Genomic DNA, 424,787 nt, shown 5'->3' on the forward strand with positions numbered 1-424,787 from the left:
CCGAGCACCAGCGCGACGGCGGCGGTCGCGATGTGCCCTACCAGGACGTAGTAGTGCAGGCTGTCGCCCACGTCGAGGCGGCTGTCGTCGATGTCGAGACCCAGGTACGGGTAGACGAGCACCGAGGCGGCGACAACCGCGACGATCAACATCAGCCATGCCGTTCGTCTCCGCATGGCCGCAGCCTCGCAGGCGCGACCCGCTCCGGCATCCGCCCGCGGATGGCCCCGCACGTACGCAAATCGGCGTACGGACCCCGTCGTCCGGCCACGGACGACGCCGCAGTTCCTTTCGAAGTGCGTGCTGACCCCTGCTCAGATCGATGCGCTCCTCGGTGTGTGGCATGCCGGACAGGTTAGGGGCGCCGGGCAGGTCACACAGGGTGAACTTCCAAGCTCCACACGCGGTCAGTCCTGCGGCCAGTCCTGCTGCGGTGATACGTACGTCCCGCGGTGCGGGACGGTGAACACCCATCCCTGCTTCCGGAGGTGGTTCACGGCGTTGCGGGCGGTGGCCTTGGCGACGCCGTGCTGCTTCATCAGCGCCTTCTCCGGCGGGATGCGCCGGTTGGGTAGGAGATCTCCGCTGCGGATCTGCTCGATGATGTCCGTCGCTATGCGCTGATAGACCGGCGTCCGTTCGGCCGATCTCGGAGTGCCCGGCCGGCCCACGAACGAACCCTCGCCCTGCACGGTGTAGACGAGCCCCTGCTCGCGGAGTTCCCGGGTGACACGTCGTGCGGTGAGGCGAGCGATTCCGTATTCGGCTTCCAGCTCTGTCTCGCTTGGCACGGCGTCGCCCGGTTCCAGCTCGCCGTGATCGATCTGCTCACGGATGATCTCGGCGATCTGCTTGTAGATCGGCACCGGTCCATCGCGATCAATCATGAGGGAATGATAGACGAATTCGGACGTCTACCTACAAAATAGATATGTGCTCCACATATATGAAGGAGCAGTAGACCGCCATGACTGATGCGGACTACGATCCATCAAGGGTCGGTCACGATCCGGCGCCAGGCGGTGTCGGTGACGATCACGTGGTCGAGAAAGCGGAGACCGACGGTGTCGGCGGCCTCGTGGAGGCGGGCGGTGACCTCGACGTCGGCAGGGCTGGGATCGAGCGATCCGCTCGGGTGGTTGTGGGCGAGGCCGAAGGCGACCCCGCCGGAGAGGAGGACGGTGGTGACGATGTCCCGGACCGGTGCCGGTGTGTGGTCGCTGCCGCCCTCGCTGAGCACCGCGCGCCGCAGCACCGCGCCGCGGCCGTCGCAGACGATCACGACGAGCCGCTCGCGCGGGTGCCCCTGCAGCAGGGGAGCGGCGGCCGAGGCGATGTCGGCCGAGCAGGTGATCCTGCTCCGCTCCGGCTCCGCCTGGGCCCGCCGTACGAGGTGGAAGGCGGCGGCCACCCGGGCCGCCTTGGCCGGGCCCACTCCCGGTACGGCGAGCAGCCGGTGGGCCTCTGAGCGGGCCAGCTCGCCGAGGTCGCCGCAGTGGGCGATGACCTGGGAGGCGAGTTCCACGGCGCTCACGCCCCTGCTGCCCGAGCCGAGCAGCAGGGCGAGCAGCTCCCTGTCGGCGAGCGCCGCCGCTCCGGACGCCAGCAACCTCTCACGGGGCTGGTCGGCCAGGGGCAGGTCCTTGACACGCATCGGCACCTCCGGACGGGGGATCCGGATCGGTTGTACCAGCGGGCACCGACAGTCAGAGGGGGCTGGGAATGCCGTAGACCAGGCGGAAGCGATCACCGGGCACCACGGCGTCGCTGGTCTCGACCGGCCGGTCTCCCGACCAGTACGTGCGCTCGATCTGGAGCACCTGCACGCCGGCGGGCAACTCCAGCAGATCGCTCTCGGTCGGCTGGGGCACGCGGACGTGCACGGCCTCGCTGATCTCGGTGATCGGCGTGCCGCTCGCCGCGAGGCGGAAGGCCGCGCTCCTGCGTTCGTAGGTGCCCTCCTCCGCGCCCTGGCCCTGCCCCGGCTCGATCGGCTCGTACGTGGTGAGCAGCTGGAGGGGCCTGCCGTCGCCGCGGAAGATGTGGCGGGTCCGCATCACCGGGCCGGATTCGCCCAGGCGCAGCCGGTGCACGATGTCGGGCGGGGCGTCCGCGAGCTCGCTGCGCCAGCTCCAGCTCGGATGCCGCCCGCCCGCGTGCATGTCGCTGGCGAAGGCGGTGTGGGGTTCGGGGGAACGGCCGCGGTGCAGCGGGAGCAGGATCGGTTTCTCCCGCACCCGGTGCCCGGAGCCCACCCGGCTGATGATGAGGCCCTCCTGGGCGAGCACGCGCAGCGCGTGGCGCGCGGCCGTCTCTCCGACGCTGTACTTCCGGGTTATCTGGTGCCGCGACGGGATCGGTGCGCCCGGCGGGAGCGTGCCGTCGATGATCTGGCGGCGGATGTCTTCGACTACTCGCAGGTAGACCGGATCAGAGTTTGCCATCAATCCATCCCTGAGGGGGTGACGGGTCCTCCAAATCTTGACGTATCCGCCGGGCGACACAGAGTGACGGAAGTGTCCTGTGACCCCAACTTTGCCTGGTGAAAGGTCCGCCAATGGGCGATTGTGCCGCTAAGGGGTCGGGTGTTGATATTCCGCTCCCGCCCCCTTATCACGGCATCCATGTGGGTCCCGCCTGGGACGGGCACGAGTGCATCACATGGCTGGTGCCGACTCCCCGCAGCGACCGTGTCCGGGTGCGGCGTCACACCTGCGAGTGCAGGCCCACGATCTACGAGCTGTGCCAGGCGGGCGGGTTGCTGTTCGTCCGCCGCACCGAACGGGAGGGCGAGGTGAAGGTCCACGAGACCGAGCGTCTCGTCTCCGCCAGGATCGAGCCCCTGTGGACCAAGCTGCTGACGGGGGAGGCCCGCTGAGCACGCTCGGAGCCTGAACTCCTTGAACCACGACGTTCCTGGTCGTAGGGGGTATGACACACCGTTCGCGGCCTCCGGGAAAAAATTCGCGCGATGGTGTGTAACGTCCGCGTAAGGAACGCCGATTCTCCGGTAGAGGTCGCCGATGTGTGTACCCCCGAGCACATATCGGCGGCCTCTTTCTCCGTCCCCGGCTCTGTCCCCGGCAGGCGTCACGGGACGGGACATATCGGGGTGGCGACGTCCATGACCCGCGCGGATCCGGGTACCGTTCGGTCTATGGCATCGCCAACTGGAACCTCCGACGCCCCCTTCGGCCGCGCTTTGACCGCGATGGTGACACCGTTCACCTCTGACGGCGCCGTCGACTACGAGGGCGTCCAGCGGATCGCCGCCTATCTCGTCGACGATCAGCGCAACGACGGCCTGATCGTGAGCGGCACCACCGGTGAGTCCCCCACCACCTCGGACGAGGAGAAAGACCGGATCCTGCGGGCGGTGGTCGAGGCCGTGGGCGACCGGGCCACGATCGTCGCGGGCGCGGGCACCAACGACACCCGGCACAGCGTCGAACTGGCCCGGGCCGCCGAGCGCGCGGGGGCGCACGGACTGCTGGTGGTGACTCCGTACTACAGCAGGCCGCCGCAGGAGGGCCTCGTCCGCCACTTCACCGCCGTCGCCGACGCGACCGGCCTTCCAGTGATGCTCTATGACATTCCCGGGCGTGCGGCCACGCCCATCACGACGGAGAGCCTGTTCCGGCTCGCCGAGCACCCGCGCATCACGGCGGTGAAGGACGCCAAGGGCGACCTGTTCGCCGGCTCGCAGGTGATGGCGGGCACCGACCTCGTCTTCTACTCCGGTGACGACCTGCTGAACCTGCCCTGGCTGTCGGTGGGGGCGGTCGGCTACGTCAGCGTGGTGGGCCACGTCGCGGGCCCCGACCTCGCCGCCATGTGCGACATGTACCGCACCGGTGACGTGGCGGGCGCCCTGGAGACCCATCGGCGGCTCCTGCCGGTGGTCTCGGCGATCATGACGCGGACCCAGGGCGCGATCATGGTGAAGGCGGCGCTGACGCTGCTGGGCCAGGACGGCGGTCACGTCCGGCCTCCGCTGGTGGACGCCACCCGGGAGCAGATCGCGGCGCTGCGGGAGGACCTCATCACGGGAGGTCTCAAGCTTGTGGATTAGATCAACAGATGGAGCCGAATGAGCGACTTGACCAGGAAAAGAGAGAACGGAAGAACCGGGGGTGGCGGCGTGACCGAACGGCGCCGGGCTGAGGGGGTGTCATGAGTCATCCGCATCCCGAACTCGGGCCGCCGCCCCCGCCGCCGGAGAACGGCCTGCGCATCGTCGCGCTGGGCGGACTCGGCGAGATCGGCCGGAACATGGCGGTGTTCGAGTACGACGGCCGTCTGCTGGTGGTGGACTGCGGGGTGCTGTTCCCCGAGCCGGACCAGCCGGGCGTCGACCTCATCCTTCCGGACTTCGACTACATCCGGGGGCGTCTGGACGACATCGAGGCGCTCGTGCTGACACACGCCCACGAGGACCACATCGGGGCGGTGCCGTACCTGCTGCGGGAGCGGCGCGACATCCCGATCGTCGGCTCGCGGCTGACGCTCGGGCTCATCGAGAGCAAGCTGGCCGAGCACCGCATACAGCCGGTGAAGGTCGAGGTGATCGAGGGCGAGCGGCGCTCGTTCGGGCCGTTCGAGTGCGAGTTCGTCGCGGTCAACCACTCGATCCCCGACGCGCTCGCGGTGGCGGTCAGGACGCCCGCGGGCCTCGTCCTGCACACGGGCGACTTCAAGATGGACCAGCTTCCGCTGGACGGGCGGCTGACCGACCTCGGGGCGTTCGCGCGGCTCGGGGCCGAGGGCGTCGACCTGCTGATGTCCGACTCCACCAACTCGGAGGTGCCGGGCTTCGTCACCAGCGAGCGGGACATCGCGCCGGTCATCGACGACGTCTTCCGCACCGCCGCGAAGCGGATCATCGTGGCCAGCTTCGCCTCGCACATCCACCGCGTGCAGCAGATCATGGACGCGGCCGAGAAGCACGGCCGCAAGGTCGCGCTCATCGGCAGGTCGATGGTCCGCAACATGGGCGTGGCGCGCGAGCTCGGCTACCTGAAGGTGCCGGCGGGCCTGCTCGTGGACTCACGGGAGATCGAGGAGTGGCCGCCGGAGGACGTGGTGCTGATCTGCACCGGCTCCCAGGGCGAGCCGATGGCGGCGCTGTCGCGCATGGCCAACCGCGACCACCCGATCAGGATCGCCGAGGGCGACACGGTCCTGCTGGCCTCGTCGCTGGTGCCCGGCAACGAGACGGCGGTCAGCAAGGTCATCAACGGCCTCAACCGCTGGGGCGCCCGGGTGGTCCACAAGGGCAACGCGCGGGTGCACGTCTCGGGTCACGCGGCGGCGGGTGAGCTGCTGTACGTGCTCAACCTCACCAAGCCGTCGAACTTCATGCCGGTGCACGGGGAGTGGCGGCACCTGCGGGCGCACGCCCGGCTGGCCGAGCTGACCGGCGTACCCCGCGAGAACATCGTGATCGCCGAGGACGGCGTGGTCGTGGACCTGGTCGACGGCCGGGCGAGGATCGCCGGCGCGGTCCCGTGCGGGTACGTGTTCGTGGACGGCACCTCCGTGGGCGACATCACCGACGTGGCGCTCAAGGACCGGCGCATCCTGGGCGACGAGGGGTTCATCTCCATCGTCGTCGTCGTGGACTCCACCACCGGCAAGCTCACCGGCGGGCCGGAGATCACCGCCCGCGGCTCGGGCATCGACCCCGACGCCTTCGACGCGGTCGTGCCGCAGATCGAGTCCGCGCTGCAGGAGGTCGCCGCGGCGGGCGTCGCCGACGAGATGCAGATCCGGCGCACGATCCGCCGTACGGTGGGGCGCTGGGTGAGCGACACCTACCGTCGCCGGCCGATGATCATCCCGGTGGTCGTCGAGGTGTAATCCCGTTGAACTCGGAGACGGGCGTGGCGTAACGTCCCGCCCGTGTCCGAGGTGAGGATCGTCTACCGCAAGTACGGCGGAGCGTTGCACTGGCACCACTTCGCCCGGCTGCTCGGCGAGGACGAGCACGGCGTCTGGGCCGGCTTCCCCGCCAGGACCGTCGCCCAGCGGGGGCACGAGCCCGAGACGGTCTTCGAGATCCCGTCCGTCATGCTGTTCCCGCGCGACTCGTGGTGGACGGCGTCGTTCAACGCCCCGCCGCACAAGGCGGAGATCTACTGCGACATCACCACGGTGCCGGTGCGGCGTGACGGCCGGATCACCATGGCCGACCTCGACCTCGACGTCCTGCGGATGCGCGACGGCCGGGTGCTGCTGGACGACGAGGACGAGTTCGCCGAGCACCAGGTGCGGTACGCGTACCCGCAGGAGATCATCCGCCAGGCGGAGCGGTCGGCCGCCTGGCTGATGGAGGCCGTCACCGAACGGACCGGTCCGTTCGACGGCGCCCACGACCGCTGGCTGTCCCTCGTGACCTGAGCGAACCTCTAGTCGCCGAACTCGTTCGGTACGTCGGACGGGGTCACGGCGGAGATGTAGTGCTGCGGCAGGTGGTCCTCGAAGGAGTACACCATCGGCAGCGAGCGGGTCAGCGTGAACTTGTTCCCCAAGAAGGCCAAGTTGGCGAGTACAAGCCCCAGGAGGCCGGGCATCTGCGTCGTAGGCAGCGGCGCATACTTCGGGTCGCCGCTACGCGGACGGCAGGCGCCGCCGCCGCGGTCGAGTAGCCCGAACAGGCTGCTAGAAACGCGCTGCACCGTAGAGCGGTACTCCTTCCCGAAATGCTGGTAACGACCGGAAGAAGCCGGGGGGAGATGGGGCACCGGATCTTTGTCGTAGACGTACCGGATCACCTTCTCGCGCAGGAAGTCGTCCCGCTCCGCGGCGGCGGCGAACTGCGGTGTGCCGACCATGGGCTGGCCGAAGGTGTAGATCGCCTTCAGCCGGCCGGTCAACTCCCGGAACTTGTCCTCGTGCCGGAGCATGACGCCCATCAACGCGGCCATCGCCCCGCCTAGGCTATGGCCGGTGATGTACAGCGCATCGAGTGCGCCGTCCACAACGCGGTCACCGCCGTCGGCTTCCGAGCCGTCATGCGGCGACACGCGGACCGGGCCGGGGCGGCAGGCTCGCATCAGCGCCCCCAGCACCTCGTATCGGGTGGCCCGCACGTTCCGGTAGAAGCCGGCGTGGACGGCGGAGCAGGGTTCGCCGTACCAGTAGGTGATCTGTTCCGGCTCCACTTCGAGGTTCAGCAGCCAGTCGATGCCGTTCAACGGCGGGGTGCCGCGGTAGGCCAGGATCGCCACCCGCCCGCTCCGGCTCCGCACGAGATGGGCGGTGGAGTCGATGAGCATGCCGTCGACGGACATCGAGATCGTGCGGCAGTGGTTGTCCTCGAGGCCCAACCTGGCCATGATCATCGCAACCGTCTCGGCATCCGAATAGGCGTAGCCGGCGCAGGTGGCCATGACGTGTGCGACGACCGGGTCGGGATGCTCGTGGGTCGTCAGCAGGTGCTCTTCGAGATCTTTGTAGACCGGAAACCTGTCGGCGTCGCCTGCGGAACGACCATAGGGCCGGAGCACCTCGTAGCTGGGTGCCTCGGCGTCGCTCACATGCAGGCCGTCGGCCTTCGGCATGGCCGTCGCGCGTCCAGCCTGCTGCCGCCGCTCCGTGGTCTCCGCCACGCCGTCCACCTTCCGGTCACCCGACACGAGTGATCCCGGTCCGGGGTGGTCGCCGCGGGACCGGAACGTGGGGACGATTTCCGATACGGCCGGAGAGAAACTCCCGGCTGAGCAAACATCCCGCGCCGTCGAGCAGGCCGCCCTTTCCGCTTCGCGCCGGCCGGCAGCAAGGGCACCACCTCACCGAGGAGCCGGTGCCCTTGCACTGTCGCAGAGGTTGTCGCGTCTTCCGAAGCTACACGCGTCGCCGATGCTGTCCGATCGCCTCGGCGATGGCCTCGAGGCGGGCCGTGGAGGCGAGGCCGCCGTGGTACCAGTGGATCTCGGAGGCGCCGGCCGCGGTGTACGCCTCGGCCAGGAACGTCAGCGCCCCGCCGTCGGCCGGGCGCGGCGGCAGGGCCAGCACGTACGCCCCCACCCGCGGCCCGAGCCGGCCGAGGGCCCGCAGCCCGGCCTCGTCCGCCTCGGGGGAGTTCCAGCAGTTGCCGACGAGCAGGTCGGCGTCCACGCCCTCGGGGACGGTCGCGAACGGGCCGGTCGCCCACGGGTCGGCGCTGGCGTGCAGGGCGACCTCCAGGCCGGGCCGTGCCGCCCTGGCCTCCGCCAGCAGCAGCGCGCGCAGTTCTCCCGCGAGCCCGGTGCGCAGCTCGCGCAGGGGGTCCGCCAGGTCGCCCAGCGCCTCCTCGACCGAGCCCGGCCGGCCGTCCACGCCCGCGCGCACCCGCGCCCGCGTTTCGGTCACGTCCAGCCCTGCCGCCTCGTACCGCAGGACGCAGTTCGCGCAGAAGCACAGGGACAGCAGGGCGACCTGCGCGGGCGACCAGTCGGCGCCGTCGGTCTTCTCGTGGTGGCCGCCGTGCCGGAAGCCGAGCGGGCCGCACGCCTCCAGGATCAGCGCGTCCGGGTCGCCGGCCTCGACGATCTCGCGGACCAGTGTGCGGCAGTAGTCGCGCACGTCGGCCGCCGCCGGGCACAGCGCGTACGGATAGCTCTCCCCGAACGCGTTGGTGACGACCAGGTCGGGGTTGGCCGAGCCGAGCAGCGTGTTGTGGGTCAGCACGGTCCACGCCCGCACCGGCAGGCCCGCCGCGCGCAGGGCGTCCCTGGCCTCCCCGAACGGGTCGGCCGAGTCCATCCACGACGGCGTGCCCGGCACCAGGCGGGCGCCCTTCCACGCCTCCTCGCGTAGGGGCACGTAGCAGGCGGAGTGCCGGGCGTCGACCAGCCGGTGGGCCGGGTGGTGGGGGGTCGCGGCGCGGGTGGTGTGGTAGGACGCGGCGAGCGCGACGGCGTCGACGCCGAGGCCCGCCAGGCGGGCGGCGGCCCCGGCGTCGCCGACGATGTCCCAGGGGTAGGCGTAGATGACGTTCACCAGCGTGGCCTCCGGGCCGAGAAGGACGGGTCGACGGACCTCATGTACGTCGTGTCGTCACGGGAGCGGACCCCGCACTTCTCATACTGCTCGTTCATGATTGCGAGGGCGTCGCGGTCGAGTTCCACCCCGAGTCCCGGGCCGTCCGGCACCGGGACCGCGCCGTCCACGAACCGCAGCGCGCCCGGGGCGACCACGTCCTGCCCGTCCTGCCAGGGGGTGTGGGTGTCGCAGGCGTGGGTGACCGCCGGGGTGGCGGCGGCGAGATGCGTCATGGCGGCCAGGCTGATGCCGAGATGCGAGTTGGAGTGCATGGACAGCGCGATGCCGAAGGTCGCGCACAGCGTGGCGATGTGCGCCGAACGCACCAGGCCGCCCCAGTAGTGGTGGTCGGTCAGCAGCACCCCGATGGCACCGGCACGCAGCGCCGGAGGCAGGTGCTCGGGGGTGACGACGCACATGTTGGTCGCGAGCGGCATCGGCACCTCGGCGGCGACCCGCGCCATGCCCTCGATGCCCTCGGTGGGGTCCTCCAGGTATTCCAGCAGGCCGTCGAGTTCGCGCCCCACCCGGATCGAGGTCTCCACGCTCCACACGGCGTTGGGGTCGAGGCGCAGCGGATGCCCGGGGAACGCCTCCCGCAGCGCCCGGATCGCCTCGGCCTCCTGCTCGGGCGGGAACACCCCGCCCTTGAGTTTGATCGAGCCGAAGCCGTACCGGCCGATCAGGAGGCGGGCCTGCTCGACCACCCCCGCCGGGTCCAGAGCGGCGCCGAAGCCGTCCTCCGGCGCGCCGGGATGGCCGCCCCACTTGTAGAAGAGGTACGCGCTGTAGGGCACGGCGTCGCGCACCCGGCCGCCGAGCAGGTCCACGACGGGCCGGCCCGCCGCCTTGCCGCGGATGTCCAGGCAGGCGACCTCGAAGGGGGAGAAGATCCGGTCGACGGTCTTGGCCCGGGAGGACGTGCCGGTCAGGCCGTGCAGGTCGGTGACCACGTCGGCGCCGACGAGGCCGGCCACCGTGGCGTACATGGCGTTGTCGCCGTAGACGTCGTGACCGCGCAGCGCCTCGGCCGCGGCCCGCACCCGTACGAGGTGGTCGAGGTCGCCGTAGGTCTCCCCGAGGCCGGTCAGCCCCTCGTCGGTGACGACCTCGACGACCGTGCGCAGCGCCCAGGGTTCGTGGACGCCGGCGGCGTTGAGCAGCGGCGGGTCGCGGAAGGCGACCGGCGTGACGTGGATCTCCCGAATCCTCATCCGGCCGCTCATCCGACGACGTCCAGCCCGGCCGCGATCAGCTTCTCCAGCCGGGCGACGTGCTCGGGGGCCGCGTCCACGAGCGGCGGCCGCACCCCGCCCGCGTCGAGCCCGCGCAGGGCGACGCCCGCCTTGATCAGCGAGACGGCGTAACCGGGCACGAGGTCGCGCAACTCGACCAGCGGCCGGTAGAAACGGCTCAGCAGGCGGTTCACCAGGTCGTCGTCTCCGGCGTTCACGGCCTTGTGGAAGGCCAGGGCGACCTCGGGGAGGAAGCAGAACACGGCGGAGGAGTACAGGTTCACGCCGATCCCCCGGTAGGCCGGCACGGTCATCTCGGCCGTCGGCAGCCCGTTGAAGAACGTGAAATCCCGGCCGGCGGCCTCCCGTACGGCGAGCACGATGCGCTGCATGAGGTCGACGTCGCCGAGGCCGTCCTTGAACCCGACGACGTTCGCGATCCCGGTCAGCGCCACCGCGGCGGCCGGCGTGAAACGGGCGTTGGCCCGCTGGTAGACGATGATCGGCAGATCGGTGGCCGCCGCGACCTCGCGGACGTAGCGCACCAGGCCCTCGGCGGGGGCGCTCACCAGGTAGGGCGGCAGCAGCAGCAGGCCGTCCGCGCCGGCCGCCGCGGCCCTGCGCGCGCACTCGCGGGCGTAGGGGAGCGGCCCGCCCGCGCCGGACAGGACGGGGACCCGCCCGCCCGCCGACTCGGCGGAGATCCGCACCACCCGCTCGTACTCGTCGATGCCCAGCGCGTTGAACTCGCCGGTGCCGCAGGCCGCGAACACCCCGCCCGCGCCGTCCGCGACTCCGCGCGCGACGTGCCGGGCCAGTACGTCCCCGGCCAGTTCGCCGCCGGAGTCGAACGGTGTCACGGGAAAGAAGAGAACGCCGTCGAGACGCATCCGCCAACCCTCCCGTCCACATACGTGGACAGTGTCCTTGATCCTGTTCTTGACGCTAGTCGGGCTCTGTTTGTGAAGTCAACGCAGGACGGAGACGGCATGCGAGAGGAATGGTCGGTCATATATGTGAACAACACCCGTTGTTGTGAACACGCTGGCCTTGCTGCGAAACTGCGAAGCGATATCAGGGCCAGAACCAGGACAGATTCCGACAGGAGGGCACATGCGTATTCTCATCACCGGCGCGGCGGGCGGCGTCGGCACGCTGCTGCGACCCCGGCTGGCCAAGGAGGGACGCGTGTTGCGTCTGCTCGACGTCGCGCCCCTGAAGGCGGGGCCCGGCGAGGAGGGGGTGGCCGCCAGCATCACCGACGAGGAGGCCGTGGCGGCGGCCATGGACGGCGTGGACGCCGTGCTCCACCTGGGCGGGCACAGCCTCGAACGCCCCTGGGAGCAGATCCTGGACGTCAACGTCAACGGCACCTACGTGGTGCTGGAGGCCGCGCGGCGGGCCGGGGTCCGCCACGTCGTGCTGGCCAGCAGCAACCACGCCGTCGGGTTCGCCCCGCGCGGCGAGGGTGAGGCCCCCGACTACCTGTTCCCGCGCCCGGACACCTTCTACGGCGTCAGCAAGGTCGCCAAGGAGGCGCTCGGCTCCCTCTACCACGACCGTTACGGACTCGCGGTGACGTGCCTGCGCATCGGCTCCTGCTTCGAGCGGCCGAGGGACGTGCGCATGCTGTCGACGTGGCTGTCGCCCGACGACTGCGCGCGGCTGGTCGAGGCGGCGCTGGCGGCCGACGGCTTCCACGTGGTCTGGGGCGTGTCGGCCAACACGCGCCGCTGGTGGTCGCTGGAGGAGGGCAGGGCCATCGGCTACGAGCCGAAGGACGACGCCGAGGTCTTCGCCGATACGCTCGTCGGCGAGTACGGCGAGCCGGACCTCGGCGAACTGCCGCACTCCGTGGTCGGCGGGGCGTTCTGCGGTCCCCGCTACGACGTCGACAATCTCACGGCGGAGGGATGAGATGACCGGCCCCGCAACTGGAACGACGAACGAAGCGACGAACGAGGCGGTGGACGAGGCGGTCGCGCGGGCCGCGGCGGCGGGCGAGGCCTGGCGTGCGACCCCCGCGGCCGAGCGCGCCGCCGTGCTCGAAGCCGTCGCCGACGCCCTGCTCAAGCACGCCGAGGAGCTGTGGCCGGTCGCCGCGGAGGAGACACGCCTGCCCGAGGCGCGGCTGCGTGGGGAGGTCGCCCGTACGGCCGCGCAGTTCCGGCTGTTCGCGGACGTCCTGCGTGACGGCGGATGGGCCGAGGCGGTCATCGACCACCCCGACCCCGGCGCCACGCCGCCGCGTCCCGACGTGCGCCGGATGAACCATCCGCTCGGCGTCGTCGCCGTCTTCGCGGCGAGCAACTTCCCCTTCGCGTTCTCCGTGGCGGGCGGCGACACGGTGTCGGCCCTCGCGGCCGGCTGCCCGGTCGTCGTCAAGGCGCACGAGGGTCACCCGCGCACCTCCGACCTCACCGCGTCCGTCGTACGGCGGGCCCTGCCCGACCCGGACCTGCTCGGGCTCGTGCACGGGTTCGAGGCGGGGGCCCCGCTGGTGCGGCATCCGCTCGTCACGGCGGCCGGCTTCACCGGCTCGCTCGCGGGCGGAAAGGCGATCCAGAAGCTGATCGACGAGCGGCCCGACCCCATCCCGTTCTACGGCGAGCTGGGCAGCGTCAACCCGGTCGTCGTGCTGCCCTCGGCCGATCCCGCCGCCGTGGCCTCCGGGTTCGCGGCCTCGCTGACGCTCGGGGTGGGCCAGTTCTGCACCAACCCCGGCCTGGTCTTCGTCCCGGCGGAGGGAGGGTTCGAGCGGGCGATCGCCGAGGCGGTGGCCGGGACCAGCGGCGGGCCCATGCTGACCGCCAAGATCCGTGAGGGCTACCTGAGGGCGTCCGGCAGGCTCGCCGAGCGGCTCACCGTGCTGGCCGGCGGAGGCGAGGTGGACGGCATCACCCCGCGGGTGTTCGCCGCCGGCCTGGAGGCCTTCGCGGACGGGCTGCCCGAGCTGGGGGAGGAGTGCTTCGGCCCTTCGGCGATCGTGGTCCGCTACCGCGACCCCGCCGACCTGCCCGCCGTGCTACGGCGGCTGCCCGGATCGCTGACCGCGACCGTGCACGCCGCCGGGCCCGAGGAGGCCCGCGACCTGCTGCCGGTGCTGCGCCGGCTGGCCGGGCGGCTCATCTGGAACGGCTGGCCCACCGGGGTCGCCGTCTCCTGGGCGATGCACCACGGCGGCCCCTGGCCCGCCTCCACCACCCCGGCGCACACCTCCGTCGGCGCGGCCGCCATCAGGCGCTGGACGACCCCGGTGGCGTACCAGGACTGGCCGGAGGACCTGCTCCCGCCGGAGCTGCGCGACGGCAACCCCCTCGGCGTGCCCCAGCGGGTGGACGGCCGCCCGCGCCTCTCCTGACGGCCGTACGCCCGCGTAACCTGGACTCCGGATGTGCGGGAAACGGGGGTCTCGCCGTGCTCCACGTGGTTGAGCGGTATTTCAGCGCCTACAACGCCCACGACCTCGGGGAGGTCATGGCCTGTTACGGCCGGGAGCCCAAGGCGGTGGGGCCCGGCGGGCCCGCCGAGGGCCGCTCGGAGGTCGCGTCGTACCACACGCTGGTCTGGCAGGCGTTCCCCGACGTGCGCGTCACGGTGTGGCAGAAGATCGTCACAGACGCCGCCGTGGCCGCGGCCGCCGTGGGCACCGGTACGCACGCCGGCCCGTTCCCGCTCACCACGGGGGAGGTGGTCGAGGCCACCGGGCGGCGGGTCAGCGTGCGTTCCTGCTGGATGTTCGACATCGACGTCGTGTGCGGCCTGATCGGATGCAGCGAGGTCTTCTACGACCAGCTTGAACTGTGTGTCCAGCTCGGGCTCCGCATGCCCGCCTGAGGCCTGCCGGCCTGAGGCGGGCCAGGGGAGATCGCGCGGACGTCAGCGGATCTTCCCGGCTCCCGCGTGCCGGGAGACCTCCCTGGGCACCGCCGCGGCGGGGTCGATCCCGGTGTGCAGGGCCGGGGTCCAGCCCGCGTCCGCGCCGAGATCGGGGTCGTGCTTCGCGTTGTACGTCGCGACCAGGTCGATCGGCCGTTCGGTGCCGCCGACGCGCAGCAGGTTGCCCCTGGCGGTGAGGGCGGTGCCGCCCCAGTCGTACAGCAGCGCGGCCGGGTCCACGGCCCGGCTGAGCCGGAAGTAGTTGTTCTCCGCGTAGATCTGGGACTCCACGCCCACGCCCAGCGCGTACACGAAGGTCGCGGCGTCGGGCGCCTGGTAGTAGTTGTTGTAGACGTGCACCTTGCCGAACCGCACCCGCGGCAGGCGCTGCAGGTTGTCGTAGAACTCGTTGTGGTGCACGGTGACGCTGAGCCTGCCCCGGTCGTTCGCGGGATTGTTGGTCGAGCCGATCAGCATCGTCTTGTCGTGGTCGCGGAAGCTGTTCCAGGAGACGGTCACGAGGTCGGACGCGCTGGTGATGTCCGCCTGGCCGTCGTGCACCTGGTACGGCCGGCCGAAGTGGACCGGCTGGTCCGCGTCCGGGTTGTCCCCGTCGGTGAACGTGTTGTGGTCGATCCACACGTGGGTCGAACCGGTCACCGAGATGTTGTCGTAGAGGGAGTTCCAGTTGCCCTCGTCGCCGTCGGTGGGGTCCCACTGGGGGAAGCAGTCGGCCGCGTCCTCGAAGCGGATGTTCCGGATGATGACGTTGTCGGCCTTGTCCACGTGCAGGTTGATGTGCCGGATGGTCGCTCCGGGCAGGCCGACGATCGTGGTGTCCGACGGCACCTTGAGCTTGACGTACTTCGTCTGCGCCGCCGCAGAGGCGGCCCGGGCGTCCTCCAGCGGCCCGGACGGCTCGGTGGCGCGGCCCCACACGGCCGGGTCGTACGCCGCGAGGTAACCGGCGAGGGTGTATCCGCCGGTGGCGAAGTCCGCGCAGGTCCTGTCGACGTCGACGACGCCCTTCACGTAGACGACCCTGGGGCCGGGGGAGGCGAGGGCCGCGACCAGGCCCGCCCGGTCGGTGACCACCCGGACGTTGGCGGCGGGCGCCGCCGCGCCGCCGGTGGTGCCGGCGCCGGCCGAGGCCCAGCCGTCCCCCGCCGGCAGCGTCTGCCGCCCGAGCTCGACTCCGGCGGGATCACTTCCGGCGGGATCACTTCCGGCGGCGCTCGCCGCCGGAACCGGGACGGCCGCTGTGAGCGCCGTGAGCGCCAGGACGGCGGGCACGAGCAGGGATCGTGCGGGCATGACTGTCTCCGTTCCTCGGTCGTGCCGTCATCCTTCTGAACTCGATTCATATTTGTGAACACCCGGACCGTACGGCCAGTCGTGCCGGCGGTCAAGGCGTGCTGGTGTGCCAAGAGTGAATGTCTCGAATAGGACACGAGTCCTTGACAGGACGAGTGCGGAATATCACCGTTGATCTGTCGTCCACGTTTGTGAACGGCGTTCAGGAATATGTCTCGGAGGGGCCGGGACGACGTACGCGGAGGAGATGGGCCGGTGACGACGATGCGCCGCAGGGCCGTGCCGTACCTGCTGATCTCGCCGACGGTCGCGCTGATCGCCGCGTTCCTCGTCTATCCGATCGGCAGCGTCGCGTACTACAGCCTGCAGCACCGCAACCTCACCCGGCCATGGGCGGACGGCTTCGCCGGGCTGGACAATTTCCGGCGCATGCTGACCGAGGACGAGGTTTTCTGGCACAGCCTGGGATTCACCGCCAAATGGGTGATCGCCGAGATCGGTCTCCAGCTGATCCTCGGACTGGCCCTCGCGTTGATAGTCAATGAAAGCTTCATCGGGCGGGGGCTCGCCCGGTCGCTGGTGTTCTCCCCGTGGGCCGTCTCCGGAGTGCTGACGACGGGCATCTGGATCCTGCTCTACACGCCGGGCACCGGCGTCCTGCGCTTCCTCGGGCAGCCCGAGGCGGCGGTCCTCGGCAATCCGGACACGGTCTTCCCGGCCGTGGTTGTGGCGGAACTGTGGCGCGGCGTGCCGTTCTTCGCGATCCTCCTGCTCGCCGGGTTGCAGGGCATCCCGGGCGAGCTGTACGAGGCGGCGGCGGTGGACGGCGCCGGGCGTCTCAGGCGCTTCCGCCACGTCACGCTGCCGCACCTGCGCGACGCGATCGTGCTGGCCACGCTGCTGCGCGGGGTCTGGGAGTTCAACAACGTCGACCTGCTCTACACGCTCACCGGCGGCGGTCCCGCGCAGGTCACGACCACGCTGCCGCTGTACGTCGCGCAGCGCGCCGTCGACTCCAAGGACTTCGGGTACGGCTCGGCGCTGACGATGGCGGGCTTCGTGATCCTGCTGTTCTGCTCCGTCCTCTACCTCCGGCTCAGCCGGTTCGGCGAGGACCGATGAGGAGGGCTCCGGCGATGAGCGCCGACGTCATGACCCGCCCGCGTCCGCGAGCGGTGCCCGAGGCCCGCCCCGGGCGGCCGAGACGGGATCCCGGCCGGGTGCTGCGGCTCTACGTCCCTCTCGGGATGTATCTGATCTTCACGCTCGTGCCGTTCTACTGGATGCTGGTCTTCGCCCTGCGGCCGGCGGGCTCGGCCGACCCGGTGCCGTGGCCGATCACGTTCGAGCACTTCGAGACCGTCTGGAACGACATCGGCTACGCGGTGTTCTTCCGGAACAGCGTCGTGGTCGGGGTGTGGTCGCTGCTGGTCACCACGGTGATCGCGGTCATGGGCGGGTACGCGCTGGCGCGGTACCGGTTCCGCGGCCGGAGCCTGTTCATGGTCGTGCTGCTGTGCACCCAGTTCGTCCCCGGCGCGATGATGCTGATCCCGCTGTTCTCGATCTTCAAGACGCTCGGCCTCATCAACAGCCTCGGCAGCCTGATCGTCGCCGACACCGTCTTCAACCTGCCCCTGTCGATCATCCTCATGAGCGGGTTCGTCTCGGCCGTGCCGTTCACGGTGGAGGAGGCCGCGATGGTCGACGGCTGCGGCCGGCTGCGCGGCTTCCTCGCGATCGTGCTGCCGCAGCTGCGGCCCGGCCTGATCGCGGTCGGGTCGTTCGCGTTCATCCACACGTGGAACAACTTCCTGTTCGCGCTGATGTTCGTCAGCAGGCAGGACAGCTTCACGATCCCCGTCGGGCTCAGCTACACGATCGGGGAGTACAGCGCCGACTTCGGGGCTCTGGCGGCCGGCGGCGTCGTCGCCGCTCTGCCGGTGGTCTGCGTGTTCGCAGTGGTCCAGCGCTATCTCGTGCACGGCATCAGCGCCGGCGCGGTCAAGGGATAGCGATCCCCCCAGCTCCACACAGCCTCTCCTGACCAGGAGGAACCATGAAGATGAAGGTGGCCTGGGCGGCGCTCGCCGTTCTCGCCGTCACCGCCACCGGGTGCGGGTCCGACTCGGGCTCCGGCGAGGGCTCCGGCAAGACGACCATCACGTTCTGGGACAACAACGGCGGCGCCCGCACTCCGATCTACCAGGAGCTGATCAAGCGGTTCGAGGCGGCCAACCCCAAGATCCACGTCGAGTACGTCGGCGTCCCGATCGCCTCCGTCCAGCAGAAGTACGACACGGCCGTCGCGGGCGGCGACACCCCCGACGTCGGCGGCGTCACCACGTCGTACCTGGCCAACCTGACCGGCCAGCAGGCGCTGGAGCCGGCGGACGAGTGGCTGGCCAAGAGTTCGGTGAACGGCAGGCTGGCCACGCCGATGCTCGACTCGGTCCGCAAGACCGTGCCCGACGGCAAGCTCTACCTGGTGCCGAACACCTCCAACATGGACGTGGTCTGGTACCTGAAGGACAGGCTCCAGAAGGCCCCGCAGACCTGGGACGAGTTCTTCGAGGACGCCGACGGGCTGACCAGGAAGCCCGACCAGTACGGCTACACCATCCGCGGCGGCGCCGGGTCGATCTTCCAGATCCTGGCCGAGATGTACTCCTACTCGGGGATCGGCCAGTTCTTCGACGCCTCGGGCAGGAGCACGGTCAACGACCCGAAGAACGCCGAGTTCCTCACCAGGATGGCCGGGCTGTACAAGAAGGACACCCCCGAGGCCGACGTCACCAACGACTTCCCGAAGATGGTCGCCGCCTTCGGCACCGGGAAGATCGCGATGATGCACCACAACCTGGGCTCCTACAACGACCACGTCAAGGCCCACGGCAAGGACAAGATCGGCGCCTTCGCGCTGCCGACCGGCCCCGGGGGCAGGCGGACCGTCGTCGCCAACCCCGTGGACGGCTTCGCGGTGTTCAAGAACAGCGAGCACAAGGACGCCGCCTGGAAGTTCGTGGAGTTCCTCGTCTCCCATGACGGCAACAGCTACTGGAACCAGCAGACGGGCCAGATCCCGGCCAACACCGACGCGCAGGGCGACTCCTGGGTGCAGGGCCTGGACCACCTCAAGACGGCCGTCGACACGCTGAACGACCCGAACACGCAGGTCGTGTCCCCGCCGTACTACCTGCCCCAGTTCTCCTCCATCACCAAGGCCGACACAGAGCCCCTCTTCCAGAAGGTGCTGCTCGGCCAGATGAGGCCCCAGGAGTTCCTCGACACCCTGGCGCAGAAGCTGACCGACGCCCAGGCCGAATGGAAGAAGGCCAACGGCGGCTGAGCGGCGGTCACCCCCGGACCGGGCCGGTGCGTCCCTGACCGCGCACCGGCCCTCTCAACCACTGAGGCCAGCCCACTGAGGAGGCGAGGTTCCATGGCGGTCGTCGAACGCGTCGTCGTCACGGTCTTCACCACGGTCACCAGGTCCGTGGTCGACGGGCACGGCCACCGGCACCCCGGCCCGCCCCGCGAGGTGCGGGAGGCGCTGCTCACGATCACCGACAGCGACGGCGCCACCGGACGCTGCCTGGCCGCGCCGGACACCGTACGGGAGGCGGTGATCGCGGGTCACATCGGCCCGGCGCTGATCGGCCAGGACAGCCTCGACCGGGAGCGGCTGTGGCACCGCGTCGCCCGCCGCCAGCGCGGCGCCCAGGGCAACCTCTCCGACCGGGCGCTCAGCGCCGCCGACCAGGCGCTGTGGGACCTCGCCGGGCGCAGGCTCGGCCTGCCCGTCTGGAAGCTCCTCGGCGGCGCCCGCGCCGAGGTGCCGGCGTACGCGAGCACCATGTGCGGCGACGACATCCCCGGCGGCCTGGCCACCCCCGAGGACTACGCCGCCTTCGCCAAGGACCTGGTCTCCCGCGGCTACCGCGGGATCAAGCTGCACACCTGGATGCCGCCCATGCCGTACGGCGTGGACCGCGACATCGAGGCGTGCGCGGCGGTCCGCGACGCGGTCGGCCCGGACGTCGCGCTCATGCTCGACAGCAACCACTGGTACTCCCGCTCCGAGGCCCTCACCCTCGGCCGGGCCCTCGACGAGCTGGACTTCGCCTGGTACGAGGAGCCGATGGAGGAGGCGTCGGTGCAGTCGTACCGGTGGCTCGCCGACCAGCTCAGGACGCCGATCCTCGGGCCGGAGACCTCCTGGGGCAAGCACATGGCCCGGGCCGAGTGGGTGGCCGCCGGGGCGTGCGACATCCTCAGGGTGGGCGTGGTCGGCTCCGGCGGGATCATCCCGGCGGTCAAGACCGTGCACCTCGCCGAGTCGTTCGGCATGGACTGCGAGATCCACGGCAACGGGTCCGGCGCCCTGGCCGTGATCGGCGCCACGCTGTGCGGGCGGTGGTACGAGCGGGGCCTGCTGCATCCGCACTCGGACTACGACACCCCCGCCCCGCACCTGCGGTCGATCGTCGACCCGCTCGTGGACGGGAAGGTGCGGATGCCGGATGCCCCCGGACTGGGGGATGATCTGGATGTGGACTACATCGCCTCCCGTACGGTCGCCTCCTGGGGAACCGGCTCACAATAGGAGGCGGACAGGCGGGTCAGGGAGGTACCAAATGGCGGAACCCGTGCCGCACGTGAAGTCGGCGCTCCGGACGGTCGAGCTGCTCGACTTCTTCGCGCAGTATCCCGGGCTGCACAGCCTCACCGACCTGCAGGGCAAGCTGGGCTACCCGAAGAGCAGCCTGCACGCTCTGCTGCGCACGCTGGTCGACCTCGGCTGGATCGAGACCGACATCACCGGCACGCTCTACCGGATCGGGATGCGGGCCCTGCTGGTCGGGGCGACGTACATCGACGGCGACCCGGTGGTCCAGCTCGCGCACGACGCCCTCGACTGGCTGGCGGAGGTGACGGGGGAGACCGTGCACCTCGCCCGGCTCGACCACTTCGACGTCGTCTACCTCGCCACCCGCGCCTCACGCCACTACCTGCGGCCGTTCTCCCGGGTCGGGCGCCGGCTGCCCGCGAGCACCACCTCCCTCGGCAAGGCGATCCTGGCGAGCCGGGCCGACGAGGAGGTGCGCGCGCTGCTGCCCGCAGAGCTGCCCTCGCTGACGGCCCACACCATCGTGGACGCCGAGGAGTTGCTGGTCGACCTGCGCCGGGTGCGCAAGCAGGGATACTCCGTCGACCGTGAGGAGAACACCGAGGGGCTGCGGTGCTTCGGCGTGGCGCTGCGGATCAGCGACCCGCCGAGGGACGCCATCAGCTGCTCGGTGCCGATCCCGCGCCTCACCCCGGAGCGGGAGAAGGAGATCGCCTCCTGCCTGCTGGAGGCGCGCGAGCGCATCGAGCGCTCCGCCCTGCGCCAGCGCCGCGCCTACTGACAGGTGGGGGCCCGTCCGGCGCGTCGTGCCGGTAATCGCCCGCCTCCGGGGTAACTTCGGCATCATGGCCACCCGTACGTCCGGACAGGGGTCCGGCAAGCGCTCCACGCCCCGCTCCGGGCCGCGCTCCGGGTCCCGTACGGCAGCACCGAAACGGTCCCCGGCCGGCTCCCGAGGCAGGGCTGCGCCCCGGCCCGCGCCCAGGAAACGCCCGCCCGCCACCGGACACGACCCGATCAGCTGGGTCTTCCTGGTGATCGGCAAGGTCGTCATCGGCCTGTGGATGGTGGTGGCGAACAGCCTGGGCATGGCCGCGCGGGCGCTCGGGCAGAACGCCCGCGACCTCGACCCCGTGCACCGGCGCGACGGGCAGGGCCTGTCGGTGCTGGCGGGCGCCATCGTGCTCGCCGCGCTGACCTGGCGCGACACCAAGACGGGCTTCGCCGCGTTCGTCGACGCCGTGCTGCGCGGCACGGTCGGCTCGCTCACCTGGGCCGTCCCCGTGCTCCTCGCGCTGCTCGCCTGGCGGCTGCTGCGCCACCCCGACCAGAACTCCGAGACCGGCAGGATGGGCATCGGCTGGACCGCGCTGCTGGCCGGGATCCTAGGGATCGTGCATGTCGCCCACGGCACGCCGTACCCCTCGGGCGGGCCGACCGACGGCATGGACAACGTGTCGGCGGCGGGCGGCATGGTCGGCTTCATCGTCTCGGCGCCGCCGTCGAGCATCCTGCCGGCGTTCATCACGATCCCGCTGCTGGTGATGCTGTCGGGCTTCGGCCTGCTGGTGATCACCGCGACCCCGGTGCACCGCGTCCCCGAGCGCCTCGCCGAGATCCGGCACATGCTCTTCGAGCGGCCGGAGGGCGCCGGGGCGCCGCGCAGGTCGCCGGCCGGGCCGAAGAAGCGCACCCGCAGGTCGCAGGGCGACGCCGGCGAGCCCGGCGACACGGTCAAGCCGTACGACACGCCCGTGCTGTCGGAGAAGGAGCACTCGCCGGAGATCGTCCCCGGCCTGACGGACGACGTCGCCGACTCGGCCGAGCCCGGCGAGCCCACCGAGCCGGAGATTCAGCTCCCCAAGCCCGTGCCGCAGCCGCCGCTGCCGACCCCGGCGCCGCGGAAGGTCGAGCAGCTCGTCCTGTCCAGCCAGGAGGGGCCCTACACGCTGCCCGATCTCGCGATGCTGCGGCCGGGCAGCGCGCCCAAGCAGGAGACCAAGGCCAACCGGACGGTCGTCAACGCGCTGACCAGCGTGCTGGAGCAGTTCGCCATCGACGCGCAGGTCATCGGGTTCACCCGCGGCCCGACGGTCACGCGGTACGAGATCGAGCTGGGCCCGGCGGTCAAGGTCGAGAAGGTCACCGCGCTCACCAAGAACATCGCGTACGCCGTGAAGTCGGCCGACGTGCGGATCCTGTCCCCGATCCCGGGCAAGTCGGCGATCGGCGTGGAGATCCCCAACGTCGACAAGGACCTCGTGTCGCTCGGCGACGTGCTGCGCTCGCAGGTGGCCCAGGCCGACCACCACCCGATGATCGTCGGCCTCGGCAAGGACGTCGAGGGCCGCACCATCGTGGCCAACCTGGCCAAGATGCCGCACATCCTCATCGCGGGCGCCACCGGCGCGGGCAAGTCGACCTGCATCAACGGGCTGATCTCCTCGATCCTGATGCGGGCCACCCCCGACGAGGTCCGCATGGTGCTGGTGGACCCCAAGCGGGTCGAGCTCAGCGCGTACGAGGGCATCCCCCACCTCATCACGCCGATCATCACCAATCCGAAGAAGGCCGCCGAGGCCCTCGAATGGGTGGTCGGCGAGATGGACCGCCGGTACGACGACCTCGCGGCGAGCGGCTTCCGGCACGTGGACGACTTCAACAAGGCCGTCCGGGCGGGCAAGCTGGTGCCTCCGCCGGGCAGCGAGCGGGTCTACCAGCCGTACCCGTACCTGCTGGTGATCGTGGACGAGCTGGCCGACCTGATGATGGTCGCCCCGCGCGACGTGGAGGACTCGATCGTCCGCATCACCCAGCTCGCCCGCGCCGCCGGCATCCACCTGGTCATCGCCACCCAGCGGCCGTCCGTGGACGTGGTCACCGGTCTGATCAAGGCGAACGTGCCGTCGCGGCTGGCGTTCGCGACCTCGTCCCTCGCCGACTCCCGGGTCATCCTCGACCAGCCGGGCGCCGAGAAGCTGGTCGGGCAGGGCGACGCGCTGTTCCTGCCGATGGGCGCGAGCAAGCCGATGCGGCTGCAGAACGCGTTCATCTCCGAGAAGGAGATCGCGGAGGTCGTCGGCCACTGCAAGGTCCAGATGCAGGCAGAGTACCGGGAGGACGTGGCCGCTCCGGCCGCCGCCAAGCGGGAGATCGACGAGGAGATCGGCGACGACCTCGACCTGCTGGTCCAGGCCGCCGAGCTGATCGTGTCGACCCAGTTCGGCTCCACGTCGATGCTCCAGCGCAAGCTCCGGGTCGGCTTCGCCAAGGCCGGACGGCTGATGGACCTGCTGGAGAGCCGCAACGTGGTCGGCCCGAGCGAGGGATCGAAGGCCCGCGAGGTGCTGGTCAAGCCCGACGACCTGCCCGGCCTGCTCGCCGACCTGCGCGGGGAGACCGGCTGAAAGCCGGCTCCGGCGCGGGAGGCTGAGCCGCGCTCCTCTCGCCAGGCCCCGAAACCGGTGCGAAGGTGACAGAGCGGTTGCTCTGTGTCCACTCTTGGGTACCGTTCGTAGTCAGTAGCTGATTGAATGTGGCTAACTACGCATTGTGGGGCGGTCTGGAAGACAGGGGGCTTAACGATGAGCGTAGGTGCTGCGTTGGCCGAGGCCCGTGAGCGCGCCGGACTGTCCGTGCGTCAGCTCAGCGAGCGCACGCGGATCCGCGAGACCGTCATCGAGCGCTTCGAGGGGGACGACTTCTCGGTGGGCGACTTCTACGCGCGCGGCCACCTCCGTACCATCGCGTCCGATCTCGGCCTGGACCCGGACGAGCTCGTGCGGCAGTACGAGCAGGAGCACCCGGGCGGCGACTCCCCGGTCAGGACGTCGGCGCTGTTCGGAGGGGCCGCCGTGCTGCGCGAGCGGGGCCGCCGGGGCTCCGGCTGGACGATGGCCGTCGCGGTCGCCCTGGCCATCGTCGTGATCGTCGTCGTCGCGCGGATGCTCGGAGGCTCCGGAGACAGGACGGGCCCGACGGCCGTCCGGCTCCCGGCGCCCGCCCAGCACGGGCAGGCGCGTCACGAGGGGGACCGGGAGGGCCGGAGCCTGGAGGAGGCCTTCGCGCCCGGCCTCGTGGTGGTCAAGGTCACCACGCGCAAGCCGTCCTGGATCGCCGTGAAGGACGCCAAGGGCAAGGCCATCTTCGAGGGCACGCTGCCGGAGGGGAGGACCACGACGTACTCGGCCAGGGACCGGGTGAAGATGGTCATCGGCGACGCCGGGGCGGTGCGGCTCGTGGTCAACGGCAGGGACCTCGGCGCGCCCGGCAGGGACGGCCAGATGGTGCGGCGGACCTTCGCCGCGGGCGGCCCGAGTCCCCGTTAATCGCCGACTGCCGATACCGTAGTTCGCATCATGTCTTCTCGCCGAACCGTATCGCTGATCACGCTGGGCTGCGCCCGCAACGAGGTCGACTCAGAGGAGCTCGCCGCGCGGCTCGAGGCCGCCGGGTGGCAGACCGGTGACGACGACCCGGACGTCGTCGTCGTCAACACCTGCGGCTTCATCGACTCGGCGAAGAAGGACTCCATCGACACCCTGCTCGCCGCGGCCGACTCGGGCGCGAAGGTGGTCGCGGCGGGCTGCATGGCCGAGCGGTACGGCGCGCAGCTCGCCGACGCCCTGCCCGAGGCGTCCGTCATCTCCTTCGACGACTACGCGGAGATCGGGGAGCGTCTCGACGACGTCCTCGCGGGCAGGCCGCTGGTCCCGCACACCCCCCGGGACCGCCGCACGCTGCTGCCGATCAGCCCGGTGGAGCGCTCGGCGGCCCGGGCGCACATCCCCGGCCACGCCCAGGAGGACCCGCTGCCGCGGGGCGTCGCCCCCGCGAGCGGCCCGCGCACGCTGCGCAAACGGCTCGGCTCCGGGCCGGTCGCCTCGCTGAAGCTCGCCTCGGGCTGCGACCGGCGCTGCACCTTCTGCGCCATCCCGGCCTTCCGCGGCTCGTACGTCTCGCGCGGTCCGGAGGACCTGCTCGCCGAGGCCGCGTGGCTGGCCGGCCAGGGCGTCAAGGAGCTGGTGCTGGTCAGCGAGAACTCCACGTCGTACGGCAAGGACCTGGGCGACCTGCGGGCGCTGGAGAAGCTGCTGCCGCGGCTGGCCGAGACCGACGGCGTCGAGCGGGTGCGGGTCAGCTACCTGCAGCCCGCCGAGCTGCGGCCGGGGCTGCTCGACGTGATCGCCTCGTCCGAGGGGATCGCGCCCTACTTCGACCTGTCCTTCCAGCACGCCAGCGGGCCGGTGCTGCGGCGGATGCGGCGCTTCGGCGACCCCCGGCGCTTCCTGGACCTCCTCGACCAGATCCGCGAGCGCGCGCCGGAGGCGGGCGTCAGGTCCAACTTCATCGTGGGCTTCCCGGGGGAGACCCAGGAGCAGTTCGAGGAGCTGGTGGGCTTCCTGGAGGAGGCCAGGCTCGACGTCATCGGCGTCTTCGGCTACTCCGACGAGGAGGGCACCGAGGCGTACGGCTTCGACGGCAAACTCGACCAGGACGTGATCGACGAACGCGTGGCGACGCTCACCGAGCTCGCCGAGGAGCTGACCGCCCAGCGGGCCGAGGAGCGTATCGGCACCGAACTGGAGGTGCTCATCGAGGAGGACCTCGGCGACGGCGGATACGAGGGCCGTGCGGCGCACCAGGGCCCCGAGGTCGACGGAGCGGTCACAGTCCAGGGCATCGGCCTGGTCCCCGGGCAGATCGTGCAGGCGGTCGCGGTCGACTCCGAGGGGGTCGACCTGATCGCCCGGATCAAGGCAGGCACATGACGGAGCGCGGCGAGCCGCCGGTGGAGGTGGCGGGCCCGGTAGAGGCCGCGGTAGAGGCCACCGTGGAGGCGCCGGTGGAGGCGACCGCGGAGATCGGCCCGTCGCCGGCCGCCGCCGTCCCCGTCGCGCCTCCCGCGCCTGTGACACCAGAGCCTCTGACGCCGGCGCCCGCCGCCGGCGAGGAGGGGACGGCCCGCCGCGTCAGCACCTGGAACATCGCGAACGCCCTGACCATCGCCCGCCTGGCGATCGTGCCCGTCTTCGTCGTCTTCCTGTTCGCCGAGGGCGAGGCCTGGCGGCTGGCGGCACTGGGGGTGTTCCTGCTCGCGTCCGTCACCGACCAGCTCGACGGCTGGCTGGCCAGGAAGTACGCGCTGATCACGGACTTCGGCAAGATCGCCGACCCGATCGCGGACAAGGCGCTGATCGGCGCGGCGCTGCTGTGCCTGTCGTACCTCGGCGAGCTCGCCTGGTGGGTCACCCTGGTGATCATCGCTCGTGAGGCGGGAGTGACGCTGCTGCGTTTCCTCGTGATCCGGCACGGGGTTATCCCGGCCAGTTACGGGGGCAAGGTGAAGACCGTGCTGCAGATCGTGGCCATCGCGCTCTACATCGTGCCCGTCGTGCCCGACCTGGCCAGGTGGGCGGCGATGGGTCTCGCCCTGGTGGTCACGGTGGGGACCGGCGCCGACTACGTGGTGCGGGCGGTGCGGCTGCGGCAGGTGGCGAAGAGGGCGCGGACCGTATGACGGGCATGGCGGCGCACGTGCTGTCCCTGCTGGTCCGCCGGGGCGCGACGGCCGCCGTGGCCGAGTCGCTGACGGGCGGTCTGATCGGGGCCGCGATGACCGAGCCCATGGGGGCCTCGGCGGCCTTCCGCGGCGGGGTGGTCGCCTACGCCACCGACCTCAAGGCGAGCATCCTCGGCGTGCCGCCCGGCCTGCTGCAGCGGGAGGGGGCGGTGCACCCGGACGTGGCGGCGGCCATGGCGACCGGGGTGCGTAAGCTGACGGATTCGGACTACGGTCTGGCGGTGACGGGGGTCGCCGGTCCCGAGCCGCAGGACGGCAGACCGGTCGGCACGGTCCACATCGCCCTGGCCGGCCCGGGGGAGCGGCTCTGGCACCGTGACCTGCTCTTGACCGGGACCAGGGACGAGATCAGAAAGGCGACCCTCCGGGAGGCTTTGGACCTCTTGGAAGGTGTGCTACAGGCAAATTCGGGGGAACATCTCGGGTGATTACCGCGTTACGTCCCCAGCGAACATGCTCGCCACGGTCTGCCGCGGTGTTGCCCTCTACAGGTACGGTGGAGCTGTGAGTGAGGTCCGTGAGCCATCGGCGAGGAGCAAGACAGGCGCACGCCCGGCAAAGGGGCCGAGCGAACCAATGATGACGGCGAGGCGTATGTACGAAGGGCAGATGAAGAAGGGGCGCCATGAGCCCACCGTGCGAGGCGTCGTGAAGGCGCCCCCCTTGGGGAGGGAGCGACAGATGATCCTGCTGCGTCAGCTGCTCGGTGACGTACTGCGGCGGCTGAGGGTGCGGCAGAATCGCACCCTTCGCGAGGTCTCCACCGTGGCCCGTGTCTCACTCGGCTATCTGTCCGAGGTCGAACGCGGCCAGAAGGAAGCCTCTTCTGAGCTGCTCGCCTCGATCTGCGGCGCACTGGGCGTCCCGCTGTCCCAGGTGCTGCGTGAGGTGTCCGACCAGTTCGCGCTCGCCGAACTGCAGGCCGCCCCCATGCTCGCGGAACTGCCCGAGCACGAGCGGCTGCCGATTCCCGAGACCGTGCCCGCCGGCCCCGAGTTCGACGGCTTCCCCGAGGTCAAGGACATGGTCGCCGCCTAGAGACGGCGCTTCCGCCGCCCCGGGTCTCCGCCTGTGGCGAGGTTGTGCCGCCGTGCCTGACGCCGGACGCCCGGCCCCCGGGTGTGCGACCGGTGTAGCCCTCGCACGCAGGATCGCCGCGGCACAGTGTCCGGGCATGTGCCGGGCCTGTCGCACGACTGTTCTCCGTGCTCGTTTCCCCGCGCTCGTTCTCTCGCGCTTGTTGCCCCGCGCCTGTTACCCCGTGCTCGTTCCCCACTGCCTGGTCCCCTGTGGTTGTTCCCCTCGCGCCGCTATGGGCGCTGGCAGGCGGGACACCAGTAGACGAGCCGTTCGGACGGCTGCGGACCCATCTCCCCCCTGCTGATCGGACTGCCGCACCGCCGGCACGGACGGCGTGCCCTGCCGTACACGAGCAGTGACCGGCCGGGACGCGGATCACCGCTCGTCACCGGAAACGGCGCGTCCTTGCTCGCTTCCATCAGCCGGTGCGCGGTCGAGACCAGCGACTCCAGCTCCTCCGGCGGGATCGACCCGATGACGCGCCACGGCGACAGGCGCGCGGCCCACAGCGTCTCCGCCCGCCAGATCGTGCCGATTCCGGCCAGCACGCGCTGGTCGAGCAGCGCCTCTCCGATGGTCCGCCCGGGCTCCCGCAGCAGATTGCCCACGACCCGCCCCGGGTCCCAGTCGGGCCCCAGCAGATCCGGGCCGAGATGCCCGACGACCCGGTCCTCCCGGCCGGTGGGGACGAGGTCGACCATCCCCAGCCGGGTTCCGACCGCCTGCCACTCGGCGTTGGCGAGGACCAGCCGCACCACGTCGCCCCGGGGCACCGGCCGGCCCGCCGGGCCGACCCGCCAGCTGCCCTCCATGCGCAGGTGCGTGTGGACGGTGAGTCCGCCCTCCACCCGGGTCAGGAGATGCTTGCCGCGCGAGATCGTGGTGAGCACGGCCCGGCCCCGCAGATCGGCGGTGGCGTGGCGGGGCACCCGGAAGTCGCTGCGGGTCAGCGTCCGGCCGTCGAGGGCCTCCCGCAGGCGTTTCGCGGCCCGGTAGACCGAGTCACCCTCCGGCACGCCATCCTCCCGCGAGGATCAGGGACGGGCGGTTCACACCGGTGTGTGCGAGTCCCAGGCCGCCGGGTCGGCGGCCAGTTCGGTCACCCGGGGAGGCAGCTCGCCCTTGGCGATCTGCTCCAGGTTGACCTCCTCCAGGATGGCCCGCTCGCTCGCCCGCAGCGCGATCCACACCTGCTGCAACGCCTGGGCGGCGCCCTGGTAGCCGACGTGCTCGGGCCGCTCGCCCCTGACGTTGGCCAGAGGGCCGTCCACCGCGCGGATCACGTCGGCGAGGGAGATCTCGGCGGCCGGACGGGCCAGCACGTAGCCGCCCTCCGGGCCGCGCTGACCGCGTACGAGGCCGGCGCGGCGCATCTGGAGCAGGATGTTCTCCAGGTATTTGGGGGGCATCTCCTGCCCCTTGGCCAGCTCGCCCACCGTTGTGGGTCCCTCGCCCGCCGCGGCGAGCTCGGCGGCGGCACGGAGGGCGTAGTCGACACGGGCAGAAAGTCGCATGTAGCCGATTATCCCGCCTGGTTGGCCTCGGTACGACGCGCGGTCCCCTCTCACCTCCCGGTCTCACCCCACCCGCAGGCGTACGACGACTGGGAGGTGGTCGGAGAACGGCACCCTGGGGACGTCGGCGGCGACCGCCGTGAGCCCCTTCGAGATCAGCACGTGGTCGATGCGCCGGACGGGAGCGTCGGCGGGCGAGGTCGGCGGGTCGCCGAGCGCCCGCAGCGGATCGGTCAGGCCCGCGGCCTCCAGCACCCGCATCTGCGGGTCGGACGGCGTGGTGTTGAGGTCGCCCGCCACGATCACCGGTCGCGGCTCGGCCACGCCGACACCGGGCGGGAGGGCGCCCGCCGCGAGCCGCCGGGCGATCGCCGCGACCTCGGGCGCCTGCCCCCGCGGCTCCTGCAGGTGGGTGTTGACGATCCCCACCTCATGGTCGCCGACCTCCAGCACGATCGACTGGGCCTGGGCGCCGGTCGGATAGCCGTGCCGGTTCAGCCGGGTGGAGCCGATCTCTGTGACGGGCAGGTTCGTGAGCAGCGCGTCGCCCCAGAGACGGTCGGCGGCGGGGGCGAAGTGGTAGCGCATCCCCAGGCCCCGGGCGATCCTCGCCAGGTCGTCGTGCCCGCCGTTGAGCAGCCAGCCCCGGTCCACCTCGCTGAGCAGCACCACGTCGGGACGCCGTGCCGCGGCCCAGGCGGCGATCCGGTCGAGGTCGAGCCGGCCGCCGAGCCCGAACCCCATCCGGATGTTGTACGCCACGAGCGTGAACTCGTCCCCCTCGATCGGCCGTTCGGCGGGGAGCCGCTGCCAGGTGACGAGCCCGGTCAGCAGCGCGATCGACACCGCCGCCGAGCCCCATCGGCGGGGCGCCCGCCGTACGGGGGCGGACCGGTGCCGCCGGCCCCGCCGGAAGGCGACGACGGCGACCAGGACGGCCACCGCCACCGGGACCACCGCGTTGGGGAACCCGAGGTCGGCGTCGAAGGCCGCGTAGTAGAGGAAGGCCGCCACCAGGAACACCAGCATCCCGCCGAGCACGGCGACGCCCCCGCGCCGGGCCGCGGTCTCCGGGCCGGCGCCGGTGTCCTGTCCGGCGCCCGTGTCTTGTCCGGCGGCGGCGCAGGCACCGAGGGCGATGGTCGCGACGATGGCGGCGAGGCCCGTCACCCCCGCCTCCAGCGCCGCCACCGCGGCGACCAGGAAGGGCCCCGCCGCCCAGCCCCACGACGACGTCCAGGCGCACCCGACGGCGGCGCACCACGCCCCCGCCTGCAGCGCGACCATCAGGGCGGTGTAGGCCCCGCTGTGCTGCCCGGCCTCCTGCGGCAGCATGCCCGAGCCGCCGCCGTACATGCCCGCGAGCAGGAGCATCGGGCCGAACGCGAACCACACGGCCGCCGGGGCCGGGCCGGGCGACGGGGGCGACAGGCGTACGGACCACAGGAAGGCGGCGCAGAGTGCTGTTACGGCGAGCCAGGGGAGCGGCCCGTCCCGCCAGACGAGGTCCACCCGGTCGAGGGCCAGGTGGAGGATCGAGGCGCCCGCCAGGCCCCCGACGAGCCCGGCCGGCACCCACGCGCCCCTGGTCGTGCGCGCGCAGCCGTGGAGGAAGACCAGCCCCGCCGTGACCCCGGCGGAGGCGAGCAGAAGCTGGGGCGTGCCCCCGTCGGAGACCTGCAGGCAGAGCCGGGCCGCGGTGAGCGCCACCGCGCCCGCCACCAGGACGATCCGGGGTGGGACGAGCCGGGCCGCGAAGATCGCGGCGAACGGCAGGACGAACCACAGCGCCGCGTACAGCCCCATGCGTTCGGGAGAGGTCTCGCCCGCCCTGCCGAACAGGGTGATGAGGGACGGCAGGAACACCCGCACCACGTCGAACAGGAGCGCGACGCCCGTCACGAGCATGACCAGCGGCCACGGGGGAGCGGGCAGCCCGCGCCGCGGCGGGGCGTGCGGCTCCCGGGCCGTCTCGGTCATGGCGCTCCCTCGTCCCGGCCGGCTGGGCGGTCATGTGAGCCGTCCTCATAAGCCATCCTCATGCGGGCTGGGAGCGTTACCGGGAGCGGCGACCGGCGCGTTCTCCGCGCTCCCCGGCTCGCTAAGCTTTGCTGAAAACTTTGTTGCTCGTTCACGGGCGCCGGTCGTTCACGGGCGCGCGTGGTGGGAGCGCCGACGGGGGCCCGGCGAAGTCGGAGGGGTGTGCGGGTGCGCGCCGACGGTGAGCGGGAGACTCAGACGATGGGAAGCGGGAGTATGGAGCGACGTCCTGGCGTGCCCCGGCTGCTCCGGGAGATCAACGACCGGGCCGCCCTGGAACTGCTGCTCGCCTCGGGTCCCCTGACGCGTGGCCAGATCGGCCAGCTCACCGGACTGTCCAAGGTCACGGCCTCGCAGACGCTCGCGCGCCTGGAGGAGCGCGGCCTCGTGGAGGTCGTGGGGGAGCAGGCGGGCAACCGCGGCCCCAACGCCGCGCTGTACGGCGTGATCCCCTCCTGCGCGTACGTCGCGGGGCTCGACGTGGGGCCCGACCGGGTGTCGGCGGCGATCGCCGACATCAACGGGCACATCGTCGCCGAGGTGACGGCGTCTCCCGACGGCGCGGACGACCCGGTGTCGCTGGTGCACTCCGCCGTCGTGAAGGCCTGCCGCGGCGGCAGGGTCGCGCTGTCGCGGCTGCGGGGGGTCGTGATCGGCACGCCCGGCGTCGTGGACCCCCGCACAGGGGACGTGCGTTTCTCCTTCGACCTCCCGCAGTGGCACGAGGGCATCCACGAGGCGCTGGCGAGAGACCTGCGCCGGGACGTCACGATCGAGAACGACGTGAACCTCGCGGCGATCGCCGAACGCGCGCGGGGCGCCGCCCGCGAGGCCGACGACTTCGTGCTCGTCTGGGTCGGCCGGGGCATCGGTCTGGCCGTCGTGCTGGGCGGACGCCTGCACCGCGGCAGATCGGGCAGCGCGGGAGAGATCGGTTATCTCCCGGTGCCCGGGGTGCCCCTCGCCGACGACGTGCGGGCGATCCCCGGACGGCTGCCGTCGCTGCGGGGCGGACTGCAGTCACTGGTCAGCTCGGAGGCGGTCGGCGAACTCGCCCGCGAGCACGGCTTCGCCGGAGCCACCGCGGCCGACTGCGTGACCGCCGCGGTGGCCGCGGGGGCGGCGGGCGAGCCCCTGCTCGACGAGGTCGCCGCGCGACTGGCGCTCGGCGTCGCCTCGGTGTGCGTGGTGCTCGACCCCGGCCTCGTGGTCCTGGCCGGGGAGGTCTGCCGGGCCGGCGGGGAGGGCCTGGCCACCCGCGTGGAGGAGGCCGTGGCGCGCATCTGCCCCATACCGCCTCAGGTGATCCCCAGTCAGGTGGACGGCAACCCCGTGCTGCGCGGCGCCGTCCTCGCCGCGCTCGACCAGGCCCGCGAGGAGATCTTCACGGCGTAGGACGGCGTCGCCGTTACATGCCCTCCATGGAGTGGCCCGGCATGGCGCTCGTCGAAGGGCTCGGCATGTCGTCCATCGAGTGGCCCGGCACGTTCCCGTTCGCGTCGGTCACGGTGAACATACCGGCCATCCCCATGTCGGAGTGGCTCTGTACGTGGCAGTGGTACATCCACATTCCGGGGCCGACGCGCTCGCCGGCGATCACCTGGAAGCCGAAGGACTCGGCGGGTCCGGTGGTCTTGGTGTCGATGACGCGGCTCTGGTCCTGCGGGCCTCTCAGCATGCCGGTGCGGTTGTCGGCCCAGCGGTGTCCGTGGATGTGGAAGGTGTGGAACAGGTTGCCGTGGGCGATGACGATGAACTCCACGCGTTCGCCCAGCTTGGCGGTGAAGTCGGGCGCCTGGGTGAGGTTGTTGGTCTTCATGTCGTTGAAGACGACGGTGAGGGTCTTGTCGGGGAGGATGTCGCCGGTTCGGCGTACCACAAGCGGTCCGTAGAGGCCGCGCAGGATGCCGCCGGTGCCGTGGTCGGTTCCCACGACGTGGTCGTGGTAGTGCCAGTAGCCCGCGCTGCCGGGCTCGATGGTGCCGTCGGTGCGGGTGCCCGGGGTGTGGGTGCGCCAGGTGTAGACGTACCGGCCTCCCGGCTGCACCACGCTGTCGTTCATCCGCGTGCCGTCGCTGGAGGTTTCGTAGTCCACTCCGTGGGCGTGCAGGCTGGCGGTCACGTCGGTGTTGTTGACCAGCTCGATTTCGAGGGTCTCGCCCTCGATCATCTCGATGAGGGGGCCGGGGATCGTGGGCTTGCCGGCCTCCAGGCCGTAGCCCAGCTGACCGTCGGGCAGCTTCTCCGCATAGAGCGTGATGCGGCGGACGCCGCCCGGCGTGCCCGCGGTCCTGGCCGTGGTGCCGGCCGCGGTCCCGGCCGTGGTCTTGTCCGCAGGCGCCGCGGTGACCTGACTCGCCACGGCGAACGGCGCGACCGCGGCGGCTGTCGCCGCGGTGGTGGCGAAGGCGCGCCGGGAGAACAGGCGTCGCGTCACGTCAGTGTTTTTCTCGGTCATGGGTTCCCAATCGGTGACGGCACTCGCCCGGGTGCGGCGAGCTGGGGGTGGTCCGAGCTGGAGGATGGTCTGTGCCGGCGCTGCCAGGTCAGCCGCAGCTGATCGCGCTGTAGCCGGTCTCGTAGGTCGAGGTGACCTTCTTGCCGCCGATCGTCGCTGTCCCGGTCACGGTGACCTTGCCCGCGCCGATCTGCTTGGCCCGCGTGTTGAAGGACTGGTACGCCTGCTTGCCCGGAGCCACGTTGGCCACGGTCGTGGAGCCGTACGGGGTGGTCAGCGTCACGGTCGCCGGCACGTCGCCGTGGTTGACGGCCGTGACCGCGACGTACACCGACGTGCCCACGCAGCGGGACACGGCGGTGACGGTCAGCGGCACCTTCTCGCTCACGCCGGTCACCGTGAACGTCCCGGACATCCCCGCATCCGAATAGCCCTGCACGTGGCAGTGGTACATCCACTTCCCGGGGCCGACGCGTTCGCCGGCGATCACCTGGAAGCCGAAGGACTCGGCGGGTCCGGTGGTCTTGGTGTCGATGACGCGGCTCTGGTCCTCCAGGTCTTCCAGCATGCCGGTGCGGTTGTCGGCCCAGCGGTGTCCGTGGATGTGGAAGGTGTGGAAGAAGTTGCCGTGGGCGATGACGATGAACTCGACTCGTTCGCCGAGTTCGGCGGTGAAGTCGGGTGCCTGGGCGAGGTTGTTGGTCTTCATGTCGTTGAAGACCACGGTGAAGGTCTTGTCGGGAAGGATGTCGCCCGTGCGCCGTACCACCAGTGGCCCGTAGAGGCCGCGCAGGATGCCGCCGGTGCCGTGGTCGGTTCCCACGACGTGGTCGTGGTAGTGCCAGTAACCCGCGCTGCCGGGTGCGAAGGTGCCGTCGGGGCGGTCGCCCTGGGCGTGGGTGCGCCAGGTGTAGACGTACCGGCCTCCCGGCTCCACCACGCTGTCGTTCATCCGCGTGCCGTCGCTGTTCCATTCATAGTCCACTCCGTGGACATGCAGGCTGGCGGTCACGCCCGTGTTGTTGACCAGCTCGATTTCGAGGGTCTCGCCCTCGATCATCTCGATGAGGGGGCCGGGGATCGTGGGCTTGCCGGCCTCCAGGCCGTAGCCCAGCTGACCGTCGGGCAGCTTCTCCGCATACAGGGTGATGCGGCGGACGTCGCCCGGCGTACCCGCCGTCTTGTCCGCGGCCTTGTCCGCGGGAGCGGCGGTGACCTGACTCGCCACGGCGAACGGCGCGACCGCGGCGGCTGTCGCCGCGGTGGTGGCGAAGGCGCGCCGGGAGAACAGGCGTCGCGTCGCGTCGGTGCTTTTCTCGGTCATGGTTCCCAATCGGTGACGGCGCTCGCCCGGGTGCGGCGAGCCGGGGGGTGGTCCGAGCTGAGGGGGTCGAGGGTGCCGGCGGTGAGCCGGCGCATAGGACGTGGGGGCTGGGGGTGGGGCTCGGAGGCCGGCCTATGGGGCGCAGGGCATCCCGGTCCGGAGGTGTTCGCGCAGGTAGAAGGGAAGTTCCATGGGTGCTTAGCAGGTCTTTCGCCGATTCTTCGATAAGAATGGTAACGAACTAGTGAACTTTGTCATCAATGTGGACTAAGTGCTGCCAGACTGTTACGTTTTCCGCCGTAGCGCCTGAGGATTCGGCCACCGGCCTCTGCAGGGATGGAGGACGTCACGGCACCGGCATCGGCGAGGCCGGTGAGCACCGCGGCTGACCAGACAGTTCTTCCGAAGGTTGCTGTCGCACCCCCCAACCAAAGGAGTGGACGATGGGCCGAAGAGACCTCTTCGCACACCCCGATCACCCGCCTGGCGCCGCGCCGTGATCATAATGTCAAACGTCCCCCTGACCGTGGGAGCGGCGACGCCGCCCGTCATGGCCGCGGCGGCCTGCCACCACTTCGAGGTCGACATTGACCTGGCCGAGTTCCGCAACGCCCGTGTGCGTGAGCTCTCCCGCCCGGCACGCCCTCCGAGCGACGCCGGCCGCAGCGCGATGTCCGCCGGCCGACGCATCGGATCATGAGAGGTACAACGGTATGCGCATCAGATCTTCTTCGGGCTTCCTCAGTGGTTTGCGGAGGGCGCTCAGAACCCCTGCCACGCTCGGACGCATCGTCCTGGTGATGCTGGCGGTGGCACTGCCGACGGTGTGGCTGTCGGGAGTCGGAGCCGCGGCACAGAGCCAGGGCCAGAGCCAGCAGGCCGGCCAGGCGGCGGAGCAGACGCTCGTCTGGACCGCCGACAACAGCTACACCGAGTACAAGTCCGTGCCGATCACGGCGACGGCCGGCCCCGCGACGATCGTCTTCGAGACCAACGAGTCGACCGGCAACACCTTCGGGATGACGCACACGCTGACGTTCGACGTCTCCAGCCCCGGCTACAACCACGACGTCAACGTCAACATCCTCGCCAGCCCCTTCGACACGAGCGGGGGCAGGCACGAGGTTCAGGTGAACCTCACCCCCGGAACGTACCGCTACTACTGCATGATCCCCGGTCACGCGGGCATGGTCGGCGAGCTCGTGGTCACCAGCGCGGGCCCCACCGACACGACGCCGCCGCAGGTGTCGGCGTCGGTGTCGGGCGAGAAGGACGACGATGGCAACTACGTGGGCTCCGCCGCGGTGACCGTCTCGGCCACCGACGACGAGTCCGGTGTGGACACGGTGGAGTACGCCCTGGACGGCGGCGCGTTCCAGGCCTACACGGCCCCGGTGCCGGTGAGCCAGGTCGGCCAGCACACCGTGCGCTACCGGGCGACCGACAAGGCCGGCAACACCTCCGCGGTCGCCACGACCACGTTCACGGTGGTGGCCCCGCAGCCGAAGGACACCACCCCGCCGGCGGTGTCGGCGGCCGTGGCCGGCACGAAGGACGACGATGGCAACTACGTGGACTCCGCCACGGTGACCATCACCGCGACCGACGCGGAGTCCGGTGTGGACTCGATTGAGTACGCCCTGGACGGCGCTGCGTTCCAGGCCTACACGGCCCCGGTGCCGGTGAGCCAGGTCGGCGAGCACACCGTGCGCTACCGGGCGACCGACAAGGCCGGCAACACCTCCGCGGTCGCCACGACCACGTTCACGGTCGTCATGGCGCCGCCGCCCGCCAGGACGCCGCTGACCGTCACCGCCTCGGCCCGCTGCGTGGGCACGTCGGTGTACGTCGCGGTCACGGCCGTCAACGACGGCGACGTGCCGGCGACCGTGACGCTGACGACCTCGTACGGCTCGACGACCGTGGCCGACGTGGCCCCGGGCAAGCGGGCGTACCAGTCCTTCAACGCGCGGGCCAAGCAGGTCGCCGCGGGCGAGGTCACCGTCACGGGGACGTCGATCATCGACGGCGAGAAGGTCACCACGCCCTACGAGGCCGCCTACAGCGCGATCAGCTGCGGCTGACCGGGCCGGCGTACCGGGGACGCCACCGTGGTGAACAGGGGCCGGCCGGCCGATTGACCGGCCGGCCCCACTCCTACAGCCCCACCGCCAAGGGGCCACCGCTCAGCAGCTCCACCGCGGCCTGGGCGTTGGCGCGGGCCGCGCCGTACGTCGCGAGGTAGGCGCCCGCCCCGGGCCGCCAGATCGGCAGGCCCATCTCCATGACGACCGCGTCCGGGCGGGCGGCGAGCAGCGCGGAGATCAGGTCCCGGCTGCGCGGGTGCCGGTGCGCGTCCTTCACGACCACGAGCAGTGAACGGCCCTGTGCCCGGCCGAGCAGCGCGGCGGCGTCGGCGTCCTCGGGCCTGACCCGGACGATCTCCGCGTGCGGCAGCCACGGCCCGACCCCCCACGGCACCTCGCCCACCGCGATCGTCGGCGGGGTGTCCAGTTCGACCACGAACGGGTCGACCAGCGGCGCCGCCGAGCCCGTCAGCGACACGGCGCGGCGGGCCGCGTCCAGCCCCACGACCTGGCTCTCGTCCCCGGCGGACGCATCCGGCCGGGCGAACCAGTCACGCAGCCGGTCCACCCGACCGGCCGCCTCCTCCAGGCGCCCGGCGGGGAGCCTGCCCTCGGTGACGGCCTCCGCGATGTGCGCCACCATCCGCCGTACGTCCTCCGGCGTGGGCAGCGGTCCGAGGCACAGCAGGTCGGCGCCCGCGGCCAGGGACAGCACGGCGCCCTCGGCGAGCCCCACGCTCTCGCTGATCGCGTGCATGTCGAGGGCGTCGCTGATCACCACGCCGTCGTAGCCCAGCTCGCGGCGCAGCAGCCGGGTCAGCGCCTCCCGGCTGAGCGTGGCCGGCAGGTCGCCGGTCAGCTCGGGCACCGCCACGTGCGCCGTCATGATCGACTTCGTGCCCGCCCGGATCGCCGCGAGGAACGGGACCAGCTCACGCTCCCTCAGCAGGTCGAGGGAGGCGTCGACCAGCGGGATCTCCAGGTGGGAGTCCTGGTGCGTGGCGCCGTGGCCGGGGAAGTGCTTGACGCAGGCGGCGATCCCGGCCGACTGCAGGCCGCGTACGGCGGCCACCGTGTGCCGCGCCACGAGGTCCGGCGACGGGCCGAACGACCGGGTGCCGATGATCGGGTTGTCGTCGGCGGTGTTGACGTCGGCCACGGGCCCCATGTCGAGGTTCACCCCGCACCGGGCGAGGTCGGCGGCCATGGCGTGGTAGACGCGCTCGGTCAGGTCCACGTCGTCCACCCGGCCGAGCGCCGCGTTGCCCGGATAGGCGCTCCCGGTGTGGTAGGCCAGCCGGGTGACGTCCCCGCCCTCCTCGTCCAGGGAGACCACGGGCCGCGCGGCCTCGTTGAGCCGGGCCGTGAGCGCGCCGACCTGCTCGCCGGAGGCCACGTTGAAGCCGAACAGGCACACGCCGCCGAGGCCGTCCTCCAGGCCGCGCAGGACCCAGTCCGGCGCGGTCGTGCCCCGGAACGAGATGAGCAGCGCGCCCGCCGCGAGCCGGTGCAGGCCCGGATCGCCGGTACGCGTGGACAGGTCTGCGGCCCCCGGCTGGGAGTCGCGGGTGGCGGACATGGTGTCTCGGCTCCTTCGTGGAGAGTTACGTGAGAGTGAGAGCGGAGGGCGCGCGGGCAGGGCCCGTACGGCCACCGGGTGCGGCGGCCGTACGAAGCGGGGGTGCCCGTAGCGGTGTGGTTAACCCTTGACCGCGCCCGCGACGAGGCCGGAGACCATCCGCCGCTGGACCAGCAGGAAGAAGACGAGGACCGGGATGGTCATCAGGGTCGAGGCGGCCATGATGCCGCCCCAGTCGGTCGACCGCTGGCCGACGAAGAACTGCAATGCGACCGGCATCGTGTACTTGCCCTGGTCGCCGATCAGGGTGAGGGCGTAGACGAACTCGTTCCAGGTGGTGATGAAGGCGAAGATGCTGGTGGCGACGAGGCCGGGCGCGACCAGCGGGAACAGCACCCGCCAGAAGGTGGTGAACCGGCCGGCGCCGTCGATCCAGGCCGCCTCCTCCAGTTCCTTGGGCACGGCGGCGACGAACGTGCGCAGCATCCAGACGGAGAACGGCAGCGTCAGGCCGACGTTGATGACGATCAGGCCGAGCAGCTGGTCGTACAGGCCGAGCCGCTTGACCATGGTGAACAGCGGGATCAGCAGCGCCTCGGCCGGCACCATCTGCACGATCAGCAGCAGGATCAGGAACGACGTGCGGAACCGGAACCGGAACCTCGCCACGGCGGTCGCCGCGAGCAGCGCGAACACGGCGCCGAGCACGACGGCGCTGAGCGCCACGAGGGTGCTGTTGACCAGGTACTGCCAGATCGAGTGCCCCGCGACGCCCCTGGTGAAGACGCGTTCGACGTGGTCGAGCGACGGCGGCCTGGGGAACGGGATGAAGCTCGTGGTGAAGATCTGGTCGTTCGGCTTGAACGCCGTGGCGACCATCCAGTAGACGGGGAAGACCGCGAAGAGGAACACCGCCACCCCGGCCGCGTTCAGCGCGGCCCGTCCGAGCCTCCTGCGGGTCAGCGGGCTCATCGGATGTCGTCCTCCGTCTTCACGATCTGCCGGACGTACACGAAGGTGATCAGCAGCAGGATCACGGTCAGCACGACCGCGATGGCGGCGCCGAGGCCCATCTTCGGCGGGCTGCTGAACGCCTCGGCGTAGCTCCACAGCGACAGGTTGAACGCGTCGCGGTTCACCGTGCCGCCGGCCAGCAGGTAGAGCTGGGTGAAGACCTTGAAGTCCCAGATGACCGACAGCACGACCAGCACCGAGAACACCGGTTTGAGCAGTGGAAGCGTGATCCTCCGGAACGTGTGGACCGCGCCCGAGCCGTCCATCTTCGCCGCCTCGTACAGCTCGCCGGGGATGCTCTTGAGCCCGGCCAGCACCGACACCGCGATGAACGGGAACGACGCCCACACCACGGCCATGACCAGCACGAAGTAGAGCGTGAGCGTGTCGTTGAACCACGGGTGCCCGCTCCAGTCGGCCTGGCCGAACAGCAGGTTCGACAGCCTGTCGGGCAGCAGGTTCAGGGTCCAGTTGACCACCCCGGCGTCGGAGTCGAACAGCCACTTCCAGACGATGGCCTGCGCGGTGGGCGGGGTGGCCCACGCGGCCATGATGCCGACGACGACGAAGGTCGACATCTTCGGGCCCAGCCGGTGCAGCAGCAGGCCGACGAGGGTACCGAGGGCGAGGGTCAGCGCGACGGTCACGACGGCGAAGAGCACGGTGTTGCGGAGCGACGACCAGAACAGGTCGGAGCCGAAGATCTGCGTGTAGTTGTCCACGCCGACGAACTCGGCGGGCGCGGGGTTGACCGCCTTGATCTGCCGGAGCCCGACCTTGTGGAAGGACATCACGACCATCTGGTACAGCGGGTAGAGCAGGAGCGCGGCGATGACCAGGAGGCCGGGCAGGATCAGGACGTACGGGACGGCTCTGGGGGAGAGGGCCGGGCGGCCGGGCCGTCTGCGCGGGCGCCGCGCCGGGGCGGAGGTGTCGGCTCCGCCCCGGGCGAGGGTTGACGTGTGGGTCATGAGTCCTACTGGTTGAGGATCGTCTCAAGCTCGGAGTTGGCGTCCGTCAGAGCCTGGTCGACGCTCTTCTTGCCCTCGATCACCGAGCGTGCCGCGTTCTGCAGCACGGCCTTGGTGTCGTTGGCCTCGGCCCAGTTGGGGCTGGCCGGGAAGCCCTTGGCGACCTTGAAGGTGTCCGTGAAGGGCTTCTGGGCGGGGTCGCCGCCCATCTCGGCGAGCGCGTCGGGGTAGAGCGGGAGCAGGCCGCCCTCCTTGGCGTACCGGACGCCGAACTCCTTGCCGGCGGCGAGCTTGAGATACTCGGCGGCGAGCTCGGGGTTCTTGGCGTCCTTCCAGATGGCGATGTCGTTGCCGCCCTGGAAGGCGGGCGCCGGGCCGGAGCCGTCCTTGGCCGGGAGCGAGAAGAAGCCCATCTTCGACTCGTCGACCTTGCCCTTGCTCTGCTCCTTGATGGCGGCGATGTCCCAGCCGCCGGTGACGTACATGCCGACCTTGCCGGCGGCGAAACGCTGGGCGATGTCCACCGAGTTCTGCGTCAGGCGGCCCTTGCCGGACACGCCGTCCTTGGCGACCAGGTCCGTGTAGAACTGGAAGCCCTCCTTGAAGCCCGGCTGGGTGAGCTGGCCCACCCACTTGCCGCCCTCGAACTTGGCGAAGTCGCCCCCGGCGGACCAGACGAACGGCGACAGCGACATGTTCGCGTCCGAGCCGCCGTTGAAGGCGAAGCCGTCGACGTCCTTGCCCTGCTTGTCGACGATCTTCTTGCCCGCGGCGATCAGCTCGTCCCAGGTCTTCGGGACCTCGATGCCGAGCTTGTCGAACCAGTCCTTGCGGTAGAGCACGGCCCGGGTGCCGCCGCCCCACGGAACGGCGTAGATCTTGTCGTCGATCGTCTCGTAGCTCCACAGGTTCTGCGGGATCTCCTGGAGCTCGGTGTCGCCCTTGACGATGCCGGTGATGTCGGCCAGGGCGTCCTGCGCCACCCAGGCGGCGACCTGGTCGTTGCCGAACTCGGTGACGTCCGGGCCCTCGCCGCCGGCGAGCGCGGCGGTCCACTTCTTCTGCGCGTCGGGCCAGGGGATCCACTGGACCTTCGCCTCGGCGCCCGTCTGCTCCTTGAACTTGGCGCCCAGGTCGTCCATGTATTTGGTGAAGACGTCGGTGGGGGCACCGAGTCGCCACACGGTAAGAGTCTGGCCCGCGAACTTGGGACCGCCGGCTGCCGCGGAGGCCGCCGGCGCGGCCGCGTCCTTGGAGTCGTCGCTTCCGCAAGCGGCGAGTCCCAGGGCCAGGACGGCGGTCGCGGTGGTCGCGACCGCGATCTTCACAATCTTCACGATGGTTCTCTCCCTTCCCGGCTTCGCGTCGGGGGTGCGCCTCGTGGGGGTGTCGGCGGGCCGCTCACCTGCTGGAAGGCGCTCTCCTTTCGGTCGGCGCTCATGGCGTCCCGAGGCTGATCGGTTGCCTCCGGGCTGGCTGGCGCTAAACTAACAAGAAACTTTCTTATAAAAAAGCCCGCGTTAGCGGATCGTGACGAGAGGGGAACCAGCCGGTGGCACAACGACCGGGTACGCCTCGGCTGCTACGGCAGATCAACGACCGCGCGGCACTGGAACTCCTCATCACCAGAGGCCCTCTGACCAGGGCCGAGTTGGGTGAGCTTACCGGGCTGTCGAAGGTGACCTCGGGGCAGCTCCTCGCCCGCCTGGAGACGCGCGGGCTGGTCACGGCCGCCGGCGAGCGCCCCGGGGGCCGCGGCCCGAACGCCGCGTTGTACGGCGTCAACCCCTCCAGCGCGTACGTCGCGGGCCTGGAGGTGCTGCCGGACAGCGTCACGGCCGCCGTCGCCGACATCACCGGAACGGTCATCGCCCAGGTCACGGTGGACCCGAGCGAGGCGGGCGATCCCGTACGGGTGGTCCACGAGGCCGTCCAGCGGGCCTGCGGGACGGCCGGGATCGAGCTCGCCCGGCTGCGCTGCTTCGTCATCGGCACCCGCGGCGTGGTCGACCCCGCCACCGGCGACGTGCGGTACTCCGTCGACCTGCCCTCCTGGCACGTCGGCATCCTCGCCGGGCTGCGCACGCTGCTGGGCGAGTGCGTGATCATCGAGAACGACGTGAACCTCGCGGCGCTGGCCGAGCAGGCGTACGGCGCGGCGCGGGGCGCCGACGACTTCGCGATCCTGTGGACCGGCGTCGGCCAGGGCCTCGGCGTCATGCTGGGCGGCAGGCTGCACCGCGGGATCACCGGCGGCGCGGGGGAGATCGGCTGGCTCCCGGTCCCCGGCGAGCCGCTCCCGAGCCAGGTCACCGCGCCCCAGACCGGGTCCTTCCAGCGCCTCGTCGGAGGAGAGGCGCTGTGGAACCTGGCCCGCGCGCACGGTGTGACCACCGACGACCTGGAGACGCGCGACGTCGCCGGGCTGGTCCGCGCGGCCGTCGCCGCGGGGAACGAAGGGTTCGTCGACAGCCTGGCCGGGCGACTCGCGGTCGGCGTCGCGGCGGTCTCGGTGGTGCTCGACCCGGGGCTGGTCGTGCTCAGCGGAGACGTCGGCAGGGCCGGGGGACACCTGCTCGCCCGGCGGGTGGAGGAGGCGGTGGCCCGCGTGTGCCCGAGCCGCCCCACGGTGGCGGCGACCGGCGTGGATGGCAATCCCGTACTTATGGGGGCTATCGTCGCAGCACTGGACCGAGCGCGTGAAGAGGTCTTCTCGGACACCGTGTGACGGTAGGTTGATCCTCATGTCCGTTTCCTCTCGTGATCGCTCCGCGCTGCCCGACCCCGCCGCCGGTCTGGTCCTGATCTCGGATCTCCGGGTGACCTCGATCGGCGTGGAGGAGTGCGGCGAGAAGCTGAGCGACGTCCGGGGACGGCTGCGGGTCGACGAACGGCTCGCCGATCCGGCCGGGGCCTACGCCCACCTGCGGGAGGGCCTGCTGGCCCGCCTGGAGGAGGCCCAGGACCGCCTGCCGGCGGGGTGCAACCTGGTGGTCGTCGAGGGCTACCGCCCGCCCGCGCTGCAGCGGCGCTACTTCGAGGAGTACAAGGCCGAACTGCGCACCGCCTTTCCGGACATGCCGGCGGACGACCTGCACGTCGCCGCGAGCCGGTACGTCTCCCCGATAGAGGTCGCCCCGCACACGGCGGGCGCGGCCGTCGACCTGACACTCTGCGACGACTACGGGGTGGAGCTCGACATGGGGACGGCCGTCAACGCCACCCCCGAGCAGAGCCGCGGCGCCTGCTACACGGCCGCCGAGGTGGGCGCCGGGGCACGGCGCAACCGCGACGTCCTGAGCGCGGCCCTGGAGGCCTGCGGCCTGGTCAACTACCCGACCGAGTGGTGGCACTGGTCGTACGGCGACCGCTACTGGGCCATGACCCGCCGCGCCCCCGCCGCCCTCTACGGCCCCGTGGAGTTGTAGGGCGATGCGTCGTGAGTGAGGCCACCCACCAGGGCCGGATGACCTTCGGCCACGGCACGGCGATGTACGTGGGAGCCGTCCTCGGCACCGGGGTCATCGCGCTGCCCGCCCTGGCGGCGGAGGCGGCGGGACCGGCCTCGCTGCTCGCCTGGCTGGCGCTCGTCCTGCTGTCGGCGCCGCTGGCCGGGACCTTCGCCGCGCTCGGCGCGCGCTATCCCGACGCGGGCGGGGTGTCCACCTACGCCCGGCTGGCCTTCGGCGAACACGCGGCGGCGGTGGTCGGCTGGTGGTTCTACCTGGCGGTGCCCCTGGGCGCCGTCCCCGCCGCGCTGTTCGGCGCGGCGTACGTCTCCGCCGCGGCCGGAGGCGGGGCGGTGACCACCACCGTGACCGCGGCGGTGCTGATGGCCGTGGTCACCGCGGCCAACGCCGTCGGACTCCAGGTCAGCAGCAGGTTGCAGCTCGTCCTGGCGGGGCTGCTCGTCCTGCTGCTGGTGGTGTCGGTCGGGCTGTCGCTGCCGCACGCCGACATGGGCAATCTCCGGCCGTTCGCCCCGCACGGCTGGACGGCCGTCGGCTCGGCGGGGGCGCTGCTCGTCTGGAGTTTCGCGGGCTGGGAGGCGATCACCCATCTCGCCGGCGAGTTCCGCCGCCCGCGACGCGACCTGCCGAGGGCGACCGGGGCGGCGGTCGTCATCGTCGGGACGCTGTACCTGCTGGTGGCCTTCGCGACCGTCACCGTCCTCGGTCCCGGCGCGGCCAGGACCGAAGCGCCGCTGGGCGAACTCATGGCACTCGGCCTGGGCGGCAACGCCCGCTGGCTGGCCGCCGGAGCCGCCGTGCTGCTGACGCTCGGCGCCATGAACGCCTACTACGCCGGGGCGGCCAAACTGGGGGCCGCCCTCGGCCGGGACGGGGCGCTGCCCCGGGCGCTCGCCGGGGGCAGCATGGCGGGCGAGGTGCCCCGCCGTAGCCTGGCCGTCCACTCGGCGTTGTCGTTCGTCGCGCTGGCCGTCGTGGTCGCCGCGGGGGTGGGCGCCCAGCCCGTCGTGCTGCTCACTACCGGCTCCTTCGTGGCGGTGTACGCGCTCGGCGTGGCCGCCGCGCTCAAGCTGCTGCCGAGACGCGGCGTGGGCCGGGCCGCGGCGATGACGGCCATGGTCGCGGTGGCCGCGCTGCTTCTCATGTCCGGCCCCTACCTTCTGTGGCCGTTGGCGGTCGCCGGCGCCGCCCTGCTGTACCTGCGGCTCAACCGGAGGCGCCGGGCGGCTCGGGTGGAGGAGGACCGGCCGGCGAGCGTGGCGGAGCCGGGCTAGGACGGCGGTCAGCCGCGGATGCGCAGACCACGCGGGGTGGGGTGGAACCCGGCGGCCTCCAGGGCATCCGCCAGGGGGGAGCCGGTGATCGAGGCGCCGTCGGCCCGTTCGACGGTGAGCTTGCCCAGCGCGCCCCGCCGTACGGAGACGGCCAGGGCCTGCACGGCCGGGCGCAGGTCCTCCTCAGAGCCGTAGGAGAGCAGGGTCTTGCCGCCACGCTCGACGTAGAGGACGAGGGAGCCCTCCACCAGCACCACCAGCGCTCCCGCCTTGCGGCCCGGCCTGTGGGTCACGTCGTCCGCGCGCTCGGGCCAGGGCAGCGCGGCGCCGTACGGGTTGGCCGGGTCGGCCGCGGCCAGCACGACCACCGGCCGGGGCGGTGGCGGGGCCGGGACCGACCACAGGTCCTCCTCCGGTGCGAACCCCGCTGAGGGAGACGCGGAGGACGTCGGGGAGGACATGGCCCGCATCCGGTCCACCGCGCCAGGAAGGGCGAACTGGGCGCCGCCCAGCCCTTCGACGAAGTAGCCGCGGCGGCATCGCCCGCTCTCCTCGAAGGCGCGCAGCACCTGGTAGACGGCGGAGAACCCGCCGGGCAGGCGTTCGGCCGTGACGCCGCCCCTGGTTAACACCCCGTGCCGTTCGAGCAGCACCTCCGCCTGGGCGTGCGCCCGCTGGGTGCCGTCGCCCGCCGGCGCGGGAAGCGGCCACCATCGGCCGCTCACGGTCGGCGGGCCGCTCCTGGTGGGCAGGACGGCCCGGCGGCGCCTGGTCGCGGCCGGACGGTGGGCAGGCCTTCCGGTGCCCAGCGCCGAGCGGAGCGGAGCCAGCGTGTCCCCGGTGACGCGGCCCGCCCAGACGAGGTCCCACAGCGCGGCGGACAGCGTCAGGTCGTCCGGCGGCCCGTTCGCGGTGAGGCCCTCGCCGGGCGCCGGGGTGTCCGCGGCCGACCGGCCGAGGATGCGGGCCCGGCGGGACGCCGCGGCGTCCGGACCGGTGCCGGCCGCGCCGCCCGCCCCGCACGCGGCCGCCCCTATCCGGTTGGACAGCTCGCGGAAGAACAGCGCCCCGCCGCCGCCGAGGATCTCCAGGATCCCCTCGTGCAGGGGGGTCATGGTGATCTCCGCAGGCGCGGGCAGCAGCAGCGGTGCGGTGTCGGCGAAGTAGAGCGAGACCCAGCCGTCCCCGCCGGGCAGGGAGCCCTGGCCGGCCCACACGACCTCACCGGACGAGGTCAGCTCGTCGAGCAGGGCCGGGGAGTATCCGGGCACCCGAGCGGGCAGCACCAGCGACTCCAGGGCCGAGGCGGGGACCGCCGCTCCCTGCAGCCGTTCGATCGCGCTGATCAGCGTGTCCATCGCCCGCGCGGCTCCGTGGACCTCCGGCCGCCCCTGCCGTGGTGGGCCGGGAGGTCCGCCGGGGCCCGGGTGGCCGGTGCCGCCGTCGTACCCGACGGGGCGGCCGCCGGTCGTCGCGATGCTCTGCGGTGCGATCCCGTGCCAGGCGGGCAGGAAGGCGGCCAGAACCTCGGGCGGAACCGGCTCCACCTCCTTGCGGAGCCGGGCGAGTGACCGGCGCCGCAGGAGCCGCAGCACGTCCGCGTCGCACCACTCCTCGCCCCGGCCGCCGGGCCGGAACTCGCCCGAGACGATCCTTCCCGACCCGGCTAGGCGGCGCAGCGCCTCGTCCGCCACCGCGACGCCGACCCCGAAGCGGGCGGCGGCGGTCCCGGACGAGAACGGGCCGCGGGTGCGGGCGTGCCGGGCCACCAGGTCGCCCAGCGGGTCGGCGGCGGGCCTGCCGGGACCGCCGGAGCCGTGCGCACCGCCGGTCGGCGGCTCCAGGAACTCGTGCGGCACGCCCACGGGCAGCGGCACGCCCAGGGCGTCACGCAGCCGCCAGGCGTCCTCGACGGCGGCCCACTGCTCGTGACCCGCCACGCGCACCCGGATGGCCCTGCGCGCCCGCTCCAGGTCCGCCAGCCACGCCGGGTCGCCCTCGCGGATCGAGACGTCCTGGGCGAGCAGCGGGCCGTGCGAACGCAGCAGGTCCGCGAGGTCCTCGGCGTCCCGCAACGGCCTGTCGAGCCGGGCCAGTTCCCGCTCGGTCTCCGCGAGGACGTCGGGGTCGAGCAACTCCCGAAGATCGGCCTGCCCCAGCAGCTCGGCCAGGAGCGCGGTGTCGAGGGCCAGCGCCTGGGCCCGCCGCTCCGCCAGCGGCGCGTCGCCCTCGTACATGAAGGCGCCGATGTAGTTGAACAGCAGCGACGCGGCGAACGGGGACGCCTGGGAGGTCTCCACCTCCACCACCCGCACCCGGCGGGCGGCGACGTCACGCAGGAGCCCCACCAGGCCGGGAACGTCGAAGACGTCCTGCAGGCACTCGCGCATCGTCTCCAGGACCACCGGGAAACCGGCGTACTTGCTCGCCACGCCCAGCAGGTGGGCGGCCCGCTGGCGCTGCTGCCACAGCGGGGTGCGCCTGCCCGGAGAGCGCCGGGGGAGCAGGAGGGCACGCCCGGCGCACTCCCGGAAGCGGGAGGCGAACAGCGCGGAGCCGCCCAGCTCCTCCACCACGATCTGCTCGATCTCGTCGGCGTCGAAGACCGCCACGTCGGTCGGCCCGTCCTCGAAGGTGTCCGGGACGCGCAGCACGATGCCGTCGTCGGAGTGGACGGCCTGGACGTCCGCGCCGTACCGCTCCCGCAGGCGGCGCCCGATCGCGAGCGCCCACGGCGCGTGCACCCGCGCGCCGTAGGGGGAGTGGAGCACCACCCGCCAGTCGCCCAGCTCGTCGCGGAACCGCTCCACCACCAGCGTGCGGTCGTCGGGCACGTATCCCGTCGCCTCCCGCTGCTCTGTCAGGTAGGAGAGGAGGTTCCCGGCGGCGTACTCGTCGAGGCCGGCCGCGCGGACGCGTTCGAGCGCCGCCCGGGCGTCGCCCCGGCCGCCCGCCCCGGCCGCCGACAGCTCCCGGAGGAACGCGCCGATGGCCCGGCCCAGCTCCGCGGGGCGGCCCGGCGCGTCGCCGTGCCAGAACGGCAGCTTGCCCGGCCGGCCGGGAGCGGGGGAGACCAGCACGCGGTCGGCCGTGATGTCCTCGATCCGCCAGGAGGTCGCGCCCAGCACGAACACGTCGCCGACGCGGGACTCGTAGACCATCTCCTCGTCCAGCTCACCCACCCGCGAGGCCTTGTCGCCGACCAGGAACACGCCGAACAGCCCCCGGTCGGGAATCGTGCCCCCGTTGGTCACCGCCAGGCGCTGCGCCCCCGGACGGCCGTGGAGGGTCCCGGTCACCCGGTCCCACACGACGCGCGGCCGCAGCTCGGCGAACTCCTCGCTCGGATAACGCCCGGCCAGCATGTCGAGCGTCGCCTCCAGCGCGGTGCGCGGCAGCGTGGCGTACGGCGCGGCCCGGCGCACCAGCGCCTCCAGCGAGTCGACGGTCCACTCGTCGAGCGCGGTCATCGCGACGATCTGCTGCGCCAGCACGTCGAGGGGGTTGCGCGGGTAGCGGAGCTCCTCGATCCGCCCGGCGCGCATGCGCTCCGCCACCACCGCCGTCTGGACCAGGTCGCCCCGGTACTTGGGGAAGATCACACCCCTGGACACCGCGCCGACCTGGTGCCCGGCGCGGCCGATGCGCTGCAGCCCGCTGGCCACGCTGGGCGGCGCCTCCACGCAGGCCACCAGATCGACCGAGCCCATGTCGATGCCGAGCTCCAGGCTGGAGGTGGCGACCACCGCGGGCAGCCGGCCCGACTTCAGCGCCTCCTCGATCTGGGCGCGCTCCTCCTTGGAGACGGAGCCGTGGTGGGCCCGCACCACCTCGGGGATCGCGCCGCCCGACACGCCCGCCTGCGCCATGAACTCCGACGGCATGACCCCGGGACCTGGCAGCCCAGGCCCCGGCAGCCCTGGTCCCGGCAGCGCAGGTCCCGTGACGCCCGGTCCCGCAGGTCCGCTTCCCGTGAGTCCCGGTCCCGAAGGTCCGGCTTCCCCGGCCGGAGGATCGGCCTGTCCGTGGTCTGGTCCGTCGCGGTGGCCGGACCACTGCGCATGCAACCGCTCGAAGGCCTCCGACCAGTGGGCCGGATCCTCCCCGTCTGTGCCCTGACCTGTGCCTCCACCGGGGGCGGAGGAGGCCTGCCGTTCCCAGGCGAGCTCGTTGAGCCGGGTGCACAGCCGCTCGGACAACCGTCGTGAGTTGGCGAAGATGATCGTGGACCGATGGGCCTGGATCAGGTCGAGCAGGTGCTCCTCGACATGCGGCCAGATGCTCCGCCGGTGCTCCGCCGGCTCGCCCTCGGCGCCGGGAGGGGGCGGCGCGAGCTCGGTCATGTCCTCGACCGGCACCACGACGTCGACCTCGATGACCTTCTCGGCGGGCGGCTGCACGACGGTGGCCGGACGCGTCCCGCCGAGGAAGGCCGCCACCTCCTCGACCGGGCGCACGGTCGCCGACAGGCCGATGCGCTGGGCCGGCGCGGGCAGCAGGGCGTCGAGCCGCTCCAGCGTGAGCGCCAGGTGGGCCCCGCGCTTGGTCGACGCGACGGCGTGGACCTCGTCCACGATCACGGTCTGCACACCGCGCAGCGCCTCGCGCGCCTGCGAGGTGAGGAGCAGGAACAGCGATTCGGGCGTCGTGATCAGGATGTCCGACGGCCGGGCCGCGAAACGGCGCCGCTCCTCGGCCGCGGTGTCGCCGGAGCGGATCGCCACTGATATGTCGGGGGCCGGCAGCCCCATCCGCAGCGCCGTCTGCCGGATGCCGGTGAGAGGGGCGCGCAGGTTCCGCTCCACGTCCACCGCCAGGGCCTTCAGCGGTGAGACGTACACGACACGACAGGGACGCGCCGGTTCCCCGGCCTTCGCCCGGCCGCCCGCGCCCCCGGAGCGCCGGCCGGGCGATCCGCCGTGCCGGTCCCGCGGGCCCGCCGTCTCGCCCCGCCCGGTCGCGTGCTCGACGGCCAGCCGGTCGATCGCCCACAGGAAGGCCGCGAGAGTCTTGCCCGACCCCGTGGGGGCGACCACGAGTGTGTTCTCACCGCGGGCGATCGACGACCACGCGCCCTCCTGCGCCGAGGTCGGCGTCGCGAACGCCCCGGTGAACCACTCCCTGGTCACCGGGCTGAAGCCGTCGAGCGCACCCACCCGCCCATCATGCATCGCCCCACCGACAGAAAACGCCACGCCGCCTGGTCGCGGTGGCCGCCCGCCCGCGGCACGGGTGGAACAGGACGTGCCCATCGGGCGACCGGGGGCATGACGAGGGCAAAACAGGACAATCTTCTTGAGTATGGAAATCGACTACGCGGCCGTCGAGGTGGCGCGCACCCGCATCCGGGAGCGCTACCTCGGCGAGCGCCGTGCCGCAAGCAGCGCGAGGGGCCTGCACCACTTCGCGTTGATCTCATCCGACGTCGAGCGGACCATCCGCTTCTATCACGAACTCCTCGAGTTCCCGCTGACCGAGATCTTCGAGAACCGCGACTACCGAGGGTCGAACCACTTCTTCTTCGACATCGGCAACGGGAACCTGCTGGCCTTCTTCGACCTCCCCGGACTCGACCTGGAGCCGTACAAGGAGGTTCTCGGCGGCCTCCACCACATCGCGATCTCCGTGGAGCGGGCGACGTGGGAGCGCCTGCGCGGCAAGCTCGACGCGGCCGGCGTGCCGTACCAGGAGGAGAGCGGCAGCTCGATCTACTTCCGGGACCCGGACGGCGCTCGCCTGGAACTCCTCGCCGACCCCCTCGGCGAGATGTACGGCGCCCGCGTGATGTGACGGGATGGGCGCGGCGTCACGGTCGCCGAGGGCGGTGAGGCCATTCCGCCTAGGGGGCCATACTGAACGCATGCGCCTCACCGACTTCTGGAACAGGATGCGCCGCCACTTCGGCGAGGCGTACGCGGAGTCGTGGGCCAAGGACTACGTCCTCGCCGGTCTCGGCGGGCGCACCGTCGAGCAGGCCCTCGCCGAAGGTGTGGCGGCGAAGCAGGTCTGGCAGGCCGTCTGCCAGGCGGTCGACGTCGACCCCAAGCTGCGCTGACGCACTGCCGCGCGGTATCGGCGTCGTACCACTGAACAGGCCGCGGGCCCGCGCCAACGCCGGCCGCCGCCTCCTCCTCCTCGCGATCACGCGACTCTCCCAGCGGTTCCAGTCGCCCATGGCAAGTACTTGAATGCTGGTTGAGCGGTTGCTATCGTGTTGATCGGATGAATGGGGAGGAAGCACATGAGCGGAGATCGCTTCACTCCCGACGAGGCTCTCCGGGAGATCGGGCGGGTGGACCGGCAGGTCAGGCGGTCCGCTCGCGGCCCCGGGCGGGCGTACCTGCTCGTGGGGCTGGCCACGATGGTCTACTGGCCGGTGATGTTCCTCGGCGGCGGCGTGTGGCCGTTGATCGGCGGGCTCGGGTGGATCGCGCTGACGGTGGCACTCTGCGTGTACTGGGCCAGGCTGCGGGTCCACGACCGGCTGCTGAAGCGGGTCAGGAAGCCCGTCGAGGCGGCGTACGTGGTGACGATGCCGCTGCCGTTCGTCTACGGCGTCTGGCTGATGCCGCCCACCCTCACGGTGGGATCGACAGTGGTGCTGCTCGCGCTGTCGGTACTCGCCGGGCTGCCCCTGGTGTACGGCGGGCTCCTCCTGATGAGGGACTCGCCCGCGGGGGCCCCGCTGACGAGGGACCGATGACCGCGCACCCGCGTCACGAGCTCGACGAGATCATCCACGCCCCGGTGCGGCTGTCGATCGTGGCGGCGCTGGCCGCCGCCGAGAAGGCCGATTTCCGCTTCCTCCGCGACACGATCGAGGTCAGCGACTCACTGCTCAGCAAGCACGTCCTCACACTCGAAGAGGCCGGCTACGTCCGCGTGGAGAAGACCTTCGTCGGCAAGCGGGGGCGCACCTGGCTCTCGCTGACCGAGCGGGGACGGGCGGCGTTCGAGAACTACATGGACGTGCTCCGGCGAATCATGGAGGCAACCCCCCGTGCTTGAGATCGACGGACTGCGCAAACGCTACGGAGACAAGACCGCCCTCGACGGGGTCGGCTTCACCGTACGGCCCGGCGAGATGTTCGGCTTCGTCGGCGCCAACGGCGCGGGCAAGACGACGACGATGCGCATCGTGATGGGCGTGCTCGGCGCCGACTCCGGGGAGGTGCGGCTCGACGGGCGTCCGCTGGGTTACGACGACCGGCGCGCGTTCGGCTACATGCCGGAGGAACGCGGCCTCTACCAGAAGATGAAGGTCGCCGAGCAGATCGAGTACTTCGGCCGGCTCCACGGCCTCGCCCCGGCCGCCGCCCGCACCGCCACGGACGCCCTGCTCGAACGGCTCGGCCTGGTCGAGCGGCGCGACGACGCGGTCGAGGCGCTGTCGCTAGGCAACCAGCAGCGCGTGCAACTCGCGGTCGCGCTCGTCCACGAGCCGACGGTGCTGATCCTCGACGAGCCCTTCTCCGGCCTCGACCCGCTGGCGGTCGACGCGCTGGCGGAGGTGCTCAAGGACCGCGCCGCCGAGGGCGTGCCGGTCATCTTCTCCAGCCACCAGCTGGACCTGGTCGAACGGCTCTGCGACTCGGTCGGCATCATCTCCGCGGGCCGGATGGTCGCGTACGGCCCGGTCGCCGAGCTCCGGGAGCGGGAGGGCCGCGGGGTGCTGCGCGTCGTGGTCCGGGACGCCGCGCCCGGGTGGGCCGACGGCCTGCCCGGCAGGATCGCCCGCGAGGGCGACCGCGACGTCCTGCTCTGCGAGGAGGGAGACGACCAGGCCGTCCTCCGTACGGCGATGGGCGCGGGGACGGTCGAGCACTTCGGGCGGCGGCAGCCGACCCTCACCGAGATCTTCAGGGAGGCGGTGGCATGAACGGCCTGTTGCTGGTGGCCCAGCGGGAGGTCCGCACGCGGATCCGGACGAAGTCCTTCCTGATCAGCTTGGCGATCAGTGCGATCCTGGTGGCCGCGCTGGCGTTCCTGCCGAAGGCGCTCGGCGGCGACGGCACCTTCGACGTCGGTGTGGTGGGCCCGGCCCCCGCGCCCGTCACCCAGCTCTCCTACTCGCGGTATCCGGACGAGGCGGCCGCGCGGAAGGCGGTGATCGGCGGAGACGTCGACGCGGCCCTGATCGGCGGTGACAGGGTCATCGCGAACGGCGAGCTCGACCAGCGGCTGGGGCTGATCCTCGAAAGCGTCCACCGGGACGAGCAGATCAGGGCCGCCGGGGTCACGGTCACGCCGCTGCGGGTGGAGTCGGTCGGCGCCGACGCGCGGTACCAGGGTGTGCGCACCGGCATCGCCACGCTGCTCGTGATGGTGCTGTTCTTCCTGTTCATCTACTCCTCGATGTACGTCGCGATGGGCGTGGTGGAGGAGAAGGGCAGCCGGATCGTGGAGATCCTGCTGACCTCGGTGCGCCCGTGGCAGCTGCTGGGCGGCAAGATCGTCGGGCTGGGCGTCCTGGGGCTGGTCAACCTCGCCGTGGTCGTCGCCGCCGGGCTGGCCGCGTCGGCCGCGACCGGCTTCGCGGCCGACCTGCCGCCGGGAATGGGCGGGATCGTCGTCAGCGCGCTGGTCTGGTTCGTGCTGGGCTACGCGTTCTTCGCCGTGCTCGCCGCCACCTTCGGCTCGCTGGTGTCGAGGCAGGAGGAGCTGAACACGGTGCTGACGCCGATGACCACGCTCATGATGCTGACCTACGTGACGGCCTACTTCGCCGCCGTCCAGCCCACCGGCACCGTCGCGCGCGTCCTGTCGCTCGTGCCGCCGTTCTCCTCCATGGTCATGCCCGTGCGGACGGCGGCCACCGGCGTCCCCCTGGGAGAGATTCTCATCGCCGTGGCGCTCATGATCGTGGCAGTCGTGGGCGTGCTGCTGTTCGCCTCCCGGGTGTACCAGCGCGCGGTGCTCCGTACGGGCGCCCGGGTCAGGCTGGGCGAAGTCCTGCGCTGACCGCGTACGGGACCGGGCTCGGCGGTTTCCGGCGGGATCCCGGCGAGGTCCCGGCGGGTCAGAGCGGCCGGGTGAGCGTCGAGTGGATCGTCTCGGCCGCACGGCCGGGATCGTCGGCGCTCTCCTGTCCGCCCGGGGCCCACAGGAACGTCCAGCCCTCCCCGGAGGGGATCGCGAAGACGATCGTCTGCCTGCCGGTCTCCGGGTGCCAGACGGAGAGGACGGGGGTGTCCCCGCCGATCAGCCGGGCGGCGAGGCCGTAGCCGGGGAGCCGGGCGGCGAGTGCCTCCAGGTAGGCCAGGCGCTGCCTGCCAAAGTCGCCGGTGCCCGTCACGAGGCCCCCTTCGCGGGAGATCCAGCTTTGTTACAAGGATCGTCGCAGGTCAACGGGACGACAACCATGAACGGGTAACGCCCGGGAATGTAACGCCGCCGGGAACTCCGGCCGGTTTCGCGACACCGGCGGCGGTTCCTCATGTGATCGAACAGTCGTTCGGCTATATTGGTCTGGTCGCCCACGGGGTGCGCGCCGCGCGCGGCGCCCGGACGCGGCGGACCGCCGTACCCGCCCTCCGGGCGGTGTGCGGGAAGCTCAGGAAAATGTCGGTCGCACCCCGTAGCTTTTCGGTGACCGAGCAGACGACCACCCTCCAGGGGGCACCCAATGGCAATCAACGACCGCGAGAAGGCCCTTGAGACCGCCCTCGCGCAAATCGAGCGGCAGTTCGGCAAGGGCAGCGTCATGCGTCTCGGAGACGACGCGCGTGCCCCGATCGAGGTCATCCCCACCGGCGCCATCGCTCTCGACGTGGCTCTCGGCATCGGCGGCTTCCCCCGGGGCCGGATCGTGGAGGTGTACGGTCCGGAGTCCTCCGGTAAGACGACGGTCGCCCTGCACGCCGTGGCCAACGCCCAGAAGGGCGGCGGCATCGCCGCCTTCATCGACGCCGAGCACGCCCTCGACCCCGAGTACGCGAAGAAGCTGGGGGTCGACGTCGACGCGCTGCTCGTCTCCCAGCCGGACACCGGTGAGCAGGCCCTCGAGATCGCCGACATGCTGATCCGCTCCGGCGCCGTCGACATCATCGTGATCGACTCCGTGGCGGCCCTCGTGCCCAAGGCGGAGATCGAGGGCGAGATGGGCGACAGCCACGTCGGTCTCCAGGCCCGCCTCATGTCGCAGGCGCTGCGCAAGATCGCCGGCGCCCTGAACCAGACCCGGACGACCGCCATCTTCATCAACCAGCTCCGCGAGAAGATCGGCGTGATGTTCGGAAGCCCCGAGACCACCACGGGTGGCAAGGCGCTGAAGTTCTACGCGTCGGTGCGGCTGGACGTGCGCCGGATCGAGACGCTCAAGGACGGCACCGAGCCGGTCGGCAACCGGACCCGGGTGAAGGTCGTCAAGAACAAGATGGCCCCGCCGTTCCGCCAGGCCGACTTCGACATCCTCTACGGCATGGGCATCTCCCGCGAGGGTGGTCTGATCGACATGGGCGTCGAGCACGGGTTCGTGCGTAAGGCGGGCGCCTGGTACACGTACGAGGGCGACCAGCTCGGGCAGGGCAAGGAGAACGCCCGCAACTTCCTGAAGAACAACCCCGACATCGCCAACGAGATCGAGAAGAAGATCAAGGAGAAGCTGGGGGTCGGGCCCCGGCTCGACACGCCGAACGAGACTCCCGCCGCTCCGGCCGCCGCCGCGCCCGCGGCCACGTCGGGCCGAGCGACCGCGTCCGCGTCCGCGTCGGGCCGGGGCAGCAAGGCGGCCGCCGCGCCCAAGCCGGGTGACGTCTGAGCGCAGGCATGAGGCGCGACGAGCCCTCCGGCCCGGACGACGAGTTCGGGCCGCGGGACTGGAACTCGGGGCCCTGGGGGCCGGTCGAGGAGTCGGCCGGTCCGGCCGACGACGCGTCCGCGACGATCGCCGCCCTGCGGGCGCAGATCCGCAGGCGTGAACGACGAGCCCCGGACGGCTCCGGCGGCACTGACAGCTCCGGCGACGCTGACGGCGCCGCCGGCTCTGGTGGGTTCGACCTCTGGGACCAGGACGGCACGGAGCGGGACGGCGCCGGCCGGGCCGCCGGGTCCGGGCGGCGCCGTCAGGGGCGCGGCAGGAGGCGGGAGAACCGGCGAGCGCCGGAAGGCTGGGAAGCACGGGCAGATCAGGGAGCCTGGGAAGCGCCTGACCCGGAAGCGCCGGATCGGCAAATGCCCGGGGACCGGGAAGCGCTGGGAGGGCGAGAAGCGCGCGGAGGCCAGGGAACTCGCCGAGGCCGGAGGGCGCGGGGCGAGCGGCGTGAGCGGTCCGGCGGGTGGCTGCCGGACGGGCCGCGGGAGGGCGGCGCGGCGAGCGAGGGGCCGCCGGCCGATCCCGAGGCGGTGGCCAGGGCCATCTGCCTGCGGCTGCTGACGATGGCGCCCAGGACCCGGGCCCAGCTCGCGGACGCCCTGCGCAAGCGGGACGTGCCCGAGGAGGCGGCGAACGCCGTGCTGGAGCGGTTCTCCGAGGTCGGGCTCATCGACGACGAGGCGTTCGCCGCCGCGTGGGTGACCTCCCGGCACGCCGGACGCGGCCTGGCCCGGCGCGCGCTGGCGCAGGAACTGCGGCGGCGCGGCGTCGCCGAGGAGACGGTCGAGGACGCCCTGGAGCGGCTCGATCCCGACGAGGAGACCGAGACCGCGCGCAGGCTGGTGGAACGCAAACTGGCCGGTACGCGCGGGGTGGAGCCGCAGGCGCGCATGCGGCGGCTGGTCGGCATGCTGGCCCGCAAGGGCTACTCACCCGGCCTGGCGTTCCGCATCGTCCGAGAGGCGATCGAGGCCGAGGGCATACCCTCCGATGGGCTTCCCGACAGCTTCGAGTGAGCTATAGCACCATGCAAAAGTCGCTTGACAGGGCATCTTTGCTTGCTCGTTACCTCTCTGACGCTTAATCTCGACCGCAGTGAGGAGTTACTCCGCGCAGCGCGGATTGCCATAACGGTGAACCACGACGGACGAGGACTTTGGCCGGCCTTCGGGCCATATCGGCCACCCTTCGGGGTGTCCGGGCGATGTGACGATATTTGTCCTGGTGACGCCACCGGGCTCTGCCATGCTGCGCGCGTGTGACCCCTGCCATGAGGTTGTCGTGAGGCGATAGGGGTGAGCGCGCATGGACACGATCGTGATCGTTCTTGCGGTTGCGGTGGTGCTGCTGGCTCTCGTGATGATCGCCGCCCTTTTCATAGTCGTACGCCGCACCGCCGGAGTCGCCGCGCCGTCCGGTCCCTCACCCGAGCAGCTCGCCGAGGTCAAGGCCGAGGTCAACGAGGAGCTCGAACGGGCCCGGCGGGAGGCCGAGGAGATCCGTACGAAGGCGGAGCGGGACGCGGGGGAGATCCTCCAGAAGTCCGAGTCGCTCGCCGAGAGCGCGGCGCTCACGCGCAAGGAGGTCGAGGAGGAGGCGCGCCTCCTCAAGACCGAGCTCAAGGAGCTGCGCTCCGACCTGGAGCGGCGGGAGAACCGGCTGGCCGAGCGTGAGCAGCGGCTCGACGAGGAGGCGCGCAGGCAGGCCGAGCGGGCCCGCAAGCTGGCCGAGACCGAGACGGAGCTGGCCGACCGCCGCGAGGACCTGGAGCGGGTGGCCGAGCGGCGCAAGGAGATCCTGGAGCGGGTCGCGGGCCTGACGGCCGACCAGGCCAAGGCCGAGCTGGTCAAGGAGATCGAGAACCAGGCCAAGCGGGAAGCGGCCCTGATCGTCCGGGAGATCGAGAGCGACGCCCGCAAGGAGGGCGAGAAGCGCGCCTGCAAGATTGTGACCCTCGCCGTGCAGCGGGTCGCCACCGAGCAGACGGCCGAGTCGGTCGTGAGCGTCCTCCACCTCCCCGGCGACGAGATGAAGGGCCGCATCATCGGCCGCGAGGGCCGCAACATCCGGGCCTTCGAGTCCACCACCGGCGTCAATCTGATCATCGACGACACACCCGAAGCGGTGCTTCTGTCGTGCTTCGACCCGGTTCGCCGGGAAACGGCCAGGCTGACGTTGGAGAAGCTCGTGCTCGACGGGCGCATCCATCCCCAGCGCATCGAGGAGGCCCACGAGCGCAGCAAGGCCGAGGTGCGGGACCTGTGCGTACGCGCGGGGGAGGACGCCCTGGTCGAGCTGGGCATCACCGAGATGCACCCCGAGCTGGTCACCCTGCTCGGGCAGTTGCGCTACCGCACCTCCTACGGCCAGAACGTGCTCAAGCACCTGATCGAGTCGGCGCACATCGCCGGGATCATGGCCGCCGAGCTGCGGCTCGACCGCGACCTCGTCAAGCGGTGCGCTCTCCTGCACGACATCGGCAAGGCGCTCACGCACGAGGTCGAGGGCAGCCACGCGATGATCGGCGCGGAGATCGCCCGCCGGTACGGCGAGCACGAGGACGTCGTCCACGCCATCGAGGCGCACCACAACGAGGTGGAGGTCAGGACCGTCGAGGCCGTCCTCACCCAGGCCGCCGACGCGATCAGCGGCAGCCGCCCGGGCGCCCGGCGCGAGTCCCTTGAGGCGTACGTGAAGCGGCTGGAGCGCCTGGAGGAGATCGCCCAGTCGTACGACGGAGTGGACAAGGTGTTCGCCATGCAGGCGGGCCGGGAGATCCGCGTCATGGTCCGGCCCGACAACGTCGACGACATCCAGGCGCAGGTGATCGCCCGGGACGTCGCCAAGCAGGTCGAGGAGGAGCTGACCTACCCGGGTCAGATCCGCATCACCGTGGTCCGCGAGTCCCGCGCCACCGAGTTCGCCCGATAACCCCGGCCGCCGCGGCGGGGAAGCACCGTCGGCGCGGCCTTTGGTGGGCACTAACCGGATATGGGGCGAGTGTGCTATACCCCTACGTATCCTCCGGTTTCGCCGGTGTTCCCCCAGCCTCCCGAAGCAAGCGAGCGTACGGTCATGATCTCCTCCACCCCGTACCGGGGGCTCCTCGTGCTCGCGCTGGCGGCCACCGCGATCAGCGCCTGTACGGCGGAGACGGAGGCCCCCAGTGCCTCCCGGACTCCCGCGGTGAACATCGTGCAGCCGGGCGCGCCGGGCCAGGGCAGCAAGGTCCTGCCGGCCGGCGAGGTGCCGCGCTCCGAGGGCCAGGAGTACACCGACGCCGACGTGCGGTTCATGCAGGGGATGATCCGGCATCACTCCCAGGCCCTGCGCATGACCGCGCTCGTCGCCGGCCGTAGCGAGAGCAAGGACCTTCCCCGGTTCGCGAAGCGGATCGAGATCTCTCAGCAGGACGAGATCGACCAGATGGTGCGCTGGCTCAGGGCCCGGCTCCAGCAGGTGCCCAGCGTGGGCTCCGGCGCCGGGCACGACCACGGCGGCGGGGAGCCCATGCCGGGCATGCTCACCGACGCGCAGTTCGCCGAGCTGGAGCAGGCCAAGGGGGCGCGGTTCGACCGGCTCTTCTACGAGGACATGATCCAGCATCACATGGGCGCGCTGACGATGGTCGAGCGGCTCTTCGGCGACGGGGGAGGCGGCGAATCGGAGATCAACCAGTTCGTCACCCACGTCGACGGGGACCAGCGCATCGAGGTCGACCGCATGCGCACCCTCCTCGCGCAGCTGAAGGGATAGCCGGCGGCGTACGGCCGCCGATCGCACCGTCACCGGTCCAGGGACGGGGGCGCGGTGTAGCGGGTGGCGAGGACGCCGAGCTGGTCGATGACGGCCCGGTTCCAGCTGCCGTCCTCGAACATCCGGCGCAGCGCGTCGTTCACCTGGTCGCGCAGGGCGGCCGTGCTGGTGGCGATGCCGTACTTCTCGGTGGACAGCGGCCTGCCGCTGAACCGGAACCTCCCGGGATACCGCGCCGACAGCCCGGCGAGCACGGGCGCGTCGGCCACGATGGCGTCGGTGCCGCCACGGGCGAGCAGCGGCGCGCAGGCGGCGGGCAGGTTCGCCTCGGCGAGGAAGAACCGCCGCCAGCGGTCGCCGAACCTCGCCACGAGCGGCGCGGCGGACTCCCGGGTGGCGCAGACCCGCTTGCGGGCCAGGTCGCGGGGCCGTCTGATCGACAGATCGTCGGCCCGGACGAGGACGTCGGTGCTGGTGACGAGGTACGGTCCGGCGATCGGCCGGGAGCCCGCCGGGCCGGTGACACCGACGACGAGGTCCGCGTCTGCCGTGCCGGCCGTGTAGACGATCTGGTCGTCGCGGTAGCCCAGGGCCCGGGCCACGTAGTGCGCGACCTCGACGTCGAAGCCGCCGAAGTGCCCGTCGGGCATCCGGGTGACCAGCCCCGGCTGCCCCGGGCGCACGCCGATCACCAGCCTGCCGTCGCCCCCGCACCCCGCGAGGCATCCGGCTGCCAGGACGCCGATCACGGCGAGGCCACGCCACACGCGCTCAATATCGAGGTCGCGTACGCGCCGCCGCCAGCAGCGACACGGCAAAACTCCCTTGACCCGGGAGCGCGGGCTCAGCGGACGAAGGCGACCTCGCCGCCCGCCTGTTCGGCGGCGGCCGGATCGGCCGTGACCTTCCTGCTGCGCCGGCTGCGCCGTTCCAGCCAGGCGGCGAGATAGCCGAGCGCCAGGTTGATCGCGATGTAGACCGCCGCGATGACGATGACCGACGGGATCAGGTTGGCGTAGTTGGCCGGCACGACGCGGGCGCCCGCGTTGAGCAGGTCGGCGTACGCCACGACGAACCCGAGCGCGGTGTCCTTGAGCAGCACCACGAGCTGGCTCACGATGGCGGGCATCATCGCGGTGACCGCCTGCGGCAGCAGGATCAGCCGCATCACCTGGTTCTTGCGCAGGCCGATCGCGTAGCCCGCCTCGGCCTGGCCGCGCGGCACCGCCAGGATGCCCGCACGGACGATCTCGGCCAGGACCGACCCGTTGTAGACCGTGAGACCGAAGACCACGGCCGTGAACTCGGTCACGACCAGCCCGGCCAGGCTCCCGCCGTACTGCGCGAAGAAGATCAGCATGAGCACCGGGACCGCGCGGAAGGCCTCGACGACCACCGCGGCCGGGATCCGCACCCAACGGTGGTCCGACAGGCGGGCGATGCCGAACACGGCTCCGAACAGCAGCGCGAGCACCGCGGCGAGCGCGGCGGCGACCAGCGTGTTCAGCAGTCCGGGCAGGATCAGCTCGGTCCAGGTGTCGGCCCGGAGGAACGGCTGCCACAGCTCGCCCTTCCACTGGCCCTTCTCGTCGAACTTCGTCCAGACGAAGTACGCGACCAGCAGCAGGACGACGCCGAACCCGAGGGTGAGCGCGTTGTTGCGCAGGCGGGCGCGCGGGCCCGGGACGTCGTAGAGGACGGTGGCGCCGCGCTCGGTCATCGGACCACCGCCAGGCGCCGCGCCAGCCGGCCGGACAGCAGGTTCAGGGGGAGGGTCAGCACGACGAACCCGGCGGCGAAGCCGAGGAAGATGGGAATGATCGCGTCTCCGTGGGCGTCGAACAGGTTCTTCATCCGCAGCGCGGCCTCCATGACGCCGATCGCCGCGGCGACCGTCGTGTTCTTGACCAGCGCGTTCAGCAGGCTCCCGAGGGGCGCGATGACCGTGCGCACCGCCTGGGGGAGGATCACCAGGCGGAGCGTCTGCAGGAACGTCAGGCCGATCGCGCGGGCCGCCTCCGCCTGGCCGAGGGGCACGGTGTTGATCCCGGCCCGCACGACCTCGCAGACGAAGGCGGAGGTGTACGCCGACAACCCGATGATCGACAGCCAGAAGCTGTTGAGCGACAGGTCGTCGGAGAACTGGACGTCCATCACCGTGCCCAGGCCGAGGCCGCAGAACACGATGATCAGTGTGAGGGGCGTGTTGCGCAGCACGTTGACGTACAGCGCGCCCGCCCCTCGCAGCACCGGCAGCGGGCTCACCCGCATGGCGGCCAGCGCGATCCCCCAGACCAGCGAGATCAGCCCGCTGACCACCGTGAGCTTCACCGTCAGCCAGAACGCGCCGAGGATGACGGGAAGCTCGTCGACCACGGCCTCCACCGCCGGCCTCCTTCCAGTGCCGCTGTCGGTGTCCTAGTACCGGTCGACGGACGGCGGCGTCGTGAAGTACTTGCCGAACTCGCCGAGGTTCGTGTCGATCGCCTTGCGCCAGCTTCCGTCCTTGAAGAACTTCTCGATGGCGTTGTTGATCGCGTCGCGGCCGGCCTTGTCGTCCAGCTTGAGGCCGATGCCGTACCTCTCCTCGCTGAACGGCTGGCCGATCAGCTTGAACTTGCCGGGGAACTGGGCGGCGAACCCGGCGAGGATCGTGGCGTCGGTGGAGATGGCGTCGACCTGCTTGTTCTCCAGCAGCGGCAGGCAGGCGCCGTAGCCCTGCTGCTGGGTGAGGTTCTTGGACTCCCAGTCGGGGCCGAACTTCTCCGCGAGCCGCTTCGGCGACGACGATCCCTGCGCGCCGCAGACCTTCTTGTCCTTGAGCGACTCGACCCCGGTGATCGAGGTGTCGTCGGCGCGGACGAGGATGTCCTGCCCGGTGACGAGGTACGGCCCGGCGAAGGAGATCTTCTTCTTCCGCTCGTCGGTGATCGAGTAGGTCGCGATGACCATGTCGACCTGGCCCTGCTGGATGAACGGCTCGCGGTTGGCCGACTGGGCCTCCTTGAACGTGATGCCGCTCTCCGGCACGCCGAGCTCCTTGGCGACGTACTTCGCCACGTCGACGTCGAACCCGGCGTAGCCGCCGTCGGGCTTCTTCAGTCCCCAGCCCGGCTGGTCGATCTTGACGCCGATCACGAGCTTCTTGTCGTCCTTCGCCTTGTCGACGATCGAGCTCGCCCCCGAACCGCCGCAGGCCGTCAGGCCGGTGGCCAGGGCGGCGAGCGCGAGCAAGCCGGCTGCGAATCGCATCCGCATCACCTTTCGCTTCTTGTGGAGCATGTCGTGAGCTGGGATCAGTGCGTGAGGATCTTGGAGAGGAAGTCGCGGGCGCGCTCGGTGCTCGGCTTGGTGAAGAACTCCGAGGGCGACCCCTCCTCGACGATCTGGCCGTCGGCCATGAACACGATGCGGTTGGCCGCCCGGCGGGCGAAGCCCATCTCGTGGGTGACGACCATCATCGTCATGCCGTCCCTGGCCAGGCCGACCATCACGTCGAGCACCTCCTGGACCATCTCCGGGTCGAGGGCCGAGGTGGGCTCGTCGAAAAGAATCATCTTGGGGTCCATGGCCAGCGCGCGGGCGATGGCCGTCCGCTGCTGCTGGCCGCCGGACAACTGGGCGGGATACTTCGCCGCCTGCGAGGCGATGCCGACCCGTTCGAGCAGTTCCATGCCCCGCTGCTCGGCCTGCTGCCGGGGGATCTTCCGCACCCTGGTCGGGCCGAGCGTGACGTTCTCCAGGATCGTCTTGTGGGCGAAGAGGTTGAAGGACTGGAACACCATCCCGACCTCGGAGCGCAGCCGGGCCAGCGCCCTGCCCTCCGCGGGCAGTTCCCGCCCGTCGAACACGATGCTTCCGGAGTCGATGGTCTCCAGCCGGTTGAGCACCCGGCACAGCGTGGACTTGCCGCTGCCGGACGGGCCGATGACGACGACCACCTCGCCCCGGGCCACGCTCAGGTCGATGTCCTTGAGCACGTGCAGGGGACCGAAGTGCTTGTTGACTCCCTCCAGCCTGACAAGCGGATCGGAACCACTGATCTCCGTCATGGTCAACAACGTAGGGGCGTCAACGTCGCGCCGTCACTAACGGGCCGGTACCGAATAGATCACATCCCGGCTGCTCAGGACATCACTCCCGGTTTGTCCGGACGGTCCGCCCCATGCGGCCCGGGACACGGTCCCGGTTGGCTCCTGCCGATCCTCTTGTCGCATAGGAGCGCAGATGCTGAAAAATCCGGATCTGTTCAGGAAGACCGTCGCGGCGGCGGCCATGCTGGTGTGGCCCGTCCTGCTCGGCCTGGCCTTCGTGACCTCGCCGCCGGGCACCGAGCACGACCCCGCCGTGTTCCGCGCGAGCCCCGTACAGGTGCAGACCAGCGCGCTGCTGTTCCAGTGGGCGACCGTCTGCCTGGTCCCGGTGGTCCTCGGGCTCGCCCATCTGCTGCGCCACCGCGCGCCGCGCACCGGCAACATCGGCGCGGCGGTCGGCCTGACCGGCGCGGTCACCGCCGCCTGCCTGTTCATGACCGACTTCTACGACCTGGCGCTGGCGCTCAGCCTTCCGGACGCCCCGGCCGCCCGGGTGACCGAGGTGGCGGGCGCGCTCGGCGGCTTCGTGTACGGCGTCCTCCTGCCGGGCTTCCTCACCCACGTGGGCCTGCTGGTGCTCCTGACGGGCCTGGCGGCGGTGCGGCGCGCGCCGTGGTGGGTCCCGGTGGCGGCGCTCGTGGGGATCTGCGGGCCGTTCCTCACGCTCGGGCAGCCGCCGGCCGTCCAGGCCATCGGGTCCCTGTTCCACCTCGCCGCCTTCGGCACGGTCGCCCTGAAGGTCCTGCGCATGCCCGTCGAGGACTGGCGGGCCGCCTGAGCGCCCGCCTCCAAGGGGCGCTCCGGAGAGCCCGTCAGAGGCCCGACTCCCTGGCCCGCATGATCGCCTCGGCCCGGTCGGCCACGCGCAGCTTCGCGAAGACGCTGGACACGTGGTTGCGGACGGTCTTCTGGCTCAGCCCGAGCCGGGCCGCGATCTGGACGTTCGTCAGGTGGCCGGCGACCAGGCCCAGGATCTCCCGCTCACGCGGGGTGAGCTCGGGGAAGCTGGGCTCGGGCGTCCTGCCGAGGCCGGAGAAGTAGCCCATGAGCCGTCCGGCGAGGGCGGGGCCGAAGATCGCCTCGCCCTCGGCCACGGCCCGGATCGCCCGTACGAGCTCGGCCCGCCGCGCGCCCTTGAGCACGTACCCGCGCGCGCCCGCGCGCACCGCCGCGAAGACCGCGTCGTCGTCGTCCGCCATGCTGAGCACGAGGACCCGCACGTGCGGGTGGTCCCTGGTGATCCGCTCGGTCGCGGCCACCCCGCCCATGCCGGGCATGGCGAGGTCCATCAGCACGACGTCGGGCTGCACGCGGGGAAGGAGGGCGAGGGCCTGCTCGCCGCTGGCCGCCTCGTCGGCGACCTCCGTCTCCTCCACCGGCCGCAGGAGCGCGCGGAGCCCCGCCCGGAAGGCCGCGTGGTCGTCAACCAGCAGCACGCGGATCGGCTCCATCGCCCGCCTCCCATCCCGACTCCCGGACCGTGTCCGGCATCGTGTCCCGCGCCGTGTCCGACGCGATGTCCCGGGTCGTGTTTCCGGCCGTGTCCCGCGCCGTGCCGGGGGTGGTGTCACGAGTGACGTTCTGGACCGGGAGGCGGGCCAGCACCCGCGTCCCGCCCCCGGGCCGCGGGCCGATGTCGCAGGTGCCGCCCAACTCGGCCGCCCGCTCGCGCATCGACGCCGTGCCGACCCCGGACCGGGCGGACGCCGGGTCGCCGGCGTCCACCGCGTGCGGCTCACCGCCCTCGTCGGCCACCTCCACTTCGAGCACGCCCGGGCGGTCCCCGCCCGCCATGCCGAGCCGTACGCGCACCCGCCCGGCCCCGGCGTGGCGGCGCGCGTTCGCCAGCGCCTCGGCCGCGATCCGGTACGCCGCCACCTCCACGGCGGCGGGCAGCGCCGGGAGGGTCCCGTCGATCTCGACGCCGACCTCGGCGCCGGGCAGCCGGGCCGCGTGCGACCTGATCGCCCCGGCCAGGCCCAGCGTGTCGAGGGCCGGCGGCCGCAGTCCCTCCACCAGCGTCCGTACGTCGGCCATCGCCGTGCGGGCGTCCGTCATGATCTCTTCGAGCATCGCCAGGGCGTCCGGATCGTCCACCATGTCCTGCACGGCCTCCGCCCGCATGGTCAGCGCGGCCAGGGTCGGCCCGAGGCCGTCGTGCAGGTCGCGCCGCAGCCGTCGCCGTTCCTCCTCACGCGCCGCCACGAGCCGTTCGCGTGAGCGCTGCAGGTCGGCCGACAGCCGCACGGCGTGCACGGCGATCCCGGTCTGCCGGGCGAGGTCGGCGAGGACCCGGCGGTCCCTCCCGCCGAGCCCGCTCTCGCCCGGGCGCGGAGAGAGGACCAGGTCGCCCACCGGCTCGCCCCGGTGCGCGAGCGGCAGCCGTACGGTGCCGGGGGAGGGCACGCCGTAGGCGTGGGTCGGCCCGCCGGCGACCTCGACCGCGACGTGCGGCAGGCGCAGCGCCTCCGCCACCGACCGGGCCGCCGCGGCGAGCACCGCACCCGGCTCCGCCGCCTCCTCCAGACGCCTGCCCAGCAGGGCCAGCGCCGCGTACGGATCGTCCCGCCTGCCGTACATCACGAGGTTGACGGCGCGTTGCAGCCGCTCGCGCAGCGGTGCGAAGACGACGGCGACCACCCCGGCGGCGGCCACCGAGACCGGCAGCCCGCCGGCCGCGCGGAACACCGCGCCGAGATAGGTGACCACGAGCACGTAGCCGCCGAAGACACACGCCGACAGCAGCACGTAGACGAGCGTGCGGTTGATCACGAGGTCGATGTCGAACAGGCCGTGCCGCAGCACCGCGACCGCGGCGGCGGCCGGCAGCAGGCAGGCCGCGAACGTCCCCATGACCTCCCAGAACGCGCTGGTGACGGGCCAGATGGAGCGCGGGTCGCCGTCGGTGAGCCCCGCGGCCAACCGGCCCGCGACGATCAGCCCGGCGAGCCCGGCGGCGTACGCGAGCCACTTGAGCTGGGCCCGTTCGCCGGCGTCGCCGCGCCGGGCCCGCCGGACGAGATCGCCCGCGCCCGCGAGGAACAGCGCGCCCATGAGCGCGGTCGTCAGCGGCTCGACGAACGGGGCGACGGCGGCGAGCGCGGGCACCGCGAGGGGGTTGGGCAGCGGCGTGCCCCAGCCGATCTGGTGGCTCGGGCCGGGCAGGAGGGCGCTGACCGCGGTCATCACGGCGGCGACCGCGGCGAGCACCCACAGGGCCGCCCGCCACCCGGGCGACGACGGCCGTCCCGACGGGAAGAACGCCGGCACGGCGGCGACCGACAGGTTGGCGGGGACCCACAGCCACGTCTGCGGCCAGGCCATCGGGCCCGCGAGCGGCAGCCCGGCCAGCGCGTAGTGCCCGGTCGCGTCCAGCAGCGCGAAGCACAGCCCGCAGGCCGCCATGAGCCATCCGACGGCGTTGCCCGGACGGGCGGCGGCGATCAGGCCGCCGACCACCGCGCAGACGGCGACGGAGAGGAGGTGGTTCTGGGGGAACAGCCCGGCGCCGTTCCGGTGGCCCAGCACCAGGGCCGCGGCGACCAGGAGCAGGCTCAGCGCGCAGACCGCCCACGCCGTACGCCGCACCGCCCGCCTCCTTCGCGCGCCTCCGGCGCACGCCCCGCCTCCTTCGCGCGCCTCCGGCGCACGCCCCGCCTCCGCGCGCCTCCGGCGCGACCACTGGATTTGGCTCAGGCTAGCGACCGATATGCCCGGACGAATAGGACATTGTCCCAGGACGTCCTACGACGCCGGAAGCCGTTGCCGGACGGCGTCGCCGTCCGGCTCATCGCGGGACCGGGAGATTGCGAAAATCGGCGTGGCCGGCGTGATGCTCGCTTCGGCCGGCGACCTGTGGCGCTTCCCGGACGGGGAGGTGCAGGACGAACCGGGCTCCCCGTTCGCTGTCCTGGATGGTCAAGGTGCCCTGATGCGCTTCCGCGATCTCCCGTGCGATCGCCAGTCCCAGCCCGGTCCCCCCTGAGTCCCGGTGGCGTGAGGCCTCCAGCCGGGTGAAGCGGTCGAAGACCCTCTCCCGGTCCTCCGGTGCGATTCCGGCGCCGTCGTCGAGGACCTCCAGCGTCGCCGCCGGCCCGTCGGCCCGCACGCTGACGGTGATCTGCGAGGCGGCGTGCCGTGCGGCGTTGTCGAGCAGGTTCACCAGGAGCCGGGTGACCCGCAGCCGGTCGCAGTCGACGAAGACGTTCCGCTGAAGGTCCCTCACGATCTCCACTCGGTAGGTGCGGCGCTCCAGTTCGCCGTGGACCAGCCGGCCGAGGTCGGTCGGACGGAGGTCGAGGGGGGCGCGGGCGTCCAGCCTGGCCAGGGTCAGCAGGTCGGTCACGATCGCCTGAAGCCGGTCCACTCCGGCGAGCACCGCCGTGGCCGTCTTCGGCCAGTCGATGTCGTGCGGATGCATGAGGGCCTCTTCGAGTTGGGCCCGCATGGCCGTGAGAGGGCTGCGCAGGTCGTGAGAGGCGTCCGAGGTGAACTGCCGCAGTTGCTTGTAGGCGCCTTCGAGCCGGTCCAGGGTGTCGTTCACCGTTCCGGCCAGGAGCTTGATCTCCTCCTGGTGGTTGTGCGCCACAGGAACCCGGCGGTGGAGATGGGTGGCGGTGATCTCCGCGAGTTCCGTGCGGATGGCGTCCACCGCGCTCATGTCCCTCCTGGCGACGTAGAACGTCCCGGCGGCCGTGATCGCGGTCGTCAGCAGGGACATGCCGATCGCGAAGGAGAGCGCCTCGGTGCTCCCGTACCAGGGGACCGTGGGCACCGCCACGTAGAGGAGCCAGGGCCCGTCCGGCTGGTAGACCTTGAACGAGAAGACGGTCATGCAGCCCTTCAGCCCGGCCGGAGGGCACAGCACCCGTTCGGCGTGCACGCTCGCGCTGGTCGCGTGGAAGGTGGCCATCGGGGGCCTGCCCGCGAGCTGCGGCGTCGACGAGACGACCTGGTGCCGGGCGTCCAGGACCTGGATCGCGAGGTCCCTGCCCGCCGGCAGCTCGGCGGGGAGGTACCCCTGCCTGATGAGGGGCACCGCTCGGTCCCACGCCCCGGTGACGCGATCCCGGACCGCGTCGGCGTCCTTGCCGCCCACGAAGACGAGGAAGAGCACGCTGACCCCGGTGCAGAGCAGTGCCGCGACGGCGGAGTAACCGGCCGTCCTGCGGACGAGGACGGATGATCGGTTCCAGTTCGACATCGGGTCAAGGCCAATCCGTGGGAAGCGTGGTCTATGCCTACAAAAGGGCACCACACAGGCATGAATCACTCAATAAAAGGACATTTGCACTTTTCACAAGCCTGGGTAATGGCGGATGCGAGCCCTGGTCATGTCAGGCGGGTCCGCACCCGCCCGAGCGCGCGATGTTCGGGTCCGGCGGGGGCGGGGAAGCGCCTACCCTTGTAGTGCGATGAGTGCGACCACACAGACTGCGACCACACCGGACGCCGAGGGCGCGACCCGGACCTACGAGGTGCGGACCTACGGCTGCCAGATGAACGTGCACGACTCCGAGCGGCTCTCCGGGCTGCTGGAGGACGCGGGATACGTCCGGGCCGCCGAGGGGCAGACGCCGGACGTCGTGGTGTTCAACACCTGCGCCGTACGCGAGAACGCCGACAACCGGCTCTACGGCAACCTGGGGCACCTGCGGCCGATCAAGATGGCCCGCGAGGGCATGCAGATCGCGGTCGGCGGGTGCCTGGCGCAGAAGGACCAGGGCGAGATCGTCCGCCGCGCCCCCTGGGTGGACGTCGTCTTCGGCACCCACAACATCGGCTCGCTGCCGGTGCTGCTGGAGCGGGCCCGGATCGCCGAAGAGGCCCAGGTCGAGATCAGGGAGTCGCTGGAGACGTTCCCCTCCACGCTGCCGAGCCGCCGTGAGTCGGCGTACGCGGCCTGGGTGGCGATCTCGGTCGGGTGCAACAACACCTGCACGTTCTGCATCGTGCCGTCGTTGCGAGGCAAGGAGAGGGACCGCCGTCCCGGCGACGTCCTCAACGAGGTGCGGACCCTCGTGGACCAGGGCGTCCTGGAGATCACGCTGCTGGGGCAGAACGTCAACACCTACGGCGTGGAGTTCGGCGACCGGCTGGCGTTCGGCAAGCTGCTGCGGGCCTGCGGGGACGTCGAGGGTCTGGAGCGGGTCCGCTTCACCTCGCCGCATCCGGCCGCCTTCACCGACGACGTGATCGCCGCGATGGCCGAGACGCCCAACGTGATGCACCAGCTGCACATGCCGCTGCAGTCCGGCTCCGACCGGGTCCTCAAGGCCATGCGCCGGTCGTACCGGTCCGAGCGCTACCTCGGGATCATCGAGCGGGTGCGCGCCGCGATGCCGGACGCCGCGATCTCGACCGACATCATCGTGGGCTTCCCCGGCGAGACCGAGGAGGACTTCCAGCAGACCCTCGACGTCGTGCGGCAGTCGCGCTTCGCCAACGCCTTCACGTTCCAGTACTCCATCCGCCCCGGCACCCCCGCCGCGACGATGGAGGACCAGGTGCCCAAGGCCGTCGTGCAGGAGAGGTACGAACGCCTGGTGGCGCTCCAGGAGGAGATCTCCTGGGCGGAGAACAGGACACAGGTCGGGCGCACCCTCGAAGTGCTGGTCGCCGAGGGCGAGGGCCGCAAGGACGACGCCACGCACCGCCTGTCCGGCCGTGCGGCCGACAACCGTCTCGTCCACCTCGCCGCCACCGATGCCGCCACCGGTGCCGCCGTCGACGCGCGCCCCGGCGACATGGTCACCGTCGAGGTGACCTACGCCGCGCCGCACCACCTGGTCGCCGACAAGGTGCTGTCGGTACGGCGGACCCGCGCGGGCGACGCCTGGGAGGCCCGGCAGGCGGCGCCGCCGCAGGGCGGCGCGGTCAGTCTGGGCATGCCGACCATCGGCCGCCCGGCTCCGCTGCCCGCGCAGCCGTCCGCCTGCTCGGCCGTCTGAACCACGACCGACCGGGTCGATCTGATCCGCGAGGGCGGCCCGCATGGGCGGGCCGCACGCGGTCATCGGGAGAGGCGGCGCAGGACCTCGTAGCAGTAGGCGCGTCGCAGATCGTGGAACCGCAGGCAGGGGTCCTGGATCCGGGTGCGCGCCACGCCGGCCGCCTCGGCTCGGGACGCCGCAGAGGTCCCCGTGCCCGTGTCCCGGCCCGCCGCGTTCCCGGCGGGTGTGGCGGCTCCGGTCGCCGGGTTCCGGAGCGTCGCGTCGCCCGCGCCAGAGCCACGAGCGGCGGTATCCCGGCCGGTGGAGCCCGGGGCGACCGGCTTGTGCGTGACCGGCTTCGCGCTTCCGGGCGAAGCGGTCCGCGCGGATCGCCGCCGCTCCTGGTCTCTCGTCCCCGTACGGCCCGCCGTGCCGCTGGAGCCGCTTCCGCCGGGACGTGCGGCGGACAGAGGCGGGCCGGAGGGGCCGTCCGCCCGGACGACCCGCCCGAACGATCCCGGCGAACCGGTCTCGTGGCCAGGGGGCAGTAGGGGCAGCAGTCGCCGCTCAGCCGCCTCCGGCTGTCGCTCCGCCGTGCTGTCTCCGGTCGCCCCGCCTCCCTCTTCTTCCGCGGCTTCGCCGGAAACTCCCGGCGCGCTTTCCGAGGCCGTTTCCGGCCGCTCCGAGGTGGCATCCGATGAGACGTCCGCGGATACGGATGACGGCGTATTCCAGGACTGCGAGAAGAAAGGGCCGGCGGCGGGGAGGCCCGGTGCCGCGGAGCCGAGAGGCCCTTCTCGTCCGAAGCGCTGGCCTGCGGCGGCCGAACGGGCGGCGGAGGACGCCACCGGGTCCTGACCGGGCAGGACGGCCAGGACGACGCCGAGTCCGGCGATCGCGGTCACACCGATCGCGCCCGTCAGAGCGAGAACGGTGTTACCGCCACGCCGATGCCGTGGGGTGGGGGAGTTTTCCGGCAAGGTCGTTTTCTTTCATGTGGCGGTGTGTCGGTTTCGACTCCTCAGTCTGCCCACGCCGTACGGAATTCAGCGCCGGTTCCCCCGATTTCCGGGAACTCCAGATGCGCCATTTCCAGCGCAATTCGGCAAATATCCAAGATATGCGGCGGGCTCTGGCGGCGCACTTCGCCCTCCGGAACGATCTCCGGGGGTGTCCTCCGGGGGGCCTGGTCCCGGCCTAGCGAGTGTCTGACAAATGCCGCCCGCCGCCTGGGCCACGCGCAGCAGGGCATGACTTGCCAGACACGACCTAGCATCGGCGGTGTGTCCGTACGTGAACTCGTCGTCCTCGGCACCTCCAGCGCCGTGCCCACGCGCCACCGCAACCACAACGGCTACCTGCTGCGCTGGGACGGCGAGGGGTTCCTGTTCGACCCGGGAGAGGGCACGCAGCGGCAGATGCTGCACGCCGGGGTGAGCGCCCACGACGTCACCTGGATCTGCGTCACCCACTTCCACGGAGACCACTGCCTGGGGGTGCCCGGCGTCGTCCAGCGGATCGCCAGGGACAAGGTGGCCCACGAGGTGCGGGCGGCCTACCCCGCGAGCGGCGAGACGTACTGGCGCAGGCTGCGCAACGCGTCGGCCTTCGCGGACACGGACGTGATCACTCCCCGGCCGGTCTCCGGCGACCTGACGCGGTGGCCGTCGGGGCCGGTGACGCTGACCGCGCGCCCGCTGTCGCACCCCGTCCAGTCGTACGGCTACCGCGTGGACGAGCCGGGCGGGCGGCGCATGATCCCCGGCGAGCTGGCCAGGCGCGGCGTGCGCGGGCCGATGATCGGAGAGCTTCAGCGGCGCGGCTCGCTGGCCCTCCCCGACGGGTCGGTGGTCACGCTGGAGGACTGCAGCGCGCCCCGGCCGGGCCAGAGCGCCGCCTTCGTGATGGACACCCGCCTCTGCGACGGCGCGTTCGCCCTGGCCGAGGGCGTCGACCTGCTGGTGATCGAGTCGACGTTCCTGTCCGGCGAGAGCGCGATGGCCGCGCAGTACGGGCACCTGACGGCGGAGCAGGCCGGGCGGATCGCGGCGGCGGGCGGGGTGCGCCGCCTGGTGCTCACCCACTTCTCCGAGCGGTACACGACGGCCGACGAGCCCAGGTTCGTGGACGAGGTGCGCAAGACCTACTCGGGCGAGGTGGTCACGGCCCGCGACCTCATGCGGGTGCCGGTGCCCAGGCGGAGCGCCGAGGCGGGCGGCTGACCGCTCACCAGAGCCAGCGGGCCACGAAGTAGCCCACGCCGTACGGCGCGTCCTCGCGCAGCAGTTCGGCGGCGGGCGGCGGCGCGCCGTGCGCCGCACCGGCCAGGACCTGGAAGGCGGCCCGGCCGGCCACCCACAACTCCGCGGCCCGGGCCGGGTCCAGCGCCAGGAGCGCGCCGGAGTCGCCGGACCCGAGCGCCGCAGCGAGCAGGTCGTCGTACGGCACGGCGTCCGGATGCACGTAGCCGGGCGACTTCTCCACGCGCCGGGCCGAGCCGTCGCCCATGACCAGCAGCGCGACCCGTCCCGCCGAGCCGGCCAGGCGGCGGCCCAGCGCGGCGCACTCGGCCGTCGGCGCGTCGGCGGCGACCGCCTCGAACCGCAGCGGCAACCGCCCCTCGGGAGCGCCGGCAGAGTGTTCCAGCAGCCAGCGGCCGATCGTGAGCGACAGCGGCAGCACCGGTTCCCCGCCCGCCGGGCCGACCCTGACGTCGGGCCCCCAGGGGCGCAGCGACCCGGCGGCGTCGCCGGGAAAGGACGCCGGGGAGCCGTCGCCGCCGATCACCACGAGCACGTCCGGACCGGCTTCGACGAGGGACCGGACCGCCTCGGCGCAGGCGGCGCGCAACCGGTCGAGTTCGGCCGCGGCGGCCCCGGCGACCTGCGGGACGAGCAGCGGAGGATGCGGGCAGACGGCCGCGGCGACCAGCACCCGATCACCCTACCCGGCTCGCCTGCCCCACAGATTGGACGTATGGGCAGAATGGACGTATGGACAGCAGCACGGTCGCGTTCGCCACCGTCCCGACCCGGCTGGGCGACGTGCTCGCCGCCGTCACCGCGGACGGGGTCGCCGCCACGCACTTCCGGGACGGCGGCAGGGTGAGGGCGCGCATCTCCGCCCGCCTCGGCATGCCGGCCGCCGACGACCCGGCCCGTACGGCCGCCGTCCGCGAGGAACTGGCGGCGTACTTCCGGGGCGAGCTGAAGGAGTTCCGGGCCCCGGTCGACTGGCGGCTCATGTCGCCCCTCCAGCGGCAGGTCCTCGGCACGCTGCACGCCACCGTCCCGTACGGCGAGGTGGTGACGTACGGCGAACTGGCGGCGCGCAGCGGCACGGGGGTGCCGGCCCGGGCCATCGGCTCGATCATGGGCGGCAACGCGATCCCGATCATCGTGCCGTGTCACCGGGTCGTGGCGAGCAACGGCCTCGGCGGGTTCAGCGGCGGCGACGGCGTGGAGTCCAAGCGGTGGCTGCTGACCCTCGAAGGCCATCTGCCGCCCACCCTCGACTGGGACCTGTGACCTCCCCGTTCCTGGGACACTGGAGGGTGTGGGGCAGCTACCTGTGATCGCCGTCGTGGGCGCCACCGCGGCGGGCAAGTCCGACCTGGCCGTCGAGCTCGCGCTCCGCCTGGGCGGCGAAGTGATCAACACCGACTCCATGCAGCTCTACGAGGGCATGGACATCGGCACCGCGAAGCTGTCGCTCCAGGAACGGCGTGGGGTGCCGCACCATCTGCTGGACATCTGGCCGGTGACCCGGACGGCCAGCGTGGCCGAATACCAGCGGCTCGCCCGGCCGCTGGTCGAGGACCTGCGCTCGCGCGGCAGGGTGCCCGTCCTGGCCGGCGGGTCGGGGCTCTACGTGCGGGCCGTCCTCGACGACCTGGAGTTTCCCGGCACGGACCCGGACGCGCGGGACCGGCTGGAGAAGGAACTCGCCGAGACCGGCCCGGCGCCCCTCTACGACCGGCTGAAGAGCCTCGATCCGGTGGCCGCCGAGAAGATCCTGCCGAGCAACGGCCGCAGGATCGTCCGCGCGCTGGAGGTCATCGAGCTGTCCGGGCGGCCGTTCTCCGCGACCATGCCGTCGTACGACGCGGTCTACGACAGCGTGCAGATAGGCGTCGAGGTGCCGCGGCCGGTCCTGGACGAGCGGATCGAGCTCCGGGTCACCCGCATGTGGGAGGCCGGGCTGGTGGACGAGGTGCGCGAGCTCGCCGGGCGCGGCCTGGCGGAGGGCAGGACGGCCGGGCGGGCGCTCGGATACGCGCAGGTGCTGCGGTACCTCGCCGGGGAGTGGACCGAGGAGCAGGCGCGGGCGGAGACGGTGCGCGCCACTCGCAGGTTCGCCCGGCGGCAGGAGTCGTGGTTCCGGCGGGACCCGCGGGTGGTCTGGCTGCCGTTCGACGCGCCCGGCCTGGCCGACCGCGCGATCGGCGCGATCACCGGAGCCTCGTAGACTCACCGCATGCGGTTTGTGAAGGGACACGGCACCGAGAACGACTTCGTCATCCTGCCGGACCCGGACGCCCGGCTCGACCTGACCGCCCCGCAGGTCGCGGCGCTGTGCCACCGGCGTACGGGCATCGGGGCGGACGGCGTGCTGCGTGTCGTCCGCGCCAAGCTGTGCCCGGAGGCGGCCGAGCAGTCCGATGAGGCCGAGTGGTTCATGGACTACCGCAACGCCGACGGCAGCATCGCCGAGATGTGCGGCAACGGCCTCCGGGTCTTCGCCCGCTACCTGGTGGACGCGGGCCTCGCGGCGCCCGGCGAGTTCGCCGTCGCGACCCGCGGAGGGGTCAAGCGCGTACGGCTCGGCGTGTCGGGCGACGTCTCCACCGACATGGGCAGGCCCCGGGTGCTGGGGGAGAGCCGCGCGGTCGTCGGCGGGCGCGAGTATCGCGGCGTCAACGTGAACATGGGCAACCCCCACCTCGCGTGCCTGGTCGAGGAGCCGGTGTCGGGGCTCGACCTCGGCCGGGAGCCCGAGTTCGACCGGGAGGTCTACCCGGAGGGCGTCAACGTCGAGCTCTTCAACGCCGTGGGCGGCCGTACGGTGTCCATGCGCGTGCACGAGCGGGGGTCGGGGGAGACGCGCTCGTGCGGCACCGGCGCCGTCGCGACGGCCGTCGCGGCCGCCCGCGCGGCCGGCGAGACGACCGGGACCTGGGAGGTCCGGGTGCTCGGCGGCACGGTGACCGTCACGCTCACCGAGGACACGAGCCACCTGGCCGGCCCCGCCGTCCTCGTCGCCTCGGGCGAGTGGCCGGCCGCCCTCTGATCGTTCCGGACGCTTGCGGAAGGTTGTTCTGATCCTTCACTCTGAGTCTCAGATCCGAACCTGGGAGGGTGGATGGATCCGCGTGACGCGGTGGTGCGGACGAAGGCGGCGATCGGGCGTCTCGGCGGGGGCTTCATGCTCTCGCGAGAGGTCAAGGCGCTGTGCGAGCGGCACGGCCTCGGCGGCCGTGAGATGTACTTCCGGGGCAGGTGCGGGGTCCTCGGCGAGGTGGACGCGGACGTCGTGGTCGCCGCGGTCGTCTTCTTCCACGCCGGACACGTCCGCGAGTCGTGGGAGGGCGGGCGCAAGCTCCCGGCCGAGGAGGCCGCCGCGCTCTACGCCTCCGCCTGCCACGACTGGGGGCGGCGCAGGCTCGCCGGGCTGCGGGACGCCGACCGGCTGTCGGAGCTCCTCGCCGTCGTCGCGGACCGCTCCGACCCCTTCTGCGCCCCGCTGTTCGCCGGGTGGCGGGCCATGCCCCGCCCGGACGGCGGGCCGGCGCTGACGGCCCACCTGCTCCACGTCGTACGGGAACTGCGCGGCGCCCTGCACGCGGTGGCCGTGGTGACCTGCGGTGTGGGCCCGCTGGACGCCACGCTCGTCGGCGGGGACGGTGTCGGGGCGCCCGTCTCGTACGACAGCACGGCCGGCTTCGCCCGGTTCCTCGGGTGGCCCGGGCCGTACCCGGAGCCCTCGCCGGAGGCGGCCGAGCGCAGGGCCAGGGCGGAGGAGCTCACCGACGACCTGCTCGCCCGCGCCTTCTCCGTGCTCGGCCCCGCGGAGCTGGCCGAGCTCACCGGGCTGCTCGGGGAGGCCTCCCAGGTGGCTCTCACCCGCTGAGGCGGAAGCCGAGCCCGGCGGCGTGCTGCTCGGGTCGCCGCGTTGTTCGGGTCGGCGTGCTGTTCGGGTCGGCGCGCTGTTTGGGTCATGGTCGGCGACCTGGCAGACTGGCTGCCCATGGACGTGGACATCTGGGCCTGGGTCGGCGGCACCCAGCGTGAACTGCACGAGGCGGGCAACACGGGGCTCGCCATGGCGCTGGGCGACGTGCCCGCGCAGGCGCTCGAGGGCCGATTCGCCCAGTTGGACGTCGTGGCGCCGGCCATCACGCAGCACGCCGAGTCCCTTGAGAAGCCGTGGCTGGAGCTCTTCGCCCGCTACTGGCACCTGCTGGGGCGGGTGGGCGACCGCGCCATGGGCGGGGTCGCGCTCGACGACGCCGCCTCGCTGGCGGAGTTCGCGGAGCGGGGCGACGTCAGCGACTGCCCCGCCGCCCCCGGCGGAGTGGAGGTCCTGGCCATCACCCAGGCCAACACCGACGGTCCCGGCTACGCCGCCACCCGGCTGAGCTCGCTCGGCGCCGCCCTCGACGGCGTGGGCCCCGACTCGCTCGCCTTCTCCGGCCTGGTCACGCAGTACGTCGCGGCGCTCGTCGACGCCGGTCAGGCGGCCGAGGGCGTCACGTACGCGGAGGCGGCCGTCGAGCGGCTGCGCGGGGCCGGGCGCGAGGCGAGCTGGGAGCTGGGCGCCGCCTCCGTGCGCGCGCTGCTCGCCGCCGGACGTCCCGGCGACGCCCTGACCGCGCTGGACGCCTCGACCGGCTTCAAGCCCGACGACCCGGTCGCGAAGGGCCGCCGTGAGGCCCTGCTCCGGTCGCTGGTGCTGGCCACGCTCGGCCGTACGCAGGAGGCTGTGGAGGCCCTGCCCGACCTCGACGTGGTGGGGGACCACCCGCGGGAGTGGGTCGAGTGGGCGCACACCGTCCGCATGCTGGTCACGGGCGGCGGCTCGATCGCCAACAGCTGGCAGCTCGGCCGCATCCTGCGCCAGTGGATGACGTACTTCGAGACGATGGGCGGCCACCGCGCCCGCTTCGAGCTCGCTCTCACCGCCGGGCACCTGGCCGTCGCGCGGCAGGGCCTGTGGCAGGCCCGCCTGCTCGCGGACGAGGCGGAGGCGGCCCTCGCCGGCCTCCGCGCGACCGAGGGCCTGGCGGATCGGGTGGCCGAGCTGCGCGCGGCGGCCGGCGCCGCCGCGGAGGCCCCGGCCCCCGGCCCCCGCGACGAGCTGGTGGCCTACTTCGACGCCGCCGACGGCAGCACGGCCGACCCCGAGCGGTGGGTGGGCTGGCTGTGGCCGCTGTCGGGCACCGACCTGGAGGCCACCCGCCGGCACACCACCACCCTCGGGTTCCTCGGCTACCCAGGGGTGGGCGCCGACATCTACTGGAAGGCGGTCGCCGAGGACGGCGACCCGGCCGCCGCGGGCGAGGAGGACCTCGCCTACCTCACCGGCCTGCTGATCGAGGCCCATCAGGACGAGCGGGTGGAGAGCCTCGCGGCCCGGCTCCCGGAGACCGCCTCCCACCTCGCGCTCGCCCGGCTCCACCGCGCGCGGGAGCGGTGGGAGGAGACGGCGGCCGAGGCGGAGCTGGCCGTCGCCAACGGCGGCGGGCTGGAGGCGCGCCGCCTGTGGTCGGGCGCCGTCCAGCAGCTCGGCGACAACGCCAAGGCGGCCGAGATCCTCAAGCCGCTGCTGGAGACGGGCGAGGCCGAGGAGGAGGACGTCTGGCGGGTCATCGTCATGTCCACCGCCGTGGAGGACTGGGCGACCGTACGGGCCGCCGCGACCGGGCTCGGCATGCCGATCGAGCCGGGCGAGGGCCCGATCGAGGAGGAGTGGCACCTCGTCCGGGTGATCCTCCCGGCCCCCGACGGCAGCCAGCGGGAGGTCCTCGCCGTACGGACCGGCCCGGCCACCGCCCGCCTCGCGATCCCGCAGCCGCGCGGCATGGAGTACAACGCGGGTGACGTGGTCGTGATCGACCCCCGGCCGCTGGAGCCGATCCCGGAGGGCGAGGAGGAGCGGGAGAGCTTCGTGATCCCCTTCGCCGGGGTGACGATGCTGCGTCCCGGCGGCTACACGAGCTGGTTCTTCGACGGCGCCGCGCCGACGGAGGACGAGTGGACCGAGTTCAACGAGGTCCTGGCCGAGCGCGGCTGGCCGATGTGGGTCTACAGCGACGAGAACTACCGCGTCACCCACCCGGCCAGCGGCGAGCAGCTTCCCGGCGTGTTCGGCTGGATCGCGATCCCGCCCGCCGTACGGCCGGCGGATCTGGACGCCGTCCTGGACGACGTCACCGAGCAGTGGTCCCACCCGCTGGCCTGGCTCGACCTCGCCCGCGAGGTCGGCATCGAGGCCGAGCGGCACGAGCGGATCTCCAAGGAGTACGGCCTCTGACATCCCGCTCACCGGCACGGCCGCGCCCTCGTGGGCGCGGCCGTGTCGTGTGTCCGGGCACTTCCACCCGCGCCGCCGGGTCCTCCGCCGTGCCGCCGTGTTCTCACCGCGTGCCGCCATGTCTTCACCGCCCGGAACGACCGGTGATTGTAAAGATCACCGGACGGTCACGATATGGCGAGCAGAAGGCATTTTTCCCCATAAGTGGGGCGATTGGGGCCTAGCCTCAGTCCTGTTGTCAAACAGGATCCGTGTTGCGAGTTGCGCAACGCCTGTGCGTGTGCCCTGAGGAGTCGTTGGCCCCCCGCTCTTCATCCACGGCGTGCGAGCGGCAGCCTCCGCGCCGTGCTGTGGCGTTTCCGGGCGTCCACGCCGCCTCGCGGGCGACCGCGAAGTGAGGGGAAGTCACAGTGGGCACAGCCGCGATCGAGGTTCGCGGGCTCTGGAAGATCTTCGGTCCCAAGGCCGGCAGGATCATCGGCAGCCCCGACGCCGATCTCGAACCCGCGCAGCTGCGGGCGAAGACGGGCTGCACCGCCGCCGTCAGGGACGTCAGCTTCCAGGTGCGGCCGGGTGAGGTCTTCGTCGTCATGGGCCTGTCGGGCAGCGGCAAGTCGACGCTCGTACGCTGTCTCACCCGGCTGATCGAGCCGACGGCGGGCGAGCTGCGGATCGACGGCCAGGACGTGTGCGCCATGTCGGCCAGGCAACTGCGGGATCTGCGCCGCCACCGGGTGAGCATGGTCTTCCAGCACTTCGGCCTCCTGCCGCACCGCAGGGTCGTGGACAACGTCGCGTACGGCCTGGAGATCCAGGGCATGGGGAAGGCCGAGCGGCACGAGAAGGCCGGCCGGATCCTGTCGCTGGTCGGGCTGGAGGGGCACGAGGACTCCTATCCCGAGCAGCTCTCCGGCGGCATGCAGCAGCGCGTCGGCCTGGCCCGCGCGCTGGCCGTCGACCCGGAGGTGCTGCTGTTCGACGAGCCGTTCAGCGCGCTCGACCCGCTGATCCGGCGCGACATGCAGGCCGAGGTCATCCGGCTGCACCGCGAGGTCGGCAAGACCATGGTCTTCATCACCCACGACCTGTCCGAGGCCCTGAAGCTGGGCGAGCGCATCGCCATCATGCGGGCCGGCGCGATCGTGCAGGTCGGCACTCCCGAGGAACTGGTGGGGGCGCCCGCGGACGACTACGTGGCCGACTTCGTGCGGGACGTCCCCCGGGCCCAGGTGCTGTCGCTGCGCTGGATCTGCCGCGACCCCGAGCCGGGCGAGCCGCTCGACGGTCCCGAGCTTCCCGCCGGCACCGTCATCCACGACGCGGTTCCGGCCGCGATGGGGTCGGACCGGCCGATTCGCGTCGTCGACGGCGGCGAGCTGGTCGGCGTGGTGAGCCGGGTCGACATCCTCGGCGCGGTGCGGCCCAGGAGCGAGGCCCCGCAGGTCTCCGCGGGCGTGAGCGGGGAGGCGTAGTGGTGAGCGCACCTGTGCGGACGGCGGCGCCCCCCGCGCCGCCCGTGCCCGGTCCGGCGCGGGTCCGGCGCCTCGTGCGATGGGCCGCCCCCGCGGCGGGAGTGGTCGCGGTGGTGGCGCTCTACGCGGCCTTCCGCGGCACGGCCGTGCTGCCGCACGACGACGACGCCGCCCTGTTCCACTGGCTCAACGACGCCCGTGACTGGGTGGACGCCAACCGCAACAGCAGCCCGATCTTCCTGTATCTCGTCAACTACATCCGGCTGGGCGTGGCGGAGCTCTACACGCTGGTCCAGGGCGGGCTGGTCGCGCTGGGCTGGCCCGGCCTCATCGGTCTCGCCGCCGGTCTCGGCGGGCTGGCCGGCGGGTGGCGGATCGCGCTCGTCGCGGCGGCGGGCTTCGCCGGCGTCGGCGTGCTCGGCTTCTGGAAGGCGAGCGTCGACACGCTCGCGCTGACGCTGTCGGCGGTGTCGCTGTCGCTGCTGATCGGCATCCCCCTGGGGATCTGGGCCGGCCGCTCGGCCCGCGTCCGCCGGATCGTCACCCCGGTGCTCGACGTGATGCAGATCATGCCGACCTTCTCCTACCTGTCCCCGATCCTGCTGCTGTTCCTCATCGGTCCGGCGTCCGCGACGATCGCCACGATGATCTACGCGATGCCGCCGGCGATCAGGATCACCGCGCTGGCCGTCCAGCGGGTGCCCGGTGTGACGGTGGAGGCGTCGGAGTCGCTCGGCGCCACCGGCCGGCAGACGCTCATGAAGGTGCGCCTGCCGCTGGCGCTGAACACGATCATGCTGGGCGTCAACCAGACGATCGCCGCCGCGCTGTCGATGGTGCCGCTCGTCGCGCTGATCGCGGCGCCCGGGCTCGGCGTCGACCTGATCCGGGCGCTCGCGCGGGTCAACGTGGGCGCCGCGCTGGTGCCCGGTGTCGCCATCGTGCTGATCGCCATCGTGCTCGACCGGGTGACCAGGGCGGCGGCGCGGCGGCGCGAGGGCGGGGGCCGGGCGAGGGCGGTCCGCTGGGGCGGCCTCGCCGTCCTGACCGCCGCCGGGATCGCCCTGACCCCGGTGCTCGCGCCGGAGTTCCCCGAGCAGTGGCAGGTGCAGGTCGTCCGGCCCATCAACGACGTGGTCGACTGGATCGAGGCGCACTGGTACGTCTTCACCGGCTTCCTCAACGACACGGTGGCGTACGGACTGCTCAACCCGCTGCAGGACGTGCTGACCAGCGCTCCCTGGTGGCTGGTCACGGTGGCGGTGCTGGGGTTCGCCTGGCGGGTGAGCGGTCCCGCGGCCGGCCTGGTCGCCGCGGCCTGCCTGGTGGGTGTCGCCGCGCTGCACCTGTGGGAGCACGGCATGGAGACGCTGACGATCGTGCTGGTCGCCTCGCTGATCACGATCGCGGTGGGGCTCGCGCTCGGCGTGGCGGCGGCGAGGTCCCGGTGGTTCGCCGCCGGGCTGCGCCCCGTCCTGGACGCCGCGCAGACGATGCCGTCGTTCTCCTACCTGCTGCCGGCCGTGGCGCTGTTCAGTAACGGCCGCTTCACCGCGATCGTGGCCTCGCTCATCTACGCGGTGCCGGTGGTCGCCCGCCTCGTCGAGGACGGCCTGCGGGCGGTGCCCGCCACCGTGATCGAGGCGGCCAGGTCGGCGGGCTCCACCGACCGGCAGCTGCTGTGGAAGGTCCAGCTGCCGATGGCGCGCAGCTCGCTGCTGCTCGCGGCGAACCAGGGCATCGTCATGACGCTGGCGATGGTGGTGATCGGTGCGCTCGTCGGCGCGGGCGCCCTCGGATACGACGTCGTGGCCGGAATCGCCCAGCAGGAGGACTACGGCAAAGGCTTCGCCGCCGGCGTCGCCCTGGTCCTCCTCGGCGTGATGCTCGACCGGATCACGCAAGGCGCCAACGGGCGCCGCTCTCCCCACAAGAAGAGGAACGCATGAAGAAGCTACGCCTGATCGCAGGGGTCATCGCTCTCGGCCTCGCCGCGACCGCCTGCGGAGGCGCCAAGGTAGAGGACGACTCGAAAGCCGCCCCGAGCGCGAGCGCGGCGGGCTCGGCGGCCGCGTCCGCGGCGGGCACCGTCAAGATCGCTGTGAACCCCTGGGTGGGCTACGAGGCCGACGCCGCCGTGGTGTCGTACCTGCTGGAGCACGAGCTCGGCTACAAGGTCGAGAAGGTGACGCTCGCCGAGGAGCCGTCCTGGCAGGGCATGGAGTCGGGTGACGTCGACGTCGTCATCGAGAACTGGGGTCACGACGACCTCAAGAAGAAGTACATCGAGGAGAAGAAGGTCGCCGTCGAGGCGGGCAGCACCGGCAACAAGGGCGTCATCGGCTGGTACGTGCCCGAGTGGATGGCGCAGAAGTACCCCGACATCACCGACTACAAGAACCTGAACAAGTACGCCGACCTGTTCAAGACCTCGGAGTCGGGCGGCAAGGGCCAGCTTCTCGACGGCGACCCCTCCTACGTCACCAACGACGAGGCGCTGGTCAAGAACCTCAAGCTCGACTACAAGGTCGTGTACGCCGGCAGCGAGGCCGCGCTGATCAAGGCCGCCAAGCAGGCGACCGACCAGAAGAAGCCCCTGCTCATGTACTTCTACGAGCCGCAGTGGCTGTTCAACCAGGTCAAGCTGGTCAAGATCAACCTCCCGGCCTGGGAGGAGGGCTGCGACAGCGACCCCAAGAAGGTCGCCTGCGACTACCCGCCGTACGACCTGGACAAGATCGTGAGCAAGAAGTTCGCCGACACCGGCGGCAAGGCGTACGACCTCGTCAAGAACTTCCAGTGGACGAACGACGACCAGAACGCGGTCGCCGACGACATGACCAACAACGGCATGTCCGCCGAGGACGCGGCCAAGAAGTGGGTCGAGGCCAACACGGCCAAGTGGCAGGCCTGGATGCCCAAGTGACCTGAGCACCTGAGGGTCGCCTCCCGCGCCCCGTCCGTACGGGGCGCGGGGAGCCCTTCCCGGCCGCGATCCGCGGAGATCGCGGCCCATCCCGCCCGTTGTGGAATACTCTCCCGGTGTCGCCGCGGCCTCACCGCTCGCGGTCGCCGCCCGTACGACATCAGATGAGGTCAGATATGAGGATCCGTCTCCTTACCGGCGTGCTGTCGCTCGCGCTGGTCATGACCGCCTGCAGCGGCGGGAGCCCGAGTGGGAGTTCGGACGCCGCCGGAGCGGGAGCGGCGGGCGGCGCGAAGACGGTGAAGATAGCGATCAACCCCTGGATCGGCTACGAGGCCAGCGCGGCGGTGGTCGCCTACCTGCTGGAGCACGAGCTCGGTTACAAGGTGGAGAAGATCGAGAGCGGCGAGGCGGACTCCTGGAAGGGCTTCGAGAAGGGCACGGTCGACGTGGTCCTGGAGAACTGGGCCCACCCGGAGCTGAAGAAGGAGTTCATCGAGCAGAAGAAGGTCGCCGTCACCGCGGGGGAGAACGGCAACAAGGGCGTCCTCGGGTGGTATGTCCCCGAGTGGATGGTCAAGAAGTATCCGGACATCACTGACTGGCACAACCTGGTCAAGTACAAGGACCTGTTCAAGACCGACAAGAGCGGCGGCCTGGGGCAGTACCTGGCCGGTGACAAGTCCTTCGTGACCAACGACGAGGCGCTGATCAGGAACCTGCACCTGCCGTACAAGGTGGTCTACTCCGGCAGCGAGGACGCGTTGATCGCGGCGGCCCGCAAGGCCACCGAGAACGAGACCCCGCTGCTCATGTACTTCTACGAGCCCCAGTGGCTGTTCAACCAGCTCAAGCTCGTCAAGATCAGCCTTCCTCCGTACGCGATCGGGTGTGACGCCGACCCCAAGACGGTCAAGTGCGACTACCCGCCGTACCTGCTGGACAAGATCGTGAGCGTGAAGTTCGCCAGGAACGGCGGCAAGGCGTACGAACTGATCAAGAACTTCGTCTGGACCAACGACGACCAGAACGCCGTCGCGTTCGACATGGCCGAGAACAAGATGAGCGCCGAGAACGCCGCCCGGAAGTGGGTCGAGGCCAACAAGATCGTCTGGCAGGACTGGATCCCCGTCTGATTCCCAGAACCTGAGCGAAGGGCGTGGCACCATGCCACGCCCTTTGTCGTTCCGCGCCCTTCCTTCGTAGATCTCCAGGCGCGCCTCCTTTGCCAACTTTTTACGCTTTGCTATATCTAGGGGGATATTCCAGATATTTCTCTACCTAGGGGTAGCTTTGAGCGGGCGAGGTACCCGATTGACCGCCGCTGCCGCGGCGGCTGTGATGTTGCTGACGGGATGCGGGCGGATAGGCGATCTCGCCGCGGAGCCCGCGGGTCAGAGCGGCGGCGGGAGCAGCGGCTCTGGCGAGGATCACGGCGTCAACCCGCTCGACAACCCCGACGGCACCGGCCCCGGGCTGAAGGCCCTCACCGAGGACAAGGACCGGGCGAAGGCCCGTGACCTCATCGACAAGGTGGCGACGAAGGGCCGTGGCGCGAAGACCGGCTACGACCGGGACAAGTTCGGCTACGCCTGGGCCGACAACGTGGACGGCATCCCCTGGGGGCGCAACGGCTGCGACACCCGCAACGACATGCTCAAGCGGGACGGCGACGGCGTCGAGTACCGCGGCGGGTCGAACTGCGTCATCGTCACCATGAAGCTGTACGACCCGTACACCGGCAAGAAGATCGACTGGAGCAAGTCGGACGCCGCGAAGGTCCAGATCGACCACGTCATGCCCTTGTCGTACGACTGGCAGATGGGCGCGTCGCGGTGGAGCGAGAGCAAGCGCAAGCAGATCGCCAACGACCCGCTCAACCTCATGCCCGTGGACGGCTCCACCAACAGCTCCAAGGGCGACTCCGGCCCGGCCACCTGGCTGCCGCCCCGCCGCGACATCCGCTGCTCCTACGCCGTGCGGTTCGCCCAGGTCGCCCTCAAGTACGACCTGCCGGTGACCTCCGCCGACAAGGACGCGATGCTCGAACAGTGCAAGTGACCCGCCAGGCTCACCGGTAGACACCCTTCCCGGCCGGCGCTGCCGCGTGTCATCCTGCGAGCTGGTCGCGCAGGCGGGCGCATTCGCGGGCGAAGCGGCTTCGGCGGCTCGGCCGGCCCGTGGGGGCGTGCGCCGAAACGGCCGGTATCTCGCCGCGGGCGCCCACCCAGGCCGCCACGTCGGCGGCGAGCGCCACCGCCTCGGTCTGGGTGACGTTCGGCCGCTCTCCGGCAGAGGGCAGCAGATCCGGCAGCAGGGCCCGCAGGATCTCCCACACCTGCTCGTGCGCTCCCTGATGCGCGGCCTCCCGCAGGGACGCCAGCACCGGCCGGGTCTCGAACCAGGTGCGGCGGAGCAGCAGCGCCAGCTGACGGCCGACCGCCTCGGCGGGCAGGTCTCCCCGGCTCGTCATCCGCAGCAGCACCGGAACCGGGTCCGGGCGGCGCTCGGCCAGGAAGTAGGCCATGATGAGCGCGGTCGCCTCCCCGAGCGGGCCGTCCGCGTCCGCCACCGCCTCCAGGTACGCGGGATACACCCCCGGGTAGTTCCACTGGTGGAGCAGGTGGGGCAGAAAGTTGACGGAGACGACCTCGCGATGCGACGGGAGGATCGACGGCCACGAGGCCATGACGTGGCCGTGATCGTCCCAGCGCCACTTCGACGGCTCGCGCAGCAGTTCGTCGATGAGGTGGTGCCCGGTCGGCTCCGCTCGCAGCACCGGCACCAGCCGCACCTGCTCGACGTGTCCCGGGTCGCGCTCCTCGAACAGGTACTCGTGCGCGTTCTCGACGTAGCCCCACTTCAGCCCCGCCTCGGGATCGGGCAGGCCGCCCTGGGCGAGCCAGGCGGCGACGGCCGGGGCCGCCTGCGATCGCACGTGCGCGGCGCGTTCGGCGGCGAAGGGATGGGTTCCCCTCGGCAGCCGCAGCAGCGCCTGCTGCAGGTCCGCCGGCAGCGGTTCCACGCCCGCGGCGGCGCACAGCTCCAGCCGGTCCACCAGCACGCGGGGGTCCAGGTGCCCGGTCATCACCGTCGGCGTCGCGAGCAGGACGGGTGGCAGCGTCCCTTCTCTCAGCGCCCGGTAGATCTCGTCGAGCCGGTGCAGCAGGAACAGGTGCGGCGGGGAGACGTGCGCGGGTTCCGGCAGCCGGCTCCGCCGGCGGAGGTCCACCGCGGGGTCCGGTCTCTCCGGCTCGCCGAACAGCCGCCGGAGGGCCGAGTACGTGATGCCCACAAGGAGCCCCAGCCCGGCGGGTTCGGGATCGGGCACGCCGGGATCGGTACCGGGAGCGATCACCTCCCTCGCCAGGGCGGCGATCCAGGCGTCCGGATCGAGCCAGCTCTCCATGTCGTACAGGTGGGGAGAGAAGTCCTGGAAGACCGGGGTGAGCGCCGCGCGCAGGGCCGCGCGGTCCCTGCCCGCCCGCTCGACGAAGCCGGCGAGCCACTGCTCGCGCGCCACCCACCCGCGGAGATCCCACGTGGTCTGATCCACCGACGGTGCGGGGAACGGGCCGGGCTCGGGGAGGACGGGCAGCGGAGCGGGAGTGAACGGCTCCGGCGTCCCCTCGGCCGTGACGTCGCCCCCGAACACCGCGGCCAGTTCCCGGCCGAGATCGGCGGGCAGCAGCGGTACCGCGTCGGCGATCGACTTCGCCTCCGCGCGGAACGCGGCGGCGTGTCTGAGCGCGATCCGGACGGCTCGCCGCCGTACGTCGTCGGAAGTGTGCGCCAACGCCGTGACGAGCGCGGGAGCCAGTTCGCCGGCGCGGGTGGGCCTCCGCCGCACCTCCTGGTCCAGCCGGCTCAGGCCGGCGCGGGCCAGCTTGGCCTCGGGCCTGAAGGTCAGCGCCTCGATCGCCTCCTGGACGTCGGCGTCGTCGTGGGGGCCGGTGCGGTCGACCTGGCTCAGGGCCAGCTCGGCGACCGGGCCGGGGGCGGCGGGGAGCAGCCGCAGATAGTCCCGGACCCGTCCGGCCGCCTCCTGCGGCGCCGGTTCGACCAGTTCGTGCAGGCGCACGAAGAAGCGCAGGTCCGCGGCGTCGCCGCCGCGCAGGAACCGGCTCACGCAGCCGTCCAGGAGCTCCGCCCGCGACACGCGTCCGGTACGCAGGAGCCGCCCGATCAGGGCGAGCCAGGGCGTGGGCGACGGCGTGAGCCGTTCCTCGCGCAGCACGCGGCCCGCGCCCTCGGCCTCGAAGACCAGCGGCAACAGCGGGCCGAGCAGCGGATCGTCGTCCGCCGCCGGGCCGGTCAGCCACGCGACCACGAGCGGGTCGTGCGCGGGCGGCGTCACGCCTGAGGCCCGCAGCAGCGCGAGCACCAGCGGGGCGGTCCGCACGTCGTCCGCCCGGCGGATCTTCCCGGCGAGCCGGGCCGCCACGTCGGCCTGCCAGCCGGCCGGACGGGTGACCAGCACGCGGACCACCTCGGCCGGGTCCGGGGCCGGCCCCCACTCCGGGTAGAGCTCGCGGCGGGTCAGCCAGGCCGCCGCGGCGGCGGGCCCGGAGATCGTCCCCGCACCGGCGATCCGCAGCGGCGCGCCCAGCTCGGCGAGGGCGCCCCGCACGGTCCGGCGGCGCTCCCAGGCGGTCCACCAGTCCTCGTCGAGGTCGTGAACCCCCCGGCTCCCATGGGTCATCCGCGTGGCGGCGTCCCGCATCTCCTTGAGGAGGCCCGGTAACCGCCTCGCCACCTCGGCGCGCTCGGCCTCGGTGAGCGCGATCACACGGTCGGCCAGCGTCTTCGTCTCATGCGCGGCGACGAGGTCGCGCACCTCCTGCCAGGCGCTCATCGGGCCGTCTCCACGCCGGTCTCGGCGCCGGTCCCCACACCGGCCTCCACGCCGGTCGGCGCAGGCGTGGTCCTCGCGACGATCCTGGCCGCGAGCACGTGCTTGCACGGCCCGCGTGAGCCGCGGTGGTCCCACCACCAGGGGCAGGTGCACGAGCCGTCGGTCAGGCCGACCTCCCGCACCCCGCCGTCGGTCCGTACGCGCGCCGTGTCGCCCGCGATCTCCACGGCGCCGGCCTCGGCCAGCGCCCGCGCGGACGTCAGCCGCGGGTTGAGGTGCTGCACGTGCTCCCTGTCGTAGGGCAGTTCGCGGTGGAAGTGCGCTGCCTCGTTCAGGTCGTAGCCGACCCGCCCGGCCGTGCCGAGCTGGGTGAGGGCGGCCCGCACGCGCGTGGTGGACAGCCCGGCGCGGTCGGCGAGCAGGCCGATCTCCACCTCGGGTTCGAAGTTGAGCAGCATGCCCACCACGTCGGCGTCGGCCTCGGCCTCGTCGGTGGCGAGGTCGGCCAGCACCGCGCCCTCGCCGGAGAAGCCGCGCCAGCGCTCCGGAGACAGGACCAGCGTGTAACGCATTCCGGGCAGCTCCAGCTCCCACGCGCTCGACGCCGGGCCGCCGGGCGCGGCCGGGCCGTAGACCTTGAGGCTTCTGACGAAGCGGAGCAGGGGCAGCAGCGTCGCCAGGCGGCCGACGCCGGACAGGCACACCGCTCCCGGGCCGGGCCGGTCGGTGACCCGCAGGTCGCGGCCCGCGGGAGCGACCCACAGGTCGGCCGCCGCCCGCTTGGGCAGGGACCGCAGGAACCGCACCGCGCTCATCCCGTGGAGTTCGGCCCGCAGGTCCATGCGCGCCGCGATCACCTGCACCTCGGCGAAGCCCCGCAGCCACCGCTCCGGCAGCGGCACCTTCTTCTCCACCACCGCGCCGTCGAGCGTGGTCACGGTGAGCTCGTCGGCGCCGACCCCGAGGTGCAGCGGGTCGCGCGCGCCCACCCGGGCCAGCGCCTCCCGCAGCGGGCCGTTGACGTCGACGTTGGTCGTCCCCCGGTCGAACACCTCGCCGTCGAGGGCGCCGCCCAGCAGGTCGAGCCGGGCGTACACGCCGCCGCAGGCGGAGAACGACTCGAAGCGCAGCCGGTCGCCGCCGCACGTGACGACCGGGTCGCGCGTCCATCCCGGACGCGGCTGGTGATAGCGAGTGAGAGCCACGTCGGCCACGCCCAGCAGGGCCGCCGCCGCGGGCGCCGCCTGGGTCACCACCCCGCTGAAGAACCTGGGCGCGACGGCCGGGCCGCTCAGGGCCCTGCCGCCGGACGTCGACAGCCCGAGACGTCCGTCCACCAGCATCGAAGGCGCGGCGTAGCTGTACGCCTGCGTCGCGTTTGTCATGTGCCGGAGGCTAGAGATCACCACCGACAATTCGCGCCCGCGGAGCCCAAGAAGGCCACGGAGCCCGCCGTACGCCCGGCGGGCTCCACGGGCGGGGGATCAGAGGCAGCCGCCGCGGGGGTCCTTCACCTCGGGCGCGGTGTCGTCGACCGTGACCTCCAGCTGGGCGGTGGAGGCCACCAGGCTGCCCACGGGCGCCCTGGCCTCCTGCGCGTCCACCACGACGCCGCGCTCGCCGAGCAGTTCGTACGTGGCCGGGTCGAAGATGACCTCCTCGCGCACGCCGCGGGAGACCCGGCCGACGCCGATGCCGGTCCGGCCCGCAGCGTCCTCCACGTCCTCGCTGACCGTGACCCCGGGGATCGTCGCGGCGGCCTTGAACAGCGCCGCCCGCTGCGGCGCCGGCACGTACGTCTCCCGCAGCAGGTCGCCCACGGCCGTCCACGCCCCCGCGTCGGACGGGAGGTCGCCGTGCGGCCGGGCGTACAGGTGGGCCCGCATCTTCTCCGGGTCCGAGGGCAGCTTCTGCAACATGGTGTAGGCGGTGTCGCTCACCTTGCCGCAGGCCGGGAGCCCCAGCCACTCCGTGCCCTTCTCCTTGTACGCCTCCGGGGGGATCGGCCACCCCGGATAGGCGCGGGGCTCCAGATATTCGACCTTGAGCGCGCCGTCCCTGGTGCCGTCGGCGGACAGCCAGATCGTCCGCTTCGTCCGGTAGAGGTAGCGGGACTCCTTCTCGTTCTCGCCGACTATGGAGGCTTCGTACATCGTCTGCGAGCCGACCTTGACGAACTGGTCGTCGCGCGGGGACAGGTCGGTCACGGCGCGGGCCGCCCTGCCCAGCACCTCCTCCGCCGACATGGCCGACAGCTTCGGCAGGGTCACGACCACCTCGCCGGACCGGGTCGGGGGCGCGGGCCGGCCGGGCCCGGTGGCGGCGACGGCGACGACGCCAGCCCCGGCGAGCAGCGCGGCCCCGCCCGCCAGGAGCGCGTACGGGCGCGGGCGGACCGGCGGCCTGCCCGGGCCGGTCAACCGCCGCCGTACGGCCGCCTTGGCGGCCAGGGAGTAGGGGGGCGTCTGCGGCCGCTCACGGGCCACCAGGTCGATCTCGTCGATCATGGTCAGTCCTCCTGGGGAAGATCGAGATGGCGGCGCAGCTTCGCGCGTACGCGGTGCAGGCGCGAGCGCACCGTGCCGATGGGGATCCGCAGCGCCTCGGCCGCCTCCTCGTAGGAGAGGTCCGCCCACGCGACCAGCAGGAGCAGGTCGCGCTCGGCGGACGACAGCCGCGCCAGGGCGGCCGCGAGCGCGGGCCGCAGCGCGGCGGCGCTCGCCCGCTCCGCTCCGCGCTCCTCCTCGTGGGCGCCGCGTTCGCCGGCGTCGTGCGGGGCGCGGGCCAGTGCCCGCAGACGGCGGACCTCCGCCCGGCGGTGCCCGGAGATGAGGTTGCCCGCGATGCCGTACAACCAGGGCCGGGCGTCCGGGCGGGACGTGTCGTAGCGGTGCCGCTTCCGGAACGCCACGAAGAACGTCTCCGCGGTCACGTCGTCGGCGTGCTCGGGGCCGAGACGGCGGCCGGCGTAGGCGTGGATCTCGTCCGCGTGCCGGTCGAAGACGCCGGCGAACCGCTCGGGCGCGCGCAGCGACGCCTCGATCAGCCGGGCGTCGCTCGGCTCGCCGTCGTCCGGCTCGTCGCCGTTCACGCCGGGACACGTCGCCGGGGCGTGCTCCGGCCCGCTGTCTTTCGCCTCGTCGTCGCCGGGCCGGGGATCCGCCGCGGCCGAGGGGAGGCGGGTGCCGCCGGGGACCGTCCTCACCACCCGTTGTATCCGTTCATAGGGGATTTCCTTCCACGGGCGCCGTCGCGCCCTTCACCCCTACTCCGCCGGACGGCCCTGGCCGGTTCCGTGGTTCTCGGAGCCGATGTCCGAGCCGATGTGCAAGGCGTCGTCAGCCGGAGGGCAGCGTGTCACCCGGTCCTCCGGCGACCACCCCGGGCCGCCTGTTCTGTCCGTCCGCCTGTCGCGTGACCAGCGGCCTCTCGGCGGGGGGCGGCACGGCGGACGCCGCGGGGGGCGGCGCCGCGGAGACCGGCTGGTCGAAGATGTCGATGTCGACCTCCTCGCCGCCGACCGTCAGCGTCTCCCAGGCTCCGCTGACCAGCAGGGTCCGCAGCGTCTCGGTCCGCAGCTCGCGCAGGTGCCGGAGGAGGGTCGCGTCGTCGGGCATGCCGGGGATGCGTGGGGACAGACGGTCGCGGATCTGCCGCAGGCGCTCCATCAGGGCGTCGATGTCCGCGTCCCTGTCCGAACCGGCGCCGCCCTCCTCGATGCCCTGGACGATCGTGTCCTTGATCGCCCGGGTGACCCCCTGCTCGTCGGTGGTCACCATCGCGTTCCACGCGCGGCTCTTGTGCCGATACTGCAGCATCGACATCGCCGCCTCGTGCCGTACGAAGTCGGCGTCGCGGAACGGCCTGCCGCGCCAGTTGCGGTTGAGCGACCGGGCCAGCGAGATGGCCGACGCGAGCCCGCTGTTGAGACCCCGCCCGGGCCAGAAGTGGATCGCGTTGGCCGCGTCCCCCAGGAGGAAGCCGTACGTGCCCGGGGTGGTGGACGTGGGGGAGTACAACCGGGCGGTGAACCGCGGCCGCTGCACCATGTCGAGCCGGAAGGCGGTCACCGCGCTCACGTCGCCGTCGGCGACGCCGAAGAGCGCGAGCCCTTCCTTCGCCCGCCTCCACAGTGCCGAGCCCCTGATCAGGGCGGGCAGGAACAGCGTGTGGTGGGTCGAGCAGTGGAAGTCGCCGTCCTCGGTGCGCTCCATGAGGCAGGGACTGGAGGCCACGCACTCCTCGAACACGTGCCGGACGGGGTCGATGCCGACGACCTCCGCGGCCTCGTCGTCGGTGAGGCGCATGTTCAGGAAACCCTCGCCGCGCAGCGAGTTCAGGAGGAACCGGTTCTGCGCCACGGTCAGCAGCACGATCGCGGGGTCAGGCAGGGCGGACTTCACCCGTATCCCGAGCACCACGTCCTGCACGTGCCGGCCGTCGAGCGAGAAGATCGAGTCGTCGGCCCGGCCGAACCTGTCGGTGAAGTGCTCGCGGGTCCGCGAGCGCCCTCCCTCGCAGATGGCCAGCACGTGGTCCCTGGCCACGGTGTCGTGGCGCTCCGCGGGGTCGAATCTCTCCGGCACCAGGCGGATGCGGGCGGACCTCTCGTTCGCCATCTCCAGCAGGGTGTCCTCGATGTAGGCGATGCGGATGTTCCGCGGGCCGTGGCCGCGGATCGAGTCCGGACCGGCCGGCCACATCTCGCTGTAGGACCCCTCGGTGAACAGCCGCGCCTGGACGTCCTCCGGAAGGTTCAGATACTGGCGGCTCTGCACCGTCACGACCTGCTGCCGCCGGTTGTTGCCCTGCGCGGCGTTCTTCCACACGATCCGCTGCCCGTCCTCGGTCCAGCGGCCGTCGTAGATCGTGATGGCGACCCGGTGTCCCATGAGATGTTCGAGGAGCAGGGCGAAGGCCAGCCCGACGGGCCCGCCGCCGGAGACGGTGACGTGCAGGACCTGATCCGGTTCGACGTCCGGGACCGACCGGCGGAACCGCTGCATCAGGGAGGTGTCCATGACCGTCTCGGAGTCGTCGAACGCCTCGAAGCGGAACGTCTCCCCTCCGATGGCGATCGTGTCGCCGGGCCGGAGCACATGCGTGGTGACACGCCTGCCGTTGACCAGCGTCCCGTTGCTGCTGCCCCGGTCGCGCAGCACGTATCCCTCGGCCTCGCGGCGCACCTCCGCGTGGAAGCGGGAGGCCCGTTCGCTCGTGATCACCACACTGTTGTCGCCTCTGCGACCGAAGGTGATCGGCTTGTCGTCGATCGGGAAACGCTGGCCTGCCAGGGGACCTTCATGCCCGACGATCGCAGGTGGCACCGGTCCGCCCCCTCTCCCTCGGAAACGCCGATGCGATCATTTATCGTGACACGCTTCCCGGCTGCGGCAAAGCGTTCCAGTCAGGACGGGCAGGCCGCCGCCTCTCATCCCTGTGCGGTTGAGGCGGAAGCGGGCGTCCCGCGGACCCGCAGGGACGCGAGGAGTTCGGCGCTGGCCCGCGTGATCTCCTCCACGGCGTGGTCGAACGCCTCGGCGTTGTGCGCGGCGGGCGCGCGGAATCCGGAGACCTTCCGCACGTACTGCAGGGCCGCCGCCCGGATGTCCTCCTCGGTCACCTCGTCGGTGAAGGGCGGGCGCAGGGTCTTGATGCTTCGGCACATGAGCCCATACTGGCCCATCCGGCGCGGTCCGGTCAGGAGCGTCGAGCCACGAGCGTCGAGTCAGCAGCGTCGGGTCAGGAGCGGAAGACGGCGGTGCCGAAGTCCTCGGCGACCTTGCGCAGCATCGCGGCCAATTCCTCGCGGTCGATCGCGTCGATGCGCTCGGCCGGGCCCGACACCGACAGCGCCGCGAAGGTCCGCCCGCCGTCGTGGACCGGCACGGCCATGCAGTGCACGCCGCTCTCCTCCTCGCCCAGGTCCAGCGCGTACCCCCGGGCGCGGACCCGGTCGAGCTCCGCCAGCATGTCCTCCGTCACGGTGATCGTCCGGTCCGTACGGCGGGGCAGGCCGGTGCGCCGGAACACCGCCGCCGCGTCGGCGCGCCCGGCCAGCAGCGCCTTGCCCACGGCCGTGCTGTGCGGCAGCACCCGGCGGCCGACCTCGGCGAACATCCGCAGCCTGCGCGGCGAGGGCACCTGGGCCACGTAGACGACGAAGTCCCCCTCCAGCACGGCGAGGTTGGCCGTCTCCCCGGAAAGCTCGACCAGCCGGGTGAGGTAGGGCTCGGCCCAGACCGCCAGCATCCGCTCCGCCACCCCGCCGATCCGCACCAGCGCGCCGCCCAGGGCGTACCGCCGGTCGGACTCCTGCCGGACGTACCCCCGGGCGAGCAGCGTCTGTAACAGCCGGTGGATCGTCCCGTACGGCAGGCCGGTCCGCGCCGCGATCTCCGACAGACCGGCCTGGCCACCCTGCTCCGCCAGGGCCTCAAGGACGTCAAGCGCCCGGTCGACGCTCTGCACGCTCACCGCTTCGTCCTCGCCTTCCCGGCTCCCGGAGATCGTCCCAGCACGCCGGGATCGAGGCCGCGCAGCGAGGCGTCGAGCACCTCGGCCGTGTGCGCGACCCGGATCTCGCCGCCGCCCGCCCTGCGGACCGCCGCGGCGATCTGCATGGAACATCCCGGGTTGGCTGACACCAGGACGTCCGCGCCGGTCGCGAGCACGCGCTCCGCCTTGCGGTCACCGAGTTCCCTGGCCGCCCGCGGCTGGAAGAGGTTGTAGGTGCCCGCCGACCCGCAGCAGATCGCCGCCTCGGCGACCTCCCGCAACTCCAGCCCGGGCACGGCGCGCAGCAGGTCGCGCGGCTGCGCGCGTACGCCCTGGGCGTGGGCCAGGTGGCAGGCGTCGTGGTAGGCGACCGAGATCGGCAGCGGGCGCCGCTCCGCGGCCGGTCCGAGCTCGGCCAGGAACTCCGCCAGGTCGCGGATGCGCAGCGCCCCGGCACGCGCCGCCCAGGCGGGCTCGTCCGCGAGCACCTCGGCGTAGGTCTTCATGCTCGACCCGCAGCCGGCGGCGTTGACGACGACCGCGTCCACACCCGCCCGCCCGAACACCGCGACCGTGCGGCGGGCGAACCGCCTCGCCTCGGCCTCGCGGCCGGAGTGCAGCGACAGCGCGCCGCAGCAGCCCTGCCGGGGCGGGATCACCACGTCGCAGCCCTCCAGCGCGAGCACCCGCGCCGTCGCCGCGTTGACCTGTGGGAAGAACTCGCCCTGCACGCAGCCGGTGAGCAGCCCGACCCTGGCCCTGCGCGGCCCCCTCGCCCCCACCAGCGGTGGCAGCCGTACGGGCCGGGGGACGACGGCGGGGGCGAGTTCGGCCATCGCGCCGAGGGAGGGGTTCACCCGCTCCAGGAACGGCTGGAGGCGCCTGCCCAGCCGCATCGGCAGCCGCATCGCCCGCAGTCTGCGCCGGTAGGGGAACAACGCGAACACCAGGGCCCTGACCGCCCGCTCGTCCGGGCGGCGCTCGTGCTCCCGCTCGACCACGGCCCTCGTCTGCTCGATCAGCCGGTCGTACCGCACCCCGGACGGGCACGCGGTGACGCACGCCATGCAGCCGAGGCAGGCGTCGAAGTGCCCGGCCATCGCGCCGGTGAGCGGAGTGCCCTCGGCGTGCTGCCCCATCAGGTGGATGCGCCCGCGCGGCGAGTCCATCTCCTCGCCCCACAGCACGTACGTCGGACAGGTGGGCAGGCAGAACCCGCAGTGCACGCAATCCCTGATCAGCTCGGGGTCCATCAGATCCCTCCGACGAAGCGGCCGGGGGACAGCCGGCGGCCGGGGTCGAACCGTTCCTTGACCCGGCGCATCAGCGGCAGCGCGCCGACGCGCCCCCACCGGTCGAGGCGGCGCGCGGCCTCCCGCGGGGCGCAGAGCACCACCACGCGGCCCTCGTCCTCCAGGTGCGCGCGCAGTTCACCGGTGAAGGCGGCGACGAGGCCGGGCTCGGTGTCCGGCGGCAGGGCGACGTGGAGCACCTGCGCGGCCAGGGAGCCGCGTACCGCCGGACGGACGTCCGCGGCGCGGGCCGCCGAGAAGGGGCCGACGAAGCTCCCCGCCAGCCGGGAGGGGATGTTCCGCACCTCCAGCAGGATCTCCCCGCCGCCGGACGCCGCGCCGTCCAACACCGCGGCTTCCGCGCCATGTGGCCCGGCCGGCAGGCGTCCCCACCAGGGCGGCGGCTCCTCGGTCACCTCCGCCGTGCCGCCCATCAGCGCGGACAGGGCCTTGGCACGCTCGGCCGCGGCGGTGCCCTCCAGCAGGACCGCCACCGTGCAGGGACCGTCCACGCCGGGCCAGTCGACCTCCACGGCGCTCGGCTCCAGCGGCGACTCGGTGATCGCCGGCACCATCGCCCGCAGCGCGGCGGCCACGTCGGTGGAGGTGGTGTCGAACGTCCTCCCCTCGTACACATAAGGCTCGACGGTCTCCGTCACCGGGCGCGCGACGGACGCCGTCACCCAGGCGCGGGCGGCGGGCAGGGGGCGCAGGCGGAAGGTCGCGTCCGCGATGACGCCGAGGGTGCCGTACGAGCCGGTGAACAGCTTGCCGAGGTCGTATCCCGCGACGTTCTTGACGACCTTTCCGCCGGACCTGGCGATCGTCCCGTCGGCCAGCACGACCGTGATCCCGATGAGCAGGTCGCGGGCCGTTCCGTGGCGGAACGCGCGCGGCCCGGCGATCCCGGTCGCCAGCAGCCCGCCGACCGTGGTGCCCGGCACCGGCACGTCGAGCGCGAGTTCCTGGTTCTCCGCCGCGAGGGCGTCCGCCAGCGCTTGCGTGGTCACCCCGGCCTGGACCCGTACGACCAGGTCGCCCGGCGTGTGCTCCAGCACCCGGTCCATGCGGCCCAGGTCCACGAGCACGTCGCAGCGTTCCGGCGGGGCGCCCCAGTGGAGCTTGGTCCGGGCGCCCGTCGCGACGGCCGCCAGGTCGTGCGCCGCGCAGGCGCGCAGGACGGCCGCGATCTCCTCGGCCGACTCGGGCAGCGTCACCCAGCGCGGCCGGACGCCCGCGACCTCGTCCCCGTCGCCCGCCTCGCGCACCGCCACGCCGGTCGCCGCGAGCGCGTCCGGCGTCCGCTCGCCGCGCATCAGAACTGCTCCGCCAGACCGGCCTCGACCAGCGGGTGCACGCCCGTGCGCACCCCCGGCGCCTCCCCGCACAGCCGGGGGGTGGGGAAGACCTTGCCGGGGTTGGCCAGGCCCTCCGGGTCGAAGGCGCACCGGAGAAGCTGCATCGTGTCCAGGTCGTCCTCGGTGAACATCCGGGGCATGTACCGGGATTTGTCCACTCCCACGCCGTGCTCCCCGGTGATCGAGCCGCCGTGCTCGACGCACAGGTCGAGGATGCGCCCGCTGACGGTCTCGGCGCGCTCGCGCTCACCCGGAACGGCGTCGTCGAACAGCACGAGGGGGTGGAGGTTGCCGTCTCCCGCGTGGAAGACGTTCGCCACCCTGATCCCGTACTCCTCCTGCAGCCGGTCGATGCCCGCGAGCACGCGCGGCAGCGCGGTCCGCGGCACCACCCCGTCCTGCACGATGTACGCCGGGCTGATCCGGCCGACGGCCGCGAACGCCGACTTGCGGCCCTTCCAGATCGCCGCGCGCTCCTCGCCGGAGGCGGCCGTCCGGATCTCGAAGGCGCCGCTGTCGCGGCAGATGCGTTCGACGGCCGCGAACTGGTGCTCCACCTCGGCGCGCGGCCCGTCCAGCTCGACCACCAGCACCGCTCCCGCCCCGGCCGGGTAGCCGCAGTGGACGGCGGCCTCCGCCGCCTCGATCGCCAGCGCGTCCATCATCTCGATCGCCGCCGGGACCACGCCCGCCGCGATGATCGCCGACACGGCGTGCCCGCCGGCCTCGATGCCGGTGAAGGCGGCGAGCAGGGTCGTGACCGCCTCCGGCGCCCGCGACAGCCGTACGGTGATCTTCGTCGCGATGCCGAGGGTGCCCTCCGAGCCGACGAACGCGCCGAGCAGGTCGTAGCCGGGATCACCGGCGGACAGCTCCACGACGTCCCCGTCGGGCGTGACGATCTCGGCGGCGAGCACGTGGTTCACCGTGAAGCCGTACTTGAGGCAGTGGGCGCCGCCCGAGTTCTCCGCCACGTTCCCGCCGATCGAGCAGACCTGCTGGCTGGAGGGGTCGGGGGCGTAGTAGTAGCCCTGGTCGCGGACCGCCTCGGTGATGGCCAGGTTGGTCACCCCGGGCTCCACCACGGCCCGGCGGCCGGAGATGTCGATCTCGACGATCCGCCGCATGCGGGAGGTGACGACCAGCACGCCGTCCGTGCGGGGGAGGGCGCCGCCCGACAGGCCCGTGCCCGATCCCCGCGCGACGAACGGCACGCCGTGCTCGCGGCACAGCCGTACGACGGCCGCGACCTGCTCGGTGGTCTCGGGCAGCACGACCACGCCGGGGACGGCCCGGTGGACGGTGAGCCCGTCGCACTCGTAGGTGCGCAGCCGCACCGGGTCGGTCACGACGGCGTCCGGCGGGAGCGCGGCGGTCAGCCGCGCCGTCAGCCGTTCGAGCACGGACATCGGCTCCCGCCACCCCTCACGTCGTCCCGCCCCTCACGGCATCCGCGCGTACGCGGGAAGCGTGAGGAACTCCGCGAAGTCGTCGTCAAGGGCGACCTCCTTGAACAGTGCCGTGGCCTGCCGGTAGAGCTCCTCGTCGTAGCCCGGTCCGGCGGCGATGCCGGCGAGCTCCTCCTCGATGATCCGCTCGACCAGCTCGCGTGTCACCACCTCGCCCGTGTCGGCCAGCGTGATGTCGTTGTGGATCCACTGCCAGACCTGGGACCGGGAGATCTCGGCGGTCGCCGCGTCCTCCATGAGGTTGTGGATCGCCGCGGCGCCGTTGCCGCCCATCCAGGCCGCGAGGTAGCGCAGGCCGACGTCCACGTTGCCGCGCAGCCCCGCCTCGGTGATCTCGCCGGGGGTCTTGGACACCGACAGCAGGTCCTCGGCGGTGACGTTGACGTCCTCGCGCAGCCGGTCGAGCTGGTTGGGCCGGTCGCCGAGGACGCCGTCGAACACTTCGCGGCAGATCGGGACGAGGTCGGGGTGGGCCACCCAGGAGCCGTCGAAGCCGTCGCCCGACTCGCGCGTCTTGTCGGCCCGCACCTTCTCCAGCGCGACCCTGTTGACCTCGGGGTCGCGGCGGGACGGGATGAAGGCCGCCATGCCGCCGATCGCGTGCGCGCCGCGCCTGTGGCAGGTGCGCACCAGCAGTTCGGTGTAGGCCCGCATGAACGGCGCGGTCATCGTCACCGCGTTGCGCTCGGGCAGCAGGAACTCCCGGCCCCGGGTGCGGAACTTCTTGATGACGCTGAACAGGTAGTCCCAGCGGCCGGCGTTGAGGCCCGCCGAGTGCTCGCGCAGCTCGTAGAGGATCTCCTCCATCTCGAACGCCGCCGGGTACGTCTCGATCAGCACGGTCGCCCGGATCGTGCCCCGGGGGACGCCGAGCAGCTCCTGGGCCCGGACGAACACGTCGTTCCAGAGCCGCGCCTCCAGGTGCGACTCCATCTTCGGCAGGTAGAAGTAGGGCCCGCGGCCCTTGCCGAGCTGCCGCGCGGCGCAGTGGAAGAAGTAGAGCCCGAAGTCGAGCAGCGACGCGGACATCTCGGCGCCGTCCACCAGGATGTGCTTCTCCGGCAGGTGCCAGCCGCGCGGGCGGACCACGACCGTGGCCAGCTCCTCGTCCGGCCGCAGCGCGTACGTCTTGCCGCCCGATTCGAAGTCGATCGTGCGGTCGAGGGCGTCGCGCAGGTTGAGCTGCCCGTTGACCGTGTTCTCCCAGGTCGGGGAGTTGGCGTCCTCGAAGTCGGCGAGCCAGACCTTGGCGCCCGAGTTGAGCGCGTTGATCGTCATCTTCCGGTCGACCGGACCGGTGATCTCGACCCTGCGGTCCTCCAGCCCCGGCGCGGGCGGGGCGACCCGCCACTCCGACGTGCGGACGTGGGCGGTCCCCGGAAGGAAGTCGAGCGTGCCCCCCGCGGACAGCTCCGCCTGCCGTGCCCGGCGGGCGGCGAGCAGCTCCCGCCGCCGGGGGTCGAACTCGCGCTGCAGGGTGGCCACGAAGCCGAGGGCCTCGGGGGTGAGGATCTCGTCGAACCGGTCCAGCAGGGGCCCTGTGATCTCGACGCCTTCCACCATTTCCACCCTCCGGAAAAGTAATTCTGAATGGTGGAATCGACGCTACGTCAGGGTGCGGCCGGGGGTCAACGTGAGGGCCGCACCAGGGATGCCCTAGGGCCTTCCCCGATGGGAGAGGGCGCACGCGTGCCGGAGGATCGGGAGCATGAAGAACACAACCCTGGCCGTCGCGGGGGCCGCCCTGGGCCTGAGCCTGACCGTCGCGGCGTGTGGCGGGCCGCTGGGCTTCGGCGGGCAGCAGTCCGTGCAGTCCTACGACGTGGCGGACGCGGTGACCCTCGTCGACACGCACACCGGGTCGGGCGACATCGTGGTGAACGAGAGCGACAGGTCCGGCATCCACGTGACCGAGACCCTGCACTGGTGGGGGAACAGGCCGAAGACCGAGGACGGGCACTCCGTGGACGGCGGCACGCTCGAGCTCAAGTACAAGTGCGGCCGGTGCTCGGTGGACTACAAGGTGGAGGTGCCGCGGGGGCTGAGCGTCAAGATCGACACCGGCTCGGGGGACCTGACCCTGCGGAACCTGACCGGCCAGGTCGAGGCCTCGACCGGCTCCGGGGACGTCGACGCCCGCGGTCTCGCCGCGAAGGAGGTCGACGCCAAGACCGGGTCGGGCGACGTCACACTCCGCTTCACGGCGGCCCCCGCCGAGGTGCACGCCGTGACGGGCTCGGGCGACGGCAAGGTCTGGCTGCCGGACGGCGCCTACAACGTCGACGCGACGACGGGGAGCGGCGAGCGCCGGGTCGACTTCGCGGAGAACGACTCGGCGCCGCACACGATCGTCGTCAGGACGGGCTCGGGCGACGCCGAGGTGCGCAAGCTCTGACCGCCCCCGCGACCGACCCGGCGACCGGCGCTACGACTGGGCGGACACCGGCTTGTTGCTGCGGAAGACGCCGTGCGGGTCCCGGCGGCGCTTGATCTCACGCAGGCGGGCCAGCGTCTCCGCGTCGAACGCGGAGGCGGCGGTCTCGTCCGCGTGGAGGTAGGTGAACGGCTTGCGGCCGGTCGTGTGCGGCGCCATGGAGCGGGCGATCTCCGCCAGTCGCGCGTGCACCGCCCGCCCGCCCTCGGGCGACATGATCGGCCCGATCATGCCCAGGAGGTACGGCTCGGCGACGTGCCCGCAGGCGCCGCCGGCGGGGGCCGGCCGGCGCAGCGCGCCGCCCAGGTGACGCACCTGCACGGAGGCCAGCGGCGCGATGTCGCCGAGGGCGGCGAGCAGGTCGCCCGCCACGGCGTCGTCGAGACCGGTCAGCAGCTCGCCGCGGCCCGCGCCGGGCACCGGCTGCGTCGGCTCGGCGCAGATGCCGCCGAGTGCGTCCAGCGGCATGGCGGCACGGCTGTCGAGCAGCACACCGGGAACGTCCTCGAACCGCCGGAGCAGGGCGCGTCCCTCCTCCTCGTCGCCGAGGAACGTGGTGTCCACCGCGACCGCGGCCAGGCCGCGCAGCGGCTCGGGGACCTGGGGCACCGGGGGGAACCGCACCATCGTGAACCAGACGGTCAGCTCCGCGGGGGCGCCGGCCGTCACCTCCCGGAACGCGGCGAGCAGCTCGGGCGCCCGGTCGGCGGGCCACAGCATCCGTCCTCCGTACAGCCGGGGGGCGGGGTGCAGGTCCAGCTCGACCGCGGTCACCAGCGCGAAGTCGCCGCCGCCGCCGCGCAGCGCCCAGAACAGGTCGGCGTCGGAGTCCGCCGTGACGCGGGCGGGCACGCCGTCGGCGCCGATCGTCTCGAAGGCGCGCACGCTGTCGGCGGCCCAGCCCCACCTCCGGGCGAACCAGCTCAGCCCGCCGCCGAGGGTGTAGCCCACGACGCTCACCACGGGAGAACTTCCGGGGAGGCCGGTCAGCCCGTGCTTGCCCGTCGCCGTGAGCAGCTCGCCCCACTGCACGCCGGCCTCGACCCTGGCGACGCGGCGCTCCGGATCGACCTCCACACCGCGCAGCCGGCCGGTGCGCACCAGGATCGTCCCGTCCAGGTCGGTAGTGGCGCCGTGCCCGCCCGGCTGGGCCGCCACGGCCAGGCCCGCCAGCGCCGCGTGCCGGACGACGACGGCGGCGTCGGCCGCGTCCTCGATCTCCACAACCGCCCGGACCCGCTGGTCGACCGCCCGGTTCCAGGGCAGCCGGGCGGTCTCGAAGGTCTCGTCGCCGGGCACGTGGACCCGGCCGCGCACCACGCGCCGCAGATCGGTCTCCAAGGTAGACATGCTCGTCCTTCCGCTCAATGTTCCGGGGAGTCGGAGGACATCCTGACCGGGAAGGCTTGCGGGCGATTAGGAACCGGCTAGTCGCGCGCTGTTCGTGCGGTGGCGAGTCCGGCAATACGCTACGAACCGGACCCTCCGCTCTCATGGGGAAAAATGGACTTTCGCCTGTTCGGCCCGCTGGAGGTCGTCGACTCGTCCGGCCGTGCCGTCGACGTCGGCACACCCAAGCGGCGCGCCGTGCTGGCCATGCTCGCCCTGGAACCCGGCCGCGTCGTCGCGCTCGACCGCCTCATCGACGAACTGTGGTCGGGGGAGGCGCCGGCCAGCGCCACCGGGACCCTGCAGGCGTACATCTCCCAGCTCCGCCGGGCACTGGAGCCCGGCAGGGCGCCGCGCACGCCGCCGCGGGTCCTGCTCACCCGCGAGCCCGGCTACCTGCTGGACATCGCGCCGGGTCAGGTGGACCTGGTCCGCTTCGCCGCGCTCGCCGAGGACGGCCGCCGGATGCTGGCGAGGGGCGCGCCCGGCGAGGCGGCCGACCTGCTGCGCCGCTCCCTGGAGACGTGGCGCGGCGAGCCGCTCGCCGAGTTCACGGCGTACGAGTTCGTCCAGCCGGTGGTCGCGCGGCTGGCGGAGCAGCGGGCCGCGGTGACGGAGGACTGGTTCGAGGCGCGGCTGGCGCTTGGAGACGCGGCGTCGTGCGTGCCCGACCTCGAACGCCTGGTGAAGGACCACCCGTACCGGGAGCGGCTGTGGGGCCTGCTCGTGCTCGCCCTCTACCGGTCGGGCCGGCAGGCCGACGCCCTCGCCGCGCTGCGCAGGGTCCGGGCGCTGCTGGACGAGGAGCTGGGCCTGGAGCCCGGCCCCGAACTGCGCCGGCTGGAGCAGGCCGTCTTCGGCCAGGCGCCCGAGCTCGGCGGGGCCGGGCCCGCCTTCCTCGCCCCGGCCGCCGAGCCGGGGACGGCGGTGCCGCCCGGGACGGCGGCGGTGCCGGTCGTCCACGCCGGGCTGGTCGCCCGGCGCGAACAGACCGGCCGCGTCGCCGCCCGGCTCGCCGAGGCGCGGCGGGGGCGCGGTGGCGTGCTGCTGGTCGCCGGGGAGGCGGGCCTCGGCAAGACCCGTCTGGCGGAGGCCGCGGCCGACGAGGCGGCCGCCCTGGGGATGACGGTCGCCTGGGGCCGCTGCGCGGAGGACACCGGCGCACCCGCGTTCTGGCCCTGGCTGGGGGTCCTGCGCGACCTCGGCCAGGACCGGCGGGCGGACGTGGCGGACGCGCTCGCCACCCTGTCCGGAGGACCGCCCGGTGACGCCCCGGCCGAGGCGACGGGCGCCGCGGCGGGCGGCGACGACCCCGGCAGGGCACTGTTCGAGCTGCACGAACGCGTGACCGCCGTGCTGGGGGCGGCGGGTCCGGCGCTGCTCGTCCTCGACGACCTGCACTGGGCCGACGCGTCGTCCCTGCGCCTGCTCGCCTTCGCGGCCGGGGAGCTGCACCGGTCGCCGGTGCTGGTGCTGGCGACGATCCGCCCCGAGCCCGGAGGCGACCCCGAGCAGCTTCGCGACACACTGGCCGCGCTCGCCCGCGAACGCGGCGTGGAGCGGCTCACCCTGCCGCCGTTCACGCGGGAGGACGTCGCCGCCTACCTCGCCGGGCGCGACCTGCCGGGCGGGCGGCTCGCCGCGCTGCTCCACGAGCGCACCGGGGGCAACCCCTTCTACCTGCGCGAGCTGATCCGGCTTCTCGACAGCGAGCACCGGCTGGACGCCGCGTCCCTCGGCGTTCCCGAAGGAGTGCGCGAGGTCATCGGCCGCCGCGTCGGGCGGCTGCCGGAGGAGACCCGCGCGTTGCTGGAGGCGGCCGCCGTGCTGGGCCGGGAGGTGAGTTTCGACGCGCTGGAGGCCGCCTGCGGCCTGGGTGCGGAGGAGGTGATGTTGCGCCTCGAACCGGCCGTGGCGACAGGCCTGCTCGTCGAGGTGCCCGGCGGCTTCGACTACCGGTTCTCGCACGCCCTCGTGCGCGACGCCCTCTACGCGGGGCTCGGCCGGGTGCGCGCGGCGCGGCTGCACCTGCGAACCGGGGAGGCGCTGGAGAGCCTTCCGGGCGTGGAGGTGTCCGTCCTCGCCCACCACTTCGTGGCGGCCTCCCGGGCGGGCGGCGCCGCCAAGGCCGTGGAGTACGCCGTCCGGGCCGCCCGGCAGGCCGCGGCCCGCTGCGCGTACGACGAGGCGGCGGACTGGTGGGACAGGGCCCTCGCCGCGCTCGGCCCGGGGGACCCCGCCCGGCGCTGCGCGCTGCTGGTGCGCCGCGGCGAAGCGCTGCGCGCGGTCGGCGACGTCGCCGAGGGGAGGAAGGCGCTGGAGGAGGCGATCGTGCTCGCCGCGGGAATCGGCGAGCGCGCGACGCTGATCGAGGCCGTCACCGCGTTCGGCGGCATGTCGGTGTGGAACTGGCGCCATTACGGCGTCGTGGACGGCGAGACGGTCGCCCTGCTGGAGCGCCTGCTGCGGGAGCCGCTGGGCGACGTGGAGCGCGCCACCCTGCTGGGCACCCTCGGCCTGGAGCTGTACTACTCCCCGCGCAGGGCCGAGGGGGAGCGGCTGGCGGCCGACGGCGTGCGGCTGGCCCGCCGCACCGGCGACCCCCGCCTGCTGGCCCGCTCGCTCAACAACTACCTGGTCGCCGCCTGGGTCACCGAGAGGGAGGACGAGCGCCGCCGCGCGGTCGAGGAGATGCTCGCCCTGCCCCTCGACCCGGCGGCGGAGGCCGTCGCCCGGGTCTTCCGCATGGCCCACCTGCTGCGGGCCGGCGAGCTCGCGGAGTGGGACCGCGACCTGGCCCGCTGCGCGCGGCTGGCGGACGAGATCAGGCGGCCCGAGATGACCGGGATGGCCCGCATCGCCGAGGCCGCCGGCCGCACGATGCGCGGCGACTGGGCGGCGGCCGAACGCCTCGCGGAGGAGTTCACCTCGCTGATCGCGGATTTCAGCATGTGGGGCCTCGACTACCCCGGCTTGATCACCCTCTACACCTGCCGCCGCGAGCAGGGCCGGGCGGGGGAGGTGGCGGACCGGCTCGTGTCCCGGGCACACGACCCCGACATGGTGCCGCTGCGCCCGGTCGCCGCGCTGGCCGCCCTCGACGCGGGCGACACCGCCCTCGCCCGGAGGCTGGCGGAGCGCTGGGGCGGCGAGATCCGCGACGACTGGACCACCGAGTTCCTCGTCGTCGTGTGGGGCCACCTCGCCGCCCGGCTCGGCGTGCCCGATCCCGCCGCCCTCTACCGCAGGCTCGCGCCGTACGGGGAACGGCTCGTGGTGAGCGGCATGGGCGGCGCCGGATGGGGCTCCACCCACCTGGTCCTGGCCGAACTCGCGGACGCCACGGGCGGGCGCGACCTCGCCCTGGGTCACGCGCGGCGGGCGCACGAGACGCACCTGCGCCTGGGCCTGGACCACTGGGCCGGACGGAGCGCGCGCCTCCTCGGCGAGCTGGGTGCCTGAGCCGTCGTCACCCGGGCCGTCGTCACCCGGGCCGTCGTCATCCGAGGACCGGGTGGTTACCGGCGAGCACGCCGTCCGGGTCGCGGCGGCGCTTGATCTCGCGCAGCCGGGCCAGGATCTCGGCGGGGAAGGCGGACGCGGCCGGCTCGCCGTGGCCGAGGAAGGTGAAGGGCCTGCGGCCGCTCGCGGCCCCCGCCACCGCCGCGGCGATCGCCGACTGCCGTTCGCGGATCGCCTCCTCCATGCCGGGCGCTGCCAGCACGCCGAGCGCGCTCAGCAGGTACGGCTCCGCGATGTGGCCGCAGGCCCCGCCCTTCTCGTCTACCCGGGCGAGCGCCCCGCCGAGGTGGCGGATCTGCACGGAGGCGAGCGGCGCGACGGTGCCGGGCCCGGCGGCGGCCAGCATCGCCGCCGCGGTGGCGTCGTCGAGCCCGTGGAGCAGTTCCGAGCGCAGCAGCGCGGGCGTGGGATCGGTCGGCTCCGCGCAGATGTCCGCGAGGTTCGCCACCGGCATCCGGCCGCGCGTGTCGAAGATCGGATCGGGAATCCGGTCGAACCGGCGCAGCAGGGCGCGCGCCTGGTCCGGGTCGCCGAGATAGGTGACGTCGACTGTCACGGCCGACAGGCCGCGCAGCGGCTCGGGCAGCTCGGGCAGCGGCGGGAACTGCAGCAGGTGGAACCAGACGGTCAGCTCCTCCGGCGCCTCCGCCGTGACGGCGCGGAAGGCGGCCAGCACCTCCGCGGCCCGTCTGGCCGGCCACAGGATCCGCCCGCCGTACAGCACGGGCGCCGGGTGTAGGTCGAACTCCATCGCGGTCACCACCGCGAAGTCGCCGCCACCGCCGCGCAGGGCCCAGAACAGCTCCGGGTCGCTGCCGGCCGTGACGGTCGTCTGCTCGCCGGAGGCGTCCACGACCTCGAACGCGCGCACGCTGTCGGCGGCGAAGCCGTACCTGCGCCCGAACCAGCTCAGGCCGCCGCCCAGGGTGAAGCCGGTGGCGCTGACGACCCCTGTGCTGCCCGCCAGCGGCGTCAGACCGTGCTCTCCGGCCGCGGTGAGCACCTCGCCCCACGAGACGCCGGCCTCCACCCGCGCCACCCGCTCCCCGGGCCGTACGGTGAGCCCCCGCAGGTTCCCCGTACGCAGCAGGATCGCGTCGTCAAAGGCGGCGGGGGCGTGCCCGTTCGGCTGGGTGGCGACGCGCAGCCCGGCGAGCCCCGCGTAACCGACCACGGCCGCGACGTCCTGGGCGTCCCGCGCCTCGACCACCGCCGCGACCCGCTGGTCGACGGCCAGGTCCCAGGGGCGGCGGGCGCCGTCGAAGCCCTCGTCGCCGCGCGTCAGCACCCGCCCGAGCACCACCCGGCGGAGATCGGCGCCGAGCGCCTCGATCTGGTTCATGTCTTCCCCTCCACGTCGTGGGTTCCTCCTGCGGAACCACCGTGCGGAACCACCGTGGGACACGGGGATTGGGGCGGGGATGAGCGCCGCTTGAAGACCGTCCAAGTCGCTCTCAAGTGCCACGCCCGACATTGCGGAAATGGAGCGTTCCGGTTGGGCTTGTCGCGGCTCTACGCTTACATCCGGCGATCAGGGGAGAGCGATCGGAGCACGTGGCCATGAACTCGCTGTCCTTCCGGCTGCTGGGCCCCTTCGAGGTGATCGACGGTGACGGCCGCGTCCTCGACCTCGGCCCGCGCAAGCAGCGGGCGGTGCTCGCCGTCCTCGCCCTGGACCCCGGCAGGATCGTCTCCCTCGACCGGCTGATCGACGAGCTGTGGGCCGGCGAGCCGCCCTCCAGCGCCACCGCGACGCTGCAGTCGTACGTCTCGAACCTGCGCAAGGCGCTGGAGCCGGGACGCCGGCCGCGCACGCCCCCGGCCGTGCTGCTCACCCGCGAGCCCGGCTACCTGCTGTCGGTCGCGCCGATCCAGGTCGACCTCGCGCGCTTCGTCTCCTGGGTGGAGGACGGCCGCAGGGCGCTCGGCCGGCGCGAGCACGCCGCCGCGCTCGGCCTGCTCGACCGGGCGCTGGAGACGTGGCGGGGCGAGCCGCTCGCCGAGTTCGCGTCCTACGAGTTCGCCCAGCCGGTCATCGCGCGCCTGGGCGAGCTGCGGGCGGTGGCGGTCGAGGACCGGTTCGACGCCCGGCTCGCCATGGGCGACGGCGCGTCCTGCGTGGCCGACCTGGAGCGGCTGGTTGAGGCGTACCCGTACCGCGAGCGGCTGTGGAGCCTGCTCGTCCTCGCCCTCTACCGGTCGGGCCGGCAGACCGACGCGCTCGGCGCGCTGCGCCGGGTGCGCGCCCTGCTCGACGAGGAGATGGGCCTGCTGCCCGGCCCGGAGCTGCGGCGGCTTGAGCAGGCCGTGCTGGAGCAGTCGGCGGCCCTGGACGCGCCCGCGCCCCCGGAGACGGCCCTCACCGCGCCCGCACCCCGGGAGGCGGCCCTCACCGCGCCCGCGCCCCAGCAGGCCCCCGAGCCGCCGCACGCGGCGTCGCCGGCGGCGTCGTCGGCGTTCATCGCCCGCGAGCAGGAGCTCGCCCGTCTCGGCGAGCGGCTCGGCGGCGTACGGCGGGGCCGCGGCGGCGTGCTGCTGGTGACCGGTGAGGCGGGGATCGGCAAGACCAGGCTCGCCCAGCTCGCCGCCGAGGAGGCCGAGGCGCGCGGCGTCGCGGTCGTCTGGGGCCGTTGCGTGGAGGCCGAGGCCGCCCCGCCGTTCTGGCCGTGGCTGCAGGCGCTGCGCGAGCTGGGGGAGCGGGGCCGGGCCGCGGCGCGGCTCCTCGCGGGCGAGGGCGCCGACGCCCCGGCCGACCCCGAGGCCGCGCTCTTCGAGCTGTACGAGGGGGTGCTGGCCGCACTGGCGCGGTCCGGCACGCCGACGCTGGTGGTGCTGGACGACCTCCACGCGGCGGACGCGGCCTCGCTGCGGCTGCTCGGCTTCCTCGCCGCCGAGCTGCACCGCAGGCCCGTACTGGTGCTGGCCACCGTACGGCCGGAGCCGGGCAGGGAGCCCGAGCGGCTGCGTGACGCGCTCGCCGCCCTCACCCGCGAGCCCGGCGCAGAACGCCTCACCCTCAGGCCGTTCACCGCCGAGGACGTCGCGGCGTTCCTGCGGCGGCACGACCTGACCGACCCCGCGCTCGCCGGCCTGCTCTACCGGCGCACCGGCGGCAACCCCTTCTACCTCGGGGAGCTGCTGCGGCTGCTCGGCAGCGAGCACCGGCTCGACGCCGCCTCGCTGGGCGTGCCGGAAGGCGTCATGGAGGTCATCGGGCGGAGGGTCGCGCGGCTGCCCGGGCCCACCACGGAACTGCTGCGCCGCGCCGCCGTCCTGGGCCGCGACGTCAGCCTCGACGTGCTGGAGGCGCTGACGCGGACCCCCGCGGAAGAGGTGATGTCGCTGCTGGAGCCCGCCGTCGCCGTCGGCATCCTGGCCGAGGCGCCGGACGGCTTCGACTACCGCTTCTCGCACGCGCTGGTGCGCGACGCGCTCTACGCCGGGCTCGGCCGTCTCGACAAGGCCCGGCTCCACCTGCACGTGGCGGAGGCCCTGGAGTCCCTGCCGATGACGCTCCCCGGCGGCGACGGGACGGCGCGCCTGCCCGTCCTCGCCCACCACTTCGCCATGGCGGCGCGCGTCGGCGGGGCCGACAAGGCCGTCGGCTACGCCGCCCGGGCGGCCAGGCAGGCCACCGCGCAGCGGGCGTACGACGAGGCGGTGGAGCTGTGGGAGAAGGCGCTGCTCGCCCTCGGCAGGCGCGACCCGGCCCGGCGGTGCCGCCTGCTGATCGAGCTCGGCCGGTCGCTGCGGGTGATCGGGGACGTCGCGCGGGCCCGGGCGGTGCTGGAGGAGGCCATCGCGCTGGCGGAGGACACCGGCGACCGGGAGGCCCTGGTGGAGGCCGTGGCGGTGTTCGGCACCCTCAGCGTCTGGAACTGGCGGTCGTACGGCGTGGTCGACGACCACACGGTCGCCCTGCTCGAAAAGCTGCTGGCGGGCCCGCTGGACGACGCCCGCCGGGCCGCGCTGCTCGGCACCCTCGGCATCGAGCTCAACTACGGGCCGCGCCGGGCGGAGGGCGAGGCGATGGTGGTGGAGGCCCTGGAGATCGCCCGGAGGACGGGCGACTCCGCCCTGCTCCTCCAGGTGCTCAACAACTACATGATCGCGTCCTGGGTGCCGGAGCGGGAGGACGAGCGCCGCCGCGCCGCCGAGGAGATGCTCGCGGTGCCCGGCCTGCCCGCCACGGCCGAGATCGTGGCCCGGGTGCACCGGATGGCGTGCCTGTTCAGGGCGGGCGAGCTGGCCGAGTGGGACCGCGATCTGGCCCGCGCCGAGCATCTGCTGCAGGAGGTCAGGAGCGCCGAGCTGACGGCGATGGTGCGCATCGCCCAGGCGGCGCGGCTGACCCTGGAGGGCCGCTGGGACGAGGTCGAGCGCATCGCCGGTGAACTCGGCGAGGTCTTCGGCGACAGCAGCATGTGGGGCCTCGGCAACGTGCGGCCGACCATGCTCTACACCTGCCGGCGGGGACAGGGCAGGGTCGCCGAGATCCTCGACGAGATCGTCACGGCGGCGGCGCAGCCGCACAACGACCCGCTGCGTCCCATAGCCGTGCTCGCCGCGCTCGACGTGGGAGACCGCGAGCTGGCCGCGAGCCTGGTCGCCCGATGGGGCACCGGAATCCCCGACGACTGGTCGGGGGAGTTCGTCGCCGTCGTCTGGTCGTACGTCACGGCCCAGCTCGGCGTCCCCGATCCCTCGGGGCTCTACGAAAGGCTCGCGCCGTACGGAGACCGGCTGGCCCTGCACGGCAGTGGCACGGCCGGCTGGGGCTCCATCCACCAGGCGCTGGCGCTGCTGGCGGAGGCGACGGGCGACCGGGAACGGGCCCTGGACCACGCGCGCCGGGCCCACGAGACCCACGTCCGCCTGGGACTGGACTACTGGGCCGGGCAGAGCGCGCGACTCCTGGACCGGCTCCGGGCATAAGGGAGTGCGTCACTCCGGGACCTCGTGTCACCATCGACAGAAGACGCCCGTGCGGGAAGGCATCGGGGCGTCCGACTGTTCTGTCTAGTAGAGATGACATATATGCGATACGAGCCCGAAGACCTCGCCGTGGGTGACTACGACCTGGAAGAGCGCCAGGCGCTGCGCCGCGTAGTGGGTCTGTCGACAGAGCTCGAAGACATCACCGAAGTCGAATACCGCCAGCTCCGGCTGGAGCGCGTCGTGCTGGTGGGCGTCTGGGCCGGCGGCACGGCCGCGGACGCGGAGAACTCGCTGCAGGAGCTGAAGCTCCTCGCCGAGACCGCCGGATCGCAGGTGCTGGAGGGTCTGATCCAGCGCCGTGACCGGCCCGACCCCGCCACCTACATCGGTTCCGGCAAGGCGGTCGAGCTGCGTGACATCGTGGCCGCCAGCGGGGCCGACACCGTGATCTGCGACGGCGAGCTGACCCCCGGCCAGCTCCGCCAGCTCGAAGAGGTCGTCAAGGTCAAGGTCATCGACCGGACCGCGCTGATCCTCGACATCTTCGCGCAGCACGCCAAGAGCCGGGAGGGCAAGGCCCAGGTCGAGCTGGCGCAGCTGCAGTACCTGCTGCCGCGCCTGCGCGGCTGGGGCGGCAACCTGTCACGTCAGGTCGGCGGCCGGGCCGCCGGCGGCGTCGGCATCGGCGGCCGCGGCCCCGGTGAGACCAAGATCGAGCTGGACCGGCGGCGGATCCGCGAGCGCATGGCCAAGCTGCGGCGGCAGATCAAGGAGATGTCCACCGCCCGGCAGACCATGCGGCACCGCAGGCAGGCCCGCGAGGTGCCCGGGGTGGCGATCGCCGGATACACCAACGCCGGCAAGTCGTCGCTGCTCAACCGGCTGACCGGCGCGGGGGTGCTGGTCGAGGACGCGCTGTTCGCGACCCTCGACCCCACCGTGCGGAGGGCCCGCACGCCCGAGGGCCGGCTGTTCACGCTGGCCGACACCGTCGGGTTCGTACGGCACCTGCCCCACCAGCTCGTCGAGGCGTTCCGCTCGACGCTGGAGGAGGTGGCCGACGCCGACCTGATCCTGCACGTGGTGGACGGATCGCACCCCGACCCCGAGTCGCAGATCGCCGCCGTCCGCGAGGTGCTGGCGGAGATCGAGGGCGCGCGGGACATCCCGGAGATCATCGTCGTCAACAAGGCCGACGCCGCGGACCCGGTCGTGCTGACCCGGCTGACCATGAAGGAACGGCACAGCATCGTCGTCTCCGCCCGGACCGGGGCCGGGATCGGCGAGCTGATGGCGATGATCGAGCGCGAGCTTCCCCGCCTCGACCACGAGGTCAGGATGCTGGTGCCGTACGACAGGGGCGATCTCGTCGCGCGGGCGCACAGTGAGGGCGAGGTGCTGTCGCTGGAGCACACCGGCGACGGCACGATCCTGCACGCGCGGGTCTTCGCCGACCTGTACGCGGAGCTCGACAGGGTGGCGAAGCCCGTCGAAACCGTCTGATCCGGTCCGGACCGCTCTGGTCCGGACCGTCTGATCCGCTGGATCCGCGCCCTTCCCGACGGGCCGCCTCGGCGTGTCGGTGGCCCGTCAAGGCACGCCCTTGGTATGATAAGGAAAGCCCAATGGGACCTTATGGCGTGGGTGGAATATGTCTCCAGGCAGCGTGGTCACCCTTCCGCAGACGCTCGCGGACACCGGGTCGGAGCTGGGCGTCCGAACCTCGCCGCGGCGCGTGAAACAACTGGTAAGTCTCGGTGCTGGCGAGGCTGACGTGGGTTCTTGTCGATAACCCTGTACATCGAACCCACCCGTGAAATAACGTAACTGAACTGAATCGCCCGGGTTCGACACCCCGGCGGTAGGGTCATCGCACAACAACCCCGTGCGCGATGAGGCAGGAGACCCCCAATGACGTCCGAATACGAAGCGGACACGGCGGGCCCGGAGCCCACCGGCTGGGGCCGCTCGACGTCCAGGGGTGACCGGCAGGTGGTCGGATGACCGTTCGCCTTCTCACCAACATCGGCCGGCTGTGGACCGGGCACGACGTGTGCAGCAACGCCGCGATCCTGGTGCACAACGACCGCATCGCCTGGGTGGGCCGCGCCGCGGACCTCCCGCAGAGCGTCCCGGGGGTCGTCGACGACATCGTCGACGTCGACCACGTGGAGAACCTCGGCGGAGCGCTCGTCACGCCCGGCCTCATCGACGCGCACACCCATCCCGTGTACGCCGGCAACCGGTACGCCGAGATGGCGATGCGCTCTGGTGGCTCCAGCTCCTCGGCCATCGCGGCGGCGGGCGGCGGCATCGGCTCGACCGTCACGGTGACCCGCGGCACCGACCCCTGGACCCTCTGCAACGGCGTGCGGGAGCGGCTGCGCGAGTGGCTGCTCAGCGGCACCACCACCGTCGAGGCCAAGACCGGCTACCACCTGACCCGCGACGGCGAACTCGCCGACGTGCGGCTCCTGCGCGAGCTCGAGAAAGAGCCGATGATGCCGCGGGTCCACGTCACGTTCCTGGCCGCCCACGTGGTGCCGCCCGAATACTTCGGCCGCCAGCGCGACTACGTCGAGGCGGTCGCCTCCTGGTGCGCGGACGCCGCCGGAGCCGGGGCCGACAGCGTCGACGTCTACTGCGACGACGGCCACTTCACCGCCGAGGAGGCCCGCTGGGTGCTGGCCTCCGGCCGCAACGTCGGGCTCCTGCCGCGCGTCCACGCCGGCGCGTACAACCGCCGCGGCGCCGTCCAGCTCGCTGCCGAGATGGGCTGCGCGTCCGCCGACCTGCTCCACCACGCGTCCGACGAGGACATCGCCCTCATGGCGAGGTACGGCGTGCCCGCGGTCGTCTGCCCGGGTGCGGCGCTCCAGGTGGGGCATCTCCCGCCGGTGCGCCGGATGCTGGCCCAGGGCGTGCCCGTGGCGCTCGGCAGCGACCACAACCCCGGCCACTGCGGCATCACCTCCATGTCCCTGGTGATCAGCCTGGCCGTGGCGGCGTTCGGGATGAGCGTCGGTGACGCGCTGCGGGCGGCCACGCTGGGCGGCGCCCAGGTTCTCGGCGCGCCGGACCGCGGCATCCTCGCCCCCGGCCGTCTCGCCGACATCGTGCAGTGGGACGCCGACCACGAGGGCGCCTTCGCCTGGTCGTTCGGCCTGAAGCCGCGGCGCGTCTGGCGGGGCGGCGTCCCCGTACAGTGAGCCCTGCGCACTGAGTTCTGTGCGTTGAGTTCTGCGCGCGTAGCGTCCTGCGCATTGAGCCCTGTGCGTTAAGTTCTGTGCATTGAGTTCTGTGCATTGAGTTTCGCGCGGTAAGGCCCGGGCTGCGGGCGGCGCCGGCGCGCCCGGCCCGGCCGGGGAGGCGCTGCGCCACCGGCACGCCGAGTCCTCCGGCGGCGCCCGCCATGAGAGTTTCACGGAAAGCGGTTCCCGGGCTGCCGGCGGACGGTCCCCGCCGTCACGTCGAAGAGCACGGGAAACGCACATTTCAAAGGGGTCGAAGACCTCATTCCGGCACCCCGTGGACACGCTCCCGTACCCCAAGAGAGCGCTTTCTTCTATCCTTGTCCAATGGAACTCGCCGAGATCCGCACCTACCCCATCAAGTCCGGCAAAGGCATTCCCCGCCTCTCTGCCAAGGTCTTGCCCTGGGGTCTGGAAGGCGACCGCCGCTGGGGTGTGGTCGACCCGATGGGCGAACTGATCTGGGTGGGCGAGCACCCCCGGCTCCTCTCGGTCTCAGCCGTGGAGACACCCGAAGGCGGCCTCCACCTGTCGGCGAAGGACATGGGCGAACTCAAGGTTCCCCCGGCCGCCGGCGACACGATCTCGCTGAGCTGCTCCACCCTCGACCGAGCCGTGCTCGCCCACGCCGACGCCCACGAATGGTTCACCCGCCTGCTCGGCCAGCCCGCCCGCCTCGTCTGGCTGGACGAACCCGAACGCCGGACCCTCGCCGCACACACCGGCGGCCTCTGGGACGGGCCCCTCCATCTCGTCTCCAGGAGTTCGCTCCGGCGCCTGGACGACTGGATCGCCGAAGGCGCGATGGAACGCCAGGAGCCTCCCCCGGACCCCCTCGACGTCGCCCGCTTCCGGCCCAACCTCATCGTCGAGGGCGCGGAACCCTTCGCGGAGGACGCCTGGACGTCGGTCCGCATCGGCGAGATCGACTGCCGCGTCTCGGTGCTGTGCGACCGCTGCGCCGCCACCACCTGGGACCCGACCACTCAGGAGCGCGGCAAGGAGCCCCTGCGCACCCTGGCCAAACACCGCCGCTGGGACGGAAACACCTGGTTCGGCGTCCGCCTGGTGCCCACGAATCTCGGCGAGTTGCGAGTAGGAGACGAAGTCCGGCCAGGCTAGGGCGATCACCGCCGGGTAATCTCGCGATATGTCACCATCCGTCGCGGTCGTCACAGACTCCACGGCGTATCTCGGCGCAGAGGCGACCGGCAGATGGAACGTGACCGTCGTACCGGTTCAGGTGATCCTCGGGGATCACGAGATCGACGACGTGACCCCGTTCGACGCCGGGCTTCTCGCGCACGCCCTGCAGGGCCGCTCGCCGATCGTCACCTCCCGCCCGTCTCCCGAGCGGTTCGCCGAGGCGTACGAGCGGGCGGCCGCCGCAGGCGCCACCGAGATCGTCTCCGTCCATCTGTCCGGTGCGCTGTCCGGCACCGTCGACTCCGCCCGCCTCGCCGCCCGGGAGGCGCCCGTACCGGTCCAGGTGGTCGACAGCCGGTCGATCGCGATGGGACTGGGGTTCGCGGTTCTCGCCGCCGCCCGGGCGGCCGGAGCGGGAGCCCTCGCCGCCGAGGTTGCCGCGGTGGCGAGTGGCAGGGCCGCCGCCTCCGAGACGGTCTTCTACGTCGACACACTCGAATACCTCCGTCGTGGTGGACGCATCGGCCGCGTGGCCAACCTCCTGGGCTCGGCGTTGTCGATCAAGCCGCTGCTGCGTCTCGCCGACGGCGAGATCACCGTGCTGGAGAAGGTCCGCACCGCGAGCCGCGCCCTCGCCCGCCTGGAGGACCTGGTTGTGGAGGAGGCCGGCGAACGGCCGGTCGACGTCGCGGTGCAGCACCTGATGGCGGCCGAGCGGGCCGAGGCGCTCATGAAGGGCCTGACAGCGCGGCTGCCCAGGTTGGTACGGATGTGGGTGGTCGAGATCGGGCCGGTCCTCGGCGCCCACACCGGGCCCGGAGTGCTCGGCGTCACCATCGCCCCCGGCGTCGCGGACTGATCCACGCCGTACGCGGGGTCGCGCCGCCCTCTCACGCCGCGTGTCCGTAGCGCTGGGGCGCCGCGTCGCGTGGGCGGCGCTTTTCGCAGTGCCCGGGCGGGTCCGATGGTTGTCCACAGAACCGCGTTCGGGATCCGCCAGGCGTACGCCGCGTGTCTACCGTCCATGGCGTGCTGAGCAAGGAGTTCCGCGGAGCCGTACGCGATGTCGCGGTCGGTGAGTCCCGCCTGCGTGGGCTGCTGCGACCGGCGGATCCGGTCCCGCCGTCCGCGCGCCTGCGATCGGTGCCGTCCCCGCCCGGCCCGCCGCCGTCGTTCGGCGTCCCCTACCCGGCGGAGAAAGCCCGCGGGTGGAATCACCGGGATCACCGAGGGACGGTCGCGCGGCCGGAGGAGAACGGCGAGCCGTCCGGGGAGTCCGCGCCCTACAAGGGGCCGCCGTCGCCGCCCGCGGCAGGGCCCGCCGAAGCGCGGCCCCGCACGATGTCCGGCCGGGCTGACCAGAGGGCGCCGGGCCAGGAGACGCTGGAGCGGACGACGTCCGGCCGGGCCCTTCGCAGAGCCGACCATGAGGTGCCGGGCCAGGAGACGCTGGAGCGGATGATGTCCGGCCGGGCCCATGGTGGAGCTGACCACGAGGTGCCGGACCCGGAGGAACCGGAGCGGACGGCGTCCGGGCAAGCGCCGTACCGAGTCGGCCGAGGGATGCCCGTCCTGGAGGCCCTGGAGCGGACGTCGCTGAGCCGGACTCTGGCGCGGTTGGACCCGGGGGTGCCGGGCCTGCGGGTGCTGGTGGCCATCGGTCTGCTCGCCGCGGTCGTCACCGGGATCGTTGTGTGGCGGTCGCGGGCGGTGGCCGAACCCGTCGCCCCGCCGATCCCGGCCGCCGGCCTGGAGTCCGGCCCCGGCGCCCGTTCAGCGGCGCTCTCCCGCCCGGGAACGGGTCCAGGTGCGGGTCCCGATCCGGATCGGGGTCCGGACCGGACGAAGGCCGGTGACCCGGGCGCGTCGGCCTACACACCCGGGACGGGCGGAGTCGGCGGTCCGTCGTCCGGCCCGGCGACGCGGGCCGTGGTCTACGTCACGGGCAGGGTCCGCAGGCCGGGGGTCTTCGTCCTTCCGCCCGGCGCGCGGGTGGCGGATGCGATCGAGGCCGCGGGGGGCGTCCGCAAGGGAGCGAGCCCGGGTGGCGTCAACCTCGCCCGGCATGTGGTGGACGGCGAGCAGATCACCGTAGGGGGCCCCGCCCCGTCCGGTGCTGCGGCCGGTCCGGGCGCCCCGCCGGAAGGGGCGGCGATGCCGGGAGGCGTCGTCGTCAACCTCAACACCGCCACCGCCGGGCAACTCGACGCGCTGCCCGGGGTCGGGGGCGTGATCGCGCAACGCATCGTCGACTACCGGGACGCCCGTGGGGGTTTCCAGAGCGTCGACCAGTTGAAGGACGTCCCCGGCATCGGGGAGCGGAAGTTCGCCGAGCTCCGCGACAAGGTCACCGTCTGATGCCCGCCGAGCCTCCTCGCCGACTCACTGCCGCGCGTTCGGCCGTCGCAGACCAGGCACCCTCCGCGCGGCGCCCCAGAGCATCGCCCTCGGGTGACCGCCGGTCCGCTGGTGGCGGCGCGGGTGAGCCCCGCCCGCTCGGGGCCGAAGCCGGCGGTCGCGCCAACCGCGGCCCGGTAGGTCCAGGTCCGGCCCGCACGGCCACGCCGGGTGCGGGCGGGGCAGACGCGGGTCTGGCAGGTGCGAGTCGGGCAGGCGTGGGCCTGGTAGGTGCGGGTGAGGCGCGCACGGATTCGGTGGGTGCGGGTCCGGTGGGTGCGGGTCCGGTGGCTCTGGTGGCTCCGGCGCTGGCCTCGTGGCTCGCGGCGGTCGTGCTGCTGACCTGCCCGGTCGTCATCGGGGTGGCGGTGGCGCTGACCGCCGCCGTCGCGGCCGCCGTCCTCGGGACGACGGCGTCCCGGCGACGACGGCGGGCGGAAGGGCCTGGCACCGCCGCGCGGGCCGGGCTCGCCGTGCTCGCGTCCGTGGCGGTGACCGCGACCGTGGTGGCGTTCAGGGTGCACGGGGTGACGACCGGGCCGGTGCCGGATCTGGCCCGGCGTGAGGCGGCGGTCTCCGTGGAGGCGGAGATCACCGAAGACCCGCGCATCCGGCCGCACCCGGGTGGCGTGACCCGCCGCGACACGGCCGTGGTGCGGGCGAGGCTCCTGCTCGTGTCGGCCCTTCGGGAGCGGTACGCCGTGGACGTCCCCGTCGTGCTGCTGGGTCCCGCCGCCGGATGGCGCGCACTGCTGCCGAGCCAGCGGGTCCGGCTACGCGGAAGGCTGAGCCCGGCGCGACCGGGCGAGCCGGTCGCCGCGGTGCTGCTCGTCCGCGGGCCGCCCGAACCGATCGGCGTCCCGTCCGTCGTGCAGCGTGCGGCCGAGGTGCCGCGCGCGGGACTGCGCGAGGCGAGCGACGTGCTGCCGGAGGATCAGCGCGGCCTGCTGCCGGGACTGGTCGTCGGCGATGTGTCCCGCATGGACGAGGATGTGCGCCTCGACATGACGACCTCGGGTCTCAGCCACCTGACCGCGGTGTCCGGGACCAATCTGGCCATCGTGGCGGGCGCGGTGCTCGCACTGAGCCGCCTCGCCGGGCTGCCCCTCGCCGTCCGGGCGGTCGTCGCCGTCATCGCGATGATCGCCTTCTCGATCGTGGCCAGGCCGTCGCCCAGCGTCCTGCGTGCCCTCGTCATGGGGATGGTCGCCGCCGTCGCCCTCGGCACAGGCCGCACGAGGGACGGTCTGGCCGCCCTGTCCGCCACCGTGCTCGGGCTGCTGGTGTTCGATCCCGGGCTGGCCCGTGAGTGGGGGTTCGCGCTGTCGGTCGTCGCCACAGGCGGCATCCTCGTCCTCGCGCCGCGCTGGCGGGATCGTCTGGTGCGCCGCATGCCCCATATGCCCCGGCTGCTCGCCGAGGCGCTGGCCGTGACGGTCGCGGCGCAGGTGGTGGTCACGCCGCTGCTGGTGCTGATGTCCGGGCGGCTCGACCTGGCCGCGGTCCCGGCCAACCTGCTCGCCGAACCCGCCGTCGCCCCGGCGACCGTGCTGGGGTTCGCCGCCGCGGTGACCGCCCCGATCAGCATGGACCTGGCCCGGCTGCTGGTGCGTCCGGCCGGATGGGCCGTCGGCTGGATCATCGCCGTGGCGCGGCGGGCCGCCGACCTTCCCTTCGCCACCGCCGAGTGGCCGGGGGGAGCCCCGGGCCTGGCCGCGCTGGCGGCGGTGGCCCTGGTGGGCTGGGCCGTCCTCCGGGGCCGCGCGCGAAGGCGCTTCGCGGCCGCGCTCGCGGCGGGGGCGCTGCTCACCGCTCTCGTGGCCGTGCCGGTGGTCTCGCCGTGGCCGCCGCCCGGATGGTTGCTCGTCGCCTGCGACGTGGGGCAGGGAGACGCCCTGGTGCTGGCCGCCGGTCCCGGCCGGGCGGTGGTGGTGGACGCGGGACCGGCACCCGGCCTCGCCAACCGCTGCCTGCGTGCCCTCGGCGTGCGGCAGGTGCCGCTCGTCGTCCTCACGCATCCGCACCTCGACCATGTCGGCGGGCTCCCGGGCGTGCTGCGGGGCCGGGCGGTCGGCGCGGTGGTGGTCAGCCCGGGCCGGGTGCCCGAAGGGGAGGCGGGCCGGGTCTCCCGGCAACTCCAGGCGGCCGGGATCCCGGAGTGGCGGGCCGTGCGCGGCATGCGGTGGCGGTTCGGGCCCACCGAGATCACCGTGCTGGCGCCGGAGCCCGGCACCGCGCCCCAGGGCACCGGAGAGGGCTCCATCGCCAACAACGCCAGCGTCGTGCTGCTAGTGCGCTGGTCAGGCCCGCCGCGAACGGCCACAGCCCACACGGTCAGAGAGCCCGAGGGCCCCTCGGGGGAGCCAGGAGCCTTGGTCACCCCTGCGACGGAGGGGGCACAGGAAGGCGCGGTGCAGGTAGGTGAGGCACAGGAAGGCGGGGCACAGGAAGGCGCGGTACAGGCAGGCGGCGCACGGGAGGTCCAGGGCGCATCGGGGGTGCGAGGGGACCAGGGAGCGCCCCTGGGCGCGGCTCTGCTCGCCGGGGATCTGGAGACGGAGGCGCAGGAGGCCCTGCTGCGCAGTGGCGTCCCCCGGGTGGACGTGCTGAAGGTGCCCCACCACGGATCGTCCAGGCAGGCGCCGGCGTTCCTCGCCGCCACGGGTGCCCGGGCCGCCCTCGTCAGCGTCGGCGCGGTCAACGACTACGGGCACCCCGCCCAGGTGACGCTCCGCCGCCTGCGCGGCCTCGGCATGCGCCCCTATCGCACGGACCTGTCGGGAGACATCGCGGTCGTCGCCGACCACGGTCGTCTCGCCGTGGTCGTACGCGGCAGATGACCCCACCTGCCGGCTGGACATCGGCTGTGCCGCGGCGGCCTTCGACGCCGCTCTTTGATCCGCGCTTGCTTTCCTGCCCGGTGTCCTTGGGACGAGTGCGGGGATGGTGCCGGTGTGCGCTCGCCTGTCGGGGAGCGGGCGCGCACTCCAGGCATGGCCCCGGCGGCGGAACCCGGAGAGCACCGGCCCGTTCCGCCTGCCGATGAGGACGTGCCGTTCCTCCCCTGACCAAGACAGACGGAACCGAGCAGCCTCGCCAGAGCGACCTTAACGGAGAGTGACCAAGTGACGACACCGGTCAAGAGGATCACGATGTCCAAGCCATTCTGCGCCCTCGCCGGCGTGGGCCCCTACGCCATCGCCAAAGCCAACGAGGTCTACGAGGACATGGCTCTTCGCGGCCGCAGGCTCGTCGGCAGGATGACGAGGGAGGCCGCGCAGGAGTTCCAGGAGACCGCGCACGAGCTGGAGGACCTCTCCAGGACAGCTCGCCGGACGCAGGAGATGGAGGAGCGGGAGAAGGCCAGGGAGACCGCCGCCCAGACGCCGGCCCAGACCCCGGCCGGCCAGGCCCGGAGTCGCACCGCGGCCACCCGGGGCTAGCATCGAGCGTCTCGGCGGGCGGACCCGGCCATGCCGGCGGTGACGCCGATGGGGGGCTTCCGGTGACGGCCGCGGCGGGGCGCTCGTCGCCCGGCCGCCCGGCTCGCTCCCATCGGGCGTGAGCCGGACGGCCGATGCGGGGCCGCGACGAGCGCGCCGGGCGCCGGGTGTGCCCCCCAGACGGCGGATGGCGCGGCGAACGCGCCGGGCGCCGGGTGTGCCGGCGCCGGGCCGGCGTGGCATGCTGCGTGCCATGGCGAACGCAGCACCCGTGACCCTGGTCGTCGGCGACGAGGAGTTCCTGGCCGATCGGGCGGTCCGGGCCGTCGTGGCGGCGGTCCGCGCCGAGGACCCGGGGGCGGAGGTGCACGACCTCCAGGGGGGCAAGGTGGAGCCCGGGGAGCTGACCGGGCTCACCTCGCCCTCGCTGTTCGGCGACAGGTCGGTCATCGTGATCCGCGCCGCGCAGGACCTGCCCAAGGACGTCGTCGCCGAGGTGGTGAAGTACACCGCGCGCCCGGCCGACGAGGCGGTGCTGGTGCTGGCCCATCCCGGCGGGGTCAAGGGAAAGGCGCTGGTCGACGGGGTGAAGAAGGCGGGCGCCGACGTCGTGACCGTGGCCAAGCCGACCAAGGCGGGGGAGCGGCTCGACTTCATCAAGGCCGAGGTCCGCAGGGAGGGCCGTACGATCTCGCCGGCCGCCGCGCAGGCGCTGCTCGACGCGGTGGGCAGCGACCTGAGGGAGCTCTCGGCGGCCTGCGGCCAGCTCGCGTTCGACACGCAGGGCAAGAACATCGACGAGGCGGCGGTCGCGAAGTACTACCGGGGGCGGGCCGAGGTCAGCGGTTTCACGATCGCGGATCTGGCCGTGGAAGGCCGGTTGGGTGAGGCGCTGGAGCAGGTCCGCTGGGCCCTGGCGACGGGCGTGGCTCCGGTGCTGATCGTCAGCGCCCTGGCGGGGGGCCTGCGCTCGCTCGCCAAGGTGGGAGGCGCGCCCCGCAACCTCCGCGGCGGCCAGCTCGCGAGTCACGTGGGCATGCCGCCGTGGAAGATCGACCGGGTGAAGCGCCAGCTCGGCGGCTGGGGCCCTGACGGAATCTCCGCCGCCCTCCAGGCGGTCGCCGTCGCGGACGAGCAGGTCAAGGGTGGCGGCGCCGACCCGGGGTACGCGCTGGAGAAGGCCATCCACACGATCGTCGCCAGCCGCACCGCCCGCTGACGCACTCGCGGGCAGAGCCGATCGAGCGACCCCCGCCCCAGCGCGACGCCGACGTCACCGCGTACAGAGGGCAGGGGGCGGGCACCGGAAACGCGAAAACGCCGCATCTTCCGATCAGGGAAGATGCGGCGTGCGCTCGGTGCGGAACTACTTGGCGCCCTGCAGAGCCGCGGCGCGCTTGGCGATCGCGGACTTGCGGTTGGCGGCCTGGTTCTTGTGAATCACGCCCTTGCTGACGGCCTTGTCGAGCTGCCGGGACGCGGCCTGGAGCGCGACGAGGGCGTCGTCCACGTTGCCCTGGTCGGCAGCCTCGCGGAACTTGCGGACCGCGGTCTTCAGGGACGACTTGACGGCCTTGTTGCGCAGCCGGCGCTTCTCGTTCTGCCGGTTCCGCTTGATCTGGGACTTGATGTTCGCCACGAAGAAAGCCTCAGTGTTAAGTCTTGGTCGGATGGGGCGCGCGGGCTCGTGAGAGGGCGCGCCACACGCAGTTGGACAGGATACCAACAGCCCGGGCCGTCGCTCAAATCCGCGACGACGGGCCGCCCTGTGTTCATGCTATCGCGGCACGACGGCCGTGGTCCGCACATCGGCCCGCCCGAGCGACTCGGCGGATCCTCCTCCGGCTCCTCCGCGCACCCAGGCGGTCTCGTACTCCCTCCAGTCCTCCTCCGTGGCCGCGAAGTCGACGTACAGGGCCAGGCCGAACTCGGTGCGCGGCCCGTGCTCGCCGAGCGCCAGCCGGGCGCCCTCGGCCGCTGCCTCGACGCTCTCGGCGTAGTCGAGGTACGCGATGCCGTGGTCGTGGTAGGCCGGAGCCCCGATGAGGAGGGTCTTGTCCTCGGGCACGAGATCGAGGGCGAGCGAGGTCTGCCGTGCGACGTAGCCGCCGTACAGGGACGGCAGGGGCGTCCCGGAGTCATACGTCATGATCGCGACTTGGTCGGTCAGGCCGACGACCTGCCGGAAGTAGTCCGGCGTCCAGTACTTGTCGTGTCCGATCGCCAGGGCGGTGGGGGCGCGCATGCCGGTCAGCGGCTCGATCTGCTGGGTGGCGACCGACAGGAGCCGGGCGCCGATGGCCTGCCGCGTCTCCCGCAGCACGCCGAGGAACGGCCCGTCCCCGTCGGAGACCGGTTCGAAGTCGTAGTGGATCCCGTCGAAGCCGAGGGTGACAAGGTCACGGGCGCCCGCCACGATCCGGGCCCGCGCCGCCGCGTCGGCCAGGCTCAGGTGGGCCTTCCCGTTGTCGTTGACCGTCTGGCCGAGCCAGGCCGACACCCGGACACCGGGCAGATTCTTGCGCCACCATTTCAGGAAATTTCCGGCGTTGGCGTAGCGGTCGGGCGGCAGGGTCCCGTCGTACTTGAACGGCCCGCTGTGGACGTACACGTCCCTGATCCCGCTCGCGCGCAGCCGTACGGCGAGGGCCCGGACGTCGGCCTCCGTACGGCGGCCGTCCACCCAGGCGTGGCCCATCCACAGGGCGTCGTGCCCGGTGGTCCGCGTCCAGGCGGCGGGTGTCCCGGCGAACTGGACGCGCAGCGCGGCCGCCGCCGCGAGGCCGAGCGCGAGCGGAACGGCCGCGACGAGGGCGGTCCAGCGGAGAACGCGTCTGATGGTCCGTCTGGTGGTCAAGGCAAGCACCCGGACATGCCACCATGGAGGGTGGCTGGTCCGCCAGCCGAGAGAGGGCCCGCCGAGCGCGAGGCGAGGGCGGCCCGATCGACCAGCAGTCACTCGAAACCTGTATGACCACACCCTGTTGAAACGGACTCCGGTGCGCACTCAGCCTGGCCAGACCGACCCCGCGTTGATCCGCAACTTCTGCATCATCGCGCACATCGACCATGGCAAGTCGACACTCGCCGACCGCATGCTGCAGCTCACCGGCGTCGTGGACGACAGGTCGATGCGTGCGCAGTACCTCGACCGCATGGACATCGAGCGGGAGCGGGGCATCACGATCAAGTCGCAGGCCGTGCGGCTGCCCTGGAACGGCCATGTCCTCAACATGATCGACACACCGGGACACGTCGACTTCACCTACGAGGTGTCGCGCTCGCTGGAGGCGTGCGAGGGCGCGATCCTGCTCGTGGACGCGGCACAGGGCATCGAGGCCCAGACGCTGGCCAACCTCTACCTGGCCATGAACGCCGACCTGCACATCATCCCGGTGCTCAACAAGATCGACCTGCCCGCCGCGCAGCCCGACAAGTACGCCGAGGAGATCGCGGGCCTCATCGGCTGCGACCCCGGCGACGTGATGCGCGTGTCCGGCAAGACCGGTGCGGGCGTCAAGGAGCTGCTCGACCACGTCGTGGAGCACGTCCCGGCGCCCGTCGGCAACCCGGACGTCCCCGCCCGCGCGCTGATCTTCGACTCCGTGTACGACACCTACCGGGGTGTGGTGACGTACGTCAGGGTGGTGGACGGGCACCTGTCCAAGCGTGAGCGTGTGCTGATGATGTCGACGGTCGCCCAGCACGAGCTGCTGGAGATCGGCGTCATCTCGCCGGAGCCCATGCCGTCCGACCGGGGCCTCGGCGTCGGCGAGGTGGGCTACCTGATCACCGGCGTGAAGGACGTGCGCCAGTCGCGGGTCGGCGACACGGTCACCAACGCGCTCAAGCCCGCCGCGGAGGCGCTGGGCGGCTACGAGCATCCCAAGCCGATGGTCTACTCGGGGCTCTATCCGATCGACGGCGACGACTATCCCGAGCTGCGCGAGGCCCTCGACAAGCTGCGGCTGAACGACGCCGCGCTCGTGTACGAGCCGGAGACCTCGGCGGCGCTCGGCTTCGGCTTCCGCTGCGGCTTCCTCGGCCTGCTGCACATGGAGATCGTGCGGGAACGGCTGGAGCGCGAGTTCAACCTGTCGCTGATCTCGACCTCGCCCAACGTCATCTACCGGGTGATCATGGAGGACGGCAACGAGCACGTCGTCACCAACCCCTCGGAGTTCCCGGCCGGCAAGATCGGCGAGATCTACGAGCCGGTGGTGAAGGCCACGGTGCTCGCGCCGGCCGAGTTCATCGGCGCGATCATGGAGCTGTGCCAGGGCCGCCGCGGGCAGCTCCAGGGCATGGACTACCTCTCGGAGGACCGGGTCGAGATCCGCTACACGCTGCCGCTCGGTGAGATCATCTTCGACTTCTTCGACCAGCTCAAGTCGAAGACCCGGGGGTACGCCTCGCTCGACTACGAGCCGTCGGGCGAGCAGGCGGCCGACCTGGTCAAGGTGGACATCCTGCTCCAGGGCGAGACCGTCGACGCGTTCAGCGCCATCGTCCACCGCGACAAGGCGTACGCCTACGGCGTGGAAATGGCCAAGAAGCTCAAGGAGCTGATCCCGAGGCAGCAGTTCGAGGTCCCGATCCAGGCCGCCATCGGCGCCCGCGTCATCGCCCGCGAGAACATCCGCGCGATCCGCAAGGACGTCCTCGCCAAGTGCTACGGCGGTGACATCAGCCGGAAGCGCAAGCTGCTGGAGAAGCAGAAGGAGGGCAAGAAGCGGATGAAGATGGTCGGCCGCGTGGAGGTCCCCCAGGAGGCCTTCGTCGCCGCCCTCTCCTCCGAGGCCCCGGACAAGACCAAGAAGTAACTCCCTGTCTGGTTTCATGACAACTTAATGGGATCGCGCGGAAACATGACCATCCGTTAACGTTTGGCCATGCGCATCCTCTCTGTGAATGTGGGCCGGGCCGTCGACGCGGAATGGGCCGGCGACCTCCGGCGTACCGCCATCGACAAGCGCCGCGCCGAGGGGCGTGTCGCCGTACACGGGAACGGCCTGGCCGGGGACGAGCGCGCCGACACCGCCAACCACGGGCACCGGGACCAGGCGGTGTACGCGTACGCCCGGGAGGACTACGACTGGTGGGAGCCCCGGATGGGCCGGGACCTGCGCGACGGCCGGTTCGGGGAGAACCTCACGACATCGGGGGCCGACCTGACCGGGGCGCTCCTCGGTGAGCGCTGGCGGGTCGGCACCGCCGTCCTGGAGGTCACCTATCCCCGCATCCCCTGTGTCGTGTTCCGGAACTGGCTCGACGAGCGCGGCTGGGTCAGGCGCTTCACCGAGGCGGGCCGTACTGGAGCGTACTTCCGCGTGATCGAGGAGGGCGAACTCGGCGCCGGTGACGAGATCGAGGTGCTGGACCGGCCCGCGGACGGCGTGACCATCGGCGAGGCGTTCCGGGCCTACCACGGCGACGGGGACCTGCTGCTGCGGATCCTCGCCCAGCCCGGCCGCAGCGACAAGTGGGACAGGGTCGCCCAGCGCGTGCTCGGAAGCCGCACCGTGGCCCCCGCCTCCTGATCACCACCGCGCCCTGATCGCCGGGCCCTCATCCCCACCTCTCCGGCCCGGTCGCCTGCCCGCCCGCGCGTCGGCGCCTCCTCGCCTACCTCGGCCGTACGGTGTGACAGCGGGCGCGCGAACACGTGAGCCGGTCACCTCTCGCCAGGTAGGCGGGAGGTGAAAGTTACAGCCGGTGCTCCACGGCCGGGCGGCCCGCCTCGGGCTTCCGCGCCCAGATCAGGCCGGTGCGGCCCGGCTCGTGCCCCGGCATCGCGCACACGGGTGTCTTGACCGTTCCCCGCGCATGGGATTGGCTCCGCGCCGTGGCGCCGTCCGCGGCCGCCACCGGATCTTCGCCAATGGGATACGCAATGGCCAGCACGTGATCGGCGACGATCACGGGCGGTTGTTAACGCTAACATCCCCGTCAGTTGAAGCGCACCCGCTGAGGAGCGATGCCGATGGACAGGAAACGCATCCGCACGACGCTGGTCCCCGCCGTCACGGCGGCGCTGGCCCTCGCGTCGGGCGCCGTGGCGCTTACCACCGTGAGCCCGGCGCAGGCACTGGAGAACGGGGTGGCCAGGACCCCGCCGATGGGCTGGAACAGCTGGAACACCTTCGGCTGCAACATCAACGAGTCGCTGATCAGGGGGATGGCCGACGCCATCGTCAACAGCGGCCTGCGTGACCTCGGCTACCAGTACGTGGTGGTCGACGACTGCTGGTTCAACCCCAACCGCGACTCGGCGGGCAACATCCAGGGCGACCCCTCCCGCTTCCCCAGCGGGATGAAGGCGCTCGGCGACTACCTGCACAACAAGGGCCTGAAGTTCGGCATCTACCAGGTGCCCGTGGACAAGACCTGCGCGCAGTACTTCAACAGCTATCCCGGCGCGACCGGCAGCCAGGGCCACGAGGCGCAGGACGCCCGGCAGTTCGCGGCGTGGGGCGTCGACTACCTGAAGTACGACTGGTGCTCCCCGAACGGCACGATCAACGACCAGGTGGCCACGTTCGCCAAGATGCGCGACGCGCTGAAGGCGACCGGCCGGCCGATCGTCTACAGCATCAACCCCAACAGCATCCACTCGAAGACCGGCCCCCAGCGCAACTGGGGCGACGTCGCGAACATGTGGCGCACCACCGAGGACATCACGAACAAGTGGGACACGGGCCAGACCAACGGCTATCCCATGGGCATCCAGAACATCGTGAACGTCACCGTCCCGCTCGCCTCGTACGCCGGTCCCGGGCACTTCAACGACCCGGACATGATGGAGATCGGCCGGGGCGGCATGAACGACACCGAGATGCGCAGCCACTTCGCGCTCTGGGCGATGATGGCCTCCCCGCTGATCGCGGGCAACGACATCCGCTCCATGGACTCGGCGACGCAGACGATCCTCAAGAACAAGAACCTCATCGCGATCAACCAGGACTCGCTGGGCCTGCAGGCCACCCAGGTGTCCAACGACGGCACCCGGCGCGTGCTCGCCAAGAAGCTCGCCAACGGCGACGTCGCGGTCGCCCTGTTCAACCAGGGCGGCTCGACCACCACGGTCTCGACGACCACCTCCGCCATCGGCAAGTCCGGCGGCACGGTGACGCTGACGGACGCCTGGACCAACGCGACCAGCACCACGAGCGGCACGATCTCCGCCAGCGTTCCGGCGCACGGCACCGTGGTCTACCGGGTCAGCAGTCCCGGGAGCAGCCCCAGTGCCAGCCCGAGTGCCAGCCCGAGTGCCAGCCCCAGTGCCAGTCCCAGTGCGAGCCCGAGCGTGAGTCCCAGCGCGAGCCCGTCGGCCTCGCCGTCGACGTCCCCGGTTCCCGGCGGATGCTCGGCGACGATCAAGACGATCAACAGCTGGGGCGGCGGCTTCCAGTCCGAGGTGACGGTTCAGGCGGGCAGCTCGGCGGTCAACGGCTGGACCGTGAAGTGGACCTGGCCGGGCGGCCAGACCATCAGCAGCCTGTGGAACGGCCGGCAGAGTGTGTCCGGTTCCTCGGTGACGGTCACCAACGAGTCCTACAACGGCTCGATCGCGGCGGGCGCGTCCACGACGTTCGGCTTCACCGCCAACGGCAGCGCGGCCACCCCCACCGCCACCTGCACCAGCCCCTGACCTCCTGACGTCACGACCTGGGGAGGGGGTGGCCCCCTCCCCAGGTCGGATCACCTCAGGACGGAGTAGAGGGCGGAGGTGAGGGAGGCTTCGGCGTCGTCCTGGTCGATGGACCACAGCATCGAGCCGCCGAGGCCCTTGAGGCGGATGTACGCGGCCTTCTGCAGCATGACGGCGGGGTCGTCGTAGGACCAGAACTCGTTGCCGTCGTAGAGCCACAGGGCGCCGGTGAGCAGGTCGCGGTAGCGCCTGCCGGGCTTGCCGGCGAGGTTCTTGTAGTCGTCGCTGCCGGCGGCCCAGGTGCCGGGTGCGGGGCCGGCGGCGGGGGCGTAGCGGCCGTCGCCGCCGGAGGTGACCCCGGTCCAGCCCTGGCCGTACGCGGGGACGCCGACGACGATCTTGCGGGCGGGCGCCCTGCGGCCGACATAGTCGCGTACGGTCTGGTCGACGCTGTACTTGACCGGGCCGGGGTCGCGGCGGTCGGTGAGCAGGTTGGCCTGGTGCCCGGTGCGGTTCTCCCACGGCCCGTGCAGGTCGTAGCCCTGGACGGTGGCGAAGTCGAGCAGGCCGAAGACCTTCTTCACCTCGAAACCGGCGTCGATCTTGGCGGCGGCGGCCGGGAGGAAGGCGGTGAGTTCGGCGCGCCGGTCGTGGGCCCGCATCTGGCGGCGGAGTTCGGCCAGGAACAGGGTGAAGTTCTGCTTGTCCTCGGCCCGGATGACGTTGCCGTCGTTTCCGGAGGAGCCGGGCCATTCCCAGTCGAGGTCGATGCCGTCGAACACTCCGGCGGCGGCGCCGCCGGGCAGGCCGGGCAGGTCGCCCCTGAGCCACAGGTCGACGCACGAGGCGGCGAGCCGGGCCCGGGAGGCGGGGGTGAGAACGGCGTCGGAGAAGTACTTCGATCCGGTCCAGCCGCCGATGGAGATGAGGACCTTGAGGCCGGGGTGGCGGGCCTTGAGCTTCCTGAGCTGGCCGAGGTTGCCCTTGAGCGGCTGGTCGTCGGCGTCGGCCACGCCGTCGACGCTCTGCTCGGCGGGCACCGGCCGCTGCCAGTCCGCCCAGGGGTCGGCCGAGTAGCAGGTGCCCTCGGGGCCGACGAAGCCGAAGGCGTAGTTGAGATGGGTCAGCTTCGCCGCCGCGCCGCTGGCTTCCACGTCACGCACGTGGAAATTCCGGCCGTAGACCCCCCACTGGATGAAGTAGGCCACCCGTTTGTAGCGGTCCCCGCCCGTCGTGGCCTGGGCCTGGGCGGGCGCGAGCCCGGCGGCCAGGGTGGCGGCGACCGCCACGGCGAGTGTCCTTCTCATGAGCACGCCGGCCTCCCGGGCAACAACTTATAGGAAAGTTTCCTGTAAATTGCGCCGATCGTAGACCCCTCCGATCACCCCGTCAACGGCACCGCGCGAGTGACGGCAGACTGGAGGCGTGCCTTCCGTGCTTCCCGACGGTGATCCCGTCCCCGCGAGCGGCGCGCTGCCGCCCGGAGCCCTCGACGGGCTCGGCTCCCGTCCGTTCGGCTTCTACGTGCACGTGCCGTTCTGCGCGACGCGCTGCGGCTACTGCGACTTCAACACCTACACGGCCGCGGAGCTGGGGCCGGGCGCCGCGCAGCGGGACTACGCCGCCACCGCGATCGAGGAGGTGCGGCTGGCCCGGCGCGTGCTCGGGGACGCCGCGCCGCCGGTCGAGACCGTCTTCTTCGGCGGAGGCACGCCGACCCTGCTGCCCGCCGCCGACCTCGTACGGATCCTGGACGCCGTCGGCGAGGAGTTCGGCCTGCGGCCGGGCGCCGAGGTGACCACCGAGGCCAACCCCGAGTCCGTCGACCCGGCCTACCTGAAGGAGCTGCGGGAGGGCGGCTTCACCCGGATGAGCTTCGGCATGCAGAGCGCGGGCGAGCACGTCCTCACCGTCCTCGACCGGCGGCACACCCCCGGCCGGCCCGCCGAGGCCGTACGGGAGGCCCGCGCGGCCGGGTTCGAGCACGTCAACCTCGACCTGATCTACGGCACGCCGGGGGAGAGCGACGACGACTGGCGGGCCTCGCTCAAGGCCGCCCTGGCGGCCGGTCCCGACCACGTCTCGGCGTACTCCCTGATCGTGGAGGACGGCACCCGGCTCGCCGCCCGCATCCGGCGCGGCGAGCTGCCGATGCCCGAGGACGACGTGGCGGCCGACCGCTATCTCATCGCCGAGGAGACCCTGACGGCCGAGGGCCTGAGCTGGTACGAGATCTCCAACTGGGCGGCGGGGGACGAGGCCCGCTGCCGCCACAACCTGCTCTACTGGACCGGCGGCGACTGGTGGGGGGTGGGCCCGGGGGCGCACAGCCATGTCGGCGGCACCCGCTGGTGGAACGTGAAGCACCCCGCCGCGTACGCCGCCCGCCTGGCGGACCGGACCTCCCCGGCGCACGCCCGGGAGGTGCTGACGGCGGAGGACAGGGCCGTCGAGCGCGTCATGCTGGAGCTGCGCCTCGCCTCGGGCTTCCCGCTCGCCGACCTCGCCCCCGAGGCGCGTACGGCCTGCGCGCGGGCGCTGGGGGACGGGCTGCTGGAGACCGAGGCGTTCAAGGCGGGCCGGGCCGTCCTCACGCTGCGCGGCCGGCTCCTCGCCGACGCCGTCGTACGCGACCTGACCCCATGATCCGTCTGACCCCTCAGTCCGGCTGATCAGGGGCGGTGACGAAGTCGATGAGTTCCTCGACGCGCCCGAGCAGCTCGGGCTCCAGGTCGGCGTAGGTCGTGACCCGGCCGAGGATGTGCCGCCACGCCTCCTGGGGGTCCATCCGCCAGCCCAGCGCGGCGATCACGCCCTCCTTCCAGGGCACGCCGCGCGGCACGTCCGGCCACGCCTGGATGCCGAGTGCCCGGGGCTTGACCGCCTGCCAGATGTCCACGAAGGGGTGCCCCACGACGAGCACGTCCGCGCCGGAGACCTGGGCCGCGATGCGGCTCTCCTTGGAACCGGGCACCAGGTGGTCGACGAGCACGCCCAGCCGCCTGCCCGGCTCCGGGCCGAACTCCCCGACGATCGCGGGCAGGTCGTCGACGCCCTCCAGGAACTCGACGACGACCCCCTCGACGCGCAGGTCGTGTCCCCAGATCTTCTCGACCAGCGCGGCGTCGTGGACGCCCTCGACGTAGATGCGGCTCTCCTTGGCGACCTGGGCGCGCAGCCCCTCGACCGCGATCGACCCGGAGGCGCTCCGCAGCGGGCCGGACGGCCGGGCCTGGGGACGGACCAGCGTCACCGGCCTGCCGTCGAGGAGGAACCCGGCGGGGGTCAGCGGGAACACCCGCCGCCGCCCGAAGCGGTCCTCCAGCGTCACGGCCTCCTTGTCGCAGTCCACCACCGCGCCGCAGAAACGGCCCTCGGCGTCCTCGACCACGAGGTCGGGCTCGGCCGGGATCTCGGGGATCTGCCCCCGCCGTGGCCGCCGCCAGTCTCCGGAAAGCACGTCCCGCCCGTACATGCGGGGAACGCTAGCAAATCCCGGGCCGCCGGCCCGCCGGTTGCGCCCGGATTCACGGCGTGTTGCCCCTGATCGTCTGCTCGTTATCGCACGCCGAGCGGTGGTAGCCGTACACTTGGCACTCGGGAACACAGAGTGCCAGAGTCGGTGTTTCCAGGGCACAGGGAGGTGACACATTGCTCGACGACCGCAAGCTCGCCGTCCTGCGCGCCATCGTCGAGGACTACGTGTCCACCAACGAGCCGGTGGGGTCCAAGGCCCTGGCGGACAGGCACAACCTCGGCGTCTCCCCGGCGACCATCCGCAACGACATGGCGGCGCTGGAGGAGCAGGGCTACATCACGCAGCCGCACACCAGCGCCGGGCGGGTCCCGACCGACAAGGGATACCGCCTGTTCGTGGACCGGCTGTCGCAGATCAAGCCGTTGTCGGGGGCGGAGCGCAGGGCCATCGAGACGTTCCTCGCCGGGGCGGTCGACCTCGACGAGATCGTCATGCGCACGGTGCGGCTGCTCGCGCAGCTCACCCGGCAGGTGGCCGTCGTGCAGTATCCCTCGCTCACCAGGTCGTCGGTCCGCCACGTGGAGATCGTCCCGCTGGCGGAGCGCCGGGTCATGCTGGTGCTGATCACGAACACCGGGCGGGTCGAGCAGCGGGTGGTCGATCTGCCCGAGGCGCTCGCCGAGGACCGGATCGCGAACCTGCGCTCCGTGCTGAACGGCTGCCTCGACGGGTGCTGGCTCTCTCAGGTGCCCGAGACCGTGGCCGGCATCCCCGAACGGCTGCCGCCGGAGGAGAGGCCGGTGGTGGCGACCATCATGTCCGTGCTCCTGGAGACGCTCGTCGAGCGGCACGAGGAGAAGATCGTCTTCGGCGGTACGGCCAATCTGGCGGGCGCCGACTTCAGCGTCGGCCTGCGTGACGTGCTTGAGGCGCTGGAGGAGCAGGTCGTGCTCATGCGCCTGCTGGGCGAGACCGGCGGGCTGTCCGAACTCACCGTCAGAATCGGATCCGAGAATCCCTACAGCGGGCTGCGCGGCACCTCTATCGTGGCCGCCGGATACGGTTCGGGCGACAAGGAACTGGCCCGGCTTGGAGTGCTGGGCCCGACACGAATGGACTATCCGGTGACGATGGGTGCGGTGCGCGCGGTGGCGCGGTACGTGGGCCAGATCCTGGCGGGGTCATAAGTGTCCAACGACTACTACGCGACCCTTGGCGTCCGGCGCGACGCCAGCCAGGAAGAGATCAAGAAGGCGTATCGCCGTCTTGCCCGTGAGCTGCATCCGGACGTCAACCCCGATCCGGAGACCCAGGAGCGGTTCAAGGAGATCAACCAGGCGTACGAGGTGCTGTCCGACGCGGGCAAGCGCCGCATGTACGACATGGGCGCCGATCCGTTCGCGAGTGGCGGCGGGCCGGCCGGGGCGGGCGGCTTCGGCGGGGGCTTCCCGTTCAGCGACATCATGGACGCCTTCTTCGGTTCCGCCGGCGCCGCGAGGGGTCCCCGCTCGCGTGCCCGCCGCGGCCGCAACGCCACCATCCGGGTCGAACTGGACCTGGCGGAGTCCGCCTTCGGCACCACCCGGGAGATCGTGGTCGACACCGCCGTGGTCTGCGACGTCTGCCAGGGCTCCGGGGCGGCGTCCGGCACCCACCCCGACACCTGCGACATGTGTCACGGGCGCGGCGAGGTCTCCCAGGTCACCCGCTCGTTCCTGGGCCAGGTCATGACGTCGCGCCCCTGCCCCCAGTGCGGTGGGTACGGCAGCGTCATCCGGCACCCCTGCATGGAGTGCTCGGGCGAGGGACGGGTCAGGACCCGGCGCACGATCAAGGTGCGGATCCCGGCCGGCGTCGAGGACGGCACGCACATCCAGCTCGCGGGCGAGGGCGAGGTCGGGCCGGGCGGAGGCCCTCCGGGCGACCTGTTCCTGGAGATCGTCGAGCGGCCGCACCAGATCTTCGAACGCCGGGGCGACGACCTGCACTGCACCGTCCAGATCCCGATGACCGCCGCCGCGCTCGGCACCGTCCTGTCGATCGACACCCTCGACGGCGCGGAGGCCATCGACGTCCGGCCCGGCACCCAGGCCGGTCAGGTCATCCCCCTGTACGGCAAGGGCATCCAGCGGCTCAACGAGACCGGCCGGGGCGACCTGCTGATCCACGTGAACGTCGAGACGCCGACCAAGCTCGACCCGCAGCAGGAGGAACTCCTGCGGGAGTTGTCGAAGCTGCGCGGGGAGGAACGGCCGCCCGGCAAGTTCTCCCCGGGCCAGCAGGGCTTCTTCTCCCGCCTGCGGGACGCCTTCAACGGCCGGTGAGGCCGTGAGCGTTCCCGTGTTCCTGTCGGAGGCGGCCGGTGAGACCGGGGACACGATCGTCCTCGACGGGCCCGAGGGGCGGCACGCCGCGTCGGTGCGCCGCCTGCGGGCGGGGGAGCGGGTCGACCTCACCGACGGCGCGGGCCGGGTGGCCGAGTGCACGGTGACGTCGGCCGGCAAGGACGCGCTGACCGCCGCGGTGCTGCGCCGCTACGAGGTGCCGCCCCCGCGGCCGAGGCTGGTGGTCGTGCAGGGGCTGCCCAAGGGCGACCGGGGCGAGCTCGCGGTCGAGATGATGACCGAGGCCGGGGTGGACGTGATCGTCCCCTGGGCCGCCGCCCGCTGCGTCACGCAGTGGAAGGGCGACCGGGCCGGCAAGTCGCTCGCGCGCTGGCGGAGCACGGCGCGCGAGGCGGCCAAGCAGGCCCGCCGCTTCCACCTGCCGGAGGTGACCGAGCAGGCCACGACCGCGCGGGTCTGCTCGCTCGTCTCGGCGGCGCCGCTCGCGGTCGTGCTGCACGAGGAGGCCGCCGAGCCGCTGAGCCGCCTCGCACTGCCGGACGTCCCCGGCGACATCGTGGTGATCGTCGGCCCGGAGGGCGGCGTCACCGACGAGGAGATCGCCGGGTTCCGAGCGGCGGGAGCCGTACCGGCCCTGCTCGGCCCCACCGTGCTGCGCACCTCGACGGCGGGCGTGGCCGCGGCGGCCGTCCTCCTGGCCCGCTGCGGCCGCTGGTGAGGACCGTGATCGCCGGGACAGGCGGTCAGGGGGTGGGGGTCTCGGCCGAGTAGGGCGTGGCCGTCTCCGTGGGCTGGGCGCTGGGAGTGGCCGAGGGCGTGGCGGTCGCCGTGGGCGGAGCCGACGAGGGGGCGGCGGTGTGCGTGGCCGGCGGCGGCGCGGGCTGCGTCGTCTGGACGGGCGGGCACGTCGCGGGCAGGGTCGGCGGGTCGGGGTCGACCACTCCGGCCCGTGCCGGGGGCGACGCGCAGGGGTCGGACGGCGACGGCGACGGCCTGGTGGCCGAGCCCGGACGGTGCGTCGGGGACGGGCTGGTCCGCCCGTGCGACGGGCTCGGGCTGGTGGTGACGATGATCACCACTCCGGGCCGCGAGGCGCTCCCGCCGGCGGGCGGGCGCGTCACGGTCGAGCTCTGCGGGTCCTCCTCGCGGGTGTCGCCCAGTTGCGCGATACCGGTGCGGTCGGCGACCTGCTCACGCAGGCCGGGGACGAGCATCACGACCGCGCCCGCCGCGAGGACGGCTCCGGCGGCCGCGGCGCCCACCCGCAGCCACAGCACGTTCCGCAGGCCGCGCAGGCCCCGCTGGTCGATGCGCCGGCGGATGATGTCGAGTCCTTCGGGAGACGGCACGACCGAGTCCGCCTCCGCGCGCAGGGCACGGCGGAGCGACTCGCCGTACTCGTCGTCGGGCGGGAAGGTCATGAGAACTGCTCCAGTGCCATGCGTAGTGCGGCCATGCCGCGGGCCGTGTGACTCTTCACCGCGCCCTTGCTGATGCCCATCGCGTGCGCGATCTCGGCCTCCGACAGGTCGCCGTAGTATCGCAGCACCAGCGCCTCGCGCTGCCGGGTGGGCAGGCCGCGGAGCGCCTCGATGACGGCCGAGCGTTCGAGCTCGCCGATCGCGCCGTTCTCGGCGCTCGGGGCGTCCGGCAGGCCCTTCGGGGCGTACTTCTCGACGACCGCGCGGTGCCGCAGCACCGAACGCGAGCGGTTCACGACCGATTGGCGAAGGTAGGCCAGTGCCTTGTCGGTGTCCCTCAGGCGCCGCCACGCTCCATGCAGAGCGACGAAGGCGTCCTGAACGACCTCTTCCGCGCTGGCCACGTCACGGACCAGCAGCACCGCGAGACGCACCAGTGACCGATAGTGAGCGCTGTAGAGCGCCGTCACGGCCATGTCGGCATCCCACCCGACGGGCACCGTCCCCAACGACCTGTCGGCCACGAGGGTCTCGGTGGTCACGTCAATAGGACGCTCGTCATCCCCGGGGGGTTTACGTTCTTCCGAATCATTAGAGGGCATGGCCCAGCGGTGTCCTCGCGCGACACTAGGGGGGTTGTCTGGTGAAGTCTCGCACAACCACAGTAGCCGCGAGGATCATTGCCGTCATCAATCGTCGTCGGCGACCGTTAGGGTGAGGCGCGTGACCGACTGCCTATTCTGCAAGATCGTGGCCAGGCAGATCCCCGCGGACATCGTCCTGGAGACCGGGCGGGCGCTCGCCTTCCGCGACATCAACCCGCAGGCCCCGACACACGTCCTCGTCGTGCCCAAGGCCCATCACGAGAACGCCGCCGCCCTGGCCGCGGCCGACGACGGCCTCGCGGACGACCTGCTCGCGGCCTGCCACGCGGTGGCCGTCCAGGAGGGTGTGGCCGAGCCGGGCTACCGGGTGGTGTTCAACACCGGGACGGGCGCCGGGCAGACGGTCTTCCACGTGCACGCGCACGTGCTCGGCGGCCGGAGCCTCACCTGGCCCCCGGGCTAGGGGCGCCCTAGTAGCATGAGAGGGAACCGAGGAGGCGATCAGGGCCGCAAGGGCCGCCCATGTCCGAGTCACAGCACATCAGCCAGACCCAGGCCAAGGTAGTCATCCCCGAGGGGCAGCCGATGGTCAGCCTCCTCGGGTCGGGTGACGAGCTGCTGCGGGTCATCGAGGGCGCTTTCAGCGCCGACATCCACGTACGGGGCAACGAGATCACCATCACCGGCAGTCCCGAGGAGAGCGGCGTCGTCGTCCGCCTCTTCGAGGAGCTGACGGAGCTGATCCGCTCGGGTGCCGAGCTGTCCCCCGACGCCGTCGAACGAAGCATCCACATGCTGCGGATGGCCACCGACCGTCCGGCCGAGGTCCTGTCCCTGGACATCCTGTCCTCCCGGGGCCGGACGATCCGTCCGAAGACGGTCAACCAGAAGCGGTACGTCGACGCGATCGACAGTCACACCATCGTCTTCGGCATCGGCCCCGCCGGCACCGGCAAGACGTACCTGGCGATGGCGAAGGCCGTGAAGGCCCTGCAGAACAAGCGGGTCAACCGGATCATCCTCACCCGCCCCGCCGTCGAGGCGGGGGAGCGGCTCGGGTTCCTGCCCGGCACGCTCTACGAGAAGATCGACCCCTACCTGCGGCCGTTGTACGACGCGCTGCACGACATGCTGGACCCCGACTCGATTCCCCGTCTCATGGCGGCCGGGACGATCGAGGTCGCGCCGCTCGCCTACATGCGCGGGCGCACGCTCAACGACGCCTTCATCATCCTGGACGAGGCGCAGAACACCTCGCCCGAGCAGATGAAGATGTTCCTGACCCGGCTCGGGTTCAACTCGAAGATCGTGGTCACCGGCGACGTGACCCAGATCGACCTGCCCGGCGGTCAGGACAGCGGCCTCAAGGTCGTCCAGCAGATCCTCGAAGGCATCGAGGACATCCATTTCAGCAGGTTGACCAGCGCGGACGTGGTCCGGCACAAGCTGGTGAGCGACATCGTCGACGCCTACGGCCGATACGACGCCGCGGTGGCCTCCGAGCCACGGGCGATCAACAAGCGGCCGCGGAACAACCGGCGGTGAGCACGACCATGGCGGGTGAGGAGACCCCGTGAGCATCGAGGTGGCCAACGAGTCCGGCGTCGAGGTCGACGAGACGGCACTCGTCGAGCTCGCCGGGCACGTCCTGGGCCGGATGGGGATCAACCCGCTGGCCGAGCTGTCGATCCTGGTGATCGACGCGGGGGCGATGGCCGAGCTGCACGAGCAGTGGATGGGGGAGCCGGGCCCGACCGACGTGCTGGCCTTCCCGATGGACGAGCTACGGCCCAACACCGGGCGGGACGAGGACGCGTCCCCCGACCCCGCGCTGCTGGGCGACGTGGTGCTGTGCCCGCAGGTGGCCGAGAAGCAGGCCGCCGAGGCCGGGCACAGCGCCCAGGACGAGCTGGAGCTGCTGTGCACGCACGGCATCCTCCACCTGCTGGGCTACGACCACGCGGAGCCCGAGGAGCACGCCGAGATGTTCGGGCTGCAGGACGAGCTCCTCGGCGCCTGGCGGGAGGTGCGGCGGAAGCCGTGAACAACGGCTGGCTGATCTCGGCCGTCGTCCTCATCGTGGTCGGCGGCCTTCTCGCGAGCGCCGAGACCGCGCTGACCCGCATCTCCCGCGTACGGGCCGAGGAGTTCGTCAAGGAGGCGCGGCGCGGCGCGGTGCGGTTGCAGACGATCGTCGCCGACCCCCCGCGTTACCTCAACCTGGTGCTCCTGCTGCGGCTGAGCTGCGAGCTCGTCGCCACGGTGATCGCGACGCTGCTGTTCATCGACTGGCTCGGCGACCGCGGCCAGGCGTACGCCGGGGCGGCCCTGGCCATGATCCTGGTGAGCTACGTGATCGTCGGGGTCATGCCGCGTACGCTCGGCCGTCAGCACGCCGAGCCCGTCGCCCTGGCGAGCGCGCCGGTCGTGTACGGCCTGACCAAGATCTTCGGACCGCTGCCCGAGCTGCTGATCCTGCTGGGCAACGCGCTCACCCCCGGCAAGGGCTTCCGGGAGGGGCCGTTCACCTCCGAGGCGGAGCTGCGCGACCTGGTCGACCTCGCCGAGCAGCGCAGGGTCATCGAGCCCGACGAGCGCGAGATGATCCACTCGGTCTTCGAGCTGGGCGACACGCTGGTGCGCGAGGTCATGGTCCCGCGCACCGACATGGTCTTCATCGAGCGGGGCAAGACGCTGAGCCAGGCGCTCTCGCTGGCGCTGCGCAGCGGCTTCTCCCGCGTCCCCGTCGTCGGGGAGAACGAGGACGACGTGGTGGGCATCGCCTACCTGAAGGACATCGTCCGCCGCATACAGGACACCGGCGACGACGGCGTCCGGGTGGACGAGCTCATGCGCCCCGCGACGTACGTGCCGGAGAGCAAGCCCATCGACGAGCTGCTGCGCGAGATGCAGGCGCGGCAGATCCACCTCGCCATCGTCATCGACGAGTACGGCGGCACCGCCGGTCTCGTCACGATCGAGGACGTGATCGAGGAGATCGTCGGGGAGATCGCCGACGAGTACGACCAGGAGACCCCGCGGATCGAGTGGCTCGACGACGGCGCCGCCCGGGTGACCGCGCGGCTCCCGGCCGGGGAGCTGGGCGAGCTGTTCGGCACCGACATCGAAGTCGAGGACGTCGACACGGTCGGCGGCCTGCTGGCGCACGCCCTGGGCCGGGTGCCGATCGCGGGCTCCGAGGCCGTGATCGGCGACCTGCGCCTGACCGCCGAGAACCTCGCGGGACGCCGCAACCGGATCAGCACCGTCGTCGTACGCCGTGAGGAGCCCGCTCCCGGCGACGAGGTCGTGGCCGCGAGCGCCGACCACGAGTGAATCTGGTCTGGAAATATCCGGCCTTGTAGTGTGCCCCCCATGGCGGTCTTCTCCGTACTTGGAGCGCTTCAAGCCATCGGCGAAGACGGGCCGATCGAGTTCGGCGGCCCTCGTCAGCGCTCGGTGCTCGGGCGCCTTCTGGTCGCCCGGGGCCAGGTCGTGCCCGTCGGGCGGCTGATCAGCGACCTGTGGCGGGACCAGCCGCCTCCGGGCGCCGCCGGTTCCATCCAGACGTACGTCTCCCACCTGCGCCGGGCCCTGGAGCCGCGGCGGACGATCCGCACGCCCGCCAGGCTCCTGGTGACCGTGCCCCCGGGGTACGCCCTGCGCGCCGAGCACGTGGACGCCTGGCGGTTCGAGGAACTGGTGCGGCAGGGCAGCCGGCGGCTGCTCGACGGTGACGCCGCCGCCGCGGTCGCCGCGCTGGAGGATGCGCTCGCCCTGTGGAAGGGCCCGGCGTACCTGGAGTTCGCGTCGGCGGACTGGGCGCTCAACGAGATCGCCCGGCTCGACGAGCTTCGGGCGACGGCCGTCGAGCAGCGGGCCTCGGCGGTGATGGCGCTCGGCACGCCCGGCTCGGTGATCGCGGATCTGCGCGCCCACCTCGCCGAGCACCCGCTGCGTGAGGAGGGCTGGCGGCTGCTCGCCACCGCGCTCTACCGGCAGGGCAGGCAGGGCGACGCGCTCGCCGCGCTCCGCGAGGCCCGCCGCATGCTCGTGGCGGAGCTCGGCGTCGATCCCGGTCCCGCGCTGCGCCGCCTGGAGGCCGGCATCCTCGCCCATTCCCCCGAGCTGGACCTGCCCGGCCCGGCTCGTACGGCCGGCTGGGACGACCAGTCGGCACGCCCCCGTCTCGCGCGCGACCTACCCGTGGGCGACATCCCCGTCCGCGGCATCGCGACGCGCGAGACCGGGCCGCGTGTCACCCCCGCCGAGCCCGGTGCGGCGGCGGTGCCGCCGGCGACGTCCACGGAACCGCCCGGAGCGGCCTCCGCGGCGGCGGCGCCGCGAGCGGTCCCCACGGTGGCCGATGGAGCGGTTCTCCTGGAGATCTCCACAGCGGGCCCCGCGACGGCTCTCACGGCGGTGCCCGGAGGCGGGGAGGGCCGCGTCCGGCTCTTCGGGCGGCGGAGCGAGCTGTCGCTTCTGCTGGACCGGTCCGAGGGCGTCGCGCTCGTCAGCGGCGAGGCGGGCATGGGCAAGACCGCGCTCGTCGAGGAGGCCGCCGCCGTCCGGGCGGGGCAGGGCGCGCGGGTCGCGATCGGGCGCTGCCCGGCGACCCGGGGCGCGCCGCCCGGCTGGGCCTGGACCGAGATCCTCCGTACGCTCACGACGGCCATGCCGTTCGACACGGCCGGGAGCGTGCGGGCCGGGAGCCTGCGGGGCGAGGGGTTCCACGGGCGGCGGGCGGTCGCGGCCCACCTGCGCGCCGCGGCCGCCGAGGCGCCGATCATGCTCGTCGTCGAGGATCTGCACCGGGCCGACCGGGAGACGCTGGACACCCTCGTGGAGGTCGTCGCGGAGACGGCCGGCGCGGCCGTCACCGTCGTCTGCACCTTCAGGCAGGAGGAGGCGGGCCGGCTGGCCGGGACGATGGCGGCGCTCGCCCGGCGCGAACCGCTCCGGATCGCCCTGCGCGGCCTGCGGCCCGGCGCCGCCGCCGGCCTCGTGACCGCCGTCGCCGGCGTGCCGGTCACCCGCCCGGCCCTGACCGCGGTCGCCGCGCGGACCGGGGGCAACCCCTTCTTCCTCCGGGAGACCGCGCGCCTGATCGCGGCCGAGGGCGAGGCGGCGGCCCTGACGACCGTTCCCGCCGGAGTTCGCGACGTGCTCGCGGCGCGCCTCGCCGTCCTGCCCGCCCGGGTGCGCACGGTGCTGGGCGAGGCGGCGGTGCTCGACGCCGAGGTCCCGGGGGTTCACGCCAGGGGCGTGGACCTCGACGTGCTCGTGGCCGTCCACGGCGGCGGTGAGGACGCTGTGATTGACGCGGCCGAGGCGGCGCTCCTGGCCGGGGTGCTGGTCGAACCCGGCGGCGGCGGGCTTCGCTTCGCCAGCCCGGTCCTCCGCGACACCGTGTACGGCGCGCTGCCGCGGCTGCGCCGCGCCCGCACGCACGCCCGGGTGGCGGCGGTGCTCGAACGGCTGCGCCCGGACGAGGCGGCGGCGCTCGCGCACCACCACGCGCTGGGCGGTGATCCGGTGCGGGCGGCGCGGTACGCCCTGACCGCCGCCGAGCGGGCCGACCTCCGGTACGCGCGGCGGGAGAGCGGGCTCACGCGGGGCCAGGGGGCGCGGCCCGCCAGAGACTACGCCTCGGTGGCCCGTGATCGGCTGCGGGAGACGCAGAGCCCGCCGACGGGTGCAAGCCTTCTTTAAGCGGCTTGCAAGTGCGCCCTGCCATTGTTGTCCCAGGCGCCCAGAAGGGGTTCGGGGCGCCTCATAGGGAGACCGGCGCTCCGGGAGGGGTTCGCGGCGCACCGGCAACTCTCGTGGGGGATCCGTAAGCGGTGCGGGGCTTTCACCTTCCGAGGTGGAAGCCCCGTATCGGTTACGCAAAGTGATTACCCGCTTCCGGTCCGGGGAAGGACAACCTCCGGCAACGCGCCCGAGCGGCGGGGAGGCGGACATGCGGATCGTCCACGCGGCAGTCGCGGGCCTCCTGGCCCTCGCCGCCGGGCCCAGCGTCGCGACGTACACCACCGCGCGGGCCATCCGCGATTCTCCCCGGACGACAGGCGCCCTCGCCCCGGACAGTGCGGGCGCGCGAGCCACGTCGGACGCGGGCGCGACCGGGGACGCCCGTGCCACTCAGGACGCCCGTGCCACTCAGGACGCCCGTGCCACCCGGGACGCTCTTGCCACCCGGGACGCGGGCGCGCCGGCGACCCGGGGCACGGGCGTGCGGGCCACGCGGGACGCCATGGCGGCGCGGAGCACGGGGCGTCTGAGGGGCGTGCTGGGGACGATGCGGGATCTTCCCGAGGGCTTCTTCAGCCACGCGCGGGCGCCCTGGCGGGCGCCCTTCCGCCCCCGCGCGAGCGCCTGCCGCGCCCTCTTCGACGCCGCGGCGGGCAGGCCTCCGCGTGACGGCCTCGGTGGCGCCGCAGCCGTGACCGCCGCCACGTACGACGGGCCGCACCTCGGCGAACTGGCCGGCGTCGGGCTCGCCGTCTACGACGGGAACGAGGCGGCCCAGCACCTCGACGTGCTGCGCGCCGCCCTGATCCGCTGCGCGACCGCCGACGCGGGCACGCCGTACGACCGCCTGAAGGCCTCGCCGGTGCCGCTGCCGGGCATCGGCGGTCCCGACGCCGCCGCCCGCGGGCTGACGGGCAGGGCCGGCGGCTACCCCTACCGCATGCACCTGGTCGTCGCCCGCTCCGGCCACACGCTGATCACGCTCGTGCACGCGGGGCTGACCCCGCCCGACCCGGCCCGTACGGCCGAACTGGCCCGGTTGCTCGTCCGGGAGGTCGGTACGCTTGACGGGTGACAGAGACGCTGGACCCCGAGGACACCAAAATCATCACGCTGGCCAGGTCGGCGCGGGCACGCGCGGGCGTTCCGGAGGGCGCCGCGGTGCGTGACGAGACGGGCCGCACGTACGCCGCGACGACGGTGACGCTGCCCTCGCTCCGCCTCTCGGCCCTCCAGGTGGCCGTGGCCATGGCCGTGTCCAGCGGCGCGAAGTCGCTGGAGGCGGCGGCGATCGTCAGCGAGGCCGACGAACCCGGCGAGCAGGACGTCTCCGTCGTCGAGGACATGGGCAACGGCACGCTGTTCCTGGCCGCCCCGGACGGCTCGCTGAAGGGCCGGTACATCTGACGTGAACGCCGAACCCAGCGGTTTCCGCGCGGGCTTCGCCTGCTTCGTCGGCCGCCCCAACGTCGGCAAGTCGACGCTGATGAACGCACTGGTCGGCACCAAGGTGGCGATCACGTCGTCGAAGCCGCAGACCACGCGGCGGGCCATCCGCGGCATCGTCCACCGGCCGGACGCCCAGCTGGTGATCGTCGACACCCCCGGCTTCCACCGTCCGCGCACCCTGCTGGGTGAGCGGCTCGACAGCCTGGTGCTGTCCACGCTCACCGAGGTCGACGTCATCGGGTTCTGCGTCCCGGCCAACGAGGCCATCGGCAAGGGCGACCGGTTCATCGTCGAGAAGCTCGCCGCGGTCAAGAAGACCCCGGTCGTGGCCGTCGTGACCAAGTGCGACCTCGCCACCCGCGAGCAGATCGCGCACCAGCTCCTCGCGGTGTCCGCGCTGGCCGAGTTCGCCGAGATCGTCCCGGTGTCCGGGCAGAGCGGCGAGCAGCTCGGCGTCCTCGCCGATGTGCTGATCGAGCGGCTGCCCGAGTCGCCCCCGCTCTACGTCGGCGGCGAGCTGACCGACGAGCCGGAGCAGGTGCTCGTCGCCGAGCTGATCCGCGAGGCGGCGCTGGAGGGCGTGCGGGACGAGCTGCCCCACTCGATCGCGGTCATGGTGGAGGAGATGAACCCCCGGGAGGGCCGCGACGACCTGCTCGACGTGTACGCCCACATGTTCGTCGAGCGGCAGTCCCAGAAGGCGATCGTCATCGGCCCGGGCGGCGCCCGGCTCAAGGACGTGGGCACCCGCGCCCGGCAGCAGATCGAGGCCCTGCTCGGCACCCGGGTCTACCTCGACCTCCGGGTCAAAGTGGCCAAGGAGTGGCAGCGCGACCCCAAGCAGCTGCGCCGGCTCGGCTTCTACGACTGATCCCGCCGCCCGCGTGCGGTGGCCGGCGGCATGGTCGGCGGCGTGGTCGGCGGCGTGGTCGGCGGCGTGGTCGGCGGCGTGGTCAGCGGCGGCGGAGCAGCGCGGCGCAGGCCAGCACGGCCAGCGCGACGGAGGCCAGCAGGCCGGCGAACCAGCCGTACTGGACCGTCGGGTGTACCCGGAGCAGTCCGGAGACCTGGAAGTCGAGCCGGCTCACCAGGTCGCGCGGATCGGCGAGGAACATCGCCAGCGCGAACGCCGCGACCGCGCCCGGCAGGATCGCCAGCCCGGTGAAAAGCCAGTTACGCATCGCGCCGAGGACGCCGAGGAGCATCGCGGCGATCCCGGCGCCCAGGACCACCCACCCGGGGCCCTCGTCGACGCCGCGTACGGCGGTGAGCGACGCGTCGATCACGCCGAACTCGGCCGTGAGCCCGGCCCACGGGAGCAGTGCGGCGACGGCCAGCACGAATCCCGCGGCGATCACTCCGGCGGCCCGCAGGGCGCCGGCGACGCTCGTGCGGTGCGGTCGGGGGGCGGAATGCGGCGTGGGTTCCGGCACGATCACCAGGCTACGGCCCGGCGCCGCCCGACGCGGAGATCGGGTGCGGTCCCGGGCGGAGATTCGGCGGGGACGGGTGGCCGGGGGCGCGCTTCAGCTGTGGGCAGGGTCCATGGGCAGGGTTCGGCTGCGGGCTGGGTCCATGGCACGGCTCAGCTGTAGGCACGGTTCAGCTGTGGGCGCGTTCAGCCGGTCGCGTGTGACGCGGCGGCGTCCTCGCCGTGTTCGAGCCGCCGCCTGAGCTGCACCGCGTCCGCGCCCAGAGCGGAGACCAGCACGCCGGGACCGGCGAGCGGGAGCGCGGCCCAGCCTTCTCCGACCACCGCCCGCCGCTCCCGCTTGTCCCCGGCCGAGGGCCGCCAGGCGGGGCCCGCGACCAGGGTGGAGCCGACGCACCGGGCGTCTCCGTAGACGGCCGGGCTGCCGTCCACGGTCTCCTCGCCGATCACGAGGTTCTGCCGGAGCAGGGGACGTCCGGCGACGGTGGCGTCGAACCTCGCATGGCAGCGGCCCGGCCGCTCCCCGTGCCGCCCGAACACGATCTCCTCGCGCCACAGGACGGTCGCGTCCTCCGCCAGCGAGAGCCGTACGACGAGGCGGTGGGAGCACCCGGCGGCGAGCACCGTCGGCTCGGGGGAGAAGCGCAGTGTCGCGCCGGCCCCCACCCGCGCCCGCACCAGCATGACCGAGGGGGCCTCCGCGAGGCCCGGCAGCACCAGCGTGGCGGCCACCGAGCACACCTCCAGCGACGTGCCCGGCGCGACGTCCACGCCGAGATCGAGGTGGTCGCCCCGCAGGGGACCGGCGCCCGTCGAGACCAGATGCACCCGGCGCGGGCCGGTCCTGCGCAGGGTCAGCGGCGGGTCCGACCGCAGGGTCTCCAGCCGGGTGCCGCCGCCGTCGGCCATGCTCGTCCTGATCAGCGCCCGCGCGGTGACCGCCGCCGCCGTGCTCACGGCGCGGTGACGGGACGCGACTGCTGCTCCCCGTGCTCCTTCCGCTCCGGCGCGACGTCGTCCGCGGCGACCCTGTTGACGGATATCCCGTCTGCGGCGCCTCCATCGGGGGAGACGTCTTCCGGGACACGCCGCGCGGAGGAACCGTGCGCGGAGAGGCCGTGGTGGTGGGCGACGCCGTGGTCGTGACGCCAGACGTCGACCATGTCGGTCACCCACTGCGCGACCATGTGCGCGCTCCTGTCCTCCCTGATCGAGGTGAACAGCACCGGCCTGCCCTCCCGTACGGCCGCCGCGTCGCGGGACATCACGGTCAGGTCGGCGCCGACCATCGGCGCGAGGTCGGTCTTGTTGATCACCAGCAGGTCCGCCGTCGTCACCCCCGGCCCGCCCTTGCGCGGCACCTTGTCGCCGCCGGACACGTCCAGCACGAAGATCTGCCGGTCGGCCAGGCCGCGGCTGAAGGTCGCGGTGAGGTTGTCGCCGCCGCTTTCGACGATCACCAGGTCGAGCGGCCCGAACCGCTCCTCCAGCGTCTCGACCGCGTCGATGTTGGCCGCGATGTCGTCGCGGATCGCGGTGTGGGGGCAGCAGCCGGTCTGCACCGCCTGGATCCGCTCGGGGTCGATCACCCCCGTCCGGCGCAGGAAGTCGGCGTCCTCGGTGGTGTAGATGTCGTTGGTCACGACCCCGAGCCGCAGGGAGGGCCCGAGGCTGCGGCACAACGCCGCCACCAGGGCCGTCTTGCCGCTGCCGACCGGGCCGCCGATGCCGAGGCGGAGCGCCCGCCCGTCCGGCTCGGCCGCGTCGTGGAGGTCGTCGTGGTAGGCGCCCATGATCTGGACCCTTCTGCTCGTGAGCCGCGGCGTGGGTCGCGGCCCGGTCGGCGACGTCGGGGGACGTCTCGGGAGGTGTCAGGAGACGAAGAGCTTCATCGGGTTGGCCAGGTGTCCTTCGGCGAGGAGGTCGAGGGCCGGCGCGCTGTGCCCGGGCAGCCCCGCCCAGCCTCCTCGCCATCCCGTCTGGGCGGATCCGGACGCGTCGCCCGGCGGAGGACCGGCGCTGCCAGGCGAGGCGTCCATGCCCGCCGGGCCGCTCGGAGCCGGGCCGCTCAGAGCCGGGCCGCTCGGAGCCGGGCCGCTCAGAGCCGGGCCCGCCGGTGTCGTGTCGTCGAGTGCCGCGTCCGTGAGTGCCGGGTCCGTGAGGGTTGTGTCAGTGAGCGTCGTGTCCGTCAGGACCGTGTCCATGAGGGACGCGCAGGCGGCGTGGGCCGCGTCGTTGAGCGCCGGCGCGAGGTCGGCGAGCAGCCGGTGGACGGTGACCGGATCGAGGCCGAGGAGCCGCACCGCGGCCGTGGCCGGGCCCGTCACCGAGGTGTAGGCGGCGGCCAGCGCGGCCTGCTGGGGCTCGCAGCCCGCGGACGCCGCGGCGGCGCCCAGCGCGATCGGGTGATGCGGACCTTCCGGGATGGCCCGCGCCAGCGTCTCCAGGGCCGGCGACGGCCACAACCGGCGGGCGGTGCGCAGCAGGAGCCGCCCTTGGGTCCGCGCGGCCTCCCGCTGGGCGGGCGACGCGGTCCGCGCGTCGGCCTCGTCGTCCAGCCGCCGCCACAGCCGCCGGCGGAGGTCCTCCGCCGCCGCGACCTCGGACGCCGCCGCACCCGGCCCGCCGCTGCCGCCCGTCCGCCACGACGCGTCCATGGCGTACGGCCGGACGGGCGGGGCCGGCGAACCGGCCGCAGCCGTCCCGCCGGCCCTCCCGACGACGTCCGGTTCGCCGGCCGCGAGTTCGCAGGCGGCGGCGGACAGGGCCGCGGTCACGAGGCCGGCGGTGGCGAGCCTGCCGCGCAGGAACCGCGCGAGGTCGTCGACGTCGGTGACCGTGCCGAGCCGCACGGCCTCCTCCACCCCGCCCGAATGGGCGTGCCCGCCCGCGGGCAGCCGGGAGTCGGCCAGCAGCAGCAGTGCCGCCGGGTCTCCGCGCATGCCGTCCATCGCACCTCTCAGAAGAGGAAGTAGCGCTGCGCCATCGGCAGCGTCTCGGCCGGGGCGGGCTCGATGAGCTCGCCGTCCACGTGTACGGCGAACGTGTCGGGGTCCACCCGGATGTCCGGCAGGGCGTCGTTGAGGGGCATCGCGTCCTTGCGCCGGGAGCGGACGTCGGCCACCGGGGCCAGCCGCCTGCGGACGGCCAGCCGGTCGGCGAGGCCGTCCTCCAGCGCGAGCGGCGCGACGAAGTGCAGCGACGTCGCCGCGGCGGTGGCCGGGGCCGCGCCGAACATCGGGCGGGGCAGCACCGGCTGCGGCGTCGGGATCGACGCGTTCGCGTCGCCCATCTGCGCGTACGCGATGACCCCGCCCTTGATCACGAGATCGGGCTTGACCCCGAAGAAGGCCGGGCTCCACAGGACGAGGTCCGCGAGCTTGCCGGGCTCGACCGAGCCGATCTCCGCGTCGAGCCCGTGGGCGACGGCCGGATTGATCGTGTACTTCGCGACGTACCGGCGGGCGCGCAGGTTGTCGGCCGGGCCGTCGCCGGGCAGCGCGCCCCGGCGGCGCTTCATCACGTGCGCCGTCTGCCAGGTGCGGATGACCGTCTCGCCCACGCGCCCCATCGCCTGCGAGTCCGAGCCGATCATCGAGATCGCGCCGATGTCGTGCAGCACGTCCTCGGCCGCCATCGTCGACGGCCGGATCCGCGACTCGGCGAAGGCCAGGTCCTCCGGGATGGAGGGATTGAGGTGGTGGCACACCATGAGCATGTCCAGGTGCTCGTGGTGGGTGTTGACCGTGTGCGGCCGGGTCGGGTTCGTGGACGACGGCAGCACGTTGGCGTGGGAGGCCACCGTGATGATGTCCGGCGCGTGCCCGCCCCCGGCGCCCTCGGTGTGGTAGGCGTGGATCCCGCGGCCGGCGATGGCGCCCAGGGTCGACTCCACGAACCCCGCCTCGTTCAGGGTGTCGGTGTGGATGGCGACCTGCACGCCCGTCGCGTCGCACACCCGCAGGCACGCGTCGATGGCGGCGGGGGTGGTGCCCCAGTCCTCGTGCAGCTTGAAGCCCGACGCGCCGGCCCTGAGCTGTTCGAGCAGCCCCTCCTCGCTGACCGTGTTGCCCTTGCCGAGCAGGGCCACGTTGACCGGGTAGGCGTCCAGGGACTCTAGCATCCGGCCGAGGTACCAGGCGCCGGTCACGGTGGTGGCCTTGGTGCCCTCGGCGGGCCCGGTGCCGCCGCCCACGATCGTGGTCACGCCCGAGGCGAGCGCCTCGTCGAGGATCTGCGGGCAGATCAGGTGGACGTGCGAGTCGACCGCGCCCGCGGTGACGATCTTGCCGTTCGCCGCGAGGATCTCGGTGGACGGCCCGATGACCAGATCGGGGTGGACGCCGTCCATCGTGTCGGGGTTGCCGGCCTTGCCGATGGCGACGATGCGGCCGTCGCGCACGCCGATGTCGGCCTTGACGACCCCCCAGTGGTCCAGGATCACCGCGCCGGTGATGACGAGGTCGGCCGCGCCCTCGGCTCTGGTGGCGCGCGCCTGTCCCATCGACTCGCGGATGACCTTGCCGCCGCCGAACACGGCCTCGTCGCCGGCCCCGGCGGGCCCCATCGAGAGGTCCTCGGTCACCTCGACGTACAGGTCGGTGTCGGCCAGTCGCACCCGGTCGCCGGTGGTCGGCCCGTACAGCGCGGCGTAGCGGGAGCGCTCGATACTAGGCACCCGTCGTCCTTTCGGTCCCCGTCGGTCTTTCGGTCCCCGTCGGTCTTCCGTCCAGGGGCCCGGCCCACTCGGGGCGCAGGCCGGGCACCACCCGCGCGCCCGCGAGCGGAACCAGCGTCACGTCGCGCTCCACGCCGGGCTCGAACCTGACGGCGGTGCCCGCGGGGATGTCGAGGCGGTGGCCCCAGGCCGCCTCCCGGTCGAACTCCAGACCGGGGTTGGCGGCGGCGAAGTGGTAGTGCGACCCGACCTGCACCGGCCGGTCCGCCGTGTTGACGACCCTCAGGGTGATCCGCTCCCTGCCGGGGTTCAGCGGCACGTCGCCCTCGCCGTACAGGATCTCGCCCGGCGCGCCCGCGCCGCTCGCCGAGCTCATGAGATCGGCTGGTGGACGGTGACGAGCTTGGTGCCGTCGGGGAAGGTGGCCTCGATCTGGACGGACTCCAGCATCTCGGGCACCCCGTCCATGACGTCCTCGCGCCGCAGCACCCTGCGGCCGGCGTCCATCAGGTCGGCGACGCTCCGGCCGTCCCGGGCGCCCTCCAGGAGGAAGGACGCGATGAGGGCCGTCGCCTCCGGATGGTTGAGGCGAAGGCCGCGCTCCTTGCGGTCGCGGGCCACGCCCGCGGCGACGTGGATGAGGAGCCGTTCCTGTTCGTGTGGAGTGAGCCGCATGGCGGGACGATAGGTACCCGCGGTTTCTCCCGCGTTACCCAGGCATTTCGTATGCGTATCCGGAAGGCGGTGAGGCTTCGCTAATGAGTTGTTAACCGTCGTGATTTCGACGGGAAATAGCGCGCGCTCACCTTTGCGGCAGACGGATCGGCGCGGGGGCCGTAGGCGGCAAGGAGAGGCACTTGCGTAACTCATTATGGCGTACCGGAGCGGTCATCGCTCTCTCGACGGTGACGCTCGCGGCATGCGCTGGACAATCTGGAAAAAGTGACACATCGGCCTCGTCCGGGGGCGGAAACACCATCAAGGTCGGCATCCTGCACTCCCTGAGCGGCACCATGGCCATCAGCGAGGTCACGGTCAGGGACGCCGAGCTGCTCGCCATCGACGAGATCAACGCGGCGGGCGGGGTGCTGGGCAAGAAACTGGAGCCCGTCGTGGAGGACGGCGCCTCCGACTGGCCGACGTTCGCGGAGAAGGCCACCAAGCTGATCGCGCAGGACAAGGTCGCCACCGTCTTCGGCGGCTGGACGTCGGCGAGCCGCAAGGCGATGCTCCCCGTCTTCGAGAAGCGCAAGGCGCTGCTGTGGTACCCGGTCCAGTACGAGGGACTGGAGAGCTCTCCCTACATCTTCTACACGGGAGCCACGACCAACCAGCAGATCGTCCCCGGGCTCGACTACCTGAAGGAGAAGGGCAAGAAGAAGCTCTTCCTCGTCGGCAGCGACTACGTCTTCCCGAGGACCGCGAACAAGATCATCAAGGCGTACGCCGCGGCGAACGGCATGGAGGTCCTCGGCGAGGAGTACACCCCGCTCGGGCACACCGAGTACAGCACGCTGGTCAACAAGATCACCGAGGCGAAGCCGGACGCGGTGTTCAACACCCTGAACGGCGACAGCAACGTCGCGTTCTTCAAGCAGCTCAAGAGCGCCGGGGTCAGCGCCGAGCAGATGCCGGTCATGTCGGTGTCGGTGGCCGAGGAGGAGGTCAAGGGCATCGGCGTCGACAACGTCGCCGGGCAGCTCGTGGCCTGGAACTACTACCAGACGACCGACACCCCGGCGAACCAGAAGTTCGTCGCCGCCTTCAAGGCCAAGTACGGCGCGGACAAGGTGACCTCCGACCCCATGGAGGCCGGATACAACGCCGTCTACCTGTGGGCCGAGGCCGCCAAGAAGGCCGGGAGCACCGACGTCGAGGCCGTGAAGAAGGCGGCCGGCGGCGTCTCGCTCGACCGCCCCGAGGGCAAGGTCACGATCGACGGCGACAACCAGCACGTGTACAAGACCGCGCGCATCGGCGTCGTCCAGCCGGACGGCCAGATCAAGGAGGTCTGGAACTCCGGTGAGCCGATCAAGCCGGACCCCTACCTCAAGACGTACTCCTGGGCCGGCGGCCTGGTCTGACCGCCGCCGATGACCGTACACAGCCGCGACCGGGGCGCGCCGCGCCCCGGCGCGGGACAACGTCGGGAGGTGACGTGGAAGGGGTGCTGAACCAGCTGCCGATCGGACTGTCGATCGGAGCGGTCCTGCTGCTCATCGCTCTCGGGCTGACCTTCACGTTCGGGCAGATGGGCGTGATCAACATGGCCCACGGAGAGTTCATCATGGCGGGGGCCTACACGGCCTACCTGCTGCAGGGCGTGGGATTCCTGGTCGCCCTGCCGGCGGCCTTCGTGGTCGCCGGGCTCATGGGCCTGGTGCTGGAGCGCACGCTGATCCGGCGCTTCTACGGCCGCCCGCTGGACACGCTGCTGCTCACCTGGGGAGTCAGCCTGATGCTCCAGCAACTGGCCCGGGACCTGTTCGGGGCGCCCAACGTGCAGGTCGTCTCACCGGCCTGGCTGCGCGGGGGCCTCGGCATCCTGCCGTACAACCGGCTGTTCATCATGGCCCTCGCCGTGCTGTCGGTGCTCGCCATCTGGGCGTACATGCACAAGACCGGGCAGGGGCGGCGGATGCGGGCGGTGATGCAGAACCGCAGGCTCGCGGCCACCAGCGGCATCGACACCGGGCGCGTCGACCAGCGGACGTTCTTCATCGGCTCCGGCCTGGCCGGGGTCGCGGGGGTCGCCCTCACGCTGATCGGCCCGGTCGGGCCGACGCTCGGCACGTACTACATCGTCGACGCGTTCCTGGTGGTCGTGGCGGGCGGTCTCGGGCAGTTGCGCGGCGCGGTGCTGGCCGCGATCGGCCTCGGCCTGCTGAACTCCTACGCCGAGTTCTGGAGCGACGCCAGCCTGGCCAAGGTGATCGTGTTCGTGGCGATCATCGGGTTCCTGCAGATCCGGCCGCAGGGGCTGTTCTTCGTCCGATCGCGGGCGCTGACGTGACGGCCGTCGAGGCGCCCGCCGAGGCGCCGCCCGTCGTACGGCGGGAGCCGCGCCGGTGGCAGGGCCCGGCGGCCTTCGCGGCGGTGGCGCTGCTCGCCCTGGTCGTGGCGCCGCTGCTGCTGGAGCCGTTCCGGCTCGGCCTGCTGGCCAAATATCTGTGCTACGCGATCGTGGCGCTGGGCATCGGCCTCGCGTGGGGGCAGGGCGGCATGCTGACGCTCGGGCAGGGGGTGTTCTTCGGCCTCGGCGGCTACGCGATGGGCATGTATCTCAAGCTCCACGACGCGGGCGGGGACCTGCCCGACTTCATGGTCTGGAGCGGGGTGGAGAAGCTCCCGGCGCTGTGGACACCGTTCGGCAACCCGGTGTTCGCGCTCGCCATGGCCGTCGCGGTGCCCGTCGTGGTCGCGCTGCTGCTCGGCGCGCTGGTGTTCCGCCAGCGCGTGCGCGGGGCGTACTTCGCGATCCTCACCCAGGCGCTGGCCGCGGCCCTGGTGATCCTGCTGGTGGGGCAGCAGGGACTGACCGGCGGCACGAACGGGCTGACCAACTTCTTCGACTTCTTCGGTCAGGACCTCGCCGCCGACGAGACGCAGCGGGGGCTCTACCTGACGGTGGCGGTCGTGCTCGGGGTGCTCTACCTGGGCGCCCGGCAGCTCGTCCGCAGCCGGTTCGGGCGGCTGCTGCTGGCGGTCAGGGACGGCGAGGACCGGGTGCGCTTCCTCGGGTACAACCCGGCCACCGTGAAGACGCTGACCTTCGCCGTCTCGGCGGGCATGGCCGGCATCGCGGGAGCGCTGTTCGTGCCGGTGGTCGGGATCATCTCGCCGGCGCTGCTGGGGGTCGTCCCCTCGCTGGAACTCGTCGTCGGGGTGGCCGTCGGCGGCCGCTTCGCCCTCGCGGGCGCGCTGCTCGGCGCGGTCGTCATGGGCTACGCCCGGACGTACTTCAGCGAGGAGCTTCCGGCCGCCTGGCTGTACCTGCAGGGAGCCCTGTTCGTCCTCGTCATGACGCTCGCGCCCCGGGGCATCGCCGGCCTGGCCGCCGGGCTCGTCCGCAGGAGAAGGGAGGCCGGGACGTGAGCGAGGCCCCGGCGGAGACCACGTCTCCGGAGACGGCGTTACTTGAGATCAGAGGGCTGCAGGTCGCGTTCGGCGGCTTCCGGGCCATCGACGGCGTGGACCTGACGGTCGGGCGCGGCGAGCTGCGGTTCCTCATCGGGCCGAACGGCGCGGGCAAGACCACGCTCATCGACGTGATCACCGGCCTGACCAGGCCCACCGCGGGATCGGTGCGGTTCGAGGGCCGGGATCTCGCGGGCCGCAGGGAGCACGAGATCGTCCGGCTCGGCGTGGGCCGCACCTTCCAGACCTCCGTGGTCTTCGAGGAGCTCACGGTGCTGGAGAACCTCGACCTCGCCGCGTCGTTCCGCCGTCCCCTGTGGTCGCTGCTGCGCCGCGGGCGCGGGGTGTCGGAGGAGGTCGCGGCGGCGCTGGAGACGATCGGCCTGACCACGCTGGCGCGCAGCAGGGCCGGGGTGCTGTCCCACGGGCAGCGGCAGTGGCTGGAGATCGGCATGCTGATCGTCCAGCGGCCCCGGCTGCTGCTGCTCGACGAGCCGGTCGCGGGCATGGCGTCCGACGAGCGCGAGCGCACCGGCGAACTGCTCACCGAGATCGCCCGCGACCACACCGTGATCGTGGTCGAGCACGACATGGACTTCCTGCGCCGGTACGCCTCCCAGGTGACCGTCCTGCACGAGGGCAAGGTGCTGATGGAGGGTTCGGTGGACGAGGTGCGGGCCGATCCGCACGTGCAGGAGATCTACTTGGGACGCGCGCGGGAAGGTGCCGAGGATGCTGTCCGTTGAGGGACTCGAAGCGGGGTACGGCCGGGCCCGGGTGCTCTTCGGAGTCTCGCTGGAGGTGCCACCCGGCCGCCTCGTCTGCGTGATGGGCCGCAACGGGGTCGGCAAGACCACCCTGCTCAACACCGTCATGGGCGTGCTCCCCGCGACCGGCGGGAAGGTGACGTTCGAGGGCAGGGACGTCACCCGCCTGCGCCCCGACCAGCGCGTACGGCTCGGCATGGGCTACGTGCCGCAGGGACACGAGACGTTCGCGCAGCTCAGCGTGATGGACAACCTGCTGGTCACGCTGGAGGCGTCCGCACACCGCGACCAGGCCGCCGTGGAGGAGGCCCTGGAGGTCTTCCCCCGGCTGAAGCCGCTGCTCAAACGGCCGGCGGCCTTCCTGTCCGGCGGCCAGCAGCAGCAGCTCGCGATGGCCCGCGCCCTGGTCACCCGGCCGAAGCTGCTGATCCTGGACGAGCCGACCGAGGGCATCCAGCCCTCGATCATCCTGGAGATCGAGGAGGCGGTCGAGCGTCTGCACGCGACCGGGCTCGCGATCCTGCTGGTGGAGCAGTATCTGGACCTCGCGCTGCGGCTGGCCGACGCCTTCCTGATCCTCGACGCGGGGCGGGTCGTACGGTCCGGCGCGGCGCGGGACCTGCAGGACGAGGAGGTCCACCGCCTGCTCTCGGTCTGACACCTGCTCGTGATCGATGCCCACGCCCCCGCGCGGTCCGGAGGTGGCTGCCGTCAGCGGCGGGGATGCGGCCGGAACGCGGAGAACACCGGCGGCTCGTGCCGGCGCCATGTGAACGATGCTCCGACTTCTGCACCTAGCCGTCCCGCCGAACCGCCGGATCTCCGGCGTCCAGAACGTCTGGACCCGGTCCGCCGTGCTGGTGGAGGCGCCGGTGAAGGTCGCGAGCGTGGTGGAGATGGGTACGTGCCGCCGTGTGGTCACCCATGGTCTGCGCCAAATGGGCGAGTTCCGTGTGCGCGTCGGCTTGTCCTTGGACGTGCCTGATCTGCGAGGCGAGGGTGAGGGCGGTGGTGGCGTGCTCGTGGGCGGTCGCCGACAGGCCCAGCCCGCGGTGGACGACGGCCAGGTTGTAGTGGGCGTCGGCCTGGTTCATGAGGTCTCCCAGTTCCTGGAACAGGGAGAGGGCATGGTCCAGGTGAGCTCGCGCGTCGTGGTGCCGGCTCAGGTGCTCGTCCAGCATGCCGAGTTGCCGGTGGCAGATGCCGATGCCACGGCGCTGCCCCACCTGCTCGAACAGCTTCATCGCCCGGGTCAGATGTTCGCGGGCGGTGACGTAGCCGCCTTCCAGCCGGTCGAGGATGCCGAGGTTGGCGTGGGCGAATGCCAGCTCGACGAGGTCGTCGCCCGAGGAGGCCATTTCGAAGGAGAACGTCGCGTGGGCTCGGGCCTGGGCGAGGTCGCCGAGCCACTTGTTGACATTGCAGAGCTCGTGGTGGATCCCCGCTTGACCGGCTCGGCTGCCGGCCCGCTCGTAAAGCGCGAGCGCGGCCTGGAAGCGCGCGAGCGCCGCCTGGTAGTTGCTGGTGCGCATATCCACCAGGCCGAGATTCTGGTGCATGGCCGCCTGGCCGAGGGGGTCGCCGGTGTACAGGGTCAGGCTCAGCGCCTGGCTGTTCAATTCGATGATCTCGGTGTAGAAGCCGCGCAGCCGCTGGTAGCACTCCAGCTCGTAGATCAGCCGCCATGCCTGGGGGGAGCGGGCGGACAGGCACCGGCGGGCCACAGCGAGTAGGTCCGCGTGATGCCGATCGAGCCATCGCAGTGCGGCGACGTCGGACTCATGCCGGAGAAGTGGCATCAGGTCACGTCTGTCGGCCTCTGTATCGGTGAAGAGCAGGCTGGAGTCGACCATCAGAACCGCGGCGCCGATCGCGCTTCTCGCGTACCGGAAGAGTCGTTCGTCGGCGGCGGCCAGGTGCCGGGAGCTGTCGCGCTTGTCCGATTCGATCAGCGCGGCGGCGCGTACGGCGTCGTGCATGCGGTAGCCGCCACTGGTCCGGTTGTCCGGGATGAGCAGACCGCGCTGATAGAGGGTGGCCAGCAGCGTGGTGGCCTTGTCGATTCGCTTGCTCGCGAGGACGGCGGCGACGGGCGCGGTGATCAGCGAGCCGGGGTAGTGGGCGACGCGGCGCAGCACGAGACGGGCGGGTTTGGGCAGGGCCCCAAGAGAGCGGGCGAACGCCGCGGCCGTCTCGTCACCGATCGTTTCCGCAGGAGAGGCGGGGATGCGCTGGGCGGGGTTGGCCGCTTTCAGGTCGCTCATCTGCCGGACCGCGAGTGGGAGCCGGAAGGTGGCGGCGATCGCGGCGACCGCCTGGGGGTCGTTCAGCCCGGCACGGCGCAGGATGGCGCCGGCCAGGCCGGCCGCCTGGGCGCGGGTGAACGGTGCCAAGGTGACGCTCTGGTCGGGGTCGAGGCCGATCAGCACGTGACGGGTGGTGACCAGGACCGCCGCTTCTTCCGCTGCGGGCAGCAGGGGGCGGATCTGCTCGGCGGAATCGGCGTCGTCCAGGGCGATCAGCATCCTCTTGCCCACGGTGGCGGCACGCCACGCGCGGCTGAGTGCGTTCACAGTGGTGGCGTTCGGATCGGGCGGTACGTTGAGGGCGTTGAGCAGGGTGCGCAACGCTTCGGTGCCGGTCATCTGGGACTCGGCCGCGGCGTACGTGCGCAGGCCCAGCCAGAACGATCCGTCGGGGTAGCGCGCCGTCAGCGCACGGGTGGCGCGGATGGCCAGTTCGGTCTTCCCAGTCCCGGGCATACCGCTGATCACCAGCATGAGAGGTCCGGCTCGGTTCTCCGTGGAGGCAGGCGCTGTCAGCCGGCGCAGTTCCCTGCCGCGACCTGTGAAGACCCGGGTGCCGGACGGAGGCTGTAGCAGCGCACCAGCCTGCTGATCTTCCGCCCGCGGCGTCACCGGGTGCGGCGGGCCGCCGCGCGGAGGAGCGATCAGCGTGCCCGCACTCACCAGGCTGGTCATCAGAACCAGCCCGCCGAACAGCCACCAGTTCCACGTCATGGTGAGCAGATTGGTCAGTCCTCCAGCCGTCACGCCGGCCGTGGGACCCAACGCGACGATGACCAGGCGCCCCCGCCGCCGAGCCCATGATCCACACGTCATCGAATCACCTCGGCGCCGGTGCTGAGCCGTCCCTCGCGTTCGCCATGCTTCCAGCGTGCTGCCCCTCCCCGGAAGCGTCGCGCGGGGTATCGAACGTGTCACCTCACCGCATGGCAGGCGAAGTGACCGTCCCAGTCCCGCGGAAGGCCGTCGGCAGCGTCCCCGGAGGAATGAGACGCCTCATGGGACCTGAGCCTGAGAGTGTCTAAGCTGGAAGGGAGGAAGCGATCGCGCGTGTGAACGCCTTTGGCCGCGCCGCGGGCTCCGCACCCTTCAGGGTGGGGGCCGTACGGACCCGGCACTGCGCACGGCCCGACCGCTTCCTCCCGTCTTGCCCGGCCTTCGCTCAGACGGCGAGCTGCAAACCGTTCCAGGTGTCGAAGACCGTGAAGCCGATCGCCTCGTTGATCGCCAGCATGTGCGGGTTCTCGACGGAGTTCCACGTGATCACACGCTCCGCCGAGGGTTCGCAGGCGCGCAGCCACATGAGGTTGGCGAGCTTGAGCACCAGACCGAGCCGCCGGCCGCGGTGCGCCTTGAGCACCGCCGTGGAGGACTGGCGGACCCATCCCTCCGGCTGCTCGGCGTCCATGACGAGCTGGGTGTATCCCGCTGGATCTCCACCGCTCAGGTGGCGGGCGATCACGGTGTAGGTCCGCTGGCCCGCCCGGGAGAGCATCTCGTCGCGGGCGCGCACACGCTCCGCGTTCCACCGCTGGTCCTCCATCGCGAGGTCGCCGAGCGGCTCGTCGTTCATGCCCTCGTTCAGCCGCGCCATGTCGTCGAGCAGGTCGGCGGGGGTCGGCCCGGCCCACCGTTCGAGCGAGTATCCCGTGGCGTGCCGTACGGCGCGGGCCCGCAGGAGTTCGAGGCCGGACCAGTCCGCCGTGGGCAGGTCGAGCACCAGCCGGGTCTCGGTGGTGGCGCGGGAGAAACCGCGGGCGTCGGCGAAGGCCGAGCCCGGGCCGTCCGCGGGGGCCTCGCCGACCAGCACGCTCCGGCCCTCCGCGTGAGCCCGCGCGGAGGCGTGGTCGAGCAGCGCTCCGCCGATGCCCTCGCGCCGGCGGCCGGGATGGGTCATCACCTGGAGCAGGGCGAGGTGGGTGTTGTCGTGCGCCGGCAGGCGGAGGATGAGGCCGCCCACCACCTCAGCACCGTCACGCGCCACCCAGGTCTCCGTACGCTCTCCGGAGGACCCGCTCGCGGCGCTCGCGGCGAAGTGCCGCCACGACATGGCCGGGCCGGGCCGGGCGCAGACCCGGGCGATCTCGTACAGGCCGCCCAGACCTGCCGGGCCGTCCTCCGGGCCGTCCTCCGGGCCGATCTCGTGCTCCGCGGCGGCGACGCGCTCGATGTGCATGCCGACAGGAAACCGCACCGCCTTTTCGCGGCGCGAACCATTTTGTCGTGGCGAGGTGGCGGGGCGGTTGTGGCGCGGGGGCGCGGCCTCCGCCGTGGCCGGGCAGGTTCCGGCCCGACGGAGCGGCGCGGGTCCGTGGCGCCGGAGCGGACCCTTACTGCAGGTAGTTCTCCACCTCGCTGACGGGGCGGGGAGCGGCGTTGTCGGGGTCCTCGCCCATCTCGCGCCGGGCCCGGCGCTGCCGGAGCAGGTCCCAGCAGCGGTCGAGCTGCTCCTCCAGCGAGGCGATCCTGGCGTGTTCCTCCTCCGAGGTCAGCTCACCCGCGACGAGCCGTTCGCGCAGCGAGTGCTCCTCCTCGACGAGGTCCTTGATCTGCCCCAGGATCTGGTTGTCCTCCATCTGACCCCTCCTTCGTCCACGGCACACCCTAACCCGCCCCCGCTCCGTGGCCCGTCTCGCCATCTGATCGCTTGTCTCGTCCCGCCGAGGCGTCTGCTAGTCTGCTTGACATGCTGCGCGGACTTCTTCTTCTTATCCGCCGCGGCGAGGGCCTGTAAGAGGCCGGCTCCCTCGCCGCGGTGGCGAGAGTCATGCGCGTCGGCCGCCCTGGTTCATCCCTCGGCGCCCCCTTACCCATCGTGACGACGTGATCGTCGTGTGCACACGGGCAGAAGACGGGGCCGCCGCGCGTCCGACGAGGAGCATCATGAGCAACGAACAGCAGCCCAGCCCCATGCCCTTCCATCGCTACACGCCGTACGAGCCCGTACGGCTGACCGACCGCACCTGGCCCGACAAGGTCATCACCAAGGCGCCGCGGTGGTGCGCGGTCGACCTGCGCGACGGCAATCAGGCGCTGATCGACCCGATGGACGCCGACCGCAAGCTGAAGATGTTCGACCTGCTGGTACGCATGGGCTACAAGGAGATCGAGGTCGGCTTCCCGGCGGCGTCGCAGACCGACTTCGACTTCGTCCGCCAGATCATCGAAGAGGACCGGATCCCCTCCGACGTGGTGATCCAGGTGCTGACGCAGGCCAGGCCCGAGCTGATCGAGCGGACCTTCGAGTCGCTGCGCGGCGCCCGCCAGGCCATCGTCCACCTGTACAACTCCACCTCCACGCTGCAGCGCCGGGTCGTCTTCGGCCAGGACAGGGACGGCATCACCGCGATCGCGGTCGAGGGCGCCAAGCTGTGCAAGAAGCTGGCGGCCGCGATGGAGGGCACCGAGATCTACTTCCAGTACTCGCCGGAGTCCTTCACCGGCACCGAGCTGGAGTACGCCGTCGAGGTCTGCAACGCCGTCAACGACGTGTGGCAGCCCACGCCCGACCGCAAGGTGATCCTGAACCTGCCGGCGACGGTCGAGATGGCCACCCCCAACGTGTACGCCGACCAGATCGAGTGGATGCACCGCCACCTGGCCTACCGCGACTCGGTCGTGCTGTCGCTGCACCCGCACAACGACCGGGGCACCGCGGTGGCCGCCGCCGAGCTGGGCTACATGGCCGGCGCCGACCGCATCGAGGGCTGCCTGTTCGGCAACGGCGAGCGGACCGGCAACGTCTGCCTGGTCACGCTGGGGATGAACATGTTCTCCCAGGGCATCGACCCCGAGATCGACTTCTCCGACATGGACGAGCTGCGGCGGGTCGTCGAGCACTGCAACCAGCTGCCCGTGCACCCGCGCCACCCCTGGGGCGGCGAGCTGGTCTACACCGCCTTCTCCGGCTCCCACCAGGACGCCATCAAGAAGGGCTTCGACCACCTGGAGCGCGACGCGGCGGCGGCCGGGGTGCCGGTCGACCAGTTCACCTGGGCCGTGCCGTACCTGCCGATCGACCCCAAGGACATCGGCCGCTCGTACGAGGCGGTCATCCGGGTCAACAGCCAGTCGGGCAAGGGCGGCGTCGCCTACATCATGAAGGCCGACCACCAGCTCGACCTGCCGCGACGCCTGCAGATCGAGTTCTCCCGCGTCATCCAGGCCCGTACGGACGCCGAGGGCGGCGAGGTCACCGCCGCCGAGATGTGGGAGCGGTTCTCCGACGAGTACCTGCCCAACCCGGCCAGCCCCTGGGGCCGCATCGGCCTGCTGGCCCACCGGCACACCTCCGCCGTGGACGACAAGGACGCGATCAACGCCGACGTGCGGATCGACGGCCAGATCCGGGAGATCGAGGGCGTCGGCAACGGCCCCATCTCGGCCTTCTGCGACGCGCTGGAGAGCGTGGGAGTGCGGGTGCGCGTCCTCGACTACACCGAGCACGCGATGAGCGCGGGCGCCGACGCCAAGGCCGCGTCGTACGTGGAGTGCGAGGTCGGCGACGCCAACGGCACGCAGGTCCTGTGGGGCGTCGGCATCGACGCCAACACGACGACCGCCTCTCTCAAGGCCATCATCTCCGCCGTCAACCGCGCCACCCGCTGAAGACGGCCGGACAGCGCCCGTAGATCTTCTCTGATCCACGGGTGCTCCCCAAGACCGGGCGCGACCGGCACGATCTGCCGGCGCGCCGGGGCGTAGGGACGGCATCCCGGTTCCGACGTCGAATCCTCGACCGCGCACACCGCGAACCCCGCGGCAGCGCGGTCGAGTCGTTTCCAGCCCCGCCCACCCCTCCGCCTGGATTTCGTCTGGGCGAGTAGCGCCCCGGCGTCCTCGGGGCAGTTCACCGCCGTACAGGTGCTTGTTGAGCGGTCTCTCGACTGGTTCGTGGCTTACGACTAGCGATTGCTCGCAGCGGCCCGAGGGAGCAGGCTTCCCCACCGCCGCTCCCCGGTGCGGACAGGGCCGGCTCCAAACAGGGCCCGATTTCACGGTGGCGTACCCGGCTGTCCACATCGCTTCATTCGGCGCGTACAGCTCGGCCTCGTGAAGCAGTTCGCGGCGGTGTGCCTCAGAGGCATCGGTGGGTCAGGTGCTCCAGGAACTCCTGACCGGTCGCATCGGGCAGTCCGTAGGCCGCGGCGTAGGGTGCCACGGCTGCGGCGAGGTCGTCGACGACTCCGTGAGCGGCTCCTCGCCGGTCCGTCTGGAGTTCGGGGGCGAGCTGGAGCCATGCGGCCCGCAGTTCCTCCAGTTCCGGGCGGGGAGCACCGGCCACCCGGTAGACGCCGTGGGCCACGTGTTCGAGAACCCCGGCCCGGACCAGGCGGCTGAGGTCACGGCGGTGCGCGCCTCGGCAGGTCGCCTGCCGGGCTGTGAACGACGCGGAGCGGGGGCCGCGTCGAGCGGGGGAACGTGTGAGAGGCGGCGCCCCCGTCGTTTATGTGCCGCCTCTCACGTTCTTCAGCGCCGAGGGCGCGTCACTTCCGGTAGTTCCTGCCGGGGGCCTCACCGGGGATCGGCCGGGCGATGAGGGCGACAGGGATGAAGAAGCAGATCTGGCCGATTGCGATCGTGAGCGTCCAGAGGGCCTTCTCGTCGTACTGCGCGGCGGCTCTGGCGTACAGCTCGTCGGGCACGCGCTCCCCGGAGGGGTTCGGAGTGAGCACGGCCTCCACGAGCTCCAGCGCGATCCGTTCCGCGTCCGTGAAGTAGGGGGCGTCCCGCCAGGTCGCCACGGCGGTGATGCGCTCCTCGGTCTCCCCGGCCTTGCGGAGCTCGCCCGTCTGCCGGATGGTGTGGTAGGTGCTGCCGACGATCTGCCCGGCGCGGAGTTGCACCAGGGTGATGGTGGTCTGCGGGATCGAGCCGTTCCGGGTGGCCTTGAGCATGGCTCCGGCGAGCGCGGCCACCTCTTCCGGGAAGAACTGGACGGGGTCGGGCAGCCGCGACTGGAGACTGTCTTCCCTGGTTGCTGTGGGAGTGGTCGTCATGGGGTCATTCCTCCTGAGTTTCAGCGGTTCTACGGCCCAAGGGCCGGCGCGGGTTCCGTGCGCACGGCGTCCCGGTTGTCCGACGACGCGGCCGCCGGGAATGTGAGGCGACGCGCCGGCCTCACATTCCGCGCGGCCGTCTCGTCGTACTGGTGAAGGCGGACGAGACCGAGGGGATCGGCGAGAACATGACCATCCAGTCCGAGCCGGCGGACGGCCCGATCGACCCGGGTCTGAGCGCGATCGTGAGCGAGCGGCGTCAGCTGATCAATCTCGCGTACCGGCTCCTCGGCTCCCTGGCGGAGGCGGAGGACGTCGTGCAGGAGACGTACGCCCGCTGGTACGCCATGTCTCCCTCGCGGCGGGAGGCCGTCGAGTCCCCGGGCGCCTGGCTGACGAAGGTGGCCGGTCGCATCTGCCTCGACCTGCTGGGCTCGGCGCGGGTCCGGCGCGAGCGGTACGTCGGCGAGTGGATCCCCGAACCGCTGCCCGACCGCGCGGAGTGGGCCGCCGGGCAGGAGGCCGACCCGGCCGACCGGGTCACTCTCGACGAGTCGGTCAGCATGGCCTTCCTCGTCGTGCTCGAATCGATGACCCCGGCCGAGCGCGTCACGTTCGTCCTGCACGACGTCTTCTGCCACTCCTTCGCGGAGGTGGCCGAGATCGTCGGCCGTACGCCGGGGGCGTGCCGCCAGCTGGCCTCCTCGGCGCGCCGCCGCGTCCGCGCGTCGCGTCCCGCGGCGGCTCCGACGGCCCGGCAGGCCGGGGTCGTCAGGAACTTCAAGCAGGCATGGGAGACCGGGGACATCGACGCCCTCATCGGCCTGCTCGACCCCGCCGCCACCGTGATCGCCGACGGCGGCGGGGTGGTCGACGCCCTGCTGTTCCCGCTCGAAGGCGCCGAGGAGGTCGCGCGCTACGCCGTCGCCCTGATCGGCAAGGCCGGCGGCCTGACGCTCCTGGAGCGTACGGTCAACGGCCAGCCGGGCCTGGTCGGGCAGCGAGACGGCGTCACGGAGGTCGTGATGGCCTTCGACGTCGTGGACGATCGGGTCCGGCACGTCTGGGCGGTCCGCAACCCCGAGAAGCTCCACCCGTGGCGAGGGGAGTCACAGCGCTGACGGCCCCTGAACCCCCCGGCCTCGCTTCTCGGAATCTCGCCGCCCTTCGCCGTTCGACAGGAACACTAAACGGTCAATTGCCCTAATGGCCATATAGATATCAGAAGTAAACCTGCGTCTCATCCATGCGTCCTCTTTTCGGTTGTCCCACCCGAGTGGAGGAGTGGTTTTGCGCGTTCGTTCTCTGTTGTTCGCCGTAGCTGTGGCTATCGGCCTGTTTGTACCGATTCAGACCCAATCGGCCGTGGCCGTGTCCGCGTCCGTCGCAAGTTGTTACCGCCAGGTCGGGGACCACTGGGAATGTGTCACCCCCGGCGCCTTCTGCCCTGCCGCCGCCCACGGCCTGTACGGATATTCCGAGAGCGGCGGTAAATACCGGTGCGTCCAGGACGGCTCGTACTGGAGGTGGAAGCCCGCCGGTTCCTCGTCGGGCCAGAGCTCCCAGCCGAGCCCCAAGCCGACTCCCAAGGCGACCCCGACTCCCAAGCCGAGCCCCAAGCCGACGACCAAGCCGGCCAGGGCGAGGTGCTCGCGGGCCTACCTGCCCCTGCCCGATCCCCGCTGCCAGCCGGGCACGCGCAACCCCGCCGTCACCCAGGCGACCATCGGCACGACGATCTGCAGGGCCGGCTTCGCCGCGAAGGTGCGGCCCGCGGCGAGCTACCTGAGCGCGCTGAGGGTCAGGCAGATCGCCGAGTACGGCTACCCGGACCGCAGGCCGGCCCGCTACGAGGAGGACCACGTCATTCCGCTGCTCCTCGGCGGATCGCCCAAGAGTGTGAAGAACCTCTGGCCGGAGCCCGTGTGGAAGGTCAGGGGCAGGAGCGCCGCGGACAAGAACGCTGTGGAACGCCGTCTGTGGAAGGCCGTCTGCGCCGGTGACGTGCCGCTGGCCCGTGCGCAGAAGGCCATCGCGAAGGACTGGCGCACCGCGGTCAGGCAGGCGGGGCTGTAACAGAGGAAAGGCGGCCGAGAATCCCTCGGCCGCCTTTTCTCACGGAGGAGCGCTATTCGGAGAAACCGAGCAGATGGGCCAGGCAGGTCATGTTGTGGTCGAACAGCTCGGCCCGGTGCTCGATCACGTTGTTGAACTGGCCGAACAGCTCGAAGCTGACCATTCCGAAGAGCCCGGTCCAGGCGACCAGCGCCCGCGCGACCACGTCGTCGGACACGCCCGGCATCACCGCGCGTACGGCCTCCGCGTCCTGCGACAGGATCGGGGGCGGCGGCGGGCACATCGGCGGAGGGGCGAGGCGGCCGGCCCGCTGGGCGTCCGCCAATATGCGGCCGTACACGATCGTGCCCCGTGACGCCGGGCCGATCGTGTCCTCCGGGGCGCGGTAGCCCGGCACCGGCGAGCCGTACAGCAGGGCGTACTCGTGCGGGTGGGCCAGGGCCCACTCGCGGACGGCGCGGCAGGCGGCGAGCCAGCGCCCGGTGAAGTCGTCGCGTGGGCGGGTGGCGTCGGCGCGCTCGACGGCCTCGCCGATCGCGTTGTACGCGTCGACGATCAGCACGGTGAGCAGGTCGTCGCGGCTGGGGAAGTAGCGGTAGATGGCGGAGGAGACCATCCCCATCTCCCGGGCCACCGCGCGCAGGGACAGGCCCGGGGCGCCGTCGGTGGCGAGATGACGCCGCGCGATGTCGGTGATCTCCCTGATGAGTTCCGCCCTGACCCGCTCCCGTGCGGTACGGCTCGCGTTCATAGCCTGATGTTATCAGAGCACCGATTCGAGAGCACTGCTCTTGACGACTCGCGCTCTCTTGAGAGAGCATTGCTCTCGTAACGGAGCGACGAACGCAAGGGGTGCCGATGCTCACCATGGTCAAGGGGGCGGCCGCCGCCCTCATGTTCTTCCTGGAGCTCGGCGTTCTGATCGCGCTGGCCCGCTGGGGTTTCACCCGGGAGGCGAACATCGTGGTCAGGATCCTGCTGGGGCTCGGCACACCGGCAGCGTTCGCGACACTCTGGGGACTGTTCATGGCCGGCGGCAAGGCGCCGTACCAGCTGCACGGATTCGCCCGGGGAGCCTTCGAGGTCGTGTGGTTCGGCGCCGGAGCGGCCGCGCTGGCGGCCTCCGGGCTGGTGACCGCGGGTGTGGTGTTCGCGGTGGTGTACGTGGCCGACGCCGCGCTGCGGCTGCTGACGCAGCAATGACATCAACAAGGAGAGATCATGGGCAGGCATGTCGTGGTGGGAGCGGGACAGGTCGGCGGCGGGCTCGCCGAGACGCTGGCCGGGCGGGGGCACGAGGTGACCGTCGTCACCCGTTCGGGCTCGGGCCCGAGGCGCGCGGGGGTGTCGCCGGTCGCGGCCGACGCGGGTGACGCCGCCGTGATGCGGCGGCTCACGGAAGGGGCCGACGCGATCTACAACTGCGTCAACCCGCCCTACCACCGCTGGCAGGAGGACTGGCCGCCGGTCGCGGCCTCGCTCCTGGCCGCCGCCGAGTCGTCCGGGGCGGTGCTGGTCACGCTGGGCAACCTCTACGGGTACGGCCCGGTGGACGGCCCGATGACCGAGGACCTGCCGCTCGCCGCGACGGGCACCAAGGGCAGGGTCAGAGCGCGGATGTGGGAGGAGATGCGGGCGGCCCACGAGGCGGGCAGGGTCCGGGTGACCGAGGTGCGCGGCTCGGACTACTACGGCCCGGGCTCGTCTGACCAGTCCTACCTGGGGCCGAGGCTCCTGGAGCCGCTGCTCGGCGGCAGAACCGCCACCGTCGTGAGCGACCCCGACATCCCGCACAGCTGGACGTACCTGCCCGACGTCGTGCGGGCCCTGGTGGCGGCGGCCGAGGAGGAGCGGGCGTGGGGCAGGCCGTGGCACGTCCCGACCGCCCCGCCCGTGACGATGCGGGCGTACGCCGAGATGGTGTGCGAGGCCGGGGGAGTCCGGGCGCCGCGACTGCGGCGGCTGCCGGCGGTGCTGCTCAAGGCGGGCGGCCTCGTCGTGCCGTTCCTGCGGGAGCTGGGGGAGACCCGTTACCAGTTCGACCGGCCGTACGTGCTCGACTCGTCGGCCTCGCAGGAGGTCCTCGGCTTCGCGCCGACGCCGGTCGAGGACGGGGTGAAGGAGACGGTCGCGTGGTGGCGATCGCGCTGAGGAGCGCATAAGTCACGACATTTGACCCTTGCGCTGGGGATCCCGGCTGGCCATGCTGATTCGAAGATCTTTGCACGATCCCGCCCTCGCCGGCGCTCGGTCCTGGAGACCCCTGTCGGCTCCCGGGCGGGCGGGCGGTCGCGCCGGCCGACGACGACAGGCGCGGCCTCACCCTGTGGTTCCGCACTCACGCGCTCCTACGGGACCGCGTTCCACGCCCCGGCAGCAGGGGAGCCGCCGGGGCTACGTCCGGGGGGACGACGTGACAGGGGAGTGGCGGGTGGAGTTTCGGCTGCTGGGGCCGGTCGAGGTGGCGGTCGGCGGGATCCCGGTCCCGCTGGGGGGAGTCAAACCGAAGACGCTGCTCGCAGCGCTGCTCCTGGAGCGGGGGCACGTCCTGCCGATGCACCGCCTCATCGACATCCTCTGGCCGGACGGGCCGCCGGAGACCGCCAAAGCGGCGATACAGACCTATGTCAAGACGTTGCACCAGGCGCTGACCCGTGCCGGGGCCCCGGACGTGATCGTCACCCGCGCACCCGGCTACCTGGCGCGGATCCCCGCCGGGTCGCTGGACGCCGACCTGTTCGAACGGCTCCTCACCGACGCGCGCGGCGCGGCCACACCCGAGGAGGCCTCCGGGCTGCTCGACTCCGCGCTGGAGTTATGGCGCGGGCCCGCCCTGGCCGGGCTGGGCGACTCGCCGCTGGCGGGGGAGGCCGCGCGGCTGGAACAACTGCGACTGACCGCCACCGAGGAACGCGTCGCCGCCGGCCTGGCGCTGGGCAGGCACGGCCGGCTGGTGGCGGAACTGGCCGCGCTGGTCGGGCGCCACCCCGTCAACGAGCGGCTGCGCGGCCAGTACATGACCGTGCTGTACCGGCTCGGCCGGCAGTCCGACGCGCTGGCCACGTTCCGGGAGGGCCGCCGGATCCTGGCCGAGGACCTCGGGGTGGACCCGGGGCCCGAACTGACCGCCCTCCACCACGCCATCCTGCGCGGCGACCCGTCACTGCTGGCACCGCCGTCCGGGGAGACGGTCCGCCTCGCCGTACCCGCCCAGTTGCCGTTGGCGCCGGCGGACTTCACCGGCCGTTCCGCGCAGAGCGCGGCCCTGGTGACGGCGCTGACCTCGGGAGAAGCCCCGATGATCCAGGTCGTCGCGGGTCGTGCCGGCAGCGGCAAGTCGGCCCTGGCGATCCACGTCGCCCATCAGGTCGCGGACGCCTTCCCCGACGGCAGGCTGTACGCCGAGCTGCGCGGGATGAGCGATGCTCCCGCCGATCCGGGCGAGGTGCTGGGGAGGTTCCTCAAGGCGCTCGGGGTGCGTCAGGATGCTCTTCCCTCCGCAACCGCCGAGCGGGCCGAGCTCTATCGGAGCCTGCTGGCCGGACGCCGGGTGCTGGTGGTGCTCGACGACGCCGCCGGGGAGCCGCAGGTACGCCCGCTGCTGCCGGGTGGCGCCGGCGGCGTACTGATCACCTCACGCAACCGGCTCGGAGCACTCAGCGGTGCGCGCCGTACGGACCTGGACGTGCTCGAACCGGTTGAGGCCGTCGAGTTGCTCGCCCGGATCGTGGGACCCGAGCGGGTGGCCGCCGAGGAGGCGGTGGCCCACGACATCGTCGACCTGTGCGGCCGGCTGCCGCTGGCGATCCGCATCGCCGGGGCCCGGCTGGCCACCAGGCAGCGATGGCCGCTGCGGCTGCTCGCCGACCGGCTGACCGACGAGCGGCGCAGGCTGGACGAGCTGGCGATCGCCGACCTGGAGGTGCGGGCCGGCTTCGAGCTGAGCTACCGGGGGCTGGACGACGACGAACGCCGGGCGCTGCGGCGGCTCGGTCACCTGGGGGTTCCGGAGTTCTCCCCGTGGATCGCCGCCTGGCTGTGCGACATCGACGACAAGCTCGCGGAAGACATCGTGGAACGCCTGGTCGACGCCCAGATGGTGGACTTCAGCCGAGTCGACGACCTGGGCGCGCTCCGCTACCGGATCCACGACCTGGTGCGCATCTACGGACGCGAGCGTGCCGAGGCGGAGGAGCCGTCCGAACGGCTCACGGCGGCCGCGGGCCGGGTGCTCGGGGGCTGGCTCGCCCTGGCCGACCAGGTGGCGGCCGACGCCCCGCCTGATGAGATCGACTGGATGCACCCCGCCGCGACCGCCCCGGCGATCCCGGACGAGCTGACCGCGCGGGTGCTGGCGGCCCCGCACGACTGGTTCGAGATCGAACAGCCCGCGCTGGTCGTCGGTCTGGAGCGCGCCGCCGTGCTGGGCCTGCACGACATGGTCTGCCAATTCGCCTCCGCGCGACTCGGTCCGTCGTTCCTCGGCGTCAACAGGTTCGAGTCACGGGAGCGGATCAACGATGCGGCGCTGGCCGCGGCCCGCCGGGCGGGCGACCGGAAGGGCGAGGCGACCATGCTGGCCGAGCTGGGCCACCTGCGCTATCTCCAGGACCGGTTCCCGGAGGCGCGCCGGCTTCTGGGCCACGCGCTCGCCGCCTTCCGGGAGATGGGTGACGCGCGCGGCCAGGCCGTGGCGCTGTCCGGGCTCGGCGTGACCTGCCGGGAGGCGAGCCGCCTGGTCGAGGCGCTGCACTTTCTGGACCAGGCCGACGTCCTCCTCACCGGCCTCGGCGACGATCTCGGTGTCACGTACCTGCGGCGGCTGGCCGCCTCGGTGCGACTGGAGCTTGGGGACTATCCGGCGGCCTGGTCCGGTCTGGAGGAGTCAGTGGCCGGCTACCGCCGCCTCGGCAGCCGCCGCGGCGAGGCGGTGACCCTGCGCACCATGAGCCTGTTCCACCGGGCGGTCGGCGACTACGACGCGGCCATCCGGACCGCCGAAGCCGCGACGGAGATCTTCGTCCAGCTCGGCGATCGGTTGCTGGAAGCGTATTCCGTCCGTGCGTGCGCGAAGGCCCGGTTCCGCCTGGGCCAGACGCGGCAGGTCCTGGCACCACTCGAAGGCGCGCTGTCCATCTGCCAGGCGATGGGAGACCGGTGGGGGCTCGGCATCGCCCTGCGGACCCTGGGCGAGCTGCACCTCGCCGACGGCAACCTGACGGACTCGGCCGCGTGCCTGACCTCCGCCATCGGGGTGTGGGAGGGCATGGAGGCTCCGCTCTGGCAGGCACGTACGGAGTACACGCTGGCCCTCCTGCACGAGGCGAGGGGTGACGTCGAGACGGCGGCGGCGATCCGGGCGCGGGTGCTGACGGTCTTCCGCGACCACGGCGCCCGCGAGTACGGCGAGCTCACCGGCGCCTCCGCTCCCTGAAACGCCCGCTGCTAACCGCTGAAAACCATCCTCCACGGAGTTTCACCGTATTTTCAGCGCCTCGCTCGAGTCTTCCGGTGCAAGAGGACGAACACCACCTCTCCACCGGAAGGCCCCATGAAACTCAACCGCCTTATCGCGGGCACGCTCAGCATGGTGGCGGCGGCTTCCCTCGGCTTCGCGGGAGCCGCGGTGACCAGCCTCACCACCGCCACGCCGGCCGCGGCCGCCTCCGTCGCCGACGGCCAGATCACCCGCTCCGAGGTGCTCGCCCGCGCCCAGAACTGGGTCGACCGCGGGGTCAAGTACAACCAGAGCCGCAGCGCGAGCAGCCTCTACACCGACGTGGACGGAGGGCACAAGTACGGCCCCGACTGTTCCGGCCTGGTCTCCATGGCGTGGCACATCACCGCGAACTCCGGCAAGGGCGGCAACAGCACCTACGACTTCGCGTCCTGGAGCGGAAAGGAGTATCTGGGCAGCCTGCACGATCTGAAGCCCGGAGACGCGATCCTCAAATCGAGCCACATGGAACTGTTCGCCCGGTGGAAGGACTCCGCCGACCACACCAAGGGCGCGTGGACCTACTCCCTCAACGGCACGGGCAGTCCCGACGGCAACGGCTGGGAGCAGGACTGGGCCAAGGGGCCGACGGCGAACTCCCACGGACAGGTGGGCGACGAGTCGTGGTCGAGCATGCAGAACTTCCGCCCGATCCGTTACAAGAACATCGTCGACGACACGCAGTCGCCGCCGCCGGCACCCCAGTACCAGACGCTTGGTGACTTCGACGGTGACGGGAAGAAGGACATCGCGGGGGTCGCGGGCAGTGATCTGTGGATTCACCGGAACACGAGTTCGCCGGGTGACGTCTCCACCGCTGGTGTGTTCGTGTCGTCCGGGTGGCGCACAGTGTCGAAGTTCATGGCGGGGGACTTCGACGGTGACGGTAAGGACGACATCATCGGTTTCAACGGTGGTGACGAGTTGTTGATCTGGCGGAGTACGAGTACCGCGACTGCGTTCAGTTTCGCGCCGTACAAGAGTCTGGGCACTGGTTGGGGGATTTTCACGCAGCTTCTTCCGCTGGCCGATTACGACGGTGACGGGAAGAAGGACATCGCGGGGGTCGCGGGCAGTGATCTGTGGATTCACCGCAACACGAGCACGCCGGGGAACTTCTCCACCGCGGGCGTGTTCGTGTCGACCGGGTGGCGCACGGTCTCGAAGTTCATGGCGGGGGACTTCGACGGTGACGGTAAGGACGACATCATCGGTTTCAACGGTGGTGACGAGTTGTTGATCTGGCGGAGTACGAGTACCGCGACTGCGTTCGGTTTCGCGCCGTACAAGAGTCTGGGTACGGGCTGGGGGATTTTCACGCAGCTTCTTCCGCTGGCGGATTACGACGGTGACGGGAAGAAGGACATCGCGGGGGTCGCGGGCAGTGATCTGTGGATTCACCGCAACACGAGCACGCCGGGGAACTTCTCCACCGCCGGTGTGTTCGTCTCGACCGGGTGGCGCACCGTGAGCAAGTTCCTCGGCGCCGACTTCGACAAGGACGGCAAGAGCGACATCATCGGTTTCAACGGTGGTGACGAGCTGTTGATCTGGCGGAGTTCCAGCACCGCGACCGCTTTCGGTTTCGCCCCGTACAAGAGCCTGGGCACCGGCTGGAGCATCTTCGGCAACAAGCTCCTCACCTCCGCCCCCACCGACTGACCACCGGCACCATCAGCGCCGGTGACCGGCGGCACACGCCGGCCACCGGCGCTCACTTCAGTGCGCATCAGGGCGAATGCCGCCGACTCCCGGCTTCGCACCAGTCAAGATTCGACATCTCTCATCAGATGGAGCAGATATGTCTGCGACAGCCACACGGCCCGGGCGACGGCTGAGATGGGCCCGCCGCCTTGTCACCGCGGCCATCGCCATCGGACTCGCCGGGGCACTGGCACAGCCGGCCGGCGCGAACGCCAGCCCGCCCGCGGGGACGTACCCCGTCAGGGGCGTGGACGTCACCGAGTACCAGCATCCCAACGGGGCGGCGGTGAACTGGTCCCAGATCCGCCAGTCGGGCACCACGTTCGCGACGCTGAAGGTGACCCGGGGGACCAACAAGACCAACTCCTACTTCAGGGGCGACCTGGCCGCCTCCCTGGCCCAGGGCATCGCCACCGCTCCCTACCACTACCTGACCGGCACCAGCTCCAACGCCGCCGCCCAGGCGGACTTCTTCATCGACACCGCCCGCGCGGCGGGCTACACCGGGCACCGGACCGGGGAGCTGCCGCCGATCCTGGACCTGGAGTGGACCGACGACGGCACCAGTTCCTGCCCGCCCTACACCACCGTCTCGTTCGCGAGGACCTGGCTGGACAAGGTGGAGGCGGCGTTCGGCGTCAAGCCGTGGATCTACACGGCCAGGGGCTTCATGACCGGTTGCATGGGCAGCACCACCGCCCTCTCGTCGTACGGGCTCCAGGTCGCCGACTACACCAGCGGTCACACCACTCCGGCGGTTCCCCCCGGCTGGAGCACCTGGATCATGTGGCAGTACGCCGACACCGGCAACGTCCCCGGCGTCCCCACGACGAACGTGACGCTGAACGTCTTCAACGGCACGCAGGCGCAGCTCGACGCCCTCGCCAAGCGCGGCTCCCCCGCGTCACCCCTCTTACAGACGCTTGGTGACTTCGACGGTGACGGGAAGAAGGACATCGCGGGGGTCGCGGGCAGTGATCTGTGGATTCACCGGAACACGAGTTCGCCGGGTGACGTCTCCACCGCTGGTGTGTTCGTGTCGTCCGGGTGGCGCACGGTGTCGAAGTTCATGGCGGGGGACTTCGACGGTGACGGTAAGGACGACATCATCGGTTTCAACGGTGGTGACGAGTTGTTGATCTGGCGGAGTACGAGTACCGCGACTGCGTTCGGTTTCGCGCCGTACAAGAGTCTGGGTACGGGCTGGGGGATTTTCACGCAGCTTCTTCCGCTGGCGGATTACGACGGTGACGGGAAGAAGGACATCGCGGGGGTCGCGGGCAGTGATCTGTGGATTCACCGCAACACGAGCACGCCGGGGAACTTCTCCACCGCGGGCGTGTTCGTGTCGACCGGGTGGCGCACGGTCTCGAAGTTCATGGCGGGGGACTTCGACGGTGACGGTAAGGACGACATCATCGGTTTCAACGGTGGTGACGAGTTGTTGATCTGGCGGAGTACGAGTACCGCGACCGCGTTCGGTTTCGCGCCGTACAAGAGTCTGGGTACGGGCTGGGGGATTTTCACGCAGCTTCTTCCGCTGGCGGATTACGACGGTGACGGGAAGAAGGACATCGCGGGGGTCGCGGGCAGTGATCTGTGGATTCACCGCAACACGAGCACGCCGGGGAACTTCTCCACCGCGGGCGTGTTCGTCTCGACCGGGTGGCGCACCGTGAGCAAGTTCCTCGGCGCCGACTTCGACAAGGACGGCAAGAGCGACATCATCGGGTTCAACGGTGGTGACGAGTTGATGGTCTGGCGGAGTTCCAGCACCGCGACCGCTTTCGGTTTCGCCCCGTACAAGAGCCTGGGCACCGGCTGGAGCATCTTCGGCAACAAGCTCCTCACCTCCGCCCCCACCGACTGACCGTCACCCGCGGACGTCGCACAGGTCCCACGGGCCGCCCGATCCGTTGATCGGGCGGCCTCGGGGCCTTCTCCATCCATCGGAAGGACGACGAGATGATCCTGCTCTCCGATCCCGCGATCAGCCGGATACCCGTGGACGAGTGCGGAGAGACACTGCTCGACCTGCGTACCGTTCAGGCGCTTCGCCTCGACGAACGCCTGGCCGACCCAGAAGGCGCCTACGCCCACCTTCGCCTCGGTGTGGTGGACCGCCTCGTCACCGCCCAGACCCTGCTGCGGCCCGGGCTGCGCTTCCTGATCGTCGAGGGCTTCCGGCCGGTCGCACTGCAGACCCGGTACTTCAACCGGCACGTCGACCGTCTCCGGGCGGCCCACCCCGGTCACGACGAGGACTGGTACCACCGGCGGGCCGGCCGCTACATCTCCCCGCCGGAGGTGGCGCCCCACGTGGCCGGAGCCGCCGTCGACCTGACCCTGTGCGAGACGGACGGGCGCGAACTGTGGCTGGGGACGGAGGTGAACGACACCGACACCGGCGCCTGCCACACCGCCAGCACGGCGATCTCCGCGGAGGCCCGGGGACGGCGCCGCATTCTCGGTGAGGTGCTGACAACGGTCGGTATGGTCAACTACCCCAGCGAGTGGTGGCACTGGTCCTACGGCGACCGTTACTGGGCCTACACGACCAAGGCCCCGGCCGCACGCTACGGACCCGTGACCCCGGCCGGCCTCTGACCCGCCCCGGCCGTGACCCCACCCGGCGGAGAGCGGAGACAGCACGCCGATAGGCTCCCCAGGCATGAGAGTCGGGATCATCGGCCTGGGAGACATCGCGCGGAAGGCCTACCTGCCGGTGCTGGCGGCCACGCCGGGGATCGAGCCGCTGCTCTGCACCCGCGACCGGGCGGTCCTCGACCGGCTCGGCGACGCGTACCGGATCCCGGCCCGCTTCGCCTCGCTGGACGGCCTGATCGGGGCGGGGATCGACGCGGCGTTCGTGCACGCGGCGACCGAGGCGCACGTCCCCGTCGTGACGGCTCTGCTGGAGGCCGGCGTGCACGTCTACGTGGACAAGCCGCTGGCGTACGACGCCGCGGCGAGCGCCGGGCTCGTACGGCTGGCAGGCGAGCGGGGCAGGTCGCTGATGGTGGGGTTCAACCGCAGGCACGCCCCCGGGTACGCCGCCCTGCGCGACCTGCCGCGCGACGTGATCGTGATGCAGAAGAACCGCCGCGGCCTGCCCGGCGACCCCCGCACGGTGATCTTCGACGACTTCGTCCACGTGGCCGACACGCTGCGCTTCCTGGCGCCGGGGGAGATCACCGACACCGCGATCAGGACCCGGGTGCGGGACGGCCTGCTGGAACACGTGGTGCTGACGCTCGGCGGCGACGGCTTCACCGCGATCGGCGTGATGAGCCGCACCAGCGGCGCGGCCGAGGAGACCTGTGAGGTGATGGGCGGCGGCGGGAAGCGCCGGGTCGTGAACCTCGGCGACGTGGTGGACCTCGACGGCGGCGAGACCCTCGCGAGGCGGGCGGACTGGGTCCCGGTGGCCCGGCAGCGGGGGATCGAGCAGGCCGTCGCCGAGTTCCTCGGCGCGGTCGGCGAGGGGCGGGTCCTCACGGCCGAGGACGCGCAGGTCACGCACGAGTTGTGCGAGGAGATCGTGCGACGGACGAACGAGCACGAGTCGCGCATTACCACCCTTTTGCAGTAGGAAGGTATTCGTGTCAGAACTTGTGCTGGGCCCGCTGCTGCGCCACGTGGACGGGTCCGCCGCGACCGTGTGGGTGGAGACGTCCGAGCCCTGCACGGTCCGCGTGCGGGCCGGGGACGCCTCCTCTGAGGAGCACACCTTCACCGTGCACGGCCACCACTACGCCCTGGTGGACGTCGGCATCGACGGGCCGGTGGCCTACGAGGTGGACCTCGACGACCGGCGGGTGTGGCCGGGGGACGACGGCCTGCCGCCGAGTGTGATCCACCCCGTCACCGCCCTCAACCGGTTGATCTTCGGCTCCTGCCGGACGAGCGTGCCGCACGAGGAGCCGTACGTGCGGACCCACGGCCCGGACGTCCTGCGGGCGTACGGCCTGCGCCTGATGGAGTCGCCGGACGACCGGCCGGACCTCATCCTGCTCCTCGGCGACCAGGTGTACGCCGACGAGCTCACCCCGGACATGAAGGACTTCATCGCCGGGCGCAGGCTCGAGGGCCCGCAGGAGGTCGTCGACTTCGAGGAGTACGCCGAGCTGTACCGCCAGGCGTGGTCAGATCCGGCGGTCCGCTGGCTGCTGTCCACGGTCCCGACCCTGATGATCTTCGATGACCACGACGTCAGGGACGACTGGAACACCTCGTCGGCGTGGCGCGAGCAGATGGCGCAGGTGCCGTGGTGGCACCGGCGCATCGTCTCCGCTCTGGGGTCCTACTACGTCTACCAGCACCTGGGCAACATCCCGCCGGCCGAGCGGGAGGCCGATCCCGTGCTCGCCGCGCTGCGGGCGGGCGCCGGCGAGGAGACGCTCGACGAGTTCGCCCGGCGGGCCGACGCGGAGCCCGACTCGGTCCGCTGGAGCTATCACCGGGACCTCGGCGACACCCGTCTCGTCATCCTGGACAGCCGCAGCGCCCGGACGCTCGAACCGGGACGCCGCCGGATGATCGACGCGGAGGAGTGGAGCTGGTTCGAGAAGCAGGCGACCGGCGACTTCGGCCACCTCGTCGTCGGGTCGTCGCTGCCGGTCCTGCTGCCGTCCGGGATCCACCACGTCGAGGGCTGGAACGAGGCGGTCTGCGACGGCATCTGGGGCCGCCGGGCGGCGCGGTGGGGCGAACGGGTGCGGCAGTTCCTCGACCTGGAGCACTGGGGGGCCTTCCGCCGCTCGTTCGAGGACCTCGCGCGGGTGCTGGTCGAGGTCGCCTCGGGTCAGCGGGGACGGACGCCCGCGACCGTCCTGCTGCTGTCGGGCGACGTCCACTACTCCTACATGGCCTCGGTACGGCGGAAGGGCGGAGGACGCATCCACCAGATCGTCTGCTCGCCGATCCGCAACCCGCTGAGCCGCGTGCTGCGCTTCGCCAACATCGTGGCGTCGTTCGGGCTGGCGGGCCTGCTCGGCGGGCTGCTGGCCCGGGCCGGCGGCCTGCCCCGGCCGTCGCTGCGCTGGCGCATCAGCAAGGGACCCTGGTTCCCCAACATGATGACCGCCGTGGACTTCGCGCCCGGGGAGGCCGTGGTCACGTGGTTCACCGACACGGGCGACCACGACACGGTGACGATCAGGCCCGAGCCTCCCGCAGCACCGCGCTGAGCCGGTCCGTCGCCCAGGCCAGGTCGTCCCGCGAGACGACGAGGGGCGGCGCGAGGCGGATCGTCGAGCCGTGGGTGTCCTTGACGAGCACGCCGCGGCGCATGAGCGCCTCGCTGATCTCCCGTCCGGTGCCGAGCGACGGATCGATGTCGACGCCCGCCCACAGCCCGCGCCCGCGTACGGCGACCACCCCGGGGCCGAGGTCCGCGAGGCGCTCGTGCAGGAACGCGCCGAGGTCGCGCGCCCTGGCCTGGTACTCGCCGGTGCGCAGCAGCCCGACGACCGCGTCGCCGACGGCGCAGGCCAGCGGGTTGCCGCCGAAGGTGGAGCCGTGCTGGCCCGGACGGATCACGCCCAGCACGTCCTCGTTCGCGACGACCGCGCTCACCGGGACCACCCCGCCGCCGAGGGCCTTGCCCAGGACGTACAGGTCGGGCGCCACGCCCTCGTGGTCGCAGGCGAAGGTCTCGCCGGTGCGGCCGAGGCCCGACTGGATCTCGTCGGCCATGAACAGCACGTTCGCGTCGTCGCAGATCTCCCTGACGGCGGCCAGATAGCCGTCCGGCGGGACCAGCACGCCGGCCTCGCCCTGGATCGGCTCCAGCAGCACCGCCACCGTGTTCTCGTCGATCGCCTCCCTGACCGCCTCCGCCGAGCCGTACTTCACGATCCGGAAGCCGGGGGCGAACGGGCCGAAGCCGCCGCGGGCGTCGGGGTCGGTGGAGAAGCCCACGATGGTCGTGGTGCGGCCGTGGAAGTTGTCCTCCATCACGACGATGTTGGCCTGGCCGGGGGCGACGCCCTTGACCTCGTAGCCCCACTTGCGGGCCACCTTGATCGCGGTCTCGACGGCCTCGGCGCCGGTGTTCATCGGCAGGACCATGCCCTTGCCGCACAGTTCGGCCAGACCGGTCACGAAACCGGCGAACCGGTCGTGGAAGAACGCGCGGCTGGTCAGCGTCAGCCGGTCCAGCTGCTCGCGGGCGGCCGCGAGGACGACCGGGTTGCCGTGGCCGAAGTTCAGCGAGGAGTAGCCCGCCAGGCAGTCGAGATACCGCCTGCCCTCGACGTCGGTGACCCACGCGCCCTCCGCCGACCGGACGACGACCGGCAGCGGGTGGTAGTTGTGCGCGCTGTGGCTCTCACCGAGCCTGATGTGGTCCTCGCTTCTCATCGAATCTCCCCGCTCACCCTGATCTCCCCCGTCCTTATTTCCAATGTGCAGCACTTGGGGCCGCCACCGGCCTTGCGAAGCTCGCTCAGGTCGACCGGGACGACCTCGAAACCGCGGCGCTTGAGCTCCAGGACCAGCCCGGTCGCCTCCGCGTTGACGACGACATTGCGGCCGTCGCTCACCGCGTTGAGGCCCAGCACCTCCGCGTCCGCGGACGTCGCGACCACGGCGTCGGGGAACAGCCGCCGCAGCACCCTCCTGCTGCCCTCGCTGAACGCCTCCGGATAGTACGCCACGTTGCGGCCGTCCAGCGGGAACAGGGCGGTGTCGAGGTGGTAGTACCTCGGGTCGACCAGGCGCAGCGTGACGACCGGGCGGCCGAGGAACTCCTGGGCCTCCATGTGCGCCGCCACGTCGGTGCGGAAGCCCGTCCCGGCCAGGATCATCTCGTCGAGCGTCAGGTAGTCGCCCTCGCCCTCGTTGGTGAAGGACGCCTCCAGTGTCTCGTATCCCTGTTCGACGAACCACCGCAGGTACGCGGGCCCTTCGGCCGCCCGCTCCGGGTGGGCGAACCTCGCGCCGTAGACCCGCCCGTCCACGACGAGGGCGCCGTTGGCGGCGAACACCATGTCCGGCAGGCCCTCCACCGGGTCGATGAGGCTGACGCGGTGGCCCAGGCTCTCGTACGCCCGCCGCAGGCTCTCCCACTGCCGCAGCGCCGTGGCCGTGTCGGCGCCCTCCTCGGGCCGCATCCAGGGGTTGATGGAGTACGAGACCGTGAAGAACTCGGGCCGGCACATCAGGAAGTGCCTGACCGTGCCCGTACGACCACTTTCCGTGGCTGCGGACTCTGGCGCGATTGTCATCGTCGACTCCAAGCGGGAAACCGGTGAACGGGACTTCAGCGTAGGAATCGGCGGACGGCAATCCAATGCGCCCATGTTGCGATCACCTGGGGATCGGTTGCGTCCTTCACCCCGATTGCGGCGATCCGTTAATCAGCCGGGAGAGCACGATGGAGCTCTTGGTCCGCACCACGAACGGCTCGGCCGCCAGGCGCTCGATCACCCGCTCGACGTGCCGCACGTCGGTCGCGCGGATGTGCAGCAGGGCGTCGGCCTCACCGGTGACCGTGCAGGCCGAGACGACCTCGGGGTGCCGGGAGACCGCCAGCCCGATCTCGGCGGGGGAGGTCTTGCCCCGGCAGTAGAGCTCGACGTACGCCTCGGTCGTCCAGCCCAGGGCCGACGGCTCGACCCGGGCGCTGAAACCGGTGATCGCGCCGGTGGCGACCAGCCGGTCGACCCGCCGCTTCACGGCCGGAGCCGACAACCCCACTTGAGTGCCTATTTCGGCGTATGTCGCACGGGCATCCTCGACGAGGGCCCGGATGATGGCGCGATCGAGCTCGTCCAACCTCACGTGGACCTGTATACAGCCGCCGACTCACCCGCGCGGCTTCGCGGACGCGGACGCCCCCGCAGGGTCCGCGCCCCTCCGCGTTCTCCCGTCGATCGGACGGCGCCGCGCCCGTTCTCTCCTGCTGCCCGTTCTCTCCTGCGGCCCGTCCGCTCAGGCGAGCTGGACGAGCACAGAACCGGCGATGAGCAGGGCGAGGCCGGCCAGGCGCGCAGCGGTGAGCGGGCGCCGGGGCAACCGCAGCAGGCCGTGGTGGTCGATCACGGCGGAGGCGAGCTGCTGGCCGGTCACGGTGAGCGCGACGGTGGCCGCGGCGCCGATCGCGGGGATCAGCGTGAAGGTCGCAGTGACGTACACCGCTGCGCAGCCGCCGCCGAGCCATCCCCACCAGGGCATCGTGCGCAGCCCGCCGAGCCGCGGCCGGGGGGTGCGGCCCAGCGCGAGCAGCGCGGCCAGGACGACGGCGATGGTGATCGTGGCCACGACGAAGCTGATCACGGCGGTGGCCACCGGCTGGTGGATCTCCCTGCGCAGCAGTGCGTTGACCGCGCCCTGCACGGGCAGGACCGCGCCGGCGACGACGCCGAGCAGAACCCAGCCGCTCCGGCCGAGACCGCCCGGCCGAGGGGCCGTCCCGGCGGTCGCCGCCGGGGCGCCGGCGCCGGTGCTCCCACCGCGCCCGGAGACACCGCCGCCGAGGGTGCCGGAGGCCGCCCGAGCCGGTGTCGGGGCCGGGGCCGGTGCCCGGGCCGGTGTCCGGATCAGGTTCTGGCCGCGGATGACGACGGTGATGCCGGCCAGGACGGCGAGCGCGCCCAGCGCGATGCCGGCGCTGAGCGGCTTGGGCGCGACGCCGAGCAGGCCGAACAGGTCCAGTCCCAGCGACGCGAACATCTGCCCGGTCACGAACAGCCCCGCCGCGGCCAGGGCGCCGAGGCGGGGGAAGAGCAGGATCCCGCTGGTGATGTAGAGCGGACTGGCCAGGCCGCCGAGCAGGTGCCAGAACGGGATGCCGGGCGGCAGGTGGAGCGCGCCGATCGCGCCCACGGTGACCGCGAGCAGCGCCAGCACGGCCGTGGCCACGCCCAGCTGCAGGGTCGAGGCGCCGTACGGGGTGCCGACGGCCTTGTTGAGCTGGAGGTTCACCGACGCCTGCACGGCCAGCAGACAGCCGGCCAGCAGCGCCGCGGCGAGGAACAGGGAGTGCATCGCCATCCTCTCGGCAGGGGAACTCAGATAAGTGGACACTGTGTCCACATGAGCCTAGGCGACAACCGGACGCGATGTCCACATGGTTGGGTCGCCGGTCTACGATGAGGTCATGAGCGACGGGGTGCGGGAACCCGGGGTGAACCGGTCGAACGGCGGCGTGCCATCGCCGGACGCGTCCGGGACCGGCCGCGAACCGCTCGTGCTCGATCTCCAGCCGGTCCGGCCGGCCCCGGTGCGGGAACGGGCGGACGCCGCGCGCAACCGCGTACGCGTGCTCGCGGCGGCCGAGCGGCTCTTCGCCGCCGGGGACGCCCGGAACGTCACCATGGACGAGATCGCCAAGGAGGCGGGCGTGGGGCGGGCGACGCTGTACCGCCGTTATCCGGACGTCGCGGCGATCGCCACGGCGCTGCTGGACGAGCACGAGCGGCGGCTGCAGGAGCACATCCTGAGCGGGCCGCCGCCGCTCGGCCCGGGGGCCTCACCGGCCGAGCGGCTCGCCGCGTTCTGCGTCGCCATGGTCGACCTGCTGGAGCGTCACCTGCACCTCGTCCTGGGGGCCGAGACCGGCAGCGCCAGATTCGGCACCGGCGCGTACGGCTTCTGGCGCGCGCACGTCCGGATGCTGCTGACCGAGTCGGGGGCGCCGGATCCGGACGGCATGGCCGACGGCGTGCTGGCGCCGTTCGCGCCCGAGGTGTACCTGTTCCAGCGGCGGACCCTGGGCCTCTCGCAGCACCGCGTCACCGAGGCGCTGGTGTGGTCCGCTCACCGGCTGGCGGGAGGCTGACGGCCCGGGGCCCGGGCCGCAGGCAGTAGTCGCCGACCCCGCGCTCCAGCAGGTCGAAGGCGCGCTCGGCGTGCGCGCGCAGGTCCGCGACGATGCCCGAGCCCTCCTCGCCGGCGAGCCGCCGCATCGCGAAGTGCCGGGTGAGCGCCTCGACCGCCGCGCGGATCTGGGCCGCAACCAGGGACGGGGTCATGTCGTCGGGATCGGCCTCGGTCTCGTCGGCGAGCACGGCGGCGAGCCGCTCCTCGCGGTGCCGGCTCATCATCTCGATCCTGGCCTGCAGCGCCGGGCTCTCCCGGATCCGCTGGACGAAGACGTCCGCGCCCTCGTTGATCCCGTAGCGCCAGTCGCCGGAGTCCAGGGCCGCGAGGAAGTCGCGCCGCACCGCCTCGACCGCCGTCTCGCCGGGCCGGCGCTCACGGACCACTCGCGCCAGCACGTCCATGCTCTCCTCACTGCGGTCGAGGAACAGGTCCTCCTTCGTGCGGAAGTAGTTGAACACGGTGTTGACCGACACGTCGGCCGCCCGCGCCACCTCGGCCACGGTGACGTTGTCGAACCCCCGCACCAGGAACAGCCCCGTCGCGATGTCGGAGATCCGCTGCCGGGTCTCCCGCTTCTTCCGCTCCCGCAGGCCCTCTTCCATGCCTCGATTCTAAGGACGAGCACAAACTTTAAGTGACTCCAAATTTGGTGTTACTCTACCGAGCATGATTCACGTCAGAGGCCTCACCAAGACGTTCGGGACGGCCGAGGCCGTTCGGGGGATCGACGTCGACGTCTCCGCGGGCGAGATCGTCGGCTTCCTCGGCCCGAACGGCGCGGGCAAGACCACCACCCTGCGCATGCTGACCACGCTGCTGCGTCCGACGTCCGGCACCGCCACGGTCGCGGGCGCCGACCTCTTCGCCGACCCGGTGGCCGTACGCCGGCGCATCGGCTACGTCGCCCAGGGCGGCGCGTTCGGGCCGTTCACCCCGGTCGGGGACGAACTCGTGCTCCAGGCCCGCCTGCACGGCCTGAGCCGGGCCGAAGCCCGCGCCCGGGTGACCTCCCTGCTCGCCGCCCTGGACCTCGCCGGGGTCGAGGAGCGGACGACGGTCATGCTGTCGGGCGGCCAGAAGCGCAGGCTCGACATCGCGATGGGCCTGCTCCACCGGCCCGGGCTGCTCTTCCTCGACGAGCCCACCACCGGGCTCGACCCGCAGAGCCGCGCCAACCTGTGGGACCACATCCGGCGGCTGCGCGAGCGCGACGGCGTGACGGTCTTCCTCACCACCCACTACCTGGAGGAGGCCGACGCGCTCTGCGACCGGATCCTGATCATCGACCACGGCCGGATCGTCGCCGAGGGCACCCCGGACCGGCTGAAGGCCGAGTACGGCGCGCGCACGCTCGACGAGGTCTTCCTCGCGGTCACCGGCCGCGAGCTGCGCGAGGGAGCCGCCGCGTGACCGCTCTCGCCGTCCTGACCGGCCACTACCTGCGCACCTCCTTCGGCAGCAAGGTCAGCCTCGCCTTCGGCGCCGTGCAGCCGTTCCTCTTCCTCGTGCTGTTCGGCCCGCTGTTCGCCCGCAGCGGCGTCGGGTCGTGGGCCGTCCTCGTGCCCGGCCTGCTGGTGCAGCTCGCGCTGACCAGCGCGGGGATGGCGGGGTTCGGCATCGTCTTCGACCAGCGGTTCGGCGTGCTCGAACGGCTCCGGGTCGCCCCGGTGAGCCCGGTCACGCTGCTGCTCGGCCGGGTGCTCAGGGACAGCCTGGTGCTGCTGGTGCAGGCCGTCGCGATCATCGTGGCGGGCTACGCGCTCGGGCTGCGGGCCCCGCTCCCGGGGGTGCTGGCGGCCCTGCTCCTGATGACCGTGCTGTCCGTCGGCATGGCGTCGCTGTCATACGCGGCGGCGCTCACGATGCGGCAGGAACTGTTCGCGCCCGTGATGTCCACCGTGGTGGTCCCGCTGATGCTGCTGTCGGGCGCGCTGCTGCCGATGTCGCTCGCCCCCGCCTGGCTCGACGTGGCGTCGCGGCTCACGCCGTTCCGGTACGCGGTCGAGGGACTGCGGGCGTTGTTCTCCGGTTCCTACGGCGCGTCGGCCGTGTTGTGGGGGGTGGTCGTGTCCCTGGCCCTCGCGATCGGGGGGCTCGCGCTGGGCGCGAATCGTTTCCGTTGGGAAAAGGCCTGATCAGGGGCCGGAAAAGGCATTCGAAGTTGATACCGGATCGCGGGCGCCAGCGGGCCCGGAGACGGTCACAATGGGTGGCGTGGCGGACGCCAACTTCACCCTCGTCCAGCTGCGTTACTTCGTAACCGCGGCCGAGCTCGGCAGTATGACCGCGGCCAGCAGAGAGCTCATGGTCGCGCAGTCGGCGATCTCGGCCGCGATCGCCCAGGTCGAGCGGGAGCTCGGGGTCCAGCTCCTGATCCGCCACCACGCCCGCGGCCTGTCGCTGACCCGCGCGGGCGAGCGCTTCCTCGTCGAGGCGCGGGAGTTCCTCGCCCACGCTGCGGCCCTCGCCCAGTCGGCGCGCGGCCTCGCGGGCTCGCTCACCGGCGAGCTCGCGGTCGGCTGCCTGACGACCCTCGCGCCGTTCTACCTCTCGCGCCTGCTGCGCGAGTTCGCCGGGCGTTATCCGGGGGTGCGGGTCAGCGTCGCCGAGGGCGAGCTGTCCACGATGGAGGCGGCGCTGCTGGACGGCAGGTGCGAGGTCGCCCTGGTCTACGCCATCGACCTCGCCCTCGATCTCGACATCCGGCCGCTCACCCAGGCCAGGCCGTACGCACTGCTTCCCGTGGGGCATCCGCTGGCGGAGGCGGAGGCGGTGTCGCTGGCGGACCTGGCCACCGAGCCGATGATCCTGCTCGACCTGCCGCGCAGCCGCGACTACTTCCGGGCGATCTATCCGACGGAACCGCGCGTGCGCTTCCGGACGTCGAGCTACGAGACCGCCCGCGCGCTCGTGGCGGGCGGGCACGGCTACTCGATACTGAACCAGCGGGCCGACAGCGACCACACCTACGACGGCGGGCGGGTGGCGTGCGTGCCGATCAGCGACGACGTCCCGGCGCTCGACGTCGTGCTCGCCTCGGTGCGCGGTGTGCGGCCCACCGCCCGGGCGGTCGCCTTCGCCGAGACCTGCCAGGCGTTCTTCTCCGGCCGGCGGCCCGGCCAGGCGTCCGGCGGGTGAGCGCGGCCGTCCCGGACGCCGTCCGGCAGGTCACCGGTAGGCGGCCAGCAGCTCCTCCAGGAGCGCGGTCGTCCGCTCGGCCGAGTGGGCCTCCACGCAGATCGCGTTCAGCACCTGCGTGTACGCCTCGGTGTCCTCCGGCTTGTCCAGGTAGAGGGCGCTGGTGAGCTGCTCCAGATAGACGACGTCGGGCAGCTCGGGCGCGTCGAAGCGCAGGACCGAGAACGGCCCGCCCACGGTGAACTGCCCGCCGCGGTCGAAGGGCACGACCTGCAGCGTGACGTTCGGCCGCCTGGTCACCTCGATCAGATGCTCCAGCTGGGCCCGCATCACCTCCGGGCCGCCGACCGGGCGGCGCAGCACCCCCTCGTCCACCACGGCCCACAGCGTCGCGGCGTCCGGCCCGGTCAGCCGCTTCTGGCGGCGCAGCCGCAGGTCCACGTGCCGGTCGACCTCGTCGGCGGACCGTCCCGAGTTGGCCACCCGTACGGTGGCCCGCGCGTACTCGGGGGTCTGCAGCAGGCTGGGGACGAACTGCAGCTCGTAGCAGCGGATCAGGCACGCCGCCTCTTCCAGCCCGACGTAGAACTCGAACCAGCCCGGCAGCACGTCGCTGTACTTGTGCCACCAGCCGGGGAGGTTGGCCTGACGGGCCAGGTCCAGCAGCACCGCCCGTTCGTCCGGGTCGGTCAGGCCGTACAACGTGAGCAGGTCGGCGACATCCCGCTCCTTGAAGCCCACCCGGCCGAGCTCCAACCGGCTGATCTTGGCGTGGGACGCGCGGATGGTGTGCGCGGCCGTCTCCGGAGTGATGCCGCTCTCCCGGCGAAGCCGCCTGAGCTGCGCGCCGAGCACCAGCCGCAGGGCGGTCGGGCCGCTTCGGGCGAGCCCGAACGGTAACGAGGGGGCGTTTTCCGCCTGCGCGTTCACGTGGTCTCCATTGGCGACGCTCCGGGTGATTGCCTCGTGAAACCGGGTGTCCGAGGGGCGAAACAGGTCGGACGGAGGAGTATTCGGTTGATCATCCTACCGGATGGGGTCCGAGGCGGGGTTTTCTGGGGACTTCCACGAAAAGTCGATGGCATCCGACATTTGCACGTGCACGCGCGCTTGCACCCGCAAGGCGCAGGGCAAGATACACGACGGCAGGGAAATTCACATCATGTAATGGTGAGACCTGAGGGACCCGCGATGACAGCAGACCTGGCAGGCCCGGGAGCCGCGACCGCGCCTTCGTGGCTGACCGCGATGTTCGAAGGGGACGACGTCGCCGGGCTGTCCCTGCCCGCGTCGGCGACGTGTGACATCCACGGGCGCACCACCTCGCCCGCAGCCGCCAGGGACTTCACCGCCCGGACGCTGAGCGGCTGGGACGCCGGCGACCTGGTGCCCGACGCGCAGATCGTCGTGTCGGAACTGGTGACCAACGCGCTCCGGCACGCGCCCGCCGAGCCCGCCGGCGCCCCGCCGATCCGGCTGAGGCTGGTGAGGCACCGTTTTCATATCGGCTGTGGCGTGAGCGACGCCAGTGCGCGGGTGCCCGCGCTGTCTCCCTGGAACGATCTTTCGGAGTCCGGCCGCGGGCTGCACCTGGTCGACGCGCTGTGCGCGGCCTGGGGATGGATCCTCACCCGGGGCGGCGGGAAGGTGGTCTGGGCGCTGTTCGACGCGCGATCCTCCTACTGACCGCCCGCCGCCCGCCGGGCCGCGTCCCGCCCGCCTCCGGGCCGTCCCTCTTCCCGCCGTCTTCCCGCACGCCGTTCCCGGGCCGCGCCGGCTCCGGGTCGAGCCTGGTCAGGCCTGCTTCAGCCCTGGTCGGCGTCGCCGGTGGCCTGCTCGGCGGCGTCCTCGGGCGACTGCTCCAGGTCCTGGTCGGCCTGGGCCTGCGCGGACGCCTTGTCCAGGCGCACCCAGCTGGTGATGCTCTCGACCGAGAACAGCACGAGCAGGTACGCCGTGAGGACGGCGGCGACGGGGGTCAGCCACCCGGCCGCCGCGCCCGCCCCCAGGATCAGCAGGCGGACCTCCCAGCCGAGCCCCGCCCGGTAGAGCCACGCCGGGGGCCAGATGCCCTGCCGGGTGCGGTAGACCGTGTCGTACGTGTGGTAGCCGATCACGTAGATGAGCACGAACAGCAGCCACTTGGGCGTGCTCTCGGCCAGCCCGAGCAGGATGACCGTCAGGAACTCGGCGGCCCGCAGCAGTGGGGGAGTGAGCCAGTCGAAGCGGCCCAGGTGGTCGCGGCCGGCGGTCGGCAGCACCAGCACGAGCAGCACGGCCACCGGGAGGAGCAGGACCGGGCCGTCGGTGAGGATCCCGGCGACGGCCGCCGCCACGATCGCGAGCAGCGCCACCGCCGTCGCGGGCACCGGCGGCAGCAGCCGGCCCAGGGTGCCCTTCAGCGCGGTCGCGAGCGGGCCGTCGTCGCGGTAGGCGAGCAGGCGCGCGGTCTGGACGCGGCGGCGCTCCTCGTCCGGGTCGGGGAGCGGGGTGATGGCCTGCGGCTGGGTGATCATGCGAGTGACCTCAGGAGACGTCCGGTGAGGGTGTAGGTGGCCGCGACGCCGCCCCAGATGATCAGCGTGAGGAACGTGACCCGGGGGTCGAAGAACGCGGCGGTGATCGCGATGGCGGCGAAGCGCTCGCCGATGGGGAACACGATCATCTTGCGGGCCCAGTGGACCGGGCGGAACTTCCCGGCCTTCGTCCAGAGCCGCAGCAGACCGCGCACTCCGGTGCTCCGGCTCGCCCTGCGCTCCTCCAGCGCCTCCCGCAGCGGGCGGTCGTCGGCGACCGTGAGGTCCAGCGTGGGCAGCGGCACCGGCGCCTTGCGCCGGTTGGCCGCGCCGAACGAGAAGTCGAGCAGGTGCTTGACCGACTGGAGGGCCAGCGCGACCAGCGCCAGCGTCCAGACGCCCTCGCCGTCGCCGAACTGCCCGGACACCGTCGCACCGACCGCCAGGCCGACGAAGACGGCGTACTCCTTGAACCGGTCGAACGTGGCGTCCAGCCAGGCGCCGAGCACGCCGAACTTGCGGGCGTACCGCGCGACCTGCCCGTCGACGCAGTCGAAGACGAACGCGAAGTAGATGAGCACCCCTCCGGCGATCGCCCCCCAGCGGGTGCCGGTGGCGAACGCGCCGGCCGACAGCAGGCCGAGGGCGATCGAGATCAGCGTCACCTGGTTGGGGGTGAGCCCCCGGCGAGCCGCCCAGCGGGCGATGAAGCGCGAGTAGGTGCTGACGAAGAACGTGGTGAAGAAGCCGTCGGCGCCCTTCACCGCGTTGTCGAGCCGGGCCCGGTCCTCGTCGTAGCCGGCCATCTCCGCCTGCGCCTCGTCGGCCTCGGCCTGGCTCCGGACGCGGCGGAAGAACAGGTCGCGGCGGCCCCGCCGGCCGACCGAGACGCCGCGCCGGACCAGCCCGAGCACGAGAAGCTCGGTCAGGTCGTCCTCGGGGCCGAACAGGTGGGCCATCTCCGCCAGGTCGCGGGCGGCCTCGGCGAGGGTCGGCAGGTGCCGCTGGTGCAGGTGGAGCGGTCCGAGCAGCGCCGCGTTCGGCCGGGTCACCGCGTGGTAGGCGGTGCCGACCGAGATGATCCGGCCGCGGCCCGCGCGGGTGCGCTGGGGCAGTCCCTCGATGAACTGCGAGCCGATCTCGGGCACGGCCTCCTCGATCGGCACCATCTCCTCGATCGGCGCGTTCTCGTCCCGCTCCGGGCGGACGATCAGCGCGAGGGCGCCCCGCTTGGCCTTAGTGATCTGGTAGATCAGCTCGTCGTGCACCAGCGAGTCGGCCGGCAGGATCAGCAGATTGTCCTCGGCGGCCTCGGCCACGTCGGCCAGCGCGCGCAGGTCTCCGGCGACGTCCCGGCTCTCCACCACGCGGCCGTACGGCCGGGCGTAGGCCGCCGCGTCGCCGGGCCGGGCGATCGTCGTCGGCTCGGGGTCCAGCGCGGCGGCCTGCGCGAGCAGCCTGTCGTACGCGGAGGGCGCCCCGGGAAGCGAGGTCAGCGTGATGGCCGCGGGCAGGGCGGGCCGGCCGCCGGGCGGCGGGAAAGCGATCGGGCCGGGCGGCGCGCCCAGCAGGACCACGCGGGTCATGGCAACCTTTCACGCAACGGGGGAGTCAGGCCCTTGGGGCTTGACCGGCGCGGGGAAGTCCGCCGGAGGCCAAAGCTTAGTGACCTTTCCGCTCGGACGTGGCACCCCAGGTTTACCGTACGGCCGCTAGATGTACAGCTTCGTCCGGGTTTGCCACTCGGCATCGTCGCCGGATCATTACCGAATTTTCACCATTCATGCGCTTGAGTGGGGTGAAAAGCCTCGTATGGGGCCCGAGGGGGCGCCCGCCACCGGGCGGACCCTACGATGACGGAGTGAGCCTCTACCGCGACGAGGGCGTCGTGCTGCGCACCCAGAAGCTGGGCGAGGCCGACCGCATCATCACCCTCCTCACCCGGCGCACCGGCAAGGTCCGGGGCGTGGCCAAGGGCGTACGCAGGACCATGTCGCGGTTCGGCGCGCGGCTGGAGCCGTTCTCACACGTGGACCTGCAGCTTCACGGCGGCAGGTCGCTCGACGTGATCACGCAGGTCGAGACCCTGCATCCGTACGGCGAGGCGATCGTCGCCGACTACCCGAGATACACGGCGGGCACGGCGATGCTGGAGACGGCCGACCGGCTGACCGTGGGGGAGAAGGAGCCGGCGCTGCGCCAGTTCCTGCTGCTGGTCGGCGGCCTCCGCACGCTCGCCCAGGGCGGCCACGAGGCCCGGCTGGTGCTCGACGCGTTCTTCCTGCGCTCGCTGGCGGTGGCGGGCTACGCCCCCGCGCTGTCGGAGTGCGCGCGGTGCGGCGCCGAGGCGGCGCGCGCCTTCGCGATCGTGGCGGGCGGGGTGGTCTGCGGCGCGTGCCGCCCGCCCGGCGCGGCCGTTCCCGCGGCCGAGACGATCGCGCTGATGATCGCTCTGCTGCGGGGAGACTGGGCCGCCGCGGACTCCTCCGAGCCGCGGCACCGCACCGAGTGCAGCGGCCTGGTGGCGGCCTACCTGCAGTGGCACCTGGAGCACGGCATCCGTTCGCTGCGCCACGTCGAGCGGGAGTGGCCGGGCGCCGGAGATGCCGAACCTGCACCGGATCCGCACGTCTTCCGCACCTGAGGACCGCTCCGGACGCAATACGCTCGCTACATGGTTCGTCCTCCCACTCCACACCCGTCCGGGGCCACTCCACCCGACATTCCGCGCGCCCTGCTGCCGCGTCACGTGGCGATCGTCATGGACGGCAACGGCCGCTGGGCCAAGGCCCGCGGGCTGCCGAGGACTGAAGGGCACAAGATGGGCGAGGCGTCGCTGTTCGACGTCATCGAGGGCGCCATCGAGATCGGCATCCCCTACCTGTCCGCGTACGCCTTCTCGACCGAGAACTGGAAGCGCTCGCCCGACGAGGTGCGCTTCCTCATGGGCTTCAACCGCGACGTCATCCGGCGCAGGCGCGACGAGCTCGACGCCATGGGCGTACGGGTCCGCTGGGCCGGGCGGCCCGGCCGGCTCTGGCGAAGCGTGATCAAGGAGCTGGAGGACGCCGAGCGCAGGACGGTCGGCAACAGCACGCTGACCCTGCAGTTCTGCGTGAACTACGGCGGCCGCGCGGAGATCGTGGACGCGGCCGTGCGGCTCGCCCGCGACATCGCCGACGGCCGGGTCAAGCCCGACAAGGTCTCGGAGAAGGTCTTCGCCCGCTACCTCGACGAGCCCGAGATCCCGGACGTCGACCTGTTCCTGCGGTCCTCGGGCGAGCAGCGCACCTCGAACTTCCTGCTCTGGCAGTCCGCCTACGCCGAGATGGTGTTCCTCAACCAGCTCTGGCCCGACTTCGACCGCCGTGACCTGTGGCAGGCGTGCGAGATCTACGCCAAGCGCGACCGCAGGTACGGCGGCGCGCTGCCGAACGAGGCCGCCCCCGCCTCCGCACGGTAGCCGGACCCGCGGCGGGAGGCGTCAGGAGGCGTCGCGGCGGCGGGCGCGGGCCCGGTAGGCGGCCACGTGCATGCGGTTGCCGCAGGTGCGGCTGTCGCAGTAGACCCGGGACCGGTTCCGCGACTCGTCCACGAAGACGTGTGAGCAGTCGGGCGCGGCGCACGTGCGCAGCCGCTCCCGCTCGTTCTCCACGAGCACGTGGGCGAGCGCGACACCGCAGTCGGCGGCCAGATGCTCGGCGACCGACGCGTCCGGCGCGAAGTAGTGGACGTGGAGCGGGTGGCCGTCGTGCTCGGTCAGGCTGGGCGTGATGCGGGTGCGGCCCAGCAGCGTGTTGAGCACCCTGACCGCCGTCGTCTGGTCGGGCGCGGTGAACACGGCGTGGAACGCCTCGCGCAGGGCCCGCACCTCGGCGAGGTCCCGCCGGGTCAGCGTCCGCACCCCGCTGACCTCCCGCCTGCCGACGAACTCCGCCAGGTCGGCGACCTCGGCCAGCCCGTCGCGCTCGCCGGCGCCGGTGTTGACGAGGTCCACCACCGTCGCCAGCGAGTACACCATGTCATGGCTGAACGGCACGCCATCTCCTTCTGTCGCGGCGGGCTTGGCGCGGCGCAGGAAGCGTACTCCCCGCGAGGCCTGCGCGGGGCGGGGTCAGCCCTTCCCGGCGGCCTTTCCGACCGTCTTCGCGGGCGTCGCCGAAGGGGTGGCCGCGCCGCGTGACGCGGCGCACGAGGAGCAGGTGCCGAAGACCTCGACGGTGTGGGTGACGTCGATGAAGCCGTGCTCGGCCCCGACGACCTCGGCCCACCGCTCCACGTCCGGCCCGGCCACCTCGACCGTGCGCCCGCACAGCCGGCACACGAGGTGGTGGTGGTGCGTGTCGCTCTGGCAGGCCCGGTAGACCGACTCGCCCTCGTCGGTGCGCAGCACGTCGACCCGGCCCGCGTCGGACAGCGACTGGAGCGCCCGGTAGACGGTCGTGAGGCCGATCTTCGAGCCGTCCGCGCGCATCTCGGCGAACACGTCCTGCGCGCTGCGGAACCCGCCGCTCTGGCGGAGGATCTCGTGGACGGCGTCGCGGCTCTTGGTCATCAAGGACTCCCGGGTACGGCGGCGCCCTACGCACTGCGCCCTACGAAATACAGACTAGGTCGTGTCCGGCAGGTCGAGCGGCGCCGTCCGACCGGCGGCACCCGCGACGACCTGGGGACGGCTCGCGTCAGAAGAGCCCGAAGCGGGTCGCGACGAGGAGAACCAGGAAGGTCCCGACCGCCACGCGGAGCAACCGGCCCATCGGCCGCAGCGACGGCCACGACAGGTAGGCCAGCCAGGCGATGAACGCCAGCACCGGGAGCACGGCCACGCCGCCGCGCCAGTCCGGCACGACCAGCCCGGCGATGAGCAGCGCCACCAGGACCACCGGGGCCAGCCACCGGGGCATCTGGAACAGGAAGACCAGCAGCGGGGCGCTCTTCGTCTCGACCGTCCGGCGCGCCCCGGTGGCGCCCGGCGTGAAGAAGTGCTCGCCGGCGGGCAGCGGACGCACCGGGCGCGGCGATCGCCCCTGGGCTCCTCCCGCCCGTGCTCCCCGCGCCTGCGTCTCCCCGGCGGGCCTGCGCGCCAGGGGATGCGCGGGGACCTGGCGGCGCGGCGGTTCCGTTTCGCTTCCCACGCCTGAGAGCCTAGCCCCGCCCGCGCCTCCCGCGCCCCTTCGCCCGCCCCCTCGCGGCGGGCCGTACGGGAGAGGGTGGCATGCTGGGCGGCATGCTCGCCGTGATCCGCTACTCGGTGCCGGGCGCCCGCACCGAGGAGTTCGCCACCCAGGCCCGCGCCATCCTGGACCTGCTGGCCGCGCAGCCGGGCTACCTCCGCGGACGGCTCGGCAGGGCGGTGGACGAGCCCGCGCTGTGGGCGCTGGTCAGCGAGTGGGAGGGGGCGGGCCACTACCGGCGCGCCCTGTCGGCGGCGCGGATGGAGATGTATCCGCTGATGACCCTCATGATCAACGAGCCGGGGGCCTTCGAGGACGTCTACGCGCCTCCGGGCGCCGGCGTGAACGCGGGGACCACGGGCAAGCCGTGAGCGCGGGGCCGCCGGATTCCCCTAAGCTTGGGCACGGATCCGGGCAGGTGGCCGGACGTCGCCGCCGCCGCGGGCAGGCGGCCGGGCCGAGCCCGACCGCTTGAGCGAGCCGCCGGCGCATCGCCGACCTCGATCTGAACCTGACCTCGATCCGCACCGACCCGATCTCAACGCCGACACCCAGCCGGATGGAGTCCCACTGATGGCACGTCGCACCGACGTCCTGGAAACGATCGTCAGCCTCGCCAAGCGCCGCGGGCTCGTCTTCCCGTCGAGCGAGATCTACGGAGGCCTGCGGGCGTCCTGGGACTACGGACCCCTGGGTGTCGAGCTCAAGAACAACGTCAAGCGCGAGTGGTGGAAGGCCATGGTGCAGGGCCGCGACGACGTCGTCGGCCTCGACTCGTGCGTCATCCTCGCCCGCGAGGTCTGGCAGGCCAGCGGTCACGTCGAGACGTTCACCGACCCGCTCACCGAGTGCCAGTCGTGCCACAAGCGGTACCGCGCCGACCATCTGCTCGAGGCGTACGAGGCCAAGCACGGCAGTGAGCCCGCGGGCGGCCTGGCCGACATCACCTGCCCCAACTGCGGCAACAAGGGCGCCTTCACCCAGCCCAGGCAGTTCAGCGGCCTGCTGAAGACGTTCCTCGGCCCGGTCGAGGACGAGTCGGGCCTGGCGTACCTGCGGCCGGAGACCGCCCAGGGCATCTTCATCAACTACCTGAACGTGCAGCAGTCGGCCCGCCGGAAGATCCCGTTCGGCATCGGGCAGGTCGGCAAGTCGTTCCGCAACGAGATCACCCCGGGCAACTTCATCTTCCGCACCCGCGAGTTCGAGCAGATGGAGATGGAGTTCTTCGTCAAGCCCGGCACCGACGAGGAGTGGCACCAGTACTGGATCGACGAGCGCCTGCGCTGGTACGTCGACCTCGGTATCAACAAGGACAACCTGCGGCTCTACGAGCACCCGAAGGAGAAGCTGTCCCACTACTCCAAGCGGACGGTGGACATCGAGTACCGCTTCAACTTCGCCGGCGGCGAGTGGGGTGAGCTGGAGGGCATCGCCAACCGCACCGACTTCGACCTCACCGCGCACGGGAAGGCGTCGGGGACCGACCTGTCGTTCTTCGAGCAGGAGTCGGGCGAGCGTTACGTGCCGTACGTCATCGAGCCGGCGGCCGGTGTGGACCGCGCGACGCTGACCTTCCTCCTCGACGCCTACACGGTCGACGAGGCGCCCAACGCCAAGGGCGTGATGGAGGAGCGGACCGTGATGCGCCTCGACCACCGCCTGGCCCCGGTCAAGGTCGCGGTGCTGCCGCTGTCGCGCAACGCCGACCTGTCGCCGAAGGCCCGCGACCTGGCCGCGCGGCTGCGCCGCCGGTGGAACGTGGACTTCGACGACGCGGGCGCGATCGGCCGCCGCTACCGCCGCCAGGACGAGATCGGCACGCCGTTCGCGATCACGGTCGACTTCGACACCCTGGAGGACCAGGCCGTGACGATCCGCGAGCGCGACACGATGGCCCAGCAGCGGGTCGCGCTCGACCAGGTCGAGTCCTACCTGCGTCAGCACCTGAACGACTGATCGGCGCACCGAAGGCCCCGCCCGGGAGATCTCCCGGGCGGGGCCTTCCGCGTCGTCGACGAAAAGCGCCGGGGACGGGCCGGGCGGATCGTGGGGGCCCGGGGGATCAGGTGCAGCGCGTGTTCTTCGCGGGCACCCGCCCCTCCAGCAGGTAGGCGTTGACGCGGTCGTCGATGCAGCCGCTCTGGCCGTACGCGCCGTGGCCCTCGCCGTCCAGGGTCAGCAGCACCCCGGTGCGCAGCTGACCGGCGAGCCGCGGCGCCCACTGGTACGGCGTGGCCGGGTCGTTGGTCACGCCGACCACCAGGATGGGCCCCGAGCCGCTCGCGTCGACCCGCCGGGCGCCGTCGTCTCCCGGCACCGGCCACACGCTGCAGGATCCGGCGCTGGCCGCGGTCGGCGCGAAGACCGGCGTCCGCGCCCTGAGCCGCCGGGCCAGCTTCTCGGCCTCCTCGACCGACGGCCGGTCGGTGGTGTCGGCGCACAGGATCGCGGGCAGCGAGAACTGCAGGGTCGAGTAGCTGCCGTCGGGCCGCCGCCCGGCGTACTGGTCGGCGAGCGTGAGCAGGCCGCTGTAGTCGCCCTTCCCGCCCTCCTTCAGCGCCTCGGTGAGCAGCGGCCAGGTGAGCCTGCTGTAGAGGGCCTGCGTGATGCCGGCCCTGGCGATGTTCTGGGTGATCTCGCGGTCGCCCTGCTTCTGCGGCCTGCGGTTCAGGTAGTCGAGCAGCTTCAGCACGTCGGCCTTCACGGCGGCGGGGTCGGCGCCGAGCGGGCAGCTCGTCCGGGTCCTGGCGCAGTCGGCCACGTAGTCCTCGTAGGCCTTCTGGAAGCCGAGGGCCTGGGTCTTGGACATGTCGAGCAGGGTGACCGAGGGGTCGACGGCCGAGTCGAGCACCATCCTGCCCACCTTGCCGGGGAACTGGGTGGCGTAGACCGCGCCGAGGTGGGTGCCGTAGGAGAACCCGAGGTAGTTGAGGCGGGAGTCGCCGAGCGCCGCCCGCAGCGCCTCCATGTCGCGCGCCGCGTTGACCGTGCCGACGTACGGCAGGATCCAGCCCGCTTCGCGTTCGCACCCCTGGGTGAACTCGGCGACGAGGCTCTTCTCCGACCGGGCGTCGCCGCTGGGCTCGTGGGCGAGGAAGTAGTCCATCCGCGGGCCGCTGAGGCACCGGATGCCGCTGCTGCGCTCGACTCCGCGCGGGTCGAAGCTGACGAGGTCGTAACGGCCGCCCAGGGTGGAGAACGCGTGCGCCGCCTGCATGAGCGTCGTGACGCCGGAACCGCCGGGGCCGCCGAAGTTGAAGACGAGTGAGCCGAGCCGCCGGCCGGGTTCGGTGGCGCGCAGCCGGACCAGGGCGATGCCGATCTTCCTGCCGGACGGCGCGGCGTAGTCGAGCGGCACCTGGAGCGTCGCGCACTCGAAGCCGGACGACGACGCCGTCTCCTCGCACGGCTTCCAGGCCAGGCCCGGCGTGCCCGACACGCTCTGCTCCGGGGTGACCCGCGCGCCCTCGCACCCGGTGGCCGCCACCAGCGCGGCCAGTCCCGCGGCCACCGCCGTCGTCACCGGCCAGAGCCTCCGAGCCGGCACCCCCCGCGTCGGCACCCCCCGCGCCGATGCCTTCGGTGCCGACGCCTGCCGCGCCGGCGTCCCGCGTGCCGGCACCATTCGCGACACCGCTCGCGACACAGGAAACCCTCCCCTTGGCTGTGGTCGGAGGGTGGCTCGTTTATATCGCACCCGAGCGGCTCAGCACGGCCGACTCACCGGTACGCGGCCTTTCCGGCCACGTGGTCTACACCATTTCCGTGCTTTCGAACGCCCGCCGCCTCGGCCCGGCGGCGAATTGGTATGAACCATTGCCACGGTCCCGTAAAAATCAATTGGATTAGACCTCTGCTGACACGTCTACCTGGGTAAACGGTATGTGAGGCAGAGGGTGACGGTTGAGGATGATTTTCCCCGGTACAGTCCAGTTGCAGGCCGCTTCGATGGCTTTTGCGGCAGTTCAGAAGGGAGCGTCGGATGCCGAAGTATGTTTACGGATTCACCGAGGGCAACAAGGACCTCAAGGACCTGCTCGGCGGCAAGGGCGCCAATCTGGCGGAAATGACCAACATCGGCCTGCCCGTGCCTCCCGGCTTCACCATCACCACCGAGGCGTGCCGCCACTACCTGCGGCACGGCGACCTGCCCGACGGGCTGGAGGAGGAGGTCGGCGGGTACCTCGCCGCCCTGGAGGCGCGCATGGGCAAGCGTCTCGGCCAGGCGGACGACCCCCTGCTCGTCAGCGTCAGGTCGGGGGCCAGGTTCTCGATGCCCGGCATGATGGAGACGGTCCTCAACATCGGCCTGAACGACGACTCGGTCCTCGGGCTGGCCAAGCAGTCGGGCAACGACCGCTTCGCCTGGGACTCCTACCGCCGGCTGATCCAGATGTTCGGCAGGACCGTGCTGGGCATCGACGGCGAGTCGTTCGAGGACGCGATGGACGACCTCAAGGGCGACCGGGACGACACCGAACTCGAGGCGGCCGACCTGCAACGGCTGGTCGAGACCTTCAAGGGCATCGTCCGCGCCCGGGCCGGCCGGGAGTTCCCCGACGACCCCCGTGAGCAGATGGACCTCGCCGTACGGGCGGTCTTCGAATCGTGGAACGCGCCCCGCGCGGTCCTCTACCGCCGTCAGGAGCGCATCCCCGCCGGCCTCGGCACCGCCGTCAACGTCGTCGCCATGGTGTTCGGCAACATGGGCCCCGACTCGGGCACCGGGGTCGCCTTCACCCGCGACCCGGGTTCCGGGCGCCGGGGGGCCTACGGCGACTACCTGCGCGACGCCCAGGGCGAGGACGTCGTCGCCGGCATCCGCAACACCGTTCCCCTGCAGGAGCTGGAGACGATCAACCCGGAGGCGTACCACGAGCTTCTCGGCATCATGGCGACGCTGGAGCGGCACTACCGCGACCTGTGCGACATCGAGTTCACGATCGAGCGCGGCAGGCTGTGGATGCTGCAGACGCGGGTCGGCAAGCGCACGGCCGAGGCCGCCTTCCGCATCGCCACCCAGCTCGTCGACGAGGGCCTCATCGACATGGACGAGGCGGTCACCCGGGTCACCGGAGACCAGCTCGCCCACCTCATGTTCCCCCGGTTCGCCGCCACGGGCGGCGGTCACCGGCTGACCACCGGCATGAACGCCTCGCCCGGGGCCGCCGCGGGCCGGGCCGTCTTCAGCTCCGAGCGGGCCGTCGAGGTGGCCGGACGGGGCGAGGCGGTCATCCTCGTGCGGCGCGAGACCAACCCCGACGACCTGGCCGGGATGATCGCGGCGCACGGCGTGCTCACCTCCCGGGGCGGCAAGACCTCGCACGCCGCCGTGGTCGCCCGCGGCATGGGCAAGACCTGCGTGTGCGGGGCAGAGGAGCTGGAGGTCGACCCGCACGCCCGCCGTTTCACCGCGCCCGGCGGGGTCGTCGTGAACGAGGGCGACCTCATCTCGATCGACGGGAGCACCGGCGCCGTCTACCTCGGGGAGGTGCCGGTGACCGCCTCGCCGGTGGCCCGCTACTTCGAGGGCGGGCGGGTCGAGGACGAACTGGTCCGGGCCGTCGACCGCGTCATGACCCACGCCGACGCCGTACGCCGGCTGGAGGTGCGGGCCAACGCCGACACCGCCGAGGACGCCGCCCGCGCCCGCCGCTTCGGCGCGCTCGGCGTCGGGCTCTGCCGTACGGAGCACATGTTCCTCGGGGAGCGGCGGCGGCTCGTGGAGGACCTGATCCTGGCGCCGGGCGACAAGGAGCGGCAGGTCGCGCTGGACGCGCTCGAACCGCTCCAGACGGCCGACTTCGCCGGCATCTTCGGGGCCATGCGCGGCCTTCCGGTGACGATCCGGCTGATCGACCCGCCGCTGCACGAGTTCCTGCCCGACCTCACCGACCTCGCCGTCCGGGTCGCCGTGGCGGGCGAGCGGGCCGGCGACCGCGACCGCAGGCTGCTGGCGGCGGTCCGGCGCCTGCACGAGCAGAACCCGATGCTCGGCCTGCGCGGCGTCCGGCTGGGCCTCGCGATCCCCGGGCTGTTCGCCATGCAGGTGCGGGCCATCGCCGCCGCGGCCAGACAGGTCGAGGGCGCGCGGGCGGAGATCATGATCCCGCTGGTCGGCGCCGTGCAGGAGCTGGAGATCGTCCGGGAGGAGGCGACGGGAATCCTCGCCGAGGCGGGCGTGGAGGCGGCGATCGGCACGATGATCGAGGTGCCCCGGGCGGCGCTGACGGCCGGGCAGATCGCCGGGGCCGCCGACTTCTTCTCGTTCGGCACCAACGACCTCACCCAGATGACCTGGGGGTTCTCCCGCGACGACGTGGAGAGCGCCTTCTTCGGCAGATATCTCGACCTCGGGGTCTTCGGCGTCTCGCCGTTCGAGTCGATCGACCGGGACGGCGTCGGCCGGCTGATGCGGATCGCGGCCGAGGAGGGCAGGCGGGCCCGGCCCGGCCTGAAGCTCGGCATCTGCGGCGAGCACGGCGGCGACCCCGACTCGGTCCACTTCTGCCACGAGATCGGGCTCGACTACGTCTCCTGCTCGCCGTTCCGCGTCCCGGTGGCCCGGCTGGAGGCGGGCCGCGCCGCGCTGACCCGCACGGGTTCCGACAGCCGGTGAGTTGAAATTCCACAGAACATCCGGACTGGTTGTGGAACATCCAGTTCATGATGCGGGTGGTTCACCGGGCCGCGCGACACGGCCCGGTGAACGTTGATCCCGGCCGCCTGACTGATCACTCTACGTACCTACCGCAAGGGAGGGCGTGGAGTGAGAAGACGTCTGTACCCGCCGGCGCTGGGGATCGCGGCCGTGCTGCTCGGTGTGATCCCCGCCGTGCTCGGCGCCGCCGCTCCGCCGGACGCCTCGGCGGCCGGACCGGCCGGATCGGCGAGGGTCGCCCCGGCGGTGCGGGCCGTCGATCCGGCGCCGTCGAGGCAGTACCAGGTGGACGGCCCCGCCGACGTCGCCCAGCGCAGCGCCGTCGCCCGTACGGGCGCCGCCATCGACGAGGTCCACGGCCGGAGCCTGGTCGTCACCGCGACGCCCCGGGAGGTCGCGGCCATCCGGGCGCTCGGGTTCAGGGTCACCGAGCTCGCCCCGCCCGCCGACGAGAGCGGGCCGCAGACCTTCGACTTCCCCTCGGGCGACTCCGGCTACCACAACTACGCCGAGCTCAGCACGCTGGTGGACCAGGTCGTCGCCGCCCATCCCGCGATCGCCCGCAGGTTCAGTTACGGCCGGTCGTACGAGGGTCGCGACATGATCGGCGTCAAGATCAGCGACAACGTGGCCACCGACGAGAGCGAGCCGGAGGTGCTGTTCACCGCGCACCAGCACGCGCGCGAGCACCTCACCGTCGAGATGGCGATCTATCTGCTGCGCCTGTTCACCGACGGGTACGGCAGCGACGCCCAGATCACCGACCTGGTGAACACCCGGGAGATCTGGATCCTGCCCGACCTCAACCCCGACGGCGGGGAGTACGACATCGCCACCGGCTCCTACCGGTCGTGGCGCAAGAACCGCCAGCCCAACTCCGGCACCTCCAGCGTCGGCACCGACCTCAACCGCAACTGGGCCTACCGGTGGGGCTGCTGCGGCGGGTCCTCCGGCACCGCGTCCAGCGAGACCTACCGCGGCGCGGCGGCCGAGTCCGCGCCGGAGGTCAGGGCGGCCGCCGACTTCGTGCGCGGCCGGGTCGTCGGCGGCGTCCAGCAGATCAAGGCGGCCATCGACTGGCACACCTACAGCGAACTCGTCCTGTGGCCGTACGGGTACACGACGGCCGACACCGGCCCCGGCATGACGCAGGACGACCGGGACGCGCACGCCGCGCTCGGCCGCAGCATGGCGGCCACCAACGGCTACACCCCCGAGCAGGCCAGCGACCTCTACATCACCGACGGCTCCATCGACGACTGGATGTGGGGCACCTACAAGATCTTCACGTACACCTTCGAGATGTATCCCACCGGGAGCAGCCCCGGCTTCTACCCGCCCGACGAGGTCATCGACAGGGAGACCTCGCGCAACCGGGCCGCGGCGCTGCTGCTCACGCAGAACGCCGACTGCGTCTACCGGGTCATCGGCAAGGAGTCCACGTACTGCGGCACCGGCACCCCGTCCACGACCGTCTACTCCGACGACTTCGAGACCGCGACCGGCTGGACGGTGAACGCGGCGGGCACCGACACCGCGGCCTCCGGCGCCTGGGAGCGGGGCCGCCCCGCCGCGACGTCGTCGAGCGGGGCCAAGCAGCTCGGCACGCCGGTCAGCGGGAGCTACGACCTGGTCACCGGCGCGGCGGCGGGCGCGAGCGCCGGGGACTACGACATAGACGGGGGAGCGACGACGATCAGGTCGCCCGCGATCACGCTGCCGTCGTCGGGGACGCTCACGCTGTCGTTCTCCTGGTATCTCGCCCACGGGTCGAACGCCTCGCCGGACGACTACTTCCGGGTGAGGGTGATCGGCGGCACGACGAGCACGGTCTTCGAGCAGCTGGGCGCGGCCGCGAACCGGAACGGCTCGTGGAGCGTCGCCACGGCGTCGCTGACCGCCTTCGCCGGCCAGACCGTACGGATCCAGATCGAGGCGGCCGACCTGTCGGCGGCCAGCCTGGTGGAGGCCGCCGTCGACGACGTGAAGATCACGAAGAGTTAGCGCCATTCCCAGCGGACGCCGCGGACGCCCGGCCGGGCGGCGGTGTCCACGACGTGGGCGGTCCCGAACGCGTCGACGCGCAGCTCACCGGCGTCCCCGGGCGGCGCCGACGCGTCCGGGGACCAGGTGTGGAAGCACCGCACCGGCAGCCGCCCGCCCGCGAACCGCACCTGCGTCAGGAACTGCTCGACCGGGTCCCGCAGGTGCAGGTCGTAGCGGTCGGCCGTCGCGGGGAACGCGGTGACGTACTCGACGACGCGGGTCTCGCCGGTGGTCAGGGGATGCGGGAAGATCAGCTCTGTCAGCGTGCCGGGGCCCGCGTCGTCGCTGCGGCCGGGGCGGCAGGACTCGGCCCGCAGCAGCCGGGCGCCGGGGGGATGGGCGACCACGTACCGGTCCACGCCCGGCGCCGCGGCCCGCAGCACGACCCGGGCGCTGGCCCGGTTCCGGCGCCGGTCGGCGCCCACGACGACCTGTTCGTGGTGGCTGAGCACGGCGACCGTCTCCGGCCGCCGGCCCCGGGGACGGGGCGGCCCGAGCAGGCCGATCAGCGCGTACTCGGGCAGCGACAGGATCGTCTCCAGCTCCCGGACGGCCGCCAGGGAGGCGGCGCGCTCCGGCCGGGACCGGCCGCGCTGCCAGTAGCTGAGGCTGGACAGGCTGATGGCGACGCCGCGCTCGCGCAGCCGTGAGTGCAGGCGGTCGAGGCTCAGCCCCCGGGCGCGGATCGCCGTCCGCAGGGCCCGCTCGAAGGGTCCCGATCTGAGGACCTCCGCGAGCTCGTTGTCCACCACCTGGGCTCCTCCTCGGCAGCGAAGCCGAGTATCACCCGGCGTCGCGAATCACGGCAAGAGCGGCAATCTTCCTTCGTACTACCGGATCTGTCGTGAAACCCGACCTTCGGGGGTACGCTCCATTCCCCGCCGGATGGGGGCCGGACGCGGCCGGGACACGGCCGGGGCACGGCGGCCAGGCGAGGGCGACAGGAAGGAGGACGCATGGCCCGCTACGACGAGCACGACCAGGCACGATGGGTGCCGGAGCCGCCCGGGAACCCCGAGCGGAGCCCGTTCGAGCGCGACCGGGCGCGCGTGCTCCACAGCGCCTCGCTGCGCAGGCTCGCCGCCAAGACGCAGGTGGTGGCCCCCGCCGACTACACCGGCCTGCACAGTCCCCGCACACGGCTGACCCACTCGCTGGAGTGCGCGCAGATCGGCCGGGAGATGGGCAGGGTCCTCGGCTGCGACCCCGACCTGGTGGAGACCGCCTGCCTCGCCCACGACCTCGGGCATCCCCCCTTCGGCCACAACGGGGAGGCCGCGCTCGACGAGCTGGCGACGCCGTGCGGGGGGTTCCAGGGCAACGCCCAGAACCTGCGCCTGCTGACGCGGCTGGAGGCCAAGGTCATCACCGAGGACGGCCGCAGCGCCGGGCTCAACCTCACCCGCGCCGCGCTCGACTCGGTCTGCAAGTATCCCTGGGCCGGGTCCGCCTGCCGCGTCCCCGGCGTCCCGCTCGCCGGCGAGGGCGGGCCGTACTGCGTCTACCCCGACGACCTCGCGGTCTTCCGGTGGGTGCGGGAGGGGGCGCCCGACTACGCGATCCGCTTCGAGGCGCAGGTCATGGACTGGGCCGACGACGTGGCCTACTCGGTGCACGACCTGGAGGACGCGCTGGCCTGCGGCCACGTCACGACGGCGGAGCTGCGTGACCCGGAGGAGCGGCTGGAGGTGTGCCGCCTGACCCGGGAGTGGTACGCCCCCGACGCCGACGTGGACGAACTGGCCGAGACGTTCGCGCGGCTGCTCGCCGAGCCGCTGTGGCCGGCCGACTTCGACGCCGGGCTCGCCGACCTCGCCGCGCTCAAACGGCTCACCAGCACGCTCATCGGCCGCCTGTGCCGCTCGGCCCAGGACGCCACCCGTGAGGCGTACGGCTGCCGTCCCGGACCCGGGGGGAGAGGGGCGTGCCTGCGCTACGACGCGAACCTGGAGGTGCCGAGGACCGCCCGGCTGGAGTGCGCGCTGCTCAAGGGCGTGACGGCCCGCTACGTGATGTCGCGGGAGTCGCACCACGCCGTGCAGGCCCGGCAGCGCGAGCTCATCGCCGAGCTGGGCGACCTCGTCATGCGGGGCGCCCCCGCGACGCTGGAGCCGGCCCTGCGCCCGCAGTTCGAGCAGGCGGCCGACGACGCGGGGCGGCTGCGCGCGGTGGTCGACCAGATCGCCTCGCTCACCGACGCGTCGGCGATGGGCTGGCACCGCCGCCTGTCGGCCTCCCGCCGTCTCGTCGGCTGACCCCGGCCCACCGGTAATCCGCAACTTGGGCCGGTAGGCCCGCCGGCGTGGTCTGGGCCGTTTGTGTGGTTTGCCCAGTCTGCGGTGCGGGCTCTTGTGCGGCGCCCGCCGGCCGGGTCGTCTGCGCGGCGCGCGCGTCCTCTGCGGCCGGGGCCGGCCGGGCTGTCCGCGCCGCTTCCGCGGCGGACCGCACGAACGCGGCCAGCGCCCGCGACCTGCTGCCCTCCGGCCAGGCGAGCACGAGAGTCGTCGGCGGCGCGTCGGCCACGGGCACGCCGACGAGGTCGTGCCGCAGGTTCGCCCGCACCGACTCGGGGACGACCGCCACCGCCCGGCCGAGCGCGATGAGATGCATCAGGTGGCCGCTCTCGGCCATGCGGTAGGTGCCGTCGGGGGCGGCCCGCGGCCACCGCGGCAGCGGCTCGCGGTCCAGGTCGGCCATCGACAGCACGGCCCGGGCGGCCAGCGGATGCCGCCGGGGCAGCACGGCCACCTGCGCCTCCGTCAGAAGGTCCTCGAAGGCGAGGCCGGTCAGGTCCTCGCGCGGGGCGTGCATCAGGGCGGCGTCGGCCCGGCCGTCCCGCACCATCGCGCCGCGCTCCCAGGAGCTGAAGACGATGTCGACGGGCAGCGCGTCCGGCGTGGCCGCGTACGCCGTGAGGATCACGGGCAGCAGGCCGGCGTCTGCGTCCGGTTTGGCGGCCAGGACGAGGGACGGCTCGCTCCGCCCGGCCCGCCGGGTGCGGCGCACGGCCGCCGACACCGCCGCGAGCGCGGCGCGGCCCTCCCGCAGCAGCGTCTCGCCCGCCTCGGTCAGGGTGACCGTGCGGCTGTCGCGATCCAGCAGTCGCGTGCCGAGGCGGCGTTCGAGCCGCTGGATCGCCCGCGACAGGGGCGGCTGCGCGATGCCGAGGCGGCGGGCCGCCCGCCCGAAGTGCAACTCCTCGGCCACCGCCACGAAATAGGCCAGCTCCCGCGTCTCGACGCCGTCGTCACCAGCGTTCATACCGCGAGGGTATCGCCGGTGACCGAGTCGGTGTTGGGCCGCGCGCAGGGCGGGATGGTGGGCTGGGCCCATGACAGGCACTGACACCGTCGCCCTGGTAACGGGCGCGAACAAGGGAATCGGATACGAGACCGCCAGGCAGCTGGGCGCCCTCGGCATGACCGTGCTGCTCGGGGCGCGCGATCCGGAGCGCCGCGACGCGGCGGTCACGGCGCTCCGGGCGGAGAGCCTGGAGGTCCATCCGCTGACGCTCGACGTCGCCGACGACGAGAGCGTGCGCGCGGCCGCGGAGCGGGTGGGCGACCGCTTCGGCCGGCTCGACGTGCTCGTCAACAACGCCGGGATCTCCGGCGACGCCCGGCAGCCGCCCGGCGCGGCCGACCTCGGCGGCGTGCGCGCGGTGTTCGAGACCAACCTCTTCGGGGTCGTCCGGGTCACCGACGCCATGCTGCCGTTCCTGGCGAAGTCGGCGGCCGGACGCGTCGTGAACGTCTCCAGCGGCACGGCGTCCATGACGCACATGAACGACCCGGACCACCACTTCACCGGCATGCCGGGGAACGTGGCCTATCCCGTGTCGAAGACCGCGCTCAACGCGCTGACCGTGCAGTACGCCAAGCACCTGCGCCCGCTGGGCGTCCTCGTCAACGCCGTCGCTCCCGGCGCCTGCGACACCGACTTCGCCAGGGACCTCGGCCTGGCCTTTCCCCGTACGGCGGCGCAGGGCGCGGCGGTCGTGGTGCGGCTCGCGACGCTCGGAGCGGACGGGCCGACGGGCGGCTTCTTCGACGAGAACGGCCCGATGCCCTGGTGAACGGTCCCCTGGTGAACGGTGCCCTGGTGAACGGCCGGGGCCGAAGGGCTCAGAGAGGGACGACCACCCTGGTGTCCTCGTCGTTGTCCTTCTTCTTGGGCGGCCGGGACTCCTCCGGGGGCGGCGAGGACTGCTGCTGCTTGGAGGCGCACAACTGGGTGCAGGGCGGCGTCGCGCCCAGCCTCTTGCGCAGCGTCAGCATGGCCTTGCGCGGGGAGACCGTGCGGTTGCCGTCGTCCCAGGCGTCGAGGTAGGGCCACGGCGGCACGATGCCCCGGCGGATCCACCAGTTCTGCGGCGCGGTCGGCCAGGAGATGGCGAAGTAGAGGTTGCTCGCGGTGTCGCGGGCGTTGCCGGAGTTGCCCACCCGGCCGAGGAGCTGCCCGGCCTTGACCTTGGCGCCCGCCTTGAGGTCCTCGTCGACCGAGTCGAGGTGGCCACCGAGGTACAGCACGCCGTCCTCGCCCTTGACGGTGACGTACCGGCCCTCCCGGTCGGCGCCGCGGTCGGTCGAGGGGGCCCACTGGTTCTTGACGTTGACCTCCTGGACCACTCCGTCGACCGGCGACACGAACGCGCACCCCTTCTCCGCCCAGATGGTGGTCTTGGGGAGCACGAGCAGCTTGCGGGAGTACGACACCTTGCATCCCTTGACCGGGAAGGCGTACGTGTAGGGGGACATCTTCGGCGGCGGCATCCGCACGGGCTCGTCGCCCGCGGGGGGAACGGCCTGTCCAGGGTCGGAAGGAGCGGTCGCGGCCGTGATCACGTTCGCCGGCGGCGTCGCCGGCGGCAGCGTGCTCACACCGGCGACGCCCCCGGGCGCGCCGCAGGACGCCGCGAAGAACGCGGCGCCGGTGAGGGCGGCCAGTCTCCCCGATCGCATGATCTCCACCTGGTCGACGTTACCGAACCTTTCCTTTCTAACGGACCAAGCCGGATATCACGACCGGTTCGGGAAAGTCGTGACATGTCCGCATGCCCGGACGAGGGGCGGCCCGGCCTGTCGGAGGCCGGCACTAGACTCGCCAGCGTGGCAGGGCGAAGCGGGCGGATCAGTGACGAGGACATCGCGCTCGTACGGGAGCGCTCACCGATCGCCGACGTCGTCGGCGAGCACATCCAGCTCCGCAACGCGGGCGGGGGCAACCTGAAGGGGCTCTGCCCGTTCCACGACGAGAAGTCGCCCTCCTTCAACGTGACCCCGGCCCGGGGCTACTACTACTGCTTCGGCTGCGCCGAGGGCGGCGACGTCATCACGTTCGTCCGCAAGATCGACAATCTCACGTTCGCCGAGGCCGTCGAGCGGCTCGCGCAGCGTGCCGGCATCCAGCTGCGCTACGAGCAGGGCGGCTACGTGCCGGGCCGCGAGCAGGGCGAGCGGGTGCGGCTGATCGAGGCGCACCGGGCGGCCGCCGAGTTCTACGCCGAGCGGCTGTCCGGCCCCGAGGCGGGCCCCGGGCGGCGCTTCCTGTCCGAGCGCGGCTTCGAACGGGCCGACGCCGAGCACTTCGGCGTCGGCTACGCGCCGAACGAGTGGGAGGCGCTGTCGCGGCACCTTATGGGCCGCGGGTTCACCGCGCAGGAACTGATCAAGGGCGGGCTCGCCCGTGAGGGCAGGCGCGGGCCGGTCGACCGGTTCCGCGGCCGCCTCGTCTGGCCCATCCGCGACATCACCGGCGACGTCATCGGCTTCGGGGCGCGCAAGCTGCTCGACTCCGACGACGGCCCCAAATACCTGAACACCCCCGAGAGCCCGATCTACCACAAGAGCTCGGTGCTGTACGGCGTCGACCTCGCCAAGCGGGAGATCGCGCGGCGGTCCCAGGCCGTGATCGTCGAGGGGTACACCGACGTCATGGCCTGCCACCTGGCCGGTGTGCCGACCGCGGTGGCCACCTGCGGCACCTCCTTCGGCGAGGAGCACATCAAGGTGCTGCGCCGCCTGCTGCTCGACCAGGCCGAGTTCCGCGGCGAGGTCATCTTCACGTTCGACGGCGACTCCGCCGGGCAGAAGGCCGCCCTGCGCGCCTTCCAGGACGAGCAGAAGTTCGTCACGCAGACCTTCGTCGCCGTGCAGCCCGATGGTCTCGACCCCTGCGACCTGCGGGTCAAGCAGGGCGACGCGGCCGTGCGGGACCTGATCGCCGGTCGTGAGCCGCTGTTCGCCTTCGCGGTGCGCAGCGTCCTGTCCCGCTACGACCTCGACACCAACGAGGGCCGGCTGGCCGCGCTCGACGCCGCCGCGCCCATCGTGGCCTCCATCAAGGACCCTGGGCTGCGCAAGGCGTACACGGTCGACCTCGACCGCTGGCTCGGCTTCATGGACGAGGGCTTCGTCATCCGGCGCGTGCAGCAGACGGCCGGCCGGGCGCAGGAGGGCGCACGTACCCCCGGCGGGCGTGCCCAGAACGGGCAGGGCGGGCGTGCAGCGGCCGGGCAGCAGGCGGGCCCGGGACCGGCCGCGAGACCGGGCGCGGCGGGGCCCGACCCGATGGATCCCGCTGTACGGCTGGAGGCCGAGGCGCTCAAGCTCGCCGTGCAGCGGCCCGCTCTGCTCGGGCCCGAGTTCGACGCGCTCGAGCCCGACACGTTCACGCTGCCCGAGCACGTCGCGTTGTTCGGCGTCGTCGCCGCGGCCGGTGGGACCGCCGCCGGCGGGCCGGGCGGGCGCGAGTGGGTGGACCGGCTCCTGGAGCAGACGGAACCCGGGGCCGCGGGCGCGGTGCCCGGCCTCGACCTGAGGTCGCTCGTCACCCGGTTCGCGGTCGAGGCCGTGCGCGCGGACGTGAACGTCGAGGAGCGGTACGGCGCGGCCGTCCTGGCCAAGATCCAGGAGATCTCGGTCGGCCGGGCGGTCGCGCGGGTGAAGTCGCGGTTGCAGCGGCTCAACCCGGTCGACGAGCAGCAGGAGTACAACCGGCTGTTCGGCGAACTGGTGGCGCTGGAACAGCAGCGACGGGTGTTGCGGGAACGCGCGAGCGGAGCCTGAATAAGCGTCCCTTTCCAGACCGCACAGCCGCCAAACATATACTTTGATCTCGATTCGGTATTGACTTTGGCCTTACCTTGGGTGACAAAAATAGGCCTGCCGTTTAGTGGCGCCTTTCCTGCACACTGTGTTGCGTGGGTGCATCGGTGCTGCCAAGCAGGCCGCCATCGGTAGATCAGGTGGCGGACCTCGTCGCGAAGGGAAGAGAACGCGGGAGCGTCACGGTTGACGACGTGGCCGCCGCGCTCGACCGATCCGAGTTGCCGGCCGACGCGCTGGAGCGCGTCGTGCGGATGCTCGCCGAGAACGGAGTTGAGGTCCTCGAACCGCAAGGGGATGAGGAGCCCAGCAAGCCGGACGAGGAGGACGTCGGCAAACGGGCTCCGACGAGTGACCTGGTCAGGATCTACCTGCGGGAGATCGGCAGGGTCCCCCTGCTCACCGCCGAGGAGGAGGTGGAACTGGCCAAGGCCATCGAGGCCGGGCTGTTCGCGGAGGACAAGCTCTGCGAGAGCCTCGCCGCGAGGTTCGCCCGGCCGGAGCTGGAGGACCTCGTCTGGGAGGGCGTGCGCGCCAAGCAGCGGCTCATCGAGGCCAACCTCAGGCTCGTGGTCTCGATCGCCAAGCGATACGTGGGCCGCGGAATGCTGTTCCTGGATCTGATCCAGGAAGGCAATCTCGGATTGATCCGCGCGGTGGAGAAATTCGATTACACCAAGGGTTACAAGTTCTCCACGTACGCGACATGGTGGATTCGCCAGGCGATCACCCGGGCGATCGCGGATCAGGCCAGAACGATCCGCATTCCCGTCCACATGGTGGAGACGATCAACAAACTGGTCCGCGTGCAGCGTCAGCTTCACCAGGACCTCGGCCGGGAGCCGGCCCCCGAGGAGATCGCCGCCGAGATGGACCTGCCCATCGACCGGGTGGTGGAGATCCAGCGCATCGCGCAGGAGCCGGTCTCGCTCCAGGCGCCGATCGGTGAGGAGGACTCCGACCTCGGCGACTTCATCGAGGACGCCGATGCCGTGGTGCCGATGGAGGCGGCCGCCTTCATCATGCTGCAGGACCAGCTCGACGACATCCTGGCCACGCTGTCGGAGCGCGAGCAGCGGATCATCCAGCTCCGGTTCGGCCTCGCCGACGGCCACCCCCGCACGCTGGAGGAGGTCGGCCGCGAGTTCGGCGTGACCCGGGAGCGCATCCGCCAGATCGAGTCCAAGACGCTGGCCAAGCTGCGTCACCCCACCCGGGCGCAGATGCTCAAGGACTACCTGGACTGACGCCGTCGTCACGCGGACGAGCGCCCTCCGGTCCCGGCGGTGTGGGGCCGAGGAGGGCGCTCGTCCGCGTCATGCCCCTTGTGCGAACCGCTCCGGACTCGCTCCCGGCCCCGCGACCGGACGGGGTTCACCCGCCGGATCGGGTCGCTCCGGGCCCTGCGACCGGGACGGGTCCGGCCGCCGGATAGCCTGCGGGTGGTAACGGTCGTCGTCCGCTGGCGGTGTTCCCTTGACTGCATCCAGGCCCTCCCTGTCCCGCCTGTTCGGCTCCCGCCTGCCTCGTGAGGTCCGTACGGCGCTCGCGCTCGAAGGCGGCGAGCGCCCGATCAGCCACGCGCGTACGGCGGAGGGCGGATACGCGGTCGCCACCACCCGGGCGATGCACCTGCCCGGCGGGCCTCGGCTGCCCTGGCACCTGATGGACAAGGCCGTGTGGGACGAGGAGGGCGTCACGGTCACGATGACCGACGGAGCCGCCCACCGGGTCGTCCTGCCCGAGCCCGGGCGGCTGCCGGAGGCGATCCGCGAGCGGGTCACCTCGACGGTCGTCGCGAGCCGCCACGTGACCATCGACGGCCGCGGGGGAGTGCGCCTGGTCGCCCGCCGCGTCCCCGGCTACGACACCCCGCGCTGGGAGTTCATCTTCGACCCCGGACTCGACGCGACGGATCCGGGCCTGCGCGCCCACGCCGAGCAGGCGCTCGAAGAGATGCGGCGCAGCCTCGGCGTCTGAGGCCCTTGCCTGAGGCCCTGCGCAGTACGAGAAAGCGGCGGCCTCCCGGCAGGTGCCGGGAGGCCGCCGCTCGCGTCCGATACCGCCCCGCCGATGGGCGGCCGGTTCCGGGGGAATCCTCGGTGGACTCAGTCGGTGCCGGGCCCCGGCCAGCCGGTCGCCGCGCCTACCCTGTCGGGCCTGTCGGACTCCCAGGTGTCCGTCCTCTTCAGGAACGGCACCTTGTCACCCGCCAGATCCTTGGCCTTGCCCGCCACCTTCGAGGCCTGCGCGCCGACCAGTCCCGCCGCCTCCTGCACCGTGGGGCTGTCCGCGAACCGCTGCGTGAAACGCTTGATCTGCTCGTAGCGTTCGCGCCCGGCCCGCGTGCCGAGGACGTAGCCGACGGCCAGCCCGGTGGCGAACATCGCCTTGTATCGCATCTTCCACCTCCGCGCTCGTGTTCCACGCCCCTCTACCCCGAGGGCCTGTCTCTATCCAACAGCAGAGGTCCCGGCCCCGCTCCAGTGGGCCCCACGGCCCGGCCCCGCACTCTTTGCCGTACGACGATCAGGAGCGGGGGACACGTGGACGTATTCGATGTGACAGGCACCCCCCAGAGTGCGCTAATCTAGTTCCGCGCCGCAAGGAAAGCCGAAAGGCCGGAACGAGCGGAGCAGAGTTTCGATCCCGTGTAGCTCAATCGGCAGAGCAGCCGGCTGTTAACCGGCAGGTTATAGGTTCGAGTCCTATCGCGGGAGCTCATCACTCCGGAGGCCGGTGATCACAGATCACCGGCCTCCGGCCGATTTGGTGTCGCTCCTGGCTCGGGGTGGCCGTGACCGGGAGCGTCAGGCGAGGAACTTCTCGATCGTCATGATGAGCTCGTCCGGCTTCTCCATCGCCGCGGCGTGGCCGCAATCCAGTTCCACGTAGTCGCTGCCTGGGATCGCGTCGCGGAACTCGCGGGCGTACCGTACGGGAACCAGCTGGTCCTGCCGCATGCCGAGGACCAGCGTGGGACACTCGATCTTCCGCACGTAGTCGCTGATGTCCAGCCGGTTGATGAGCTCGAGCAGGGCGATCAGTCCCTCGGACGGCATCAGCCCGGAACGCAGCCGGAGCCGCTCGCTCGCGCTCATCGAGTCGATGAACGTGTCCGAGACCACGTGCAGGAGTGTGAACTCGGCGAAGGCGTCCGGGTCCAGTTCGGCCAGGCGCAGCCAGGTGCGCATGAGCAGGCGCTGCCACGGCCGGCGGTAGTGCACGAACCCGCCGAGGACGACCATGCGGCGCACGAGATCCGGTCGCTTGCCGGCCAGGGCGGCGGCGACGACGGCGCCCGTGGAGATTCCGAAGAGGTCCACCGGGCCGTGCGCGGCGGCCTCTACCACACCCGCCACCTGATCGACCAGCATGTCGACGTCCATCTCGCCCTCGGGGAGCGGGGTGAGGCTGCTGCCCGAGTAGCCCGGTACGATCGCGCTGCGGTGCTGCGTGAAGTGCTCGAGCAGGGTGGCGAAGCTGGTCTCCGGGTGTCCGGTGCCGCCGTGGATGAGGACGAGCTCCGGCCCCGGTCCCTCTCCCGCGACGTGGTAGCCGACGGGGATGCCGGAGACGTCGATACTTCGCTGCGTCGTCGTGGTCAACATGCGCTTTCCATCCCGTTCTCTCGACAGGCGGTCACTTCGTGGTGGTCGCCACCATGCCGGTCTCACCGGCGGCCTGCTCGCCGCCCTCCCGGCCCGCCCGGGACAGCCACCAGGTGAGCAACGCCGCCAGCGCGGCGAAGCCCGCGGCGACCGGCAGGAGGACGGCGGAGCCGGTCGCGGTGAGCAGGCCCGCTCCGATGACGCTGGACAGGAACTGGCCGAGGTATCCGGTGGAGGTGTTCAGCGAGGTCACCAGCGACGTGCCCCCAGGTGGCGCGTACGCGATGATGCGGTGCTGCTGCGGCCCGATGACCGAGTAGGACACGACGCCGCTGAGCGCCTCGGCGATCACCACGAGGACGAAGACGTCCCGGATCGGCAGCATGATCAGGAACACCGCGGCGACGCCCAGCGTGGCGCCGATGACGACGCGGCGCGGGCCGTACCGGTCGGCCAGCGAGCCGGCAGTCAGGTTGCCGGCCGTGGCGGCGATGCCGAACACCAGCAGCAGGAGCGCGAGGCCGGATTCGTGCCCATGGAGCGCCGGCGCGAAGACCGCGCTCATGTACGTGAAGGGCAGGAAGATACCGATGAACGCCAGCAGGGTGACGATCAGGATCCGCAGCACCCGCCAGTCAGTCAGCGGTGTGATGCGCTGCCGCAGCGTTGCCTTCTGATCGAGTTTGATCGGCGGGAGCAGCACGGTGAGGACGATCGCGACGACGGCGGCGACCACGGCGACGAACCAGATCGCCTTCTGCCAGCCCCACGCTCCGCCGATGAGGGTGCCCAGCGGGGCGCCGAGCACCAGCGACAGCGTCGCCCCGGCGGTCACCATTGAGATGGCCCGGCCCCGCTGCTGGTCGCCGGCGAGATGCGCGGCCGTGGCCACGGCGCTCGCCACGAACAGCGCCGCGCCGCACCCGGCCAGCACGCGGGATGCGAGGACCAGACCGTAGACGTGCGCCGACGCGGTCACGGCGTTGCCGACGGCCAGCAGTGCGACGCCGGTCACGAGGACCCGGCGCCGGGGCCACAGGCCCGTGAGCGTGGCGAGGATCGGGCCCAGCAGCGCGTAGGAGAAAGCGAAGACGCTGACCAGCTGACCGGCCGCGGCGGTACTGACGTGCAGCGTTTGTTGGATCTTCGGAAGGAGACCCACGATGATGAATCCGTCAGTTCCGACGACGAATGTCCCGAGTGTCAGAACCGCAGTCCGCGCCCGCCAGGGAAACTCTCCTGAGGTCTTTCCGGTCTCGGTCATCGCGTTATCACACCCAGCGCAGCCAATGGCTTTCCTCGTATCACGATCAAACCTTCGTGGACGGTCTTGACGAATCTTACGGTGAATCCTCTTCAAGGGGCGGCCGATTGATTCCGCGAGGCGCGGAATTCCTCGACGCCTGGGGTGGTCACGTCAGTACGGTGGCCATTCCGGGCGGTTAAGGCCGATCCGCCGTGACGGCACTGATCAGCCAGCTCCGCGGCACGCCACGCGCCTCGCGGGGAGGCACGGCGTACGGCCAGCGGCGCTCGCCGGCGCCCGGCTCGCCCGGCTGCCGGAGATCCTCGACGGTCCACCCGTGTGCGGTCAGGAATCCCTCCGGGTCGTCGGTGCCGAACCGCCACGGCGTGCCGTCCTCGCGCAGGCGCCACAGGAACGCCTGCGTCATCGGGTGGCGCAGCAGGGCCGCGCTGGTCATGTCGACGACCAACCGGCTTTCCGACGGACAGGCGCCGGCCACCGTCTCGAGCAGCCGTCCGGCCTGCTCTTCAGTGAGGAAGAACAGCAGGCCCTCGGCGATCCACAGGGTGCGCTCGGCTGGGTCGAACCCGCCCGACTTCAGCGCCTCCAGCCAGTCCCCGGCCAGGTCGGCGCTGATCGGTACCGTCGGCACCCGCGGCTCGGCCGCGAGCGCAGCCAGGCGCGCCTGCTTCTCGTCCAGCAACGGGCCGTGGTCGACCTCGTAGACGGTCGTGCCGGCGGGCCAGTCGAGGCGGTGGGTGCGTACGTCCATGCCGTTGGCGAGCAGCACGACCTGCCGGATGCCGGTCTCGCCGAGGATGCGCGTCAAGGCGTCGTCCATGTACCGGGTGCGCACGGCGACGAAGTCGGACACGCCGGCGCCTCGGTATCGGTCGAGCAGTTCGAACCCACGTGGTTCGGCCAGGCACCGAGCGTACTCGTCGCGGAACAGGCCGTCGGAGCGTTCGGTCTCCAGCGCACGGACGGCCGCGGTCCATTGGGCGGTGTAGGAGATGTCATCCACGCGATTGCCTTTCTCCACTCGCGTCGATCAGGTGGCCAGAAAGTGTTTCTCGATGGCGGCGAGCGTGCGAATGTCGCTGATGTTCAAAGTGTCCATGTCGATCTCGACACCGCTCACTTCCTGGATGAGGAACACGAACTCGACGAAGGAGAGCGAGTCGACCAGGCGGCTGTCGATCAGATCCTCGTCGACTCCGACGTCGGTGCGATTCTTGTGCTTGGCGAGGATCCATTCCTTGATCTGATCGATTCGCGCCGTTGTCTGCTGCTGGGTCATCTCAGGAATCCCTCAAGTTCTGATCATGGTCGCCGCGACGGCCACGGCGTACGCGCCGTCGTGTGTGACGCTGACTGATATCTCCGACTCCACCCCGGCGGCCTGGGCCAGCTCCGCGGACGTCCCGTCGAGCCGGACGACCGGCCACCGGCCCGCTCCGCCGTCGACCTGCAGGCTCTGCCAGGGCACCGGCCGGTTCCGCTGGTGAAAGAGCTTGAACACCGCCTCCTTGATGGCCAGGAAGCCGGCCACCGCGCTGGGGTCGAGACGGCCCTGCCGGGTGCAGGCCGCGATCTCCTCCGGCCGGAGCATGTGCGACAGCACCGGCCGGCGCTCCGGCCGCACCAGGTCCTCGGCCCGGGAGATCAGCACGATGTCCACTCCGACCCGCGGCACGCTAGACGAGCTGCCGCTCACGGAGCGCCTGCTCGACCTTCTCGTGGGCGCGCCCGGCCGAGCCGTACCGGCCGGCCAGCACGCTTACCCACCGCTCCAATCCGAAGGCGACGCAACCGGTGAAGGCGGTGCCGCCATCGGGCTCGAGGCCGATGCGGCACCGCTCGCCAAAGAAGTTGCGATGCGTGTTGACCGAGGCGATGGCGAGGTCGTCGACCTGGAACTCGTACTTCACCGGCTGCATCCGCTGCAGGAGGGCGCGCGCACCGTCCCGCTGGAAGAACGGGTCGGACGCGGCCTCCACGGTGACGTCGAGCGACAACGCGCCGAGAAGCTCCTCGATCCGGGTCCGGTATCGGGCGATCACGTCCTGCGTGTGCTCGTAAGATCCGATCGCCACAATCTCGCGCATCTGGAAGGTGAGCAGCCGGCGCAGCCCGTCGAAGTGGCTCTCTCCGCGAAAGCAGCGGTTGACCAGTGTCACCAGGGTGTCCGCGGGCACCGTCCGATCCCGGTAGTAGAGGTACGCGCCGAAGCAGGTCGCCGTGGGCAGGCCAAGGTGGGGACCGGCGATCTGCTCCGTTGAGAACCGGCCGCCGGCCGGGCCGGCGACCGGCGCCCGCAGGCCGCCGGCGACGAGAGCGAGATGGGGGAAGTTGACGTAGACGTCGAAGTTCGCCAGCTCGTCCACCGGATAGATCGGCGGGGCGGAGATCTCGCCGCCGCCCTCCTCAACGGCCCAACTGCGGAACGTGTCGTCGAGCAGGCGGAGCAACGCGGTCTCCTCAGGCCCCAGAATGGCGAGGCCGCCGGCGATCCGGCTACCGCTCAGGCCGGTCATCGAACACCCTCGGGCGCCGCCGCCTCGGCCTGGATGAGGCCGTGCTTGGTCAGGAACGAGTGCGTCTTGCGGAACACCCGCGCCTCGAACTCCGGCCGGCGCGGGCCGGTGAGCAGCCGCCGGCGCACCTCCAGCGGGTTCGGGATGCCGGCGTCCTTGTAGACCTGCGGGCTGAACAGCGACTCGAAACTGTAGGCCATGTACCGCTTCAGGTAGTCGCTGACCTGGGTGAGCTCTTCCGGCGTGGCGTGCTCGCGGAAGCCTTCGAACAGGATGCGGACAAGTTCCCGCCCGAACGCGATGTGCCGGGACTCGTCCTGATGGTGGATCCGGTTGATCTTCCGGATCGTGTCGTCGAGCCGCTCGTCCAGCGCCATCGTGGAGTTGAAGTGGTCCACCAGCTCCTCGAAGATCAGGATGCGGGCGAAGACCAGCAGGCTCGCCGCGTTGTTCGGCGGGATGGTCTCGGCACCGCCGCGCGGCTGCTTGTAGATCTTCCCGCCGTAGCGCAGGCAGAACTGGGCGAAGAACCACATGTGCTCGTTCTCCTCACCGATGAAGTGGTGGAAGAACTCCGACGGCGTGGCGAACTCGTCGGTGTGTATGCGCCCGGTGACCTCGATGAGCAGCTCGCGGATGCCGTGCACGTTGAGGCTGTAGAAGTTGATGCTCTCGTACTTGGACAGCCGGTAGAGCTGCTCCTGGCTCAGCTCCGCCGCGATCTCGGTGCCGTACGTCGTGGTCAGCTCGGGGCTCATCCACCACATGTCCTGCGGCAGCGAGTCCGGCCAGTCGAACATCTGGTACGGGTTGTAGTAGTCCTCGATGGACATGGAGCTCAGCCGGTCCAGGATCTCCCGGAGCCGCTTACTGGTGTCGATGAGTGCTGTCGTCATGACGGGCAAACCCTCCTGAGTTCCGCTTGTGCCCGAGCCGGGGCCAGCCGGCGCGCCGACTCGACGGCCAGCCGGCCCAGCCGGTCCGCACGGTCATCGGTACTCGTGTACTGGTCCAGCCGGCGGTTCAGCTGCGTCGTCGTGTAGGCGAAGGCCAGGTCGTCGCCCGGGACGGCGAAGACCAGGGCGCAGTCCTGCCCGTAGTGGCCGAACGAGTCGACCGCCAGGCCCGCCTGGGGCAGGTTGTGGTCGGGCAGCATGAAGCCGAGCGAGTAGGCTCGCTCGCGGACGAAGACCCGGTCGGTTCCGCGCCTCTGCAGCCGGGATGCGCGCAGCAGCGTCTCCTCGCTCCAGAGGCGTGTGCCGTCGACGGGGCCGATGGTCGCGGCGAAGATCCTGGCCAGGACCCGGGCGGAGGAGACGGCGTTGCATCCCGGGACCTCCGCGCCCAGGTACCGCAGGGAGTTCTCCACCCCCATCAGGTTCGGGTTTCGCTGGGACCGGCTCAGGAACGAGGAGTTGTCACCCAGCAGGTGCAGGATGTCCGCGGCCGTACCGGTGCCTGCCGGACGCGTCTGGCGGAACGGCGCGAAGCGCGTCAGGTCGTCGATGCCGATCCGAACCTCGGCGCCGAGCGGCTCGCGGAATTCCTCCCGGAACAGCTCGTCCACCGACTTGCCGGTCGCGCGCCGCAGGAACTCGCCCACGCCCCAGCCGAAGGTCAGGTCGTGATAGCCGTGGTCGGTTCCCGGTTCCCAGTACGGGCGTTGGGCGGCGAGCGCCTCGACCGCCGGGTCCCATTCGAGCACGTCGTCGACGGAGAGCCGGCGGTCGACGCCGATCAGCCCGGCCTGGTGGCTGAGGAAGACGGCCAGGGTGAGCGACTCCTTGCCGGCGGCGGCGAACTCCGGCCAGACCTCGGCGATTGGGCGGTCGATGTCGATCACGCCCCGTTCGTGCAGGGCGTGCGTGACGACCGACAGCAGGGCCTTGCTGACCGACCGCACGTTCTGCAGCTGGTCGGGCAGCCGCTCCGCGGACCGCAGCCGGACCCGTTCCTCGCCTCCGACGTAGACGCAGAGTTCGGCGTTGGAGTCCTGCCCTTCCCGGTGGATCCGGTCGAACTCCGCCACCAGCGGGAGGAACTCCTCCGAGTAGGTGCCGATGACGTGCTCGGAGTACGCGGCCTCGTTTTCCATGTCAGGCCCGCACCTTCCGCATCCGCTGCGCGATGTCGTCGGCGAGCTCGTCGATGGTCGGCTTGTCGAAGCAGATCGACGCCGGCAGCGGCACCGACAGGCGTCGTTGCAGCTTGTTCCGGATGGTGAGCGCGTTCAGCGAGTCCATGCCGGCCTTCGTCAGGTTCAGCCCGAGTAGCTCGTCGCCGTCGAAGCCCAGTTCGCGGGCGACGACCTCCTGGCAGCAGGCAAGGACGTCCTCCGAGGTCACCGGCGCCGCCGGGGGCGGATCGGCGGCCGCGGGCGCCGAATCGGCGCCGGTCAGCTCAGCGACCAGAGGATTGGATGCGAGGTGGTGGTCCGGGTCGAGGTCCTTCCAGCGGACGGGCAGCAGTCCGACCTGACCCGAGGGCCGGCCCTCGATCGCGGCGCGCAGGGCCGGACGGCCCGCGGCGCTGGAGATCGTACCGATGCCCTGCTCCTCGAGCTGGCGGAGGAAGTCCTCGTTGCCTGCCAGGTAGCCGACGTCCGACCAGGAACCCAGGTTCACCGACAGGCCGGTCAGCCCGACGGCCCGGCGGTGGCCGGCCAGCGCATCCAGGAACGCGCAGGCCGCGGCGTGGCCGGCCTGCCCGGGATTGCCGAACAACCCGGTGAAGGAGGAGGTCATCACGAACAGGTCGAGGTCGGGCGCGTACTCGGCGGCGCTGCGGTGGAGGTTCCACGCGCCCTGCGCCTTCGGCGCCAGCACCCGCGCGATCCGGCTCCAGTCCGTCCGGTCGATGATGCCGTCGTCGATGACGCCCGCGGCGTGGACGACGCCGCGTACGACGGCGTCCCCGGCGCAGTAGCGGGCGAACAGCCGATCGACCTGCCGCGGCGACGAGACGTCAACGGTCTCCGTCCGGATGTCCGCTCCGAACTCCCGGCTCAGCCGCCGCAGCCGCTCGGCGCGCTCCGGACCGGGAGCGGACCGGCCGCACAGGACCAGCCGCCTGGCGCCCAGCTCCAGCAGCGCGTGCGCGCACTCCAGGCCGACGCCGGCCGATCCGCCGATGACCAGGTACCAGGCCGCCGGATCGATGCGGACCCGCCCGGCTCCGGGCGGTACCCGGCCGGGGCGCAGGCGGGGCAGCAGCACGCGGTCGCCACGCAGGGCCAGCTCGGCGTCGCCGGCCGGGAGCGAGCCGATGGCTGCGGCCAGCCGGGGCACCGCCGTAGCGGACCACCGCTGCTTGGTGGCGGCCGCGTCCAGGTCGATGAGGACGTGCCGGACGGTCGAAAACTCCGTGCGTGCGGTACGGGCGATGCCGACGATCGCGCCCTGGGCGGGGATCACGTCGTCCGACGTCAGGATGCGGTGCGCCCCCGACGTCACCGTGCAGACGACGAGGTCGGGCAGGTTCGCCGCGGACACCGCCTGGAAGAGCTGCAGGCCGGCCGCCCCCCCGGCGGCGACGATGTCGTCGGAGGCCGACCCGGTGACGAGCGGAGGTCCGCCGAGGTCGGCCTGGCGCTTGCGTAGGACGGGTACGGCGTTGACGACCGTGCACGGCCGGTAGTCGGTCAGCACCCGCGCGGCGTCCGTCACCGCGTCGTCCGTGAGCACGTGGACCAGCACCTCGGCGCCGAGGCGCTCCAACTCCAGCTTCAGGTCGGCCGCCGAGCCCGTCGAAGGGGCGATGAGCAGGATTCGCCGGTTGGCCGCCGGAGCCGCGGCGGCCGGCGGCGCGTCGATCCAGGTGACCGCGTACTGCGCGGGGGCGCCCGAATCCGCCGGGTCCGCCACGTCGGTGTCGAGGGCTCCTCTGAAGTCGCCGTCGATGCGGCCCGCCGCCGCGTCACCGCTCGCCGGGGTCGGCTCGACCCAATGCCGCCGGCGTTGGAAGGGATAGGTGGGCAGGGTGACCGTACGACCACCGGGCGACACGGCCGCCCAGTCCACCGCTACGCCGGCCGTGTACGCCCCGGCCAGCGCCAACCGGGTGGAGGCGATGTCGTTGCGCTCCCAGCGCAGTGTCTCCAGGCACGTCGGCTCGCAGCCCGGATCGTCGCTCAGAGCCAGCTGGGTCAGACCGGCGAGTGTGTTGGCGAGGCCGATCTCCAGGAACACGCCGGGCTCTCCGGAGGCGGCCGCGCGGATCGCGTCGAGGAACCGGACCGGCTGCCGCAGCTGGCGCAGCCAGTACCCGGGCGTCGCGATCTCCTCGGCGACCGGGGCCCCGGTGAGGGTGGAGACGATCGTGTGCGCCGGCGGGTGCAGCTCGACGGACTTCAGCACGGCGGAGTAGTCGTCGAGGATGGCATCGACCTGCGAGGAGTGCCCGGCCCGGCCGATCCGCAGCGGCTTGCAGGTGATGCCGCGCCGCTCGGCCTCCGCGATGACGGCGCGTACGGCGGCTCCGTCGCCGGAGATCACGGTGCGGTTGGGCGCGTTGATCGCCGCGACACCGACCTGTTCGTTGCCCGCCAGCAGCTCACGAACCTGCTGTTCGCCGGTGAAGACGGCGGCCATGGCGCCGGACTCGGGCAGGGTGCTGAACAGCCGGGCGCGTTCGGACACCAGGTAGAGCCCGGTCTCGAAGTCGAACACGCCCGCGCCGTACGCCGCCGCGTACTCGCCGAGGCTGTGGCCTGCGTAGGCGTCCGGCGTGACCCCCCAGCTACGCCACAGGGTCAGCAGCGCCGCCTGCAGCGTGTAGACGACCGGCTGGGCCAGCCGAAAGTCGTCGATGGGCATGCCCCGGCGGGCATCGTCCTGGTAGAGGAACTCCGAGAGGCGGTGGCCGATGTGCTGCCGGTAGAGCGGATCGGCGCGGTCGATGAACTCCCGGAACACCGGCTCCGACAGGTAGAGGTCACGGCACGCCTCCAGGTACTCGGCCCCGTGGCCGGAGAAGAGCGTGGTCAGGCGGGGCGGCGCCCCCCGGACCAGCCCGTACGAGAGGCCGATCTCTCCGTCGAGCCCGTCGGACGCCTCCGCCTCACCGTTCGCCACGGCGTCCAGCAGCATGGCGAGCGTCTTGCAGTCCGACCCGACGACCGCCGCCCGGTGGGCGAAGTGCCGGCGTCCGGCGCCGAGGGTGAAGGCCACGTCGATGGCCTCCGGCGCCGCCTCCTCCAGCAGAGCAGCGCCGATCCGGGACGCCAGCTCGCGGAGCGCGGGCTCGGTGTCGCCGGAGATCGGAAGCACCTGCATGCCGGGCTCCGCGGCGGCATCGGGGTCGTTCCGCCTGCCAGGGAGGGCCGGCGCTTCCTCCAGGATCGCGTGGGCGTTCGTGCCGCCGACCCCGAAGGCGCTGACCCCGGCTCGGCGTGGGCCGTCCCCGCGCGGCCAGTCCGCGGTCTCGGACTGCACGAAGAACGGCGAGCCGGCGAAGTCGATGGCCGGGTTGGGCTCGTGGAAGTGCAGGGAGGCCGGCAGCCTCCGGTGCCACAGGGCGAGCGCGGCTTTGATCAGCCCGGCGATGCCCGCGGCCCAGCTCAGGTGCCCGATGTTCGTCTTGACCGAGCCCAGGGCACACGAACCGGGAGCGACCCCGGCGAACGCGTCCGTCAGCGCCGCGATCTCGATGGGGTCGCCGGTCGGCGTCGCGGTGCCGTGCGCCTCGACGTAGGAGACCGAGTCGGCCTCGACGTCCGCGGCGGCGAGCGCCTGGCGGATCACCGCGGCCTGGCCGGCCACGCTCGGGGAGCTGAAGCCAGGCTTGCTCGCACCGTCGTTGTTGACCGCGGTACCCCGGACGACCGCGTACACGCGGTCACCGTCGGCCAGCGCACGGTCCAGCGGCTTGAGAAGGACCGCGCCGACGCCGCTGCCGAAGACCGTTCCCGTGGCTCCAGCGTCGAAGGCGCGGCAGTGCCCGTCCTGGGACAGCACCAGCCCCGGCTCCGGCTGATATCCGTCGATCTGTGGCACCGGCACGTGTGCCGCCCCGGCCAGCGCCAGATCACACTCGCCGGCCAGTAGCGCCTGGCATGCCAGGTGCAGCGCGTACAGGCCGGTGGCGCACGCCGCCTGGACGCTTACGCTGGGGCCGTCGAGATCGAGCTTGTACGACACCCGGCTGGTCAGGAAGTCGCGTTCGGCGGCCATGGTCAGCTGCAGGTCCTGGGCCGTGTCCAGGAAGTTCGGCAGGGGCCTGCTCGCCTGGCCGCCGAGGTTGTGCATCAGGTACAGGCTGGTTCCACAGCCGCCGTACACCCCGACGTCCGGGGTGCGGTGCTGGCCGGCCGCGCCGCCGTCCTCGAGCGCCTCCCAGCAGACCTCGAGGAACAGCCGGTGCTGCGGGTCGAGCAGGGCGGCCTCACGGGGGTTGTAGCCGAAGAATCCGGCGTCGAACCGGTCGATGCCCTCCAGGGTCGCAGAGGCTCGCACCCACCCGGCCGGACCGTCGTCCGGGCCGTCCGCGACGGTGATCGACTCCCGGCCGCCGACCAGGTTCGCCCAGAACCGCGCCGGCGTGTCCGCGTCCGGGAACCGGCAGGCCATTCCGATGATCGCCACGCCCTGTGAGTCGTCCCGGTACTCGTCAGGGGCCTCGCGCGGCAGGTCTTCCGATCCGTCGTGCTGATAGCTCACTCGCCGAGTCCTTAATGTCGGTGATGCTGTCTGGTACCGGCTACTTCGCTCGCCGGGCCAGCCGCCGGCGGTCGGCCGCGCTCAGCCGCGCGCCCGGCCGGGCCCGGCCGGCAGCCGGTGACCTGGGCGGAACTGGTGCTCGCAGCCGTGCCGCGATCGCGGATATCGTCGGATGCCGATACAGGTCGATCAGCTGCAGGTTCGCCTCCGGGAACGCGGTGCGCAGTCGGGTGAGGACCAAGCCGAGCAGGGCAGAGTTCCCGCCCGCGTCGAAGAACCTCTCGTCGTCGGCGAACGCCTTTTCCATACCGAGGACCGAGCTCCAGATCCCGGCGATGATCTGCTCGTAGCTCTGCTCCGCCAGCCGGGAGGGAGCCGTATCGGGGTCCGGGACCGGCGCGAGCGCCAGGAGCCGACGCTCCAGCGCCTTCCGATCCAGCTTGCCGCTCACGGCGAGCGGCAGCTCCGGCAGGACCCGGACGGTGTGCGGCACGGCGTACCACGGCAGGACCTGGCCGATCCGGGCGGTGATCGCGTCACCGGTGACGCCGTCCGCCGCGGATTTCGCCGCCGCGATCAACCCGGTCACCTGGGCGGCGGAGTCCCGGACGGGGAACACCGCGGCCTCCTCCACCCCGGGTACCGCGCGGATCGCCGCCTCGATCTCGCCCAGCTCGACCCGGAAGCCCCGGACTTTCACCTGGCCGTCAATGCGGCCGTGATACCGGAGGGTCGAGTCGGCGTCGATGCTGACCAGGTCGCCACTGCGGTACCAGCGCCGCCGGTCCTCCCCGTCGCCCAGCACGGGGAACTTGCGGGCGGTGAGCTCCTCGTCGTTGATGTACCCCCGGGCGAGTCCGTGCCCGGCGATCAGCAGCTCGCCGGGCACGCCGGGCGGGCAGTCCCCGCCGTCCTCGTCGACGACCCGAACGTCCAGGCCGCGCAGGGCCCGTCCGATCGGCACATACTCCACGTCCCGGTCGGTGCACTCGTGCACCGTCGTGGCCACGGTGGCTTCGGTGGGCCCGTACGCGTTGTAGATGTGCGGCACCGGCCGGAGCCGGCCGATCAGCTCGGGCTGCACGATCTCGCCGCCCAGGATCAGCACCCGCAGCCCGCGGATCGCGGCGGCGAGGGTGTGATCCTGCAGCATCAGCTGGATCAGGGACGGCGTGACGAAGAAGTGGGTGACCCGTCCGCCCGCCAACACGCCGGTCAGGAATTCGGCGCCGTCACTGGACTTCCCGGCCAGGGAGTCCAAGGCGGCAAGCACGATGGGAATCCCCCGGGTCAGCGGCCAGAACAATTCAACGACGGACAGGTCGAAGCAGACGCTGGCCGCGGCCAGCCAGCATTCGTCCGGCCGTTCTTGCGGGGCGGGCAGCACCGCGTCCAGAGCCGCGAACAGATTCGCCACACCGCCGTGTTCGATCGCGACGCCCTTCGGGTCACCCGTCGATCCGGAGGTGTAGATGATGTACGCGAGATCAGAGCCGCCCGGCTCGATCACCGCTGGGCCTGTCAGGTCAGCCGCGCGTTCGGAGGCGCTCACGAGCCGGTAGGGCATCGACGCGAAACGCTCCGCGGTGACCTCGTCGACGAGCACCCCCTCCGCCGCGGACGAGTCGACGATCGAGCGGATCCGGCCGTCGGGGTAACCGGGGTCGATCGGGATGTAGGGCGAGCCGATCCCCATGATCGCGAGCATCGACGCCAGCCGGGTGACCGTCGGCGACATGCACAGACCGATCGGCTGACCGGGCCGGCACCCACGGGCGCGCAGCAGCCGGGCCATCGTCTCCGTTCGGTGCCAGAGCTCCGCATACGAGACGCGTTCCGTGGCGTCCGAGGCCGCCACCGAGTCGGGCGAGCTCATCGCCCGCCAGCGGAATTGTTCGACTATCGACTGGCGTTTCACGTCCGCCGACATTGAAGGCACAGCACAGATCCTCTGCTACCGAGAACGATCGAATCACTACCTGGGACTTAGCGCAGGATTAGCAGCGAAACGGTTTCGGGGAGCACGTTGAGACACTAACAGAGATCCTTTCCTCATGACAATGATGATTCAATTCATCCAAAAGGATTACGGTGCATCGTTCTCTGGTATTACTCCCGGCCTCCCGGCCGACAGGTGGCGCCACCGGCCGAATGGCGTTCGAAGCATGTGCGCACACGGTCGCCCGCCGTCCCCGGTGGTCGCGGGATGGCGGCCGGCGGGTTCCGCACCCCGTGCTCAGGACCGTTCTTCGGGGGATCCGAGCCGTTGACCACGGCGCGAAAGGCCAGGCATCGGCCGGGTCCCTCACCCAAGGTGATCAACCGGCCACACCCGCCCGCCCGCATTGGAATCCTCGCGTTCCGCGCCGTTGGTTGACAGGCCCGATAGCCCTGGTTTTTCATGGTTCCGTCCACGAGCATCCGGGGGTTCTCTTGGCTTCTCATGGCGGTGGCTGTTGGTCACCAGGCATGAATCGTTAACCGGAATTCGACGGTCGCTGGTCACCGCGCCGCATACGATATTCATGGGACTGCTGGAGTCCCGGCCATTGGTGCAGGTGATGTTCCTCAGCCGTTTCCTGGCCGGGGCCGCGCTCACCGGTGGCGCGGGCGCGCACGTTGTCTCGGTCGCCGCCGGAGCCGTGGCGTGGTCCGCCGCCGCCGTCGCCGTCTACGTGTTCAACGGGATCATGGATGTCGCCGAGGACCGGGGCAACGGCTCTCGGCGCCCCATCGCGTCCGGGCGCCTGTCGCGCGCGAACGCGACGGCCTTCACGGGCTGCGCCGCCGCCTTAGCCCTGGCAATCGGCGCGACGGCGGGGATCACCGTCCACGTGCTGCTCTTCCTCGGCCTGGGCTACCTCTACTCCGGTCCCCCGCGGGCGGCCAAGCGGGCGGGGGCGGCCGCCTGCGCCGTGATTGCGGCCCTCGGCCTGGCGACCTTCTGGGCGGGAGCGCGGGCAGCGCACGGACACAGCGCCGCCGTCGTCGTGTTCGGCCTCGTCATGTCCGGCTGGATGGGGTTGGTGGGCGCACTGGCCAAGGACATCGCCGACGTGCCGGGCGACGCTCTGGCCGGGCGTCGCACCTTCGCGGTCCGGTACGGGATCACCCCAGTCGCCCGATGCACCGCCGCCCTCGCCGTCGCGGTCGCGGTGGCGGGTGACGCGGCGGCCGCCCTGACGGCGCCCGTCCTGCTCCCGTCCATGCTGATCCTCACGCTGGGAGCGTGCAGAGTCGCCGGCGACTGCCGCTCTCTCGCGGGTGAGACGCCCCGGAACCCGTACCGCAGTTTCATGGCCACCCAGTACGCGACCATTGCCGCGCTGGGAATCACGTTGTTCACGCGTCATGCCATCTGAGTGAGGATGACCGCGCTTACGCCCGTTGATCTTTCTACCTGCGTCGTAGCAGTGGGAGTCGCGGCCGACGGTGTGGCGCCCTTGACGCTCTGTGACGCCCACCACCGAGAACCACCGATTACCGCGAGATCCGTTATGATCGACACACATCTCCACAAAAGGTTCGGGCCAATGGTCGAATACGCGATCTGTTCGAGGCGAAGAGACATCTGTGACCGGCATCGTCAGCGAGCGCATCGACCAGATCCTCGGCCTCTACGAGAAAGCGCTGCGCGACGCCGACAGCCCGCTCGTCACCACGGCCGACCGCTGGCATCAGGCCCGCCGCCAAGCTGAGGCGATCTTGAGCGAGTGCGTACGCGTACTCGATCCCACCGCCACGGAACCATCAGATCCGCACGTCCCGACCCGCGAACTCGGCATCAGTCGGGCGCACGAGCAGATCCTCGTCGCCGACTCCATCCGCGCCGCCACCCTGCTGTGGCGCGCGGCCGTTCCGGTCCTGCGCGAGGTCCTGACGACGGAGATCCCCGAAGGCCGCGAGCGCCTCCCAGACGTGCTGGAAGCGCTGTACGAGGCGATCAGCATCCGGCTCTACATCGGCAGCCTGGCGCACGAGCATGTCCGGCTTGCCGGCCGCCCATCCGGCTCCGGGAGAGACCACCGAAGTGTGTCCGGACCCGTCGCCGGCCCGGAGGACATCACGGAGCGCGAACGGGAGGTGCTGAAGTGCGTGAGCCGGGCGCTCTCCAATCGCGAGATCGCGAAGGAGCTCGCGATCAGCGAGGCCACCGTGAAGGCACACCTGCGAAATATCTTTCGTAAGCTCGCCGCCACGTCGCGGGTCGACGCGCTCAACAAGGTCGGCCTCGTACCGCAGCCGCCGCTTGAAGGATGAGATACGAGCAGCACGTCGGCCGTGCCGTAATCCTCGCCGACGGCGCGAGCATCCCGAACCTATCGGCCGCGACCGACAAGACGTCTGGCTCTACCACCCGCAGCATCCGCGGGCCCGTGAGGCCGATACGGAAGCGACCACCCCACGACCGCACGCGTGGGGACAGCCTCGCTGCGCTGGAAATCTGAGGACCTGCCGCCCGCAGCGCGGTGTACTACTACCGCGCAGGTCGAACTCGGGCGGAGCTTACAGGCGGCGCGGTGTCGCGGAGCCTGGCCGCGCAGCGGACGAGTGATGCGACCGCCAATGAGCGGCTGCTGGGCGGCCACGCGATCACCGTGGTGACGTCCGGCGCGTCGACGACGGGCACCGCGACGTGTTCGGGCCACTGCCAGGCCCGGCTGGAGGCCGGGATGACGAGCAGTGTCCTGCCGAGCGCCACGAGCTGGGCGAGCTGCGACTGGGTGTGCACCTCCGGTCCGGGTCCGTCCGGGTAGGAGCCGTCGAGCCGGGGCCATCGGGCGATCGGCAGGCCCGGCACGTCGCGGACCTCCGCCATGGTGAGCCGATCGCGGGACGCGAGCGGATGCGCCGCGGGAAGGATCGCGACCTGGCCTTCGACGTGGAGGTCCTCGGTGTCGAACCCGGCGAGGTCGTCGTACGGCCGGTGCACGAGTGCCACGTCGGCGCGTCCGTCGCGGAGCAGGCCCGCCTGCTCGCCGACCTCGCAGAGGAGGACCTCGACCGGTACCGCGCCGGGCTCTCTCGCGAACGCGTCGAGGAGCCGTTGCAGCAGCTCATGGGATGCCCCGGCCTTCGACGCAAGCACCAGCGGCCGCTTCGGGTCCCCGGCCCGCCGCGTCCGGCGCGCGGCGGCCGCCACAGCGTCGAGGGCCGTACCGGCCTCGCGGAGCAGCACCCGGCCGGCGTCGGTGAGCGCCACTCCGCGCCGGTTCCGGTCGAGGAGCCGGACACCGAGCCGCCGCTCCAGTTGGCCGATCGCGCGGGAGAGCGGCGGTTGTGCGATCCCAAGCCGGTCGGCTGCGCGTCCGAAGTGCAGTTCCTCGGCGACGGCGACGAAGTACCGGAGCTCGCGGGTCTCGAGGTCGTCCACGGCCGGAGCCTACCGGCTGATACCCGCCGAGTATCACAGCCCACTCACACGGTGTTGGACGACGAGCGTGCGGCTCGCGAGCATTGATCGCGTGAACGACAGGAAGACCGCGCTGGTGACCGGCGCGAACAAGGGGATCGGCTTCGCCGTCGCACAGGGTCTCGGGGCGATCGGCTTCACGGTCGCGGTGGGCGCGCGCGACGATGTCAGGCGCAAGGAGGCCGTCGAGCGGCTGCGCGCCGAGGGCGTCGACGCGTTCGGGGTCGCGCTCGACGTCACCTCCGACGACAGCGTCGCCGCGGCGGCGGAGACGATCGAGCGGACGGCGGGCCGGCTCGACGTACTCGTCAACAACGCGGGCATCTCCGGCCGGATGGACGGCGGCGCGCAGGATCCGACGACGCTCGACCTCGACGTCGTGCGCACCGTCCTCGACACGAACGTTTTCGGGGTCGTCCGGGTGACGAACGCGATGCTCCCGCTGCTCCACCGCGCGGACGCACCGCGCATCGTCAACGTGTCGAGCAACATGGGCTCGCTGACGCTGCAGACCGGCCCGATCCTGGCCGCGTACGCGCCGTCGAAGACGATGCTCAACGGCATCACGACCCAGTACGCCCGCCGGCTCGCCGACACGAAGATCATCGTGAACGCCTGCTGCCCGGGCTACGTGGCCACCGACTTCACCGGCTACAACGCGCCGCGGACGCCCGAGCAGGGCGCCGCGATCGCGATCCGGCTCGCCACCCTGCCGGACGACGGCCCGCGCGGCGGCTTCTTCGACGACGAGGGCGTCGTCCCCTGGTGATCTCCGGACGTACGCTACTTCCCTTCGGGCACCTGGTCCTTGATCTCGTCGTAGCCGGCCTTGGCAGGTGCCGCGGTCGGCGAGTAGATCACGCGGATCACGCCCGTCGGGAACGCCTCCGTCGCCGTCACTTTCAGGTGGTACGGCGCGTCGCCGTCGTCGAACAGCCTGCGGCCCTTACGCGCCGCCACCGGATGCACCAGGAGGCGCACCTCGTCGACCAGCCCCGCGGCGAGCAGTTGCTGCACGACGGAGATCGACCCCGGGATGAGGATGCCTCTGATGCCGGCATCGGCCTTGAGCGCGGCGGCGGCGTCGAGGAGATCGCCCTTGACCAGCTCGGAGTTGCGCCAGGAGAACTCGAGCGGCTGGCGCGAGACGACCACCTTGCGCATGTCCCCGAGTTGCTTGGCGAACGGCGCGTCGACCTCGCCCGCCGTCTCGCGGCCGGGCCAGGCGCCGGCGAAGCTGTCATAGGTCTCGCGCCCGATGAGCAGCACGTCGGCGGTGTCATAGTCCTCGGTGACGGCGCGGCCCATGTTCTCGTCGAAGTACGGGAAGTGCCAAGCGGGGTCGATCTCGGCCACCCCGTCGGCCGAGATGAACAGCGTGGAGATGATTTTCGCCATCGTGACGATCCCTTCAGGTCAGGTGGCGCCGACAGGCAGTCCGGCGCAGCCTCCCGAACCTATCGGCCGCGACCGACAAGACGTCCCGCTCGACCAACCGGACAACGTGCTTCGGTGAGAGACGCGATCCCCAAGACCCTCACTGCGGCAACGCGAAGGCCGGCAGGGCCGGTGATCGGGCTGGTATTCGAGAGCAAGGTCTCGGTTACGTGGTAGGAAAGGTTTCCACTGTTTGCCGAGCTGAAGGCTAGCTGGAATATGGCGGAAATCTATATGTATGCCGACGAAACCGGCAATATGGATATGAGCGGATCGCCTGGAGCAAGTCTCTACTTCGGCTTCGGGACGGCCGTGTTCGGCGGGGAACACGGCCGGCAGGTTTGGGATGGGCTACGCCTGCGGTGCGATCTGGAGAGGCGCGGCGTCAATCTGCCCAGGGGCCTTCACGCGAAGAACGACTCCCATGCCACCCGAGACGAGATGTTCGATTTGATAGGTCGCCAAAGACCGCGAATCGACGTCACCTTTCTCTGTAAGGCGAGGGCGCATCCGTCGATCAGGGAACGACCGCACTGGCTGTACAAGCTGGCGTGGTACTCACACTTCAGGGACGTGCTGCCGCTGGTCAGCGCGCCGGGGGATACGCTCTACGTGATCGTGGCCACGCTTAGCACCAACCGGCGGCTCATGGATGCGCGTGAAGCGCTTTCAGATGTATGCCGTGAGTTGGCCGTGGATCGGGAGGTAGTGCTCTGCGTCTGGGACGCACAAAGCTCATGGGGGATACAGGTGGCGGATTACGGCCTCTGGGCGGTGCAGCGGATTTTGGAAGGTCGACCCTGCAAATGGTTCGAGAGCCGAATCCAGCCCCATCTGGCTTCGATGTTGACTCCCTGGGGCACCGTATGAGTGAGGCCGGCTATCCCGGTCCCCCGGGAAGAAGTCCCCTGGACCTCTTGTCACCGACCACTATAAGTACACGTCACGGCGCTGTGTCCGTCAAGCGCTTCCGCATTATGGGCGGCAACTTCAGCAAGCATGCCTGGCGCGACGACCAGAGGAAGTTCATGACCTCTCCGTAAGGTGGGCGGTCGCGCGCTTATCGGACGCGGTGGGCGCCGGGGGCGGGGGTGGCGGGCAGGAACGTGGGCGGGGCCCAGCCGCGCTCGGCGTAGGCGCGTTCGACCGTCGTGCGGACCCGGTCCACCCGGTCGTCGGCGACGAGCGCGATTGCCGAGCCGCCGAAGCCGCCGCCGGTCATCCGCGCCCCCCGCGCGCCGCCGCGGACCGCGCTCTCGACCGCGACGTCCAGTTCCGGGCAGGAGACCTGGTACTGGTCCCGCAGTGACAGGTGCGAGGCGTTCAGCAGGGCGCCGATCTCCTGTACGGCTCCCGCGCGCAGCAGCCCGATGACGGCCTCCACCCGGTGGTTCTCGGTGACGACGTGCTGGGTGCGGGCCCGTTCGTCGCCGCTCAGCCGGGACAGCGCCCCGGCGAGGTCTGTGACGTCCCGCAACGACGCGACGCCGAGGTGCTTGGCCGCGTTCTCACAGTCCTGGCGTCGCCTCGCGTACTGCCCGTCGGCCAGTTCGTGGTGGACGCCGGTGTCGATGATGAGGATCTGCAGGCCGTACGCCGACAGGTCGAACGGAACGGCGCGGCTCGCCAGCGATCGGCAGTCGAGGAACAGCGCGTGCCCTTCCCTGCCGAGTGCGGAGGCCGCCTGGTCCATGATCCCGCAGGGCATGCCGACGAACTCGTTCTCGGCCTTCTGGCACAGCCTGGCCAGCTCCATCGGCTCCAGGCCCAGGCCGTACAGGTCGTTCAGGGCGAGCCCGACCGAGACCTCCAGCGCCGCGCTGGACGACAGCCCGGCGCCCGTGGGCACGTCGCCGTCGATCATGATGTCCGCGCCGCGGACCGGCAGGCCGGCGCCGCGCATCACCTTGACCACCCCTGCCGGGTACCGCGCCCAGCCGTCCGCCCGGTCGAGGTCGTCCAGCGCCTGCTCCCCGCCGGGCGCCTGGAGGGACGCGATCCGCACCGTGAGGTCCTCGCGGGGGCGCACGGCCGCGGTGACGCCCCACGGCACCGCGAACGGCAGCACGAAGCCGTCGTTGTAGTCGGTGTGCTCGCCGATCAGGTTCACCCTGCCGGGCGCGTGCCAGACTCCGGCGGGTTCCTCGCCGTACGCCTGGAGGAAAGCACCAGCAACGCCCATAATCGCACACTCCTCGACATCCGCGGCCTCCCCGTAGGGTAGCGACCTTCGAGGCCGCCGACGTGCCGGGGCCCGGCTCGGGATGCCGAGCCGGGCCCCTTCCCCCCGTTGTGCGGGTGTCAGATCGCGGGCACCTCCGCCCGCTCGTTCGGGACGCAGTGCGTCATCTTCAGGCCGGAGACGTCGCGCGGGCCGTTCTTCCCGAGACTGGACAGGCGCTGCCGGTCCTCGTCGGTCAGGTCCTGGCTCGCCAGCGGCTCCAGGTGCTTGACGTCGTCCGGCGTGATGCCGAGGCCCTCGCCGACGCGTAGCCCGAGGTCGTCCTCGACCAGCAGCAGGTGCCAGACCATGCGTTCCTGGATGGGACGCACGCACTGCGACAGCATGGTGACGAAGTTCTCCACCAGGTCGTCGCGCTCCCACTGCTCCATGAGCAGGTAGCGCTGGCCCGCCTGCCTGTAGTCGTTGGTCCGCGGGATGCGCTTGCGGGTGAGCCTGCCGACGATCTCCGGGCCCTGCTCGTCGTGCGTCGGGAACTGCGCCTCGCGCAGCCCGCCGGTGATCGAGGGCTCGTAGTTGACGTGCGGGTTCTCGCCCGCCTGGTCCTGCCGGTAGGTCATGAGGCCGTCGCGCTGGTTCGTCCGCACGTTGGCGTTCTTGGCCTGGTTGACCGGCAGCTGCAGGTAGTTCGGCCCGACGCGGTAGCGCTGGGTGTCGCTGTAGGAGAACGTACGGCCCACGAGCATCTTGTCGTCGGAGAAGTCCAGCCCGTCGACCAGGACGCCGGTGCCGAAGGAGATCTGCTCGTTCTCCGCGAAGTTGTTGCTCACGTTGCGGTCGAGGACCATGCGGCCGACGGGCTTGGCCGGGAAGATCTCCTCCGGCCAGACCTTGGTGTCGTCCAGCGGGTCGAAGTCCAGCTCGGGGTGCTCCTCGTCGCTCATCATCTGGACGAGCAGCTCCCATTCCGGGTGGTCGCCGCGGTCGATCGCCTCGCGGAGGTCCTTGGTCGCGTGTCCCAGCTCGTGGGCCTGGACCCGGGCGGCGTCCTCGGCCGTCATGCTGCGGACTCCCTGCCTGGGCATCCAGTGGTACTTCACGAGGTGGGTCTCGCCCTCGGCGTTCACCCACTTGTACGTGTTGACCCCGAAGCCCTGCATGTGCCGGTAGTCCGATGGGATGCCCCGCGGGCTGAACAGGTTGACCAGCATGTGCATGGTCTCGGGCGTCTGCGACATGAAGTCGAAGATGCGGTTCGGCTCCTGCCGGAACGTCACCGGGTCCGGCTTGAGCGCGTGGATCACGTCGGGGAACTTGATGGCGTCACGGATGAAGAACACCGCGAGGTTGTTGCCGACGAGGTCCCAGTTGCCGTCCTCGGTGTAGAACTTCACGGCGAATCCGCGCGGGTCGCGGGCGGCCTCCGACGAGTCCCGCCCCCCGATCACCGTCGAGAACCGCACGGCCACGTCGGTGCGCTTGCCGGCCTCCTGGAACAGCTTCGCCCTCGTGAACCGGGCGATCGGCTCGTCGCCCCACGTCCCGTACGCCTCGAAGAAGCCGTACGACGTGGCGCCGCGCGCGTGCACCACCCGTTCCGGGATGCGCTCCCGGTCGAAGTGGCTGATCTTCTCCAGGAACTGGTAGTTCTCGAGGGTGGCCGGGCCGCGTGCGCCGACCGTCCGCTGGTTCTGGTTGTCGTAGACCGGGTGCCCTTGACGGTTGGTCAGCACCGGGCGCTCGTCTCCGGGCTCCGGCCCCCTGCTCGACACGTCCGTCATGGGACGGCTCCTCTCAGGTCACGTTTGAACTGTTAGTCCTTGTCAATGCCTCCATATCCGGTTTTTGGCTGGGTATTCACGGGGACGGAAATCGGTCCGGCCCCGCCGGGTACTGCCCGGCGGGGCGGCGGAGAGTGGTCAGCCCTTCACGCGCGGTTCGCCGCGGTAGGTGCCGAACGACCACAGGTTGTCCTCCGGGTCGCGGACCACGAAGTCGCGGGACCCGTAGTCGGTGTCGTACGGCTCCTGGACGACGCGCGCCCCCGCGGCGGTCGCCCGGGCGAACAACGCGTCCGGCTCGTCGGTCACGACGTACGCGCCGAACGTGCCGGGGGTGAGGTTCCACTTGTCGTCCGGCGTCTCGCGGACGCTGCCCAGCATGATCCCGCCGCCGGGCGGCCAGGAGAGCTGGGCGTGGCCGACCCGGTCGCCCTCGCCGTACACGGCGGTCTCCTCGAAGCCGAACGCCTCGACGAGGAAGGCGATCAACGCGCGGGCGTCCCCGGCCCGCAGCGTGGGCCAGACCTGAGGTGCTGGTGTGGTGTCGTTCATGCCGCCGAGTCTGGCCGTCCGTCCCCGTCCAGGGCTTGGACGTTTCGGAACGGCACCCCCTCTTCGGCCAGCCACCGGCTGGGGGAGCATCCGGCGAGGCTCCGGAACTCGCGGGCGAGGTGCGCCTGGTCGTAGAACCCGCACTCGGCCGCCGCGTCGGCCAGCGCGAGCCGCCGTCCGGACGCCGCCGCGCTCTGGAGCAGGCGGCGGACCCGGTCGAACCGGACGACCCGCGCCGCCTCCTTGGGGGACAGGCCGATCTCCTCCCGGAACCGGCCGTTGAGGTGCCGGGCGCTCCAGCCCGCCTCGCGGGCGAGACCGGACACCGTGACCCGGCCGCCGGCGGCCAGCATCCGCCGCCACGCCCAGGTCACCTCGGACGGCCGCTCCCGCGTGGGACGGGTGTGCCGGGACAGGACCGCGTCGAGGGCCGTGAAGCGCCCGTCCCAGCCGGGCGCCTCCAGCAGGCGCTCGCGCAGTTCGCCCGCGAGTGCGCCGAGGACGTCGGCGCCGTCCAGGTCGAGCCCGGACAGCTCCCCGGCCGGCAGGCCGAGCAGGGCCCGCGCGCCGAGCGGCGTGAGGGCGAGCTGGACCCCCGACTGCCGCCCGTCGTGCGTGACGATCGCCGGAGCGGTGTGCAACCCGCCCACCAGCGTGTCGTACGACCTCGCCGGAGTGCGGGGATCGGGATGCGCCGCGACGACGAGCGGGTCGTCGAGCGTGACGATCATGGTCAGGTACGGCGAGGGCAGGCCGCGATGCGTCCCGGGCGGGATGCCGGCGTCGCGGTAGCCGCTGTACCACGCGACCAGCGGACGCAGCGGGGGAGCCGGTCGCCGCCGGACGTACCGCGCCTCCTCCCGCTCACCGCGTTTCTCGCCGGGGTCCGCCGTCCGCCGTGCCGTGGCCGCCATCCGCCGCTCCTCCCTCCCGCACCCCAGTCTCCCCGAAGGGGAGCGCGTCAGCCATCGGCGCGTACGGCGGGCACCGCTGCGGAAGTGCGGCGCGGGCGGGTGGCCGCGCCCGTCGTTCAGGTGATGCGGGCCCCGGCCTAGGCGGCGCCTTCGGCGTCGAGGTCGCGGGCCAGCAGGTCCGCGAGGGCGGTGAGGGCCTCCTCCGCCCCCGGCCCTTCGGCCTCCAGGGTGACCTCCGCGCCGTGCCCGGCCCCGAGCGTCAGCACGCCCAGCATGCTGTTGGCGGGGACGGCGTCGCCGTCGCCGACTCGGATGCGCACGGGCGCCGGCTGCCGCGCCGCCGCCTCGACGAAGATCTTGGCGGGGCGGGCGTGCAGGCCGGAGCGTGCGGCGACCGTCACTGTCCTTTCCGGCATCGCATTCCTTCCATGGCTTTGATTTCCAGAGCTCGCTTTCCAGAGCTTGGTTTCAGGTCAGAGCTTGAGGGCTCGGCTTCAGGGCTCGATGGTGACTTTGATCGCGGCGCCGCGGGCGACGACGTCGATGGCGTCCATGACCTCGTCCAGGCCGAGGCGACGGGTGATCAGGTCGGCGACCGGCACCGCTCCGTCGGCGATGAGCCGCAGGGCGCGGGCGTTGTGCGCCGGGCTCGACCCGTTCGCGCCGACGATGGTCAGCTCCCGGTAGTGCACGAGGTTGGAGTCGCAGGCGATGATCGGGTCGTCCTTCGGCAGCCCGCCGAAGAAGCTGATCCGGCCCTGCCGCGCGGCCATCTGCAACGCCTGCTGCTGGGCCGCCCCGGAGGCCGCCGCCGTGATCACCACGTCGGCGCCCCGGCCGCCGGTCAGCTTGAGCACCTCGTCCACGACGTCGGTCTCTCCCGAGCAGATCGCCGCGTCCGGCCGTACGAGCCCGGCGGCCATGGCGAGACGCTCGGCGTTCAGGTCGGCGAGGAACACCCGGCCCGCGCCGCGGGCGCGGGCGAGCCGCACGTGCAGGCAGCCGATCGGGCCCGAGCCGACGACGACCACGTCGTCGCCCTCGCCGACGCGGGCCAGTTCCTGCCCGTTGAGCACGCAGGCGAGCGGCTCGGCGAGGGACGCCTCGGCGAACCCCACCCCGTCGGGGACGCGGTTGAGCCCGTCCACGGCGAGCACCTTGGCCGGCACGACCATGTACTGCGCGAAGCCGCCGTCGTAGTGGTAGCCCATCGACTCCTGATTCGGGCAGACCGTGAGGTGGCCCCGGCGGCACTCCTCGCACTCGCCGCAGGGGATGGCGGCGATCACCTGCACCCGGTCGCCCGGGCTCCAGCCGGTCACGCCCTCGCCGAGTTCCACGATCTCTCCGGCGATCTCGTGGCCCATCACCCGGGGCGGCCTGATGTGGTGGTGCCCGAACCGGTAGATCTTCACGTCCGTGCCGCACGTCGAGCAGTTGCGCACACGGATCTTGACCTCGCCGGGGCGGGCGACGGGCTCGGGCACCTCCTCCAGCCGGATGTCTCCGGGAGCGTGGAATCGGGCGACTTTCACTCCGGGTCTTCCTCTCCGTCCGGTTGCAGCAGGCCGATGACCTCGTCGACCTCGGTCGCCGCGCGCAGGGCCGCGGCGCGGTCCGGGTCGAGCAGGATGCGGGCGAGCGACGACAGCAGCCGCAGGTGGCCGTCCCCGCGTGCGGCGATGCCGACGCACACCGTCACGCGCTCGCCGTGCCAGTCGACGCCCTCGGGGAAGCGCAGCACGCAGACGGCGTCGTGCCGGACCGCCTCCTTCGACGTCAGCGTGCCGTGGGGGATGGCCACACCCTCGCCGACGTACGTCGAGATCGACCGCTCGCGTTCGAGCATGGCCTCGGCGTAGGTCCCGTCCACCGCGCCGACCTCCTGGAGGACCGCTCCGCACTGCCGGACGGCGTCCTCGATGTCCGCGGCGGCCGCGGCCGTCCGTACGGCGCGGGGGTCGAGGGGGAGCGGGGCCGTGGCCCGGTCAGCCATCGATCGTGCCCCCGTTCCTGATCGCGTCGACGACCCGCGTCACGGCCGGGTCGCCGATGAAGACCTGGAACGGCACGAGCGCGACGCCGGGGGCGCTCGCCCTGGCCCGGTCGGCGAGCCCGGCGTGGCAGACGACCACGTCGGCGTCCCCGGGGATCGAGTTGACCGGGGTGTGCTCCACGGTGACCTCGGTGCCCTTGAGCTGCCTGCGCAGGGTACTCGCGAGCATGACGCTGCTGCCCATGCCCGCGTCGCACGCCACGATGAGCTTGCGGACGTCCTTGCCCTGGATGCTGGACACGTTCTACGCCTCCTTGGTGGCGGGCACGCTCTCGGCCGCCGTCTCGCCGGTTGGGTCGCGCTTCTCGGTGCTCGTGCCGTCGATGTCGTTCACGTGGCTGTCGTTCGCGTGGCCGGTGTCGCCCGCGTCGGTCCGGATCGCGTCCGGTGCCGGTCCCTGGTCGCCGTTGGCGCGGCCGAAGCCCAGCAGGGCGGCGGCCACGGCGAAGGAGACGGCCGTCGCGACCACGATCCCGGCGATCACCCCGAACCAGCCGCCCTTCGGGGTCACCGCCATGTAGGCGAAGATGCTGCCCGGCGAGGGCGTCGCCACCAGGCCCGCCCCGGTGATCAGGAAGATGAGCACCCCGGAGGCGCCACCGGCGATCACCGCGAGGATCAGGCGCGGCTTCATCAGCACGTACGGGAAGTAGATCTCGTGGATGCCGCCGAAGAAGTGGATGATCATGGCGGCGGGGGTGCTCGGACGCAGGGACCTCGGGCCGAACAGCAGGTAGGCGATCAGCAGGCCGAGGCCCGGGCCGGGGTTGGACTCCAGCATGAACAGGATCGACTTGCCGTGCTTGACCGACTCCGCGACGCCCAGCGGCCCGAGCACGCCGTGGTTGATCGCGTTGTTGAGGAACAGCACCTTGGCCGGCTCGATGATGACCGACGCGATCGGCAGGAGCGAGTGGGAGACGAGCCACGACACGCCGTCGCCCGCGACCTCGGTGACCTTCTCCACGATCGGGCCGATGGCGAGGACCCCGGCGATCGCCATGACCGCGCCGACGATGCCGGCGGTGAAGTTGTCGACGAGCATCTCGAAGCCGGCCCTGGTCCGTTCGGCGGTGAACCGGTCGGCGTACTTGAGGACCAGCGCGGCCAGCGGGCCGATGACCATCGCGCCGAGGAACATCGGCACGTCCGCGCCGACGACGACGCCCATCGTGGCGACGGCGCCGACGACCGCGCCGCGCTGGGCGTGGACCATCCGGCCGCCGGTGTAGCCGATGAGGACGGGAAGGAGGGTGCCGATGATCGGGCCGACCAGTTCGGCGAGTGTCTTGTTCGGTATCCACCCGGTCGGGATGAACAGGGCCGTGATGAGGCCCCAGGCGATGAACGCCCCGATGTTCGGCATGATCATCCCGGCGAGATGGCCGCCGAAACGCTGGATCGTGGCCCGCACACCGGTGCCGTGGACGGTGGGGGTATAGGGCGTGGCCATGGACATGCTCCTTCCGGGCGACCGGCCTGGCGGGCCGGCTGGGGGGTTCTCGGGTCGCCGTCGTCCCCGGGCGAAGCGAGCGAAGCGAGTGGATCAGCAGGGGCAGAGCGGGCGGGTCGGCGGGGCCGACGCGGTGGGCGCGGGTTCGGTTGTGAGCGCGGGTTCGGTGGACGCGGTCAGTAGGGGCAGAGCTGGCGGGCCGGGTCGGGGGAGCCGATCCGGACGTGCGTGCGGTCGATGTCGGCCGGACCGGGCATCCGGCTGCCGGGCAGGCCCACGGCCGCGCCGGCCCAGGCCAGGCCCTCGGCGAGGGCGGCGCCGCCGCGGGCCCCGGCGGCGAGGAAGCCCGCCAGCAGCGCGTCTCCCGCGCCCACGCTGCTGCGTGGCTCCTCGACCGCGCATTCGCCGTACCAGACCCGGTCGTCGTCCTCGACCAGCAGCGCGCCGTCGGCGCCGAGGCTGGTCAGGACGGATCGCGCGCCCATCGCGCGCAGCTTGCCGACGGCGTCGAGCACGTCGCCGACATGGGCGATCGACGTGCCGGTGGCCTCGGCGAGCTCGTCGCGGTTGGGCTTGACCAGAGCCGGGCCGGCGCTCACGGCGGACACGAGGGCGGGGCCGCTGGTGTCGACCGCGAGGTTGATGCCGGCGCCGGCGAACCGGCGGCCCAGCCCGGCGTACACGTCGATCGGGACGCCCGGCGGGAGGCTGCCCGAGGCGACCACCCAGTCGGCCGACCGGGCGGCGTCGAGCACCGCGCCCGCCAGCGTGTCCAGTTCGGCGGGGGTCAGCGCGGTTCCCGGCTCGTTCACCTTGGTGACCGTGCCGTCGGGCTCGGCGATGGCGACGTTCGACCTGGTGGGGCCCTCGACCGGGACGGGGACCATGTCGATGCCCTCCGCGGACAGCAGGTCGAGGAGCCGGCGCCCCTCGCTGCCGCCGTACGGGATGACCGCGCAGGACCGCACGTCGTTGGCCAGCAGGGCGCGTGAGACGTTGACGCCCTTGCCGCCGGGGTCGAGGTGGGTGGCGGCGGCGCGGATGACCGCGCCGCGGGTGAGCGCGCCGACCTCGATCGTGCGGTCGAGGCTGGGGTTCAGGGTCAGCGTGAGGATCACGCGCGAACCACCTCCGGTCCGGCGGCGGCCAGCGCGGCGGCGAGGTCGGGGTCGATCCCGGTGTCGGTGATGACGACGTCGATCTCCCGGAGCGTCGCGAAGCGCGCGAGGTAGGTGGCGGAGAACTTCGTGTGGTCGGCCAGCAGGACGGCGCGGTCGGCGCAGGCGATCATCGCCCGTTTGATCGCCGCCTCGGCCGGGTCGGGGGTCGTCAGGCCCTTGGCCACCGAGCAGCCGTTGGTCGCCATGAACGCCACGTCCACGTTGAGCTGCGACAACTGCTGGATGGCCCAGTCCTCCACGGTCGCCAGCGTCCGGCCGCGCACCCGGCCCCCCAGCATGAGCACGGTCAGGTTGGGACGGCTCGCCAGCATGGTGGCAAGTGGAGGCGAGTTCACGACGACGGTGAGCTCGCGGTCCGGCGGCAGCGCCTGCACGAGCCGGCTCGTCGTGGAGCCCGCGTCGAGGACCACGGCGCCGTCCTGCGGAAGCTCGGCCAGGGCGGCCTTGGCGATGCGTTCCTTCTCGACCGTCATCACCTCGTCCCTGGCGGCCAGGGCGGGCTCGAACCCCAGGCGCTCGACCGGGATGGCGCCGCCGTGCACGCGCCGCAGGACGCCCGCGCGCTCCAGCGCGGTCAGGTCGCGGCGGATCGTCTCCGTGGTCACGCCGAACCGGTCGGCAAGCGTCACCACGTCGACCCGGCCGGCGTCCCGCGCCACCCGCAGGATCTCCTGCTGCCGCTCCTCGGCGTACATCGTGTTGGTTCACCACCGTTTCGATGTTGTTTCGTATTTGTTTATACCCACCTGTGTTGGAAGGTCAAGAGTGGTGCAGATCACGAAAAGGGCAGTACGCGGAGAAGTCCCCTGCGTGTCGGCCTTCCCGGCGGTCTCGCACCCCTGGCCGCCCGTGTCACGTCTCGTGCCTCCGGCGCGTCTCTATAGGGGAGGCGGAGACAAGGAGGCCAGATGCCCGCGGTGACCGAGGGGCAACCCGCGCCGGTCGCCAGTTTCGAGAGCAGCCGCGAGCTGCTCTTCGGGGTGGCGTACCGGGTGCTGGGCAGCGTGACCGACGCCGAGGACGTCGTCCAGGAGGCGTGGCTGCGGTGGGACCGCGTCGACCACGCCAGGATCGCCGACCCACGGTCCTTCCTCGTCCAGATCACGACGAGGCTCGCCCTCGACCGGCTGCGGTGGGCGAAGGCCCGCAGGGAGGCGTACGTGGGGCAGTGGCTGCCCGAGCCGCTGCCGACCGGGCCCGCGCTCGAGGACGGCGCGGAGATCGCCGACTCGGTCTCCGTGGCCATGCTCGTGGTGATGGAGACCCTCTCCCCGCTGGAGCGGGTGGTGTTCGTGCTCCGGGAGGCGTTCGACTTCTCCTTCGCCGACATCGCGGTGATGGTCGGCCGGTCCGAGGCCGCGGTGCGGCAGCTCGCCCGCCGCGCCCGCTCGCACGTCCGGGAGAGGCGGCCCCGGTTCCGGCAGGACCACGACGTCCGCAGGCGGGTGACGGAGCGCTTCCTGGCCGCCTGCCTGGGCGGCGATCTGCGGGCGCTGCTCGACCTGCTCGCGCCCGAGGTCACCTTGTGCATCGACGGGAACGGCCGCCGCGGCGTGGCCAGGAACCGGGTCGAGGGCGCGGAGAAGGTCGGCCGTCTGCTCGTCCGCGGTCTGCGCAGGGTCCTGCGCCCGGAGAGCGCCGCGGTCGCCGAGACCGATGACATGGGGGACGACATCGGGAGCGGCTCCGTCGTGGACGTCAACGGCGGGCCCGCGGCGCTCATCACCGCGGGGGACGAGCCGATCGCCGTGATCGTGGTCGACGTCGACCTCGCCGCCGACCGCGTCACCCGGATCTGGATCATCGCGAACCAGGACAAGCTCGGGGGCGTCGAGGGCCGGCGACCCGGAAGACCCAGGCCTGTCCGCGCCGCGGGCTGACGGGCCGCGAGAGAAGCGACTTTCGTCATGACGGACAACGAGCACGAGACCGGACGTCCGGAGGGGTGGCCTGAGGGGCGCCCGCGCCCGGACCGGCGGACGCCCGCCCGCGTCCTCGGCACCCCCTTGACCGACGCTCCCTCACCCGGCGCCCCCCTGCCCGGCGCCGCGCCCGCGCGTCCGGACGCGGCGGACGAGGAGGCCGACCTTCCCGCCGTTCCCGGCGTCCTCGGCGTCGTTCCGCAGGACGAACGGACGGCCCGCAGGGCGGAGCGCGTCGCGGCGCTGTGCTTCCTGCTGGCGTTCGCCGCCCTCGTGGCCTTCCTCGTGACCTATGTCCGGCTCCAGGTCGGCGGCCTGAGCGCGACGGGCGCCTCGCACGTCGCCCTCGGCGGGACGCTGACGCTGGCGTTGCTGGCGCTGGCCTCGGGGATCGTGATCTGGGTACGCCAGATCATGCCGAAGTACGAGCTGGTCCAGCGGCGCCATCCCATGGCCTCACCCGAGGAGGTGCGGGCCGAGGTCGCGGCCACGTTCGTGCGCGGCGCCGGGGAGAGCGGCATCGTCAGGCACCGCCTGCTGCGCCGCACCCTGCTGCTCGCGGCGGCGCCGCTGGGCCTGGCGCCGCTGGTGCTGCTGCGCGACCTCGACACCACCGGCGCGCCCGCCGCGCAGCTCCACCGGAAGCTGCGGCACACGGTCTGGGGAGAGCGGACCGAGGACGGCAAGCCGCTGCGCCTCGTCGTCGAGGGCACCGGACAGCCGATCCGCGCGGCCGACTTCAACTCGCCCGGAGGCATCCTGTCGGTCGTCCCCGAGGGCTACGAGCACGACCTGAACGTCCTCGCCAAGGCGACGGTGATCCTCGTCAAGTTCCGTCCGGAGGAGCTGAAACCCGGCACCGATCCGAACTGGACCCACGACGGGATCGTCGCCTATTCCAAGATCTGCACGCACGTGGGCTGCCCCGCGGCGCTGTACGAGCAGACCACCCACCACATCCTGTGCCCGTGTCACCAGTCAACCTTCGACGCCGCCGACGGGGCCAGGGTCGTGTTCGGCCCCGCCGCCCGGCCGCTGCCGCAGTTGCCGGTCGGCGTCGACGAGGAGGGCTACCTCGTCGCACTGGGCGACTTCGCCGCTCCGGTCGGCCCCAGCTACTGGGAGCGCGGCGACGCGGAGGCGCGGGCCAGGGAGAACGGAGGCCACCTTTGAGTGAACTGAGAACCGTGCCCGAGCGCATCGCCGGGCCGGCCACATTCCTGGACGACCGCCTGGGCGCGGGCGGCTTCGCCAGGCGCAATCTGCGCAAGATATTTCCCGACCACTGGTCCTTCCTCCTCGGCGAGATCGCGCTGTACTCGTTCGTCATCCTGCTGCTTACGGGCACTTTCCTGACGTTCTGGTTCAAGCCGAGCATGGGGGAGATCGTTTACAACGGCACGTACGCCCCGCTCAAGGGGGTGGCGATGTCCGAGGCGTACGCGTCCACGCTCGACATCAGCTTCGAGGTCCGGGGCGGTCTGCTCATCCGGCAGATCCATCACTGGTCCGCGCTGGTCTTCATCGGCGGCATGATGGCGCACGCGCTGCGGGTCTTCTTCACCGGCGCCTACCGCAAGCCGCGCGAGCTCAACTGGATCATCGGCACGGTGATCCTCTCCGTCGCGCTGTTCGAGGGCCTGACCGGCTACTCCCTGCCCGACGACCTGCTGTCCGGCGCCGGGCTCCGGGTCACCCAGGGGGTGGTCATCGGACTGCCGGTGGTCGGCACCTACCTCAACTTCTTCCTGTTCGGCAGCGAGTATCCGGGCGAGGACGTCATCTCCCGCTTCTACTCGATCCACATCCTGCTCCTGCCCGGCCTGATCCTGGCGCTGGTCACCGCGCACCTGATCCTGATGTGGGTGCAGAAGCACACGCAGTTCCCCGGCAAGGGGCGGACCAACCGCAACGTGGTCGGCGCGCCCTTCTACCCGGCCTTCATGGCGAAGTCGGGGGCGTTCTTCCTGTTCACGTTCGCCGTGATCGCCGGGCTCGGCACGTTCGCGCAGATCAACCCGGTCTGGCTGTACGGGCCGTACACCCCCGCCGACATCTCGGCCGGCTCGCAGCCCGACTTCTACCTGGCCTTCCTCGAAGGGGCGCTGCGCATCATGCCCGCCTGGGAGGTCAACCTCTTCGGCACCTCGCAGGCCGGCACGGTCCCGCTCAGCGTGGTCATCCCCGCGTTGGTGCCGCTGGGGATCATCGTCGTCGGAATGGCCCTCTACCCGTTCCTGGAACGGTGGATCACCGGTGATCACCGCGAGCACCACCTCGCGGACCGGCCGCGCGACAACCCGCACCGCACCTCGATCGGCATGGCGGCCATCGCGTTCTACGGCGTGCTGTGGCTGTTCGGCGGCAACGACATCATCTCCGCGAACTTCCGCGTGAGCCTCTACACGACGACCTGGGCCGGACGGATCCTCGTGTTCGTCGCGCCCGCCCTGGCCTACGCGGTCACCTACCGCATCTGCCTGGGCCTGCAGCGCTCCGACGTCGCGGTGCTCACGCACGGCGTGGAGTCGGGGGTGATCAAACGGATGCCGGACGGCCGGTACGTCGAGGTCCACTCGCGGCCGGCGGAGGACATCGAGGCGCACCTGCGCGGCCGGGAACCGGTGCCGGTGCTGCCGTACGACGAGGCCGTGCCCCCCAGGGGCCTGCGCGGACCGATCGGCCGGCTGCGCCTGCGGATGTCCAGGGCGTACGGCGGGGAGAAGGTTCCGACAGCGAACGGCGGCCCGCACGGCGAGGACGGGCAGGCCGCACTTCAGGACGCTCTCCCGGACACTCTTCCGGACGGGCAGAACCGCGCTCTGACGCGCTGACCCGTCTCCGGGACCGATGTGGTCCGGGCCGGCCGGCCCGGACCTCATTCGGCTGCCCAAGGGTGCCGTTCAGCGGTCCCGCTGCTCCGGCACCGGCCACCGCGACTCGGGCGGGTCGGCCGGGCGGATCTCGGTGAACAGCTTGAGCGTCACCGGCCGCAGCCGCTGCCACGCCTCGGCCGGCCAGCGCAGGCTCACCGAGGGGAACACGGTCTCCAGCACGATCTTCAGGTAGGAGCGGCCGGTTTGGGCGACCGGGACCTCCGTGCACAGGGCGGACACGGTCGCGGAGGTCTCCCGCCTGCCGAGCCGCAGCCGGGCGTTCCCCATGACCTCGTTGGGGGCGTGGCCGGTTTCGAGGTCCACCGACTCCCAGAAGAGCACGGGGGCCTCGTCCTCCTGCAGCCACGACGGATAGACCGGCAACGGCAGCTGCAGCGTGAAGCCCGCCAGCAGCCCGGGAGGGCTCAGATAGAAGGAGCCGTGGAAACAGGGCAGTTCGTGCAGGAGCCGGGGCCCCTTCGACGTCGTCATCGACAGCGTTCCCTCACTGGCGTCCATGGCGATCCGCCACGCGCTCGGATCGGCGTGGGACGCGTCCGGGACGAAGACCATCAGTTGTTCACCTCGCTGTGCGGCCGGAAGGCGGCACGGTGGGGAGCGGAGAGGTTCCGCCGGTTCGAGCCGCCAAAAGAATGACGTATCCCGAGGGCCGGAACGTGACATGCGCATTGCGCCGGTAATTCACCGCGGGTTCGCGTGTCACATTCCGCGGGCCGCGTTCGTCTTAATGGGAAAGAAGCGGTCCGGCGCTCCCGCGGGCCCCGCCGGGGCCGTCCGCAAAGGAGTGCCGGCCAAGGGGAGCCGGCAAAGGAGAGGGGGAGTAATTCTGGGCGTGGCGGTTCCGCCGGTGTAAATTGCGGGCGACGAGGAAATCGTCGAATCGGGCGGCGCAGGGGGTTGCGGTGCCGCGCGAGAAGGTGTCCGGCAGGGCGGGCCACGGGCGGCGACATACGGTTATCGGCCCGGTGGGCGGCGTCCGGAGATCGGACCACGACTGCGAGGAGAGCGCATGGAGCGTAATCCGGATGGGCCGGCCGAAGCGGACTGCGCGTTCCAGGCGTTCGAGGAACACGCCGCTCTGCTCCACGCGGTGGCGCGCAGCATGCTCGGCGACGGCGGGGAGGCCGCACGCGTGGTCGAGGAGACCCGGGCCCGCTGGCTGGCCGGTCAGGGCGACCGCTCGGCGGGGTTCCCGCACGCGCTCATCGGGCTGGTCGCCGTGCTGGCGCTGACGCGCCTGCGTGTCGCGCAGGCCAACGGCGAGGAGCACATCGGCCCCTGGCTGCCGGAGCCGCTGCGGGGCGAGCCCGATCTGCAACTGGCCGAGTCGGTCACGGCGGCCCTGTCGGCCGTGCTCGGCATGCTGGACCGGGACGAGCGGACGGTGTTCCTGCTGCGCCATGGTTTCGGGCTCTCGTACGCCGACATCGCCGCGGTGACCGGGCTCACGGAGGAGGCGGTGGGCGTGATCGACGCCAGGGCCAGGGCGCGGGTGCGCTGCGAGGTGCGCCCGCTCCGGCGGGACGCCGGCGGCTGAACCGCACCGAGGGGGCGGGCGGGGTGTGCAACTGAGGAGAACCCACAGTTACCACCCGCGCCCCTGCCGCCCGCGGTCAGCGGCCTCGCTCCGTCAGCCCGTACAGGTTGCCGTCGTGGCCGCGGATCTGCGCCCACCGGCCGCCCTCCCGCCAGGGAGTGGCCTGCGGCGCCACGACGATCTCCACGCCCCGTGCCCGCAGGTCCCGGCAGGTGGCGTCGACGTCGTCGCAGTCGAACCAGCCGTGCGTCATCCGTCCGGCGCGGGCCTCAAGCGCCTCCAGGATCTCGGGCTCGACCGCGGCGAGGGCCACGCAGGTCTGCGCGCCCGGCGGGCGCACCTCCACCCAGCGGCGCCCCTCCCCCTGGGGGACGTCCGCCGCGATCTCGAAGCCCAGCGTCCCGGTGAGGAACTCCAGGGTCCTGCTCTGGTCGCCGACGTAGAGCACGGCGAGCCGCGGATTCACGATCACGATGCCTCCCGGGTGTGTCACACGCTCTGCACCGAAAGCTGGCGCCGTACGGACGACGCGGCCACGGCCGGGTTGTCGGCGAGGCCGAGCCGGACCTCCTTCAGGCGGATGGGGTCACCGATGACGTCGACGGACGCGATGCGGTCACCGGAGAAGGCGAACTCGAGGACGAGCTGGAGGCGTCCGTGCGGAGCGACCACCGCCCCCACGGCGCCGTTGACGAGAGCGGGCGAGGCGAAGCGCGCCCTGCGGATGTTGGTGCGCGTCTCCTCGGCGACCGCCCGCGCGCCCCGCACCTCCGCCTGCGCCCTGACCTGTCCGCGCAGGGCGACGGCGTCCGCCCGGCGTACGACGTCGGGAGCCAGCACCGCGAGCAGGGCGTCGATGTCGCCGGCCCGGGAGGCGGCCAGGAAGGCGTCCACCACCACACGCTGCCTGACCAGGTCGGAGGAGGGGACGTCGGCCGTGTCGTGCACCCGGCGACGGGCACGGCTGGCCAGCTTCTTCGCCGCCGCCGGCGAGCGTTCCACGATCACGGCGATCTCGTCGAACGGCACGGCGAACAGGTCGTGCAGCACGAAGGCGGCGCGCTCGGCCGGGCCGAGCGTGTCGAGGACCACGAGCAGCGCGAGACCGACGGAGTCGGCCAGCACCGCCTCGTCCGCCGGGTCGGCGGTCTCCTCGTGGGGGGCCAGCATGTCGAGTTCGGTCAGGTCGGCGAAGTCCTCACGCCGGCGGCTGCGTGAGCGCAGCATGTCGAGACAGACCCGCCCGGTGATCGTCGTGAGCCAGGCGGTCAGGTTGTCGACGGAGCCGGAGTCGGCCCGGCAGGCGCGCAGCCAGGTCTCCTGCACCGCGTCGTCGGCCTCGTCCGCGCTGCCCAGCATGCGGAACGCGACTCCGCGCAGATGCCCGCGGGATCGGTCGAAGTGCTCGGCCAATTGGGCCTGGTCGTTCATCGGTCACCTTTCACCGTCGCGGTTCGTCGTATAGGTGGGGAGATGGAGAACGCACGTTTGACAAGGAGACGTCAGTGCCCGTACTGATTATTGTCGCCGGTTCGTTTGAACCAACGTGACGGGGAGGGGCACCGCGGGTGACCTCTCCGGCCGTGAAGCGCACCGGCCGGCTGCCGCCCGAGGTGCATACTATCCTCGCATCGACCGCTCATACTTTCGCGCCGTGCCGAAAATCGAGCACGGTGTCCGAAATCGGTGGCCGGTGAGACGCTGAAAGATGTGTGCCAGGGGCCCGCCGGGTCGTCCGGGGCCCTGCGCTCGGGTCTCGGGACGCTTATCGAAACGGTCATCCCTTACGGCAGGTACGGCTCTATGACGTTGGTCATGCCGTGCCATGCTTTTCGTTATATGTCGTGATTGCGATACCTCGACGACTTTTCCTGGTCCCGTCGCGCGCGGGCAGACCGATATCCAAATTATGGATGACTTGTCATGAATCTGTTCCCTTTGCTCTGGTATGGCAATCATCCGAACCATAAGCTGAGCGCAGTTGAGCTCCTGTGAAGAATTCGCCCCTGCCCTTGTTCCTTCATAGGAAGGCCCCGCAGTGACACTTCACACCGCAGCCGACACCGATCGCGAACTTGGAACTCGCCTTCCCGACGTGGCGGATCTGCGCCACCTGCCGTGGGAGATCGTGTCCGTCCGCGATCTCACCTCCTCGCTCTCGCCGCGGAAGCAACGTGAGGACCCGGCGCACGTCCGGATGCTCGCGGAGATGGATCGCGCCTTCGATCCGCTCCTTGTTCACCGGCCGACGATGCGGGTCATCGACGGCATGCACCGGTTGCGCGCCGCCGTGCTGAAGGGCAGGAACGAGATCGCGGTCCGGTTCTTCGACGGAAGCGAGGCCGACGCGTTCGTCCTGTCGGTCCGGCTCAACGTCGGCCACGGGCTGCCGCTGACGCTCGACGAGCGGAAGGAGGCGGCCGGGCGGATCATCGCCTCCCATCCGCACTGGTCCGACCGGATGGTGGCCGAGAGCGCGGGGCTGAGCGCCAAGACCGTCGGCGGCCTGCGCCGGCGGCTCGGTGGGCAGACGCAGTTCAGCCGCGTCGGCCGGGACGGGAAGTCCAGGCCGGTCAGCAGCGTCGAGGGGCGTCGCAGCGCGGCCGCCCTGCTGGCGGCCAACTCGGAGATCTCCCTCCGGGAGCTGTCCAGGAAGACCGGACTCTCCCTGGGGACCGTCCGGGACGTGCGCGAGCGGCTCGACCGCGGGCAGGACCCGATCCCGGATCGGCTGCGCGCGAGGGAGGAGACCGGCGGCGGCTCGCGAAGCGAGACGGCGCCGGCGCAGGAAGCGGCGCCGCGCACCGGAGTGGTCTCACGGGCGGCGCAGTCCCGTCGCCCCCGCGTGGAGAGCCGGCGCAGGGGCGAGCCGAGGCAGCCGGGCTGCCCGGCGGGGGAGGCGGTGGAAACGGCGTCCGTGCTGCGCAAGCTCGCGCGTGATCCGTCCCTGCGAGCGACCGAGTCCGGGCGGCTGCTGCTGCGGATGCTCCTGGCCACGGAGGTGGGCCCGGCCCAGTGGAAGGAGATCGCCGAGGCGGTTCCGGCCCATTGCATGCCGCTCGTGCGCGCCGTCGTGCTCAGGAGATCAGAGGAGTGGGAAAGCCTGGCGAACATGGTGCGCAGGGGTTTCCCGGGGTGATCGGAAAAGCAACGGAGGTGCTTCTGCGAAGAAGGCACAGGGTGAAATATCGCCATTAATCGGCATTGGTTTGGAGGGTTCATCGTGTCAGAGACGACTCACTTTCCGGGAACCGACGCGGAGGCCGAACTCCGGAAAATCAACCGGGCGACGGTCGAGCAGTACATGAACACCAGAGGCGAGGATCGGCTGCGGCGGCACCTGCTGTTCACCGAGGACGGCGTCGGCGGCCTCTGGACCAACGACACCGGGCAGCCGATCGCGATCCGCGGGCGTGACCGCCTCGGCGAGCACGCCGTCTGGTCGCTGAAGTGCTTCCCCGACTGGGTCTGGACCAACATCCAGATCTTCGAGACGGACGACCCGAACTTCTTCTGGGTGGAGTGCGACGGCGAAGGCGCCATCCGCTTCCCCGGCTACCCCGAAGGCCACTACCGGAACCACTTCCTGCACTCCTTCCAGCTGGAGAACGGGAAGATCAAGCTGCAGCGCGAGTTCATGAACCCGTTCGAGCAACTGCGCGCGCTGAACATCCCCGTGCCCGAGATCAGGCGTGAGGGAATCCCCACCTAGGTCACATCCGCCGCGTGATCGTCAGCGGCTGCCAGACAACCCCCCAGCCGTTCCCGGCCGGGCGACGACGACGGCGCCGAGAGCGCCTCGACCCCATGGAGAACCGTGGATGACGTGATGCCCGCCATCCGGCTGAGCGCCGCGCTGCAGCAGCCGGAGTGGAGCGATGTCTCGCAGGTCCAGCGCGTCAAGGAAGTGCTCGCCTCCCGCCCCTCGCTCGTCAGGCCGGCGGACGTGCGCGCTCTGCGTGCCCTCCTGGCGGAGGTCGCCGCAGGAAACTCCCTGGTCGTGCAGTCGGGGGACTGCGCGGAGAACCCCGAGGAATGCACGCCCGAGCACGTGAGCCGCAAGTCCGCGGCCCTCGACGTGCTGGCCGGCGCACTCAAGATGATCACGCACAAGCCCGTGCTGAGGGCCGGCCGCATCGGCGGCCAGTTCTCCAAGCCGCGTTCGAGCTCCACCGAGAAGGTCGGCGACCTCACCCTCCCGGCGTACCGGGGACACATGGTCAACGGCCCGGAACCGACCCCTGAGAGCAGGCAGCCCGATCCGCTGCGGATACTCACCGGATACATGGCGGCCAGCGACATCATGGAGCACCTCGGCTGGCGCGGATCGTCCACCCGATCCCGGATAGACCCGCCCGTGTGGACCAGCCACGAGGCGCTGCTGCTCGACTACGAGGTTCCGATGCTCCGCAGGGACGCGTCGGGGAGGCTGATCCTCGGCTCCACGCACTGGCCCTGGATCGGCGAGCGGACGCGGCAGGTGGACGGCGCGCACGTCGCCCTGCTGGCCGAGGTCGCCAACCCGGTCGCCTGCAAGGTGGGCCCGAAGATGAGCAAGGACGAACTGCTCGGCCTGTGCGAGCGGCTCGACCCCGAACGCGAGCCCGGCCGGCTCACCCTCATCTCCCGGATGGGCGCCGACCAGGTGGCCTACGCCCTGCCGCCGCTCGTCGAGACCGTGAGATCCGCCGGACACCCCGTCATCTGGCTCTGCGACCCCATGCACGGCAACACGCGGGTCACCCCGTCGGGTCACAAGACCCGCCTCGTGCCGGCCCTGCAACAGGAGGTCCGGGAGTTCGTCACCGCGGTCGAGAGCGCGGACGGCGTCCCCGGCGGCCTCCATCTGGAGACCACGCCCGACGACGTGACCGAATGCGTCGCCGACGAGAGCGGCTTCGCCCAGGTGGGCGACCGCTACACGAGCTTCTGTGACCCCCGGCTGACCCTCTGGCAGGCGGTCTCGGTCATCTCCGCCTGGGGCGGCTGACGCGACGGCTACCTGAAAGGACTTCCATGTCCGGCATTCCCGCAATCAAGCCCTACCCCCTTCCGGCGGCGGGCGAGCTGCCTCCCAACGCCGCCGGATGGACGCCCGACCCCGCTCGTGCCGTGCTCCTGATCCACGACATGCAGCGATACTTCGTCAGGCCGTTCGCCGACCCGACGAGGCACGAACTCGTGCAGAACGTCGCGCTGCTGCGGGACCGGAGCGTGGCGCTCGGCGTCCCGGTCGGCTACACGGCGCAGCCCGGCGACATGAGCGAGGAGCAGCGCGGACTGCTCAAGGACTTCTGGGGGCCCGGCATGCGCCGCGCCCCCGAGGACCGGCTCGTCGTCGACGAACTCGCCCCCGCCCCCGGCGACTGGATGTTCACCAAGCTGCGCTACAGCGCGTTCTTCCGGTCCGACCTGCTGGAGCGCATGCGGCGCGCCGGCCGCGACCAGCTCGTGGTCTGCGGGGTGTACGCCCACGTCGGGGTGTTGATGACGGCGGTCGACGCCTTCACCAACGACCTGCAGACCTTCCTGGTCGCCGACGCCGTCGCCGACTTCACCGCCGCCTACCACCGCATGGCGGTCGAGTACGCGGCCGAGAGGTGCGCGGTCGTCCTGACGGCCAAGGAGGTGTTCTCGTGAGCGGCCTCGAAGGCGGCCTCGGGAGCGGCTCGGACACCGGCGGAGGCGGCCTGCTCGACGCCGTGCTGGACCTCCGGGCGCCGGCCTTCGCGCTGCTGCACCGGCCGGAGGCGACCGGCCCGGGCGTACTGGACGTCCTGATCGGCGAGGTCGCGTACCTGAGCGAACTCGCGGACATCCCGCTGCCGGAACAGGGGGAGCCGGGGGCGGGAGACCGCCACCACACGCTCGTCGTCGTCCCCTACCGGCAGGTCCGGGAGCGGGGCTTCGCCTGCGCCGACGACGGCGCCCCGCTCATCGCGATGACGGTGACGCGGCAGGCCACCCTGCCGGTCGGCGCGGCCCTGGACCGGATCCCCGACCTGCCCTTCGCGGTCTCCGGCGGGCACTTCGACGTGGAAGACGACGACTACGCCGAGCTCGTCCGCAGGGTCGTCAAGGAGGCGATCGGCGAGGGGGAGGGGGCGAACTTCGTCATCAAGCGGTCCTTCGTCGCCGACATCGGGAACTACACGCCCGCCTCCGCCCTCTCCTTCTTCCGGCGACTGCTGGAGGTCGAGTCGGGCGCGTACTGGACCTTCGTGGTCCACACCGGCGAGCGGACTTTCGTGGGCGCCACTCCGGAACGGCACGTGACGCTGCGGGACGGCGTCGCGACCATGAACCCGATCAGCGGCACGTACCGGTATCCGGAGTCCGGGCCGTCCCTGCACGGGGTGATGGACTTCCTCGCCGACCGCAAGGAGTCCGACGAGCTCTACATGGTCCTCGACGAGGAACTCAAGATGATGACGCGGATCTGCGAGCCGGGCGTCCGCGTGACGGGCCCTCGGCTCAAGGAGATGGCGCGGCTCGCGCACACCGAGTACTTCATCGAGGGAGACACCGGCTGGGACGTGCGCGACATCCTCCGCGAGACGATGTTCGCCCCGACCGTCACCGGCAGCCCGGTGGAGAACGCCTGCCGGGTGATCGACCGGCACGAGCCGCACGGCCGGGGGTACTACAGCGGAGTCGTCGCCCTGATCGGGCACGACGAGGCCGGCCGGCAGACCCTCGACTCCTCCATCCTCATCCGGACCGCCGACATCGACGACACCGGCCGGGCGCGCATCGGCGTCGGCGCCACGCTCGTACGCCACTCCGACCCGATGTCGGAGGTGGCGGAGACCCGGGCGAAGACCGCCGGCCTGCTCGCGGCGCTCGACACCGGCGACAGCGGCAGGCTCAGGACCCGCCCGGAGGTCCGCGAGGCGCTGGAGCGGCGCAACGAGAACATCGCCGGTTTCTGGCTGGGCAGGCGCGGCTGCGGCGCGGCCGCCCTGCCGCGGCTGGCCGGGGTGCGGGCGCTGGTCGTCGACGCCGAGGACACCTTCACGTCGATGCTCGACCACCAGATGCGCAGCCTGGGCATGGCGGTGACCGTGCGCCGCCACGACGAGAGGCCGTCGCTGGACGGGTACGACCTCGTGGTGCTGGGGCCCGGCCCCGGCGACCCCCGGGACGACGCCCACCCCAAGATCGCTTATCTGAGGGCCGCCGCGGACGCCCTCCTCGCCGGGCGGCGCCCCTTCCTCGCCGTCTGCCTCAGCCACCAGGTCCTCTCCACCCGGCTCGGGTTCCCGCTGCAGCGCCGCGACGTGCCCAACCAGGGGCTGCAGAAGGAGATCAGCCTGTTCGGCGCGCGGGAGCGCGTCGGGTTCTACAACACGTTCGCCGCGCGCGCCGAGGCGGACCGGGCCGAGATCGACGGCCTCGGCACGGTCGAGATCTGCCGTGATCCGGTGACCGGCGAGGTGCACGCGCTGCGCGGCCCGCGTTTCGCCTCGATCCAGTTCCACGCCGAGTCGGTGCTCACCGAGAACGGCCCCCGCATCCTGGGCTCTCTGATGGAGGGACTGCTGCCATGACGGTCACCGGCCAGTCCGTGCTGGAAGGGGCGCGTCCGTACGTGGTCGTCGACGCGTTCACCGACACGCCGCTGCAGGGCAACCCGGTCGCGGTCTTCTTCGAGGCCGAGGACCTCTCCGCCGAACGCATGCAGCGCATCGCCAGGGAGATGAACCTGTCGGAGGTCACCTTCGTCCTCCCGGCCCGGGAGGGGGGCGACGCCCGCATCCGCATCTTCACGCCGGTGAACGAGCTGCCGTTCGCCGGGCATCCGCTCCTCGGCACCGCCATCGCGCTCGGCGAGGGGCGCAGGGAGGACCGGCTCCGGCTGGAGACGGCGATGGGAGTCATCGCCTTCGACCTGGAGCGCGTGGACGGGAGGGTCGTCGCCGCGGAGATGGGGCAGCCCGTCCCGACGTGGGAGGAGTTCGACCGCGCCGGCGAACTCCTCGCCGCGCTCGGCCTGACCTCCTCCACGCTGCCCGTCGTGATCTACCACAACGGTCCCCGGCACGTGTACGTCGGGCTGGAGAGCATCGCCGCGCTGTCCCGGGTCGACCCCGACCAGCGCGCGCTGGCCGCCTTCCCCGACATGGCGACCAACTGCTTCGCCGGCTCCGGACCGACCTGGCGCAGCCGGATGTTCTCGCCCGCCTACGGCGTGGCCGAGGACGCGGCCACGGGGTCGGCGGCCGGTCCGCTGGCCGTCCACCTGGCCCGGCACGGGCAGATCGGGTTCGGGCAGTGGATCGACATCCACCAGGGCGTCGAGATGGGCCGCCCCTCGCTCATGCGGGCCCGCGCCGACGGCGCCCCGGAAGCCGTCACGTCCGTACGGGTCGGCGGTTCGGCCGTGACCGTCGCCCGCGGCGTGATCTACGCCTGAACGGCGCGCGGACCCGCCGGCGGATCGCCCGCGCGGCCGGGTCCGCACCCCGTCCTCGCCATGCGGCCAGGGCCGCCCGTATCCCCACACAGCCCGGAGGCGACAGTGAGCAGCAGGTTCGAGAGTCTGACCGGCGCCATCGACCCGGCGTTCCCCGAGTACGACACGCCGCCGGCCGAGCCGATGGTCCTGGCCCGGCAGTGGATCGCGTCGGCGGTGGAGGAGGGGGTGCGGGAGCCGCTCGCCCTCGCCCTCGCGACCGCCGACCGCGGCGGCCGGGCCTCCTCCCGCATGGTCGCCGTCATCGACGTGAGCGATCGGGGCCTGGTCTTCACCAGCCACAGCTCCAGCCGGAAGGGCCGGGAGATCGCCGAGACCGGCTGGGGCTCGGGCCTGCTCTACTGGCGCGAGACCGCGCGGCAACTGATCTTCTCCGGTCCCGTGGTCATGCTGCCCGAGCCCGAGGCGGAGCGGCTGTGGAACGCGCGGCCGGTGCCGCTGCACGCGATGTCGGCGGTCTCGCGGCAGAGCGAACCCCTGGAGGACGTCGCCGGGCTCAGGGCGGAGGCGGAGCGCCTGGCGTCGTACGGAACCCCCCTGCCCCGCCCGGCGCGGTTCGCCGGATACCGCCTGGAGCCCGCCGCCGTGGAGTTCTGGTCGGCCGACGCCGACCGGCTGCACCGGCGGCTGCGTTACGACCGGGATTCCTCCGGTTGGCACATCTCACGGCTACAGCCGTGACCTCCTCCCCACAGGGACAGGAAACACGAAGGAGTGCGACCTTGACCGACTCGATAACGACCGGCCCCATAACGACCGACAAGAGCACGACCGATCAGAGCACGAACGAGCCGGGCACGACCGACTTCGACGCGATCGTCGTCGGCGCCGGCTTCGCCGGCATCTACATGCTGCACAGGCTCCGCAACGAACTCGGCTTACGGGTGCGGGCCTTCGACCGCGCCGGCGGCGTGGGCGGCACGTGGTACTGGAACCGCTACCCCGGCGCCATGTCGGACGTCGAGGGCTTCGTCTACCGCTACTCCTTCGACAAGGAGATGCTCCAGGAGTGGAACTGGACCACCAAGTACACCCCCCAGCGTGAGCTCCTCGCCTACCTGGAGGCGGTCGTCGAGAAGCACGGGCTGGGCGAGGACATCCAGCTCAACACCGGCGTCGAGAGCGCGGTTTTCGACGAGTCCCGGGGCGTCTGGACCATCGGCACCGACACCGGTGAGACCTTCACCACGCGGTACCTGGTCACCGCGCTCGGGCCGCTGTCGACGGCGAACATCCCCGACATCGAGGGCCGCGAGCGCTTCCGGGGCAGGATCGTCCACACCGGCGCCTGGCCCGACGACCTCAGCATCGACGGCAAGCGCGTCGGCGTCGTCGGCACGGGGTCCACCGGCACCCAGTTCGTCTGCGCCGCCGCCAAGGTGGCCGGGCATCTGACGGTCTTCCAGCGTTCGGCGCAGTACTGCGTCCCGTCCGGCCACGGCCCGGTCACCGACGAGTACGTCGCGGAGGTGCGGGCCGGCTACGACCTCATCTGGGACCAGGTGCGCGGCTCCCGCGTCGCCTGCGGGTTCGAGGAGAGCGAGGTCCCCGCGATGAGCGTCTCCGAGGAGGAGCGCCGGCGCGTGTTCCAGGAGTACTGGGACAAGGGGAACGGCTTCCGCTTCATGTTCGGCACGTTCTCCGACATCGTGACCGATCCGGCGGCCAACGAGGCCGCCGCGGAGTTCATCCGGTCGAAGATCAGGGAGATCGTGAAGGACCCGGAGACGGCGCGCAAGCTGACGCCGACCGACCTCTACGCCAAGCGCCCCATCTGCAACCCCGACTACTACGAGAACTTCAACCGCGACAACGTCACGCTGGTCAGCATCAAGGAGAACCCGATCAGGGAGATCACCCCCAACGGTGTCGTCACCGAGGACGGCGTGGAGCACGAACTCGACGTCCTGGTCTTCGCGACGGGCTTCGACGCCGTGGACGGCAGCTACAAGCGGATGGACATCCGCGGCCGGGGCGGCGTGACGATCCGGGAGCACTGGGAGGACGGCCCCACCGGCTACCTCGGCGTCGCCACCCACGGCTTCCCCAACCTGTTCATGGTCCTCGGGCCGAACAGCGCCTTCAGCAACCTGCCGCCGGGCATCGAGACCCAGGTGGAGTGGATCGCGGGCCTGATCCGCACGGCTGAGAAGAACGGCACGACCGTGATCGAGGCCACCGCGAGCGCCGAGGACGCGTGGACCGAGACCTGCCGGGAACTCGCGGCGTACACGCTCTTCCCCAAGGTCGCCTCGTGGATCTTCGGCGCCAACATCCCCGGCAAGAAGAACACGGTCATGTTCTACTTCGCCGGGCTGGGGTCGTACCGGGCCAAGCTGAGCGAGGTGGCGGAAGCGGGGTACGAGGGATTCGACCTGCAGGCCAGTCCCTCGCTGACGCCGGCCTGAGACCGCGCGGGGCATGCCCCGCGCCGACATCCAAGGGTCCGGACGGCCGGGAAGGCCGTCCGGACCCTCCGCGTCCGCTTGAGATAAGCGGCATTTCCTGCTCTCCGGACGAGATATTCAGTGAGGAGTTCTCGTGTTCGAGGTCCGCGATTGTTTAACAAAGAGGCTTGACTCTAATGGTTCATTGTCGGATACGATGAAGTCATGACTGAGACCGTGATTCGCGTCGACGACCAAGTCGCAACCTTCATCAACATCTTCGACGTCGACCCCTCGAAGCAGCAGGAACTAATCGCCATTCTGAACGAGGGCACCGAGAAGGTCATGCAGCACCGGCCCGGCTTCGTCTCGGTGAACATTCTCGCCAGCGCGGACGGCACCCGCGTCGTGAACCTCGCCCAGTGGCGCAGTGTCGACGACATCAAGGCGACCATGGGCGACCCCGAGGCGCAGGCCATCGCGAAGCGGACGGCGGAGATCGCCAAGGCGGCTCCGCAGCCCTACAAGGTCATCTCCGTCCATCACGCCTGACCAGGCACTCCGCGGCAACCCACAAGCGGGTCCGGGCCCCATGCGACACACTCCGTCCGCCTCTCGGCATCGGCGGACGGACGTCGCCCGCGCATCCCCCAGAGCGGGCGGTGTCCGGGGCCCGGCCCTGACCGCACCGCCCACCCGAAGGTGACGAAGAGTAGCCACCCCCGGCCCAGGGAGCGCGACGCCATGACGACTGCCAACACCGCCGACATCGTGATCGCGGGCGCGGGAATAGGAGGGCTGGCCGCCGCGCTCGCCCTGCACGCCAAGGGGATCCACGCGGTCGTGCTGGAGGCCGCGCCCGAACTCGCGCCGCTCGGAGTGGGAATCAACATCCAGCCGGCCGCGATCGGCATACTGACCGAGCTCGGGCTCGGCGAGACGCTGGCGGCCACCGGCATCCGCACCCGCGAGCACCGCTACCTCGACCACAAGGGCACCACGCTGTGGACCGAGCCCCGGGGCGTCGACGCCGGCCACGAGCACCCCCAGTACTCCATCCACCGCGGCGAGCTGCAGATGCTCCTGCTCGCGGCCGTACGGGACCGGCTCGGCCCCGGCGCGGTGCGCACCGGGCTCCGCGTCATCTGCTTCCACCAGACCCCCTCCGGCGTCCGCGTCCTCGCGCACGACGAGAGCGGGGGAGCGGTCGAGATCCAGGCCGCCGCGCTGGTCGGCGCCGACGGGCTGCGCTCCGCGGTGCGGTCCCAGCTCCACCCCGACCGCGTCCCGCTGTCCCCCGCGGGGGTCGACATGTGGCGGGGCCTGTCCGAACTGGACGAGTTCCTCGACGGGCGGACGATGATCCTGGCCAACGACGAGCAGGCCACCCGGCTGATCGCCTATCCGGTCTCCCGGCGCCACGCGGAGCGCGGCAAGGCGCTGGTGAACTGGGTCTGCCTGGTCGCGGCCCCGTCGAAGAGCCTGGCCGGCGACGCGGGCTGGAACCGCCCGGGACGGATCGAGGAGGTGCTGCCCCACCTCGCCGACTGGGACTTCGACTGGCTGCACCTGCCCGCGATGCTCGCCCGCAGCCCCCGCATCCTGCGCTACCCGATGGTCGACCGCGACCCCCTGCCGCACTGGGGAGAGGGCCGGGTGACCCTGCTCGGCGACGCCGCCCACCTGATGTACCCGATCGGCGCCAACGGCGCCTCGCAGGCCGTCATCGACGCCGCCACGCTCGCCGCCGAACTCGCGGAAGGCGACGACGTGGCCACCGCCCTGCTGCGGTACGAGGCCGCCAGGCGCCCCGCCACGACCGCCATCATCCTCGCCAACCGGAACATGGACGGCGCGGAGCGCGGCATCGCCGGTCGTCCCGGCCACGACAAGACCGCCGAACTCGCGACCATCACGCACCGCTACCGAGTGGCGGTGGAGCGGCGACAGCCGCTCACCTGAGCGGATGGACCGCCCGGCCGGTAGCCGCACTTATCGCCGGGCGGTCCATCCTGGCAGGCGTGACCCGCGTGTAAGGCCGTCGGCGGGAAATCGCCGTCCGAGAACGTGGCTGATGAATGGCGGGCCCACGCCGCGAGAAAATGGCACGCCAATCGAAATCGCCGCCCCGCGGACGCGATTCTCGATTCACCGGACATGAAGCGTCGAGACATCCTGACAATGCGTTTACAGAATGTCTTCGGTAGGCCTGGTTACCGGGCTTGCCCGGTCACGGGTGCGGCATCGGACGCCGGACGTCAACGTGGAAACGGCCTCCCGCCGGGTCATGTCTGCGGTCCTCGTCCTTAAGACGAATCGCGGCGCGGAAAGGTGACACGCGGCGGCCGTGCGGGCGGTGTCCGCCGGTGGGCGGACACCGCCTCTCACGACAGGCCGCCGGGCGGCCGGCGCCTCACCGCGTACGGGCCGCCGCGCCGCTGCGCGCCGCACGGCCCGCCAGCTCCGACACGGCGGTCCGCGCCGTGGCCAGCGAGTCCGCCGCCAGGGGCTTGAAGCGGGCCAGGGCGGGCACGTCGGACGCCCTGGTCATCTCCGCGCCGACGAAGCAGAGGTTCTCCGGGGCCACTCCCAGGTCCGTGAAGTACGCCCTCAGGTAGGGCGTCTGGAAGTCGAAGTCCTCCCGTGGCGTGCCCGGGGCGTAGCACCCGCCGTGGGCGGTGACCACCACCACGTTCGTCCGCCGGAGGAGGTGGTCTCCCGTGCCGGCGTCGAGGAAGGCCCCCGGGAAGGTCACCCGGTCGATCCAGGCCTTGAGGGACGCGGGCACGGAGTAGTTGTACATCGGGACGCCGACCAGCACCGTCTCCGCGGCACGCATCTCCGCGATCAGCGGCAGGGTCAGCGCCCACTCACGCTCCTCGGCGGGGCCCTCGGTCATCTCCGCCACCTCCGGCAGCGTGACCGCGCCCCTTCTCTCCACCCGGATGCCGAGGGAGACGAAGGCCGGGGACACCAGCGGGACCGGTTCGGCCGCGAGGTCGCGGTACCGGTACCCCGCGCTCCCGTGCAGACACCGCCAGGTGTCGGCGTACAGCGCCGTCAACTGCCTGGTGACCGAGTCGCCGTGGTCGCTGGCGCTGGAGTCCAGGTGAAGCAGGGACGTCACAGGCTCACCTCCTGTCGCTGCGCGTGCATCGCGCACTCCCTTCCCGATACTTTCCGTCACACACATATGACGTTCAGTAGTCGTCAGAGGTGACAGGAGCGTATCCGTGGGGCCGGAGAGCGGCAGGGGTCACTGGTGAGGGCGGCCGGTGAGGAGGGTCGTCACCTCCCGGGCCCGCGCGTTGAGGCGTCCGACGAACTCGGTGAGCATCTCCAGCTGGCCGTCGTCGTAGCCGTCGACGACCGCGAGGAACTCCGTCTCGATCCTGGAGAAGATCTCCCGCAGCGCCGCCTCGTGCCGCCCCGTCGACCGGATCAGGACCCTGCGGCGGTCGAGGGGGTCGCGGTGGCGCTCGACGAAGCCACCGCGTTCGAGCCGGTCGATCAGCGCGGTGACGGCCGAGGTGCTGAGGCCGGTCGACTCGGCGAGCCGCCCCGCGGTGAGCTCCGGCTCGTGGCGGGCGAGGTCCAGGCACTTCAGGTCGGTCGGCCCGAGCCCGAACCGGTCCGCGATGGCCTGGTGCAGCGCCAGGCCGCGACCGGCGTTCTCGCGCATCGCGTCCATGAGGGATCGCAGCGCTTCGGATCGATGCCTTGACACGGACGCTCCATCCGGCTGAAGTAGATATCTCGATGCATCGAGATTTCCTATCGGTCGAACGAATTCTATCTGTCAGGGAGCGGAGCATGCCAGGAGAGTCCGTACCCGTCCTCGTCGCCGGGGCAGGCCTGGCGGGCCTGTCCACCGCGATGTTCCTCGGCGTCCACGGGGTGCCCGCGCTCGTCGTGGAGCGCCACACCGGCCTGTCCACCCAGCCCAAGGCACGGGGGCAGATGCCTCACACCATGGAGGCGCTCGCCACGGCCGGGGTGGCCGGGCGGTTCCTCGCCGCGGCGCCGCCGGGGACGGACGAGAGCATCATCGTGATCGCGGAGAGCGTCACGGGCCGGGTCCTGCACGACTTCGTGCAGGCCGCTCCGGACATGTCCGCTCTGTCTCCCGCGCCGATGGGCATGGTCAGCCAGGAGCGCGCCGAGCGCATCCTCGCCGAAAGGGCCGTCGAACTCGGGGCGGAGATCAGGTTCTCCACGGTGCTGGAGTCGTTCCGGCAGGACGGCGACTCCGTCGTCGCGTCGCTCGTGGACCGCGCGACCGGCCGGCGGCGGACCGTCACGGCCCGCTATCTGGTCGGCGCGGACGGGCACAAGGGCGCGATCAGGGACGCCGCCGGGATCGCGGCGCACGGCAGGACCTCGCCCGGGCCGATGCGGACGATGTTCCTGCAGTTCGAGGCCGACCTCGACGTGACGCTCAAGGGCGCCGCGTTCGGCCTGTTCTACATCCAGAACCCCGCACTGCCCGGCGGGTCGGCCACCGTGGTCACCACCGATCACCCCGGCCGCTACGTGCTGAGCTGCGCCTTCGACCCCGGTGAGGAGCCCGGCCCGGACCGGCTCACCGAGGTGATCCGCACCGCCTGCGGGGTGCCCGGCCTGGACCCGCGCGTCGTGGACGCCGCCTGGTCGTCCCCGGGCGGGCACGTCACCCGGGTCGCCGACACCTTCCGCTCCGGGCGGGTCGTCCTGGCCGGGGACGCCGCCCACCTGATGCCGCCGACCGGCGGGCAGGGCGGCAACGCCGCCGTCCTGGACGGCTACCACCTCGCCTGGCGGCTCGCGTACACGCTGGCGGGCCTCGCCGGTCCGGGCCTGGTCGCCTCCTACGACGCCGAGCGCCGGCCGTACGCCGACGTCCTCGCCGAGCAGCAGTACGCGAACATGGTCCAGCGGCACGCTCCGCACCTGCGTGACGAGAGCGTCGCCGAGATCATGGATCCCGCGGTGGGACTGTTCGGGTACGTCTGCCCGTCGGGCGCCTTCGCCGCCGAGCCGGACGACGGCCGTCCCCTCTTCGAGAACCCGGCTTCGCCCTCGGGACGCCCGGGAACGCGGGCGCCGCACGTGCGGCTCGACCGAGATGGCGTTCCGGTCTCCTCCCGCGACCTGTTCGGCCCGGCGTTCACGTTGCTCGCGGGTCCGGCGGGAGAACCGTGGGAGAAGGCGGCGGCCGAGGCCGCGCGGCGGACCGGTGTCACCGTCGGGACGCACGTCGTCGGAGCGGCGGGGGGCCTCGGCGATCCGGAGGGCCGGTTCACCGCCGCCTACGGGATCACGGCGGGGGGCGCCTCGCTCGTACGGCCGGACGGCGTCGTCGCCTGGCGGTCGCGTGGCCCCGCCGCCCCCGGCGAACTGGAGGCCGCGCTGCGTACCGTCCTCGCGTGACCGGGCCGGAGCGTGACCAGGCGGCAGCGTGACCGGGCCGGGGCAGGCGGGGGTCAGTAGCCGTAGCGGCTCTTCAGGTGGCGCCAGAGGTCACGCAGCATCCACGCGTCGAACTCGGTGATGGAGGTGGCCGAGCCCGCCTTCATGAGGAAGCAGCACTGGCCGGTCGGCGTCCAGTCGTAGAAGTCGTCCAGCCCGAAACCGTGCCCGATCTCGTGCAGCAGGATGTGGATGTCGTCGCTGCCGAGGTTGTCCACGAGATACTCGCTGCCGACGCGCTGGCCCCAGTCGCCTCCCGCGCCGCCGTCCATGCCCGCCGTGAGCCACAGGGACATGTCGTAGTGGTGGGAGGGCCCGCCGGGACAGTCGGGATAGGCGCCCGACTGGTTGAAGAAGCGGCCGCAGGGCTCCGCGCACTGCGGCGCGTCCTCCCGCATGTCGCCGACGTACACGTCGACCGAGTCGTCGTCCCACTGCAGCGTGGCGCGGTCGCGGACCGCCCAGCCGACCACCTTGACCGGCACCTCGGCGTACGGCCAGCCGTCGTGACCGGCCATCACGTTCATCCACTTGCCGAACGACCTGCCCAGCGCGGCGTGGATGCGGTCGCGCAACTCCGCGGACACGGGGGCGGGGGAGTCCCAGCGGACGCAGTAGTTGATCGATCCGCCGTTGGCCATGATCTGGTCCCAGCCGAAGTTGCGGAAGCCGTACGGATCGCGGTCGCCGGACTCGGTGTGCCGCCAGACCTCGTCGAGCGGTGTGACCAGGGCGGCGGGCGGGTTCCAGCCGCTCTGCGCGGCGGCGGCGGCGTCGGCGAAGGCCTTGACCTCCAGGAGCCCGACCGCGGCCTTCCCGCTCTCCAGCACGATCCGCAGCCGGGTGGTGGTGACGGCGGGGAAGGAGGCGGTGACGTAGCCGTCCACGGTGACGGGGTAGGCGGCGGGGATGTCGGCGTAGGCGGCGCCGTCCCAGCTCTGCAGCCTCCAGGAGACCGGCTCCCGGACGCCGCCTCCGTCGTCGAAGAAGTACACCTGCGCCGAGGAGATCGTCTGGGCGGAGGGCCAGGTCAGCAGGGCCCACTGTTCGCCCGCCTGCGGCCAGGTGCCCCATCGGCGGTTCCGGAGGTCGTTCGAGCGTGACGGGTCGACGCCGTCGTTGATCGCGGCGACGTTCTCCCAGGGGGAGGTGTAGGAGGCGGTCGCGGTGGCCCAGGGGGCCACGTTGACGACGGCGGCGTCCGACCGCGTGGGCACCAGCAGGAAGCCGGCGAGCAACGCGACGACGGCGAACAGACGCCTCATACAGGCTCCTTCGCGGCGACGTGGCGGTCCACGCGCCGCTGTGGGGGGTGTGGCACGGTCTCCGAGTTTTTTCCGTCCGATTTGTGGTGTCAAGGGGGTGAATTACGGTCATGTGCCGTTTGGTGCGGCGGAATCGCGTGAGATCGCCCGGGCGTCCGCCGCCATCGCCCGTCCTGCCAGCCGTTTCACCCCGCGGATCGCCTGGCGAGTCACGCGGTGAACCGGGGGAGACGCCTTTTCGTCTAGTCGGCATGAGCCGCTTCCCGTCAGCCGCCGTGGTCTTCCCCCTGGCCGTGCTGCTCGTCGTCCCGCTCGCCGCCTCCGCCTGCGGGTCGCCGCCGGACGTCGCCGCTCCCGCCGGTGACACGCGCTACACGGCGACGGGGACCGTGCTGCAGAACGAGGACCACGGGCCGCAGCTGTGCGCCTCGGTCGCGGAGTCGTACCCTCCCCGGTGCGGCGGAGCGGACATCGTGGGCTGGGACTGGAAGGCCGTCGGCGCCGAGTCGTCCGGCGGCGTCACCTGGGGGGAGTACCGGGTGGTCGGCACCTGGGACGGCTCCCGGCTCACGCTCACCGAACCTCCCCGCGAGGCCCGTCCGCCGGCGGGAGACCGCGCACCCGGGGGAGACGGTGGGCCGGGGACCGACATGACCAGTCCGTGTCCGGAACCCGCGGGCGGCTGGCGTCCGGTCGACCGGGCGAAGGCGACCGAGGAGGCCATGCGGGCGGCGATGGATCGCGCGGCGTCCGCGGACGAGTTCGCCGGCGGATGGCTCGACCAGCACTACATGGACGGAATCGACTCCCATGACGTCCGCACCATCGAGAAGATCGGCAACGACCCCGGGCGGTACGTGTTGAACCTCAGGTTCACGGGCGACCTCTCAGGGCGCGAGCGCTGGATCCGCGAGGTCTGGGGCGGCGCGCTGTGCGTGAGCGGGGCCGAGCGGACCGAGTCGGAACTCCGCCGGATCCAGCGTGAGCTGGAGGGGGAGATGCGGAGCCGGCGGTTCCTGAACCTGGCCGTGGACACCGTCGGCAACCGGGTCGGCGCCGGTGTGTACGTCGCCACACCGGAGCTGCGACGGGAACTGGACGACCGCTACGGGAAGGGCGCGGTGGCGCTGGAGGGCTTCCTGAAGCCGGTGGGGAGCTGAGCGCGTCTGTCGCGTGGCCGCGACGTCCGCAGCGACCGCGATGTCCGGGCCGGCCGATCCTGGCCTGCCCGGGGAACGGGAGAGCCCCGCGAGGCGACGGCCTCGTGGGGCCATGGGTCCGGCAGGTTCGATGGGCGTGGACTATCCGGTCCTTGCGGCTGTCGCTTCCTGTCTCTCCCTGCTCTTGTCCCTGTTGCCGGGAGCCGTCGTCACCGTCCGAACTCCTCCCCGCCCCGCTCGCTCTCGCGGGTGCGCTCGCGCTCCGGCCCGCGGCCACGGGTCTCCTCCCGCATGCGCTCGCGTCCGCGTTCCTCCCGCATGCGCTCGCCGCCGCGGGTCTCCTCGCGCATGCGCTCGCGCCCGCGAGGTTCCTCCCGGAAGCGTTCGCGTCCGCGGGTCTCTTCGCGTGTGCGTTCGCGTCCGCGGGTCTCTTCGCGTGTGCGTTCGCGTCCGCGGGTCTCCTCGCGGAAGCGTTCGCGTCCGCGCTCTTCCCGGGCCGGGATGCGCTCGCGGCCACGGATTTCCTCACGGCTGCGCTCACGTCCGCGGGTCTCTTCACGCATGCGCTCGCGTCCGCGTTCCTCCCGTATGCGCTCGCGTCCGCGGGTCTCCTCGCGCATGCGCTCGCGCCCGCGAGGTTCCTCCCGGAAGCGTTCGCGTCCGCGGGTCTCTTCGCGTGTGCGTTCGCGTCCGCGGGTCTCCTCGCGGAAGCGTTCGCGTCCGCGCTCTTCCCGGGCCGGGATCCGTTCGCGGCCACGAATCTCCTGCCGCGTGCGTTCGCGTCCGCGTTCCTCACGTACGCGTTCCCGCTCCCGGACCTGCCCGGTACGGCCGTATTGGCCGTACTGGCCGTACCGCTGACGCTCCCGTCCACGGCACCTGCCTCCCGGGCAGGGCTGTGCCGGAGCCTGCATGGCCTGGGCGGTGGTACCGGCGGCGCTGGCGGACTGCGCCTGCAGCGCCACCGGGGCGGCGAGGGCCGATACGGCGATCGTGCCGGCGGCCAGTGCTTCTCTGAGCATAGGTATCACTCCGTCGACTCCGTGATGTCACCGGGAACTCCGGCCACACGGAGCGCGATTCGATCCATCGAACCTTTGGATCCAGACCCTGGTTCTCACGCTATGGGTAACAAACGGCACAGTCACCCATCAAGCCGCAAACAACGCCTTCGCGCATCAGAAAGCGCAGCTTCCTCTGGTGTTTGGGCGTGTCGTTCCCCAGGGCTCACAGCCGCTTTGCGCGGCGGGCGAAAGCCTTCCGGGGAATTGCGTGAGGTTGGTTGTGCTCGCCCCTGCCGAGGCCGCCGCGTGCTCCGTCCCGTCCCGGCCGTTACCGCGGATCGCCGTACGAAGCCGCGCCGATCGGGGAGGTTGCCGTGACCGTCGTCGCGCCTCCCGCCTGGGTGTACGCCACCACTCGCCGTGCCCGTCGTCGGCGCGGACCGCGCCGGTGACGCGCACGGCATCCATGGGGCCGATCGGCGGACGGGCTGCCGACCCGGCCCGGCCGGGCTTTTCCCGGCGTTCTCCCGCACGTCCGTCCGGATACGCGGCCGGTAGATCTTTTCCCTGGGTTTCGGGGCGAAGCGCATAAACGGGGTACATTTGCCCATGCGTTTCGTCCCATTTGTCATGATTATTTTTTGTATGATCGTCGGAATCGCCACCCCCGCGTCGGCCATCACCAACGGCTCGGTGGACCGCGACGATCATCCGCAGGTGGGAGCCCTCATCGGCGACGCCCCGGAGAGCGACGGCACGTGGGCGTACTGCACCGGCACGCTGATCTCCCCGACCGTCTTCCTCACCGCCGCCCACTGCGGCCGTCCGGGGAAGCGGACGGCGCGGGTCTCCTTCGCCGGCCGCTACAAGCCCGGGGCCGAGGTCTTCACCGGCCGCTTCGTACGCGACCCGAGGTACACGCGCGGGCACCATCTCCATGACGTGGCGGTCGTCGTCTTCCCCTCCGCGGTCCCCGCGATCAAGCCGGCCCGGCTGCCCGCCCAGGGCCTGCTCGACCGGATGCGGGACGACGGCACGTTGAGGTCGACGCGGTTCACCCCCGTCGGGTACGGCGCGCTGACCCCCACGAAGAGGGAGGGCGGATGGCGGTTCACCTACAACGACACGCGTAACCGGACGTCCATCTCGTTCGGGCGCCTCGGCGCCACCTGGCTCAGGCTGACGCCTGACTCGGAGCGTGGGGAAGGGGGGACCTGCTTTGGAGACTCCGGCGGCCCGAACTTCCTCGGCACCGCCGACTCCGATCTGCTCGTGGCCACGACGATCAGCGGAGTGGACGACGTCTGCAGGTCGACGAACATCGACTACCGGCTGGACACCCCCTCCGCCCGGGAGTTCCTGAGGTGGTTCGTCGCTCTTCCCTGACGAGTGCGGTGGCCGTCGCGGTCACGCCGCCTCGGGGTCCCGGGCCGGGGCGGCGCCGCCCCGGCCCGGAAACCGCCTGATCAGGACTTCCCGGCGGCCGGCTTCGTGTCCCGCCCCTTGAGATCGGGGGAGTGCTCACCCTTGGCCCCGCCGGAGGCGTCCACCGGCCCGGGCACCACCTCGCCGGGGGGCGGGGCGGTGACGGTCACCGGGGTGCCGAAGTCGGCGATGTCCATGACGAGACGATGGCTGTCCTTCGGGAAGTCGAACTCCAGGCGTCGCACCCGGCCCTCGTCGTCCACGTCCACCTGGCCGGAGAGCGCCGGAGACCGGAACTCCGCGTCGCCGGAGCCGGAGTCGGAGCCGGATCCGCCCGTCAGTGTGAAGGCGAACCGCCGCCCGCTCCACCCGGGGCCGGACGCCGCGCCGTCCTCGCGTACGTCGGTCGCCGCACGGAGCCGCTCCAGGGCCGCCTGCGGGTCCTGCGGGGCGAGCTTGACCAGGGCGGCCGTCGGCGGTGCGTTCCGCAGTCTCTCGTCGACGCGCGGCAGCTCCTCCCATTTCGCCGCGCCGGCCGGCCTCTGGTACATCAGGTCGCCGACGAAGCGGGTCTCGGACGGATCTCCCGCCTCCGCGATGACGCCGACCCGCCGGACGGGATCGAAGGCGCCGTCCCACGTCCGGCCGCCCGACTGGACGTGGATCCGGAAGCTCTCACCGCTCGTGGTGTGGAGGGCGGCGGCCACCTGGGCCTGCGCCGACGTCTGGCTCGCGGGCAGCGCCGTCACGATCACGGTCACCAGCGCGGCGGCCCCCAGCGCGGCGAGCGACGGCACCAGGACCCGCCTCGGCCGGGGGGCGATCGACGGCATGAGGTCGATGCCCGCGGGCCGATCCTCGGTGGCTCTGACGAGCAACGTACGCAGGTCTCTCTCGTTCATTTCCGGCTCCTCGTGTCGGGGTCTCACCGGAGACCACTCCCTTCCGCCTCGGCGTGGTTGACCACCAGGCCGGGTGATATCAGTCGCCGCATCGCGTGCAGCCCACGGTGGGTGTGCGACTTGACGGTCCCCACCGAGCAGCCCATGAGGTCGGCGACCTCCGCCTCGGGCAGGTCGGCGAAGAACCGCAGCACCAGGGCGGTGCGCTGCCGCGCGGGTAACCTGGCCAGCGCGTTCCTGACGTCCTCGGCCACCGCCCGCGTCTCACCCAGGTCCTCCGTGCTCGGCATACCGGGGTGCTCGGCGCGCGGGATCTCCCGCCGCCATCGGGCCCGCCACCAGGACCGGTGGGTGTTGACCAGGATGCGCCGCAGGTAGGCGTCGGGCTCGCTGCCGGTGTCCAGCCGATGCCAGACCTTGTACAGCTTGCCGAGGCTGGTCTGCACCAGGTCCTCGGCGGCGTGCCAGTCTCCCGTCAGCAGCACCGCCGTTCTCAGGTGATGGTCGCCCCGGCGCCGTACGAACTCCACGAAATCCGCGTCCACCCGGTCTCCTCTCGTCGGCGGATGCCACCCCGACACGCCCTGAGACACGATCCGGGTTGACGAGAAGCGGGAAACGCGCGGCCGGCCCGGGCCGGCGCCGCACGGTCCCCGGCCCGGACCTCGGCTGAACCGGTGCAGGGCCGTCCGATTCCCCGAGCTGTAAGTTTCACGGTCCGGCGAGACGTTCGCACAGTTCACGGGCGTACGGGCCGTACCCCGTGCTTGACCCCCGCCGGGGGCGGAACCACACTCCGCTGGAGTGTTACCCCCCTCCGCGCACCACCTTGAGCGGTCCGCATCTCCGGCGCCTCACGTGCCGGTCCATGCGAGGGAATGTTAACGCCAACATCCGGAGCCGAGGAAGAACCGCGACGTCAAGGCGCGGATCGGCACCGGAGACCACGAGGAGGAGACATGACGCACGACCAGAATGGACCGGTGAGCGGCGAGCGAAGGGCGCTGAGCCGGCGGTCCGTCCTGACGACGATAGGAGCCGTGCCGGTCATCACGGCCACGTCGGCCGTCCTGGGGGCCACGGAGGCCGCGGCGGCCACCGCGACCGTCAACCCGTCGGCGCAGCGGCAGACGATCAAGGGCTTCGGCGGCATGACCCATGCCGCCTGGGCCGGCGACCTGACATCCGCCCAGCGGGACACGGCGTTCCAGACCGGCGAGGGCAAGCTGGGGTTCTCCATCCTACGGATCCCCGTCGGCGAGAGCCAGGCGGACTTCGGCCGCGACCTGGCGACGGCGAAGCGCGCGGTCGAGCTCGGGGTGACCGTCTTCGCGTCGCCGTGGAACCCCCCGGCCAGCATGATCGAGACGTTCACCCGCAGCGGCCAGACCAACGCGAAGCGTCTCAGGTACGACCAGTACGCGGCGTACGCCCAGCACCTGAACTCCTTCAGCACGTACATGAAGAACAACGGGGTGAACCTGTACGCCATATCCGTGCAGAACGAGCCCGACTACGCGCACGACTGGACGTGGTGGACCACCACCGAGATGGTGAAGTTCCTGCGGGAGAACGCCGGCTCGATCAACACCAGGGTCATGGCGCCCGAGTCCTTCCAGTACGTGAAGAGCGTGTCGGACCCGATCCTCAACGACTCCACGGCGCTCGCCAACACCGACATCATCGGGGCGCACCTCTACGGCACGTCCTACTCGAACTTCCCCTACCCCCTCTTCAAGCAGAAGGGCGCGGGCAAGGAGCTCTGGATGACGGAGGTGTACTACCCCAACAGCACCGACTCGGCGGACACCTGGCCCCAGGCGCTCGACGTGGGCGAGCACATGCACCGCGCCATGGTGGAGGCCGAGTTCCAGGCGTACGTCTGGTGGTACATCCGGCGCAGCTACGGCCCCATGCGGGAGGACGGCCAGCTCAGCAAGCGCGGCGCCATCATGGCGCAGTTCGCCAGGTTCGTCCGCCCCGGATACGTGCGGATCGACGCGACGGCGAACCCGGCGACGAACGTCTACGTCTCGGCGTACCGGAGCGGCAACACCGTCGTCATCGTCGCCATCAACAAGAACACCTCCGCGGTGAGCCAGCAGTTCAGCGTGGCGGGCGCAGGCTCGGCCGGTGTCTCGTCGTGGGTGACCGACGGGAGCAGGAACGTCGCGCCCCAGGCGGCGACGACCATGTCGAACGGCTCCCTCACCGTCACGCTTCCCGCTCGCAGCATGACGACCTACGTGACCAGCCTCAGCGGCTCCTCGCCCTCCGCGACGCCCACGTTGACGCCGACCGTGACGCCCTCCCAGTCGCCGAGCGAGTCGCCGAGCCAGTCACCCAGTCAGTCGCCGACCGGCGGCACCGGTGCGGCCCGGGTCGCCTACACGATGAACAGCTGGAGCAACGGCTTCACCGCCAGCATCAGCATCACCAACACCGGGTCCTCGACGATCAACGGCTGGACGCTGGCGTTCACCCTGCCCTCCGGACAGACCATCACCTCGGGCTGGAACGCCACCTACTCGCCCTCCAGCGGCCAGGTGAGCGCCCGCAACGTCGACTACAACGGCACGCTCGCCCCCGGGGCCACCGTCGACATCGGGTTCCAGGCCAGCCACACCGGCAACACGTCCGAGCCCACCTCCTTCACCCTCAACGGCGTCCCCTGCACCGTGGTCTGACCGCCGGAACACCCCTTGGCACCCGACCTGCGAAGGGACAGGTGCGGCCCCTCTCCTGCGAGAGGGGCCGCACCTCGCCGGGTCACCAGGGGCGTACGAGCTTCGCGGGATCGAGCCGGCCGTTCACCCGGGGGCCCCGCGGGTAGTTCACGGTGATCTCGGTCAACCTCCGCCGGACCAGGTCGTCGCGGATCGCGCGGTAGCGCTCCGCGGCCTCGGACGACGGGGAGTGCGGAGCGAGCGGGTGCCCGTCCAGGGCCCGCCCGTACCGGCTCACCTCCTCGACCCAGGCGGCGGGCTCCAGAAGGTCCGCGGCCGGCCGGGCCGCCCACCGATGGACACCGGTGGACACGGGAAGGACCATGACGTCCGGAGCCGCGGAGGGGGAGAGGCGGCCGGCGAAGAAGTCGTCGGCCCAGCGTTCCGCCGCGTCCACCGCCGCCAGAGCGGGCAGCGGATCGGGCGCGTCCGGGTCGAGCCCCCGATCCAGCAGGAAGGCCGGCCGGGTCACGAACTCCCCCGAGAGCCGCGGCAGCCGTTCCCGTACATCGGCGACGAGAGTGAGCCCGTGCACCGGGAACCGCTCGCATCCGGTCATCCGCAGCCACGGAGTGCCGTCGCGGGGCCCCGCGCCCGGCCGCACCACGCGCAGCTCGCAGAACTCCACCGTCCTGAGATACGCGGCGGCCTCCTCGGGCCCCGCCCCGCAGCGGGGGCAGGTGACGACCTCGACGGTGAGCGGGGGAGGGAAACGCGCCGTGCGGAGGAATCCCTCGGCCTCCCGCACGGCGAGCAGGCGGAGGATCTCCCCGGCCGGTGGCTCGTCGGAGGGGGCCGCCCGCCCCCGGTCCGCGGTCAGGCCGCGCGTCAGGCCCGCGACGCCGAGATCGACCAGGGCCGCACGCGCTCCGCCGCACAGCAACGCCCTGTCGGCGGCGGGCAGCCCCGAGTCGATCCAGCTGGTCACCGCCGCCCGCCGCAGCGGACCGACGAGATCCGCACGCGCGCCCGTTCCGCCGTCCGTTCCGAGGACGGTTGCGAGGCCGGTTCCGACATCGGCCCCCAGCAGGAACGCCGCCGCCCACAGCTCCGCCGCGGTGCCCGGCGCCGTCCCCGCCTCCGCGAGGGCACGCGCCCGGTCGCGGCCGTCCGGGGACGCGAGATAGGCCTCCAGACCTCCCAGAACGTCCGCCCGGCCGAGACCGAGCACGCCGCACCAGTCGCTCCATCGTCCGAAGGGATGCCGGACGAACTCCTCGCTCGTCGGCCGCAGAAAGCCGAGGAAGCAGGTGCCGAAGGCGTAGGTCACGGAGAAGTCCCAGGTGGAGGCGCCCTTCCCGCGCATCACCGCGCCCTTGTCGAATCGCGGCGGTTCCAGCCAGCGTTCCGCGGGGAGGTCCGCGCCGGGCAGGAGGACCGTGGCGCGCCGCACGCCGTGATCCATGTTCCCGGCGACGCTGGCGACCTCGTCGTGGTCGAGCAGGTGGGGTACGGTCACCAGGACGCGGCGGTCGCGCTCACGCAGGAAGAGGTCGATCACCGTGTCGTCGTCGCGGACGTGGTCGGGGACGCCCGCCAGGTAGTCGCCGAGCTCCTTGGCCAGGCCGACCGGCAGGACGAGCCCCTGCGTGGGGACCCACTCGCCGGGGACGAGCCGCGCCCACGACGCGCCGCCGGCCGCCGCCTGGCGGATCGCGTAGGAGTTGTAGGGCGAGTTCCAGTGCGCGTAGAGGGCGAGCGCGTCGTCCGGACAGGCCGCGACCGCGGCGTGCAGATGGGCGGAGAACCCGTCCACGAGGAGCACGTCGTCCTGGAGGACGAGATGGTGGGTCGCGTCCGGGCTCCAGGCCGCCCACGCGCGCTTCGCCGTACGCAGCGGGCTGGGGAACGAGCCGGGGTCGGGGTCGGGGACCGGCACGAGCCGCAACGGAGCACACGCCTCGGCGATCCGGGGGATCCGGTCCCCTCTGGCCGGGTGGTACATGACGGCGACGCTGATGCGCGGGAACCCGGGGAGACCGGTGAGGCGATCCGTCATCGCTCCTCGCTCGGGACGGTCTCCACCGCGGGAAGCCACCGGACGCGCCTGCCGATCCTGGCCGCCTCGCTCTCCAGGAGGTCCACCGCCCACCGGGGATAGGCGCGCAGGGAGGGGGCGAGCAGGCAGAGGTCGAAGGTGCCGGGCTCCAGCATTGTGCGGAAACCGTGCAGCGGCAGCACCTCGATGCCGGGGTGGTTGCGGCGCGCCTCCTGGGCGAGTCCGGGAACCGGCTCGACGCAGAGGTCACCGCCGTTCACGGCGTACAGGCAGTCGGCCCCGAACAGGGCCGTGGCGGGGCCGGGATCGACCCGCCGGCCGGACGGCCGGAGCCGGGCCAGCCGGATCCGGTTCCGGGACGCGGCCCGCAGCTCGGCGAGCCGCGGATGGAGTTCGTGCGCCCAGCAGACCGTGGAGACCTCGACGACGGGATCCATGTGCTTGCGCAGCAGCAGCGCCGCGTGCTTCTCGTAGCTGGGGCGCAGCGCCGCCAGGTCGCGGGTGTGGGGGATCTCGACGCAGGCCGCCCCGCGGGCCAGGGTGAACTTCAGCCCCTTCTCGTACAGGCGCCGGCCCAGTTCGACGTCCTCACCGCTCCAGCCGACGAAGTCGTCGTCGAAACCACCGGCCAGGTGGAAGTCGGCGGCGCCGACGGACACGTTGCCGGTCCAGTAGAAGATCCACGGAGCGGCGTACCGGTCGATGTCGTCCCCGAGGCTCCGGTAGCACGGCTCCCGCATGTCCCGGTGCCGCCCGCTCAGGGTGAACCGGTCGATCAGCTCGTCGGGCGGCTCGCCGAGATCGTCGTGGGAGACCCGGTTGGCCGGGTCGTGGTCGTAGCCGAAGATGTAACCGATCACGGCCCGGCCGCCGCCCTCGTGCGCGGCCAGGTGCCCGCTCAGCAGGTGGCGGGAGGCGAGCATGCCGCTGTCGAGGAACACCAGGATCCGCCCCTCGGCCCGGGCCGCGCCGAGGTTGCGTGCCTGCCCCGCCCGGAATCCCAGGTCCTCTTGGTAGACGTAGCCGATCCGGAGGTTCCCGGCGTGACCCTCGACCACGAGCCGGGTGTCGTCGCTCGACCCGTCGTCGGCGACGATCACCTCGTACCGGTCGCGGGGCAGGTCCTGGTGAGCCAGGGAGCGCAGCGTACGGTCCAGCTCCCGCGCCCGGTTGTAGGTGGGGATGACGACGGACACCTCCGGTGCGCCGTGCTCACCCGGCCGCTCAGCCAATGAGGGCCTCCTTCGCCAGGCTGGTGTCCAGCACCGAGGAGACGGGAGGCAGCGTGCTCACGCCGCGTGCCCGCAGACCGGCGTAGACGGGACCCGCCAGCCGGTCGGGGTCGATCGAGCCCAGGCCTCGGTCACCGGTGGCTCCGCGGATGAGCGCGGCCTGCACCTCGTTCTCCCGCCGGGCCGCCGCCGGATCGAGTCCGAGGTCCTTGCCGTACTTCTCCACGGCCAGCTTGGTCCCGAGCGCCGGGTCCTTCAGGTTGTGCCGGTACCCCCGGATCACCGCGCGCAGGTAACCGACGAAACGCGCCCGGTCCGCCGCGAGGTCGGCGCGTTTCACCGCCATGACGAGCGCGTAGTCGGGCATGCCCAGCTGCCCCTGGGTCACGCTGACCACGCGGACGCCCTGCTGTTCCAGCGCGAGTGGCTGGGCGGTGACGTAGCAGGCCATGACATCGCAGTCCCCCTTGGTGAGCGCCGTGGTGCCCGCGCCCACCGGAACCCGTTCGTAGCGGACGGGCAGCTTGTTGATCTTCAGGATCGCCTCCACCATGACCTCCGCGCCGGGTGACAGGCCGATGCGCTTGCCCACGAGATCCTTGGCGGTGCGCACCGGGTTGGACGCGAGGCTGACGAAGCCGCCCGGGCTCTCCTGGAAGACGGCGCCGATCGCGACGAGGTCGGCTTCGCTCTCCCTGGCCTTGATGAGGGCGCCGAAGTCGACCAGTGCGACGTCCGCGCCACCCGCGGTGACGACGCTGACGGCGTCGGGGATGTTCGGCCCGCCGGCGAGAAGCGGCGCCGACAGTCCCTCCTCCTTGAAGTACCCCTGTTCCTCGGCGATGTAGAAGCCGGCGAACGTGACGGTCTTCAACCAGGATAACTGGGTACGCACCACCTTCCCGCCGTCCGCGGACCCCCCGCCCGATGACGGAGAACACGCCGTGAGCAGTCCCGCGGCGCTCAGTCCGCCGAGAGCCACGGTGGTGCGCAGGAACCCGCGCCGGGAGAACTGGTCCACTGTGAGTCCGTCCTTTTCTTGGTGCCGTTCAGTTTTCTTGGTGCCGTTCAGTTCTTGTGCAGGGAGAGGAGAGAACGTGTCCTCCGCTCGGCGAGGTCCATGACCTCGTAGGCGAGCAGGGAACTGGCCAGCGAGGTCAGCAGGATCGCCCACACCGTGGGCGTGTCCAGGAGCCCCTGGGAGCGGGCCAGCAGGGCTCCGAGCCCGTCGTTGGCGGTGAGGAACTCCGCGGTGAGCGCGGCGAGCACCCCGACGCAGGAGGTCAGCTTGGCCGCCTGCACCAGTTCCGGCAGGGCGACGGGCAGCGAGACGTACCACAGGAGCCTGCCCCGGCCGCCGCCGGTGACCCGGACGACGTCGACGAGGGCGGGCGGGATCCGCAACAGAGCGGCGCCGACCAGGGCGAACGAGGGAAAGAAGCTCATTATCGCCGCGGTGGCGACCGCGGCCGGCCCGCCGTAGCCGAAGAACGTGGCGATCAGCGGGCTCAGGGCGAGCACCGGCACACACCGCATGATCATTCCGGCGACGCGGGTGAGCGGCTCCACCATCGGGAGCAGGTGCGCGGCGATCGCCAGCGCCGTGCCGAACACCAGTCCCAGCCCGATGCCGGCGACGGCACGCGCCACGGTGAGCGCCAGCGCGCTCGGGTCCGCGACCTTGGCGACCAGGCTGTCCGCCACCTTCGCGGGGTCGGGCACCAGCAGCGCGGGCACGGCGCCGCTCAGGCGCACCAGGACCCAGACCACGGGGAGGCCGACGAGGACGACGCCGTATCCGAGCAGCCGGTGCACGCGCGCGCGGCTCATGCGACGCTCCCGGTGGTTCCGCGGCGGCGGTGGACCGTCCGGGCCAGCCGGGCGAACACCGCGTAGACGATCGAGGACGCCGCGACGACGAGCACGCTGACCGTCGCCACCAGGTCGTCCTGTCCCTCACGCAGCCCCGAGACCAGGAGTACGCCGAGCCCGCGCTCGGAGCCGAACCACTCACCGATGAGCGCTCCGAGGAGGGCTCCGGGCACGGCGAACTTGACACCCTCCACGACGTGCGGGAGAGCCCCCGCGGCCTCCACCAGGCGCAGGCGACGCCACCGTCCCGCGCCGTGCACGGCGAGCAGGTCGCGCAGTCCCCGGGGGATGGTCCCCAGCCCGGCCTCGGCCGCCGAGAAGACCGGCAGGGCCACACTGATCGCGGCGGCGATCACCGGTATGGCCTCGCGCTCCACCGACGAGGTCAGCAGCGGCCCGAGCGCGACCAGCGGGACCGCGTAGCAGATCAGCATGAGGAGCTGGAGCGGCCCCCGCGCCCCGTCCGCGGCGCCGGCCGCCCAGGCCGCCACGATCGCGAGCGCGGCCCCGGCGACCAGGCCGTACGCGGCCTCCAGCAGGGTGACACCGGCCGACTCGATCAGCAATTCCCGGCGCGTGGCCAGAACGGGCCAGATCTCCGCCGAACCCGCGGCGCCGAACCCGTACCACACGAGCAGGGCGGCGGACACGAGCAGCACGCCGCCCAGGAGGGGCGTGGCCGCGCGGTGAGCGCGGCCACGGAGAGACGGTCTAGGCATCGAGCGCCTCGATGCACTCCTGCACGGCGTGCCGGAACGACTCGTCCGGGACCTCGGGCCTGGGCCGTGCCATCGGCACCGTGATCTCCCTCACGATGGTGGACGGGCGGCCCGACATCACCACGACGCGGTCGGCCAGCAGCACCGCCTCCTCGACCGCGTGGGTGATCAGAACGGTGGTCGGGCGGACGACGGTCCAGACGCGTTCCAGCTCCCGGTTCAACCGGCGCCGGGTGATGGCGTCGAGCGCTCCGAACGGCTCGTCCAGGAGCAGCAGCGACGGCTCCATGACCAGCGCCCGCGCCAGCGCGACGCGCTGGCGCATCCCGCCGGACGCCTCGTGGGGGCGCAGGTGGGCGAGGCTGCGGAGGCCGACGAGGTCCAGGATCTCGTCGACGCGCTCCCGGTCCGGCCGCCGTCCCGCGGCGCGGTAGACGAACTCGACGTTGCGCCGCAGCGACGCCCAGGGGAGGAGGGCCGGGTCCTGGAAGGCCATGCCGATGCGGTGTTCCCGCGCCAGCCGGGCCGGTGGACCGCCGCAACAGGTGATCGTGCCGTCGGTGGGCGTCTCCAGCCCGGCGATCATCCGGAGCAGCGTCGTCTTCCCGCAGCCCGACGGGCCGATGATCGCCAGGAACTCCGAGGTGCGGACCTTCAGGCTGATGTCACTTACGGCCCGCACGGCCCGGCGGCCGGAACCGTAGCTCTTGGACAGAGCCTGACCGTGGATCGCCACATCGGTCCCGGCCGGCGAGGTCTCCTCGTCGCGTGCGCTCACCGAGCGGCCCCGTGCGTGAGGCGGACGCCCGGCCATCGGTCGTCCGGTGGGCCGGCCTCCTCGACGTAGGCCTGCCACCTGGACCGCAGCAGCCGTTCCGCCGCGGCCGCCACCGGGTTGAGCTCGCAGCGCGGTTCGTCCGGCCGGGTCTCCCACGCGATCTGCTCGCGCACCCCGATCCAGGCGTCCTGTTCCTGGATCCGGGCGAGCACCAGACGGCGGAAGAACGGCTCGGCGAACTGGCGCAGGTGCCTGGTGCCCCGCCTGGCCTTGATGTACAGCGTGATGTAGACGGCGACCCGGTCCCGGCCCTCCGGCCGGAAGAAGGCCCACACCACCATCCCGTCGCCGAGACGCGCCTGATGGTGGGGATAGTCGTAGTACACCTCCAGCGGGTAGGTCACCGTGGAGGCGTTCCGGTCGGAGCCGAGCAGCATCCGGAGCGTACGCTCCGCCCGGCTGTGCCCGCTGGTCACCTCGTACGCCCCGAAGACGCGCTGCTCGTCGGTCTCGAGGTCGTGCAGGCGCAGCCGCGACCAGGGCTGGTACTTCCGATGCAGGTGGAAGTGGGTGTAGTCCATCCCGTTGATCAGGCCGACGCCGTAGTGGTTGGGGAAGACCCGGTCCTGCCGGAACGAGAACCACTCGCCGCCGTCCCACCGCGAGGTGTCCGGCGGCTGCGGAGGCAGCGGGTCGGCGGGCTCGGGGACGAACCAGACCAGGCCGCTGCGCTCGGCGACGGGAAAGCTCCGCACCCGCAGGCGGGGAAGCGGCGCCTCCTCCTCCCAGTAAGGGATCCGGGCGAGCGCTCCGTCCGGGCCGTACTCCCATCCGTGGTACGGGCAGACGATGCGGCAGTCGCGCACCTCGCCCTCGTGGAGCGCGACGCGGCGGTGCGCGCAGGCGTTGTCGAGACAGTGGACCGCGCCTTTAGCGTCACGGAAGACGACGAAGGAACGGCCGAGGAAGCGGACCTCCCTGGCCTGTCCCGGACCCAGCTCGTCGCTGCGGCAGGCCGGATACCAGCAGCGGGGGTCCACACCGATGTCGCAGAGGTTGCTCAATCTTTCTCCTGTTGTGCGTTCACGCGGCGGCACGGATCAGGCACCGCTGCAGCCAGCGGTCCGTGCCGTCGTAGCGCGGTTGGTAGGCGGTGCGGCCGTGAACGAGGTGGGTGTTGTCGATGAGCAACAGGTCCCCGGTCCGAAGGTTGATCGTGACGGTGCGGTCCGCGATCCCCTCACGCAGCGTCCGCAGCGGGCGCTCGTACTCCTCCCCGACCGCGCACAGCGCCTCGGCGTAGTTGAAGCGGAGCCGGCCGCGCCACCGGGACGCCACCGGTTTGGGCTCGGTGAGCGTGCCGTCGGGCAGGCGGAAGGCGAAGGCCGGCTCGGCCAGCGCACGGCGGGTGCCGGGATCGAGCTCCGCCCACACGTCGAGCAGGTCGCATGCCAGGGTGCCGACCCTCTCGTCCGCCCGCAGGCAGAGCAGGACGAGGGCGTCCGGCGTGTTCGGGCGGAACGCCGTCTCGGTGTGCATCTCCAGGTAGACGGCGTTGCTGGCGTTCTGCCTGGACGCCTCCCCGCGGAGCGGGTAGAGGTTCTGCACGCGCGCGCCCGCGTGCCAGTCCGCGAAGGAGATCACCTCGCCGACCAGGGACGCGAGGGCGAGCAGCGGCGACTCGGTCCCGATCAGGCGTCCCACCTCGGTGTAGGGGCGGTCGGGCGTGGGCGGCAGGTCCGCCGGTACCCATGCCCCGGTGACGTGCAGCAGGCCGGCCTCGCCCAGGGTCCGGCCGAACCGCGTCGCGGCCCGGGCCAGCTCGGGCCCGAGGCCGGACGACTGGTCTTCGCCGCCTTCGGCGACGTCCGGGGGCAGGGTCAGCAGCCCCCGGCGGTGCGGGTGGTGCTCAGGCAAGGCTGAATACCCCCGAGAAGACGGGGAGCCGGTACTGCTCGATGATCTCGTTGAACTTCACGTGTACGCGGATGAGCTCGTCGAGGTCGTAGACGAAGGGAATCTGCTGCTGCTTCACCACGAACGCGGTGAAGACCGTGGGAGAGGGGACGACCCCGAGCCCGGCGATGGTCTCCAGTCCGCGCAGGGTCTCCTCGGGTGGCTCGATCCCGGCGAGCAGGCAGCTGCCGACGTTGCCGGAGCCGAACACCTCCACCGCGTCGGTGAAGATGTCCACGTAGTCCGCGAAGGTGATGTCGGCCTTGTAGCCGTGGATGAGCCGTCGCCGGTAGTCCGCGCTGACCACCTCGATCCCGCTGTTGAAGCGGGAGACGCCCGAGTCGCGCAGGGTGGTGAGGTATTCAATCCGGCGGGCCCGGTTCCCGATGAGGCTCGGCGGGATGACCTGCGAGACGTAGATCCCCTCCGTGTACCCGACGTCGCGCAGCGCCGTCGCCATCCGGCAGTGGCGCTCCAGTTCGAGCGCCTCGTTCGTGATGCTGCCGGTGCACAGCCAGACGATGTCGTACTTGGTGTGGAAGTCCTCCGCGTGTTCTTCGACGTAGCGGAGGCACTCGTCGAAGTTGGCCTTGTAGCTCCCGGTCTTCGTCTGCTGGATGGCGAGCACCTCCCACTCGCTCTCCTTGAAGCAGAAGTCGCAGGAGTACGCGCAGTAGGTGTGGTAGTCGAAGACGAAACTGCGGGTGCCGTTCTCGCGGAGCAGCCCGAAGTTGTACATGCCGGTGGGCGCCCGGTCGTCGTCGACGAACTGCTCGCAGGCCACCTCGCGATCCTCGTCGTTGATCAGCGCGCTGAGCCGCGTGCCGTCGAAGCAGAAGGGAGAGGCCTGGTTCACCCGTACGGTGATCTTCTTGCGGAAGTCGGGGCCGCTGATCACGATCTCGATCCGCGGCAGCACCTGGCCGAGGATCGGCAGCCGGATGTCGGTGGTGGCGAAACGCACTCCGTCCCGGAGGGCGCCGAGCCGGAACACCTCTTCGATCCGTACGAGATCGAGGTTCTTCAGCGTCAGCGGGATGCGGGAGTCACGAGCGGCCGCACGTCTCATGAAAGTTCTCCGGGGGAGTTATTTGTCCAGGATGCGGAGGGCGTTCTCGCCGAGCAGGGCACGGCGCAGGTCCTCGGGGAAGGCCGCCAGAACCGGGTCCCACTCCTCGCGCGGCCGGAAGGGCGTGCCGGGGTGGGGAAAGTCGGTGGCGAGGAGCACCCGGGAGCGGAGCTCTTCGGGGAGCCCGTCGAGACGCTCGCCGAGGCCGGTCGAGAAGAAGAAGGCGTCGCGGTCGTACAGGTAGTGCCGGGGCGGGTGGTCGGGGGTGTCGCGTCCGGTCTCCCGCAGCGTCTCGAACGACTCCTGCGCGCGCTCCAGCCAGGCCGGCAGCCAGCCGATGTTGCATTCGTGGAAGGCGAACCGCAGGTCCGGGAAGCGGTCGGGGACCCGGGCGTCGAGCAGCCCCGCCAGGAAGAGCTGCCCGGGCAGGATCTCGTTGACGTGGTTGAAGAAGGCGCCGGTGCCGGGCGCGCGCACGCTGGTCGGGAGGGGCAGCGGCAGCAGGTGCGGCACGGCGACCTTGTGCAGGTGGATCACCATGCCGTGGTCCTGGGCGGCCGCCCAGAACGGGTCGAGCCGGGCGTCGAGGACCGTCACCCCGTGGGGAAGCATCACGTGCCGGAAGCCCGTCGCTGCGAGCGCGGCCACCTCCTGCGGAAACGGCGCCTCGGGGGACAGCGCCAGCTGACCCACGGGGACGAGCCGGTCCGGGGCGGCCGAGGCGAAGTCGGCCATCCAGCGGTTGTAGGCCCGCAGGTGGGCGACCGCGTAGGGGGAGGCGCAGTCCACCTCCCTGGGCCAGATGAGGCCGAGGGACGGGAAGAGCAGCGTGGCCTCGATGCCCTCGGCGTCCAGCCACCGCACCCGCGCGTCGCCGTCGTAGGACGCCGGCGGGCACGACTCCCTGAAGGGCGCGTACTCCGCGCGTTCCAGGGTGTTCCAGTCCACGATCGGCTCGTCCGGGTCGTAGGGGACGCCGCCGAGCCGGCGGATGAGCCTGGAGGGTCTCCCGTCGATGAGGAGGCGGTCGCCGTCGGACGGATCACGCTCCACCCGCAGGCACGCCTCCCGGAACGCGGGGTCGACGTACTCCTCCCACAGATTCCCGGGTTCGATCACATGGCCGTCCGCGTCGACGACCGGGTAGCCGTTCCACATGGTCTGAGTCCTCGCGTCGGTCGGGGAGCCGGGCCCGCTACGGCTGGGTGGCGGGCTGGCTGAGCGCCTTCTGGTAGTCGTCGGGGTAGTTCGCGTAACGCCGATCGGAGATCAGGCGGCCGGTCTCGCGGTCGCCGTCCAGCAGGCGGGTGGTGACGAGCATGCGTTGCAGCCAGCGATCGGTCCCGTCGTAGCTCGGGACGATGGCGTTGCGCCCGTGGACGACCCGCGAGTTGTCGAGGACGAGCAGGTCTCCCGTGACCAGCGGGACGTCGGTGGCGATGGCCAGGACCCGCCGGGACAGCTCGTCCAGCGTCCGTTGCGACTCCTCGTCGATCGCGACGAGGTCGCCGACGTACTCGATCACCCGCGTGCCGTCCCGGAAACTGATGATCGGCTGCGGCTCGGTGAGCCCGCGCCCGTCGATGACGACCACCGGGTTGTCGGTCTCGAACGCGTACCGCGCCTGGGCGAGCACCGCCAGATCGGCCTCGTCCAGCGAGTCGACGACCCGGGTGATGTCGGCGACCCGGGTCTTGGCCTGACCGGTCGGATCGCCCCGCAGGCAGAGCAGGGCGAGATAGTCGGGGGACACGTCGCGGAAGGGAGTCTCGGTGTGCAGGAGGAACTCCACCGCGTTGGACCCGAACTGCAGATCGCGATGGGCCCGGATCGGGTACTTGTTGTGGACCAGATGACCGGAGTCCCACTCCAGGTAGCTGAACGGCTCGCCGAGCAGGTCGACCACGCCGGCGAGCAACGCCTCGGTGCCCACCGCGGCGAGTTCGGGCAGCGAGGAGAAGGACCGTCCGGGCGTGGGCGGCAGGTCGCGGACGATCGGCAGGTTGCGGAGGAGCAGCGCGCCGGGCGCCCGGCGGAGCCGGAGGGCCTCCACCGCCGCGCGCACCCCTGCGGGGAGCACGCCCCGGTTCCGGCGTACCTGCGCCAGGAAGGTCTCGAACTCGTCGTACGGATTGGCGTCGACGGAGGCGATCCCTGCCCTGAGGGCCTCTCTTTCCACGTCTGTAAGCTCGACGACGGGGATTTCTGTCAGCGGCTCAGTTGATTCGGACATGGCGGAAATCCGTTCCGTAGCGGAGGAGTACGCGTGCCGGGCCTGTCATTCCCGCCCGGGTCCTCGTAATTCCGGGCGCGGAAAACCGGGGCTGAGTCGATCCGGGTTCCGAGGTGCGCGGGCCATACCTCTCCTATCGCACACGCCTCCTCAGATTGCACACGCCGCCGGCCCGGCGGCCGGTTTCAACGCAGTTGATTTAACATGCCCCTTCTTGCGGCGTCATTGGGGAAAACCCTGAAACGCCGTGATCGGACGCGGATCGTCGTCAGCCGTGCCCGGGGGTCCGCCTGCCGGAGTTCATGCGCAGCGCGAGTTCGGTGCGGCTGCGCACCCCGAGCTTGCGATAGACGCTGGACAGGTGGCTCTCCACCGTCTTCACCCCGATCGCCAGCTCCCTGGCGATCTCCTGGTTCGTCCGGCCCTCGGCGGCCAGCGCGGCGACCTGCGCCTCCGACACGGTCAGGCGGTCGGGCGGGGTGAGCCTCGACCGCGGCTCATCTCTCCCCGCCCACCACTCGGCACCGATCTTGGTGAAGATCCTCGACGCCCGTTCCATGGTGCGCCGCGCGGCCTCCCGCCGGCGCAGGCGGCTCTGTGACCTGCTGAGCGCGAGCAGGGCGCGGCCGAGTTCGAAGGGCGCACCGGCGGCGGAGAACTCGGCCACGGCGGCCTCCAGTTCGGCGGCTCCCCGTTTCGGGGATCCGGTGGCGGTCAGCAGCACGCCGTGTGCCCGGCCGGCGAGGCCCCGGCCCAGTGGCCGGTCGGCGACGCGCACGTGCCGCTGGATCCGCTCGACGCGCTCGGCCGCCTGGTCGTACTGTCCGACCTGCACCAGCGCCTCGACGTGGTCGGCGCCCGCCGTCGGGCAGACCACGTCGAGGACGACGCCGAGGGAGCGGGCCGTCTGCTCGGCGGCGTCCAGGTGCTGGACGGCCGCCATCGGGTCGCCGTCGGACAGGTCGATGAAGCCCAGCAGGGCGCGCACCGAGAGCGCGGCCAGCCTGTTGCCCGAGGTCTGGGCGATCCGCAGTCCCTCGCCGGCCAGCAGCCGGGCCCTGCCCAGCTCGCCGTGCATGCCGAGCAGGAGCGCCTCGGTGAACAGGGCGGCGGACGTGGGGACGCCGGTCGCCTCCACCGCGCGCGCGGCCAGGTCCGCGTAGCGCGCCGCCGCGCGCAGATCACCGGCGAGGCATTCCACCTCGGTGGCCCAGGCCATCCCCCAGTCGGCGCAGGCCACGGTGCCGGCCTCGACGACCGCGGTGCGCAGAGCACCGAACACGGCCCGCGCCGCGGGCAGGTCGCCCAGGCAACGGCACAGGAAGCCGTACAGGTGCGGGACCGCGAGCGAGTGCTCCAGGGGGTTGTGACGGTGTGGCACGGGCATGGCCGCCGGGGGCGGGGCACCGCGGATGAAGTCGATCGTGGACAGCACGGAGACGGCCTCGCCGCGCGCGTCGTCGTTCCCGGACGCCTCGGTGAGGCGCAGCAGTTCCCTGGCATGCCCCTGAGCGGCGGCGAGGTCGCCTCTGTGCACGGAGTAGTACGTGAGGCCGGTCGTGATCGGGATCAGCAGGTCGGGCCGGCCGGCGGCCTCGGCACGGCCGCGCTCCAGACGCGTGATCGAACCCGCGACGTCGCCGGAGTTGAAGGCGGCCTGCCCCAGGCGGAGGAGCATCTCCGAACGGACCGGCCCGGGCGGGCAGCGGCGCAGCGCGTCCTCCAGGATGTCCAGGGCCCGGGATCCGTCTCCTCCGGAGATCAGGTGGCCGGCGGCGTCGCGCCAGCGGCGCAGGCGGAGTTCGCGCTCCCCGGGGGAGGTGAGCCGGGCGGCCTGCGCCGTCATGTGGCCCGCGGTCAGCGGGTCGCCACGGGCGGCGGTCAGCGTGGCGGCGGCGGCGAGCGTGTCGGCCACGACAGGGTCGGTATGGCCGGCGGTGGCGGCCAGGTGCCTCGCGCGTTCCTCCACGTCGCTCACCACCCGGGCGAGCCGCTGATGCATCTCCCGGCGCCGCAGTGGTCCGGCGACCTCGAACACCACGTTCCGGAGCAGCGGGTCGCGGAAGCGAAGGGACTCGTGTTCCAGTACGACGAGACGCCGGGCGATCGCCTCCGCCAGCCCCGTCAACGTGCCGATCACGGTGCGGACGAGAGCGATCGTGGGCGTCTCGGCGCAGGCGACCACCAGCACCGCCTCCGCCACGGCCGGAGGCAGTGCGCGGACGCGCGCACGGAGCAGGCGCCGCAGACTCTCCGGCAGCGGGAGGTCGCCGGTCGGATAGGACCGCTCGCTCCACGCCCGGGCCGTCTCCAGGCCGAACAGGGGGTTGCCGCCACACGCCCTGTGCAGCCAGCGCAGCAGAGGCCGGGGGAAGGCCGTGCCGTAGCGGCTCTCCACCACGGCGGCCAGGGCGAGGGGGGCCAGCGGCCCGACCTCCCAGCAGGTGACCCGCTCGGGAGGCAGCACCCGGACGAGCGTGGGCCAGGCGTCGCCCTCCGTCTCCGCGCCGAGCGTGACGAGCAGCTTCACAGGCTCGACGGTCAGGCGCCGGAGCACGAAGGTGAGCACGACCTCGGTCGCGGAGTCCAGCCATTGGAGGTCGTCGAGGGCGATGAGCACGGGTCCTTCGGCGGACAGGTTCCTGAGCAGGTCCAGCACGGCCAGCGCCACCGCGCGCTGGTGGGGCGGCGTCCCGGGGGCCTGCTCCCACCACAGTGTGGCGGCCAGCACGCCGCGCAGCGGCTCGCGCAGACCGCGTACGGCCTCGGAGCCCTCCAGGCCGGCGAAGAGGTCGCCGAGACCGACATAGGACAGGCCGGTCTCGCTCAGGTCGGATCGGCAGGAGAGGACCCGGAACGACCGCTCCTTCGCGGCGGCCAGCGCGGCGGACCAGATGGTGGACTTGCCGACACCCGCGTCTCCGCCCAGCACTCCCATGGAGGGGCCGGAGACGCCGGCGTCGAGCCATGTCTCGATCGCGCGGGCCTCGTCGGCCCTGCCGGGGACGTCCATTGATCCTCTCGACGGAAGTTTCCTCACCGGCAGCGGTCGCCGCGGCGGTGAGGAGATTCAACTACCGCGATGATCGCAACGTAACAGTTGATGCGAAACATTCAGGGTTTTCCCTGATGAAACCGCCAAGAATGTCACGTTTACTTCCTTCGGTGGAGCGGCCGCGAGTACCGCGTGCACAGGCGGACCTACGGACAACTCTCTTACCAAAAGGTACTTCTCCCTTTGAATAGCCATAATTCGGTCGAGCCTGAACTGGCCGATCCCGCGTTTGCCGGACCTATCGCCCGGGCGCCACTGACTCTGGCTGTGGAGGGCCATGATCTGTCCCGCCGGCACGGCTCCCATCTCGCCGTGGACGGCGTCTCGCTCGCGATCCCGGCGGGCGAGCGCCACGGGCTGGTCGGGCCGAACGGCGCCGGCAAGACCACACTGATGCGCATGCTCAGCGCCACGCTCGCACCCGACCACGGATCGCTCCGGGTGCTCGGGCACGACGTGACACGCCACCCCAGGGCCGCCAAGGCGCGGATCGGCGTGGTGCCCCAGGGGATGACGCACGACAACGAGATCCTGGTGCGGGAGAACCTCACCACCTTCGGCCGCTATCACGGGCTCTCCAGGCGGCGGGCCGCCGCGCGCGCCGACGAACTGCTGGAGATGGTGGGCCTCACCGCGCACGCCCGCGCCATGCCGCAGACGCTCTCCGGCGGCATGCAGCGGCGGCTCCTGATCGCCCGTGCCCTGGTGAACGACCCGGACCTGATCCTGCTGGACGAACCGAGCACGGGGCTGGACCCGGAGAGCCGGGTGATGCTGTGGGACCTGCTCCACAGACTCTGCGCCACCGGCAAGACGCTGGTCGTCACCACGCACTACCTGGAGGAGGTCGAACGCCTCTGCGACAGGGTGACCGTGCTGCGCGCCGGACGCGTGCGGCAGTCGTCCCACCCGCGGCGGCTGATCGCCGCGACGCTTCCGAAGTACGTGGTCGAGCTCGATCTGCCGGCCTCGGAGGCCACGGTCGCCGCGAACAAGGCCGCCGGGAGCACGGTTGCCGGGAACACGGTTGTCGAGAACACGGTGCCCGCGTGGGCCGGGGAGCGCGAGCGGCTGCGGGTGGGCAACCGCCTGCTGGTGTTCGGGGATTCGGCCGCCGACCTGACCAGGGACCTCGCGGCGGCCGGCGCCGGCGACCACCTCGTCCGGCCGGCGTCGCTGCAGGACGCGCTGCACGCCCTCGACCGGCGGGAGGAGACCACACCTGCGGATCCGGCGCCGGTGACTCCCGCCGTGCCGCCGGGCCCGGGGACAGGCCGCCGGGGTACAGGCGACCGGCAAGGGGCACGGCATCGCACGCGCCGTGCGCTCCCCGCGCCCTCTCCCGCCCTCGCCCGGCGGATCTGGTGGCGTGACTTCACCCTGTTCAGGAAGTCCTACCGGACCACCATCGTCCCCAACTTCTTCGAACCGGTCTTCTCGCTGGCGGCCATGGGGATCGGCCTGGGGTTCTACGTGGACGGAGCCGCCATCGGCTCGTCGTACGCGAGTTTCGTCGCTCCGGGACTGCTCGCCGTCACCGCGATGAACGGCGCCGTCTTCGAGGTCACCTACAACGTCTTCGTACGGCTCCGGCACGCCCGCAGTTACGACGCGGCGGTGACCAGCCCCGTGGAGCCGCCCGACATCGCGCTGGGCGAGCTGATGTGGGCGCTGACCCGATGCCTGGTCTACACCGGCGTCTACCTGGCGATCGTCGCGGCCCTGGGCTACGCGCCCGCGAGCACCGCCCCGCTCGCCGTTCCCGCCCTGCTCCCGCTCGGCCTGGTCTTCGCCTGCGCCGGACTGATCTTCACCGGCACCGTCCGCGCGATCAACGCCTATTCCTACTTCTACACCCTGGTGCTGACCCCGCTCACTCTGCTGAGCGGGGTCTTCTTCCCCACGAAGAGGCTCCCTCCGGTGTTGCGCGCCGTGGCCGAGGTCTCTCCGCTCCACCACGGGGTGGAGCTGTCGAGAGCCCTGGTGATCACCGGCGATCTCCCGGCCGCCGCCGGGCATCTCGGCTGGCTGGTCGCGCTCTCGCTGGTCCTGCTCGGTCCCGCCCTGTACAGCCTGCAGCGGCACCTGTGCGCGTGAACCGGAATTCGAGCCGCCGGTCAGGGCGCCAGGCGGTGCAGGTCACGCGGGAAGAGCGTGGTCCAGCGGATGTTGTCCGCCTCGGTCAGCCGGGCCACGAACCGCTCCAGCCCGAGCGCGAACCCGCCGTGCGGCGGCATGCCGTGGGCGAACGCGGCCAGGTAGCCGGCGTAGGGCTCCGGGCTCTCCCCGCGCGCCTCCAGAGCGGCCAGGTAGTCGGAGTGGCGGTGCAGCCGCTGCCCGCCCGTGACCAGTTCCAGGCCGCGGAAGAGCAGGTCGAAGCTGTTGGAGAACTCCGGCCGCTGCGGGTCGGGGTGCGTGTAGAACGGCCGCTTGCGCATCGGATAGCCCGTGACGAAGAGGAACTGCGAGCCGTACTCGCGCATGGCCCACTCGCACAGCCACCGCTCGTGCGCGGGGGCCAGGTCGGGCTCACCGCGCGGGTCCTCGTCGGTCTCCCGCGCCAGCAGTTCCTGCGCGTCGGCGAAGTGGATCGACGGGATCTCCTCCGGCACGTCCGGCAGCTTCACTCCGAGCAGCTCCACCGCGCCCGGGGCGCGCTCGGCGATGGTGGCGACCATCTCGGCCACCGCCTCGCGGACCACGGCCATGACGTCGCGGTGGTCGGTCACGAAGCCCAGCTCGGCGTCGAGGCTGGTGTACTGGGCCAGGTGCCGCGCCGTGTCGTGCGGTTCGGCCCGGAAGACGGGGCCGACCTCGTAGACGCGTTCGAAGACCCCGACCATGGTCTGCTTGTAGAACTGCGGCGACTGCGCCAGGTAGGCCTTGCGGCCGAACCAGTCGAGGGCGAAGACGTTCGCCCCGGACTCGGTGGCCGACGAGACCACCTTGGGAGTGTGCACCTCGGTGAAGCCGAGCCGGTCGAGCGCGCGGCGGTATCCCGCCACCGAGGCCGCGGAGATCTCGAACGGCGCGCGCAGCCTGGGGTGGCGAAGGGCCACCGCGGCGTTGTCGAGCACGGTGGGCAGCGCGGCCGAGACCACCGGCCGGTAGAGGTCGAACGGCGACGCGACGGCGGGCTCGGACAGCTCGCGGACCGCCGGAGAGGTGATCTCCACTCCGCCCGGCGCCTGCTGGTTGGCGGTGACGGTCCCGGTCACCTCGATCACGGTCTCCTCGGTGAGCACCGCGAGGCGTTTCACCAGGTCCGGCTCGGCGGCGACGACCTGCACCAGACCATCCCGGTCACGCACGATGGCGAAGGTCACCGACTTCAGCGCGCGGACGCGGTGCAGCCAGCCGGCGACGGTCACCTCTTCCCCGACATGCTTGGAGACCTGGGAGGACAGAATTCGCATGACAACTCCACAGACGAGAACCGTAGGTGTCCCTGTCCGGTGTGGGCGAGCAGGGACCTGTCGCTCGCGGTGCCACCACACCTTCGCCCCGCCGCCGGCGAGACCTCGTTGCGGCCCGGTCACGAGGGCCCACCGGCGGGGCATTGGGCGGCCGCCACGACGGCGCCGCCGTTCCTCCCCGCAGCTCAGAAGGGTCTTCGACCGGGGGGCGAGACCGCCTTTCCAGCGACGGCGGCTCTCTCGTGACTCGCGCGGTCCCGGCCTACTTGGCTTCGTCACAGCTTTGCTCCCGATCATAGTCGAGATCGGCTCAGGGAGCGGAAGGAACGCATGACCACGGAAACACGCGCCGCCGTGTCCACCGCGTCCGCCGCCGCGAAGCGCCGGCACGCGTTCGCGCGGCTGCTTCCCTACGCCGGGGCGGTCCCGCTGAGCATCGCGGTGGTGCTCAACCTGCTCGCGGGCCTGCTCCCCATCTCCTTCATCGTGGGGACGAGCGTGCTGCTCAGCGAGATCTCCGCCTCGGTGGGGGAGGGGACCGGCGACCTCGGGGCCGTCGGCACCGCGCTGGCGCTCACGGTCGGCGCCTACATCCTCCAGCAACTGCTCGTGCCGTACCAGGCCGCGGTGGGAGAGGTGATCGCGCGCCGGGTGGACGGCCGCTGCGCCCACCGCCTGATGACCTCGGCCCTGGCGCGGGCCCCGATGTCGGTGCTGGAGCGGGAGAACGTCATGAGCAGGCTCGGGGACGCGCGCGACGGCCTCGGCCGCCGCCCGCCCACGCCGGGGGAGGCGGTCGCGGGCGGGCTCACCCTGATCGCCAGGTACACCCAGCTGGCGGGTGCGGTGGTCCTCATCGGGATCGCGCTCTCGCCGATCGCGGGCGCCGTCGCGGCGGGCACCGCGCTGGTGATCCGCCGGGGCCAGCGCGGATCTCTCGGACGGCTCGGCGGGCTCTGGCACGAACTGTCCGGTCCGCGGCGCCGCGTCACCTACCTGCGCGACATCGGCACGACGGTCACGGCGGCCAAGGAGTTCCGGACCCTGGGCCTGATCGACTGGCACGAACGCCGCCATCGCGCGGACGCGAAGGAGTATCTGGCGGCGCTGTGGACCGGCCGGCGACGCATCCTGTTCTGGCCGTTCGTTGGCTACACGCTGGTCGGCCTGGCGGGCGGCTCGGTCCTCCTGGTCTGGCTCGGCCGCTCCGCCGCCGGCGGCGACTTCGGTCTGCTCGAACTGTCCGTCGTCCTCCAGGCGGCGCTCGTCGCGATCCGCTTCGGCGCCTTCTTCCCGGAGAGCGACGTCCAGACGCAGTACGGGCTGAACGCCTACGAGGCCCTGACCGAGTTCGAGGAACTGGCCGAGGGGAGCCAGAAGGACGTCCCCCGCGGCAGTCTTACGGCTGACGGGCTCCCCAGGCGCGGCATCCGCTTCGAACAGGTCCGCTTCCGCTACGGGGAGGGACGGCAGGTTCTCCACGGTCTCGACCTGGAGATACCGGCGGGCCGCTCGACCGCGATCGTCGGGCTCAACGGCGCGGGCAAGACCACGATCGTCAAGCTGCTGACCCGCCTGTACGACCCGGAAGAGGGCAGGATCCTCGTCGACGGGGAGGACCTGAGACGCCTCGATCCCAGGGAGTGGCAACGCCGGCTCGCCGTGATCTTCCAGGACTACGTGCGGTACGAGCTGTCCGCCGGCGCCAACATCGGTCTCGGCGCGCCGGCCGTGTCGGCCGACCGGGCCGGTCTTCTCGCGGCCGCCCGCCGGGCCGGCGCGCTGGAGGTGGTGGAGGCGCTGCCCGCGGGGCTGGACACCCCGCTCTCCCCGCGGTACAGGAGCGGACGCGACCTCTCGGGAGGGCAGTGGCAGCGGATCGCCCTGGCCAGGGCCTTCCTCGCCGTCGCGCAGGGCGCCTCGGTGCTGGTGCTGGACGAGCCCACGGCCCAGCTGGACGTGCGCGCCGAAGCGGAGTTCTACGACCGGTTCCTGGACATCACCGGCGGACTGACCACGGTGATCATCTCGCACCGTTTCTCCTCCGTACGCCGGGCCGACCGGATCGTGGTCGTCGAGCACGGCAGGGTCGTCGAGCAGGGCGACCACGAAGGGCTGCTCAGGTCGGGGGGACGCTACGCCGACCTGTTCCACCTGCAGGCACGGCGCTTCGGCGCCGACGACACCGGGACGGGATCCACCAGATGAGACGGATCGTGCTGAGCGCCGTGTTCGTGCTGCGCCTCGCCGCGGCGGTGGACCGGGGCCGCCTGCTGCGGGCCGTCGGGCTGATGACCGTCGGCTACCTGGCCACGCCCGTCATCGCCCTCGGGCTCCGGGAGTTCACCGAGGCCGCCCTGGCGAGGCGGCTGGACGTGGCGACGTGGGTCATCGGGGGCGTCGCCGTCCTGCTCGTCCTGGAACTGATGCTCGGGCACTTCGCGCACCTGTCGTACTTCGAGGTCGGCGAACTCGCCGAGACCACGCTCAACGAGGAACTGGTGCGCCACGTCAACGGCTCTCCCGGGCTGGAGCGCCTCGACGACCCCGCTTTCGCCGACAACGTGAACCTCGTCCGGGAGGAACTCGGCAACACCCGCACGGCGGTGGAGTCGGTGCTCCAGCTGGGCGGTCTCGCCCTCCAGACAGCGCTCACCACCGTCGTCCTCGTCACGCTCGATCCGCGGCTGGCACTCCTGCCGCTGGCCGCGCTCCCCTCGGTGCTGGTGGGCAGGTGGGCACAGAACCTCCTGGAGTCGGCGAAGGAGGCGAGCGCGGAGAACACCCGCCGCACCCGCCACCTGCTCGCGCTGGCGACCGCTCCGGCCTCGATCAAGGAGATCCGCCTCTTCCACGCCGAGGCCGCGCTCCTGCGGGAGCAGGACGCCAACTGGTCCAGGACCAGCGCGGTGCTGCGGAGGGCGCACCTGCGGGCCGCCGCCCTGCGCGCGGCGGGCCAGCTCGTGTTCGCCCTCGCCTACGGCGGCGCGATCACGCTGGTGCTCTGGCAGGCGGAGCAGGGCAGGGCGGGCGTCGGCGACGTGATCCTGGTCATCACCCTGGCGGTACAGGTGAGCGTGCAGGTGGCCGGCGCCGCCACCCTTCTCACCGGCCTGCAGGGCGTGGGCAGGACGCTGGACCGGCTGACCTCGCTCCGCGATCACGGGTCGGGGGAGCAGGGGTCGCGGGAGCACGAGGCAGGGGAGCGGGGGTCGCGGAAGCCCGGCCACGCCACACCGGCCCGGACGTCGCCGGTGCCCGTCTATCCCGGCACCGGAGCCGTCCCGGCCGTGCTGCGCGAAGGGATCCGGCTGGAGAACCTGAGCTTCGTCTATCCGGGCACCGGCAAGGTGATCCTGGAGGATCTCAACCTGACGATCCCCGCCGGGGGGTCGGTGGCGCTGGTGGGCGAGAACGGCGCGGGCAAGAGCACCCTCGTCAAGCTGCTGTGCGGCCTCTACCAGCCCACCTCCGGGCGGATCCTGGTGGACGGGACCGACCTGCGTGACCTGCCGGCCGGAGAATGGCAGGCGAGAGTGGCGTCCCTGTTCCAGGACTTCGCCCGGTTCGAGCTGCTGCTGCGGGAGAACGTGGGGGTCGGCGACGTCGCCCGGATGGAGGACGAGCAGGCGGTCCTGCGGGCCGTCGAGCTGGCGCGGGCCGGCCGGATCGTGGCGTCGGTGCCCGGCGGGCTGTCCGGGCTGCTCGGCCATGGCTACGGCCAGGGCACCGAGCTCTCCATGGGGCAGTGGCAGACCCTGGGACTGGCCCGGAGCCAGATGCGCGAGGACCCGCTCCTCCTGGTCCTGGACGAGCCCGCGGCGGCCCTCGACGCCGCCGCCGAGCACGCGATCTTCGAACGCTACGCCGACCTGTCGGCCGACACCGGCCGGCGATCCGGCGGGATCACCCTGTTCGTCTCCCACCGCTTCTCCACCGTGCGGATGGCCGACATGATCGTCGTACTGGACCGGGGCCGGGTGGCGGAGAGCGGCGACCACCGGGCGCTGGTGACAAGGCGAGGGCTCTACGCGGAGCTCTACGAACTCCAGGAGCGCATCTACCACTGACCGCAGCGAAGAGGAGGAACGGCGGCCGTTCTCACTCTTCGAGGTCGAGGGTGCCGTATCCGGCCCTGCGGGCGTGCCTGCGCAGGTCGTCGAGGGTGACGTCGGCCTCCGGTTCGAGCTGGCGGCAGACGCGGCCGAGGAACGCCGTCACCTCCGGCACCGTGCGGCGGGTCGCCGTGGCGTAGGCCAGGGCCCGGGTGAGGACGGCCCTCGTCCGAGTGGGAACGTCGTCGCACCACAGTTGCAGGACGTGGCTGCGCGGTGCCACGTACGCGCCGAGCATCGCCAGGGAGAAGGTGCCCTTCCCGCGCGTCCCGTCCTCGCGGTCGGAGTAGCGGGACGGCGGGAGGACGAGCCGGAAGCTGTGGTGGTCGACCCAGGAGAGCGACTGGGGGGCGATCCCCCGTTCGCGCATCCACTCCGCGAAGTGGTCGCGTGGGTGCTCCGAATCGGCGCTCTCCATCACGTGAGTGGCCGTCGGCCAGGAGTTGAGGATCTCCTCAAGGTGATCGTCCCGCAGATCGGCGACGCCCGAGTAGACGAGCGTCCTGAGCCGGTGACCGTCGTGGGCCCTGACGGCGTAGCAGGGCAGGAAGGCCCGGCCCACCTCCAGGACTTCGAGGTTGAGCAGTTCGTCGGGCAGGTCGTATTCGCCCCGGTCGTGCCGCCGGGCCAGTTCCTGGACGGCTCCGGGGCGGAAGCCGCATGCCTCCGGGAGGAGGCGGAAGGTCCGCTGGGCGTGGCCGGTGTCCCGGTCGAGGATCCGGACGCCGTGGGCGTAGTGGGCGGTGCGGAGAGGCCCGCACCGTACGCCGTCGAAGTACAGGCGGAGCCGTTCCTGCTTCTCCGTGTAGCGGCGGTCGTCACGGACCGACCGCAGGCCGCGCTCGGTGAGGAAGAGGGCGTCGGCGGTGCCGTACAGATGGCCGATGCCGCCCAGGAAGCGCAGCACCCGGTCGACCGTGTGCTCGGTCAGGCCGAGGAACACGGCGATGTCGGCACGGCGGGTGAACCCGCCCTCGGCGATGGCGAGACCGACGTACCGATCGAGCAGGTCGAACGGGTCGCGTTCCTCGATGGTCGCGGAGAGCTCCGCGGCGTGCAGGGGAAACGCGAGCGCGTGGATCCGTAACGGACGGATCCCGGGCAGGCCGGCGGCGTGCTCCAGCGCGCGGGTCTGGGCGTAGAGGATCGTGTCGGCCGGCGCACTGCTCATGGGTTCTCCCCGAGGCGTCGCATGATCTCGCGGTAGCTCCGCAGATCTCCCGTGGCCCGCACATGGTCGTGCAGCGCCCGCGCCAGGTCACGGAAGCCCGGGTCGGTGGCGTTGAGGAGGGTGGAGAGATCCCCGACGAGGATCAGCCGCTGCTTGGCCCGGGAGAAGGCGACGTTGGAGCGGCGCACCTCCCGGAGGAAGCCGACACCGCGGCGCGGGTTGCTGAGAGTGAAGCCGAAGAGGATCGTGTCGTGCTGGCCGCCCTGGAACGAGTCGACGGTCGCCACCCGGCGGGCGACGGCGTCCTCGTCACGGACCTGCCGGGCCAGCAGGGAGGTGACCAGGCCGATCTGGGCCGCGTACGGCAGGATGACCGCCCAGTCGTCGGACCTGGCGTGGTAGTGGGCGGCCAGGAGTGTCAGCAGCCGGGCCTCGCACTCGTTCAGCCGGCTGTCCTTGGGCCAGGGCTCGTCCTCGCGGGGTTTGCGGTCGCCTCGCTGCCGCTGCGGAAGCTCCGCCGTGTCGATGAACGCCACGGGAGCGGCGAACAGGTCGTCGTGGTGGACCCGTCGCACGTCGGTCTCCAGCAGCCCGCCGTAGAAGTGTCCGGAGATGAAACGCGCCAGGCTCTCGGGCATCCGGCGCTGGAAGCGCAGCACCTCTTTGTTCTCCTGGGGCGCGGAGGGGAACAGCAGCTCGAAGGCGCTGTCGGTGACGAGCCGGGCCAGCTCGCGGTCGCCGGGGTGCTCGGCCGCCACCCAGGCGACCAGCCGGTCGTCGGGCAGCGGCGGCAGCTGGACATGGTCGCCGACGAGGACGGCCCGGCGCGCCCGGACCAGCGGGACGAGCAGGTCCGCCGTGCTGATCTGGCCGGCCTCGTCGACGATGGCCAGGTCGAAGTCGGCGCCGTCGAGATGCCCGCTCGTCGCGGTGCCGATGCAGGTGGCTCCGATCACATCGGCGTATCTGACGAGCTCGCCGTACAGCTGATCGGTCCGCCGTTCGAGCTTCTCCCTCCAGGAGGTCAGCAGGTCCAGCCGTCTGCGCATCAGGCCGAGCGCGGAGCCGGCGGCGGACAGGAAGGCGGCCAGCCTCGCGGGGTCGGGGGCGATCTCGGGATGTTCGCCGTCGAGCAACTCCCGTAAGGACGTGGCGACGCGCGCGGCCCGCTCGGCCCGCGACCGCTGTTCGGCCAGATCGCGCTCGTGGGCCTGACGCGCGGCCACCAGGTCGGGATGCGTGGCACGGACGTGATCGAGTTCGGCGGCGACCCGCGCCAGGTCCCGCGCGATCGCGTCGAGCATCCGGCGGATGCCCTCGGCCTCGGCGCTCGCCCTGGACCGGCTCGCCTGGAGTCGGGTGAGCCGGCGCCGGAAGAACAGGCCGACCAGCGGAAGCTCGGCGGCTCGCCGGGCGCGGGCCACTGCCCGGTCGAGCCGCTGGAGGTCGTGGACGCGCTCGGTGAGCAGCTCCCCGTGGCGGCTCCCCGCGTCGTCAAGGGACGCCGCCCGCCGTTTGAGGTCGGCCGCCACGACGTCCTCACGCTCGGCGGCGGCCGCGGCGCTGCGCCGGACCTGGGCTCCGGCGTCGTCGAGACGCCGCATGTCCTCGTTCAGCTGCCGGAACAGCGCGTCCGCCGGGCCGTCCGGCGCCGCGGCGCCGTAACGGGCGAGAAGGGGCTCGGTACGGCCGGCGATGAGCCGCTGCAGTTCGACCGCCCGCGCCTCGAGTGTCAGGTGCTCGCAGCCGGGGGTGATGCCGTCCTCCCTCCCGACCCGCAGCACCAGCAGGTTCTCCGGCAGGTCCTTGAGCACATTGTCGACCGCGCGGTTGGTGAAGGAGGAGATGAGGACCTTGCGGTGCTCCTCGGCGCAGGCCAGGACGACCTGCCGGATGGTGTGCGTCTTGCCGGTGCCGGGGGGTCCCTGGATGAGCGCGAGGTCGGGAACGGCCAGCGCTTTGCGGAAGGCGCTGAGCTGGCTGGCGTCCAGGGGTTCACGGGGACGGCTCCGGAGCGCGGGGGCGAAGGTCTGGAACCTGCGGTCGACCAGCGCCGTCAGCAGCAGCGGGTTGCGGGCGCGGCCCTCCCGCAGGATCTCGATGGCCTCGCGTTCCTTGTCGTAGGTGATGAGGTTCGGCGTCTCGGCGAACGCGCCGCTCTCGGGGATCCGGGCGAAGTCCACCGGCCGTTCGAACCGCACCGTCGCCACCGCCTCGTCGATCCGTTCGATCCGGCCGCGCAGGTCGGGCTCGCCGTCGATGTGGACGCGGGTGCCCGCCGTCAGCCGGTTGGCGTCGATGAGCTGGAAGGAGTGCACCGACCGGGCGGAGCGGCGCGTCGCGGCCACCGGGGTGACCCGCCGGTACGGGACGAGACGGCGGGCGTCCCCGGCCGACGCCTCGATCCGCCGTCCCTGCTCCACCAGCGTGGTGAGACGGTCGAGATAGGCGGCGTGGGCGGGCGGGAGCGTGGGCTCTCCCCCCGGCGGCACGCCGACGCCGGCGCTCCAGGCGCTCTGGATCATCGGCCAGCCGGAGGAATGACGCAGGTCGTGCGGGCTGTCGAAGACCCGCCAGCGCCCGGCGCGCAGCAGCAAAGCGCCCCGGACGATCTGGTCATGGTCGTCGAAGTGCATCGGATGGATGCCGCCGACCCAGTAGCCGCGCAGATCCCGGGTGGGGAAGAGCATGAGGGCGTACCGGCCGTCGACATAGATCTTGAGGAAGTCGCCACGGTCGCCCCGGCCGCGCTGCAGGCGGGCGGGGACCGGATTCTGCGGCCCGGCCGCCCACAGGTCCCGGCTGATCCCTTCCATGCCCGGCAGGAGGGGGTGGCGTTCGCGCTGTTTGACCAGCGTTCCGGGGAACTTCTGCGACCAGACCAGACCGGCCTCGGCACCGAGGTCGACGATCCTTCCCTCCACCGTCTGCTCCTTCGTTCAGATGCGGAGACCTTCGCCGAGCTCCAGGATGTGGCCGCGTCCGGCCGGGTCGGGGGACAGCGCCCGATCGAGAGCGTGGGCGAAGCGCTCCGGCACGGCGGGGTTCAGGACCGCGGCCGAGACGAGCGGTATGGGCGGACGCCCGGTCACGATGACGTGGATCAGCTCGGCCAGCCGGCGGACGTCCTCGGCGGGCTCGGCGGCCTGATCGGGGCGTGAGAACGCCTGACCGGCGTCACGCAGGAACAGCGACCCCGCCCGGTCGGTCATGATCGAATCGGGGCTGACGGCGCCATGGGCGAGCCCCCTGCCGTGCAGGGAGGCCAGGCCTTCGCAGAGCCCGGCGACTCCGGCGCCCAGCACGCGCACGGCCTCGGCCTCCCGGCCCCGGCCGTCGTAGAAGCCGGCCAGGGTGGTGAACGACGGTACCGCGGTGACCAGCACCGCCGTCTCCGGCGTCACGGACGCGGCGACCCGCGGCGGCAGGCCTGGGAGCGCTTCGGCGAGCAGGCCGGCCTCGCCGGCCAGAGCGGCGCGCCACTCCAGGGCCGCGGGACCGGGCGACCTGGCGGCGATCCTGCGGATCCAGACGTGACCGCCCTCCGGCGTGAGCGCGAACGCCCGGGACGCGATCGCCGTGCCGTCCGCCGACCTCTCCTCCTCGGGATCTCCCGCGACGTGGTAGGCGACGCCCTCGATCTCGACGGTGCCGCCGATGCCGGCCGGCTCTCCGCCGGGTGGTCGCCGAGGCTCCGGCCGGGTTCGCTCGACGACCACCCACCCCTCATGCTCGGCCTTGATGGCGCGCAGACAGGGCTCCGGCCACAGACCCGGCTCCTTGTCGATGGTTCGATGACAGCTCGGGCACAGCAGCATGAGATTGTCGAAGCCGTCGACCTCGGTCGGCCTGGCCGCCTCCCGGCGAGGCCCGTCGGGGGAGTGCGGCGCGATGTGGCCCATCTCGCCGATGTGACGGGTGCCGCCTTCGATGTCCAGGGGCCTGCGGCATATGGTGCATTTCCTGTCGGTCGCGTCGAAGAGCGCGCGCCGAGTTTCATCGGGAATGCGCCTGCGCTGAGCTTGCGCCACCCGAAGATAGTAGCGATCCGAACTCATCCGGATCAGAGCGTTCCACGAAACGGGAGCGATTCAGTCGTACGCGACCGGCCTCGACAAGTGGGTCTTACTCGGGCAGGTCGAGGCCATAAGCCTTCAGCGCCTTCCGAGCTCGACGGACACATTCTTCCGCGGAGCCTGCGTCGGCCCGAACAACCCATCTCTCCTCGTTCTGGCCTCCGCCACTGGCGTGGAAGGTCCACGACCGGCCTGCTCCGCGCTCAGCGTCGACCCTGAGCAGCGCGTTGACGCCGTGTTCCAGAAGCCATTCGAGCATCGCGACCGCGTCCACTCAGGCAGGATACGGTTCTGGCGCCGCGTCGTAACTCCGGCGAGTGGCGGGGTACGCCGACGCATACGGCCCGCTTGCCGGCTCGACCTTCGCTCGTGCGAGCGCCCAGTGCAGCCGCGGCATGTCCACTCGTGCGTGGCTGGTTTCCACGATGGTGTTGGCGCCGATGACGAAATCGGCACCCATGGAATGGAACACCTGGAACATTGCGAGGATCTTGCGATCCTGCGCGATCCAGGCGGAGAGCCCTTGAGAGCTGAGGGTGACGGTTTCGGCGTGATCAATCACGCCGTGCTTGCCGAACCGCCGGAATCCGCCGTCCCGAAGATACTGACGCGGGCCTGGGCCAGTTCCTCTTCGGTGAACTCCCCGTGCTCCTCCTGGTGCCGCAGCAAGTCAGCACCTAGGAGTTGGTGCCGCAGCTGGCGTGCCACCGCTTCGGCGACATAACCGGAGACATTGTCGGTGATCTTCCTGAGTTCGGCGACCTGCTCGTTCGGCAACGTCACCGTGATGCGCGTCGTATCGGCCATGGGCAATCATGCTGCGGTATGCGTACCCGGTTGGAACCGGCATTGAGGCCGGATCTCCGGATGGCGAAACGGGTGAGGCTCGCGGCGCGAGGTCGGCTGTAGAGGGCGCGGCGCCGCAGAGTTTGTGATCAACTCCGTCAGACGCGCAGGACGGTGACCTGGCGGCCGGAGGGGGTGGTCGCCTGCTCGAAGCCGCCGCGTTCCTTCCAGGGCGGGGCCTCGGGGCGGCGGTCGAAGATCACCAGGACGCCGGTGGAGAGAGTGAGCCGGTCCAGATAACGGTCGAGCTGGGCGAGGCCGTCGGACGTCGGGTCGTTTTCGCCTGCTCGCCTGACTTTCAGTTCCATGGCCTCTCGCTGAATGTGCCGTTCGCCTTCGGGGCCGGTGTAGGGCCAGCGGATGAGCACGTCCAGTCGCTTGGTGCCGGCGGCGTACTCCCGGTCGAGGTGGCCACCGCCGTTGACCAGGCGGTGCAGGAAGGCCATGAGGATGATCTGGCAGGCGGCCTCGTGATAACCCTCCTGCCGGACGAGGACCTCGCCGTGCTCGCGCCAGAAGACGACGAACTCCTCCAGCAGGCGCGGCAGGTCGAATCTGCCGTCCGGCAGTACGAAGCTGTGCGGATCGGCCATCACGTACTGCTCCGACGGGTCGCCCAGCACCCGCAGGATCACCTCCCGATAGATCGGGTTCGCCACCTCCAGTGGGGGTCTCTGCCTGATCAGGCCCAGGTCGCGGACGTAGGAAAGGTCGTCGGAGAAGCCGGGCTCGACGTGGGGGAAGACCCCGGCCACGACCGGCTCCAGCACCCGCTTGACCCGCGGCTCGTGCAACCGGGCCATCAGAGAGTCCAGATGGGTGGCGCGCGCCCGGATCAACCGCTCCTTGGCGTCTTCCACCTGCCCGGCGGTGACGGCATCAGTCACCCCCATCCGTACGGTGATCTCGTAGGCGAGGGCGTTGACCAGCCACGGCTGTCCCTGTGTCAGCTCGAAGACCCGGTCCAGCGCGTCCATGGTGAACTCCTGGCCGGTTTCCTTTGTGTGCCGGCCGTACAGCTCGGCGATCTGGTCGGCGCTGAAGTCGTCCAGGCGCAGCGACTCGGTGACGATGTTGAACGGGCTGGCCGGGTTCGACCTGCCGGGTTCGCCGCCCGAGGCGACCTTGTAGTCACGCACGTCGCGCAGCCCGCACAGCACCACCGACTCGGGGAACGGACGGCCTCCCGGCCGTGCGTTGTGGCCGTCGCGGAGCTGGCTGAGGATGCTGACCATGCTGTTGCCCTGCAGGGCGTCGATCTCGTCCAGGAACAGCACCACCCTGCGCGGGCAGCGGCGGCACCACTCGGTCAGCGCCGAACCGAATCGGGCGCCTGCCGGAGCTTGCGGCCAGGCGTCCGGCGGCAGCAACTCCTCCGGCCATGCCGCCCACTCGGCGGCCTGACGGAGGGACTTCAGCAAAATCTCTTCTGCGGCGGCGTAGTCGTCTCCGGCTGATTTTGCGCGCTCGCAGGAGAACATCAGGGCGGCGATGTCGCCCTCGGCGTTCAGCTCGGACGCCAAGGCGCCCAGCGTGGTCGTCTTGCCGGTCTGCCGGGGCGCGTGCAGCACGAAGTAGCGGTCCATCTCGATGAGCGCGCGCCTGCGGGAGCCGCGGCGTGGGGGGCAGCATGTAGTGACGCCGCGGGTCGCACGGGCCCGTGGTGTTGAAGTACTTCGCTCTGGGTGGCCGCATGGTCGCATTCTGCCACCGTCTTGTCCGTAGGCGGGCCCGTGACGGCCGCGATGGTCGCCTGCGCATACTCCGCCGGCCTGCGTGCCGCTGAGGCGGGGATCGGCCCGGTCCGACACGCCCGGCAGGATGCGGCGGGATGTCCGGGAGACGGAACCTGGAGGTGTGGCTAGATCGGGAAGCGGCCGCGGCGCCAGTGCCAGTGGCGGCCGGCCTTCAGGTGGTCGACGATCGCGCGCTCGAGCACGGTGCGGCGCGGCAGCTGGTCGAGCGGCGTGGTCAGGGTGCGGAACACGAACCGCAGCACCTCGGCGTCGGCGTCCAGCCCTTCCGGCTCCTCGTAGGGCTCCAGCTCGAACCTTCGCTGGAACCGGACGATGTTGGAGTCCTCGGGCAGGTACTCCAGCAGCTGTGGGTCGAGCAGCCACGAGCCACAGGAGAACGCCGTGTAGCGCTCGTCGGGAAAGTGGCGCGGGAAGAACGCGCGGGCCTCGTCGAGCGACGCCGTGACCGCATCCGGGGTCATCGGTCCCGACTCGAAGATGTGCACGCCGATGTCGGTATCGCCGCGCTGGTACTGCAGTCGGCCCAGCTCGTAGACGCCGCCGCGGGCGTGCAATGTCAGCCAGCTCTGCATGACCGGCCAGCCCTCGCGGTGCATCCGCCGGTCGACCGCGAGGTTGCGACCCAGGTCCGCGAGGGTCGTCCACGACACGGCATCGGCGATGTCGTGGTCGCGGTGGTATCCCCTGACGACGTCGACCAGGGCCAGGTACGCGTACACGTAGAGATGCCGCCAGGCAGGGCCTCGCTCGCGCGGCAGCTCCGGACCTGGCGAGAGCCAGCCGTGGCCCCCGAGATCGGCGCGGACCAGTGCGATCGAGCGGTCGAGCAGCCAGCGCAGCTCCGGATTCCACAGTGGAGATCCGGGGTCGGGCCAGCCCGCCATGATCTCGGCGGCGTCGTCCGGCAGGACCGCGAGCCGGTCGAGGATCGCGGGCACGTCGGCCTTGGCGGGCAGCGGAGCCGACGGCCGGTCGCCGGCGAGCCGGTGCACGCGCTCGACGTCCTCGACGGATACCCCGAGCCGGGCGGCGGTGTCGTCGAGATCCACGCGGATGACCCTACCGGCCGGCGGACGTCTTGCGCGTACGCGCGAGCGACCGCCGGGCAACCCTGCGTCCTTGACCACCGCAGTCCGCCAACCGCGGCCGACTGGCGCTCCTGCCGCCGGACACCCGCCGGCATCGGCCGCCCTCAGGGCGGCGGGTCGGTGTTCGAGGCTCTGCCTGGCGGTGGAGGAAGCGGGCCGAGCCCGGGGGTCGAGGAACGAGTGTGATGGGTCGCTACTCCACACGATGTAGCCGGGCGGGGCCTACTCCCCGGGTGCCGGGCTGAGATGTCTTCCTGGGCAGGACGACCGCTGACCGGCCCGAAGGCCACGATGTCCGGCATGTACGCGAGGGGACAGTCCCCGTCGCGCCCAGGGATCACGAAAGGACGAACGGCGTGAAGATCGGACCGATGGCATTGGCAAGCGTGGCCATGCTGGGTGTCGGCGCCGGCACGGTGACGGCGGTGCCCGCGACCAGCGAGACGGCAGTCGTGCGGGCCGACGCGACCGGCTCGGCGACAGGCGTCGATCCCGCGAGGCTGAAGTCCGCCCTGGACGATGTCCACCGCGCGGGGATGCCCGGTGTGTTCGCCGAGGTGCGCTCTGACGGCCAGATCTGGCGCGGTGCCTCCGGGGTGGCCGATGTGGAGACCGGCCGTCCCGTGACGCCGGGCATGCTGCAACGCGTCGGCAGCCTCGCCAAGACCTTCGTCGCGGCCGCGGTCCTGCAGCAGGTCGAGAAGGGGCGAGTCGAGCTCGACGCGCCGATCGGCCGCTACCTGCCGCACCTGGTGCCGGGCGAACGCGGCGAGAAGATCACTGTTCGGATGCTGCTCAACCACACCAGCGGCATAGCCGAATACCTCGGCTATGCGTTCCCGTCCCTCCAGAAGTTTCCTTCTCTTCCGGACATGTCGCCCAAGAGCCTGGACGACAACCGGTTCAAGCGGTTCACTCCGGCTGAGCTGATCGGGATGGGGCTCAGGGCCCCCGCCGTCGGCGAGCCCGGAGGCTCGCCGGGGGTGTACGCCAACACCAATTACCTGATCCTCGGCGAACTCTTGGAGAAGGTGACCGGTACCACCGCCGAGACGTACATCACCCAGAACGTCATCAGACGCGCCGGGTTGCGGCACACCGTGTTTCCGGCCGGGCCGCGTGTCGAGGGACCGCACCCACGGATGTACGAGGCGTTCTTCGGCTTGATCGACCCGCCGCGCGACTACAGCGTCTACGACATGTCCTGGACAGGGATAGGGGCCTCGCTGGTGTCCACGATGGGGGATCTCAACCGCTTCTACGGCAAGCTGCTCGACGGCAAGATCGTCAAGCCGTCATCGCTGGCCCAGATGCGGCGTACCGGCCCCGTCATCAGCCAGTCCGGGCAGATGATCTCCTACGGCCTCGGCCTGCACGAGCTCCAGATCCCGGGTTGCGGCACCTTCTGGGGCAACGACGGGACGGTCTGGGGCGCGGAAACGCAGTCCTGGATCCGAGCCGACGGCCGGCGTCAGATCTCCGTCGCGATGAACCTCGCGAGGTGGAACACGATCGATTCTTCGGGAAGGCCGCAGCCCCACCCCATCGATGACGCGCTGACGGCCTTCAAGCGGCAAGCATTGTGCGGCGACGAAGACGCCTCAGCTGAGAACGCCTCGTAAGAGGTGAGGCCGCTCATCCTCCGGCAGTTCTGGACGGCCGAGCCGGACATGTGAGCGAGGCGGCTTCCAACGGCATGTCCGGACAGGCGTGACCATCGGAGCATGCGCAGGTCGGACCGCTGATCGCTGGTCATACGTGGTAGGGCGGGTGGGACTTGAACCCACGACCCACGGATTATGAGTCCGATGCTCTGACCGGCTGAGCTACCGCCCCGCAATGGTGGAGTCTCTCACAACTTAGGGCAGGAGGGGATGCGGGCTCGGAGGGGAGCGGCGCCCTTCGGCCCACGGCGTAATCACCGCCTCCGCTGATCGTCCGCTGGTGCCGCTGGGTGGTCTGGGAGTTATGGGGCCATTGTCCGGGTATGTGATGCGAGAGGTGGTCAGGCTCCACACACGACGGCTCTGCGAAACGTGGCTCCGCAACGGATCGGGGGTGTCCCGGTGGGGAGACGGCTGGCGGGCGTCTGCGTGCTTCTCCTGGCGTCGGTCTCGGCGTGCGGACAGCGAGGGGAGGAGCGGGAAGCGGGGCTCGGCGCCATCGGGACCATCCGCGAGGGCTTCACCGTCGGCCTGTTGCTTCCGCACGAGGGCCCGGAGCGCGCCCTGTTCACCCGCGCCTTAACGGCTCGCTGCCCGCGCTGCCGGGTCGAGTACGCGAACGCGGCCGGTGACCGGGCCCGGCAGGGACGGCAGATCGGGCGGATGCTGGCGGACGGCGTCCGGGTGCTGGTCCTCGGCGCGGTGGACCCCGGCTCCGCCGCCCCCTGGGTGGCGCGGGCGAAGCTGGCCGGGGCGAAGGTCGTCGCGTACGACCGGCTCGCCGACGGGCCGGTGGACGCGTACGTCTCGACCGACCCGGCGCGGGCCGGCCGGATGCAGGCCCTGGCCCTGCTCGGCGCGATGAAGCGCCCCGGGCCCGTCCTGCTCCTCAACGGACCGCCGGGCGATCCGTACGCGGCGGCAGTGAAGCGCAGCCTGCACGCGGTGCTGGACGGCCGCGTGACGATCGCCCGGGAACGGGACCTGGCCCGGCCCGGTGACGCGGCGCGCGAGGTGGCGGCGGCCCTCGCGGCGCTCGGCGGGCCCGCGAAGGTGGCCGGCGTCTGCTGCCCGGGCGACGCGACCGAGGCGGTCGCGGCCGAGCTGGCGCGAGCGGGCGCGGCCGGGGTCCCGCTGGTCGGCCAGGGCGGGACGGGCGTCCCGCGGCGGGCGCCGACGCAAGCCTCGGCCGCGACCGTGCGCGCCGACGTCGCCGCCGAGGCCGCCGCCGCGGCGAGACTCGCCGTCGAGGTCGCGGGCGGCAGAACCGTGTACGGCACGGCCACCGTGTCCAACGGCACCACGGCCTCGATCCCCGCCGTGCTGGTGCCTCCCGTCGTCGTCACGAAGGACTCCGCGCCCGGACCCCGAAACGCCGGTCCCGAAGCCGCCGGTGCCGCCGTTCCCGAAGGCGCCGCCGGAGCGGTGGTCCGTCCGCGCTGACCGCGTCATCGGATACGCGTCATCGGATACGACGAGGGCCGCGGTCGGGACGACCGCGGCCCTCGTGTCCTGTGAGAGGGAATCCCCCTCACTCCTCGTCGCCGGAGGAGGCGTCGGACGGCGCGGGGGCGTCGGACGGGCGCAGGCGCTCCCACAGCAGGAAGGCGCCGCCGACCACGAGCATGGCGATGCCCGTCCACAGGTTGATGCGGATGCCCTCCGCCTTCTGGATCTCCTGGGCGCCGTCGAACAGGCCGGTGACCGTGAGGATCAGTCCGTACAGCAGGAACAGACCACCGATCACGCGGCGGATGTCGAAGAGCCGTTGCGGGGCGGCCATGGGAACCTCCTACAGGAAGGGCAGGTAGAACGCCGCGGCGAGGACGACCGCCCCGGCGCCGAGGATCACGGGGGAGCGGTACCAGGCGGCGTCTCCCGCCAGCGCGTCGTCCGAGACGGACGCGTCGCTCAGGCCGTAGACGAGCCCGCGCAGCTCGCTCTGCGGCTTGGGGGTGGTGACGAGCGTGACCACGACCGAGACGACCGCGTCGACCACGAAGGCGATGCCCGCGCCCCAGAAGCTCGCGTTGAGTTCGGTGCCGAAGTCGAGCACGCCCACCTTGTAGAGGATGTACGACGCGAAGGCGCAGACGGTGCCGCTCAGCAGGCCCCAGAAACCCGCCCACGCGGTCATCCGCCGCCAGAACAGGCCGATGATGAACGTCGCGAACAGCGGGGCGTTGAAGAACGAGAACAGCGACTGCAGGTAGTTCATGATGTTGCTGAAGCCCGCCGCGATGAACGCCGCGCCGATCCCCGCGACGATGCCGCCGGTGGTGGCGATCCGGCCGAGCCGTACGTACCACTCGTCCGAGTGGCCGCCGTTGACGTGCGACTTCCAGATGTCGTACGTGAAGACCGTGTTGAAGCCGCTGATGTTGGCGGCCACGCCGGCCATGAACGACGCGAGCAGGCCGGTCACCGCGATGCCGAGCACGCCGTTCGGCAGGAACTCGTTCATCAGCAGCGGGATCGCCTCGTTGTACGTCGGCCCGCCGTCCTTGCCCAGGTTGCCGAACAGCACCACCGCGACGAGGCCCGGGATCACGGTCACGATCGGGATCACGAGCTTCGGGTACGCCGCGACGATGGGGGTGAGCCGGGCCGCGTTGGTGTTGCGGGCCGACAGGGCGCGCTGGACCTCGGCGAAGTTGGTGGTCCAGTAGCCGAAGGACAGCACGAACCCGAGGCCGAGGACCAGGCCGATCCAGTTGGCGCTCATCGGGTTGTCGGTGCCGCCGGTCTGCGCCCAGGTGTGCAGGCCGCCCTCGCCGAGCACGCCCTGCTTGACCTTCTCGCCGAGGCCGGAGAAGCCGCCGACCCGGGTCAGGCCGATCACCACGATCGGCACGAGCGCCGCGACGATCACGAAGAACTGCATGACCTCGTTGTAGATCGCCGAGGACAGGCCGCCGAGCGTGATGTACGCGAGCACGATCGCCGCCGACACGATGATGGACAGCCACAGCGGCCAGCCGAGCAGTGCGTCCATGACGAGCCCGAGCGCGTACAGGTTGATCCCGGCGATGAGGATCTGCGCGAGGGCGAACGTCGAGGCGTTCAGCAGCTGGGTCGCGCCGTTGAAGCGGCGGCGCATGAACTCGGGGACGCTGTGCACCTTCGACCGGTAGTAGAACGGCATCATCACGACGCCGAGGAACACCATCGCGGGGACCGCGCCGATCCAGTAGTAGTGCACGGTCATCAGGCCGTACTGCGCGCCGTTGGCGGCCATGCCGAGGATCTCGGTGGCGCCGAGGTTGGCGGACATGAAGGCGAGGCCGGTGATCCAGGCGGGAAGCGCGCGGCCCGAGAGGAAGAAGTCCAGGCTCGTCCGTACGGCCCGCCTAGCGGCGAAGCCGATTCCCAGTACCACGAGGAAGTACAGGGCGAGGATCACGTAGTCCAGGAGGTTGACGTCGAGCCGCAGATCCTGTGCGGCCAGCAATTGGGCATCAGGCACGCAACGCCAGCTACCCTCACGCCTCCCTGTCTCACAAAGTGGGCTCGTGTATACCCAATCGTGACAAAACCGCAGGTGAGGGCCCGGTAAAGCCGGTTTCGGGCGTCCGCCGCGGCGTCCCGCGTGGCCGGGCGGACGAGCGGGTAGGCGAGCAGGTGAGAGGACACGGACGAAGGGAGACAGGTCATGGCCGACGCCCCGAACCCGATCCAGTTGCAGAAGCACCTGAAGGGCGTGGACTACCCGGCCGGGAAGTCGGACCTGATCAATACGGCCCGCGACCAGGGCGCCGACGACACGGTCCTGAACGCGCTGGAGCGCATCCCGGACCGGGAGTACGACGGCCCCAACGCGGTGAGCAAGGCGGTCAGCGAGGCCGGATGACCCGAGGCCGGGCGGGGGCGGCGCGCGGACGCGGTTCCGCCGCCGCCCTCAGCCGGGTCAGGCCCAGATGCCGGCGAGCGGGGCGGCGACGGCGGCGGCCTGGTCGAGCCCCGCCCGGAAGGCCGGCCCCCACAACCGCGGGTCGAGCACGTCGGCGCCGAACACCTCCCGCGACGCCCCGTCGGGATGCACCGTGTACGCGGCGTCCGCGCCGGCCTTCAGCAACTCGGCGTCGAGCACCGCCCTGGGGGTCAGGTGACCGAGGGGCTCCAGCACGACGATCGTCCGCGCTCCGCCGGCCAGGTCGGCGTTGGTCGCGGAGCGGACCCCGCCGTCCACGTAGTGCCTGCCGCCGATCTCCACCGGCGGGAAGACCATCGGCACCGCGCAGCTCGACGCGACCGCGAGCACCAGCGGCGCGCCGGCCGACCGGTCCCACACGACGAACTCGCCCGTCGCGGCGTCCACGGCGGTGACGCGCAGGTCGCGGTCCGGCCACTCCTTGACCGGGAGCCGCTCGCCCACGGCCGCGAGCCGCTCCGCCTGGTGGTCGACCCGGGCCGCCAGGGCCATCTGCCCGACCCGGCGCCGGGCCTCGCGGCGGTCCAGCGCGGGGTCGGACATGACGGCGAACGCCTGCATGATGGCGTCCATGTCGACGACGGGTGGCGGTCCGGTGTCCACCTCGGCCTGGTGGGCGATCGCCTCCTCCAGGTCGGCTTCGGTGGCCACCAGCGTGCCGACGACCGACCCCGCCGAGGTGCCGACGATGCGGTCCGCCGTCCCCAGGTCCACGCCGAGGCGGCGCAGGCCGGTCACGATCCCCGCCTCCCAGGCGATCCCGGCGACACCTCCGCCGCCCAGTACGAGAGCTGTAGTCATGACCGGAATTATGTTCTACCTCCGGGAGGGAACAGGAAGCGGCCCCCCTGGTGAAACCGGTTTAGATTTTGTCTGGACGCCAAACTATTGACGGCGCTTCGGCCGATGTGTGACTCTCTCGTTCAGATTTCCATGCACGGAGGAGAAGGACGGTCAGGGTCCCCGCCTGATCGTGCATGGCCGGTTGTCCATGCCCCCCGGAGGGAAAACCGTCCATGCGAAGACTCGCATCCCTGCTTGTGATCGCCGCCATGGCGCTGGTCACGGCCGTGATCAGGATGGCGCCGGTGTCGGCCGTCGCCGCCGATCCGTACACGTTCAAGAACGTGCAGATCGCCGGGGGCGGCTTCGTTCCCGGCATCGTGTTCAGCCCGGTCCAGAAGGACCTCATCTACGCCCGCACCGACATCGGCGGCGCGTACCGGTGGGAGCAGTCCAGCCAGACCTGGACGCCGCTGCTCGACTGGGTCGGCCAGTCGAACTGGGGCTACAACGGGGTCGTCAGCATCACCCCCGACCCGGTGGACGCCAACAAGGTGTACGCCGCCGTCGGCATGTACACGAACAGCTGGGACCCCAACAACGGCGCGATCATCCGCTCGTCGAACAAGGGCGCCTCCTGGCAGGTCAGCCCGCTGCCGTTCAAGCTGGGCGGCAACATGCCCGGACGCGGCATGGGCGAGCGCCTCGCGGTGGACCCGAACAAGAACAGCGTCCTGTACTTCGGCGCGCCCAGCGGCAACGGCCTCTGGCGCAGCACCGACTCCGGCGCCACCTGGGCCAAGGTGACCAACTTCCCCAACGTCGGCAACTACGTCGCCAGCCCCGGAGACGCGTACAACGGTGACAACCAGGGCGTCGTCTGGGTGACCTTCGACAAGCGGACCGGCACCTCGGGCAACGCCACCCAGACCATCTACGTCGGCGTGGCCGACAAGAGCAACACGGTCTACCGGACCACCAACGGCGGCACCTCGTGGGAGCGGGTCGCCGGGCAGCCGACCGGCTACATCGCCCACAAGGGCGTGCTCGACACCGCCAACGGCTACCTCTATATCGCCACCAGCGACACCGGCGGCCCGTACGACGGGGGCAAGGGCGACGTGTGGCGCTACGCCACCGCCACCGGCGCCTGGACCCAGATCAGCCCGATCCCGTCCAGCAGCGGCGACGACTACTTCGGCTACAGCGGCCTGACCATCGACCGGCAGAACCCGAAGACCATCATGGTGGCCACGCAGGTCTCCTGGTGGCCCGACGCGATCTTCTGGCGGAGCACCGACAGCGGCGCGACCTGGACCCGCATCTGGGACTGGACGTCGTACCCCAACCGCAGCTTCCGCTACAAGATGGACATCTCGTCCGCGCCCTGGCTGACCTTCGGGACCAACCCGCAGCCTCCGGAGGTCACGCCCAAGCTCGGCTGGATGAACGAGTCGGTCGAGATCGACCCGTTCAACTCCGACCGGATGATGTACGGCACCGGCGCGACGATCTACGGCACGACCGACCTCACCAAGTGGGACTCCGGCGGCCAGTTCACGCTCAAGCCGATGGTGAAGGGCCTGGAGGAGACCGCCGTACTCGACCTGATCAGCCCGCCGACCGGCGCCCCGCTGATCAGCGCGCTCGGCGACATCGGCGGCTTCCGGCACACCAACCTCGACGCCGTGCCGTCCATGATGTTCACCCAGCCCGTCTTCACCTCGACCACCTCGCTCGACTACGCGGAGACCAACCCGAGCGTGATGGTGCGGGCCGGCAACTTCACCGACTCCGACCGGCCGAACGACAGCCATGTCGCCTTCTCCACCGACGGCGGGGCCAACTGGTTCCAGGGCACCGAGCCGGGCGGCGTCAACAACGGCGGCACGGTCGCCGCGGCGGCGGACGGCAGCCGCTTCGTGTGGTCGCCGGCCGACCCCGGCATCCAGGTCGTCTACTCCGTCGGTTACGGCAACAGCTGGAGCGCCTCCACCGGCGTCCCGGCCAACGCGATCGTCGAGTCCGACCGGGTGAACGCGCAGAAGTTCTACGCCTACTCCGGCGGCAAGTTCTACGTGAGCACCAACGGCGGCGCGAGCTTCAGCGCCACCGCGGCCACCGGCCTGCCGACGACCGACGTCCACTTCAAGGCGCTGCCCGGCAAGGAGGGCGACATCTGGCTGGCCGGGGACGGCGGCCTGTGGCACTCCACCAACTCGGGCGCCTCGTTCACCAAGCTGTCGAACGTCAGCGACTCGATCAACGTCGGTTTCGGCAAGGCGGCGCCCGGCAAGTCGTACCAGGCGCTCTACCTGGCCGGCGCCGTCGACGGCGTCGACGGCCTGTTCCGGTCCGACGACACCGGCGCGAGCTGGGTGCGCATCAACGACGACCAGCACCAGTACGGCAACATGGGCGAGGCCCTGACCGGCGATCCCCGGATCTACGGCCGGGTCTACCTCGGCACCAACGGCCGGGGCGTCATCTACGGCGACCGGAACGGCACCCCGCAGTCCCCGTCGGCGTCTCCCTCGGCCTCCCCGTCCGCGTCGCCGTCTCCCTCGCCGTCTCCGTCTCCGTCTCCGTCGGCGTCGCCCTCGCCCAGCCCGTCCCCGAGCCCGTCTCCGAGTGCGTCCCCGTCCGCCTCGCCCAGCCAGTCGCCCTCGGCGACCCCGTCGGGCGGCAAGTCGTGCTCGGCGACGTACAAGGTGGCCAACCAGTGGCCGGGCGGCTTCCAGGGCGAGGTCACGGTGAAGAACACCGGCACCGTGGCGACCAGCGGCTGGACCGTCAAGTGGGCCTTCGCGAACGGCCAGACGATCAGCCAGCTCTGGAACGGCACGGTGAGCCAGTCCGGGGCGAACGTCACGGTCACCAACGTGAACTACAACGGCTCGCTCAGCCCCGGGGCGTCCACGGTGTTCGGCTTCCAGGCGAGCTGGAACAACACCAACGCGGTCCCGGCCACGCTGACCTGCACCGCCTCCTGAGATAACGCGACGACGGCCGTACGGGCGACACCCGCCCGTACGGCCGTCCTTTCGCGTGGCGGCTCCGGCCAAGGGCCTCCGGGGCCGGAAAGGGGTGGGGCGCGCCATGGCAGAGCTGATCTACTGGCGTGGTGCGGGGACTGTCGGGGGAGTGGGGCGGGACGGGGTGGGACAGCCAGGCGCGGCTGGTCGGAGAGCGGTGGGTGGAGCGCCGCCCCAGGAGGCCGGAGGTGGCCGGGCGACTGCTCATGGAGACCCGCCTGATGCCGTGGCTCGCGCCGCGGTTACCGTTGCCCGTTCCGTTACCCCACGTCCTGCGGCGGGAGCCCCTGGTCGTGCGGCATGAGGTGATCGTCGGTGAGCCGCTCGGGACCTTCGACGCCGTCGGCGGCCGCGCCCTGGGCGCGTTCCTGCGCGCACTGCACGCGACCGATCCCGTGGAGGCCGTGCGGCGTGGTGCCCCGCCCGCGAGAGAAGCACTGCGGGAGCGGGCGGTCATGGTCGAGGACTTCGGCACGCGTGTCGTACCGCTCCTGCCGGGGGACCGGCGAGGCGCCGCCCGGTTGGTACTGGACGCCGTGGCCACGCTGCCCGCCACCGCTCTGGTCCACGGCGATCTCGGGCCCGGACATGTGCTCGCGCGGGACGGCGTGGTGAGCGGTGTCATCGACTTCAGCGACGCGCACGTCGGCGACGCGGCGCTCGACCTGGCGTGGGCGCTCAACGGTGCCCCTCCGGTCTTCTCCAGGGCCGTGGCGGCGGAGTACGACGTCGCCGCCGAGGTCGTCGAACGAGCACTGCTGTGGCACCGGCTCGGGCCATGGCACGAGGTCACGCACGGTCTCGGCATCGGCGACCCGGACGCCGTCCGTAGTGGGCTGGACGGCCTCCTCGCCCGTCTCCCGGTCTGAACAGACCCTGGACATCGGCGAAGACGCGTGTCACGATCTGTGCTCGATCCGTTACTATAGGGCGCGTGACCCCCGCACAGCGGCACGCCATCGCCTACCTGACGGACCAGGGTCGCCGTGTTGCCGCCATCGTGCCCTTGGACGAAGTTTGGTACTGGACGTCCGGATGGCAGTCGGCGGAGGCCGAAGCCGACGAAGAGATCCGTGAGGGCCGGACCCGCTCCTTCGCCACGATGGACGACCTCTTCGTTGAGATAGACGCGGTCCGCGCAGAAGATCTCCCGTGAGATTCGAGCGTACGGCTGTGTTTCTCCGGGACGTGGCCCGGCTTCCCCCGAGCAGTACGCGCTTTTCAGAGAAGCCGTCTTCAAGCATTTCCTTCCGGCCATCGAGCAGTGGGCACACACAGGCCGCGTCCCCTGGCCTTCTCGGCTACGTGTTCACAAGCTCACGGACACGCGTGTCTACTCGATGACATGAAACTGCGCCTCTCCAGACGGCAGAGCGACCTTCGAGTTCGGCACCGCTGACGACGGCGAACCCCTCCTGGTCTGGTGCCGTGTCGGCGATCATTCGATCTACGACCGGCCCTGAAAGAGGAGGTCCGGGGCTTGTTCCCGGAGGTCACGACGGGAGGACGCCTCGGGGGAGGTGGAACTCCCGAGGCCGTTGGGAAGAGGGGGTACGGATGTGCCGTTCGGCTGCCGCGCCCGTACGGCCGGTCGCGTAGATTTGCCTGGGCGGGCCGTCGGGCCGCCCGGAGGCAGGGGTGGCCGGACACAGGGGTGACTGCGCGATGGCGATCGGGGTTTACGTCGCGGCCGGCGACGCGAGGAGCAACAAGGGCACGATCGCCCTCGGCATGATCGAGCTCCTGACCCGCCAGGTCGGCACGGTGGGCGTGTTCCGGCCGGTGGTCCGGGCGGGCCGCGAGGACAGCCTGGTCAACACCGCGCGGAGCCGCTTCGCGATCGGCCTGTCCTACGACATGTGCACGGGCGTCACCTACGAGGACGTGCACGCCGACGAGGACCGCGCGGCCGGGGAGATCCTGGCCCGCTACCGGGCGCTGGCCGGGCGGTGCGACGCGGTCGTGGTGATCGGCACGGACTACACGGACGTGGGCGCGCCCACCGAGTTCACGTTCAACGCCCAGCTCGCCGCGAACCTCGGCACGCCGGTGATGAACGTGGTCACCGGTCTCGACCGCACGCCCGACGAGATCGCCACGGCGGTCGAGATGTCGCGTAAGGAGCTCGCCGAGCGGCACGCCACCGAGCTGGCCACGGTCGTCACGAGGGTGGCGCCCGCCCTGGTGGACGAGGTCGCCGCCCGGGTCCCCGCGTACGTGCTGCCGGAGGTGCGGCGGCTGTCCGCCCCGACGGTCAGCGACCTGATGGCCGCATGCGACGGCGAGCTGTACCTGGGCGACGCCGCCCAGCTGGGCCGGGAGACGGGCGGCCTGATGATCGGCGCGATGTCGCTGCCGAACATCCTGGAGCGCCTCACCGAGGGCCTCGCGGTCGTCGTCCCGGCCGACCGGGCCGCCGCGCTGGTGCCGGGCCTGCTGGCCGCGCACAAGTCGCGCACGTTCCCCGCCCTGTCGGCGATCATCCTGAACGGCGGCCTCGAACTGCCCGACGCGGTCGTCCGCCTGCTGAAGGGCATGGACATCCGGCTGCCGATCATCACGACCCCGGGCGGCACGTTCGAGACCGCGACGAAGCTGTCGAAGGCCGAGGGGCGGTTCAGCCCCGACGCCCCCGGCAAGATCGACACGGCGCTCGGTGTCTTCGCCGAGCACGTCGACGCCTCGGCCCTGCTGCGCAGCCTGCGGGTCACCAAGGCCGCCGCGATCACCCCGCTGATGTTCGAGTACGACCTGCTGGACCGGGCCCGCGCCGACCGCCGGCACATCGTGCTGCCGGAGGGCGCCGAGCCGCGCATCCTGCGCGCGGCAGACAGCCTGCTGCGCCGGGGCGTCGCCGAGCTGACCCTGCTGGGCGACGAGCGGGAGATCCGGCTGGCGGCGAACACGATGGGCCTGGCCGTCGACGGCGCCCGGGTGGTGAGCCCGTTCGACCCCGAGCTGCGCGAGCTGTTCGCCGAGGAGTACGCCCGGCTGCGGGCGCACAAGGGCATCACCCTCGGGCAGTCCCGCGACATCGTGACCGACGTGTCCTACTTCGGCACGATGATGGTCCACCTCGGGCTGGCCGACGGCATGGTCTCGGGCGCCGCCCACACCACGGCGCACACGATCCGGCCGTCGTTCGAGATCATCAAGACGTCGCCGGGCGTCGGCGTCGTCTCCAGCGTCTTCTTCATGTGCCTCGCCGACCGGGTGCTCGTGTACGGCGACTGCGCCGTCGTGCCCGATCCGACGGCCGCCCAGCTCGCCGACATCGCGATCTCCTCGGCCGCCACCGCCGCCCGGTTCGGGGTCGATCCGCGCGTGGCCATGCTGTCGTACTCGACCGGCGAGTCCGGGGCCGGGCCCGAGGTGGACAAGGTGCGGGAGGCGACGGAGCGGGTCCGCGCGCTGCGGCCGGACCTGCCGGTGGAGGGGCCGATCCAGTACGACGCGGCGGCCGAGCCCAGCGTGGCGCGCACCAAGATGCCGGACAGTCAGGTGGCCGGGCGGGCGACGGTGTTCGTGGTGCCCGACCTCAACACGGGCAACAACCTCTACAAGGCCGTGCAGCGCAGCGCCGGCGCGGTCGCGATCGGCCCGGTGCTGCAGGGTCTGCGCAAGCCGGTCAACGACCTGTCGCGCGGGGCGACGGTCGGCGACATCGTCAACACCGTCGCGATCACGGCCATCCAGGCCCAGGTGCGGGAGGAGGCGCCGTGAGCGTGCGGGCGCGGGAGGAGAAGCGGTGAGCGCGCAGGCGCGGGGAGACGGGGTGGGCGGGCAGGTCCTGGTCCTCAACACGGGATCGTCGTCCATCAAGTACCGCCTGATCGACATGACGACCCGCACCGGTGTGGCCGGCGGGCTCGTCGAGCGCATCGGCGAGGACGCGAGCGCGCTCGTCCACGACGGTGTGCGGGTCGAGCGCAGGGTGGCCGACCACGAGGAGGGCCTGAAGGCCGTGCTCGCGGCGTTCGCCGAGCACGGGCCGTCGCTCGACGGGGTGACCGCGCTCGGGCACCGGGTCGTCCACGGCGGCAGCCGGTTCGTCACGCCCGTCCTGATCGACGACGCGGTCGAGCGGGCCATCGAGGAGATCGCGCCGCTGGCGCCGCTGCACAACCCGGCCAACCTGGAGGGCATCCGGGTCGCCCGGCGGGCCTTCCCCGGGCTGCCCCACGTCGCCGTGTTCGACACGGCCTTCCACGGGACGATCCCGCCACACGCCCACACCTACGCGGTCCCCCGCGAGTGGACCCGCAAGCTCGGCGTGCGCCGCTACGGCTTCCACGGCACCTCCACGGCGTACGTCTCGCGCCGGGCGGCGGCCCTGCTGGGACGGCCGTACGGCGAGGTGAACTCGATCGTGCTGCACCTCGGCAACGGCGCGAGCGCGACGGCCGTGCGGGGCGGGCGGAGCGTGGACACGTCGATGGGCATCACCCCCCTCGCCGGCCTGGTGATGGGCACCAGATCCGGCGACGTGGACCCGGCGCTGCCCGCCTACCTCGCCCGGGTCGCGGGGATGGGGCTCGGCGACGTCGACACGGCGCTGAACAAGGAGAGCGGCCTGCTCGGCATGTGCGGCGCCAACGACATGCGGGAGGTCTGGCGGCTGGCCGACGCGGGCGACGAGGACGCCCGGCTCGCGCTCGACGTGTACGGCTACCGGGTGCGCGCCTACGTCGGCGCCTACTACGCGGCGCTCGGCCACGTCGACGCGGTCGTGTTCACCGGCGGCGTGGGGGAGAACAGCGCGCGGGTCCGCGCGCTGGCGACGGCCGGTCTCACGCGGCTCGGCATCGAGGTCGATCCCGCCCGCAACGCCGCCGAGTCGGCGGAGGCCAGGGCGATCTCTCCGGAGGGCGCCGAGGTGACGGTGCTGGTGGTGCCGACCAACGAGGAACTGGAGATCGCCGAGCAGACCGCGGCCTGCCTCGAAGAGGGGTGACGTCGGTGACCGTGGCCAAAGGCCCGGCTGACTATCGTGGGCAACGGATGGGGGTGAGCCGTGTGGCTACGGCTGAGAGCAGTCGGACGGGTGAGGAAGAGGGAGAGTCGCGGGGCCTGCTGGACCGGGTGCGCGCGACTCCGGCGGGCCGGCTGACGCTGCGGATCGTCATCGGGGTGATCGGGACCGCCCTCGTCGTCGGCGGGCTGATCATGGTGCCGTTCCCGGGGCCGGGCTGGCTGGTGGTCTTCACCGGCCTCGCCGTGCTGGCCACCGAGTTCGCCTGGGCGAGCCGGGTGCTGGAGTTCGCCAAGCACTGGGTCAGGCGGGCGACGGACTGGCTCAAGCGGCAGAACTGGTTCGTCCGCATCGTGGCGGGCGCGCTGACCCTCGCCTGCGCGGCCGTGATCGTCTGGGTGTCGATACGGCTGACCCTGGGCGTCGACCTGATCCAGAAGGCCCGCGAGCTGCTGAGCTGACCCGCACGCCGACCTGAGCCGTGCGAACCTGAGCCGTGCCCGTGAGCCGGCCGGCCCGCGGGCGACGGTCAGACGGTGGCCCGGGTCAGCCTCCGGATCGCCAGTTCGGCCAGCAGCGCGGCGCCGTCGGCCAGGATGGCGTCGTCGAACTCCGCCTCCGCCGAGTGGTTCGACGGGGCGGTGGCGAGGTCCCGTCCGGGCGGGCAGGCGCCGACCACGAGGAAGGCCCCCGGCACCTGCTCCAGCACGTACGAGAAGTCCTCCGAGCCGGTCGCGGGGGTGGGGAGCGGGAAGTACCGGTCCTCGCCGAGCGCCTCCCGCACCGTCCGCGCGGCGAACTCGGCCTCGGTGTCGTCGTTGACCGTGACCGGATAGCCGATGCCGAAGACGCAGTCGACGGTGAGCCCGTGCGCCTCGCCGATGCCGCGCGCCAGCCGTACGAGGCCCTCCCTGACCCGGTCCCGCGTGGCGGGCGAGAACGTCCTCACCGTGACCTCGAAGCGTGCCTCGTCCGGGATCACGTTGTCGGTGGTGCCGGCGTGGAAGCTCCCCACCGTCACCACGACCGGGTCGAACACGTCGTACGTCCGGGTCACGTGGGTCTGCAGGGCCGTCACGATCTCGCAGGCCGCGGGGATCGGATCGAGGGCGCGATGCGGGGCGGAGCCGTGCCCGCCCCTGCCGCGCACGGTCACGGTCAGCGTGTCGGCCGCGGCGAGCACGGGCCCGCCCTTGGTCAGGAACAGGCCGCGGGGGATCGTGGTCGAGAAGACGTGCATGCCGTACGCCGCGACCGGCCTGTCGCCCGCCGCGTCGAGCACCCCCTCCTCGATCATGAGCTTGGCCCCCTCCTCGCCCTCCTCGCCGGGCTGGAACATGAGCACCACGTCCCCTTCGAGGTCGGAGCGCCGGTCGGAGAGCAGGCGGGCCGCCCCCACGAGCATCGCCGTGTGCAGGTCGTGCCCGCAGGCGTGCATGCGGCCGTCGACGCGCGAGCGGTACGGCAGGTCCGTCTTCTCGTGCACCGGCAGCGCGTCCATGTCGGCGCGCAGCAGCACGGCCGGCCCCGGCCGCGAACCCCGCAGCACCGCGGTCACCGAGGTGAGCCGCTCCCCGGTCGTGATCTCCAGCGGAAGGCCGTCGAGCGCCGCGAGCACCCTCTCCTGGGTCCGGGGCAGGTCGAGCCCGATCTCGGGCTCCCGGTGCAGAGCACGGCGAAGTTCGACGAGATCGTCCTGAAGGGTCATGGGCCGCCGATCGCGCGAGAAGGGTCGATGTCGCCATCACATTAGAGCGCGGCCGGGTGGTCCAGGCAGGGGTTGCGCGACGGGTTGCGCGACGGGCGTGCGACGCGTCTGCCCGCCGTCGCGACAGTTGCGAGCGCACCTGGCCGCCCCCGTGGTTGCAGAGTTTCTTAATTCCCTATAATGGCAACAGTGTCCGCCGACGAGGAGGCGATGGCTGTGGGGCGTGGCCGGGCCAAGGCCAAGCAGGTGAAGGTCGCTCGTGCTTTGAAGTACAGCGGTGGCGGCGATCTGGAGTCCCTGCGGCGGGAGCTGGGCGTCGACGCGACGCCTGCCGCACCCGCACGTACGGAGGCCGGCGACGGCGCGGGCCAGGCGGACCTGGACCGTGAAGGTGAGCCGGGGGCGTGAGTTCCTTCGAGGAGAGTCTCCGGCAGCGGCTGGCCGCGACGCGCCGGGCGCTGGCGGCGGCACAACGGGACGGCGATCACTTCGGCGTGCAGACGCACGCCTCGGAGGCGGAGGAACTGGAACGGCTGGGCGCCGCCCACGGAGTCGTCGTCAGACCCGAACCGGCGGACGGGCCCGTCGTCGAGGGCGAGGCCGGGTGATGCCGGTCCCGCTCTACCAGGCCAAGGCCGAGCTGTTCAAGACGCTCGGCCATCCGCTGCGCATCCGGGTGCTGGAACTGTTGTGTGAGGGACCCAGGCAGGTCCGGGAACTGCTGGCCGCGATCGAGGTGGAGGCGCCGAACCTGTCGCAGCAGCTGGCGGTGCTGCGCCGGGCGGGGCTGGTCACCGCGCGCCGCGACGGGACGACCGTGGTCTACGAGCTGGCCGGTGCGGACGTGTCGGAGATGATGCGCGCGGCCCGCCGCATCCTCACGGAGCTGCTGGCCGACCAGTACGAGCTCCTCGCCGAGCTGGAACAGACGAGGTGAGCCTCCGGGAAGTGCCGCGCCGGTTGGCGGACCTGCTGCCCGGACGGTCGGACTGGACCGCCGCGCGCCGCTCACCCGGCCGGGACCTGGTGGCCGGGCTGATCGTCGCGGTGGTGGCCCTGCCGCTGGCGCTGGCGTTCGGCGTCTCCTCCGGGCTCGGCGCCCAGGCCGGCCTGGTGACCGCCATCGTCGCCGGAGCGCTCGCGGCCGTGTTCGGCGGCAGCAACCTGCAGGTGTCCGGCCCGACCGGCGCCATGACCGTCGTCCTCGTCCCCATCGTGCACGCCTACGGCTCCGGCGGAGTGCTGATGGTCGGCCTGATGGCCGGGCTGGTCCTCCTGGCCCTGGCCGCGCTGCGCGCGGGACGGTTCGCCCAGTTCCTGCCGACCTCGGTCGTCGAGGGCTTCACCGCCGGGATCGCCGTGGTCATCGCGCTGCAGCAGGTCCCCGCCGCGCTCGGCGTGACAGGCGGAGACGGCGGGAAAGTGTGGCAGGTCGCGGCCGGAGCCGTGGCGCACTTCGCGGCCCATCCGACCTGGGCGGCGCCGCTCATGGCGCTGGCGGTGGCCGCGGTGATGCTGGGCGGCGCCCGGCTGCGGCCGGGTGTCCCGTTCTCCCTCCTCGGCGTCGCGGCCGCGACGCTGGCCGCTCAGGCGTTCTCGCTCGACGTCGCCCGGATCGGGGCACTGCCGGCCGGGCTGCCCGCCCCGTCGCTCGGTTTCCTCGATCCCGGCATGGTGGGAACTCTCCTGCCGTCCGCGCTCGCCGTGGCGGCGCTGGCGGCGCTGGAGAGCCTGCTGTGCGCCACCGTCGCCGACGCGATGAGCGTCGGCGAGAGACACGACCCCGACCGGGAGCTGTTCGGGCAGGGCATCGCCAACCTCGCGGCGCCCCTTCTCGGCGGCGTGCCGGCGACCGCCGCGATCGCCCGTACCGCGGTGAACGTGCGCGCGGGGGCCCGGTCCCGGCTGGCGGCGCTCACCCACGCCGCCGTCCTCGCCGGGATCGTGCTGGCCGCCGGCCCTCTGGTCGGCCGGATCCCGCTCGCGGCGCTCGCGGGGGTGCTGCTGGCCACCACCGTCCGCATGGTCGAGGTCGGCTCCCTGCGCGCGCTGGCCCGCTCGACCCGCGGCGACGCCGTCGTGCTCATCCTGACCTTCGTCGTGACCGTCGTGTTCGACCTCGTCACCGCGGTGGCCGTCGGTCTCGGCCTGGCCGTCGTGCTCGCGCTCCGCGCGGTCGCCCGGACCTCCCGCCTCGACCAGGTCCCGCTCGACGCCGGTGACCACAGCGCCGAGGAGCGGCGGCTGCTGAGCGAGCACATCGTCGCCTACCGGTTCGACGGGCCGCTGTTCTTCGCCGCCGCCCACCGCTTTCTGCTCGAACTGTCCGAAGTCGCGGACGTCCGCGTGGTCATCCTGCGGATGTCGCGGATCACCGCCCTGGACGCGACCGGCGCCCAGATCCTCGGCCACGCCATCGTCCGCATGGAACGCCGGGGTATCACCGTCCTGATCTCCGGCGTGAAACCCGGACACGGCCAGGTCCTGGCCGCCCTCGGCATCGCCGGTCACCTTCGGCGCGACGGTCTGATCTTCCCCGACACCCCCACCGCCATCGCTCACGCCCGCGGCCTTCTGCACGACCACGGGCTCCTCCCGGCCACCGCGGAGACCGGCCGCGTGGCCACCACGGCGGATCTCGGCGGTGGGGCCTGACGGGCGAGTGCGGCGGCGGACCCGGTGGTGCGGCGCACGACGGGTCAGAGGTAGAGGCCGGTGCCGTGGTCGGTCTGCTGCGTCGCCACGGCGTGCAGGTCCCGCTCGCGCAGCACCAGGTAGAGCTGGCCCTGCACCTCGACCTCGTACTGGTCCTCGGGGTTGAACAGGACCTTGTCGCCGGTCTTGACCGTGCGCGCGCCGACTCCCGCGCCGCACACCTCGCCCCACACCAGCCGGTTGGCCATCTTGACCGTGGCCGGGATGACGATGCCCGAGGTGCTGCGCCGTTCCTCGGACTCCCGCTCGACCCTGACCATCACGCGGTCGTGGAGCATCTGGATCTCGAACTTCGGGTCAGGCACCCTCGCAGTGTACGCGGAGGCCGCCCGGGCGCCGTCATCGGAGGCGGACGGGGGTCAGGCGCTCACGAGCGGCCCATGGCCAGGTCGTAGCCGGTCCCCGAGTGGCGGTAGACGCGGCCCTTGCCCCACTTCAGCACCTGGAAGCGCACATGGACGGTGTTGGAGGCGACGCCCGTCAGGTCGGCCATCATCTTCTCGGAGAGGTCGACGATCGCGGGGATGTCGTGCTGTGCGACGGCCCACTCGGCCGGGCCGAAGTCCTCGACCACCCCGACCGCGCTCTTCCCCTTGTACGTGATCTTCACTTTCGTGCCCAGGGGCCAGTAGGGGCTGGCGAGCGTGGCGTACCGCATGCGCTTGCCTGAGGCGGTGGAGGCGTCCCAGAAGGACGTGGCGGTCGCCTTGCCGGAGGGAAGGGCGGCGATCCGCTTCGCGTCCGCGGCGGCTGCTTGGAGGGCCGCGTTGAGCGCGGAGCCGATGGCGACCGGGTCCAGGACCGGGCGGGGCGCGTCGGCGGGGGAGAGCGACGCGGTGGGCGGAGCCTGAGGCGTCACCGCGGCCTGGGCGGCCGTGGTGGCCGTGCCGAGGAGAAGGGTGGTTCCGGCCAGGGCCGCGGTGACCGCCTGACGGGCTCGCTTGTGCATGGAGTTCCTTTCGGGTCGCTCGCGGCGCGGTCCTCCGGGGGGAGGGCCGCACGTCGTGGAGGGCTCCCGGCCGGGGGCCGGGTCCCCGTACGCGCGTCCGGGCAGCGCGACGCAGCCCCGGGACGGGGCGCGAGTGCCGATCGGGCGTGCGGCCCCTGGGGGAGGGGCGATACGAGTCACGCGAGGGGCGGGGCTTGCAAAAGGGTCAAACGTGATGTGAGGCACGAGTATATGGAAAGAGATAGTAAATAGGACAAAACGGAGTCACCGCTTGGTAGATCGTCCTTGACCGGGAGGCCCTGAGAGCGCTCTCATAGGCAGATTCCGGCAAAGCGAAGGCAAGGGGGCGTCATGGCGTTCGAGGGATTCACCTGGGTCAACGAGCCCGCCGAATGGTCGGGGAACGGAGAGGGGCTGCGGGCCGTCGCCGGCGCCCGGACCGACCTGTGGCAGAAGACGCATTACGGGTACTCGTTCGACACGGCGCACATGTTCGGCCGGGAGGTGGCCGGAGACCTCCGGCTGACGGTGACGTTCGACGCGGACTACGCGGAGCAGTACGACCAGGCCGGGGCGGTGCTGCGGATCGACGAGGAGAACTGGATCAAGGCGGGGGTCGAGTTCGTCGACGGCGGCCACCAGCTCAGCGTGGTCGTCACGCGCGGCTTCTCCGACTGGTCCGTCACGCCCGCGCCCGCCGGCCTCGTCTCCGCGACGTTCGACTTCGAGCGCGCGGGCGACGCCGTGACGGTCCGGTACGGCGTGAACGGCGCGGAGCCGGAGCACATGCTGCGCCTCGCCTACTTCCCGCCGAATACGCCCGCCCTCGCCGGGGTCATGTGCGCAGCTCCGAGCGGCGATGGGTTCGAGACCCGCTTCACCCGGGTGTCGCTGACGTAGGAGTCACGCGCCGGCGAGACGGGGTTCCCGGCCCCGGGTCGTGTGCCGGTCCTGGGCGTCGAGGACGGCGCCTCCGTAGCGCACGGCCCACATGCCCATCGCGCGCATGGGGGCGAGCAGCGCCGTGCCCGCATCGGTCAGCGCGTAGTCGACGCGGGGCGGCGCCTCGGCGTAGGTCAGGCGGTCGACCAGGCCGTTGTACTCCAGGCGCCGTAGCGCGTCGTTGAGGACCTTGGGCGAGATCCCGCCGATCCGGGCGCGCAGCTGCCGTGGCCGCAGCGGACCGGCCTCGCCGAGCGTGTAGACCACGACGCTGTCCCAGCGGTTCGCGAGCACCTCGAAGGCGAGGCGGGCCCGGCAGTCGGAGGTGTAGGCGCGCTCGTCGTGGATCTCGTGCATGGCGCCATCCTGCCCGGTCCGAAGGACACCGTGTGGTGTCCATCGCCCCGCCTACCGTCGTAGTCCGTCGACCCGCCAGGTCACCTGGCTCACCTCGGAACGGAGACGCACCATGCGCATCGGCATCCTCGGCACGGGCCGAATGGCCACGGCACTGGGCGGCGCCTGGGTCCGCGCGGGGCACGACGTGCTCGTCGGCGGACGTGACCGGGCTGCGGCGGCCCGGACGGCGGCCCGCATCGGCGCCGTGACGGACGGAACCCTCGCCGACGCGGCGGTCCACGGCGAACTCGTCCTCGCGGCGGTTCCCGCGGATGCGGCGCCGCGGCTGGCGAACGGGCTCGCCGCCGTCCTCACCGGGCGGACGGTCGTCGACTGCTCGAATCCCGTCGAGCCGGGCGACGACGGGCTGACGCTGTCGACGGGCGGCACGACCTCGGTCGCCCGGCTGATGAGGGAGGCCGCGCCGGGCGCCCATGTGGTGAAGGCGTTCAATCTGTGCCACGACAGCATCTGGACGCTGCCGCGGCCGGTGTTCGAAGGCGTCCCGCTGGCCGTTCCGTTCTGCGGTGACGATCCGGGGAGCCTCGACCGGACGGCCACACTGATCAGGTCGATGGGGTGCACGCCCATACGTTGCGGAGGACTGTCCCGCGCCGTCCACATCGAGGCGGCCGCGGCGTTCGCGATCGGCGTGTGGCGCTCGGGAGACGAGCCGAGGCACGTCTTCCCGGCGCCTGCGGAGGTGGAAGCCTCCTGATCTGCCGGGCCGCCGGTCGCCAGGCCGCCCGGAGAGAGGCTCATCCGCCTGATCGCCGCGGGGGCAGGACCAGTTCGGCGAAGATCGCGCGGTGGTCGGTCACCGGCAGCCGGCGGACGCCGAACGCCCGCACGGTGACGCGCGGGTCCACCAGGACGTGGTCGATCGTCACGGGCGGCACCGGCAGACCCCTGAAGTCCCACTGCCGGTACGGCCAGGTCCCGGCCAGGCCGTCGCCGGTCGCGTCGGCCGCGTCCCGGTAGCCCGCGTCGAGCAGGCGCCGGACCCGGCTGTGGTCCAGCGTCGCGTTGAAGTCCCCGGAGAGGATCCGCACCTGCTCACCGGGCTCGGGAAGCGCGGCGAGCACGTCGGCCCAGCAGGTGAACCGGGACACGTAGCGCGGTGCGCACGGGTGCACGGACACGACGCCGACCGGCTCCGCGCCGGGCACCTCGACGCCGCCCTGCGCCTGCCGGGAGTCGCCGGGGCCGGTGAGCGTCTCCGGGCGCAGGGGGAACCGGGTGAACAGCCCGGACCCGCCCGAGCCCTCCCGCGCCCGCTCGTCCCCGTACGGCAGGAGCCGGGTCAGGCCCGCGCCCCGCAGGCCCTCCAGGGCCTCCGGGGTCAGTTCCTGCACGGTGAGCACGTCCGGGCGCAGCGCCCGCACGAGATCGACCAGCGCGGCGGGCGGCACCGAGCCCTTCAGCAGGTTGGCCGACAGCAGCCGCAGGACCGGCCCGCGCGCGGCCTGCCCGCCCGCCGCCCGCACGGCCGTGCCGGACCCGGCCCGATCCGGGCCGGGCAGCGCACCGTTCGGATTGGGGAGAGCGCTGTTCGGATCGGAGAGAGCACGGGGCAGCACGCAGGCCACGAGCACGGCGGTGACCGCCACGCCCGCGACCAGCGCGGCCCGGCGCCGCGCGAGCAGCGCGACCACCGGCGCGACGACCGAGGCGAGGGCTGCGTACGGCGTGAACGCGACGAGTTGCACCCAGCGGAAGTGGACGTCGCCCGGCACCAGCCGCAGCAGGGCCCACAGCGCGAACGGCGCGACCACGAGCCAGGCGAGCAGGCCGCGCAGGAGGTTCCGGCAGCCCGCCCCGCCACCGGCGGTCCGCTTCGTCATCCTCGGCCCCTTCGCCAAGCCGCTCGGAGTGATGATCCACCCTACGCGCCGGACACCTCGCTCCTCAGGTGTCCACACCGTGGCGGGCAGGCCGTACATTTTCGGCATGAATGTCGAAGCGAGGGTCCTGGACGCGATCGACGAGGCCGAGACCGTGGGCCTGCTGGCCGATCTGGTCCGGGTGCCGAGCGTCACCGGCAGCGACGCCGAGTCGGACCTGCAGGACAGGTGCGCCCGCATGCTGGCCGAATGGGGCCTCGACGTCGACATGTGGAAGCTCGACCTCGACGATCTCCGCTCCCGCGAGGGGTTCCCGGGGACGGAGGCGGAGCGCGCCGAGGGGTACGGCGTCGTCGGCGTCACCGAGGGCGAGGGCGTGCCCGCGCTGATCCTGCAGGGGCACGCCGACGTCGTGCCGATCGGCGACCCGGGCAAGTGGGAGGGGCAGGACCCCTTCGGCGCCCGCCTCACCGCGACCACCCTGCACGGCCGGGGCGCCTGCGACATGAAGGCCGGTCTCGCCGCCAACCTCGCCGTCGTCCGCGCGCTGCGCCGGGCCGGCGTACGGCTGGCGCGCCCGCTGGCCGTCCACTGCGTCGTCAGCGAGGAGGACGGCGGTCTGGGCGCCTTCGCCACCCTGGCCAGGGGGCACACCGGCGAGGCGGCGGTGATCACCGAGCCGACGAGCGGCGCGCTGATCACCGCCACCGCCGGGGCGCTGACCTTCCGCCTGGAGGTCGCCGGACGGGCGGCGCACGGCGCCACCCGCTACGAGGGCGTCAACGCCGTCGAGGCGTTCTGGCCGGTCCTGCGGGCCGTGCGGGAGCTGGAGCGGGAGCGGAACCGGGACCGCGACGCGCTGTTCGGCGGCAACCCGGTGCCGTACCCGATCGAGATCGGCACCGTGCGGGCCGGTGACTGGGCGAGCACGGTGCCCGACCTGCTCGTGGCCGAGGGACGGCTGGGCGTGCGCCTCGGCGAGGACCCCGCCGAGGCGCGGGCGGCCCTGGAGGCGGCGCTCGCCGGCCTCGACGACCCCTGGCTGCGGGACAATCCCGTGCGCGTCACCTGGCCCGGGGGGCAGTTCGCCAGCGGGCGGCTGCCCGATGGGCATCCGCTGGCGGAGGAGACGGCCGTGGCCGTCGCCGACGCGACCGGCGCCGCGCCGTCCCGGACGGCCGCGCCGTACGGGAGCGACCTGCGCCTCTACGCGGCGGCGGGCGTGCCGACCCTGCACTACGGCCCGGGCGACGTCCGCTTCGCGCACGCCCCGCGCGAGCAGGTGGACCTGCGGGAGGTCCGCGACGTCACCCGCGCCCTGGCGCTGCTGGCCCTGCGCCGATGCGGCGTACGTTGAGCAGGCGGCGGCCGGGGCGTCAGGCGTTGACGACGGAGGCGATCTCGTTGAGGGGGAACTCCAGGTAGTCGCCGGCCTCCTCGCACCAGGCGTCGAGCACGCCGCTGCGCAGCTCGCCGTGGCTGACCGTGGCGGTGACCCCGTCGGCGAGTGTGATGAGCGCCCGGACGTCGCGGTCCACCACGAAGCCCAGGAGCGACTGCTGGGCCGCGGGCAGCCGCGTCGCCATCCGCCCGATGACCGCCCACGTCTGGCGGGCCCGCGCCTCGCCGGCCGACGGCCCGCCGCTGACGATCAGCCGCCGGGCGTGCTCGCGCGGGTCGGGCGGGGGTTCCAGGAGGTGCGCGGGGGGATCGAGCTCGGCGACCCGCCCGCCGGGCAGGAGGATGAGCCGCCCGCCCTGCGGCTCCCGCCTGACCGTGATCTCGCCGGTGTCGTCCACCGGTACGGGGGCGTACCCCGCCTCGCGCAGGGCGGCCAGCGTGGCCTTGGCGGGCGCCGCGCCCGCGAGGACGGTCGGCGCCAGCAGCCGCAGGCCCAGCCTGCCCAGTTTCCGGTGCGCGGCGATCTCCGCGAGCAACGCGGGGTCGGAGCCCTGGATGATGCAGCCGACGGACGACACGGTGACCTCGCCGTGGCGCCGCGCCACGTCCCGGATCAGGTACGTCAGGGGCTGCGGGAGAGTCCCGGCCTCCGTCAGGCCGGCGATGAGCGTCTCCGCGGTGTCGCCGGCGTCGAGGGCCCGCCGTACGCTCGCGGGGCCGAAGCGCCACACCGACGCCGTGCCCTGCGACTCCCGGTCGGCCGCGCGGTCGAGCAGCGCGGCGAGCTCGACCGACGGCGGGCCGGTCACCACGGCGGTGAGGTCGGCGCCGAACAGCGCGGTCCGCTGGGCGCTCGCCATGGCGTGGGTGGCGGCCCCGGCGAGCCGGGGATCGTGCTCGACCTCCGGCACGCACTCGTGGCTCTCGTTCCCGGCCACGGCGGCCAGCGGGGCCAGCGCCCGGCCGAGGCCGGTGAGCGTGTCGCACGCGGCGAGCCCGAGCAGGCGGGCCTCGTCGAGGACGGCCGCGGCGCAGTCGGCGAGCAGTTCCCGGTCGAGCAGCGGGGCCCGCCAGTGCACCCGCTGCACGAGCTCACGGAGCGTCGCGAAGGCCCTGCCCTCGGGGATCTCGGCGAGCGCGGCGAACAGGGCCCACCGGATCCGGGCGATCGTCTCGCCGGCCGGGTCGTCGCCGAGCGCGGCGGGCTGACGGCCGTCCACCCGGCGCAGCGACGAGCGCTCCATGCGCCACCAGCCCGCGAGCAGGACGCACAGCCGCGCGGGGGCCTCCTCCAGCCGCCACGCGTCGAACCCCGCCGTCACCGTCAGCCCGCCGGCCTCGTCGTCGACGGCGATCAGCCGGGCGACGGCGCAGACCTCCAGCAGCAGCCGGGTCTCGTCCTCCGCGCAGCCGATCTCCCTGGCCAGCCGCTTGATCTCCCGCACGCCGACCCCGCCGTTCTTCAGCAGCGGCAGCGTCGTCTTGTCGATGTTCTCCAGCAACGCCGCCGCCCGGTCGAGCACCCGCGGCGCGGCCAGGCACATCGCGTGCTCGACCGCGCCGGCGTCGGCGCCGGACGTGGCCAGGTCGGGCGGGTACGGCGTGAACGGCCCGCGGTAGTCGGGCCCGCGCAGGGCCAGCGCCACCTCGCGGGGCATCCCGGCCAGGTTCCACTGGGTGCGGAAGAGCAGCCCCCGGTCGAGCGCCCATTTCTCCGGAGTGCCGGGGGTGACGAACCGGTCGCCGTCGACGCTGCGCACGGGCCCGTCCCAGGCGAAGTCGTCGAGCATGCCGAGCGTGCCGTCCGGGGCGTCGTCGAGGAGCGCCCCCAGGCGCTCGGAGTCGCCGAGCAGCGCCGTGATCCGCGCGACCACCTGCCGCCTGCCGCCGTGCCCGGGCAGGTCGAGCATCCGGCACACCCGGCGCAGCGCCTCGGTGCTGAGCTTCCAGGAGTCGAGGTACGCCCCGAGCGGCTCGCCCAGGCCGCAGGGCGCGGTCCACCAGCGGGCCACGGCCTGGGCCAGGGTGATCCGCCCGTCCGCGCCCGGCCAGGCGACGGCGTGGTCGTAGAGGTGATCGAGCCAGGGGATGACCTCGGAGGTGCTCACCCCGAGGAAGCGGGCCAGTTCGTCCTCCGTCGGGTGGCCCCCGACGACCAGGCACGCCTGCAGGAGTTCGAGCGGGGGCAGGGGGAGGCCGCGCATGACCTCCATGACGGCGAAGGTGTCGGTCAGCCGGTGCGCGAGGGCGTCCATGCGCCGGGGCCACGGCGGTGCGATCGCGTCCGGCCGGTTGGCCAGGACACGGGCGAGCCTGTCTTCGTCAAGACTGGTCAGCCAGCCGATTATGTGATCGTCCATCGTTGATCTCTCGGGAGTCCCAGGCAGACACCGTAGTGCAGATCACAGCCTCGGCGGGGTCCGCGCACCGGTGGACAGATCGCGCTCACGAATTCCGGGATCACGATATGTCTCCGCCGATCAGTTGGAAACGGGCGTGCTGTTGGGCCGGTCCGGCCCGATGTCTGCACATCATCGCCCGCCACGCCCACGCTTCGGGAGTGTTCCGGGGAATCCGGGCCGCCGGCCGGAGGGCGCTCCCATGCATTCCGGGCTGCACGGGAGCGCTCTTCGGCCGGCGGACCGCGATCGGCGACAGCAAGATCTAACGACGGAGTTAGGTTTTCGGAGGGCGCGCCGCCTTCCGTCCGTCTTCCCGGCTCCGGGCCGGGGCTCAGGCCGCGAGCACGGCCCATACCGCCTTGCCCTGCGGGACGAGGGGGCACCAGCCCCAGCACGCGCTCAGCGACTCCACGATGTGCAGCCCCAGCCCGCCCGGCTCGAAAGGGGAGGGGTCCCGCAGCACCGGCGCGTTCGACCCGGGGTCGGTGATCGCGCACGCCACGTGCGGTCCCCGGCGGATCAGCGACAACCGGATGACCTCCCTCGGGCGGTCGCAGGCGAGCGTCATGCCGTGTCGCAGCGCGTTGGTGGCCAGTTCGGAGACGACCAGCTCCATCCCGTCGAGCAGGTCGGTCATCCCCCAGCCCGAGAGCGTCCCGGCCGCGAAGCTCCGTGCCGAGTGGACCGACTCCGCGCGGGGCGGGAGGACGAATGTGGCACTGGCGCTCGCCGAACCGGGCTGGAGGAGGCCGCGTGCGGGCTCCGGCCACCAGCCGATAGGCGGCCACCAGTCGAGCGCCGACCAGTGAATCTGGCCACGAGTCAGGTTCGTGGACTGCACGAGATCATGATGAGGGACACTCCCGTGCATGTGCAAGAGCGAATGCACGTGCAAGCGCGTTGTGCAGGCGCTACCGTTACCCCCGACACCACTGGGACGAAGGGGGCGATCTTTGACAGACTGTGAACCAGTCCACAAAGCGGAGGAATAGCACGTGTCCATAGATCCGCCCGGATCCGGTTCCACCGTTCGGCGAATCATGCTCGGCGCGAGCCTTCGACGCCTGCGGGAGGAGCGCGGACTGACCCGTGAGGTCGCCGGCTTCCACATCCGTGCCTCGGAGTCGAAGATCAGCCGGATGGAGCTCGGCAGGGTCGGGTTCAAGACACGTGACGTCGAAGACCTGCTCACGCTGTACGGCGTCCACGACGACGACGAACGGCGTGGCCTACTGGAGATGGTCCGCGAGGCGAACACGCCCGGCTGGTGGCACAAGTACGGCGAGGTGCTGCCGAACTGGTTCGTCACCTACGTCGGCCTGGAGGAGGCCTCCAGCGTGATCCGCACCTACGAGGTGCAGTTCGTGCCCGGCCTGCTGCAGACGGCGAAGTACGCCCGGTCGGTGATCCAGCTCGGTCATCCGGACGCCACGGAGGACACGCTCGATCAACGCGTCAACCTGCGGCTCCAGCGGCAGGAGAGGCTCACGCGCAAGGACGGCCCCCGGCTGTGGGCCGTCATCGACGAGGCCGCGCTCAGGCGGCCCATCGGAGGGAGTGCGACGATGCGGGAACAGCTCCAGCACCTGCTGGAGGTGTCCACGCTGCCCAACATCACCCTGCAGGTGATGCCCCTTCGCTACGGGATGCACGCGGCTGAGGGAGGCGCGTTCACCATCCTCCGCTTCCCGGAGTCCGATCTTTCGGACGTGGTCTACGTCGAGCAGCTCTGGGGTGCGCTCTACCTGGACAAACGTGAGGACATCGATCCCTACCTCACGGCCATGGAGCAGCTGTGCGTGGAGAGCACCACGCCCGGCGGCACTGCCGAGATCCTCGGCGATCTTCTCAGAGAGACATGAATGCAGACATATAACGGGATGCCCGCAACCGACCTCTCCGGGGTCACCTGGCGGAAGAGCGCCCACAGCAACTCGACCGGCAACTGCGTGGAACTGGCCGAGCTTCCCGACGGCAGTGTGGCCGTACGGAACTCGCGTTATCCCGAGGGGCCGGCCCTCATCTACACGCGGGACGAGATCCGGGCCCTGGTGCTCGGGGTCAAGGACGGCGAGTTCGACGGCCTTCTGGTGTAATCCTCTGTTCACTCGCTTCTCGCGGGCGTAACACCACAAGGCGGGCGCCGTAACAAGGATCCGGCACATTGGACCCCAGGAGAATCACAAGGGGGACCTCGTGCTGGAGCAGATGACTCTTTACCCGGTGGCCGACGACGTGCTCTTCGCACCCGGCGGCCGCGTGGTTATCCGCACCTACGGCGTCGCCTCCCCGGCCGACCCGCAGGACGGGCGGCCCAGGGCGGTCGCGTACCGGACGTGGGTCACCGGGGTGCGGGAGCAGCCCAGATACTGGCGGTGGGGGCACTTCGAGGACGCCCGCCACGGCCACCGCAAGGTCCTTGAGTGGCTGACCGGCCGAGGGCCGCAGCCTCAGCCGGTCGCGCAGAGCTGATCTCAGAGCTGATTCGAAGCTGATTCAGGGCTGACCGGGCCGGCTCAGGCGGGGGCGTTCCAGCGGAGCAGGACCGGCTCGTCGCCGTGCTCGTGGCCCAGCACCGAGTACGTCCCGGTGTCGAGGCGGAGGTACCTGCCGTGGGCGGGCGGCAGGCCGAGCCAACGGGCCGCGAGCACGCGCAGGATGTGCGCGTGCGCGACGACCAGCACGTCGCCGTCCGTGGAGCGGATCCGGGCCAGGACCTTGTCCGCCCGCTCCCCGACGCGCTCCACGGTCTCGCCCGGGTGGCCCTCGTCACCCGGGACGACGCCGTCCCGCCAGACGTACCAGCCTGGGTGCGACTCCCGGATGGCGGCGGTGGTCACGCCCTCGTAGCCGCCGTAGTCCCACTCCCACAGGTCCGGGTCGACCTCGTACGACCCGGCGCCGGCCAGTTCGGCCGTACGCCTGGCCCGGCGGGCGGGGCTGACGAGGACCTGGGCGAACGACCGGCCCGCCACCAGGCGGGACAGGGCGCGCGCCTGCTCCTCGCCGTGCGGGGTGAGCGGGACGTCGGTGCGGCCCGTGTGCCGCCCGGCCTTGCTCCACTCGGTCTCGCCGTGTCTCAGCAGGATGACGTTCATGGGCTCCCACTCTTGCCGATGCGGCTCAGGCCGAGCGCACCGCCCCCGCCGGAAGGTGGGGCCGCCGGGTCCGAGGCCGCCGCGGCCGATGCACGTGCATACGACCTTCTCGCCTGCGACGGCTCACGCGTGAACCTTTCACGCGTGGTGCCGGACGTGTCCCCCGGTGTCACAGGCGATGAGCGCGTCCGCGCTGGCGGCGGGAAACGGACAGACATAGCCGAGCGGATCCAAACAAGTCAAGGATGGTGGGGCGACGTCCGCGCTCTGCCAGGATTGCGCCGTGTCTGCCGGCCGGTCGCCCCTGCGCGCCTTACGCGCCGCGGTGTTCGCGGTGGCGTGCGTGCTGGTCTCGGCCGCGCTGCACGTACTGGCCGGAGGCGCTCCCGTGCGTGCGGGCGCTCTCGTCGCCGCGCTGGCGCTGACCTGGCTGGGCGCGTTCCTGCTCGCGGGCCGCCGGCGTGGCATGGACGTCCTGCTGGGCGCGTGCTTCGCCGCGCAGTACGGCCTGCACCACCTGTTCACCCTCGGCGCCGCGCACGAGTCGCCGCCCAGGTGGACGGGGGAGCACGGCACCGGGCTGGGCATGCTGCTGATCCACGCCGCGACGGCGGTCCTGTCCGCCTGGGCCCTCGAACGCGGCGAGTCGGCGCTGGACGTGATCGTGCACCTGGCCGTCACGCCCGTGCGCCGGCTGTGGGCGATGGCCGTCGTCCTCGCGGGCCCGCCGGCCGGCGTCGCCCCGCTCCCCGCGGGCGTCCTGGGGCGGTTCTCCCTTCCGCTCCCGCGCCGGGCCGACTTCGCCGTGGTCGTCGCCCGGCGTGGTCCGCCTCCCGTCTTCTCCGTTCTCTGATCCGGGCTCGCCCCCTCCGGGGGCGGCGGCTGTCGCCATGCCGCACGCCCGTTCCCAGCCGCCTGGACCGCGCCCCGCGCGGCCGCGGCTCGTGTCCGGCACGCACGCCCCGCCGCGCGTGGCCCGGGTGACGCCTCGCCGCGCCGCCGCCCACCCGCGGTGACGCCTCGCGGGCTCGGAACGCTCTCGCAGGGCCTGGAGCCGCCGGCCGGAGCTCCGCTCCGGCCCGCTCCGCCGTGCGACGCGTCCACCCGGGTTCCCGCTCGTGAAGGGCGGCGCCCGCCGGGCACTTCCCCCCTGCCCTGGTGAGGCGTGCCCGCGGGCGCGCGCTCACGGCCGAACGGAGAGACCCCCCCATGACCTCGACCGCCGACGTCCATCCCGTCGTCGATCCCCCACGCCCTCCTCGCGGCAGAAGCGCGACCTGGGCGGCGCTGCGCCCGCTCGTGGTCCGCCTGCACTTCTACGCCGGGATCCTCATCGCCCCCTTCCTGCTCGTCGCGGCCGCCACGGGCCTGCTGTACGCCGCCTCCTTCCAGATCGAGAACGTCGTCTACCGGCACGAGCTGACCGCGCCCGTCAGCCAGGTCACCGTCCCCCTCGGCGAGCAGGTCGCCGCGGCCCGCCGGGCGCTGCCCGAGGGGAAGGTCGCCGCGGTGCGTCCCGCGGCCGAGCCCGGCCTGACCACCCGGGTGCTGCTGGACGTGCCGGGCCTGCCGGAGAGCACCCGGATGGCGGTCTTCGTCGATCCCGGGACCGGTCAGGTGCGCGGCACCCTGGAGAGCTACGGCGGCTCCGGGGCGCTGCCCGTGCGCGCCTGGATCTCCGACCTGCATCGCCGCCTGCACCTCGGTGAGCCCGGCCGGATCTACAGCGAGCTGGCCGCCGGCTGGCTGTGGGTGGTCGCCCTCGGCGGGCTCGCGCTGTGGCTGACCCGGCGGCGCCGCGACGGCCGCCGCCTGCGCGGCCTGTTCACCCCGGACCGCGCCGCGACCGGGTCGCGCCGCACGCTGTCCTGGCACGGCTCGGTGGGCCTGTGGGCGCTGCTGGGCCTGCTGTTCCTGTCCGTCACCGGCCTGACCTGGTCGAAGTACGCCGGGGACAACATCGCCGGGCTGCGTACGGCGTTCGGCTGGGAGACTCCCACGATCGACACCGATCTGGGCGCGCACGCCGGGCACTCGGGGCACTCGGGGCACGCAGCGAGCGGCGGGCAGGCCGGCGGCACCCCGGATGTGGGAATCGACCAGATCACGCGGGCGGCGGCGAGCTGGCGGCTGTCCGGCCCGCTGGAGGTCGTCCTGCCGGGCGAGCCCGGGGACGCGTACGTGGTCAAGGAGATCCGCAAGACCGTCCCCACGCGCCTGGACCAGCTGGCGTTCGACCCGGCGACCGGGCGGTTCGTGGGCGAGCTGCGGTTCGCGGACTATCCGCTGGCCGCGAAGCTCACCGAGTGGGGCATCGACGCGCACATGGGGCTGCTCTTCGGCCTGGCCAACCAGATCGTCCTGGCCGCGATCGCCGCCGGGCTCATCACGCTGATCGTGCTGGGCTACCGCATGTGGTGGCGCCGCCGCCCGACCCGCGGCTTCGGCCGGCCCCACCCCCGGGGTGGCGTGCGGGGCCTGCACTGGGGGCTGTTGGTGCCGCTGGCCCTGCTCACCGCCGTGGCCGGCTACTACCTGCCCCTGATGGGCATCTCCCTGGCCGTGTTCCTGGTGATCGACGTCCTGCTCGGGCTCCGCGCCAGGCGGGCGGGCTGACGCCCGACGCCGTCGTGCGGCGTCTCATCGGGCCGGTTCACCCGAGCGGTGGACCGGCCCCGCGAGGCGTGCCCTCCGGCTGACCAGGCACAGGCCCCCGACCAGGGCGATCGACGCGATCACCGGCGCCGGCCCCGGGGCGAAGCCGGTGACCGTGAGGGTGAGCAGCGCGCCGCCGACGAGCGGCGCGGCGACCGCCATGTGCCGGCCGGTGGCGGCTCCCGCCGGCTCCTCCCACCGGCCGAACAGGGCGGTGAGCCCGAGCAGGACCGGCGCGAGGGCGGCCAGCCACAGTGGGGCGCCGCTCCACCAGGCCGCCGAGCCGGGGAGAGGAGCACTCGGCCCGAACCCGATGGTCGCGAGCCCGGCGACGGCGACGAGCGCCGTCATGTGCCACAGGTAGACGGTCATCATGCGGGGCGCGAGCGCGGTGAGCGCCGCCTCGGCGCGGGGCCGGCGCGCCAGGGCGTTCAGGGCGGGGCGCAGCAGCATCGCCAGGCCGAGCTGGCCGGCGAAGAGCGCGAGCAGGCACGCGCTCGGCGGGGCCATGTTCGAGATCGCGCCGGGCATCCCGATCATGCTGGCCGGGTACGGCCCGGCCGCCACGAGTGCCGCCACCATCGCGAACCCGGCCACCGCGAGCGCCGCCGCGCGGCGTCCCCGCAGCCACTCCAGGCCGCCGTCGGCGTACCGGAACCCGACCTGGTGGACGGCCAGCCACACGAACGCGACGTTGAGATAGCCGGCGGCCTCCAGCCCCGAGAAGCGGACCACGTCCGTCAGCACCGCGCCGCCCGCCAGCACGGGCAGCGCGACCCCGGCCCGTACGCGGAGCAGGCAGGGGGTGGCCACCACCGCGAGCAGGTAGACGGCGAGGAACCAGAGCAACTGGCCGACGGTCCGCGCGGCCACCTCGACCGGCTGCGGGGGCACGCCGAGCGCCGTCAGGAGGTGGGGGAGCGGCAGCCAGACGGCCGCGAGCGGCGCCACCGGCCAGGCCAGGCGGCGCACCCGCCGCGCCGTCCACTCCCGCGCCGTCCACTCCCGCGCCGTCCACTCCCGCGCCGTCCACTCCCGCGCCGTCCACTCCCAGGCCGTCCGCTTCTCCGCGCTCGGCCGCCGCGTCGACCGCTCCCGGGCCGCCCGGCCCGTCTCGCCCGTGTCCGGCAGGCCGGCGCGGCGCGCCGCGGACCGGAAGCTGATCGCGTTGGCCGCGCCCCCGGCGAAGAAGACCAGCGGCATCACCTGGGAGATCCAGGTGACGAACGGAGCCGCCGCCAGGGCGTTGCCCGTGGTCAGCCGTCCTCCGGCGTACGACAGGACCGGCATCGCCCAGTGCTGGACGACCACGAGGACCATCCCGAAGACGCGCAGGATGTCGATGAAGCGGTCCCGGGGCCCGGGGGCGGCCGGGGCCCGCGCGGGGGCGGGGGGAAGCATGGTCAGGGACACGGGGGAGCCGCCTTCGGTGTGTCGATCGTCGGTTGCCGGACGCCGGTCGTCCGTCACGGGCCCGGCCGGAGCGGGGACCGGCCGCGACCGCGCGCTCCGGCGCCGGCTCGCGGACTGAGGAGGAGCGGGGGAGACAGTCCGTCAGGAGCTTCTGCCGGGAACCGCCCGGCCGTTCCAGGGTCCCGCCCGGCCGCCGTCCGGCGCAGCGACGGAGCCACTACTCCCGATCATGGGCGAGCCCCCACCATCGGGGTGGGGCCTGCCCTACCACCCCGGCGTACGGGCAGGCGGGCGGACCTCGGCGGCCGGGGGAGGATGACGGCGCCGCGAGGCGGGTTGGTACCGTTGCGTCCGACGCGCGCAGCGCAGCGAAGTCCGGTGCGAACCCGGCGCTGTCCCGCAACTGTGGTTCCCCGCCCCCGGGGACGAGCCAGGTCGCCTGCGTTGTGCGCCGACGCCGTCAACCCTCGTGGAAAAGGGTGATCCGTCCAATCCCGCGGGTCTCTCGATTTCCCGGCTTTCCCCCCTTGGAGGACCCTCGTGAGGCCCCTGCGTACGGCCGTCGCGGGTGTGGTGCTGGGCATGCTCGGACTGGCCGGCTGCGGCCAGAGCGACGGCTCCGCCACTTCCGCGTCCCCCGCCGCCTCGAACCCCGCCGCTTCCAGCTCCGCCGCCTCGGGCGGCGCCTTCCCCGTCACGATCCAGGCGGGCAACGGCGCGGTGACCATCGCCAAGCGGCCCGAGCACATCGTGTCGCTGTCCCCGACGGCCACCGAGATCCTGTTCGCGATCGGCGCGGGCGCCCAGGTGGGCGCGGTGGACGACCAGTCGAACTACCCGCCCGAGGCGCCGAAGACGTCGCTGTCGGGCTTCAAGCCCAACGTCGAGGCGATCGCCGCCGCCAAGCCCGATCTCGTCGTGCTCGCCAACGACCTGGAGGGCGTGGTCGCCGGGCTGGGGAAGGTCGGCGTCCCGGTGCTGCTGGAGCCCGCCGCGACCAAGCTGGAGGACACCTACGACCAGATCCGGGACCTCGGCGCGGCCACCGGCAACGTGGACAAGGCCGAGGAGGTGGCCGGCGGCGTCAAGCAGAAGATCGACGCGCTCGTCGCGGCGGCGCCCAAGGGCAAGGGCCTGACCTACTACCACGAACTGGACACCACGCCGTACGCGGCCACGTCGAGCACGTTCATCGGGCAGGTCTACAGCCTGTTCGGGCTGAAGAACATCGCCGACGAGGCCCCCGACGCGGCGGGCGGCTACCCCAAGCTGTCGGCGGAGTTCGTGGCCAAGGCCGACCCCGACCTGATCTTCCTCGGCGACACCAAGTGCTGTGGTCAGAACGCCGCCGCGCTGGCCAAGCGGCCGGGCTGGTCCGGCCTGGCCGCCCTGAAGCGGGACCGCGTGGTGGAGCTCGACGACGACGTCGCCTCCCGCTGGGGACCGCGCGTCGCCGACCTCGCCCAGGTCGTCAGCGACGCCGTCCAGAAGGCGGCGGGCTGAGCCGGTGGTGACGCGCAGGCCCCCGGTGACGCGCACGCCCCCGGGATCGCGGTGAGAGCGGTGCCGCGGCGGGTCCGGGTGACGGGGTGACGGCGGCGGGCCGGTCACGCCGGGCGCTGCTCGTCGTGTCCGTCGTGCTGCTGGTCAGCCTGATCGCCGGTCTGGCGGCGGGCGCGGCGGTCATCTCGCCCCGCGCCATCGCGCTGGCCCTGCTCGACCGGCTGCCGCTGGTGTCCCTGCACAGCGGCCTGCAGCCGAACGAGGAGGGCATCGTCTTCCAGCTCCGGGTGCCCAGGGTGCTGCTGGCCGCCGTCGTGGGCGGCCTGCTCGCCCTCGCGGGGGCGGGCTACCAGGGTGTCTTCCGCAACCCGCTGGCCGACCCGTACCTGCTCGGCGCGGCGGCCGGGGCCGGGCTCACGGTGACGCTCGTCGTGGTCTTCCTGGGCGGCGACGCGGGGGTGGCGGCCGTGCCGGTCGCCGCCTTCGCGGGGGCCGTCGGCGGGGTCGTCCTCGCGTACGCGCTGGGACACACGGCGGGCCGGGGAGGCGGCACCGCGACGCTCGTGCTCGCCGGGGTCTCGGTCACCTCGTTCCTCACCGCCATCCAGACCTTCGTGCAGCAGCTCAAGGTCGACGAGCTGCAGCGCATCTACTCCTGGATCCTCGGCGACGTCGGCGGCGGGTGGGAGCAGCTCCGCATGATCGCGCCGTACGCGGTGGTGTCGACGGTGGTCGTCCTGCTGCACGGGCGGCTGCTCGACGTGCTGTCGGTGGGCGACGAGGAGGCGGTCAGCCTCGGCCTGCACGCGACGCGCGTGCGGTTCACCGTGCTGCTGGCCGCGTCGCTCGCCACCGCGGCCGCGGTGGCCGTCAGCGGATTGATCGCCTTCGTCGGGATCGTGGTGCCGCACGTCGTCCGGCGGCTCGCCGGGTGGTCCTACCGCGTCGTGCTGCCGCTGTCGTTCCTCGGCGGGGCGGCGTTCCTCGTGCTGGCCGACACCATCGCGCGTACGGTGCTCGCCCCGGCGGAACTGCCCATCGGGGTGGTCACCGCGTTCGTCGGGGCGCCCTTCTTCGTCGCCGTCCTGCGGATGACCCGGCGGGTGGAGACGTGAGCGGCGACGCCGCCGGCCCCGGCGTCCCGGCGGTGGAGGCGCGCGGGCTGGGCGTCACGCTGGGCGGGCGGCCGGTGCTCGCGGACGTCACCCTGTCGGCCGCGCCGGGGGAGTGGCTGGCGGTCATCGGCCCCAACGGCGCGGGCAAGTCGACGCTCCTGCGGGCCGTCGCCGGGCTGGTGGCGCGTCAGGGTGAGGTGCTCGTGAACGGCGCGGCCGTGGACGGCCTGCGCCCGCGCCGGCGGGCCCGGCTGGTGGCCTACGCCCCGCAGAGCCCGGCGCTGCCGCCCGACATGACCGTGTACGACTACGCGTCGCTCGGCCGCACCCCGTACATCTCCTATCTGGGCAGCGAGAGCGCCCGGGACCGCGAGGTGACGCGGTCGGTGCTGGAGCGGCTCGACCTGGACGGCTTCGCGACCCGGCCGCTCGGGCACCTGTCGGGCGGCGAGCGGCAGCGGGTCGTGCTCGCCCGCGCGCTGGTGCAGCAGGCGCCGGTGCTGCTGCTGGACGAGCCGACCACCGCCCTCGACCTGGGGCACCAGCAGCAGGTGCTCGAACTCGTCGACCGGCTGCGCCTGGCCGACCGGCTGACCGTCGTGACGACGTTGCACGACCTCAGCCTCGCCGGGCAGTACGCCGACAGTCTGGTGCTGCTCGCCGCGGGCCGCGCGGTCGCGGCGGGCCCGCCCGGGCGGGTGCTGGCCGAGCCGCTGCTGACCGAGCACTTCGGCGCCCGCGTCCGGGTGGAGCCCGGCGCCGACGGGCGGCCGCTCGTCCACCTGGTGCGCCCGCCGCTGCCTGCACCGATCTCCGCCGGGGACGAGAGGTGACCGGCCTGCCGCGGCCGTCGCTGACCCACCGCGCCGAGGACGGCGCGCGTCTCGGCACGCTGCTGTGGCGGTTCGGGCCGGGCTGGCGGATGATCTCCTCGGCGATGCTGGGCGGTGGGATCGGCCCCCGGGAGTGGGTGCTGAACGCGCAGGTCGCGAGCGGCTACGCGCGCATGGACCCGGTGGAGCACATGGCCTCGCTCGGCCCTGCGGGCCCCGGCGTCGGCATGATGACGGCGGCACCGGTCGAGCGGTTCCGCGTGGCGGCCGACGGCGGAGCGGAGGCCGCCGCCACGGTCGGCCTGGGCGTGCCCACCTGGGCGGCGTCACCCGAGGGCGTGCCCGACCCCGGCCTGCCGGCCGTGCCACAGCCCGGGCGGAGGCCCCCAGGACATGCCCCGGAGCGCGGGCGGGAGGCGACCCGGGAGACCCCCGGCCCGGGGGACGCGGCGGCGTGCCTGCCACGCCCGGGGACGGTCAACATCCTGGTGGCGGCGCCCGTGGCCTTTTCCGACGCGGCCCTGGTCAACGCCGTCATGACGGTTACCGAGGCCAAGACCCAGGCGCTGCTGGAGGCGGGTTTCCCCTGCACCGGCACCGCGTCGGACGCGGTCTGCGTGGCCGTACGGCGGGAGGGCCCGGCGGAGCCGTTCGGCGGCCCGCGCTCCGTCTGGGGCGCGCGGATCGCCCGGGCGGTCCACCGGGCCGTCCTCGACGGCGCCCGCGACTGGGCGGAACACGCCGCTGTGTGAAGGCGGTCTGTGAGGGCGGTCTGTGAGGGCGGCCGCTACTTGAACGTGACGGTGTTCACCATGTGGTCGATCAGGCCGCGGTCGCATTTGCCGGTCGGGCAGAAGAACGTGATCAGCACCGCGGTGCCGGTGTCGCCCTGCCGCACGAGGTAGGCGTAGAAGTCGAGCCGGCCGCCCTGCTGGGGGTCGCTCAGCACGCCCTCGATCTGGAACGCCGGCTTGGCCCCGACCGTCGTGGGGGACGGGACGCCGGTGTAGGCGACCGTGCCGGGGAAGGCCGTCTGCAGGCTCTCCTGGAGCTCCATCGGCGAGTCGGAGAGGCTCAGGGTATTGCTGACCTGGGCGAACACCCCTCTGGCGCGATCCGGCTGACCCGTGATGATCGGGTTCACCCTCGACCAGTCGGTGTTGCCCGGCACCGCGAACAGCGCGTCGAACTCGTCGCGGGCGGGGGAGGCGATCATCCACTGGTCGGCGTTGGTCCTGGCCTCGCCCCAGGTCGAGGGGTAGGCCATGGTGAACGGCGCGGCGGTGCTGCCCGGGTAGGTGTTCCACGTCGCGGCGGTGTCCCCGCCCCTGGTGAGCAGCAGCGTGGCGGCGACGGCGATGGCCGTCAGGACCGCCAGGCCGCCGATCAGCGGTCCGAGAGGGAGTTTGCGCCGGGCCGGCGGCCGCCCCGTCCCCGCCGCGACCGTGGCCTGCGTGTGGGACGACCCCGGGGGATACGACCCGTGATGCGAGCCGTGAGGTGAGCCGTGATGCGAGGCCGCGGACTGCGCGCCGGGGGGACGCGAGCCCGGAGGATACGACCCCTGATGCGAACCGGGCTGAGATCCAGGGTGGGATCCAGATCCGGCCTGGCCGCCGGGGTACGAGCCCGGGCCGGGGTGCGTGCCCGGGTGGGTGGCGGGATACGAGCCGTGCTGGGCGCCGGGGTAGGAGGCCGGCTGACCGGCGGAGGGCCGGGAGACCGGTGGTACGGACGACGGCGGGACCGAGGACGACGCCGGGGGATACGACCCTGCCGGCTGGGACTGGGCCGGCTGGGACTGGGCCGGCTGGGACCCGCCGGGGTAGGAGACCGGCGGGTAGGAGGAGGCCCCCTCCGCCGGGCCGCCCGCTCCGCCGCTGATCGCGTCACGCAGGGCCGACACGAACGCCAGGCAGGTCGCGTACCGGTCCTCCGGCGCCTTGGCGAGCGCCCGCGTCAGCACGGCGTTCACCGCGTGCGGCAGGTCCGGCCGGTACGGCGTGAGCGGCGGCGGATCGTGCGAGACGTGGGCATAGAGCAGGGCGAGTTCGGTGTCCCGCTGGAACGGCGGCTGCCCGGCGAGCGCCTCGTAGACGACGCAGGCGAAGGCGTAGAGGTCGCTGCGCCCGTCCACCGGCAGGCCGCGGATCTGCTCGGGCGCGACGTAACGCGGGGTGCCCATGAAGTGCCCGTGGCTGGTCAGCCCGGCCTCGGCCGACGAGCTCTTGGTCAGCCCGAAGTCGGTGAGGTAGACGTGCTCGGACCGGGTGACCAGGATGTTGGCCGGCTTCACGTCCCGGTGCACCAGGCCGTTGGCGTGCGCCGCGTCCAGCGCGGAGGCGATCTGCGCGAACAGCGGATTGGCCCGCCCGACCGGCAGCGGCCCCTCCGACTGCACCAGCTTGCGCATGTCGTAGCCCTCGACGTACCGCATCGCGATGAACAGCAGCTCGTCGCGCTCGCCGGCCTCGTACACGGGGATGATGTTGGGGTGGTCGATGCTCGCCACCAGCCGCGACTCCCGTACGAACCGGTCGCGGAAGCGGTCGTCCTGGGCGAGCTGCGGCGCGAGCACCTTCAACGCCACGGCCCGCCCGAGCCGCTGGTCCCGCGCACGGTAGACCGTGGCCATCCCCCCGCGCCCGACGACCGCCTCGACCGTGTAGTCGCCGAGTCGCCGCCCGATGAGCGGAGGCATCACCGGCCCCTCCGTCATGCGGATTCCCCCCTGAACGTTCTTCGGATCACTGGTCGACCGGGTTCCCGCAGAAGCCGCAGAAACGATGTCCCTGGCCCAGTCGCATGCCGCACTGCGTGCAGAACTTCAGCTGCGCCTGTCCCCGTGGCGGCGAGAGGTCCGGCGGGTACGACCGCCCCTGCGGCGGCGACGGGTCCGGGGGGTGGGAGTGCCCGCCGGGCGGCGACGAGTCCACCGGCGTCTGGGCGGCCGGTCCACCCGTGGGCGCCGGCCGCATGACCTCGGGCGACCGGGCGGCCTCGGCTCCGAAGACCCGGGTGACCGCGTACGGCGGCCAGGAGGGGCCGGCGTCACCGGCCTCGCCCGCCGGCCCGCCGCCCGGGTGACTGACCGGATAGGCGTCATGGTGGGCGTCGGCGTGGGCGAGGTCCTGGGGCTCGGGAGCGGCGTGACCGGCGGCGCTCCTGCGCCGCAGCAGCACGACGCCCACGACGAGCAGGACCAGGACCACGACGCCGCCCGCCGCCCAGACCAGTGGCGACACGGACGACTTGGGCTGCTCCGCCTGCACCGGACGGGCCGGCCGCTTGGCGCCCGAGTCCTCCGCCGTGCCCGCCTTGGCCTTGGCGACCCGCAGGTGGTCGGCCGCGACGGCGTGGTCGGGCCGGAGTTTGAGCACCTGCTCCAGCACCGGCGCCGCGTTCGAGTACAGCTTGTTGTGGTAGGAGGCGAGCGCGTTCTCGTACACCACGTCGACCGGGCCGCGGCGGGGGGTGATCCCGACGCCGACGAGCGCGGTGCGGATCTCGTCGGCGGGCGTGATGGTCAGCGGGACGTCGCCGCCTCCGGCGAGCAGCCCGACGACCTCGCTCTTGCCGTCGTCGATGAGGGCCGCGCCGGGCGCGCCCTCGGCGAGGAGCCCGGCGAGCTTGGCGCGCTCGTCGTCCTTGAAGGTCCGGCTGCCCGGCGGGTCGAGGTGCGCGGTGTCGAGCTTGGGCGGCAGCTTGGCCGACGGCCTGCCGGTCAGCGTCATCACGTCGAGCGACGCGATGTTGCCGGCGATCGTGGTGCCCAGGGGCGCCGTGGGCAGAGACTGCTTCTCGCCGCCCTTGGTGACCTTGAGCACGGCCGGGGCGGCCGGGGAGGTCCCGGTCGTGAGGATCTGCGCGGGCAGCCCTCCGGTCGGCGGGTCGAGGTAGGGGTAGACGGTGACGTTGGTGGTGACCGTCGCGATGCAGGTCGAGTCGCTCTCCTGGGGCGGGTAGCACCCCTGGAGCCGCCGGTCGAGGTCGGGATCGTCGAGCGTGTGCCGTTTGAAGTCCGCCGGCACCTTGACCTTGAAGTATTCGGCGAACACCCGGTTCGCGGCGTACACCCGGGGGTCCTGGGCCGACTGCACGACCTGGGTGGCGGTCACGACCACCCCGTCGGGCGTGATGGTGAAGCCGCTGCCTCCGTCGAGGTCCACGTCGTACTTCCGGGCGATCTGCTTGATCACGCCGCGGTCGTCCAGCAGTGTGATGGACACGGTGGAGGACGACTCGACGCGTACGGCACCCGGGGTCACGCGGTCGGTGGAGCCGCTCGGGTGTGGGTGGAGCATGGGCGCCGCGAGCACGGCTAACGCGCCCAGCCCCGCGACAAGAGAGTGCAGGCGGGGCATTCTGCGTCTCCTCGGCCTTCTCGGATCGGTTAAAGCGTCTCAGTGCGGACGGTGCTCGACAAGCTGAGCACCGTGACTGACATCCACTTGATACAGGGCAATGATCAGTCAGTCACTTGACAACCACTTGCAGGGCGATTGCTGGGCAGATTCGACTGATGCGCGTTATGCCGGATAAGAGTTACGCTGCGCGTCATGCGCGTTTCCCCCCTTCGCTCGGTCCCCCGCGTCGATCTGCTGATCGGCCTGGCCATCATGGCGCTGGGCACCCTTGAGGCGTTCACGGTCGCCGGGAGTTACGGCGCGGCCGAGACACCCGAGCTGTGGTGGGTCGGGCAGGCGGTGGTCACCGGCGTGCTGGTCTGGTACCGCCGCAGGTCGCCGGTGACGGTCTTCATCCTGATGATCCTCGCGCAGTACGTGTGGCACCGGCAGGGCTACGAGCAGTGCCCCGTCTGGCAGCTCGCCGCGCTGCTCATCGTCTTCCACACGATCGGCGCCCACCTGCCGGTGCGGCACGGCGGGCCCTGGGGGCTGGCGGGCATCCTGATCTTCGACTCGGGTGCCGTCGACCACCGGTTCCTGCCGTTCGAGGAGGTCATCTTCCTCACCGTGATGTTCGGCTCGGCGTACGCCACGGGCCTGGCCCTGCGCGGCTATCTCCTGCGCGCGCACCGGATGGCCGATCGGGCGGCGCGCCTGGAGATGGAACGGGAGCGGCGGGCCGCCGAGGCCGTCGCCGCCGAACGGAACCGCATCGCCAGGGAACTGCACGACGTGGTGGCCCACAGCGTGAGCATGATGGTCATGCAGGCCGGGGCGCTGCGGCGCAGGATGGGCGTGGCGCGGGAGGACGGCCCCGGCCCAGAGGCGGCCATCCTCTCCGGCATCGAGCAGGCGGGCCGCGACGCGGTGGAGGAGCTGCGGATCATGCTCGGCGCGCTGCGGATGCCGCAGGACGAGGCGCTGCCCCAGCCGGGGCTCGACATGGTGCCCAACCTGATCTCGACGGTCGCGTCCTCCGGCCTGCGCGTCACGCTGGAGACCGAGGGCGACCCCGTACGGCTCGCGCCCGGTCTCGACCTGTCGGCGTACCGCATCGTCCAGGAGGCCCTCACCAACGCGGTCAAGTACGCCGGCGAGGCCGACGCCCGCATCGTCGTCGCCTACCGTCCCGACCGGCTGGAGCTGGAGATCGCCGACAACGGCGGGCGGGCCGCGACGGCGCTGTCCACGGGCAACGGGCTCATCGGCATGCGGGAGCGGGCCGAGCTGTTCGGCGGCCGCCTGGAGGCGGGGCCGCGGCCGGAGGGCGGCTTCCGCGTCCGCGCGACGCTGCCGATCGCGCAGGCGGCGCCGATGAGCGAGGCGGCGAGTTGACGATCCGCATCGTCCTCGCGGACGACCAGGCCATGATCCGGGCGGGGCTGCGCATGGTCGTCGAGAGCGAGCCCGGCATGGAGATCGTGGGTGAGGCCGCCGACGGCGCCGAGGCCGTCGCCCTGGCGACCCGGGTGCGGCCGGACATCGTGCTGATGGACATCTCCATGCCGCGCATGGACGGCCTCGCCGCGGCCAGGCGGGTGCTCGACTCGCCCCATCCGCCCAAGGTCATCATGCTGACCACGTTCGACACCGACGAGAACCTGTACGCCGCGCTGCGGGCGGGCACCAGCGGCTTCCTGCTGAAGGTGTCGCCGCCCGAGCAGCTCGTGGAGGCGATCCGGGTCGTCGCCGCGGGGGACGGACTGCTCGACCCCGCGGTCACGACGCGGGTGATCGCCTCGTTCGCCGGCCGGCACGAGCCGGTGCGGCCCCCGCAGCTCGCCGAGCTCACCCCGCGTGAGCTGGAGGTGCTGCGGATGCTCGCCCGCGGCCACACCAACGCCGAGATCGCCAAGGAGCTCTTCGTCGGCGAGGCCACGGTCAAGACCCACGTCGCCCGCGTGCTCATGAAGCTGAACCTGCGCGACCGCGCTCAGGCGGTCGTGTTCGCGTACGAGTCGGGCGTGGTGACGCCGGGGTCGGCGCTCGGGTAGTACGACCGCCACTGGGCGTTCGTCATCTTGAGCACCTTGAGGCCGAGGTAACCCATCGCGATGACGGGAGCGCCCCAGAACGGGATCGTCGCCGGGCTGTAGGGCACCGCCACCGCGCCGAGGTAGCCCACGGCGACCACGGCCGGCACCCACCAGTGGACGAACCCGGTGCGCGAGACGGCCAGCAGGAGCAGCGGCAGCCCGACCATGCCGAAGTAGATCCACGGCAGCGTGAAGCCGAAGACGACGCCGGGGATGTCGAACACCTCGTTGAACATCTTCTCGCCCTGCTCGACCGGGTAGTGCTGCCCGAACCACCACTCCACGGGGTCCATGAGGAGCAGGGCCGAGACGCTCATGTACCCGATGATCGTCATTCCGCCCGCGATGTGCCCGAAGACGACGGACTTCTTGCGCACCAGGTGCAGCAGGCCGAAGGCCGCGATCGGGACGAGCATCCAGCTCCAGTGGTAGAGCGCCGACTCCAGCTGGGCCAGCGCCGGGTTGGCGCCGTAGCTGACCATCTCGCGGTCGTCGCCCCACGTGCCGGGGTCGACCAGGAGCGCGACGAACTGCAGCAGTGGCGCCACGAACAGCAGGACTCCGGTGACGCTTCGCCGGAAGGCCACCGAGTCGGACAGTTTGAACATCGATCTTTCCCCTTCGGGTCCGTCTTCCTACAGCCGGGGACCGTAGGTGACGGAACGCGGCGGACTCGTCCGCCGCCCGGATGATGCGTCCTCATCCGCTGGGGCTACTTATCGCCTTCAGGCGAGGTATGTGTATATTTTCCGGAAGACGGCTCACACTACGGGAGATTTTTCATGAAGGCTTTCCCGTCGGTCCTGTTCGACGAGGCGCACAGCGAGGCCTGGACCATCCGGCGGGAGGTCGCCGAGGCCATCAATCCCGCCCATCCCGACGACAACAGCTACGCGGAGGCCGCCGGGACGCTGCGGCGGCTCGGCCACACGGTCCGCGCGCACACCGAAGGTCCCGTCACCCCGGCCGTACTGGAAGGGTGCGACGTCTTCGTGGTGGCGCACCCCTCCGACGCCCGCTGGGAGCGCACGACCGGCTCCGGCAGCCCGGTCTTCGCCGACGCGGAGATCGACGCCGTCGAGGCGTACGTCGCGGGCGGCGGCGGGCTGATCGTGCTGGCCGAGCACGAGCAGGACAAGTACGGCAGCAACCTCGGCGCCCTGCTCGCCCGCTTCGGGGTCACGGCCGAGCACGCGACCGTGCAGGACCCCGGCAACTGCCACAACACCGTGGCCACCTGGGTCCTCGGCGTCCCCTCCGCGCAGGCCGTGACCGAGCCCGGCGGCGTGGCCCAGGATCTGCTGGCAGAGGTCCGGCGGGCCTGCTTCTACCGCGCCGGGACGCTCGGCGTCCCCGCCGGGGCGACCGTGCTGTTCGCCGCCTCCGCGTCGGCCGACCCCGCGGGAGCCCCGCTCGCCGTCGCCGTACGGCACGGCAGGGGCCGGGTGGTCGTGCTGGCCGACTCCGACCTGTTCGGCGACGACTCGATCCGCGACTACGACCACGAGAAGCTGTGGGGCAACCTCGTGACCTGGGCCGCCCGGGTGCCCGAGGCGTCCGGAGCCGCGGCGCGCGACGCGCGGCACGAGGAGGTCGCGGCCGGGTTCGCCGCGCTCGCGGCCGCCGTGGAGCGGCTGCGCCCGCTGCAGGCCAAGGACGGCTCGGTCACCGGCGACCACGACGAGGCCGTGGCGTGCATCAGCGAGATCGTCGACGGCGTCGCGCGGCTCGCGCCGCACTTCCCGCACGACGGCGAGTATCTCGACGCCGTGATGAAGGACTTCCGCGCGTGGGTGGCGGCCGGGCTGGGCGTGCCCGACTTCCTCGACTCGCTGAACGCCTTCCACCCCGACACCCAGCGGACCGACGGCCTGGAGCACCTGGTCGTCTTCCCGATGTACACCCAGAACGGCAACCTCAACCGGAACGTCGAGGCGGTCTGGATCCGGGTCGTGTGGCCGGCGTGGCTGGCCGACCTGGAGCGGAACGGCTACGACAACCCGATGTTCGTGCCGATCGCGTTCGAGGGCTTCACCTCCGGATACGACACCAACTCGGCCGTGCTGTTCCCCGAGACCGTCGCCGTGCGGCAGACGCCGCCGCGCTTCACCTGGGGCGGCATCTTCTGCGACCGCGAGGCGGCCCGGTTCCGCCGGGTCAGCGAGGCGGCCGCCGCCACGCTCAAGCTGGAACTGCCGCCGGACGCCGCCCGGCTGCTCGCCTCGCAGGACCTCGCCCAGGACACGTTCGTGCTCTGGGACCTCGTCCACGACCGCACGCACAGCCACGGTGACCTGCCGTTCGACCCGTTCATGATCAAGCAGCGCATGCCGTACTGGCTCTACAGCCTGGAGGAGCTGCGCTGCGACCTCACGGCGTACGGCGAGGCCGTGAAGCTGGAGGCCGCGGGCGTGCCGCACGCGCGGTACGTGCAGTACGCCATCCTGTTCGACCGGCTGTTCCGGTTCCCGATCACCGGTGAGCGGGTGCGCAACTACGACGGGCTCGGCGGCCAGCTGCTGTTCGCCTACCTGCACCGGCAGGGCGTCGTCCGGTGGACCGACAACCGGCTCTCGGTCGACTGGCCGCGGGTCGCGGACGGCGTCGCCGACCTGCGCGCCGAGGTGGAGAAGCTCTACCGGGACGGCATCGACCGGTCCAAGCGCGCCCACTGGCTGGCCGCGCACCGGCTCGTGTCCGCGTACGTCGAGCCCGACCCGGCCTCGGTGTGGCAGCGGGGCGCGGAGGCGCTGCCCGCCGAGCAGAAGGCCATGGTCGACGCCGTGCTGCCCGACGAGTTCCCTCTGAGCATGTTCTACGAGGCGCTGCGCCGTAAGCTCACCGACGTGGTGGAGTCGACCCGGGGCATCCGGGCGTGAGCGCGGACCTGGAGGAACGTGAGATGAGCAGGGTGATCGTGGTCACCGGGGCGGGCGGCCCGGCCGGGCGCGCCGTCGTCGGGCGGCTCGCCGGCCGGGGCGACACCGTCGTCGCCGTGGACAAGACCGGGGCGGACGGGGCTCTGGCCGTCGACCTGCTCGACCGGGACGCCGTACGCGGCCTGGCCGAGCGGGTGCGCGCCGAGCACGGCCGGGTGGACGGCGTCGTCCACCTGGTCGGGGGCTGGCGCGGGTCGAAGACCTTCGCCGAGACCTCGCTCGACGACTGGGACCTGCTGCACGACCTGCTGATCAGGACCCTGCAGAACGTGTCGCTGGAGTTCGAGCCGCTGCTGCGGGCGAGCGGGGACGGCCGCTTCGTGATCGTGTCGGCCCGGGCGGCGCGCAAGCCCGTGAAGGGCGGCGCGGCCTACGCCGCCGCCAAGGCCGCCGCCGAGGCGTGGACGCTGTCGCTCGCCGACGCGTTCACCGGCACCTCCGCCGCGGCCGTGGTCCTCGTCGTCACCGCGCTGGTGCACGACGAGATGCGGGCCGCGAACCCGGAGAAGCCGTACCGTACCTTCACGGACGTGCAGGACCTCGCGGCGGCCGTCGAGGCCCTGTGGGACCAGGACGCGGCGGAGGTCAACGGCCGGCGGATCGACCTCACGCCCGATACGGCCGGCTGACCCGGCGCTGTTCCGCTGAGTGTTGTGGGGAGAGATTTCGTGACAACCGATGCCGTACGGCGGCACGACCCGGCGATCCGCACCTTCGCGAGCGACAACTACGCGGGAGTGCATCCGGAGATCCTGGAGGCGATCGCCCTCGCCAACGAGGGGCACCAGGTCTCCTACGGCGACGACGTCTACACCGAGGCGCTGCAGGGCGTCTTCCGCCGCCACTTCGGCGAGCAGGCCGAGGCGTTCCCGGTCTTCAACGGCACGGCGGCCAACGTGGTGTCGCTGCGGTCGATGTGCGCGCACTGGGAGGCGGTGATCTGCCCGGAGACCGCCCACGTCAACAACGACGAGGGCGGCGCCCCGGAGGTCGTCGGCGGGTTCAAGCTGCTGACCGTGCCCACCCCGGACGGGAAGCTGACGCCCGATCTCCTCGACCGGCAGGCGTGGGGCTTCGGCGACGTGCACCGGGCCCAGCCCCGGGCCGTGACGATCTCCAACGCGACCGAGGTGGGCACCGTCTACACGCCCGACGAGATCAGGGCGCTCTGCGACCACGCGCACGAGCTCGGCCTGGTCGTCCACCTCGACGGCTCGCGGCTCACCAACGCCGCCGCCGCTTTGGACGTGCCGCTGCGCGCCCTGACCACGGACGCGGGCGTCGACGTGCTGTCGTTCGGCGGCACCAAGATCGGGCTGATGCTGGGCGAGGCCGTCGTCGTGCTCAACCCGTCGGCGACCAGGGGCCTGCCGTACCTGCGGAAGACCGGCATGCAGCTGGCTTCCAAGATGCGGTTCGTGTCGGTGCAGTTCGAGGCGCTGCTCGCGGGCGACCTGTGGCTGCGCAACGCGCGGCAGGCCAACGCGATGGCCCGGCGGCTCGCCGCGGCCGTACGGGACCTGCCCGGCGTGACCGTGCCGCGGCCGGTCGAGGCCAACGGGGTCTTCGCGATCCTGCCCGCGGACGTGGCCGACCGGCTGCGCAAGCGGTTCCGGTTCTACAACTGGGACGAGCAGATCGGCGGGGGGATGATCGAGGTGCGGTGGATGTGCGCCTTCGACACCACCGAGGCCGACGTGGACGCCTTCGCCGCCGCGCTCGCCGAGGAACTGCGCGCCTAGGGAGTGCGTCTCCCCGGGATCAGGGACCTGGACTGCCGGCCGACGGGAGATCCGGTCTGGCGGGAGCCTCCCGGCCGGGCCATGCGATGTCGTCGACCGCCAGGAACGGCTCGCCCGCCACGTTCGCCGGGGTCACCCCGATGAACTCCATGACGTCTCGATGCAGATGGGACTGGTCGGCGTAGCCGGCCTCCACCGCGACCCGGGCCGCGCTGCCGCCCGCGACCAGGCGGTGGGCGGCGTGATCGAAGCGGACCAGCTTCGCGGCGCGCTTGGGCGGCAGGCCGATCTGCGCGTGGAATCGGGACCACAGGCGCTTACGGCTCCAGCCGAGCTCGGCGGCCAGCCGGTCGACCCGGACCAGGCCGCGGCCTCCGGCGATCCGGCGCCAGGCCCAGGCCACCTCAGGGTCCACCGGCCGCCCCGCCTCATGCCGGCGGGCCAGCAGCGCGCCGGTCAACGCGAAGCGATCCTCCCAGGAAGAGACGTCGGCCAGCCGCTCACGGATCCGCGACGCCTCCCGGCCCCACAGGTCGTCGAGGGCCACCACGGCGCCGTCGAGGTCGGCGGGGGAGACGCCCAGAATCGCGCGTGCGATGACCGGGGACAGGCGTACCTGCACGCACTCGACGTTCTCCCCCCGTGCCCAGGCCGCGCCTCCGGACCCGAGCCCGGGCCCCGCGACGAGGCTTCCGCGCTGCTGGCGCCCGGCGGCGTAGTCCACGACGGGCGAACCGGCGCCGAATTCCAGCAGCAGCGTCACGGCCGGGTGCGGGACCATCCGGAGCGCGTCCAGGTCACCGACGCGGAACCCGGCCATGGCGACACCGGCCACCCGGCCGGGCCCCCGCGGACAGGCGACGTCCCACACCGTCTCACCGTGCACGAAAGCCGACACGACCGCCAGGCTATGCCGAGCGCCGCGCGGACCGACCGGAGGGAACGACCGAGGGGAACGACCGGAGGGAACGACCGAGGGGAACATTCGTCCAAGACGCCCGCGCGCACCGGCGGCGACAGTGGGCGCATGACTGTTTCCGAAGGCGATCGGCGTGCGGAAGCCGAGACCACCGAAAGTTCGACGCTGTCCCTGGACGACGGCGACATCCACGTGTGCCAGGACGGCCCCCGCGACGCCCCGGCACTCCTGCTGATCCACGGGTCCGCCTCCTCGGCCCGCTCGTGGGACTCCCTGGTTCCGCTGCTGACCGGCTCGCATCGCGTCATCCGGATCGACCTGCTCGGGCACGGGCGGTCGGCCAAACCGGCCGGCCCGAGCTACGCGACCCCGGACCAGGGACGCCGGGCCGGCGTGGTACTGGACCGGCTCGGCGTCGAGCGCGCGATCGTGGTCGGTCATTCCAGCGGCGGCGCGGTCGCCACCGCTCTCGCCGAGCGACGCCCCGACCTGGTGATCGCGCTCGTGCTCATCAACACCGGACCCGGCATGGCCGCCTTCATCGCATCCGAGTCCGCCGCGATCGCACCGTCGCAGTGGCCGCCGGCCGACGAGCAGATCCGCCGGTTCGCGAGCACCGGTTTCAGCCGCGCGGGCTATCAGATCCCACAGGAGCTTCTGGACGAGGTACGCATGATGACCTACCACACGCTCACCGCGACGATGGTGGGCACCCGCGCCTACCTGGAGGAACAGGCGCTCCCGGAGCGGCTGACGGCCCTCGGCAAGCCGCTTTTGGTGATCTTCGGCGAGGACGACCGCAGGTGGCGATCCTCGTCCGCCGCCGGCTACCGGACGGTTCCGGGCGCGAAGGTCGAGTTGCTGCCCGGTCTCGGGCACTCGCCCATACTCGAGGATCCGGCGAGGACCGCCGGCCCCCTGCTGGCCTTCACGGCGATCCACGCCGGGAGGGGCTGAGGGCCCGGCCGCCGTCACCCCCAGCCGACGGCGGGCCGGCCGGGGAAGGTCACGGCGCGGGGAGGGGCTGGGCGCCGCGGGCGGCCAGGAACTCCTTCATCGTGCGGATCTCGGCGTTCTGGCTGTCGACGATGTGCTGGGCGAAGGCCCGCACCTCCTCCCGCGACGAGAGCCGGAGCAGGCCCTCGGCCATCTCCACCCCGCCCTGGTGATGGCGGATCATGAGCTGGAGGAAGAGGATCTCGGCGTCCTTGCCGGTGGCCGCCTTCAGCCTGTCCATCTCGGCGGGAGTGGCCATGCCGGGCATGGTCCCGCCGGGCGCCATGGCGGTGGCGGCCCCGCCGCCGTGGCCGTGCCCGGACATCCAGGCCATCGGGGGGCGGCTCGCACTCTGGTCCAGCCCCCACTGCTGCAGCCAGCCCATGAAAATTCCACGTTGCGTGCTCTGCGTCGTGATGATGTCGTACGCCAGGCCGCGCAGCGCCTGGTCGGAGGTCTTGTCGCGGAGGGCGAAGGACATCTCGACCGCCTGGGCGTGGTGGACCCCCATGTCCCGCGCGAACCCCGCCTCGGGGGAGGAGTCCGAGGGCGTTCCCTGCCTGGTGAAGAACACCACGAGCACCGCCGCCGCGAGCAGTACGGCGATCAGCCCGAGGACGGGGAAGGAGCGCCGGGGCGGGGAGGCGGTCTCCACCGAGGCGTCGAGGTCAGTGCTCATCGCCCACAGGGTACCGCCGCCAAACAAGATCTACCCGAAGTGGTAGGTATAGCCACTATTCTCCATACCCAGCGGGGGCGTCAGTGATCAGTGCTTGGAGGAGCGATGACCAAGGAGAAGGCGCAGGCGAGGCGTGAGCACCTCGCCCGCATGCGCGCCGACCAGAAGCGCAAGGAGCGGCGCGCCGCGCTTCTCATGTGGGGCATAGGCGGCCTCGTCATCGTGGTCCTGGTCGCTCTTGTCGCCGTCTGGGTGGTGAAGGACCGTTCGGGCAAGTCGCTCGGCGCGGTCAAGTCCTTCAACTACAAGGGCTCCGACCACTCCTGGGCGAAGGTGGACTACAAGGAGAACCCACCTGTCGGCGGCCAGCACAACTACTACTGGCAGAACTGCGGTATCTACGACAAGCCCATCCACAACGAGCACGGCGTCCACTCGCTGGAGCACGGCGCGGTGTGGATCACGTACCGTCCGGACCTGCCTAAGGCGGAGGTCGACAAGCTGAAGACCATCGCCTCGGCCGACTACATGCTGCTGAGCCCGTACCCGAACCTGCCGGCCAAGGTCGTCGCCTCCTCGTGGGACCACCAGATCACCCTCGACGGTGCTGAGGACCCCCGCCTGCCGGAGTTCGTGAAGAAGTACAAGCAGAACCCGACCTACACCCCCGAGTACGGCGCGTCCTGCACGGGCGGCGTCGGCACCACCTCCGAGCAGCCGCTCCCGCCGCCGCAGGCGGAGACCAGCCAGGAGCCGATGCCCAGCGCGTCCCCCTGACCGGGGTGGTAGCCCCTCCTGGAGGGACTCAGGGAACCAGCAGGCGGTCCACGGGCACGGCTTCGAGCCCGTGGGCCTCGGCCACCGGGCGGCTCGCGAGGTGGCCCTGATGGGTGCTCAGGCCGAGGGCGAGCGCGGGATCGGCGGTCAGCGCCCCGCGCCAGCCCAGGTCGGCGATCGACAGCGCGTACGGAAGCGTCACGTTGGTCAGCGCGTACGTCGAGGTGTGCGGCACCGCCCCGGGCATGTTGGCCACGCAGTAGAACACCGAACCGTGCACCCGGTAGACCGGGTCGGCGTGCGTGGTCGGCCGGGTGTCCTCGAAACAGCCGCCCTGGTCGACGGAGATGTCGACGAGCACCGACCCCGGCTTCATCCGGGCCACGAGATCGTTGCTCACCAGGGTCGGCGCCTTCGCGCCCGGCACGAGCACCGCGCCGATCACCAGATCGGCGTCCACCACCGCCCGCTCGACCTCGTACGCGTTGGACGCGACGGTCTGGCAGTCGCCCCGGAAGACCAGGTCTGCCTGGCGCAACCGGTCGACGTCTCGGTCGAGCAGCAGCACCTGGGCCCGCATGCCGACGGCGACGGCGGCGGCGTTCATGCCGGACACCCCCGCGCCGATCACCACGACCTTGGCCGGATAGGTGCCGGGGACGCCGCTCATCAGCACCCCCCGCCCGCCGCCCTGCCGCATGAGGTGGTAGGCGCCCACCTGGGGAGCCAGCCGCCCGGCGACCTCCGACATCGGCGCGAGCAGCGGCAGCGTGCGGTCGGGCTGCTGCACGGTCTCGTACGCGATGCCGGTGACGCCCGCCTCCAGCATGGCCCGGGTGCACGGCTCCGATGCGGCGAGGTGGAGATAGGTGAACAGCACCTGGCCCGCGCGCATCCGGTGGTACTCGTCCGGTTCGGGCTCCTTGACCTTCAGGATCAGGTCGCCCTCCGCCCACACCTCGTCGGCGGAGTCGAGGATCGTCGCCCCCGCGGCGGCGAAGTCCTCGTCGGGGATCGCCGACCCCCGTCCGGCGTCCTGCTCCACGACGACCTGGTGGCCTTTGCGGACGAACTCGTTGGCCCCGGCAGGGGTGAGCGCGACGCGATACTCATGGGTCTTGATCTCTCGGGGCACTCCCACCTTCATGTTCTCACTGTCTGCTCCCCGTGTTTGCCCTGGCAGCGGGCAACGAGCAACAATTTGGCTGGCATTCATGACAAATGGTCAGGATTGGAAGCCACTGAACCGCATATGGTCGCCCGGTTACCTACCGTTGGCATAGGTCGGTAGGCTCTGCGAGCGATGTCAGGGATCGAGGTGGGGATGCAGAACGCGCCCGTGCCGGGAGACGAGGAACCCGGTCCGCGGCCCGGCGGACCGACCCCGGGGACTGAGACGGCACCGTTGCAGAGCGTGGCAGGCCCGGACGACGCCGGCGGTGTGCCCGCCGGGACGTACGGCCGGCCCGGCGGCAGGCACGCCGCACCGTACGGCCCGCCCGGCGGCAGCCACGCCGCGGAGTACGGCGTGCCCGGAGACGGACCGGGCGCGGCCGGCGACCCGTACGGCCCGCAGGAGATCCCGCCGGACGGGTTCGGGCAGACCGAGGTGATCGGCGCCGTTCCCGGCGTGGGCGGCGACCCGTACGGTCCCCGCGTGACCGATGACCCGTACGGGGTCGCGGGCCTCCCCGACGACGGCTTCCGCGACGCGGAGGTACCCGCGGGGCTCGGCGCGCCCGGGCATCCCGGCGCCGGTGAGCCGGACGACCTGCCCCCCGGCGTGTTCGCCGACGTTCCTCCGGGCGTCCCCCTCGACGTTCCTCCCGGCGTTCCCGTCGAGGTGCTCGCCGACCTTCCTCCCGTTCCGTCCGACGTCGTGGTCGAGGTGGTCGAGGAGGCTCCGGCCGATGTGCCCCTCGACGCGCCCGCCGGCCCCGCGGCTCCGGAGGGGCCGTCGGAGCCGCGCGCGGCGAGGGGGACGACGATCGCCCTCGTGGCGGCGCTCGTGACGGTGGTCGTGATGTCCGGCGTCCTCGGGGCGGTCGCGGTCCTGATGACCCGCAATCCGGACGCGCCCCCGCTCAAGCAGACGCCTGTCCACACGTTGACCACCCCCGTGCACTTCGCCCCGGTCACCGGGGTGCGGCCAGCGCCCTGCGAGGGGACCGACGCGATCCCGGACGACAAGGGAACCACCTGCTACCTGCTCGACCCGGGCGTCACGGTCAAGACCGTGCAGAAGATCGAGGAGGTGCCCGACAACGACGGCACCTATTCGGTCCGGCTCGTGCTGTCGCCGTCGAGCCGGGAGGAGATCGCCCAGCTCACCCGGGACACCGTCAAGCAGCAACTCGCGGTCGTGGTGGGCGAGAAGGTCGTCGCGGCGCCCCGCGTCGCCCAGGAGATCACGCAGGACAGCCTCGGCATCGCGGGCTTCGACAAGGCGCAGGCCGACGCGATCATCGGGTTGCTGACCGGAGGATCGGCCCCCGCGGGCCAGCAGCAGAACCCCACGCCCGGCGCCGGCCAGCCGGACGGAACCCAGCAGGGCGGAACTCAGCCAGGCGGGACTCAGCCAGGCGGGACTCAGCCGGGTGGGACTCAGCCGGGTGGAACCCAACCCGGTGGAACCCAGCCGGGTGGCACGCAACCGGGCGGAACCCAGCCGGGCCTCGACCAGTCCGGCACCAACCAGAACGCCCCTCAGCCCGGCTCGACCCCGCCCGGCGTCTCCCAGCAGAACGGCGGGCAGGGCACGATCAGCTCCGGCTCCCGCACCGGCGCCGCGCAGCCCGGTGCCACGCAGGCCGCTCTCACCTCGGCGGGCGCGGGCACCGGTGGAGGGAACGGTGGCCGGTACGCCTCGTGCAAGGAGGCGAAGGCCCACGGCGCCGGGCCGTACACGAAGGGCCGTCACCCCGAGTACGACTGGTACGTCGACGTCGACCACGACGGCGTCGCCTGCGACCCCGACGACATGGTCTGACCCTCACCCCGTCAGGCATACGGCGCGACGGGAACGCCCGCCGGGGCTGTCCGGCGGGCGTGCAAGCCGCGGGCAATCGGGGTGCAAGCAGAGCCCGGTAGCGTGCGGAGCGTGTCAGCACCATGGTTGCGAGGCGTGGCCGGTCCGGCCGTCGCCGCCGCGTTGCTTCTCCCCGCCGCTCCGGCGCTCGCGCACTCCGCGCACTCCGCCGCGCACTCCACTGCGCAGGCCCCGGCCCCGTCCGCCGCACAGGCGGCGTCCACGGGGCTCAGGCCCGCGCCCGCGTCGGTCGCCAAGAAACTCTTCGGCGCGTGGCTGCGCCGGGACCGCCACGCGGCCTCCCGGGTCGCCACCGCCGGCGCGGTCTCCACGATCTTCGCCTACCCCTTCCGGGCCCCGGACAGGTTCGCGGGCTGCACCGGAGGGCGCGACTGCCGGTTCGTCCACACCAGCGTGAACGTCCCGGGCGGGCTCGACGGCATCCTGATGGTCGTCTCGGGCTCGAAGGTCGTGAAGGTGTACGAGTCCCGGCACCTCGTCAAGCCGTCCGCCGCGGCCACCCACCTCTTCAAGGCGTGGCGCGCGGGCGACCGCTACCGGGGTCTGGAGGCCGCCACGAACAGGGCCGTCACCACGCTCTTCCGGAACAGGTTCGACCCCAAGGGCGTGGCCTACATCTTCCAGGGCTGCAACCGCGACTCGAAGGGCTACAGCTGCGCCTACTCCTACGAGGGCGGCGCGATGTTCATGCGGCTGGGCGGCTCGAAGGCCCGCGGCTACGAGGTGACCTCCATCGGCTACATCGCCGACTGAGCCCGCGAGCGGACCGAGCCGGCGAGCCGGCCGGTCCTCAGGGCCGGGAGGCCGGCACGAGGGCGATGTCCTCGGGCCGGATCGGCACCCGGGAGAGATCCAGGCCCGTCGCGGCCCTGACGGCGGCGGCCACGGCCGGGGTCGACGACAGCGTGGGCGGCTCGCCCGCCCCGCGCAGCCCGTACGGCGCGTGCGGGTCGGGGTTCTCCAGGATCGACAGCCGCATCGGCGGCATGTCGAGGATGGTGGGGATCAGGTAGTCGGTGAACGAGGGATTGAGCACCCTGCCCTCGCTGACCTGGATCTCCTCCATCAGCGCGAGCCCCAGGCCCTGCGCCGAGCCGCCGTGGATCTGCCCTTCGAGGGCGAGCGGGTTGAGGATCTTCCCCACGTCCTGCACGGCGGCCAGTTCGACGACCCTGACCAGGCCGAGATCCACGTCGACGTCGACCACCGCGCGATGCACGCACAGCGCGAGCTGGGTGTGGGAGTTCCCCTGGCCGGTGACCGGGTCCATCGGGAAGGTCGGCCGGTGGCGGAACTCCCGGGTCTCCTCCACCGGCCCGGACCGCTCCAGCACCTCAGAGAGCGACAGCCCGGGATGCGCCGCGCGCAGCGCGCCGAGGCGTTCCCGCACCGCCACGCAGGCGGCCCGGACGGCCCCGCCCGTGACGTACGACTGGCGGGACGCCGAGGACGACCCGGCCGAGCCGACCGCGGTGTCCGCCGGGGCGACGGTGACCCGCTCGATGCCCAGCTCCGTACGGGCGATCTGGGCCTGCACGGTGACGAGGCCCTGCCCCACCTCGGCGGCGGCGGTGTGCACGAGCACGTGCGGCTCGTCACCGGCGAGCTCGACCCGCACCCGCGCCGTCGAGTAGTCGTCGAAGCCCTCGGAGAAGCAGATGTTCTTGATGCCGACGCCGTAGCCCACGCCCCGCCGCACGCCCTCGCCGCGCGTCGCCTGGGCCACACCGCCCGGCAACAGGCGCAGGTCGGGCCCGGCGCCGTCCGCTCCCGCGCCGTCCGGGCCGACGGGCGGCGGCTCGGCGGGTAGCGGCATCGCGGCCAGTTCGGCGAGCATCTCCGCGAGCGGCGCGGGGCTGTCGATCAGCTGCCCGGTGGCCAGCCGCGATCCCTGCGACACCGAGTTGCGGACCCGGATCTCCACCGGGGACAGCCCGCAGGCCGCCGCGAGCCGGTCCATCTGCGACTCGTACGCGTAACAGGCCTGCACCGCCCCGAACCCGCGCATCGCGCCGCAGGGCGGGTTGTTGGTGTAGACGCCGTACGCGTCGATCCAGACGTTGTCCACCTCGTACGGCCCGACGCCGAGGGAGGCGGCGTTGCCGACCACGGCGGGCGTGGACGAGCAATAGGCCCCGCCGTCGAGCAGGATCTCGGCCCGCACGTAGACGAGCCGCCCGTCGGCGGTCGCGCCGTGCTCGTACCTCATCCGGGCGGGATGCCGGTGGACGTGGCCGAAGAACGACTCCTCGCGGCCGTACACCATCTTGACGGGGCGGCCGGTCCGCAGCGCCAGCATCGAGGCGTGGACCTGCATCGACAGGTCCTCTCTCGCGCCGAACGCGCCGCCGACCCCGGCGAGCGTCAGGCGCACCCTCTCCGCCGGCAGGCCCAGGCACGGAGCCACCTGACCCTGGTCGACGTGCAGCCACTGTGTGGCGACGAACAGGTCCACCCCGCCGTCCTCGGCGGGCACGGCCAGTCCCGACTCCGGACCGAGGAAGGCCTGGTCCTGCATGCCGACCTCGTACTCGCCGGTGACGACCACCTCGGCCTCGAAGGTGCTCCCCACCCTGACCGGCTGGTGCCGTACGACGTTGCCCCCGGGGTGGACGGCCGGGCAGGACGGGTCGAAGGCGGCGCGGCGGGGGTCGACGACGGACGGCCGCACCTCGTAGTCCACGACGATCGCGGCGGCGGCCCGGCGCGCGGTCTCCGGATGGTCGGCGGCCACGATCGCCACGGGCTCGCCCTGGTAGCGGACCTGGTCGATCGCCAGCACCGGCTGGTCCCGGTGCTCCAGCCCGTAGAACCTCTCACCGGGGACGTCCTCGTGGGTCAGCACGGCGAACACGCCGGGCATCGCGAGGGCGGGGCCGACGTCGACCGAGCGGATCCACGCCGACGGGTGCGGGCTGCGCAGGGTGGCGCCCCAGAGCATGCCCTCCAGCCACAGATCCGAGGAGTAGGCGAACTCCCCGCTCACCTTCAGCCTGCCGTCCGGGCGCGGCACGCTCTCGCCGAGCCCCGAACCCGGCCCCGAGGGGCGCTGGGTGTCCGTCGTCATCGGCCGCGTCATGCTCGTAGTACAGCAACCGGACCGGGCCCCGGCCTATCGGCGTGGTCATGGGAAACGGGACGGCGGACGGGGTCGATGCTTGTACATACCTCCAAATAGGCTGTCGGTCGTGCTGCTTCGTGATCTGCTCTCCGCCCCGGAGCTGCGGCTCGTCCTGCTGACGGGCGACGAGACGCCCGAGCGCGAGATCAGCGGCGTGCTCATCACCGACCTGCCCGACCCCCGGCGCTACCTGTCGGGAGGCGAGCTGGTGCTGACCGGGCTCATGTGGCGGCGGTCTCCCGGCGACTCCGCGCGGTTCGTGGCCGCCCTCGCGGAGGCGGGGGTGGCCGCGATCGGCGCGGGCGACGCGCGGCTCGGCATGGTGCCCGACGACCTGGTGGCGGCCTGCCGCGAGCACGGCCTGCCGCTGCTGGAGGTGCCCGTCGAGGTGTCGTTCGGCGCCGTCACCGACTTCGTGGGCCGGCGCGTCGCCGCCGTGCAGGCCGGTGACCTGCGCGGCGCTCTCGGGCGGCACCGCAGGATCGTGGCGGCGGTGGCCGAGGGAGCGGGGCTGGGGGAGCTGTTCGCGCTCGTGGAGACCGAGCTCGGCGTCACGGCCGCCGTGGTGTCCGCCTGCGGTTCCGTCGTCGCGGGCGCCCTGCCCGAGGACCAGGCCGTACGGCTGGCCCGCGACTACCTCGCCGCCGTCCGCCTGCCCGTGGTGGTGGACCGCGGCGGGCGGTTCACGCTGTTCGCCGTGGACCGCGCGCACCGGGCCGCCGGCTGGGCCCTCGTGTGCCGGGGCGAGGTCGACGCGGAGATCGGCTTCGAACTGGCGGCCTGCGTCGCGCTGGAGCGCACCCGGGCCGAGGCGGGCCGGCGGGTGGAACGGCGGCTGGCCGAACAGCTGATCGCCCTGGCCTGCTCGGGAGGGGAGCCGACGGAGCTGTCGGCGCGGCTGCGGACCTGCGGCGTCGACCCGGCGGAGCCGTACGCGCTGGTCGCCGCGGCGGCGAGCCGGCGCGGGGCGACCGACGGCCCCGACCCCGCCCTGCTGGGCGGCCAGGTCGTGGAGGAGCTGCTGGACCGGCGGGTGGTGGCGGTGGCCGGGGCGGACGCGTCGGTGACGCTGGTCCCGCTGCGCGGCGACGCGTACGGCGACGACCGCGACGCCCTCGCGGAGCGGCTGCGCGACCGGGCGGCGGTGATCGCGGCCGGGCTGCCGGCGCTCACCGTGTCGGTGGGGGTGAGCGGGGCGCTGACCGGCCCGCAGGCCATCCGGGGCGGGGTGGAGGAGGCGGGCCACGCCCGGCGGCTGGCCGCGGCGCGCGGCGGGGGAGTCGTCACCGGCGACGAGATCTACACGCACGCGCTGCTGCTGGCGACCACGCCGGGCGAGGTGCGGTCGTCCTTCGCCGAGCGGCTGCTCGGGCCGCTGTTCGACTACGACCGGCGGCACGGCGCCGAGCTGGTGCGCACGCTCGGCGCGTTCCTCGACTGCACCGGTTCGTGGAACGCCTGCGCCGAGCGCCTGCACGTCCACGTCAACACGGTGCGTTACCGGATCAGGCGGGTCGAGGAGCTGACCGGCAGGGACCTGTCGTCGATGGCCGACCGCGTCGACCTCTTCCTCGCCCTGCGCGCCGGGTAGCCCGCCGCGGTCAGCGGCTCAGCGCCTCCTCCGCGGAGCGCGGCGGCGTGACCTCCACCCCGGGGAACGCCTCCCCGATCTCGCGAAGCTCGTCCTCCGCCTGACGGCGTAGCTGCTCGTCCCCGGACCGCTGCCCGATGGCCAGCGACTCCAGGGCACAGCGCAGTGCCGGGTCGGGCTCACCGAGCAGGCGATGCGCCTTCGCCAGCCTGCCGAGCAGATGGCCTTCACGTCCTCGCTGGCCGCTCTCGCGGGAGAGGCGCAGGCCGCGTTCCAGGTAGTCCCTGGCGGTCGGCGGATCGCCCCGGTCCAGACACAGCTCGCCGAGGAAAAGAAGGCTCATGGACTCGTGATGCCGGTCCCCGGCGACTCGAGCGAGTCCGAGTGCCTGTTCGAGCAGGCTCATCGCCGCGGCAGTGTCGCCCAGACCTCGGCGTGCGCTCCCCGCCATGAGCAGGGAGTGCCGCTCTCCCACCGCGGAACCGATCTCCTGGGCGATAGCGTTCTGCACTTCGGCGCTCTCTAAAGCTTCCGCGTACCGCCCGATCTCGATCTGCGCCACGCTCAGGTTACCCAGGGCACGCATCTCGCCGAACCGGTCGCGCAGTGTGCGTCGCAGTTCGAGCTCGGTCTCCTGATGCGGTACAGCCTCATCCAGCTGTCCGAGGTTCCCGAGCGCTCCGGCGATCTGGCCGTGTGCGAGAGCCTGCATGTCCAGATCATCCGCACGTCTCCCGACGAGGAGCGTCTGACGGCTCAGTTCGAGTTGCTCTCTGTAACGCGCCTCACGGATGAGCTGCCAGGAAAGAGCCAACCCTACGTAGGCTCCGAGGCGGGTGATCTCGTCGTCCTCGCTCGCCATCGCCTGAGAGGCGGTGGAGATGACATGTGCCAGCTCCTTGCCCAGCCAGGCTCTGGCCTCGGCCGGGGTACTCAGCGTCAGCGGGCGCTGCGGCACATCGGGCCAGGGAAGGTGCACGCGGTGCGGATCGAGCAGGGTGCTGGCATGACGTGAGGTCGCGCCGTAGAAGCCGAGCGCCCGCATGAGCGCGTCCTTGCGCGCCTGCGGCGTGAGGCGGGCGTCCGCGAGTTCGATCGTGAACAGCCTCACGAGGTCGTGCGGCTGGTAACGGCCGGCTTCGCCGGTCTCCAGCAGATGCGCCCGCACGAGGCGGTCGAGGGCGCGTTCGGCGGCGTCGGCGGGCTCGCCGACGAGGGCGGCCACCACGTCGGCGGTCACGCTCGCCACGTGCAGGACGCCGAGATGACACAGCGTCCGCGCGGCCAGCCGATCGAGCGCGCCACCGCGGGCGAGCGCCTCGTAGCTGAGCTCCAGACTGGACCGCACGGCGATCTGGCCCGACTCCAGCTCGTGCAGCGTGCGCCGCCGGTCCTCCAGCCTCCCGCCGAGGTCCCGTACGCTCCAGTCCGGTCGCTCGCCGAGCCGTGCGGCGGCCAGGCGCAGGGCGAGCGGCAGCCCGCCGCACAGCTCGACCAGATGGGCCGCGGCGGCCGGATCTCCCGAGATGCGCTCCGCCCCGACGAGCTTCGACAGGACGGTGACCCCCTCGGACCGCCGCATCCTGCGGAGGACGATCCGCACGCAGTCGTCGGCCACGGCGAAGGACTCCCGGCTCGTGATGAGCACGGTGTTGCCCGACGGCAGGCCCAGCAGGGAACGGACCTGCTCCGGCCCGGCCGCGTCGTCGAGCAGGATGAGGGTCCTGCGGCCCTCCAGCCGATCGCGCAGCACCGCCGCGGCCTCTTCCTCCTCGGACGGCACGGCCTTGCCCTCCAGGCCGAGCGCACGCAGGAGCCTGCCGAGTACGCCGATCGGCTCCAGACGCTCTACCCCTGGCGTCGCTCCCAGGAGGTTCACGTAGAGCTGGCCATCAGGGACCGCGTGGGCCGCGGTGTGCGCGGCATGGACGGCCAGGGCAGATTTGCCTGTTCCGGGGGCGCCGGTGATCGCGACCACGGCCTGTGGGACGCCGCCGTCCCAGGGGGTGAGCAGCGATCGCAGGCGGACCAGCTCCTCGACCCGGCCCACGAAGCCGGTGACCGCGCGCGGAAGCTGACGTGGCGGCCGAGCCCCGGGACCGGCGTCGGTCGTCACGCTCCGCTCCGGGTCCAGGGAGGGGTCGGCCCGCAGGATCAGTTCGTACCGCTCGCGCAGGGCCTCGCCGGGGTCCAGACCGAGCCGCTCGGCGAGCAACCGCTTGACGTCCAGGTAGGTGTCGAGCGCGTCGGCCTGCCTGCCCGATCGATAGAGCGCCAGCATGAGCAGGTCACGGGTCCGCTCCCGCAGGGGAGCCTCCGTGACCAGTTCGGTGAGGGCCGTCACAGCCTCCTGGTGCAGTTCCAGATCGAGCATCGCGCCGGCCCGGTCCTCCAGAGCCGTCAGGCGCAACTCCTCCAGCCGGACCCGCTCGGCCTCGGCGAAGGGGCCGGGCACGCCGCAGAGGGCGGGACCCGACCAGCAGTCCGAGGCGGCGTCCAACGTCCGCAGGACGCCACGCGGATCCTCCGCGGCCTGGAGCCGCCGGGCCTCGGCCAGGTGGCGTTCGAAGTCGCCGACGTCCGCCTCCACGGCCCCGCGTTCAAGCACATAGCCCCGCGATCGGGAGATCAGGGTGCTGTAGGGGCCGCGCCGGCCCGGCGCCCTCTCCAGCGCCCGCCGCAGACCGGCGATGTAGGTGTAGACGCTCTGTTCGGCGGTGTTCGGCGGACGATCCCCCCAGAGCCCGCCGATCAGCGTGTCCTTGGTGACGACCCGTCCCGCGCGGGCGGCGAGGACACACAGGGCCGCACGCTGCAGCGGCGGCCCGAGGTCGACGGTCCGGCCCTCGCGCCACGCCGCCACGGGCCCCAGTAGCTGCAGACGATACGGTGACCGCTGGGACGTCTCACGCTCATTCGCGTTATCCATACGTCGTCGGACTCCATGCCGTAACGGAACAGACGCGTTCTGTGGAAGTCCGTCAGGGCCGGTTGAAGGGGCGGGTAGTTCGTAACCGCACCTCAACGCATCCCCCGACGTTCCTCGCTACTACCGCATTACGAGGCCATCCCCGTGTTCGCCGTCGTGGTGGGCCTTACTTCCCCCAGTTTGACAGAACTCCAAATATGCCACTACATATCTAGATTCCGTCTAGATACGAAGACGCCGTGGCCCAGTCCGGCGACGGCGCGGAACAGGGGCGGTTCTCGTGTGCACGAGGCAACGCCCGGCGGAAGCGGGGCGCCGGGCACGGGTCGCCGAAGCGACGGTTTGATGGCTTCTGTGCCGCTACGTGAGCTAAGGCCGGCGTAGGGGTGCTTCGCGGAGCTGAGACGCGACAGGCCGGGCCATGGAGGAGGGCCGGGAGACGCGTGTGGCGCTCGCCGTCCGATGGCCGGACGGAAAGTGCCTCCATCCGGATCCGCCAAATAGAAGAAAGTCGACCCTATTAATATCCCGCCGAATATGATGTCGGCGTTGCTGGGGGTCGGTGATCGATAATCCCCGTGGAAACGTTTTTCAGTGATACGGGGACCGGTAGAGCAATTCCCGGTTTGACTCGATCGGCTGAATGGGTCGTAAATGCATCCTCGAATGCGACGGCGCCGCGACGGCCGTAATTTTCGATGGGAGCGCCGGGGCGTCGGAGGGGGTGTGATGTCGGGCAGTATCTGATCTTCGTCTCCGGCGTCCCGGCACGGGCTACCAGGGAGCTTTGATCAGCAGCAATAGATGTTGCTGAAAATATTGGCCACCGCAGGAGACGCGGTGGCACTTGCTGGCGTAACATCGCCACCAACGGCCAGTAGGGCCGAAATGATGACGGTAAGAACAGGTAGAGCAAGGCGGCGCACGGTGGGACTCCCATCAGCTCAGACTGCCGGGCCTACAATAGTGCAGGAGTTGCCAATGGCCGCGCAAGATCTAGTCGGACAGCGTATCAAGGCGATTCGCCGTCAGCGTGGGCTCTCGCAAGCGCAGTTGGCGCATCCCGAACTCTCCGACAGTTATGTATCACTGATCGAAAGTGGCAAGCGCACGCCCACCCCGGCCGTCCTCGAACTACTCGCGCAGAAGCTCGACTGCTCGCTCACCTATCTCGTCAACGGCGTCACCGCCGAGCAGATGGAGGATCTTGAAGTCGGCCTCAGCTTCGCCCGCATGGCGCTGGAGAACGGTGAGGTCGCCGAGGCTCGCCGCCGGTACGCCGAACTGCTCGCCGACGGCAACCTCCTGGGTCTCGCCTCACTCCGGGTAGAGGCGCGCTACGGCTATGCGCTGGCCTCCGAGGCGTGTGGCGAGGTCGCCGAGGCCATCTCCATGCTGGAGGAACTCGGCGGGTCCGAGACAGAGGCGATGACGCAGGAACGTAAGATCGCGGTTGCCCTGGCACTGTGCCGGTGCCATCGGGAGCGGGGCGACTTCTCCGCCGCCGTCCAGGTCGGCGAGCACGCGCTGGAGACCATGGCCCGGTCCGGATGGAGTGATGCTCTGATTGAACTCGGCGCCACGCTGCTGAGCGTCTACCTGGCGCGGGGCGACATGCTGAGAGCCGGGCACTTCGCAGCCGAACTGATCGCGGCCGCCGAGGCCCTGGGTACTCCGCGGGCCAGCGTCGCATCATGCTGGAACGCCGCTTATGTTGCTGAGCAGGCTGGGCGAGCAGAGGAGGCCATCGCCCTGATTGAGCGTGCGCTGGCGATCCAGTCCGAGACGGGCGAGCCTCGCAACCTGGCACGTCTTCGGCAGGCGCACGCGAACCTGGTGCTGAGGCTGCGCCCCGAGGATTTGGAGAAGTCTCGTGACCTCCTGCTCAGGGCGCAGCGGGAGATGGAGGCCGCGGCCACCAGCACCTTCGATAGGGCTCAGGGGGCCCTCGCCCGCGCCTGGGCGGCTATCGTTCTCCACCAGCCCGAGCAGGCCATGGAGTACGCGCAGTCCGCTATCGACCTGGTGCGAGGTGCATCGGGGTCGCTGGAGACTCAGGGTGCCCTGCTCCTCAGCCAGGCGCGTCTCCTCCTCCATCAGGACGACGAGGCGGCGGCGGAACTGGACTCAGTCAGCCACCGACTGGAGACCACACCGGCCACGCGCAAGGCGGCCGAGGACTGGATGACGATCGCGGAGCTTCGCCGGCGGATCGGTGACGACCGGCAGAGCGTGGCCGCCTACCAGCGGGCCCTCGCCTGCGCCGGGCTGTGACAGGCGTCCCCGCACACCGCTCGTCCACGGGGCCTCATATATAGGCCCCGTACAGACCTGACCCACCGGGCCGGAGCGTATGGCGCTCCGGCCCGGATCCGTCTGTGTGGCCGGGCCCCTGAGCAGGGGACATGACAGGTCGTCCCTGTCTTCCGGTGCGGGGTGTGGACCGGGCACAGGCGTCGGTAGCCTGGGACTGTCATGAAGAGACCCATCCTCGCCGCCTTCGCCGGCCTCGCCGCGTTCCTGGTGTCGCTCCTGCTGTGCGCGGCCCCGGTCCTGCCGGCCCAGGCGCACACCTCGCTCAAGAGCAGCGACCCGCAGAAGAACGCCCAGGTCAAGACCTTGACCAAGGTCACCCTGGAGTTCGCGGACTCCGTGCGCTTCCCGGTCGTGGTCGTCCGCGGTGAGGACGGCAAGCGCTACGAGAAGGGCGCTCCGGCCGTCAACGGCCCCAAGGTCACCGAGGCGGTGGCCGACGCGGTACCGCCGGGCCGGTACACGATCGCCTGGCGGGTGGTCTCTCCCGACGGTCACCCCCTGGAGGGGGAGATCCCCTTCACCGTGGTGGGTGACCAGGCGCTGGGCAGCGCGACCTCGGTGGCCGAGCCCCAGGACACGGTCGCCGCACCCGTCGCGTCGGCCGCTACGACGTCCGAGGCTGCGCAGGCGTCCCAGGCCGGCGACAGCGAGGGAGGCGGCGTGCCCGGCTGGTTCTGGGCCGTGGTCTTCGGCATCGCCGGGATTGGCATCGGCATGTTCCTGAGCCTGCGGAAGAAGCCGTGAGCAGGGTCGTGCGCCTGACCGTCGCGGCGCTGTGCGCGACGGCGGGCGCGCTCGTGGTCGCGATGGTGCTCGGCGGCGCCGCGACCCCCCGGATCATCCCCGGTCTGCCCGACGAGGGCACGCTGACGCGTTGGATGCTTCCGTTGTCGAAGCTCGCGATGGACGTCTCCGGCGTGCTGACCGTGGGACTGCTGGCCGTGGCCGCGGCCTTCCTGCCCAGTGACAAGGGGCTGCTCGGCAGGCCGGCCCAGAGCTATGTGAAGGGCGCCTCGTGGTCCGCCCTGGCCTGGGCGGTCGCCGCGGCGGTGGCGCTGGTCTTCAGCCTGTCGGAGACCCTCGGCGCGCCGGTGGGGGAGATCCTCGCCGGCAACGAGCTCACCAGCTACGCCAGCCAGGTGCCGCAGGGCATCGCGCTGACCCTGGTCGTGCTGTTCGCCGTCGCCATCGCGTTGTTCGCCCGGGGCGCGATCACGGCGGGCGCCGCCGCGGGACTGCTGGTCTTCGCGCTGGTGACGCTCCTGCCGCCCGCGCTGACCGGGCACTCCTCCTCCGCGCCCAACCACGGCCTGGCCACCACCTCCGTCGGCATGCACCTGCTCTTCCTGGCGCTGTGGGTCGGGGGGCTCGCCGCGATCTGCGTCCACGCGCTCCGCGGGCAGGCGCAGATCGACGTCGCCGCCGCGCGCTTCTCGCGGATGGCGCTGTGGTGCTTCATCGGGGTCGGCCTCTCCGGCGTCGCCGCAGGCGCCTCGCGCCTGGCCACGATCGGCGACCTGTTCACCTCCGCCTACGGCCTGCTCCTGATCGCCAAGGTCGCGGCGTTCGCCGCGCTGGGGTACCTGGGATGGAGCCACCGGGGCCGTACGCTGCCGAGGCTGTCGGCGGGAGAGCCGCACGCGTTCCTGCGCCTGGCCCTCGGCGAGGTCATGCTCATGGGCGCGACGATGGGGGTCGGCGTGGCGCTCTCCCGGACCGCCCCGCCGCCCGTCAACACGCCGGTCGACCGCGCGTTCGAGCTCCTCGGCTACCTGCTCCCGCCTCCGCTGTCCCTGGGAAACCTGTTCACGCTGTGGTGGTTCGACCTGTTCTTCGCCGTGCTCGCCGCGGCCCTGGCCGGGCTGTACGGCGCGGGGGTCGTGCGGCTGGCCCGGCGGGGTGACAAGTGGCCGGTGGGCCGCACGGTGAGCTGGGGTCTCGGCGTCGTCATCCTGGTGCTCAGCACCCAGAGCGGCATCGCGCGGTACGCGCCCGTGCTGTTCAGTGTGCACATGACCGAGCACATGATCCTGTCGATGCTGGTCCCGATCTTCTTCGTGCTGGGCGCGCCGGTGACGCTGGCGCTGCGCGCGCTCAGGCCCGCCGTACGGCGCGGCGACCGCGGGCCCCGCGAGTGGATCACGGTGATCCTGCACAGCAGGGTGATGAGGTTCGTCAGCCACCCCGCGATCGCCACGGCGATCTTCGTGGTGTCGACGTTCGCGCTGTACTTCACCCCGCTGTTCGCCGCCGCGATGGAGGAGCACCTCGGGCACATCGCGATGACGACGCACTTCCTGCTGAGCGGCACCCTGTTCTTCTGGGTGATCATCGGCGTGGACCCGGCGCCGCACAAGCTGCCCCACGCCGGGCGGCTGCTGCTCCTCATGGTGACCATGCCGTTCCACGCGTTCTTCGGCATCGCCCTGATGAGCATGGGCACGGTGCTGGCCGGCGCGTACTACGACCAGCTCGGCCGCACCTGGGGCGCCTCGTCGCTGGCCGACCAGCAGACCGGAGGCGGCATCGCCTGGGGTTTCGGCGAGATCCCCACCCTGATCGTGCTGCTCGCGCTGGGCTTCCAGTGGTGGCGCGACGACGAGCGGGTCGCCCGCCGGGCCGACCGCCGGGCCGACGCCGCCGCGGCGAAGCCGGGCGGCGGCACCGGAGACGCCGAGCTGGACGCCTACAACGACTACCTGGCCAAACTGAACCGGCGCGACCGGTCCCGCTGACCACGCGGGACCCACGCGCCCGCACGCGGGGCGGGCCTCAGGGCAGGGTCAGGATCTCGTGGCCGGTCTCCGTCACCACGATCGTGTGCTCGAACTGCGCGGTGCGCTTGCGGTCCTTGGTGACGGCGGTCCAGCGGTCGGGCCAGATCTCGTAGTCGATCGTGCCCAGTGTGAGCATCGGCTCGATCGTGAACGTCATTCCGGGCACCAGCGTCACCGACAGCGACGTGTCCTCGTAGTGGGGGACGATGAGCCCCGAGTGGAACGACGTCGCGATGCCGTGGCCGGTGAAGTCGCGGACGACCCCGTAGCCGAAGCGCTTGGCGTACGCCTCGATGACCCGGCCGACGATGTTGAGCTGCCGGCCCGGCGCGACCGCCTTGATCGCCCGCATCGTCGCCTCGCGGGTCCGCTCGACCAGCAGGCGCGACTCCTCGTCGACCTCCCCGACGAGGAAGGTGGCGTCGGTGTCGCCGTGCACCCCGCCGATGAAGGCCGTGATGTCCACGTTGACGATGTCGCCGTCGCGCAGGACGGTGTCGTCGGGGATCCCGTGGCAGATCACCTCGTTGATCGACGTGCACAGCGACTTCGGGTACCCGCGGTAGCCGAGCGTCGAGGGGTACGCGTCGTGGTCGCAGAGGAACTCGTGGCCGATGCGGTCGAGCTCGTCGGTCGTCACGCCGGGAGCGACGTGCCTGCCGACCTCCTCCAGGGCCTGCGCGGCGATCCGGCCCGCGATCCGCATCTTCTCGATGGTCTCGGGGGTCTGGACGTCGCTGTCGCCCTTCCTGGGCTCGGCCCTGCCCACGTACTCGGGGCGGGGGATGTGGGCGGGGACCTTGCGGGTGGGCGAGATACGCCCGGGGCGCAGCAGCGTGGACATGCCGCCAAGTCTAGTTGCGCTTCCGCTGGGCACGATTAGTGCCGTGAGCGATCAATGGTGGTTCTGCCTGAAGCACATGACCGTCGAGCCGGAGAAGGGCTGCCCCAACAAGGACCGGCTCGGGCCCTACGACTCCCAGGACGCCGCCTCCCACGCCCTGCAGACGGCGGCCGAGCGCAACAAGAAGTGGAAGGAACAGGACAAGGAGTGGGACGAGTGACCCCCTGAAGTACGCGGGTTCAGCCGGCCGGGGTGTCGGCGGCCTGGACGTGGACCGCGCCTGCCTGGACCCCGCCCGCCTGGACCCCGCCTGCCTGGACCCCGCCTGCCTGGACCTCACTTGTCTGAACCGTGCCGGCCGGGGGCGCGGCGCCCGCGGACCCGGCCGCCCGGCGCCCCGCCGCGCGGCGGGCCACGAGCCGGCTGAGCGTCCACACGCCGATCCCGCTCCACACCAGGTTGAGGATCGCCGAGGGCCAGGCCGAGTGGTAGGCGCTGTTGACCATCAGCGCGGCCGCCCCACCCAGGTTGAGGAGCTGGTACGGCAGCCCGTCCCCGGACATCCGGCCCGACGACACCATGGCGTACGCGGCCAGCAGGACGACGGCCCCCACCGTGCCGATGATCGTGATGAAGGCGGACATCAGGACTGCCCTCCGTCCGGAGAAGTGCTCATGGCCCAATGATCCCGCCGCTCGCGTCAGTCGCTCACGCGCGGGCCGGTGATGCGGTCGGCCAGCAGGGCCAGGCGTTCCCGCAGGCCGGCCCTCCGGCGTACCTCACCGGCCGCGCTGCTCACGAGGTGCTGCGCGGCGTCGAAGCTGAGCACGCCCCCCTCGGGCGGCACGGCGATCGCGTCGTGGGCGAGCGACTCCAGCTCCGGGTCTCCGCCGTCGACGGCGAGGATCGTGGCGCCGGTGCGGCGGGCGTCGTCCACGCGCTCCAGCAGCGGCACGGGCGCCCGCTCCTCGGCGACCACGAAGAGCGTCTCGCCCCGCCCCGCGCTTCGCAGCCGGTCCATCCCGACGCGCAGATGAGGGGGAGCGCCGGGCGGCGGCGCCCAGCGGACGAGCGTGGGGGAGAGCTGGGCGAGGCCCGACAGCCGGGCCTCGTCGGCGAGATGGGCGGTGACGTGCCACGGCTCGTCCTCGGGGGTGCCGACGACCAGGAGCCCTCCGGGCGACCTGGTGGCCCGGAGGGCGAGGCCGAGCTCACGAGTGCGTTCCAGCCAGCCGGTGGAGGCGAGCACCTCCCGCAGCAGATTCACCGATGCGGCGTCCATGACCGTCATGGTGCCTGACAGACACGAGTGAAGTCCCGCCGATCCGGTTCTTGACACACCGTTACCGGAGGATGACGATCAGCCCACGGCGCTGAGATCGTCCTGTGCACACCCCACCGGAAGGCGGCTCGATGAACCTGCGCGTGCGCGCCCTCGTGTCGATGATCGGGGTCTTCCTCCTGCTGCCCGCGCTGGGCGGCACCGCTCGCGCGACCTCCGCGGGGGACGTCGTCGAGGCCCGCGCGACCACCGTCTATCTCGCCCCGGGCAGGCTGCTGGAGGTGCCGGTGAAGGCGTGGCACCTCCGGTACCGATCCACCTCCGCGACGGGTGAGCCGAACGTCGTCTCGGGCACCCTCCTCGTGCCGGCCGCCCCCTATCCGCTGGGCCGGCGGCCCGTCGTGGGCTACGCCGTCGGGACGCACGGCCTGGGCGACCAGTGCGCCCCGTCCGCCGCGATGGCGGGCGGCACCGAGGCCGAGCTCGCGATCATGAGCCTGATGCTGCTCAAGGGCTGGGCCGTCGCGGTGACCGACTACGAGGGCCTCGGCACGCCGGGCGACCACACGTTCATGGCGGGCCTCTCCCAGGGGCACGCCGTGCTCGACGCGATCAGGGCCGCGGTCCGGGTGCCGGACGCCAACCTGTCCGCCACCGCGCCGGTCGTGGTGATGGGCTACTCGCAGGGCGGCTCGTCGGCGGCGTGGGCGGCCCAGCTCCAGCCGTCGTACGCGCCCGAACTGCGGCTCAGGGGAGTCGCCGCGGGCGGGGTCCCGGCCGACCTGCGGGCGGTGGCCGATCACCTGGACGGCACGGGAGACTTCGGGCTGGCCGCCGCGGCGGGCCTCGGGCTGGACGCCGCCTATCCGGAGCTGCGCCTGGAGAGTCGACTCACCCCCGAGGGCGCCGCGCTGTTCGGCGACGCGCGGGACGACTGCGTGGGCGACCTGCGGGCGAAGCTCGGCGGACGGCGCCTGTCGGAGCTGACCACGACCGACGTGCTGGACCTGCCCGAGTGGCGGGCCCGCCTCGCCGAGAACCGCCTCGGCGCGTCCGCGCCGAAGGCGCCGCTGTTCCTGTACCACGCGAAGGGCGACGAGATCATCCCGTACGAGCTGGGCCGGACGCTGCGGCGGGAGTACTGCGCGCGTGGGGCGAACGTCCTGTGGACCGGCCTGCCGGCCGGCAGTCACGTGCTCGGCGCGGTGGAGGGCGCCCCGCTGGCGGTGGCCTGGCTGGCGACCCGGGTGGCCGGGCTGCCCGCCATCGGCGACTGCTGAGCCCGTCCACGTCCCCGGACGCGCTCCGCCCGGGCGGTTCCCGGCCCCGGCATGCTGGCATGATCTGACTCATGGCAGAGCAGACCACAGATGTTCCCGACGTGTCCGGGCTGACCATCGGCATCCTGGGCGGCACCGGAGACCAGGGCAAGGGGCTGGCCCGCCGGTTCTCCCTCGCCGGTCACACCGTGCTGATCGGCTCGCGCAGCGCCGAGCGCGCGGGGGAGGCGGCCCGGGAGATCGGCGTGCGGGGGGCCGCGAACGCCGACGTGGCGGCCGAGGCCGACGTCGTGATCGTCGCCGTGCCCTGGGAGGGGCACCGGGCCCTGCTGGAGTCGCTGCGCGAGCCGCTCACCGGCAAGATCGTGGTCGACTGCGTGAACCCGCTCGGCTTCGACAAGCAGGGGGCGTACGCGCTGCCCGTTGAGGAGGGGAGCGCGGCCCAGCAGGCGGCGGCCGTGCTGACCGGCAGCCGCGTGGTCGCGGCGTTCCACCACGTGTCGGCGGTGCTGCTGCTCGACCCCTCGGTGAAGGAGATCGACCTCGACGTCCTCGTGCTCGGCGACGACCGGGAGGCCACCGACGTCGTGCGGGCGCTCGCCGCCCGCATCCCCGGCGCACGCGGGGTCTACGCGGGACGGCTGCGGAACGCCCACCAGATCGAGGCGCTGACCGCGAACCTCATCTCGGTCAACCGCAGGTACAAGGCCCACGCCGGCATCCGGGTCACCGACGTATAGCCATCCGGGCGTCATCTGATCTTCACGGCGGAGACGTCGTCGTTCACTACCTTCGGGCGCTGTCACCGCTGTCTGAAAGGTCTCCAGTGCCACGTCACCTCTTCGCCGGTCTGGCCGTCGCCGCCGCGCTCACCCTCACCGCCACCGGTACGGTCGCCGCCACCCCGGCCAGGGGCCCCGTGGTCGTCACCGACGTCACGCTGCCCGCTCCCGCGCTGAAGCGGGTGCAGCCGTCCATCGCGGACGACCACGGCGTGCGGTTCGGCGGGGCCGGCAGCGGCCTGTTCCCGGCCGGTCGGGCGGGTGAGTTCTGGCTCGTCACGGACCGCGGGCCGAACGGCCAGCCGACCGTGGACGGAGAGAAGCGCCGCACCTTCCCGGTGCCCGAGTTCACGCCGGCGATCGTCCGGGTCGCCCTCGCGCGCGGCACGGCCACGATCAAGCAGTACATCCCGATCGTCGGCTCCTCGGGCAGGCCCGTGACCGGCCTGTCGAACCAGGCGGGACACGACGAGACGCCGTACACCTGGGACGGCCGCACGGCCCTGCCGTACAACCCGAGCGGCCTGGACGTCGAGGACCTCGTGCGCACCCGGGAGGGCGACTTCTGGCTGGTCGACGAGTACGGCCCGTCGCTGGTGCGGGTGTCGCGCGACGGCCGGGTGCTGGAGCGCCACGTTCCGGCGGGGCTCGGACTGACCGGCGCGGACTATCCGGTGAAGGAGTCGCTGCCCGCGATCCTGGCGAGCCGGCAGCAGAACCGCGGTTTCGAGGGCCTCGCGATCTCGTCGGACGAGCGCACGCTCTACCTGGCCGTGCAGAGCCCGCTGGCCAACCCCGACAAGAAGGCCGCCAAGAAGTCGCGGATCGGGCGCATCCTCACCTTCGACCTGCGCCGGCGGAAGGTGACCGGGGAGTATCCGTACCGGTTCGAGGACGTCACGACCTTCGACCCGAAGGTGAACGGCGACCAGAGCGAGATGAAGATCTCCGGCCTGGCGTACGCCGGCCGGGGCCGCCTGCTCGTCGACGAGCGCACCGACAACGTGGCGCGGGTGTACTCGATCGACCTGACCAGGGCCGCGAACCTGCTCGGCGGGCCCTACGACGACCCGAAGACCAGCCCGTCGCTGGAGGAGGGGGCGGGCGCGTCCGATCTCAGGCTGCCCGCCAAGTCGCTCGTGCTGGAGCCGAACGCGCTGGTGCCGTCGCTGCCCGGCAAGATCGAGGGGCTGGCGGTGCTCGACCCCCGCACGATCGCCCTGGCCAACGACAACGACTTCGGCCTCGGCGACTTCGGCCCCGACGGCAGGCTGGTGGACAGCGGCGTGCCGAACCGCCTCGTCGTCATCCGGCTCCCTCGCCCGCTCGGCGCCCGCTGAGGGCGTACGCACGTCACGCGGCGGTGGCGACGAGCCAGTCGGCCACCGCCTCGGGGGCGACGAGCTGGTGCAGGTGCTCGCCGGGGATGCGCTCGACCGGCCAGCCGCGCTCGCCGGCCTCCCCGGCCAGGGCGGCGTATGCGTCCCCGAACCACAGGTAACCGCTCCTGACGTGGTCCCAGCGGGCGGGCACGGGGATCTCCTCCTGGTAGTACGCGAGCGGCAGGCGCGGCTGCTCGGCCACGACCACCTGGCGCGTCACGGGGTCGGGCAGGAGGGCGGCGACGGCCTCCTCGGGCCACCAGTCGGTCCACCGCGGCAGGACGCCCGCGTCGTCGGCGCGGGAGCGCAGGAAGCCGAGGTGCTCCGGCTCCGCCGCACGGCACGTGCCGTCGCGCGGCGGCAGGGCGGCGTCCACGAACAGGCACGCGGCGACCTGCCCGGCGAGCGCCTGGGCGATCAGCGGCACGAACAGCCCGGCGTTGCTGTGCGCCACGACCGCCAGCGGCCCGCGTGGCGCGCTCGCCGTCACCTGCCGCACCAGGCCCGGCCAGTACGGCGGCGGGCCGGCCGTCACGTCCGTCAGCGGCGGCACGACCGCGAGGTGGCCCCGCGCCCGGAGGGCCTCGGCGACCGGTGCCCAGGTCGAGGGACCGACGGAGGGGCTGTGCACCAGGAGGAAGCTGATGTCCATTCCCTCATCCTCGCCGTGGGCGGCGGCGACGGGACCGGACTCCGCTCGCCGCTTAACCGGTCGTCGGCGGGCCAAACTGACAAGAGTGGCTTTTGTGGGTCATTCTGGACGACATGAGCTCCCTGCATCCGGAAACGCGTGTCGTCCACCTGCCCCGGCCCGTGCCCGAGGGCAGCACTCCGATCTCCATGCCGATCTACCAGACCTCGGGGTTCGTCTTCGACGACCCGGCCGTCTTCGCCGACGGCATGGGGCGGCCCGACGGAGCGTACGTCTACGGCAGGCTCTCCAACCCCACCGTGCGCGCCCTGGAGGAGGCGGTGGCCGGTCTGGAGGGCGGCGTGGCCGCCGTGGCCACCGGCTCCGGCATGGGCGCCATCAACGCCGTGCTGCTCGGCCTGCTGAAGTCGGGCGACCACGTGATCGCCCAGTCGGCGCTCTACGGGGCCACCGCCCAGGTGCTGGCCGACCTCGCGCGGCGCTTCGGCGTGGAGGTGACCCACGTGCCGCAGGACGACCCCGCCGCCGTGCGAGCCGCCGTACGGCCGACGACGCGGCTGCTGTACCTGGAGACCATCGCCAACCCGATGACGCAGGTGGCCGACCTGCCGGGCATGTGCGCGGCGGCGCGCGAGGCCGGGATCCTGACCGTCGTCGACAACACCTTCGCCTCGCCGATCCTGTGCCGGCCCGTCGAGCACGGCGCGGACGTCGTCGTGCACTCCGTCACGAAGTACCTGTCCGGGCACACCGACGTCCTCGGCGGGATCGCCGTCTTCGCCGACCACGACCTGCACCGCGGGGTGTGGTCGTACGCGGTGGAACTCGGCGCGACGGCCGACCCGTTCGCCGCGTGGCTGACCCTCCGGGGGATCCAGACGCTGCCGCTGCGCATGGAGCGGCACTGCGCCAACGCCCGCGTGCTCGCGACGCGGCTCGCCGGCCACCCGGCCGTGGCCGCGGTTCACTGGCCGGGCCTGCCGTCGCATCCGTCGTACGATCTCGCGGCCAAGATCCTGCCCGACTTCGGCGGGGTGTTCTCCTTCGACCTCGCCGGAGGACGTGCCGCCGGCGAGGCGTTCATGCGGAACGTACGGCTCGCGCTGCTCGCGCCGTCGCTCGGCGGCGTCGAGACGCTGATCCTCCACCCGGCCACCACCTCGCACCGCACCGTGGACGCCGCGGGACTGGCCGCGGCCGGCATCGGCGAGGGCACGGTGCGGGTGGCCGTCGGCATCGAGCACCCGGAGGACCTGTGGGCCGACTTCGCCCAGGCGCTCGACGCCGTCTGACCGGCTCGTGAGACGGCTCCTGAGACGGCTCGCGAGGCGTCCCGTGAGGCGGCTCGCGGGGGATTACCGGTAGCTGTGCTCCGGCGTGGGGAACACGCCGGAGACGACCTCGTCGGCGTAGGCGCGCACGGCGCGGTCCATCTCGCCCGCGAGGTCGAAGTACTTCTTCACGAACTTGGCCGGCTGAGGGGTGAGGCCCATCAGGTCCTGCCAGACGAGCACCTGCGCGTCCGTGCAGGGCCCGGCGCCGATGCCGACCGTGGGAATGCTCAGCGAGGTGGTGACCCGCGCCGCGAGGTCGCTCGGCACGCACTCCAGCACGACGGCGAAGGCGCCCGCGTGCTCCAGCGCCTTCGCGTCGGCCATCAGCTCGTCACCCGCCTGGCCGCGGCCCTGCACGCGATAGCCGCCGAAGGCGTTGACCGACTGCGGGGTCAGGCCGAGGTGGGCCATGACCGGGATACCGGCCGACACGAGCATCTCCACCTGCGGGAGCACGCGGTGGCCGCCCTCCAGCTTGACGGCGTGCGCGCCGGCCTCCTTCATGAAGCGGGCGGCGGTCTCCAGCGCCTGCTGCGGCGAGGCCTGGTAGGAGCCGAACGGAAGGTCGGCCACGACCATCGCGCGTGAGGAGCCGCGCACCACGGCGGCCGTGAGGGGGATCAGGTCGTCGACGGTGACCGGCAGCGTCGAGTCGTAGCCGTACACGACCATCGCGGCGGAGTCGCCGACGAGCAGCACCGGGATCCCGGCCTCGTCGAACACCCTCGCCGTCATGGCGTCGTACGCCGTGACCATCGGCCACTTCTCGTGCCGCTCCTTGGCGGCCGCGATGTCGCGGACGGTGACCCTGCGACCCGCGGCGCCGCCGTACAAGGCGGAAGTGGACACAGCGGAAACAGAGGACATGGCTACCTCCTGGCCTCGTGGCGCCCCTGTGGCGTCCCCGGACAGTCCGATCATTGCATGCCGACATGGCATGGAACACCCCGGATCGGCGGCGTAATCCAGGGGTGCGACCAGTGGGGCGCGTGGGGCCCCGGCGGCGAACTTGTCGGACCCACCAGGCACAATGCCTGCGGAGGTAAGCAACCACAATGGCTTTTGATCGTTACCGGCGGGTGCTCGCCCTGCCGGGCGTGCGGGCACTGCTGCTGGTCGGCATGATCGCGAGAATCCCCCTGACCGGCACCGGGATGACCCTCACCCTGCACGTGGTGAACCACCAGAAGCTGGGTTTCCTCCAGGCCGGCCTCATCGGCGCGGCGTCCATGGCGGGCGCCGCGATCGGCTCGCCGCTCGTCGGAAGGTTCGTCGACCGGCGCGGGCTGCGCCCGGTGATGGCGGTCACGACGGTGGTGCAGCTGTGCCTGTGGTGCGCCGCGCCGGCGATGCCGTACGCCGTGCTGCTGCCGGGCGCGCTCGTCGGCGGGCTGTTCAGCCAGCCCGTCTTCGGGGCGGTGCGGCAGTGCATCGCCGCGATGGTGCCCAAGGAGAACCACCAGACCGGCTTCGCCCTCGACTCTATGGGCGTGGAGCTGTCGTACATGGTCGGGCCCGCTCTCGCGGTCACGTGCGTGACCGCGTTCGGCAGCACCGCGACGATGTACGGCGTGGCGGCCGGGCTCGTCGGCGCGGGGGTGGCGTTCTACCTGCTCGACCCGCCCACACGCTCCGCGGAGGAGGCCGCGGGGCACGAGGAGGCCGTCCCCCGGCGGCAGTGGCTGCGGCCCGCGTTGTTCGCCCTGTTCGGGATGGTGACGGGGCTCACCTTCGTGCTCACGACGACCGAGCTGGCCGTCGTCGCGATGCTGAAGGCCGGTGACGCGACCGCCTGGACCGGGCTGGTCGTCGCGCTGTGGTGCGCCTACTCGCTGGTCGGCGGCTTCGTGTACGGCGGGCTGCCGCGAGGGCTCTCGCCCGTGCTGCTCGCGGGCGGCCTGTGCGCGCTGACCGTGCCCGTCGGCCTGGTCGGCGGCGGCTGGTGGTGGCTGTGCCTGGCGCTGCTGCCGTCCGGGCTGCTGTGCGCCCCGGCGCTGTCGTCCACGGTGGACGCGGTCAACCGGCGCGTCCCTGCGGCGGCCAGGGGAGAGGCGATGGGCCTGCACGGCACCTCGCTGACGATCGGCGGCGCCCTGGCCGGGCCGATCGCCGGCGGGATCCTCGACGCCTACGGCCCCGCCTGGGCGTTCGCCGCGTCCGGAGTGGCCGGTCTCGTGCCGGCCGTGATCGCCGTGCTGGTCTGGCGCAGGGCGCCGGTCTCCGTCCCCGGCGCGACGGTTCCCGGCGCGACGGTTCCGGGCGCGGCCCTTCCGGAGGCGGCGGTTCCGGAGGCGGGAGCCGCCCTGGAGGTCCCCGGCGCCGGCGGCGCCGTCGCGGGGGCGGAGGCTGCCGCCTCCCTGCGCGCGTCCGACGGGGAATAGAACCCGCCCCCGGGCGCTTGGTACGGAGGCATCGGGCGATTATGAAACGGTGCCGTTGCGTATCGGAACCGCCTAGCGCTACGCTAGCGTTGCGAAACTCAAGCGTATCGAAATCATGCGTACCGCAGTCATGGGGGATTCCTTGGAAGCGCATACCGGTCACCCACGCCGATGGCAGATCCTCGGCGTGATGGTGTTCAGCCTGCTGGCCGTCGTCCTCGACAACACCATCCTCAACGTGGCGATCAAGACGATCGCCGATCCCGTCCACGGCCTGGGCGCGACCCAGAGCGAGCTCGAATGGGCGATGAACTCCTACACGCTGGTGTTCGCCGGCCTGTTGTTCACCTTCGGGGTCCTGGGCGACCGCTACGGGCGTAAGCGCATGCTTTTCGTCGGCATGGCCCTGTTCGGCCTGGCCTCCCTCGCCAGCGCGTACGCCCAGGACCCGATGCAGCTCATCGCGGCGAGGGCGCTGATGGGCCTCGGGGGCGCGGCCATCATGCCGGCCACGCTGGCGGTCATCTCGAACGTCTTCCCGATCCACGAGCGGGGCAAGGCGATCGGGATCTGGGCGGGCGGCGTCGGCATCGCCGTCGCGATCGGCCCGATCACCGGGGGCGTGCTGCTGGAGCACTTCTGGTGGGGCTCGGTCTTCCTCGTCAACGTGCCGATCGTCATCATCGGCCTGGTGCTCATCGCCGCGCTCGTCCCCGACTCCAGGGACCCGAGCAAGAACAGCCTCGACCCGGTCGGCGTGCTGCTGTCCATCGCCGGTCTGATCAGCCTCGTCTACGGCATCGTCCGGATCAGCGACCTCGGCACCGTCGCGGACGTCTCGGTCATCGCGCCGTCGCTGCTGGGGCTCGCGATCCTCGCCGCGTTCGTGTGGTACGAGAGCCGCATCGAGCACCCGGCGTTCGACGTGCGGAACTTCCGCAACGCGGGGTTCTCCACCGCGATCGTGAGCGTCGGCCTCGTGTTCTTCTCGGCCATGGGCGTCATGTTCTTCCTGGCCTTCTACTGGCAGATCGTGCGCGGGTACTCGCCGTTGCAGTCCGGGGCGCTCGTGCTCCCGTTCGCCGCGGCCCAGCTGATCTTCGCGCCGCAGAGCGCGCGCATGGTCCAGAAGTACGGTGCTCGGGCCGTCGGCACGGTCGCGATGCTGGTCATCACGCTCGCCCTCGCCTCCTACGCCTTCGTGCAGGTGGACACCCCGATCTGGCTGCTGCTCGTCCTCACGTTCGTCCAGGGCGTGGCGATGGCCAACATCATGCCTCCGGCGACCACGGCCATCATGAACGCGCTGCCGCGGGAGAAGGCCGGTGTGGGCTCCTCGATGAGCAACGTCGTCCGGCAGGTCGGCGGCACGCTCGGCATCGCCATCCTGGGCGCTGTCCTGTCCGCGAGCTACCGCAACGACATGCAGGACAAGGTCACCGCGCTGCCGGAGGAGCTCCGGCACGTCGTCACCGAGTCCATCTCGGGCGCGGCGGGGGTCGCCGGACACCTGGGCGCGCGGGGCGCGGGCCTGCTCGACACGGCCAACGCCGCGTTCGTCACCGGCATCCACTGGGCGGCTCTCGGCTCGGCCCTCGTCGCCCTCCTCGGCACCCTCGTGGTGGCCCGCTGGATGCCGGGTAAGACCCGGGTCGACGTCGCGGCCGACAAGGCCGGGACCGAAAAGGAAGCGGCGGTAGTCTGAACAGGCCATGAATACGCAGCAGACGGCTGAGGGGGCGGCCCGCCCGGCGGGCCGCCCGCGCAGCGAGAAGGCGGATCGGTCGATCATCGAGGCCACTCTCGACCTGCTCGGCGAGGGCATCGGCGTGTCGGAGCTGTCCATCGAGTCGATCGCGAGCCGCGCCGGTGTCGGGAAGACCACGATCTACCGCAGGTGGTCCAACAAGGAAGACCTCGTGGTGGACGCCCTGGCGACGCTCAAGCCGCCGATCCCGCTGCCTCAGGGCGGGACCGTCCGGGACGACCTGGTGACCTACCTCCGGGTGATCCAGGAGGAGACCCGCCACCTCCGCACCCGCTGCATCATGAACATCGCCATGAGCGACTCCGAGCGGCATCCCCGGCTGGCGGAGCGGTTCCGCGAGCTGGCCGTGGAGCCGCGCAGAGCGGTGGTGGCGGCCGTCCTGCGCCGTGGCATGGACACCGGTGAGCTGCGGGCCGACCTCGACGTCGACATGGCGCTGGCGCTCCTCAGCGGCGCCATGGTTTGGCTCACGAAGTGGTCCGACGGGCACTCCCCGGCCGACCTGCCCGAGCGGATCGTCGACGAGGCGCTGAAGGGCTTCCGCCCCCGCCCCGCCGAGTGACCCGCCGGACGGCCCGCTGAGTGAACCCCCGCGCGGCCGGCCACGCCCGGCCGCGCGGAACGGCGGCCGGGCACCATTTGGCCGCCTCCGTCCGACATCGGCGGCGACACCCTGTCCGGCATCGCCGGGAGGACCATCGCCCCCGGAGGCCGCCGCGGACCCGCGAGGCGCGTGGCGGGTGACTAGAGGCGCTCGCGCCAGCGGTTGGTGATGGGCAGGCGGCGGTCGCGGCCGAAGTTCTTGGGCGTGATCTTCGGCCCCGGCGGGTACTGGCGGCGCTTGTACTCAGCCAGGTCCACCATGCGGATCACCTTGGTCACCAGCTCGGGATCGTGCCCGGCCGCGATCAGTTCGTCCCGCCCCATGTCCCGCTCCACGTAGTCGCGCAGCAGGCTGTCGAGCACCTCGTACTGCGGCAGCGAGTCGGTGTCGCGCTGGTCGGGCCGCAGCTCCGCGCTCGGCTCCTTGGTGATGGAGTTCTCCGGGATCGGCGGCACCCCCGGCTGGGCGTTGCGCCACTCCGCGAGCTTCCAGACGACGCTCTTCAGCACGTCCTTGATCGGCGCGTAGCCGCCCGCCGAGTCGCCGTACAGGGTGGAGTAGCCGGTGGCGAGCTCGCTCTTGTTGCCGGTGGTCAGCACGAGGTGGCCGTGCTCGTTCGACAGGCTCATCAGCAGCATGCCGCGCACCCGGGCCTGCAGGTTCTCCGCGGCCAGGCCGGTCAGAGCGATCTCCTTCTCGAACGCCGAGACGATGTCGGCGATCGGCACGACCTGCGCGTTCACCCCCTGGCGGCGCACCAGCTCCTCGGCGTCGGTGATCGAGTGGTCCGAGGAGTACCGCGACGGCATCAGCACCGTGTGGACCCGCTCGGGCCCGATGGCGTCGGCCGCGATCGTGGCGGTCAGGGCCGAGTCGATGCCGCCGGAGAGGCCGAGGATGACGGACTTGAAGCCGTTCTTCCGCACGTAGTCGCGCACTCCGGTCACCAGCGCGTGGTAGATCTCCGCGAGGTCGTCCAGCCGCTCGGCGACGACCGGGGGCTCCGGCTCGTACGGCTCGACCGGGTCGGCCGACAGCAGCACCCGCTCGACCGTGATGACCGTCCCGTCGTGGGCGTCGTAGGAGTCATGGCTCGGCTCGCCGAGCTCGACCGCGGCCTCCGGGAGCTCCAGGTCCGTGACGAACAGCTCCTCGCGGAACTGGGACGCGCGGGCGACCAGCGCGCCGGAGGCGTCCACGACGAGGGAGTCGCCGTCGAAGACCAGCTCGTCCTGGCCGCCGACCATGTTCACGTACGCGAGGGCGCAGCCCGCCTCGCGGGCCCGCCGCGCGCACAGTTCCAGCCGCACGTCGTCCTTGTTGGTCTCGTACGGCGAGCCGTTGGGCACGACGAGCAGCCCGGCGCCCGCCTCGGCGACCACCGAGACCGGCCCGCCCTCCTGCCACAGGTCCTCGCACAGGGCCACGGCGACGTCCACTCCGTGTAGCCGGAAGATCGGCAGCCGGTCGCCGCGGACGAAGTAGCGGTACTCGTCGAACACCCCGTAGTTGGGCAGGTGGTGCTTGGCCGACTTCGCCACGACCCGGCCCCGGTGCAGCACGGCGGCGGCGTCGAGCGGGGCGCCCTTCGGCTGCCCGACGCGGGGGGCGAGGTCGGCGCGGTCGAGGTATCCCACCACGACGGGGAGGTCTCCGAGCCCCTCGTCGGCGAGCCGCGCCGCCACCTCGGACAGCGTCGCGATCGACGCCTCGGCGAACGACGAGCGGAGCACCAGGTCCTCGGCCGGGTAGCCGGTCAGGAACATCTCGGGGAAGACGACGAGGTGCGCGCCGCGCCCGGCGGCCCGGCGGGTCCACTCGACGAGGGTCTCCGCGTTGCCGGCGATGTCTCCGACGACGGGATTGGTCTGGGCGAGAGCGATACGCAGTTGAGCCACGCCCCCACCCTAAGGTGTCCGGTTTTTTGTCGTCAAACTGACGATAAGTAGTTCAGGCGCCGGGTGTTCCCGGGCTGACCAGACCCCTCTCGTACGCGAGGACCACCAACTGGGCGCGGTCGACCAGCCCCAGCGCGCGCAGCAGCGCCGTCACGTCGCCGGCGACCTCGCCTTCCGGCACGTCGAGTGTCATCGCGATCTGCCGGTTGGTGAAGCCCCGGGCGACGAGTTTGATGAGGTCGACGTCGGCGTCGGACAGGCCCTCCGGCGCCGACGGGTCGCGCCGCCCGGCGAAGGCGGAGATGAGATGGGTCGTGACCGCCGGGTCCAGCAGGGCGTCCCCCGCGACGGCCGCCCGGACCGCCGCGATGAGCTGCTCGGGCGCCGAGGTCTTCAGCACGAAACCGCTCACCCCGGCCCGCAGCGCCGCGTACAGGTTCTCGTCGGTGCCGAAGGTTGTCATCATGATCACCTTCGGCGGGGCCTCCGCCGCGAGGATCCGCCGGGCCGCCGCCAGGCCGTCCAGGCGCGGCATCTGGATGTCCATGAGCACCACGTCGGGCCGCGCGTCGCGGACGAGCGCGATGGCCTGCTCGCCGTTCTCCGCCTCCCCGACGAGGTCGAGCCCCGGCTCGCTGTCGAGGATCACCTTGAGGCCGGTGCGCACCAGCGCCTGGTCGTCGGCGATCAGCACGCGCAGGGCACGCGCGCCGGCCCGCGCCGGCTCGGTTCCACGCGGCGTGTCGGGCCCGGGAGGAGCGACCCGCGCTCCGGGCGACACCCCGGAGGCCGGGCCCGTCTCGGGGGCGTCGAGGTGCCCCGCCTGCGCGAGGATGTCCTGCTCCAGACGCTGCAGGGTGGGGCCGAGGTCGAGGCCGAGCTCGTCGCGCAGCGCCTCCCTGGCCCGCCGCAGCGCGCCGAGCGCGTCGCCCTGCCGTCCGGCGCGGTAGAGCGCGAGCGCGAGCAGCCGCCAGGCCTCCTCCCGCAGCGGGTGCGCGGAGGCGTGCGCCTCCAGGTCCGGGATCAGGGCGCCGGTGCGGCCGAGCCGCAGGGCGGCGTCCGCGCGGCGCTCCACGGCGAGAAGACGCAGCTCGTCCAGCCGCATCGCCTCGGCCTGCGCCCACATCAGCTCCTGGAACCCGGCGAGCGCGGGCCCCCGCCAGAGGCCGAGGGCCGTCTCCATCCGCTCCAGCGTCGCGGCCGGTCCGTCGTGGTCGCTCTTGACCAGGTGCTCGAAGTGCCAGGAGTCCACGTCCTCGACACCGGCGCGCAGCGCGTAGCCCGGGGGAGCCGAGACCAGGATGCCCGCCTCCTCGCGCGGCGCGCGGCCGGGTTCGAGCGCCCGCCGCAGCCGCGAGACGTACCCCTGGATGGTGGACAGCGCCTGGGCGGGCGGCTCGCCGGGCCACAGCTCGTCGATGAGCGCGCTCACCGGCACCGCGCGCCCTCCGGCCACGAGTAGCCGGGCGAGCACGGCCTGCTGCCGTTGCCCGCCCAGATCGAGCGTCTCGCCATCGGAAATAGCCTCGAACGGCCCCAGAGCACGAAAAATCACCATCGCACGGGTAAGCGTAAGGGCAGCGACCCCCGAAGACGCGCCGCGCGCCTTTCGGTTGTGTCACGAGGTCATGACATGCCTGCTCACACCCCCCGGAACGCCGGATGCAGGCACTGGAGGCGGAGGGCACCCGGGGGACTCCCGTCGCCGGGCATGAGGTTCAGGCGGTGCGGTGGGAGGGGACGTGCACGAGAGCCCGGCAGCGCGCGGGGCAGGCAATGCGGGCAACGCAGGGAATCAGGCGGTTCGGGGCGTCAGGAGGTGAGCGGGAAGCGGGCCTCGACAACCGTGCCGCCGATGTCCGGGGCGGTGACGGTGCAGCTGCCGCCGAGTTCCGCCGCGCGTTCGCGCATCGAGGACATGCCCACTCCCGCGCGCAGGTGGGCGGGCAGGCCGATGCCGTCGTCGGTGATCCGCACCCGCAGCTCACCGCCGCCGTCCTCCGCCCCCGCTTCTGCCTCCGCTCCAGGCCCTGCCCCCGCTTCTGCCTCCACCTCTGCCGCCGCGGCTCCAGGTCCCGCCCCCGCTCCCGTCCCCGCTCCTGCCTTCGCCTCTGCTCCAGGTCCCGTCTCCGCCGCCGCTCCGGTCCGGGTGATCTCGACCTGGACCCGGGTGGCGCGCGCGTGGCGGCGCACGTTGTTCAGCGCCTCCTGCACGATGCGGTAGACCGCGACCTCCACGGCGGCGGGCAGTCCGGCGAGGTCGCCCTCGGCCCGTACGATGACGTCCACCGGCGCCGGAGCGTCCTCCTCGTGCCCGGAGCCGCCGGCGGGCAGCGTCTCCGCCGCGAGGGCGCGTACGGCACCCGCCAGCCCGAGGTCGTCGAGGGCGGGCGGACGCAGGCCGTACACGAGCTCGCGGATGTCGCCGGCCACGGCGTCCATGCCCACCCGCAGGTCCCGCAGCAGGCCGTCGGCGGCGGAGGGCGACCGGGTGAGGCTCATCCGCGCGATGTTGATCGTCATCGCCATGGCCCCGAGGGTCTGGCCGAGCCCGTCGTGCAGGTCGCGGCGCAGCCGCCGGCGCTCCTCCTCGCGGGCGGCCAGGATGCGCTCCCGCGACCGCTGCAGGTCGGCGGCCATGCGTACGGCGTGGGCCACGTCGGCCACGTAGGGGAGCAGGGTGGCGAGCACCCGCTCGTCGTGCGCGGCGGCGAACCTCCGGGCGCCCGGCGGGCCGACCAGCAGCCGGCCCACCGGTTCGCCGTGCCAGACCAGCGGGACCTCGCGGGGCTCGGGCCCCACGTGGCCGCTCTCGACGTACCGCGGACTGCCGTCGGCGATCTCGACGGCGACCCCTTCCACGGCGAGGCCGTCCCGCACGACCGTCACCACCGAGGCGAGCGCGTCGGCGGGGTCGGCCCGCCGCACCTCCTGAGTCAGCCGCTCGGCGAGCAGCGCCGGGTCGCCCACCGGCCCGTACAGCGCGCGGTCCACGACGCCTTGCAGGGCCCGGCGCAGCGGCTGGAAGAACGCGCCCGCGAACAGCGCCGCCGCGAGCCCGGCCACCTGGTGGTATCCGGAGACGAACAGGCTGGAGGCGGCTCCGACGCCGAAGTACACCGCGCCGACCACGACGAGCAGCCCGACGCTGACGAACGTCCGGCTGATGAGGGTGTCGATGCCGTACAGCCGGTAGCGCAGGACCGCGAAGAGGATCGACGGCGGGATCAGCGCCGTCCACAGGGTGGCCGCGACCGACGCCGACGCTCCCAGCAGGTACAACAGGACGTACACGGCGAAGAACAGGAGCGGCCAGGCGATCTGCCGCCGCGTCGCCGGGTCGGCCCGCCGCATCCGCAGCGCGAGCGAGGCGAGCGCCGCGACCACGCAGACCTGGATGAGCACCTGCGGCGCCAACCAGAGCGACTGGTAGTAGGGGGCGAGAGCCCTGATCTCCAGCGGATTGTGGATCACTTCCGGCCAGGGGTAGTCCGCGGGATCCGGATCGGGCCGCACCAGGCCCATGACGATCAGGAAGACGGTGGTGAGGACGCCCACCACGACGACGGCCCGCCACCCGCGTGAGGGGAGCCGGCCGTCGGGGGAGTAGAGCGGAAGCAGGACCGCGAGCATCAGGCCCGCCACCGCCCAGCCCACGAGGTACACCGCGCGTGCGGCGATGGCCGCGCCCATCTCACCTTGCGAGGCCCAGTAGAACGAGAACGCGGTGAAGGCGACGTTCACCGACCCCAGCAGGCCGCCGGCGCACATCAGCCAGGCCATGATGAGCCGGGGCCGCCGGGACACCAGGAACGCTCCCGTGGCCGGGAACGTGAGGGCGATGCCGGCGTCGGGCGGGATCGCCGGGTGCGGCTGCCATTCGGCGGGGAGCCGGAGCTGGACCACGACCCCCAGGAGAGTCAGTCCGAGCGCGACGGCCGCCATCGCGTACGCCATCGTGCGCGCGGGGAAGGCAGGGGGGTTCTCTTCCATTCTGGACCGAATTATGTCCTGTCCCGTTCCGCCCTGGAACAGAAAACCGGGACGCCGCCGGCCGGGACGCGGGCCCTTTCGTCAGGCGGCGGAGCGGCGGCGGACCGCGCGGCCGAGGAGAAGCTGGGCTCCCGCCGCGAGCAGGCCGAGGCCGCCCAGCACCGGCCAGACCAGGCCCGGCGCGTCCGCCAGCAGCCGGGTGCCGACGAGGGGCGCGAGCAGCGCGCCGGCCGACCACGACAGTCCGTACAGGCCGGAGTAACGTCCCCGCAGATGGGCGGGGGCGAGCGTCGCGACGATGGCTCCCGGGATCCCGGCGGTGAGCGCCTCGCCGAGCGTCCAGACGGCCACGGTCGCCGCGTGCCCGGCCCCCGACGACACCAGGGAGGTCAGCGCGAACCCGAGCCCGACGAGCGCGAACCCGGCCGCCAGCACCCTGGACGGGTCGAACCGGGCCAGCCAGGTGGTCGTGACCGGCTGCACGACCACGATCAGCAGGCCGTTCACGGCCATCGCCATGCCGTACGCGCTGGTCGGCAGGCCCTGCCCGGTCATCGCGAGCGGCAGTGTGCTGTAGGCCTGCAGGTAGACCAGCGCGTACGCCAGGTTGGCCAGCACGAAGGCCAGCATGACCCGGTCGCGCAGCACGTCGGCGAACCGGCCGGACGGCGCGTCTTCACGGGCCGGGCGGGTCTCGGGGATCGCTCTCCACACGAGGACGCCGAAGACCAGGCAGGTGACGGCGTCCACCCAGAACAACACCGTGAAGCCCGAGCGGGCGAGCCAGCCGCCGGTCACCATCGCCACCGCGAACCCGAGGTTGACGGCCCAGAACAGCAGCCCGAAGGCCCGGGGCCGGTCCTCCGGCGGCACCAGGTCGGCGACGATCGCCTGCGACGCCGGGCGGTAGGCGTCGACCACGATCCCCAGCACGAGCATCCCCGCGACGAGCCCCGGCACGCTCGTGGTGTAGCCGAGCGCGAGCATGGTGACGGCCGTCGCGACCATCCCGCCCGTCAGGGTGACCCGGCGCCCGAAGCGGTCGCTCAGCCATCCTGCGACCGGCTGCGCCAGCAGCGACCCCACGCCGAACATGGTCATCACCAGTCCGGCGGTGGCCAGCGGCACGCCGCGCGCCTGCGTGAGGTAGACGCCGATGAACGGCTCCACCATCGTGCCGAGACGGTTCACGAACGAGCCGCCGAACAGCACCCAGAACGGCCGGGGCAGGCCGCCGGCCCTCGACCGGAGGAACCCCGTCCCGCCTGTCCTGTCCGCCCTGCCGGAAACGGTTGTCACGCCGATCACTGTTGGACATCCGGAGTCCGCCGTGCGAATGTTTTAGGCCTGGCTGAAACATGGGGGCGCGGTGCCGGTGGAGTGGCGGTTCACGCCGGACGACGTGGCGCGGCTGCGGTTCGCCTTCTCCCCGATGTGGGAGCTCGTGGCGAGCCTCCGGGTGTTGCGGGCCCCCGCCCGCCACTCGCCGCACCTGCCGTGGCTGCGGGCCGTACAGCCGCGCCTGCGGGGGCTCGACCTCACCGACCTGTTCGCGCTGGTGCCGTTGAGCGGCTATCTGCCCGATTTCCTCACGCCGCCGCCGGACACGCCGCTGCCCGACTTCCTCGGCGAGCTGGAGCGGGTCCGCGCCACGCCTCCCGGCACGGCGTACGAGGAGGCGGCGTGGGTGCAGACGCCCGACCCCGCGGCCCTCTCGCGGTTCACGGCCGACCCCGCCGCGGGCGTACGGCGGGTGGCGGACCTGCTCGGGCGGTACTGGACGGTCGCCCTGGAGGAGTTCTGGCCGGCGGTCCGCGCGCTGCTGGAGGCGGACGTGATGTGGCGCGCCCGCAGGCTCGCGGCCGGGGGAGTGCGTGAGCTGTTCGCGGACCTGCACCCCGACGTCGCCTGGCACGGCGACCGTCTGGTGACGGCCAGGAGATGCGCCTACGACGGCGACCTCGGCGGCGACGGCCTCGTCCTGGTACCGAGCGCCTTCTCCTCGCCGGGCGTCGCCGTCATGTACGAGCCGTACCGGCCCATGCTGTGCTACCCGGCGCGCGGGGTGGGCACGCTGTGGTCGGCCGGCGTGCCCTGCGCCCCGGAGCTGGCCGCGCTCATCGGCCGCACCCGGGCCCAGGTGCTGACCGCGCTGGCCGAGCCCGGCACGACCACCGCGCTCGCCCGGCGGCTCGGCCTCACGCCCGGCGCGGTCAGCCAGCACCTCACCGTGCTGTCCGGCGGCGGGCTCGTGACGCGGCAGCGGCTCGGCCGCGAGGTGCTCTATCGGCGGACGCCGGTCGGGGACGCGCTGACCGCCGCCCGCTGATCCGGCTCCGCCGGTCTGTGCCCGCCGGTCTGTGCCCGCCGTTCAGGGGCAGGCCGCCGATTCGGCGCGGCCGTCAGGACCACGCGCCGCCGAGGGACTGCCCGGGTACGGCCGGCAGGCGGGCCGTGACGGTCGTGCCATGGCCGGGCTCGGAGGCGACGGCACAGGTGCCGCCCAGCTCGGCCGCCCGCTCCGCCATCGAGCACAGGCCGACGCCCGCCCTGCGGTTCGCCGGGAGCCCCACGCCGTCGTCGGCCACCGTCACCCGCAGCTCGCCGTTCCGGTGCAGGACCACCCGCACGCGCCGCGCCCGCGCGTGCTTGCGCACGTTGGTCAGCGCCTCCTGCACGATCCGGTAGGCCGCCACCTCCACGGCGGCGGGCAGCCCGGCCAGGTCGCCGGTCACCTCGACCTCGGCGGCCGACTCCGCCCCGGCCGCCAGGCCCGGCCGGGCCTCTTCGACCAGGGCCCGTACGGCTCCCGCCAGCCCGAGGTCGTCGAGCGCGGGGGGACGCAGGCCGTACACGAGCTGGCGGACGTCGGCGGTGACGGTGTCCATGCCCTCGCGCAGGTCGCGGAGCAGCGTGTCGGCGGCGTCGGGGGAGCGTTCCAGGCTGACCCGCGCCGCGTTGAGCGTCATCGCCATCGACGCCAGCGTCTGCCCGAGCCCGTCGTGCAGGTCGCGGCGCAGCCGCCGCCGCTCCTCCTCCCCGGCGGTCAGGATGCGCTCGCGGGAGCGCTGCAGCGCGGTGGTCAGGAGTACCGTGTGCGCCGCGTCCGCGACATACGGCGCCAGCACCGCGATCACCCGCTCGTCGTGGGCGGCGGGGAACCGGCGGCGGCCCGGCGGCCCGATCAGCATGTGGCCGACCGGCTCTCCGTGCCACACCAGCGGCATCTCGCGGGCCACCGGGCCCACCCGGCCGCTGGTCGTGGTCTTCCCGTCGATCTCCACCGCGATGCCGGTGACCGACAGGCCGTCGCGGAGCACCTCCAGGGCGGCGAGCAGGGCGTGCGCGGGGTCGGCGTGCGGCAGCCGCCGCCGCAGCCCGGCGGCCAGCGCGTGCGGGTCGCCGCCCCTGCCGTACAACGCGTGGTCGGCCAGGCGCTGCAGCCCGCGGCGGATCGGATGGAAGAACGCCCCGGCGAACAGGGCCGCGGCCAGCCCGGCGAACCGGTCGACGCCGGACAGGACCAGGCTGGAGCCCGCGCCCACGAGCACGTACACGGCTGCGACCACGCCGACCAGGCCGGCGCCGACGAGGGCGCGGCTGATCAGCGTGTCGATGCCGTAGAGCCGGTAGCGCAGCACGGCGACCGCGATCGCGGCCGGCACCAGGGGCAGCGTCAGCGTGGCCGTCCACCAGACCGGATATCCGATCACCCACGGGACGACCAGGCCGGCCATGGCGACCAGCGGCCAGAGGATCTGCCGGCGCTCTATCCCGTCGGCCCGGTGGAACCGCACGACGAGCGAGGAGAACGCCAGCGCCATGCCCACCGCGACGACCATGTGCAGGCCCTGGCGGGTCTGCGCGTAGTACGGCGCGAAGGCCGCCACCTCCAGCGCGTTGCCGCCGGTGCGGACGCTCGACGGGGCGATCCACGAGCACAGCCAGTCGAGGCCGAGGGCCGTCGCGGTGATCGCCCCGGGCACGCACCAGCGCTTGGACAGGATCCGCCCGGTCGGATACAGCAACGGCAGCAGCACGCCCAGCGCGTACGTCGTGAGGTTCCACACCCCGTCGGCGAACACCCACAGCGGGTGGACCAGCGGATGCCCCCCGTTCAGGACGAGCAGGGCCGCCGTGTTGGCCGCCAGGATGTTGGCGGCCGAGCCCAGGCCGCCGAGGCACAGCAGCCAGCCGAGCAGCAGCCGGGGCCGGGAGATCACCAGCAGCGCCCCGAAGATCGGGAACGTGGTGCCGGCCACGTCCTCCGGAGCGAACGGCAGCGGGTTGTAGGGGGACGGCGGCAGTTGCGCGGTCACCCAGATGTCGCCGATCTCCAGGGCGACCGCCGCGCACGCGATGGCCACCGCGACGGCCGGGCCGTACGCCCGCACCCGGCCGGACCAGTCGAGGGCGCGCGTGTCGAGCGGCGGTCGTGCCACGGGCGGGAACTCCTTCTGGTCGTGCACCGGCATGCTGGGACCGTAGAACGCGCGGGTCGATGCTCACTGGACGACGGATCAACGCCGGATCAATGAGCAACGACTACGCGCGGGGGCGGTTGGTTCGCTCTCACACCCCCTCGTAACCCCTGTGAAACACGAACGAGGCAAACTGGTAGACACGCCGTTCTGTAACTCCGAGAGGTACGCCTTGGACCGCCAGCAGGAATTCGTCCTCCGCACGCTCGAAGAGCGAGACATCCGGTTCATCCGGCTGTGGTTCACCGACGTGCTCGGTTTCCTGAAGTCGGTGGCGATCGCGCCGGCCGAGCTGGAGGGTGCCTTCGCCGAGGGCATCGGGTTCGACGGCTCGGCGATCGAGGGCTTCTCGCGGGTCTACGAGTCGGACATGCTGGCCAAGCCCGACCCCTCGACGTTCCAGATCCTGCCGTGGCGCAGCGAGACGCCGGGCGCCGCCCGCATGTTCTGCGACATCCTGATGCCGGACGGCTCGCCGTCGCACGCCGACCCGCGTTTCGTGCTGAAGCGGACGCTGGCCAAGGCGGCCGACATGGGGTTCACCTTCTACACCCACCCCGAGGTCGAGTTCTTCCTGCTGCGCAACCGGCCGGAGAAGGGCAGCAGGCCCGAGCCGATAGACGAGGGCGGCTACTTCGACCACACCCCGCACAGCGCGGGCCACGACTTCCGCCGCAACGCGATCATGATGCTGGAGTCGATGGGCATCTCGGTGGAGTACAGCCACCACGAGGGCGCTCCGGGCCAGCAGGAGATCGACCTGCGGTACGCCGACGCGCTCACCACCGCCGACAACATCATGACGTTCCGGCTGGTGATGAAGGAGGTGGCGCTGGAGCAGGGCGTGTGGGCCTCGTTCATGCCCAAGCCGTTCACCGACTTCCCCGGCTCCGGCATGCACACGCACATGTCGCTGTTCGAGGGCGACCGCAACGCCTTCTACGAGCCCGGCTCCGACTACCAGCTCTCCAAGATCGGCCGGTCGTTCATCGGCGGCCTGCTCCGGCACGCCGCGGAGATCACCGCCGTGTGCAACCAGTGGGTGAACTCCTACAAGCGGCTGTGGGGCGGCGCCGAGGCGATCGCCGGAGCCGGCGGCGAGGCCCCCGCGTACATCTGCTGGGGCCACAACAACCGCTCGGCGCTCGTGCGGGTGCCGATGTACAAGCCGCACAAGGGCGGCTCCACCCGCATCGAGTTCCGGTCGCTCGACTCCTCCTGCAACCCCTACCTCGCCTTCGCCGTCATCCTGGCGGCCGGGCTCAAGGGCATCGAGGAGGGGTACGAGATGCCGCCGGGGGCCGAGGACGACGTGTGGGCGCTCACCAGCTCGGAGCGGCGGGCGCTCGGCATCCAGCCGCTGCCCCAGTCGCTCGACGAGGCGATCGCGGCGATGGAGCACAGCGAGCTCGTCGCCGAGACCCTCGGTGAGCACGTCTTCGACTACTTCCTGCGCAACAAGCGCTCGGAATGGCAGGAGTACCGCCGCCAGGTGACCGAGTACGAGCTCGGCCGCTACCTGCCGGTGCTGTAGCCGCCGCGCCGTCCCGGCGTCACGGCGACGTTACAGGTTGCAAATCTTCCTGACACTCCCGTCCGTTTAACTGTTTCGTATGCCGGAACAGTAAAATCGGCGCACTTGTTGCGACCCTTACGGGTGAGCCGTATCGACGTGACTCAGGGAGGACGTGGCCATATGACGGCGGCTGCGGGACTGCAGACCGTTCTGACCGTACCGAAGCGCTTCCGGGGGCCCGAGGGCACCGCCAACGGCGGATGGATCGCGGGCACCCTCGCCGGCACGCTGACGGGGGCCGGTCATGAATCTCCGGTGGAGGTCACCCTCCGCAGACCGGTCCCGCTCGAAACCGGGCTGACGCTCGAACAGGTCGGCAACGCCGTCGTCCTGAGCGTCGGCGAGAGCCATCTCGCCGAGGCCATCCCCGTCGCGGAGCCGCTGACGCCGCCGCCGTTCGTGTCGTTCACCGACGCGGCGCGGGCGGAGGCGGGCTTCCCCGGACTGCACGGCCACGCCATCGCGGGCTGCTTCGCCTGCGGGCTGCGCGAGCCGGGCGACGGCCTGCGGATCTTCCCCGGTGCGGTGGACGGCACCGACCTGGTGGCCGCCGGATGGCGGGTGCCGTTCAACGTCACCGACGAGCAGGGCGTGGTCCCCGGCTCGATCGTCTGGGCGGCGCTCGACTGCGCCACCGGGTGGGCGCACCACCGCGCGTTCACCGGCGCCGAGCCCGCCCGGCCTCCGCTCCTCGGGCGGCTCACCGGGCAGGTGTTCCGCCGGGTCTATCCGATGGGCAGGTATTCCGTCGTCGCCCGCGCGACCGGCCGCGAGGGCCGCAAGATCTTCGGCACCAGCGCGGTCTACGAGGTGGACGGCACGCTGGTGGCCGCCGCCCAGGCGACCTGGATCATCCCCAAGTGATCAGCCGGCGGTGAGGCGGGCGGCGACGAGCGCGGCGCAGCGGGGATCGAACAGGATCGTGTAGTGGTTGCAGTCGGGGACGACCTCGTCGCGCAGCCCCGGCAGCTCCGCCTTCCACCGCGCGGTGAGATCGTCGGGCTGCAGCCCGATGTCCTGGTTCAGCAGCCCTCTGGGCGCGCGGAGCAGCAGCGGCGCGGGCTCGATCGCCTTGAGCGCCGCGCCGAGCTCCGCGTGTCTCGTCAGGGGCCAGCGCCCGTCCTGCCGTACGGCCTCCTCGCGGACGCGCGACCGTACGGCGCCGTCCGGTCCGGTGGCGTCGTAGCGGACGTACTCCTCGACGACCGGGGACCAGTCGCCGGCCAGCGCGGGGTGGGCGCGGAACAGGTCGAGATACGCCTCCACGTCCGGGAAGGTCCGGGAGAGCCGGGCGATGGCGGGGCCGAGTGTCGCCGCCATCACCTCGTCGGGGTCCGCGCCCGGCGGCAGCGGCAGCGGCAGGCCGCCGTCGACCAGCACGACCCGGGCATAGCGCCACCCTCCATCCCGCGCGGCCCCGGTTCGAGCGGCGGCGTGCAGGGCGGCGACGTAGGCGCCCATCGAATGCCCGGTGAGCACGCTGGTGCCGTCCGCGCCGACGTGCCGGGCCACCAGTTCCAGGTCCTCCGCGTGCCGGTCCAGGCCGTACGGGCCGGGCAGGCCGGCGCTGTGGCCGCGGCCGCGCAGGTCGGCGGCGACCAGCGACCAGCCGGGCGGCAGCGCGTCGCCCACCGCCCGCCAGGCCATGAGGGAGGCGCTGATGCCGTGCGCCGCGATGATCAGGCGCGGGCCGTCGCCGAACCGGGCGATCCGCAGCCGCCCGCCGGGGACGGCGACTTCGTCGAACTTCATGGAACGGACTGTACGGAACCGCGCATGCCGCGCCTGACCCGGGCGCCGGCGGCCGGGGTGTGCGGCGGCCGGGGCGTGCCCCGGCAGGTTCGCCTCCTCGCTCGGTGGCGGACCCAGCCGGGCACAGAGCCGGTAGGGGCACCGGTCAGAGGTAGTCCCGGTACAGGTTGACGGAGGGCCACGACGTCACGGCGTTGGCCGCCTGGCGCAGGGCGTTGTCGATGGACGCGTCGAATTCGAGCTCGGTGTCGTCGTCACGCCTCCGGTTGAACAGGGCGGCCCAGTTGAGGCCGTCGTGGCGGCGTACGAGCAGGGTGGTCGTCCCGGGCAGGCTGCCGTTGTGGGCGGCGTCGATGCCGCCTCCGGCGTTGCGGACGACCCAGCCGCACCCGTACCACCACCCGCCCGGCTGGACCCCGATCTCCGGCTGGGCGAACGCCTGGTCGATCGAGTCGCCTTCCAGCGTCGGGAAGGTGATTTTGTCCAGGACGGGGTCGTACCTGATCCCGCGCTGGTCGAACAGGTCGCCGAACCGAACGACGTCGACCGCGCTGCCCAGCCAGCCGCCGTGGGCGTCCATGTTCTCCAGGTTGAAGCCGCCGTCGGGGGACGGCACCAGACTGCCGGAGGAGTCGAAGACGTAGACCACCTCCTGCTTCGATTCGTAGGAGACCTCACCGGGGGCGGCGTATTCGGGCAGGGAGCGGCCCTGGCGCATCCTGGTGATGCCCCGGGGATTGAGGATCTTCTCCTGGACATAGGTGGCGTACGGCATCCCCCCGGCCTTCTCGATGATCCGGCCGAGCAGCATGTAGCCGTAGTTGCTGTAGGCGTACCTGGCCCCGGGGTCGAAGTCCAGCCGTACGCCGGTCGTGCGCCGCATGATGTTGGACCGGCTGATCGGGAGCGGCACGCCGAGCTCGCTCGCGATGACGGAATCGAGGAACATAGGGTCCGGCGTGAGGGCTCTGTCCCAGCCGCCCAGGTGCTGGAGGAGCCTGCGCACGGTCACGTTCCCCAGCCGGGCGTCGGCGGTCTTGCCTGGCGGCGGTGTCAGCGTGAGCCGGTCGGTCAGCTTGTCGTCGAGGCTGAGCTTTCCGGCCTGCACCAGCTTGAGCACGGCCGCCGCGGTGATCGGCTTGCTGACGCTGGCGAGCCGGAACAGCGCGGTCGGTTCGACCGTGAAATGCAGGTTGCGCGAGAAGCTGTATCCGCGGGCCAGCACCAGCTTGCCGTTGCGGCTGACGGCCAGGGAACCGGCGGAGATGTTCCGGTCCTGCATGAACCTGCTCATGGCCTGGTTGAAGGCGTCCAGCCCGGGATCGGTCGAGCCGGTCACCTTGAAGACGGGCCTGGGGAACTCGGGCTCGAAGGGGCCGGCGTGTGCCGTCCCCCGAGTCCCGGGCAGGAGGACGCCTCCGGCCACTCCGAGCCCGGCCAGCCCCGCCACCCGGCCGAAGTCGCGCCGGGTCAGTCTCTTCCGCTCCATCGGATCTCCGTCACCGGAGGGTCCGATCGCTCCTCCGCGGCCGATCACGCCTCGATCGCGATCTCGTTGTGGTTCACGCCGATGGGCACGACCGGCGGGAAGGGCGCCTGGTTCTGTCCCGGCTGAGGGACCTTGACATCGTCGTTCTCGGACACTTCTGCCTCATCTCGGACGGCTCGGGGTCTGCACGCATCAGCGTCGGGGCCCTCCGGCACGTACGGATAGAGCAGTCATTACTCATCTTGGGACCGGCCGTTACTCCCCGCGCCCGCGGTCGTGCGGCCGGGCGACGACCCCGCCGTGGCCATCTGGGTGCGGCGGCTGTGCGCGTGCGACCCAGGTATCGCCTGTCCTGTCATGCGTCTTTAAGCTGCGCGCTATGGATGAACGTCTGCTCGTCATCGAGCACGAGGCCGAGGCCGGTCTGGGCTACTTCGCCGGCTGGCTGGAGGCCGCCGGCGTCGGCGTCGAGGTCGTCCGGCCGTACAAGGGAGAGGCGGTGCCCGCGACCGCGGGCGGCGGGCTGCTCGTCCTCGGCGGCGCCGCCGCCGCGTGGGACGACGAGGGGTATCCGTGGCTGCCCGCCACCAGGGACCTGCTCGCGCGCGCGGTGGACGGCGGCGTCCCGGTTCTCGGCATCTGCCTCGGCGCCCAGCTCATGACCCTGGCCTGCGGCGGGACCGTCGAGCGCGGCGACGTGGGCCCGGAGATCGGCCTCTGCGAGATCGAACCGCTGCCCGAGGCGGCGGACGACCCGCTCCTGTCCGCGCCGACCGGCGGGACGGTACCCCTGCGATCTGAGCCCCCGCGGTCGGCGCCTCTGCGGACGGTGCCTCTGCGGACGGTGCAGTACCACTACGACGCGATGACCACCCTGCCGCCCGGCGCGGTGCGCCTCGCGACCGGCGCGCGGTACGCCAACCAGGCCTACCGGCTCGGCGACCACGCCTGGGCGGTGCAGTTCCACCCCGAGGCCACGCCCGAGATCTTCGCCTCCTGGGCCGGGAGCGGCGAGCTCGCGCCCGAGGCGGCGGCGGAGCTGATCACGCAGGTCACGGCGGCCGGGCGGGAGCTCGAACAGACCTGGAGGCCGCTGGCCGAGGCGTTCGCGGCCCAGGTGACACGGCTCTGACCTGTCGTCCCGCCGCGCGGGAGGCATGGGAAAGGGACGCGGGCAAACCGCGTGATGCGCCGATTACGCAGAGAAACCGCTAAGGACGCCGCACAACCCACCGGGTTACCGTGTGCGCGAGCCCGGCACGCGCCGAGCTGCGACATCAGTGGACGCCGGGAGGCGTCCGTTCGGGAATCGGGTCCCGAGGGGGGACCGATCTCTGCGAGGAGGCGTCCATCCCTGTGTACGGTTACTGGGAAGGCATGTCTCGGGGGACCGACGTGATCGACGTCGGGGTGGAGGAAGGAACGGTGAACGCGGCGCCGCGGATACAGACGACGGCTGGGCGCCTGGCCGCACTGGGATTCGCCGACGGCGCGCGGGCCGAACGGTTGCTGGACGACCTCGGCCCCGAGGCGGTCGGCGACTTCGCGCTGCTCGACGACCTGGTCAGGGCGGCCGACCCCGATCTCGCGCTCACCACGTTGAGCCGCCTGGTCGAGCGGGATCCGAGCGTGCTCGGCACGTTCCGCGCCGATCCCGCGCTGCGCCGCAGGCTGCTCGGCGTGTTCGGGATCAGCGCGGCGCTCGGCGAGCACGTCGTACGGCACCCGGACTGCCTGACGGTGGCCGGGTCGCCGCAGTGGCCCGGCGCCCGTGAGCTGTGCGAGGAGTTGCTGCTGGCGGTCGGGGCGGACCCGGACGCCGCCGAGCCGGTGGCCGGCGGGGCCACGGCGGGCGCGGCCGAACCGGGCGTGGCCGCCCAGGCGATGGACGCGCTGCGCGTCGCCCACCGGACCAGGCTGCTCGACCTGGCCGCGCGGGACGTGACCGGCGAGTGCACGCTCGCGGAGACCGCCGCCGCGCTGGCCGACCTGGCCGCCGCGGCGCTCGACGCGGCCCTCGCCATCGCCAGGGCGGAGGTGGCGGACGCCGGCGACGTGCGGCTCGCCGTCATCGGCATGGGCAAGTGCGGGGCGCGCGAGCTGAACTACATCTCCGACGTCGACGTCGTCTTCGTGGCCGAGCCGAAGGAGGGCGTCGACGAGACCAAGGCGCTGCAGATCGCGACGCGGCTCGCGCAGGGCATGATGCGGGCGTGCTCGGCGAGCACCCGCGAGGGCGCGCTGTGGGAGGTGGACGCCAACCTGCGTCCCGAGGGCAAGATGGGCCCGCTCGTCCGCAGCATGGAAAGCCACCTGGCCTACTATCGCCGCTGGGCCAAGACCTGGGAGTTCCAGGCGCTGCTGAAGGCCCGGCCGGTCGCCGGCGACCTGGACCTCGGCCAGGAGTACGTCGCCGCGGTCAACGACCTGGTGTGGCAGGCCGCGGCGCGGCCCAACTTCGTCGAGGACGTGCAGTCCATGCGCCGCCGGGTCGAGGCGCACGTGCCGGTGAGCGAGGCCGACCGGCAGATCAAACTGGGGCCCGGCGGGCTGCGGGACATCGAGTTCGCCGTCCAGCTCCTGCAACTCGTGCACGGCCGCTCCGACCCGCTGCTGCGCCGCAGGGCGACGCTGTCGGCCCTCGCCGCCCTGTCGCGGGGCGGCTACGTCGGACGGGACGACGCCAAGGCCCTCGCCGAGGCGTACACCTTCCTGCGGCAGGTCGAGCACATGCTCCAGCTGCACCGGCTGCGCCGCACGCACGTGGTGCCGTCGGACACCGCCGACCTGCGGCGGATCGGCCGCGGGCTCGGCATGATCACCGACCCGGTGGGAGAGTTCACCACCACCTGGAAGCGGCACGCGCTGGAGGTGCGGAGGCTGCACGAGAAGCTGTTCTACCGGCCGCTGCTGCAGGCCGTCGCCCGCCTTCCGGAGACCGAAACCCGCCTGTCCGCGGCCGCCGCCACCGCGCGGCTCCAGGCGCTCGGGTACGCCGACCCCGAGGGCGCTTTACGGCACATCGCCGCTCTCACCAGCGGCGTCTCCCGCCGCGCGGCCATCCAGCGCACGCTGCTGCCGGTCATGCTCGGCTGGTTCGCCAACGCCCCCGACCCGGACGCCGGCCTGCTCGGGTTCCGCCAGGTGAGCGACAAGCTCGGCAGCACGCCGTGGTATCTGCGCCTGCTGCGGGACGAGACCGCCGTGGCCGAGCGCCTCGCCCACCTGCTCGGCACCAGCAAGTACGTGACCGGCCTGCTGCTGCACGCCCCGGACGCGGTCGGCATGCTGGGCTCGCCCGCCGAGCTCGCCGTCCGGCCGGCCGCGACGCTGGCCGGCGAGGCGGCCGCGGCGGTGGGCCGCTATGCGGAGGACGCCGAGACCGCCGTCGCCGCCGCCCGCGCGCTGCGCCGCCGGGAACTGCTCCGTACGGCCTGCGCCGACCTGTCCGGCCTGATCGACATCGAGGAGGTCGGCCAGGCGCTCTCGTCGCTCAACGACGTGACGATCCAGGCGGCGCTGACCGCGGCGATCAACAAGGTCACGCTGGAGCGGCGCGAGCCGTTCCCGACCCGCGTCGCCGTGATCGCCATGGGCCGCCTCGGCGGTCTGGAGAGCTCCTACGCCAGCGACGCCGACGTGATGTTCGTGCACGCGCCGCTGCCCGGCGTGGCCGAGCGGGACGCCACCGACGCGGCCCACGCGGTGGCCGAGGAGACGCGCAGGCTGCTCGCGCGGCCCGCCCCCGACCCGCCGCTGCAGATCGACGCCGGGCTGCGGCCGGAGGGACGGCAGGGGCCGCTCGTCCGCACGATCGCCTCCTACAAGGCCTACTACGACCGCTGGGCCTCGCACTGGGAGGCGCAGGCGCTGCTGCGCGCCCGGTTCTGCGCGGGTGACGCCGACCTCGGCCGGGAGTTCACGGCCCTCGTCGATCCGATGCGCTACCCGGAGGGCGGCATATCGGTCGACGCCGTACGGGAGATCCGCAAGCTCAAGGCCAGGATGGAGGCCGAACGCCTGCCCCGCGGCGCCGATCCCGCCCTGCACACCAAGCTCGGCAGGGGCGGGCTGACCGACGTGGAGTGGGTGGCCCAGCTCATCCAGTTGCGGCACGCGGGCGCCGTACCGGCGCTGCGCACCACCCGCACGCTGGACGCGCTGCGCGCCGCTGCGGCGGAGCACCTGCTCGACCCGGCCGACGAGGCGGTGCTCGCGGAGGCGTGGCTGTTCGCCTCGCGCATCCGCGACGCGCTGATGCTGGTGCGCGGCCGGGCCGCCGACAGCATCCCTACCCTGGTCAAGGAGCGGCTGCTGCTCGCGCGGGCCCTCGGCTACCCGCCGGAGGGCACCGAGGACTTCGTGGAGGACTACCGGCGCGCCACCCGGCGGGCCAGGACCGTCGTGGAGCGCGTCTTCTACGAGGGCTGACCCCTCGCTGCTGACTGACCCCCCGCCGCCCGGCTGGTCCCCCGTCTCCCGGGACCCGCCGGGCGCGGTCGCGCTTGTCCAGATTCCTGGCGACTCTCCGGGTCCTTCTCGGCCCGCTCTCCCGCCGGGCCGGCGTGCGCGGCCCGGCTTCGGCGGTCCGGCATGCCGTGGCACCGCACGACCGCGGCTTCGTTTCAGGTTTCTTTCATACCGGAATCCCCGGCTGGGAGCCTCGGTGAGTACGACTTATCGCCTGCCAGTGGCGAACCGGGGGGGCGAACGCTGAGGTGGATCGCGATATCGATGGAGGTAGAGCGCGTCCGGACGGCGCGCCTCGGCGCGCGGTGCCGAGAATAGGCATGCACAAGCGCCTTGACTGACTTCGCTGATCACACGGTAATTAGTACTCAAGCCACTGGGCCCCCGGTGGCCCGGCCAGGACGGCGACCGCGGGCGGAAGCTTCGCGCGCACTCGCCTGGCCGGCCTGTCCGGCGTCCTCGGCCCATCACGAGACGCGTCGAGCACTCCCTGGAGAACACGTGAACCATCGTGACAAGCCGCGCCGACATGGCTTCTCCTCTCGGGCAGCGGTGCTGAGACCGCTCGTGACGGGGATCGCCGCCACGACGACCCTGTACGTGTCGCCCTCCGGAACCGGCAGTGCCTGCTCCTCCGCCGAGCCGTGCTCCCTGGACGCGGCGCAGACGGCGGTCCGGTCGCAGAACGGCTCCATGTCCGGCGACATCGTCGTGCAGCTCGCCGACGGCGTGTACCGGCGCACCTCGCCGCTCAGGTTCACCGCCGCCGACTCCGGAAGCAACGGCTACCGGGTCGTCTGGCAGGCGGAGCCGGGGGCGCGCCCGGTCATCAGCGGCGCCAGGCAGGTCACCGGATGGACCGTCGCCGACTCCGGGAAGAACATCTGGAAGGCGAGCGTCGGCACCGGGATCGACACCCGGCAGCTGTACGTCGACGGCCGCATGGCCACCCGGGCCCGTACCACGGTGAACCGGGCCGACTTCACCGCCACCGGCACCGGCCTGCGGTTCAGCAACAGCGCGCTGAGCTACCTGAACAACCTGGCCGGCCAGAGCCGGATCGAGCTGCAGGGCATCGGCTCGTTCACCGACCGGTACGTGCCCGTGCAGAGCATCTCCGGCAACTTCATCACGATGAAGCAGCCGGCCTGGAACAACAACACCTTCGGGTACGACACCATCGTCAACCCCTACCGCAAGGGACCGATGTACCTGGAGAACGCGTACGAGTTCCTGGACTCGCCCGGCGAGTGGTACCTCAACACCGGCACGGGGGTGCTGTACTACATCCCGCCGTCCGGGAAGAACATGAGCACCGCGGACGTGGAGCTTCCCCTCCTGCAGTCGCTGGTGCAGCTCGGCGGCACCTACGCCGCGCCCGCGCACCACATCACCTTCTCCGGCATCACGTTCGCCGGGACGAGCTGGCTGGGGCCCAGCAGCAACCAGGGGTACGCCGACCAGCAGACGGGGGCGTACATCTCGGGCGACTGGAACTGGCCGAGCAACGCGCTGTCGTCCTGCCAGTACGGGTGCACCCAGTTCGAGTCGGTGCGTCCGCACTGGAACCAGATGCCCGCGGCCGTCCAGGTGTCGGCGGCCAACACGATCAGCTTCGTCCGCGACCGGTTCCTGAACCTGGGCCAGACGGCGCTGGGCATCGGCAACGACGCCAACGCCCACGCATCCGGCGTGGGCCTGGGGGCGAGCTCGATCACGGTGACGGGCAACGTGTTCGCGTACAGCGCGGCGGGTGCGGTGGTCGCGGGCGGCGTACAGGCCGACGCGCACCATCCGAGCGACTCCCGGATGGTCAACCGCGACCTGAGCTTCACCAACAACCTGGTGCACGACATCGGCGTGGACTACCGGGGCATCACCTCGTTCCTGCCCACCTATGTCACCAACGCCACGATCTCGCACAACGAGATCTACAACATGCCGTACCTGGGGGTCGCCTTCGGGTACGGCTGGGGCTCCAACGATGCGGGCGGCAGCTCCGACTACACCAACCGGGGCCTGTACAACTACCAGCCGCGGTACTCGACGGCGACCACCGCGTCGAACAACAAGATCACGCAGAACTACGTGCACGACGTCATGCAGCAGATGAACGACGGGGCGTGCGTCTACACGCTGTCGGCCAACCCCGGCGGGCAGATCAGCGGCAACTACTGCCTGAGGGCGGGCACGGGCCAGTTCGGCCTGTACTTCGACGAGGGATCCCGCTCCATCACGGCGACGAACAACGTCTTCGACGGCAGCTGGTGGATGTTCGCCCACGGCAACTACCAGGGCGGCAACAACACCGGAGCCCTGACGGTCACCAACAACTGGGCGTCCAGCAGCTCCACCGACGTGACGAACGGCGACCGCGGCAACACCGTCTACGGCAACACAACGGTCACCAACGGCAACTGGCCGACCGGCGCGCGGTCCGTCATGTCCGCCGCCGGGCTTGAGGCGGCCTACCAGGACATCAAGAACGAGACCGTTCCGTCGCCGTCGCCGTCGCCGTCGCCGTCGCCGTCGCCGTCGCCGTCGGCCTCTCCCTCGTCCTCGCCGAGTCCGTCTCCAAGTCAGTCTCCGAGTCTGTCTCCGAGTCCGTCTCCGAGTGAGTCGCCGAGCCAGTCTCCCAGCCAATCTCCGAGCCAGTCGCCTGGCGGCAGGGGGTGCGCCGCCGCCTACCGGGTCGTCAACGAGTGGCCCGGCGGATTCCAGGGCGAGGTGACGGTGCGGAACACCGGCGCCGCCGCCACCACCTCGTGGTCGGTGAGCTGGACGTTCCCCAGCGGCCAGACCATCACCCAGGTCTGGAACGGCACCCTGTCCCAGAGCGGGTCCGCGGTTTCGGTGAGCAACGTCTCCTACAACGGCGCCCTCGGAGCCGGAGCCTCGACCACGTTCGGCTTCACCGGCTCCTCCAGCGGGAGCAACGGCGCTCCGGCATCCCTGACCTGCACCGCCTCCTGATCTCACAATCCGCGCCGGCGCCTGGGCAATCCGCTCCTCGGCGCCGGCGCGGCCGTCTCCGGGGGCGCGTATCCGGGCGTACGGCCGCAGGCGTGCGACCTGACGGACGGATCACGGCGGGCGTGTGCGGTCCGCGGGGATCACAGGGGGCGGGGGTACCGCCACGGCTATGGGGCACCTCGGCGGCTACGAGCCCGCGGTAGGGGATTACCGCCCTCAGGCGATGCTTGCGGCGATATGACCCATATGTGTGCGCATCGGAGCGTTGCCATCGCAGCCCGTGACGGTGTATCAACGGGGACGGGTGATCTCTTTGATCTCGTATTACGCCGATCTCGCCATCGGGCTGATCCTGGCCTTCCTGCTGCTGTCGCTTCTCGTCAGCGGCATCAACGAGGGCATCGTCAGGCTGCTCGGCATTCGCAGCAAGTTCCTGTGGGCCTACCTCCGCGACACGCTCGACGGCGCGGAGACGGCCGACGGGACCTCCCGGCTCGACCGGATCGTGGACCTCCTGAAGAGGCTCGTGCGCCGGATCAGCACGCCGCTCACGGCGGCGCCGTCGCCGGGGGAGGGGCGCTCGCGCCTGCCGGCGACCGTGCTGGGGGTGTTCGCGCGGCTGCCCTTCGGCCGGGACCCGCGGCCCGCCTTCAGCCAGGAGCCGCCGCCCGCGCAGAGCCCGCCGCTCGCCCCCGCGACCGGGACGGTCGCCGCCGAGCAGATGATGGCCGCGGAGCAGGCGGCCGCCGACCAGACGGTCGTACAGCAGGCCACCACCGGGCCGTCGGACGGCGGCCCGGCGGCGGGCGGCACGGCGGGCGGCACTGCTGGTGGCGCTGCGGGCTCTGCGGGTGCGACGGTGGACCCCGCGCACTCCGCCGAGCAGGCCGATCCCCTGGAGCGGGCCGTACTCACCCTGGACGAGAGTGAGATGGCCGCAGGCGTAGGGGACGGGGCCGCCGTCGGCGGGATGGTCGATGCGGCGGCGGACGGCGCGGCGGGGGTCGGGGTCGCGTTGCCCGGCGAGGGCAAGTCGATGGCCGAACTGCTCCATGAGCGCCTGCAGGAGATCGATCACGCCAAGCGCGGCCGGACGAGCATCGCCGACATCCCTCCGGCGCGCTTCGCCGTCGCCGTCCTGGAGATCGCCACCGAGCACGGCGGCGTCGAGGCCCTCATGCGCGACCTCGACGCGCTCAACAGCCCGCTCTCCCGGCCGCTCAAGGCGGTGTGGAACAGGGCCAGCCACGATCTGGAGGCGTTCCGGCGCGGGGTGGAGGACTGGTTCGACGGGGAGATGGAGCGGCTCACCCTGCTTTACCGCCGCTACGTGCGCTGGGTCATCGCCGCGCTCGGCCTCCTCGTCACGCTGCTGTTCGGCCTGGACTCCCTGGAGTACGGCAAGACGCTGCTGCAGGACAACGCCTACCGCAGCGAGGTGACCGCCTTCGCCCAGTCGGGCCCGGAGGCACTGGAGCCGCTGCGTGAGAGGTGCGCGCCCGCCCAGGACACCTACGCATGCGTGACCGACGTGCTCAGCACCCCGGCGTTCGTCAAGATCTTCACGCACGCCCCGGTCAGCGTCAGCATGGACGCCGGCGGCCCGGCCTGGGAGTGGCACGGCGAGGACTGGTGGCGGCGTCTCACGACCCCGGGCCACTGGCCGGGCCTGCTGCTCACCCTCGTCGCCGTGCTGTTCGGCGCGCCGTTCTGGTGGGACATCCTGCGCCGCGTCAGCGGGATGCGCAGCCGATCCCAGGGCTCGTCCGGCTGATCTTCTCCGACTCGAAGGAGGACGAATCGCCGATGGACGCCGACGTCACCCGCTCTGCCCGATGGCTCGTGACGCGTTACTTCGAGATGTGGAACACGGGGGACGCGTCGGCGGCCGACGAGATCCTGAGCCCTGCCTGGGTCGACCACGCTCACCCCGAAGTGGCCGGGCCCGACGGCGTCGGCAGGCCGTCGGGCGGATCCGCCAGGCGCGGCCCGATCTCCGGTTCACGATCGGCGCCGTGCTCGGAGACGGCGATCTGGTGGCCATCGCCGGAACCGCCGGCCAGGGGACGGCGAGCACCCGGCTCATCTGGCTGGTCCGCGTGGAGGACGGCCTGCTCGCCGAGATGTGGACCTACCGCGACACGAGCGTCGTTTCGTGAGGAGTTGACCTGGAGCGGGCTCCAGGTGATGGAATGCCGGATCGGGCGCGAACACGCTCGTGACGCATCGATCACCATGGGGGCACGGATGACGGACTCTCCTGTCGCTTTGATCACCGGGGGCGGTAGCGGCATCGGGGCGGCGACCGCCCGGCGCCTGCTCGACCGGGGGCACCGTGTGAGCGTCACCGGCCGTGACGAGGGCCGCCTGAGGCGTTTCGCCGAGTCGATCGGCGACCCCGGCCGCCTGCTGACGATCCCGGCCGACGCGTCCGACCACGACGCGGTCCTGTCGGCCGTCGAGACGACGGTGAAGGAGTTCGGGCGCCTGGACACCGCCATCGCCAACGCGGGCTTCGCCACCCACGACACCCTGGCCGACGGAGACCCGGCCGGGTGGCGGGAGATGGTGCTGACCAACGTGCTCGGGCCCGCCCTGCTGATCAGGGCCGCGCTGCCCGAACTGAAGCGGTCGAAGGGCCGGATCGTCCTCGTCGGCAGCGTCGCGGGGTTCGTCAACACCCCGGGCAACATCTACGGCGCGACCAAGTGGGCGGTGACAGGCCTGGCCGAGAACACCCGGCGCATGGTGACCGCCGACGGTGTGGGCGTCACCCTGATCGCTCCGGGCCGCGTGGAGACCCCGTTCTGGGATGGGCTGGGCGCTCTGCCCGAGGGGAACCTCCTCACCGCCGACCAGATCGCCGACGCCATCGTGTGGGCCGTCGCGCAGCCGGGCGGCGTCGACGTCAACACGGTCGTCGTGCGGCCCATCGGCCAGCCCACCTGACCGCCCGCGGCGGCGCCGGGTCAGTCGAAGTCGGTGCACACGGCGTACCACCTGTCGGTCAGGCGGTCGACGCCGGAGAAGTCGGGAAGCCAGGCGCCGCGCTGCGGGACATAGGCGAATCCGCACTCCTCCAGAAAACCGCCGGAACCGGCGATGACCAGCTCGGTCACGCCGTCCTGCCGGAAAACATGGCTCACGGTGAACAGCCCGACGTGATCGCGCGTGCTCTCCCAGCGCTTCTCGCCGGGCACGGACTCGACGTATCTCGTGAGGGCGGGTTCGGAGACCAGGAAGGCCGCCTTCATCGGTACGTCGAGGGCCACCAGCGCGTACGGTCGCCGCCCGTTTCCGTGTCCTGCCGCACCGTCGCCCGCACGTCGTCCTTTCTCAGCGGCCCGGAAAACCATTGGACGGTACGAATATCCCAGGGCGATGGTGGAGCGCATGCGTCAAGAGCAGATCTGGGATGCCGAGGCCGCCGGACGCTACGACACGCCGGGCCGGGGGATGTTCGCGCCCGAGGTCCTGGGGCCGGCGGTGGACCGACTCACCGAACTCGCGGGGGACGGACGGGCCCTCGAGTTCGCGATCGGGACCGGGCGCGTGGCCGTCCCGCTCGCCGCGCGGGGAGTGCCTGTCACCGGCATCGAACTGTCTCCTCCGATGATCGAGCAACTGCGGACGAAGGCGGACGAGGCGGCCATCCCGGTGATCGTCGGCGACATGGCGACGGCCGTCGCGCCGGGGGAGTACACGCTCGTCTACCTCGTCTACAACACCATCTCGAACCTGCTCACCCAGGCCGAGCAGGTCGCGTGCTTCCGCAACGCCGCCCGTCATCTCGTGCCCGGCGGCCGGTTCGTGATCGAGCTCTGGGTGCCCGAGCTGCGCGCGCTCCCGTCGGGGCGGCAGGCCGTGGTGTGGCACTCGGAGCCCGGCTACATCGGTCTGGACACCTACGACGTACTGCGCCAGCACCTCGTGTCGCACCACTTCACGTTCGACGAGAGCAGGCAGGCCACCCTGTTCCGCAGCCCGCACCGCTACATCTGGCCGGCCGAGCTCGACCTCATGGCCCAACTGGCCGGGTTCGAGCTGGAGTCCAGGCACGCGGACTGGGCCGGCGCCGAGTTCACCGCCGAGTCGCCCTCCCACGTCTCCGTCTACCGTCTCCCACCGGACCAGGCGGCCTGACCGCGTTCTCGCCCGCCGTTGGCTTCGGCATCCACCATCGGCGGGTGGCGAGGGCCGCGAGCACGGCCCCGGCCGTGTTCAGGATGACGTCGTCCACGGAGCTCACCCGCCCGAGCCGCAGGGCGTACTGGAGGGTCTCGACGGTGAGCGAGGCGGTGGCCGCGAGGGCGGCGACCGCGGCGAGCGAGGCGAAGCGCGCCGAGCGGACGGGAAGCATCGCACCGAGTGCCGCGAACACCAGGAGATTACCCACGACCTGTACGAACGCCGCCCCCGGCGCCATCCGCGTGATCTGATCCGCCAGATCGACGAGGGGGATCAATTGCACGCCCTGGCCTGCCCCGGGCGTGAGGATCATCCAGATCCACGGAGCGGTTCCCGCGACGATGGCGACATCCGCGACGGCCGTGCGGCGGGGGAAGGGATGCCCCCTCCGGTCCCGGAGGCGTGCGAGCACGAACCCGAGGAGAGCCGCGGCAGGCAGGGCCACGACAGCCGCCACGACGACGGGCCCCCACGCGTTCCACGCCTGATGCACCCGATCATGATGGCACCGGCGGGCATGAGAACGGCCATCGGCCGGCGCCGTGGTGGGGCGCCGGCCGATGCGCCCTGACTTTCCTTCACTCGTGGGCGATCGCCTGGGAAATCATCACTGACGGAACGCTTCGCCGTCGGCTTGCCGGACCGAGGTCACGTCCGTCGAGAACCTCGATGGCCGTGATCGTCGTCCCGGTGGGGGCCAAGCTCAGCCAGATGACGTCCTCACCGTCGCGTTCCAATCGCACAATCCAGGTGCCCGAGGAACCCAGCGGAGCCGTCAATAAATTTGTGCACGTGAAGCTACAGGTACACACGCCGTAGAACGGCAGATCCTCAACCACGTCCACAAGAGAGTCGTTCTCGTTCTGCTCCCGCAGCAGAGCGATGATTTCAGCGGTGAGCCCGGAAAACACATCCGCCAGGCGGGGATACTGCCCGGCAGTCATGGACGGCACCTCACACAAGGTTCACTAGGGCCACCTGGTCGGCGCAGGCGGCTCGGACGACCGCCCGCGAGACAGTACCGCGCGATATCGGTACAGACAATTGAGACCGCGTCGGGCCTGGACAGCATCGCAGTTCCCGTGCTCTTGCGCATGAGAACGGCCATCGGCCGGCGCCGTGGTGGGGCGCCGGCCGATGGCCGTTCCTGCGGACGCGAGTGCGCCGGTCGTGACCCTGGCAGAGGCCGTACGGCCCTTCCCGCCGGGGTCGGCGGCTCAGCGGATCACACGTCGTAGTAGAGCTCGAACTCGTGCGGGTGCGGGCGGAGGCGGATCGGGTCGACCTCGTTCTCGCGCTTGTAGGAGATCCAGGTCTCGATGAGGTCCGGCGTGAAGACGCCGCCCTCCAGCAGGTAGTCGTGGTCGGCCTCGAGCGCGTCGAGCACCTTCTCCAGCGAGCCCGGCACCTGCGGGATGTTGCGGGCCTCCTCGGGCGGAAGCTCGTACAGGTCCTTGTCGACCGGCTCCGGCGGCTCGATCTTGTTGCGGATGCCGTCGATGCCGGCCATCAGCATGGCGGCGAAGGCGAAGTACGGGTTGCAGGACGGGTCCGGCACCCGGAACTCGATGCGCTTGGCCTTGGGGTTCGACCCGGTGATCGGGATGCGGACGCAGGCCGAGCGGTTGCGCTGGGAGTAGACCAGGTTGACCGGGGCCTCGTAGCCGGGCACCAGGCGGTGGTAGGAGTTCACCGTCGGGTTGGTGAAGGCCAGCAGCGACGGGGCGTGCTTGAGCAGGCCGCCGATGTAGTAGCGCGCAGTGTCCGACAGACCGGCGTAGCCGACCTCGTCGTAGAACAGCGGCTCGCCGTCCTTCCACAGCGACTGGTGGCAGTGCATGCCGGAGCCGTTGTCACCGAAGATCGGCTTGGGCATGAACGTGACCGTGCGGCCCGCCTGGATGGCCGTGCTCTTGATGATGTACTTGTACAGCATCAGCTTGTCGGCCGTCTCGAGCAGCGTGCCGAACCGGAAGTCGATCTCGGCCTGGCCGGCGGTGCCCACCTCGTGGTGCTGCATCTCGGTCTCGATGCCGGCCTCGATGAGGTTGCGGACCATCTCGGAGCGCAGGTCGGTGAAGTGGTCCATCGGCGGGACCGGGAAGTAGCCGCCCTTGTAACGGGGCTTGTAACCCAGGTTGCCGCCCTCGGAGGCCTTGCCGGTGTTCCAGGCGCCTTCGATGGAGTCGATGTAGTAGTAACCGGCGTTCTGCCGCGTCTCGAAGCGGACGTCGTCGAAGATGTAGAACTCGGCCTCGGGGCCGAAGTAGACGGTGTCCGCGATCCCCGTGCCCTTGAGGTACTCCTCGGCCTTGCGAGCGACGTTGCGCGGGTCGCGGCTGTAGGCCTCGCCGGTCAGCGGGTCGTGCACGAAAAAGTTGATGTTCAGCGTCTTGTGCTGACGGAACGGGTCGATCACGGCCGTCGTGGGGTCGGGCAGCAGCAGCATGTCCGACTCGTGGATGGCCTGGAAACCACGGATCGACGATCCGTCGAACATCAGGCCGTCGGTGAAGACATTCGAACCGAAGTTCTCAGACGGGAAGGTGAAGTGGTGCGTCGTGCCCGGCAGGTCCGTGAACCTGACGTCAACGAACTGCACACCCTCGTCCCGGATGAAATTGAGGACGTCATCGGCGGAGTTGAACACTCTCGAACCTCCCAGGGGCACGGGCTAGCGCAACCCGAAAATAGGCCGATGCCGTTTCCGCCCCATGTCTCGATTGTTTCGCGCGTGTTAAGGGAAAGCGCTACCCGGGCGGCCGCCGCGTTAACACCGGCCTCGCTCGTCCCCGGCCTCCATCGTACGGCCTTCTCGCAGGTCAGGTGGCATACGCGGCCGGACATGCCGGTCGCCGTGAGACCGCGGAGGCGCGGTCGTACGGGTTGACGGGCTCGCCGGAGGGCCGCGCCTCGCGCGGGTCGCCGGGGAAGTACGGATGGACGAACCCGTCGCCCGTGTCGCAGCTCGCGCCGAACAGCGCCGACCGGTCGCCGTTCAGCCAGACGACCAGCTTCCCGCCCTCCCCGTACGCGGCGAACTCGCTCCTGTGGTGCTCGACGACCCTCGTCACGGTCAGGGGGTCGCCGGGCCGGGTGACGGGATGGACGAACAGGTAGTCGGCCTCGATCGTGACGCCTCCGCCGGTCCGCGCGCCGACCGTCGTCGCCCCGGAGACCTTCACGACGTTCCCGGCCGGCTGGGCGGCGCCGGGCGCGAGGCTGAACACCCACGAGCGGGTGCCGGACGGGCCGCTCTCGTCCAGACCGCCCAGGAACGACTCACGTTGCCGGGGGTGCAGCAGCGCGGCGAACCGCTCCGGCCGGCCGCCGCGGACCGTCGCGGGGTCGAGGTGCGCGGCCGACAGCAGCAGCTTCACCCGCAGCAGCGCGCGGCCGACCTCGTCCTCGGTGAGCCCGCCCAGCTTCCGCGCGGGCGGCATGACCAGCCCTTCCTCGCCGTCCGCGAACCCGGCGGCCGGGGTGCCCGTGAACGGACCGGCGGGCGCCGGGTCGAGGTCGGCGAGGCCCTCCTCGCCGTCGGGGATCGGCGTCAGCACGGGACCGGGCCGGGCGACCACCGCGCCGGTGACGAACCGGTCCTCGTCGCCGGACGCCTGGCCGCCGACGCCCAGCCGCTCCAGGGCGTCGGGCCGTACGGTGACGACGAGCCCCGCGACCAGGACGGCGGCGGCGATCGCCACCAGCACGGCCGGCAGGCGGCGCCGCGTCCTCCGGCGGGTGAGGGGGTCCCGTTCCGCCGCCGTGATCATGCTGCGGATCTCGTCCTCGTCGAACTGCGCGACCAGCGCCTCGAAACGCGCGTCGATGTCATCGGGGTCCGCCGGCCGCACGGTTCCCTCCAAACGCCTAAGTCGTAAATGGCCCACCATACAGGGCATTTGATGGGTTCGACCTGCCCCATCATGGACGGCTTCGCGGCCGCACGCCAGACCGGTGACCCTCCCCGATACGCTGGTGAGCCATGAGTGACCGGCAGCCGCGTTGGACGCAGACCTGGCTCGGCGGCACCCGCGCCGCCGGGATCGACCTCGGCTACCCCGGCGAGCGGCTCGGCCTGCCCGAGCACGGCCCGGGTGCGGTCGCGGGCTGGGGGCGCAGGCTCGGCGCGGTCATCGTGGACTGGCTCCTGTGCACCTGGGCCATCGCCGGTGGCCTGCTCCGCGTCCGCGGCGCCGACGTCAGCGCGGTCGGCCTCGGCGTGTTCGCCCCGGAGTACGTCCTGCTGCTCGGCACGATCGGCATGACCCTGGGAATGCGGCTGTTCGGCATCCGGGTGGCCGCGCTGGACGGCGGCCGGCCGCGCTTCCTCGGCGTGCTGGTCCGCACGCTCCTGCTGTGCCTCGCCGTACCCGCCCTGATCTGGGACCGCGACCGGCGCGGCCTGCACGACCGCGCGTCCGGCACGGTGGTCGTCACCCTCTGACGGTCCGTACGAGGGACCCGGCGCGGCCCGTGATCACGGTTCGACGAGGCCGGCCCGGATGGCGTAACGGGTCAGGTCGAGCCGGTCGCGCATGCCGAGCTTCTGCAGGATGTTCGCGCGGTGCCGGTCGACGGTCTTCGCGCTGATGTAGAGCGTCTCCGCGATCTCCTTCGCGGAGTTTCCCTCGGCGATGAGCTTGACGATCTCCTCCTCGCGGGGCGTCAGGATGCTGTCCGGCACCCGCTCGCCCTGCCGGGCGCGCTGGAGGTAGTCGCGGATCAGGGCGGTGACCGCGCCGGGGTAGAGGAAGGGCTCTCCGCGCATCGCCGCCCGGCAGGCCTCCAGCAGGTCCTGGTCGGCGACCGACTTCAGCACGTAACCCGACGCCCCGGCCTTGAGCGCCTCGAAGAAGTACTGCTCGTTGTCGTACATCGACAGGATCAGGATGCGGATGCCGGGAGCGCGCCGTGAGATCTCACGTGCAGCCTGGATCCCGGTCATGCGGGGCATCGCGATGTCCAGGATGGCGAGATCGATCGTCTCGGAGCGGGCGGCCTCGACCGCCTCGGCGCCGTCGGAGGCCTCCGCGACCACCATGAGGTCGGGCTCGGCGTCGAGGATCAGCCGCAGTCCGCGGCGGACCAGCGCGTGGTCGTCCGCCAGCAGGATGCGGGTCTTGGCGCTCTCCACGGCTCAGCTCTCCTTCACCGCGTGTGGGGAGGACGACGTGTGGGGGGACGGCGAGACAGGGGGGACCTGTGGGGGGACGACGAGACGCACGTCCGTGCCGCCGCCGGGCGGGGAGTCGACGGTCAGCCGGGCGCCGATGAGCAGGGCGCGCTCGCGCATCCCGCGGATGCCGGCGCCCTCGGTCCGGGCGCCCCCGCACCCGTCGTCGGCGATGCGCAGGGTGAGCCGCCCGTCCTCCTCGGTGAGCGACAGCTCCGCCCGGCGGGCGCGGGAGTGCCTGGCCACGTTCGTCAGCCCTTCCTGAGCGATCCGGTAGAGGACGAGCTCGACCTCCTCGCTGAGCGCGGGCAGCCGCGGGTCGATGTCACGGGTGATCCGGATCCCGCTCGCCTGGGAGAAGTCGCTGCCGAGCGCGCTCAGCGCGCTGTGCAGGCCGAGGTCGTCCAGGACGCCCGGCCGCAGCCGCCTGGCGACCTGCCGTACCTCGTCCAGGCTGGCCCGCACCGTCTCCTGCGCGGAGCGCAGCTCCTCCCGGAGATCCTCGGGCGCGCGGTCCGCGACGCGCTTGAGCTCCAGCAGCGCCACCGTGAGGCTCTGGCCGATCTCGTCGTGCAGTTCCCGCGCGATGCGCCGCCGTTCCCCCTCCTGCGCGGCCAGCGCGTGCGCGCTGCTCGCGCTGCGCTCGGCTTCGAGCCGTTCGAGCATCTCGTTGAACGTGCCGATGACCTGGGCGAGGTCGCCGTTGCCGCTGTCGGTGAGCCGGTCGCCCGCCCGCAGCAGGTCGACCCGCCGCATGAGCGTGGTGAGCGCGTCGAGCGGGGCCAGGCTCCTGCGGATCAGCAGCGCGTTGGCCGTGATGATCAGGGCCAGCCCCACGGTCAGGACCGGTACCTCGGTGAGCAGGACCGGTGAGGACACCGTGGCGGGGGAGAGCGCGAGCACCAGTGTCCCGGCGGTGAAGACCAGTCCGTTGATCGCGAACAGCCGCCAGAACAGGGCCCGGGCCGGGCGCCGCGACCGCGGCGCCGCCGCCGGCCGGCCGGTCCGCCGGTCGTCGCCCCGGTCGTCGCCCCGGTCGTCGCGCCGGTCGGTGCGCCGGTCAGTGGGCTCGTTCACGTCTCACAGCCTGCTCGTTCTCGTACGCGGGTGTCCATGCGGGGTGCTCCCCATCTCGCGGGGGCCGCTACATGTCATACCTCTCCCGATATGGGTGCCGGACCCGATGGTCCCCGGCCGGGGTGTTCCGAAGACTGGAACAGCAGGCAACGACGGACGGGAGGTATCCGAGATGGACGTGACCAGCGCCACCCTGCCCGGCGTCGCGACCGTGCACCAGTGCGTCACCCGTGACGGCCGGTGCTTCGGGGTGCTCGTCGAGAAGTCCGGCCGCCGGCGGCTCCTCTTCTACGACCCCGCCGAGCCCGACACCGTGCTGCAGGCGATCAGCCTGGAGCAGTGCGAGGCCGACCAGCTCGCCGACATCCTGCACAGCAGGCCCGTCCTCGATCGGCTCGCCGATCTCGAACGCCGTTTCACCGAGTTCACGGAGTTCACACAGGCGGCGTTCACCGAGGCGGCCCGATGACCATCGCAAGGAACCTCCGTCTCCCCGATCGATGTGATGACCTGATGCAAGCGCGCGAAGTCGTCGTGAACCTGCCGACGGTGACCGTCCACGACCCCGTCGCCCGGGCCGTACGGATCATGGTGCTGAACCGGATGCCGGGACTGATCGTCGTGGACGACAGGAGACGGCCGGGCTGGGTGCTGCCCGGCACGCAGGTGCTGCGTCTCACGGTCCCAGGGGCCTACCAGGAGGACGCGGCGCTCGCCCGGGCGATCGACGAGGCCCACGCCGACCGCTTCTGGCAGGAGCTGGCCGGCATCACGGTGGGCGACTGCCTGCCGCCCCAGCCGCCCAGGCCGGTGACGGTGCCGCTCGACGCGACCCTGCTCGAAGTGGCCGCCCTCATGACCCGGCTGCGCAGCCCCATCGTCGCGGTCGTCGACCGGGACGGCGCCCTGGCCGGGGCGATCACGCTGGAGCGGCTGCTCACCAGCCTGGCACTCGTCCCGCCGGGCGACTGACCGCCACGAGCGGGCCGCCGCGCCCGGCGAAGCGCCGGGTTCGGCGGCGCCCCTGGGCCCCCGCGGCCGGAGCCCCCGGGCCGCGGGGGCCGCCTCCGGCTTCCCCGGCTGTCACGTCGCCTGCCGCGTCGCCGTCCCGCCTTCCGCGCGCTTTCCGGTCACCTTGATTCCTGCCGTCATGTCGCTTCCCGCTGTCGCGTCGCGCCGTGCGGCGTGTCCCTGCTCCGGAGGTTCCGTCATCCACCGCTTCGCCATGCCGTCGCCGTCCTCGTCGCGCCCACCCGCCGGGACACCGTGCCGGGCCTCCGCCGATCACGCCCGCACCCGCCTCGCGAGCGTCGCCGGACCCCCGGGGCGCCGTACGTGAGCGCCGTCGCCTCTTTCTCGATCTTCCTGGCGGCCTTCGCCCTCATCGCGTCCGAGAAGGTGCACAAGGTCAAGGTGGTCCTCGTCGCCGCGGGCGCGATGGCCGTCCTGGGGCTGATCCCCGGCGACGAGGTGTTCTTCTCCGAGACCGCCGGCATCGACTGGAACGTCGTCTTCCTGCTGCTCGGCATGATGATCATCGTCGGCGTCGTCAAGCAGACGGGCGTCTTCGACTACCTCGCCATCTGGGCGGCGAAGAGATCCAGGGGCAGGCCCTACCGGCTGATGGTCATGCTGATGGCCATCACCGCCGTCGCCTCGCCGTTCCTGGACAACGTCACCACGATCATGCTCGTCGCGCCGGTCACCGTGGTCGTCTGCGACCGGCTCCGCATCCCGGCCCAGCCGTACCTGATCGCCGAGGTCCTGGCGTCCAACATCGGCGGCGCGGCGACGCTCATCGGCGATCCCCCCAACATCATCATCGGCAGCCGCGCCGGGCTGACGTTCAACGACTTCCTGGCGCACATGGCGCCGATCGTGGTCGTCGTCTTCGTGGTGTTCGTGCTGCTCACCCGCGTGCTCTTCCGCAGGTCGTTCCGCTACGACCCCGAGCGCGTGGCCGCCGTGATGGCGCTGCAGGAACGGCGGGCCATCACCGACGCCCGCCTGCTCCTGCGGTGCCTGATCGTGCTGGCCGGGGTCGTCGCCGGGTTCTGCCTGCACGCCGTGGTGCACGTGGAGCCGTCGATCGTCGCCCTGGTGGGCGCCGGGGTGATGCTGCTGGTGTCCCGCGCCGACGTGCCGGAGGTCCTGCGCGAGGTCGAGTGGAGCACGCTGGTCTTCTTCATGGGCCTGTTCGTCATGGTCGCCGGGCTGGTGCACACCGGCGTCATCGCGACGATCGGCGGCTGGGCGGTCGGCGCGCTCGGCGACGACTACTTCCTCGCGGCCACGGCGCTGCTGTTCGGCTCCGGGGTGCTGGGCGCGTTCTTCGACAACATCCCCTACGTCGCCACGATGGTGCCGGTCGTGGAGGAGATGGTCGCCCAGGCGCCGGACGGGCAGACCGGGCAGGCGCTGTGGTGGTCCTTCGCCCTGGGGGCCGACTTCAGCGGCAACGGCACCGCGGTGGCGGCGAGCGCCAACGTCGTGGCCGTCGGCATCGCCGCCCGGACCGGCCACCGCATCGGCTTCTGGCAGTTCACCAGGTACGGCATCCTGGTCACCGTGCTGAGCATCACGATGGCCTGGGTCTACGTCTGGCTGCGGTACTTCCTCTGACCCGCCGCGCTCACGACGCGGCGCGTTGGAAGGACACGGTGCTCTGTAAGGACACGGTGCTCAGAAGGACACGGTGCACTGGAAGATCGCCGTGCCGGGCAGCAGGCGCCCGCGCAGCGGGCTCCACCCGCCCCAGGCGCGGTCGTGGCCGGGCGGCCACTCGGGTTCGGTCAGGCCGGTCAGCGTCAGGCCGGCGCCGGTGATCAGGCCGACCCAGTCGCCCATCGTCCGGTGGTGCTCCACGTACGACGGCTCGCCCTCGTCGGAGTACTCGACGTACGGCGCCCGGTCGAAGTAGGGGCGGTCGGCGGTCAGGCCGCGCGGCCCGGGATCGTCGGGAAACGCCCACCGGACGGGGTGGCTGACGGAGAACACGAACCGGCCGCCGGGGCGCAGCACCCGGCGCACCTCGGCCAGCACCGCCGCGGCGTCCGCGACGAACGGCAGCGCGCCGTAGGCGGAGCACGCGAGGTCGAACGAGCCGTCCGCGAACGGCAGCGTCTCGGCGTCGGCCTGCACGACGGGCAGCCGCACCCCGGCCGCCATGTCGATGCGCCGGGAGTGCTGCAACTGCCGGTGGGACAGGTCGGCGCCGACGACCGTCGCGCCCTGCCCGAGCAGCCACCGGCCGCACTGCCCGGCGCCGCACCCGATCTCCAGGATCCGGCGGCCGGCGACCTCGCCCAGCAGGCGCGCACCCGCCTCGTCCAACCCCTCCGGGCACCAGACGAAGCCGTCGTCGCGCAGGAATCCGCCGTGCTCGGCCTGGTAGTCGTCGGCCGCGCCGTCCCACCAGCCCCGGTTGGCCCGGGAGGTCTGCGACCGGGAGACCGGCCGCCGTCCGACGTCCATATGTCGCCGTCTTCCGAACGAGTCTTCCGGCCGGGTCAGCGCATCTTCGGGCCGCGCGGCATGCGCATGCCCTTGGGGATCGGCCCCTTGGGCATCGGCACGGCGGGGGTGAGCGCGCGCATCCGGTTGTTGACCTCGGACACCGCGCCCTTCTTGAGGTTGCGGGGCAGCTTCATCATGTGCCGCTGGAGCTTGGCCAGGGGGACCTGCCCCTCGGCGTCACCGCACTGGATGTCGTAGACCGGCACGTCGATCGCGACCCGCTGCACGCGCTTCTTCTCCGCGACGAGCATCCGCTGGACCCGGTTCGGCGGGCCCTCGGAGACCAGGATGACCCCCGGGAAGCCGACCACCCGGAAGACCATGTCCTGGTCGCGGTTGACCGCGACCGGCTTCTCCTCGACATACCACGTGCCGCGCAGGCTCTGCAGGATCGCGTACGACGCGCCCGGCTGGCCGTGCAGCATGGAGTACTGCGACTTCTGCGCGAACCGGCTGAAGACGAGCATGCCCACGAGGACGGCGGCGAAGACGCCGAAGACGATCCACGTCCAGCCGAAGATCACGCCGATGACGACGAACAGGGCGAGTGTCCCCGCAGCCGACGCGTAGACGATCGGCATGCCCTTCGGATTCGCCTGTTGAATGATCTGTGCGACCATCCGGATCTGCTTGAGGCGTCCCGGAGCCGCTGCGTCTTTGGCCATGTCCTGAAGGATACAAACGCCGAGCTGACTTAATGAAAACGAGACTCACGCACGGGCGGCGATCGCCTGCTGGTAGAGCCGTCCGGCCCGGTAGGACGAGCGGACCAGCGGGCCGGACATGACGCCGGCGAAGCCGATCTCCTCGGCCGCACGCTGGAGCTCGACGAACTCCTCGGGCTTGACCCAGCGGTCCACGGGGTGGTGGCGCGGGGTGGGGCGCAGGTACTGCGTGATCGTCACCAGGTCGCAGCCGGCCTCGTGGAGGTCGCGCAGCGCCTGAAGGATCTCCTCGCGCTCCTCGCCCATGCCGAGGATGAGGTTCGACTTGGTGACCAGTCCCGCCTCACGGGCCATGGTGATCACCGCGAGCGACCGCTCGTAGCGGAACGCCGGGCGGATCCGCTTGAAGATCCGGGGCACGGTCTCGATGTTGTGCGCGAAGACCTCGGGCCGGGCGGAGAAGACCTCCTCCAGCTGGCCGCGGTCGCCGTTGAAGTCGGGCGCCAGCAGTTCGACGCCGCAGCCGGGGACCATCTCGTGGATCTGCCGGGCGGTCTCGGCGTACAGCCAGGAGCCGCCGTCGGGCAGGTCGTCGCGGGCGACGCCGGTCACCGTGGCGTAGCGCAGCCCCATCTGGAGGACCGACTCGGCGACGCGGCGCGGCTCGTCCCTGTCGTACTCCGCGGGCTTGCCGGTGTCGATCTGGCAGAAGTCGCAGCGCCGGGTGCACTGGTCACCCCCGATGAGGAAGGTGGCCTCGCGGTCCTCCCAGCACTCGGAGATGTTGGGGCAGCCCGCCTCCTGGCACACGGTGTGCAGCCCCGCGCCCTTCACCAGCGACTTGATCTCGGTGAAGTTCGGGCCGTTGCGCAGCCGCGTCTTGATCCACGGCGGCTTCTTCTCGATGGGGACCTGGCTGTTGCGCACCTCCAGGCGGAGGAGCTTTCGACCTTCCGGAGCGACCGTCACCATTCCAGCTTATTACCCGCCCCGACCTCGCCCGGCGCGTGCCCGCCCGCCTCGCCCAGGTCCTCCTCGTACAGGTCGTACGGCTCCTCGCCGAGAGCCTCGGCGAGGCGCTTTCCGGCGAAGGGGATGACCTCGTCGACCGTGATGCGCCTGCCGGTCTCCGCCGACAGCGAGGTGACCCCCGCGTCGTCCCCGGTGGGGTCTCCGGTGATGCGGTTGTACCAGCTCAGGTCGTTCACGCAGTTGAGCGCGAAGCCGTGCATGGTCACCCCGCCGGTGACCCGGATCCCGATCGTGCCGAGCCTGCGGTCGGGCAGCCCGTGGGACGGGTCGCCGGGGACCCAGAGCCCGCCGCGCCCCTCGACCCGGCGCGCGGTCAGCCCGAAGTCGGCGCAGACCTGGATCAGGACCTCCTCCAGCAGCCGGAGGTAGGAGACGACGTCGGCGATCCGGATGATCGGGTAGCAGACCAGCTGGCCCGGGCCATGCCAGGTGATCTTCCCGCCCCGGTCGACGTCGATGACCGGGGTGCCGTCGGCCGGCCGCTCCTGCGGCAGCGTCCGCTTGCCCGCGGTGTAGACCGGGGCGTGCTCCAGCATCAGGCACAGGTCGGAGATCTCGCCTGCCGCGCGGCGGGCGTGCAGCCGCCGCTGCAGGGCCCAGGCCTGCTCGTACGGAACGTCCACTCCCAGGCGGACGATGGCCAAGCCCTTCACGCTGACAGGGTAGTGGAGGTCAGCAGCCGGGGCTCGACCCGCAGCTCCTTGACGGCGGGCCCGTCGCGCTCGATCCGGTACGCGAACCCCCGGGGGTCGGTGGTCACGGCCTGGATGAACTCCGTGCCGACGTAGTGCAGCGCCACGCCCTCGTCGGCGGCGTACCCCTCCGGCAGCTCGCCCGAGGCGACCGACTCGTGCAGCAGCGAGCGCCGCTGCGGGTCGGAGTTGTAGTGGACGCCGCACGAGTACGGCAGCAGGGCCAGGCCCTCGGACCAGGGCCGCAGCCTCGGCCCGAACGAGTCGGTGTTGCCCCCGACGTGCCAGCACAGCGCCCCCGCGCTCTGCCCGGACAGCACCACGCCCGCCCGCCAGGCCTCGGCGAACGCCTCGTCGAGGCCGTGCAGCCGCCACAGCGCGGCGAGGTTGGCGACGCTGCCGCCGCTCACGTAGATCGCGTCCTGCTCCAGGATCCACTCACGGGGGTCGGCGACGTTCGGCATCGGGAACACCGTCAGGTGGCTGACCTCGACGTCCCACCGGGCGAACGCGCCGTACATCTTCAGCAGCCAGTCGGCGTCGTCGCCCGTGGCGGTGGCGAGCAGCCCGAGCTTGGGCCGGTCCTGCCCGGTCAGGTCGAGGACGTAGCGCAGCAGCGCGGTCGGCTCGATGAACCCGTACCGCTCCGACTGCCGGAACGAGCCGCCCCCGATGGCGACGATGTGCGACTGCCCGATGCGGCTCATGCCCCACCACTTCCGTGTCCGGATCGACTGACTCTTCAGAGTACGGCGGCCAGGGCGTCGCCGATGGCGGGATGGGCGAACCGGTGACCTGCGTCGAGGAGCCGCCGGGGGAGCACCCGCTGGCCCGCGAGCAGGGCCTCGTCGGCGAACTCGCCGAGCGCCAGGCGCAGCGCGAGGCGCGGGGCCGGGACCGGCATCACCGGCCGCTTCAGCGCCTTCGCGAGCGCGGCGGTGTAGTCCGCGTTCGTCACCGGCCCGGGCGCCGTCAGGTTGACCGGCCCGGACAGGTCCTCGCGGGAGAGCAGGAAGCGGACCGCGTCCACCCAGTCGGGCAGCGAGATCCACGACACGTACTGCCTGCCGCTGCCGAGGACGGCCCCAGCGCCCATCCTGAAGATCGGCAGCATCCGGGCGAGCGCGCCGCCCCGGCCGCTGAGCACCACCCCGGTGCGCAGCCGCGCCACCCGGAGGCCGGCCTCCGCGGCGGGCGCCGTGGCGTCCTCCCAGGCGCGCACCAGGTCGGCCAGGAAGCCCTCTCCCGGCGGGGCGGACTCGTCCACCGCCCGGTCGCCCGTGTCGCCGTAGAAGCCGATCGCCGAGGAGGACAGCAGGACACGGGGCCCGCCGTCCGTGCGGGCCAGCGCCTCGGCGAGCGTCCGCGTGCCGGAGACCCGGCTCTCCACCAGCTCCCGCTTGTACGCGTCGGACCACCGGCGGTCGCCGATCCCCGCCCCGGCGAGATGGACGACGGCGTCGGCGCCCTCCAGGGCGGCCGGGTCGAGAACCCCGCCCGCCGGGTCCCAGAAGCGCTCGTCGGGCGCCGCCGGCTCGCGCCGCACCAGGCGGCGCACCTCGTGCCCGTCGTCCCGCAGCGCGCTCACCAGGGCCGAGCCGAGCAGACCGGACGCACCGGTCACCACAGTCGTCATCGTCTCCACAGCCCCTTATACGCCGGAAGCCGCCCCGCGGGATGCGGGACGGCTTCGCGGTGTCGCCGGATACTAGGCCAGGCCGAGCTGGGCCTCGAAGCGGCCCTCCTCAAGACGACGCTTGATCGTCGTGAGGAAGCGGGCGGCGTCGGCGCCGTCCACCAGGCGGTGGTCGTAGCTCAGCGCGAGGTACACCATCGAGCGGACCGCGATGACCTCGCCCTCCGGGGTGTCCACGACGACCGGGCGCTTGACGACCGCGCCGGTGCCCAGCATGCCGACCTGCGGCTGGTTGAGGATCGGCGTGTCGAACAGCGCGCCCCGGCTGCCGGTGTTGGTCAGCGTGAACGTGCCGCCGGTGATCTCGTCCGGGCTCACCTTGTTGGTGCGGGTGCGCTCGGCGAGGTCGGCGATCTTACGGGCGAGCCCGGCGATGTTGAGGTCGCCCGCGTTCTTGATCACCGGGACGAGCAGGCCGCGCTCGGTGTCGGTCGCGAAGCCGAGGTGCTCGACGTCGAAGTAGGTGACCTCGTTGGTCTCGCTGTTGATCGTGGCGTTCAGCTTCGGGTGCTGCTTGAGCGCCTCGATCGCGGCGATCGCGAAGAACGGCATGAACGACAGCTTGACGCCCTCGCGCCGCAGGAACTCGCCCTTGGCCTGGTCGCGCAGGCGGGCGATGCGGGTGACGTCGACCTCGACCACGGTGGTGAGCTGGGCCGAGACCTGCAGCGACTCCACCATGCGCTTGGCGATGGTCTGCCGCAGGCGCGACATCTTCTCGGTGCGGCCGCGCAGGGTGGTGTCCACCCGCACCTCCGCCGCGGCGGGCGCGGCGGCGGCCGGGGCCGCGGGCGCCTGGGTCCCGGCAGTTCACCGGCCAGCCGCTCGCGCAGCAGCGCCGCCTGTTC

Annotated in this window: 365 protein-coding genes, 2 tRNA genes, 2 pseudogenes and 1 riboswitch (1 of these 370 only partly in view); of the genes and pseudogenes, 191 read left to right on the forward strand and 178 right to left on the reverse strand. The window is 72.0% G+C overall.

Features of this window, described 5'->3' with window-relative positions:
* The 4 genes from HHX37_RS19560 to HHX37_RS19575 all read right to left on the reverse strand — a co-directional run.
* A protein-coding gene (locus HHX37_RS19560) for a DUF2306 domain-containing protein (protein WP_182886328.1) crosses the window boundary here: on the reverse strand, nt 1-176 show its 5' end (the start). 472 nt of this gene lie to the left of the window's left edge; only the first 176 of its 648 coding nucleotides appear in the window; the start codon lies at nt 174-176; the stop codon falls past the left edge of the window.
* A gap of 231 nt (nt 177-407) precedes the next feature.
* Nucleotides 408-887, reverse strand: a complete 480-nt coding sequence (locus HHX37_RS19565) for a GntR family transcriptional regulator (protein WP_182886329.1) — start codon at nt 885-887, stop codon at nt 408-410.
* Nucleotides 888-991: 104 nt separating this feature from the next.
* Nucleotides 992-1,654, reverse strand: a complete 663-nt coding sequence (locus HHX37_RS19570) for a JAB domain-containing protein (protein ID WP_182886330.1) — start codon at nt 1,652-1,654, stop codon at nt 992-994.
* A 52-nt stretch (nt 1,655-1,706) separates the two neighbouring features.
* Nucleotides 1,707-2,444, reverse strand: a complete 738-nt coding sequence (locus HHX37_RS19575; protein WP_150936867.1) for a GntR family transcriptional regulator — start codon at nt 2,442-2,444, stop codon at nt 1,707-1,709.
* 224 nt (nt 2,445-2,668) lie between these two features.
* On the opposite strand from HHX37_RS19575, the gene HHX37_RS19580 reads away from it, so the two are divergent.
* The 4 genes from HHX37_RS19580 to HHX37_RS19595 all read left to right on the forward strand — a co-directional run bounded on the left by HHX37_RS19580 (nt 2,669) and on the right by HHX37_RS19595 (nt 6,399).
* Nucleotides 2,669-2,878: a hypothetical protein gene (locus HHX37_RS19580; RefSeq protein ID WP_259403209.1), complete on the forward strand. Its 210-nt coding sequence runs from the start codon at nt 2,669-2,671 to the stop codon at nt 2,876-2,878.
* Between the two features lie 279 nt (nt 2,879-3,157).
* Nucleotides 3,158-4,072, forward strand: a complete 915-nt coding sequence (gene dapA, locus HHX37_RS19585) for a 4-hydroxy-tetrahydrodipicolinate synthase (protein ID WP_111699726.1) — start codon at nt 3,158-3,160, stop codon at nt 4,070-4,072.
* 101 nt (nt 4,073-4,173) lie between these two features.
* On the forward strand, nt 4,174-5,859 hold the full coding sequence (locus HHX37_RS19590; protein ID WP_182874821.1) for a ribonuclease J: 1,686 nt from the start codon (nt 4,174-4,176) through the stop codon (nt 5,857-5,859).
* Between the two features lie 42 nt (nt 5,860-5,901).
* Entirely contained in the window at nt 5,902-6,399 is a 498-nt protein-coding gene (locus HHX37_RS19595; RefSeq protein WP_182874820.1) for a DUF402 domain-containing protein, read from the forward strand.
* Between the two features lie 8 nt (nt 6,400-6,407).
* Here HHX37_RS19595 and HHX37_RS37800 read toward each other — a convergent pair whose 3' ends face one another.
* From HHX37_RS37800 to HHX37_RS19615, 4 genes are all read right to left on the reverse strand, one after another.
* Nucleotides 6,408-7,610: a lipase family protein gene (locus tag HHX37_RS37800; RefSeq protein WP_182886331.1), complete on the reverse strand. Its 1,203-nt coding sequence runs from the start codon at nt 7,608-7,610 to the stop codon at nt 6,408-6,410.
* A gap of 235 nt (nt 7,611-7,845) precedes the next feature.
* A complete protein-coding gene (locus tag HHX37_RS19605; protein WP_182879382.1) occupies nt 7,846-8,982 on the reverse strand; it encodes a hypothetical protein in 1,137 nt (378 codons plus the stop codon).
* A complete protein-coding gene (locus tag HHX37_RS19610; RefSeq protein ID WP_182886332.1) occupies nt 8,979-10,238 on the reverse strand; it encodes a glucarate dehydratase family protein in 1,260 nt (419 codons plus the stop codon). Before HHX37_RS19610 ends, HHX37_RS19605 begins: the two co-directional genes overlap by 4 nt.
* An 8-nt stretch (nt 10,239-10,246) precedes the next feature.
* On the reverse strand, nt 10,247-11,149 hold the full coding sequence (locus HHX37_RS19615) for a 5-dehydro-4-deoxyglucarate dehydratase (RefSeq protein ID WP_182879380.1): 903 nt from the start codon (nt 11,147-11,149) through the stop codon (nt 10,247-10,249).
* A 223-nt stretch (nt 11,150-11,372) separates the two neighbouring features.
* Between HHX37_RS19615 and HHX37_RS19620 the strand changes: the two genes are divergently transcribed.
* Genes HHX37_RS19620 through HHX37_RS19630 form a run of 3 tightly spaced genes read left to right on the forward strand, consistent with a single transcriptional unit; the run spans nt 11,373 to nt 14,096 of the window.
* Entirely contained in the window at nt 11,373-12,176 is an 804-nt protein-coding gene (locus tag HHX37_RS19620) for an NAD-dependent epimerase/dehydratase family protein (protein ID WP_111699720.1), read from the forward strand.
* 1 nt (nt 12,177) lies between these two features.
* Nucleotides 12,178-13,620: an aldehyde dehydrogenase (NADP(+)) gene (locus tag HHX37_RS19625; protein ID WP_182886333.1), complete on the forward strand. Its 1,443-nt coding sequence runs from the start codon at nt 12,178-12,180 to the stop codon at nt 13,618-13,620.
* Nucleotides 13,621-13,676: 56 nt separating this feature from the next.
* The gene (locus HHX37_RS19630; RefSeq protein ID WP_182879378.1) at nt 13,677-14,096 is read left to right on the forward strand and encodes a nuclear transport factor 2 family protein; all 420 of its coding nucleotides are present in this window, start codon (nt 13,677-13,679) and stop codon (nt 14,094-14,096) included.
* Nucleotides 14,097-14,138: 42 nt separating this feature from the next.
* Here HHX37_RS19630 and HHX37_RS19635 read toward each other — a convergent pair whose 3' ends face one another.
* Entirely contained in the window at nt 14,139-15,452 is a 1,314-nt protein-coding gene (locus HHX37_RS19635) for a pectate lyase family protein (protein WP_182886334.1), read from the reverse strand.
* 264 nt (nt 15,453-15,716) lie between these two features.
* Here HHX37_RS19635 and HHX37_RS19640 point away from each other — a divergent pair, with 264 nt between their 5' ends.
* From HHX37_RS19640 to HHX37_RS19690, 11 genes are all read left to right on the forward strand, one after another.
* Entirely contained in the window at nt 15,717-16,574 is an 858-nt protein-coding gene (locus tag HHX37_RS19640; RefSeq protein ID WP_182874914.1) for a carbohydrate ABC transporter permease, read from the forward strand.
* Nucleotides 16,575-16,588: 14 nt separating this feature from the next.
* Nucleotides 16,589-17,467 carry a carbohydrate ABC transporter permease gene (locus HHX37_RS19645; protein WP_138461426.1) on the forward strand — a complete coding sequence of 293 codons (879 nt, stop codon included), beginning with the start codon at nt 16,589-16,591 and terminating at the stop codon, nt 17,465-17,467.
* Between the two features lie 44 nt (nt 17,468-17,511).
* Nucleotides 17,512-18,801, forward strand: coding sequence for an ABC transporter substrate-binding protein (locus HHX37_RS19650; RefSeq protein WP_182886335.1), 1,290 nt, complete (start codon nt 17,512-17,514; stop codon nt 18,799-18,801).
* A gap of 93 nt (nt 18,802-18,894) precedes the next feature.
* Complete coding sequence (locus HHX37_RS19655; protein ID WP_182886336.1) at nt 18,895-20,058, forward strand: enolase C-terminal domain-like protein; 1,164 nt, start codon at nt 18,895-18,897, stop codon at nt 20,056-20,058.
* 31 nt (nt 20,059-20,089) lie between these two features.
* Complete coding sequence (locus HHX37_RS19660; protein WP_182886337.1) at nt 20,090-20,863, forward strand: IclR family transcriptional regulator; 774 nt, start codon at nt 20,090-20,092, stop codon at nt 20,861-20,863.
* 64 nt (nt 20,864-20,927) lie between these two features.
* Entirely contained in the window at nt 20,928-23,489 is a 2,562-nt protein-coding gene (locus HHX37_RS19665) for a DNA translocase FtsK (protein WP_182879374.1), read from the forward strand.
* Between the two features lie 177 nt (nt 23,490-23,666).
* Entirely contained in the window at nt 23,667-24,410 is a 744-nt protein-coding gene (locus tag HHX37_RS19670) for a helix-turn-helix domain-containing protein (RefSeq protein WP_182879373.1), read from the forward strand.
* Nucleotides 24,411-24,440: 30 nt separating this feature from the next.
* Nucleotides 24,441-25,853 carry a 30S ribosomal protein S12 methylthiotransferase RimO gene (rimO, locus tag HHX37_RS19675; RefSeq protein WP_111699711.1) on the forward strand — a complete coding sequence of 471 codons (1,413 nt, stop codon included), beginning with the start codon at nt 24,441-24,443 and terminating at the stop codon, nt 25,851-25,853.
* Nucleotides 25,850-26,602 carry a CDP-diacylglycerol--glycerol-3-phosphate 3-phosphatidyltransferase gene (gene pgsA, locus HHX37_RS19680; protein ID WP_182879372.1) on the forward strand — a complete coding sequence of 251 codons (753 nt, stop codon included), beginning with the start codon at nt 25,850-25,852 and terminating at the stop codon, nt 26,600-26,602. The genes rimO and pgsA overlap by 4 nt, the downstream gene beginning before the upstream one ends.
* Complete coding sequence (locus tag HHX37_RS19685; protein WP_111699709.1) at nt 26,599-27,093, forward strand: CinA family protein; 495 nt, start codon at nt 26,599-26,601, stop codon at nt 27,091-27,093. The genes pgsA and HHX37_RS19685 overlap by 4 nt, the downstream gene beginning before the upstream one ends.
* A gap of 253 nt (nt 27,094-27,346) precedes the next feature.
* Nucleotides 27,347-27,703: a helix-turn-helix domain-containing protein gene (locus HHX37_RS19690; RefSeq protein WP_111699708.1), complete on the forward strand. Its 357-nt coding sequence runs from the start codon at nt 27,347-27,349 to the stop codon at nt 27,701-27,703.
* A 272-nt stretch (nt 27,704-27,975) separates the two neighbouring features.
* On the opposite strand, the gene HHX37_RS19695 is transcribed toward HHX37_RS19690, so the two are convergent.
* The 3 genes from HHX37_RS19695 to HHX37_RS19705 form a co-directional block, all read right to left on the reverse strand.
* Nucleotides 27,976-28,761, reverse strand: a complete 786-nt coding sequence (locus HHX37_RS19695; RefSeq protein WP_182886338.1) for an Fpg/Nei family DNA glycosylase — start codon at nt 28,759-28,761, stop codon at nt 27,976-27,978.
* Nucleotides 28,762-28,794: 33 nt separating this feature from the next.
* A complete protein-coding gene (locus HHX37_RS19700; RefSeq protein WP_111699706.1) occupies nt 28,795-29,259 on the reverse strand; it encodes an RrF2 family transcriptional regulator in 465 nt (154 codons plus the stop codon).
* A 63-nt stretch (nt 29,260-29,322) separates the two neighbouring features.
* The gene (locus tag HHX37_RS19705; RefSeq protein WP_182886339.1) at nt 29,323-31,239 is read right to left on the reverse strand and encodes an endonuclease/exonuclease/phosphatase family protein; all 1,917 of its coding nucleotides are present in this window, start codon (nt 31,237-31,239) and stop codon (nt 29,323-29,325) included.
* Between the two features lie 276 nt (nt 31,240-31,515).
* On the opposite strand from HHX37_RS19705, the gene HHX37_RS19710 reads away from it, so the two are divergent.
* Nucleotides 31,516-32,694: an ROK family transcriptional regulator gene (locus tag HHX37_RS19710; protein WP_182879369.1), complete on the forward strand. Its 1,179-nt coding sequence runs from the start codon at nt 31,516-31,518 to the stop codon at nt 32,692-32,694.
* Between the two features lie 13 nt (nt 32,695-32,707).
* Here HHX37_RS19710 and HHX37_RS19715 read toward each other — a convergent pair whose 3' ends face one another.
* Together HHX37_RS19715 and HHX37_RS19720 are read right to left on the reverse strand one after the other, a co-directional pair.
* Complete coding sequence (locus HHX37_RS19715) at nt 32,708-33,736, reverse strand: multicopper oxidase domain-containing protein (RefSeq protein WP_220502983.1); 1,029 nt, start codon at nt 33,734-33,736, stop codon at nt 32,708-32,710.
* A gap of 109 nt (nt 33,737-33,845) precedes the next feature.
* Entirely contained in the window at nt 33,846-35,081 is a 1,236-nt protein-coding gene (locus HHX37_RS19720) for a multicopper oxidase domain-containing protein (RefSeq protein WP_182886341.1), read from the reverse strand.
* A 505-nt stretch (nt 35,082-35,586) separates the two neighbouring features.
* Between HHX37_RS19720 and HHX37_RS19725 the strand changes: the two genes are divergently transcribed.
* Nucleotides 35,587-35,781 (forward strand): hypothetical protein, encoded by a 195-nt coding sequence (locus tag HHX37_RS19725; RefSeq protein WP_182886342.1) that lies wholly within the window; start codon nt 35,587-35,589, stop codon nt 35,779-35,781.
* Between the two features lie 100 nt (nt 35,782-35,881).
* Complete coding sequence (locus HHX37_RS19730) at nt 35,882-37,165, forward strand: OmpL47-type beta-barrel domain-containing protein (RefSeq protein WP_182879365.1); 1,284 nt, start codon at nt 35,882-35,884, stop codon at nt 37,163-37,165.
* Nucleotides 37,166-37,238: 73 nt separating this feature from the next.
* Here the strand turns inward: HHX37_RS19730 and HHX37_RS19735 are convergent, their stop codons facing one another.
* The 4 genes from HHX37_RS19735 to HHX37_RS19750 form a co-directional block, all read right to left on the reverse strand.
* On the reverse strand, nt 37,239-38,747 hold the full coding sequence (locus tag HHX37_RS19735; RefSeq protein ID WP_182879364.1) for a glycoside hydrolase family 3 protein: 1,509 nt from the start codon (nt 38,745-38,747) through the stop codon (nt 37,239-37,241).
* Between the two features lie 120 nt (nt 38,748-38,867).
* Nucleotides 38,868-39,719: a carbohydrate ABC transporter permease gene (locus HHX37_RS19740; protein WP_182886343.1), complete on the reverse strand. Its 852-nt coding sequence runs from the start codon at nt 39,717-39,719 to the stop codon at nt 38,868-38,870.
* A complete protein-coding gene (locus HHX37_RS19745; protein WP_182879363.1) occupies nt 39,716-40,732 on the reverse strand; it encodes a carbohydrate ABC transporter permease in 1,017 nt (338 codons plus the stop codon). The genes HHX37_RS19740 and HHX37_RS19745 overlap by 4 nt, the downstream gene beginning before the upstream one ends.
* Nucleotides 40,733-40,737: 5 nt before the next feature.
* Nucleotides 40,738-42,069 (reverse strand): sugar ABC transporter substrate-binding protein, encoded by a 1,332-nt coding sequence (locus HHX37_RS19750; RefSeq protein WP_111699697.1) that lies wholly within the window; start codon nt 42,067-42,069, stop codon nt 40,738-40,740.
* 215 nt (nt 42,070-42,284) lie between these two features.
* Between HHX37_RS19750 and HHX37_RS19755 the strand changes: the two genes are divergently transcribed.
* The 3 genes from HHX37_RS19755 to HHX37_RS19765 are packed head-to-tail and all read left to right on the forward strand — an operon-like array spanning nt 42,285 to nt 45,476.
* Nucleotides 42,285-43,460: an ROK family transcriptional regulator gene (locus HHX37_RS19755; RefSeq protein ID WP_182886344.1), complete on the forward strand. Its 1,176-nt coding sequence runs from the start codon at nt 42,285-42,287 to the stop codon at nt 43,458-43,460.
* A 16-nt stretch (nt 43,461-43,476) separates the two neighbouring features.
* A complete protein-coding gene (locus HHX37_RS19760) occupies nt 43,477-44,160 on the forward strand; it encodes a M15 family metallopeptidase (RefSeq protein ID WP_182886345.1) in 684 nt (227 codons plus the stop codon).
* An 11-nt stretch (nt 44,161-44,171) separates the two neighbouring features.
* Nucleotides 44,172-45,476, forward strand: coding sequence for an APC family permease (locus HHX37_RS19765; protein ID WP_208868316.1), 1,305 nt, complete (start codon nt 44,172-44,174; stop codon nt 45,474-45,476).
* 8 nt (nt 45,477-45,484) lie between these two features.
* Here the strand turns inward: HHX37_RS19765 and HHX37_RS19770 are convergent, their stop codons facing one another.
* Entirely contained in the window at nt 45,485-50,647 is a 5,163-nt protein-coding gene (locus tag HHX37_RS19770; protein ID WP_182886346.1) for a DEAD/DEAH box helicase, read from the reverse strand.
* A gap of 130 nt (nt 50,648-50,777) precedes the next feature.
* Between HHX37_RS19770 and HHX37_RS19775 the strand changes: the two genes are divergently transcribed.
* The 6 genes from HHX37_RS19775 (at nt 50,778) to HHX37_RS19800 (ending at nt 54,437) form a co-directional block, all read left to right on the forward strand.
* Nucleotides 50,778-51,266, forward strand: coding sequence for a VOC family protein (locus tag HHX37_RS19775; protein ID WP_138461413.1), 489 nt, complete (start codon nt 50,778-50,780; stop codon nt 51,264-51,266).
* A 70-nt stretch (nt 51,267-51,336) separates the two neighbouring features.
* Nucleotides 51,337-51,531 carry a DUF3046 domain-containing protein gene (locus HHX37_RS19780; RefSeq protein WP_117409364.1) on the forward strand — a complete coding sequence of 65 codons (195 nt, stop codon included), beginning with the start codon at nt 51,337-51,339 and terminating at the stop codon, nt 51,529-51,531.
* Nucleotides 51,532-51,717: 186 nt separating this feature from the next.
* A complete protein-coding gene (locus HHX37_RS19785) occupies nt 51,718-52,179 on the forward strand; it encodes a hypothetical protein (RefSeq protein WP_182886347.1) in 462 nt (153 codons plus the stop codon).
* Nucleotides 52,176-52,484 (forward strand): winged helix-turn-helix domain-containing protein, encoded by a 309-nt coding sequence (locus HHX37_RS19790; RefSeq protein WP_117409362.1) that lies wholly within the window; start codon nt 52,176-52,178, stop codon nt 52,482-52,484. Before HHX37_RS19785 ends, HHX37_RS19790 begins: the two co-directional genes overlap by 4 nt.
* The gene (locus HHX37_RS19795) at nt 52,477-53,355 is read left to right on the forward strand and encodes an ABC transporter ATP-binding protein (protein ID WP_117409361.1); all 879 of its coding nucleotides are present in this window, start codon (nt 52,477-52,479) and stop codon (nt 53,353-53,355) included. Before HHX37_RS19790 ends, HHX37_RS19795 begins: the two co-directional genes overlap by 8 nt.
* A complete protein-coding gene (locus HHX37_RS19800; RefSeq protein ID WP_117409360.1) occupies nt 53,352-54,437 on the forward strand; it encodes an ABC transporter permease in 1,086 nt (361 codons plus the stop codon). The genes HHX37_RS19795 and HHX37_RS19800 overlap by 4 nt, the downstream gene beginning before the upstream one ends.
* Nucleotides 54,438-54,495: 58 nt before the next feature.
* Here HHX37_RS19800 and HHX37_RS19805 read toward each other — a convergent pair whose 3' ends face one another.
* On the reverse strand, nt 54,496-54,771 hold the full coding sequence (locus HHX37_RS19805; RefSeq protein ID WP_182879357.1) for a hypothetical protein: 276 nt from the start codon (nt 54,769-54,771) through the stop codon (nt 54,496-54,498).
* A gap of 330 nt (nt 54,772-55,101) precedes the next feature.
* Between HHX37_RS19805 and recA the strand changes: the two genes are divergently transcribed.
* From recA to HHX37_RS19825, 4 genes are all read left to right on the forward strand, one after another.
* Complete coding sequence (recA, locus tag HHX37_RS19810) at nt 55,102-56,235, forward strand: recombinase RecA (protein ID WP_182874788.1); 1,134 nt, start codon at nt 55,102-55,104, stop codon at nt 56,233-56,235.
* Between the two features lie 8 nt (nt 56,236-56,243).
* Nucleotides 56,244-57,305 carry a regulatory protein RecX gene (locus tag HHX37_RS38245; protein ID WP_182886348.1) on the forward strand — a complete coding sequence of 354 codons (1,062 nt, stop codon included), beginning with the start codon at nt 56,244-56,246 and terminating at the stop codon, nt 57,303-57,305.
* Nucleotides 57,306-57,594: 289 nt separating this feature from the next.
* Nucleotides 57,595-59,220, forward strand: coding sequence for a ribonuclease Y (gene rny / locus HHX37_RS19820; RefSeq protein ID WP_182886349.1), 1,626 nt, complete (start codon nt 57,595-57,597; stop codon nt 59,218-59,220).
* Nucleotides 59,221-59,364: 144 nt separating this feature from the next.
* A complete protein-coding gene (locus tag HHX37_RS19825) occupies nt 59,365-60,045 on the forward strand; it encodes a DUF305 domain-containing protein (protein WP_182886350.1) in 681 nt (226 codons plus the stop codon).
* Between the two features lie 29 nt (nt 60,046-60,074).
* Here the strand turns inward: HHX37_RS19825 and HHX37_RS19830 are convergent, their stop codons facing one another.
* The 5 genes from HHX37_RS19830 to HHX37_RS19850 all read right to left on the reverse strand — a co-directional run bounded on the left by HHX37_RS19830 (nt 60,075) and on the right by HHX37_RS19850 (nt 64,097).
* Nucleotides 60,075-60,812 carry a transporter substrate-binding domain-containing protein gene (locus HHX37_RS19830; RefSeq protein ID WP_182886351.1) on the reverse strand — a complete coding sequence of 246 codons (738 nt, stop codon included), beginning with the start codon at nt 60,810-60,812 and terminating at the stop codon, nt 60,075-60,077.
* Nucleotides 60,813-60,889: 77 nt separating this feature from the next.
* Nucleotides 60,890-61,765: an amino acid ABC transporter permease gene (locus HHX37_RS19835; RefSeq protein WP_182879352.1), complete on the reverse strand. Its 876-nt coding sequence runs from the start codon at nt 61,763-61,765 to the stop codon at nt 60,890-60,892.
* Nucleotides 61,762-62,430 carry an amino acid ABC transporter permease gene (locus HHX37_RS19840; protein ID WP_117409352.1) on the reverse strand — a complete coding sequence of 223 codons (669 nt, stop codon included), beginning with the start codon at nt 62,428-62,430 and terminating at the stop codon, nt 61,762-61,764. The genes HHX37_RS19835 and HHX37_RS19840 overlap by 4 nt, the downstream gene beginning before the upstream one ends.
* A 33-nt stretch (nt 62,431-62,463) precedes the next feature.
* Entirely contained in the window at nt 62,464-63,303 is an 840-nt protein-coding gene (locus tag HHX37_RS19845) for a glutamate ABC transporter substrate-binding protein (protein WP_117409366.1), read from the reverse strand.
* Between the two features lie 38 nt (nt 63,304-63,341).
* Entirely contained in the window at nt 63,342-64,097 is a 756-nt protein-coding gene (locus HHX37_RS19850; protein ID WP_182879351.1) for an amino acid ABC transporter ATP-binding protein, read from the reverse strand.
* 175 nt (nt 64,098-64,272) lie between these two features.
* Between HHX37_RS19850 and HHX37_RS19855 the strand changes: the two genes are divergently transcribed.
* Nucleotides 64,273-64,917, forward strand: a complete 645-nt coding sequence (locus HHX37_RS19855) for a hypothetical protein (protein WP_182879350.1) — start codon at nt 64,273-64,275, stop codon at nt 64,915-64,917.
* Between the two features lie 34 nt (nt 64,918-64,951).
* Here HHX37_RS19855 and HHX37_RS19860 read toward each other — a convergent pair whose 3' ends face one another.
* From HHX37_RS19860 to HHX37_RS19870, 3 genes are all read right to left on the reverse strand, one after another.
* Nucleotides 64,952-65,590: a response regulator transcription factor gene (locus HHX37_RS19860; protein WP_117409349.1), complete on the reverse strand. Its 639-nt coding sequence runs from the start codon at nt 65,588-65,590 to the stop codon at nt 64,952-64,954.
* Nucleotides 65,562-67,727, reverse strand: a complete 2,166-nt coding sequence (locus tag HHX37_RS37810) for a sensor histidine kinase (protein ID WP_182886352.1) — start codon at nt 67,725-67,727, stop codon at nt 65,562-65,564. The genes HHX37_RS19860 and HHX37_RS37810 overlap by 29 nt, the downstream gene beginning before the upstream one ends.
* A gap of 199 nt (nt 67,728-67,926) precedes the next feature.
* Nucleotides 67,927-69,342 (reverse strand): sensor histidine kinase, encoded by a 1,416-nt coding sequence (locus HHX37_RS19870; protein WP_182886353.1) that lies wholly within the window; start codon nt 69,340-69,342, stop codon nt 67,927-67,929.
* A gap of 211 nt (nt 69,343-69,553) precedes the next feature.
* On the opposite strand from HHX37_RS19870, the gene miaB reads away from it, so the two are divergent.
* A complete protein-coding gene (miaB, locus tag HHX37_RS19875; protein WP_182874777.1) occupies nt 69,554-71,089 on the forward strand; it encodes a tRNA (N6-isopentenyl adenosine(37)-C2)-methylthiotransferase MiaB in 1,536 nt (511 codons plus the stop codon).
* Nucleotides 71,090-72,354: 1,265 nt separating this feature from the next.
* Nucleotides 72,355-73,293, forward strand: coding sequence for a ribonuclease Z (locus HHX37_RS19880; protein WP_182879346.1), 939 nt, complete (start codon nt 72,355-72,357; stop codon nt 73,291-73,293).
* A 4-nt stretch (nt 73,294-73,297) separates the two neighbouring features.
* Here the strand turns inward: HHX37_RS19880 and HHX37_RS19885 are convergent, their stop codons facing one another.
* Nucleotides 73,298-74,005 carry a class III extradiol dioxygenase subunit B-like domain-containing protein gene (locus HHX37_RS19885; protein ID WP_182886354.1) on the reverse strand — a complete coding sequence of 236 codons (708 nt, stop codon included), beginning with the start codon at nt 74,003-74,005 and terminating at the stop codon, nt 73,298-73,300.
* A gap of 59 nt (nt 74,006-74,064) precedes the next feature.
* Between HHX37_RS19885 and HHX37_RS19890 the strand changes: the two genes are divergently transcribed.
* The 10 genes from HHX37_RS19890 (at nt 74,065) to HHX37_RS19935 (ending at nt 86,062) form a co-directional block, all read left to right on the forward strand.
* Nucleotides 74,065-74,598 carry a methylated-DNA--[protein]-cysteine S-methyltransferase gene (locus tag HHX37_RS19890; RefSeq protein ID WP_117409343.1) on the forward strand — a complete coding sequence of 178 codons (534 nt, stop codon included), beginning with the start codon at nt 74,065-74,067 and terminating at the stop codon, nt 74,596-74,598.
* A 28-nt stretch (nt 74,599-74,626) separates the two neighbouring features.
* Complete coding sequence (miaA, locus tag HHX37_RS19895; protein WP_182886355.1) at nt 74,627-75,538, forward strand: tRNA (adenosine(37)-N6)-dimethylallyltransferase MiaA; 912 nt, start codon at nt 74,627-74,629, stop codon at nt 75,536-75,538.
* A 9-nt stretch (nt 75,539-75,547) separates the two neighbouring features.
* Entirely contained in the window at nt 75,548-76,360 is an 813-nt protein-coding gene (dapF, locus tag HHX37_RS19900) for a diaminopimelate epimerase (RefSeq protein ID WP_138461402.1), read from the forward strand.
* A gap of 72 nt (nt 76,361-76,432) precedes the next feature.
* A complete protein-coding gene (locus tag HHX37_RS19905; RefSeq protein ID WP_138461401.1) occupies nt 76,433-77,200 on the forward strand; it encodes an SCO6745 family protein in 768 nt (255 codons plus the stop codon).
* A gap of 87 nt (nt 77,201-77,287) precedes the next feature.
* Nucleotides 77,288-79,603, forward strand: a complete 2,316-nt coding sequence (locus HHX37_RS19910) for a tetratricopeptide repeat protein (RefSeq protein WP_259406598.1) — start codon at nt 77,288-77,290, stop codon at nt 79,601-79,603.
* Between the two features lie 410 nt (nt 79,604-80,013).
* Nucleotides 80,014-81,075: a glycine betaine/L-proline ABC transporter ATP-binding protein gene (locus tag HHX37_RS19915; protein ID WP_310740450.1), complete on the forward strand. Its 1,062-nt coding sequence runs from the start codon at nt 80,014-80,016 to the stop codon at nt 81,073-81,075.
* A gap of 2 nt (nt 81,076-81,077) precedes the next feature.
* A complete protein-coding gene (locus tag HHX37_RS19920) occupies nt 81,078-83,024 on the forward strand; it encodes an ABC transporter permease (protein ID WP_182886356.1) in 1,947 nt (648 codons plus the stop codon).
* Complete coding sequence (locus HHX37_RS19925) at nt 83,021-84,001, forward strand: ABC transporter substrate-binding protein (protein WP_182879339.1); 981 nt, start codon at nt 83,021-83,023, stop codon at nt 83,999-84,001. Before HHX37_RS19920 ends, HHX37_RS19925 begins: the two co-directional genes overlap by 4 nt.
* A gap of 176 nt (nt 84,002-84,177) precedes the next feature.
* Nucleotides 84,178-85,137, forward strand: coding sequence for an ABC transporter substrate-binding protein (locus HHX37_RS19930; protein ID WP_220502985.1), 960 nt, complete (start codon nt 84,178-84,180; stop codon nt 85,135-85,137).
* A gap of 205 nt (nt 85,138-85,342) precedes the next feature.
* A complete protein-coding gene (locus HHX37_RS19935; RefSeq protein ID WP_182886358.1) occupies nt 85,343-86,062 on the forward strand; it encodes an HNH endonuclease family protein in 720 nt (239 codons plus the stop codon).
* Nucleotides 86,063-86,111: 49 nt separating this feature from the next.
* Here HHX37_RS19935 and HHX37_RS37815 read toward each other — a convergent pair whose 3' ends face one another.
* The 11 genes from HHX37_RS37815 to aceB all read right to left on the reverse strand — a co-directional run bounded on the left by HHX37_RS37815 (nt 86,112) and on the right by aceB (nt 101,036).
* Nucleotides 86,112-88,856: a DUF6493 family protein gene (locus HHX37_RS37815; protein WP_182886359.1), complete on the reverse strand. Its 2,745-nt coding sequence runs from the start codon at nt 88,854-88,856 to the stop codon at nt 86,112-86,114.
* On the reverse strand, nt 88,853-90,241 hold the full coding sequence (locus HHX37_RS19945) for an SWIM zinc finger family protein (protein ID WP_182886360.1): 1,389 nt from the start codon (nt 90,239-90,241) through the stop codon (nt 88,853-88,855). Before HHX37_RS19945 ends, HHX37_RS37815 begins: the two co-directional genes overlap by 4 nt.
* Before the next feature lie 99 nt (nt 90,242-90,340).
* Nucleotides 90,341-91,363, reverse strand: coding sequence for a CU044_5270 family protein (locus HHX37_RS19950; protein WP_182886361.1), 1,023 nt, complete (start codon nt 91,361-91,363; stop codon nt 90,341-90,343).
* Between the two features lie 2 nt (nt 91,364-91,365).
* Entirely contained in the window at nt 91,366-92,064 is a 699-nt protein-coding gene (locus HHX37_RS19955) for an RNA polymerase sigma factor (RefSeq protein WP_310740451.1), read from the reverse strand.
* 130 nt (nt 92,065-92,194) lie between these two features.
* Nucleotides 92,195-94,183 (reverse strand): FHA domain-containing protein, encoded by a 1,989-nt coding sequence (locus HHX37_RS19960; protein ID WP_182879334.1) that lies wholly within the window; start codon nt 94,181-94,183, stop codon nt 92,195-92,197.
* Between the two features lie 104 nt (nt 94,184-94,287).
* The gene (locus HHX37_RS19965; protein WP_117409311.1) at nt 94,288-94,524 is read right to left on the reverse strand and encodes a DUF2277 domain-containing protein; all 237 of its coding nucleotides are present in this window, start codon (nt 94,522-94,524) and stop codon (nt 94,288-94,290) included.
* 74 nt (nt 94,525-94,598) lie between these two features.
* A complete protein-coding gene (locus HHX37_RS19970; RefSeq protein ID WP_310740452.1) occupies nt 94,599-95,333 on the reverse strand; it encodes an IclR family transcriptional regulator in 735 nt (244 codons plus the stop codon).
* On the reverse strand, nt 95,330-96,607 hold the full coding sequence (locus HHX37_RS19975) for a (Fe-S)-binding protein (protein ID WP_182886362.1): 1,278 nt from the start codon (nt 96,605-96,607) through the stop codon (nt 95,330-95,332). The genes HHX37_RS19970 and HHX37_RS19975 overlap by 4 nt, the downstream gene beginning before the upstream one ends.
* Entirely contained in the window at nt 96,607-97,962 is a 1,356-nt protein-coding gene (locus tag HHX37_RS19980; RefSeq protein ID WP_182886363.1) for an FAD-binding oxidoreductase, read from the reverse strand. Before HHX37_RS19980 ends, HHX37_RS19975 begins: the two co-directional genes overlap by 1 nt.
* The gene (locus HHX37_RS19985) at nt 97,962-99,413 is read right to left on the reverse strand and encodes an FAD-linked oxidase C-terminal domain-containing protein (RefSeq protein WP_182886364.1); all 1,452 of its coding nucleotides are present in this window, start codon (nt 99,411-99,413) and stop codon (nt 97,962-97,964) included. The genes HHX37_RS19980 and HHX37_RS19985 overlap by 1 nt, the downstream gene beginning before the upstream one ends.
* Before the next feature lie 33 nt (nt 99,414-99,446).
* Nucleotides 99,447-101,036 (reverse strand): malate synthase A, encoded by a 1,590-nt coding sequence (aceB, locus tag HHX37_RS19990; RefSeq protein WP_182886505.1) that lies wholly within the window; start codon nt 101,034-101,036, stop codon nt 99,447-99,449.
* Between the two features lie 145 nt (nt 101,037-101,181).
* Here aceB and HHX37_RS19995 point away from each other — a divergent pair, with 145 nt between their 5' ends.
* Complete coding sequence (locus HHX37_RS19995) at nt 101,182-101,868, forward strand: DUF4097 family beta strand repeat-containing protein (RefSeq protein ID WP_182874759.1); 687 nt, start codon at nt 101,182-101,184, stop codon at nt 101,866-101,868.
* Between the two features lie 30 nt (nt 101,869-101,898).
* Here the strand turns inward: HHX37_RS19995 and HHX37_RS20000 are convergent, their stop codons facing one another.
* Nucleotides 101,899-103,257 carry an FAD-binding oxidoreductase gene (locus HHX37_RS20000; RefSeq protein ID WP_182886365.1) on the reverse strand — a complete coding sequence of 453 codons (1,359 nt, stop codon included), beginning with the start codon at nt 103,255-103,257 and terminating at the stop codon, nt 101,899-101,901.
* Between the two features lie 153 nt (nt 103,258-103,410).
* Between HHX37_RS20000 and HHX37_RS20005 the strand changes: the two genes are divergently transcribed.
* Complete coding sequence (locus tag HHX37_RS20005; RefSeq protein ID WP_182886366.1) at nt 103,411-106,758, forward strand: BTAD domain-containing putative transcriptional regulator; 3,348 nt, start codon at nt 103,411-103,413, stop codon at nt 106,756-106,758.
* Nucleotides 106,759-106,795: 37 nt separating this feature from the next.
* On the opposite strand, the gene HHX37_RS20010 is transcribed toward HHX37_RS20005, so the two are convergent.
* Nucleotides 106,796-108,160: an FAD-binding oxidoreductase gene (locus HHX37_RS20010; RefSeq protein ID WP_182886367.1), complete on the reverse strand. Its 1,365-nt coding sequence runs from the start codon at nt 108,158-108,160 to the stop codon at nt 106,796-106,798.
* A 218-nt stretch (nt 108,161-108,378) separates the two neighbouring features.
* Between HHX37_RS20010 and HHX37_RS20015 the strand changes: the two genes are divergently transcribed.
* The 9 genes from HHX37_RS20015 to holA all read left to right on the forward strand — a co-directional run bounded on the left by HHX37_RS20015 (nt 108,379) and on the right by holA (nt 123,212).
* Nucleotides 108,379-111,753, forward strand: a complete 3,375-nt coding sequence (locus tag HHX37_RS20015; protein WP_182886368.1) for an AfsR/SARP family transcriptional regulator — start codon at nt 108,379-108,381, stop codon at nt 111,751-111,753.
* A gap of 102 nt (nt 111,754-111,855) precedes the next feature.
* Complete coding sequence (gene hflX / locus HHX37_RS20020) at nt 111,856-113,259, forward strand: GTPase HflX (protein ID WP_259406599.1); 1,404 nt, start codon at nt 111,856-111,858, stop codon at nt 113,257-113,259.
* Between the two features lie 497 nt (nt 113,260-113,756).
* Nucleotides 113,757-114,965, forward strand: coding sequence for an imidazolonepropionase (gene hutI / locus HHX37_RS20025; protein ID WP_111697217.1), 1,209 nt, complete (start codon nt 113,757-113,759; stop codon nt 114,963-114,965).
* A 369-nt stretch (nt 114,966-115,334) separates the two neighbouring features.
* The gene (locus HHX37_RS20030) at nt 115,335-116,129 is read left to right on the forward strand and encodes an MOSC domain-containing protein (RefSeq protein WP_182879326.1); all 795 of its coding nucleotides are present in this window, start codon (nt 115,335-115,337) and stop codon (nt 116,127-116,129) included.
* 28 nt (nt 116,130-116,157) lie between these two features.
* Nucleotides 116,158-117,012: a DegV family protein gene (locus tag HHX37_RS20035; RefSeq protein ID WP_182879325.1), complete on the forward strand. Its 855-nt coding sequence runs from the start codon at nt 116,158-116,160 to the stop codon at nt 117,010-117,012.
* A gap of 170 nt (nt 117,013-117,182) precedes the next feature.
* Nucleotides 117,183-118,511, forward strand: a complete 1,329-nt coding sequence (locus HHX37_RS35790; RefSeq protein WP_220502988.1) for a ComEA family DNA-binding protein — start codon at nt 117,183-117,185, stop codon at nt 118,509-118,511.
* A 326-nt stretch (nt 118,512-118,837) separates the two neighbouring features.
* The gene (locus HHX37_RS20045; protein ID WP_310740453.1) at nt 118,838-121,390 is read left to right on the forward strand and encodes a ComEC/Rec2 family competence protein; all 2,553 of its coding nucleotides are present in this window, start codon (nt 118,838-118,840) and stop codon (nt 121,388-121,390) included.
* A 312-nt stretch (nt 121,391-121,702) separates the two neighbouring features.
* Complete coding sequence (locus HHX37_RS20050) at nt 121,703-121,993, forward strand: hypothetical protein (RefSeq protein WP_182879324.1); 291 nt, start codon at nt 121,703-121,705, stop codon at nt 121,991-121,993.
* Nucleotides 121,994-122,246: 253 nt separating this feature from the next.
* Nucleotides 122,247-123,212, forward strand: coding sequence for a DNA polymerase III subunit delta (gene holA / locus HHX37_RS20055; RefSeq protein ID WP_220502989.1), 966 nt, complete (start codon nt 122,247-122,249; stop codon nt 123,210-123,212).
* 147 nt (nt 123,213-123,359) lie between these two features.
* On the opposite strand, the gene rpsT is transcribed toward holA, so the two are convergent.
* Together rpsT and HHX37_RS20065 are read right to left on the reverse strand one after the other, a co-directional pair.
* Nucleotides 123,360-123,632: a 30S ribosomal protein S20 gene (gene rpsT, locus HHX37_RS20060; RefSeq protein ID WP_111697213.1), complete on the reverse strand. Its 273-nt coding sequence runs from the start codon at nt 123,630-123,632 to the stop codon at nt 123,360-123,362.
* Between the two features lie 138 nt (nt 123,633-123,770).
* Nucleotides 123,771-124,850 (reverse strand): glycosyl hydrolase family 18 protein, encoded by a 1,080-nt coding sequence (locus tag HHX37_RS20065; protein ID WP_182879322.1) that lies wholly within the window; start codon nt 124,848-124,850, stop codon nt 123,771-123,773.
* 142 nt (nt 124,851-124,992) lie between these two features.
* On the opposite strand from HHX37_RS20065, the gene lepA reads away from it, so the two are divergent.
* Nucleotides 124,993-126,816, forward strand: a complete 1,824-nt coding sequence (gene lepA, locus HHX37_RS20070) for a translation elongation factor 4 (protein ID WP_182874749.1) — start codon at nt 124,993-124,995, stop codon at nt 126,814-126,816.
* Nucleotides 126,817-126,885: 69 nt separating this feature from the next.
* Nucleotides 126,886-127,533, forward strand: a complete 648-nt coding sequence (locus tag HHX37_RS20075; RefSeq protein WP_182886372.1) for an MOSC domain-containing protein — start codon at nt 126,886-126,888, stop codon at nt 127,531-127,533.
* Between the two features lie 166 nt (nt 127,534-127,699).
* On the opposite strand, the gene HHX37_RS20080 is transcribed toward HHX37_RS20075, so the two are convergent.
* The gene (locus HHX37_RS20080; RefSeq protein ID WP_182886373.1) at nt 127,700-127,915 is read right to left on the reverse strand and encodes a hypothetical protein; all 216 of its coding nucleotides are present in this window, start codon (nt 127,913-127,915) and stop codon (nt 127,700-127,702) included.
* 61 nt (nt 127,916-127,976) lie between these two features.
* Between HHX37_RS20080 and HHX37_RS20085 the strand changes: the two genes are divergently transcribed.
* Nucleotides 127,977-129,644 carry a cellulose binding domain-containing protein gene (locus HHX37_RS20085; RefSeq protein ID WP_220498552.1) on the forward strand — a complete coding sequence of 556 codons (1,668 nt, stop codon included), beginning with the start codon at nt 127,977-127,979 and terminating at the stop codon, nt 129,642-129,644.
* A 50-nt stretch (nt 129,645-129,694) separates the two neighbouring features.
* Here the strand turns inward: HHX37_RS20085 and HHX37_RS20090 are convergent, their stop codons facing one another.
* Nucleotides 129,695-130,951 (reverse strand): glycoside hydrolase family 18 protein, encoded by a 1,257-nt coding sequence (locus tag HHX37_RS20090; RefSeq protein WP_182886374.1) that lies wholly within the window; start codon nt 130,949-130,951, stop codon nt 129,695-129,697.
* 118 nt (nt 130,952-131,069) lie between these two features.
* Here HHX37_RS20090 and hemW point away from each other — a divergent pair, with 118 nt between their 5' ends.
* Nucleotides 131,070-132,290: a radical SAM family heme chaperone HemW gene (hemW, locus tag HHX37_RS20095; RefSeq protein WP_182886375.1), complete on the forward strand. Its 1,221-nt coding sequence runs from the start codon at nt 131,070-131,072 to the stop codon at nt 132,288-132,290.
* Between the two features lie 13 nt (nt 132,291-132,303).
* Here the strand turns inward: hemW and HHX37_RS20100 are convergent, their stop codons facing one another.
* Nucleotides 132,304-133,119 (reverse strand): DUF3097 domain-containing protein, encoded by an 816-nt coding sequence (locus HHX37_RS20100; protein WP_182879318.1) that lies wholly within the window; start codon nt 133,117-133,119, stop codon nt 132,304-132,306.
* A gap of 176 nt (nt 133,120-133,295) precedes the next feature.
* Between HHX37_RS20100 and hrcA the strand changes: the two genes are divergently transcribed.
* The 3 genes from hrcA to HHX37_RS20115 are packed head-to-tail and all read left to right on the forward strand — an operon-like array spanning nt 133,296 to nt 136,185.
* On the forward strand, nt 133,296-134,309 hold the full coding sequence (gene hrcA / locus HHX37_RS20105; RefSeq protein ID WP_111697206.1) for a heat-inducible transcriptional repressor HrcA: 1,014 nt from the start codon (nt 133,296-133,298) through the stop codon (nt 134,307-134,309).
* Nucleotides 134,310-135,446 (forward strand): molecular chaperone DnaJ, encoded by a 1,137-nt coding sequence (dnaJ, locus tag HHX37_RS20110; protein ID WP_111697205.1) that lies wholly within the window; start codon nt 134,310-134,312, stop codon nt 135,444-135,446.
* A 4-nt stretch (nt 135,447-135,450) separates the two neighbouring features.
* Nucleotides 135,451-136,185, forward strand: a complete 735-nt coding sequence (locus HHX37_RS20115) for a 16S rRNA (uracil(1498)-N(3))-methyltransferase (protein WP_182886376.1) — start codon at nt 135,451-135,453, stop codon at nt 136,183-136,185.
* 25 nt (nt 136,186-136,210) lie between these two features.
* On the opposite strand, the gene HHX37_RS20120 is transcribed toward HHX37_RS20115, so the two are convergent.
* Nucleotides 136,211-136,888 (reverse strand): hypothetical protein, encoded by a 678-nt coding sequence (locus HHX37_RS20120; RefSeq protein ID WP_182886377.1) that lies wholly within the window; start codon nt 136,886-136,888, stop codon nt 136,211-136,213.
* The gene (locus tag HHX37_RS20125; RefSeq protein ID WP_111697223.1) at nt 136,885-137,364 is read right to left on the reverse strand and encodes a SigE family RNA polymerase sigma factor; all 480 of its coding nucleotides are present in this window, start codon (nt 137,362-137,364) and stop codon (nt 136,885-136,887) included. Before HHX37_RS20125 ends, HHX37_RS20120 begins: the two co-directional genes overlap by 4 nt.
* A gap of 247 nt (nt 137,365-137,611) precedes the next feature.
* On the opposite strand from HHX37_RS20125, the gene HHX37_RS20130 reads away from it, so the two are divergent.
* From HHX37_RS20130 to era, 8 genes are all read left to right on the forward strand, one after another.
* The gene (locus HHX37_RS20130; RefSeq protein ID WP_310737924.1) at nt 137,612-137,956 is read left to right on the forward strand and encodes a histidine triad nucleotide-binding protein; all 345 of its coding nucleotides are present in this window, start codon (nt 137,612-137,614) and stop codon (nt 137,954-137,956) included.
* A 59-nt stretch (nt 137,957-138,015) separates the two neighbouring features.
* Nucleotides 138,016-139,038 carry a PhoH family protein gene (locus HHX37_RS20135; RefSeq protein WP_111697201.1) on the forward strand — a complete coding sequence of 341 codons (1,023 nt, stop codon included), beginning with the start codon at nt 138,016-138,018 and terminating at the stop codon, nt 139,036-139,038.
* 28 nt (nt 139,039-139,066) lie between these two features.
* Nucleotides 139,067-139,537 carry an rRNA maturation RNase YbeY gene (gene ybeY / locus HHX37_RS20140; RefSeq protein WP_111697200.1) on the forward strand — a complete coding sequence of 157 codons (471 nt, stop codon included), beginning with the start codon at nt 139,067-139,069 and terminating at the stop codon, nt 139,535-139,537.
* Nucleotides 139,534-140,829 (forward strand): hemolysin family protein, encoded by a 1,296-nt coding sequence (locus HHX37_RS20145; RefSeq protein ID WP_310740454.1) that lies wholly within the window; start codon nt 139,534-139,536, stop codon nt 140,827-140,829. The genes ybeY and HHX37_RS20145 overlap by 4 nt, the downstream gene beginning before the upstream one ends.
* Before the next feature lie 39 nt (nt 140,830-140,868).
* The gene (locus HHX37_RS20150) at nt 140,869-143,205 is read left to right on the forward strand and encodes a BTAD domain-containing putative transcriptional regulator (RefSeq protein WP_182886378.1); all 2,337 of its coding nucleotides are present in this window, start codon (nt 140,869-140,871) and stop codon (nt 143,203-143,205) included.
* A 250-nt stretch (nt 143,206-143,455) separates the two neighbouring features.
* Nucleotides 143,456-144,322, forward strand: a complete 867-nt coding sequence (locus HHX37_RS20155) for a hypothetical protein (protein ID WP_182886379.1) — start codon at nt 143,456-143,458, stop codon at nt 144,320-144,322.
* Nucleotides 144,319-144,654: a cytidine deaminase gene (locus HHX37_RS20160; RefSeq protein WP_182879312.1), complete on the forward strand. Its 336-nt coding sequence runs from the start codon at nt 144,319-144,321 to the stop codon at nt 144,652-144,654. Before HHX37_RS20155 ends, HHX37_RS20160 begins: the two co-directional genes overlap by 4 nt.
* Before the next feature lies 1 nt (nt 144,655).
* Nucleotides 144,656-145,567: a GTPase Era gene (gene era / locus HHX37_RS20165; RefSeq protein WP_111697196.1), complete on the forward strand. Its 912-nt coding sequence runs from the start codon at nt 144,656-144,658 to the stop codon at nt 145,565-145,567.
* A gap of 82 nt (nt 145,568-145,649) precedes the next feature.
* Here era and HHX37_RS20170 read toward each other — a convergent pair whose 3' ends face one another.
* The 7 genes from HHX37_RS20170 to HHX37_RS20200 all read right to left on the reverse strand — a co-directional run bounded on the left by HHX37_RS20170 (nt 145,650) and on the right by HHX37_RS20200 (nt 151,481).
* Complete coding sequence (locus HHX37_RS20170; protein WP_133305843.1) at nt 145,650-146,129, reverse strand: hypothetical protein; 480 nt, start codon at nt 146,127-146,129, stop codon at nt 145,650-145,652.
* A 185-nt stretch (nt 146,130-146,314) separates the two neighbouring features.
* Nucleotides 146,315-147,085 carry an urease accessory protein UreD gene (locus tag HHX37_RS20175; protein WP_310737922.1) on the reverse strand — a complete coding sequence of 257 codons (771 nt, stop codon included), beginning with the start codon at nt 147,083-147,085 and terminating at the stop codon, nt 146,315-146,317.
* Nucleotides 147,082-147,921, reverse strand: coding sequence for an urease accessory protein UreG (gene ureG, locus HHX37_RS20180; protein ID WP_182886380.1), 840 nt, complete (start codon nt 147,919-147,921; stop codon nt 147,082-147,084). Before ureG ends, HHX37_RS20175 begins: the two co-directional genes overlap by 4 nt.
* 78 nt (nt 147,922-147,999) lie before the next feature.
* Entirely contained in the window at nt 148,000-149,079 is a 1,080-nt protein-coding gene (locus tag HHX37_RS20185) for an urease accessory protein UreF (protein ID WP_259406601.1), read from the reverse strand.
* 8 nt (nt 149,080-149,087) lie between these two features.
* Nucleotides 149,088-150,806 carry an urease subunit alpha gene (locus HHX37_RS20190; RefSeq protein ID WP_182874736.1) on the reverse strand — a complete coding sequence of 573 codons (1,719 nt, stop codon included), beginning with the start codon at nt 150,804-150,806 and terminating at the stop codon, nt 149,088-149,090.
* Nucleotides 150,799-151,182, reverse strand: coding sequence for an urease subunit beta (locus tag HHX37_RS20195; protein ID WP_182886381.1), 384 nt, complete (start codon nt 151,180-151,182; stop codon nt 150,799-150,801). The genes HHX37_RS20190 and HHX37_RS20195 overlap by 8 nt, the downstream gene beginning before the upstream one ends.
* On the reverse strand, nt 151,179-151,481 hold the full coding sequence (locus HHX37_RS20200; protein ID WP_111697191.1) for an urease subunit gamma: 303 nt from the start codon (nt 151,479-151,481) through the stop codon (nt 151,179-151,181). Before HHX37_RS20200 ends, HHX37_RS20195 begins: the two co-directional genes overlap by 4 nt.
* Nucleotides 151,482-151,696: 215 nt before the next feature.
* Here HHX37_RS20200 and urtA point away from each other — a divergent pair, with 215 nt between their 5' ends.
* From urtA to urtE, 5 genes are all read left to right on the forward strand, one after another.
* A complete protein-coding gene (urtA, locus tag HHX37_RS20205; RefSeq protein ID WP_204288235.1) occupies nt 151,697-152,890 on the forward strand; it encodes an urea ABC transporter substrate-binding protein in 1,194 nt (397 codons plus the stop codon).
* Between the two features lie 74 nt (nt 152,891-152,964).
* Nucleotides 152,965-153,819 carry an urea ABC transporter permease subunit UrtB gene (urtB, locus tag HHX37_RS20210; protein WP_111697189.1) on the forward strand — a complete coding sequence of 285 codons (855 nt, stop codon included), beginning with the start codon at nt 152,965-152,967 and terminating at the stop codon, nt 153,817-153,819.
* Nucleotides 153,816-154,901 (forward strand): urea ABC transporter permease subunit UrtC, encoded by a 1,086-nt coding sequence (gene urtC / locus HHX37_RS20215; RefSeq protein WP_182879307.1) that lies wholly within the window; start codon nt 153,816-153,818, stop codon nt 154,899-154,901. The genes urtB and urtC overlap by 4 nt, the downstream gene beginning before the upstream one ends.
* Complete coding sequence (gene urtD / locus HHX37_RS20220; RefSeq protein ID WP_182886382.1) at nt 154,898-155,689, forward strand: urea ABC transporter ATP-binding protein UrtD; 792 nt, start codon at nt 154,898-154,900, stop codon at nt 155,687-155,689. Before urtC ends, urtD begins: the two co-directional genes overlap by 4 nt.
* Nucleotides 155,676-156,368 (forward strand): urea ABC transporter ATP-binding subunit UrtE, encoded by a 693-nt coding sequence (gene urtE, locus HHX37_RS20225; RefSeq protein WP_182886383.1) that lies wholly within the window; start codon nt 155,676-155,678, stop codon nt 156,366-156,368. Before urtD ends, urtE begins: the two co-directional genes overlap by 14 nt.
* Before the next feature lie 136 nt (nt 156,369-156,504).
* Here the strand turns inward: urtE and HHX37_RS20230 are convergent, their stop codons facing one another.
* From HHX37_RS20230 to HHX37_RS20240, 3 genes are all read right to left on the reverse strand, one after another.
* Nucleotides 156,505-158,763: a tetratricopeptide repeat protein gene (locus tag HHX37_RS20230; protein ID WP_182886384.1), complete on the reverse strand. Its 2,259-nt coding sequence runs from the start codon at nt 158,761-158,763 to the stop codon at nt 156,505-156,507.
* Between the two features lie 415 nt (nt 158,764-159,178).
* Entirely contained in the window at nt 159,179-160,192 is a 1,014-nt protein-coding gene (locus HHX37_RS20235) for a GNAT family N-acetyltransferase (protein ID WP_182886385.1), read from the reverse strand.
* 154 nt (nt 160,193-160,346) lie between these two features.
* Nucleotides 160,347-160,592, reverse strand: coding sequence for a DUF2630 family protein (locus HHX37_RS20240; protein ID WP_111697182.1), 246 nt, complete (start codon nt 160,590-160,592; stop codon nt 160,347-160,349).
* Between the two features lie 307 nt (nt 160,593-160,899).
* On the opposite strand from HHX37_RS20240, the gene leuA reads away from it, so the two are divergent.
* Nucleotides 160,900-162,624 carry a 2-isopropylmalate synthase gene (gene leuA / locus HHX37_RS20245; RefSeq protein WP_182886386.1) on the forward strand — a complete coding sequence of 575 codons (1,725 nt, stop codon included), beginning with the start codon at nt 160,900-160,902 and terminating at the stop codon, nt 162,622-162,624.
* A 469-nt stretch (nt 162,625-163,093) separates the two neighbouring features.
* Here leuA and HHX37_RS20250 read toward each other — a convergent pair.
* Together HHX37_RS20250 and HHX37_RS20255 are read right to left on the reverse strand one after the other, a co-directional pair.
* Nucleotides 163,094-163,390: pseudogene (locus tag HHX37_RS20250) on the reverse strand (type IV toxin-antitoxin system AbiEi family antitoxin domain-containing protein); the annotation flags it as partial.
* Nucleotides 163,391-163,502: 112 nt separating this feature from the next.
* Nucleotides 163,503-164,015 carry a carboxymuconolactone decarboxylase family protein gene (locus HHX37_RS20255; protein WP_182874727.1) on the reverse strand — a complete coding sequence of 171 codons (513 nt, stop codon included), beginning with the start codon at nt 164,013-164,015 and terminating at the stop codon, nt 163,503-163,505.
* A gap of 152 nt (nt 164,016-164,167) precedes the next feature.
* On the opposite strand from HHX37_RS20255, the gene sigJ (HHX37_RS20260) reads away from it, so the two are divergent.
* Both sigJ (HHX37_RS20260) and HHX37_RS20265 read left to right on the forward strand, forming a co-directional pair.
* Complete coding sequence (gene sigJ, locus HHX37_RS20260; protein WP_310740455.1) at nt 164,168-165,136, forward strand: RNA polymerase sigma factor SigJ; 969 nt, start codon at nt 164,168-164,170, stop codon at nt 165,134-165,136.
* A gap of 250 nt (nt 165,137-165,386) precedes the next feature.
* Complete coding sequence (locus HHX37_RS20265) at nt 165,387-166,091, forward strand: hypothetical protein (protein WP_182886387.1); 705 nt, start codon at nt 165,387-165,389, stop codon at nt 166,089-166,091.
* Between the two features lie 52 nt (nt 166,092-166,143).
* On the opposite strand, the gene HHX37_RS20270 is transcribed toward HHX37_RS20265, so the two are convergent.
* Nucleotides 166,144-166,842, reverse strand: a complete 699-nt coding sequence (locus HHX37_RS20270) for a TetR/AcrR family transcriptional regulator (RefSeq protein WP_182879299.1) — start codon at nt 166,840-166,842, stop codon at nt 166,144-166,146.
* A 107-nt stretch (nt 166,843-166,949) separates the two neighbouring features.
* On the opposite strand from HHX37_RS20270, the gene HHX37_RS20275 reads away from it, so the two are divergent.
* The 8 genes from HHX37_RS20275 (at nt 166,950) to HHX37_RS20310 (ending at nt 178,481) form a co-directional block, all read left to right on the forward strand.
* Entirely contained in the window at nt 166,950-167,294 is a 345-nt protein-coding gene (locus tag HHX37_RS20275) for a YrdB family protein (RefSeq protein ID WP_182874724.1), read from the forward strand.
* A gap of 18 nt (nt 167,295-167,312) precedes the next feature.
* Nucleotides 167,313-168,242: an NAD-dependent epimerase/dehydratase family protein gene (locus HHX37_RS20280; protein WP_182886388.1), complete on the forward strand. Its 930-nt coding sequence runs from the start codon at nt 167,313-167,315 to the stop codon at nt 168,240-168,242.
* A 280-nt stretch (nt 168,243-168,522) separates the two neighbouring features.
* Complete coding sequence (locus HHX37_RS20285; protein WP_310740456.1) at nt 168,523-171,525, forward strand: AfsR/SARP family transcriptional regulator; 3,003 nt, start codon at nt 168,523-168,525, stop codon at nt 171,523-171,525.
* Between the two features lie 117 nt (nt 171,526-171,642).
* Nucleotides 171,643-173,250 carry an FG-GAP repeat domain-containing protein gene (locus tag HHX37_RS20290; RefSeq protein ID WP_182886390.1) on the forward strand — a complete coding sequence of 536 codons (1,608 nt, stop codon included), beginning with the start codon at nt 171,643-171,645 and terminating at the stop codon, nt 173,248-173,250.
* Nucleotides 173,251-173,389: 139 nt separating this feature from the next.
* Complete coding sequence (locus HHX37_RS20295; protein WP_182886391.1) at nt 173,390-175,162, forward strand: GH25 family lysozyme; 1,773 nt, start codon at nt 173,390-173,392, stop codon at nt 175,160-175,162.
* Nucleotides 175,163-175,257: 95 nt separating this feature from the next.
* Nucleotides 175,258-175,899, forward strand: a complete 642-nt coding sequence (locus tag HHX37_RS20300) for a M15 family metallopeptidase (protein ID WP_182879295.1) — start codon at nt 175,258-175,260, stop codon at nt 175,897-175,899.
* A gap of 64 nt (nt 175,900-175,963) precedes the next feature.
* Nucleotides 175,964-176,884, forward strand: coding sequence for a Gfo/Idh/MocA family protein (locus HHX37_RS20305; RefSeq protein WP_182879294.1), 921 nt, complete (start codon nt 175,964-175,966; stop codon nt 176,882-176,884).
* 10 nt (nt 176,885-176,894) lie between these two features.
* Entirely contained in the window at nt 176,895-178,481 is a 1,587-nt protein-coding gene (locus HHX37_RS20310) for an alkaline phosphatase D family protein (protein WP_310737919.1), read from the forward strand.
* On the opposite strand, the gene rocD is transcribed toward HHX37_RS20310, so the two are convergent.
* The 4 genes from rocD to HHX37_RS20330 all read right to left on the reverse strand — a co-directional run bounded on the left by rocD (nt 178,450) and on the right by HHX37_RS20330 (nt 182,283).
* Entirely contained in the window at nt 178,450-179,655 is a 1,206-nt protein-coding gene (rocD, locus tag HHX37_RS20315; protein WP_182886392.1) for an ornithine--oxo-acid transaminase, read from the reverse strand. The genes HHX37_RS20310 and rocD overlap by 32 nt on opposite strands.
* Nucleotides 179,652-180,521, reverse strand: coding sequence for a dimethylargininase (gene ddaH / locus HHX37_RS20320; protein ID WP_182886393.1), 870 nt, complete (start codon nt 180,519-180,521; stop codon nt 179,652-179,654). Before ddaH ends, rocD begins: the two co-directional genes overlap by 4 nt.
* A gap of 106 nt (nt 180,522-180,627) precedes the next feature.
* Nucleotides 180,628-181,077 (reverse strand): Lrp/AsnC family transcriptional regulator, encoded by a 450-nt coding sequence (locus HHX37_RS20325; RefSeq protein WP_111700813.1) that lies wholly within the window; start codon nt 181,075-181,077, stop codon nt 180,628-180,630.
* A gap of 150 nt (nt 181,078-181,227) precedes the next feature.
* Nucleotides 181,228-182,283 (reverse strand): DMT family transporter, encoded by a 1,056-nt coding sequence (locus HHX37_RS20330; RefSeq protein ID WP_182886394.1) that lies wholly within the window; start codon nt 182,281-182,283, stop codon nt 181,228-181,230.
* 112 nt (nt 182,284-182,395) lie between these two features.
* Here HHX37_RS20330 and HHX37_RS20335 point away from each other — a divergent pair, with 112 nt between their 5' ends.
* Entirely contained in the window at nt 182,396-183,076 is a 681-nt protein-coding gene (locus HHX37_RS20335) for a TetR/AcrR family transcriptional regulator (RefSeq protein ID WP_182886395.1), read from the forward strand.
* Here HHX37_RS20335 and HHX37_RS20340 read toward each other — a convergent pair.
* A complete protein-coding gene (locus tag HHX37_RS20340; RefSeq protein WP_182886396.1) occupies nt 183,030-183,722 on the reverse strand; it encodes a TetR/AcrR family transcriptional regulator in 693 nt (230 codons plus the stop codon). The two genes, HHX37_RS20335 and HHX37_RS20340, sit on opposite strands and share 47 nt — an antisense overlap.
* A gap of 64 nt (nt 183,723-183,786) precedes the next feature.
* Here HHX37_RS20340 and HHX37_RS20345 point away from each other — a divergent pair, with 64 nt between their 5' ends.
* The 3 genes from HHX37_RS20345 to HHX37_RS20355 all read left to right on the forward strand — a co-directional run bounded on the left by HHX37_RS20345 (nt 183,787) and on the right by HHX37_RS20355 (nt 186,258).
* Nucleotides 183,787-184,530 carry an ABC transporter ATP-binding protein gene (locus HHX37_RS20345; RefSeq protein ID WP_182886397.1) on the forward strand — a complete coding sequence of 248 codons (744 nt, stop codon included), beginning with the start codon at nt 183,787-183,789 and terminating at the stop codon, nt 184,528-184,530.
* Nucleotides 184,527-185,255: an ABC transporter permease gene (locus tag HHX37_RS20350; RefSeq protein ID WP_182886398.1), complete on the forward strand. Its 729-nt coding sequence runs from the start codon at nt 184,527-184,529 to the stop codon at nt 185,253-185,255. The genes HHX37_RS20345 and HHX37_RS20350 overlap by 4 nt, the downstream gene beginning before the upstream one ends.
* Before the next feature lie 70 nt (nt 185,256-185,325).
* A complete protein-coding gene (locus HHX37_RS20355) occupies nt 185,326-186,258 on the forward strand; it encodes a LysR substrate-binding domain-containing protein (protein ID WP_182879291.1) in 933 nt (310 codons plus the stop codon).
* Nucleotides 186,259-186,288: 30 nt separating this feature from the next.
* Here the strand turns inward: HHX37_RS20355 and HHX37_RS20360 are convergent, their stop codons facing one another.
* Nucleotides 186,289-187,188 (reverse strand): helix-turn-helix domain-containing protein, encoded by a 900-nt coding sequence (locus HHX37_RS20360; RefSeq protein ID WP_182879290.1) that lies wholly within the window; start codon nt 187,186-187,188, stop codon nt 186,289-186,291.
* A gap of 261 nt (nt 187,189-187,449) precedes the next feature.
* On the opposite strand from HHX37_RS20360, the gene HHX37_RS20365 reads away from it, so the two are divergent.
* Nucleotides 187,450-187,944, forward strand: coding sequence for an ATP-binding protein (locus HHX37_RS20365; protein ID WP_220502990.1), 495 nt, complete (start codon nt 187,450-187,452; stop codon nt 187,942-187,944).
* A gap of 119 nt (nt 187,945-188,063) precedes the next feature.
* On the opposite strand, the gene HHX37_RS20370 is transcribed toward HHX37_RS20365, so the two are convergent.
* Nucleotides 188,064-188,774, reverse strand: coding sequence for a DUF5941 domain-containing protein (locus tag HHX37_RS20370; RefSeq protein WP_182879289.1), 711 nt, complete (start codon nt 188,772-188,774; stop codon nt 188,064-188,066).
* Nucleotides 188,771-190,360, reverse strand: a complete 1,590-nt coding sequence (locus HHX37_RS20375; protein ID WP_182879288.1) for a CDP-alcohol phosphatidyltransferase family protein — start codon at nt 190,358-190,360, stop codon at nt 188,771-188,773. Before HHX37_RS20375 ends, HHX37_RS20370 begins: the two co-directional genes overlap by 4 nt.
* A 275-nt stretch (nt 190,361-190,635) precedes the next feature.
* Between HHX37_RS20375 and recO the strand changes: the two genes are divergently transcribed.
* Together recO and HHX37_RS20385 are read left to right on the forward strand one after the other, a co-directional pair.
* Nucleotides 190,636-191,418, forward strand: coding sequence for a DNA repair protein RecO (gene recO / locus HHX37_RS20380; RefSeq protein WP_111700823.1), 783 nt, complete (start codon nt 190,636-190,638; stop codon nt 191,416-191,418).
* 30 nt (nt 191,419-191,448) lie between these two features.
* Nucleotides 191,449-192,237 carry an isoprenyl transferase gene (locus HHX37_RS20385; RefSeq protein ID WP_182874708.1) on the forward strand — a complete coding sequence of 263 codons (789 nt, stop codon included), beginning with the start codon at nt 191,449-191,451 and terminating at the stop codon, nt 192,235-192,237.
* 21 nt (nt 192,238-192,258) lie between these two features.
* Here the strand turns inward: HHX37_RS20385 and HHX37_RS20390 are convergent, their stop codons facing one another.
* From HHX37_RS20390 to HHX37_RS20400, 3 genes are all read right to left on the reverse strand, one after another.
* Nucleotides 192,259-192,813 (reverse strand): CGNR zinc finger domain-containing protein, encoded by a 555-nt coding sequence (locus tag HHX37_RS20390; RefSeq protein ID WP_225312076.1) that lies wholly within the window; start codon nt 192,811-192,813, stop codon nt 192,259-192,261.
* A gap of 75 nt (nt 192,814-192,888) precedes the next feature.
* Nucleotides 192,889-193,329: a Fur family transcriptional regulator gene (locus tag HHX37_RS20395; RefSeq protein WP_111700825.1), complete on the reverse strand. Its 441-nt coding sequence runs from the start codon at nt 193,327-193,329 to the stop codon at nt 192,889-192,891.
* Nucleotides 193,330-193,456: 127 nt separating this feature from the next.
* Nucleotides 193,457-193,909 carry a DUF6703 family protein gene (locus tag HHX37_RS20400; protein WP_310740457.1) on the reverse strand — a complete coding sequence of 151 codons (453 nt, stop codon included), beginning with the start codon at nt 193,907-193,909 and terminating at the stop codon, nt 193,457-193,459.
* A 92-nt stretch (nt 193,910-194,001) separates the two neighbouring features.
* On the opposite strand from HHX37_RS20400, the gene HHX37_RS20405 reads away from it, so the two are divergent.
* Together HHX37_RS20405 and HHX37_RS20410 are read left to right on the forward strand one after the other, a co-directional pair.
* Nucleotides 194,002-194,319 carry an antibiotic biosynthesis monooxygenase family protein gene (locus HHX37_RS20405; protein ID WP_182874707.1) on the forward strand — a complete coding sequence of 106 codons (318 nt, stop codon included), beginning with the start codon at nt 194,002-194,004 and terminating at the stop codon, nt 194,317-194,319.
* 202 nt (nt 194,320-194,521) lie between these two features.
* Nucleotides 194,522-195,907, forward strand: a complete 1,386-nt coding sequence (locus HHX37_RS20410) for a glycine--tRNA ligase (protein WP_182874706.1) — start codon at nt 194,522-194,524, stop codon at nt 195,905-195,907.
* A gap of 106 nt (nt 195,908-196,013) precedes the next feature.
* Here HHX37_RS20410 and HHX37_RS20415 read toward each other — a convergent pair whose 3' ends face one another.
* On the reverse strand, nt 196,014-197,474 hold the full coding sequence (locus HHX37_RS20415) for an alpha/beta hydrolase (RefSeq protein ID WP_310740458.1): 1,461 nt from the start codon (nt 197,472-197,474) through the stop codon (nt 196,014-196,016).
* 459 nt (nt 197,475-197,933) lie between these two features.
* Between HHX37_RS20415 and ppdK the strand changes: the two genes are divergently transcribed.
* Both ppdK and HHX37_RS20425 read left to right on the forward strand, forming a co-directional pair.
* Nucleotides 197,934-200,570 carry a pyruvate, phosphate dikinase gene (gene ppdK, locus HHX37_RS20420; RefSeq protein ID WP_182886400.1) on the forward strand — a complete coding sequence of 879 codons (2,637 nt, stop codon included), beginning with the start codon at nt 197,934-197,936 and terminating at the stop codon, nt 200,568-200,570.
* 150 nt (nt 200,571-200,720) lie between these two features.
* Entirely contained in the window at nt 200,721-202,616 is a 1,896-nt protein-coding gene (locus HHX37_RS20425) for a M14 family zinc carboxypeptidase (RefSeq protein WP_310740459.1), read from the forward strand.
* Here HHX37_RS20425 and HHX37_RS20430 read toward each other — a convergent pair.
* Nucleotides 202,613-203,410, reverse strand: a complete 798-nt coding sequence (locus tag HHX37_RS20430; RefSeq protein WP_138461348.1) for a hypothetical protein — start codon at nt 203,408-203,410, stop codon at nt 202,613-202,615. The two genes, HHX37_RS20425 and HHX37_RS20430, sit on opposite strands and share 4 nt — an antisense overlap.
* 204 nt (nt 203,411-203,614) lie before the next feature.
* Between HHX37_RS20430 and HHX37_RS20435 the strand changes: the two genes are divergently transcribed.
* Nucleotides 203,615-204,913, forward strand: coding sequence for a deoxyguanosinetriphosphate triphosphohydrolase (locus HHX37_RS20435; protein WP_182879283.1), 1,299 nt, complete (start codon nt 203,615-203,617; stop codon nt 204,911-204,913).
* On the opposite strand, the gene HHX37_RS20440 is transcribed toward HHX37_RS20435, so the two are convergent.
* Nucleotides 204,849-205,919: a LysR family transcriptional regulator gene (locus tag HHX37_RS20440; RefSeq protein ID WP_182886401.1), complete on the reverse strand. Its 1,071-nt coding sequence runs from the start codon at nt 205,917-205,919 to the stop codon at nt 204,849-204,851. The genes HHX37_RS20435 and HHX37_RS20440 overlap by 65 nt on opposite strands.
* Before the next feature lie 70 nt (nt 205,920-205,989).
* On the opposite strand from HHX37_RS20440, the gene HHX37_RS20445 reads away from it, so the two are divergent.
* Entirely contained in the window at nt 205,990-206,733 is a 744-nt protein-coding gene (locus HHX37_RS20445) for an SDR family oxidoreductase (RefSeq protein WP_182879281.1), read from the forward strand.
* 49 nt (nt 206,734-206,782) lie between these two features.
* Here HHX37_RS20445 and HHX37_RS20450 read toward each other — a convergent pair whose 3' ends face one another.
* Nucleotides 206,783-207,619, reverse strand: a complete 837-nt coding sequence (locus tag HHX37_RS20450) for a M23 family metallopeptidase (RefSeq protein ID WP_182886402.1) — start codon at nt 207,617-207,619, stop codon at nt 206,783-206,785.
* A gap of 84 nt (nt 207,620-207,703) precedes the next feature.
* Between HHX37_RS20450 and dnaG the strand changes: the two genes are divergently transcribed.
* From dnaG to HHX37_RS20465, 3 genes are all read left to right on the forward strand, one after another.
* Nucleotides 207,704-209,725 (forward strand): DNA primase, encoded by a 2,022-nt coding sequence (dnaG, locus tag HHX37_RS20455; RefSeq protein ID WP_182886403.1) that lies wholly within the window; start codon nt 207,704-207,706, stop codon nt 209,723-209,725.
* 146 nt (nt 209,726-209,871) lie between these two features.
* Nucleotides 209,872-211,011, forward strand: a complete 1,140-nt coding sequence (gene rpoD / locus HHX37_RS20460; protein WP_204283337.1) for an RNA polymerase sigma factor RpoD — start codon at nt 209,872-209,874, stop codon at nt 211,009-211,011.
* Nucleotides 211,012-211,240: 229 nt separating this feature from the next.
* The gene (locus tag HHX37_RS20465) at nt 211,241-211,744 is read left to right on the forward strand and encodes a hypothetical protein (protein ID WP_244302028.1); all 504 of its coding nucleotides are present in this window, start codon (nt 211,241-211,243) and stop codon (nt 211,742-211,744) included.
* A gap of 128 nt (nt 211,745-211,872) precedes the next feature.
* Here the strand turns inward: HHX37_RS20465 and HHX37_RS20470 are convergent, their stop codons facing one another.
* Nucleotides 211,873-212,166 (reverse strand): YtxH domain-containing protein, encoded by a 294-nt coding sequence (locus HHX37_RS20470; protein ID WP_117410106.1) that lies wholly within the window; start codon nt 212,164-212,166, stop codon nt 211,873-211,875.
* Nucleotides 212,167-212,411: 245 nt separating this feature from the next.
* Here HHX37_RS20470 and HHX37_RS20475 point away from each other — a divergent pair.
* A tRNA-Asn gene (locus tag HHX37_RS20475) sits at nt 212,412-212,484 on the forward strand.
* Between the two features lie 90 nt (nt 212,485-212,574).
* Here HHX37_RS20475 and HHX37_RS20480 read toward each other — a convergent pair.
* From HHX37_RS20480 to HHX37_RS20525, 10 genes are all read right to left on the reverse strand, one after another.
* Nucleotides 212,575-213,375, reverse strand: a complete 801-nt coding sequence (locus HHX37_RS20480; protein WP_182874698.1) for an alpha/beta fold hydrolase — start codon at nt 213,373-213,375, stop codon at nt 212,575-212,577.
* 31 nt (nt 213,376-213,406) lie between these two features.
* Nucleotides 213,407-214,639 (reverse strand): MFS transporter, encoded by a 1,233-nt coding sequence (locus HHX37_RS20485; protein WP_182879278.1) that lies wholly within the window; start codon nt 214,637-214,639, stop codon nt 213,407-213,409.
* 178 nt (nt 214,640-214,817) lie between these two features.
* Nucleotides 214,818-215,645 (reverse strand): class I SAM-dependent methyltransferase, encoded by an 828-nt coding sequence (locus HHX37_RS20490; protein WP_182886404.1) that lies wholly within the window; start codon nt 215,643-215,645, stop codon nt 214,818-214,820.
* Nucleotides 215,646-215,672: 27 nt separating this feature from the next.
* Nucleotides 215,673-215,921, reverse strand: coding sequence for a phosphopantetheine-binding protein (locus tag HHX37_RS20495; RefSeq protein WP_182879276.1), 249 nt, complete (start codon nt 215,919-215,921; stop codon nt 215,673-215,675).
* Between the two features lie 12 nt (nt 215,922-215,933).
* Entirely contained in the window at nt 215,934-216,302 is a 369-nt protein-coding gene (locus HHX37_RS20500) for a holo-ACP synthase (RefSeq protein ID WP_220502992.1), read from the reverse strand.
* 16 nt (nt 216,303-216,318) lie between these two features.
* Nucleotides 216,319-217,158, reverse strand: a complete 840-nt coding sequence (locus HHX37_RS20505; RefSeq protein WP_182886406.1) for a hypothetical protein — start codon at nt 217,156-217,158, stop codon at nt 216,319-216,321.
* Nucleotides 217,155-218,054, reverse strand: coding sequence for a diiron oxygenase (locus HHX37_RS20510; RefSeq protein ID WP_182879273.1), 900 nt, complete (start codon nt 218,052-218,054; stop codon nt 217,155-217,157). The genes HHX37_RS20505 and HHX37_RS20510 overlap by 4 nt, the downstream gene beginning before the upstream one ends.
* Nucleotides 218,051-219,253 (reverse strand): serine hydrolase domain-containing protein, encoded by a 1,203-nt coding sequence (locus tag HHX37_RS20515; protein ID WP_182886407.1) that lies wholly within the window; start codon nt 219,251-219,253, stop codon nt 218,051-218,053. Before HHX37_RS20515 ends, HHX37_RS20510 begins: the two co-directional genes overlap by 4 nt.
* Before the next feature lies 1 nt (nt 219,254).
* Nucleotides 219,255-223,814, reverse strand: coding sequence for a type I polyketide synthase (locus HHX37_RS20520; RefSeq protein ID WP_182886408.1), 4,560 nt, complete (start codon nt 223,812-223,814; stop codon nt 219,255-219,257).
* 40 nt (nt 223,815-223,854) lie between these two features.
* Nucleotides 223,855-225,744: a non-ribosomal peptide synthetase gene (locus HHX37_RS20525; protein WP_259406630.1), complete on the reverse strand. Its 1,890-nt coding sequence runs from the start codon at nt 225,742-225,744 to the stop codon at nt 223,855-223,857.
* Between the two features lie 595 nt (nt 225,745-226,339).
* Here HHX37_RS20525 and HHX37_RS20530 point away from each other — a divergent pair.
* Nucleotides 226,340-227,176, forward strand: coding sequence for a UbiA family prenyltransferase (locus HHX37_RS20530; protein WP_138461337.1), 837 nt, complete (start codon nt 226,340-226,342; stop codon nt 227,174-227,176).
* Nucleotides 227,177-227,387: 211 nt separating this feature from the next.
* Nucleotides 227,388-228,074 carry a helix-turn-helix transcriptional regulator gene (locus tag HHX37_RS20535; protein WP_310737914.1) on the forward strand — a complete coding sequence of 229 codons (687 nt, stop codon included), beginning with the start codon at nt 227,388-227,390 and terminating at the stop codon, nt 228,072-228,074.
* 217 nt (nt 228,075-228,291) lie between these two features.
* Here HHX37_RS20535 and HHX37_RS20540 read toward each other — a convergent pair whose 3' ends face one another.
* The gene (locus HHX37_RS20540; RefSeq protein WP_182886410.1) at nt 228,292-229,188 is read right to left on the reverse strand and encodes a LysR family transcriptional regulator; all 897 of its coding nucleotides are present in this window, start codon (nt 229,186-229,188) and stop codon (nt 228,292-228,294) included.
* A gap of 82 nt (nt 229,189-229,270) precedes the next feature.
* Here HHX37_RS20540 and HHX37_RS20545 point away from each other — a divergent pair, with 82 nt between their 5' ends.
* Entirely contained in the window at nt 229,271-229,996 is a 726-nt protein-coding gene (locus tag HHX37_RS20545; protein WP_182879268.1) for an SDR family oxidoreductase, read from the forward strand.
* Nucleotides 229,997-230,010: 14 nt separating this feature from the next.
* Here the strand turns inward: HHX37_RS20545 and HHX37_RS20550 are convergent, their stop codons facing one another.
* Nucleotides 230,011-230,625, reverse strand: coding sequence for a dihydrofolate reductase family protein (locus tag HHX37_RS20550; protein ID WP_117410120.1), 615 nt, complete (start codon nt 230,623-230,625; stop codon nt 230,011-230,013).
* A 258-nt stretch (nt 230,626-230,883) separates the two neighbouring features.
* On the opposite strand from HHX37_RS20550, the gene HHX37_RS20555 reads away from it, so the two are divergent.
* Nucleotides 230,884-231,534 (forward strand): DUF3800 domain-containing protein, encoded by a 651-nt coding sequence (locus HHX37_RS20555; protein WP_182886411.1) that lies wholly within the window; start codon nt 230,884-230,886, stop codon nt 231,532-231,534.
* 190 nt (nt 231,535-231,724) lie between these two features.
* Here the strand turns inward: HHX37_RS20555 and galK are convergent, their stop codons facing one another.
* The 11 genes from galK to HHX37_RS20605 all read right to left on the reverse strand — a co-directional run bounded on the left by galK (nt 231,725) and on the right by HHX37_RS20605 (nt 241,478).
* Nucleotides 231,725-232,846 carry a galactokinase gene (galK, locus tag HHX37_RS20560; RefSeq protein WP_182878048.1) on the reverse strand — a complete coding sequence of 374 codons (1,122 nt, stop codon included), beginning with the start codon at nt 232,844-232,846 and terminating at the stop codon, nt 231,725-231,727.
* A gap of 119 nt (nt 232,847-232,965) precedes the next feature.
* Entirely contained in the window at nt 232,966-234,627 is a 1,662-nt protein-coding gene (locus HHX37_RS20565) for a catalase (protein WP_182886412.1), read from the reverse strand.
* A 138-nt stretch (nt 234,628-234,765) separates the two neighbouring features.
* The gene (locus HHX37_RS20570; RefSeq protein WP_182879264.1) at nt 234,766-235,179 is read right to left on the reverse strand and encodes a VOC family protein; all 414 of its coding nucleotides are present in this window, start codon (nt 235,177-235,179) and stop codon (nt 234,766-234,768) included.
* Complete coding sequence (locus HHX37_RS20575) at nt 235,176-236,093, reverse strand: helix-turn-helix domain-containing protein (protein WP_182886413.1); 918 nt, start codon at nt 236,091-236,093, stop codon at nt 235,176-235,178. The genes HHX37_RS20570 and HHX37_RS20575 overlap by 4 nt, the downstream gene beginning before the upstream one ends.
* 137 nt (nt 236,094-236,230) lie before the next feature.
* The gene (locus tag HHX37_RS20580) at nt 236,231-236,509 is read right to left on the reverse strand and encodes an HPr family phosphocarrier protein (RefSeq protein WP_182886414.1); all 279 of its coding nucleotides are present in this window, start codon (nt 236,507-236,509) and stop codon (nt 236,231-236,233) included.
* Between the two features lie 78 nt (nt 236,510-236,587).
* Nucleotides 236,588-237,628, reverse strand: coding sequence for a zinc-dependent dehydrogenase (locus HHX37_RS20585; protein ID WP_182879261.1), 1,041 nt, complete (start codon nt 237,626-237,628; stop codon nt 236,588-236,590).
* Nucleotides 237,625-238,089 carry a PTS sugar transporter subunit IIA gene (locus HHX37_RS20590; RefSeq protein WP_182886415.1) on the reverse strand — a complete coding sequence of 155 codons (465 nt, stop codon included), beginning with the start codon at nt 238,087-238,089 and terminating at the stop codon, nt 237,625-237,627. The genes HHX37_RS20585 and HHX37_RS20590 overlap by 4 nt, the downstream gene beginning before the upstream one ends.
* Nucleotides 238,082-238,390 carry a PTS lactose transporter subunit IIB gene (locus tag HHX37_RS35795; RefSeq protein WP_138461328.1) on the reverse strand — a complete coding sequence of 103 codons (309 nt, stop codon included), beginning with the start codon at nt 238,388-238,390 and terminating at the stop codon, nt 238,082-238,084. The genes HHX37_RS20590 and HHX37_RS35795 overlap by 8 nt, the downstream gene beginning before the upstream one ends.
* Before the next feature lie 3 nt (nt 238,391-238,393).
* Nucleotides 238,394-239,602, reverse strand: coding sequence for a PTS mannitol transporter subunit IICB (gene mtlA / locus HHX37_RS20595; protein ID WP_220502993.1), 1,209 nt, complete (start codon nt 239,600-239,602; stop codon nt 238,394-238,396).
* Between the two features lie 176 nt (nt 239,603-239,778).
* A complete protein-coding gene (pfkB, locus tag HHX37_RS20600; protein ID WP_182886416.1) occupies nt 239,779-240,720 on the reverse strand; it encodes a 1-phosphofructokinase in 942 nt (313 codons plus the stop codon).
* Nucleotides 240,717-241,478 (reverse strand): DeoR/GlpR family DNA-binding transcription regulator, encoded by a 762-nt coding sequence (locus HHX37_RS20605; protein ID WP_182886417.1) that lies wholly within the window; start codon nt 241,476-241,478, stop codon nt 240,717-240,719. Before HHX37_RS20605 ends, pfkB begins: the two co-directional genes overlap by 4 nt.
* Before the next feature lie 213 nt (nt 241,479-241,691).
* On the opposite strand from HHX37_RS20605, the gene sigJ (HHX37_RS20610) reads away from it, so the two are divergent.
* The 3 genes from sigJ (HHX37_RS20610) to HHX37_RS20620 are packed head-to-tail and all read left to right on the forward strand — an operon-like array spanning nt 241,692 to nt 245,539.
* Nucleotides 241,692-242,663 (forward strand): RNA polymerase sigma factor SigJ, encoded by a 972-nt coding sequence (gene sigJ, locus HHX37_RS20610; RefSeq protein ID WP_117410133.1) that lies wholly within the window; start codon nt 241,692-241,694, stop codon nt 242,661-242,663.
* Nucleotides 242,664-242,690: 27 nt separating this feature from the next.
* Complete coding sequence (locus tag HHX37_RS20615) at nt 242,691-243,878, forward strand: ubiquinol-cytochrome c reductase iron-sulfur subunit (RefSeq protein ID WP_182886418.1); 1,188 nt, start codon at nt 242,691-242,693, stop codon at nt 243,876-243,878.
* Complete coding sequence (locus tag HHX37_RS20620) at nt 243,875-245,539, forward strand: cytochrome bc complex cytochrome b subunit (protein WP_396776219.1); 1,665 nt, start codon at nt 243,875-243,877, stop codon at nt 245,537-245,539. Before HHX37_RS20615 ends, HHX37_RS20620 begins: the two co-directional genes overlap by 4 nt.
* Before the next feature lie 69 nt (nt 245,540-245,608).
* Here the strand turns inward: HHX37_RS20620 and HHX37_RS20625 are convergent, their stop codons facing one another.
* Nucleotides 245,609-246,154 (reverse strand): hypothetical protein, encoded by a 546-nt coding sequence (locus HHX37_RS20625; RefSeq protein ID WP_182878039.1) that lies wholly within the window; start codon nt 246,152-246,154, stop codon nt 245,609-245,611.
* Nucleotides 246,155-246,611: 457 nt separating this feature from the next.
* Here HHX37_RS20625 and HHX37_RS20630 point away from each other — a divergent pair, with 457 nt between their 5' ends.
* The gene (locus HHX37_RS20630) at nt 246,612-247,139 is read left to right on the forward strand and encodes a sigma factor-like helix-turn-helix DNA-binding protein (RefSeq protein WP_182886419.1); all 528 of its coding nucleotides are present in this window, start codon (nt 246,612-246,614) and stop codon (nt 247,137-247,139) included.
* A 76-nt stretch (nt 247,140-247,215) separates the two neighbouring features.
* On the opposite strand, the gene HHX37_RS20635 is transcribed toward HHX37_RS20630, so the two are convergent.
* Nucleotides 247,216-247,611 (reverse strand): VOC family protein, encoded by a 396-nt coding sequence (locus HHX37_RS20635; protein ID WP_182878038.1) that lies wholly within the window; start codon nt 247,609-247,611, stop codon nt 247,216-247,218.
* A gap of 17 nt (nt 247,612-247,628) precedes the next feature.
* Nucleotides 247,629-248,570, reverse strand: a complete 942-nt coding sequence (locus HHX37_RS20640) for a sigma-70 family RNA polymerase sigma factor (RefSeq protein WP_182886420.1) — start codon at nt 248,568-248,570, stop codon at nt 247,629-247,631.
* A 664-nt stretch (nt 248,571-249,234) separates the two neighbouring features.
* Between HHX37_RS20640 and HHX37_RS20645 the strand changes: the two genes are divergently transcribed.
* The 10 genes from HHX37_RS20645 to HHX37_RS20690 all read left to right on the forward strand — a co-directional run bounded on the left by HHX37_RS20645 (nt 249,235) and on the right by HHX37_RS20690 (nt 259,964).
* Entirely contained in the window at nt 249,235-250,278 is a 1,044-nt protein-coding gene (locus HHX37_RS20645; RefSeq protein WP_310737913.1) for a ParB/RepB/Spo0J family partition protein, read from the forward strand.
* A gap of 84 nt (nt 250,279-250,362) precedes the next feature.
* Nucleotides 250,363-250,851 (forward strand): PhzA/PhzB family protein, encoded by a 489-nt coding sequence (locus HHX37_RS20650; RefSeq protein ID WP_182878035.1) that lies wholly within the window; start codon nt 250,363-250,365, stop codon nt 250,849-250,851.
* A 105-nt stretch (nt 250,852-250,956) separates the two neighbouring features.
* Nucleotides 250,957-252,129 carry a 3-deoxy-7-phosphoheptulonate synthase gene (locus HHX37_RS20655; RefSeq protein ID WP_182879254.1) on the forward strand — a complete coding sequence of 391 codons (1,173 nt, stop codon included), beginning with the start codon at nt 250,957-250,959 and terminating at the stop codon, nt 252,127-252,129.
* Between the two features lie 26 nt (nt 252,130-252,155).
* A complete protein-coding gene (locus HHX37_RS20660) occupies nt 252,156-252,779 on the forward strand; it encodes an isochorismatase family protein (protein ID WP_117410142.1) in 624 nt (207 codons plus the stop codon).
* The gene (locus tag HHX37_RS20665) at nt 252,776-254,689 is read left to right on the forward strand and encodes an anthranilate synthase family protein (protein WP_310740461.1); all 1,914 of its coding nucleotides are present in this window, start codon (nt 252,776-252,778) and stop codon (nt 254,687-254,689) included. The genes HHX37_RS20660 and HHX37_RS20665 overlap by 4 nt, the downstream gene beginning before the upstream one ends.
* On the forward strand, nt 254,686-255,555 hold the full coding sequence (locus tag HHX37_RS20670; RefSeq protein ID WP_117410143.1) for a PhzF family phenazine biosynthesis protein: 870 nt from the start codon (nt 254,686-254,688) through the stop codon (nt 255,553-255,555). The genes HHX37_RS20665 and HHX37_RS20670 overlap by 4 nt, the downstream gene beginning before the upstream one ends.
* A gap of 105 nt (nt 255,556-255,660) precedes the next feature.
* Nucleotides 255,661-256,296, forward strand: coding sequence for a phenazine biosynthesis FMN-dependent oxidase PhzG (phzG, locus tag HHX37_RS20675; RefSeq protein ID WP_138461319.1), 636 nt, complete (start codon nt 255,661-255,663; stop codon nt 256,294-256,296).
* Nucleotides 256,297-256,337: 41 nt separating this feature from the next.
* On the forward strand, nt 256,338-258,023 hold the full coding sequence (locus HHX37_RS20680; RefSeq protein ID WP_259403205.1) for a flavin-containing monooxygenase: 1,686 nt from the start codon (nt 256,338-256,340) through the stop codon (nt 258,021-258,023).
* A 204-nt stretch (nt 258,024-258,227) separates the two neighbouring features.
* Nucleotides 258,228-258,554, forward strand: a complete 327-nt coding sequence (locus HHX37_RS20685; protein ID WP_182878031.1) for an antibiotic biosynthesis monooxygenase — start codon at nt 258,228-258,230, stop codon at nt 258,552-258,554.
* Between the two features lie 192 nt (nt 258,555-258,746).
* Nucleotides 258,747-259,964, forward strand: a complete 1,218-nt coding sequence (locus tag HHX37_RS20690; RefSeq protein ID WP_138461318.1) for an FAD-dependent monooxygenase — start codon at nt 258,747-258,749, stop codon at nt 259,962-259,964.
* A 451-nt stretch (nt 259,965-260,415) separates the two neighbouring features.
* Here HHX37_RS20690 and HHX37_RS20695 read toward each other — a convergent pair whose 3' ends face one another.
* On the reverse strand, nt 260,416-261,129 hold the full coding sequence (locus HHX37_RS20695) for an FMN-dependent NADH-azoreductase (RefSeq protein WP_182879252.1): 714 nt from the start codon (nt 261,127-261,129) through the stop codon (nt 260,416-260,418).
* A gap of 129 nt (nt 261,130-261,258) precedes the next feature.
* Nucleotides 261,259-261,729 (reverse strand): MarR family winged helix-turn-helix transcriptional regulator, encoded by a 471-nt coding sequence (locus HHX37_RS20700; RefSeq protein WP_182878028.1) that lies wholly within the window; start codon nt 261,727-261,729, stop codon nt 261,259-261,261.
* Nucleotides 261,730-261,815: 86 nt separating this feature from the next.
* Between HHX37_RS20700 and HHX37_RS20705 the strand changes: the two genes are divergently transcribed.
* Nucleotides 261,816-263,411, forward strand: coding sequence for an FAD-dependent monooxygenase (locus tag HHX37_RS20705; protein WP_182879251.1), 1,596 nt, complete (start codon nt 261,816-261,818; stop codon nt 263,409-263,411).
* 53 nt (nt 263,412-263,464) lie between these two features.
* On the opposite strand, the gene HHX37_RS20710 is transcribed toward HHX37_RS20705, so the two are convergent.
* Nucleotides 263,465-264,715 carry a cellulose-binding protein gene (locus tag HHX37_RS20710; protein ID WP_182886423.1) on the reverse strand — a complete coding sequence of 417 codons (1,251 nt, stop codon included), beginning with the start codon at nt 264,713-264,715 and terminating at the stop codon, nt 263,465-263,467.
* Between the two features lie 251 nt (nt 264,716-264,966).
* On the opposite strand from HHX37_RS20710, the gene HHX37_RS20715 reads away from it, so the two are divergent.
* Nucleotides 264,967-265,875: a hypothetical protein gene (locus tag HHX37_RS20715; RefSeq protein WP_182879249.1), complete on the forward strand. Its 909-nt coding sequence runs from the start codon at nt 264,967-264,969 to the stop codon at nt 265,873-265,875.
* A gap of 209 nt (nt 265,876-266,084) precedes the next feature.
* Here the strand turns inward: HHX37_RS20715 and HHX37_RS20720 are convergent, their stop codons facing one another.
* On the reverse strand, nt 266,085-266,897 hold the full coding sequence (locus tag HHX37_RS20720) for a hypothetical protein (RefSeq protein ID WP_182886424.1): 813 nt from the start codon (nt 266,895-266,897) through the stop codon (nt 266,085-266,087).
* Between the two features lie 627 nt (nt 266,898-267,524).
* Here HHX37_RS20720 and HHX37_RS20725 point away from each other — a divergent pair.
* Nucleotides 267,525-268,265: a trypsin-like serine protease gene (locus tag HHX37_RS20725; protein ID WP_220502994.1), complete on the forward strand. Its 741-nt coding sequence runs from the start codon at nt 267,525-267,527 to the stop codon at nt 268,263-268,265.
* Between the two features lie 80 nt (nt 268,266-268,345).
* Here HHX37_RS20725 and HHX37_RS20730 read toward each other — a convergent pair whose 3' ends face one another.
* Together HHX37_RS20730 and HHX37_RS20735 are read right to left on the reverse strand one after the other, a co-directional pair.
* Nucleotides 268,346-269,206 carry a hypothetical protein gene (locus tag HHX37_RS20730; protein ID WP_182886426.1) on the reverse strand — a complete coding sequence of 287 codons (861 nt, stop codon included), beginning with the start codon at nt 269,204-269,206 and terminating at the stop codon, nt 268,346-268,348.
* Nucleotides 269,207-269,229: 23 nt separating this feature from the next.
* Nucleotides 269,230-269,751 carry a SigE family RNA polymerase sigma factor gene (locus HHX37_RS20735; RefSeq protein WP_182877993.1) on the reverse strand — a complete coding sequence of 174 codons (522 nt, stop codon included), beginning with the start codon at nt 269,749-269,751 and terminating at the stop codon, nt 269,230-269,232.
* A gap of 414 nt (nt 269,752-270,165) precedes the next feature.
* Here HHX37_RS20735 and HHX37_RS20740 point away from each other — a divergent pair, with 414 nt between their 5' ends.
* Nucleotides 270,166-271,893, forward strand: a complete 1,728-nt coding sequence (locus tag HHX37_RS20740) for a cellulose binding domain-containing protein (protein WP_182886427.1) — start codon at nt 270,166-270,168, stop codon at nt 271,891-271,893.
* 82 nt (nt 271,894-271,975) lie between these two features.
* Here HHX37_RS20740 and HHX37_RS20745 read toward each other — a convergent pair whose 3' ends face one another.
* From HHX37_RS20745 to HHX37_RS20800, 12 genes are all read right to left on the reverse strand, one after another.
* Nucleotides 271,976-273,931 carry a hypothetical protein gene (locus tag HHX37_RS20745; RefSeq protein ID WP_182886428.1) on the reverse strand — a complete coding sequence of 652 codons (1,956 nt, stop codon included), beginning with the start codon at nt 273,929-273,931 and terminating at the stop codon, nt 271,976-271,978.
* Nucleotides 273,928-275,163 carry a glycosyltransferase gene (locus HHX37_RS20750; RefSeq protein WP_182886429.1) on the reverse strand — a complete coding sequence of 412 codons (1,236 nt, stop codon included), beginning with the start codon at nt 275,161-275,163 and terminating at the stop codon, nt 273,928-273,930. The genes HHX37_RS20745 and HHX37_RS20750 overlap by 4 nt, the downstream gene beginning before the upstream one ends.
* Nucleotides 275,156-276,184 carry an ABC transporter substrate-binding protein gene (locus HHX37_RS20755; protein WP_182886430.1) on the reverse strand — a complete coding sequence of 343 codons (1,029 nt, stop codon included), beginning with the start codon at nt 276,182-276,184 and terminating at the stop codon, nt 275,156-275,158. The genes HHX37_RS20750 and HHX37_RS20755 overlap by 8 nt, the downstream gene beginning before the upstream one ends.
* 47 nt (nt 276,185-276,231) lie before the next feature.
* A complete protein-coding gene (locus tag HHX37_RS20760; RefSeq protein WP_182886431.1) occupies nt 276,232-276,993 on the reverse strand; it encodes an ABC transporter permease in 762 nt (253 codons plus the stop codon).
* Nucleotides 276,990-277,694, reverse strand: a complete 705-nt coding sequence (locus tag HHX37_RS20765) for an ABC transporter permease (RefSeq protein ID WP_182886432.1) — start codon at nt 277,692-277,694, stop codon at nt 276,990-276,992. The genes HHX37_RS20760 and HHX37_RS20765 overlap by 4 nt, the downstream gene beginning before the upstream one ends.
* Before the next feature lie 52 nt (nt 277,695-277,746).
* Nucleotides 277,747-278,532, reverse strand: coding sequence for an ABC transporter ATP-binding protein (locus HHX37_RS20770; protein ID WP_220498544.1), 786 nt, complete (start codon nt 278,530-278,532; stop codon nt 277,747-277,749).
* Entirely contained in the window at nt 278,529-279,596 is a 1,068-nt protein-coding gene (locus HHX37_RS20775; RefSeq protein ID WP_182886433.1) for a Rieske (2Fe-2S) protein, read from the reverse strand. Before HHX37_RS20775 ends, HHX37_RS20770 begins: the two co-directional genes overlap by 4 nt.
* A 19-nt stretch (nt 279,597-279,615) precedes the next feature.
* Nucleotides 279,616-280,449 (reverse strand): TauD/TfdA family dioxygenase, encoded by an 834-nt coding sequence (locus HHX37_RS20780; protein WP_182886434.1) that lies wholly within the window; start codon nt 280,447-280,449, stop codon nt 279,616-279,618.
* Entirely contained in the window at nt 280,442-281,557 is a 1,116-nt protein-coding gene (locus tag HHX37_RS20785; protein WP_182877985.1) for a hypothetical protein, read from the reverse strand. The genes HHX37_RS20780 and HHX37_RS20785 overlap by 8 nt, the downstream gene beginning before the upstream one ends.
* Before the next feature lie 18 nt (nt 281,558-281,575).
* On the reverse strand, nt 281,576-282,715 hold the full coding sequence (locus HHX37_RS20790) for an amidohydrolase family protein (RefSeq protein WP_182879238.1): 1,140 nt from the start codon (nt 282,713-282,715) through the stop codon (nt 281,576-281,578).
* A gap of 37 nt (nt 282,716-282,752) precedes the next feature.
* Entirely contained in the window at nt 282,753-283,736 is a 984-nt protein-coding gene (locus tag HHX37_RS20795; RefSeq protein ID WP_182877983.1) for a TauD/TfdA family dioxygenase, read from the reverse strand.
* Nucleotides 283,737-284,058: 322 nt separating this feature from the next.
* Nucleotides 284,059-286,803, reverse strand: a complete 2,745-nt coding sequence (locus tag HHX37_RS20800) for a helix-turn-helix transcriptional regulator (RefSeq protein WP_182886435.1) — start codon at nt 286,801-286,803, stop codon at nt 284,059-284,061.
* Nucleotides 286,804-287,112: 309 nt separating this feature from the next.
* Here HHX37_RS20800 and HHX37_RS20805 point away from each other — a divergent pair, with 309 nt between their 5' ends.
* Nucleotides 287,113-288,942 (forward strand): ATP-binding cassette domain-containing protein, encoded by a 1,830-nt coding sequence (locus HHX37_RS20805; protein ID WP_182886436.1) that lies wholly within the window; start codon nt 287,113-287,115, stop codon nt 288,940-288,942.
* A gap of 20 nt (nt 288,943-288,962) precedes the next feature.
* Here the strand turns inward: HHX37_RS20805 and aspS are convergent, their stop codons facing one another.
* Nucleotides 288,963-290,261, reverse strand: a complete 1,299-nt coding sequence (aspS, locus tag HHX37_RS20810) for an aspartate--tRNA(Asn) ligase (RefSeq protein ID WP_117410169.1) — start codon at nt 290,259-290,261, stop codon at nt 288,963-288,965.
* A 330-nt stretch (nt 290,262-290,591) separates the two neighbouring features.
* Here aspS and HHX37_RS20815 point away from each other — a divergent pair, with 330 nt between their 5' ends.
* Both HHX37_RS20815 and HHX37_RS20820 read left to right on the forward strand, forming a co-directional pair.
* A complete protein-coding gene (locus HHX37_RS20815; protein WP_220502995.1) occupies nt 290,592-292,469 on the forward strand; it encodes an ABC transporter ATP-binding protein in 1,878 nt (625 codons plus the stop codon).
* Complete coding sequence (locus HHX37_RS20820; protein WP_182886437.1) at nt 292,466-294,331, forward strand: ATP-binding cassette domain-containing protein; 1,866 nt, start codon at nt 292,466-292,468, stop codon at nt 294,329-294,331. Before HHX37_RS20815 ends, HHX37_RS20820 begins: the two co-directional genes overlap by 4 nt.
* A gap of 31 nt (nt 294,332-294,362) precedes the next feature.
* On the opposite strand, the gene HHX37_RS20825 is transcribed toward HHX37_RS20820, so the two are convergent.
* The 8 genes from HHX37_RS20825 to HHX37_RS20860 form a co-directional block, all read right to left on the reverse strand.
* The gene (locus HHX37_RS20825; RefSeq protein ID WP_182886438.1) at nt 294,363-295,547 is read right to left on the reverse strand and encodes a hypothetical protein; all 1,185 of its coding nucleotides are present in this window, start codon (nt 295,545-295,547) and stop codon (nt 294,363-294,365) included.
* Entirely contained in the window at nt 295,544-298,471 is a 2,928-nt protein-coding gene (locus HHX37_RS20830; RefSeq protein WP_182886439.1) for a DEAD/DEAH box helicase, read from the reverse strand. Before HHX37_RS20830 ends, HHX37_RS20825 begins: the two co-directional genes overlap by 4 nt.
* 15 nt (nt 298,472-298,486) lie before the next feature.
* A complete protein-coding gene (locus tag HHX37_RS20835; protein WP_396776242.1) occupies nt 298,487-299,449 on the reverse strand; it encodes a hypothetical protein in 963 nt (320 codons plus the stop codon).
* Nucleotides 299,450-299,672: 223 nt separating this feature from the next.
* Nucleotides 299,673-299,897: a hypothetical protein gene (locus tag HHX37_RS20840; RefSeq protein WP_182886441.1), complete on the reverse strand. Its 225-nt coding sequence runs from the start codon at nt 299,895-299,897 to the stop codon at nt 299,673-299,675.
* Complete coding sequence (locus HHX37_RS20845) at nt 299,898-300,185, reverse strand: hypothetical protein (protein WP_220502996.1); 288 nt, start codon at nt 300,183-300,185, stop codon at nt 299,898-299,900.
* Complete coding sequence (locus HHX37_RS20850) at nt 300,182-300,430, reverse strand: hypothetical protein (RefSeq protein WP_182879229.1); 249 nt, start codon at nt 300,428-300,430, stop codon at nt 300,182-300,184. Before HHX37_RS20850 ends, HHX37_RS20845 begins: the two co-directional genes overlap by 4 nt.
* Nucleotides 300,431-300,567: 137 nt before the next feature.
* Complete coding sequence (locus HHX37_RS20855) at nt 300,568-302,055, reverse strand: ATP-binding protein (RefSeq protein WP_220502997.1); 1,488 nt, start codon at nt 302,053-302,055, stop codon at nt 300,568-300,570.
* Between the two features lie 275 nt (nt 302,056-302,330).
* Nucleotides 302,331-303,275, reverse strand: a complete 945-nt coding sequence (locus HHX37_RS20860) for an acyltransferase domain-containing protein (protein WP_182886442.1) — start codon at nt 303,273-303,275, stop codon at nt 302,331-302,333.
* Nucleotides 303,276-303,670: 395 nt separating this feature from the next.
* Here HHX37_RS20860 and HHX37_RS20865 point away from each other — a divergent pair, with 395 nt between their 5' ends.
* Nucleotides 303,671-304,936, forward strand: a complete 1,266-nt coding sequence (locus HHX37_RS20865; protein ID WP_310740462.1) for a serine hydrolase domain-containing protein — start codon at nt 303,671-303,673, stop codon at nt 304,934-304,936.
* Nucleotides 304,937-305,073: 137 nt separating this feature from the next.
* Here the strand turns inward: HHX37_RS20865 and HHX37_RS20870 are convergent.
* A tRNA-Ile gene (locus HHX37_RS20870) sits at nt 305,074-305,150 on the reverse strand.
* A gap of 230 nt (nt 305,151-305,380) precedes the next feature.
* Between HHX37_RS20870 and HHX37_RS20875 the strand changes: the two genes are divergently transcribed.
* Nucleotides 305,381-306,421: a substrate-binding domain-containing protein gene (locus HHX37_RS20875; RefSeq protein ID WP_182886443.1), complete on the forward strand. Its 1,041-nt coding sequence runs from the start codon at nt 305,381-305,383 to the stop codon at nt 306,419-306,421.
* Between the two features lie 88 nt (nt 306,422-306,509).
* Here the strand turns inward: HHX37_RS20875 and HHX37_RS20880 are convergent, their stop codons facing one another.
* Nucleotides 306,510-306,761: a hypothetical protein gene (locus HHX37_RS20880; RefSeq protein ID WP_111700015.1), complete on the reverse strand. Its 252-nt coding sequence runs from the start codon at nt 306,759-306,761 to the stop codon at nt 306,510-306,512.
* A gap of 9 nt (nt 306,762-306,770) precedes the next feature.
* Entirely contained in the window at nt 306,771-308,444 is a 1,674-nt protein-coding gene (locus HHX37_RS20885) for a sodium:solute symporter family protein (RefSeq protein ID WP_310737909.1), read from the reverse strand.
* Between the two features lie 186 nt (nt 308,445-308,630).
* Between HHX37_RS20885 and HHX37_RS20890 the strand changes: the two genes are divergently transcribed.
* Nucleotides 308,631-308,828 (forward strand): DUF2795 domain-containing protein, encoded by a 198-nt coding sequence (locus HHX37_RS20890; RefSeq protein WP_111700017.1) that lies wholly within the window; start codon nt 308,631-308,633, stop codon nt 308,826-308,828.
* A gap of 57 nt (nt 308,829-308,885) precedes the next feature.
* Here the strand turns inward: HHX37_RS20890 and HHX37_RS20895 are convergent, their stop codons facing one another.
* Nucleotides 308,886-309,710, reverse strand: coding sequence for a patatin-like phospholipase family protein (locus tag HHX37_RS20895; RefSeq protein WP_182886444.1), 825 nt, complete (start codon nt 309,708-309,710; stop codon nt 308,886-308,888).
* Nucleotides 309,711-309,925: 215 nt separating this feature from the next.
* Here HHX37_RS20895 and HHX37_RS20900 point away from each other — a divergent pair, with 215 nt between their 5' ends.
* The 6 genes from HHX37_RS20900 to HHX37_RS20925 all read left to right on the forward strand — a co-directional run bounded on the left by HHX37_RS20900 (nt 309,926) and on the right by HHX37_RS20925 (nt 318,160).
* On the forward strand, nt 309,926-312,685 hold the full coding sequence (locus HHX37_RS20900) for a cellulose-binding domain-containing protein (RefSeq protein ID WP_182886445.1): 2,760 nt from the start codon (nt 309,926-309,928) through the stop codon (nt 312,683-312,685).
* Between the two features lie 131 nt (nt 312,686-312,816).
* On the forward strand, nt 312,817-313,596 hold the full coding sequence (locus HHX37_RS20905) for a phosphotransferase (RefSeq protein WP_220502998.1): 780 nt from the start codon (nt 312,817-312,819) through the stop codon (nt 313,594-313,596).
* A gap of 65 nt (nt 313,597-313,661) precedes the next feature.
* Entirely contained in the window at nt 313,662-313,883 is a 222-nt protein-coding gene (locus HHX37_RS20910; protein WP_182886446.1) for a hypothetical protein, read from the forward strand.
* Between the two features lie 509 nt (nt 313,884-314,392).
* Nucleotides 314,393-316,450, forward strand: coding sequence for a phosphate acetyltransferase (gene pta / locus HHX37_RS20915; protein ID WP_182886447.1), 2,058 nt, complete (start codon nt 314,393-314,395; stop codon nt 316,448-316,450).
* Between the two features lie 25 nt (nt 316,451-316,475).
* A complete protein-coding gene (locus tag HHX37_RS20920) occupies nt 316,476-317,681 on the forward strand; it encodes an acetate kinase (protein ID WP_310740463.1) in 1,206 nt (401 codons plus the stop codon).
* Between the two features lie 62 nt (nt 317,682-317,743).
* The gene (locus HHX37_RS20925) at nt 317,744-318,160 is read left to right on the forward strand and encodes a TIGR02611 family protein (RefSeq protein WP_310737907.1); all 417 of its coding nucleotides are present in this window, start codon (nt 317,744-317,746) and stop codon (nt 318,158-318,160) included.
* Between the two features lie 68 nt (nt 318,161-318,228).
* Here HHX37_RS20925 and HHX37_RS20930 read toward each other — a convergent pair whose 3' ends face one another.
* Nucleotides 318,229-319,407, reverse strand: a complete 1,179-nt coding sequence (locus HHX37_RS20930; RefSeq protein WP_182886448.1) for a M20 metallopeptidase family protein — start codon at nt 319,405-319,407, stop codon at nt 318,229-318,231.
* Between the two features lie 189 nt (nt 319,408-319,596).
* On the opposite strand from HHX37_RS20930, the gene HHX37_RS20935 reads away from it, so the two are divergent.
* The 4 genes from HHX37_RS20935 to HHX37_RS20950 are packed head-to-tail and all read left to right on the forward strand — an operon-like array spanning nt 319,597 to nt 322,062.
* The gene (locus tag HHX37_RS20935) at nt 319,597-319,815 is read left to right on the forward strand and encodes a DUF3073 family protein (RefSeq protein WP_396776252.1); all 219 of its coding nucleotides are present in this window, start codon (nt 319,597-319,599) and stop codon (nt 319,813-319,815) included.
* Nucleotides 319,812-320,015, forward strand: a complete 204-nt coding sequence (locus tag HHX37_RS20940) for a hypothetical protein (protein WP_182886449.1) — start codon at nt 319,812-319,814, stop codon at nt 320,013-320,015. The genes HHX37_RS20935 and HHX37_RS20940 overlap by 4 nt, the downstream gene beginning before the upstream one ends.
* A complete protein-coding gene (locus HHX37_RS20945; protein WP_111700025.1) occupies nt 320,015-320,344 on the forward strand; it encodes an ArsR/SmtB family transcription factor in 330 nt (109 codons plus the stop codon). The genes HHX37_RS20940 and HHX37_RS20945 overlap by 1 nt, the downstream gene beginning before the upstream one ends.
* Entirely contained in the window at nt 320,341-322,062 is a 1,722-nt protein-coding gene (locus HHX37_RS20950; protein ID WP_182886450.1) for a SulP family inorganic anion transporter, read from the forward strand. Before HHX37_RS20945 ends, HHX37_RS20950 begins: the two co-directional genes overlap by 4 nt.
* Before the next feature lie 44 nt (nt 322,063-322,106).
* On the opposite strand, the gene HHX37_RS20955 is transcribed toward HHX37_RS20950, so the two are convergent.
* On the reverse strand, nt 322,107-322,427 hold the full coding sequence (locus HHX37_RS20955) for a GroES family chaperonin (RefSeq protein ID WP_111700027.1): 321 nt from the start codon (nt 322,425-322,427) through the stop codon (nt 322,107-322,109).
* Between the two features lie 62 nt (nt 322,428-322,489).
* Nucleotides 322,490-323,071: a hypothetical protein gene (locus HHX37_RS20960; RefSeq protein ID WP_182886451.1), complete on the reverse strand. Its 582-nt coding sequence runs from the start codon at nt 323,069-323,071 to the stop codon at nt 322,490-322,492.
* A gap of 351 nt (nt 323,072-323,422) precedes the next feature.
* Here HHX37_RS20960 and HHX37_RS20965 point away from each other — a divergent pair, with 351 nt between their 5' ends.
* The gene (locus HHX37_RS20965) at nt 323,423-323,971 is read left to right on the forward strand and encodes a DUF1349 domain-containing protein (protein WP_182886452.1); all 549 of its coding nucleotides are present in this window, start codon (nt 323,423-323,425) and stop codon (nt 323,969-323,971) included.
* A gap of 3 nt (nt 323,972-323,974) precedes the next feature.
* On the opposite strand, the gene HHX37_RS20970 is transcribed toward HHX37_RS20965, so the two are convergent.
* A complete protein-coding gene (locus HHX37_RS20970; RefSeq protein ID WP_182879211.1) occupies nt 323,975-324,370 on the reverse strand; it encodes a winged helix-turn-helix transcriptional regulator in 396 nt (131 codons plus the stop codon).
* A 112-nt stretch (nt 324,371-324,482) separates the two neighbouring features.
* Here HHX37_RS20970 and HHX37_RS20975 point away from each other — a divergent pair, with 112 nt between their 5' ends.
* A complete protein-coding gene (locus tag HHX37_RS20975) occupies nt 324,483-325,130 on the forward strand; it encodes an NADPH-dependent F420 reductase (protein ID WP_220502999.1) in 648 nt (215 codons plus the stop codon).
* A 40-nt stretch (nt 325,131-325,170) separates the two neighbouring features.
* Here the strand turns inward: HHX37_RS20975 and HHX37_RS20980 are convergent, their stop codons facing one another.
* Entirely contained in the window at nt 325,171-326,256 is a 1,086-nt protein-coding gene (locus HHX37_RS20980) for an endonuclease/exonuclease/phosphatase family protein (protein WP_182886454.1), read from the reverse strand.
* A 106-nt stretch (nt 326,257-326,362) separates the two neighbouring features.
* Here HHX37_RS20980 and HHX37_RS20985 point away from each other — a divergent pair, with 106 nt between their 5' ends.
* Nucleotides 326,363-327,613: an ArgE/DapE family deacylase gene (locus tag HHX37_RS20985; RefSeq protein ID WP_182886455.1), complete on the forward strand. Its 1,251-nt coding sequence runs from the start codon at nt 326,363-326,365 to the stop codon at nt 327,611-327,613.
* Between the two features lie 19 nt (nt 327,614-327,632).
* Here HHX37_RS20985 and HHX37_RS20990 read toward each other — a convergent pair whose 3' ends face one another.
* Nucleotides 327,633-330,017 (reverse strand): helicase-associated domain-containing protein, encoded by a 2,385-nt coding sequence (locus HHX37_RS20990; protein WP_182886456.1) that lies wholly within the window; start codon nt 330,015-330,017, stop codon nt 327,633-327,635.
* 373 nt (nt 330,018-330,390) lie between these two features.
* Nucleotides 330,391-330,900 (reverse strand): ATP-binding protein, encoded by a 510-nt coding sequence (locus tag HHX37_RS20995; protein WP_310737905.1) that lies wholly within the window; start codon nt 330,898-330,900, stop codon nt 330,391-330,393.
* Between the two features lie 199 nt (nt 330,901-331,099).
* Here HHX37_RS20995 and HHX37_RS21000 point away from each other — a divergent pair, with 199 nt between their 5' ends.
* The 3 genes from HHX37_RS21000 to HHX37_RS21010 all read left to right on the forward strand — a co-directional run bounded on the left by HHX37_RS21000 (nt 331,100) and on the right by HHX37_RS21010 (nt 332,531).
* Nucleotides 331,100-331,921 carry a helix-turn-helix domain-containing protein gene (locus HHX37_RS21000; protein WP_208759029.1) on the forward strand — a complete coding sequence of 274 codons (822 nt, stop codon included), beginning with the start codon at nt 331,100-331,102 and terminating at the stop codon, nt 331,919-331,921.
* Nucleotides 331,922-332,155 carry a DUF397 domain-containing protein gene (locus tag HHX37_RS21005; protein WP_111700033.1) on the forward strand — a complete coding sequence of 78 codons (234 nt, stop codon included), beginning with the start codon at nt 331,922-331,924 and terminating at the stop codon, nt 332,153-332,155. It begins immediately after the preceding gene.
* A 100-nt stretch (nt 332,156-332,255) separates the two neighbouring features.
* Entirely contained in the window at nt 332,256-332,531 is a 276-nt protein-coding gene (locus tag HHX37_RS21010; protein WP_111700034.1) for a hypothetical protein, read from the forward strand.
* A 44-nt stretch (nt 332,532-332,575) separates the two neighbouring features.
* On the opposite strand, the gene HHX37_RS21015 is transcribed toward HHX37_RS21010, so the two are convergent.
* Complete coding sequence (locus HHX37_RS21015; RefSeq protein ID WP_111700035.1) at nt 332,576-333,157, reverse strand: histidine phosphatase family protein; 582 nt, start codon at nt 333,155-333,157, stop codon at nt 332,576-332,578.
* A 283-nt stretch (nt 333,158-333,440) separates the two neighbouring features.
* Between HHX37_RS21015 and HHX37_RS21020 the strand changes: the two genes are divergently transcribed.
* Together HHX37_RS21020 and HHX37_RS21025 are read left to right on the forward strand one after the other, a co-directional pair.
* The gene (locus HHX37_RS21020) at nt 333,441-334,010 is read left to right on the forward strand and encodes a hypothetical protein (RefSeq protein WP_182879206.1); all 570 of its coding nucleotides are present in this window, start codon (nt 333,441-333,443) and stop codon (nt 334,008-334,010) included.
* A 356-nt stretch (nt 334,011-334,366) separates the two neighbouring features.
* Entirely contained in the window at nt 334,367-335,773 is a 1,407-nt protein-coding gene (locus HHX37_RS21025; RefSeq protein WP_182886457.1) for a PepSY-associated TM helix domain-containing protein, read from the forward strand.
* Between the two features lie 24 nt (nt 335,774-335,797).
* On the opposite strand, the gene HHX37_RS21030 is transcribed toward HHX37_RS21025, so the two are convergent.
* Entirely contained in the window at nt 335,798-337,225 is a 1,428-nt protein-coding gene (locus HHX37_RS21030; RefSeq protein ID WP_182886458.1) for an acyltransferase family protein, read from the reverse strand.
* Between the two features lie 337 nt (nt 337,226-337,562).
* Nucleotides 337,563-337,687, forward strand: a riboswitch (cobalamin riboswitch).
* A 78-nt stretch (nt 337,688-337,765) separates the two neighbouring features.
* Here HHX37_RS21030 and HHX37_RS21035 point away from each other — a divergent pair.
* From HHX37_RS21035 to HHX37_RS21050, 4 genes are all read left to right on the forward strand, one after another.
* On the forward strand, nt 337,766-338,728 hold the full coding sequence (locus HHX37_RS21035) for an ABC transporter substrate-binding protein (protein ID WP_182886459.1): 963 nt from the start codon (nt 337,766-337,768) through the stop codon (nt 338,726-338,728).
* Nucleotides 338,729-338,814: 86 nt separating this feature from the next.
* Nucleotides 338,815-339,843: a FecCD family ABC transporter permease gene (locus HHX37_RS21040; protein WP_182886460.1), complete on the forward strand. Its 1,029-nt coding sequence runs from the start codon at nt 338,815-338,817 to the stop codon at nt 339,841-339,843.
* Nucleotides 339,840-340,676 (forward strand): ABC transporter ATP-binding protein, encoded by an 837-nt coding sequence (locus HHX37_RS21045; RefSeq protein ID WP_310740464.1) that lies wholly within the window; start codon nt 339,840-339,842, stop codon nt 340,674-340,676. Before HHX37_RS21040 ends, HHX37_RS21045 begins: the two co-directional genes overlap by 4 nt.
* Entirely contained in the window at nt 340,673-341,428 is a 756-nt protein-coding gene (locus HHX37_RS21050) for an adenosylcobinamide amidohydrolase (protein ID WP_396776263.1), read from the forward strand. Before HHX37_RS21045 ends, HHX37_RS21050 begins: the two co-directional genes overlap by 4 nt.
* A 35-nt stretch (nt 341,429-341,463) precedes the next feature.
* Here the strand turns inward: HHX37_RS21050 and HHX37_RS36895 are convergent, their stop codons facing one another.
* Nucleotides 341,464-343,395, reverse strand: a complete 1,932-nt coding sequence (locus HHX37_RS36895) for a serine/threonine-protein kinase (RefSeq protein WP_259406605.1) — start codon at nt 343,393-343,395, stop codon at nt 341,464-341,466.
* Nucleotides 343,396-343,423: 28 nt separating this feature from the next.
* Nucleotides 343,424-345,040, reverse strand: coding sequence for a zinc ribbon domain-containing protein (locus HHX37_RS21060; protein WP_182886461.1), 1,617 nt, complete (start codon nt 345,038-345,040; stop codon nt 343,424-343,426).
* Between the two features lie 195 nt (nt 345,041-345,235).
* Between HHX37_RS21060 and HHX37_RS21065 the strand changes: the two genes are divergently transcribed.
* Both HHX37_RS21065 and HHX37_RS21070 read left to right on the forward strand, forming a co-directional pair.
* Nucleotides 345,236-346,420 (forward strand): sensor histidine kinase, encoded by a 1,185-nt coding sequence (locus HHX37_RS21065; protein WP_182877203.1) that lies wholly within the window; start codon nt 345,236-345,238, stop codon nt 346,418-346,420.
* Entirely contained in the window at nt 346,417-347,079 is a 663-nt protein-coding gene (locus HHX37_RS21070) for a response regulator (RefSeq protein ID WP_138461286.1), read from the forward strand. Before HHX37_RS21065 ends, HHX37_RS21070 begins: the two co-directional genes overlap by 4 nt.
* On the opposite strand, the gene HHX37_RS21075 is transcribed toward HHX37_RS21070, so the two are convergent.
* A complete protein-coding gene (locus HHX37_RS21075; RefSeq protein WP_182879202.1) occupies nt 347,019-347,729 on the reverse strand; it encodes a hypothetical protein in 711 nt (236 codons plus the stop codon). The genes HHX37_RS21070 and HHX37_RS21075 overlap by 61 nt on opposite strands.
* Before the next feature lie 174 nt (nt 347,730-347,903).
* Here HHX37_RS21075 and HHX37_RS21080 point away from each other — a divergent pair, with 174 nt between their 5' ends.
* The 3 genes from HHX37_RS21080 to HHX37_RS21090 are packed head-to-tail and all read left to right on the forward strand — an operon-like array spanning nt 347,904 to nt 351,802.
* Nucleotides 347,904-350,000, forward strand: coding sequence for a DUF6421 family protein (locus HHX37_RS21080; RefSeq protein ID WP_182886462.1), 2,097 nt, complete (start codon nt 347,904-347,906; stop codon nt 349,998-350,000).
* A 23-nt stretch (nt 350,001-350,023) separates the two neighbouring features.
* Nucleotides 350,024-350,689 (forward strand): SDR family oxidoreductase, encoded by a 666-nt coding sequence (locus tag HHX37_RS21085; RefSeq protein ID WP_182886463.1) that lies wholly within the window; start codon nt 350,024-350,026, stop codon nt 350,687-350,689.
* Between the two features lie 39 nt (nt 350,690-350,728).
* On the forward strand, nt 350,729-351,802 hold the full coding sequence (locus tag HHX37_RS21090; RefSeq protein WP_182886464.1) for a threonine aldolase family protein: 1,074 nt from the start codon (nt 350,729-350,731) through the stop codon (nt 351,800-351,802).
* Nucleotides 351,803-351,821: 19 nt separating this feature from the next.
* Here HHX37_RS21090 and HHX37_RS21095 read toward each other — a convergent pair whose 3' ends face one another.
* Nucleotides 351,822-352,700 carry a helix-turn-helix domain-containing protein gene (locus tag HHX37_RS21095; protein WP_310740465.1) on the reverse strand — a complete coding sequence of 293 codons (879 nt, stop codon included), beginning with the start codon at nt 352,698-352,700 and terminating at the stop codon, nt 351,822-351,824.
* Nucleotides 352,701-352,829: 129 nt separating this feature from the next.
* Here HHX37_RS21095 and HHX37_RS21100 point away from each other — a divergent pair, with 129 nt between their 5' ends.
* Nucleotides 352,830-353,678 (forward strand): alpha/beta fold hydrolase, encoded by an 849-nt coding sequence (locus tag HHX37_RS21100; protein ID WP_182886466.1) that lies wholly within the window; start codon nt 352,830-352,832, stop codon nt 353,676-353,678.
* 49 nt (nt 353,679-353,727) lie between these two features.
* On the opposite strand, the gene HHX37_RS21105 is transcribed toward HHX37_RS21100, so the two are convergent.
* Nucleotides 353,728-354,396, reverse strand: a complete 669-nt coding sequence (locus HHX37_RS21105) for a DUF305 domain-containing protein (protein WP_182879196.1) — start codon at nt 354,394-354,396, stop codon at nt 353,728-353,730.
* A 105-nt stretch (nt 354,397-354,501) separates the two neighbouring features.
* Between HHX37_RS21105 and HHX37_RS21110 the strand changes: the two genes are divergently transcribed.
* Nucleotides 354,502-355,173: a DUF3105 domain-containing protein gene (locus tag HHX37_RS21110; RefSeq protein WP_182879195.1), complete on the forward strand. Its 672-nt coding sequence runs from the start codon at nt 354,502-354,504 to the stop codon at nt 355,171-355,173.
* A gap of 28 nt (nt 355,174-355,201) precedes the next feature.
* On the opposite strand, the gene ald is transcribed toward HHX37_RS21110, so the two are convergent.
* Entirely contained in the window at nt 355,202-356,320 is a 1,119-nt protein-coding gene (gene ald, locus HHX37_RS21115; protein ID WP_182886467.1) for an alanine dehydrogenase, read from the reverse strand.
* 267 nt (nt 356,321-356,587) lie between these two features.
* On the opposite strand from ald, the gene HHX37_RS37820 reads away from it, so the two are divergent.
* Together HHX37_RS37820 and HHX37_RS21125 are read left to right on the forward strand one after the other, a co-directional pair.
* Nucleotides 356,588-358,162 carry a SecDF P1 head subdomain-containing protein gene (locus HHX37_RS37820; protein ID WP_182886468.1) on the forward strand — a complete coding sequence of 525 codons (1,575 nt, stop codon included), beginning with the start codon at nt 356,588-356,590 and terminating at the stop codon, nt 358,160-358,162.
* Nucleotides 358,163-358,273: 111 nt separating this feature from the next.
* Nucleotides 358,274-358,975: a hypothetical protein gene (locus tag HHX37_RS21125; RefSeq protein ID WP_182886469.1), complete on the forward strand. Its 702-nt coding sequence runs from the start codon at nt 358,274-358,276 to the stop codon at nt 358,973-358,975.
* Nucleotides 358,976-359,012: 37 nt separating this feature from the next.
* Here the strand turns inward: HHX37_RS21125 and HHX37_RS21130 are convergent, their stop codons facing one another.
* A complete protein-coding gene (locus tag HHX37_RS21130; protein WP_259406606.1) occupies nt 359,013-361,301 on the reverse strand; it encodes a xanthine dehydrogenase family protein molybdopterin-binding subunit in 2,289 nt (762 codons plus the stop codon).
* A 109-nt stretch (nt 361,302-361,410) separates the two neighbouring features.
* On the opposite strand from HHX37_RS21130, the gene HHX37_RS21135 reads away from it, so the two are divergent.
* Entirely contained in the window at nt 361,411-362,934 is a 1,524-nt protein-coding gene (locus HHX37_RS21135) for a PucR family transcriptional regulator (RefSeq protein WP_182886470.1), read from the forward strand.
* A gap of 10 nt (nt 362,935-362,944) precedes the next feature.
* On the opposite strand, the gene HHX37_RS21140 is transcribed toward HHX37_RS21135, so the two are convergent.
* Complete coding sequence (locus HHX37_RS21140) at nt 362,945-365,797, reverse strand: AfsR/SARP family transcriptional regulator (protein ID WP_182886471.1); 2,853 nt, start codon at nt 365,795-365,797, stop codon at nt 362,945-362,947.
* Between the two features lie 1,047 nt (nt 365,798-366,844).
* Here HHX37_RS21140 and HHX37_RS21145 point away from each other — a divergent pair.
* The 3 genes from HHX37_RS21145 (at nt 366,845) to HHX37_RS21155 (ending at nt 370,914) form a co-directional block, all read left to right on the forward strand.
* Complete coding sequence (locus tag HHX37_RS21145) at nt 366,845-368,137, forward strand: helix-turn-helix domain-containing protein (RefSeq protein ID WP_182886472.1); 1,293 nt, start codon at nt 366,845-366,847, stop codon at nt 368,135-368,137.
* Nucleotides 368,138-368,338: 201 nt separating this feature from the next.
* The gene (locus HHX37_RS21150) at nt 368,339-368,923 is read left to right on the forward strand and encodes a copper resistance CopC family protein (RefSeq protein WP_117410382.1); all 585 of its coding nucleotides are present in this window, start codon (nt 368,339-368,341) and stop codon (nt 368,921-368,923) included.
* Nucleotides 368,920-370,914, forward strand: a complete 1,995-nt coding sequence (locus HHX37_RS21155; protein WP_310740466.1) for a cytochrome c oxidase assembly protein — start codon at nt 368,920-368,922, stop codon at nt 370,912-370,914. The genes HHX37_RS21150 and HHX37_RS21155 overlap by 4 nt, the downstream gene beginning before the upstream one ends.
* 37 nt (nt 370,915-370,951) lie before the next feature.
* Here HHX37_RS21155 and map read toward each other — a convergent pair whose 3' ends face one another.
* Nucleotides 370,952-371,800, reverse strand: a complete 849-nt coding sequence (gene map / locus HHX37_RS21160; protein ID WP_182879188.1) for a type I methionyl aminopeptidase — start codon at nt 371,798-371,800, stop codon at nt 370,952-370,954.
* Between the two features lie 43 nt (nt 371,801-371,843).
* On the opposite strand from map, the gene HHX37_RS21165 reads away from it, so the two are divergent.
* Entirely contained in the window at nt 371,844-372,020 is a 177-nt protein-coding gene (locus tag HHX37_RS21165) for a hypothetical protein (RefSeq protein WP_244302012.1), read from the forward strand.
* 19 nt (nt 372,021-372,039) lie between these two features.
* Here HHX37_RS21165 and HHX37_RS21170 read toward each other — a convergent pair whose 3' ends face one another.
* Both HHX37_RS21170 and HHX37_RS21175 read right to left on the reverse strand, forming a co-directional pair.
* Nucleotides 372,040-372,444: a CBU_0592 family membrane protein gene (locus HHX37_RS21170; RefSeq protein ID WP_182886473.1), complete on the reverse strand. Its 405-nt coding sequence runs from the start codon at nt 372,442-372,444 to the stop codon at nt 372,040-372,042.
* A 56-nt stretch (nt 372,445-372,500) separates the two neighbouring features.
* A complete protein-coding gene (locus HHX37_RS21175) occupies nt 372,501-373,082 on the reverse strand; it encodes a hypothetical protein (RefSeq protein ID WP_138461276.1) in 582 nt (193 codons plus the stop codon).
* Nucleotides 373,083-373,213: 131 nt separating this feature from the next.
* On the opposite strand from HHX37_RS21175, the gene HHX37_RS21180 reads away from it, so the two are divergent.
* From HHX37_RS21180 to HHX37_RS21190, 3 genes are all read left to right on the forward strand, one after another.
* Complete coding sequence (locus tag HHX37_RS21180; RefSeq protein WP_182879186.1) at nt 373,214-374,362, forward strand: lipase family protein; 1,149 nt, start codon at nt 373,214-373,216, stop codon at nt 374,360-374,362.
* 71 nt (nt 374,363-374,433) lie between these two features.
* A complete protein-coding gene (gene npdG / locus HHX37_RS21185) occupies nt 374,434-375,102 on the forward strand; it encodes an NADPH-dependent F420 reductase (RefSeq protein WP_182886474.1) in 669 nt (222 codons plus the stop codon).
* Nucleotides 375,103-375,188: 86 nt separating this feature from the next.
* Nucleotides 375,189-376,484 carry an esterase-like activity of phytase family protein gene (locus HHX37_RS21190; RefSeq protein ID WP_220503000.1) on the forward strand — a complete coding sequence of 432 codons (1,296 nt, stop codon included), beginning with the start codon at nt 375,189-375,191 and terminating at the stop codon, nt 376,482-376,484.
* A gap of 13 nt (nt 376,485-376,497) precedes the next feature.
* Here the strand turns inward: HHX37_RS21190 and HHX37_RS21195 are convergent, their stop codons facing one another.
* On the reverse strand, nt 376,498-377,178 hold the full coding sequence (locus tag HHX37_RS21195) for an alpha/beta hydrolase (RefSeq protein ID WP_182886475.1): 681 nt from the start codon (nt 377,176-377,178) through the stop codon (nt 376,498-376,500).
* 113 nt (nt 377,179-377,291) lie between these two features.
* Between HHX37_RS21195 and HHX37_RS21200 the strand changes: the two genes are divergently transcribed.
* A complete protein-coding gene (locus HHX37_RS21200; protein ID WP_182886476.1) occupies nt 377,292-378,470 on the forward strand; it encodes a trans-sulfuration enzyme family protein in 1,179 nt (392 codons plus the stop codon).
* Nucleotides 378,471-378,533: 63 nt separating this feature from the next.
* Here HHX37_RS21200 and panB read toward each other — a convergent pair whose 3' ends face one another.
* Nucleotides 378,534-379,361: a 3-methyl-2-oxobutanoate hydroxymethyltransferase gene (gene panB, locus HHX37_RS21205; protein WP_396699252.1), complete on the reverse strand. Its 828-nt coding sequence runs from the start codon at nt 379,359-379,361 to the stop codon at nt 378,534-378,536.
* A 206-nt stretch (nt 379,362-379,567) separates the two neighbouring features.
* Between panB and HHX37_RS21210 the strand changes: the two genes are divergently transcribed.
* The 3 genes from HHX37_RS21210 (at nt 379,568) to HHX37_RS21220 (ending at nt 383,223) form a co-directional block, all read left to right on the forward strand.
* Nucleotides 379,568-380,893, forward strand: a complete 1,326-nt coding sequence (locus tag HHX37_RS21210; protein WP_182886477.1) for an MFS transporter — start codon at nt 379,568-379,570, stop codon at nt 380,891-380,893.
* 190 nt (nt 380,894-381,083) lie between these two features.
* Nucleotides 381,084-382,598: an MFS transporter gene (locus HHX37_RS21215; protein WP_182879475.1), complete on the forward strand. Its 1,515-nt coding sequence runs from the start codon at nt 381,084-381,086 to the stop codon at nt 382,596-382,598.
* Between the two features lie 7 nt (nt 382,599-382,605).
* Nucleotides 382,606-383,223 carry a TetR/AcrR family transcriptional regulator gene (locus tag HHX37_RS21220; RefSeq protein ID WP_182879182.1) on the forward strand — a complete coding sequence of 206 codons (618 nt, stop codon included), beginning with the start codon at nt 382,606-382,608 and terminating at the stop codon, nt 383,221-383,223.
* A gap of 182 nt (nt 383,224-383,405) precedes the next feature.
* On the opposite strand, the gene HHX37_RS21225 is transcribed toward HHX37_RS21220, so the two are convergent.
* From HHX37_RS21225 to HHX37_RS21240, 4 genes are all read right to left on the reverse strand, one after another.
* Complete coding sequence (locus HHX37_RS21225; protein WP_182879181.1) at nt 383,406-385,163, reverse strand: NAD+ synthase; 1,758 nt, start codon at nt 385,161-385,163, stop codon at nt 383,406-383,408.
* Between the two features lie 52 nt (nt 385,164-385,215).
* Complete coding sequence (locus tag HHX37_RS37825) at nt 385,216-386,721, reverse strand: BTAD domain-containing putative transcriptional regulator (protein ID WP_182886478.1); 1,506 nt, start codon at nt 386,719-386,721, stop codon at nt 385,216-385,218.
* Nucleotides 386,722-386,975: 254 nt separating this feature from the next.
* A complete protein-coding gene (locus tag HHX37_RS21235; RefSeq protein WP_182886479.1) occupies nt 386,976-389,156 on the reverse strand; it encodes a sensor histidine kinase in 2,181 nt (726 codons plus the stop codon).
* 81 nt (nt 389,157-389,237) lie between these two features.
* Nucleotides 389,238-390,455, reverse strand: a complete 1,218-nt coding sequence (locus tag HHX37_RS21240; protein WP_182886480.1) for an MDR family MFS transporter — start codon at nt 390,453-390,455, stop codon at nt 389,238-389,240.
* Between the two features lie 70 nt (nt 390,456-390,525).
* On the opposite strand from HHX37_RS21240, the gene HHX37_RS21245 reads away from it, so the two are divergent.
* Complete coding sequence (locus HHX37_RS21245; protein ID WP_138461267.1) at nt 390,526-391,485, forward strand: DUF5937 family protein; 960 nt, start codon at nt 390,526-390,528, stop codon at nt 391,483-391,485.
* Between the two features lie 73 nt (nt 391,486-391,558).
* Here HHX37_RS21245 and HHX37_RS21250 read toward each other — a convergent pair whose 3' ends face one another.
* Nucleotides 391,559-393,631: a sensor histidine kinase gene (locus tag HHX37_RS21250; RefSeq protein ID WP_182879177.1), complete on the reverse strand. Its 2,073-nt coding sequence runs from the start codon at nt 393,629-393,631 to the stop codon at nt 391,559-391,561.
* A gap of 178 nt (nt 393,632-393,809) precedes the next feature.
* Here HHX37_RS21250 and glnA (HHX37_RS21255) point away from each other — a divergent pair, with 178 nt between their 5' ends.
* Together glnA (HHX37_RS21255) and HHX37_RS21260 are read left to right on the forward strand one after the other, a co-directional pair.
* Complete coding sequence (glnA, locus tag HHX37_RS21255; protein WP_138461265.1) at nt 393,810-395,171, forward strand: type I glutamate--ammonia ligase; 1,362 nt, start codon at nt 393,810-393,812, stop codon at nt 395,169-395,171.
* A 162-nt stretch (nt 395,172-395,333) separates the two neighbouring features.
* The gene (locus HHX37_RS21260) at nt 395,334-396,077 is read left to right on the forward strand and encodes a hotdog fold domain-containing protein (protein WP_182886481.1); all 744 of its coding nucleotides are present in this window, start codon (nt 395,334-395,336) and stop codon (nt 396,075-396,077) included.
* Here the strand turns inward: HHX37_RS21260 and HHX37_RS21265 are convergent, their stop codons facing one another.
* The gene (locus HHX37_RS21265; protein WP_182877229.1) at nt 396,078-396,965 is read right to left on the reverse strand and encodes an alpha/beta hydrolase; all 888 of its coding nucleotides are present in this window, start codon (nt 396,963-396,965) and stop codon (nt 396,078-396,080) included. It abuts the gene before it with no gap.
* A 145-nt stretch (nt 396,966-397,110) separates the two neighbouring features.
* Nucleotides 397,111-398,454 carry a serine hydrolase domain-containing protein gene (locus tag HHX37_RS21270; RefSeq protein ID WP_182886482.1) on the reverse strand — a complete coding sequence of 448 codons (1,344 nt, stop codon included), beginning with the start codon at nt 398,452-398,454 and terminating at the stop codon, nt 397,111-397,113.
* A 379-nt stretch (nt 398,455-398,833) separates the two neighbouring features.
* On the opposite strand from HHX37_RS21270, the gene HHX37_RS21275 reads away from it, so the two are divergent.
* The 6 genes from HHX37_RS21275 (at nt 398,834) to HHX37_RS21300 (ending at nt 408,846) form a co-directional block, all read left to right on the forward strand.
* Nucleotides 398,834-399,586, forward strand: coding sequence for a type 1 glutamine amidotransferase (locus HHX37_RS21275; RefSeq protein ID WP_182886483.1), 753 nt, complete (start codon nt 398,834-398,836; stop codon nt 399,584-399,586).
* Nucleotides 399,587-399,831: 245 nt separating this feature from the next.
* A complete protein-coding gene (locus HHX37_RS21280) occupies nt 399,832-402,885 on the forward strand; it encodes a bifunctional [glutamine synthetase] adenylyltransferase/[glutamine synthetase]-adenylyl-L-tyrosine phosphorylase (protein WP_182886484.1) in 3,054 nt (1,017 codons plus the stop codon).
* Nucleotides 402,886-403,476: 591 nt separating this feature from the next.
* The gene (locus HHX37_RS36915) at nt 403,477-405,897 is read left to right on the forward strand and encodes a cellulose binding domain-containing protein (RefSeq protein WP_182886485.1); all 2,421 of its coding nucleotides are present in this window, start codon (nt 403,477-403,479) and stop codon (nt 405,895-405,897) included.
* Between the two features lie 313 nt (nt 405,898-406,210).
* Entirely contained in the window at nt 406,211-407,671 is a 1,461-nt protein-coding gene (locus tag HHX37_RS21290) for a hypothetical protein (RefSeq protein WP_182886486.1), read from the forward strand.
* A gap of 61 nt (nt 407,672-407,732) precedes the next feature.
* Nucleotides 407,733-408,056 carry a nuclear transport factor 2 family protein gene (locus tag HHX37_RS35805; RefSeq protein WP_259406608.1) on the forward strand — a complete coding sequence of 108 codons (324 nt, stop codon included), beginning with the start codon at nt 407,733-407,735 and terminating at the stop codon, nt 408,054-408,056.
* An 88-nt stretch (nt 408,057-408,144) separates the two neighbouring features.
* The gene (locus tag HHX37_RS21300) at nt 408,145-408,846 is read left to right on the forward strand and encodes an SDR family oxidoreductase (protein ID WP_138461258.1); all 702 of its coding nucleotides are present in this window, start codon (nt 408,145-408,147) and stop codon (nt 408,844-408,846) included.
* A gap of 20 nt (nt 408,847-408,866) precedes the next feature.
* Here HHX37_RS21300 and HHX37_RS21305 read toward each other — a convergent pair whose 3' ends face one another.
* Entirely contained in the window at nt 408,867-409,169 is a 303-nt protein-coding gene (locus tag HHX37_RS21305) for a hypothetical protein (RefSeq protein ID WP_182886488.1), read from the reverse strand.
* Nucleotides 409,170-409,290: 121 nt separating this feature from the next.
* Between HHX37_RS21305 and HHX37_RS21310 the strand changes: the two genes are divergently transcribed.
* Nucleotides 409,291-410,040 carry a class I SAM-dependent methyltransferase gene (locus HHX37_RS21310; protein WP_182886489.1) on the forward strand — a complete coding sequence of 250 codons (750 nt, stop codon included), beginning with the start codon at nt 409,291-409,293 and terminating at the stop codon, nt 410,038-410,040.
* On the opposite strand, the gene HHX37_RS21315 is transcribed toward HHX37_RS21310, so the two are convergent.
* From HHX37_RS21315 to HHX37_RS21330, 4 genes are all read right to left on the reverse strand, one after another.
* Entirely contained in the window at nt 409,979-410,578 is a 600-nt protein-coding gene (locus HHX37_RS21315; RefSeq protein WP_182886490.1) for a VanZ family protein, read from the reverse strand. The two genes, HHX37_RS21310 and HHX37_RS21315, sit on opposite strands and share 62 nt — an antisense overlap.
* 85 nt (nt 410,579-410,663) lie before the next feature.
* Nucleotides 410,664-411,029 carry a hypothetical protein gene (locus HHX37_RS21320; RefSeq protein WP_182886491.1) on the reverse strand — a complete coding sequence of 122 codons (366 nt, stop codon included), beginning with the start codon at nt 411,027-411,029 and terminating at the stop codon, nt 410,664-410,666.
* Between the two features lie 281 nt (nt 411,030-411,310).
* Nucleotides 411,311-412,735: a type I glutamate--ammonia ligase gene (gene glnA / locus HHX37_RS21325; RefSeq protein WP_117410564.1), complete on the reverse strand. Its 1,425-nt coding sequence runs from the start codon at nt 412,733-412,735 to the stop codon at nt 411,311-411,313.
* A gap of 172 nt (nt 412,736-412,907) precedes the next feature.
* A complete protein-coding gene (locus HHX37_RS21330; RefSeq protein ID WP_182886492.1) occupies nt 412,908-413,939 on the reverse strand; it encodes a hypothetical protein in 1,032 nt (343 codons plus the stop codon).
* Between the two features lie 131 nt (nt 413,940-414,070).
* Between HHX37_RS21330 and HHX37_RS21335 the strand changes: the two genes are divergently transcribed.
* Entirely contained in the window at nt 414,071-414,532 is a 462-nt protein-coding gene (locus HHX37_RS21335) for an RDD family protein (RefSeq protein WP_182886493.1), read from the forward strand.
* Between the two features lie 33 nt (nt 414,533-414,565).
* On the opposite strand, the gene HHX37_RS21340 is transcribed toward HHX37_RS21335, so the two are convergent.
* Nucleotides 414,566-415,222 (reverse strand): response regulator, encoded by a 657-nt coding sequence (locus HHX37_RS21340; RefSeq protein ID WP_117410561.1) that lies wholly within the window; start codon nt 415,220-415,222, stop codon nt 414,566-414,568.
* A gap of 3 nt (nt 415,223-415,225) precedes the next feature.
* Nucleotides 415,226-416,338, reverse strand: a complete 1,113-nt coding sequence (locus HHX37_RS21345; protein WP_182886494.1) for a histidine kinase — start codon at nt 416,336-416,338, stop codon at nt 415,226-415,228.
* A 172-nt stretch (nt 416,339-416,510) separates the two neighbouring features.
* Here HHX37_RS21345 and HHX37_RS21350 point away from each other — a divergent pair, with 172 nt between their 5' ends.
* From HHX37_RS21350 to HHX37_RS21360, 3 genes are all read left to right on the forward strand, one after another.
* A complete protein-coding gene (locus HHX37_RS21350; protein ID WP_117410559.1) occupies nt 416,511-416,807 on the forward strand; it encodes a hypothetical protein in 297 nt (98 codons plus the stop codon).
* 44 nt (nt 416,808-416,851) lie between these two features.
* Entirely contained in the window at nt 416,852-417,310 is a 459-nt protein-coding gene (locus HHX37_RS21355; RefSeq protein ID WP_182877245.1) for a CBS domain-containing protein, read from the forward strand.
* A gap of 363 nt (nt 417,311-417,673) precedes the next feature.
* The gene (locus tag HHX37_RS21360; protein ID WP_182886495.1) at nt 417,674-418,960 is read left to right on the forward strand and encodes an ArsB/NhaD family transporter; all 1,287 of its coding nucleotides are present in this window, start codon (nt 417,674-417,676) and stop codon (nt 418,958-418,960) included.
* Between the two features lie 60 nt (nt 418,961-419,020).
* Here the strand turns inward: HHX37_RS21360 and HHX37_RS21365 are convergent, their stop codons facing one another.
* The 7 genes and pseudogenes from HHX37_RS21365 to sucB all read right to left on the reverse strand — a co-directional run.
* The gene (locus tag HHX37_RS21365) at nt 419,021-419,812 is read right to left on the reverse strand and encodes a class I SAM-dependent methyltransferase (protein WP_182886496.1); all 792 of its coding nucleotides are present in this window, start codon (nt 419,810-419,812) and stop codon (nt 419,021-419,023) included.
* 35 nt (nt 419,813-419,847) lie between these two features.
* Nucleotides 419,848-420,519, reverse strand: a complete 672-nt coding sequence (locus HHX37_RS21370; RefSeq protein ID WP_117410555.1) for a DUF4191 domain-containing protein — start codon at nt 420,517-420,519, stop codon at nt 419,848-419,850.
* Nucleotides 420,520-420,564: 45 nt separating this feature from the next.
* Nucleotides 420,565-421,488 carry a lipoyl synthase gene (gene lipA / locus HHX37_RS21375; protein ID WP_117410554.1) on the reverse strand — a complete coding sequence of 308 codons (924 nt, stop codon included), beginning with the start codon at nt 421,486-421,488 and terminating at the stop codon, nt 420,565-420,567.
* Complete coding sequence (gene lipB / locus HHX37_RS21380; protein WP_182879158.1) at nt 421,485-422,204, reverse strand: lipoyl(octanoyl) transferase LipB; 720 nt, start codon at nt 422,202-422,204, stop codon at nt 421,485-421,487. Before lipB ends, lipA begins: the two co-directional genes overlap by 4 nt.
* Nucleotides 422,201-422,950 carry a peptidase E gene (locus HHX37_RS21385; protein WP_182879157.1) on the reverse strand — a complete coding sequence of 250 codons (750 nt, stop codon included), beginning with the start codon at nt 422,948-422,950 and terminating at the stop codon, nt 422,201-422,203. The genes lipB and HHX37_RS21385 overlap by 4 nt, the downstream gene beginning before the upstream one ends.
* 35 nt (nt 422,951-422,985) lie before the next feature.
* The gene (locus tag HHX37_RS21390; protein ID WP_182886497.1) at nt 422,986-423,879 is read right to left on the reverse strand and encodes a TIGR01777 family oxidoreductase; all 894 of its coding nucleotides are present in this window, start codon (nt 423,877-423,879) and stop codon (nt 422,986-422,988) included.
* A gap of 72 nt (nt 423,880-423,951) precedes the next feature.
* Nucleotides 423,952-424,734, reverse strand: a pseudogene (sucB, locus tag HHX37_RS21395) (2-oxoglutarate dehydrogenase, E2 component, dihydrolipoamide succinyltransferase); the annotation flags it as partial.
* Between the last annotated feature and the right edge of the window lie 53 nt (nt 424,735-424,787).

This window comes from Microbispora sp. H10885 (genome assembly GCF_014161415.1).
Classification (GTDB): domain Bacteria; phylum Actinomycetota; class Actinomycetes; order Streptosporangiales; family Streptosporangiaceae; genus Microbispora; species Microbispora triticiradicis.

Bases quoted from the DNA above. Each gene is read 5' to 3' on its own strand.
- HHX37_RS19685 (WP_111699709.1), top strand. From the start codon at position 26,599: ATGACGGGCATGGCGGCGCACGTGCTGTCCCTGCTGGTCCGCCGGGGC.
- miaB (WP_182874777.1), top strand. From the start codon at position 69,554: ATGAGTGCGACCACACAGACTGCGACCACACCGGACGCCGAGGGCGCG.
- HHX37_RS20185 (WP_259406601.1), bottom strand. From the start codon at position 149,079: ATGGACGGCATGCGCGGAGACCCGGCGGCACTGCTGCTGCTGGCCGAC.
- HHX37_RS20565 (WP_182886412.1), bottom strand. From the start codon at position 234,627: ATGACGGACGTGTCGAGCAGGGGGCCGGAGCCCGGAGACGAGCGCCCG.
- HHX37_RS21100 (WP_182886466.1), top strand. From the start codon at position 352,830: ATGACTGTTTCCGAAGGCGATCGGCGTGCGGAAGCCGAGACCACCGAA.
- HHX37_RS20720 (WP_182886424.1), bottom strand. From the start codon at position 266,897: ATGCTCAGAGAAGCACTGGCCGCCGGCACGATCGCCGTATCGGCCCTC.
- HHX37_RS21025 (WP_182886457.1), top strand. From the start codon at position 334,367: ATGACCTCGACCGCCGACGTCCATCCCGTCGTCGATCCCCCACGCCCT.
- HHX37_RS21355 (WP_182877245.1), top strand. From the start codon at position 416,852: ATGCAAGCGCGCGAAGTCGTCGTGAACCTGCCGACGGTGACCGTCCAC.
- HHX37_RS20295 (WP_182886391.1), top strand. From the start codon at position 173,390: ATGTCTGCGACAGCCACACGGCCCGGGCGACGGCTGAGATGGGCCCGC.
- HHX37_RS20100 (WP_182879318.1), bottom strand. From the start codon at position 133,119: ATGTACGGGCGGGACGTGCTTTCCGGAGACTGGCGGCGGCCACGGCGG.
- HHX37_RS20855 (WP_220502997.1), bottom strand. From the start codon at position 302,055: ATGGACCGCTACTTCGTGCTGCACGCGCCCCGGCAGACCGGCAAGACG.
- HHX37_RS19705 (WP_182886339.1), bottom strand. From the start codon at position 31,239: ATGACCGAGACGGCCCGGGAGCCGCACGCCCCGCCGCGGCGCGGGCTG.
- HHX37_RS21390 (WP_182886497.1), bottom strand. From the start codon at position 423,879: ATGACGACTGTGGTGACCGGTGCGTCCGGTCTGCTCGGCTCGGCCCTG.
- HHX37_RS20590 (WP_182886415.1), bottom strand. From the start codon at position 238,089: ATGGCTGACCGGGCCACGGCCCCGCTCCCCCTCGACCCCCGCGCCGTA.
- HHX37_RS19725 (WP_182886342.1), top strand. From the start codon at position 35,587: ATGTCAAACGTCCCCCTGACCGTGGGAGCGGCGACGCCGCCCGTCATG.
- HHX37_RS21215 (WP_182879475.1), top strand. From the start codon at position 381,084: ATGGTGTTCAGCCTGCTGGCCGTCGTCCTCGACAACACCATCCTCAAC.
- HHX37_RS19620 (WP_111699720.1), top strand. From the start codon at position 11,373: ATGCGTATTCTCATCACCGGCGCGGCGGGCGGCGTCGGCACGCTGCTG.
- HHX37_RS21175 (WP_138461276.1), bottom strand. From the start codon at position 373,082: ATGGACGCCGCATCGGTGAATCTGCTGCGGGAGGTGCTCGCCTCCACC.
- HHX37_RS19720 (WP_182886341.1), bottom strand. From the start codon at position 35,081: ATGACCGAGAAAAGCACCGACGCGACGCGACGCCTGTTCTCCCGGCGC.
- HHX37_RS20510 (WP_182879273.1), bottom strand. From the start codon at position 218,054: ATGACGACAGCACTCATCGACACCAGTAAGCGGCTCCGGGAGATCCTG.
- urtE (WP_182886383.1), top strand. From the start codon at position 155,676: ATGCTGTCCGTTGAGGGACTCGAAGCGGGGTACGGCCGGGCCCGGGTG.
- HHX37_RS20255 (WP_182874727.1), bottom strand. From the start codon at position 164,015: ATGACGACCACTCCCACAGCAACCAGGGAAGACAGTCTCCAGTCGCGG.
- HHX37_RS19935 (WP_182886358.1), top strand. From the start codon at position 85,343: ATGTTGCTGACGGGATGCGGGCGGATAGGCGATCTCGCCGCGGAGCCC.
- HHX37_RS19590 (WP_182874821.1), top strand. From the start codon at position 4,174: ATGAGTCATCCGCATCCCGAACTCGGGCCGCCGCCCCCGCCGCCGGAG.
- HHX37_RS19565 (WP_182886329.1), bottom strand. From the start codon at position 887: ATGATTGATCGCGATGGACCGGTGCCGATCTACAAGCAGATCGCCGAG.
- HHX37_RS20120 (WP_182886377.1), bottom strand. From the start codon at position 136,888: ATGACCTTCCCGCCCGACGACGAGTACGGCGAGTCGCTCCGCCGTGCC.
- HHX37_RS21060 (WP_182886461.1), bottom strand. From the start codon at position 345,040: ATGCCCCGCCTGCACTCTCTTGTCGCGGGGCTGGGCGCGTTAGCCGTG.
- HHX37_RS19650 (WP_182886335.1), top strand. From the start codon at position 17,512: ATGAAGATGAAGGTGGCCTGGGCGGCGCTCGCCGTTCTCGCCGTCACC.
- HHX37_RS20340 (WP_182886396.1), bottom strand. From the start codon at position 183,722: ATGGAAGAGGGCCTGCGGGAGCGGAAGAAGCGGGAGACCCGGCAGCGG.
- HHX37_RS21265 (WP_182877229.1), bottom strand. From the start codon at position 396,965: ATGAAGTTCGACGAAGTCGCCGTCCCCGGCGGGCGGCTGCGGATCGCC.
- HHX37_RS19945 (WP_182886360.1), bottom strand. From the start codon at position 90,241: ATGACAAACGCGACGCAGGCGTACAGCTACGCCGCGCCTTCGATGCTG.
- HHX37_RS20195 (WP_182886381.1), bottom strand. From the start codon at position 151,182: ATGAGCTCGGCGAGCGGCGCGGGCGCGCCGGGCGAGATCCTGTACGGC.
- HHX37_RS20815 (WP_220502995.1), top strand. From the start codon at position 290,592: ATGACCACGGAAACACGCGCCGCCGTGTCCACCGCGTCCGCCGCCGCG.
- HHX37_RS20015 (WP_182886368.1), top strand. From the start codon at position 108,379: ATGAACTCGCTGTCCTTCCGGCTGCTGGGCCCCTTCGAGGTGATCGAC.
- HHX37_RS19635 (WP_182886334.1), bottom strand. From the start codon at position 15,452: ATGCCCGCACGATCCCTGCTCGTGCCCGCCGTCCTGGCGCTCACGGCG.
- HHX37_RS19950 (WP_182886361.1), bottom strand. From the start codon at position 91,363: ATGATCGACGAGATCGACCTGGTGGCCCGTGAGCGGCCGCAGACGCCC.
- HHX37_RS21200 (WP_182886476.1), top strand. From the start codon at position 377,292: ATGAGCTCCCTGCATCCGGAAACGCGTGTCGTCCACCTGCCCCGGCCC.
- HHX37_RS20300 (WP_182879295.1), top strand. From the start codon at position 175,258: ATGATCCTGCTCTCCGATCCCGCGATCAGCCGGATACCCGTGGACGAG.
- pta (WP_182886447.1), top strand. From the start codon at position 314,393: ATGGCGATCGGGGTTTACGTCGCGGCCGGCGACGCGAGGAGCAACAAG.
- HHX37_RS21150 (WP_117410382.1), top strand. From the start codon at position 368,339: ATGAAGAGACCCATCCTCGCCGCCTTCGCCGGCCTCGCCGCGTTCCTG.
- HHX37_RS20575 (WP_182886413.1), bottom strand. From the start codon at position 236,093: ATGGCGGCCACGGCACGGCGGACGGCGGACCCCGGCGAGAAACGCGGT.
- HHX37_RS20085 (WP_220498552.1), top strand. From the start codon at position 127,977: ATGGACAGGAAACGCATCCGCACGACGCTGGTCCCCGCCGTCACGGCG.
- HHX37_RS19710 (WP_182879369.1), top strand. From the start codon at position 31,516: ATGGAGCGACGTCCTGGCGTGCCCCGGCTGCTCCGGGAGATCAACGAC.
- HHX37_RS21075 (WP_182879202.1), bottom strand. From the start codon at position 347,729: ATGTTCAAACTGTCCGACTCGGTGGCCTTCCGGCGAAGCGTCACCGGA.
- HHX37_RS20880 (WP_111700015.1), bottom strand. From the start codon at position 306,761: ATGGCCGCCCCGCAACGGCTCTTCGACATCCGCCGCGTGATCGGTGGT.
- ppdK (WP_182886400.1), top strand. From the start codon at position 197,934: ATGCCGAAGTATGTTTACGGATTCACCGAGGGCAACAAGGACCTCAAG.
- HHX37_RS21145 (WP_182886472.1), top strand. From the start codon at position 366,845: ATGGCCGCGCAAGATCTAGTCGGACAGCGTATCAAGGCGATTCGCCGT.
- HHX37_RS20410 (WP_182874706.1), top strand. From the start codon at position 194,522: ATGGCACGTCGCACCGACGTCCTGGAAACGATCGTCAGCCTCGCCAAG.
- HHX37_RS20625 (WP_182878039.1), bottom strand. From the start codon at position 246,154: ATGGTCTTCGTCCCGGACGCGTCCCACGCCGATCCGAGCGCGTGGCGG.
- HHX37_RS21110 (WP_182879195.1), top strand. From the start codon at position 354,502: ATGACCAAGGAGAAGGCGCAGGCGAGGCGTGAGCACCTCGCCCGCATG.
- HHX37_RS20150 (WP_182886378.1), top strand. From the start codon at position 140,869: ATGGCGGTCTTCTCCGTACTTGGAGCGCTTCAAGCCATCGGCGAAGAC.
- HHX37_RS21085 (WP_182886463.1), top strand. From the start codon at position 350,024: ATGAGCAGGGTGATCGTGGTCACCGGGGCGGGCGGCCCGGCCGGGCGC.
- HHX37_RS20075 (WP_182886372.1), top strand. From the start codon at position 126,886: ATGCGCATCCTCTCTGTGAATGTGGGCCGGGCCGTCGACGCGGAATGG.
- HHX37_RS21280 (WP_182886484.1), top strand. From the start codon at position 399,832: ATGTCTCGGGGGACCGACGTGATCGACGTCGGGGTGGAGGAAGGAACG.
- HHX37_RS19760 (WP_182886345.1), top strand. From the start codon at position 43,477: ATGTCCGTTTCCTCTCGTGATCGCTCCGCGCTGCCCGACCCCGCCGCC.
- HHX37_RS21270 (WP_182886482.1), bottom strand. From the start codon at position 398,454: ATGGAGCGGAAGAGACTGACCCGGCGCGACTTCGGCCGGGTGGCGGGG.
- HHX37_RS19770 (WP_182886346.1), bottom strand. From the start codon at position 50,647: ATGCATGATGGGCGGGTGGGTGCGCTCGACGGCTTCAGCCCGGTGACC.
- HHX37_RS21335 (WP_182886493.1), top strand. From the start codon at position 414,071: ATGAGTGACCGGCAGCCGCGTTGGACGCAGACCTGGCTCGGCGGCACC.
- HHX37_RS21385 (WP_182879157.1), bottom strand. From the start codon at position 422,950: ATGAGCCGCATCGGGCAGTCGCACATCGTCGCCATCGGGGGCGGCTCG.
- HHX37_RS19930 (WP_220502985.1), top strand. From the start codon at position 84,178: ATGAGGATCCGTCTCCTTACCGGCGTGCTGTCGCTCGCGCTGGTCATG.
- leuA (WP_182886386.1), top strand. From the start codon at position 160,900: ATGAGCAACGAACAGCAGCCCAGCCCCATGCCCTTCCATCGCTACACG.
- HHX37_RS20690 (WP_138461318.1), top strand. From the start codon at position 258,747: ATGACGACTGCCAACACCGCCGACATCGTGATCGCGGGCGCGGGAATA.
- HHX37_RS21170 (WP_182886473.1), bottom strand. From the start codon at position 372,444: ATGTCCGCCTTCATCACGATCATCGGCACGGTGGGGGCCGTCGTCCTG.
- HHX37_RS19780 (WP_117409364.1), top strand. From the start codon at position 51,337: ATGCGCCTCACCGACTTCTGGAACAGGATGCGCCGCCACTTCGGCGAG.
- sigJ (WP_117410133.1), top strand. From the start codon at position 241,692: ATGCCCGCGGTGACCGAGGGGCAACCCGCGCCGGTCGCCAGTTTCGAG.
- HHX37_RS21130 (WP_259406606.1), bottom strand. From the start codon at position 361,301: ATGACGCGGCCGATGACGACGGACACCCAGCGCCCCTCGGGGCCGGGT.
- HHX37_RS20850 (WP_182879229.1), bottom strand. From the start codon at position 300,430: ATGGCCGATACGACGCGCATCACGGTGACGTTGCCGAACGAGCAGGTC.
- HHX37_RS19655 (WP_182886336.1), top strand. From the start codon at position 18,895: ATGGCGGTCGTCGAACGCGTCGTCGTCACGGTCTTCACCACGGTCACC.
- HHX37_RS21015 (WP_111700035.1), bottom strand. From the start codon at position 333,157: ATGAACGTCATCCTGCTGAGACACGGCGAGACCGAGTGGAGCAAGGCC.
- HHX37_RS21365 (WP_182886496.1), bottom strand. From the start codon at position 419,812: ATGGACGTCGGACGGCGGCCGGTCTCCCGGTCGCAGACCTCCCGGGCC.
- HHX37_RS20335 (WP_182886395.1), top strand. From the start codon at position 182,396: ATGAGCGACGGGGTGCGGGAACCCGGGGTGAACCGGTCGAACGGCGGC.
- HHX37_RS20705 (WP_182879251.1), top strand. From the start codon at position 261,816: ATGCCAGGAGAGTCCGTACCCGTCCTCGTCGCCGGGGCAGGCCTGGCG.
- HHX37_RS21320 (WP_182886491.1), bottom strand. From the start codon at position 411,029: ATGACTGCCGGGCAGTATCCCCGCCTGGCGGATGTGTTTTCCGGGCTC.
- HHX37_RS19645 (WP_138461426.1), top strand. From the start codon at position 16,589: ATGAGCGCCGACGTCATGACCCGCCCGCGTCCGCGAGCGGTGCCCGAG.
- HHX37_RS20745 (WP_182886428.1), bottom strand. From the start codon at position 273,931: ATGACGGATCGCCTCACCGGTCTCCCCGGGTTCCCGCGCATCAGCGTC.
- HHX37_RS21080 (WP_182886462.1), top strand. From the start codon at position 347,904: ATGAAGGCTTTCCCGTCGGTCCTGTTCGACGAGGCGCACAGCGAGGCC.
- HHX37_RS20570 (WP_182879264.1), bottom strand. From the start codon at position 235,179: ATGAACGACACCACACCAGCACCTCAGGTCTGGCCCACGCTGCGGGCC.
- HHX37_RS20235 (WP_182886385.1), bottom strand. From the start codon at position 160,192: ATGCACATCGAGCGCGTCGCCGCCGCGGAGCACGAGATCGGCCCGGAG.
- dapF (WP_138461402.1), top strand. From the start codon at position 75,548: ATGCGGTTTGTGAAGGGACACGGCACCGAGAACGACTTCGTCATCCTG.
- HHX37_RS19670 (WP_182879373.1), top strand. From the start codon at position 23,667: ATGAGCGTAGGTGCTGCGTTGGCCGAGGCCCGTGAGCGCGCCGGACTG.
- HHX37_RS37825 (WP_182886478.1), bottom strand. From the start codon at position 386,721: ATGGTGATTTTTCGTGCTCTGGGGCCGTTCGAGGCTATTTCCGATGGC.
- HHX37_RS20375 (WP_182879288.1), bottom strand. From the start codon at position 190,360: ATGACCCGCGTGGTCCTGCTGGGCGCGCCGCCCGGCCCGATCGCTTTC.
- HHX37_RS20730 (WP_182886426.1), bottom strand. From the start codon at position 269,206: ATGAACGAGAGAGACCTGCGTACGTTGCTCGTCAGAGCCACCGAGGAT.
- HHX37_RS20900 (WP_182886445.1), top strand. From the start codon at position 309,926: ATGCGAAGACTCGCATCCCTGCTTGTGATCGCCGCCATGGCGCTGGTC.
- HHX37_RS19615 (WP_182879380.1), bottom strand. From the start codon at position 11,149: ATGCGTCTCGACGGCGTTCTCTTCTTTCCCGTGACACCGTTCGACTCC.
- HHX37_RS19700 (WP_111699706.1), bottom strand. From the start codon at position 29,259: ATGCGACTTTCTGCCCGTGTCGACTACGCCCTCCGTGCCGCCGCCGAG.
- HHX37_RS20895 (WP_182886444.1), bottom strand. From the start codon at position 309,710: ATGACTACAGCTCTCGTACTGGGCGGCGGAGGTGTCGCCGGGATCGCC.
- HHX37_RS19965 (WP_117409311.1), bottom strand. From the start codon at position 94,524: ATGTGCCGAAGCATCAAGACCCTGCGCCCGCCCTTCACCGACGAGGTG.
- HHX37_RS21180 (WP_182879186.1), top strand. From the start codon at position 373,214: ATGAACCTGCGCGTGCGCGCCCTCGTGTCGATGATCGGGGTCTTCCTC.
- npdG (WP_182886474.1), top strand. From the start codon at position 374,434: ATGGCAGAGCAGACCACAGATGTTCCCGACGTGTCCGGGCTGACCATC.
- HHX37_RS20945 (WP_111700025.1), top strand. From the start codon at position 320,015: ATGCCGGTCCCGCTCTACCAGGCCAAGGCCGAGCTGTTCAAGACGCTC.
- HHX37_RS21260 (WP_182886481.1), top strand. From the start codon at position 395,334: ATGACGGCGGCTGCGGGACTGCAGACCGTTCTGACCGTACCGAAGCGC.
- HHX37_RS19850 (WP_182879351.1), bottom strand. From the start codon at position 64,097: ATGACGGAGATCAGTGGTTCCGATCCGCTTGTCAGGCTGGAGGGAGTC.
- HHX37_RS20615 (WP_182886418.1), top strand. From the start codon at position 242,691: ATGACGGACAACGAGCACGAGACCGGACGTCCGGAGGGGTGGCCTGAG.
- HHX37_RS21250 (WP_182879177.1), bottom strand. From the start codon at position 393,631: ATGCCGGTGCACGACCAGAAGGAGTTCCCGCCCGTGGCACGACCGCCG.
- HHX37_RS20555 (WP_182886411.1), top strand. From the start codon at position 230,884: ATGGCGGAAATCTATATGTATGCCGACGAAACCGGCAATATGGATATG.
- HHX37_RS20005 (WP_182886366.1), top strand. From the start codon at position 103,411: ATGGACTTTCGCCTGTTCGGCCCGCTGGAGGTCGTCGACTCGTCCGGC.
- HHX37_RS21220 (WP_182879182.1), top strand. From the start codon at position 382,606: ATGAATACGCAGCAGACGGCTGAGGGGGCGGCCCGCCCGGCGGGCCGC.
- HHX37_RS20125 (WP_111697223.1), bottom strand. From the start codon at position 137,364: ATGGCCGTGACGGCGCTCTACAGCGCTCACTATCGGTCACTGGTGCGT.
- HHX37_RS20800 (WP_182886435.1), bottom strand. From the start codon at position 286,803: ATGGACGTCCCCGGCAGGGCCGACGAGGCCCGCGCGATCGAGACATGG.
- HHX37_RS19660 (WP_182886337.1), top strand. From the start codon at position 20,090: ATGGCGGAACCCGTGCCGCACGTGAAGTCGGCGCTCCGGACGGTCGAG.
- HHX37_RS20715 (WP_182879249.1), top strand. From the start codon at position 264,967: ATGAGCCGCTTCCCGTCAGCCGCCGTGGTCTTCCCCCTGGCCGTGCTG.
- HHX37_RS20135 (WP_111697201.1), top strand. From the start codon at position 138,016: ATGTCCGAGTCACAGCACATCAGCCAGACCCAGGCCAAGGTAGTCATC.
- HHX37_RS19860 (WP_117409349.1), bottom strand. From the start codon at position 65,590: ATGGAGCCGATCCGCGTGCTGCTGGTTGACGACCACGCGGCCTTCCGG.
- HHX37_RS19835 (WP_182879352.1), bottom strand. From the start codon at position 61,765: ATGACCGAGCGCGGCGCCACCGTCCTCTACGACGTCCCGGGCCCGCGC.
- HHX37_RS19745 (WP_182879363.1), bottom strand. From the start codon at position 40,732: ATGACCCACACGTCAACCCTCGCCCGGGGCGGAGCCGACACCTCCGCC.
- HHX37_RS21105 (WP_182879196.1), bottom strand. From the start codon at position 354,396: ATGAGCACTGACCTCGACGCCTCGGTGGAGACCGCCTCCCCGCCCCGG.
- HHX37_RS20395 (WP_111700825.1), bottom strand. From the start codon at position 193,329: ATGACCAAGAGCCGCGACGCCGTCCACGAGATCCTCCGCCAGAGCGGC.
- HHX37_RS20345 (WP_182886397.1), top strand. From the start codon at position 183,787: ATGATTCACGTCAGAGGCCTCACCAAGACGTTCGGGACGGCCGAGGCC.
- HHX37_RS20000 (WP_182886365.1), bottom strand. From the start codon at position 103,257: ATGTCTACCTTGGAGACCGATCTGCGGCGCGTGGTGCGCGGCCGGGTC.
- HHX37_RS19980 (WP_182886363.1), bottom strand. From the start codon at position 97,962: ATGCGCGGCGAGCGGACGCCGGACGCGCTCGCGGCGACCGGCGTGGCG.
- rocD (WP_182886392.1), bottom strand. From the start codon at position 179,655: ATGAGAAGCGAGGACCACATCAGGCTCGGTGAGAGCCACAGCGCGCAC.
- dapA (WP_111699726.1), top strand. From the start codon at position 3,158: ATGGCATCGCCAACTGGAACCTCCGACGCCCCCTTCGGCCGCGCTTTG.
- HHX37_RS20820 (WP_182886437.1), top strand. From the start codon at position 292,466: ATGAGACGGATCGTGCTGAGCGCCGTGTTCGTGCTGCGCCTCGCCGCG.
- HHX37_RS19910 (WP_259406598.1), top strand. From the start codon at position 77,288: ATGGTCGGCGACCTGGCAGACTGGCTGCCCATGGACGTGGACATCTGG.
- HHX37_RS19870 (WP_182886353.1), bottom strand. From the start codon at position 69,342: ATGTCGAACTGGAACCGATCATCCGTCCTCGTCCGCAGGACGGCCGGT.
- HHX37_RS19775 (WP_138461413.1), top strand. From the start codon at position 50,778: ATGGAAATCGACTACGCGGCCGTCGAGGTGGCGCGCACCCGCATCCGG.
- rimO (WP_111699711.1), top strand. From the start codon at position 24,441: ATGTCTTCTCGCCGAACCGTATCGCTGATCACGCTGGGCTGCGCCCGC.
- aceB (WP_182886505.1), bottom strand. From the start codon at position 101,036: ATGGTGGAAGGCGTCGAGATCACAGGGCCCCTGCTGGACCGGTTCGAC.
- HHX37_RS20790 (WP_182879238.1), bottom strand. From the start codon at position 282,715: ATGTGGAACGGCTACCCGGTCGTCGACGCGGACGGCCATGTGATCGAA.
- HHX37_RS20960 (WP_182886451.1), bottom strand. From the start codon at position 323,071: ATGCACAAGCGAGCCCGTCAGGCGGTCACCGCGGCCCTGGCCGGAACC.
- HHX37_RS20090 (WP_182886374.1), bottom strand. From the start codon at position 130,951: ATGAGAAGGACACTCGCCGTGGCGGTCGCCGCCACCCTGGCCGCCGGG.
- HHX37_RS20970 (WP_182879211.1), bottom strand. From the start codon at position 324,370: ATGCACGAGATCCACGACGAGCGCGCCTACACCTCCGACTGCCGGGCC.
- HHX37_RS20365 (WP_220502990.1), top strand. From the start codon at position 187,450: ATGACAGCAGACCTGGCAGGCCCGGGAGCCGCGACCGCGCCTTCGTGG.
- HHX37_RS20480 (WP_182874698.1), bottom strand. From the start codon at position 213,375: ATGTTGACCACGACGACGCAGCGAAGTATCGACGTCTCCGGCATCCCC.
- HHX37_RS21065 (WP_182877203.1), top strand. From the start codon at position 345,236: ATGCGCGTTTCCCCCCTTCGCTCGGTCCCCCGCGTCGATCTGCTGATC.
- holA (WP_220502989.1), top strand. From the start codon at position 122,247: ATGGCGAACGCAGCACCCGTGACCCTGGTCGTCGGCGACGAGGAGTTC.
- HHX37_RS21300 (WP_138461258.1), top strand. From the start codon at position 408,145: ATGACGGACTCTCCTGTCGCTTTGATCACCGGGGGCGGTAGCGGCATC.
- HHX37_RS19995 (WP_182874759.1), top strand. From the start codon at position 101,182: ATGAAGAACACAACCCTGGCCGTCGCGGGGGCCGCCCTGGGCCTGAGC.
- HHX37_RS20550 (WP_117410120.1), bottom strand. From the start codon at position 230,625: ATGGCGAAAATCATCTCCACGCTGTTCATCTCGGCCGACGGGGTGGCC.
- hutI (WP_111697217.1), top strand. From the start codon at position 113,757: ATGACCGTTCGCCTTCTCACCAACATCGGCCGGCTGTGGACCGGGCAC.
- HHX37_RS20035 (WP_182879325.1), top strand. From the start codon at position 116,158: ATGTCACCATCCGTCGCGGTCGTCACAGACTCCACGGCGTATCTCGGC.
- HHX37_RS20685 (WP_182878031.1), top strand. From the start codon at position 258,228: ATGACTGAGACCGTGATTCGCGTCGACGACCAAGTCGCAACCTTCATC.
- HHX37_RS20440 (WP_182886401.1), bottom strand. From the start codon at position 205,919: ATGAACGCTGGTGACGACGGCGTCGAGACGCGGGAGCTGGCCTATTTC.
- HHX37_RS35805 (WP_259406608.1), top strand. From the start codon at position 407,733: ATGGCTCGTGACGCGTTACTTCGAGATGTGGAACACGGGGGACGCGTC.
- HHX37_RS19825 (WP_182886350.1), top strand. From the start codon at position 59,365: ATGATCTCCTCCACCCCGTACCGGGGGCTCCTCGTGCTCGCGCTGGCG.
- HHX37_RS20525 (WP_259406630.1), bottom strand. From the start codon at position 225,744: ATGTCGGCGGACGTGAAACGCCAGTCGATAGTCGAACAATTCCGCTGG.
- HHX37_RS38245 (WP_182886348.1), top strand. From the start codon at position 56,244: ATGAGGCGCGACGAGCCCTCCGGCCCGGACGACGAGTTCGGGCCGCGG.
- HHX37_RS20660 (WP_117410142.1), top strand. From the start codon at position 252,156: ATGTCCGGCATTCCCGCAATCAAGCCCTACCCCCTTCCGGCGGCGGGC.
- HHX37_RS20450 (WP_182886402.1), bottom strand. From the start codon at position 207,619: ATGCGATCGGGGAGACTGGCCGCCCTCACCGGCGCCGCGTTCTTCGCG.
- HHX37_RS21275 (WP_182886483.1), top strand. From the start codon at position 398,834: ATGGATGAACGTCTGCTCGTCATCGAGCACGAGGCCGAGGCCGGTCTG.
- HHX37_RS20990 (WP_182886456.1), bottom strand. From the start codon at position 330,017: ATGGACGATCACATAATCGGCTGGCTGACCAGTCTTGACGAAGACAGG.
- HHX37_RS20155 (WP_182886379.1), top strand. From the start codon at position 143,456: ATGCGGATCGTCCACGCGGCAGTCGCGGGCCTCCTGGCCCTCGCCGCC.
- HHX37_RS20385 (WP_182874708.1), top strand. From the start codon at position 191,449: ATGGTTCGTCCTCCCACTCCACACCCGTCCGGGGCCACTCCACCCGAC.
- HHX37_RS19855 (WP_182879350.1), top strand. From the start codon at position 64,273: ATGCTGAAAAATCCGGATCTGTTCAGGAAGACCGTCGCGGCGGCGGCC.
- HHX37_RS19905 (WP_138461401.1), top strand. From the start codon at position 76,433: ATGGATCCGCGTGACGCGGTGGTGCGGACGAAGGCGGCGATCGGGCGT.
- HHX37_RS20515 (WP_182886407.1), bottom strand. From the start codon at position 219,253: ATGGAAAACGAGGCCGCGTACTCCGAGCACGTCATCGGCACCTACTCG.
- HHX37_RS21195 (WP_182886475.1), bottom strand. From the start codon at position 377,178: ATGGACATCAGCTTCCTCCTGGTGCACAGCCCCTCCGTCGGTCCCTCG.
- HHX37_RS21370 (WP_117410555.1), bottom strand. From the start codon at position 420,519: ATGGCCAAAGACGCAGCGGCTCCGGGACGCCTCAAGCAGATCCGGATG.
- HHX37_RS19625 (WP_182886333.1), top strand. From the start codon at position 12,178: ATGACCGGCCCCGCAACTGGAACGACGAACGAAGCGACGAACGAGGCG.
- HHX37_RS20930 (WP_182886448.1), bottom strand. From the start codon at position 319,407: ATGACCCTTCAGGACGATCTCGTCGAACTTCGCCGTGCTCTGCACCGG.
- HHX37_RS21310 (WP_182886489.1), top strand. From the start codon at position 409,291: ATGCGTCAAGAGCAGATCTGGGATGCCGAGGCCGCCGGACGCTACGAC.
- HHX37_RS19785 (WP_182886347.1), top strand. From the start codon at position 51,718: ATGAGCGGAGATCGCTTCACTCCCGACGAGGCTCTCCGGGAGATCGGG.
- HHX37_RS20200 (WP_111697191.1), bottom strand. From the start codon at position 151,481: ATGCGGCTCACTCCACACGAACAGGAACGGCTCCTCATCCACGTCGCC.
- HHX37_RS20010 (WP_182886367.1), bottom strand. From the start codon at position 108,160: ATGAACCAGATCGAGGCGCTCGGCGCCGATCTCCGCCGGGTGGTGCTC.
- HHX37_RS20580 (WP_182886414.1), bottom strand. From the start codon at position 236,509: ATGCCGGAAAGGACAGTGACGGTCGCCGCACGCTCCGGCCTGCACGCC.
- HHX37_RS19790 (WP_117409362.1), top strand. From the start codon at position 52,176: ATGACCGCGCACCCGCGTCACGAGCTCGACGAGATCATCCACGCCCCG.
- HHX37_RS20280 (WP_182886388.1), top strand. From the start codon at position 167,313: ATGGGCAGGCATGTCGTGGTGGGAGCGGGACAGGTCGGCGGCGGGCTC.
- HHX37_RS20470 (WP_117410106.1), bottom strand. From the start codon at position 212,166: ATGCGATACAAGGCGATGTTCGCCACCGGGCTGGCCGTCGGCTACGTC.
- HHX37_RS20240 (WP_111697182.1), bottom strand. From the start codon at position 160,592: ATGGAGGACAACCAGATCCTGGGGCAGATCAAGGACCTCGTCGAGGAG.
- HHX37_RS19610 (WP_182886332.1), bottom strand. From the start codon at position 10,238: ATGAGGATTCGGGAGATCCACGTCACGCCGGTCGCCTTCCGCGACCCG.
- HHX37_RS20270 (WP_182879299.1), bottom strand. From the start codon at position 166,842: ATGAACGCGAGCCGTACCGCACGGGAGCGGGTCAGGGCGGAACTCATC.
- HHX37_RS21000 (WP_208759029.1), top strand. From the start codon at position 331,100: ATGCTCGGCGCGAGCCTTCGACGCCTGCGGGAGGAGCGCGGACTGACC.
- HHX37_RS20275 (WP_182874724.1), top strand. From the start codon at position 166,950: ATGCTCACCATGGTCAAGGGGGCGGCCGCCGCCCTCATGTTCTTCCTG.
- HHX37_RS20980 (WP_182886454.1), bottom strand. From the start codon at position 326,256: ATGACGAAGCGGACCGCCGGTGGCGGGGCGGGCTGCCGGAACCTCCTG.
- HHX37_RS19570 (WP_182886330.1), bottom strand. From the start codon at position 1,654: ATGCGTGTCAAGGACCTGCCCCTGGCCGACCAGCCCCGTGAGAGGTTG.
- HHX37_RS19985 (WP_182886364.1), bottom strand. From the start codon at position 99,413: ATGTCCGTGCTCGAACGGCTGACGGCGCGGCTGACCGCCGCGCTCCCG.
- HHX37_RS19845 (WP_117409366.1), bottom strand. From the start codon at position 63,303: ATGCGGATGCGATTCGCAGCCGGCTTGCTCGCGCTCGCCGCCCTGGCC.
- HHX37_RS20445 (WP_182879281.1), top strand. From the start codon at position 205,990: ATGACAGGCACTGACACCGTCGCCCTGGTAACGGGCGCGAACAAGGGA.
- HHX37_RS20370 (WP_182879289.1), bottom strand. From the start codon at position 188,774: ATGATCACCCAGCCGCAGGCCATCACCCCGCTCCCCGACCCGGACGAG.
- HHX37_RS19730 (WP_182879365.1), top strand. From the start codon at position 35,882: ATGCTGGCGGTGGCACTGCCGACGGTGTGGCTGTCGGGAGTCGGAGCC.
- HHX37_RS20825 (WP_182886438.1), bottom strand. From the start codon at position 295,547: ATGAGCAGTGCGCCGGCCGACACGATCCTCTACGCCCAGACCCGCGCG.
- HHX37_RS20740 (WP_182886427.1), top strand. From the start codon at position 270,166: ATGACGCACGACCAGAATGGACCGGTGAGCGGCGAGCGAAGGGCGCTG.
- HHX37_RS37815 (WP_182886359.1), bottom strand. From the start codon at position 88,856: ATGAGCGCCTGGCAGGAGGTGCGCGACCTCGTCGCCGCGCATGAGACG.
- HHX37_RS20630 (WP_182886419.1), top strand. From the start codon at position 246,612: ATGGAGCGTAATCCGGATGGGCCGGCCGAAGCGGACTGCGCGTTCCAG.
- ald (WP_182886467.1), bottom strand. From the start codon at position 356,320: ATGAAGGTGGGAGTGCCCCGAGAGATCAAGACCCATGAGTATCGCGTC.
- HHX37_RS20670 (WP_117410143.1), top strand. From the start codon at position 254,686: ATGACGGTCACCGGCCAGTCCGTGCTGGAAGGGGCGCGTCCGTACGTG.
- HHX37_RS20495 (WP_182879276.1), bottom strand. From the start codon at position 215,921: ATGACCCAGCAGCAGACAACGGCGCGAATCGATCAGATCAAGGAATGG.
- HHX37_RS19800 (WP_117409360.1), top strand. From the start codon at position 53,352: ATGAACGGCCTGTTGCTGGTGGCCCAGCGGGAGGTCCGCACGCGGATC.
- HHX37_RS21235 (WP_182886479.1), bottom strand. From the start codon at position 389,156: ATGGAAGAGAACCCCCCTGCCTTCCCCGCGCGCACGATGGCGTACGCG.
- HHX37_RS20530 (WP_138461337.1), top strand. From the start codon at position 226,340: ATGGGACTGCTGGAGTCCCGGCCATTGGTGCAGGTGATGTTCCTCAGC.
- HHX37_RS20305 (WP_182879294.1), top strand. From the start codon at position 175,964: ATGAGAGTCGGGATCATCGGCCTGGGAGACATCGCGCGGAAGGCCTAC.
- HHX37_RS20485 (WP_182879278.1), bottom strand. From the start codon at position 214,639: ATGACCGAGACCGGAAAGACCTCAGGAGAGTTTCCCTGGCGGGCGCGG.
- HHX37_RS20355 (WP_182879291.1), top strand. From the start codon at position 185,326: ATGGGTGGCGTGGCGGACGCCAACTTCACCCTCGTCCAGCTGCGTTAC.
- HHX37_RS20785 (WP_182877985.1), bottom strand. From the start codon at position 281,557: ATGAGACGTGCGGCCGCTCGTGACTCCCGCATCCCGCTGACGCTGAAG.
- HHX37_RS21350 (WP_117410559.1), top strand. From the start codon at position 416,511: ATGGACGTGACCAGCGCCACCCTGCCCGGCGTCGCGACCGTGCACCAG.
- HHX37_RS19890 (WP_117409343.1), top strand. From the start codon at position 74,065: ATGGACAGCAGCACGGTCGCGTTCGCCACCGTCCCGACCCGGCTGGGC.
- ureG (WP_182886380.1), bottom strand. From the start codon at position 147,921: ATGGGCGCCTACCACGACGACCTCCACGACGCGGCCGAGCCGGACGGG.
- pgsA (WP_182879372.1), top strand. From the start codon at position 25,850: ATGACGGAGCGCGGCGAGCCGCCGGTGGAGGTGGCGGGCCCGGTAGAG.
- HHX37_RS19665 (WP_182879374.1), top strand. From the start codon at position 20,928: ATGGCCACCCGTACGTCCGGACAGGGGTCCGGCAAGCGCTCCACGCCC.
- HHX37_RS19640 (WP_182874914.1), top strand. From the start codon at position 15,717: ATGCGCCGCAGGGCCGTGCCGTACCTGCTGATCTCGCCGACGGTCGCG.
- recA (WP_182874788.1), top strand. From the start codon at position 55,102: ATGGCAATCAACGACCGCGAGAAGGCCCTTGAGACCGCCCTCGCGCAA.
- hflX (WP_259406599.1), top strand. From the start codon at position 111,856: ATGCGATACGAGCCCGAAGACCTCGCCGTGGGTGACTACGACCTGGAA.
- galK (WP_182878048.1), bottom strand. From the start codon at position 232,846: ATGGGCGTTGCTGGTGCTTTCCTCCAGGCGTACGGCGAGGAACCCGCC.
- rny (WP_182886349.1), top strand. From the start codon at position 57,595: ATGGACACGATCGTGATCGTTCTTGCGGTTGCGGTGGTGCTGCTGGCT.
- HHX37_RS20890 (WP_111700017.1), top strand. From the start codon at position 308,631: ATGGCCGACGCCCCGAACCCGATCCAGTTGCAGAAGCACCTGAAGGGC.
- HHX37_RS20290 (WP_182886390.1), top strand. From the start codon at position 171,643: ATGAAACTCAACCGCCTTATCGCGGGCACGCTCAGCATGGTGGCGGCG.
- HHX37_RS20050 (WP_182879324.1), top strand. From the start codon at position 121,703: ATGTCCAAGCCATTCTGCGCCCTCGCCGGCGTGGGCCCCTACGCCATC.
- aspS (WP_117410169.1), bottom strand. From the start codon at position 290,261: ATGCGAATTCTGTCCTCCCAGGTCTCCAAGCATGTCGGGGAAGAGGTG.
- HHX37_RS19690 (WP_111699708.1), top strand. From the start codon at position 27,347: ATGATCCTGCTGCGTCAGCTGCTCGGTGACGTACTGCGGCGGCTGAGG.
- HHX37_RS20710 (WP_182886423.1), bottom strand. From the start codon at position 264,715: ATGAGGCGTCTGTTCGCCGTCGTCGCGTTGCTCGCCGGCTTCCTGCTG.
- ddaH (WP_182886393.1), bottom strand. From the start codon at position 180,521: ATGACAATCGCGCCAGAGTCCGCAGCCACGGAAAGTGGTCGTACGGGC.
- HHX37_RS19925 (WP_182879339.1), top strand. From the start codon at position 83,021: ATGAAGAAGCTACGCCTGATCGCAGGGGTCATCGCTCTCGGCCTCGCC.
- HHX37_RS21210 (WP_182886477.1), top strand. From the start codon at position 379,568: ATGGCTTTTGATCGTTACCGGCGGGTGCTCGCCCTGCCGGGCGTGCGG.
- HHX37_RS20760 (WP_182886431.1), bottom strand. From the start codon at position 276,993: ATGAGCCGCGCGCGCGTGCACCGGCTGCTCGGATACGGCGTCGTCCTC.
- dnaG (WP_182886403.1), top strand. From the start codon at position 207,704: ATGTCCGCATGCCCGGACGAGGGGCGGCCCGGCCTGTCGGAGGCCGGC.
- HHX37_RS19735 (WP_182879364.1), bottom strand. From the start codon at position 38,747: ATGTCCGCCACCCGCGACTCCCAGCCGGGGGCCGCAGACCTGTCCACG.
- HHX37_RS20965 (WP_182886452.1), top strand. From the start codon at position 323,423: ATGGCGTTCGAGGGATTCACCTGGGTCAACGAGCCCGCCGAATGGTCG.
- HHX37_RS20985 (WP_182886455.1), top strand. From the start codon at position 326,363: ATGAATGTCGAAGCGAGGGTCCTGGACGCGATCGACGAGGCCGAGACC.
- mtlA (WP_220502993.1), bottom strand. From the start codon at position 239,602: ATGGCCACGCCCTATACCCCCACCGTCCACGGCACCGGTGTGCGGGCC.
- HHX37_RS20835 (WP_396776242.1), bottom strand. From the start codon at position 299,449: ATGGGCCACATCGCGCCGCACTCCCCCGACGGGCCTCGCCGGGAGGCG.
- HHX37_RS20605 (WP_182886417.1), bottom strand. From the start codon at position 241,478: ATGTACGCCGAGGAGCGGCAGCAGGAGATCCTGCGGGTGGCGCGGGAC.
- HHX37_RS20505 (WP_182886406.1), bottom strand. From the start codon at position 217,158: ATGACCGGCCTGAGCGGTAGCCGGATCGCCGGCGGCCTCGCCATTCTG.
- HHX37_RS19740 (WP_182886343.1), bottom strand. From the start codon at position 39,719: ATGAGCCCGCTGACCCGCAGGAGGCTCGGACGGGCCGCGCTGAACGCG.
- HHX37_RS20725 (WP_220502994.1), top strand. From the start codon at position 267,525: ATGATCGTCGGAATCGCCACCCCCGCGTCGGCCATCACCAACGGCTCG.
- HHX37_RS20330 (WP_182886394.1), bottom strand. From the start codon at position 182,283: ATGCACTCCCTGTTCCTCGCCGCGGCGCTGCTGGCCGGCTGTCTGCTG.
- HHX37_RS21005 (WP_111700033.1), top strand. From the start codon at position 331,922: ATGCAGACATATAACGGGATGCCCGCAACCGACCTCTCCGGGGTCACC.
- map (WP_182879188.1), bottom strand. From the start codon at position 371,800: ATGTCCACGCTGCTGCGCCCCGGGCGTATCTCGCCCACCCGCAAGGTC.
- HHX37_RS20435 (WP_182879283.1), top strand. From the start codon at position 203,615: ATGGCCCGCTACGACGAGCACGACCAGGCACGATGGGTGCCGGAGCCG.
- HHX37_RS20030 (WP_182879326.1), top strand. From the start codon at position 115,335: ATGGAACTCGCCGAGATCCGCACCTACCCCATCAAGTCCGGCAAAGGC.
- HHX37_RS20640 (WP_182886420.1), bottom strand. From the start codon at position 248,570: ATGAACGACCAGGCCCAATTGGCCGAGCACTTCGACCGATCCCGCGGG.
- HHX37_RS19975 (WP_182886362.1), bottom strand. From the start codon at position 96,607: ATGGACCCCGAGCTGATCAGGGATTGCGTGCACTGCGGGTTCTGCCTG.
- HHX37_RS19575 (WP_150936867.1), bottom strand. From the start codon at position 2,444: ATGGCAAACTCTGATCCGGTCTACCTGCGAGTAGTCGAAGACATCCGC.
- HHX37_RS20975 (WP_220502999.1), top strand. From the start codon at position 324,483: ATGCGCATCGGCATCCTCGGCACGGGCCGAATGGCCACGGCACTGGGC.
- HHX37_RS20405 (WP_182874707.1), top strand. From the start codon at position 194,002: ATGCTCGCCGTGATCCGCTACTCGGTGCCGGGCGCCCGCACCGAGGAG.
- HHX37_RS36895 (WP_259406605.1), bottom strand. From the start codon at position 343,395: ATGACGGAGGGGCCGGTGATGCCTCCGCTCATCGGGCGGCGACTCGGC.